General features: G+C 55.3%; 431 protein-coding genes, 2 tRNA genes and 7 pseudogenes (1 of these 440 running past the window's edge). 142 read left to right on the top strand and 298 right to left on the bottom strand.

What is annotated here, in order from left to right:
- On the top strand, positions 1-1,050 hold the 3' portion of the coding sequence (locus BN4275_RS13975; RefSeq protein ID WP_066459370.1) for a prenyltransferase/squalene oxidase repeat-containing protein. The gene continues 189 nt to the left of window position 1, outside the view; the window shows 1,050 of its 1,239 coding nt (coding positions 190-1,239); the start codon falls outside the window, past its left edge; its stop codon occupies positions 1,048-1,050.
- Positions 1,051-1,063: 13 nt separating this feature from the next.
- Here BN4275_RS13975 and BN4275_RS13970 read toward each other — a convergent pair whose 3' ends face one another.
- From BN4275_RS13970 to BN4275_RS13925, 10 genes are all read right to left on the bottom strand, one after another.
- Complete coding sequence (locus BN4275_RS13970; protein WP_079988285.1) at positions 1,064-2,245, bottom strand: DHHW family protein; 1,182 nt, start codon at positions 2,243-2,245, stop codon at positions 1,064-1,066.
- 12 nt (positions 2,246-2,257) lie between these two features.
- The gene (locus BN4275_RS13965) at positions 2,258-3,637 is read right to left on the bottom strand and encodes an MBOAT family O-acyltransferase (protein ID WP_066459368.1); all 1,380 of its coding nucleotides are present in this window, start codon (positions 3,635-3,637) and stop codon (positions 2,258-2,260) included.
- Positions 3,638-3,789: 152 nt separating this feature from the next.
- A complete protein-coding gene (locus tag BN4275_RS13960; protein WP_066459365.1) occupies positions 3,790-4,311 on the bottom strand; it encodes a DUF4358 domain-containing protein in 522 nt (173 codons plus the stop codon).
- 114 nt (positions 4,312-4,425) lie between these two features.
- Positions 4,426-5,175: an amino acid ABC transporter ATP-binding protein gene (locus tag BN4275_RS13955; protein WP_066459361.1), complete on the bottom strand. Its 750-nt coding sequence runs from the start codon at positions 5,173-5,175 to the stop codon at positions 4,426-4,428.
- A gap of 13 nt (positions 5,176-5,188) precedes the next feature.
- Positions 5,189-5,845 (bottom strand): amino acid ABC transporter permease, encoded by a 657-nt coding sequence (locus BN4275_RS13950; protein WP_066459359.1) that lies wholly within the window; start codon positions 5,843-5,845, stop codon positions 5,189-5,191.
- A gap of 172 nt (positions 5,846-6,017) precedes the next feature.
- The gene (locus BN4275_RS13945) at positions 6,018-6,902 is read right to left on the bottom strand and encodes an amino acid ABC transporter substrate-binding protein (RefSeq protein WP_066459357.1); all 885 of its coding nucleotides are present in this window, start codon (positions 6,900-6,902) and stop codon (positions 6,018-6,020) included.
- 170 nt (positions 6,903-7,072) lie between these two features.
- Positions 7,073-7,501 (bottom strand): DUF3842 family protein, encoded by a 429-nt coding sequence (locus BN4275_RS13940; protein WP_066459352.1) that lies wholly within the window; start codon positions 7,499-7,501, stop codon positions 7,073-7,075.
- Entirely contained in the window at positions 7,498-8,280 is a 783-nt protein-coding gene (locus BN4275_RS13935) for a biotin--[acetyl-CoA-carboxylase] ligase (protein ID WP_158572760.1), read from the bottom strand. The genes BN4275_RS13940 and BN4275_RS13935 overlap by 4 nt, the downstream gene beginning before the upstream one ends.
- Before the next feature lie 19 nt (positions 8,281-8,299).
- Positions 8,300-9,163 carry a radical SAM/SPASM domain-containing protein gene (locus tag BN4275_RS13930; RefSeq protein ID WP_066459346.1) on the bottom strand — a complete coding sequence of 288 codons (864 nt, stop codon included), beginning with the start codon at positions 9,161-9,163 and terminating at the stop codon, positions 8,300-8,302.
- A gap of 10 nt (positions 9,164-9,173) precedes the next feature.
- Entirely contained in the window at positions 9,174-9,950 is a 777-nt protein-coding gene (locus tag BN4275_RS13925; protein ID WP_066459345.1) for an HAD family hydrolase, read from the bottom strand.
- A gap of 198 nt (positions 9,951-10,148) precedes the next feature.
- On the opposite strand from BN4275_RS13925, the gene BN4275_RS13920 reads away from it, so the two are divergent.
- From BN4275_RS13920 to BN4275_RS13905, 4 genes are read left to right on the top strand one after another with little or no spacing between them, the layout of a single operon-like run.
- The gene (locus tag BN4275_RS13920; RefSeq protein ID WP_066459343.1) at positions 10,149-10,658 is read left to right on the top strand and encodes an RNA polymerase sigma factor; all 510 of its coding nucleotides are present in this window, start codon (positions 10,149-10,151) and stop codon (positions 10,656-10,658) included.
- Positions 10,655-11,131, top strand: a complete 477-nt coding sequence (locus tag BN4275_RS13915) for an anti-sigma factor (RefSeq protein WP_066459341.1) — start codon at positions 10,655-10,657, stop codon at positions 11,129-11,131. Before BN4275_RS13920 ends, BN4275_RS13915 begins: the two co-directional genes overlap by 4 nt.
- Entirely contained in the window at positions 11,118-11,711 is a 594-nt protein-coding gene (locus BN4275_RS13910; protein ID WP_066459339.1) for a hypothetical protein, read from the top strand. Before BN4275_RS13915 ends, BN4275_RS13910 begins: the two co-directional genes overlap by 14 nt.
- On the top strand, positions 11,704-12,678 hold the full coding sequence (locus tag BN4275_RS13905; RefSeq protein ID WP_066459337.1) for a hypothetical protein: 975 nt from the start codon (positions 11,704-11,706) through the stop codon (positions 12,676-12,678). Before BN4275_RS13910 ends, BN4275_RS13905 begins: the two co-directional genes overlap by 8 nt.
- 77 nt (positions 12,679-12,755) lie before the next feature.
- On the opposite strand, the gene BN4275_RS13900 is transcribed toward BN4275_RS13905, so the two are convergent.
- Entirely contained in the window at positions 12,756-13,169 is a 414-nt protein-coding gene (locus BN4275_RS13900; protein WP_066459335.1) for a putative ABC transporter permease, read from the bottom strand.
- Between the two features lie 53 nt (positions 13,170-13,222).
- Positions 13,223-13,498, bottom strand: coding sequence for an HPr family phosphocarrier protein (locus BN4275_RS13895; protein WP_066459333.1), 276 nt, complete (start codon positions 13,496-13,498; stop codon positions 13,223-13,225).
- Between the two features lie 196 nt (positions 13,499-13,694).
- Between BN4275_RS13895 and BN4275_RS13890 the strand changes: the two genes are divergently transcribed.
- A complete protein-coding gene (locus BN4275_RS13890) occupies positions 13,695-14,375 on the top strand; it encodes a TIGR00266 family protein (protein WP_066459331.1) in 681 nt (226 codons plus the stop codon).
- 59 nt (positions 14,376-14,434) lie between these two features.
- Here the strand turns inward: BN4275_RS13890 and BN4275_RS13885 are convergent.
- Both BN4275_RS13885 and BN4275_RS13880 read right to left on the bottom strand, forming a co-directional pair.
- Positions 14,435-15,169 (bottom strand): annotated as a pseudogene (locus tag BN4275_RS13885) (nucleoside recognition domain-containing protein); the annotation flags it as partial.
- Positions 15,157-16,839: a recombinase family protein gene (locus BN4275_RS13880; RefSeq protein WP_423230144.1), complete on the bottom strand. Its 1,683-nt coding sequence runs from the start codon at positions 16,837-16,839 to the stop codon at positions 15,157-15,159. The pseudogene BN4275_RS13885 and the gene BN4275_RS13880, both read right to left, overlap by 13 nt.
- A gap of 160 nt (positions 16,840-16,999) precedes the next feature.
- Between BN4275_RS13880 and BN4275_RS13875 the strand changes: the two genes are divergently transcribed.
- A complete protein-coding gene (locus tag BN4275_RS13875; RefSeq protein WP_066459326.1) occupies positions 17,000-17,194 on the top strand; it encodes a hypothetical protein in 195 nt (64 codons plus the stop codon).
- Positions 17,195-17,256: 62 nt separating this feature from the next.
- Here BN4275_RS13875 and BN4275_RS13870 read toward each other — a convergent pair whose 3' ends face one another.
- Genes BN4275_RS13870 through BN4275_RS13860 form a run of 3 tightly spaced genes read right to left on the bottom strand, consistent with a single transcriptional unit; the run spans position 17,257 to position 20,674 of the window.
- Positions 17,257-17,595 (bottom strand): helix-turn-helix domain-containing protein, encoded by a 339-nt coding sequence (locus BN4275_RS13870; protein ID WP_118477750.1) that lies wholly within the window; start codon positions 17,593-17,595, stop codon positions 17,257-17,259.
- Positions 17,576-19,261, bottom strand: a complete 1,686-nt coding sequence (locus BN4275_RS13865) for a response regulator transcription factor (RefSeq protein ID WP_066459324.1) — start codon at positions 19,259-19,261, stop codon at positions 17,576-17,578. The genes BN4275_RS13870 and BN4275_RS13865 overlap by 20 nt, the downstream gene beginning before the upstream one ends.
- A 33-nt stretch (positions 19,262-19,294) precedes the next feature.
- A complete protein-coding gene (locus BN4275_RS13860; protein WP_154018893.1) occupies positions 19,295-20,674 on the bottom strand; it encodes an extracellular solute-binding protein in 1,380 nt (459 codons plus the stop codon).
- Positions 20,675-21,013: 339 nt separating this feature from the next.
- Here BN4275_RS13860 and BN4275_RS17380 point away from each other — a divergent pair, with 339 nt between their 5' ends.
- The 11 genes and pseudogenes from BN4275_RS17380 (at position 21,014) to BN4275_RS17375 (ending at position 28,371) form a co-directional block, all read left to right on the top strand.
- Positions 21,014-21,154 (top strand): hypothetical protein, encoded by a 141-nt coding sequence (locus BN4275_RS17380; protein WP_154018892.1) that lies wholly within the window; start codon positions 21,014-21,016, stop codon positions 21,152-21,154.
- Position 21,155: 1 nt separating this feature from the next.
- Entirely contained in the window at positions 21,156-21,527 is a 372-nt protein-coding gene (locus tag BN4275_RS13855; protein ID WP_066459320.1) for a hypothetical protein, read from the top strand.
- 193 nt (positions 21,528-21,720) lie between these two features.
- A complete protein-coding gene (locus BN4275_RS13850) occupies positions 21,721-22,419 on the top strand; it encodes a zinc ribbon domain-containing protein (protein WP_066459318.1) in 699 nt (232 codons plus the stop codon).
- Positions 22,420-22,432: 13 nt separating this feature from the next.
- Positions 22,433-23,527: a zinc ribbon domain-containing protein gene (locus BN4275_RS13845; RefSeq protein ID WP_066459316.1), complete on the top strand. Its 1,095-nt coding sequence runs from the start codon at positions 22,433-22,435 to the stop codon at positions 23,525-23,527.
- Positions 23,528-23,580: 53 nt separating this feature from the next.
- Positions 23,581-23,967 (top strand): hypothetical protein, encoded by a 387-nt coding sequence (locus BN4275_RS13840; protein WP_066459311.1) that lies wholly within the window; start codon positions 23,581-23,583, stop codon positions 23,965-23,967.
- A gap of 50 nt (positions 23,968-24,017) precedes the next feature.
- Positions 24,018-24,089: pseudogene (locus BN4275_RS17745) on the top strand (zinc-ribbon domain-containing protein); the annotation flags it as partial.
- Positions 24,090-24,341: 252 nt separating this feature from the next.
- Complete coding sequence (locus tag BN4275_RS13835) at positions 24,342-25,187, top strand: hypothetical protein (protein WP_066459308.1); 846 nt, start codon at positions 24,342-24,344, stop codon at positions 25,185-25,187.
- A gap of 55 nt (positions 25,188-25,242) precedes the next feature.
- Entirely contained in the window at positions 25,243-26,022 is a 780-nt protein-coding gene (locus BN4275_RS13830; RefSeq protein ID WP_154018928.1) for a zinc-ribbon domain-containing protein, read from the top strand.
- A gap of 372 nt (positions 26,023-26,394) precedes the next feature.
- Positions 26,395-27,237, top strand: coding sequence for a tyrosine-type recombinase/integrase (locus BN4275_RS13825; protein WP_066459304.1), 843 nt, complete (start codon positions 26,395-26,397; stop codon positions 27,235-27,237).
- Positions 27,238-27,535: 298 nt separating this feature from the next.
- On the top strand, positions 27,536-28,087 hold the full coding sequence (locus BN4275_RS13820; RefSeq protein ID WP_066459302.1) for a hypothetical protein: 552 nt from the start codon (positions 27,536-27,538) through the stop codon (positions 28,085-28,087).
- Positions 28,066-28,371, top strand: a complete 306-nt coding sequence (locus BN4275_RS17375; RefSeq protein ID WP_154018890.1) for a hypothetical protein — start codon at positions 28,066-28,068, stop codon at positions 28,369-28,371. The genes BN4275_RS13820 and BN4275_RS17375 overlap by 22 nt, the downstream gene beginning before the upstream one ends.
- 97 nt (positions 28,372-28,468) lie before the next feature.
- Here the strand turns inward: BN4275_RS17375 and feoB (BN4275_RS13810) are convergent.
- From feoB (BN4275_RS13810) to BN4275_RS13795, 4 genes and pseudogenes are all read right to left on the bottom strand, one after another.
- Positions 28,469-29,884: pseudogene (gene feoB, locus BN4275_RS13810) on the bottom strand (ferrous iron transport protein B); the annotation flags it as partial.
- Between the two features lie 19 nt (positions 29,885-29,903).
- A complete protein-coding gene (locus tag BN4275_RS13805; protein WP_066459296.1) occupies positions 29,904-30,143 on the bottom strand; it encodes a FeoA family protein in 240 nt (79 codons plus the stop codon).
- A 207-nt stretch (positions 30,144-30,350) separates the two neighbouring features.
- Positions 30,351-31,178, bottom strand: a complete 828-nt coding sequence (locus BN4275_RS13800; RefSeq protein WP_066460454.1) for a TIGR03915 family putative DNA repair protein — start codon at positions 31,176-31,178, stop codon at positions 30,351-30,353.
- A complete protein-coding gene (locus BN4275_RS13795; RefSeq protein ID WP_066459294.1) occupies positions 31,157-32,467 on the bottom strand; it encodes a putative DNA modification/repair radical SAM protein in 1,311 nt (436 codons plus the stop codon). The genes BN4275_RS13800 and BN4275_RS13795 overlap by 22 nt, the downstream gene beginning before the upstream one ends.
- Before the next feature lie 199 nt (positions 32,468-32,666).
- Here BN4275_RS13795 and BN4275_RS13790 point away from each other — a divergent pair, with 199 nt between their 5' ends.
- The 4 genes from BN4275_RS13790 (at position 32,667) to BN4275_RS13775 (ending at position 37,206) form a co-directional block, all read left to right on the top strand.
- Positions 32,667-33,935, top strand: coding sequence for a Sapep family Mn(2+)-dependent dipeptidase (locus tag BN4275_RS13790; RefSeq protein ID WP_066460452.1), 1,269 nt, complete (start codon positions 32,667-32,669; stop codon positions 33,933-33,935).
- 133 nt (positions 33,936-34,068) lie between these two features.
- On the top strand, positions 34,069-35,955 hold the full coding sequence (locus tag BN4275_RS13785) for an OPT family oligopeptide transporter (protein WP_341423468.1): 1,887 nt from the start codon (positions 34,069-34,071) through the stop codon (positions 35,953-35,955).
- 57 nt (positions 35,956-36,012) lie between these two features.
- Positions 36,013-36,348, top strand: coding sequence for a PqqD family protein (locus BN4275_RS13780; RefSeq protein ID WP_066459292.1), 336 nt, complete (start codon positions 36,013-36,015; stop codon positions 36,346-36,348).
- Between the two features lie 12 nt (positions 36,349-36,360).
- Entirely contained in the window at positions 36,361-37,206 is an 846-nt protein-coding gene (locus BN4275_RS13775) for a metallophosphoesterase (protein WP_066459288.1), read from the top strand.
- Positions 37,207-37,226: 20 nt separating this feature from the next.
- Here the strand turns inward: BN4275_RS13775 and BN4275_RS13770 are convergent, their stop codons facing one another.
- The 7 genes from BN4275_RS13770 to BN4275_RS13740 form a co-directional block, all read right to left on the bottom strand.
- Entirely contained in the window at positions 37,227-38,045 is an 819-nt protein-coding gene (locus tag BN4275_RS13770; RefSeq protein ID WP_066459286.1) for an aldo/keto reductase, read from the bottom strand.
- Positions 38,046-38,065: 20 nt separating this feature from the next.
- Positions 38,066-38,545, bottom strand: a complete 480-nt coding sequence (locus tag BN4275_RS13765) for a YbaK/EbsC family protein (protein WP_066459284.1) — start codon at positions 38,543-38,545, stop codon at positions 38,066-38,068.
- A 23-nt stretch (positions 38,546-38,568) separates the two neighbouring features.
- Positions 38,569-39,000, bottom strand: coding sequence for an ACT domain-containing protein (locus BN4275_RS13760; RefSeq protein WP_066459282.1), 432 nt, complete (start codon positions 38,998-39,000; stop codon positions 38,569-38,571).
- A 97-nt stretch (positions 39,001-39,097) separates the two neighbouring features.
- Positions 39,098-40,402 carry a phenylacetate--CoA ligase family protein gene (locus tag BN4275_RS13755; protein ID WP_066459280.1) on the bottom strand — a complete coding sequence of 435 codons (1,305 nt, stop codon included), beginning with the start codon at positions 40,400-40,402 and terminating at the stop codon, positions 39,098-39,100.
- A 55-nt stretch (positions 40,403-40,457) separates the two neighbouring features.
- Positions 40,458-41,039 carry an indolepyruvate oxidoreductase subunit beta gene (locus BN4275_RS13750; RefSeq protein ID WP_066459279.1) on the bottom strand — a complete coding sequence of 194 codons (582 nt, stop codon included), beginning with the start codon at positions 41,037-41,039 and terminating at the stop codon, positions 40,458-40,460.
- On the bottom strand, positions 41,039-42,784 hold the full coding sequence (gene iorA, locus BN4275_RS13745) for an indolepyruvate ferredoxin oxidoreductase subunit alpha (RefSeq protein WP_202614995.1): 1,746 nt from the start codon (positions 42,782-42,784) through the stop codon (positions 41,039-41,041). Before iorA ends, BN4275_RS13750 begins: the two co-directional genes overlap by 1 nt.
- Positions 42,785-42,821: 37 nt before the next feature.
- Positions 42,822-44,114, bottom strand: coding sequence for a phenylacetate--CoA ligase family protein (locus tag BN4275_RS13740; RefSeq protein ID WP_066459277.1), 1,293 nt, complete (start codon positions 44,112-44,114; stop codon positions 42,822-42,824).
- A gap of 282 nt (positions 44,115-44,396) precedes the next feature.
- On the opposite strand from BN4275_RS13740, the gene BN4275_RS13735 reads away from it, so the two are divergent.
- Genes BN4275_RS13735 through BN4275_RS13720 form a run of 4 tightly spaced genes read left to right on the top strand, consistent with a single transcriptional unit; the run spans position 44,397 to position 46,990 of the window.
- Complete coding sequence (locus BN4275_RS13735; protein ID WP_066459275.1) at positions 44,397-45,272, top strand: DUF5685 family protein; 876 nt, start codon at positions 44,397-44,399, stop codon at positions 45,270-45,272.
- Positions 45,272-45,886: a J domain-containing protein gene (locus tag BN4275_RS13730; RefSeq protein ID WP_066459273.1), complete on the top strand. Its 615-nt coding sequence runs from the start codon at positions 45,272-45,274 to the stop codon at positions 45,884-45,886. The genes BN4275_RS13735 and BN4275_RS13730 overlap by 1 nt, the downstream gene beginning before the upstream one ends.
- Positions 45,887-45,912: 26 nt before the next feature.
- Positions 45,913-46,449 (top strand): hypothetical protein, encoded by a 537-nt coding sequence (locus BN4275_RS13725; RefSeq protein ID WP_066459271.1) that lies wholly within the window; start codon positions 45,913-45,915, stop codon positions 46,447-46,449.
- A gap of 19 nt (positions 46,450-46,468) precedes the next feature.
- Positions 46,469-46,990 carry a hypothetical protein gene (locus BN4275_RS13720; protein WP_066459269.1) on the top strand — a complete coding sequence of 174 codons (522 nt, stop codon included), beginning with the start codon at positions 46,469-46,471 and terminating at the stop codon, positions 46,988-46,990.
- 75 nt (positions 46,991-47,065) lie between these two features.
- Here the strand turns inward: BN4275_RS13720 and BN4275_RS13715 are convergent, their stop codons facing one another.
- The 3 genes from BN4275_RS13715 to BN4275_RS13705 form a co-directional block, all read right to left on the bottom strand.
- Positions 47,066-47,494 (bottom strand): EamA family transporter, encoded by a 429-nt coding sequence (locus BN4275_RS13715; RefSeq protein ID WP_066459267.1) that lies wholly within the window; start codon positions 47,492-47,494, stop codon positions 47,066-47,068.
- A complete protein-coding gene (gene mnmA / locus BN4275_RS13710) occupies positions 47,491-48,534 on the bottom strand; it encodes a tRNA 2-thiouridine(34) synthase MnmA (RefSeq protein ID WP_066459265.1) in 1,044 nt (347 codons plus the stop codon). Before mnmA ends, BN4275_RS13715 begins: the two co-directional genes overlap by 4 nt.
- Positions 48,535-48,792: 258 nt before the next feature.
- The gene (locus tag BN4275_RS13705) at positions 48,793-49,581 is read right to left on the bottom strand and encodes a hypothetical protein (protein ID WP_147349417.1); all 789 of its coding nucleotides are present in this window, start codon (positions 49,579-49,581) and stop codon (positions 48,793-48,795) included.
- Positions 49,582-49,908: 327 nt separating this feature from the next.
- Between BN4275_RS13705 and rfbD the strand changes: the two genes are divergently transcribed.
- A complete protein-coding gene (rfbD, locus tag BN4275_RS13700; RefSeq protein WP_341423448.1) occupies positions 49,909-50,784 on the top strand; it encodes a dTDP-4-dehydrorhamnose reductase in 876 nt (291 codons plus the stop codon).
- Between the two features lie 14 nt (positions 50,785-50,798).
- The gene (locus tag BN4275_RS13695) at positions 50,799-52,088 is read left to right on the top strand and encodes a dicarboxylate/amino acid:cation symporter (protein WP_066459262.1); all 1,290 of its coding nucleotides are present in this window, start codon (positions 50,799-50,801) and stop codon (positions 52,086-52,088) included.
- Positions 52,089-52,203: 115 nt separating this feature from the next.
- Here the strand turns inward: BN4275_RS13695 and BN4275_RS17370 are convergent, their stop codons facing one another.
- From BN4275_RS17370 to BN4275_RS13610, 17 genes are all read right to left on the bottom strand, one after another.
- On the bottom strand, positions 52,204-52,485 hold the full coding sequence (locus BN4275_RS17370; RefSeq protein ID WP_154018889.1) for a hypothetical protein: 282 nt from the start codon (positions 52,483-52,485) through the stop codon (positions 52,204-52,206).
- 54 nt (positions 52,486-52,539) lie between these two features.
- On the bottom strand, positions 52,540-53,481 hold the full coding sequence (locus BN4275_RS13685) for a class B sortase (RefSeq protein WP_154018888.1): 942 nt from the start codon (positions 53,479-53,481) through the stop codon (positions 52,540-52,542).
- A 163-nt stretch (positions 53,482-53,644) separates the two neighbouring features.
- Positions 53,645-57,778 (bottom strand): InlB B-repeat-containing protein, encoded by a 4,134-nt coding sequence (locus BN4275_RS17740; RefSeq protein ID WP_066459257.1) that lies wholly within the window; start codon positions 57,776-57,778, stop codon positions 53,645-53,647.
- The gene (locus BN4275_RS13675) at positions 57,775-58,254 is read right to left on the bottom strand and encodes a response regulator (RefSeq protein WP_066459255.1); all 480 of its coding nucleotides are present in this window, start codon (positions 58,252-58,254) and stop codon (positions 57,775-57,777) included. Before BN4275_RS13675 ends, BN4275_RS17740 begins: the two co-directional genes overlap by 4 nt.
- Positions 58,255-58,396: 142 nt before the next feature.
- Positions 58,397-59,206, bottom strand: coding sequence for a response regulator (locus tag BN4275_RS13670; protein ID WP_066459252.1), 810 nt, complete (start codon positions 59,204-59,206; stop codon positions 58,397-58,399).
- The gene (locus tag BN4275_RS13665; RefSeq protein ID WP_066459250.1) at positions 59,203-60,474 is read right to left on the bottom strand and encodes a sensor histidine kinase; all 1,272 of its coding nucleotides are present in this window, start codon (positions 60,472-60,474) and stop codon (positions 59,203-59,205) included. Before BN4275_RS13665 ends, BN4275_RS13670 begins: the two co-directional genes overlap by 4 nt.
- A gap of 515 nt (positions 60,475-60,989) precedes the next feature.
- Positions 60,990-61,526, bottom strand: coding sequence for a ribosome hibernation-promoting factor, HPF/YfiA family (hpf, locus tag BN4275_RS13660; RefSeq protein WP_066459249.1), 537 nt, complete (start codon positions 61,524-61,526; stop codon positions 60,990-60,992).
- Positions 61,527-61,675: 149 nt separating this feature from the next.
- The gene (locus BN4275_RS13655; RefSeq protein ID WP_066459247.1) at positions 61,676-62,512 is read right to left on the bottom strand and encodes a fumarate hydratase; all 837 of its coding nucleotides are present in this window, start codon (positions 62,510-62,512) and stop codon (positions 61,676-61,678) included.
- Positions 62,513-62,514: 2 nt separating this feature from the next.
- Positions 62,515-63,666 (bottom strand): amidohydrolase, encoded by a 1,152-nt coding sequence (locus tag BN4275_RS13650; protein ID WP_066459246.1) that lies wholly within the window; start codon positions 63,664-63,666, stop codon positions 62,515-62,517.
- Between the two features lie 64 nt (positions 63,667-63,730).
- Entirely contained in the window at positions 63,731-64,240 is a 510-nt protein-coding gene (locus BN4275_RS13645) for a S1 RNA-binding domain-containing protein (RefSeq protein ID WP_066459244.1), read from the bottom strand.
- Positions 64,241-64,307: 67 nt separating this feature from the next.
- Positions 64,308-64,598: an FtsB family cell division protein gene (locus tag BN4275_RS13640; protein WP_066459242.1), complete on the bottom strand. Its 291-nt coding sequence runs from the start codon at positions 64,596-64,598 to the stop codon at positions 64,308-64,310.
- 15 nt (positions 64,599-64,613) lie between these two features.
- A complete protein-coding gene (gene yabQ / locus BN4275_RS13635) occupies positions 64,614-65,147 on the bottom strand; it encodes a spore cortex biosynthesis protein YabQ (RefSeq protein ID WP_066459240.1) in 534 nt (177 codons plus the stop codon).
- Positions 65,148-65,186: 39 nt separating this feature from the next.
- On the bottom strand, positions 65,187-65,468 hold the full coding sequence (locus BN4275_RS13630; protein ID WP_066459238.1) for a YabP/YqfC family sporulation protein: 282 nt from the start codon (positions 65,466-65,468) through the stop codon (positions 65,187-65,189).
- Between the two features lie 122 nt (positions 65,469-65,590).
- Complete coding sequence (locus BN4275_RS13625) at positions 65,591-65,833, bottom strand: RNA-binding S4 domain-containing protein (protein ID WP_066459236.1); 243 nt, start codon at positions 65,831-65,833, stop codon at positions 65,591-65,593.
- Positions 65,834-65,905: 72 nt separating this feature from the next.
- On the bottom strand, positions 65,906-66,184 hold the full coding sequence (locus BN4275_RS13620; RefSeq protein WP_066459234.1) for a non-specific DNA-binding protein Hbs: 279 nt from the start codon (positions 66,182-66,184) through the stop codon (positions 65,906-65,908).
- Between the two features lie 24 nt (positions 66,185-66,208).
- The gene (gene mazG / locus BN4275_RS13615; RefSeq protein WP_187116735.1) at positions 66,209-67,048 is read right to left on the bottom strand and encodes a nucleoside triphosphate pyrophosphohydrolase; all 840 of its coding nucleotides are present in this window, start codon (positions 67,046-67,048) and stop codon (positions 66,209-66,211) included.
- Between the two features lie 47 nt (positions 67,049-67,095).
- Positions 67,096-68,838: a putative polysaccharide biosynthesis protein gene (locus tag BN4275_RS13610; protein WP_066459232.1), complete on the bottom strand. Its 1,743-nt coding sequence runs from the start codon at positions 68,836-68,838 to the stop codon at positions 67,096-67,098.
- A gap of 122 nt (positions 68,839-68,960) precedes the next feature.
- Between BN4275_RS13610 and BN4275_RS13605 the strand changes: the two genes are divergently transcribed.
- Positions 68,961-69,638 carry a 5'-methylthioadenosine/adenosylhomocysteine nucleosidase gene (locus tag BN4275_RS13605; protein ID WP_066459230.1) on the top strand — a complete coding sequence of 226 codons (678 nt, stop codon included), beginning with the start codon at positions 68,961-68,963 and terminating at the stop codon, positions 69,636-69,638.
- A 52-nt stretch (positions 69,639-69,690) separates the two neighbouring features.
- Here BN4275_RS13605 and BN4275_RS13600 read toward each other — a convergent pair whose 3' ends face one another.
- A complete protein-coding gene (locus BN4275_RS13600; RefSeq protein WP_066459228.1) occupies positions 69,691-71,070 on the bottom strand; it encodes an MATE family efflux transporter in 1,380 nt (459 codons plus the stop codon).
- Positions 71,071-71,280: 210 nt separating this feature from the next.
- On the opposite strand from BN4275_RS13600, the gene BN4275_RS13595 reads away from it, so the two are divergent.
- Positions 71,281-71,736 (top strand): flavodoxin domain-containing protein, encoded by a 456-nt coding sequence (locus BN4275_RS13595; protein ID WP_066460439.1) that lies wholly within the window; start codon positions 71,281-71,283, stop codon positions 71,734-71,736.
- Between the two features lie 55 nt (positions 71,737-71,791).
- On the opposite strand, the gene BN4275_RS13590 is transcribed toward BN4275_RS13595, so the two are convergent.
- From BN4275_RS13590 to BN4275_RS17360, 7 genes are all read right to left on the bottom strand, one after another.
- Entirely contained in the window at positions 71,792-72,235 is a 444-nt protein-coding gene (locus BN4275_RS13590) for a zinc ribbon domain-containing protein (protein ID WP_066459226.1), read from the bottom strand.
- Positions 72,236-72,340: 105 nt separating this feature from the next.
- Complete coding sequence (gene hemZ / locus BN4275_RS13585; protein WP_066459222.1) at positions 72,341-73,789, bottom strand: coproporphyrinogen dehydrogenase HemZ; 1,449 nt, start codon at positions 73,787-73,789, stop codon at positions 72,341-72,343.
- Positions 73,786-74,415, bottom strand: a complete 630-nt coding sequence (locus BN4275_RS13580; protein WP_066459221.1) for an MBL fold metallo-hydrolase — start codon at positions 74,413-74,415, stop codon at positions 73,786-73,788. The genes hemZ and BN4275_RS13580 overlap by 4 nt, the downstream gene beginning before the upstream one ends.
- Positions 74,416-74,445: 30 nt before the next feature.
- A complete protein-coding gene (gene dtd, locus BN4275_RS13575; protein WP_066459220.1) occupies positions 74,446-74,904 on the bottom strand; it encodes a D-aminoacyl-tRNA deacylase in 459 nt (152 codons plus the stop codon).
- A 32-nt stretch (positions 74,905-74,936) separates the two neighbouring features.
- Positions 74,937-77,129, bottom strand: a complete 2,193-nt coding sequence (locus BN4275_RS13570) for a RelA/SpoT family protein (protein WP_066459215.1) — start codon at positions 77,127-77,129, stop codon at positions 74,937-74,939.
- 59 nt (positions 77,130-77,188) lie between these two features.
- Positions 77,189-79,258, bottom strand: a complete 2,070-nt coding sequence (gene recJ / locus BN4275_RS13565; RefSeq protein WP_066459213.1) for a single-stranded-DNA-specific exonuclease RecJ — start codon at positions 79,256-79,258, stop codon at positions 77,189-77,191.
- 110 nt (positions 79,259-79,368) lie between these two features.
- Positions 79,369-79,539 carry a hypothetical protein gene (locus BN4275_RS17360; RefSeq protein WP_154018887.1) on the bottom strand — a complete coding sequence of 57 codons (171 nt, stop codon included), beginning with the start codon at positions 79,537-79,539 and terminating at the stop codon, positions 79,369-79,371.
- 89 nt (positions 79,540-79,628) lie between these two features.
- Between BN4275_RS17360 and BN4275_RS17070 the strand changes: the two genes are divergently transcribed.
- Entirely contained in the window at positions 79,629-79,850 is a 222-nt protein-coding gene (locus tag BN4275_RS17070) for a helix-turn-helix domain-containing protein (RefSeq protein ID WP_079988279.1), read from the top strand.
- A gap of 618 nt (positions 79,851-80,468) precedes the next feature.
- Here the strand turns inward: BN4275_RS17070 and BN4275_RS13555 are convergent.
- The 12 genes from BN4275_RS13555 to BN4275_RS17580 form a co-directional block, all read right to left on the bottom strand.
- The gene (locus BN4275_RS13555; RefSeq protein WP_066459209.1) at positions 80,469-82,502 is read right to left on the bottom strand and encodes a bifunctional 4-hydroxy-3-methylbut-2-enyl diphosphate reductase/30S ribosomal protein S1; all 2,034 of its coding nucleotides are present in this window, start codon (positions 82,500-82,502) and stop codon (positions 80,469-80,471) included.
- Entirely contained in the window at positions 82,499-83,098 is a 600-nt protein-coding gene (locus BN4275_RS13550) for a lysophospholipid acyltransferase family protein (protein WP_066459203.1), read from the bottom strand. Before BN4275_RS13550 ends, BN4275_RS13555 begins: the two co-directional genes overlap by 4 nt.
- Positions 83,088-83,762 carry a (d)CMP kinase gene (gene cmk / locus BN4275_RS13545; protein WP_066459201.1) on the bottom strand — a complete coding sequence of 225 codons (675 nt, stop codon included), beginning with the start codon at positions 83,760-83,762 and terminating at the stop codon, positions 83,088-83,090. Before cmk ends, BN4275_RS13550 begins: the two co-directional genes overlap by 11 nt.
- Before the next feature lie 19 nt (positions 83,763-83,781).
- A complete protein-coding gene (locus tag BN4275_RS13540) occupies positions 83,782-85,008 on the bottom strand; it encodes a BaiN/RdsA family NAD(P)/FAD-dependent oxidoreductase (RefSeq protein ID WP_341423467.1) in 1,227 nt (408 codons plus the stop codon).
- Positions 85,009-85,013: 5 nt separating this feature from the next.
- Positions 85,014-85,886 (bottom strand): MurR/RpiR family transcriptional regulator, encoded by an 873-nt coding sequence (locus BN4275_RS13535; RefSeq protein ID WP_066459197.1) that lies wholly within the window; start codon positions 85,884-85,886, stop codon positions 85,014-85,016.
- 155 nt (positions 85,887-86,041) lie between these two features.
- Positions 86,042-87,481 (bottom strand): 4Fe-4S dicluster domain-containing protein, encoded by a 1,440-nt coding sequence (locus BN4275_RS13530; protein WP_066459196.1) that lies wholly within the window; start codon positions 87,479-87,481, stop codon positions 86,042-86,044.
- Positions 87,482-87,496: 15 nt separating this feature from the next.
- On the bottom strand, positions 87,497-88,675 hold the full coding sequence (locus tag BN4275_RS13525) for a SpoIIE family protein phosphatase (RefSeq protein WP_066459195.1): 1,179 nt from the start codon (positions 88,673-88,675) through the stop codon (positions 87,497-87,499).
- The gene (locus BN4275_RS13520; RefSeq protein WP_066459194.1) at positions 88,675-90,369 is read right to left on the bottom strand and encodes a [Fe-Fe] hydrogenase large subunit C-terminal domain-containing protein; all 1,695 of its coding nucleotides are present in this window, start codon (positions 90,367-90,369) and stop codon (positions 88,675-88,677) included. Before BN4275_RS13520 ends, BN4275_RS13525 begins: the two co-directional genes overlap by 1 nt.
- Positions 90,370-90,372: 3 nt before the next feature.
- Positions 90,373-90,618 (bottom strand): (2Fe-2S) ferredoxin domain-containing protein, encoded by a 246-nt coding sequence (locus BN4275_RS13515; RefSeq protein ID WP_066459193.1) that lies wholly within the window; start codon positions 90,616-90,618, stop codon positions 90,373-90,375.
- Between the two features lie 150 nt (positions 90,619-90,768).
- Positions 90,769-93,378: a bifunctional acetaldehyde-CoA/alcohol dehydrogenase gene (gene adhE / locus BN4275_RS13510; protein WP_066459192.1), complete on the bottom strand. Its 2,610-nt coding sequence runs from the start codon at positions 93,376-93,378 to the stop codon at positions 90,769-90,771.
- 178 nt (positions 93,379-93,556) lie between these two features.
- Complete coding sequence (locus BN4275_RS17585; RefSeq protein ID WP_202614994.1) at positions 93,557-93,919, bottom strand: M48 metallopeptidase family protein; 363 nt, start codon at positions 93,917-93,919, stop codon at positions 93,557-93,559.
- Positions 93,852-94,139, bottom strand: coding sequence for a YgjP-like metallopeptidase domain-containing protein (locus BN4275_RS17580; protein WP_202614993.1), 288 nt, complete (start codon positions 94,137-94,139; stop codon positions 93,852-93,854). Before BN4275_RS17580 ends, BN4275_RS17585 begins: the two co-directional genes overlap by 68 nt.
- 344 nt (positions 94,140-94,483) lie before the next feature.
- On the opposite strand from BN4275_RS17580, the gene BN4275_RS13500 reads away from it, so the two are divergent.
- The 3 genes from BN4275_RS13500 to BN4275_RS13490 all read left to right on the top strand — a co-directional run bounded on the left by BN4275_RS13500 (position 94,484) and on the right by BN4275_RS13490 (position 97,931).
- On the top strand, positions 94,484-95,692 hold the full coding sequence (locus BN4275_RS13500; protein ID WP_066459191.1) for an MFS transporter: 1,209 nt from the start codon (positions 94,484-94,486) through the stop codon (positions 95,690-95,692).
- A gap of 168 nt (positions 95,693-95,860) precedes the next feature.
- A complete protein-coding gene (locus tag BN4275_RS13495) occupies positions 95,861-96,607 on the top strand; it encodes a glycerophosphodiester phosphodiesterase (protein WP_066459189.1) in 747 nt (248 codons plus the stop codon).
- A 178-nt stretch (positions 96,608-96,785) separates the two neighbouring features.
- A complete protein-coding gene (locus BN4275_RS13490) occupies positions 96,786-97,931 on the top strand; it encodes an alanyl-tRNA editing protein (protein ID WP_066459188.1) in 1,146 nt (381 codons plus the stop codon).
- Positions 97,932-97,977: 46 nt separating this feature from the next.
- Here BN4275_RS13490 and BN4275_RS13485 read toward each other — a convergent pair whose 3' ends face one another.
- From BN4275_RS13485 to BN4275_RS13460, 6 genes are all read right to left on the bottom strand, one after another.
- Positions 97,978-98,964 carry a diaminopimelate dehydrogenase gene (locus tag BN4275_RS13485; RefSeq protein ID WP_066459187.1) on the bottom strand — a complete coding sequence of 329 codons (987 nt, stop codon included), beginning with the start codon at positions 98,962-98,964 and terminating at the stop codon, positions 97,978-97,980.
- An 11-nt stretch (positions 98,965-98,975) separates the two neighbouring features.
- Positions 98,976-99,755: an NAD(P)-binding domain-containing protein gene (locus BN4275_RS13480; RefSeq protein WP_066459186.1), complete on the bottom strand. Its 780-nt coding sequence runs from the start codon at positions 99,753-99,755 to the stop codon at positions 98,976-98,978.
- A gap of 120 nt (positions 99,756-99,875) precedes the next feature.
- A complete protein-coding gene (guaB, locus tag BN4275_RS13475) occupies positions 99,876-101,348 on the bottom strand; it encodes an IMP dehydrogenase (RefSeq protein ID WP_066459184.1) in 1,473 nt (490 codons plus the stop codon).
- Positions 101,349-101,495: 147 nt separating this feature from the next.
- Positions 101,496-102,638: a DUF3810 domain-containing protein gene (locus BN4275_RS13470; protein WP_066459183.1), complete on the bottom strand. Its 1,143-nt coding sequence runs from the start codon at positions 102,636-102,638 to the stop codon at positions 101,496-101,498.
- On the bottom strand, positions 102,635-102,976 hold the full coding sequence (locus BN4275_RS13465) for a Smr/MutS family protein (RefSeq protein ID WP_066459181.1): 342 nt from the start codon (positions 102,974-102,976) through the stop codon (positions 102,635-102,637). The genes BN4275_RS13470 and BN4275_RS13465 overlap by 4 nt, the downstream gene beginning before the upstream one ends.
- A 1-nt stretch (position 102,977) precedes the next feature.
- Positions 102,978-103,952 (bottom strand): aldo/keto reductase, encoded by a 975-nt coding sequence (locus BN4275_RS13460; RefSeq protein ID WP_066459179.1) that lies wholly within the window; start codon positions 103,950-103,952, stop codon positions 102,978-102,980.
- Positions 103,953-104,180: 228 nt separating this feature from the next.
- On the opposite strand from BN4275_RS13460, the gene BN4275_RS13455 reads away from it, so the two are divergent.
- On the top strand, positions 104,181-105,038 hold the full coding sequence (locus BN4275_RS13455; RefSeq protein WP_066459176.1) for an endonuclease/exonuclease/phosphatase family protein: 858 nt from the start codon (positions 104,181-104,183) through the stop codon (positions 105,036-105,038).
- Between the two features lie 48 nt (positions 105,039-105,086).
- Here BN4275_RS13455 and BN4275_RS17065 read toward each other — a convergent pair whose 3' ends face one another.
- The gene (locus BN4275_RS17065) at positions 105,087-105,257 is read right to left on the bottom strand and encodes a DUF1540 domain-containing protein (RefSeq protein ID WP_079988276.1); all 171 of its coding nucleotides are present in this window, start codon (positions 105,255-105,257) and stop codon (positions 105,087-105,089) included.
- A 221-nt stretch (positions 105,258-105,478) separates the two neighbouring features.
- On the opposite strand from BN4275_RS17065, the gene BN4275_RS13450 reads away from it, so the two are divergent.
- Positions 105,479-106,426, top strand: coding sequence for a hypothetical protein (locus BN4275_RS13450; protein WP_066459174.1), 948 nt, complete (start codon positions 105,479-105,481; stop codon positions 106,424-106,426).
- Positions 106,427-106,502: 76 nt separating this feature from the next.
- Here the strand turns inward: BN4275_RS13450 and BN4275_RS13445 are convergent, their stop codons facing one another.
- The 3 genes from BN4275_RS13445 to spoIVB form a co-directional block, all read right to left on the bottom strand.
- Positions 106,503-108,119: an amidohydrolase gene (locus tag BN4275_RS13445; protein WP_066460437.1), complete on the bottom strand. Its 1,617-nt coding sequence runs from the start codon at positions 108,117-108,119 to the stop codon at positions 106,503-106,505.
- Positions 108,120-108,203: 84 nt separating this feature from the next.
- On the bottom strand, positions 108,204-108,983 hold the full coding sequence (spo0A, locus tag BN4275_RS13440) for a sporulation transcription factor Spo0A (protein WP_066459172.1): 780 nt from the start codon (positions 108,981-108,983) through the stop codon (positions 108,204-108,206).
- Between the two features lie 131 nt (positions 108,984-109,114).
- Complete coding sequence (spoIVB, locus tag BN4275_RS13435) at positions 109,115-110,335, bottom strand: SpoIVB peptidase (RefSeq protein WP_066459170.1); 1,221 nt, start codon at positions 110,333-110,335, stop codon at positions 109,115-109,117.
- 226 nt (positions 110,336-110,561) lie between these two features.
- On the opposite strand from spoIVB, the gene BN4275_RS13430 reads away from it, so the two are divergent.
- Positions 110,562-110,906, top strand: a complete 345-nt coding sequence (locus BN4275_RS13430; RefSeq protein WP_066459168.1) for a DNA-processing protein DprA — start codon at positions 110,562-110,564, stop codon at positions 110,904-110,906.
- Between the two features lie 61 nt (positions 110,907-110,967).
- On the opposite strand, the gene BN4275_RS13425 is transcribed toward BN4275_RS13430, so the two are convergent.
- From BN4275_RS13425 to BN4275_RS13415, 3 genes are read right to left on the bottom strand one after another with little or no spacing between them, the layout of a single operon-like run.
- Complete coding sequence (locus tag BN4275_RS13425) at positions 110,968-112,215, bottom strand: Ger(x)C family spore germination protein (protein WP_066459166.1); 1,248 nt, start codon at positions 112,213-112,215, stop codon at positions 110,968-110,970.
- The gene (locus BN4275_RS13420) at positions 112,212-113,288 is read right to left on the bottom strand and encodes a GerAB/ArcD/ProY family transporter (protein ID WP_066459164.1); all 1,077 of its coding nucleotides are present in this window, start codon (positions 113,286-113,288) and stop codon (positions 112,212-112,214) included. Before BN4275_RS13420 ends, BN4275_RS13425 begins: the two co-directional genes overlap by 4 nt.
- A gap of 3 nt (positions 113,289-113,291) precedes the next feature.
- Positions 113,292-114,836, bottom strand: a complete 1,545-nt coding sequence (locus BN4275_RS13415) for a spore germination protein (protein ID WP_066459163.1) — start codon at positions 114,834-114,836, stop codon at positions 113,292-113,294.
- A 129-nt stretch (positions 114,837-114,965) separates the two neighbouring features.
- On the opposite strand from BN4275_RS13415, the gene BN4275_RS13410 reads away from it, so the two are divergent.
- Positions 114,966-115,673, top strand: coding sequence for a DUF421 domain-containing protein (locus BN4275_RS13410; protein WP_066459161.1), 708 nt, complete (start codon positions 114,966-114,968; stop codon positions 115,671-115,673).
- On the top strand, positions 115,670-116,050 hold the full coding sequence (locus BN4275_RS13405; protein WP_066459159.1) for a DUF4363 family protein: 381 nt from the start codon (positions 115,670-115,672) through the stop codon (positions 116,048-116,050). Before BN4275_RS13410 ends, BN4275_RS13405 begins: the two co-directional genes overlap by 4 nt.
- Before the next feature lie 50 nt (positions 116,051-116,100).
- Here the strand turns inward: BN4275_RS13405 and nrdR are convergent, their stop codons facing one another.
- A complete protein-coding gene (gene nrdR / locus BN4275_RS13400) occupies positions 116,101-116,586 on the bottom strand; it encodes a transcriptional regulator NrdR (protein ID WP_066459157.1) in 486 nt (161 codons plus the stop codon).
- Positions 116,587-117,016: 430 nt separating this feature from the next.
- Here nrdR and BN4275_RS13390 point away from each other — a divergent pair, with 430 nt between their 5' ends.
- The 10 genes from BN4275_RS13390 to BN4275_RS13345 all read left to right on the top strand — a co-directional run bounded on the left by BN4275_RS13390 (position 117,017) and on the right by BN4275_RS13345 (position 127,601).
- A complete protein-coding gene (locus tag BN4275_RS13390) occupies positions 117,017-118,294 on the top strand; it encodes a molybdopterin molybdotransferase MoeA (RefSeq protein WP_202614992.1) in 1,278 nt (425 codons plus the stop codon).
- 12 nt (positions 118,295-118,306) lie between these two features.
- Positions 118,307-118,813, top strand: a complete 507-nt coding sequence (gene mobB, locus BN4275_RS13385; RefSeq protein ID WP_066459153.1) for a molybdopterin-guanine dinucleotide biosynthesis protein B — start codon at positions 118,307-118,309, stop codon at positions 118,811-118,813.
- On the top strand, positions 118,810-119,751 hold the full coding sequence (locus tag BN4275_RS13380) for a molybdenum cofactor guanylyltransferase (protein ID WP_066459151.1): 942 nt from the start codon (positions 118,810-118,812) through the stop codon (positions 119,749-119,751). Before mobB ends, BN4275_RS13380 begins: the two co-directional genes overlap by 4 nt.
- 304 nt (positions 119,752-120,055) lie before the next feature.
- Entirely contained in the window at positions 120,056-121,471 is a 1,416-nt protein-coding gene (locus BN4275_RS13375) for an MmgE/PrpD family protein (RefSeq protein WP_066459149.1), read from the top strand.
- Positions 121,472-121,484: 13 nt separating this feature from the next.
- The gene (locus tag BN4275_RS13370) at positions 121,485-122,195 is read left to right on the top strand and encodes a maleate cis-trans isomerase family protein (RefSeq protein ID WP_066459147.1); all 711 of its coding nucleotides are present in this window, start codon (positions 121,485-121,487) and stop codon (positions 122,193-122,195) included.
- A gap of 13 nt (positions 122,196-122,208) precedes the next feature.
- Positions 122,209-122,592 (top strand): tautomerase family protein, encoded by a 384-nt coding sequence (locus BN4275_RS13365; protein ID WP_066459145.1) that lies wholly within the window; start codon positions 122,209-122,211, stop codon positions 122,590-122,592.
- A gap of 36 nt (positions 122,593-122,628) precedes the next feature.
- Positions 122,629-123,618: a hypothetical protein gene (locus BN4275_RS13360; RefSeq protein WP_066459143.1), complete on the top strand. Its 990-nt coding sequence runs from the start codon at positions 122,629-122,631 to the stop codon at positions 123,616-123,618.
- A gap of 42 nt (positions 123,619-123,660) precedes the next feature.
- Positions 123,661-124,920 (top strand): NAD(P)/FAD-dependent oxidoreductase, encoded by a 1,260-nt coding sequence (locus tag BN4275_RS13355; protein WP_066459141.1) that lies wholly within the window; start codon positions 123,661-123,663, stop codon positions 124,918-124,920.
- A complete protein-coding gene (locus BN4275_RS13350) occupies positions 124,913-127,075 on the top strand; it encodes a molybdopterin-containing oxidoreductase family protein (RefSeq protein ID WP_066459139.1) in 2,163 nt (720 codons plus the stop codon). The genes BN4275_RS13355 and BN4275_RS13350 overlap by 8 nt, the downstream gene beginning before the upstream one ends.
- 10 nt (positions 127,076-127,085) lie before the next feature.
- Positions 127,086-127,601, top strand: a complete 516-nt coding sequence (locus BN4275_RS13345) for a 4Fe-4S dicluster domain-containing protein (RefSeq protein WP_066459137.1) — start codon at positions 127,086-127,088, stop codon at positions 127,599-127,601.
- 68 nt (positions 127,602-127,669) lie between these two features.
- Here the strand turns inward: BN4275_RS13345 and BN4275_RS13340 are convergent, their stop codons facing one another.
- From BN4275_RS13340 to BN4275_RS13280, 13 genes are all read right to left on the bottom strand, one after another.
- Positions 127,670-128,740 (bottom strand): M24 family metallopeptidase, encoded by a 1,071-nt coding sequence (locus BN4275_RS13340; RefSeq protein ID WP_066459135.1) that lies wholly within the window; start codon positions 128,738-128,740, stop codon positions 127,670-127,672.
- A gap of 25 nt (positions 128,741-128,765) precedes the next feature.
- The gene (locus BN4275_RS13335; RefSeq protein WP_066459133.1) at positions 128,766-129,947 is read right to left on the bottom strand and encodes a M20 metallopeptidase family protein; all 1,182 of its coding nucleotides are present in this window, start codon (positions 129,945-129,947) and stop codon (positions 128,766-128,768) included.
- A 13-nt stretch (positions 129,948-129,960) separates the two neighbouring features.
- Positions 129,961-130,908: an ABC transporter ATP-binding protein gene (locus BN4275_RS13330; RefSeq protein ID WP_066459131.1), complete on the bottom strand. Its 948-nt coding sequence runs from the start codon at positions 130,906-130,908 to the stop codon at positions 129,961-129,963.
- Between the two features lie 9 nt (positions 130,909-130,917).
- Positions 130,918-131,886, bottom strand: coding sequence for an ABC transporter ATP-binding protein (locus BN4275_RS13325; protein ID WP_066459129.1), 969 nt, complete (start codon positions 131,884-131,886; stop codon positions 130,918-130,920).
- 16 nt (positions 131,887-131,902) lie between these two features.
- Complete coding sequence (locus tag BN4275_RS13320; protein ID WP_066459127.1) at positions 131,903-132,766, bottom strand: ABC transporter permease; 864 nt, start codon at positions 132,764-132,766, stop codon at positions 131,903-131,905.
- Between the two features lie 15 nt (positions 132,767-132,781).
- Positions 132,782-133,711 carry an ABC transporter permease gene (locus BN4275_RS13315; RefSeq protein ID WP_066459125.1) on the bottom strand — a complete coding sequence of 310 codons (930 nt, stop codon included), beginning with the start codon at positions 133,709-133,711 and terminating at the stop codon, positions 132,782-132,784.
- Between the two features lie 135 nt (positions 133,712-133,846).
- Positions 133,847-135,406: an ABC transporter substrate-binding protein gene (locus tag BN4275_RS13310; protein WP_066459123.1), complete on the bottom strand. Its 1,560-nt coding sequence runs from the start codon at positions 135,404-135,406 to the stop codon at positions 133,847-133,849.
- 53 nt (positions 135,407-135,459) lie between these two features.
- Entirely contained in the window at positions 135,460-136,860 is a 1,401-nt protein-coding gene (locus BN4275_RS13305; RefSeq protein WP_066459121.1) for an SLC13 family permease, read from the bottom strand.
- Positions 136,861-136,997: 137 nt separating this feature from the next.
- Positions 136,998-138,275 carry a TRAP transporter large permease gene (locus BN4275_RS13300; protein ID WP_066459118.1) on the bottom strand — a complete coding sequence of 426 codons (1,278 nt, stop codon included), beginning with the start codon at positions 138,273-138,275 and terminating at the stop codon, positions 136,998-137,000.
- A 17-nt stretch (positions 138,276-138,292) separates the two neighbouring features.
- Complete coding sequence (locus BN4275_RS13295) at positions 138,293-138,808, bottom strand: TRAP transporter small permease (RefSeq protein WP_066459116.1); 516 nt, start codon at positions 138,806-138,808, stop codon at positions 138,293-138,295.
- A gap of 82 nt (positions 138,809-138,890) precedes the next feature.
- The gene (locus tag BN4275_RS13290; protein ID WP_066459111.1) at positions 138,891-140,000 is read right to left on the bottom strand and encodes a TRAP transporter substrate-binding protein; all 1,110 of its coding nucleotides are present in this window, start codon (positions 139,998-140,000) and stop codon (positions 138,891-138,893) included.
- Positions 140,001-140,064: 64 nt separating this feature from the next.
- Positions 140,065-141,138: an NAD/NADP octopine/nopaline dehydrogenase family protein gene (locus tag BN4275_RS13285; RefSeq protein ID WP_066459109.1), complete on the bottom strand. Its 1,074-nt coding sequence runs from the start codon at positions 141,136-141,138 to the stop codon at positions 140,065-140,067.
- A 26-nt stretch (positions 141,139-141,164) separates the two neighbouring features.
- Complete coding sequence (locus BN4275_RS13280; protein WP_066459107.1) at positions 141,165-142,154, bottom strand: ornithine cyclodeaminase family protein; 990 nt, start codon at positions 142,152-142,154, stop codon at positions 141,165-141,167.
- A 330-nt stretch (positions 142,155-142,484) separates the two neighbouring features.
- On the opposite strand from BN4275_RS13280, the gene BN4275_RS13275 reads away from it, so the two are divergent.
- From BN4275_RS13275 to BN4275_RS13265, 3 genes are all read left to right on the top strand, one after another.
- A complete protein-coding gene (locus BN4275_RS13275) occupies positions 142,485-144,536 on the top strand; it encodes a sigma-54 interaction domain-containing protein (RefSeq protein ID WP_066459106.1) in 2,052 nt (683 codons plus the stop codon).
- Between the two features lie 186 nt (positions 144,537-144,722).
- The gene (locus tag BN4275_RS13270) at positions 144,723-146,126 is read left to right on the top strand and encodes an MmgE/PrpD family protein (RefSeq protein ID WP_066459104.1); all 1,404 of its coding nucleotides are present in this window, start codon (positions 144,723-144,725) and stop codon (positions 146,124-146,126) included.
- Positions 146,127-146,148: 22 nt separating this feature from the next.
- Positions 146,149-146,904: a maleate cis-trans isomerase family protein gene (locus tag BN4275_RS13265; RefSeq protein WP_079988271.1), complete on the top strand. Its 756-nt coding sequence runs from the start codon at positions 146,149-146,151 to the stop codon at positions 146,902-146,904.
- A 517-nt stretch (positions 146,905-147,421) separates the two neighbouring features.
- On the opposite strand, the gene BN4275_RS13255 is transcribed toward BN4275_RS13265, so the two are convergent.
- From BN4275_RS13255 to BN4275_RS13210, 10 genes are all read right to left on the bottom strand, one after another.
- The gene (locus tag BN4275_RS13255) at positions 147,422-148,207 is read right to left on the bottom strand and encodes a sugar phosphate isomerase/epimerase family protein (protein WP_066459100.1); all 786 of its coding nucleotides are present in this window, start codon (positions 148,205-148,207) and stop codon (positions 147,422-147,424) included.
- A gap of 125 nt (positions 148,208-148,332) precedes the next feature.
- Positions 148,333-149,268 (bottom strand): protein translocase subunit SecF, encoded by a 936-nt coding sequence (secF, locus tag BN4275_RS13250; RefSeq protein ID WP_066459094.1) that lies wholly within the window; start codon positions 149,266-149,268, stop codon positions 148,333-148,335.
- Positions 149,265-150,620: a preprotein translocase subunit SecD gene (locus BN4275_RS13245; protein ID WP_066459092.1), complete on the bottom strand. Its 1,356-nt coding sequence runs from the start codon at positions 150,618-150,620 to the stop codon at positions 149,265-149,267. The genes secF and BN4275_RS13245 overlap by 4 nt, the downstream gene beginning before the upstream one ends.
- A gap of 347 nt (positions 150,621-150,967) precedes the next feature.
- Positions 150,968-152,407 carry an adenylosuccinate lyase gene (gene purB / locus BN4275_RS13240; protein ID WP_066459090.1) on the bottom strand — a complete coding sequence of 480 codons (1,440 nt, stop codon included), beginning with the start codon at positions 152,405-152,407 and terminating at the stop codon, positions 150,968-150,970.
- 116 nt (positions 152,408-152,523) lie between these two features.
- Positions 152,524-153,819, bottom strand: a complete 1,296-nt coding sequence (locus tag BN4275_RS13235; RefSeq protein ID WP_066459084.1) for an aspartate aminotransferase type Ic — start codon at positions 153,817-153,819, stop codon at positions 152,524-152,526.
- Positions 153,820-154,084: 265 nt separating this feature from the next.
- Positions 154,085-155,350: a nickel pincer cofactor biosynthesis protein LarC gene (gene larC, locus BN4275_RS13230; RefSeq protein WP_242863672.1), complete on the bottom strand. Its 1,266-nt coding sequence runs from the start codon at positions 155,348-155,350 to the stop codon at positions 154,085-154,087.
- Between the two features lie 175 nt (positions 155,351-155,525).
- Positions 155,526-156,275, bottom strand: coding sequence for a nickel pincer cofactor biosynthesis protein LarB (larB, locus tag BN4275_RS13225; protein WP_066459082.1), 750 nt, complete (start codon positions 156,273-156,275; stop codon positions 155,526-155,528).
- A gap of 11 nt (positions 156,276-156,286) precedes the next feature.
- Positions 156,287-157,081 carry an ATP-dependent sacrificial sulfur transferase LarE gene (gene larE / locus BN4275_RS13220; RefSeq protein WP_066459080.1) on the bottom strand — a complete coding sequence of 265 codons (795 nt, stop codon included), beginning with the start codon at positions 157,079-157,081 and terminating at the stop codon, positions 156,287-156,289.
- Position 157,082: 1 nt separating this feature from the next.
- A complete protein-coding gene (asnS, locus tag BN4275_RS13215) occupies positions 157,083-158,480 on the bottom strand; it encodes an asparagine--tRNA ligase (protein ID WP_479722612.1) in 1,398 nt (465 codons plus the stop codon).
- Between the two features lie 71 nt (positions 158,481-158,551).
- The gene (locus BN4275_RS13210) at positions 158,552-158,761 is read right to left on the bottom strand and encodes a helix-turn-helix domain-containing protein (RefSeq protein WP_158572770.1); all 210 of its coding nucleotides are present in this window, start codon (positions 158,759-158,761) and stop codon (positions 158,552-158,554) included.
- Between the two features lie 239 nt (positions 158,762-159,000).
- Between BN4275_RS13210 and BN4275_RS13205 the strand changes: the two genes are divergently transcribed.
- A complete protein-coding gene (locus BN4275_RS13205; protein ID WP_066459073.1) occupies positions 159,001-159,219 on the top strand; it encodes a helix-turn-helix domain-containing protein in 219 nt (72 codons plus the stop codon).
- Positions 159,220-160,018: 799 nt separating this feature from the next.
- On the opposite strand, the gene BN4275_RS13195 is transcribed toward BN4275_RS13205, so the two are convergent.
- From BN4275_RS13195 to BN4275_RS13130, 14 genes are all read right to left on the bottom strand, one after another.
- Positions 160,019-160,357 (bottom strand): histidine triad nucleotide-binding protein, encoded by a 339-nt coding sequence (locus BN4275_RS13195; RefSeq protein ID WP_066459071.1) that lies wholly within the window; start codon positions 160,355-160,357, stop codon positions 160,019-160,021.
- A 15-nt stretch (positions 160,358-160,372) separates the two neighbouring features.
- The gene (gene alaS, locus BN4275_RS13190; protein WP_066459069.1) at positions 160,373-163,015 is read right to left on the bottom strand and encodes an alanine--tRNA ligase; all 2,643 of its coding nucleotides are present in this window, start codon (positions 163,013-163,015) and stop codon (positions 160,373-160,375) included.
- Positions 163,016-163,327: 312 nt separating this feature from the next.
- Complete coding sequence (locus BN4275_RS13185) at positions 163,328-163,876, bottom strand: biotin transporter BioY (RefSeq protein WP_066459067.1); 549 nt, start codon at positions 163,874-163,876, stop codon at positions 163,328-163,330.
- Positions 163,877-163,890: 14 nt separating this feature from the next.
- A complete protein-coding gene (locus BN4275_RS13180; RefSeq protein ID WP_066459066.1) occupies positions 163,891-165,549 on the bottom strand; it encodes a DAK2 domain-containing protein in 1,659 nt (552 codons plus the stop codon).
- Positions 165,550-165,613: 64 nt separating this feature from the next.
- A complete protein-coding gene (locus BN4275_RS13175; protein ID WP_066459065.1) occupies positions 165,614-165,970 on the bottom strand; it encodes an Asp23/Gls24 family envelope stress response protein in 357 nt (118 codons plus the stop codon).
- 47 nt (positions 165,971-166,017) lie between these two features.
- Entirely contained in the window at positions 166,018-167,550 is a 1,533-nt protein-coding gene (locus BN4275_RS13170) for an ABC transporter substrate-binding protein (protein WP_066459064.1), read from the bottom strand.
- A 142-nt stretch (positions 167,551-167,692) separates the two neighbouring features.
- Complete coding sequence (locus BN4275_RS13165) at positions 167,693-168,466, bottom strand: TIGR00282 family metallophosphoesterase (protein WP_066459061.1); 774 nt, start codon at positions 168,464-168,466, stop codon at positions 167,693-167,695.
- A gap of 55 nt (positions 168,467-168,521) precedes the next feature.
- Positions 168,522-169,244: an amino acid ABC transporter ATP-binding protein gene (locus BN4275_RS13160; protein WP_066459059.1), complete on the bottom strand. Its 723-nt coding sequence runs from the start codon at positions 169,242-169,244 to the stop codon at positions 168,522-168,524.
- Positions 169,231-169,914: an amino acid ABC transporter permease gene (locus tag BN4275_RS13155; RefSeq protein WP_341423466.1), complete on the bottom strand. Its 684-nt coding sequence runs from the start codon at positions 169,912-169,914 to the stop codon at positions 169,231-169,233. Before BN4275_RS13155 ends, BN4275_RS13160 begins: the two co-directional genes overlap by 14 nt.
- A gap of 153 nt (positions 169,915-170,067) precedes the next feature.
- Entirely contained in the window at positions 170,068-170,931 is an 864-nt protein-coding gene (locus BN4275_RS13150; protein ID WP_066459056.1) for a transporter substrate-binding domain-containing protein, read from the bottom strand.
- Positions 170,932-171,060: 129 nt separating this feature from the next.
- The gene (locus BN4275_RS13145; protein WP_066459054.1) at positions 171,061-171,942 is read right to left on the bottom strand and encodes an RluA family pseudouridine synthase; all 882 of its coding nucleotides are present in this window, start codon (positions 171,940-171,942) and stop codon (positions 171,061-171,063) included.
- Complete coding sequence (locus BN4275_RS13140) at positions 171,939-172,124, bottom strand: hypothetical protein (protein ID WP_066459052.1); 186 nt, start codon at positions 172,122-172,124, stop codon at positions 171,939-171,941. The genes BN4275_RS13145 and BN4275_RS13140 overlap by 4 nt, the downstream gene beginning before the upstream one ends.
- Positions 172,125-172,207: 83 nt before the next feature.
- Entirely contained in the window at positions 172,208-172,411 is a 204-nt protein-coding gene (gene rpmE, locus BN4275_RS13135) for a 50S ribosomal protein L31 (RefSeq protein WP_066459046.1), read from the bottom strand.
- Between the two features lie 132 nt (positions 172,412-172,543).
- On the bottom strand, positions 172,544-174,253 hold the full coding sequence (locus tag BN4275_RS13130; protein WP_066459044.1) for a phospho-sugar mutase: 1,710 nt from the start codon (positions 174,251-174,253) through the stop codon (positions 172,544-172,546).
- Positions 174,254-174,569: 316 nt separating this feature from the next.
- On the opposite strand from BN4275_RS13130, the gene BN4275_RS13125 reads away from it, so the two are divergent.
- The 3 genes from BN4275_RS13125 to BN4275_RS13115 all read left to right on the top strand — a co-directional run bounded on the left by BN4275_RS13125 (position 174,570) and on the right by BN4275_RS13115 (position 177,160).
- Positions 174,570-175,139 carry a manganese efflux pump MntP gene (locus BN4275_RS13125; protein ID WP_066459041.1) on the top strand — a complete coding sequence of 190 codons (570 nt, stop codon included), beginning with the start codon at positions 174,570-174,572 and terminating at the stop codon, positions 175,137-175,139.
- Between the two features lie 82 nt (positions 175,140-175,221).
- Entirely contained in the window at positions 175,222-176,748 is a 1,527-nt protein-coding gene (locus tag BN4275_RS13120) for a YifB family Mg chelatase-like AAA ATPase (RefSeq protein ID WP_066459039.1), read from the top strand.
- Positions 176,749-176,863: 115 nt separating this feature from the next.
- Positions 176,864-177,160: a Dabb family protein gene (locus BN4275_RS13115; RefSeq protein ID WP_066459037.1), complete on the top strand. Its 297-nt coding sequence runs from the start codon at positions 176,864-176,866 to the stop codon at positions 177,158-177,160.
- A 40-nt stretch (positions 177,161-177,200) separates the two neighbouring features.
- Here BN4275_RS13115 and rlmH read toward each other — a convergent pair whose 3' ends face one another.
- From rlmH to BN4275_RS17915, 5 genes and pseudogenes are all read right to left on the bottom strand, one after another.
- A complete protein-coding gene (gene rlmH / locus BN4275_RS13110) occupies positions 177,201-177,683 on the bottom strand; it encodes a 23S rRNA (pseudouridine(1915)-N(3))-methyltransferase RlmH (protein WP_066459032.1) in 483 nt (160 codons plus the stop codon).
- On the bottom strand, positions 177,680-178,474 hold the full coding sequence (locus BN4275_RS13105) for an MBL fold metallo-hydrolase (RefSeq protein ID WP_066459031.1): 795 nt from the start codon (positions 178,472-178,474) through the stop codon (positions 177,680-177,682). The genes rlmH and BN4275_RS13105 overlap by 4 nt, the downstream gene beginning before the upstream one ends.
- Positions 178,475-178,537: 63 nt before the next feature.
- Positions 178,538-179,821: a UDP-N-acetylglucosamine 1-carboxyvinyltransferase gene (locus BN4275_RS13100; RefSeq protein WP_066459030.1), complete on the bottom strand. Its 1,284-nt coding sequence runs from the start codon at positions 179,819-179,821 to the stop codon at positions 178,538-178,540.
- 489 nt (positions 179,822-180,310) lie between these two features.
- On the bottom strand, positions 180,311-180,739 hold the full coding sequence (locus tag BN4275_RS17920) for a M23 family metallopeptidase (protein WP_423230147.1): 429 nt from the start codon (positions 180,737-180,739) through the stop codon (positions 180,311-180,313).
- Positions 180,740-180,742: 3 nt separating this feature from the next.
- Positions 180,743-181,240, bottom strand: a pseudogene (locus tag BN4275_RS17915) (G5 domain-containing protein); the annotation flags it as partial.
- 1,569 nt (positions 181,241-182,809) lie between these two features.
- Between BN4275_RS17915 and BN4275_RS13085 the strand changes: the two are divergent.
- Positions 182,810-183,325 carry a hypothetical protein gene (locus tag BN4275_RS13085; protein ID WP_066459020.1) on the top strand — a complete coding sequence of 172 codons (516 nt, stop codon included), beginning with the start codon at positions 182,810-182,812 and terminating at the stop codon, positions 183,323-183,325.
- A gap of 65 nt (positions 183,326-183,390) precedes the next feature.
- Here BN4275_RS13085 and thrS read toward each other — a convergent pair whose 3' ends face one another.
- The gene (gene thrS, locus BN4275_RS13080) at positions 183,391-185,295 is read right to left on the bottom strand and encodes a threonine--tRNA ligase (RefSeq protein WP_066459018.1); all 1,905 of its coding nucleotides are present in this window, start codon (positions 185,293-185,295) and stop codon (positions 183,391-183,393) included.
- A 527-nt stretch (positions 185,296-185,822) separates the two neighbouring features.
- Between thrS and rny the strand changes: the two genes are divergently transcribed.
- Positions 185,823-187,367 (top strand): ribonuclease Y, encoded by a 1,545-nt coding sequence (gene rny / locus BN4275_RS13075; RefSeq protein ID WP_066459016.1) that lies wholly within the window; start codon positions 185,823-185,825, stop codon positions 187,365-187,367.
- A 41-nt stretch (positions 187,368-187,408) separates the two neighbouring features.
- Here rny and feoB (BN4275_RS13070) read toward each other — a convergent pair whose 3' ends face one another.
- Positions 187,409-189,433 carry a ferrous iron transport protein B gene (gene feoB / locus BN4275_RS13070; protein ID WP_066459015.1) on the bottom strand — a complete coding sequence of 675 codons (2,025 nt, stop codon included), beginning with the start codon at positions 189,431-189,433 and terminating at the stop codon, positions 187,409-187,411.
- Positions 189,434-189,565: 132 nt separating this feature from the next.
- A complete protein-coding gene (locus BN4275_RS13065) occupies positions 189,566-190,177 on the bottom strand; it encodes a LexA family protein (RefSeq protein WP_066459014.1) in 612 nt (203 codons plus the stop codon).
- A 190-nt stretch (positions 190,178-190,367) separates the two neighbouring features.
- Here BN4275_RS13065 and BN4275_RS13060 point away from each other — a divergent pair, with 190 nt between their 5' ends.
- Positions 190,368-190,643, top strand: a complete 276-nt coding sequence (locus BN4275_RS13060; protein WP_066459012.1) for a hypothetical protein — start codon at positions 190,368-190,370, stop codon at positions 190,641-190,643.
- A 19-nt stretch (positions 190,644-190,662) separates the two neighbouring features.
- Here BN4275_RS13060 and BN4275_RS13055 read toward each other — a convergent pair whose 3' ends face one another.
- On the bottom strand, positions 190,663-191,595 hold the full coding sequence (locus BN4275_RS13055; protein WP_066459010.1) for a radical SAM protein: 933 nt from the start codon (positions 191,593-191,595) through the stop codon (positions 190,663-190,665).
- Between the two features lie 87 nt (positions 191,596-191,682).
- Here BN4275_RS13055 and BN4275_RS13050 point away from each other — a divergent pair, with 87 nt between their 5' ends.
- The 3 genes from BN4275_RS13050 (at position 191,683) to BN4275_RS13040 (ending at position 194,742) form a co-directional block, all read left to right on the top strand.
- Entirely contained in the window at positions 191,683-192,396 is a 714-nt protein-coding gene (locus tag BN4275_RS13050) for a lysophospholipid acyltransferase family protein (protein WP_066459008.1), read from the top strand.
- 360 nt (positions 192,397-192,756) lie between these two features.
- Positions 192,757-193,704: a uridine kinase family protein gene (locus tag BN4275_RS13045; protein ID WP_066459006.1), complete on the top strand. Its 948-nt coding sequence runs from the start codon at positions 192,757-192,759 to the stop codon at positions 193,702-193,704.
- A 36-nt stretch (positions 193,705-193,740) separates the two neighbouring features.
- Positions 193,741-194,742: a zinc-ribbon domain-containing protein gene (locus tag BN4275_RS13040; protein ID WP_066459003.1), complete on the top strand. Its 1,002-nt coding sequence runs from the start codon at positions 193,741-193,743 to the stop codon at positions 194,740-194,742.
- Positions 194,743-194,806: 64 nt separating this feature from the next.
- Here the strand turns inward: BN4275_RS13040 and BN4275_RS13035 are convergent, their stop codons facing one another.
- Both BN4275_RS13035 and BN4275_RS13030 read right to left on the bottom strand, forming a co-directional pair.
- Positions 194,807-195,466 (bottom strand): L-fuculose-phosphate aldolase, encoded by a 660-nt coding sequence (locus BN4275_RS13035; protein WP_066459002.1) that lies wholly within the window; start codon positions 195,464-195,466, stop codon positions 194,807-194,809.
- A 120-nt stretch (positions 195,467-195,586) separates the two neighbouring features.
- Positions 195,587-196,714 (bottom strand): tyramine oxidase subunit B, encoded by a 1,128-nt coding sequence (locus BN4275_RS13030; protein ID WP_066458999.1) that lies wholly within the window; start codon positions 196,712-196,714, stop codon positions 195,587-195,589.
- Between the two features lie 378 nt (positions 196,715-197,092).
- Here BN4275_RS13030 and BN4275_RS13025 point away from each other — a divergent pair, with 378 nt between their 5' ends.
- The 3 genes from BN4275_RS13025 (at position 197,093) to BN4275_RS13015 (ending at position 200,817) form a co-directional block, all read left to right on the top strand.
- The gene (locus BN4275_RS13025; protein ID WP_066458998.1) at positions 197,093-198,499 is read left to right on the top strand and encodes a glycerate kinase type-2 family protein; all 1,407 of its coding nucleotides are present in this window, start codon (positions 197,093-197,095) and stop codon (positions 198,497-198,499) included.
- A 78-nt stretch (positions 198,500-198,577) separates the two neighbouring features.
- A complete protein-coding gene (gene eno / locus BN4275_RS13020) occupies positions 198,578-199,849 on the top strand; it encodes a phosphopyruvate hydratase (RefSeq protein ID WP_066458997.1) in 1,272 nt (423 codons plus the stop codon).
- Positions 199,850-199,968: 119 nt separating this feature from the next.
- Positions 199,969-200,817, top strand: coding sequence for a MurR/RpiR family transcriptional regulator (locus BN4275_RS13015; RefSeq protein WP_066458995.1), 849 nt, complete (start codon positions 199,969-199,971; stop codon positions 200,815-200,817).
- 190 nt (positions 200,818-201,007) lie between these two features.
- On the opposite strand, the gene BN4275_RS13010 is transcribed toward BN4275_RS13015, so the two are convergent.
- The 8 genes from BN4275_RS13010 to BN4275_RS12975 all read right to left on the bottom strand — a co-directional run bounded on the left by BN4275_RS13010 (position 201,008) and on the right by BN4275_RS12975 (position 210,126).
- Positions 201,008-202,663, bottom strand: coding sequence for an FAD-binding protein (locus BN4275_RS13010; protein WP_066458993.1), 1,656 nt, complete (start codon positions 202,661-202,663; stop codon positions 201,008-201,010).
- A 39-nt stretch (positions 202,664-202,702) separates the two neighbouring features.
- Positions 202,703-203,485, bottom strand: coding sequence for an enoyl-CoA hydratase/isomerase family protein (locus tag BN4275_RS13005; protein WP_066458991.1), 783 nt, complete (start codon positions 203,483-203,485; stop codon positions 202,703-202,705).
- Between the two features lie 2 nt (positions 203,486-203,487).
- The gene (locus tag BN4275_RS13000; RefSeq protein ID WP_066458989.1) at positions 203,488-204,678 is read right to left on the bottom strand and encodes a CaiB/BaiF CoA transferase family protein; all 1,191 of its coding nucleotides are present in this window, start codon (positions 204,676-204,678) and stop codon (positions 203,488-203,490) included.
- A gap of 28 nt (positions 204,679-204,706) precedes the next feature.
- The gene (locus tag BN4275_RS12995) at positions 204,707-205,975 is read right to left on the bottom strand and encodes a TRAP transporter large permease (RefSeq protein WP_066458987.1); all 1,269 of its coding nucleotides are present in this window, start codon (positions 205,973-205,975) and stop codon (positions 204,707-204,709) included.
- Positions 205,972-206,475, bottom strand: coding sequence for a TRAP transporter small permease (locus BN4275_RS12990; RefSeq protein ID WP_066458981.1), 504 nt, complete (start codon positions 206,473-206,475; stop codon positions 205,972-205,974). The genes BN4275_RS12995 and BN4275_RS12990 overlap by 4 nt, the downstream gene beginning before the upstream one ends.
- Before the next feature lie 76 nt (positions 206,476-206,551).
- A complete protein-coding gene (locus BN4275_RS12985) occupies positions 206,552-207,616 on the bottom strand; it encodes a TRAP transporter substrate-binding protein (protein WP_066458979.1) in 1,065 nt (354 codons plus the stop codon).
- 58 nt (positions 207,617-207,674) lie between these two features.
- Entirely contained in the window at positions 207,675-208,871 is a 1,197-nt protein-coding gene (locus BN4275_RS12980) for a CaiB/BaiF CoA transferase family protein (RefSeq protein ID WP_066458978.1), read from the bottom strand.
- Positions 208,872-209,127: 256 nt separating this feature from the next.
- Complete coding sequence (locus BN4275_RS12975; protein WP_066458976.1) at positions 209,128-210,126, bottom strand: LacI family DNA-binding transcriptional regulator; 999 nt, start codon at positions 210,124-210,126, stop codon at positions 209,128-209,130.
- A 260-nt stretch (positions 210,127-210,386) separates the two neighbouring features.
- On the opposite strand from BN4275_RS12975, the gene BN4275_RS12970 reads away from it, so the two are divergent.
- The gene (locus BN4275_RS12970; protein WP_066458974.1) at positions 210,387-210,896 is read left to right on the top strand and encodes a ferritin-like domain-containing protein; all 510 of its coding nucleotides are present in this window, start codon (positions 210,387-210,389) and stop codon (positions 210,894-210,896) included.
- Positions 210,897-210,975: 79 nt separating this feature from the next.
- Positions 210,976-211,164, top strand: a complete 189-nt coding sequence (locus BN4275_RS12965; protein ID WP_066458972.1) for a hypothetical protein — start codon at positions 210,976-210,978, stop codon at positions 211,162-211,164.
- A 41-nt stretch (positions 211,165-211,205) separates the two neighbouring features.
- Here the strand turns inward: BN4275_RS12965 and BN4275_RS17355 are convergent, their stop codons facing one another.
- Positions 211,206-211,376 (bottom strand): hypothetical protein, encoded by a 171-nt coding sequence (locus BN4275_RS17355; RefSeq protein WP_154018886.1) that lies wholly within the window; start codon positions 211,374-211,376, stop codon positions 211,206-211,208.
- Positions 211,377-211,688: 312 nt separating this feature from the next.
- Between BN4275_RS17355 and BN4275_RS12960 the strand changes: the two genes are divergently transcribed.
- Positions 211,689-212,801, top strand: a complete 1,113-nt coding sequence (locus BN4275_RS12960) for a ComEC/Rec2 family competence protein (RefSeq protein ID WP_066458970.1) — start codon at positions 211,689-211,691, stop codon at positions 212,799-212,801.
- A gap of 135 nt (positions 212,802-212,936) precedes the next feature.
- Here BN4275_RS12960 and BN4275_RS12955 read toward each other — a convergent pair whose 3' ends face one another.
- The 4 genes from BN4275_RS12955 to BN4275_RS12935 all read right to left on the bottom strand — a co-directional run bounded on the left by BN4275_RS12955 (position 212,937) and on the right by BN4275_RS12935 (position 216,137).
- On the bottom strand, positions 212,937-214,586 hold the full coding sequence (locus BN4275_RS12955) for a recombinase family protein (protein WP_066458967.1): 1,650 nt from the start codon (positions 214,584-214,586) through the stop codon (positions 212,937-212,939).
- A 4-nt stretch (positions 214,587-214,590) separates the two neighbouring features.
- Positions 214,591-214,848 (bottom strand): hypothetical protein, encoded by a 258-nt coding sequence (locus BN4275_RS12950; protein WP_066460429.1) that lies wholly within the window; start codon positions 214,846-214,848, stop codon positions 214,591-214,593.
- A 118-nt stretch (positions 214,849-214,966) separates the two neighbouring features.
- Positions 214,967-215,308 carry a plasmid mobilization protein gene (locus BN4275_RS12945; protein ID WP_066458966.1) on the bottom strand — a complete coding sequence of 114 codons (342 nt, stop codon included), beginning with the start codon at positions 215,306-215,308 and terminating at the stop codon, positions 214,967-214,969.
- 217 nt (positions 215,309-215,525) lie between these two features.
- Positions 215,526-216,137 carry a TetR/AcrR family transcriptional regulator gene (locus BN4275_RS12935; RefSeq protein ID WP_066458962.1) on the bottom strand — a complete coding sequence of 204 codons (612 nt, stop codon included), beginning with the start codon at positions 216,135-216,137 and terminating at the stop codon, positions 215,526-215,528.
- A 148-nt stretch (positions 216,138-216,285) separates the two neighbouring features.
- On the opposite strand from BN4275_RS12935, the gene BN4275_RS12930 reads away from it, so the two are divergent.
- Genes BN4275_RS12930 through BN4275_RS12920 form a run of 3 tightly spaced genes read left to right on the top strand, consistent with a single transcriptional unit; the run spans position 216,286 to position 217,435 of the window.
- Entirely contained in the window at positions 216,286-216,759 is a 474-nt protein-coding gene (locus BN4275_RS12930; protein WP_242863670.1) for a GNAT family N-acetyltransferase, read from the top strand.
- 34 nt (positions 216,760-216,793) lie between these two features.
- Positions 216,794-217,219 carry an RNA polymerase sigma factor gene (locus tag BN4275_RS12925; protein WP_066458956.1) on the top strand — a complete coding sequence of 142 codons (426 nt, stop codon included), beginning with the start codon at positions 216,794-216,796 and terminating at the stop codon, positions 217,217-217,219.
- A gap of 3 nt (positions 217,220-217,222) precedes the next feature.
- Positions 217,223-217,435 carry a helix-turn-helix domain-containing protein gene (locus BN4275_RS12920; RefSeq protein ID WP_242863669.1) on the top strand — a complete coding sequence of 71 codons (213 nt, stop codon included), beginning with the start codon at positions 217,223-217,225 and terminating at the stop codon, positions 217,433-217,435.
- Between the two features lie 390 nt (positions 217,436-217,825).
- On the opposite strand, the gene BN4275_RS12915 is transcribed toward BN4275_RS12920, so the two are convergent.
- The gene (locus BN4275_RS12915) at positions 217,826-219,109 is read right to left on the bottom strand and encodes a hypothetical protein (protein ID WP_242863667.1); all 1,284 of its coding nucleotides are present in this window, start codon (positions 219,107-219,109) and stop codon (positions 217,826-217,828) included.
- Between the two features lie 435 nt (positions 219,110-219,544).
- On the bottom strand, positions 219,545-219,694 hold the full coding sequence (locus BN4275_RS17730) for a hypothetical protein (protein ID WP_199719791.1): 150 nt from the start codon (positions 219,692-219,694) through the stop codon (positions 219,545-219,547).
- Here BN4275_RS17730 and BN4275_RS17840 point away from each other — a divergent pair.
- Complete coding sequence (locus BN4275_RS17840) at positions 219,684-220,460, top strand: hypothetical protein (RefSeq protein ID WP_278276525.1); 777 nt, start codon at positions 219,684-219,686, stop codon at positions 220,458-220,460. The two genes, BN4275_RS17730 and BN4275_RS17840, sit on opposite strands and share 11 nt — an antisense overlap.
- Before the next feature lie 60 nt (positions 220,461-220,520).
- On the opposite strand, the gene BN4275_RS12900 is transcribed toward BN4275_RS17840, so the two are convergent.
- Positions 220,521-221,429, bottom strand: a complete 909-nt coding sequence (locus BN4275_RS12900) for an SDR family oxidoreductase (protein ID WP_066458945.1) — start codon at positions 221,427-221,429, stop codon at positions 220,521-220,523.
- A gap of 135 nt (positions 221,430-221,564) precedes the next feature.
- On the opposite strand from BN4275_RS12900, the gene BN4275_RS12895 reads away from it, so the two are divergent.
- Positions 221,565-221,813, top strand: a complete 249-nt coding sequence (locus BN4275_RS12895; RefSeq protein WP_066458941.1) for a hypothetical protein — start codon at positions 221,565-221,567, stop codon at positions 221,811-221,813.
- 39 nt (positions 221,814-221,852) lie between these two features.
- On the opposite strand, the gene BN4275_RS17575 is transcribed toward BN4275_RS12895, so the two are convergent.
- The 6 genes from BN4275_RS17575 to BN4275_RS12865 all read right to left on the bottom strand — a co-directional run bounded on the left by BN4275_RS17575 (position 221,853) and on the right by BN4275_RS12865 (position 225,949).
- Complete coding sequence (locus BN4275_RS17575) at positions 221,853-222,554, bottom strand: hypothetical protein (protein ID WP_066458939.1); 702 nt, start codon at positions 222,552-222,554, stop codon at positions 221,853-221,855.
- Positions 222,555-222,565: 11 nt separating this feature from the next.
- Positions 222,566-222,970 carry a hypothetical protein gene (locus BN4275_RS12885; RefSeq protein ID WP_066458937.1) on the bottom strand — a complete coding sequence of 135 codons (405 nt, stop codon included), beginning with the start codon at positions 222,968-222,970 and terminating at the stop codon, positions 222,566-222,568.
- Positions 222,963-223,307: a hypothetical protein gene (locus BN4275_RS12880; protein ID WP_066458935.1), complete on the bottom strand. Its 345-nt coding sequence runs from the start codon at positions 223,305-223,307 to the stop codon at positions 222,963-222,965. Before BN4275_RS12880 ends, BN4275_RS12885 begins: the two co-directional genes overlap by 8 nt.
- A 309-nt stretch (positions 223,308-223,616) precedes the next feature.
- A complete protein-coding gene (tnpA, locus tag BN4275_RS12875; RefSeq protein ID WP_066453539.1) occupies positions 223,617-224,075 on the bottom strand; it encodes an IS200/IS605 family transposase in 459 nt (152 codons plus the stop codon).
- A gap of 179 nt (positions 224,076-224,254) precedes the next feature.
- The gene (locus BN4275_RS12870; RefSeq protein WP_066458932.1) at positions 224,255-224,497 is read right to left on the bottom strand and encodes a hypothetical protein; all 243 of its coding nucleotides are present in this window, start codon (positions 224,495-224,497) and stop codon (positions 224,255-224,257) included.
- Between the two features lie 54 nt (positions 224,498-224,551).
- Positions 224,552-225,949, bottom strand: a complete 1,398-nt coding sequence (locus BN4275_RS12865; protein WP_066458930.1) for an MATE family efflux transporter — start codon at positions 225,947-225,949, stop codon at positions 224,552-224,554.
- A gap of 336 nt (positions 225,950-226,285) precedes the next feature.
- Here BN4275_RS12865 and BN4275_RS12860 point away from each other — a divergent pair, with 336 nt between their 5' ends.
- The gene (locus BN4275_RS12860; protein ID WP_066458928.1) at positions 226,286-227,530 is read left to right on the top strand and encodes a 6-phosphofructokinase; all 1,245 of its coding nucleotides are present in this window, start codon (positions 226,286-226,288) and stop codon (positions 227,528-227,530) included.
- Between the two features lie 425 nt (positions 227,531-227,955).
- Positions 227,956-229,212, top strand: coding sequence for a hypothetical protein (locus tag BN4275_RS12850; protein ID WP_066458925.1), 1,257 nt, complete (start codon positions 227,956-227,958; stop codon positions 229,210-229,212).
- A gap of 86 nt (positions 229,213-229,298) precedes the next feature.
- On the opposite strand, the gene BN4275_RS12845 is transcribed toward BN4275_RS12850, so the two are convergent.
- The 11 genes from BN4275_RS12845 to BN4275_RS12795 form a co-directional block, all read right to left on the bottom strand.
- Positions 229,299-229,688, bottom strand: coding sequence for a RidA family protein (locus tag BN4275_RS12845; protein ID WP_066458923.1), 390 nt, complete (start codon positions 229,686-229,688; stop codon positions 229,299-229,301).
- 13 nt (positions 229,689-229,701) lie between these two features.
- On the bottom strand, positions 229,702-230,955 hold the full coding sequence (locus BN4275_RS12840; RefSeq protein ID WP_066458922.1) for a M20 family metallo-hydrolase: 1,254 nt from the start codon (positions 230,953-230,955) through the stop codon (positions 229,702-229,704).
- A gap of 45 nt (positions 230,956-231,000) precedes the next feature.
- Complete coding sequence (locus tag BN4275_RS12835) at positions 231,001-231,759, bottom strand: 3-oxoacyl-ACP reductase family protein (protein WP_066458921.1); 759 nt, start codon at positions 231,757-231,759, stop codon at positions 231,001-231,003.
- Between the two features lie 12 nt (positions 231,760-231,771).
- A complete protein-coding gene (locus BN4275_RS12830) occupies positions 231,772-232,770 on the bottom strand; it encodes an ABC transporter ATP-binding protein (RefSeq protein ID WP_066458919.1) in 999 nt (332 codons plus the stop codon).
- Positions 232,754-233,773, bottom strand: a complete 1,020-nt coding sequence (locus BN4275_RS12825; protein WP_066458918.1) for an ABC transporter ATP-binding protein — start codon at positions 233,771-233,773, stop codon at positions 232,754-232,756. Before BN4275_RS12825 ends, BN4275_RS12830 begins: the two co-directional genes overlap by 17 nt.
- Positions 233,774-233,777: 4 nt before the next feature.
- Entirely contained in the window at positions 233,778-234,620 is an 843-nt protein-coding gene (locus BN4275_RS12820; RefSeq protein ID WP_066458917.1) for an ABC transporter permease, read from the bottom strand.
- Between the two features lie 13 nt (positions 234,621-234,633).
- The gene (locus BN4275_RS12815) at positions 234,634-235,638 is read right to left on the bottom strand and encodes an ABC transporter permease (protein WP_066460424.1); all 1,005 of its coding nucleotides are present in this window, start codon (positions 235,636-235,638) and stop codon (positions 234,634-234,636) included.
- Positions 235,639-235,736: 98 nt separating this feature from the next.
- Entirely contained in the window at positions 235,737-237,425 is a 1,689-nt protein-coding gene (locus BN4275_RS12810; protein WP_066458916.1) for an ABC transporter substrate-binding protein, read from the bottom strand.
- 75 nt (positions 237,426-237,500) lie between these two features.
- Positions 237,501-238,436 carry an acetamidase/formamidase family protein gene (locus BN4275_RS12805; RefSeq protein ID WP_066458915.1) on the bottom strand — a complete coding sequence of 312 codons (936 nt, stop codon included), beginning with the start codon at positions 238,434-238,436 and terminating at the stop codon, positions 237,501-237,503.
- Positions 238,437-238,440: 4 nt separating this feature from the next.
- The gene (locus BN4275_RS12800) at positions 238,441-239,436 is read right to left on the bottom strand and encodes an NAD-dependent epimerase/dehydratase family protein (protein WP_066458914.1); all 996 of its coding nucleotides are present in this window, start codon (positions 239,434-239,436) and stop codon (positions 238,441-238,443) included.
- Position 239,437: 1 nt separating this feature from the next.
- Positions 239,438-240,139: a cyclase family protein gene (locus tag BN4275_RS12795; protein WP_066458912.1), complete on the bottom strand. Its 702-nt coding sequence runs from the start codon at positions 240,137-240,139 to the stop codon at positions 239,438-239,440.
- Positions 240,140-240,553: 414 nt separating this feature from the next.
- On the opposite strand from BN4275_RS12795, the gene BN4275_RS12790 reads away from it, so the two are divergent.
- From BN4275_RS12790 to BN4275_RS12775, 4 genes are all read left to right on the top strand, one after another.
- Positions 240,554-241,540, top strand: coding sequence for a LacI family DNA-binding transcriptional regulator (locus BN4275_RS12790; protein ID WP_066458910.1), 987 nt, complete (start codon positions 240,554-240,556; stop codon positions 241,538-241,540).
- A gap of 31 nt (positions 241,541-241,571) precedes the next feature.
- A complete protein-coding gene (locus BN4275_RS12785) occupies positions 241,572-242,903 on the top strand; it encodes a dihydroorotase (protein WP_066458908.1) in 1,332 nt (443 codons plus the stop codon).
- Positions 242,904-243,049: 146 nt separating this feature from the next.
- Positions 243,050-244,078: a hypothetical protein gene (locus BN4275_RS12780; protein WP_154018885.1), complete on the top strand. Its 1,029-nt coding sequence runs from the start codon at positions 243,050-243,052 to the stop codon at positions 244,076-244,078.
- Positions 243,999-244,259 carry a hypothetical protein gene (locus BN4275_RS12775; RefSeq protein ID WP_161940206.1) on the top strand — a complete coding sequence of 87 codons (261 nt, stop codon included), beginning with the start codon at positions 243,999-244,001 and terminating at the stop codon, positions 244,257-244,259. Before BN4275_RS12780 ends, BN4275_RS12775 begins: the two co-directional genes overlap by 80 nt.
- Before the next feature lie 83 nt (positions 244,260-244,342).
- Here the strand turns inward: BN4275_RS12775 and BN4275_RS12770 are convergent, their stop codons facing one another.
- From BN4275_RS12770 to BN4275_RS12735, 8 genes are read right to left on the bottom strand one after another with little or no spacing between them, the layout of a single operon-like run.
- A complete protein-coding gene (locus BN4275_RS12770) occupies positions 244,343-245,281 on the bottom strand; it encodes a transketolase family protein (RefSeq protein WP_066458903.1) in 939 nt (312 codons plus the stop codon).
- Entirely contained in the window at positions 245,274-246,110 is an 837-nt protein-coding gene (locus tag BN4275_RS12765) for a transketolase (RefSeq protein WP_066458901.1), read from the bottom strand. Before BN4275_RS12765 ends, BN4275_RS12770 begins: the two co-directional genes overlap by 8 nt.
- A gap of 9 nt (positions 246,111-246,119) precedes the next feature.
- Positions 246,120-247,064, bottom strand: coding sequence for a transketolase family protein (locus BN4275_RS12760; RefSeq protein ID WP_066458899.1), 945 nt, complete (start codon positions 247,062-247,064; stop codon positions 246,120-246,122).
- Positions 247,064-247,900: a transketolase gene (locus BN4275_RS12755; protein WP_066458897.1), complete on the bottom strand. Its 837-nt coding sequence runs from the start codon at positions 247,898-247,900 to the stop codon at positions 247,064-247,066. Before BN4275_RS12755 ends, BN4275_RS12760 begins: the two co-directional genes overlap by 1 nt.
- Before the next feature lie 37 nt (positions 247,901-247,937).
- Positions 247,938-248,966 carry a zinc-dependent alcohol dehydrogenase gene (locus BN4275_RS12750; protein ID WP_066458895.1) on the bottom strand — a complete coding sequence of 343 codons (1,029 nt, stop codon included), beginning with the start codon at positions 248,964-248,966 and terminating at the stop codon, positions 247,938-247,940.
- A gap of 16 nt (positions 248,967-248,982) precedes the next feature.
- A complete protein-coding gene (locus BN4275_RS12745; RefSeq protein ID WP_066458893.1) occupies positions 248,983-249,645 on the bottom strand; it encodes an aspartate/glutamate racemase family protein in 663 nt (220 codons plus the stop codon).
- A gap of 26 nt (positions 249,646-249,671) precedes the next feature.
- Positions 249,672-250,499 (bottom strand): SDR family NAD(P)-dependent oxidoreductase, encoded by an 828-nt coding sequence (locus BN4275_RS12740; RefSeq protein ID WP_066458889.1) that lies wholly within the window; start codon positions 250,497-250,499, stop codon positions 249,672-249,674.
- 36 nt (positions 250,500-250,535) lie between these two features.
- Positions 250,536-250,886 (bottom strand): cupin domain-containing protein, encoded by a 351-nt coding sequence (locus BN4275_RS12735; RefSeq protein ID WP_066458887.1) that lies wholly within the window; start codon positions 250,884-250,886, stop codon positions 250,536-250,538.
- Positions 250,887-251,271: 385 nt separating this feature from the next.
- Here BN4275_RS12735 and BN4275_RS12730 point away from each other — a divergent pair, with 385 nt between their 5' ends.
- The 7 genes from BN4275_RS12730 (at position 251,272) to BN4275_RS12700 (ending at position 257,945) form a co-directional block, all read left to right on the top strand.
- On the top strand, positions 251,272-252,261 hold the full coding sequence (locus tag BN4275_RS12730) for a LacI family DNA-binding transcriptional regulator (protein WP_066458885.1): 990 nt from the start codon (positions 251,272-251,274) through the stop codon (positions 252,259-252,261).
- Between the two features lie 333 nt (positions 252,262-252,594).
- Positions 252,595-253,539 carry a ketopantoate reductase family protein gene (locus tag BN4275_RS12725; protein WP_066460422.1) on the top strand — a complete coding sequence of 315 codons (945 nt, stop codon included), beginning with the start codon at positions 252,595-252,597 and terminating at the stop codon, positions 253,537-253,539.
- 105 nt (positions 253,540-253,644) lie between these two features.
- Complete coding sequence (locus BN4275_RS12720; protein ID WP_066458884.1) at positions 253,645-254,334, top strand: cyclase family protein; 690 nt, start codon at positions 253,645-253,647, stop codon at positions 254,332-254,334.
- A 31-nt stretch (positions 254,335-254,365) separates the two neighbouring features.
- Positions 254,366-255,427, top strand: coding sequence for a sialic acid TRAP transporter substrate-binding protein SiaP (locus BN4275_RS12715; RefSeq protein ID WP_066458882.1), 1,062 nt, complete (start codon positions 254,366-254,368; stop codon positions 255,425-255,427).
- 102 nt (positions 255,428-255,529) lie between these two features.
- Positions 255,530-256,033 (top strand): TRAP transporter small permease, encoded by a 504-nt coding sequence (locus tag BN4275_RS12710; RefSeq protein ID WP_066460420.1) that lies wholly within the window; start codon positions 255,530-255,532, stop codon positions 256,031-256,033.
- 7 nt (positions 256,034-256,040) lie between these two features.
- The gene (locus BN4275_RS12705; protein ID WP_066458880.1) at positions 256,041-257,306 is read left to right on the top strand and encodes a TRAP transporter large permease; all 1,266 of its coding nucleotides are present in this window, start codon (positions 256,041-256,043) and stop codon (positions 257,304-257,306) included.
- A gap of 42 nt (positions 257,307-257,348) precedes the next feature.
- Complete coding sequence (locus tag BN4275_RS12700) at positions 257,349-257,945, top strand: HDIG domain-containing metalloprotein (protein WP_066458878.1); 597 nt, start codon at positions 257,349-257,351, stop codon at positions 257,943-257,945.
- 219 nt (positions 257,946-258,164) lie between these two features.
- Here the strand turns inward: BN4275_RS12700 and BN4275_RS12695 are convergent, their stop codons facing one another.
- The gene (locus tag BN4275_RS12695; protein ID WP_066458876.1) at positions 258,165-258,539 is read right to left on the bottom strand and encodes a helix-turn-helix domain-containing protein; all 375 of its coding nucleotides are present in this window, start codon (positions 258,537-258,539) and stop codon (positions 258,165-258,167) included.
- A gap of 307 nt (positions 258,540-258,846) precedes the next feature.
- On the opposite strand from BN4275_RS12695, the gene nhaC reads away from it, so the two are divergent.
- Complete coding sequence (gene nhaC, locus BN4275_RS12690; RefSeq protein WP_066458874.1) at positions 258,847-260,304, top strand: Na+/H+ antiporter NhaC; 1,458 nt, start codon at positions 258,847-258,849, stop codon at positions 260,302-260,304.
- A gap of 54 nt (positions 260,305-260,358) precedes the next feature.
- On the opposite strand, the gene BN4275_RS12685 is transcribed toward nhaC, so the two are convergent.
- Positions 260,359-261,096 (bottom strand): GntR family transcriptional regulator, encoded by a 738-nt coding sequence (locus BN4275_RS12685; RefSeq protein ID WP_066458872.1) that lies wholly within the window; start codon positions 261,094-261,096, stop codon positions 260,359-260,361.
- A 226-nt stretch (positions 261,097-261,322) separates the two neighbouring features.
- Positions 261,323-262,687: a diaminopimelate decarboxylase family protein gene (locus tag BN4275_RS12680; protein ID WP_066458870.1), complete on the bottom strand. Its 1,365-nt coding sequence runs from the start codon at positions 262,685-262,687 to the stop codon at positions 261,323-261,325.
- Positions 262,688-263,102: 415 nt separating this feature from the next.
- On the opposite strand from BN4275_RS12680, the gene BN4275_RS12675 reads away from it, so the two are divergent.
- Positions 263,103-263,381, top strand: a complete 279-nt coding sequence (locus BN4275_RS12675; protein ID WP_066458868.1) for a zinc-ribbon domain containing protein — start codon at positions 263,103-263,105, stop codon at positions 263,379-263,381.
- Between the two features lie 69 nt (positions 263,382-263,450).
- Here BN4275_RS12675 and BN4275_RS12670 read toward each other — a convergent pair whose 3' ends face one another.
- From BN4275_RS12670 to dpaL, 32 genes are all read right to left on the bottom strand, one after another.
- Positions 263,451-263,882 (bottom strand): EutP/PduV family microcompartment system protein, encoded by a 432-nt coding sequence (locus BN4275_RS12670; protein WP_066458867.1) that lies wholly within the window; start codon positions 263,880-263,882, stop codon positions 263,451-263,453.
- 11 nt (positions 263,883-263,893) lie between these two features.
- Positions 263,894-264,241 carry an ethanolamine utilization microcompartment protein EutS gene (eutS, locus tag BN4275_RS12665; RefSeq protein ID WP_066458866.1) on the bottom strand — a complete coding sequence of 116 codons (348 nt, stop codon included), beginning with the start codon at positions 264,239-264,241 and terminating at the stop codon, positions 263,894-263,896.
- A 50-nt stretch (positions 264,242-264,291) separates the two neighbouring features.
- Positions 264,292-264,840 carry a BMC domain-containing protein gene (locus BN4275_RS12660; protein WP_341423446.1) on the bottom strand — a complete coding sequence of 183 codons (549 nt, stop codon included), beginning with the start codon at positions 264,838-264,840 and terminating at the stop codon, positions 264,292-264,294.
- Entirely contained in the window at positions 264,837-266,198 is a 1,362-nt protein-coding gene (locus tag BN4275_RS12655; protein ID WP_066458865.1) for a 4Fe-4S dicluster domain-containing protein, read from the bottom strand. Before BN4275_RS12655 ends, BN4275_RS12660 begins: the two co-directional genes overlap by 4 nt.
- Positions 266,195-266,500, bottom strand: a complete 306-nt coding sequence (locus tag BN4275_RS12650; RefSeq protein ID WP_066458864.1) for a EutN/CcmL family microcompartment protein — start codon at positions 266,498-266,500, stop codon at positions 266,195-266,197. Before BN4275_RS12650 ends, BN4275_RS12655 begins: the two co-directional genes overlap by 4 nt.
- Positions 266,501-266,526: 26 nt before the next feature.
- A complete protein-coding gene (locus BN4275_RS12645) occupies positions 266,527-267,192 on the bottom strand; it encodes a hypothetical protein (protein ID WP_066458862.1) in 666 nt (221 codons plus the stop codon).
- 12 nt (positions 267,193-267,204) lie between these two features.
- Positions 267,205-267,852, bottom strand: a complete 648-nt coding sequence (gene pduL, locus BN4275_RS12640) for a phosphate propanoyltransferase (RefSeq protein ID WP_195277376.1) — start codon at positions 267,850-267,852, stop codon at positions 267,205-267,207.
- Positions 267,849-268,622 carry a cobalamin adenosyltransferase family protein gene (locus tag BN4275_RS12635; protein WP_066458860.1) on the bottom strand — a complete coding sequence of 258 codons (774 nt, stop codon included), beginning with the start codon at positions 268,620-268,622 and terminating at the stop codon, positions 267,849-267,851. Before BN4275_RS12635 ends, pduL begins: the two co-directional genes overlap by 4 nt.
- Positions 268,623-268,637: 15 nt before the next feature.
- Positions 268,638-268,934 carry an ethanolamine utilization microcompartment protein EutM gene (eutM, locus tag BN4275_RS12630; protein WP_066458858.1) on the bottom strand — a complete coding sequence of 99 codons (297 nt, stop codon included), beginning with the start codon at positions 268,932-268,934 and terminating at the stop codon, positions 268,638-268,640.
- A gap of 60 nt (positions 268,935-268,994) precedes the next feature.
- On the bottom strand, positions 268,995-269,288 hold the full coding sequence (locus tag BN4275_RS12625) for a BMC domain-containing protein (RefSeq protein WP_066458856.1): 294 nt from the start codon (positions 269,286-269,288) through the stop codon (positions 268,995-268,997).
- Positions 269,289-269,348: 60 nt separating this feature from the next.
- Positions 269,349-270,854: an acetaldehyde dehydrogenase (acetylating) gene (locus BN4275_RS12620; RefSeq protein ID WP_066458854.1), complete on the bottom strand. Its 1,506-nt coding sequence runs from the start codon at positions 270,852-270,854 to the stop codon at positions 269,349-269,351.
- Positions 270,855-270,869: 15 nt separating this feature from the next.
- Positions 270,870-271,523 (bottom strand): ethanolamine utilization microcompartment protein EutL, encoded by a 654-nt coding sequence (gene eutL / locus BN4275_RS12615; protein WP_066458851.1) that lies wholly within the window; start codon positions 271,521-271,523, stop codon positions 270,870-270,872.
- A gap of 11 nt (positions 271,524-271,534) precedes the next feature.
- Positions 271,535-272,476: an ethanolamine ammonia-lyase subunit EutC gene (eutC, locus tag BN4275_RS12610; protein ID WP_066458848.1), complete on the bottom strand. Its 942-nt coding sequence runs from the start codon at positions 272,474-272,476 to the stop codon at positions 271,535-271,537.
- Between the two features lie 6 nt (positions 272,477-272,482).
- Entirely contained in the window at positions 272,483-273,853 is a 1,371-nt protein-coding gene (locus BN4275_RS12605) for an ethanolamine ammonia-lyase subunit EutB (protein ID WP_066458846.1), read from the bottom strand.
- Positions 273,854-273,874: 21 nt separating this feature from the next.
- Positions 273,875-275,305 (bottom strand): ethanolamine ammonia-lyase reactivating factor EutA, encoded by a 1,431-nt coding sequence (locus BN4275_RS12600; RefSeq protein WP_066458842.1) that lies wholly within the window; start codon positions 275,303-275,305, stop codon positions 273,875-273,877.
- Between the two features lie 132 nt (positions 275,306-275,437).
- Complete coding sequence (locus tag BN4275_RS12595; protein WP_066458840.1) at positions 275,438-276,532, bottom strand: sensor histidine kinase; 1,095 nt, start codon at positions 276,530-276,532, stop codon at positions 275,438-275,440.
- The gene (locus BN4275_RS12590; protein ID WP_066458838.1) at positions 276,529-277,260 is read right to left on the bottom strand and encodes an ANTAR domain-containing response regulator; all 732 of its coding nucleotides are present in this window, start codon (positions 277,258-277,260) and stop codon (positions 276,529-276,531) included. Before BN4275_RS12590 ends, BN4275_RS12595 begins: the two co-directional genes overlap by 4 nt.
- 124 nt (positions 277,261-277,384) lie before the next feature.
- Positions 277,385-278,689 (bottom strand): TRAP transporter large permease, encoded by a 1,305-nt coding sequence (locus BN4275_RS12585; protein ID WP_066458836.1) that lies wholly within the window; start codon positions 278,687-278,689, stop codon positions 277,385-277,387.
- A complete protein-coding gene (locus tag BN4275_RS12580) occupies positions 278,689-279,345 on the bottom strand; it encodes a TRAP transporter small permease (RefSeq protein ID WP_066458835.1) in 657 nt (218 codons plus the stop codon). Before BN4275_RS12580 ends, BN4275_RS12585 begins: the two co-directional genes overlap by 1 nt.
- A 110-nt stretch (positions 279,346-279,455) precedes the next feature.
- Positions 279,456-280,532 (bottom strand): TRAP transporter substrate-binding protein DctP, encoded by a 1,077-nt coding sequence (dctP, locus tag BN4275_RS12575; protein WP_066458834.1) that lies wholly within the window; start codon positions 280,530-280,532, stop codon positions 279,456-279,458.
- A gap of 41 nt (positions 280,533-280,573) precedes the next feature.
- Positions 280,574-281,659 (bottom strand): NAD/NADP octopine/nopaline dehydrogenase family protein, encoded by a 1,086-nt coding sequence (locus BN4275_RS12570; RefSeq protein ID WP_147539005.1) that lies wholly within the window; start codon positions 281,657-281,659, stop codon positions 280,574-280,576.
- 288 nt (positions 281,660-281,947) lie between these two features.
- The gene (locus BN4275_RS12565) at positions 281,948-283,177 is read right to left on the bottom strand and encodes a CdaR family transcriptional regulator (protein ID WP_079988256.1); all 1,230 of its coding nucleotides are present in this window, start codon (positions 283,175-283,177) and stop codon (positions 281,948-281,950) included.
- 912 nt (positions 283,178-284,089) lie between these two features.
- On the bottom strand, positions 284,090-284,410 hold the full coding sequence (locus BN4275_RS12560; RefSeq protein ID WP_066458830.1) for a hypothetical protein: 321 nt from the start codon (positions 284,408-284,410) through the stop codon (positions 284,090-284,092).
- Positions 284,411-284,414: 4 nt separating this feature from the next.
- Positions 284,415-285,200: a glycoside hydrolase family 25 protein gene (locus BN4275_RS12555; protein ID WP_066458828.1), complete on the bottom strand. Its 786-nt coding sequence runs from the start codon at positions 285,198-285,200 to the stop codon at positions 284,415-284,417.
- Positions 285,193-285,486, bottom strand: a complete 294-nt coding sequence (locus BN4275_RS12550) for a hypothetical protein (protein ID WP_066453678.1) — start codon at positions 285,484-285,486, stop codon at positions 285,193-285,195. The genes BN4275_RS12555 and BN4275_RS12550 overlap by 8 nt, the downstream gene beginning before the upstream one ends.
- A gap of 431 nt (positions 285,487-285,917) precedes the next feature.
- Positions 285,918-286,013, bottom strand: a tRNA-Sec gene (locus tag BN4275_RS12540).
- 11 nt (positions 286,014-286,024) lie between these two features.
- A complete protein-coding gene (gene selB, locus BN4275_RS12535) occupies positions 286,025-287,881 on the bottom strand; it encodes a selenocysteine-specific translation elongation factor (protein WP_066458824.1) in 1,857 nt (618 codons plus the stop codon).
- Positions 287,882-287,885: 4 nt separating this feature from the next.
- Positions 287,886-289,277: an L-seryl-tRNA(Sec) selenium transferase gene (selA, locus tag BN4275_RS12530; RefSeq protein WP_066458822.1), complete on the bottom strand. Its 1,392-nt coding sequence runs from the start codon at positions 289,275-289,277 to the stop codon at positions 287,886-287,888.
- 216 nt (positions 289,278-289,493) lie between these two features.
- Positions 289,494-290,435: a carbamate kinase gene (arcC, locus tag BN4275_RS12525; RefSeq protein ID WP_066458820.1), complete on the bottom strand. Its 942-nt coding sequence runs from the start codon at positions 290,433-290,435 to the stop codon at positions 289,494-289,496.
- Between the two features lie 147 nt (positions 290,436-290,582).
- Positions 290,583-291,782, bottom strand: coding sequence for a knotted carbamoyltransferase YgeW (gene ygeW / locus BN4275_RS12520; protein WP_066458818.1), 1,200 nt, complete (start codon positions 291,780-291,782; stop codon positions 290,583-290,585).
- Positions 291,783-291,836: 54 nt separating this feature from the next.
- Positions 291,837-293,156, bottom strand: a complete 1,320-nt coding sequence (locus tag BN4275_RS12515; protein WP_066458815.1) for a YgeY family selenium metabolism-linked hydrolase — start codon at positions 293,154-293,156, stop codon at positions 291,837-291,839.
- Between the two features lie 59 nt (positions 293,157-293,215).
- Positions 293,216-294,427, bottom strand: coding sequence for a diaminopropionate ammonia-lyase (gene dpaL, locus BN4275_RS12510; RefSeq protein ID WP_066458813.1), 1,212 nt, complete (start codon positions 294,425-294,427; stop codon positions 293,216-293,218).
- A gap of 333 nt (positions 294,428-294,760) precedes the next feature.
- Here dpaL and xdh point away from each other — a divergent pair, with 333 nt between their 5' ends.
- Both xdh and BN4275_RS12500 read left to right on the top strand, forming a co-directional pair.
- A complete protein-coding gene (gene xdh / locus BN4275_RS12505; protein ID WP_066458811.1) occupies positions 294,761-297,319 on the top strand; it encodes a selenium-dependent xanthine dehydrogenase in 2,559 nt (852 codons plus the stop codon).
- Positions 297,320-297,345: 26 nt separating this feature from the next.
- Positions 297,346-297,921 (top strand): nucleotidyltransferase family protein, encoded by a 576-nt coding sequence (locus BN4275_RS12500; protein ID WP_066458809.1) that lies wholly within the window; start codon positions 297,346-297,348, stop codon positions 297,919-297,921.
- Positions 297,922-297,965: 44 nt separating this feature from the next.
- Here the strand turns inward: BN4275_RS12500 and hydA are convergent, their stop codons facing one another.
- From hydA to ssnA, 3 genes are all read right to left on the bottom strand, one after another.
- Positions 297,966-299,342 (bottom strand): dihydropyrimidinase, encoded by a 1,377-nt coding sequence (hydA, locus tag BN4275_RS12495; protein WP_066458807.1) that lies wholly within the window; start codon positions 299,340-299,342, stop codon positions 297,966-297,968.
- 68 nt (positions 299,343-299,410) lie between these two features.
- Entirely contained in the window at positions 299,411-302,413 is a 3,003-nt protein-coding gene (gene ygfK / locus BN4275_RS12490) for a putative selenate reductase subunit YgfK (RefSeq protein ID WP_066458805.1), read from the bottom strand.
- 26 nt (positions 302,414-302,439) lie between these two features.
- Positions 302,440-303,777: a putative aminohydrolase SsnA gene (ssnA, locus tag BN4275_RS12485; protein ID WP_066458803.1), complete on the bottom strand. Its 1,338-nt coding sequence runs from the start codon at positions 303,775-303,777 to the stop codon at positions 302,440-302,442.
- A gap of 357 nt (positions 303,778-304,134) precedes the next feature.
- Here ssnA and BN4275_RS12480 point away from each other — a divergent pair, with 357 nt between their 5' ends.
- A complete protein-coding gene (locus BN4275_RS12480) occupies positions 304,135-304,767 on the top strand; it encodes a helix-turn-helix transcriptional regulator (protein WP_066458801.1) in 633 nt (210 codons plus the stop codon).
- 51 nt (positions 304,768-304,818) lie between these two features.
- On the opposite strand, the gene BN4275_RS12475 is transcribed toward BN4275_RS12480, so the two are convergent.
- Positions 304,819-305,088 carry a hypothetical protein gene (locus BN4275_RS12475; protein ID WP_066458800.1) on the bottom strand — a complete coding sequence of 90 codons (270 nt, stop codon included), beginning with the start codon at positions 305,086-305,088 and terminating at the stop codon, positions 304,819-304,821.
- A 116-nt stretch (positions 305,089-305,204) separates the two neighbouring features.
- On the opposite strand from BN4275_RS12475, the gene BN4275_RS12470 reads away from it, so the two are divergent.
- Positions 305,205-305,384 (top strand): hypothetical protein, encoded by a 180-nt coding sequence (locus tag BN4275_RS12470; RefSeq protein ID WP_066458799.1) that lies wholly within the window; start codon positions 305,205-305,207, stop codon positions 305,382-305,384.
- Positions 305,385-306,011: 627 nt separating this feature from the next.
- Here the strand turns inward: BN4275_RS12470 and BN4275_RS12465 are convergent.
- The 16 genes from BN4275_RS12465 to BN4275_RS12390 all read right to left on the bottom strand — a co-directional run bounded on the left by BN4275_RS12465 (position 306,012) and on the right by BN4275_RS12390 (position 320,430).
- Complete coding sequence (locus BN4275_RS12465; protein ID WP_066458798.1) at positions 306,012-306,650, bottom strand: helix-turn-helix transcriptional regulator; 639 nt, start codon at positions 306,648-306,650, stop codon at positions 306,012-306,014.
- 24 nt (positions 306,651-306,674) lie between these two features.
- Positions 306,675-308,006 carry a uracil-xanthine permease family protein gene (locus BN4275_RS12460; RefSeq protein WP_066458796.1) on the bottom strand — a complete coding sequence of 444 codons (1,332 nt, stop codon included), beginning with the start codon at positions 308,004-308,006 and terminating at the stop codon, positions 306,675-306,677.
- A gap of 190 nt (positions 308,007-308,196) precedes the next feature.
- Entirely contained in the window at positions 308,197-308,571 is a 375-nt protein-coding gene (locus tag BN4275_RS12455) for a RidA family protein (RefSeq protein ID WP_066458794.1), read from the bottom strand.
- 140 nt (positions 308,572-308,711) lie between these two features.
- On the bottom strand, positions 308,712-309,758 hold the full coding sequence (locus tag BN4275_RS12450; protein WP_066458792.1) for a sulfate/molybdate ABC transporter ATP-binding protein: 1,047 nt from the start codon (positions 309,756-309,758) through the stop codon (positions 308,712-308,714).
- A complete protein-coding gene (gene modB, locus BN4275_RS12445) occupies positions 309,755-310,444 on the bottom strand; it encodes a molybdate ABC transporter permease subunit (protein WP_066458789.1) in 690 nt (229 codons plus the stop codon). Before modB ends, BN4275_RS12450 begins: the two co-directional genes overlap by 4 nt.
- A 22-nt stretch (positions 310,445-310,466) precedes the next feature.
- A complete protein-coding gene (modA, locus tag BN4275_RS12440; RefSeq protein WP_066458788.1) occupies positions 310,467-311,315 on the bottom strand; it encodes a molybdate ABC transporter substrate-binding protein in 849 nt (282 codons plus the stop codon).
- Between the two features lie 19 nt (positions 311,316-311,334).
- A complete protein-coding gene (locus BN4275_RS12435; protein ID WP_066458786.1) occupies positions 311,335-311,835 on the bottom strand; it encodes a MogA/MoaB family molybdenum cofactor biosynthesis protein in 501 nt (166 codons plus the stop codon).
- Positions 311,828-312,307, bottom strand: a complete 480-nt coding sequence (locus BN4275_RS12430) for an MOSC domain-containing protein (protein WP_242863664.1) — start codon at positions 312,305-312,307, stop codon at positions 311,828-311,830. The genes BN4275_RS12435 and BN4275_RS12430 overlap by 8 nt, the downstream gene beginning before the upstream one ends.
- Positions 312,270-313,241, bottom strand: a complete 972-nt coding sequence (gene moaA / locus BN4275_RS12425) for a GTP 3',8-cyclase MoaA (RefSeq protein ID WP_066458783.1) — start codon at positions 313,239-313,241, stop codon at positions 312,270-312,272. The genes BN4275_RS12430 and moaA overlap by 38 nt, the downstream gene beginning before the upstream one ends.
- Before the next feature lie 20 nt (positions 313,242-313,261).
- Positions 313,262-313,741 (bottom strand): cyclic pyranopterin monophosphate synthase MoaC, encoded by a 480-nt coding sequence (gene moaC, locus BN4275_RS12420; protein WP_066458782.1) that lies wholly within the window; start codon positions 313,739-313,741, stop codon positions 313,262-313,264.
- The gene (locus tag BN4275_RS12415) at positions 313,741-314,766 is read right to left on the bottom strand and encodes a molybdopterin-binding protein (RefSeq protein WP_066458780.1); all 1,026 of its coding nucleotides are present in this window, start codon (positions 314,764-314,766) and stop codon (positions 313,741-313,743) included. Before BN4275_RS12415 ends, moaC begins: the two co-directional genes overlap by 1 nt.
- Positions 314,753-315,148 carry a winged helix-turn-helix domain-containing protein gene (locus BN4275_RS12410; RefSeq protein WP_066458779.1) on the bottom strand — a complete coding sequence of 132 codons (396 nt, stop codon included), beginning with the start codon at positions 315,146-315,148 and terminating at the stop codon, positions 314,753-314,755. The genes BN4275_RS12415 and BN4275_RS12410 overlap by 14 nt, the downstream gene beginning before the upstream one ends.
- Before the next feature lie 145 nt (positions 315,149-315,293).
- Positions 315,294-315,779 carry a xanthine dehydrogenase subunit XdhC gene (xdhC, locus tag BN4275_RS12405; protein WP_066458778.1) on the bottom strand — a complete coding sequence of 162 codons (486 nt, stop codon included), beginning with the start codon at positions 315,777-315,779 and terminating at the stop codon, positions 315,294-315,296.
- Positions 315,772-316,659, bottom strand: coding sequence for a xanthine dehydrogenase subunit XdhB (xdhB, locus tag BN4275_RS12400; RefSeq protein ID WP_066458776.1), 888 nt, complete (start codon positions 316,657-316,659; stop codon positions 315,772-315,774). Before xdhB ends, xdhC begins: the two co-directional genes overlap by 8 nt.
- Positions 316,652-318,967 carry a xanthine dehydrogenase subunit XdhA gene (gene xdhA / locus BN4275_RS12395; RefSeq protein WP_066458774.1) on the bottom strand — a complete coding sequence of 772 codons (2,316 nt, stop codon included), beginning with the start codon at positions 318,965-318,967 and terminating at the stop codon, positions 316,652-316,654. Before xdhA ends, xdhB begins: the two co-directional genes overlap by 8 nt.
- A 188-nt stretch (positions 318,968-319,155) precedes the next feature.
- Complete coding sequence (locus tag BN4275_RS12390; RefSeq protein WP_066458772.1) at positions 319,156-320,430, bottom strand: amidohydrolase family protein; 1,275 nt, start codon at positions 320,428-320,430, stop codon at positions 319,156-319,158.
- A gap of 213 nt (positions 320,431-320,643) precedes the next feature.
- On the opposite strand from BN4275_RS12390, the gene BN4275_RS12385 reads away from it, so the two are divergent.
- Entirely contained in the window at positions 320,644-321,393 is a 750-nt protein-coding gene (locus BN4275_RS12385; RefSeq protein ID WP_066458771.1) for a GntR family transcriptional regulator, read from the top strand.
- Between the two features lie 64 nt (positions 321,394-321,457).
- Here BN4275_RS12385 and BN4275_RS17570 read toward each other — a convergent pair whose 3' ends face one another.
- The 3 genes from BN4275_RS17570 to BN4275_RS12375 all read right to left on the bottom strand — a co-directional run bounded on the left by BN4275_RS17570 (position 321,458) and on the right by BN4275_RS12375 (position 325,657).
- Positions 321,458-321,613, bottom strand: a complete 156-nt coding sequence (locus BN4275_RS17570) for a hypothetical protein (protein WP_195276860.1) — start codon at positions 321,611-321,613, stop codon at positions 321,458-321,460.
- A 16-nt stretch (positions 321,614-321,629) separates the two neighbouring features.
- Positions 321,630-322,769, bottom strand: a complete 1,140-nt coding sequence (locus tag BN4275_RS12380) for a sodium ion-translocating decarboxylase subunit beta (RefSeq protein WP_066458770.1) — start codon at positions 322,767-322,769, stop codon at positions 321,630-321,632.
- Positions 322,770-323,161: 392 nt separating this feature from the next.
- A complete protein-coding gene (locus tag BN4275_RS12375) occupies positions 323,162-325,657 on the bottom strand; it encodes a transporter substrate-binding domain-containing diguanylate cyclase (protein WP_066458768.1) in 2,496 nt (831 codons plus the stop codon).
- A gap of 189 nt (positions 325,658-325,846) precedes the next feature.
- On the opposite strand from BN4275_RS12375, the gene BN4275_RS12370 reads away from it, so the two are divergent.
- From BN4275_RS12370 to BN4275_RS12335, 8 genes are all read left to right on the top strand, one after another.
- Positions 325,847-327,049 carry a dicarboxylate/amino acid:cation symporter gene (locus tag BN4275_RS12370; protein WP_066458766.1) on the top strand — a complete coding sequence of 401 codons (1,203 nt, stop codon included), beginning with the start codon at positions 325,847-325,849 and terminating at the stop codon, positions 327,047-327,049.
- Positions 327,050-327,462: 413 nt separating this feature from the next.
- Positions 327,463-328,344, top strand: coding sequence for a GGDEF domain-containing protein (locus tag BN4275_RS12365; protein WP_066458764.1), 882 nt, complete (start codon positions 327,463-327,465; stop codon positions 328,342-328,344).
- Positions 328,345-328,401: 57 nt separating this feature from the next.
- A complete protein-coding gene (locus BN4275_RS12360) occupies positions 328,402-328,782 on the top strand; it encodes an Hpt domain-containing protein (RefSeq protein WP_066458760.1) in 381 nt (126 codons plus the stop codon).
- On the top strand, positions 328,779-330,845 hold the full coding sequence (locus BN4275_RS12355; RefSeq protein WP_066458757.1) for a diguanylate cyclase: 2,067 nt from the start codon (positions 328,779-328,781) through the stop codon (positions 330,843-330,845). Before BN4275_RS12360 ends, BN4275_RS12355 begins: the two co-directional genes overlap by 4 nt.
- Positions 330,846-330,920: 75 nt before the next feature.
- Positions 330,921-332,387 carry a GntR family transcriptional regulator gene (locus BN4275_RS12350; protein WP_066458755.1) on the top strand — a complete coding sequence of 489 codons (1,467 nt, stop codon included), beginning with the start codon at positions 330,921-330,923 and terminating at the stop codon, positions 332,385-332,387.
- Between the two features lie 15 nt (positions 332,388-332,402).
- Entirely contained in the window at positions 332,403-335,204 is a 2,802-nt protein-coding gene (locus BN4275_RS12345) for an ATP-binding protein (protein ID WP_066458753.1), read from the top strand.
- Positions 335,197-337,353, top strand: a complete 2,157-nt coding sequence (locus BN4275_RS12340; RefSeq protein WP_066458751.1) for an ATP-binding protein — start codon at positions 335,197-335,199, stop codon at positions 337,351-337,353. Before BN4275_RS12345 ends, BN4275_RS12340 begins: the two co-directional genes overlap by 8 nt.
- Entirely contained in the window at positions 337,350-339,131 is a 1,782-nt protein-coding gene (locus BN4275_RS12335) for an extracellular solute-binding protein (protein WP_066458750.1), read from the top strand. The genes BN4275_RS12340 and BN4275_RS12335 overlap by 4 nt, the downstream gene beginning before the upstream one ends.
- Positions 339,132-339,250: 119 nt before the next feature.
- On the opposite strand, the gene BN4275_RS12330 is transcribed toward BN4275_RS12335, so the two are convergent.
- Genes BN4275_RS12330 through nagA form a run of 3 tightly spaced genes read right to left on the bottom strand, consistent with a single transcriptional unit; the run spans position 339,251 to position 342,020 of the window.
- Positions 339,251-340,018: a glucosamine-6-phosphate deaminase gene (locus BN4275_RS12330; RefSeq protein WP_066458748.1), complete on the bottom strand. Its 768-nt coding sequence runs from the start codon at positions 340,016-340,018 to the stop codon at positions 339,251-339,253.
- A 32-nt stretch (positions 340,019-340,050) separates the two neighbouring features.
- The gene (locus BN4275_RS12325; RefSeq protein ID WP_066458746.1) at positions 340,051-340,791 is read right to left on the bottom strand and encodes a glucosamine-6-phosphate deaminase; all 741 of its coding nucleotides are present in this window, start codon (positions 340,789-340,791) and stop codon (positions 340,051-340,053) included.
- A gap of 50 nt (positions 340,792-340,841) precedes the next feature.
- Positions 340,842-342,020: an N-acetylglucosamine-6-phosphate deacetylase gene (nagA, locus tag BN4275_RS12320; RefSeq protein WP_066458744.1), complete on the bottom strand. Its 1,179-nt coding sequence runs from the start codon at positions 342,018-342,020 to the stop codon at positions 340,842-340,844.
- Between the two features lie 240 nt (positions 342,021-342,260).
- Here nagA and BN4275_RS12315 point away from each other — a divergent pair, with 240 nt between their 5' ends.
- The 4 genes from BN4275_RS12315 (at position 342,261) to BN4275_RS12300 (ending at position 346,474) form a co-directional block, all read left to right on the top strand.
- The gene (locus tag BN4275_RS12315; protein WP_066458742.1) at positions 342,261-343,328 is read left to right on the top strand and encodes a LacI family DNA-binding transcriptional regulator; all 1,068 of its coding nucleotides are present in this window, start codon (positions 342,261-342,263) and stop codon (positions 343,326-343,328) included.
- Positions 343,329-343,429: 101 nt separating this feature from the next.
- Positions 343,430-344,488, top strand: a complete 1,059-nt coding sequence (locus tag BN4275_RS12310; protein ID WP_066458740.1) for a TRAP transporter substrate-binding protein — start codon at positions 343,430-343,432, stop codon at positions 344,486-344,488.
- Positions 344,489-344,600: 112 nt separating this feature from the next.
- Positions 344,601-345,173, top strand: a complete 573-nt coding sequence (locus tag BN4275_RS12305; protein ID WP_066458739.1) for a TRAP transporter small permease — start codon at positions 344,601-344,603, stop codon at positions 345,171-345,173.
- A complete protein-coding gene (locus BN4275_RS12300) occupies positions 345,170-346,474 on the top strand; it encodes a TRAP transporter large permease (protein ID WP_066458738.1) in 1,305 nt (434 codons plus the stop codon). The genes BN4275_RS12305 and BN4275_RS12300 overlap by 4 nt, the downstream gene beginning before the upstream one ends.
- 80 nt (positions 346,475-346,554) lie before the next feature.
- On the opposite strand, the gene BN4275_RS12295 is transcribed toward BN4275_RS12300, so the two are convergent.
- A complete protein-coding gene (locus tag BN4275_RS12295; RefSeq protein ID WP_066458736.1) occupies positions 346,555-347,328 on the bottom strand; it encodes a type III pantothenate kinase in 774 nt (257 codons plus the stop codon).
- 168 nt (positions 347,329-347,496) lie between these two features.
- Between BN4275_RS12295 and BN4275_RS12290 the strand changes: the two genes are divergently transcribed.
- Positions 347,497-347,572, top strand: a tRNA-Thr gene (locus tag BN4275_RS12290).
- 107 nt (positions 347,573-347,679) lie between these two features.
- Here the strand turns inward: BN4275_RS12290 and BN4275_RS12285 are convergent.
- Positions 347,680-348,366: a helix-turn-helix transcriptional regulator gene (locus BN4275_RS12285; RefSeq protein ID WP_066458734.1), complete on the bottom strand. Its 687-nt coding sequence runs from the start codon at positions 348,364-348,366 to the stop codon at positions 347,680-347,682.
- Between the two features lie 260 nt (positions 348,367-348,626).
- Here BN4275_RS12285 and BN4275_RS12280 point away from each other — a divergent pair, with 260 nt between their 5' ends.
- The 3 genes from BN4275_RS12280 (at position 348,627) to BN4275_RS12270 (ending at position 355,615) form a co-directional block, all read left to right on the top strand.
- Complete coding sequence (locus BN4275_RS12280) at positions 348,627-350,129, top strand: Na+/H+ antiporter NhaC family protein (RefSeq protein WP_341423465.1); 1,503 nt, start codon at positions 348,627-348,629, stop codon at positions 350,127-350,129.
- Positions 350,130-350,165: 36 nt separating this feature from the next.
- Positions 350,166-351,452 carry an L-cysteine desulfidase family protein gene (locus BN4275_RS12275; protein ID WP_066458730.1) on the top strand — a complete coding sequence of 429 codons (1,287 nt, stop codon included), beginning with the start codon at positions 350,166-350,168 and terminating at the stop codon, positions 351,450-351,452.
- Between the two features lie 383 nt (positions 351,453-351,835).
- Complete coding sequence (locus BN4275_RS12270; protein WP_066458728.1) at positions 351,836-355,615, top strand: sensor domain-containing diguanylate cyclase/phosphohydrolase; 3,780 nt, start codon at positions 351,836-351,838, stop codon at positions 355,613-355,615.
- A 228-nt stretch (positions 355,616-355,843) separates the two neighbouring features.
- On the opposite strand, the gene BN4275_RS12265 is transcribed toward BN4275_RS12270, so the two are convergent.
- Positions 355,844-356,347, bottom strand: a complete 504-nt coding sequence (locus tag BN4275_RS12265; protein ID WP_066458727.1) for a 4'-phosphopantetheinyl transferase family protein — start codon at positions 356,345-356,347, stop codon at positions 355,844-355,846.
- The gene (locus BN4275_RS12260) at positions 356,347-357,168 is read right to left on the bottom strand and encodes a putative RNA methyltransferase (RefSeq protein WP_066458726.1); all 822 of its coding nucleotides are present in this window, start codon (positions 357,166-357,168) and stop codon (positions 356,347-356,349) included. The genes BN4275_RS12265 and BN4275_RS12260 overlap by 1 nt, the downstream gene beginning before the upstream one ends.
- A 128-nt stretch (positions 357,169-357,296) precedes the next feature.
- Between BN4275_RS12260 and BN4275_RS12255 the strand changes: the two genes are divergently transcribed.
- Together BN4275_RS12255 and rpoN are read left to right on the top strand one after the other, a co-directional pair.
- Positions 357,297-358,124, top strand: coding sequence for a Cof-type HAD-IIB family hydrolase (locus BN4275_RS12255; RefSeq protein WP_066458725.1), 828 nt, complete (start codon positions 357,297-357,299; stop codon positions 358,122-358,124).
- 430 nt (positions 358,125-358,554) lie between these two features.
- A complete protein-coding gene (gene rpoN / locus BN4275_RS12250; RefSeq protein ID WP_066458720.1) occupies positions 358,555-359,901 on the top strand; it encodes an RNA polymerase factor sigma-54 in 1,347 nt (448 codons plus the stop codon).
- Positions 359,902-360,000: 99 nt separating this feature from the next.
- Here rpoN and BN4275_RS12245 read toward each other — a convergent pair whose 3' ends face one another.
- Genes BN4275_RS12245 through BN4275_RS12230 form a run of 4 tightly spaced genes read right to left on the bottom strand, consistent with a single transcriptional unit; the run spans position 360,001 to position 364,238 of the window.
- Positions 360,001-361,176, bottom strand: a complete 1,176-nt coding sequence (locus tag BN4275_RS12245) for a UxaA family hydrolase (protein ID WP_066458716.1) — start codon at positions 361,174-361,176, stop codon at positions 360,001-360,003.
- A complete protein-coding gene (locus BN4275_RS12240) occupies positions 361,173-361,520 on the bottom strand; it encodes a UxaA family hydrolase (RefSeq protein ID WP_066458714.1) in 348 nt (115 codons plus the stop codon). The genes BN4275_RS12245 and BN4275_RS12240 overlap by 4 nt, the downstream gene beginning before the upstream one ends.
- A complete protein-coding gene (locus BN4275_RS12235; protein WP_066458712.1) occupies positions 361,517-363,085 on the bottom strand; it encodes a BCCT family transporter in 1,569 nt (522 codons plus the stop codon). Before BN4275_RS12235 ends, BN4275_RS12240 begins: the two co-directional genes overlap by 4 nt.
- A 34-nt stretch (positions 363,086-363,119) precedes the next feature.
- Positions 363,120-364,238, bottom strand: coding sequence for a mandelate racemase/muconate lactonizing enzyme family protein (locus tag BN4275_RS12230; RefSeq protein WP_118479043.1), 1,119 nt, complete (start codon positions 364,236-364,238; stop codon positions 363,120-363,122).
- Positions 364,239-364,573: 335 nt separating this feature from the next.
- On the opposite strand from BN4275_RS12230, the gene BN4275_RS12225 reads away from it, so the two are divergent.
- From BN4275_RS12225 to BN4275_RS12180, 10 genes are all read left to right on the top strand, one after another.
- Positions 364,574-365,938 (top strand): sigma-54 interaction domain-containing protein, encoded by a 1,365-nt coding sequence (locus tag BN4275_RS12225; RefSeq protein ID WP_066458706.1) that lies wholly within the window; start codon positions 364,574-364,576, stop codon positions 365,936-365,938.
- A 149-nt stretch (positions 365,939-366,087) separates the two neighbouring features.
- Positions 366,088-366,384 carry a putative quinol monooxygenase gene (locus BN4275_RS12220; RefSeq protein ID WP_066458705.1) on the top strand — a complete coding sequence of 99 codons (297 nt, stop codon included), beginning with the start codon at positions 366,088-366,090 and terminating at the stop codon, positions 366,382-366,384.
- The gene (locus BN4275_RS12215; protein ID WP_066458703.1) at positions 366,384-367,526 is read left to right on the top strand and encodes an aldo/keto reductase; all 1,143 of its coding nucleotides are present in this window, start codon (positions 366,384-366,386) and stop codon (positions 367,524-367,526) included. The genes BN4275_RS12220 and BN4275_RS12215 overlap by 1 nt, the downstream gene beginning before the upstream one ends.
- Positions 367,527-367,555: 29 nt before the next feature.
- Positions 367,556-368,833: a nickel-dependent lactate racemase gene (gene larA / locus BN4275_RS12210; RefSeq protein ID WP_202615002.1), complete on the top strand. Its 1,278-nt coding sequence runs from the start codon at positions 367,556-367,558 to the stop codon at positions 368,831-368,833.
- 34 nt (positions 368,834-368,867) lie between these two features.
- Positions 368,868-370,019, top strand: a complete 1,152-nt coding sequence (locus tag BN4275_RS12205) for a CdaR family transcriptional regulator (protein WP_066458700.1) — start codon at positions 368,868-368,870, stop codon at positions 370,017-370,019.
- 303 nt (positions 370,020-370,322) lie between these two features.
- Positions 370,323-371,414, top strand: coding sequence for a TRAP transporter substrate-binding protein (locus BN4275_RS12200; RefSeq protein ID WP_242863661.1), 1,092 nt, complete (start codon positions 370,323-370,325; stop codon positions 371,412-371,414).
- Positions 371,415-371,565: 151 nt separating this feature from the next.
- Positions 371,566-372,072: a TRAP transporter small permease gene (locus tag BN4275_RS12195; RefSeq protein ID WP_066458695.1), complete on the top strand. Its 507-nt coding sequence runs from the start codon at positions 371,566-371,568 to the stop codon at positions 372,070-372,072.
- Positions 372,072-373,358, top strand: a complete 1,287-nt coding sequence (locus BN4275_RS12190; protein WP_066458692.1) for a TRAP transporter large permease — start codon at positions 372,072-372,074, stop codon at positions 373,356-373,358. The genes BN4275_RS12195 and BN4275_RS12190 overlap by 1 nt, the downstream gene beginning before the upstream one ends.
- A 37-nt stretch (positions 373,359-373,395) precedes the next feature.
- The gene (locus tag BN4275_RS12185) at positions 373,396-374,709 is read left to right on the top strand and encodes an amidohydrolase family protein (RefSeq protein WP_066458691.1); all 1,314 of its coding nucleotides are present in this window, start codon (positions 373,396-373,398) and stop codon (positions 374,707-374,709) included.
- 33 nt (positions 374,710-374,742) lie between these two features.
- The gene (locus tag BN4275_RS12180) at positions 374,743-375,504 is read left to right on the top strand and encodes an alpha/beta hydrolase (protein WP_079988252.1); all 762 of its coding nucleotides are present in this window, start codon (positions 374,743-374,745) and stop codon (positions 375,502-375,504) included.
- A gap of 143 nt (positions 375,505-375,647) precedes the next feature.
- Here BN4275_RS12180 and BN4275_RS12175 read toward each other — a convergent pair whose 3' ends face one another.
- Positions 375,648-376,043, bottom strand: a complete 396-nt coding sequence (locus BN4275_RS12175; RefSeq protein WP_066458690.1) for a pyridoxamine 5'-phosphate oxidase family protein — start codon at positions 376,041-376,043, stop codon at positions 375,648-375,650.
- Positions 376,044-376,251: 208 nt separating this feature from the next.
- Between BN4275_RS12175 and BN4275_RS12170 the strand changes: the two genes are divergently transcribed.
- Positions 376,252-377,382, top strand: coding sequence for an SLC13 family permease (locus tag BN4275_RS12170; RefSeq protein ID WP_066458689.1), 1,131 nt, complete (start codon positions 376,252-376,254; stop codon positions 377,380-377,382).
- Between the two features lie 280 nt (positions 377,383-377,662).
- On the opposite strand, the gene ptsP is transcribed toward BN4275_RS12170, so the two are convergent.
- The 7 genes from ptsP to BN4275_RS12135 form a co-directional block, all read right to left on the bottom strand.
- On the bottom strand, positions 377,663-379,324 hold the full coding sequence (gene ptsP, locus BN4275_RS12165; RefSeq protein ID WP_066458686.1) for a phosphoenolpyruvate--protein phosphotransferase: 1,662 nt from the start codon (positions 379,322-379,324) through the stop codon (positions 377,663-377,665).
- A gap of 33 nt (positions 379,325-379,357) precedes the next feature.
- Entirely contained in the window at positions 379,358-379,615 is a 258-nt protein-coding gene (locus BN4275_RS12160; protein WP_066458685.1) for an HPr family phosphocarrier protein, read from the bottom strand.
- Positions 379,616-379,662: 47 nt separating this feature from the next.
- Positions 379,663-381,573 (bottom strand): PTS fructose transporter subunit IIABC, encoded by a 1,911-nt coding sequence (locus BN4275_RS12155; protein WP_066458683.1) that lies wholly within the window; start codon positions 381,571-381,573, stop codon positions 379,663-379,665.
- A 15-nt stretch (positions 381,574-381,588) separates the two neighbouring features.
- Entirely contained in the window at positions 381,589-382,494 is a 906-nt protein-coding gene (gene pfkB / locus BN4275_RS12150) for a 1-phosphofructokinase (RefSeq protein ID WP_066458681.1), read from the bottom strand.
- Positions 382,491-383,249 carry a DeoR/GlpR family DNA-binding transcription regulator gene (locus tag BN4275_RS12145; protein ID WP_341423445.1) on the bottom strand — a complete coding sequence of 253 codons (759 nt, stop codon included), beginning with the start codon at positions 383,247-383,249 and terminating at the stop codon, positions 382,491-382,493. The genes pfkB and BN4275_RS12145 overlap by 4 nt, the downstream gene beginning before the upstream one ends.
- A 259-nt stretch (positions 383,250-383,508) precedes the next feature.
- Positions 383,509-384,219 (bottom strand): response regulator, encoded by a 711-nt coding sequence (locus BN4275_RS12140; protein WP_066458679.1) that lies wholly within the window; start codon positions 384,217-384,219, stop codon positions 383,509-383,511.
- Entirely contained in the window at positions 384,212-386,911 is a 2,700-nt protein-coding gene (locus BN4275_RS12135; RefSeq protein WP_066458677.1) for an ATP-binding protein, read from the bottom strand. The genes BN4275_RS12140 and BN4275_RS12135 overlap by 8 nt, the downstream gene beginning before the upstream one ends.
- A gap of 459 nt (positions 386,912-387,370) precedes the next feature.
- Between BN4275_RS12135 and BN4275_RS12130 the strand changes: the two genes are divergently transcribed.
- Both BN4275_RS12130 and BN4275_RS12125 read left to right on the top strand, forming a co-directional pair.
- Positions 387,371-388,714 carry a TrkH family potassium uptake protein gene (locus tag BN4275_RS12130; protein WP_066458675.1) on the top strand — a complete coding sequence of 448 codons (1,344 nt, stop codon included), beginning with the start codon at positions 387,371-387,373 and terminating at the stop codon, positions 388,712-388,714.
- Positions 388,715-388,756: 42 nt separating this feature from the next.
- Positions 388,757-389,401, top strand: coding sequence for a potassium channel family protein (locus tag BN4275_RS12125; RefSeq protein WP_066458673.1), 645 nt, complete (start codon positions 388,757-388,759; stop codon positions 389,399-389,401).
- A 44-nt stretch (positions 389,402-389,445) separates the two neighbouring features.
- Here BN4275_RS12125 and BN4275_RS12120 read toward each other — a convergent pair whose 3' ends face one another.
- Genes BN4275_RS12120 through kdpA form a run of 5 tightly spaced genes read right to left on the bottom strand, consistent with a single transcriptional unit; the run spans position 389,446 to position 395,066 of the window.
- Positions 389,446-390,369 (bottom strand): hypothetical protein, encoded by a 924-nt coding sequence (locus BN4275_RS12120; RefSeq protein WP_147539238.1) that lies wholly within the window; start codon positions 390,367-390,369, stop codon positions 389,446-389,448.
- Positions 390,366-390,968, bottom strand: coding sequence for a potassium-transporting ATPase subunit KdpC (gene kdpC / locus BN4275_RS12115; RefSeq protein WP_066458669.1), 603 nt, complete (start codon positions 390,966-390,968; stop codon positions 390,366-390,368). The genes BN4275_RS12120 and kdpC overlap by 4 nt, the downstream gene beginning before the upstream one ends.
- 43 nt (positions 390,969-391,011) lie before the next feature.
- Positions 391,012-391,221 carry a hypothetical protein gene (locus BN4275_RS12110; protein WP_066458666.1) on the bottom strand — a complete coding sequence of 70 codons (210 nt, stop codon included), beginning with the start codon at positions 391,219-391,221 and terminating at the stop codon, positions 391,012-391,014.
- Positions 391,222-391,235: 14 nt separating this feature from the next.
- On the bottom strand, positions 391,236-393,305 hold the full coding sequence (kdpB, locus tag BN4275_RS12105; RefSeq protein WP_066458663.1) for a potassium-transporting ATPase subunit KdpB: 2,070 nt from the start codon (positions 393,303-393,305) through the stop codon (positions 391,236-391,238).
- 18 nt (positions 393,306-393,323) lie between these two features.
- The gene (gene kdpA, locus BN4275_RS12100) at positions 393,324-395,066 is read right to left on the bottom strand and encodes a potassium-transporting ATPase subunit KdpA (RefSeq protein WP_066458657.1); all 1,743 of its coding nucleotides are present in this window, start codon (positions 395,064-395,066) and stop codon (positions 393,324-393,326) included.
- Positions 395,067-395,350: 284 nt separating this feature from the next.
- Here kdpA and BN4275_RS12095 point away from each other — a divergent pair, with 284 nt between their 5' ends.
- A complete protein-coding gene (locus BN4275_RS12095; RefSeq protein ID WP_066458650.1) occupies positions 395,351-395,551 on the top strand; it encodes a hypothetical protein in 201 nt (66 codons plus the stop codon).
- A 355-nt stretch (positions 395,552-395,906) separates the two neighbouring features.
- Here BN4275_RS12095 and BN4275_RS12090 read toward each other — a convergent pair whose 3' ends face one another.
- A complete protein-coding gene (locus BN4275_RS12090; protein ID WP_242863659.1) occupies positions 395,907-397,220 on the bottom strand; it encodes an MATE family efflux transporter in 1,314 nt (437 codons plus the stop codon).
- A gap of 500 nt (positions 397,221-397,720) precedes the next feature.
- On the opposite strand from BN4275_RS12090, the pseudogene BN4275_RS12085 reads away from it, so the two are divergent.
- A pseudogene (locus BN4275_RS12085) lies at positions 397,721-398,161 on the top strand (GNAT family N-acetyltransferase).
- 235 nt (positions 398,162-398,396) lie between these two features.
- Here BN4275_RS12085 and BN4275_RS12080 read toward each other — a convergent pair.
- Positions 398,397-399,341 (bottom strand): ferredoxin-like domain-containing protein, encoded by a 945-nt coding sequence (locus tag BN4275_RS12080; protein ID WP_066458641.1) that lies wholly within the window; start codon positions 399,339-399,341, stop codon positions 398,397-398,399.
- A 13-nt stretch (positions 399,342-399,354) separates the two neighbouring features.
- The gene (locus BN4275_RS12075) at positions 399,355-400,980 is read right to left on the bottom strand and encodes an FAD-dependent oxidoreductase (protein WP_066458637.1); all 1,626 of its coding nucleotides are present in this window, start codon (positions 400,978-400,980) and stop codon (positions 399,355-399,357) included.
- A gap of 138 nt (positions 400,981-401,118) precedes the next feature.
- Here BN4275_RS12075 and BN4275_RS12070 point away from each other — a divergent pair, with 138 nt between their 5' ends.
- Entirely contained in the window at positions 401,119-402,030 is a 912-nt protein-coding gene (locus tag BN4275_RS12070) for a LysR family transcriptional regulator (RefSeq protein ID WP_066458634.1), read from the top strand.
- Positions 402,031-402,057: 27 nt separating this feature from the next.
- Here the strand turns inward: BN4275_RS12070 and trxA are convergent, their stop codons facing one another.
- The 5 genes from trxA to BN4275_RS12045 all read right to left on the bottom strand — a co-directional run bounded on the left by trxA (position 402,058) and on the right by BN4275_RS12045 (position 405,116).
- Positions 402,058-402,369 (bottom strand): thioredoxin, encoded by a 312-nt coding sequence (gene trxA / locus BN4275_RS12065; RefSeq protein WP_066458632.1) that lies wholly within the window; start codon positions 402,367-402,369, stop codon positions 402,058-402,060.
- 98 nt (positions 402,370-402,467) lie between these two features.
- Positions 402,468-403,136 carry a Crp/Fnr family transcriptional regulator gene (locus BN4275_RS12060; protein ID WP_066458629.1) on the bottom strand — a complete coding sequence of 223 codons (669 nt, stop codon included), beginning with the start codon at positions 403,134-403,136 and terminating at the stop codon, positions 402,468-402,470.
- Positions 403,137-403,166: 30 nt separating this feature from the next.
- Positions 403,167-403,559, bottom strand: a complete 393-nt coding sequence (locus BN4275_RS12055) for a NifB/NifX family molybdenum-iron cluster-binding protein (RefSeq protein WP_066458622.1) — start codon at positions 403,557-403,559, stop codon at positions 403,167-403,169.
- Complete coding sequence (locus tag BN4275_RS12050; RefSeq protein WP_066458621.1) at positions 403,537-403,944, bottom strand: DUF134 domain-containing protein; 408 nt, start codon at positions 403,942-403,944, stop codon at positions 403,537-403,539. The genes BN4275_RS12055 and BN4275_RS12050 overlap by 23 nt, the downstream gene beginning before the upstream one ends.
- Positions 403,945-404,171: 227 nt before the next feature.
- Positions 404,172-405,116, bottom strand: a complete 945-nt coding sequence (locus tag BN4275_RS12045) for a sugar-binding transcriptional regulator (protein ID WP_066458618.1) — start codon at positions 405,114-405,116, stop codon at positions 404,172-404,174.
- 276 nt (positions 405,117-405,392) lie between these two features.
- Between BN4275_RS12045 and deoC the strand changes: the two genes are divergently transcribed.
- Positions 405,393-406,058, top strand: a complete 666-nt coding sequence (gene deoC, locus BN4275_RS12040) for a deoxyribose-phosphate aldolase (protein WP_066458616.1) — start codon at positions 405,393-405,395, stop codon at positions 406,056-406,058.
- A 133-nt stretch (positions 406,059-406,191) separates the two neighbouring features.
- Here the strand turns inward: deoC and BN4275_RS12035 are convergent, their stop codons facing one another.
- The 6 genes from BN4275_RS12035 to BN4275_RS12010 form a co-directional block, all read right to left on the bottom strand.
- Positions 406,192-407,205 (bottom strand): asparaginase, encoded by a 1,014-nt coding sequence (locus BN4275_RS12035; protein ID WP_242863657.1) that lies wholly within the window; start codon positions 407,203-407,205, stop codon positions 406,192-406,194.
- 83 nt (positions 407,206-407,288) lie between these two features.
- Positions 407,289-408,479, bottom strand: coding sequence for a M20 metallopeptidase family protein (locus BN4275_RS12030; protein WP_066458610.1), 1,191 nt, complete (start codon positions 408,477-408,479; stop codon positions 407,289-407,291).
- 14 nt (positions 408,480-408,493) lie between these two features.
- Positions 408,494-409,228 (bottom strand): amidohydrolase family protein, encoded by a 735-nt coding sequence (locus BN4275_RS12025; protein ID WP_066458607.1) that lies wholly within the window; start codon positions 409,226-409,228, stop codon positions 408,494-408,496.
- Positions 409,225-409,977: an amidohydrolase family protein gene (locus tag BN4275_RS12020; protein WP_066458599.1), complete on the bottom strand. Its 753-nt coding sequence runs from the start codon at positions 409,975-409,977 to the stop codon at positions 409,225-409,227. The genes BN4275_RS12025 and BN4275_RS12020 overlap by 4 nt, the downstream gene beginning before the upstream one ends.
- Before the next feature lie 6 nt (positions 409,978-409,983).
- On the bottom strand, positions 409,984-410,442 hold the full coding sequence (locus BN4275_RS12015; RefSeq protein ID WP_161940205.1) for a hypothetical protein: 459 nt from the start codon (positions 410,440-410,442) through the stop codon (positions 409,984-409,986).
- A gap of 26 nt (positions 410,443-410,468) precedes the next feature.
- Complete coding sequence (locus BN4275_RS12010) at positions 410,469-411,854, bottom strand: cytosine permease (protein ID WP_158572822.1); 1,386 nt, start codon at positions 411,852-411,854, stop codon at positions 410,469-410,471.
- A 254-nt stretch (positions 411,855-412,108) separates the two neighbouring features.
- On the opposite strand from BN4275_RS12010, the gene BN4275_RS12005 reads away from it, so the two are divergent.
- Entirely contained in the window at positions 412,109-413,074 is a 966-nt protein-coding gene (locus BN4275_RS12005) for a LysR family transcriptional regulator (RefSeq protein WP_066458590.1), read from the top strand.
- A gap of 46 nt (positions 413,075-413,120) precedes the next feature.
- Here BN4275_RS12005 and BN4275_RS12000 read toward each other — a convergent pair whose 3' ends face one another.
- The 13 genes from BN4275_RS12000 to BN4275_RS11940 form a co-directional block, all read right to left on the bottom strand.
- Positions 413,121-414,116 carry a Gfo/Idh/MocA family protein gene (locus BN4275_RS12000; protein ID WP_066458587.1) on the bottom strand — a complete coding sequence of 332 codons (996 nt, stop codon included), beginning with the start codon at positions 414,114-414,116 and terminating at the stop codon, positions 413,121-413,123.
- Positions 414,117-414,142: 26 nt separating this feature from the next.
- Positions 414,143-415,135 (bottom strand): LacI family DNA-binding transcriptional regulator, encoded by a 993-nt coding sequence (locus BN4275_RS11995; protein WP_066458584.1) that lies wholly within the window; start codon positions 415,133-415,135, stop codon positions 414,143-414,145.
- Between the two features lie 394 nt (positions 415,136-415,529).
- On the bottom strand, positions 415,530-417,428 hold the full coding sequence (locus BN4275_RS11990; protein ID WP_066458581.1) for a sialidase family protein: 1,899 nt from the start codon (positions 417,426-417,428) through the stop codon (positions 415,530-415,532).
- A gap of 44 nt (positions 417,429-417,472) precedes the next feature.
- Complete coding sequence (locus tag BN4275_RS11985) at positions 417,473-418,762, bottom strand: TRAP transporter large permease (RefSeq protein WP_341423444.1); 1,290 nt, start codon at positions 418,760-418,762, stop codon at positions 417,473-417,475.
- Positions 418,759-419,277: a TRAP transporter small permease gene (locus tag BN4275_RS11980; protein ID WP_066458578.1), complete on the bottom strand. Its 519-nt coding sequence runs from the start codon at positions 419,275-419,277 to the stop codon at positions 418,759-418,761. Before BN4275_RS11980 ends, BN4275_RS11985 begins: the two co-directional genes overlap by 4 nt.
- A 445-nt stretch (positions 419,278-419,722) precedes the next feature.
- Entirely contained in the window at positions 419,723-420,799 is a 1,077-nt protein-coding gene (locus BN4275_RS11975; RefSeq protein ID WP_079988248.1) for a C4-dicarboxylate TRAP transporter substrate-binding protein, read from the bottom strand.
- A gap of 308 nt (positions 420,800-421,107) precedes the next feature.
- Positions 421,108-421,863, bottom strand: coding sequence for a polysaccharide deacetylase family protein (locus BN4275_RS11970; RefSeq protein ID WP_066458576.1), 756 nt, complete (start codon positions 421,861-421,863; stop codon positions 421,108-421,110).
- Between the two features lie 543 nt (positions 421,864-422,406).
- Positions 422,407-423,720 (bottom strand): L-serine ammonia-lyase, iron-sulfur-dependent, subunit alpha, encoded by a 1,314-nt coding sequence (locus BN4275_RS11965; RefSeq protein WP_066458574.1) that lies wholly within the window; start codon positions 423,718-423,720, stop codon positions 422,407-422,409.
- A gap of 337 nt (positions 423,721-424,057) precedes the next feature.
- The gene (locus BN4275_RS11960; RefSeq protein ID WP_066458564.1) at positions 424,058-425,329 is read right to left on the bottom strand and encodes a TRAP transporter large permease; all 1,272 of its coding nucleotides are present in this window, start codon (positions 425,327-425,329) and stop codon (positions 424,058-424,060) included.
- Positions 425,326-425,874, bottom strand: a complete 549-nt coding sequence (locus BN4275_RS11955; RefSeq protein WP_066458562.1) for a TRAP transporter small permease — start codon at positions 425,872-425,874, stop codon at positions 425,326-425,328. The genes BN4275_RS11960 and BN4275_RS11955 overlap by 4 nt, the downstream gene beginning before the upstream one ends.
- A 165-nt stretch (positions 425,875-426,039) precedes the next feature.
- Complete coding sequence (locus BN4275_RS11950; RefSeq protein WP_066458560.1) at positions 426,040-427,116, bottom strand: TRAP transporter substrate-binding protein; 1,077 nt, start codon at positions 427,114-427,116, stop codon at positions 426,040-426,042.
- Between the two features lie 205 nt (positions 427,117-427,321).
- Positions 427,322-427,954, bottom strand: a complete 633-nt coding sequence (locus BN4275_RS11945; protein ID WP_066458557.1) for a hypothetical protein — start codon at positions 427,952-427,954, stop codon at positions 427,322-427,324.
- Positions 427,955-428,053: 99 nt separating this feature from the next.
- Entirely contained in the window at positions 428,054-429,145 is a 1,092-nt protein-coding gene (locus tag BN4275_RS11940) for an NAD/NADP octopine/nopaline dehydrogenase family protein (RefSeq protein WP_242863654.1), read from the bottom strand.
- Positions 429,146-429,458: 313 nt separating this feature from the next.
- Here BN4275_RS11940 and BN4275_RS11935 point away from each other — a divergent pair, with 313 nt between their 5' ends.
- Positions 429,459-430,391, top strand: a complete 933-nt coding sequence (locus BN4275_RS11935; protein WP_066458555.1) for a LysR family transcriptional regulator — start codon at positions 429,459-429,461, stop codon at positions 430,389-430,391.
- Positions 430,392-430,501: 110 nt separating this feature from the next.
- On the opposite strand, the pseudogene tnpA (BN4275_RS11930) reads toward BN4275_RS11935, so the two are convergent.
- The 3 genes and pseudogenes from tnpA (BN4275_RS11930) to trxB form a co-directional block, all read right to left on the bottom strand.
- A pseudogene (gene tnpA / locus BN4275_RS11930) lies at positions 430,502-430,960 on the bottom strand (IS200/IS605 family transposase).
- Between the two features lie 208 nt (positions 430,961-431,168).
- Positions 431,169-431,614: pseudogene (locus BN4275_RS11925) on the bottom strand (polysaccharide deacetylase family protein).
- 188 nt (positions 431,615-431,802) lie between these two features.
- Positions 431,803-432,732: a thioredoxin-disulfide reductase gene (gene trxB, locus BN4275_RS11915; RefSeq protein ID WP_066458548.1), complete on the bottom strand. Its 930-nt coding sequence runs from the start codon at positions 432,730-432,732 to the stop codon at positions 431,803-431,805.
- 174 nt (positions 432,733-432,906) lie between these two features.
- On the opposite strand from trxB, the gene BN4275_RS11910 reads away from it, so the two are divergent.
- The 7 genes from BN4275_RS11910 to BN4275_RS11875 all read left to right on the top strand — a co-directional run bounded on the left by BN4275_RS11910 (position 432,907) and on the right by BN4275_RS11875 (position 440,357).
- Positions 432,907-433,776, top strand: a complete 870-nt coding sequence (locus BN4275_RS11910) for a prephenate dehydrogenase (protein WP_187116785.1) — start codon at positions 432,907-432,909, stop codon at positions 433,774-433,776.
- A complete protein-coding gene (aroB, locus tag BN4275_RS11905) occupies positions 433,763-434,851 on the top strand; it encodes a 3-dehydroquinate synthase (protein ID WP_066458546.1) in 1,089 nt (362 codons plus the stop codon). Before BN4275_RS11910 ends, aroB begins: the two co-directional genes overlap by 14 nt.
- Positions 434,844-436,121: a 3-phosphoshikimate 1-carboxyvinyltransferase gene (aroA, locus tag BN4275_RS11900; protein ID WP_066458544.1), complete on the top strand. Its 1,278-nt coding sequence runs from the start codon at positions 434,844-434,846 to the stop codon at positions 436,119-436,121. Before aroB ends, aroA begins: the two co-directional genes overlap by 8 nt.
- Positions 436,093-437,211 carry a chorismate synthase gene (aroC, locus tag BN4275_RS11895; RefSeq protein WP_066458541.1) on the top strand — a complete coding sequence of 373 codons (1,119 nt, stop codon included), beginning with the start codon at positions 436,093-436,095 and terminating at the stop codon, positions 437,209-437,211. The genes aroA and aroC overlap by 29 nt, the downstream gene beginning before the upstream one ends.
- A gap of 412 nt (positions 437,212-437,623) precedes the next feature.
- Positions 437,624-438,640 carry an ABC transporter substrate-binding protein gene (locus tag BN4275_RS11885; protein ID WP_066458533.1) on the top strand — a complete coding sequence of 339 codons (1,017 nt, stop codon included), beginning with the start codon at positions 437,624-437,626 and terminating at the stop codon, positions 438,638-438,640.
- A 42-nt stretch (positions 438,641-438,682) separates the two neighbouring features.
- Positions 438,683-439,570 carry an ABC transporter permease gene (locus BN4275_RS11880; RefSeq protein WP_066458530.1) on the top strand — a complete coding sequence of 296 codons (888 nt, stop codon included), beginning with the start codon at positions 438,683-438,685 and terminating at the stop codon, positions 439,568-439,570.
- Positions 439,563-440,357, top strand: a complete 795-nt coding sequence (locus BN4275_RS11875) for an ABC transporter ATP-binding protein (RefSeq protein WP_066458527.1) — start codon at positions 439,563-439,565, stop codon at positions 440,355-440,357. The genes BN4275_RS11880 and BN4275_RS11875 overlap by 8 nt, the downstream gene beginning before the upstream one ends.
- A 51-nt stretch (positions 440,358-440,408) precedes the next feature.
- Here the strand turns inward: BN4275_RS11875 and BN4275_RS11870 are convergent, their stop codons facing one another.
- Positions 440,409-441,419, bottom strand: coding sequence for a sugar-transfer associated ATP-grasp domain-containing protein (locus BN4275_RS11870; RefSeq protein ID WP_161940203.1), 1,011 nt, complete (start codon positions 441,417-441,419; stop codon positions 440,409-440,411).
- Positions 441,420-441,595: 176 nt separating this feature from the next.
- Between BN4275_RS11870 and BN4275_RS11865 the strand changes: the two genes are divergently transcribed.
- Positions 441,596-442,606: a hypothetical protein gene (locus tag BN4275_RS11865; protein ID WP_066458520.1), complete on the top strand. Its 1,011-nt coding sequence runs from the start codon at positions 441,596-441,598 to the stop codon at positions 442,604-442,606.
- A gap of 83 nt (positions 442,607-442,689) precedes the next feature.
- Here the strand turns inward: BN4275_RS11865 and BN4275_RS11860 are convergent, their stop codons facing one another.
- Complete coding sequence (locus BN4275_RS11860) at positions 442,690-442,905, bottom strand: hypothetical protein (protein WP_066458517.1); 216 nt, start codon at positions 442,903-442,905, stop codon at positions 442,690-442,692.
- A 233-nt stretch (positions 442,906-443,138) separates the two neighbouring features.
- Between BN4275_RS11860 and BN4275_RS11855 the strand changes: the two genes are divergently transcribed.
- The gene (locus tag BN4275_RS11855) at positions 443,139-444,461 is read left to right on the top strand and encodes an FMN-binding protein (protein ID WP_066458514.1); all 1,323 of its coding nucleotides are present in this window, start codon (positions 443,139-443,141) and stop codon (positions 444,459-444,461) included.
- Positions 444,462-444,514: 53 nt separating this feature from the next.
- Here BN4275_RS11855 and BN4275_RS11850 read toward each other — a convergent pair whose 3' ends face one another.
- From BN4275_RS11850 to BN4275_RS11835, 4 genes are read right to left on the bottom strand one after another with little or no spacing between them, the layout of a single operon-like run.
- Positions 444,515-445,720 carry an aspartate kinase gene (locus BN4275_RS11850; protein ID WP_066458511.1) on the bottom strand — a complete coding sequence of 402 codons (1,206 nt, stop codon included), beginning with the start codon at positions 445,718-445,720 and terminating at the stop codon, positions 444,515-444,517.
- A 34-nt stretch (positions 445,721-445,754) separates the two neighbouring features.
- Positions 445,755-446,645, bottom strand: a complete 891-nt coding sequence (thrB, locus tag BN4275_RS11845; protein WP_066460402.1) for a homoserine kinase — start codon at positions 446,643-446,645, stop codon at positions 445,755-445,757.
- Between the two features lie 2 nt (positions 446,646-446,647).
- Positions 446,648-447,895, bottom strand: a complete 1,248-nt coding sequence (locus BN4275_RS11840; protein ID WP_066458507.1) for a homoserine dehydrogenase — start codon at positions 447,893-447,895, stop codon at positions 446,648-446,650.
- Between the two features lie 50 nt (positions 447,896-447,945).
- Entirely contained in the window at positions 447,946-448,380 is a 435-nt protein-coding gene (locus BN4275_RS11835; RefSeq protein WP_066458505.1) for an ACT domain-containing protein, read from the bottom strand.
- A 237-nt stretch (positions 448,381-448,617) separates the two neighbouring features.
- On the opposite strand from BN4275_RS11835, the gene ytvI reads away from it, so the two are divergent.
- Complete coding sequence (gene ytvI, locus BN4275_RS11830) at positions 448,618-449,688, top strand: sporulation integral membrane protein YtvI (RefSeq protein WP_066458502.1); 1,071 nt, start codon at positions 448,618-448,620, stop codon at positions 449,686-449,688.
- Positions 449,689-449,712: 24 nt separating this feature from the next.
- Here ytvI and BN4275_RS11825 read toward each other — a convergent pair whose 3' ends face one another.
- Complete coding sequence (locus BN4275_RS11825) at positions 449,713-450,342, bottom strand: HAD family hydrolase (protein ID WP_066458499.1); 630 nt, start codon at positions 450,340-450,342, stop codon at positions 449,713-449,715.
- A gap of 170 nt (positions 450,343-450,512) precedes the next feature.
- On the opposite strand from BN4275_RS11825, the gene BN4275_RS11820 reads away from it, so the two are divergent.
- Together BN4275_RS11820 and BN4275_RS11815 are read left to right on the top strand one after the other, a co-directional pair.
- On the top strand, positions 450,513-451,325 hold the full coding sequence (locus BN4275_RS11820) for a DivIVA domain-containing protein (protein ID WP_066458496.1): 813 nt from the start codon (positions 450,513-450,515) through the stop codon (positions 451,323-451,325).
- A complete protein-coding gene (locus BN4275_RS11815; protein ID WP_158572825.1) occupies positions 451,306-451,860 on the top strand; it encodes a FumA C-terminus/TtdB family hydratase beta subunit in 555 nt (184 codons plus the stop codon). The genes BN4275_RS11820 and BN4275_RS11815 overlap by 20 nt, the downstream gene beginning before the upstream one ends.
- Before the next feature lie 54 nt (positions 451,861-451,914).
- Here the strand turns inward: BN4275_RS11815 and BN4275_RS11810 are convergent, their stop codons facing one another.
- The 8 genes from BN4275_RS11810 to BN4275_RS11775 all read right to left on the bottom strand — a co-directional run bounded on the left by BN4275_RS11810 (position 451,915) and on the right by BN4275_RS11775 (position 461,299).
- Complete coding sequence (locus tag BN4275_RS11810; RefSeq protein WP_066458493.1) at positions 451,915-452,931, bottom strand: ABC transporter permease; 1,017 nt, start codon at positions 452,929-452,931, stop codon at positions 451,915-451,917.
- Positions 452,931-454,085, bottom strand: coding sequence for an ABC transporter permease (locus BN4275_RS11805; protein ID WP_066458491.1), 1,155 nt, complete (start codon positions 454,083-454,085; stop codon positions 452,931-452,933). The genes BN4275_RS11810 and BN4275_RS11805 overlap by 1 nt, the downstream gene beginning before the upstream one ends.
- Positions 454,086-454,106: 21 nt before the next feature.
- On the bottom strand, positions 454,107-455,915 hold the full coding sequence (locus tag BN4275_RS11800) for a hypothetical protein (RefSeq protein WP_066458489.1): 1,809 nt from the start codon (positions 455,913-455,915) through the stop codon (positions 454,107-454,109).
- 46 nt (positions 455,916-455,961) lie between these two features.
- Positions 455,962-456,627 carry an ABC transporter ATP-binding protein gene (locus BN4275_RS11795; RefSeq protein WP_066458487.1) on the bottom strand — a complete coding sequence of 222 codons (666 nt, stop codon included), beginning with the start codon at positions 456,625-456,627 and terminating at the stop codon, positions 455,962-455,964.
- 221 nt (positions 456,628-456,848) lie between these two features.
- Positions 456,849-458,198 (bottom strand): GGDEF domain-containing protein, encoded by a 1,350-nt coding sequence (locus tag BN4275_RS11790; protein WP_066458485.1) that lies wholly within the window; start codon positions 458,196-458,198, stop codon positions 456,849-456,851.
- A gap of 122 nt (positions 458,199-458,320) precedes the next feature.
- Positions 458,321-459,253 (bottom strand): L-serine ammonia-lyase, iron-sulfur-dependent, subunit alpha, encoded by a 933-nt coding sequence (sdaAA, locus tag BN4275_RS11785; protein ID WP_066458483.1) that lies wholly within the window; start codon positions 459,251-459,253, stop codon positions 458,321-458,323.
- Positions 459,254-459,267: 14 nt separating this feature from the next.
- On the bottom strand, positions 459,268-459,927 hold the full coding sequence (sdaAB, locus tag BN4275_RS11780; protein WP_066460398.1) for an L-serine ammonia-lyase, iron-sulfur-dependent subunit beta: 660 nt from the start codon (positions 459,925-459,927) through the stop codon (positions 459,268-459,270).
- A gap of 226 nt (positions 459,928-460,153) precedes the next feature.
- Entirely contained in the window at positions 460,154-461,299 is a 1,146-nt protein-coding gene (locus tag BN4275_RS11775; protein ID WP_066458481.1) for a glycerate kinase family protein, read from the bottom strand.
- Positions 461,300-461,373: the final 74 nt, after the last annotated feature.

The raw sequence follows: 461,373 nt of genomic DNA, 5'->3' as shown, positions 1-461,373 counted from the left end.
CAGCAGGTGCAGGAACAGGTCCATGCCTTGCTCGACGCGGGCATTGCTTCCGGGTTTTCTGCAGTGGATCTGGAACGCGGCATTCTTTCACTGGTTAAGCTCGGTCAGGATCCGCAGGACTATAAAAAAGTCAACCTCTTTTCAAGCCTGTACACCCATGAAAATCTCTATGCGGATGGGCTGGACGGTGCGCTTTTCGCACTGATGGCTTACGATGCGGTGGGGGAGAAAATCCCGGAGTCCGCGCGCAACGCTCCGTCCGGCGTGATCGATTATGTTGTTTCCTCCCAGACGCGTTCCGGAGGCTTTGCTTTGACAACCGGCCGTGATCCGGATGTGCTTATGACCGCAAAGGCCATTACCGCGCTGGCCCCCTCGCGGGAACTTCCTTATGTCAGCGCGAGCGTAGAAAAGGCGATCGACTGGCTTTCCGCCCAGCAAAATGCAAATGCAACCTTCTCCGCGCAGAAAAAGCCAAACTGTGAAAATACCGCAAGTGTGCTGATTGCGCTGCGGGTCTGCGGCGTGCCGCTCGACGACCCGCGTTTTGTAAAAAACAACGCCGACCTGCTCGACGCACTCGCATTATTTGAAAATACCGACGGTGGTTACGAATCCTATTTTGGCGAAAGCTCCAATCCTGCCGCGACCGAGCTCGCAGTCATTGCACGGATTACCAGTCAAAACGGCATGGCGCCGTATCTGTCCCCTTCCGCATATCCTGGCTACGCAGAGCCGGAAGCGGAACAGCCCGATCCGTTTATCACCTATACCATCTTTTTCTTGAAATTTATCGGGATTCTTGCAATTCTTTATTTCATTGTTATCATAACCCCGAAACTCGCAAAAATGATTGATCGAAAACGGCAAAAATCCCAGATAGCTCCCGAAGACAGCCGGGATGCCGGCGGTGACACCGGAACCTTTGAAATCCACATCCCGATGAAGGCGCAGGTTCCGGACATTGACGAAATTATTAAGGATGAAGCGAAATCTCGCCAAGAAACGAATCGGCCAAAAAGCTTCGAAGAAAAACCCACCGGCGAATAGCCGGTGGGTTTTTTCAGTAGGTCATGAACGCCACGTTGGTGTCGCTCGCGTAGTTCATGAAATTATACAGAATAAGAACGTCATCGAAGCTGTTTTCCTCCATCAGTTCGCTCATCTTCTGCGGCAGCGAACGCAGGTCGATCACCCACACTTCGTCGTAGCTATAGGTCAAAAACGGCGCGAACGGATTGCCGTAACTGTCCTTGATAAGCAGAACCCGGGAGGTCTCGCCTTCCGCGTGGTTCAGGTTGTTTTCCGATTTGATCACCGTGAGGCCGTTATTGCCCCATAAGAATCCCGCGTGCTTGTCGCGCACCGTCCATTTCGACAGATCGTGCAGCGTAGACTTTTCTTCCCCGTCGATGGTGATGGAATCAAACGGAATATCATAAACCTCAATCGTATCCGGCACCGCTGAGAAGAGCTTGCATTTGCTGTAATAGCTGCCATAGAAACCATCCACATAATAAGCAAGCGGCTCAAGAGCCCCGAGTTCAACCGCCTGCAAACCGCGCGACTGTATAAACGCCCGGTAAGCATGGTAAGCGCCCAACGTGGTCCAATGGTGGTCTGTGCGATAATAAATCTGTGATTCGGTTCCCGGAAAACTCTGTGGGTTATTCTTTTTCGCTTCGGCAACGGCCCGCCGCATCACCGGCTCCAGGTCGAGCGTTTTGGCACGGCTGTCCAGCTCGCTGTAGACCTTGGCAATCACCGCCTGCTGATCGATGTTCTCAAGGCCCGCCGGCATGAGGTCGTCAAGAATTTCATACGAGTTTGGGATAATCGAAACGGTAATGGGGGTTTTCTCACCATACTGCCCGATAAATTTGTTGATGAAACCGGTGTTCAGTTCGATCCTGCGCTCGTCGGTGGTACGGTAGTATTCGAACATATGATGTTCTTTGCCATAGACAATTCCGTTATTCTCGATCTTGCCGAGCGCTGATTCACTCACCGACTTCAGCGTGATCCAGCCGTCGCGGCCAATAAACTGGTCATTGACGTATTTTTCATATTTGGGGGTATATTCGTTGCGCCAGAGCTGTGCGAAACTGAACTTCGGGCGCTGCTCCAGATAGCGGTTTTCCATCTCGGAGAATTCCCGGCGGGAAACGAACATGTCCGCGATGCTTGTAATGATGAGGAAAGCCGCAAACAAAATAAGCAGCGGGTATTTTTTCAAAATCTGCATCTGCCTTCCTCCTTAAAAACGGAAATACAAGAATGGGTTGTAGGACGAATCGACGAGATATGCCGTCGAAAGCAGGAACACCAGAGCCAGAAACGGGATGGCAAACCACTTGGTGATTCTCGGGCATTTGTCCCGGATCTTATTGAGCACCGGCATCGAAAAGACGATCCCAAGGACGAGAATCACCGCGTAGTTACGCAGGTAAAAGATCCAGTCGCTGCCCGGCACAAACGAAAAAAGCCGTCCTACGAAAACGCCAAGCCTGCCCATGTCAGTGATCGCAAAAAGCACCCATCCCATCACCACCGCAAACAGCAGATAGACATGGGAAAAAAGCCGGTGCCTGTCCAGAAACGGTTTCAGCCAAAGCCGCTCCAGCGAAATCAGCACAAAGAAGTAAAGCCCCCAAAGGACAAAGTTCCAGCTCGCGCCATGCCAGAGCCCGGTCGCAAACCAGACGACAAACAGGTTGAAGTAGGAACGCAGCGGCTTTACCCGGCTGCCGCCCAGCGGGAAATAGAGATATTCCCGGAACCACCCGGACAGGGTCATGTGCCAGCGCCGCCAGAACTCGGTGATGCTGCGGGAGATGTACGGGTAGTTGAAGTTCTGCGGGAAGGTAAATCCCAGCGCCTTGCCCATTCCGATCGCCATGAGCGAATAGCCGGAAAAATCGAAGTAGATCTGCAGGGTGAACGCGATGATCCCCAGCCACGCGAGCGGCGTTGAAACCGCCGTGAAGCCAAGTGTTTCGACCTCGGTCCAGAGCGAGCCGATCGCGTTGGCCAGAAGCACCTTGCTCCCCAGGCCCAGGATGAACAGCGCGATGCCGTCCTGCACCATTTTGGGGGTGATCGTACGATCCTTAAGCTCGGCGCTGATGTCCGAAAACTTCACGATCGGGCCCGCGATCAGCTGCGGGAACAACACCACAAAGGTGCCGAAATTAATGATGTTGTGTTCGGTTTCAATTTTACCGAAGTAGACGTCGATCGTATAGGTCATGATCTGGAAGGTATAGAAGCTGATACCAAGCGGAAGCGTCAGGCCGAGATACGGGATCGACAGTCCGAAGATCCCGTTCAGATTTTGCAGCAGAAAATTGGTGTACTTAAAGAATGCCAGAAATCCCAGGCTGAACACAAGCGAAACAACCAGAATTGATCTGCAGAGTTTCTTTCTTTCCCGGAAGCGCTCGATCCCCAGCCCCGCCAGGTAGTTCACCAGGATCACCGAAACCATAATCGGAAAATACCGCACCTCGCCCCAGGAATAAAACACCAGGCTTGCAATCAGCAAGGTGAGGTTCTTCAGGCGTTTCGGGGTGAGGTAGTATGCCAAAAATGCCACCGGCAGAAACCGGAACAGAAAAAGGATGCTGCTGAATACCACAGAACCCGCTCCTTCGTCGAAAATAAAAATGTACTGAATAAATCCATGGGGCCTGTGCGGCAAGGTCGCCGCGCAGCCGCCATGAAATTATTATCCAGTACACTTTACCAAATACAGCCCTTTTTTACAAGTGCAAATTTATGAACGGACTTTTAGGCAAACGCTTCGTTGATGATTTTGACCGCGTTTTCCATTTCCGCGTCAAATTTCTCCACATCGCTGCCCAGAATCAACAGGAATACATAGTCGCCCTTCTCGATCACCTGACCCTTTTGCGCCTTTTCGCTCTGGTCGGGCAGGTACTGCGCGAACGAATTGCGCACATCCTCCAGGCGTTTGGTCAACCCGTCGACAACCGTTTGTTTTTTGTCAGGTTTCGCCTTGATTGCAACGACATTGTCCGCGCTGGTCATGGTCATTGCCATCTTGCCATAGTATTCCTCACAGTCGGCCGCCGTATCGATGTAGAACAGATCCTTATAGATACCGTCGTCGATATCGCTGGGCATCTGCATGCCAATCTCATCCACAATCTTATCCACAACCGTCTGTACGCTTTCGCCGTCCTTCATCTGGGCCGAACCATCGCCCGATGAGGAAGTATCCTTCCCACAGCCCGCGAAAAGCCCCAAGCACAGGATTGCCGCCAAAAACAATGTTACAGATTTTTTCATTTTCGAATCTCCTTGCAGTATTTTGCCCAAATTTCCCGGGCGCTATTATTCAGTGTGCCCAATATTTGCTTTTACTTCAAGGAATATAAAAAATTTACAAAAATTATACCAAACTCATCCCTCGAATACTTTTCCCAGGAAATCCGCTGTCCGGCGATCCTTTGGATGGCTGAAGAGCTCGTCCGGCGTTCCGGATTCCGCAATCTCTCCGTCGCACATAAAGAGCACCTTGTTCGCGACATCCCGCGCGAACGACATCTCATGGGTCACGACAATCATCGTGACATGCTCCTGTGCCAGCTGCCGCATGACGTTGAGCACTTCGCCGGTCAGCTGCGGATCGAGCGCCGAGGTCGGCTCGTCGAACAGCAGGATGTCGGGATTCAGCATCATCGCGCGTGCGATCGCGACCCGCTGCTTCTGCCCGCCCGAAAGGGTTCCCGGCATCGTATCAATCTTGTCCGCGAGTCCAACTTTTTCGAGCAGAGACTGCGCGCGCGTGTCGGCCTGCGCCTGTGTCGCGCCTTTCACCACCACAAACGGCATGGTCAGGTTTTTGCGCACCGAAAGATGCGGGAACAGGTTGAAACTTTGGAAAACCATCCCCATCTTTGCTGTAATGGTTTTCACCTTTTCAGGGGTGGCGTAGGCTCCATCCCGGATCAGGTCCTCCCCTTCCACCGTGACCGTCCCTCCATCCATCTTTTCAAGATTGATGATACAGCGCAGCATGGTACTTTTGCCCGCGCCTGACGGACCGATGACAGCGATGACATCACCCTTATTGACAGTGAAGCTCACATCGGTGAGGACCTTTACATTTTCAAAGCCTTTTTTCAAATTTTCCACACGGATCAATTCCATCTGCACGCCCTCCTCAATAATCAAGCTTTTTCTCGAGCCAGTTAAAGAACAGCTGGAGAACGGTGTTTAGGAGCAGATAGATCAAGAACGCAATCACATATGGGAACACGTTTCCGGTGCGGGTCACGGCCGCTTTGGCGTAGTAGAGAATCTCCAGCACCGAGATTGAAAAGACCAGCGCCGTGTCCTTGATGAGCGTGATTGATTCGTTGGTGATCGAGGGCAGCGCCACGCGGAACATCTGCGGCAGGATCACGCGCACCGTTGTCTGCACACGGCTGAGGCCCAGTACCTGCGAAGCCTCATATTGCCCCTTGTCCACCGCGAGCAGACCTCCGCGAAAGATCTCCGCAAAATAGGCCGCGTAGTTGAGCGAGAAGCCGAGCAGCGCGCAGACCATTGCCGAATTGAGCACCATCTTGAAAAAGTCCGAAACGAACGGCAAACCATAATAGATGAAAAAAAGCTGGAGCATGAGCGGCGTACCGCGCATGACATAGATGTAAGCGTTCACCACCCACCGCAGCGGCGCAAACCTGCACCGCGACGCCAGAGTCAGCAAAAACCCCAGCGGCATCGAGGCGATCATCACCACGAAGAACAGGGTCAAAACCGTCCCAAGTCCCTGCAGCAGCGCCTGCGTTACAACAACAATTTCGCTCCAAGCCATAAAAGCACGCTCCTAATTTTTTGTTTCCTGTATTGTCCATTGTCCGCGGGTTCTTTTATGGTGCTAATAAAATACCGCTTTAAATCGATTGGCCCCATAAAACAACCCGCACTCCCACCTGAAAAACAGGCGGGAGTGCAGTTTTGATTGTGTGAAATGCAGAAGAGTTTTCTTATTCAATGATAATCATATCATCGCGGCCGAACCACTCGTTCGAGATCTCCGCGATCTTGCCCTCTTCTTTGAGCTCCTTGAGGGCGCCCCAGACAGCATCTTTCAGCGCGGTGTTGCCCTTCTTGAAAGCAATGCCGTACTCTTCGGAGGACATCTTATCCTCCAGCACAACCATCGGCTTTGCGTTCATGGTGATGTAGTAGTTCGCAACGATCGAGTCCATGACAATCGCGTCGCAGCGGCCAATTTCCAGATCGGTCATCGCATCAACATAGTTGCCGTATTCCTTGGCAACGCCATCTTTAATCGAAGCGTAGATCTCATCGCCCTGCAGCGCCTCAAGCCCGGAGGAATCCTTCTGCGCAGCGACGGTCTTGCCAGCGAGATCGGCTTTGGCCTTGATTTCGGAATCTTGCATCACAACGATGACCTGCTCGTTGTCCATATAGGCTGGGCTCATCTCGTACGCTTCCAGACGTTCGTCGGTGATCGTCAGGCCGTTCCAGATGCAGTTGATCTTGTCAGAGGAAAGCTCCATGTCCTTCGCATCCCAATCGATCGGTTTTGCCTCAAAGCCGATACCGAGCTTTTCGCAAACCGCCTTGGCCAGATCGATATCCACACCGATGACATTGTTGTTCTGATCCATAAATCCCATTGGGGGGAAAGAGGCGTCCAGACCAACCACCAGTGTTTCCGGCAGGGTTGTATCGGCGGCGGACGCTGCTTCCGAGGAAGCGGGTTCGCTGGCAGGCTCAGAAGCAGGTTCCGCAGCGGAAGAAGCCGGCGCCGCGCTCGAAGCAGGGGCCGCACTGTTGCCGCCACAGGCCGCAACGGAAACGCACATCATAATCGCTAAAACAGCAGCAAATAATTTTTTCATTCTCATTCTCCCATAATTTCAGTGTTTTGCGGAAGAGTAACCGCTTTGTACATTTTACACTTTATTATGGTAAATTGCTACCTTTGTAATTTGCTATTATCCTGCATTTCCCGGGACTTTCTCATTTTTTCTTGTAAATCCTTCGATTTCCTCACGTTCTTACACAAATTTTACCGTTTGGGATCTTCTCTAAAAGATTGTATCAGCCGCACCGCGTCCTCAATATATTCGTTCAGGGATTTTTCCCCCGCGCCCGCCACCGACGCATGGCACCTGCTCACCGGTACCAGGATCTTATGCGCGTCGCTCTCACCGACCGCACGGGCCATCGCAGGCGAAATCTCCCCATACATGGCGTTTGCGATCATGATGCCGAGCGGCCCTGCGATCAGATCCTCTTCCCGCGCTTTCGCACAGCAGTGCACAACCGCATTCTCCCCGGTCGCGCCAGCGTCCGCACCCGCTTTGCGCATTGCGGCGGCAGCCGCTGAGTTCGTCCCCAGCGCGACAATCTGCGCGCCAAATTTTTCACCGCGCAGACGTTCAATCAGGCTGCGGCCGATTCCACCCCCCTGTCCGTCTATCACATAAACTGTCATCTAAAATCCCCCCTGAGGCTTACTTCCCCGGTGCTGACCGTCTTTATTCCATCCGCCGTGCGCACAATCAGGCGCGCGTCCTCGTCAATGTCCAATACCGTCGCCTGCTCGGCATGTTCCCCCTGGATCATCCGCACTTCCCGGCCGATCACACAGGACCGTTCCCGATATTCCTTCATAAATTCCCGGGAAGCAAGCTGCCCATACACCGCTTCGAGATGGTTCAGCACAGAGGCAATCAAACGGTTCCTGTCGATTGACCGCCCTGTTCCCGCCGAGAGCGAAGTCGCTACATCCGCAACCTCGGGCGGAAAAGCGCTGGAGGTGACGTTCACCCCGATGCCGACCACCAGATATGCAAGCCCGCCTTCCGGCCGCAGCGCTGATTCCGCCAGAATGCCGCAAAGCTTTTTTCCGTCGAGGTAAAGGTCGTTGACCCATTTGATCCGTACCTGCACCCCGGAAACCTCCTCAATGGCGCGCGCGGTTGCCACTGCCGCCGCAGAGGTGATCAAAATCGACTGTTCCACCGAAACTTCCGGACGCAGGATCGCCGTCAGGTAGATCCCGCTTCCGGCCGGGGAATAAAAACGCCGGCCAAGTCGGCCTTTTCCCGCGGTCTGCCGGCGTGCGATCACCGCCGCGCCGTGCGGCGCGCCGTTTTTTGCAAGCAGCTTTGCCGCATTGTTCGTCGAATCGATTTCATCGTATAGAACCAGTTCCCTACCGAACGAACCAGTCAGATATTTTTGGATTTCCTGTTCGGTGATTTCTCCCATCGTTCTCCCCACTCCTTTTTCAAAAGCGCCGCGCATATCCACAGCGCCTGCAAAGCGGCTCTATGGCAGTGCGCGCCGAAAAGCCCTCATATATCCCGCGCGCACGTGGTTTTTGCAGAATTTCCGCAAGCGGTTCGTCCAAAATATTTCCCAATGCAAGCGAGCCCTCCGCATCCATGCAGCACGGCACTACCGTTCCATCCGCCAGAATTCCAATGTGGTCACGCAGGCCTAAACAGAATACCTCTCTGCCGCCCGGCGCGGCTTCCCCATCCGGCCAGTCGAATACCGGCGCAAACTCCAGATAGACACCCTCCTGCAAGCACAGGCTCTCACTGCCGCGGCGGCAGCGCTCTGTTTCGGTCCCAAATCGATCCTTCACCATCCGCACGACTGTTTCATTGAGGGCGTTTGCACCGGTCCTGTCCGAAGCGTCCTGATTCCACAGACGCAGCTCACAGATGACCCCGCGTTCCTTCGCCCGGTCCACAAACGCAAAAATATCCGCCAGATAGTCTTCCAAACGCCGGTCGTACCTGTTCGCTTCATAACTGTGCAGCGAAAATCCCACCTTGCGCAGGGCCGGCGCCAAAAGCAGGCTATCGCCCGCTTTTGCAATCCATGTGCCATTGGTCGTAAGATTTACCCGCAATCCCACTCTTTCCGCCATGTCCAAAAACTGTATGAGCTGCGGATGCAGCAGCGGCTCCCCCATCAGATGCAGGTAGATGTAATCTGTATAGGGCCGTACCTGCCCCAGCGCCCGCGCAAAGACCTCCGGCCGCATAAAACATGGTTCCCGGCGGGTACCGGGGCAGAATGAGCAGTTCAGATTACAGACGTTGGTGATCTCAATGTACACTTTGCGAAACGGCTTTTGCATCTTCTCTCCTTTATAGAAGGAACTTTTCAATGATCTCCGCAACCGCATCTTCGCGGTTGGTGGCGCGGGTTACATAATCTGCCTGTGCCTTCAGGTCGTCCGGCGCGTTCTGCACCGCGACGCCGACCGCCGCGCCAATGATCATTTCAAGATCGTTATAATAGTTTCCGGCGGCGATGATCTCGTGTGGAGAAATTTCCTCACGCTCAGCCACACGCTGTACGCCCTGCCATTTATTGACCCCGGCAGGCATGATATCGACCATGTCCTTCGCCGTCGCAACACAGCAGAGATTCAGCTTCTCCGCTCTGATAAACCGTTCCAGCACACGCCAATCTCCATTTGCGACGAAACCGTCCACCGCCTTGAGCGGGACATCCTGGAACGCGCGGTAGAGGACCGCCCGGTTCTGGTAGCGGACTTCCTGCTCACGCACCTGATCGGTAAAAAAGTTGACACCCCAATAGTTTTCATCCATAATATGTAAAACAATCCGCTCACGATTACAAAAATCAACCAGTTTTTCCAAGTCGGCAGGGTCGACCAGCGTCGTATAGAGAAGTTCTTTCCCAGGCATTTTGAGTGCGGTTCCGCCGTTGCTGAGCACGATATAATCACAGAGATCCGCAACATGGCCAATCTGGCGCAGGCTCTTTCGCCCGGTAACAAAGCAGACGACCGTCCCATTTTCCCGTGTTTTTACAAGGCAGCCACGATTTCTTTCCGAAAGCACGGTATGTTCTCCAAAAGTCGTTCCATCCAGATCCAATGCCAAAAGCTTCGACACGCGGCCGTCCCCTTTCTTTATTAAATAAGCTCCACGGCAATTAAGAAATATTATAACATACGGGGAAAAATGGGTCAATTTGGACTTTTGGGACCAATCGACAAATTCTGAAAATTATTGTATCATATTTGAAGACAAAGAAGCGATCCGTTCGTTTCAATAAACGTAAGGCTGTTGAGGTGGTGAGCGCAAGACTAGATGACAAACGAAAAATTCAAAGAACTGGTGGAAGAGAACGAGCGTCTTGTGTTTACCATCTGTTATCAGCTGGTACGCGACTATCACGAGGCGCAGAATCTCGCACAGGACACTTTTGTTTCCGCTTTTGCGCACATTGACAACGTGAAGGAACAAAACCTGCGCGCATGGCTTGCGCGTATCGCCACCAACAAAGCGAAGGATTATCTGAAAAGCGCTTACAACCGGCGCGTCAGCCTCAGCGAAGATATGAGCGAAATTGATATGCTCCGTTCGGAAAGCTCACCCGAACGACTATACATATCTGACGAGGGCGAAGGCGCCATCCGGCAGACCATCCTGAACCTCAAGGAGCCTTACCACAAAGTCGCCGTCTTGTTTTTCCTCAAGGAACAGACGGTGGACGAAATCTCCGAACAGCTCGACCGCCCCAAGAAAACTGTGCAGACCCAGCTTTACCGAGCCCGGCAGATGCTTCAAAAAATATTAAAGGAGGAAACGCAGATATGAAGGATCTCTTTCTGGAAGACGGACATCTGAGCGACTATGCTTTCAGCTGCCTTGTCCACGATGAACCTCTTGATGAATTACAGCGTCTGGAAGTTGCCGAACATCTTTCGTTCTGCGATCAGTGCGTAGCCAAATATGCCGACCTGCTCGCGGACGATGCCCTGCTCGTTTCCTCCCCGGAACCGCTTGCCCCCGGCGTCATGCAGCGCCTGCGGCAGCGCGCGCGTAAAATCTTCATCAACAAGTATTCGACAGCAGTGGTGGCCGCTTCGTTCGCCATTGTCTTCTGGAATATCGGCGTATTCAATATTGATGTCGACGGAAACAGCAAGTTCCTTAACCAGATGACCGACCATTCCTACAGCATCAGCGAAAAAGCCTTTGAGGTTTCTGACAATATTTCCAAAGCATTTCATGAATTTGTAAACAACATATCTTTCGAGAGGGGTATCAACAAAGATGAGAAAAAGTAGCTTTTTAACCTTTTGCTTCGCCTTTATCCCCGGCGCAGGCGAAATGTATCTGGGGATGATGAACAAGGGCCTGGCAATTATGGGAACCTTCTGGGGGCTGATCTGTATCGCCGGCTTTTTTCAGCTCAGCTTTCTGTTTTTCTTTTTACCGGTGATTTGGTGCTATTCTTTTTTTGACACCTTCAATATCAAATGGCTCTCGCTCGAACAGCGCGAAACCGCCGACCGCGTGTTTGCACAGCGGGTCCGGGCCTCTCTGTTTGGGGATGGCATTGCCGTCCAAACCGGAAAAATGAAAGCCATTATTGAAAAACGCCACCTGCTGGTTGGCTGGGGACTGGTCCTTTTGGGAATCTATCTGGTGCTGAACAATTTCTTTCTGCCAATTTTTGAAACCATTTTCGAATATATCGGCATTGAGAATATCTGGATCCTGCACTACCTGACCCGCAACATTCCCAGCACCGTCGTATCGGTCGCGGTCATCTTGTTGGGGGTGCATCTGGTGCGCGGCAAAAAGAAGCTTCCCGTGGAGGCTGAAGCTGATTTCGTAGAGTATAAAGGAGAAAACCATGAATAACGAAAATTTTGATCCCAACCAGGAAGCGGCCGCACCGCAGACGCCGGAAGAACCGGTCCAGACCCCTCCCACGCAACAGGCTTCTTATTCCTATCCCCCGCTTCCACGCACACGCCGCATCGGCACCCTCACGATGGGGTTTGCGCTCATCGTGACCGGAATCATTGCCCTGATTGCGACTTTTTATCCCGCCTTCGATATTTTTACAGTTCTGAAGCTGTCTCCAATCATCTTTGTTTTCCTCGGCCTTGAAATCCTCATCGGATATTTCCGCCATAAGGGAGAAAAGCTTAAATATGACTTCCTCAGTGGTTTTGTCTGCTTTGTGCTCATCTGCGGCGGAGTTGTGCTGTCCCTGATTCCCACCTTCTGGGACTACTTCGGGCCCGACACCTGGCGCGTACGTGATCAGGTGAGCGATCTGATCGAGGATGACCTTTACGAACGGCTACAGACGAACGGAAATATCCGTTCACTCTACGTAAATATTGAACTTCCCTATTATGAACGGATTAACTACAAAGAGGATCCTGCTGCACTCACCGATAAAACAAACGCCTATATATCCATTTCACTGGCAGGGTCCTTCAGCAACGAAAAGGACTTCGCCCGCGAATGCCGCAGCATCCTGGACAAGATCCCGGATACCGCTTACCGTATCCGGCAGATTAACTTCAACGACCGCGGCAATCACGGCGAAACATACTCCCTCGACCTGCACGACAAGTTCCAGCTGAACCTCAAAACTTCTGCTCTGGCCGAACTGGTCGAGGTACGCACCTATGATGAATATGATGAAGAGGAATACAGCGACGAGGAATACGAAGATATGGAACCGCAATCCGATGCCTCCATCCCGGAAACCACCGAATCTTCCAGTGGCGTATCCTCGGAAGCACCCGTCGCCGCGGCGGCAGAAGCTTCCCCCGAAGGAATGGACGCTCCAGACAATTCCCTGGCCGCATAACATCATTTTTCCCAATCTCTCCAAAACGAAACCGGCAGGAGTTTTCCCTGCCGGTTTCGTTTCGCAAAAAGATTTTTTCAGGTGATGATCTCACAGCTGGCCGGCGGCGGTGACAGCCTGTTCCGGATGGCATTTGCCAACGGCATCACCGGCACACAGAGCAAAAACCAGAGGATTGCATATAACGGGCATACCTGCCCCATCAGGTTTCCCTGTTCCTTTGAATAATCCCAGACCTGCAGGCCGAACAGCTTATTGACGATGCAGCCCGCGAGAAACTCCACCGAAGTGAGCACCGCACAGCCAGCGGCGCAGCGGCTGAGCAATGTTTTCCCGGCCATGCGCAGATTGGTCAGATAGAGCAGCAGAAAACCAATTCCTCCGGTGACGGCCATCGTCCAGTGGGTAAACCCACGCCAGACAATTTCGATCAGGCTGTAGCCCATCGAACCGACCGTACAGACCGCCGCATATTCTTTCAATTTGGTCATCTTCCATTCACCCCCCGCATTATCCTTTGCGGGGCAGAGCGGAATATGCCTTTTTAAAGCGATTCCGAAATCTCCCAAAGGGCTTCCGCAGCACACACGCCGCTGTCGGCGCGCACCACCAGCTCGATCGTATCACCCTTGTGTACACCGAGGGATAAAATTCCCAGCAGGCTGTCCGCACGGCAGGTGCGGTTTTCTTCCGGTTTTCCAATGAGGATAACGCCGCCCAGTTCATGAACCTTGCTGTGAAAACGCTGGGCATTGCGTCCATAAAGGTCGTACGGCGAACGGATCAGATAAGCGGTCGTCTTTATATTTTCATTGATCAAATGTGGATACTTCCTTTCGCAATCTTTTTTTCTGTCCTTTTTTATTTAGTCTGCGCCTCATATAAAGGAAATAATCAGCCTTTGCATTTCAGTATTCACGCGGTTTTTCATACTTTTATAGTCTCATTTATTGCAATTGGGTCTCTTTGTGCGTAAAATGGATACGGTAACAGATTTTATCAGGAGGGATTTCATAATGCAGTATCAGATCGAGGGAACCCCGCTGCCGGTTGTTATCTGCAACCTGCAGGCCAATGAACAGATGATCACCGAACGCGGAAGCATGAGTTGGATGAGCCCGAATATGAAGATGGAAACCACCTCGGGCGGCGGCGTGGGCAAGGCGCTCGGCCGGATGTTCGCGGGCGAGGCGCTTTTCCAGAACCGCTATACCGCACAGGGCGGGCCGGGAATGATCGCCTTCGCTTCAAGCTTTCCGGGCTCGATCCGCGCCCTCTCCATCCTGCCTGACCGCCCAATGATCGTCCAGAAAAGCGCTTTCCTTGCGAGCGAAACCACTGTGGAGCTCTCAGTTTTTTTCCAGAAAAAGCTCGGCGCAGGCTTTTTTGGCGGTGAAGGATTCATCATGCAGAAACTTTCCGGCAGCGGTACCGCCTTTGTCGAAATTGATGGTCATGCCATCGAGTATAACCTTGCGGCGGGCGAGCAGATAATCGTCGACACCGGCTATCTCGCGGCGATGGACGCCTCCTGCGGCATCGAGATTGTCTCGGTCCCCGGTGTAAAGAATATGCTTTTCGGGGGAGAAGGCATTTTCAACACAGTGGTCAAGGGTCCCGGGCAGGTCATCCTGCAGACCATGCCGATCAGTGCCGTCGCCGGCACGCTGCGCCCCTTCTTCCCCGCCTCCAAATAGGATTTACGCCTATAACGATAAAAGGGGCCCCGCAATTGCGGGGCCCCTTTTATCGTTATTTACACCAAACCCAAAAGTCTTGCGGCCGTTGCGACAAGCAGACAAACCAACAGCCCTATCACCGTCGGGACCGCAAAGGACACCAGCGTCCACTTGAGGCTCTGCGTCTCCTTCTTGATCGTCAGGCAGGTGGTGGAACAAGGCCAGTGCATCAGAGAAAACAACATCGTATTCACCGCCGTCAACCAGGTCCATCCATTGTCCAGGAGCAGGCTTTTCAATTGAGCGAGATCATCCAGCTCCAGAATTGCCCCAGTCGAAAGGTACGCCATAATGATGATCGGGACAACAATTTCATTCGCCGGGAAGCCCAGGATGAAGGCCATCAGGATCACCCCGTCCAGCCCGAACAGCGATGCAAACGGATCCAGGAACCCAGAGCAGAGCGACAGCAGGCTCGCTCCATCCACTGTGACGTTCGCCAGAATCCAGATCACCATCCCCGCCGGTGCCGCCACCACCACCGCGCGGCCCAATACGAACAGCGTCCGGTCAAAAATCGAGCGGACGATTACTTTACCGATCTGCGGCGCGCGGTAAGGCGGAAGCTCAAGAGTGAAGGAGGACGGAACCCCCTTCAGGATTGTTTTGGAAAGCAGCGCGGAGACTGCAAAGGTCATCAGTACGCCCAGTACGATCACGCCGGTCAGCAGAACGGTCGACGCGACGGATGCAAATGTCCCCGTGCTCCCACCGATAAAGAACATCGTGATGATTGCAATCAGCGTTGGGAATGCCATTCCCGGGAAACAGAAACTTTTTGCTTTGTAATTTCACCCGCTCCGCGCGGCGGATCTCCATAGAGGTAAATGTGCAGATCCATCCCATCCCAAACGAGCTTCTCCACAAACAGACGGACGAAATCCCGCTTCTCGTGAATGGTCATCTGTGCAAAGCAGTCCGGAAAATTGGCAAGCGCGGCGGAAAGTTCCGCAAGAGACGGTTTCCCTGAATTTTGCGCGGCCTCCAGCCTTTTTTTCTCTTCCTCCATCCTGTCTAGTTCCGCATTCAGCTGCTCCATCCGCGCGCTGACCCGTCGTACGAGCGGCTCGCTTGCCCCTGCCGAAACCAGTGCCGCAACCAGGCTGTCCATCTCACGGCAGGTTTTTTCAATTAATGCGTCCAAAAACTGCACAGGAGCCTCCGAATCTCCATTTTGGAACTTTCTTTGCAGGTCGTCCAGCAGATCCAAAATTCCGGTATCCCCGTGTGCAAATCCGAGCAGATAATCGCAAACCAGACCGTCCGCCTGTTGCCCGCCAAGATTCTGGCATCTGCACAAGTTTCCAGATCGCAACTTGCTGCCACAGATGTAATCGAACAGCAGGTCACTGTTGCTGCGTTTTTTGGCAAACATGCGGGAACCGCACTTGGCACAAAAAATCTGTCCCGAGAGCAGAGAATAGCCGTTAAAGCTCTGCGGCGGCTTTTGAGGGTTGTGCTCGGCTTTTTCCTTCAGAAGCCGCTGCACCTTCACCCAGTCGGCACCGCACACGATCCCGCGGTGCCTTCCGACTGCAATGATCCATTGGGATTTATCCAACCGGGAAACGGTTTTACGGCTGTAACTGCGTTTGTTATAGGAAAGCAGCCCTCGCGTTTCGGAACATTCCGTTTCCGGGAAACAGACATCCGAGCCGTTGCTGATAAAATAATCCCGTGCGTCCCGATCCGCAATGCAGTAGACCGGGTTTCGCAGGATGTCTTTGATCCCCGGAACCGAATAGGGGGCTAAACTTCGATTCCTGATCCCTTTTTGGATCAGGAACTTTGACACCCCGGTCAATGAACGCAGCTCCAGATATTTTTGGAACATGAGCCTGACCACCCCGATTTCGGCTGGATTCGGTTTAAGTTTGCAGGAGGTCTTGACTTTCCCTTCCAAAACCGCTTCCCCAACCCGCTCGGACAGAAATCCGGTCGGCGGCGTACCGCCCAGCCAGCGTCCCGACCGCGCCAGAAGCATCATGTTGTCCCGTACCCGTTCGGCAATGGTTTCCCGCTCCAGCTGGGCAAACACACTGGCAACATACATCATCGCCTTGCCCATTGGCGTTGCCGTATCAAATTGTTCCTTGATACAGACCAAACCGATCCCGCGGGCGATCAAATCCTCCACAAGCGGTGCGAAATCTCCAACGCTGCGGCTGATACGGTCAAGCCGATAACAGACAATATAGTTAAACTTCTGCTTTTTGGAATCAGCCAGCAGCTTTTGGAACTGCGGCCGGTCAAGGTTCTTCCCCGAAAAGCCTTCGTCCTCATAGATAAAAACTTCCGCCTTTTTCCCGCCTTCGATTCGGCTTTCGATATACTGGCGGCACATCTCCACCTGGTTTTCGATCGATTCACCCTTGCCGGTCCAGACCGATTTTCGGCTATAGACGGCAATCCGCACAGACATCACCCCCTATCGAAAATGGTACCATGCAAACGGGCGGAAAGTAAGGGAAATCCTGTCGCACCAATTCGGAACCCTTTCTTTAAAAAGTTCTGCATACGCGCCTGTCCTTGCGCATGGGACAAAATCCGCTTCGCATAGGTTTAGGCAAGGAGGCGGTGGGATGAAGAAAAATCAAATCCGGCAACTTTGCGTCCACATTCTCCCCTCGCCGGACGGCGGGACGGTCGCAGATCGTTTGAACCGTTTCCATGCGCAGGCGGTTGCACGGCAGCTTGACCGGAGCGGCTTTCCTGCGCATGTACAGGCACAGCTGCTCTCTGAAATAAGAAAGCGGCTTTCTGAAAGCCCGGAATAAGAAGCCCCCCGCCAATCTGGCGGGGGGCTTCTTATTCCGTCTGTTTCATCTATTTCATCCTGTCACCTCTCCCGAAGTTTCGACAAAAATCTCTGCAGGGCAATCAAATCCTCCGGACCAAGCTTTTCCACCTGCCCAATCGTATCCTGCCGAAGCTGCTCGAGATTTTTGGCATCCTGCGCGCAGCCATGCAAAATCCAGTCGGGATCATAGCCGAATTCCGTCCCGATCACCCGGGCAAGAGCCGGAGAGATATTCTTGTTCAGGTTATTTTTGCGACCGCCCCCGGTGATTACATACACGTAGGTTTCCCCTACGCCGATACGCTGGGCGAACTCCCGTTTGGTGATCTTCTGCTCAGCAATAATTTGATTCAGCCGGTCAGCTAAGGTGTTCATCATGCTCTTCCTCCTCCCGTTTCTGCTGACAATGCATAAACCGGATATAGCTCAATAGCTCCTTGCGGGAGCCGACTTCCAGCTTTCCATAAATATTTCCATTGTGGTATTTTACGGTATTCATCGAAAGATGCAGCTCGGCGGCGATATCTTTCGCGCGGTATTCCCGCACATACAGGTCAAATACCCGGCGCTCAGCAGGCGACAGCGTCTCCAGGCATTTTAAGAACCGCTGGTATTGTTCCGGGTCAAGGTCGGGCGGCTTTAAATTCTCCCGCTCTGTCCCGACAGAGGCCGGCGTCTTTCCGGTTTTTGCCTCAGCCAGCGCGGCGCTGACCGCCTCGTCCTGCGCCGCCAAAAATTCCAGCAGGTCGTTAATCTCCTGATACTGCGTTTTGGGAAGGGCGGCATAACCGCTTCCATTTTTGATCCCTTCAAGCGTTTTGAGCACCGGCGAGATATACCTGCGGCTGACAAAAGCCGCCGCCAGCAGACTCAACAGACAAAGAACCCCGATCCCCAACTGCAAGCCAAGTATCCCTTTCCGAGCCGCCGCCTGCATATCCTCGCGGGGAGCCATCACCGCCGCCGCCCAGATATCCTCCTGATAGGGGGAACCCGCCGGATAGAGCCGCACCGTCCGCTGGACGCCGCTGTAATCTCCCTGTTCCCCAGACCGGTAGCGATTGAACGGAGCATCTTCTTCGCTGATTACGGCGATATTTCCGCCCAGCGCACTGTTCAGATAACTGTTTCCCGCCAACAGCCCTCCATCCATGTGAAGGCCGCTTTCCTTTACAGGGGCCAAAACCGAAAACACCCGGGCATAGACGGAGTTGTCCGGACTGTAGGACTGTTTGAACAGCATACTGGATACCTCAAAGCCGCAGATGCCCAAAACCGTCCCATCACTGGTAATCAGCGGAACCGACAGAAGCATCCCGGCTTCGCTGTTTCCGGAAAGCAAACGTCTGGGACTCCAGTAATAAAGGCGGGACAGCGGCAATTCCGAACGCTTACGGCTGGTTTCAACCGCGAGGCTGAAGAAATCCGTTTCCGAGCCGGTAAACTCCATCTGCCATTGCCCCAACAGCTCAATACTGTTCTCACGGGCAATGTTTGCGGGGCCGCGCAGGCAGTGTAATTTGGAACCCATAGTGCCGACTGTATTGGGCTCGGTGCGTTTTAGAAAGAGACCGGCGCGCTGCCGCATATGAGCCTGCGGTATGACGCTCGCATCCAGAATCAGAAAGGCGCCGCCGCATTTGTTATTCTGCAGGGCAGAAAGAAGATCCGGCATCTGGAGGGACAGGAGTTCTTCCAATAGCTCCGGATGATCCGCCAGGCCCGAAGGCGCGACCCGTGCTTCTTTCAGATAGCTCTCCATGCTTTTGGAAATTTTTTCAGAAAGGTTCACGCCATGGACCGAAAGATTTCCATAATCATTGGAAATGTCCTGGGAAAGATGCTCCAATTCATTTTCAAACCACGCCTGGCTTTTATGGATGCCGATATGAAAAACGCCAGCGATATTCAAGATCAGCAGGAATGCAAGCACCAGCGCAACCACAAAAAAAGCAAAAAACACAAACAGGCGCAGGTAAAGGGTAGTTCCTCTCTCCCCTTTTGCTTTGATCTTTTTCCATAGGGCAAGCGCATCCTGAACCATCCTTCCACCTCCTTTGCCGGCTATCCGGGTCGTTTAACGGCCGCGCCACTCCCGCAGCGCTTCAGCGGTCATCTTCTCCAGAGACGCTTCTCCATCGGACACGATCCACTTTTCATGCAGTGAAACCATTCGCTGCTTAAAATCCTGCTCATAGGCCTTGCTCATACTGTCAAACCCCTCAAAGACAGGCGCAACAAAAAACTGATAGTCCCGGTACATTTCGGTGACCGCAACCAGCATCTTTTTGATGCGGTAGTCCTCTACACGTTCAATTTCCGTTTCCATTCGGTTTTCAAAGGCTTCCTTGCTTACCGGCAGATACCCGGTGGATGCAATGAACCGCATGTTCTGTTCTGGGGCAGTAAACCAGCGCAAAAAAACCGCGCTGGCATATTCGTGCGTCAAATCGCTTTTGGACACCATCATACCATTTCCGCGTTGAATGGCGATCTTTTCCCCGCCTTCGAACACCGGAAACGGCAAAATGCTGTATTCCACCCGCTCCACCCGTCCATCCGGATGGGTGATGGTGTCCCCATAAAAAAGAATCCCCGCGGAGGATCCCGTGGAACAGACCAGATCCCCGGTTTTTGAAAGGTCGGAGGAATAGCCGTCATAAATAGCGAACGCCCCCGTTATGGCGGGCGGGCAGACCGCTTCCCATATGCGGCGGTAGGAGTCTCCATCCAAGTTTAGATTTTCCGCATCAAACAGGGAATCCCCCTGCTGGCGCATGCCCGCCTGCGCCAGATTCACCCAGGAATCGGCCGCGTAAAATGCCTTGCCGTCATTGGGAACGTCCGGCGTTTTTGCATCAGTCCAATCGTAATATTTCTGTGCCGCGTCCGCCAACCCTTCGAATGTGGAAAAACACTCCATCGTAACCTGGTTTTCCACCGCAAACTGGTCAAACAGGGTCTGATTCAGGTATAAAATTTCGGTTGATTTCGAAATTGGAAAGACGTAAAGGCCATCGCCTATACGCCCCTCTTCCACAAACTGCGGCACATATCCAGCCAGCTCTTCCTCTGTGAAATAGTCATCCAAATTGGCAAGCATCCCCTTCTGCTGAAAAAGGATCGCCGTCTTGGGGTAGGCAGTTGCGATATCAGGCATTGCCGGAGCCCCCGGATCGCCCGATGCGATCATATTCAGGCTTTTTTGCAGCTCTGCGCTGGATGTGATGGCCGTGACATTAATAATGATCCCCTGATCCCGGCCCACGGTACTGTTGAATTCATCTATCAAGGCATCTATGGTCATCTGCATTTCGCCGCCAAAATTATGCCACATGGAAACAGTCACAGGTTCCTTCGGGTTCAGTGGGGATTTCCCCGCGGCCTTCGCACATCCGGCGGTCAGCAGCGCAAGGGCAACAAGCAGAACTGTAAAATGCTTCAATCTACTTTTCAATTCGAGTCCCTCCCTCTCGATAATACAGGTTTTTCTTTTCAGCAGACTCCCCTCTCTGTTTTAGTATAGCACATCATATTGTTTCAAACAATATTTTTTTAGGAGACAGATTTGTAATTTCAAAAAATTATTTATTCATATTTCATCTTTAAATTACATTTTTACTTTAAAAATCAGTCCAATTTTCAGAAAACCACCCCATTTTTTACCGGTTGGGTGGGGACTTCTCCGGTCTTACAGCGTAAAATAAGTGTAGAAAACAAAAACAATCCTGTGACTCAAAAGCCTTTATTCAAACAAGATTTTTGATGCTCGCAGAAAGATGGGGGGTGGTTTTCCATGACCGAAAACGAAAAGCAGGGTTTGAAAGAGGTAATTCTTGAACAAGTCCAATCGATGAACCGGGAAGAACTGAAGCAGACTTTGGAATTTCTCAGTCTGCTTCAAAAACAAAAGGGTAACGGCATGGAGGTGAAATGAGTTGTTTGAAAAACTGCACTCCACCAGCCAGTATAAAATTGTGGAAGAGACCGCGAACGGCAGGCGGTATTGCTTCTACTGTGATGTCTCAAAGACTGCGGTTTTCACTACCGGTCCGGTCCGTGCGGATTCTCCCGAAACAGAATTGCTGCTTGCTTGGGGACAGGCCCGCTCCTATTTTAACGGCTGCAGTGAATGTGGGAGATGGATCCGGGACGAAGCCTATAACATCGACGAAATGAAATGCATCGAATGCGCGCCTAATAAAATCATACCGCGCTTCTGCACCGACTGTGGTTCCCCGCTGGAAAGCGGAACGGACCGCTGTCCCCGATGCGGACGGCAGCTGGGCAATCGTGTGGCCGCGGGATGAGAGAAGCGGCCGTCTTTCTGACAAGCCGTCTCCTTGTTTTTTCGGTTTGCGGCTGCCGGCCCGGAACATAAACGGCGTGAAAACGTCTGTCTGCGCCGCCATTGGCCGCAAGTCAGAAACCGGCGGAGCCTCATCCGCTGCGGACACGAAGTCATCGAGAAAAATTAAATTTTAATATTGGGAGGTTTTTGTTATGGCATTTTTCGACAAATTGGGGGATCTGGCAAAGAATATCGGGGATAAGACTTCAGACGCAATTGAAACCAATAAGCTGAACAGCAAAATTAACACGGAAAGCGCCGCAGCGGGTGAAGAATTAAAAAAAATAGGCGCGTATTATTATGAGCTCTTTGCAACGGACGGCGCTGCGGCACCGGAGGTGCTGGAATTCTGTCAAAACGCCAAGGCTCATTACGATGCATCAGCACAGGCACAAGCGGAAATCGACCGCATCAAAGCGGAAAATGAAGCGGCACAGGCTGCTGCAGATCCCATTCCCGCCTCCACTGATGATTCCGGCGAACCGATCTGCCCTGCCTGCGGAACGGTCAACACCCCCGGTACCAGATTCTGCTGCGAATGCGGCGGCAAGTTGGAATCCCCAGCTCCCCCGGAACCCTCCCGAGACGTCTGCTCCGCATGCGGAGCGGCCAATGCCCCCGGTACCAGATTCTGCTGCGAATGCGGCGGCAAGTTGGAATCCCCAGCTCCCCCGGAACCTTCCAAAGACATCTGCCCCGCATGCGGAGCGGCCAACTCCCCCGATACCAGATTCTGCTGCGAATGCGGTTCCAAGCTGGAAGTTCCAGAACGGCGGATCTGTCCAAACTGCGGCACCGCAGCTGAACAGGGCATAAAGTTCTGCAACGAATGTGGAACTAAAATCGGATAAGGAGGCATTAACAATGACCGCAAAACAAATCTTCTCCAAAACCATGCCCTTCGTCTGGGCAAAGCTGCTGCTGGGGCTCGCAACGGTTCTGATCTCTGTAGTGCTGTTCGCTGTCCTCATGGGAATCGGTTGGCTCTTCGGTGAAAACGGCATGCTGATCAGCTTCATCATCTGGATCAGCGCCACTGGCTTTATACGCTTTGCCATCATGCACTATATGGGATACCTCGTCAAGGCCGGGCATATCGCGGTCATCAGTGAAACAATTGCAACCGGCCGCGTACCGGACAATCAGGTGGCATACGGCAAAGCCAAAGTCATCGAACGCTTTGCCACCTCGAACGTCTATTTTCTCATCGATAAACTTGTGTCCGGCGCGGTCAAACAGCTTCAGAATTCCCTGCAGAAGGTAGGCAACGCGCTCGATTTCATTCCTGGTATGCAGGCAGTCACCGGAATGGGCAAATTCTTCATTGAAATCTCGCTTGGTTACATCGACGAATGCTGTCTCGGCTGGACCTTCTATCAAACGGAGCAGGGCGCCTTCAAAAGCGCGGCGGACGGCGTTGTAATCTATGCGCAGAACTGGAAACACCTTTTGAAAAGCGCGGCAAAAACAATGCTCATGGTCGTTTTGCTCACTGGCGCTATCATCATCGGGGTGTTCGTCGTACTGGGACTGTTATTCAAGCTTCTGGGCTGGAGCCCGCTGGCGGCGTTCCTGTTGGCCTGCTTCGTCGCTTTCACCATCAAATTCGCGTTTGTCGACAGCTGGATCATGATCAAGATGATGGTCTCCTATATGGAGGTTGCGCCTTCCACCCGGATCACCTTCGATCTTTACAGCAAGCTCTGCGGCCTGTCCGGCAAATTTAAGGAGCTGTTCCAGAAAGGCAAGGAGGAAGACGGCCCGCAGCCGGCTTACGCTACGGCAGGTGCCGGCGGTGCCCCCGCCGCAGCCCCTGCCATGAGAACCCCTGCTGTCTCGGCGGCATCGACGCCAGCGACAGCCGCAGCGGGAGGAACAAAAACGCTGTTCTGCGGCCAATGCGGCACGCGAAACGATTCCGGTACCAAGTTCTGCGGTTCCTGCGGTGCAAAGCTTTAATTGTAGAAGAGGAATAACCCAAAAACTGTTTGATAGGAAAGGGAGCATTTAGAATGAAAAAGATACTGGCTTTCGCTTTGGCACTTGTGATGATCCTGACACTGGCCGCCTGCGGCAGCGGCAACAAAAAAGCGATCGTGGGCAGCTGGGAGCTGACTGACGGCGAATCGGCCACATTTGGGCTGGGATTTACCTTTGAAAAGGACGGAACCTTGACGCTCGGCATCCCAGGGCTCGAGGACAGCGACGAATATGCCGACGTGATGAAGGGGCTGGGCGCTATCATGAGTATGAAATACAAGATCAAAAGTGACAGTGTGATCGAGGTTACAATGAGTGCTCTGATGGGGCTGGGTGGAAAAGAAACCATTGAGGTCAGCTACTCCCTTAATGGCGATACGCTCGTCTTCGACGGCGCCACCTACAAACGTCTGAAATAACATAAGCCTCCCCCACAAGTATATCCATTTCGAGAAGAGGAGGAATTCTTTTGGCAAATCGGTTTTGTACGTCCTGCGGCGCGCAGCTGGAGGATGATAAAAAGTTCTGTACCAGCTGCGGGGCTCCGGCGGAGGGAAAACCAGAACAAGAACCCGCAATGGCCGCCGCCGCTGTTTCCGGAGCACAGACACACTCCCCGGACCCCATGCCCGCACAGCCTCCTTACCAGTTATATCAGCAGCCTCAACCCGTTTATCAGCAGGCACCACCCCCTCCGCCTGCCCCAATACCGGTTTCTGCCGCAGACAGCGATCTTCCGCCCCCCGCAGGAAGTAAATACGCACCTATTGGGCTGGGAGGATGGATCGGAATCATGCTGTTGATGCTGATTCCAATCGTGAACATCATTCTACTGATCGTATGGGCTTGCGGCGGCTGCAAAAAGGTCACCAAGCGCAGCTTTGCACGTGCCAGCCTGATTTTGATGGCGGTCGGAATTGTCCTCAGCCTTGCCATTGGGCTGATGGCCCGCAGCTTTATCAACAAAGCCATCGACGTGGCCGCACAGGAATCCGGCTTTTCCGCCGTCTCCGGCCTAAGCGGTCTATTGGGTGGCAGGGATGCAGACGAAAGCAAAAAAAGCCGGGCCGGCGATCTGAGCGCGCTCAGCGGACTGGGCGGAAATGGCAGTAACAGCAGCGATGACAGTGGAGCCAGTGACCTCGACGAACTTTCTTCCCTGCTCGGTATTTTAGGCGGGTTGGAAGCCCTCTCCGGCGGTGAAGGTGGCTCTGGCCTCGATTTGGAAGCCCTGAACGCACTCGCCGGCGCCGCTGATGCGGCGGAAGGCGCGTCCGGCAATGGAATAGGCGACGGGACTTCCGGCGGCGGAGCAGTCACCAAAGGCTGGCCCGCAGGACTGCGGCCCTATCCGTCTGGAAACGTTTCGCAGCCGATGGATTACCGCACGGAGATCAGCGGAACCAGCCGTGAAGAGATGGTTTCCTACATCGGTTCACTCAAGAGCGACGGCTTTGTCTTCCAGGATTTTCTGGAGTTCGGATTTACCGAGGAGGAGATGCTCAGCTCGATGGACGGCTGGTGGGCTACCGATGGAAAACTCTATATCAGCATCTCCTACTATGACGGCGTCGTCACTGTGGATTATCTCACCGAAAAGCCCACGATGGAAAGCCTGATGGAAATGATGGGCGGCTGAGCATAAACCGGGATCTTCCTGATACTTCGATTCCTAATTTCATAAAACTACAGGAATCTTCTGGAGACGCGTCGGAACACATGAAGCTGATCCAGGCAAACCTCACAGCGGCCGAATTCAAAACGTCGGCAGCGGAGAAGAAAGAACGAGACGCGCCGAAAAAGAATCATCGGATAAAAGCTTTTTGATCTGTACAAATTGCGGAGCCAAGCTGAAGCGGGACACTAATTCTGCGGACGGTACGGTTCCCGGTTTTAATTTGAGAGGAGGAATTCTAATGGCATTCTGTGGAAAATGCGGTACAAAATTTGAAGACGGGGCACGCTTTTGCCCCTCCTGCGGGGCGCCCTCTGCAAGCGCCGCTCCTAGGCAGGCGGCAGCCACCGCTGCCCACGCTCCCCCTCCTAGGCAGGCGGCAGCCACCGCTGCCCACGCTCCCCCGCAGGCGGCGCCTGCGGCACACCAGCAGCCGGCCGCACCTGGTTCGCCCATGCAGGCCGACCTGCAGGACGCGCAGGACAACAAGGTCATGGCGGTGCTGGCCTACATCATTTTCCTGATTCCGCTCTTCGCGGCAAAAGATTCAAAATTCGCGCGGTTTCATACCAACCAGGGCATCATCCTGGTGATCGGGGCGATCATCTATGGAGTCCTGTTCAGCGTCCTCAGCGGCATCCTGTTTGCTATCTCATGGCAGCTTGGACTGGCCGTGACCGGTATCCTGGGGCTGGTTGGATGGGTGTTCACCGTATTTGCAATCATCGGCATCGTCCACGCCTGTAAAGGCGAGATGAAACCCCTGCCGCTTATTGGCGGAATCAAAATTCTGAAATAAGTACTGTGAACAGGCGGGGCGGTCTTGTCCCGCCTGTTTTTGTCCTGCCAATTTGCAGCGGCGGTTTCCACCTACCGCACAGGCAGATTCATCTTTCATTATTTCCCTGTATAAGTATCCATCCTAAGATATGAATCGATAGGGATATGTGATTGCATGACTGTCAAAGTTTTTTTATAATAAAGCTAAGCCAACCGTTCTCTCTACCCCAGTCTTTAAAATGGCAACGACATCATTCGGCTACACAGAATTGACAGCGCTGTGGGATACTCCCGCAGCGCCTTTCTTTATTATTTTTCGATCCTGGCGGCAGCTCATGATCTCTGTGCCATTGGACATAATAGCAAAAAACCATTATTGGGAGGCTTTATTATGGGCAGTTATTTAAAAAAAGATATGATCCAGGCGTATGGAAAGGCCTTGGCAGCGGAAGAGCGCAGCCAAGGCACCATCGAGAAATATCTGCGGGACGTGGAAGGGTTTGCTTCCTGGCTGAATAACCAAGAACTCAATAAGGAATCGGCAGCAAGCTGGAAGGAGCACCTGCTTGCCGCAGGATATATGCCGGTCACCATCAACTCGATGCTCTCTGCGGTCAATGGATTTCTGCGCTTCATCGGACGGGAGGATTGCCGCGTCAGGTTTCTGCGGATTCAGCGCCATCTGTTTCGCGACCCGGCACGTGACCTGAGCCGGAATGACTATGAACGCTTGCTGCAGGCCGCCAAAGCGCATGGAAATTTCCGTCTGCATCTGCTCATGGAGACGATCTGCGCCACCGGTATTCGGGTGAGCGAATTGAAGTATATCACACTAGAAGCGGTCCGCACTGGCCGGGCGCAGATCTCCCTCAAGGGAAAAATCCGCACCATTCTGCTGCCAGGAAAGCTCTGCCGCAAGCTGCAAAAATATGCGCAAAAAAATAAAATCGCCTCCGGTGAGCTCTTTCTCACCAGAAGCGGAAGGGGAATTTCCAGAAGACAGGTTTGGTATGAGATGAAACAGCTGTGCAGGCACGCAGGAATTGAAGCCAGCAAGGTATTCCCACACAATCTCAGGCATCTTTTCGCCACAGCATTTTATAAAGTGTGCAGAGATATCGCTAAACTCGCGGATATACTGGGACACTCCAGTATTGAAACCACCCGGATTTATCTGATTTCCACCGGCGCGGAACATGTGAAACAGCTGGAGCAGCTCGGATTGGTTCATTAAGTACGAAATCAGTATTTTGAGATTTACTTGCGGAAGAATCATTCGCCTTCTTTTGAAAAATCGATAAGCAGCTTCTCAAAATTAGACTGATCAAACAGAAAAAGGCATCAGAAGGGTAAGGCCACAAAGCGCAGATACTTTTGTGGTCTGTTTTTTTATGCCCGAAATCGAAAAGATCTTGCCGGTGTCAGTATAAAATGATATAATAAATGCGAATTATATCGTATGTATTTTAATTAAACGTGCAGATGAATCTCAAAATACTGATTTTGTAACAAAACAAGGAGCGGGTTTGAATATGGGAGCAACATCCGCCAGTAAGTCTCGCACACATGTCCAGTCGGAGACGCTGTCAATAATCGAGCGCAAAAGCCTGCCGGAATATGCCGCTTATATCATTGTTCGCATGGATGCCGGCGGACTGGATATCCCTTCCGGAAAGCTGTTTAACGCCTTTCTCCAAAAACCGGTTTCTTTCACCGGACTCAGCGACATGCTTCTCAAGATGGATCAAATCTATGACTTTTTAGATTTTCCGCAGGCAACCCGGGAGGACCGGACCTTCGCCTGGAAAAAACAGCCGAAGTATGACCGGCTCGCCCCGTATCAGCCACGTTATTTTAAGCGCAGCACGCCGAACTTACACGGTAGAGCGGGGCTCACATTGGTTGTTCAGACGCGCTATCGGCAAAATGGCAGTTGGCAGGGCACTGTCCGCTGCCCTCAGTTGGGCAAAACGGCCAACTATGTCAGCGCCCTGCAATTTTTAAAGCTGACGGCAGAAGCGATTCATACAATCACAGCGAAAAAAGATGGGGGTGCCATAGTATGCAAATCAGACTGCCACTAAAAGGAAACGGATGTCTGCTGGATGATCTGGCAAAGCTGGCTGGATGCGAATATCTTTCCGACCTGCGCCATTGTCCGTATTACCGCTATCCCCTCTTCCTCGTCCTGCCCCAGATTCCAGCTGAGGATTATTCCGTCAGCGAGTGGAACCGTGCGATTGGATACATATTGGGACAACCCGCTGACTTTCCCACTGCGGCACAGGCCTATCAATTCTTGACGCGGGCGTTGGCCGAATACACAGGAAACGCAAATCTTCCCCAAAATACCGTTAAGACGTGCTGAAACGTGATATCCGCCGATGAGGGCGCGAGCCGTAATGCAGACAGCGATGCCGTCTTGCCAGCCGCAGCCTGCAACTTTGTTGCCACGGCGATGGTGGCGGCAATCGACCGTTGCAGGGGACAAAATTGTTGGTGACGATCGCGATCAAACGCTCACGCGGGGAATCTATAATGCGCGCTCCGGTAATCCCCGCGGCATTACATCCAAATCCCATACACATGGTCAGGGCCTGCTTTCCGCACGCGGAGCAGCGTTTGAAGCTGCGGTCCAGGTTAAACGCCACGCGCGGCAGATAACCGGAATCCTCCAGAAGCGTGAACAGCGGGAAAAAAATTGCCATCGGCGGAAGCATTACTGCGACAACCCATGCCAAAACCCGATAGACTCCCTGAACAAGAACGCCCTCGACCCAGGCGGGCGTCCCAAGCCAAAGGAAGAAATCGGTCAGCCGGTCCTGAATCCAGAAGAGCCCGGTGGAAAGCATCTGTGAAGGGTAGTTCGCGCCTGTGATGGTCAGCCAGAACACTAGGGCAAGAAGAAGGAGCATCACTGGAATTCCAGTCGCGCGGCTGGTAAAAATTTTATCAAGCCGCCGGTCTCCATCATTGTAACCTGCCTTGTCAAAGGATACCACATCGGCACAGGCCTCCTCCGCTTGGAGGACAATCGAAGAAACGATGATGTCACGCAACTTTTCCACTGAAATCTTCTGTTCATTCATCAGTTCCCGCGCTTCTCCCAGCGCACAGGAAACAGCTTCATCCGTACGGATATCAATCTGCATGGAATTGTTGAGTGCTTCAATCAGCTGGGTATCCTCAGAAAGAAGCTTTAGGGCGATCCAGCGGGATGGGATTCCCGCTATCTGCAGATCGTCTATAGCGGGCTGCAGCAATGCGATCGCCTGTTCCACCACTTTCGGATATCGCAGACGGCGCGCGGCGCAGTCCGGATGTTCCACAATCTCCCCTACCCGGTCCATCAGCTCTTCCAGACCTTCATGTGAGCGGGCGCTTGTGCCGACCACCGGCACACCGATCTGCTCGGAAAGCTTTTTAAAGTCGATCCGGATCCGTTTTTTACGCGCCTCGTCCATAAGATTCACACAGACGACCACTCGGCCGGTGATTTCCAGCGTTTGAAGGACAAGGTTCATATTGCGTTCAAGGCAGGTCGCGTCGCATACGACAATCACCGCATCCGGGGAACCGAAGCAGATAAAATCCCGTGCGACCTCCTCCTCCACCGAATGGGCCAGAAGAGAATAGGTACCAGGGATATCCACCATAATGTAATCGGTCCCTTTGTGGGTATACCGGCCCTGTGCGTTTGTGACCGTCTTTCCCGGCCAGTTTCCCGTATGCTGGTTTAAGCCCGTCAGTTCATTGAAAACGGTACTTTTTCCCACGTTCGGATTACCCGCGAGGGCAATCACACGCTGCCCTTCTCTTCTGTCAATGATGAATTCGCCGTCCACCGCATGTTTGCCGGTGGAAAAGGATGTCAATCCCACTGTAATTCCCCCTCATGCGTTAGTGATACTGAACCAATATGTTTCTGGAATCCTCCGAACGCAGCGCAATCACAGCCCCGCGAATGTAATATGCGACTGGGTCGCCCGAGGGGCTTTTCTGCAGGCATTCCACATCCGTTCCCTCAATCAGGCCGATATCCTGCAGGCGGCGGCGCATGCTTCCTGTTGTAAAAAGATTGATCACTTTTGCCACGCTGCCTTCTGGGACAGCACTCAGCGGTATCATATCTTGATTCATTGTCATAATCTCCACTCGTAAATTTTTCGGGATGTATTACCCCTTAGTAAGCTATTCAGCCGGAGGCGGGATTGACACTGTCATTCCGCCCTGCCAATAACCGCCCTATTAAAACGCCTGTGTGCAGAAACCGCGTGGCTCGAAGGCATCAGCCACGCGGTTTTCACAGTGATCTTTTATTTTTGGCAATCCGGACGGTGCAGAAATTCATTTGGCCCGCCCTTTCTCTGGAAGCCCGCGCAGCATTGTCCCTTCCAGCGGCCTTGGTGCGCGCGGACTTTCCGGCAGCCCTCGCTTGTCGTACATCTCGGTCATGTGTTTCCAGAAATGCTTTGGCATGTGGTTGCGGCGGCATTCGGGATTATAACGGCCTTCGACGCCGATGGTGTCATAATAATGCCTCCAGAGTTTTCGGAATGCCTGTTCAGTTTCGTCTGCGGGCGGAAGCTCCAGATCCTCCACTTCTTGGATCACAGCCTCATAGGGACGATAAAACAGCGCCTGTCCGTGCGTTCGGTCGAAGATAAGGAAGGTCTCTTCCGGCAGGCGCTCAGCATAGTGCCGCCGGATATGCGGCAGCACCATCGCCTTCGGTTCGATTTCCGACACCAGCGCCCCGTTATAATCCGAAAAGCGCAGGAATTCTTTATAATAATGCGCTTCGTTGCGCACCGCACGTGAAAGCTTAAAAATCCGGTCCACCGCCGGGTCGGCGTACATACCGGTCACCCGTACGCCGCACTGATAGGCGCGGCGTACGAAAGCGCAGATCGCCTCTTCCCGTCCGTCCGCGCCGGAAAGCCAAGCGTCGGACGTCCACCACGGCACCTCCCCGCCGATCTTGAGAAGCGATTTCCAGACCCGCGCGGCATGCGCCTGGTCGGTCATGACCGAATGCACCGGGTAGAGGGAAGGCTCGCCGTCCAGCAGGATTGCCGCCGGGATTTCATGGCGGGTGTAGCTGTCGAAGATACAGCACAGAACCCCGGCAAAGGTTCCGTCAAAGCTGTAAGCTAAATCTGTCCGGTCAGGCATTGGGCAAAATCCTCCTTCGTCGGGCTGCGGTCAAAAAGCGAAAGCTGCTGCGGGGCTTCCTCCGGCAAACGGGCACGCTCGAAGTCACGTTCGGAGATGAGCGCCCGCAAAACCCCGTCAGGCGTGACCTTGAGCCCCTCAGCCATCTTCCCGCGGCAGAGCAGGAAATACTGCGCGCGTTTTAATACCACGCCGATTTTTTTGAGCCCGTCGAAATCGAGCGCGCTGTTCCGGCGCGCCGCGAGAATCCGTTGGGCGCTCTTCACGCCGATGCCCGGGACCCGCAGCAGCATTTCGTACGGCGCGGTATTCACCTCCACCGGGAACTGTTCCATATGGTTGATCGCCCAGTTGCATTTCGGGTCTACCAGGGGATTAAAGCTCTGATGCTGCTCATCGAGCAGTTCAGACGCGTCGAACCCATAGAAGCGCAGCAGCCAGTCGGCCTGATAGAGCCGATGTTCCCGCAGAAGCGGCGGTTTTGTATCGATCGCGGGCAGAAGGCTGTCCGCCTGCACTGGCATATAGGCCGAAAAGAACACCCGCTTGAGGCTGTATTTCTTGTAAAGCCCCTGGGTAAGGTTCAAAATCTGGTAGTCGGTATCCGGAGTCGCTCCGATAATCATCTGGGTGCTCTGACCGGCAGGCGCGAACTTCGGCGCGTGGCGGTAACGGACGAGGTCAGTACTGTTCTGTTTGATGCCGTCGCGGATAAAACCCATCGGGCCCAAGATCGAGTTTTTCGACTTGTCCGGCGCGAGAAGCGCAAGACTCTTCTGGCTCGGCAGCTCGATATTGATGCTCATGCGGTCGGCCAGCATCCCCAGGCGGGTGATGAGCGCGTCATCCGCGCCGGGAATCGCCTTGACGTGGATATAACCGCCAAAGCGGTATTCATTGCGCAGAAGCTCCAGCGCAAGGATCATCTGTTCACAGGTGTAATCCGGGCTTTTCAGAACGCCGGAGGATAGGAACAGGCCTTCGATATAGTTGCGGCGGTAAAACTGGATGGTAAGCTCCGCAAGCTCGCGCGGTGAGAAAACCGCCCGGCGTGTATCGTTCGAGCGGCGGTTGACGCAATATCTGCAGTCATAGATGCAGCTGTTGGTCATCAGAACCTTGAGCAGCGAGATGCAGCGGCCGTCCGCAGCAAAGCTGTGACAGATGCCGGCCTTGACACAGGAGCCGATGCCGCCCTTCTGCGCAGGCCGGTCAACGCCGCTCGAGGTGCATGCGACATCATACTTTGCCGCATCCGACAGAATTTCCAGTTTATCCATAAGCTCCATGGTATCCGCCTCCAAAAGAACATTTGTTCTTTTTACAGTTTATCACGAACCCGCTGTCCTGTCAACGATCTTCACGGAAATGGCCGCTGGGAAGTTTTTTCGCGTCTTTAGGGTTTACAAACGTTTTTGGAGGCAATATAATGATCATGGAACTTTATTGTCTCTAAACAAAGCGAACATCGAAAAAGGGAGCAAAATCATGAAGCAATTCACACTTGACGAACAGGCTTTTCTGCAGGATCTGGCGGGCCTTCTGCGGATCAGGAGCGTCAACGGCGACTGCGGCCCGGTTTCCCCTTTTGCGCCGCTCGGCGAAGGGGTTTCCCGCGCCATCGATTATATGATGGCAATCGGAACCCGTTTTGGTTTCAGGACCAAAAATGTTGATGGCTACTGCTGCTGGATTGAGATGGGTGAAGGGGACGAAATGGCCGGCATTCTCGCGCATCTCGACACCGTCTCGGTCGATGACGGCTGGGCAGCCGAACCATTCGGCGCCACGCTCATTGACGGCTGCATCTACGGCCGCGGCGTGAGCGACGACAAAGGCCCGGCTCTGCTCGCGCTCTACGCAATGAAAGCGGTCGCGGACAGCGGCATAAAGCTCACAAAACGTGTCCGGCTCATCCTTGGCGGCGACGAAGAAGGCGGCGCATGGCGCTGTATGGAGCGCTATAAGCAGACCGAAGAAATCCCGGCCTGCGCCTTTACGCCCGACGCAGCCTATCCGACCACTTACGCGGAGAAAGGAATTCTGCGCGTGCGGATCTTCCGCACACTCGGCGCGGGGATCATGCCGCTTACTTTGTCCTGCGGAAAGGCGATCAACGTCGTGCCCGCGTTCGCTTCGGCGCGCACGGACGGCGTCCTCTACACCGCGGAAGGCAGGGCCGCCCATGCGATGGAACCCCATAAAGGTGACAACGCGCTCTTAAAGCTTTGTAGAAATCTTTCTGAAAACGGGGTCAAACATCCGTTTATCGATCTTTGTGCAATGGCGGACGCCGGTTCGCTCGGCATCGATTTTGAGGACGAAGCTTCCGGCAGGCTCACCATCAACCCATCGATTGCAAAGGTTGACGAAACCTCCGCCGAGCTTTCCTGCGACATCCGCGTACCGGTCACGGTGGGAACCGAACGGGTACTGGAAGCGATCGCCAGAGCGGTTGCGCCGCTCGGATTCTCTGTGGAGGAAACGAGCTGCACCCCACCGCTTTATGTAAAGCGGGATTCCGACCTCGTGCAAAAATTGCAGGAGGTCTATCACGCCTGCACCGGTTATGACGATCCGCCCGCGATGACCGGCGGCGGAACCTATGCGCGTGCCTTCCCGAATGCGGTTTCGTTCGGCGCTCTTCTGCCCGGCGACGAGATCACCTACCACCAGACCAACGAGCGATGGAAACTCTCTTCGATGCAGAAAAATCTTACGATCATGGCGAATGCCGTGATCGCTCTGGCGCAATAGCGCCCTGCGCCGTTTTCCGGCGCGATATCGTAATTATGAGGATGTGTACCCGTTGAAGAATGAAAACCAGGGAAAACTGATTTTCCTGAAAAATGAAAACGAATTCAAACCTTTTGTTCCGGCTGAGAAGGTCATGCCCGAGTTTACCTTCACATCGGTGCTGCTTGGCTGCCTGCTCGCTGTCGTGTTCGGCGCCGCGAATGCCTATCTCGGCCTGCGTGTCGGCATCACCGTCGCCGCTTCGATCCCCGCGGCGGTCATCTCGATGGGCGTGTTGCGGGGTATCATGAAAAAGGACTCGATCCTTGAGAATAACATGGTTCAGACGATCGGCTCGGCTGGCGAATCAGTCGCGGCGGGCGCGATCTTCACCCTCCCCGCCCTGTTCATGTGGATGAACGAATGGGGCTATGATGTGGGGCCATCCCAGATCGGTATTTTTCTGATCGCGCTTTCCGGCGGTGTGCTGGGCGTGCTGTTCATGATCCCGCTGCGTCGCGCGCTCATCGTACGCGACCATGGCGTGCTCCCTTACCCGGAAGGCACCGCCTGCTCCGAAGTGCTGCTCGCTGGCGAGGAAGGCGGATCGAAAGCCTCCACTGTTTTTGCCGGCATGGGGATCGGCGCGCTTTACAAGCTGTTTGCCGATGGACTCAATATCTTCCCGAGCCGCGTCTATTTTGAAAGCACCGTCCGATATAAAGGCGCTGCCGTCGGCGTCGACGTGATGCCCGCGCTGCTTGGCGTTGGTTATATCTGCGGCCCGAAGGTTTCCTCCTACATATTTTCGGGCGGCATACTCAGCTGGCTCATCATTATGCCGCTCATCTCGCTGTTCGGCGGGGATACGGTCATTTTCCCGGCCAGCATGTCGATTGCGGACATGTCCGCCACCAATATATGGGAAAATTATATTCGTTATATTGGCGCGGCTGCCATCGCTACCGCCGGAATCATCACATTGCTCAAACTCGCACCCCTGCTGCTGCGCACCTTTGCCCGCGCGATCAAAGGTTATTTCGGTTATGGCGAGCAGCAAAGCGGCCTGCGTACCGACGACGACCTGCCGATGCGCTACTGTGTTGTGGGGATCATCGTCACCATTATGGTTGTATGGATTTCACCCGCGGTTCCGGTCACATTGGTCGGTTCGCTGATTATCGTTGTTTTCGGATTTTTCTCTGCGGCGGTTTCCTCCCGGCTGGTCGGCTTGATCGGTTCGTCCAATAACCCGATTTCCGGGATCGGCTTGGTGACGCTTCTGTTCTCAGCGCTGCTGCTCAAAGTCTTTGGGGATACCGGGCCGAGCGGAATGGTTGGAGCGATCGAAATCTCCTCGGTCATCTGCATCATTGTGGCAATCGCCGGCGATACTTCGCAGGACCTCAAAACCGGTTATATCCTCGGCGCAACCCCGCGCAAGCAGCAGATAGGCGAGCTCATCGGGGTGCTGGTGTCCGCGCTCACCATTGGCAGCGTGTTATACTTGCTCAATGCCGCCTGGGGCGGTTTCGGCAAGGTTGACCTGCCAGCTCCGCAGGCGATGCTTATGAAAATGCTGGTCGAAGGTGTCATGAATGGAAACCTTCCATGGTCGCTCATCTTCGCCGGAATTGGGATCACCATTGTAGTAGCCTTGCTGGGAATTCCTGTTCTGCCGTTTGCGGTCGGTCTTTATCTGCCGATTTACCTGTCCATGCCGATCATGATCGGCGGCCTTGTTCGCCTGTGGCTGGAGCGCCGCCGGCTGCGGCAGGAGGAAACCCGCAAGACGGCGATTGACAACGGCATCCTCTATACATCCGGTATGATCGCCGGGGAAGGACTTTTGGGGGTGTTGCTTGCAATCTGCGCCATCATCCCGATGACAGTGGACGGGGCCGCATCCACATTTGCCGCTTTCCTCGATATCTCCGACCGGTTCACCCTGGGCAGTATTGGAAGCCTTTGTTTCTTTGCGCTGCTGATTCTGGCGCTTCTGCGGAGTACGGCCTGGAAAAAGGATAAAATTGTAAAGTAAAGAATATGCGGGCGCAGGACCGGCCGGTTCTGCGCCCAATTCAGACCGGAGGCCTTTATGGCAAAAAAAGCACAGCAGAACCTTCTGGATTTTATCCCGACCCGCGCCTTTTCCTTTCAGCAGCAGGAGAATGGACTGGTCACGGTCACCGTCCCTCACACCGGTTTTTTTGACAGGCTTGCGCAACTTCTGTTTCATAAGCCCACGCAAAGCCTGATCAGTCTCGACGAATTCGGCTCCTTTATCTGGCTGCAGATCGACGGGCAGCGCACGGTCTATGAAATCGGGCTGCTCGTACAAAAACAGTTTGGGAAAGCCGCCGAGCCGCTTTTTGAACGTCTTTCCACCTTTTTTATCACCCTCAGGCAGAATCGCTTCATCACCTGGAAATAAGGAGAAACCTTTATGCAATGGATGATCCTTCTGGCCGCCGGGGCCTTCCTCTGGTGGCAGGACAACGTCATCGCCATCACCAAAATTCCGGTCCAGAGTCCTAAAGTTCCAGACGGATTTGATCAGTTCCGGATCGCGCAGATTTCCGACCTGCACAACAAACGCTTTGGTAAAGGACAAAAACGCCTGCTCCAAAAGCTTAGCGAGGCCGATCCCGGCCTCATCGTCGTCACCGGCGACCTCATCGACAAGCGCCGCACCGCTGCCCGCAGGATGTCCCCTGCCTTTGAATTTCTGGCCGGCGCCCGCAAAATCGCGCCGGTTGTATATGTCTGTGGGAACCACGAACAGCGCAGGCCCGCGCTCTACGAATTGCTGAAGCGCAGGATGGAGGAGCTCGGCATCCAAAATCTTGACGACTGCGGGACAAGCTTTTCCCATGCGGACGACGCCATTTCGCTCATCGGCCTGATGGACCGGACTTCACTGCGCAAAGCCATCCTTGAAACCGTTCCGCCGGTCCTTTCCAATCTATGTTGCCGATATGACGGCTTTCGGGTCCTGCTTGCCCACCGCCCTGACCTTTTCAGTCTCTATGCGGCCGAAAAGGTGGATCTTATCTTCTCTGGGCATGCGCACGGCGGGCAGATCCGCCTGCCGGGAATCGGTGGGATTCTCGCGCCACACCAGGGATTTTTCCCGCCGCTCACCAGCGGCCTGCACCAAAAAGCCGACTCCCAGATTGTGGTGAGCCGTGGTCTGGGCAACAGCCTTTTTCCGCTGCGAATTTTCAACCGGCCGGAGCTGGTAATTGTGACGCTGGAAAAAACGGACAAAAATAAAAAGAACAGCCGCTGAGCGGCTGTTCTTTTTATTTTTCAGAAATTGAAATTGTCCGGGTCCGAACCCAGGCGGGTGTTGCGGTTGAGACCGTCAATGGTCTCCATATCGGTATCCGAAAGCACGAAATCGAAAATCTTCATGTTTGAGACGATCCGCTCCTGGTGGATCGATTTGGCCAGCACGACGGTATCGCGCTGAATCGCCCAGCGCAAAGCGATCTGCGCCGGCGTCCTTTCATACTTTTGGGCGAGCGCACGCAGCGTTTCATCCTCCAGCAGATTTCCCCCGGTTCCGCCGAGCGGGCGGTAAGCCTCCACCACGATCCTTCTGGCTTTGCAGTAATCGATCAGCTCCTGGTTGCTGAAATACGGATGCGCCTCAATCTGGTTGACGGCGGGCGCGATCTTCGCGGTTTTCTCCAGGCATTCCAAATGCCGTTTCTGGAAATTGCTCACGCCGATAGCTTTGATCTTGCCTTCCTGATAAAGCTCCTCCATAACCGCCCAGGCCCTTTCATAACCATCCGCAGGCCAGTGGATCAGATACAGATCCACATAGTCGGTCTGTAACGCCGCGAGACTTTCTGCAAACGCTTCCCGGGTGCGCCCCGCGCGGATATCATCGTTCCAAAGCTTAGTCGTGAGGAAGATCTCTTCCCGGGGGACTTTGCTCTCCTGGATTCCCAGGCCGACACCTTTCTCATTTCCATAGACCTTTGCGGTGTCAATATGGCGATAACCGGCTTCCAAAGCCCATTTCACCGCGCTGACCGTTTGTTCGCCTTCCGGCGTCTTAAAAACGCCCAGACCGAACTGTGGGATTTTCACGCCATTATTCAGTGAAACTTCCTGCATTCTGCTTCATCTCCCCCGCTTTATTCCTGCCAATCCTTACAGACGTCAATCCACTTGAGTGCCTTGGAATACTCGAACAGCTCCTCGCAGGAAAGCTCAATTGCGGAATTGCTACTGCCTGCGGATGGGAAAACCGTATCAAACCGTTTGAGAGAAATGTCGAGGTAAACCTCCACACCTTCGTTCTCAATGGCAAACGGACAGACACCGCCCACCGAACAGCCTGTATAAGCGATCACCTCATCCGGGGAAAGCATCTTTGCCTTGATCGAAAATTCCTGTTTGAACTTGCTGTTATCGATGCGCGCATCTCCGGCCATGACAATGAGGATGCAACCATCCTCATGCCGCTTAAAGGACAGGGTTTTGGCAATCCGAGCCGGGATGACGCCTGCGGCCTGCGCCGCCAATTCCACTGTTGCACTGGAAACCGGGAATTCCAAAACATCCCCTTCCCGGCCGACCGTGGCAAAATAAGCTTTTACCTTTTCGATAGACACTTTTTAACTTCTCCTTCTGGGAATCAGTAGATCTCTTCGCCCGCGAGGATCCGCACACCTTTTGCCTGCAGCGCCTCAATTGCAACCGCATTGTCCTCCACACGAAGGATGACAAACGCCGTTTTTTCCGAGCGGGAAACAAATGCGTAGATATACTCGACGGCAATGTCCGCGTCCCGCAGTACATTGAGCGCGATTGCCAGACCGCCGGGCTTGTCGTCAATGCCCACCGCGATGACGTTGGTCTGGGAAACGGTATATCCCTGCTCCTTGAGCACGGACTCCGCGCGGGAAGGGTGGTTGACAATCAGCCGCATGATGCCGAAATTGGTGGTATCGGCAAGCGAAAGCGCACGGATGTCAATATCATGCTCGGCAAGAATATTGCAAATCTCCGCCGTTCTTCCGGGCTGGTTCTCCACAAAGATCGATAACTGTTTCACTGGCTTTGCCATATCTCAACATCCAATCTGCCCTAACTGGCTAAAATTTGGTTTCATGATGATACTGACCAAAAGAAAGGGGAAATTCCCCTTCTTTATTGTAATTATATCACACGAGATGCCGTTTGTCGATAACGCGTTTTGCTTTTCCTTCGCTGCGCTCGATCGTTTTCGGAGAAACCAGATGGACGTTGGCATGGATGCCCAGCATCGATTTGAGGCTTTCCACCAGCTCGCGCTCGCGCGAAGCGATCCCTTTCACCGTATCGTTGAACATTTCCTGGGTCATCTCGACATTGACGTCGAGCGTATCGCTGTTGCGCACACGGTCAACCAGGATCTGATAGTTCGCGGGATAGCCGTGGTTTAAGAGCACCGTCTCGATCTGGGACGGGAACACATTGACACCGCGAATAATCAGCATGTCGTCGCTGCGGCCCATGGGTTTGGACATCTTGACATGGGTGCGCCCGCAGGAGCACTCTTTGTGATTCAGCACGCAGATGTCGCGGGTACGGTAACGGATCATTGGGAAGGCCTTTTTGGTGATGCTGGTGAAAACCAATTCGCCCTTCTCGCCGTCCGGGAGCACCTCCCCGGTGACCGGGTCGATGATTTCCGCGATGAAGTGATCCTCGTTGATGTGCATGCCGGTCTGCTCGGAGCATTCAAATGAAACGCCCGGCCCGGAAAGCTCGGTGAGTCCATAGATGTCGTAAGCCTTGATGCCGAGCTTCTGCTCGATATCGCGACGCATCTCCTCGGTCCAGGCTTCCGCGCCGAAGATGCCGGCCTTGAGGCTGATCTCCTCCGGCGGGATGCCCTTGTCCTGGAAGGTTTCCGCGATGTAAGCCGCATAGGACGGCGTGCAGCAGAGAATGGTGGAATGCAGGTCCTGGATGAACTGGATCTGCCGGTCGGTATTGCCCGAGGACATCGGCAAGGTAAGGCAGCCAACTTTGTGGGAACCGCCGTTGAGGCCCGGCCCGCCTGTGAAAAGTCCATATCCATAGCAGACCTGACAGACGTCCTTGTTGGTGCCGCCGGCCGCAACGATCGCGCGCGCGCAGCAGTCCTCCCAAAGTTCGATGTCGTCCTGCGTATAGAATGCGACCACGCGTTTTCCGGTGGTGCCGCTGGTGGATTGGATGCGCACCGCCTCTTCGAGCGGAACCGCCAGCAGCCCATATGGATACGCATCGCGCAAATCGGCTTTTGTGAGGAACGGCAGCTTATGCAGGTCCGCCGTGGATTTCACGTCGTCCGGCGTTAAGCCTTTTTCCTGCATCTTCTTGCGGTAGTACGGCACATTATTGTAAACGTGTTTGACCGTTTCCACCAGTCTTTCATCCTGCCAGGCTTTGATCTGTTCCCGGGAAGCGCATTCGATCTCGGGCTGGTAATAGTTTGCCACTTATGTTTCGTCCTTTCGTTTCTAGTCTTCTAAAACGGCCTGCTGCCGTAAAAATTTAACCTTTGTAACTGCGGCCAAGCGCAAACGCCTTTTTATTGAGTTCAAGGAACTTTGCCGGGACGGTCTTTTCGATCGTCCGCTGCCAGACTTCATCCGAGAAGTCCAGCATTGACGAGAGCACGCCGATCAGCACGACATTGACCGCTTTGGCGCTGCCCGCTTCATGCGCGAGCTTCAAAGCGTCGAGCGCCACGAGCTGCACCCCTTTTGCCGTGAGCTTCTCAAAGATTTCTGTGGGATAAGGCATCACACCGGTTATGACCGGCATCGGGTCAATTTCCTGGTCGTTGACGATCAGTTTGCCGCCTTCCTTGAGGAAGGGCAGCCAGCGGGCGGCTTCAAGCTTCTCGAACGAAACAATGACGTCCGCTTCGCCTTCCGCAATGACCGGCGAATAGACCTTGTCTCCATATTTGACATAGGTGACAACCGAACCGCCGCGCTGAGCCATACCGTGCACCTCGGAAACCTTCACATCAAAGCCCTGCGCCATGAGCACATTGCCCATGAGCTTACTGGCGAGCAGTGAACCCTGCCCACCGACGCCGACAATCATAATACTTTTTACATTCGACATTATTTCGCCACCTCCGCGGTAGATTTAATCGCGCCGAAGCCGCACATCTTTTTACAAAGGTCGCAGCCGACGCAAAGTGTATCGTCAATGACGACCTTGCCGCTGGTGGCGCTGATAGCCGGGCATCCGATCTTCATGCACATTTTGCAGTTTTTGCATTTGTCCTGGTCGATCGCAAGCGGCGGGTTATGCTTAACGTATTTTAAGAGTGCGCATGGCCTCCGGGCGATGATGACCGAGGGCTCGTCGGCCGCAAGTTCCTCTTTGATGACCGCTTCGAGCTCCTGAAGCTCGTTTGGATCGACAACACGGATGCGCTTAACACCCGCCGCCTCGCAGATCTTCTCAATCGAAACCTGCGGGGTCGGCTGGTTTTTGAGTGTGAGCCCGGTGGTCGGGTTCTGCTGATGTCCGGTCATGCCGGTGATCGAATTGTCGAGCACGATCACGGTCGAATTGCCGCGGTTATAGGTGATATCGATGAGCCCGGTGATTCCGGAATGCATAAAGGTGCTGTCACCGATGACCGCGACCGATTTTTTCGCGGAATCACCGCCGCGCGCGGTATTGAAGCCGTGCAGACCGGAGATCGAAGCGCCCATGCATATGGTGGTGTCCATCGCGCCGAGCGGCGGCATTGCGCCAAGCGTGTAGCAGCCGATGTCACCGCTGACCATCACCTTCAGCTTGCCAAGCGTATAGAAGAGCCCTCTGTGCGGGCAGCCCGGGCAGAGCACCGGAGGGCGCACCGGCACCGGCTCGCCAAAACCTTCCGGCGCGGGAACCGCCTTGCCGAACGCCGCCGCAACCTTGCGCTGGGAAAGTTCGCCGAGCAGTCCGGTGAGTTCCTTGCCGCCCGCTACCGGGATGTTATGTACGCGCAGGTGGGTTTCGATGACCGGGTCGAGTTCTTCCACAACATAGAGTCTCTCAACTTTCGCGGCAAAATCCGCGATCAACTTTACCGGCAAGGGATTAATCAGTCCGAGCTTCAGAATGCTCGCATCCGGAAAGGCCTCTTTCACATACTGGTAGCAGATGCCGGCGGTGACGATGCCGATTTTCGGATCGTTCATTTCCACCCGATTGAGCGGCGTGGTTTCGGCGAATTCCGCGAGCCTGCGCATCCGTTCTTCCACAAATACATGCCGTCCAATCGCGTTGCCGGGCATCATGACATATTTTTTCGGGTTCTTTTCATAGGTTTTGAGCGGCCGCTCCACACGCTCGGAAAGCTCCACAATGCTTTGGGAATGCGCGACACGGGTGCAGGTGCGGAAGATGACCGGCGTGTCGTACGTTTCGGAAATTTCATACGCTGCCTTCACATAATCGACACACTCCTGCGAATCGGCGGGTTCGACCAGCGGCAGTTTGGCGGACACCGCATAGTGGCGGGAATCCTGCTCGTTTTGTGAGGAGTGCATCCCCTGGTCATCAGCCACGCCGATGATAAAGCCGCCGTTCACGCCGGTATACGACGCGGTGAACAGCGGGTCGGCCGCGACGTTAAGTCCCACATGCTTCATGGCGCAGAAGGAACGCGCGCCGCCGAACGACGCACCGAGCGCGACCTCGCAGGCTACCTTCTCGTTCGGAGCCCATTCGGCGTAAACCTCTTCATAGGTACTGACAAATTCGCTGATTTCGGTGGACGGGGTGCCCGGATAACTCGAAACGACCCTGCATCCGGCTTCGTAAAGCCCTCTGGCAACCGCCTGGTTGCCCAACATCAACTGTTTCAAACTCTTTCTACCTTTCTATCTTCAATTCTGCAAAAAACTATCTGAGGTCCACCACGCGTTTTGCCTTGCCTGCGAAGCGTTCAATCGTCTTGGGTTCAACGAGCGTGACCTTCGCATCGATGCCGAGCACCGTGCGCAGCTTGTGGCGGATATCCTGGGTGAGCTTCTCCAGATCGGAATACCGTTCGAGCAGGCTGCCGTCGATCAGCTCGACCTTGACTTCGAGTGTGTCGGTATAGCCTTCGTGCCGGACATAGAGCATGTAATGCGGGCTGATCTGCGCAATCGGCATCAGCACGCTTTCAATCTGGGACGGGAACACATTGACGCCCTTGATTTTGAGCATGTCGTCACTGCGGCCCATGACCTTATCCATGCGCGCGGTGGTCCGCCCGCATTTGCAGGGCGTATAAACGACGCGTGAAAGGTCACGGGTACGGTAGCGCAGGAGCGGCAGCGCTTCCTTGGTGAGGGTCGTGATGACCAGCTCGCCGACCTCCCCTTCCGCCTTTGCTTCAAGCGTTTCGGGATCGACCACTTCGGTCAGGAAATGATCCTCATTGATATGTAAACCGTCGCGATATTCACATTCGCCCGAGACCCCCGGCCCGACCAGCTCGCTCATACCGTAGTTGTCGGTGGCGAAAAGCCCGAGCTTCTTTTCGATCTTGGCGCGCATTTCAGGGGTGCAGCCCTCCGAGCCGAAAAGCCCGATACGCAGTTTGAAGTCCGAAAGCTGATAGCCCATCTCATGCGCAAGCTCCCCAAGATAAAGCGCATAACTGGGGGTAGCGATCAGGGTAGTGGTGCCAAAATCCTTCATCAGCTTGATCTGCTTTTCCGAGTTGCCGGAGGAAGACGGCACAACCGCTGCTCCAATCTTCTCGAGTCCGTAATGCAGGCCAAGCGCGCCGGTAAACAGGCCGTAGCCGAAACAGATCTGGGCAATATCCTCATCGGTTACGTTGGCCGCGGCGATAATGCGCGCCATGATTTCGCTCCACATTTCGAGGTCATTCCTTGTGTAGCCGACGACGGTCGGGTTGCCGGTGGTGCCGGAGGAGGCATGGATGCGTACAACCTCCTTTTTGGGAACGGCAAACATTCCGAACGGATAAGTGTCACGCAGGTCGGCCTTGGTTGTCGGCGGGATATACTGGATATCGGAGAGAGTTCGGAATTTATCGGGATCCAGCCCGATCGCGTCGAACCGGTCGTGATAAAGCTTCACATTGTCATAGCAGTATCGGACAAGACGCTTCAGGCGCTCGAGCTGGAGCGCTTCGATGCCGCTGCGAGACATTGTTTCCGCTTCTTTGTTGAAAATCATGGATTCGTTCACTCCGTTTCATTTGTTAAGGGTCCATTTTACCGCGCACAGGCACTGCCGCGCTTCAACGCATTTATTCGCTAAATCCGTTCTTCTCATCATACCGCGAAAACCTGCTAAAATCAACCCTTGTGGGGACATTTTGCGCTTTTGAAGGGCTATTTTTCCGATTAATCATACGAATTCATAAATTATTAAACAAATTGACACCCTTTTCGTGTAAACTAATAAAGTTAAATATTGTTGATTTCCCGGCGTGAACGCGCAATAATGGAGCAAACTATGTTTGGTTATATAAAGCCGTGCAAGCCGCAGCTGCGGGTCTGTGAATATGAACTCTATAAGGCGGTCTATTGCGGGCTTTGCAAACAGCTCGGGAAGCAATACGGCCCCTTTTCGCGCCTTACCCTGAGCTATGACTTCACCTTTCTCGCGCTGTTGGACATGTCTCTTTCGCAAGAGGAGCAGGACTTTGCCCGCAAACGCTGTCTTTTAAATCCCCTCAAAAAGATGCCGTGCTGCGGCGACTGCCGCGAGCTTTCCTTTTCTTCCGGCGTTGCGATGATCATGTTTTACTACAAGGCGCTCGATAATCTCAATGACGCCGGTTTCGGCTCGAAGGTTCTGTCGTTTCTGTTTTTGCCATTCGCGCGCCATGCCTATAAAAAGGCTGCTGACCAATATCCGCAGGCGGCCCAGGTGATTTACGAAACGATCAGCCGCCAGAGCGCCATCGAAGCGGAAAACTGTGAAAGCGTGGACCAGGCCAGCGAACCGACCGCCCTCGCGCTTTCCGGCATCTGCGGGCTGCTTGCCCGCGACGAAAACCAGCGCAGGGTGCTGGAACGGTTCGGCTACCTGCTCGGGCGGTATGTCTATCTCTGCGACGCGCTCGATGACCTCGAGGAGGATCTCAAAAATCACAGCTACAACGCCTTCCTGCTGCGCGACAAGATCACCCGGGCTGACCCGGAAGATCTCGCCCGGGTGCGGGAAAACGCAAAAGGTTCGCTTTTCCTCACCATCGGGGAACTGATCAAAGCCTATGAGCTTTTGGAACTTCATCGCTATAAACCGATCCTGGACAACGTGATCCAGCTCGGCCTTCATGATACCGTCCTAAGAATTCTTCTGCCAAAAAAGGAGACTGAACACTGATGACAGATCCATATAAGGTTTTGGGCGTATCCCCGAACGCCACCGATGAACAGGTGAAAGCCGCATACCGGGAGCTTGCGAAGAAATACCACCCGGATAATTACGCGGGCAATCCCCTTTCCGACCTGGCTGAGGAGAAGATGCAGGAAATCAACCAGGCTTACGACACCATTGTGAACCAGCGCCGGGGCGGCGGCCAGCCGCAGGGCGGTTATGGTTCGGGCGGATCTTACTACAGCGGCACTTCGCAGTTCTCGGACATCCGCCGGATGATCAATGCCGGGCGGCTTGCCGAAGCGCAGGAGCTTCTCGACGGCGTGTCCGCCGGCAGCCGCGACGCTGAATGGTATTTTCTCAAAGGGAGCATCTACTATTCGCGCGGATGGCTCGATGACGCGCTTCAGTCCTTCCAGAAAGCCTGCACCATGAACCCCCAGAACCAGGAATATGCCGCGGCCTACAACCAGCTCGTCTGGCAGCGCCAGACCGGCCGGCCGCAGTATGGCGGCGGGCCCTACCAGGCCAACCAGGTCGGGGGCTGCAGCTGCTGCGACATCTGCGCCGCAATGTACTGCGCCAACTGCTGTATGGACTGCGGCACCGGCTGCTTCTGAGCCGAATGAACAAATAGGATGATATTATGAAAAAAAGCACACAGGTCGCCATCGGCGGTTTATCCGCCGCATTGTGCCTGTTAATGATGTTTATGACCGGGCTGATCCCGTTTTCTTCGTATGCCTTCCCCGCTTTCGCGGGCATCGTCCTTATCGCGGTGGCTGAGGAAAACGGCAAAAAAACGGCACTGATGGTTTATGTGGCGGTTTCGGTGATGTCGATGTTCATTGTGCCTGATCCGGAAGCTAAGACCCTTTTTATCATGCTGCTCGGCTACTACCCCATCCTCAAGCCGATCATTGAGCGTTTGCCGGCGGTCTTTGCCTGGCTTGTCAAGCTCATACTGGTCAACGGCATGGTCGTCGCGTTCTATTATGTCTCCCTTTACATCCTCGGCTTGCCCGATCTGCTCGAAGGATGGGGCGATTTTGGCAAATTTACCGCTTATATCGCAATGGGGATGGTCAACTTTACCTTTGTGATGTACGATTTTCTCCTGACGCAGGTTCTGCACATCTATCGCGCGTGGTTCCGTCCCAAAATCCTGCGCAAAATTACCTGACCCGAAAGGAGTGCCTTTCATGAGCCTTCGCCAAAAATCCCGAACCAATCCGGTTGTTGTGATCCTCCTTTCCTTCCTCTGCGTCGTGCTGGTCGCGGTCGCCGCCTATCTTGCCATGGGAAATCTCGGTGGAGACGACACGGTTAAACCCGCCTTCCGTGTGGAAGGACTTGACCCGGCGGCTCAGACCGGCCGGATGCCCGGCACGCCGCGCAATGAGAAATCCCCCGGCCCAGACCAGTTCGGCTACCGGATCAATTTAAACCCGTCGTTTGCTTCAGATGGCACCGGAGGCAACATCCTGGTACAGAATCCCGCCTTCAACAATTACCTCATGGTGCTCGAAATCGCGGACGAAAACGGTGATGTTCTCTACCAGTCGCAGTTTTTGGCACCCAACCAGTACATAGAAAAGATCGATCTGCAAAAGCCGCTGGAGAGCGGCGGCTATCCCGCCACCGCGTATATCAACGCGGTCGACCCGAAAACATTTGACCTCGTGGAAGCATTTGAATGCCGGTTGAACCTCATAATTAAATAAATGGACCGCTGCGCATGCAGCGGTCCATTTTTTCGTATCCACGCCAATACGCGGCCCAGCCACACCACACGTTTTTCAGTGGCGGTTGATAAAAAAGAGCCCCACAAGGCACAGCGCAATTCCAATAAACTGATTTCCGGTGAGTTTCTCCTGAAAGAACAGCATCCCGATAAACAACAGGATCACTGCCAGCGCGATGTTCGCGACCAGCGAGCAGGTGCTGATGTTCCATCCGGCGCGAAACGCCAAAATGTACCCAAGCTCCAGCCAGAAGATCGCAACCCCCAATCCGATGCTCACCCAGTTGACCGCGCCGAAGGATGTGAGCACATCGCTTTTGCCCCGCACATCCATCAGCAGCAGCAAAAACGAAAGTGCCGCGGCGCTCAAATAGGTCACAACCAATGCCGCGAATGGGTTTGCGGCTTCCGGCATTCCCTTGGTGAACAGGTTATAAAAGACGTTTGACGCCACAATCATCACAATCGGAATCAGATAGCTCATACGATGGTCGCACCTCCCAGCACCCGGTTCCCGTCATAAAAGACGATGGCCTGCCCTTTTGTGGCCGCGCGCTGCGGCGCTTCAAACCGCACCTGAACCCGGCCATCTTCAAGCGGGTAAACCTCTGCGGGCGCCGGTTTATGGGCATAGCGGATTTTTGCCTGCGCCGCAAACGGCGCGCCCGCGCCATCCGGCGCGATCATCCGCAGATCTTCCGCCAGGAGTGTGTCTGAAAAGACCGCGCTTTCATCCGAAAGGGTGACTGTATTAAATTTTGGATCGAGCCTGCTCACGAACCGATGCCTTCCGAAGCTCACACCCAGGCCTTTGCGCTGGCCGATGGTATAATGCAGCACGCCCTTGTGACGGCCGATCACCTTCCCGGTTTCATCTAAATAGTCCCCTGGTACGCACGCGTTGCCCGTATACCGTTCAATGAAGGAAACATAATCCCCATCCGGCACAAAGCAGATATCCTGGCTGTCCGATTTCGACGCCACCGGAAGCCCCGCAGCCGCCGCGATCGCGCGCACCTCATCTTTCGTATAACTTTCAATCGGCAGGATCAGCCGTGAGAGCTGCGCCTGTGTCAGATGATAGAGCACATAAGACTGATCTTTGCGCTCCTGTGCGCTGCGCCAAAGCTGATAAAGACCGCTTTGGGCGTCAAAACGCACGCTGGCATAATGGCCGGTCGAGATATATTCGTAGCCGAGCCGGTCCGCGTCCTCCAGGAATTTTCCGAACTTGATGTTCCGGTTGCAGGCGATGCAGGGATTTGGCGTCGCGCCGGCGGCATAGGTTTCGACAAAGTAATCGAGCACCCGCTTTGCAAAAATTTCCCGGTAATTGAACAGATAATGCGGGATTCCAAGCTTTTCGCAGACCCGTTTCGCGTCCCCGGCGTTATCCTCATTGCAGCCGTCGAAAAGTTCAAAAGTGGCACCGCCGACCTCGTATCCCTGCCGCTGCAAAAGCAGCGCGGCAACCGAGCTGTCCACGCCGCCGCTCATTGCGACCAAAACCTTTTTCTTCTTCATAATTCCCTCCCTGACCAGCAAAACGCAACAGGCGGAAACCCGCATTGATTACACGGTTTCCGCCTGTTCCTTTTACACACATATGAAGTCATGCGTTTCGGCTGCCTCCCTGCGGAAGCCCCCCTCCGAATCTCCAGTTGGTCATATGTGGTTCATTTATATTATACACTCTGTATTGTCAATTTGCAATAGGTTTCGACAGAATTTACATCGTGTAAACTTTCTTTCCGGCGCGGATCAGACGTATTTTTCGATGTTTCACGGTGCAAGAAACCACTGATAGCCAAAATAACCTGTTATAACCGCCGCCGCAACCACCAATACCACCACCAGCAGCTTGAGCCCAATCCCTGGGCCGGAATTTTCCGGCTTTTCCGGAGACGGCGGAACATATGCGGCGGAAGCAATCAGGTCGTCCGCGTCGTCGATACGCGGGATCGTCGAAAATACCTGCGTTCCCGTGTCAAAGCTGTCGTCATAACGCGACAAAACCGGCGGTTCGTCATATTGCGGTACGGGCGGGTATGGGTCTTCATAAGCGCGCTCAAACGCCCCATCGCGCGGCGGCGCGGCACTGCGGGAGGACTCGTCATCAATCCGCGGGACATCCTGTGCAAAATGCGCGGACGGCCCCTGCTCCATGGGCTGCGGAGCCGCAAACGGCTGAACCGGCTCGTCCGGATAGTAGACAAAATACGGCGCGGGCCCGTCTGATTCAGGCGCTTTTGGCGCGGCCGGCGGTTCCAGCTTTTCCTCCTCCGGCCGGTTGCCGCTGTGCGGCGGCTCATACTCATAAATCGGATAGCCTTCATAATATTCCGGATCATCCTCCGGGCTAAATTCCGGTTCGCTTTCTTCCTGCGCTGCGGCATAGAATGCCGCGGCCGGATCCTGTGCATCCTCCGCTTCGTCCGCGAGCACCGGCGGCGGGGTCAGGTTTTCATAGTGATCCTGAAAGTCGCTGATGATCCGCGCACCGCAATATGGGCAGTATTTGAAATCACTTTTGACGTTGTTCTGACAGTTTTTGCAAACCATGCGGATCATTTCCCCACTTTCGGTTCATACTGATAAGGCCGGTATCATAGCCGCAGAGCGCCAAAATGGCACCTTCTGCGATCCCGGTGAATAAATCACCGCGGCGGCGTATCCGCGCTTTACGCGGGAGGCAAGCGGCTTGCGCCGCTTGCTATTGTGTTTATTATACCACAAGCGCAAAGCGCGCGGTGGGATAATGGGCCATCGGGCAGGCAGCCGGCAACGCCGGCGTATCTGCCTGGCCATAAGCCCCCGTATAATAGCCGCTCTGCGGCTATTGTACCATAATCCGGCCCATCATACAAGAATGAAATCCACGCAGAGGAGCCCATCCATATGTCAATTATCTCCAAGGTCTGGATCACAGGCGCCGAAGGACGCCTCGGCAGTGAGCTCAACCGAATGCTCAACCAGCGGGAATTTGAACTGCTCGACACCGATTGCGACGATGTCGATGTCACCAATGTGGAAGACGTGCTCGGATTTGCCGACCGAAATCATCCAGACCGCATTATCCACTGCGCAGGCATGACCGATACCGCCGCCTGCGAGCAGGACCCGGAACGCGCCTTCCGGGTGAATGCGCTGGGCGCGCGAAACGTCGCAATCGCCGCTCGCAAGATCGGCGCGCGGCTGATCCATCTTTCGACTGACGATGTATTTGGAAACGGTACGGACCAGCCCTATACCGAATTTGACATCCCCTGCCCCATAACCGTCTATGGCCGCTCCAAGCTCGCGGGGGAAAACTTTGTGCGGGAGCTTGCACCCAAGCATATCGTCATCCGCAGCGGATGGGTATATGGGGCAAACGAACACAGCTTTGTCACCTGGCTTCTGCAGCAGGTGCCATTGGGTCAGCCTGTCGCCGTTGCAGATGATCAAACCGGCTGCCCCACCAGCGCAAAGGAGCTCGCCCGGGCGGTTGTCCGGCTGATGGACACCTCTGAATACGGAACCTATCATGCCGCTTGCGAGGGCTCCTGTACCCGTCTCGCGTTCGCAAAGGAGATCCTGCGCCTTTCTGGACAGGATCTCCTTCTGGTCCCAGCGGCGCACGAACTGTCGGAACACATTTTCCGGCCTGCCTATACGGCGCTCGATAACTTTATGCTGCGTATTTCGGGGCTTCACCGGATGGCAGACTGGCAAAGCGCTCTTCGGGAATATTTACAGGAAATGCCCTTGGAACGCCTGCCCCGCGGACGATGAAGGAGAACCTATCCATGGATCAAAAAATGAAAAATTTCCCCCTGACAGCACAAATCTTCATAGGTCTGCTGCTTGGCGCTCTGGCAGGCGTCCTGCTGCACGAATTCATGCCCGCAGGGGAACTGCGGGACCAGATTCTTGTCGGCGGAGTGCTCAATGTCGTTGGGAACGGCTTTTTGCGCGCCATGCAGATGCTCGTGGTCCCGCTTGTATTCTGTTCGCTGGTCTGCGGCAGCATGGCGGTGGGCGACACCAAAAAGCTCGGCAAGATCGGGGGGAAAATTCTTCTGCTCTACCTTCTTACCACCGCGGTTGCCATTTCGCTCGCCATCGGGATTGGACGGATGATCAATCCGGGTCTGGGGCTGAACCTGGCCGAACTCCAGCCGGTCGAAATCGCGCCGGTCGAAACGGTCAGCCTCACCGACACGCTGCTTGGTATTATCCCGAAAAATCCCATCGAAGCATTGGCCAAGGGAGAAATGCTCCAGATCATCCTCTTCGCGCTCATTGTCGGCGTCATTCTCGCCAAACTTGGCGAACGCGCTGAAGGCGTATCTAATTTTTTCAGCCAGTGCAACGACATTATGATGGAAATGACCCTGATGGTTATGCGGTTTGCACCTGCCGGGGTTTTCTGCCTGATTGCCAAAACCTTTGCCGGCATCGGTTTTTCCGCGCTCGGCGCAATGTTAAAATATATGTTCGCGGTACTTCTCGCGTTGACCGCGCAGTGCTTTCTGGTCTATATGGTAATGCTCAAGGGCCTCACCGGACTGAGTCCTGTCGCCTTTCTGCGCAAGTTTTTCCCGGTTATGGGCTTTGCCTTTTCGACCGCCACCTCCAACGCTTCCATTCCGCTTTCGATCGACACGCTCACCAAAAAATTGGGCGTGGCCAAAAAAATATCCTCCTTTACCATCCCGCTCGGCGCAACGATCAACATGGATGGAACCGCCATTATGCAGGGGGTGGCGGTTGTCTTTGTCGCACAGGCCTACGGCATCCCGCTCGCCGTCACCGACTATCTCACGGTCATTGCGGCCGCGACGCTTGCTTCCATCGGCACAGCAGGCGTGCCCGGGGTGGGGCTGATCACCCTTTCGATGGTGTTTGCCTCGATCGGCCTGCCGGTCGAAGGAATCGGCTTCATCATGGGAGTCGACCGGCTGCTTGATATGGCCCGTACCGCCGTAAACGTAACCGGCGACGCGGTCTGCACCACCATTGTCGCTTCCCAGGAAAGAGCGGTCGATCGGGAACGGTTCCGACGCATGACAGAACATTCCGATACAGGAAGATAAAAAAAAGCGAAAAACTACCGGACCATTAAGCGAGCTTCAAAAAGATACTTTGTGAACCACCCTAAGATGCGGGACAAAAGACGGACCGTTTCAGCTGTTCACCTTTTGCTGCATCCTAAATCGCTTGTGGAAGTTGCTCTGCGTACACTATTTCGAAGTCATTACCGTAGAGATCCTCAATTGGTGTGATGTCAAATTCTGCATTTACATCGTTCAGTATCCCGATATCACGGCAATGAATCCAAATGTTCTGCGATGCAGTGCGATGGCTATGCTTGAGGGAACCAAAAGAACCGCTGAAAAGTTCAATACCTTGCAGGAATTTACCCTGCTGTTTTGGAAAAATCAAATATGATGGGGAATTCAAACATCCCCGTAGAGGCAGTGCGCCACCCAAGTGTTGAATTTATCCAATGACACGCTGCCTGCAATGAATGGCAGCTACTAATTTTTACGGTCTTTGCGGATTCGGGTTCGCAGTAACGGCCACGGCTTGCGGAACTGCGCCCTCCGGCATCAGCTTTGCCATTACCACAAGCCTGTGATCGCCTGTTTTCTCTGTGTCGTACCGATAGGCACAGGCGGAGAGGGTAAGCAGCTTGTCTTGCTCGCTCAAATTACTGTAAAAGAAAAACTCGTTCTTTTCCGCTATTGTTTTTTTAAAATTTTCAAAGCCTTGGTCCGAGGGATTTGGGTCGATATAGTAAAAATTCGTATCTGTGAAGAATACGGCAAACACCTCAAACATTAAGGTTTCTTCACCAATCGTCAAATAAATATTGGGGTTTTTCCTTAAGAAATCAATGTCCAAATATTTAAAGAGCTGAGTAAATCGCTTACCATCGGTTTTTTCGGTGCTTTCGGAGTGTCCGTAAATCACAGTATTTTGTTTTAGGCTGCTACGGTCTATCAAAACACTGTAATAATCGGCAAAGTAGCAGCCCCATATATCGTACCTGCCATTTTCATTTTTCTTTAGATAGTCCTCATTGTTGGCAGTCTGCATGACAGGATTGTCAATATCTGTACTGGGAATACGCAGCCAAGCTACTGTGTCGGAGTTGTCTTCTTTGGCAGATGCAAGCTGTGTAAATCTTTTGTGCAAGACAGGCTCTTTTTCTGCTTCACCATTGACAGTCCGCTCCTTTGCAGACGATTCGGTTTGGCTGCTGTTTTCACCGACACTGATTTGGGGATCGTCTGTTTTACCTTGGCTCACATCCGCCGTATTGCCATGACAGGATGCAAAAAGCAGAATACAAAGCAGAACGGTTATTATTTTATAAAGCTGTTTCATTATTTTTCTTTCTGTGACACTGGCAGTCACCGAATGAGGTTGATAAAAGGCGGCGGCAAGCAATTTGCTCACCGCCGCCAGTTTGAACGATTTCACCTTATGCGGATTTTTCTATCACACAGTTTATTGCAGAGCTGTCCAAATTTCGCCGGCTGCATCGGAAGTATAATCGTGGGCAACAGTCACCACCTCGGCTCGAGCAAAGAGAAAGCATATGTCGTATTCATATTCATCTGCTCGGTCAGCAAGCAGGAGAGAATCACGATGTCCTCGTCACGGGTCGTGTTGTTATCTGTGTCAAATGCCCCTGTGTTGTGGCCGCAAAATGATCGGTGACGTTCAGCTCCACGCCGGTCTGCGGATTGCTATGACTGACGGAAGCCTTAAAGGTCGCCTCAATGGTGTGGTTCGCTCTCACATTGGTAAAGGTGTACTTTGAAATCGCACCCACACTTTTGCCATCCACCTTAATATCGGCAATGACATAGCCTTTGTCTGGCGTAATGATGAAGCCTGCACTGTCTCCCTCACGTACAGAAACATATTTTCCGGCGCTGATGCTACCGCCTGTGCCTGCCGTTGCTGTGATGGTGTAGTAATGATAGCTGCCGCCACCGCTGTCGCTGCCGCCGCCACCACCGCTGCCGCCGGTGTAAGTCCAATGAGCATAGATTGTACTGTCGCTTACAAATACTGTATTGGCGGTGACTTCTGTGCCGCCTTTTGCTTCGGTGTACCAGCCATCAAAACGGTAGCTGCCACTTCTGGTTGGAGTGGGCAGAATATCCAGCTTATGCGCGGCATTGGTCTCGGCGCTGGAAACGGTCACGCTGCCGCCGTTGGCGTTAAATATGACCGTATATTTTTGGGTGTACGCAATAGAGTAGGTAGAGAATTTACTCAAATACGCCGTAATGGTGTCCTTTTCAGGGTTGACCGTCATATACTCGCCGTTTTCGTTGGGAACCTCCATAATCTTATCTACCTGCGTCCCGTGATAACGGAATATGGCGTAGCTGTCTTTCCCCCGCAAATCCTCCGGCAAATGGAACACCACTGTGATAAGCGAAACGCCGTGCTTGCTTTCGTCTATTACCGTGATTTTTTCCTCTTGCCCGTTGTTTATAGTTTTAAAAATATCCGTGTCCATGACAATGCCCTTGACCATGCCGTCGTCAGAGATGGCGGTTTTTACTTCCCTGGCGTGGGTGGAGCTTTCGTTTTCCTCCACCTTCAATTCTATCAGAACATGGGTATTTGCGCTGGGTGCGCCAATGGCCTTGGCAATGTCATCCAGGCCGCCGGCCTCCACGTTTGGTGTTTTTTCACCCTTGGTGGTCACGACGCTGTTGTATATGCCGCCCGGCAGACGCACGTTCTGTGCAATGGAATGGTCGACAATATCCACCATTACGGTGGTCGTGATGGTATGCTCTCCAGACTTGGAGGAAACCACCAGATTATAGATTCCAGCCGGAACGTTCTTCACGATATATTCATAAGGATCCGCATCGCCGGTCACGACGGCATAGTATTTCACGCCGTCCCGAATCAGATAGGCTGTGGGTTTCTCTCCCGCACCAGTGATTTCGCCGCCGACGTCAAAGGCCGGTTTATTTTTGTCCTCTATGATAATTTTCCCTATACTCCTGCCGCCGTACCATACATAGGCCTCCGATGCGGCGCAATCCTTGGTTTTTTGCACGGTAAGCCGGTTTCCGTTTTGGAACCCGGTCACACTAAGGCCTGGAATCTCCGTAAAGCCATCTTCGTAAGCGGACAGGGTAAAGTGCCTTGACTGCACCCGTGTGGAATCGGAGATAATGCTCTCGATGTCGTCCAGGGCCAGGATACTTACATGGTCGGAGGCGGCGGTCGCGCCTGCCGCATAGTAAAGGCTGACAACATTGTCCGCGCCCACCCTTGTCCAGGGGGCAACCAGAAAATATTGGGAAACGGTGTCGTTACTGTAATCCAAAACAGCGTAATCCTTGATGCTGTCGCTATTGGAATCCGGCACATAGTCCGCCGGGTCAACACTGAAAATGCCGGATTGAATTTGAATCGTTCCCTTGCAATAATTGTTGGTAAATGTCAGCTCATCGGCCACCCAAAAGGTGTCTTTCCCCGTCACGACCACATTTTTGCCTTCCCCCTGCTGTGCCACGGCATGGGCGACCGGGGCGCCTCCGATGTTGCTGATCGTTGTATTATGCAGCGTGACGATATTGCCATGGAACGCCGTCTTGCCGATGTACATTCCTTTATTTTTTCCAACAAAGCTCGCATTGGATATCCCGGTGAGATTGGCGTCAGGAGAGCCGATGTAAAAGACCTCGGCGGCGCTGTCCTGAGAATTTGCGAAGGTTCCGCCGTTGATGGTCAGCTTTCCGCACAGCTGCATGGCGCAATAATCGCCGCAAAAGCTGCCGCCGTTGATAGTGATGTCGATTTTATCCTGATCGCCGGTATCCACTCTCTGTGACGAGTAGGAAAGTATAGCGCACGGATATTCGGAATTTGCAGTCCCCGCCTTTTTAGCGGTTATCTCAACGCCCTCATTGACGGTCAGCGTTACCTGCGGGTCAGCGGCGCCAAAGTCGGATTCCATATATATGGCTCCAGAAAATACGTATGGGGTGGTAACAAGCGCATTAAGCTCGGCCTCGATTCTCAGATTACCGTTTAAAACCAGCTCGCCGTAGTTTTTTATGGTATACCGCAGTTTATCGTTTGTGTTATAAATTCTTCCGCGGGAAGCATTGCAAGCGCCGGTGTTTTCAAGGGTCAGCTTTCCGGATTCATGTATCTGAATCAAGCAGGCGAGATTCTGAACGCCGCCCGTTGAAACAGTGCCGCCCTCTGTGGGAGCTTCCATCATACCCTTTCCCGTAATGTTAAAACCATTCAGGTCGATGGTGGTATCCTCACCCTCCAGAATACGCAGCTGCCAGTCGCGAAGGTCAAGGTCTTTTTGCAGTTTATGCTGTCCGCTTGGAAAATGGATATAAATATTGTTATACAATCTATTTCGGGTGTAGACCTGGTCAAATACCTCCGGCGTCAGCAAGACACCGCCGCTGGCGCCATTGATGTTCCCGGAAAACGTGCCGTTATTCAGAAAAATTCTTGCGCTGCGGCTATCATTATATACGCAGGAAGTCACTGCCGCAAAAGAGCCGCCGTTTATTACCACCTGTCCGGTGCCGACTGCCTCCACACAATAACCGTACTGCGATGTATAAGAGCCGCCCTCGATGGTGACATTTGCCGAGTCTTCCACCAGGATACATTCCGTTGATGTCCTGGTGTGAGTAGCGCCACCGCTGTTATCGCCGGAGCTGTCCTTCAAGGTGAGGTTGGCTGTGCCGGAGACGTCGATTCCGTATGAGCTACTGCTCAAGGTGAGGACATAACCGTTAAAATCGATGGTTAGATTGGTCTCTATAAAAACGCTGCTTGCAGCGCTATCTGAACGGAAAACGATGGCGTCTCCAGACACCGCCTTGTCAATCGCGCCGCCAAGCGTTTTATACTCCGCTCCCTCGGTACGCGCGGCGCTATCGTCTTGGGCAGCACTGTTAACATAGAGCGTTACGCTGCCAGCCTCCAAAGTCTCCGCTGTACGGTCTGTCAATACATCATTCAGAGCCATCGCCGCCAAAAGCAAATTCCCATGCTCTGTGTCAAATAGTTCCTGCTCGGCCGAAGTGAGATTCTCATAGGCGTCCATTGCCGCTTGCCCCAATGACAGAATTTTATCTTTTTCCTCATCGGTCATGTCCACAGCAATGCTGTCCGCGCTTGGCAGTGCTTGGAACAGCCGCACAGCTTTTTCATAGGAAGTTTCTTCCGCGGGGATTTCTCCTATAAATTCACACTGATCAAAACTGTCCTTGCAGATTTCGCAGTCACTGTTTATGTTTTCAGCGCTGCATTTTCTTTCACAGCTACAAACAGGTTCCTGCGTTTCCGGTGTCTGTGGGTCAGATGCGGCCTGCTGTCCGCCACCCTCTGCTTCAGAGGATGACTGCGCTGTGCAGGCAGCATAGCCTTCTGCGCAAACCGCGCATGCGCTGTTCACGCTTTCATCGCTGCATTTTCTTTCACAGCTACAAACAGATTCCTGCGTTTCCGATGTCTGCGTGTCTGATGCGGCCTGTTGTCCGCCATCCTCTGCTTCAGGGGGCGCCTGCATTGTGCACGCAGCATAACTTTCTGAACAAACCAAACACTCGCTTTTCACATTTTCTTCGATACACTTATTTTCACATATACAGGCCTTGGCAGGTACGCCGCTGTCCATTTGCGTCTCCTGCGCAAATGCCGCCGCAGGCAGCATGCTCAACATCATACAAAGTGTAAGTGTACTACTTAAAAACTTTTTCATCATATCCTTATCTCCTCGCCAAAGATACTCTTATTTTTCTTCCAGTTTTTGCACCAGTGGTAAATGCAGCGTTGACATTTTCCATCGGCATCTTCGACTGACTCATCAAGACAGATTTCCTGCTCTTGTATTGCCATCATTTGAATTTTGTCTGGCGTGACAGGCTTTACCATATGTCGATTGCCGCCATTGAGCCGAATCAGCTCTCTGATTTCCTCACTGTCTGTCTGGGTGGTGAAAACGATTTTAACTGACGAGGAAGATTGCATCACCAGCTCGGAATACTTAAAGCCATCGAACGGCTTAATGGCCAGCGGAAAGAAGATGGCGGCAACTTCTTCTTTTTGGCTGAGATAATACCGGAAGGAGTTCAGAGCATTATCGAAAGTTTGGACTTCCACCGTGGTAAACACACTTTTTAGACTGTCTTCGAGCTGTTCCAGCGCTCCATGATCAGCATCAACAGCAAGAATAATCAAAAAATTTCACCCCTTCCCATAGAGCAAATATTGATAGTCATTTTATATTATTCTAATGAGCCATGACAACAAAACGACAACAAAAAGCCCTCGATTTCTTGTGAAATCGAGGGCTTACGTAAATTTTTTTGTATCGAAGCGACTATTGTTCACCGAACTTTGACATCAATGCAGCCGCTGTAAATTCCGCCCAGGAATAGTCCGTCATGTATTCGCCGTTAAAGCTGTTGATTGCAACCGTGTCGCCTGCCAGCGCCATATAGTAATCACAATCATACTGTTCCGGATCCATGATAATTGAATCGTTTGTTTCATTTATTATATGAGCCGCGCCCGCCTTTTTCAGCGATTTTATCATTTCACTGCGAAAAGCGGCAATCTGCTTTTGCCGTGAACGGTCATATAGCCCGTCGTCCCACAGAATATCCGCCAGCTTTCCCGCCGTGCATTTGGTCCCGCGCCGGTCAACCAAATAAGCCAGTAGCTCCTTGGATTTCGTCCGGCTAAAGGATACCGGTACATCGTCCACAAAAATTTCAAACGAGCCAAAGCATTGAATGCGAATCCGCTTATTGGGGACTGTTCGATCAGGCGGATGGCGCAGATTCTCCAGCTCAGTCCGAATGTTTTCCTTGGACACCGGTTTCATCACGTAACCGCTGGGCCGGAGCGCATAGGCCTCCTGCGCATACTGAGAAAAACCGGTGACAAACACAATATTTGTTTTCGGCGCTCGCTTCTTGATATGGTACGCCAGCTCCAATCCGCCCATATCGGGCAGCTCAATGTCGAGAAATGCGACCTCCGGGGCAGAACATCCTTCGTCCATTGCCGTCAGCAGCTCCTCGGCATAGGTAAAACTGTGCAACTCGCAGTTCGGCTCGGCGTCGGTAATCGCACGAGTCAGCATTTTCAGCTGAAGCGGCTCGTCGTCTACTGCATAAAAAATCATGGCGTTTCCCCCTTCGGAATTGTAATCACGGCAACCGTGCCAACACCCCGTGTACTTTCAACCGTCAGCGTACCGCCGCTCATGCGGGCAAGGCGGTCGCGGACGTTTTGTATGCCGATATGGGTGCGTCCATCGTCATGATGTTTCATCGGATCGAACCCCGCACCGTTGTCCTCCACAGTCAGAACAAAGGCCGTATCCGTCTCGCGGGTGGAGATTTTCACCGTGCCGCCCACTTTGGTTTTTGTGACCCCGTAGCGCACGGCATTTTCTACAATCGGCTGCAAGGTCAGCGTGGGCAGATGGAACAAGGTGGTTCTGATATCGTAGACCACATGCAGCTTATCCGGAAAACGCAGTTTTTCCAGCGAAAGATAATGCCTGGTATGCTCCAATTCTTTGGCAAAGCCAATAGGCTTGTCCATCGTCAGCGAGTCCATATTCCCCCGCAGGAACATGGAGAAGTCCGCGGTAGCCTTTTCGGCCGCAGCTGGGTCGTCCCTGCATAAGCATTGAATGGAACTGAGGGCGTTATAGAGAAAATGCGGCTGTATTTGGCTGAGCATGACGACAATACGGAATTGTGTCAATTCGTTTTCAAGCTTCTGTGTTTCAAACTGCACCATAGCATCCGCATGAATAAGTGCCGACCATTTTGAACGAGATTTGATCCACGAGAGAAATCCACCAATCAGATAAAAGAGCATGGCGTTAAATATGTCATAAATAAAAATTTCAAACGGCTTGACAAGAAAGCTCATTGTGATAAAAAGCAGATAGGCGAAGGTGGCAAACGCTAAGTTCTCCAGCGGATATGAATCAAAAACAACCTGTACCAGCAAAAGCATTCCGCAGGCAATCACCGCACAATCTTGCGGATAAAGGATCGTACCTATCATATTATATGTCAAGACCCATATGAAAAGAAAAAGCGTGGTAAGTATTCTGGAATAAAAGGGCATCGGCTGTCTGCGGCGTACTCCCTTAGTAACAAGAAGCATAGCGCCACAGACAACGGCCGCCATAATGAGTACCTTTGCGGAGCTACGCAGGGAAACTACGTTTGCGGTGCCCGCCATCCGGATCACTCCCCAATTTACAACTGCCAGCTCCAGCAGAATTACGGATACCGCGACAGCAAGCGCGCCGCTTAATATTTGCAGATTGTCTGCCGCGACCCGGCTGTCATAGAGAGCAAGAACTTCCTTGCTGTATCCCAGATAACGCCAGTAATTCAGTCTATCTTGCATTTTTCTTTTGCCGATCAAAGTGTTATATCTCCTTTGCGGAAGTACTTCGCCTTTTGTGGATCAGTGAACTTTTCGGCATTGGCAGGAATGCACCATAATCGCCCAAAGTACGAAACACCTGGAATACGCTCCGCTGCACAATATTGTGTTACTCACCTTTCTGAAACATCTCATTTGCAGGAGGCTTCTCGAATTGAAATATAGCCGCGCACTTGCTCAACCTCCATAAACATAATGATATGAACTATATTATATACGAATATTTGAATATGCACAAGAAAACAACTTACGCTGATCCTTCTGCAATAATTTTTCACACTCAAGGTTTTCATGAGAAAGGACAGATACCCAATTATCTAACAAATATGCGCTAATAACCATTTGTCATATATTTAATTTGTAAAAAGCAAAGGCGCGCCAAAATTACTCTTGACGCGCCTTTGTTTTTTGTATTTAGATTACCTTAAACCCTCGGTTCACAATTTGTCTTTATGACCACTTGGATTGGACCCGGGGGTTCTATTTTCCATCTATCAGCCTTTTGTGGGCTCCAGCACACCATAGGTTCCGTTGTGGCGTTTATAGACAACATTGGTCTCATTGGTCTCCGCGTTGAGGAAAACAAAGAATTCATGGGACAGCAGATTCATCTGAAGGATCGCTTCCTTGACATCCATCGGGCGCATGACGAAACGCTTGACGCGTTCGATCTCATACTCACCCACCGGACTCTCCTCCTGTTCTCCGGTTTCCAGATTGGATGGGTCAAACGCCGATGCACGCAGGCGTTTGCCAAGCTTGTTTTTATTCTTTACAATCTGGCGGAACAGGGAGTCCACAACGGCCTCCAGCGAATCAAAGCGGTCCGCGGTCGTTTTCTCCGCGCGGTAGAACATCCCCTGCGACTGAATTGTTACCTCCACTGTTTCCCGGTCACCCTCATTGGTCACGGTCACGATCGCCTTCGCAGTGTCATCGAAAAAGCGATCGAGCTTCTGGAGTTTTTTCTCGATCCGATCCTTAAAAGAATCACGAACCGAAGTCTTACGCGCTGTAATGGTGACGTTCATACATTCAACCCCTTTGCGTTATATCAAAACAGGTTTGTCCCTGTTTTTAACAAAGTGACTAGATTTCTTGTCTATAGTATACACCACATTCGTCGATTTTACAATAGGTATGCCAAATTTTACTTTTTAGACACAATATATGGGCGGCATCAAAGCACCCTGTGCGCGTGCCGCGTCACATGGCACCCCATGTTCACCGCCACGGGCAGGCATGCGATGTGGGTCGCGCCAGCTTCGATATTGACCGCCAGCGCGGTCACACGCCCGCCAAAGCCCTGCGGGCCGACACCGGTGCGGTTGACCGCTTCTAGCATCCGTTCCTCCAGATCCCGGTAAAGCGGGTCCGGATTGCGCACAGCCGTGCTGCGGCAGAGCGCCTTTTTCGCAAGCAGAGCGCTGCCTTCGAAATTCCCGCCGATCCCCACGCCAACCACGACCGGCGGGCAGGGGTTACCGCCCGCCGTTTCAACCGTGTGCGCCACAAAGTTGATGATGTCCTCCTCGCTCGCGGCCGGGGTCATCATCTTAATGGCGGACATATTTTCGCTGCCCGCGCCCTTTGGCGCCACCGTGATTTCGAGCCGGTCCCCCGGTATAATCTCCAGATGCAGAACCGCCGGGGTGTTATCGCCGGAATTAACCCGCCTCAGCGGATCGCTCACGACCGAACAGCGCAGCAGCCCGTCGAGATAGCCGCGCCGGACCCCTTCATTCACCGCACCGGGCAGATCTTTGACATGCGCGTCCTCCCCGAGGCGCACAAATACAACTGCCATGCCGGTGTCCTGGCAGACTGGTATCTGCTTCTGTTCCGCCACTTCAAAGTTGCGGACGATGTCGCCGAGCACCTCCCGGCCGAGCGGGGATTCCTCCTGCCCGCAGGCCGCCCGCAGACAGTCCTTCATATCCTCCGGCAGAATCCTGTTCGCCTCGATACACAGCTCCTTCACCGTTTCAATCACCAATTTCCGATCGATTTCACGCATCTTTACCGCACCTTCCTTCCGTCAATAAACACCGCCACGGGTTTCGCATGGGTTTGCATCGGTTCCCCATCAAAAAGCACGATGTCCGCGTCCTTGCCAGCCTCCAGCGTGCCGATCCGGTTTTCCAGCCGTACCATCCGCGCCGCCTCGCAGGTGACCGCTCTTAACGCCGCCTGCGGGTCCATCCCCTCATCGGCGGCGAGCTGAGCGCTCATGAGCAGATACCGCTGCGGCACCTCCGGATGGTCGGTGCAGATTGCGACCGACACACCCGCTTTTGTAAGGATTCCTCCCCCCGCCGCGTCCGCTTTCGCAAGCTCCGGCTTGGTGCGCGCGCCAATGAGCGGCCCGACAATGCACGATGCACGCTCGGCGGCGAGCTCCTGGGCCACCAGATGTCCCTCGGTCGCGTGGATGATCACGTAGTCGAGCGAGAATTCCTTCGCAATGCGGATTGCTGTAAAGATGTCGTCCGCGCGGTGCGCATGGAAATGCGCCTGGATTTCCCCACGCAGGAGCGGCAGCAGCGCTTCGCATTTCGCGTCGTATTCCGGCTCGTCCAGCTCTTCATCCTGCGCCGCCTCGTCCATCTGCTGCCGGTATTTCTGCGCCTTATGAAGCTGCTCCCGGATAAGCGCCGCAATCGCCATACGGGTCGCCGGGCCCTGCTGCTTTTCATGGTAACTGGTTTTGGGATTTTCACCCAGCGCGAATTTCATCGCAAGCGGCGCCTTCACCGCCATATCGTCCACCCTGCGGCCGTACGTCTTGACGGCGCAAAGCTGCCCAGCCACCGGATTGGCGCTTCCCGGCCCGGTGACAACGGTGGTCACCCCCCAGTCGAGCGCCTCCGAAAAGGCGCGGTCGAACGGGTTCACCCCGTCGATGCCACGCAGGTGCGGCGTGCACGGATCGGTATCCTCGTTGCCGTCATCGCCTTCGAAGCCAAGCCCGTCCTCCCACATGCCGATGTGGCTATGCGGGTCGATAAGCCCCGGCAAAGCAACCGCGCCTTTCGCGTCGAATACTTCCGGGTCCTTTGGACACGCTTGCATCGGGCCGACCGCGCCGAGCTTTGTTCCATCTATTTGGATATATCCCCACGGATAATCTTTCCCAGCCATCGTGCGGATATCTGCGTTTATGATAACCATAACATATTCCCAGCCTTTCCTTTTTTATACACGAAAAGAGGCGCCGAAGCGCCTCTCCATTGCGTTATCTCTGCGGGTTCCTGTTCCGGGAAGTCCCGCGTTTGACGTCCGTGTACTTCTTCAGGTCGGAGATCTTGTCCTCACTGGTCTGCTTAAACTTGCTCATCATATCTTCAAAGGACATATTCTCACTGGAAATGGCCTGCCGGCGGTCAAACCCATAGGAAACCTCGCGCGGCGGACGGCGCTGGAAAGCCGGACGCTGCGGGCGTTCGCCGCCCTGCGCATTCGGCCCATTCTGATTGAAAGGACGTGAAGCAGGCTGTTGCACGGGCTGTGCAGGCGCGACCTGTTTGATCGAGAGGCTCACTTTTCCTTCCGGTGTAATACCGATAATCTTCACCTTAACCATCTGATTCTGGGAAAGATGATCGGAAATCTCCTTGACGTAAGACGAAGCCACCTCCGAAATATGTACCATTCCGGTTTTGCCGCCTGGTAGCTCGATAAACGCCCCGAATTTGGTAATGCCGGTAACTTTTCCCTCTACAATACTGCCAACCTCAAGCTGCATAGTCTGTTACGCTGCCTCCTTAACGATCTGGTGTTTTATACATGAATCGCATCCGCGATAGAATACTTCAGGAACCGGAGGCATCACGAAAGACCCGCTCGTCCGAACGGCCCATATCCAACTTGTCGCGCGCGATCCGGGCAAGGAAATCCTCGTCGTCACCATAGCTGAGCTGGCGTTCGATATCCTTCACCGCGGTCTGCTGCGCCTCCAATTGAGTCTGCAGGCCGGCCAGTTCACTGCGCTTGGAGGTAATCTCCATTTGCAGCGATACCAGAGAAACCACGACATATGCAGTAAATGCAAATACACAGAGACGGATCAACAGATTCTTTTTTCGCGCTCTTGTCGTTTTCATATCCTGCTTTTTGCCCTACCCCTCAACCTTTTTCCTTTGCCGCTTCCATTTCGGCGGCTTTCTTAGATTATACAATAAACTGCTGTGCTTTTTCAAGTGCATCCTGGAATTTTTCGCTTTGTTTTTTAGCCAATTTGCCAAATTCTTCATGATTCTACCTGAAAATCTTCCAATTCTTTCTACCAGGCGCCAAACCGGTGCGATCAACAGCCGCCAGATGGTCTGGAATACCCATTTGACGCCTGCAATGATCCTGCGGCTGACCCCAATGATGAATGCACCGACCGTGCAGTAATAAAGTGTGAAACCAACAACTTCCCCGATCAGGACAAACATCCGGATCTGTCCGCAGTCCATCATGATGAAAAACAAAAAGGTGGACGCCGTGCAGATGCCTGCAAACAGCACATCCTCCGCCACCACCACGGCGGGCGGGTTATAGACCGCGATCCGGATGATCCGGAAGATATCATAGCACACGCCCAAAAGCGCCCCCAGCACGATCGATGACAGGAACATCCAGGTCTGTCCGGCAATCGTGATCTCCATTCGATCCCCTTCCTCTCGTGAAATCGATCATACCACGCTTTACCGGAATAATTTGCCGAAAATACCACCCCGTACCGGATGATTGTCCGCATAGCTGAGCGCGTCGATCCGTTCGCTTTCCAGGTTGAGTTCTCCGGTGTCCACATCGATCCGGTTGATGTGCAGCCCTTCTCCGCGGATTTCCAGTTCCCCGGTCTCGACAAACAGGACCACCGTCTGTTCATCAAAGCTGTCGATATCGGTGACGCCCGAAATGGTAAGCCGCTTGCGGCCTTCCATAATGATATTGTGCTGCGTTGGAATTTTTTTCTCTTCCGCCATGTCCGCTTCCTCCCATAACGATATTCCCTAATATTTATGCGCGCGCCGCGCCGCATATACCGCCCGCGGGACAATCCCATGGAAAAAGCCGCCGGCAGATGCCGGCGGCTTTGCGTTCAGATCTATTCCACAACCGTGTACCCTTCGGCAGCGGTATCTTTGGTGGCGTATTCGCTCACCTTGACCACCTTGACCTTGAGCGGTCGCTGTCCGAGATTGATTTCGATGAGGTCGCCCTCCTTCACGTCGTAGGACGCACGGGCAACCTTGCCGTTCACCACGATCCGGCCCGCGTCGCACGCCTCGTTCGCAACTGTGCGGCGTTTGATCAGGCGGGTTACTTTGAGATATTTATCAAGCCTCATAGGGCCTCCTTCAAAAAAAAAACCCCGCCGCATCTTTGATACGGCAGGTCCCTTTTTCCCAAATAAATGTTTTTATTTACCAGCAACGGCGTCTTTCAGAGCCTTACCAGCCTTAAAGGAAGGAACAGTCGCAGCAGCGATGGTGATCTCCTCTTTGGTGATCGGGTTGATGCCCTTTCTCTCGTTGCGGTTCTTGGTCTCGAAGGTGCCGAAACCGACCAGTGCGACCTTCTCACCGGCTTTGAGCGCATCGGTGATCGCGTCTACAACCGCGCCGACTGCCTTCTCGCTATCCTTCTTGGAAAGCCCGGATTTCTCTGCAACCGCATTGATAAGCTCTGCTTTTGTCATATTAATGACCTCCGTTATATAATTTTAATTTATATCTTCAGACAATTTTGCCTGTGATAATACGTCCTTATTGTTTTTGGCGTCCTTCCAGAGCCCGTCCAGTATTTCGATGGACGAAGCCTTCATATCCACGCCGCGTTCTTTCGCCAGCTTTTCCACCCGCTCAAACCGCCCGATAAACTTGTCGCAGGATTTTGCGAGCGCGTCCTCCGGATCGCTGCCCACGAACCTTGCCACATTCACCGCCGCGAACAAGAGGTCTCCCAGCTCTTCGTCGATATGCGCCTGATTCCCCTGTGCGACCGCCTCCTTAAGCTCCGCGATCTCGCTTTCCAAAACCCGTATCGTCCAACCGGTATCCGGATAATCGAACCCCGCCTTTGCCGCGCGATGCTGTACCTTTTCACTGCGCATCAGCGCCGGGAATACCGCTGGAACGCTCCGCAGCGTTTCTGCCGCCGTGGTCTGCCCTTTTGACGCTTCCTTGATCTTGTCCCAGTTTGTGAGGACTTCGTCGGTCCCGGAAACCCGCGTTTCACCGAACACATGCGGATGACGCAGGATCAGCTTTTTACAGATTCCGTCACAGACATCGTCAAACGCAAAACGGCCAGCTTCCTCCTCAATGCGGGAATGAAACACAATCTGCAGGAGCACGTCCCCGAGTTCCTCTTTGAGCAGCTCCGCGTCCTGCGTGTCGATCGCTTCCAAAACCTCGTAGGTTTCCTCCAGGAAGTTCTTGCGGATGGTGTGGTGATCCTGCTTTGCATCCCAGGGACACCCGTCTTTCGAACGCAGCAGCTTCATGATTGCAACGAGGTCGTTTATATCATACGAAGTTTTCTTCTGAAAATCCACTGGCATCCGCTCAAAGTCCTTTCCCAGCCGCTTTTACAGCTACGATTAGTATTCTACCCTAAAAGGGACAGCTTTTCAAGTAGCTTCGCAAACTTTTCTGCGCCCGGCACCATTAAAAAATCGACTTTTGTCAATGTTTTTGTGAATAATATGATAAATAGGTACACAATGCCCCCAATTCCGATGGAAACCAGCGTCGAAAGCCGCTCCGGAAGCAAACTTGCCAACATTTCCCAGCTTAATTTTGCCGCAATTCCACACAAAATTCCGGCAAAAAGCGGCTTGCCAAATACCCCGATTACCGGGATTTCAACATCGGTTGTCCGGATGAGCACCCACAGGCTCACCAGCAGAACAAATGCGTAACACCCCAGTGTTCCAATCGGCGCTGCCTGAATATTGAGCTGCGGAACCGGCACCAGCAGATAATTCATTGCAAGCTTGAGAAGCCCGCCGATAAAAAGCAGCTTCACCGGCAGATCCGCATGGCCGAGCGCCTGTAGGATCGCGTTGACCGGCAGCGAAAGCGCCACAAAGATCGCGCTGATCCCCATGACGCGCAGTGCGGGCGCGATCACGGCAACCTCCATCGGTTTTGTAAAATAGAGCAGGTGCATGATTGGTTCCGCCAGCGCGCAGATGCCAAAACCCGCGGGCATCGCGATCAGCGACGCGATGCGCAGAGCGGAGGAAACGTTGCGGGTCAGGCGGACACGGTCGCGGGAGGCCCATGCCGCCGAAACCGCCGGAAGCAGGCTCACTCCGATCGTCGTGGTCAGCGACGGCACCAGATTATAAATCGGAACCGCAAGGCCGGAATAGCAGCCGTAGAGGTAGGAGCCGAGCTTATCGAGCCCCACCCCTTCCGGGATCGCTCCCGCATACATCCCGGTGATGAGCGGGGCGTTTTCCGCAATCGCTTCGTTCAGTTGGTTCATAACCGAGATAAGATCGATGAATGTGGTTAGATTCGCAATGACCGATGCCACACAGACCGGCAGGGCGATTGCCAGCAGCCGCCGCACCAGCGTCCCGGCCGGGGAACTGTGCGGCGCGGCCCGCCACTGGCCGCTGCTGATTCCCACCTTTCCCAGTTTGTGGCGCGCCACCATATAAAGCGCGCCGCAAACCGTGCTGAGGGTTACGCCAAGGATCGCTCCCGCCGCCGCAAACGGCAGCACCGCGAGCTGCGCTTGCTCCGACGATGGGCAGGCCGTCCCGAACACCGTCCCTGCCCGTGCGAATTCACGCATCCCGGCCAGGGTGATCAGATAGGCCAGCGCCAGCCCAAAAATAAGCTTGGCCACCGCTTCCACAATCTGCGAGACCGCGGTCGGGACCATGTCCTGCAGCCCCTGCCAGTAGCCTCGGAAAGCCGCCATCACACAGCCAAAAAAAAGTGCGGGCGCAAGCATCCAGATGGCATAACAGGCGTCCGGGTTGTCAACCAGGCCGGCAAACCAGCGCGCCCCAACAAACATCAGGATTGTTCCGCAGCTCCCAATTGAGACAAATACGGTTGCGGAAACACGCAGGAGCCTGCGCGCGTCCCGCGCACGCCCGCAAGCGATGCTCTCGCTCACAAGCTTTGAAACCGCTACCGGTACGCCCGACACAAACAGCGCATAAAGCGGATAATAGAGGTCATAAGCAACATTGAAATAGCTCATGCCCACACCGCCGAGGATATTGGTCAGCGGGATCTTGAACAGTACCCCGATCACTTTGACAGTCATCGTTCCCGCCGCCAGCACCATGGTGCCGTACAGATAGCCCTGTTTGTGCTGCTGGTTCATCCGTTTCCCTCCGCCTGAAAAAGATAATATAGCTTTATGAACGCACAGCGGCAATTATGATTGCATTCCCCGGCTTGATCGGTTAAAATGATACCACTGAACAATTGGAAGGATGCAAAAACATGGTTACAATCGGCATTATCTGTGCAATGGACAGCGAATTTGATCTCATCAAGCAGGCCTGCTCCCATGGGAAGACCGAAACCTCCGGGCGTTTCACTTTCTATGTGGCGGAATATGGCGGAAAACGGGTGGTCGCCTCCCTGTGCGGCGTGGGCAAGGTAAACGCCGCTGCCTGCACGCAGGCGATCATCTCCGGATACCGGCCCGACTACTTTCTCAACAGCGGCGTAGCGGGCGCGCTTTCCGGACGGCTGCATATCCTCGACATCGTGGTTGCGGACGAACTTGTTTATCACGATCTGGAAGAACGGCTGCTCGAAAATTATTTCCCGCGCTGCGGACGTTTCAAGGCGGACAAACGCTTGCAGGCGCTCGTTCAGGAAATTTGCGCCGGACAGCAGATCCCCTGCATCACCGGACGGATCACCTCCGGGGACCAGTTTGTCACCGATTCCGCCGTGAAGGATCGGATCTTTTCCGCGACCAGCGCGGACGCAATCGAAATGGAAGGCTGCGCGGTGGGACATGTCTGCTATCTAAACGAGGTGCCGTTTGCAATCGTACGGTGCATTTCGGACGGCGCGGACGACCAGGGGGATATGGATTATGACACCTTTGTCGGACATGCCGCCAAACGTTGTGCAAAGCTCACCCTTGCCCTGATTGAACGGATCTGACAAAAAAAGTGCGCTTAAAAATAAGCGCACTTTTCTATGTTTTGGAACCGTTTTAGACCCAGCCGGTTTCTTCCAGCGGAACAAGGTCACGAATCCGGTTATTGTAAAGCGAACGGTACATGGCAAGCGCCATCAAAAGTGAAGCGATCTCCGCGACTGGAAAGGCGATCCACACGCCGTCCAGCCCAATCCATTTTGCCATCAGCCACGCTACCGGCAAGATGACGACCAACTGCCGCGTCACCGACATGAGCAGGCTGAACATCCCGTTTCCAACCGCTTGGAACACCGAGGAAAAGACAATGCTGATTCCCGCGCCCAGAAAGCTGATGCTGATGATCCGAAGCGCTGTAACGCCGATCTGGAGCATCGCCGGGGATGCATTGAAAATCTGGAGAAGCGGCCTAGGAAAAATCTGGAATATCACCGTCCCCACTGCCATGATGCAGGTCGAATAGCAAAGCCCGTGTTTGACGGCCGCTGTGATCCGATCCCTTTTGCGCGCCCCAAAATTATACGCCACAATCGGGATAAGGCCATTGTTAAGTCCAAAAATCGGCATAAAAACAAAGCTCTGCAGTTTGAAATAGACACCGAAAACCGCAGCGGCGGTTTCGGTGAACGGAATGAGGATCTTATTCATCCCAATTGTCATCACCGTCGCGATCGACTGCATGATGATCGAAGGGACGCCAACCTTGTAGATTTCCCCAATAATCCGCGCGCTTGGGCGAAAATGCCGGAAGTCAAGCCTGATCTCCCGGTTGTAGAAATGATTCAGCACAAGCCCCAGCGCCATCCCAAAGATCTGGCCCGCCACCGTCGCGATCGCGGCGCCTTTTACCCCCATTTTCGGCATACCGCAGAGCCCGAAAATAAAAATCGGGTCCAGGATGATATTGGTGATCGCACCGCCGCCCTGGGTGAGCATATAAAAAATCGTATTGCCGGTGGCCTGCATAATACGTTCCACTGCAAACTGCATAAACACGCCGAACGACATCACCGTGCAGACGGTCAGATAATCGGCTCCCATCGAAACGATCTCCGCATTGTCGGTAAACATGCGGAAAAAGGGCTCGGCAAAGAGCAGTCCCGCCACCGCAAAAACCAGCCCGCTGAGCAATCCGAGCAGCAGACCATTTTCCGCGGTGGCGTTTGCATCGGCAAAATTTCGTTCACCCAGCTTGCGGGACAGGAGCGAGTTGATCCCAACACCTGTGCCGACCGCCACCGCAATGATCAGGTTCTGCACCGGAAACGCCAACGAAACAGCAGTCAGTGCGTTTTCGCTGATCTGCGCCACAAAGACGCTGTCGACAACGTTATAAAGCGCCTGCACCAGCATCGAACCGATAATCGGCAGCGACATGCTCAGCAGCAGAGGCCCGACCGGCATGACACCCATCTTATTTTCTTTTCTCTCTTCCATTCCTTTTCCAATCCTCTTTTCTATAAGTGGCAATATATTATAACATAGCCGCATAGAAAAAGAAACTGTTTTCCAGAAAGCTCCGCGCACCAGGGGGCCTGCCTTGCAAACCGGCGGACGGTGTGGTATCATAGCCGCAGGGCGCCGGCCTGGCCCCGTCCATCCCGCACCCCAAATATGCCGCCGGAAGATCCGGATCTGGAGGAAAAAATGGCTGATATTGCAATCGTCTATGCATCGATCCACCACGGAAACACCAAAAAGCTGCTGGAAAAAGCCGCGCAGATGCTCGAAATCGACCTCTATGACGCCGCGCAGGACTGCCCGCTGGATCTGTCCCATTACAAAGCAGTCGGGTTCGCATCCGGCATTTACATGTCCGCTTTCCATAAATCGCTCGATGCCTATCTGGCGCAAAACCCGTTTCTTCCCCCCAAAACCTTCCTTGCCTATACGAGCGGGAGCGGCGGGAAAAAATATGCCGCAAAATTTGAAGCGGCTCTGCGTGAAAAGGGATTGCAGGTCCTGGGGATCTTCCAATGTAAGGGGTACGATACCTTCGGGCCGTGGAAGCTGATTGGCGGCATTGCAAAAGGACGCCCATCAAAACAGGATGCCGACGATTTAATCGATTTTATGCGGGAGCAGGTTTTACACTTTCTTTGATACAAAAAGGCTTCGTCCCATGGGACGAAGCCTTTTTCGCTTTTCAAACCGCGGTTTATTCCTCCGCGCCGGACGTATCCTGCGCATCTGTTTTCGGAGCGGGCTGTTCCTCTTGGGCAGGCTCCTCCGCCTTCTCTTCCGTCTTCAGGGCCGCGCCGCACCGCGCGCAGTAAATCGCGCCAATCGGATTTGCCGCCATGCAGTTCGGACATTTTACAACGTTTTTCATCTCATCGATCTTTGCGTTGAGCGCCTCGAGTTCCTCAAGCTGCGCAGTGATTTCCGCAATGCACATCTCGATCAGTTCCTCATTCTCCGCACCCGCCTTATTGAGCTCATAGATAATTTCACCGAGCTTCAGGTAATTCGCGTCAATATCCGACTTGAGCTGGGTGGCCTGCATCCGCAGCTTTGCCAGTTCGGTCAGTTCCTGCGCCTTGTTTCCGGCCACATTGGCTAGTTCTTTCGCTTTCAAAAACAGTTCGTCAAATCCGCTCATCTATGTTGACCTCCCATTATTTTTCTAGTTACATTATACCCTACCGCATCTGCCAATACAAGGGACCGATGACCTGCAAAATGTAAACTTTTATCACAGATCCTGTCAGATCCCGCCCTGTCCATAAAAGGCGCGGACCCGATCCTTGCGTTCCCGCGCGGCTTCAGGCCGGGCGATGTATTCATAGGGATATTTGTAGTTGTAAATCCGCTCGATCTCCCCTGTCATGGGATGGCGCAGTTTGGTCGACGCACCCGCCCCTACCGCAAGGACCGTGTGGGTTTCGTCCATGATATAGATATTGTAGAGCCCTTCTCTGCCAGGCTTGGCGTACCCGACGTTTTCAAGGCTCGAAAGCGACCCGGTCTGCCGGTAGAGGTAATACGGCCCATATCCTGCCGCCGCGAGCGTTCGCCGTGCATAATCCACCATGCCGCCTACAAGCATAAGCTCGCTTTTCGCCTCCTCAAAAGCCAGCCGCGCAGCGCGTTTGACAGTCAGCGTGTGCACTGTGACATTTTCCGGCTCCATCGCGGCCACACCGTCGAGGCTTGCCCGGAACCCTTCCGGCGTATCAGACGGCAAACCCGCGATCAGATCCATGTTGATATTGTCAAAACCACAGTTCCGCGCCAGCGCAAAGGCGTCGCGCACCTCGGCGGCGGAATGTCTGCGGCCGATTGCCTCCAACACCTTATCCGAAAGAGTCTGCGGGTTGATGCTAATTCGATCCGCGCCCGCCGCCTTGATGACCGAGAGCTTGTCCGCATCGATCGTATCCGGCCGGCCGGCCTCCACCGTGTATTCCCAAAGCTCCCGCAGGTCGAAGTGATCCGCGATCACGCCCATGACCCGTCCAAGCTGCGCGGCGGAAAGGGTCGTCGGCGTGCCGCCGCCGAAATAGACAGTGCGCAGCTTGAGATGCAGGTCGGAAGCGATCTTTGCCGTATGGATCAGCTCTTCACAGAGCCGGTCCACATAATCTGGTATCAGCTTCGCGGCCTTTTCCACCGTGTGGGACACGAATGAACAGTAAGCGCACCGGGTCGGGCAGAACGGGATCGAGACGTAAAGCGAAAAGCTGTCCGGCGTCGAACGCGCGAGCAGCGGCCGCTCGGCCAGCGCGGTTTCCCGCGCGAGCGAAAAACGTTCTTCGCTCAGAAGGCAGCCGTCAATGAAATGACGGCGCAGCGCTTTTTCGTCCATGCCCGCGTCCATCCGCGATAGGAACAGTTTCACCGGTCGGATGCCGGTCAGAACGCCCCATTGCGGCCGGATGCCGGTCGCCCGCGAAAGGATCTGGTAAAGCAGCACGCCGAACTTGTGTTCAATATCCGCAGGCTGGTCGGCCGGCGACAGGTCATCAAACTCCGAAAGCCCCCACCGGCGGCATTCGGCCAAGAGCAGGCCGTCCGCAAGCCGTGTACAGAGGCTGTCCCGGTCGTCCGCGGGCGGCGCGCCTTCGCTCACCGTGACCTTCTCACCTGGGAAAAACATCTGTGCCACCCGCTGCAGCTCGTAACCAAATGTGTGGTTTTCAATATACAGAATCATTCGATTGTTTCCCGCAGGTACTGGTTATACTTACGCTCGTGGGAAAGGGTGCTCTCCGGGCCATGGCCAGGCAGCACCCGGTAGTCACCGTCGAGCGCCGCCAGCTTTTTAACCGAACGGATTTCGGTCGCATAGTCGCCGCCGTAGAGGTCGGCGCGGCCGATGTCCTCCAAAAACAGCGTGTCGCCGGTGAAAAGCAGGTCGCCGCACCGGTAGGTCACACCACCGCGGGTATGTCCCGGGGTATCAAAAACCTCAAAGCGCAGCTCACCCACTGTGATGGCGTCGCCCTCTTTCAGCAGCTCATCCGGGGTCATCACATATGCGCCGCCCAAGCCATGAGAGCGTGCGAGGCTCTTCGCCGGGTCGGCAAGCTGCTCCGCATCGTTTTCCCCGATCGCCAGCTTACAGCCGAATTTCTCCGCAACCGCTTTCGCCGCGCCGATATGGTCGTGATGCCCATGGGTGAACAGAATATATTCCGGCGTGAGGCCCTTTGCCTCGATGAATGAGATGAGTTTTTCCGCCTGCGCGCCCGGGTCGATCACAGCGCATCTGCCGCTGTCGTCCGCTGCGATATAACAGTTGGTCCCAAGCGGGCCGACCGGTTTGATATAAAGTTTCATCCATATGCCTCCTGTCCGTATGGGATGCGTTTATTTTTTCATGATCTCATTGGTGTCGAGAATGATGGTCACCGGGCCGTCGTTCTCGATCGAAACGAGCATATCCGCCCCGAAAGAACCGGTCTGTACCAGGCCGGCGCCGGCATCCTTTGCCGCGGCCACAAACCGCTCATAAAGCGAATTGGCGGTTTCAGGCCTGGCCGCGTTGGTGAAGGACGGACGCCGCCCATGCCGCGCATCGGCGCAGAGGGTAAAATTCGACACCACCAGCATCCCGCCGCCAATATCCAGGAGCGAACGGTTCAGCTTGCCGTTTTCATCCTCAAAGATGCGCAGATTGGCTGTTTTTTCCGCAAGAAAATCCGCCTCATCCACGCCGTCGCCGTCCACAACGCCGAGCAGAATTGCGAGCCCCTGCCCGATCTCCCCCACCGTTTCTCCCGCGATGGTCACTTTCGCGCTTTTTACACGCTGCAATACCGCTTTCATAAAAGCTCCTTTAAAAAGTTTATTCAGGGAGGTTACTGCACAGACCTCGTGACGCTTTCCACACCCGGGATCTTCTGCAGCTGCCCGATAATGAAATTGAGCTGTTCGATATCGCTGACTGTGAAGGTCACGCTCACGATGTTGATCCCCTGTTTGACCTCGCGCGCCATCAGTGTGGAAATAGAGATGCGCATCGAAGAAAGCGCCACCGAAATATCGGCCAGCGCGCCGATGCGGTCGTCGGTCACAATTTCTATCGTGCTCTTGAAATGCTCCTTTTTGGCCGATTCCATCGCCCATTCGGCCTTCACCCAGCGCTCCGCGTTATTTGGGTCGCTGATCGAAGAAAGGACGTTCTGACAGTCCTTTTTGTGGATCGAAACACCGAATCCCCGTGTGACAAAACCGATGATCTCGTCCCCCGGCAGCGGGTTGCAGCAGCGCGCAAACTTCACAAGGCAGCTGTCCAGCCCTTCGACAATTACGCCGCTTGAGGCGCCCTTTCCCTTCTTCGGCTGCTTGGTGAGCACCCGCTCGGTCGGGTCCACAGGCTCAGCTGTGCGGTACTGCCGCACAAATTCGTCCTTGACGCGCGGCATGATCTTTGAAAGCAGAACGCCGCCGTACCCGATCGCCGCGAGGAAATCGTCCACTGTTTCAAATTTCTGTTTCTTGGCGATGATGCTGAGAAATTCTTTGTCCTTGCCTTCTGGCAGATTGATCATGTTGCGTCGGAATTCCTTTTCGAGCTCGGTTTTTCCCTGCACGATGTTTTCTTCGCGGCGCTCCTTTTTATACCAGTTGCGGATCTTGTTGCGCGCTTCCGAAGTGCGCACGATCTTGAGCCAGTCGCGGCTCGGCGCGTGATCCTTGGCGTTTGTGGTCACAATTTCGACGATCTGCCCGGTTTTCACCTCGGTGTCGAGCGCGACCATCCGGCCGTCGATCTTTGCGCCGACCATCCGGTTGCCGACCGCGGTGTGGATGGCATAGGCGAAATCGATGACGGTCGAGCCGACCGGCAGGCTGATGACGTCCCCCTTCGGGGTGAAAACATAGACCTCCTCCGGCGACAGGTCGCTCTTGATCGAACGGACGATGTCCTCCACGTCGTCAGATTCCTTCTGGTTCTCGATGAGCTGGCGGATCCAAGCGAGCCGCTCCTCGAGCTTGTCACGGCCGGTGATGCCAGCCTTGTATTTCCAGTGCGCCGCGATGCCGTATTCCGCCGTGTGGTGCATATCCCAAGTGCGGATCTGCACCTCGAACGGGATTGCTTCCTTGTCGATCACCGTCGTGTGGAGCGACTGGTACATATTCGGCTTCGGGGTCGAGATATAGTCCTTGAACCGGTTCGGGATCGGCCGGAACAGGTCGTGGATGATGCCGAGGATATTATAGCACTCGAACACCGAATCGACGATGATGCGCACCGCGTAGACGTCAAAGATCTCCTCAAAGGATTTCCCCTGGATATAGACCTTGCGGTAGATGCCGTAGACACTCTTGACGCGGCCGTCGATATAGACGTCGCTGTATTCGCTCTCAAGGCGCTCGCGGATCTTTTGCTTGATCTTTTCCAGAAAATGCAGGCGATCGGCCTTCTTGAGGTCAAGCATACTTTCAATCTCATGGTAGGCGACCGGATCAAGGTAGCGCAGCGAGATATCCTCAAGTTCCTCCTTGACCGCGCGGATACCAAGCCTGTGCGCCAGCGGCGCGTAGACCTCCATCGTTTCAAGCGCCTTATCGCGGCGCTTCTGTTCCGGCATAACCTCGATGGTGCGCATATTGTGCAGCCGGTCGGCCAGCTTTATAATAATGACGCGCACATCCTGCGCCATCGCGAGCAGCATCTTGCGGACGTTTTCGGCCTGCTGTTCCTCCCGGGAGGTGAAGCTGATCTTGCCCAGTTTGGTCACGCCGTTCACAAGCAGCGCGACATCCTCGCCGAACTGCTTCTGCACCTGTTCGATCGATGTCTCTGTGTCCTCGACCACGTCGTGCAAAAGCGCCGCCGTGATACACTCGCTGTCCATGCCAAGGTCCACCAGAATGATCGCCACCGCGATCGGGTGGGAGATATACGGCTCGCCGGAAACACGGCACTGCCCTTCGTGCGCCGCGTATGCAAGCTCATAGGCAGCCATGATCTTTTCCCGGTCATAGCCTTTTCCGCTCTTTTGGATGCTCTCCAAAAGTTCATCTATCACATAATATTTCATCGCGTTCCTCCATCACGGGCGATTGCCCGCAACCAGCATCGCTTTCCCGTCGCTGGGAATCAGCCTGTTTCACAGGCAGGGTCCATGTTTTCGGACCGCAGGTTTTTTAGAATCCTGGATTGGGAGATATCCACCCTGGCCGGGTTCGGAACAACCGAAAACTGATTCGCGCCGCCCGCCTGCCTGCGGGTGATGAGCTGCATCTCGTCCAATACGTCGATTGCAATTTTCACCTTGCAAAGGCAGGAGATATTCCCGCTGAGTTTTGCATAAATCACTTCGTCCGGCGCAGAAAGGTTCCCTTTCGCGCGCAGGTAACGGTAGACAACCGCAATATCGTCCCGGTCCGGAACCAGCGCTTCCCGCCCGGGCAGCACCGGGGTTTCCCGGCGCATCAGCTGCTGGTACGCCTGTTCCGAATGGTGAATTTTATCATAATCCATCCCGGAGAGATGGATATCTTTCACCTTGATGGAAACCCGCTGTTCCCCGTTCCATTCACTCACATCCACCGTTACCGCGAGGTCGACCACTTCGCCCACGGCATAAGGGAAATTTTTCTGGGTCATTCCAAAATAGACCGCAAAGAAAACCGTGCCGTCCCCCGCAAACCGTAGCCGCAGATGTTTTCCATCCCCGATGGGATAGATCCCCTGGACAGTGCAGTTCCGGATTGCAAAAACGGGAAGCTCATTGCCCGAACCAAACGGTTCAAGCTGGGAGAGCGGCAGGATATCCTTCACTTCAAGCTCGTTCGGGGAAACCTCACAGTCGATGTGGATCGTCTGCTGTGGCATTTCAGGGTAGTTCTGCGCCGCCCATTCGTTGATGGCCGCGATAAAGTTCTCAAGTTCTCCGCCGCGCACCGTGAGTCCCGCCGCCTGATTATGCCCGCCGTAGCGGACCAGATACTGTGAACAGGCATTGATTGCATCGATGATTGAGAAGCCCTCCACGCTGCGGGCCGAGCCGCGCGCGGTATCGCCTTCGACCGAAAGCACAATACACGGCTTTCCGAACCGTTCGACCATCCGCGACGCAACAATGCCGACGATCCCGTGATGCCAGTTCTCCCCGTGGATTACCACAACCCGCTGGGAAAGCGCCTGCGGGTCGTTTTCCAGCTGCGCCAGGATTTCGGTGACAATCTCATCCTCCACCGCGCGGCGTTGCTCATTGAGCGAATTGATGCCGCTTGCAAGTTCCTCAAGCCCTTCGCCCTCGCCCACAAACAGTTCGATCGCGCTGTCCACGCTGTCAAACCGTCCCGCGGAATTGATCCGCGGCACCAGCCCATAGGCGATCTGTTCACAGGAAAGGGATTTATCCGCCATGCCGCAGACGCGGATCAGAGCCGCGAGACCTTCGTTGTCGGTATTTTGAAGGATCTGCAGGCCGCGCCGGACAATCAGCCGGTTTTCTCCCACCAGCGGCACGATATCCGCAATGGTCGCCACCGCGACGATATCGCCGTAACGATCAAGCATCATGCCGCCGTCGTCCTCCTCGAGCGCACAGACCAGCTTGAAAGCCACGCCCACGCCCGCGAGATAATCACAGCCGCTCTCATCGTCAAGACGGTGCGGGTCAACCACCGCAACCGCTTCGGGAAGAACTTCCCGCGGTTTATGATGGTCGGTGATCACGATATCAAGGCCAATGGAGCTGGCATATTCGACCTCTCCGATGGCGGTGATGCCGTTATCCACCGTGACAACCAGCCCAACACCGTCGTCACGGATCAGCTTTAATGCGTCAAGATTGAGCCCATAGCCCTCCTTATCGCGCTGCGGGATGTAATAACAGATATCCGCCCCGACTGATTCAAGATAGCTGTAAAGCAGGACGGTGGCCATGATCCCGTCACAGTCATAATCTCCGTAAATGGCGATCCGCTCGCCGTTCTCTATCGCCCGGCGGATACGCGTTACCGCCCGGTCCATATCTTTCAGCAGAAACGGATCGAAAAATTGTTCCGACTGCTGGAAAAATCCGGCCATCTTTTCCGCCGTGTCGTATCCCCTGCCGAAAAGCACCCGCGCAACAATGAGCGGCAGCTTGAGTTCCTTTGCAAGCTGTCCCGCAGCCGCGTCGTCGCCGGGTTTTAAATCCCAATGTTTGATCGGCACCTGGTATTCCTCCGTAGTTACAGAATTTCAGACTATTTTTTATTGTACCACTTTTTGCAGAAAATTACAATAACGGCTGTATTTGCGCGATATAAAAGGAACCGGACGTTTCAACGTCCGGTTTCCTCATTTTGACTGATATAAATTTCTTCCGCCTGCTGCTGGACCAGCTTGAGTTCCATCGCCAGCTTTATCTGTTCCTTAGCAAGTTCTTCCAGGCGCTCCGAAATGTCCATGACAGAATTGAACAGCTTCAGATAGGGCTTTTTAAATTCGTCCATTTGATCACCTCTTCTTTATTTTACCGGAAAATACGTTAAAAGTCAATATCGGACATTCCGGTAACGCATAATAATTTCAGGTGATAAAAATGTATGACCGCATCCGGGCCCTTCGAGAAGATAAAGATCTTAAGCAGCGGGAACTTGCCCATGAGCTTTCTATAGGCCAAACCACATATTCTGACTATGAATTGGGAAAGCTGAACATTCCCATTCCGATTTTGATAAAACTTGCCTATTATCACGATGTAAGTATTGACTATCTTGTTGGCATTACCGACGATCCGTCCCATAAACCCTGGAAGAAATAAAAGGCGCGGCCTGTGGCCGCGCCTTTCGTTCCTTTTTTCTTGAAAAAGGAACCGAAAAAACGCCTGAAGGGGCGCTGCGGCGCAAGCTATGGGGGCGCAGCCCCCATTCCCCCGCAAACTTTCGAGAAAGGCTGTGCGCGCAGCGCATTTCAATCCGTTCGTCCTCTTTCGGCGCAGCCGGTTTTCGCAAGGTTGCGAAAACCCGTCCCGCGTTCCTTATCCCGAATCCGCCGCCAAAGGCGGCGGGTCGTCGCAGACGACTCTTTACCGGGGGACACGGGGGCGGAAAGCCCCCGTGAGCAGCCGTCGCGCGTAAGCGCGCTTCGCCGCCAGGCGAGCAGGCTGCCAAACGCGGAACACCGCGTTTTGTCTAAGCAGATTGCGCGCCGTTTCTGCCGAAGGCAGCCTTCACGGCGCGCATTACGAGCCGCAGCGAGTATTTCGGAGGCCAACCGCCGCAAAGCGGCGGCTCTTAGGCCGTAGATCGGGGTCGCGGGGTGTCCCCGCGCGTGTTCTTTCCCCCATTTCTTGCACGAGCAAGAAATGGGGCCGCCGGAGGCATTCCCATCGACTGCAAAACGCAAAAAGCCCCGCTCTTTCGAGCAGGGCTTTTTCATCTTATTCAGCCTCGGCAGGGACCTCGCCTTTGGCGCCGTCCGGGCCGGCTTCATACACAACCGCGGATGCTTCCTCAGCAGCTTGGACATCCGCTTCAGCGGCGGCTTCCTGCGCTTTCTTTTCCTCTTCAAGCAGCGCGCGCATCGAAAGGCTGACGCGCTTTTTCTCGGTATCGAGCTCGGTGATCTTCACCTCGACCTCCTGGCCGATTGCGAGCACGTCGGAAGGCTTATTGATCCGCTCGGTGGAAATCTGGCTGATGTGGATCAGACCGTCAACACCCGGAATGATCTGAGCAAACGCGCCGAACGGGGTCATCGAAACAACCTTAACGGTGCAGACGGTTCCCACATCATATTTGTTTTTCATGATCTCCCAAGGATTATCCTCAGATTTCTTGTAGCCAAGCGAAATCTTCTTATTTTCAGCATCAATATCCTTGATGTAAACTTCGATGCTGTCACCGACGTTTACAACCTCGGACGGATGTTTGATGCGGTTCCAGCTCAGTTCGGAAATATGCACCATGCCATCCACGCCGCCCAGATTGACGAACGCACCGTAGCTGGTGAGGGATTTTACAACGCCGGTATAATGTTTACCGACTTCGACTTCCTGCCAGAACTTGTCCTCAAGCTCCTTTTTCTGCTCACGCAGAACGGCACGGATCGAACCAACGGCACGCTTGCGCTGGCGGTTGACTTCCAGAATCTTAAACTGGACCTTCTGCTTGAGCAGGTCTTCCAGGTTGTCATTGCGGGAAAGAGTTGCCTGAGAAGCCGGGATAAAGACCTTGACACCATTGGTCAGGACAAGGATACCGCCCTTAATGACTTCCACAACCGTACCTTCAAGGATTTCCTCGGTATCAGCGGCGCCCATCACCTTTTCAAAGCCCGCGATCGCATCGAGGCGTTTCTTCGAGAGCATTACGGTTCCTTCCACGTCGTTTACGCGGACGACGAGCAGTTCCATTTCATCTCCGACCTTGACGAGGTCTTCCACCTTCGCGTTCGGATCATCCGTCAACTCAGAAAGAGGCACATAACCGGCATGCTTCGTACCGATATCCACTGAGATCTCATTCGGCGCAAGACCTGTAACGACCGCGGTTACCTTCTCCCTGTTATATATTGTTTTGAAGGATTGATCCAACATCTCCTCAAAAGAAAGCTCGTCCTGATCTTTTAAAATCTCACTCATTGTCCTATGTACCTCCTTAATTATGCAAGCCGGAGTCGACGCGCCGGCCGTAACACCAATGCTATTATAACCGCCCAGATGGAGATCATACAGTTCGCGCGCATCTTCAATTAAGAAAGTATCGCAACACTTTTCACAGATCTGCGCAAGCTTCAGGGTATTTGAACTGTTGCGTCCGCCCACCACAATCATGGCGTCGCTTTCGGCCGCAAGACGCTTTGCTTCCAACTGGCGTTTTTCCGTAGCAATACATATTGTATCAAAAATCTTGAGTTTTGTACACACCTTTTTTAGTTTTTCTACACATTTTTCCCATTCCAGCAGGGAAAAAGTAGTTTGTGCTACCAATGTAAACGATTTATCGCAATTTTCCCTAATTTCTGGGAGCTTTTCCTCCAATTCCTGCGCGGAACGAAACGCAATCATCTTGCCATGACAGAATCCAGCAATCCCCTTCACTTCCGGATGCTCCGGATTCCCAGCGATCAGCAGAATATTTTCCCCGGAATATTCCGCCGCGATCCGGTGGATTTTCTCCACAAACGGGCAGGTCGCGTCGATCACCCGGCAGCCCATCCGCGAGAGCTCCTCATACACCTCTTTTGACACGCCATGCGAACGGATGATGACGCATTTTCCATCCGTGTTATCAGAAAGCTTCTCAATCGGATGGATTCCCAGTTCCGACAGCTGCCGCACAATCTGCGGATTGTGGATGATCTCCCCGAGCGTGCAGGTCGGCTCCCCGCTTTTCGCCTGGGCGAAAGCCGCGTCAACCGCGCGCTGCACGCCGAAACAGAATCCTGCCGTATCCGCTACCCGTATCTTCAAACGATCCCCTCCATCAGCTTGACAATCTCATCCATGATCAGATGGCTTGCATCCTTGAGTTCCCGCGGTGAATTGACTCCCGGCGTAAAACCGAACCGTTCGTTTTTGATAAGCTCCCCGTAGCAGATGGTCACTTTGGTGCGAAACCCGAGCCTGTCGCCGTAGCAGACCGCGCATGGCAGCACATCCGCGCCGGTCTGCATCGCAATGAGCGCGGCGCCCGAACGCGGACGCTGCAGCTTCCCGTCTTTCGAGCGGGTGCCCTCCGGGAACATCCCAAGCACCCGTCCCTCCCGGATGAGTTCCTCCGCCCATTCAATCGCGCCCGAATCGCCTTTTCCGCGTTCAACCGGAAACGCGCCCAAGCCTTTGAGCAGACATCCAAGCAGCTTGTTGCGGAAAAGTTCTGCCTTCGCCATATAGAGGACCTGCTTATGAATCCCCACCGCCACAAAAAGCGGGTCAAAATTGCTGCGGTGATTCGCGACAAGGATATAGCCCTGATCTTTCGGAATATTTTCCCTGCCGGTGACGCGGACGCCAAACAGGATGCGGATCAGCGCCATGCAGGCGCACCAGCCGATTTTATACAGCATCTTTCAGCTTCTCCTTCACGACCTTCATCATTTTCGAAACCGCTTCTTCCAGCGTGCAGCCGTCGGTTTCCACACGAACGGCATCCTCCGCCTGTTTGAGCGGTGCGATCGGACGGGTCATGTCGTTGTGGTCGCGCAGCTTCACCTCTTCAAGAAGCTTCTCGTAATCCACCTGATGCCCTTTTGCGATGAGCTCCTCGTACCGCCGCTGCGCGCGTTCCTCCGGCGAAGCGGTCAGATAGATCTTGATCTGCGCCTGCGGCAGCACAACCGTTCCGATATCCCGGCCGTCCATGACCACATTGTGCTCCTGGGCCATATTGCGCTGCAAAGCAAACAGGAAGGTGCGCACCTCCGGAATGGCGCTGACATTGCTCGCGGCCATTGAGATTTCAGGCCGGCGGATATCCTCCGAAACGTCGTATCCATTCAGGAACACCCGCTGCTCGTCCTTCACAAACCGCAGCTCCACCTTCACACCCGAAAGCAGCCTTGCCACCTGCCCGGCGTCGGCGGTGTTCGCGCCGTTGGCCGTCGCGAACAGCCCAATGGCGCGGTAAAGTGCGCCTGTGTCCACATAGATATAGCCCAGCTCACGGGCAATTGCCCGCGCGATGGTGCTTTTGCCGGCGCCCGCCGGCCCGTCAATTGCGATTGAGATCATCCCTGGACCTCCAATAAAATTATTCTTCCGCACAGATTCCCCGCGCCGCGAGGAATGCCGTGGAATATGCGATCTGTAAATTATAGCCGCCGGTGAAAGCGTCCACATCGAGCACCTCACCCGCAAAATAGAGCCCCGGCACAAGCTTCGACCGCATTGTTCTGGGGTCTACCTCTCTGACTGAAACGCCGCCCGCAGTGATGACCGCTTCATCGATCGGGCGCAGCGCCTTCGGGGTAAGCGGAAAGGATTTGATGAGTCCCGCGAGCTTTTTCCGCTGCTCCTTTGTGACCGAATGCACCTTCGTGCCCCCCGGAATCCCGGAAAGCCTCACCACCACCGGGATGAGCGTGCGCGGTAAAAGTTTATCCAAGGCGTTGTCAAAATCGCGGTTTTGATACTCCGCAAAATCCCGCAGGAGCCGCGCGTCCAGCTGCTGTTCGCTGAGCCCCGGTTTGAGGTCGATTGCGAACCGGTAGCTTTCGGGCGCATCCTTCATATAGGCCGAAGCCGAAAGCACCAGCGGACCGGACACGCCGAAATGGGTGAACAGCATCTCGCCGAGTTCCGAATAAACCGCCTTGCCCTTCTGGTTTTTGAGGGTCAGCGTGACGTTTTTGAGCGAAAGCCCCATCAATTCGGCGCAGAAGCTCTCCCGGCAAATGACCGGTACCAGCGACGGACGCGGCGGCACGATCGTGTGCCCAAGCGCTTTTGCCATCCGGTAGCCGTCTCCGTCCGACCCGGTCAGCGGGTAGCTGCGGCCGCCGGTTGCAATCACGGCCGCGCCGGCGGGAAGAAGCTCCCCGCTTTCCAGCCGCACGCCGCTCACCCGGCCATCCTGCCGCTCCACCGCGACCGCGCGCTCCCCAAGCAGGAACTTTGCGCCCGCATCCTTCGCAAAGCGGGTCATCGCGTCAACGATGTCCACGGCTTTATCAGAAACCGGAAATACCCGGTTGCCCCGCTCAGTTTTGAGCGGGACCCCCAGGCCCTCAAAAAACGCCATCGCGTCCTGCGGCGCAAAGGCATTGACCGCACTATATAAAAAACGCCCGTTCGTACGGACATTTTTAATGAAATCGTCCGGTGCACAGTTGTTCGTCACGTTGCAGCGGCCTTTGCCGGTGATCATCACCTTGCGCGCGGGCCGCGTGTTTCTGTCAAGGACGGTGACGGCGCAGCCCTCCCGCGCGGCAAAACCCGCGCAGAGAAGCCCGGCCGCGCCACCGCCGATCACGATCACATTGCTCAAATTTTCTCTTCCTCGTGTTTTTCGTAGACTTCGTACTCATCCCAGATCTGTTCGAGCCGCTCATAGGTCTTGGCAACCTCGTCGTGCTTTTTGAGCCCGACCGCCACGATCAGCGCATTCACAAGCGAAAGCGGCGCAACCAGCGAATCGATGAACGAAACCATGTCGCTGCGGGCGATAAGCACGTGGTCGGCCACGTCCGCCAGCGGGGATTTCTGGGAATCTGTGATGGCAATGACTTTCGCGCCGTTCGCGCGCGCAAAATGGGACGCCTGCACCGTACGTTTTGAATAACGCGGGAACGAAAGCCCGATGAATACGTCGTCCGGGCCGATACGCATGATCTGCTCGAACATTTCGGCGCGGCTTGTGGTGTTGATGAGCTTCACATTCGGGAAGATGTGAGTGAAGTAAAAGCTCATAAACTGTGCGAGCGCCGCCGCTGAACGCACGCCGATAATATAGATCGCCTTCGAGCGGCAGATCGTTTCGACCGCCGAGTTGAAGTCGGTTTCACTCGCCTCTTCCAGCGTCCGGCGGATTTTTTCGATATCCTTGTTGAGCACCTTGGCCAGCACATTGGTGTTCTCCAACTGGTCGCTGGTGACGTCCATGCGCTGTACGGTCGTCAGCTTGTTGCGGATCAGCTCCTGCAGAGCCTTCTGTAATTCCGGATAACCCGCGAAACCGATCTCCGACGCAAACCGCACCACAGTGGATTCGCTCACGCCGACCGTGGTTCCCAGCTTCGAGGCGGTCATGAACGCCGCCTTATCAAAATGATTTATAATGTAGGATGCAATCAGCCGCTGGCCTTTTGAAAATTCCGGCGTCATCCGGCCGATTACCGTCAACAAATCCTTGCCCATCGTCTGTCCCTTCCCGTTTCAATTTTTGCAAAGCAAATTTCCTTTCATATGATACCGTAAACCCCTTGGAAAATCAAGCGAGAAACCGAAAATAGCACGAAAAAATGCAGGATTTTTCGCAAAATCCTGCATTCATTTCCCCATTCCAGAACATTTTACATCATTTTTGTGACCGCAATCGCATCTGTTATCGACTTTTCAAGCGCCTGCTGGCCATATTTGTTGACTTCGTTTTTGTCCTTCGGCCCATGTGAAACGCAGGCGGCCCCGCCGATGCATCCGCCGACGCACGCCATGCCTTCGATAAAGTTCTCAGGCAGCAGGTTTCTGCTCGCCTTTAAGAGCGCCACCTTGCACTGCTCAATACCGTCGCACGCAAGGGGCTTTACCTCAAACTGCTCCGGCGTGATCCCGCGCTCCTTGAGCGCCTCGGCCACCGCGTCGGAAAGCCCGCCGCTGCGCGCGAAGATCCTGCCGTAATAGGAGGCGTTGTCGAGCAGGTCCTCCTCCAAGTGTTCGATTTCAATTCCCCGCGCGTCGAACAGCGCCTGCAGTTCCTCGAAGGTGAGCACGCAATCGACCGCGTGCAGCGGTTCCTCCTGGAATTCCAACTTTTTCGCTGTGCAAGGCCCAATGAAGATCGTTTTTGCGCCCGGATCAAGTTTTTTGATGAAATCCGAAATCGCCACCATCGGGGATGGGTTGTGCGAAATTTTGTCGGCCATCTGCGGGAAGGATTTTCTGATATAAGCAACAAACGCCGGACAGCAGGAACTGGTCAAAAAGCCCTTTTCCGCAAGCTCCGCGGCCTCTTCCCAAGCCACCATGTCCGCGCCGAGCGCCGCTTCGACCACACTGTGGAAACCGAGCCGCTTGAGGCCCGTAACCACCTGACCGGTCTTTGCATAGGAGAACTGGCTCGAAACCGACGGCGCGACCACCGCGTAAACCCGATAATTCCGGTTGCTGGCGCTGTCACGCAGCAGCTGCAACGCATCCAGCAGGAAGGATTTGTCCACGATCGCCCCAAACGGACACTGGTAAACGCATGCGCCGCAGGAGATACATTTGTCGTTGTCAATTTTGGCCGCTTTGTTCTCGTCCATGCTGATCGCTTTGATCTTACAGGCGTTCTCACACGGCCGGGTGTATTCGATAATGGCGGAATACGGGCAGGCAAACGCGCACCGCCCGCATTCAATGCATTTGTCCTGGTCGATGCGCGCGCGGCCGTCGACCACATGGATCGCGCCCTTCGGGCAGGCGTGCTCACAGCGGTGCGCAATACAGCCGCGGCAGGCGCGGCTGATGTGGAAACGGTTGACCGGGCACTCGTCACAGGCGATCGAGATGACCTCGATCACATTCGGATTGTTCCGGTCTCCGCCCAGCGCCATCTTGAGCCGTTCCCCCACGATCGCCCGTTCCTTATAAATGCAGCAGCGCATGGTCGGCTTTGGTCCGGGAATAATTTCCAGGGGAATATCATGATAGGCCTCCCGCAGCGTCCCGTCGTCAAAATGCCGGACGACCGATTTGAGAATCTTATATTTGAGAAGCTGTACGTTTGTATCAAAATTGCGTGTCGGTTCCATAGGGGTCCCTCCTCCTTAGTAGAAGCTCACCTTCACATGCTTGCCCATCTGTTCCAGATATTTGGCAAGGTCCTCGATCAGCCGCAGCTTGATCGAAAGGTCAATCGGCATGTTTGGGTTCTGGTGCGCCGGGTTCATCGCGCGGCCCACGAATAGATTGACGTCGGTCGCATCCTCGAAGAGCATCTGTGAAATCAGCGACGCGCCGTCCCGCTTGCCGATCCATTCGGTCGAGACGTCGGTGGTGGCCGAAGCGTACGCTTTTGCGATCTCGACCACGCGGCCCATCGTGAGCACTCCCTCGGTGCAAAGGTCAACGCCGTCGATGTAGCCGATCGGCGGGATCGACGGATCGAGATAATCGATCTTGGTTTTGACGGTCGTGCCGAGATACCGCGCGACCATCGTCGAGGTGGTGCCGCCGCAGACAATGTGCTTGCCCTCCTTCGAGAAGAAGAGCTCCATCACCTTTTCGTCGTCCGCCTTGTCAACCGGCGGGCCAATCATCAGATTCACGAGCTGCCGCTCGCGGATGCGCAGCACCGCGACGGTCGTATCGTCGCCCGGCTTTCCCATGTAAAGGTCGTTACAGGCGTCGCTGAGGACCGAAGCCATCGCTTTGGCGGACATGTCCGGCTGGTAACGGCTTTCAGCGTATTCGATAACATTTGGGCGTTCCCAGCCAAAATTGAGCGACTGCCCAACCCCGGCGTGGATGACCCCGTCGCTCATTGCGATGAACAGGTCGCCCAGTTTGATCTTAAAGAGGGATTCATAGATTTTTTTGCCCGCGATCACCTTTTCTTCCTTCGGGTAATCGAAGTTCTTCCCGTCCCGCAGGCAGATGACGTCCGGATTGTCGTACTGGATGAGATGGACGTCCTTGTTGCGGTAGACCTTGATGATCGTAAAAGTGGCATAGGCCACCTGCCGCACAGAACAGACCGGGAGGGTCTGGGCAATGGTCGTGACACATTCCTCAATCGGCATGTCGCTGTCCATCATGGTCGCGATAATCTTTGAAGTAAGCGTTGACAGGATATTCGCCTTTACACCACTGCCAAGCCCGTCAGCCAGCACCATTGTGAAGTCGCCGTTCGCGTTTACGGGCTTGACCTCCACCCGGTCGCCGCAGAGCTCCTCCCCCATCTTGTTCAGGCTGATGTAGCCGTTTTCCATAAAGAGTCTGTCCATCATTCGTCCTCCGAGAGAACCGTATTCTTGATCTGGGTGAGCGCGACTTTGGTCTCGGCGGTGGTTTCCCCAAGCAGCGAGGCGATCTCCTGTACAATGCGCATCTGCTTCTCGACCACCTTGTCGGTGATGTCGATCGTCTTGGCGCGGCGCTCCTTATATTTTTCCTGGCGGTTGTGGTCGGCGGTGATGTCCTTGAGAATGGCGAAGAGTGCGTTATGTTCCTCATCGCGCACGATGCTCAGCTCGACAAATTTTTTATATTCCGAAAGATAGACCCGTTTGTCGATTATATCGTTACCGGTTTCGAGCACGTCTTCAAAATCGTTCGGATCCAGAAGCTCTACGATCATCGAACCCAGCAGCGCCTTTGGGGAAGGGATGTTGAAGAGATGGCAGGCCGGCATATTCATCTTTTGGATGGTGAGGTTTTCGTCCAGCACCATGATCGCATTCGGGCTGACATTAAAGATGTTGTCCGAAAAGCTTTCGGCCTTTGCAAGCAGGAAGGGCAGGCACATGGTGATGTCCGCCTTGCCGTTGTAGACCGCTTTGGCCTTTTCGCGGCAGGTGGCATAGCCGCAGCTCGAACAGTTGAGCTCGTCCTCCGGTTTCGTCTTGCCCATCTTCTGGAGAATCTCGCGAATCGCCTCCTCGGGCGGCTCGACCTCCTTGACAAATTCGCTCGGGATGCTGCGGGTAAGCGCGATCTTTTCTGTGATGTCGAAGTCCGGCTTCGCAGAACGGTCGGGCTGGGCGTATTCGTCCACCCGCACGCGCGAACGCAGGATCGAATGCGCGAAGCCGCGGGTGGACGGGCCGTTCACGCAGCTGCCCTCGCAGGCGCTCATCTCGATAAAATATCCCTTGAGGCCGCCCCGCTCGATCTCCTGGAGCGCCGAGATGCAGTTTTCCACCCCATCGACCGTGAGGTAATGGTAATCGGTGCCTTCGGTGTGCATACATTCGATGATGCCGCCCGTCTTTGGGAAGAAGCGCGAAGCGCGCCCCTCTGCGGCAGAAATTTCCTCTCGCTCCGGGACGATCTCCCGCTTCTGGAACCACTGGTCCAGCTCCTCATAGGTGAGCACGCAGTCGACCGGTCCCGGGATCTTTGCGATCTCATCCTTTTTGGAGATGCACGGGCCGATGAACACGACATAAGCGTCCGGATATTCCGCCTTGATCTTCTTTGCGCTCGCCAGCATCGGGGAGATAACCGGCGCTATGTACGGGATGCAAAGCGGATGATATTTCTGGATCAGCGACACGACCGTGTGGCAGCAGGAGGAGATGATGACCTCCTGCCTTTTTTCGGCGATGATCCTTTCATATTCGCTTTTGACGATATACGCCCCTTCGGCGGTCTCATACGCTTTGAAAAAGCCGAGCTTTTTTAAATACCCTTCAAACGCCTCGATACCCGCTACATCGAAATGGCTGATGAACGAGGGCGCGACCGTGGCGATCACGCGCCTGCCTTCCCCAATCGCGCCGATAACCTCGGTCAGATCATTGCGCGGCTTTTTGGCGTCCTGCGGGCAGACGACGACGCACCGCCCGCAGAGGATACATTCGTTCGGCAGGATTTTGGCCTGTGCGTCCGCGAACCGGATCGACTTGACCGGGCAGGCGCGGATACATTTGTGACAGTTTTTACAGTTTGCCTTTTTGAGGCTCAAAACATCGGTCATCGGTTACTGCAGCTCCTTTAAAACCATATCGTTGAAGATCTGCTCCACATTCTGCGGGTTGAGCCCGGTGACGATCTGTTCGCCAATCTTGATGGTGACGCCGTTCTGGCAGTGCCCAAGGCAGAAGGAGGCGTTCAGGCTCACCTTTTCCTCAAGCCCATGGTCCGCGATCAGTTTTTTGAATGCATTGATGATGTCGTAGGAACCCTTCAGATGACAGGAGCTTCCGATGCATACATAAATTTCCATACCATTTCCTCCGTGGCCGTTATTCGCAGAAAAAAGCCGCATTACAACCTATTCAACTGCAATGCGGCTTCCCTCATCCATATTATTTAGGATACTACAAACTTACCGTTTCTTCAAGCGTTTTTCCCTGGATCTTTCTCTCAGAAAACCTTATTTTCCGTAGTATGCCTTCTTGTAAATTTCAGCGATCTCGCTCACGAGCGGCAGCCGCGGGTTGGCTGTGGTGCACTGGTCCTCAAACGCGCGGTCAGCGAGCTGGCTGACGCCGGCCATAAAGGTTTTCTCATCCACACCGCACTCCTGGATGCTCATGACCATGTTGACTTCCTTCATCAGATCACGGATTGCTTTGATCAGGCTCTGGACGCCTTCCTCGGTGGTCGAAGCGGGCAGGCCAAGATATTTGGCGATCTTGGCATATTTTACGTCCGCGATGAATTTTTCATACTTCGGCCAGATGGTGAACTTGGTGGGTTCGGAAGCATTATAAGCGATCACATGCGGCAGCAGCACCGCGTTGGCGCGCCCGTGTGGAATGTGGTATTCGCCGCCCAACTTGTGCGCCATTGAGTGATTGAGTCCAAGGAATGCGTTGGTGAACGCAAGACCGGCGATGCAGGAGGCGTTGTGCATCTTTTCACGCGCCTCGAAATCCTTGTCCCCGTTCTTATAGGCGCGCGGCAGGTATTCAAAGACCAGCTCGATCGCCTTGATGGCCAGGCCGTCGGTATAGTCGGAGGCAAGCACCGAGACATACGCTTCGATCGCATGGGTCAGCACATCGAGGCCGGTGTCCGCGGTCGCGGATTTCGGCAGCGACATGACGAACTGCGGATCGATGATCGCAACATCCGGGGTCAGCTCATAGTCAGCGAGTGGATACTTGATGTTGCCGTGCTCCTTGTCGGTGATGACCGAGAAGGAAGTGACCTCGCTGCCCGTTCCGGAGGTGGTTGGGATACAGACCAGCTGCGCCTTTTCACCAAGTTTCGGGAAGTGGTAGGTACGCTTGCGGATATCCATGAATTTGAGTTTCAGCCCGTCGAACGAGGTGTCCGGGTGCTCATAGAAGAGCCACATGCCCTTCGCGGCATCCATTGCGGAACCGCCGCCGAGCGCGATGATGACATCCGGCTGGAAGGCGTTCATTGCCGCCACGCCGCGTTTGATGGTGTTGACCGACGGGTCCGGCTCAACCTCCGAGAAGATCTCCGCATGGCAGTATTCCTGGCGTTTGCGCAGATAGTAGAGGATTTTATCGACATTGCCGAGTTTCACCATCATCGGGTCGGTGACGATAAACGCGCGGCTGATGTTCGGCATTTTTTCAAGATACTGGATCGAATCGTTCTCAAAGTAAATCTTCGGCGGGATCTTGAACCACTGCATATTGACTCTCCTTTTTGCGACGCGCTTTTTGTTGATCAGGTTGACCGAGGAGACGTTTGAAGTGGTGGAGTTGTGGCCAAACGATCCGCAGCCGAGCGTCAGAGAGGGCATGTTGGTATTATAGATGTCGCCGATCGCACCCTGTGAGGACGGGGAGTTGACGATGACGCGGCCGACCTTCATCGCTTCGCCATACGCGCGCGCAAGCTCCATATCCGAGGTGTGGATGACCGCTGAATGGCCGAGGCCGCCCAGCTCCAGCATCCGGTTGGCATAATCGAAGCCCTGCTTGGCGTCCTTGACAGTGAAGTAAGCGAGCACCGGAGAAAGCTTTTCAAGCGAGAGGCGGTATTCCCGGGAAGGCTCGGGGAGCTTCGCAATCAGGATCTTGGTATCAGCCGGGACCTTGATCCCCGCCTGCTCAGCGATCCAGGCCGGCGATTTGCCGACGACCACCGGGTTTACCGCGCCGCGTTCAGCCGGCATGACGTAATCGGTGACCTTCAGGGTCTCCTCGTCATTGAGGAAGTAGCAGCGGTGCTTCTTCATGAACGCCTCAAACGCCGGGGCGATCTCCTCGTCGACGATGACCGCCTGTTCGGAGGCGCAGATCATGCCGTTGTCAAAGGTTTTGGAGAGCATCAGGTCGGTGCAGGAACGCTCGAGGTTCGCGGTTTTCTCAATGTAGCAGGGGACGTTTCCCGGGCCGACGCCGAGCGCCGGTTTGCCGCAGCTGTAGGCGTTCTTCACCATGCCGGCGCCGCCGGTGGCAAGGATCAGGGAGACCTTCGGATGGTGCATCAGCGCACTGGTCGCGTCGATCGACGGATATTCAATCCACTGGATGCAGTTTTCCGGCGCGCCCGCCTTGACGGCCGCGTCGCGCACGATTTTGGCCGCCTCAACCGAGCATTTCTGCGCGGAGGGATGGAAGCCGAAGATGATCGGGTTGCGGGTCTTCTGGGTGATGAGCGCCTTGAACATGGTGGTGGAGGTCGGGTTGGTTACCGGAGTGACACCCGCGACGATGCCGACCGGCTCCGCGACTTCCACATAGCCTTCGAGGTCGTTCTCGTCGATCACGCCGACCGTCTTTTCGTATTTGATCGAATGCCAGATATATTCAGTTGCGAAGATATTCTTGGTGATCTTGTCCTCGTAGACGCCGCGGCCGGTCTCCTCGACCGCCATCTTTGCAAGCATCTGGTGATTGTCAAGCCCTGCCAGCGCCATTGCGTGGACGATCTGGTCCACCTGTTCCTGGCTGAGTTCCATATACTGTTTGAGTGCGACATCCGCCTTTTCCACCAGCTCATTGATCATCGCGTTGATGTCAATTTCGGGCTTCTGTGCTGCTTTTGCCTTTTCCATGAAATGCTTCCTCCTAAAAATGATATAAACGGAAATCAAATTCTTTTTATCAGAATTAACAGGGGTGCTGTAAAATGAGATTGTTAATTCTTTGTCAATATAATATCATATTGTTAAACTTTTGACAATTAGACAAATAAACAAATATATGTTTTTATTTATAGGAACTTTGCACAATTCAATTCACTGGAACCGCCCGCAGCAATGCGCGCCGCGCTTTGTAGTCCGGCATCAATTTGGCCATCGTTTCGTGGAACCCTTTCTGGTGATCCGGATGCAGAAAGTGCACATATTCGTGCAGCACCACATACTCGAGCGCCGCCTTCGGTTTTGCTATCAGCTGCTTATTGAGGGTGATGCAGTTTTTTGCCACATGGCAGACGCCCCAACGGGTCTTCATCTGCCGCACCTGGATCTTTGGTTTCCCCGGCAGGATATCCGCGAAAAGCGGATAAATTTCATCACTCACCGCGTTAAACGCGGCCAAGCACTGGGCGTCGGTATATTCTGTGTCCGCCGCCTGCGCCTGCGCCTTCCGCACGGCGATCCGGGCGCGCGCCGCCTCGCTTCCGCACGGCGATCCGGGCGCGCGCCGCCTCGATCCACGCGGCCCGTGAGGCGACAAACCGGTCGATTTCCCCGGCCGGCGCGCGTTTGGGCGCGGAGACGCGCACCTCCCCCTCCCCGGTGACGCGCAGGTTCAGGTTCTTGACCCGCTTATAGGTAAGTTCATAGGTGATTGTGCCAACGCTGCGCCGCATCGCGATCCCCCTCCTTGTTTTTACAATCTTAAACCTTGCCATTAAACTCTGTCAACCGGGATTGACAAAACAGCTCCCCTCAGTTATAATATCCCTTACATTTCACCGTGAAGGAGTTTATGATGGCATTGCAATTCTGGTTCTTCTAAGTTTCCTCGCCGTACATACACCAAAAAGGCCTGTGACGGGTTTTGTTGTTTTACGTATCCGGGAAATTTCAGCAGAGAATCAGCGCGGCTGACCGCTTCATGGGAATGCTGTCTCTTTCTGTCTTTTGACCGGTATGCGTAAGCGGGCCCGCATGGGAATCGTTTGCGCTTTTTTTGCGCCCGCAAAGGAGTTTTATGAACCAGACACACTGGAAACGCACCTTTTTCACCATCTGGTCGGGGCAGGCCGTCTCTCTGCTGACCAGCTCGATCGTGCAGTTCGCGATCGTCCTCTATCTCACCGATACCACCCGCTCTCCCATGGTCCTCTCAGTCGGTTACCTGCTCGGTTTTCTGCCGCAGGGGCTGCTCGGGCCATTCGCCGGCGTTCTGGTCGACCGGTGGGACCGCAAAAAGATCATGCTCACCTCCGACTTCTGTATCGCTATGGCCTGCCTTGCGATCGTGATTGTCGGGATCTTCGCCGACCTGCCGCTCTGGCTCTTCCTGCTTGTCCTGTTTATCCGGTCGGCCGGTTCGGCATTCCATGCGCCGTCGCTCTCCGCCGTCACCCCGCTGCTCGTCCCCGCGGATCAGCTCACCCGATGCGCGGGGTACTCGCAGACCCTGCAGTCCGTATCGATGATTATCGGGCCCGCGCTGGCCGCGATGCTTTATGCGGCGTGGGATCTGGAAGCGATCGTCTTTCTTGACGTGCTCGGCGCGCTGGTCGGCATGGGTTCTCTTGCCGTCTGCACCATCCCCAAACTGGAGATGCGGCATACCGAACGGCCCCATATCATCCGGGAAGCGCTCGATGGCCTGCGCGTCCTGCGTTCGCATAAGGGGCTTTACGGGCTTCTGCTTGTGAGCGCGCTTTTCTTCCTGGCATTCTCCCCGGCCGGCGCGCTCTACCCGCTGCTCTCGATGGATTATTTTGGCGGGACTGCCACCCACGCAAGCATTGCGGAGATCGTCTTTTCGGTCGGGATGATGGCTGGTTCGATCCTGCTCGGCGCGTGGGGAGGCTTTTCTCGAAAAATCGTTTCAATTATCGGTTCGATCTTCCTCATGGGGGTGGCGCTTGTGCTCACCGGGCTGCTTCCGCCGTCCGGATTTGTCATTTTCGCCTTTCTTTCGGCTGTCATGGGCTTCGCCTGTCCATTTTTCTCGGGTGTTTCGATCGCGCTTTTTCAGGAAAAGGTGGAGCCGGAATATCTCGGCCGGGTGATGTCCCTTTCCACAAGCATCCTGACCCTCGCCACACCGCTCGGCCTGGCGCTTTCCGGCGCGACTGCGGAAATCATCGGCCTTGAAAACTGGTTTTTACTTGCTGGAATCGTTGTCCTCGCAAGCGGCGTTCTGTGCATCTTTGTCCCTTCGGTGCGCAACTGCGACCAATAGGGCTGCCCTGATATTGGCCCCGGGTAAAATGCCTTTTACCCGGGGCCAATATTTACGGGCGTCTCAGCCGCCTGCGCGGTCCCACCCGGGACCGCGGGGCAGCCCGGCGCACCTCACGCGCCGTGTCCGCATAGAATGGCAGGATTACATCATGAGCGGAGGCAAACGATGGCTACTCAAATCTGGGCACATCGAGGCGCGTCCTCAAAAGCGCCTGAAAATACCATGGAAGCGTTTGAACAGACTGTTCGTGAAGGGGCCGATGGAATCGAACTGGACGTACATCTGAGCGCGGATGGAATCCCCGTCGTCATTCACGACAGCACCCTTGAGCGGGTCAGCGGTGAAATCGGGTTGGTGCACGACCGGACACTCGCACAGCTCAAACGGCTGGATGTGTCGAATCCAATCCCCGGTTACGGGATCGCCCGTATCCCGGCGCTTGCGGAAGTTTACGAGCTTATAAATCCAACTGGTTTAATCATAAACGTGGAAGTCAAAAGTGGTCTTACCACATATCCCGCCTTTGAGCAAACACTCATTGCACTCGAACGGCAGATGGGCATGCGCGGCCGCGTATTCTATTCTTCTTTTAATCCATACACGCTGATGGGGCTGCGGGAACAGGATCCGCAGGCCCAAATTGGATTTCTTTATATCGGCGGCTGGATTGACGCGCAGCAGTTTGCATTGCGTCTTGCGGCGAATGCGCTGCATCCGCCGGTCTACGCGCTGGAGGAACCCGGCTTTACCGAGGACTGCAAACGATATGGCATCGCGCTGCACACCTGGGCGGTCGAAGATGACCGCGATCTGCTCTTCGCCCGCCGCAAAGGCGTGCAGGCGGTTATTACTGACCGTCCCGCTTACACGCGGGAACTTTACGAAAAAACGCCCTTGCATCCCGTGGTATAATAGCCGCAGAGCGGCTATTATACCACGGGCTTATGGCCAGGCAGATACGCCGGTGCTCCGGCTTCCTGCCCGATGGCCAATTCACTTTATGCGTAGGAAAATTCGTGCCCGCGGCGCTGCCGTCCCAAAGCGCAATAATCCCTCGCCAAAAACATTCAAACAAAGGATGATCAATGACATGACCGAAAAGCTTTTCTATCAGGATGCTTACTGCAAAACCTTCACTGCCGCGGTGACCGGCTGCGCGCCGCGCGAGGGCGGTTACGCGGTCACGCTCGACCGCACTGCCTTCTACCCTGAAGGTGGTGGACAGCCATCCGACACCGGCACGCTTGGCGGCGTCAGGGTGTGCGGCGTACATGAAAAGGACGGCGAGATCGTCCATTATACCGACGGGCCGCTTACGCTTGGCGATCTTGTGACAGGTGAAATCGACTGGGCGCGGCGTTTCGGTTTTATGCAGCATCACACCGGAGAACACATCGTTTCCGGAATTCTGCACCGGCTCTACGGGCTTGATAATGTCGGCTTTCACATGGGACACGATGCAATCACGATTGATTTAAATGGCGAGCTGAATGCCGAACAGCTCCGCAAAGCGGAACTGCTTGCCAATGAGTCCATCTACGCGGACCTCCCCGTAGAGGTTTCCTATCCCTCTCCGACGGAATTGGAAACTCTGCCTTACCGCAGTAAAAAAGAGCTCTCTGGCAGGGTGCGTATCGTGACCATCCCGGGCAGCGACATCTGCGCCTGCTGCGGCACGCATTGCGCCAGAACCGGCGAGGTTGGAATTCTCAAGCTGATCTCCTCTCAACGCTACAAAGGGGGCCTGCGCGTCTGGCTGCTCTGCGGTGAACGTGCCGTAAATGATTACGAGGAGAAACTCTCCACCGTTTCGCGCATCGCGGCCATGCTTTCGGTAAAGCCCGCGGAAGCCTACGATGCGGTCGTGCGTCTTTCGGACGAGCTTTCCGCGCGCAAACAGGAATTCTCCGCTTTGCAGGAGCAGCTTTTCATGCTGAAGGCGGACCGCCTGGCCGGACCGGAAAATCTGGTTGTTTTTGAAGAAAACTGTACGCCTGGTGAACTGCGCAGATTCTGTCTGATCCTTTCTGAGCGCTGCGGCGGGTTTGCCGCGGTCCTGTCCGGAAATGAAACAGACGGATGGAAATATGCGCTCGGTTCAAAATCGCAGGACGTGCGCGTGCTCTGCAAAAAATTGAACGGAGCTTTCTCCGGCCGCGGAGGCGGCACCGCCGTGCTGGCGCAGGGTTCCCTGCAAGGCCGCGGGGAAGCGATCGAATCCTTTCTTCGGACATAAAAAAGGCGTCTCCCGATTCTATTGGGAGACGCCTTTCCTTTTCCGGTTAAAGCAGCGTCCTGCGCAGCTCCTCCCCGTTTTTCGGAGAAAGCAGCGCGGGTGCGATATCAAACACGCTTCGCGCGCCGGACTCACCCTTTTGCGCGAGCCGAAAGGCCGCGCGGGCATAGGCCACGAGCACACTCGAGGTGAATTCTGGGTTCGAATCGAGAGTGAGTGAATATTCGATCAGCTGGCGGGTGCCGCTTTTGCTCTCACCTGAACGCATCACAAAGCCGCCGTGCGGGATGCCTGCATGATCGCGCTGGAGTTCTTCCTCGGTGATAAAAGTCACGCTGGTGTCATAATCCGCGAAGTAGTTAGGCATCTCCTTGATCTCCGCTTCAATCCGCGCAAGGTCAGCGCCTTCCTGCGCAACCACAAAGCATTCGCGGGTGTGCTTCTGCCGGGTGGAAAGCGAGGGGCGCGAACCGGAACGGACCGCTTCGATCGCTTCCGGAACCGGGACGGTATACTGAACGGCATTTTTGACCCCTTTCACCCGGCGGATTGCATCCGAATGGCCCTGGCTGACACCGCGTCCCCAGAAGGTATAGGTGTCGCCGTCCGGCAGGATCGATTCCGCATAGATGCGGTTCAAGGAGAAAAGGCCCGGATCCCAGCCCACCGAAATAATGGAAATGTGATTACCTTCCTTGGCCGCCGCGTCCACCGCCGCGAAATATTCCGGAATTTTCGCATGGGTATCGAAGCTGTCAATCGTGCAAAAATCCCTTGCAAACCGCGGGCCCTGTTCCGGCAGGTCGGTTGCCGAACCGCCGCAGAGGATCATTACGTCAATTTTATCCCGCATCGACGCCGCGTCATCCACATGCAGCGCCTTGACGCCTGTTACCGCAAGCTTCACCTGCGACGGGTCGCGCCTGGTGAACACCGCAGTCAGTTCCATGTCCGGGTTTTTCGTGACGGCAAGCTCAACGCCGCGTCCAAGGTTGCCATAACCCACAATGCCAATCCGAATTTTGTTTTCCATATAGTTCCTCCCTATCTGTATTCCATGGGGTCCATGGATTTGTATGCTTCTTCCGCCGATCGAAGGCCGCCCAATTCCAAGCCTGCCCGACGCGCCATCTCCGCGACCAGCCGCACATCCTTCGCCAGTAAAGCATCCGGCATCGGCGGCTGTTCCCCGCGCAGGACAGCCAGCGGGTCAGCGATCCGCTCAAAGCCGGAAAGGCACTCGAGCAGATATTCTTCCCCAATGCCGAACGACGCGGCCAATTCACCGGTCTCCCCGACCGATCGCCGCAGCTGCGCCGCAAGCGACCGGCACAGCAGCCGCATCGCGCGGCCGCGTCCAGACGGCCCCATATAGCGGCAACCGGGCGCGAAACAGCGGATGAGCGGCTGCGCTTCGGCAAAGGCCCTGCTGCTGCCGCCCGCGAAACAGAGAAAATCATCTGCCAGCCCGTCCCGTCCAAACACGCCGCAGTCGAGATAAAGCGCTCCGCGCCTGCGCATCTCATTGGCAATCATATGTGCCAGCGCCGGGCTTGTGTCGGTCAGGTCGATAAAGATCTTCCCCTCCCGGATGTATTCCGCCACGCTATTTAAAAGCAGGGTCAGCTCCCGCGGCGATTCGAGCGCGAGGATTACCCTGCCGCACCGGTCAATAAGCTCCGCCGCCGTCGGCAGCATCCGCAGGCCGTCCGGCAGGACGCGGCCGTCCGGATCGTAGGCAAACAGGTTGCGCGCGGTCTTGCCGAGCAGATGCTCCGCCACGGCTTTCCCGTCACGGGAAAGCCCGATGATCCCCACATTCATCCCATTTGCCCCCCTTTTATCCATATGTATTCAGTATAACAGATTTTCCAGCCGCCGAAAAGACCGGAAAAAGCCGCCGCAAAAAATTTGCGGCGGCTTTTGGCTTCGCCATAAGCCCTCTTACGGGTTGATCGAATAGTTCGGAGCTTCTTTTGTGATATAGATGTCGTGCGGATGACTCTCCTTAAGGCCGGCGCCGGTGATTTTGATGAACTGCGCCTTCTCGTGCATCTCAAGGATATTCGCGCATCCAGTATAGCCCATACCAGCGCGCAAGCCGCCGACCAGCTGGTAAATTGTATCCGAAACAGGTCCCTTGTATGGCACGCGGCCTTCGACGCCCTCGGGGACAAATTTTTTCTTGTCCTCTTGGAAATAGCGGTCGCCAGAGCCCTCGTTCATCGCGGCGAGCGAACCCATGCCGCGGTAAACCTTGAAGCTCCTGCCCTGGTAGATCTCGATGTCTCCCGGGCTTTCGGCACAGCCCGCGAGCAGCGATCCGAGCATAACGGTGGAGGCTCCCGCCGCCAGCGCCTTGACCACATCGCCCGAATATTTGATACCGCCGTCCGCGATGACCGGAATGCCGTACCTGGCCGCAGCGCAGGCCGCGTCGTAAACCGCGGTGAGCTGCGGCACGCCGATGCCGGCGACCACACGGGTGGTGCAGATCGAGCCCGGGCCGATGCCGACCTTGATCGCGTCGGCGCCCGCGTTGATGAGATCCTCGGTGGCGCGGGCTGTTGCAACGTTGCCCGCGATGACCGGAATGTTCGGATATTTTGCCTTGATCTGTTTGAGGGTATCAAAAATCATGATGTTGTGGCCGTGCGCCGAATCGAGCACAAGCACATCAACCGAAGCCTTGACAAGTTCGTCCACCCGATCCATGAAATCATGGGTGATGCCGATGGCCGCGCCGACCAACAGACGCCCATCCTTGTCGCGGGCGGAGTTCGGATACTGAACCGCTTTTTCAATATCTTTGATGGTGATGAGCCCGCGCAGGCAGAAATCGTCATCCACCAGCGGCAGCTTTTCGATTTTGTGCTTGCGCAGAATCTGGCGGGCTTCGTCCAAGGTGGTTCCCACCGGCGCGGTGACCAGGTTTTCCTTGGTCATGACCTCCTTGATCTTCAGGCCGTAATCCTCCAGAAAGCGCAGGTCGCGGTTGGTGAGAATCCCGACGAGCTTGCCGTTTTCACAGATCGGGACGCCGGAAATTTTATATTTTCCCATGATCTCGTCCGCATCGTAAACCAGATGCTCGGGCGAAAGGTAAAACGGATTGGCGATAACGCCGTTTTCGGAGCGCTTGACGGTGTTGATTTCATCCGCCTGCTCTTCGATGCTCATATTCTTATGGATGACGCCGATGCCGCCTTCACGGGCAATCGCAATCGCCATCTTCGATTTGGTGACCGTGTCCATTGCCGAGGTGAGGAACGGCGCGTTCAGCCGGATTCCCTTCACAAGGTCGGTGGAGATGTCCACATCGGCGGGCACCACATCCGAACGCGCCGGAACCAGCAGCACATCGTCAAAGGTCAGCCCTTCTTTGGTAAACTTCTCTGTCACGTTTGTATTTAACATACGTCCTCCAATCCATTTCACGTCGCGTTTTCGCCTCAAATTTATTTTTACTATCATAGCATTTCCTGTGTGCACAATCAATAGTCTTTATTGACAAAATTTGTGTTATTTTCTAAAACGCTCGACATGAAACGCGCAGTAGTATGACTAACCCTCCGCATGGCGCGCCCGGTAATCCGCCAGCAGCAGATCGACCATCCGGCCATAACTCTGGGTGCCATCCTGCTGGTTGTTCACCTTGAGATAGGTGTCGTTCACCGCCTCGGAAACGGCCGCCACCGGGCCTTCATGCTTTTCCCAGTAGGTGTTGTTGTAAGCGAAATCCCGCCGTACGCCATCCGAAAGGGTATCGTTCACCTGGCAGAAGGCGTTGTAATCGACGCTGTAAAGCCGGTTGATCGAATGCACCAGCGCCAGCATCACGCCGCTGTAGGTAAACTGCGGATCTCCGCTTTTTTCACAGGCGAGATAACCGATGAAGTTTGCTTCATCCTCGCGCATGAAGCCGCGTGTGTGCGCCAGTTCATGGCAGATGGTCGCCGGGATGGTGTAGTCCGGAGCCGCGATATTGACATTCGCCTCGTAGGTGTACGGCGAAAACACCCCGGTGATCTGAGTCAGCGACATCCACCAACTGTTCATCACCGGCTTTGGGTTGATCGGCAGGTCAGGCAGAACGCTGTAATCCTCCGAAAGCTTCCCAAACGATGCGCGCGCTTCCCGCGCCGTGGCATAATACCCCGTTTCCAGCCGCATCACGCCGTTTTCGTCCTCCGGCATCTGCGCGCGCAGCTCATTCGCGCGGCCGGCAAGTTCGGAACAGAGCGCCGCCAGTTCCTGCACCGGGGAATCGCGCACATCAAGGCCGCTGAAAGCGGTGAACTCCGGCCGGTAATAGTTGAGGCCGCAGAGGATGATAAAAGCGAACAAAATACAGCTCAAAAGCTTTGCCATCCGCCCGATGAGCAGGCCGATCCGGGCGGGCGGCGCATCTGTTTTTTTCTCCCGTTTGATCAGGCTGCGGATCACCAGAAAAAGCAGCGCGAACACCCCAAGGATCATCAGGCAGATAAGAAGCTCAATGAGCGAAAACGGCAGAAGCGACGTAAGCCCGCCCCAAACGCGCACCATCCAAGGATAGATCCCGCTGGAATAGAGTTTCTCGGTCATTTCGGGGCTCTGCCGCGCGAGAAGCACCAGGCAGATGCCCACCGGCCCCGGCAGGAGCAGCCACCAGCGTTTTAAAAAGGAAAAGATGGGGTTATATATATGTAACTTCGTCTCATTCATAGGACCACCACCGTAATCCCGTGGTTACAGCGGGAATAGTCCCGATCGCGGGAAAGTTCCGGACAGAGGCCGATAGCGCGCCTCGCAGCCGCATCAAATGGAGAAAAATCCTCGCCTGACACGAATTCTTTCACCATATCGGTATTTTTCATCGCGGAAAGACGGCGGTGGACTTCCGCCTTGATCCTTCCGCCCGAACCGCTCGAGCCATAACCGTGGATCAGCTTGACCGCAGCGAGACGCTGTGCTTTCGCAGAGCGGATTGCCTGGCTCATGCGGGAGATTGCCGTGTCGACGGTGGGCATTCCGCTCTCCAGGTTGACAGTCAGGATAGACATGCTACTCCACCAGCTCCATGCAGGTTTTTGCGTCGAGGGCAAAGTCCATGCCCGCCATGCTGTCTTCGAGCTGCTCCACCGTTGAACAGCCGACGATTGCCGCCGCAGGCAGCGGATTTGAAAGGATATAGGCCAAACTGATCTGCGCGGCCGTTTTTCCTGTGCGGGCGCACAGCGCCATCACCCGCTCGAACCGCTCCCGGTTCTCGGGGCTGTCGAACCGCAGCGCCACGCGCGGTTTCAGCTCCTGTCCCGCGGAAAGCTTGGAAAAATAACCCGCGCTCTGGGACGCATAGGCCATCACGGGAATTTGGTTCTTCTGGTAAGCCGCATATTCGGCTTCATTCATGGTGACCAGCGACGGGTCTCCCCAGAGTTCCGGGGTGGTTCTGGCAATGCTCCACTGGATCTGCGAAACAGTAAACGGTGTTTTGCCGTGAGCTTTCGCGTAAGCGTTCGCTTCGTCGATGCGCGCCGCGGTCCAGTTCGACGCGCCGGCAGCGCGGATCTTTCCCGCTTTGACCAGCTCATCCAGGCAGTCGATAATCGGGCCGACCGGCTTGGTGGGATCATCCCGGTGCAGGAAGTAGATATCCACATGGCCGACGCCGAGCTCCTTCAGGCTGGTTTCCAAATCGCTGCGGATACACTCCGGCGTAACCCGCTTCTCGGCGGGATGATTCATATTGTGATGCGCACCCTTGGTGATCAGCACGATCTTGCCGCGGTTGCCGCGCGCCTTCATCCAGCGGCCTACAACCCCTTCGCTGTGGGCATAAGCCCCTTCCATGTCGCCGCAGCGTATCTTCCCGTAAATGCGTGCGACGTCGATGGAATTCCCGCCGAGCGCAACATAGCGGTCCATCAGCGCAAAGGCAGTTTCCTCGGAGATACTCTCCCCAAAATGATCCGCCCCTTTGACGATTTTCGCCATACGGATAACGCCGTCCGCCGCCTGGACGTCCAGGAATTTCATATGCAGCCCTCCAAAAAATGAATGTGGTTCCGGTTTGTCTCTTTTTTATTATAAAGCCGGTGATCAGGATTTACAAGCGAAGGATTTTGTCCCAACTGTTAAAAATCCTGGTCCGGAAATTTCCAGATGTTTGCAGTTCATTTACAAAGGATTCACATTTCCCGGCATTGAAATTTTGGCCGCGAGGTGGTACACTAGACTATAAAGAATTTAAAAAAAGGTGAGCGTATGAACGACAGCGATCTGATCCGAGTCATATCCTTTAATCTGAAACGGGATTTTGGATTTGCTTTCAACCATTCGCACCGGTGGATGGAACGGCGCGCACTGGCCGCGCAGTTCATTCGGGACAGCGGCGCGACCATCATCGGTGTGCAGGAGCTTCTTCCCAGCATGCGCGAAGATGTCCGCAGCCTGCTCTCAGGCTACAGCATCCTCGGCTTCGGGCGGTTCTCCGGCCGTAAGCCCAAAAATGACGAACATAGCGATATCATCGTGAAAAATGAAGACGCCAAGGTCAACCTCTGCAAGACCTTCTGGCTTTCCAAAAATCCGGAGCAGCTCAGCCGGGCTTATTACGCGGTGTTTCCGCGTATCTGCACCGTGGCCGAAGTCTATGTCAAAAATGTCGGCTGCACCATCCGGGTGTTCAACACCCATCTCGACCACGTCTGCGGTTTCGCCCGCACGCTCGGCATTAAGGTAATCCTCGACTATATGGAAAAGTATAACCAGGAAAGCCCCATGCCCACCGTTCTGATGGGAGATTTTAACTGCAAGCCGAACAGCAGGCCGGTACGCATGCTGCGGGAACGCATCTCAGAATATTATCCCGACCTGCATCTCACCGACGTCTACCAGAGTTTTGACCCCGCCTCGCTTTCCAATACGCTTCATAACTTCAGCGGGAAAGTGAAGCCCGGCGCCTGCCCGATCGATTATATCTTTGTCTCGGATGATTTTGAAGTGATCGATTCGCGGATATTCACCGACCCCATTGACGGACGGTATCCTTCCGATCACTATCCTCTGCTGGCTACCCTGCGTCTCAAAAAAAAGCCCCGGGACAACAGCCAAACCGCATAAACAAAACAGCCGGCGACCGTAGTCGCCGGCTGTTTTCGAGCCTGTAAATCAGTTCTTGCGGATGAAGGATTTGCAGTCGGTGCACTGGTCCACGGTCGGGTTATTCTCATGGGTACCGATCTTGACGCAGTTCAGGGAGCAGTAGTCCGCGCTGGAGCAGTGGTTGGCACACTGCTGAACGGTGCATTCGATGCTGTGGTTCGCTTTGCAGTTGTCCATAAAAGACGCCTCCTTAACAAGTTTTATGCGTATCGCAAACGGGGACGCAAACAGCGGTTTACGTCAATGATAGTTTACCCTGGTTTACATGGATTATAAGCGGAGATTCCTCATTTCGCATCGTTTACAAATTGGCTAAAAACTAGTCGCAAACTATGGGTTGATGCGATTTACCGCCAATGTTATAATATCCCCGTAAAGTTTCTGTTAGGAGTCTTTGTATGAAAAAATTTTTACTGGCAGCGGGCGTTCTCGTGGCTTTGCTGTGCGCGGCAGCCGCCCTGTCTGTTTTGGCCGGCTGTACCGCGCGGGAGGGCTCTGAAACTTCGGATAAGCCTGGCTCGGGCGTTTCCCCCTCCCAGGAATCCTCCGGAGCGGCCCAGCTTCCGGATGCCTCCAGCACCGTTTCGGTCGACCCAGCGGCGCGCCTCCCCCTTGAAAACTACAGTTACCGCGCTGCCGAGCTGCAGAATTATTGTTCGATGGGCGCGCAGTTTTATACCGACCACATGGGCAGCGACGTCCGCGACGTTCCCTACGATCTTGCCGCCGCCATCTATAAATACCGGGATTACCATAACGCCCTGATTTTCGATACCAATTTCACAGATATTTTGGAGCTTGATCCCGCTATCCTTATCGAAATTGCCGCTTCCCAAGCGCCGCATATCGACCTGTATTCAGATGCGTTCGCAAACGTATCGACTGAAAATGAAATAAAAAAATTCTTTGTGGAGCGGTACGAGGGCGGACAGGAGCTCAGCCTGCTCTCCTACGGCGAGGACGTCCGTGCCAAAGCCGCGGAACTTTTCGGCGATTCCTATGAACTGCCGCGCGCGGACGGGCTGCGTATCCGTTACAACGCCGAAATCGACCTCTACTATCTGGAGGGCCCTACCGCCGCGCTTTCGACCGATTACCCGGTGGTTGTCGAGTGGAAGCGCGTGGGGGACAGCTACACAGCCAAAATCATTCGCCTCTCCTTCTGGGAGTTCCGCGGTTCCTGGTCCACACCGGACGGTTCATGGGAAAGCAGTGAAAACTGCTCCATTTCCGAGGTGCGTGAATATGTCAATTCGAACTTCCACTCTTTCCCGCAGGATACTTATGTGCTGACCGGGCGGGACCGGCAGTCACTGCGCGTGACCGGCTACAAGAAAGGCGTTTGAGTATCTTTTATCGCTTTGTATAAAAATGGGCCATATGCCTAAGCTGTGGCCATTGCAATAAAATCGGGCGGCCGTCTCATAAGACGGCCGCTTTTTCGCTGCCTGTTTTTTCGTATACCGTTTCCCCGTCCTTGATGGTCCGGAGCACTTGGATGTTCCTGATTTCCATGGGGTTCACCCGCAGCGGGTTTCTGTCCAGGATCACGAGATCCGCACGCTTGCCCGCCCTGATCGAACCCTTTGCATCCTCCTCAAAATATTGCCATGCGGCATTGACCGTGACCGCTTCCAGCGCTTCATACGGAGTGATGCATTCCGCCTGCGATAGTTTTTCACCGTCTTTCGTCACCCGGTTAACCGCGCACCAGATGGTAAAAAGCATATCCGGCGGCACAACCGGCGTATCCTGATGAAAGGTAAAGTTCACTCCGGACCGCAGGGCAGAGCCAGCCGGACTGATCCTCGCGCCCCGCTCGCGGCCAAAATTTTTGAGATGCGTGTCGCCCCAGTACCAGGTGTGCGCCGCAAAAAACGAAGCAGTCATCGAAAGCCGCCGCATGGCCGTGAGCTGGTCTGGACGGACAAGCTGCGCGTGGATCATCACCGGGCGGATGTCGCGCTGCCGCTGCGCGTGCGCCTGTGCGTAGGCGTCGATCATCTGCTGCGCCGCCGCGTCGCCGTTGCAGTGCGCCAGGATCTGCAGGCCTTCCGATTCGGCAATGCGCATAAACTCCCGCATCTGCCCATCCTGATAGACCGGATAGCCCCGGTAATCACCGTCATCTGAGCCCTCATATGGCCGGCTCATCCAAGCGGTGCGCCCCTGCGGCGAACCGTCCAGGAAAACCTTGTAGCCCCCGATCTTCAGGCGGTTCTGATACCGGTTTACAAATTGTGGATTTTCCCGCACCAGATTTTTGCACAGGTTCAGGTCGATATAGCTCACAATGTCAAGTTTCAAGGCGTTTTGTCCTGCCATAAGCTTTAAAAGCCGCCACTCGTCCGCGCGGGTCAGTCCGTCCTGCACCGTTGTGATACCATAACGCAGATACGCATCCTGCGCACGGCGCATCTGGCTGCACTGCTCTTCCAGGGTTGGCTGCGGGAGTCCTTTGATACCGGTGAAGGCGGTTTCCTCCAAATATCCGTCCGGTTCTCTTCCATCCGGCAGCCGGCCGATGTGGCCGCCCTGCGGGTCGGGCGTCTGTGCTGTCACGCCGATTTCATGCAGCGCCAATGTATTCGCGACGCCCATATGCCCGGACGCGTGCGAAATCAGCACCGGATGTTCTCCGCATGCCTGATCCAGCAAGGTCTTATCCGGATGGCGGCCCTCTTTGAGGTCGTTCTGGTCGTAGCCAAATCCGCTGATCCATTCCCCTTTACGCAAATTGTTTTCATTTTGGAAGCGGCAGATCCGCTCCGCAATCTCCTCAAAGCTTTTACAGCCTTCGAGCGAGACGAGCGAAACCGTCTTTGCGTAAGCTGTGATGTGACTGTGCGGATCGATGAAGGCGGGGAGCAGCGTATGCCCCTGCAAATCGCAGAGGGCGGTGTCCCGGCCGCTTCTGGCAAACAGCGCTTCCCTGGTGCCAACAGCGCGGATGACACCATCTTCGGTCAGCACCGCGTCCGGCATGCCACCCGGCTCCATGGTCAGAATATCGCCATTATAATAGATGGTTTTTTTCATGAATCTCCCTTTCTTCCCCGAAAATTGGAACTCCGCTTCACCGGGAAAACCGGCAAAGCGGAGGATGTAAAATAATTTCAGCATTCAGTTTGCGTTTTTCAGCCGCAGCCGCAGCTTATCGGCAATCATTGCGACAAATTCAGAGTTGGTCGGCTTGCCTCTTCCGTTGTGGATGGTATAACCAAAATAACTGTTCAATGTGTCCACATCGCCCCGGTCCCATGCAACCTCGATTGCGTGCCGGATCGCGCGCTCTACACGGGAGGGTGTGGTATCAAACTTTTTCGCAACGGTCGGATAGAGAAGCTTTGTCACCGAGTTGATGATCTCAGGCTGTTTGACCGCCAGCATGATCGATTCCCGCACATAATGATAGCCCTTGATATGCGCCGGAACGCCAATCTGATGGATAATCTCCGTCACCATCAGTTCCAGGTCCGGTTCGCCTTTTGCCTCGCGTTCACCGATCGTCTTTCCTGAGCCCGCGGGAAGTCCGGCCAGTTTCATGATGCGCTCGACCATGATGTCCACGTCGAAAGGCATCAGGAAAAAGTAACAGGCGCCGGCAGTCATAATCTCCTGCTCAAGCATCGGGCTGCTGAAAGACGAAGTGATCATAAAGCGGGGTTCGACAGCCAGCTCCATTTCCCTGACCGAATTCATTACGCCGATAGCGTCAAGCCTTGGCATGAAGATATCCATCAGGACAACGCGCGGAAGGGTTTCACCAATCAGCTGCGCAACAGCGAGACCATCGCGAGGGGCAATGACGGTTTCAAAACCGTAACCCTTCAGCAAAGATGCGCATTTACTGCAATAATCGCCTCCTCCTTCAACAATCAGAACTTTTGCATGTTCCTTCATCTTTTTTCCTCCATCTTGTCGTCTCCCTGAATGCTATCTTAGCACTTTATCTTAATCTTTTCAACATCTTTCCACAAATTTTCCTCCAAAATTTCAACGTATTTTTCACCATAAAATTGGTTAGTTTTGCGTTATTTTTTTGGTGTATTTTCGACATTTTTCGACATTTTATCCATATTTTCGGCAAATATCCCGTACCCTCGAGTCGGATCGTTGACGAAAACATGCGTAACCGCACCCACTAACTTGTTATTTTGCACAATTGGGCTTCCGCTCATCCCCTGAACGATTCCACCGGTTTTGGTTAAAAGTTCTGGGTCAACCACGCGAATTACCATATTTTTTGTCGGATTATTTTCCGCGATGCTAACTTTTTCTATATTAATCGTATACTCTTTGGGGTCCCCATCGTCAAGTGTGCACCAGATGGTCGCCGGACCTTCTGTCACTTCGTATCTCATAGCCAGCGGAATTGCCTCGGAATGCGACGGAATATCCGTCCCAACACCGAAAATTCCAACCTGAGAATTGATGAGCAGCTCGCCTTTCTTCTGTCCGGAAAAACTCCCGCGCAGCTCGCCCGGCAGGCCGCTCTCACCGCGATGCACTCCCGTGATATTCACATCCACGATTTCTCCCGAATGCAGCGGCATGATATCCCCTGTATCCACATCGCAGATCGCGTGTCCAAGCCCTGCAAAAACATGGTTAATCGGGTTATAATAGGTCATGGTACCAATGCCGGCGGAGGAGTCGCGTACCCAAATGCCCGCCCGGTAGGTCCCATCGTCGCTCTGAACCGGATTTAAAAAACAGCTCATCTCTGTCCCGGCCCGCTCAAAGGAAACTTTGACCGGATTGCCCGCGCAGGAGGAGACGATCGCTCCAACATCTTCATTTGTCTGTACCGCCCGCCCGTCGATTGATTTGATGATATCCCCCACCTTGAGGCCAGCCGCTTTCGCTGGGTTGGAGGATGTCCCACCGCTTGCGATATCGCTCATGCCCACAACCAGCACGCCTTCGGTAAACATCTTGATGCCGAATGGATTTCCGCCGGGGACCACCATCTCCCGGTCGACCACCTGGACCTGTACCTGTTTGACTTCGATGCCATACGGAAGCTTGAGATCCACATTATAACTGTTGCCCGGTGAGGAATATGCTTCCACAGGCAGGCTTCCGCCGCTCGATGAAGTTTTGATCGGAAGCGTGGAATTGATGCTCAGGGTTTCGCCCGCGACCACATAATAGTGATCCGGCAGGATTGCCTGCGTATAAAGTGCGATCGACTGCACGGCGACAATTGCCAGAGACAACGCGCCGGCAAATCGTTGATATTGCTTTCTCATTGGATTATCCCCCTACTTGCTCATTCAAAAAATTTTTTTGTACGCATTTAATCTTCCACCGTGTAATCTGATTATTTCGGGGAATAACTGCAAGACTTTTTGGCGATCGAAAAATTTCGGCGTGAAACACCCATGCGCATTGCCATGGAAGATTTTTCTTTGCCTGTCTGGAAGATCTTTCTTTTCTGTGCTATAATTTATTTATAAAAAACGGGGCGGTGAAGTGATGCGGGTTGCAATTGTCGGTTCACGCGAAGCCGGCGGGTTTACGGTGGATGGCATGATCCCCCATATCCCGCAGAATACATCCGAGCTGGTGAGCGGCGGCGCCGCCGGAATTGATACGATCGCGGAACAGGCGGCGCGGGCCCTTGACCTGCCTATCACCATATTCGCGCCCGATTACGGCGCGAACGGCAAACTGGCCCCGCTCATCCGCAATCAGAAGATCGTCGATTACGCCGACCTGGTGCTCGCCTTTTGGGACCATCACTCGCGCGGCACAGCCTATACGCTCAATTACTGTATACAGACCCACAAACCCTTCCGAATTATTGGGCTGCATCCCTGAAATTTTTCAAAATAAAGATTCTAAAAAGTGCGCGCTTTCCCCGACGGAAAGCGCGCACTTTCTATAGGAGCTTGTTGTCCACGCCGGAACGGTCGATTTCACAGCCGACCACAACATTATAGCCACACCCAGTAAACACCGTTTCCCAGTCCGAAGCATGCTCCAGATAGTATTCCGGCAGACGCTGCTTCACCAGTTGGGTGAGCCCGAGCGGGTCGTATCCCTGTCCCTGGGTGGCATGGATCGCGCTTTCAATTTCCCGGCGGATGTCCCGTGCCTGCAGCGCGGCGGCGTACCGTTTCTGTTCCGCCGTCATTCGGTCACCGGTATTGAGCACCGTTTCATACGCGCCGGAATGCACCTCCACCGCAATGTGAAATACAAGGGTATCCCCCATTCGTTCCGGAATTACCCGCGCTTTTACACGGTTGGTCACCGCCGCGACAATACCAAGGTTTTCATCGGCAACCGAAAGCGCGGTATTCTTAATTTTTCCCTTCACCCATGCAAGCCCGCGGGTCTGCTGTGGATTCAGCAAATGGACCAGGCGGTCGCCTGAGAATACCGCCGAACCGGCAAGCTGGATTTCCGGCTTGCCGCTTTCCTTTTGGTCCGATTTTGTATCTGGCGTATCCGTTTTTTCCCCATTTGGAAGAAATGTCTCCTGTGCTTTGGAGGGGTCCTCCCGGGAGGAGCCGCCTTGCGCTTCGGAGGAGGACGCAGCAGCTGTTTCCCCGCTGAGCTCCACCAATGCGAGCGTCCCGGAGGAATAGTCGCTGTGGATCGCGCCGACCAGATCCATCAGCCGGCTTTCCGGTGCAAAGCCGTTCTGCCGCGCGTTTTGGATGATGTCCAGAATCCGGTCCGCCGTGAGCGCGGGGTCCTTTTCCTGCGCCATCAGCAGGTTTTCCGCCTTGTCCTTCACAACCGCAACCGTCACCGCCGGAGTGATCTGATGGTTTGCATTGAAGAAGTCCAGAACCTCATTGACTCCTTCACGGGCGGCATCCTCCCCGATGAGGATCAGCCGGCAGCTTCCAAAAAACAGCGATTTTCCGCGTTTGACCGCAGCCCGGCTGAAAAGGTCGGTCAGCGTCCCGCCGCCCTCCTGAAGCAATTCGGACGAGGCCGGCGGTTTATCCCCATCCTGTGTCTGCCCGGCCAGCTGGAGAACCGCGGTATATAAGCCTTCCTCCGTACGGTCGACCGCAACCGCTTCGACCACACCGCGGTCATTAAGCCGTACACTGTTCATGCAGCCAGTCAGCAGCGCTGTCAGGAGCAGGGTAATGAGCAGTGCCCGTTTCATACGGATTTCCCCCCTTTTTTTAAAAACAGCGCCGTGATCAGCGGGATCAGGACCACAAGAACGCCGAACGGAACCCCGTTCATCAACAGCCTGCCCGCTTCATTCAGATACCGCATGTCGGTTGAGGTGAAAAAGGCCAATCCCCCTGCCCCCACTGCTACGATGGCCGCCGCGGCCGCGTACGGAAGCTTATGAAAAATCCTGCGCAGGCAGACGAGCGCGCAATAGAGATAGGCAGCCGCGCGCAGAAACGCCACGCACACCCACATAGCGATATGCAGGATATCAAGCCGTCCAAATACCGAAATCTGAGCCACTGTCGCGGCAGTATAGAGCGGGAAAAGACGGGTTTTGGCATAGTCGCCCAACGCGGCCAGCACCGAAAAGGATAAAATCTCATAGAAAATGGCCGCCAGAACGACATACCAGATAAAAGTCTTTCCACTTCCTTTCCCGGCGCGGGAGCATAACAGGATAAAGACGACGGCTTCGGCATTGGCGGTGACCGCCTGCATGGTACCCGAAAAAACCGCTTCCTCTCCCTCCAGAAACGGGCTGACCACGTTCACAAGATCCATCTCCGGGATAAGCGCGCCGCAGATCAGCGCAATGACCGCCAGCATCAGGATAAAGACAAACACGCCGAATCGTGAAAACGCCTCCAGTCCCAGCCGGGCGGCGTAGGCCGCGGCCGGGATGAGGCACAGAAGGAAGATCCACGGCGGGGCGTTTTGATAGACTGTGCTGGTCATGAAGAATTCAAAGTGGCTCGCTGTATATCCTGCCATGAGAATGCAAAAGGTGCCGTAGCAGGCGCTGACCAGCACGCCGTAAAAGCGGCTGGCCGAAAATGCGGCGGCCAGTATATCCTGTCCTCCTTTCCTGCAAAGCCAGAGGTATGGCAATATGAGAAGAAGGGTTGCCGCGGCGGCCAGCAGGATGGTGAGCAGCGCGGTGGAACCGGAGACCGCCTGCCCGGATTTCGGGATAAAGGTGAACAGTGTGAAAAGCCTGCTCACAAACAGCAGCATCACAAGCTGTGCGCCGGAAATATCACGGATCTTTCCCTGCAAATACTATTCCTCCTTTGCCTTGTCATCCCGGATGTCGCTCCCGGCCAGGTCCTGTACGCGCAGATCCTCCCTGGCAAGTGTCCGCCAGCTCCAACGAAAGAGCACATCCCGCATCGAATAGAGTGAAAACGGTGTGGCGGGCGCTGTGGCAGGCACGCCAAGCGGATTCACCGCGCACAGATTCACCAGCACCGCGCACATGCCGAGCGCGATTCCAAAAAGCCCGGTCAGCCCACCAATAAGGATAAAAGCGAAGCGAAGGATGGTGACCGGTTCGTAAAGGGATGGCACAACAAACGAGCTGATCGCAGTGATTGCCACGACCATCACCATCGGCGAACCGATGATACCCGCGGTTACGGCCGCGTCCCCGATGACCAGCGCGCCCACAATGCTCACCGCATGGCCGACCGCGCGCGGCATGCGAAGCCCCGCTTCCCGCATGATCTCATAGATGAAAAAAATGACCAGGGCTTCGATCATCAATGGGAACGGGGTTGATTCCTCGCTGGCGACCAGGCTCATGAGCAGCGTGTCGGGCAGAAGCTCCGGATGGAAGGTGCCGACCCCGACATAAAGCCCTGGCAGGAGGATCGAAAAGAAAAATGCCGCATATTTAAGCCAGCGGATGAAAGTGGCGAAATACGGCCGGTGGGAATAGTCGTCGGCGCTCTGAAAATTCTCATTGAAGAGGTATGGAACAATAAGCGCATAGGGCGTGCCATCCATCAGGATTCCGATTCTGCCCTCCGCGACCTTCGCACAGAGGGTATCCGGCCGTTCGGTATAGCCGACGCCCGAAAAAAGCGAGAGCGGTTTGTCGTCCAAAAACGGCTGGATATAGCCGGTTTCGAGCACCACATCGATCTTCACCTTGGAAAGCCGGTATTTCACCTCCCGCAAAAGCGCGGGCGAAACCATATCCTTCAGATAGACCAGCATGCAGTCGGTACGGCTTTTGGTGCCGAGTTCGAACATGTCGAAAATGAGGTCGGGCGATTTGATCCTGCGCCGCAAAAGCGACATGTTTGGGCGCAGCATCTCGATGAAGCCCTCCTGGCTGCCGCGCACATTGACCTCGCTCGTCGGCTCGCCCACCGAGCGGCCGGAAAAGCCCTGAATGCCGAAAACCGAACCGGCTTCGATCCCGTCAATGAGCAGCACGACAAAGCCGGACATCATAAACCGGAACAGTTCGGCATAGGTATGGATTTCCTTCTGGTCGGGCGCCATCAGCGACTGGCGGCGCACCCATTCAAAAACCGCCTGCGGCGACGGGTTTTCCAGCTTTACGGTGGTCAGCGGCAGGGCAAAGATTTTGGAAAAGGTCGCGGTTGAAACCATGCCTTCGCACATCAGCATTGCGCACGGCACGCCGCACACCTCGAGCTCATGGATGACAAGATCACCCGAATCCGGGAACATCGCGCGCACGTCGATCAACCTCTCGAGCAGGCTGGATTCCAGCTTTTTCTCGAGCGCATCGTTTGCCTGCGGCGGAATATATGCCTGCGGTGGCGCAAACAGGTTTTTCCATTTCTGAAACATCTGCAGTCCTCACAATCATAGAAAGTCGCTGTTTACATTATTATTGCCAATCCATCCGCCGGAATATCCGCGTACCGGCGGGTCACACTATTTTTTGTATGACTTAAGATTGGGAGGTCTGCTACCTTTATGTTGATCGTCTTTATCCGGGTGCTCATTATTTATGCGCTCATCATCGTCAGCCTGCGCCTGATGGGAAAACGCCAGCTTGGTCAGCTGCAGCCGTCCGAACTGGTGGTCACCATCCTCGTTTCAAACATTGCGACGATGGCCATTGAGGACGCCAACGTCCCGCTCATCGGAGGCATCATCCCCATCCTGACGCTCGTCTCCTTCGATGTGGTCATCTCCGCCATCACATTGAAATTCCGCAAGGCGCGCCGCTTCATCTCCGGGACGCCCCGCGTCATCATCCGGGACGGAAAAATCGACCAGCAGGAACTTAAGGAGCTGCGTTTCACCATCGACGATATGATGGAGCAGCTCCGCGGGAACAATATCTTCGATATCCGTGACGTGGCTTTTGCCATCGTTGAAACAACCGGAAAACTTTCCGTCTATCAGAAATTCGACGCGCAGACGGTGACCGCCAAGATGCTGAACCTGCAGGGCCAGCCCGCAGACGACGCACCTCCGGTCGTACTCATCAGCGACGGCGTGGTGATCGACAGCGGGCTCAAATACTGCAATCTGAAATATGAATGGCTCGAAAAAACCGTCACCGAAAACGGCTACAATACCAAGGATATCTTCCTTATGACCTGCAACCGCCAGGCGGATTATCTGATCGTGCCGGTGGAAGAAGCGCCGAATAAGAAAAAGGAGGCGGACGAATGAAGCGGCTGTGGATTGCGCTTTGCATCATTGCGCTGATCATTGGGGTCAGCGCGGCCGGGCTTTTCCATTTGATGCGCATCACCGATGAGATGGAAGCCTCCCTGTCCGATCTTTCCGCCGCTATTGAGGAGGGAAGCAATGCTCGGATCATCCATTTGGCCGAACAGTTCCAGTCCCAGTGGCAGGAAAATGAAAAGCTGCTCCTGCGGTATATCCACCATGAAGCGCTCGACGCGATCGACAGCACAACGGCGCGCCTTCCCGCGCTCGCCCGATATGAGGACTACGGTGAGCTGGCCGCCGAGGTGGCCAGGCTCCAGGAGCTTATCGACCATGTCTATGATTCTGAAGTACCAAATTTCAGAAATATCTTCTGACTGCAAAAAAGGCCCGCTGCCATTGGCAGCGGGCCTTTTATATTATGCTTTTAATCTACGTTTTTATCCTTTTGTGCGCCCGTACGGGCTTCCAGTATCGCCTGCAATTCCTTCATAAACGAATCGATGTCCTTAAACTGCCGGTAGACTGAGGCGAAACGCACATAGGCCACCTCGTCGATCTCCCGCAACTTTTCCATCGCAAGCTCCCCGATTTTATAGGAAGGGACCTCTTTTTCCAGGGAGTTGTGCAGAACCATCTCGATGTCGCCCACCGCCTGCTCCAACACCGCCAGCGAAACCGGGCGTTTTTCGCAGGCGCGCACCATTCCCGCAAGCAGCTTGCCCGCATCGAAAGACTCGCGCGATTTGTCCTTTTTGATAACGACCAATGGCGTTGTTTCGATGATTTCATAAGTTGTAAAACGCCGTTCACATTTGAGGCATTCCCGTCGGCGGCGGATCCGCTCGGATTCATCGGTGGGACGCGAATCGACAACTTTACTTTCCACATAACCGCAGTATGGGCATTTCATTCGTACAATTCCCCCTTGTAGTACGGGCTGGAAAATATTTATACTATTCGTATTAGACTTGTCCTCATTGTACCATTATTTTCCGAAACTGGCAAGCTGTTTTCACAAATTCCGTTCCCGTTTAGCCGCTAAGATTGTATAATAACTCTCCAAGAGCTCCTCGCATCCTCCGTAATTCTGCCGGCGGAGCTCGACTTTCGTTCCTTTCTGGAAAGTCCTTACAATCTCTGTTATGCCCAGACCAAGCATGAAAGAAATCCACACGAAGCCAGCCACGCCATCACCCAAACGCTCTATGAAAGCATCTGAAATCGTGACCACATCATCTATGGGAATTTGCAGGTTTCTGAAATCCTTATCCCCTCGAAAATTTGCAGCCGCACTTGCAGTTTTTAAAAAGGAGTTGATATTTTGGAGAGTCTGTGACATAATGAACACAAATATCGGCCGGTTTTATCAAAAATACAGCGGAAAGAACCAGAGAAAGGAGCATGTGCGGATGCGCATCGGTGTGGAATTGGAGGAGGGGGTTCGCCTCCTGCTGGAACGGACCCAGCCCATCGAACGGGTGGAGGAGCTGCCGCTCGAGCGGACGCGCGGACGGATTCTCGCGGAGGATGTCTTTTCCCCGATGGATCTGCCTCCCTTTGACCGCTCCCCGCTCGACGGTTACGCCGTGCGTTCCGCCGACGTTGCGGCAGCCACGTCCGAGGCTCCTGCCAAACTGCGGGTGATCGGAACCGAATGCGCCGGGGATTATTTTGCCGGACATGTGGGCGCGGGCGAAGCGGTCAACATTATGACCGGCGCGGCAATTCCCGCAGGCTGCGACTGTGTCATCCGCCAAGAGGATACCGACGACGGCATGCCTTTTGTACGGATTTTCCATCCGGCCCGGCATCACGACAACTTCTGCTTTCAGGGGGAAGATGTAAAAAAGGGGACGTTGCTGCTGCGGCGCGGCGAAAAACTTTCCTACGTTTCAATCGGGGTGCTCGCATCGCTCGGGTTCACCCGTACGCGCGTTTACACGCCGCCGCGCATTCTGCTGCTCAACACCGGCAGCGAGCTGATCGAGCCGGGTGAACAGGCGGGTCCTGGCCAAATCTACAACGCCAACCGCTATCTTTTGGAGACGCGGCTACAGGAACTCGGGTTCTCGCCCAAGGTGCTGCCCGCCTGCCGGGACGAATCCGCGTCCGCGGCGCGCGTCATCGCTGAGGCGCTGCCCGAAGCCGATCTCGTACTGACCACCGGCGGCGTCTCGGTCGGCAAAAAGGACATCATGCACGAAGTTCTGCAGCTGCTAGGGGCTGAAACACTCTTCTGGAGACTATTGATGAAGCCGGGGATGCCGATGCTCGGTGCGATCGCGGACAATAAGCCTCTGCTCTGCCTCTCTGGCAATCCGTTCGCGGCGCTCGCCACCTTCGAGCTGCTCGCGCGGCCAGTGCTTTCCAGGCTCGCGCGGGACGAAAGTCTCGTCTGCCGCACCGGCGAAGGGATCATGCAGAGCGACTTTGGAAAACCCAGCCCCAAACGGCGGTTTATCCGCGCCCAATGTAAAAACGGCTTCGTGGATGTCTCGCGCGGCAACCATTCCTCCGGCGCGATCTCATCGATGCTCGGCTGCAACGTTTTCATCGATATCCCGGCCGGAAGCGGCGGGCTGCGCCAAGGGGACCGGGTCCGGCTCGTCTGGCTCTAAGGGGGAATTTTTATGCATCCCATGCTTTTCGCAGTGAGCGGCGTCAAAAATTCCGGCAAGACCACCCTCACCGTCCGGCTGGTCCGAGCGCTCACCGAAGCGGGATTTCGGGTCGCGACCATCAAGCACGACGGACACGATTTCTCCGCCGACCTGCCCGGGACCGACAGCTACCGTCACAAGCAGGCGGGTGCTGTCAGTACCATTATCTATTCCCATGCGAAACTGTTGATGGTGCGCGACCGGGAGGAGCTCTCCTTTTCGGAAATCTGCGCGTTCGCGCCCGACTGCGATTTTCTGATCCTCGAAGGAGGAAAAAGCTCCCCACTGCCAAAGATCGAGGTGGTGCGCGCGGGCATTTCAGTCAGACCGGTCTGCGACCCTGCGACGCTGCTCGCCATCGCGACCGACCTGCCGCTCACCCATCCGACCGTCCCGGTGCTGGCGCTCGACGACCTGCCGGGACTTGTAAAAATCATCCTGCACTGGAAGCAAAATCAGGAGGAGGAACCCTCATGAATCTGTGGCAACTGCTCACTTCCCGCTGTGCCGGGGATATCCTGTGGGAGCTGCGGGAAGAATGCGGACTGGAACAGGCGGAACTCCTGCAGGGCGCCGCGCTTTTGCGCGCGCTGCAGATTTGTGCGCCCGAATATGCGGCGGGAGGGATGCTTGTCCCCGTTTCGCTGAACAGCCCTGCCGGCCCTGTCTGGCGGGTGGTGGATGGGGCGGGCGATCCCATTTCCTGCAGCAGCCGGGAAGAGCTGCTCGCGATGGAAATCTCCCTGACTAACGGGTGCGACGCGGATCTCACCGCAGCCCTCTGCCTCGTGGAGCTGCTCTGCCTCCCCGCTGCTGGTACCGTCCCTTTCCCCGCTCCCAACGGGGTTGCCGCACTGCTTCTGGCCGGCGGCCAAAGCCGCCGGATGGGCGAAAACAAGGCGCTGCTTTTGCTCGGGGGACGCAGCCTGCTTGTTCACGCGATGGAAGCGCTCTCGCCCTTCCCCGAGAAATATCTCTCGGTCGACCGCATCGGTCGGTACGAGGACTGCGGCAACTTCCTTCCTTTGCCCGACGAATTCCCCGGGACAGGTCCGCTCGGCGGGCTCTGCACCGCGATGCGGCACGCGAAGGCTGCCTACCTCGCAGTCTGCCCCTGCGACACCCCCTGTGTCACCCGTGCGTTCCTGCTGTACCTCTGCGGGCTGCGGGAGGGATATGACGCGGTGGTCCCGGTCACGCGGGACGGCCGTCCCCACCCACTGACGGCCGTTTACGCCGTTGGAACGCGGGAAATGCTCGCGGAACAGCTCGCCGCCGGGGAGCGCAGCGTGATGCGGTTCCTCGAAAAGCTCTGTGTGCGGTATGTCCCGCTCGCGCAGACCCCCTTCGACGACCGGGTGCTCACCAACGTCAACACGCGTGCGCTTTACGAGCGGCTGCTCGATGCAAAATAATCTTCTCTTATCCCACGGTCCGGTTTTGGGGCCGCGCACTTCGTAGAATGGGGTGCGCGGTCCCTTTTTGTTCCCTTTTAAATGGGATTTGAATCCCTTTAATGGGATCATTCCGTTTTCTGCACATTTCATTTTGCGGCACCTGACGCCCGTCAAGACAGGCTTTTGCGCCGCCTGTCCGCATATTTGGGGCGAACGGGATTGTGCGGCGCGTCTGAAAAGAACTGGCACGTTTCTTGCTGATATTTAGGGTGTAGTAATCTTACCAAGCGATTTTGCATCAGAAAGAATCGGAGGAGTTCAGATGAAGTTCAGCATCAACAAAATCACCACCAACTACACCGACACCCTCGCGCAGTACATCCTCGACCTCAAGTACGACCAGCTTCCCGCCGAGGTGGTCGACCGCGCCAAGAAGATCGCCCTGCATGCGATCGCCGCGGCGCTGGCCGCCAACGGAGTCCCCATGTCCGGCCGTGCCATCGAACTTGGCAGGCAGTTTAACGGCGGCGAACAGGGCACCGCGACCGCCTGGATCAGCGGCACGCGCCTGAGTATGGCGAACGCGGCTTTCGTCAACGGCGCAATCACCGACATGCTCGATTGGGAGGATTGTTCCTGGACCGGCCATCCGTCGGCCGGCGTGATCCCGTCTGCATGGGCTTGCTGTGAGGGGCAGAAGAAATCCGGCAAGGATTTCATCACCGCCGTCGTCGCCGGCTATGAGGTCTACCAGCGCATTGCCATGGCAATCCAGAATCCCAAGGGACAGGCCGCCGGCAACGGCTGGGGGCTGACCAGCTGGCAGATCTTCGCTGCGCTGGTCCCGGCCATCAAGCTCTTCGACCTGGACCTTGAGCGCGCCAACCAAGCGCTCGGCTTCGGCACCGCCGCCAGCACCATCTGCGGCTGCCTGCATCACACCACCATGTCTGACGCCTACCACTACCTGCACGGCTTCAGGGCCCGGGACGGCATCGAACTTGCGCTCACCGCCAAAAGCGGCGTCGAGAACTACCAGGACTGCTTCGACGATCCCAAAGCCTATGCGGTACATATGACCCCCGACCACCGGCCCGAGTGGTACACCAAAGAACTGGGCGAGCGCTACCTCATTCTCGACACCCTGCTCAAGCACTGGCCAGCCAACATGTGGAATCAGACCGCCGTCGAGCTCGCCTATGTGATGACAGAAAAGTACGGTATCTCGCCCGAAGACATCGACGAGATCATCCTCGACCCGCCAACCCAGCTGCGCATGGCCATCCGCCCCGAGGGCTACACCTCGCTGACCCAGGCGCAGTTCAGCATCCCGTTCTGCATCGCCGCAATGCTCTACGACCGCACCCCCGGCGCACAGTGGTACTCGGCCGAAAATATGAAGGACCCGAAGGTCCTTGCGCTGGCGCAGCGGGTCAAGAGCGGCCCAAGCGAGCAGCATACGCTTGGCGGCAGCTTCATCATCTGGCAAAACGGCTCCTATCCGATGAAGACGATGACCATCAAGACCAAGAACGGCAAGGTCTACGAGGAGCAGATGGACACCCATCCGGGCCACCCGCAGCAGATGATGTCCTGGGAGGAACTCGGCAGCCGCTTCCGCATCCAAAGCGCAAGCGTCCTCACCCCCGCGCAGCAGGACGCGGCGATCAGCGCCATCGAAAAGCTTGAGGATTGCGGAGACCTCTCCACAATCTGCCACCTCTTCGCCCGCCAGTGAGGAAGGTGCCAAGATGATGGGACAACCGCTGTCCGTCGGGCTAATCTGTCCCGGCGGCGGGGTCAAAAACCCCGAAAACGAGATGGGAAAATACAAGCCGGACGACGTCACCATCCTTGCCGAACGCATCCCGCTCGCCAAGATCGACGTCGAGGTGCTCAGCCGCTTCGCTGACGAAGCCGACGGAGCGGCGGTGCGGCTCGCTGAACGCGGCGCGCAGGTCATCGCGCTCAACTGCACCTCCGGCAGCTTCATCCGCGGGGCTGGGTACGACCGCGAGATCATCGAACGGCTCGAGCGCTCCTGCGGCCTGCCTGTCACCACCACGACCACCGCCGTCACCGAGGCGCTCACAACCCTCGGCATCCGCAAAATGGCAATGGTCACCCCCTATCCCGACGCGGTCAACGAGATCGAAATCCGGTTTATGCGAGACAGCGGTTATGACGTTCTTTCCTGCAAGGGACTGGGCATCGTCCAGATGAACCTTGTGGCGCAGGTCCCCTTTGACCGGATCTACAGCGCGGTGCGCGATGCCTTCACCCCCGCATGCGAAGGCATCTTCGTGAGCTGCGCCGGCTTCCGGGTGATCGACTACATCCGCGGGCTCGAGAGCGATTTCGGCCGGTCGGTCGTCACCAGCAACCAAGCCACCCTCTGGAAGCTGATGCGGATGATGGGCAGGACCGAGGACCTCAAAGCCGGAAGCCTTTTCACCAAATGACAGGAGGGGTTCGATGCCCAGTATTAAAATTTTTTCGGCGCGGCAAAAGACCGCCGGTCAGAAGCGGCAGCTTGTGGCGGCGGTGGCCCGCACATTCACCGAGCAGATGGGGAAACAGAGCAACTGCGCGGTCGCTCTCTTCGAGACCGACTGCGTCTCCTTCCCAGAAGGGCTTGATCCGCTCGACTACCTTATTGTCGAGATCGACATTTTCCCCGGACGCACCCTCGACCAGAAGCGGGCGCTCTACCGCGCGGTCGCCGACGGGATTCGCGCTGCTGGCCAGAGCACCGCGGGGCTTAAGATTGTACTGCACGAACCGCCGCTCGAAAACTGGGGAATTGCCTCCGGCCAGGTGGCCAGCGAATTTCTTGCGAAGAAAGGCCGCGGCGTCTGAGCCCGGCGAGACTCCATCAGAAAGAGGGACAAATCTATGGAATACCATCTGGATATGCGCGTCATCACCGGAACTGAGGCGAGAAAGCTCATTACCTGCGCCGAGGTGGTCGAGGCGGTCGAGGAGACCTTCCGCCAGAACGCGGCGGGAAATGTCTTTCACCCGATCAAAGAGCCGATGTTTTTAAACGAACAGCGTTCGAATTTCATTATGGCGATGGCCGCGAACCTCAAATATCTACGCACCGCAGGCGTCAAATGGACCAACATGATGAAGGAACAGCTTCCCGGCTATCCCTCCTGCGGGGGCAACCTGCTGATCCTGAGCGATACCGAAAACGGCCAGCCTTACTGCATGATCGAGGCGAGCGAGATCACCGCCATGCGCACCGGCGGCGGCCACGCGGTCGTGGCGGCGAAATATCTTGCAAAATCCGGTTCCGCGACCCTTGCGATCGTCGGCTGCGGCGAAGAGGGGCGGCTCGCCGCCGAATCCTTCCTGCAGGCCTTTCCGGACATCGTGAAGCTGCGCCTCTGCGACAAAAATGAAGCGGTGATGGAAAAGTTTCAGGCCGCCCATTCCGATCGCGCCGAGATTTCCTGCTTCACCGATGCAAAGGAAGCGGCCAGGGAATGCGACATCCTCATTCTGGCCACCACCTGCCGCAAGCCGCTCATCCACTTCGAGGACCTGCCCGCGGGCTGTACCGTAATCGGGCTCTACAGCTTCTTCGACCTCGATCCGCAATGCGCCTTCAAGGCCGATAAATGGGTACTCGGCTCCCGCAAGGACGACACGATGCAGATCATCAAAAACCCCTCCCTCGTCCAGTATCAGCTCGGCGAGGCCCCGGTCTACGCGGACATGGGAGAAATCCTTACCCAAAAAGCCCCCGCCCGCGAGAACGATCGGGAAATCATCGTTTACACCCACTTCGGGATGGGCGCTCTGGATGTCGCGGTGGGCAAGCTGATCTATGATAAGGCCGTCAAAGTGAATGCCGGTCAGATCATCCGAATGGACTAAAACCGATCAAACGCCCTTGCGGGGCGGCTGGAGGGAACAAACTTGAAAAACTATGCTGTCGTCGGGTTTGGCTGTGCGGGCTATCATGCCGCCGAAGCCATTCGCCGGCAGGACGCCGGCGCGCAGATCCACGTCTTTGAGACACTTTGCGAACCCCCGTTTAACCCCATGCTGAGCACCTACTATGCGTCCGGAAAAATCCCGAGGGAGCAGAGCTTCGTCTTCGGACCGCTCGAACAGATTTCCAGGGATCTCTCCCTCGCGCTGCACACCGGCGTCACCGTCGAGGCGGTGCGCGGCAGGGAGCGGGCGCTTCTCCTCTCAAACAGCGAGCAGCCATCCTTCGACGGAATCGTAATTGCGACCGGAGCGCGGGCCTTCGCCCCGCCGATCCCCGGCCTGCCGGACCGGCGCGTTTTCCTGATGCGCACCCTGCAGGACGCGGAGGATCTGCGAGACTACCTCGATGCCAATCCCATCAAAACCGGCGTGGTGGTGGGCGCCTCGATGGTGGGAATCAAGGTCGCGCAGCTTCTCTACGAACGCGCTGTCGCGACGACGGTCGTCGACGCGGCGCCACGCCTTTTCCCACTGGCCGCGATGGAACCGCTTTCCCGCCGGATGGAGGCGCGGCTGCGCGAGATGGGGCTCGACTTTCGCTGGAACGCGGGGGTCGAGGCGATCGAACCCGAAGGGGTGCGCATTGCCACCGGCGAGCTGCTGCCCGCCGACGTCATCTCCCTTTGCATCGGCACCCGGGCGAACACCGGGATCGTATCCGCCCCGGATTCCGGCGTTGCCGTCAACCGCGGAATTGTGGTGGATACCCGGATGCGCACCTCGGCCGAGGGAATCTATGCGGCCGGAGATTGCTGCGAGGGCAACAATCTGCAGTCCGGCCAGACCCAGATCATCGGGCTTTGGGCGAACGCGGGCTGCCAGGGACGCACCGCCGGCACCGTCTGCGCGGGCGGTCACGCCGATTATGCCGGGAACATCATCCACAACATCACCCACTTCATGGGGATGGAATTCGTAGGGCTGGGCGACAACCGCATCCAGGGCAAACATCTCGTCTACGAAAAGGACGGGATGTACCTTGAGGTTGTCCTTGCGGACGGCAAGATCTGCTGCGCCAACCTGCTCGACTGCGGCAACATCAGCGGGGTGCTCAAGAGCTTGATGCTCCGCCAGCTCACCGGCGAATCCCCGGCCCTGACCCCGATGCAGCGCGCCTATTTGCGCGGCAGAGGGCTGCCGGAGTCGTATATCAGTCAGATAGAGGGGGAGGACCATGAATAGCAAACTGGAAGCGCTGAGCAAAGCGAAAATCCCCTGCGCCGAAACCGGCGTGGAGGTCCATAAAAGCATCTGCGACATCTGTACGCCCGGGTCCCACTGCGGGCTGGACGTCTATGTCAAGGATGGCAAGATTATCAAAATCGAAGGCACCGAGGGCTTTCCCGGCAGCAATGGGAAACTCTGCACCAAGGGGGCCAGCAACCGGCAGTTCGTCTACCAGGAGAACCGCATCCGCACCCCCATGCGCCGCACCGGCCCCCGTGGCAGCGGCGAATTTGAACCGATCTCCTGGGAGGAGGCCTACCGGGAGATCGGCGACAGGCTCAACGCCATTAAACGCACCTCCGGCCCAGAGGCTGTATGCTGGTACACCGGTTACACCAAATGGTACCGCACCTGGCTGCACCGGCTCACCTATTCCTTTGGCAGCCGCAATTACGGCACCGAAAGCTCCTGCTGCTTCAAGGCGACCCAGATGGCCTGGATGACCGTGACCGGGCGCAACTACCGGCCCGACATGCGAAATGCCAGCGTCTTTCTGGGCTGGGCCTGCAACACCCTCATCAACCTGCATATTCAGGGGCGCGAGCTGATGGAATTTAAGGAGCGGGGCGGCAAGATCATCATTGTCGACCCGCGTGTGACTGAGACCTCCCGCAAGCTTGCCGACATCCACCTGCAGCTGAAGCCCGGTACCGACGGCGCGCTCGCCCTTGGGCTCGCGAACCTCATCATCCAGCGGGGATGGTACGACAAGGAATATGTGCGCGCGCACACCTACGGTTTTGAGGAATACGCCTCCTATGCCGCCGAATTCACCCCGGAGCGCACCGCGGCCATCACCGGTGTCCCGGCCGACCTGCTTGAAAAAGCGGCCCGCCTCTATGCCACAGGCGGCCCCGCCGCCTCCTACACCTCGGCCGCCGCCGTCACCCATCACATCAACGGCTACAACAACTACCGCGCCCTGGTTGCGCTGCAGGCCATCTGCGGCAATATCGACCGCAAGGGCGGGATGCTGCCCATCCACACCTCGCTCGCCTATACCGACTGTGGCTTTCCCACCAACGAAGCGCACTTCATCCACGACAAGGAGCCAAAAAACTGCCGCGAAGCCATCGGCGCGCGCCGGTTCCCCGTCTGGGAGGCGCTCGCCGGCGAATGCCAGGCGATGGACCTGCCCCGCCAGATCGAAACCTGCACTCCCTATCCGCTCAAAGCGCTGGTCGGTTTCGGGCTGAACCATCGGATGTGGCCCCAGCCGAGCAAATTCCTCAAGGCGGTCGACAAGCTTGACTTCATTGTGGCCATCGATCTCGTGACCACCGAATTCACAAAGCACGCCGATATCCTGCTGCCCGCCTGCACTTCGATGGAGCGCAGCGAGCTCAAGGGCTACCCCGGCGGCTTCCTCACCTGCACCAAGCCCGCCATTGAGCCGCTCTACGAGTCGAAGTCGGACACCCAGATCATGTGCGAGCTCGCACAGTATCTCGACATCGACGACGATCTCATGAAGAGCGGCCTGCGCGCGACTATGGAATACCTCATCGAGCCGCTCAGCGTCTCCCTCGACGAACTGATGGAGGCCCCCCTGCCGCTGCGGATGAAGGAATTTAAGCCCTATATTCCCGGAACCTACACAAAAAACGGTTTTGAAACCAAAACCGGCAAACTTGAGCTCAAATCGGCCATCATCGAGGAAATTTCGAAAGATTACCCCGATCTGAATCCACTGCCCACCTACCACGACAGCTACGACGGCGCCGATCCGAAGCAGTTCCCCTGCACCCTCATCACCGGTGCGCGGCTTCCCAACGCGGTACACTCCAGACTGCACAGCCTCACCTGGCCGCGCAGCCTGCGTCCCGATCCCGCCGCCGATCTGAACCCCGAAACCGCGCGGGAATCGGGTATCGCGCAGGACGACTGGATCGTGCTCTCCACCTCATGCGGGCAGATCACGGTACGCGCCAACCTCACCCATGCCGCGAAACCAGGCGAGGTCTACATGTATCACGGCTACCCTGAGGCAGATGTCAACGAGCTGATCCCTGCCGATCATCTGGACCCCTATTCCGGTTTCCCAGGCTTTAAGCAGGTGCGCTGCCGTGTCGAGAAGGCCAAAAACATACCCGCCGCGCGCGAGAGATAGGAGCGATGTTATGATATTCGATCTGAACCTAGAAAAATGTGTGTCCTGCGGGGCCTGTGCGGTGGCCTGCATGGACCAGAACGACATCGACCCTTCGCATGGGGACACCCCTTTGCGCCGTATCCACCTGCTTGAGGAGGGGAAGGATAAGATCCGTTACACCAACCTCTCGGTGGCCTGCATGCACTGCAGCGACGCACCTTGTGTGATGGGATGCCCGACCGGCGCGCTCTACAAGGACTCTGCCACCAATCTCACCCTCTTCGACCCCGACCGCTGTATCGGCTGCCACAGTTGCGCGATGGCCTGCCCATTCGGCATTCCGAGTTTCGACCAGAAGGATCGGATCACCAAATGCGACGGCTGCTCCGAACGCCTCAAGGCCGGTCTCAAGCCCGCCTGCGTGCGTATCTGCCCGTTCGGGGCGCTTTCGGTTTACGAAAGCGAATCGCAGTACCTTTCCCAACGGGCCGTCCGTTCGCTCAAGGCGATCACAAACGCGATTCTCGGCAGCGAAGATCTGTGACACAAAAAATCCCCACTCAAAAAGAGGCCCGCCTGTGGCGGGCCTCTTTTTTAGCCAATATTTTTTTTTCAGTCCAGCACCCGCAACGCGCGGTCCAAGCGGTTGAGCACCTCACAGCCGTCCTCTGTGACCAGCACGAGATCCTCGATCCGCACCCCGCCAAGCCCTGGCAGATAGATGCCCGGCTCAACTGAAAAGACCATCCCCGGTTGCATCACCACCGGCGTACCGGCGGAAACATCAGGCGGTTCATGCATATCGAGACCGATGCTGTGGCCGGTACGGTGGATAAACCGGGGGCCGTATCCCGCCTCGGTGATGAGACCACGGGCCGCGTCATCCACCGTGTGCAGCGGGGCTCCCGGCCGTACGGCCGCGACTCCGGCGCGATTGGCCGCTAGGACGATCCCGTAGGCCTTCTCGAGCTCAGGCGGCACGCCGCGGAAAAAGACGGTCCGGGTCATATCCGAACGGTAACGCCGATAATTCACGCCGGTGTCGATCACGATGCTGTCCCCCGGCTGAACCACAGTAGGGCCGGACATGCTGTGCGGATCGGCGCTGTTTTTGCCGAACTGCACCATCGCGCCGCCGTTCGTCCCGCCTTCACAGGTATAGAGATCCTGCGAGATGCGGTAAACGTCCCGTTCAGCCATTCCATCGGTGATGCGGTCGTGCAGCGCCGCGAGCACCTTGTCCGAAATACGCGAAGCCTGCCGGAGCGCCTCGATTTCGCGCAGATCCTTCACCATGCGCAGCTCTTCGAGAATGGTGCAGTCGTGCAGATACCTGACACGCGGACGCCGCTCGATGAGCTGCAGCAAAAAGCGCGCCGTCCAGTTCTTGTCGATCGCGACCGTTCCCGTCTCCCGCACGCCTTTGGCGAGCGGGGCCATCCCGTCGTCGGTGTCCGAAAAGGTCACAACTTCGGCGCCGATCGACTGGTCGATCAAAAAGATTTTATTTGCATAGTAGACGGCGTTTCCATCCCGGTCTACCACCAGCGCCAACAGCCGTTCCATTGGCTGGGTGAATTTTCCGGTCAGATAATAGAGATTGGCGGGGGAAGTGATGACCATTTGGTCGATCCCACGTTCCCGCATCAGTCCACAGAGCTTCTCCAGCCGCTGCTGTTCCATGTACAAATTCCTTCCTCTCTGCCGGTCACGGACGGTTCAGGTAGTCGACCGCCACCTTGGTCATAAAGCTCACACCGTTCACAAAGGAACCCTCCTCCACCATGAGACGCGGACTGTGCATGGGGGCGTTCGGGCCCTCTGCCCTGCCGGTACCGAGCGAGATGAACGCGCCCGGGATCACCTCGGTATAATAGGCAAAGTCCTCGCCGCCCATCGCGGGCTTTGGCTTCACCACGACCCCATCGGGGCCAAAAAGCTCGGTGGCCGCATCCGAACAGAACTGGGTGAGTTCCGGATCGCTCAGCAACGGCGGATAGCCGTAGGTGTAAAGAAACTCTCCAGTCGCGCCAAACGCGGCGCAGACTCCCTCCATCACCTGCTGCATGCGCGCTTTGAGGTTCTCGCGGGTCTTTGGGTTGAAAACGCGGCAGGTCCCTTTGAGCACGGCGCTCTGGGCAAGGACGTTTTCCCTGCCGCCCGCTTCGAGGACACCCACATTGAGCACCGCTGGTTCCATCGGATCGGTCATGCGGCTGACCACGCTCTGCAGCGTGGTGACGAGGTGCGCGCCCACCGTAACCGCATCCACCCCGAGATGCGGACTGGCCGCATGGCAGCCCCTGCCGGTGATACGGATCTCAAACTGGTCGGCGCTTGCGAGCAGTTCCCCCTTTTTGAGCGAGATGACCCCGCTTTTGACAAACGGCAGGATGTGCAGCCCGACAATCGCATCGACCTTCGGGTCCTCGAGCACCCCCTCCGTGATCATCTGCTTCGCCCCGCCGTTCGGGGCGTTTTCCTCGGCCGGCTGGAAGATGAATTTGACCGTGCCGTTCAGTTGATCCTTGATCTCGGTGAGCGCCATCGCGGCGCCCAGCAGCACCGCTGTGTGCACATCGTGCCCACAGGCGTGCATCTTGCCCGGATAGACCGACTTGAAGGGCAGGTCGTTCTCCTCCTGGATCGGCAGGGCGTCCATGTCGGCGCGCAGGGCGATGGTCCTGCCCTCCTTCGCGCCTCTAAGCAGCCCGACCACGCCGGTCTTGCCCACGCCGGTATGGACCTCCATGCCGAGCGCGCGCAGCTCCTTTGCCACCAGTTCGGCCGTGCGGAACTCCTCCAGCGAAAGCTCGGGATGCATGTGGATGTCTCGGCGGAGCTCTACTACCCGGTCGTTATACTTCTGCGCCAGTTTGATGTAGTCCATCATGAACCTCCGATTAAAATTTGATGCAGGCCGCCATATGCCCATCCCCGCGGTCGCGCAGCGGGATGTTTTCCCGGGTGCACTCCTCGGTCGCGTACTTGCAGCGGGCGGCGAACCGGCAGCCCGGATGCGGGTTGATGGGGCTGGTGACCTCTCCGTGGATGATCTCCCGGTTGCGCTTCTCCCGGTTGACGACCGGGATGGGGATCGCGTCGAGCAGCGCGCGGGTGTACGGATGGATCGGATTTTGGAAGAGCGCGCGGACGTTTGCAAGCTCGACGCACTGACCCAGGTACATGACCGCGATATTGTTCGAGATGTGCTTGACTACCGAGAGATCGTGCGTGATGAACATGTAGGTGAGTCCCAATTCGTCCTGCAGGTCCATCAGCAGGTTTAAAATCTGGGCCTGGATCGAGACGTCAAGCGCCGAAACCGGCTCGTCGCAGACGATGAATTTGGGATTCACCGCCAGCGCGCGAGCAATGCCGATGCGCTGGCGGCGGCCGCCGTCGAGTTCGTGCGGATAGGCGTTCTCCAGCCGCTCGGCCAGCCCCACCGTATCCATCAGCTTGCGCACCCGCCCATAGATCTCGTCCCGCTTGCAGCATTTGGTGACGATCATCGGCTCGGAAATGAGCTCGGCCACCGAGAGCCGCGGGTTGAGGCTCGCGTACGGGTCCTGGAAGATGAGCTGCATCTGGGTGCGCAGGTCGCGCATCTCCCCTTTGCCCAGCTTCACGATGTCCTTTCCTTCAAAGAGGACCTGTCCGGCCGTCGGTTCGGTCAGCCGCAGGATGGTGCGCCCCAGAGTGGATTTGCCGCAGCCGGACTCGCCGACCACCCCGAGCGTCTCGCCCCGGTTGATTGAGAGGTTGACGTCGTCCACAGCGTGAAGCATCCCGTTTTTGACATCGAAATATTTTTTCAGGTTGACGATCTTCAATAAAACCTCTTGCATCGTATCCTCCTACTTATAGAGATGACACTTCACGACGTGGCCGTCGCGGCAGTAGTCCTCCGGGCGCTCGGTCTCGCAGACCGGCATCTTCTTGGGGCAGCGCGGGCAGAATTTGCAGCCTGCCGGCAGGTCGGTGGGGTCGGGCATCAGGCCCGCGATTGGGCTGAGCCGTTTGGTCTCGGATGTAAGGTTGGGGATGGCATTAAAAAGCCCCACCGTATAGGGGTGGTGGATATCCCCGTTATAGATGTCCTCCACCGTGCCGTATTCGATGATCTCCCCCGCGTACATGATTGCCACGTAGTCGCAGGTTTCGGCCACAATCCCCAAATCGTGGGTGATGAGGATCATCGAGGTCCCGAGCTTCTGCTTGAGCTCGTACATCATCGCCAGAACCTGTGCCTGGATGGTCACATCGAGGGCGGTGGTCGGTTCGTCCGCGATGAGCAGCTGCGGTTCGCAGGCCAGCGCGATCGCGATCACCACCCGCTGTTTCATCCCGCCGGAAAACTGGTGGGGATACTCGTTTTTGCGCTTGGCGGGAATACCCACCAATTCGAGAATCTCCTCCACCCGCTGTTCAATCTGTTCGGGAGTCTTGTTGTCGTTATTGTGGAACTGGAGGTTCTCCGCGATCTGTTCGCCCACCCGCATGATCGGGTTGAGGCTGGTCATCGGGTCCTGGAAGATCATCGATATCTTTTCCCCGCGGATCGCACGCATCCCCTCATCGGATTCCGCGAGCAGGTCCTTTTTGTCAAACAGGATCTTCCCCTTCACAATCTTCCCGACCCGAAACGGCAGCAGCCGCAGGATCGAGAGCGCGGTGGTGGTCTTGCCCGCGCCGGTCTCCCCGACCAGCCCGAGCGTCTCCCCGCGGCCGATCGAAAGGTCAATCCCATTGACCGCGTACACCGTCTCCTCGTCCGTCTGATAGATCACTTCGAGATCTTGAATTTCCAAAAGTTTATCACTCATTGCCGCACCTCTCACATTAATTCTTCAGACGGGGATCAAGGGAATCCCGCAGGCCGTCGCCAATCAGGTTGAGCGACAGGGCGGAAAAGACGATCGCAAGCCCCGGGAAAAGCACAAGATAGGCCGAATACCGCATGTATTCGCGCCCCTCCGAAAGCATCGAGCCCCATTCAGGGGTTGGAGCCGCGACGCCCATGCCGATAAAGCTGAGGCCCGCCGCAAGGATAATCATTTTGGCCACCGACATGGTCGCCTGTACGATGATCGGCCCAATGGCGTTCGGGATGACGTGCTTGCAGATGATCCGAAAATCGCTCGTTCCGCAGGCGCGCGCCGCCTCGATGAAGTCCTGCCCCACCGTTGTAAGCACCGCCGACTTCACCACCCGGGTGAAGCCCGGGATCGAGCCCACCGTGACCGCGATGATGAGGTTTTTGAGGTCCGCGCCCAGCGCGGCCACCACGGCCAGCGCCAGCAGCATCTGCGGGATGCTCGCGAGCACGTCCATGCCGCGCATGATGAGCATATCCGCCTTGCCGCCGTAGTAGCCTGCGGCAGCGCCCAGAAAGCCCCCGACCACCAGCGAAAAGAAGGTCGAGATGAAGCCGATCGAGAGCGAGACACGGCTTCCGTGCACCACCCGCGCAAACAGGTCCCGCCCGTAGGCATCGGTGCCGAAAATGTGCTCGGCGCTCGGCGGCTGCAGCCGGATGGCCGCGTTCTGCTTGATGGCCAGCGTTTCATAGTCGCAGATGAAGTTTGCAAAAATTGCGAAGAATGCAAAAATAAGAATCAGCACCAGACCGATCATCGCGGCCTTGTTCTTGCGAAACCGTTTCCAAATCTCCAGCGCCTTGCTCTTTTTTTTCGGTTTTGCCATCGTTTTCTCCTCCCGTTACCGTTCGTATCTGGCTTTAATTCTCGGGTCCACGTACGCGTACACCAGATCCACGATCAGCATGATGACGCAGGACATGATCGAAAGAAACAGAATCGCGGCCATGATCTGGGGGATGTCCTTGGAACGGATCGAGGTGACGATGAGGGTACCAAGCCCCGGCATCGAAAAGACCGTCTCCACGATCATCGTGCCGCCCAGCAGGATGCTCAGGTTGGTGCCCAGCATGGTGATGATCGGCAGCAAAGCGTTTCTCAGCGCATGCTTCCAGATGACCACCTTCTCCTCCGCGCCTTTTGAGCGCGCAGTGCGGATGTAGTCCTGCCGGATCGTCTCGAGCATGGTCGAGCGGGTCATGCGCATGATGCTCGCGATGAACGGCAATGCGATTGTGATCGAGGGCAGGATAAAGTTTTTCAGGCTGTCCGCCCCGTTCGGCGGCAGCCAGTTGAGATGCAGCGAAAATATTAAAATCAGTATCAGCCCCAGCCAGAACCCCGGGATCGCCGCCATGAACATGGCCGTGATGGTGCTCACCATATCCATGGCGGAATACTGTTTGACCGCAGCCAGAATCCCAATTGGGATACCGAACACGACGGTCAGCAGCACCCCAAACACCGACAATTTGATCGAGGTTGGAAACCGCGCCATGATTTCGGTGACGACATCCTGGTTGGTCCGGTAGGACTGGCCGAAATCCCCGTGCAGTGCGTCGACGACGTAGTTTACATAGCGAACCAAGAACGGGTCGTTCAGCCCCATTTCTTCCCGCAGTTCCGCTACCGTTTCCTCGGAGGCATCCTCGCCAAGGATCAGACGCGCCGGATCGCCGGGGGTCAGGTCAAGGATGAAAAAGACCACAAAGCTCACGCAGAGCAGAATCGGGATCAGCAGCAGAAGTCTTTTTATCACATATCTGTACATAGTCTCTCCTTATCGCTTTCGCAGGAGCCGGCCCTGTGCAGCAAGGCACAACCAGAAATGCGGTCCGATTGCATTTCTGGCTGCGACCGCTTGCGGGGACCGTCCGGTCCTGTCGTCTTGAAGCGCTCTCCGGTTTTACCAGTGGAAATCCGCGAAGTCATACATCGAGTCGTCTTTGATCTTGACGCCCTGCAGATTTTTGTCGTAGACAAGGGTCGCCGCCTTGTAGTAGAGCGGCAGGTAGACCGCTTCGTCGCGCACAATTCCGATGACTTCTTTGTAGATTTCATCGCGTTTCGCACGGTCGCTTTCGACGCGCGCCGTGTTCAGAAGCTCGTCGACCTTCGGGTTCGAATATTTGCAGTAGTTGTAGTCTCCCTCGGTGTGGAAGAGCCGGAAGAAGGTGCGGTCGGTGTTGGTCGGGTCGTAGCCCTGTCCGGAGATGAGCATGTCGTAGTCGCCGGTGGCGATCTGGGTGTAGTAGGTGCCGGATTCGAGCGGCTCGAGCACGAGGTTGATCCCCACGTTCGCGAGCTCCTCCTGCATGACCTGGCTCATCTTCTTGTTGGTGCTGCTCTCGATAAAGACCAGGCGCAGGCTGAGCTGCCCTTCGGAATAGCCGGCTTCGGAGAGCAGTTTCTTCGCCTCATCGGGGTTGTAATCATAGACCTTGACGTCCTCGGTGTAGCCCTCGGCGCCGGGTTTGAGCGGCATCTGCGCGAGGGTTCCCTTGCCTTCGAAGCCGATCGTGTTCATCGTGTTGACATCGACCGCATAGCTGATCGCTTGGCGAACCTTCTCATCGGAGATTGTCTTGTTATTAAAGGTGATAAAGTAGAAGCTGTTCGCTACGTCCTCGAGGACGGTGAGCTTTTCGTTGGTCTTGGCCTGCTCGACGTCGACCGGGACCGCTTCGGGATAGAAATCCACGTCGCCGGTCTCAAGCGCGATGAAAGCGGTGTTCGAGTCGACGATCAGCTTGATGACCATATCCTTGAGCGCGGGCGCGCCGTTAAAATAACCGTCGTTCGCCTTGAGCACGATCTGCTGCGCGGGTTCCCACTCAACCAGGCTGTAGGCGCCGGTGCCGACCGGTTTGCGGCCGAATTCATCACCAAGATCGGTGACGGCCTTCTCGCTCACGATGTAAATCTTCGCGACCATCGAAAGGATGCTGCCGTAGGGGTAGTTGAGATTGAGCTTGACCGTGCTGTCGTCCACCACGTCCATGCTCTTCATCGCAAACGAGTAGCTGCGGACCTTCGGCGCCTCGATTGCGCGCTCAAAAGAAAATTTGACGTCGCTGGCCTTCAGGTCCTCGCCGTTGTGAAACTTGACGCCGCTGCGCAGTTTAAAGGTGACCGATTCGCCGTCCGGCGCGATCTCCCAGCTCTCAGCCAGGGCAGGAACGATCTCCTTGGTCTCGTCGTCCACCTCGACCAGCGCGTCGAAGAGGTTGCGGATGACCTTCGATTCAAAAATCGCATTGGAATTGTGCGGATCAAGGGTGTTGAGGTCGGTCGTCATGACCATGTTGAGGTCGGTGCGCGCCGAAGCGCCCTCGGCGGACGCGTTCGCGCCCGGCTGGGCCGTGTTTCCCCCGCCGGATGAGCTGCCGCCGTTGCCGGAACAGCCGGAAAGCAGCATGGTTGCCGCAAGAATCCCTGCGAGAATGCTCGTAAATGTTCTTTTCATAGTTACCTCCTAATAATGCGTGCTTATTCCAAAATTCCGCCTTCGGCGGAGGGTCAAACGATACCGATAATCATCCACCAGGCGGCTGAAATCAGCACAACCGCAGCCGCCGGGATGGTGAACGCAAAACCTAATTTCGCCACTTCCTTCACCGAGTACATCCCCGCATTCTCCCCCATTCCGATGGTGAGCGAGATGTTTTGATAGGGAAAGAACCACTGGCCGATCGTTGCGAGATAGACCGCGAAGGCTACCGGCACAATACCCACTCCCATCGGCTCGGCCACGATGAAGAGGGCGGGAAGCGCGAGGGTGATGACCGCGGTGACGCTCCCGAGCAAGAAGTGCAGGCCGAAACAGACCAGCACGACCACCAGCATAAGACCCATCACGCCACCGGAAATCTCCTTTGGACAGAGCAGGTCGGCCAGAAACTGGTTCATCCCTGTCGCGCCGCCCACCATTCCAATCGCCATGCTGGCGTTCAGGAAGAGCAGCGTACCGAGATTGATCTCGGCGATGTCCCGCTGCTCGATGACGTCCCCGATCACTGGCATCGCCATCAGAACCGCGACTGCCAAACTCACCCAGCCCACGTCGACATGGTGGATGCTGTCGGTCATCCACAATATAACCGCCACCGCGAGCCAGAAGAGGGTCTTTTTCTCCTTTATGGAGAGCGGTCCCATCGTCTCCAGTTCCCGCCGGGCGAGTTGCACATCGATGCATAGGTTCTTTGGACCGCGCACGAGTAGCATCTGCATCCCGCAGGTCAGAACACCCAGCAGCAGCGCGGGCACCAGCATGATCCAGAGCCAGTCGAGCCAGCCTGGGCGCACCGCCTCGGGGATCAGATTCAGAAGAAGCATGTTGATCGAGCTGTCACCGGTCATAAACAGGAGCCCCGCGCCGTTTTGCGCGGCGAAAACCGCAAGGCCGATGTTGATGGCGTACTTTTTTTCCATATCGGTCTTCTCGATGATGAAGGACATGACCGACATGATGAGAAACGCCCTTGCAAACGACTGCGGGATGATGAGGCTCAAAAGATAGCTGAGGATATAGCAGGCAAAGATAATCTGGTCATAGTTCTTTACAAATTTTGAAATGAAAATGAGTGCCAGCCGCCTGCCGATCCCCGAGTGCTTGATCGCGCCCGCGATCAGGAAACCGCTCAGAACCATATAGGCCATCGGCATGGTCCAGAACTTGAAAATCAGTTGGGGCTGTACGGTTTCGGAGTTTAAAAAGAGAGAGTACCCCATCAGCAGCGCACAGGAGGAAAGCCCGACCGGCATCACCTCAAAGCCCCACCAGACGATCACGCAAAGCGAGATTGCAAGGCAGATTCGTCCGTCCTCAGCGATTGGGAGCGGCGCTATCAGCAACACAGCAGCTGTTGCCAGCCCCAGCAGCAGTCCGAGGGGACGCTTTTGCAGAAATTTTTTTATCACAGTGAAAATTCTCCATCATCTTACAAAATTATAGTCCAGTCGCCGGAGTTCGTCTTTTTGAACACAGCGGAAACCGCCCGCTATGGATGCACAGATTGCCCCCCGGCGCCCGGGGGGCAATCGATGGGCTGACCGCGTCAGGACGCAAGCAGATTGGGGACAAACATCGAAATCTCCGGAATAAACGAGATAACCAGCGTCGCTATAATAAGCAGGATCAGGTACGGCATTGTGGATTTTACGACCTTCCCCATGCCCATATTGGCCACCCGCATGCAGACAAAAATGTTCATGCCGAACGGCGGGGTCATCATGCCGATCTGGGTGTTCAGAATACACATGATACCAAAGTGAATCGGGTCCATGCCGTACATGATGAGGGTCGGAAGCACCATTGGTCCAAGGATGACGATGACCGAGATGATATCCATGAAGCAGCCGAATACGAACAGCACCAGCGTGAGCGCGATAATAAATACGAATTTGTTTGGTATGTACTGCTGCGCGGCGGCCGAGAGGGCAGCGGGCAGTTGCATATTTGTGACGAACCAGGTGATCGGCGCGGCGCAGCCGAGCATGACCGAAACAATGGTCGCCTCGGCGGTCGATTTACCAAACATCGCCGGCAGTTCGGCAAGTTTGCAGGTCTTATAATAGAAGACCTCGATGATCGTGATGTAGACGATCGAGATTGCCGCCGCTTCGGTCGGGGTGGCGATGCCGCCGTAGATGCTGCCGAGGATGACGATTGGGAAGAAGAGGGCCGGCACGTCTTTGAGGAACTCCTTGAAACCGTAGCGCTCCTTCTCCTCCGTTTTTTTAGTGCCAACTCCGGTGCGCTTGCAGGTGATCGCCACATAGACGCTCCAGATAATCGCCAGGATGATACCCGGCAAAAACCCCGCCGCGAACAGCTTCGCGACCGAGAGCCCCATCGCCACGCTCATCGTGACCATCGGGACGCTTGGCGGAATCAGGATCCCCAGCGAACCGGCCGAGTTCACAATGCCGGTCGCCATCTCGGGATCGTAGCCTTCACCGATCAGGGTCGGAATCATGAGGGTGCCGAGCGCGACGATCGTCGCGAGGCTCGATCCCGAAATCGCAGCAAAGAAGGTGCAGGCGAAGATGGTGGCGATTCCAAGGCCGCCCGGCAGCTTGCCGAACACCTTTTTCATGACGTTGATCAGGCTCTTGGCTGTGCCGCCGCGCGCGGCGATGCCGCCCGAAATGATGAAGAAAGGGACCGCCAGAATGGTGTAGCTGTTCATGCCGTTGAACATCATCTGGGCGACGATCTGCGGGTTATTGTTCAGCAGGAAGATCGCTCCGATCAGCGAGACAGCCAGCAGGATGAATGCGATCGGAAAACCCAGAAACAGAAATACAAAAAACAAAAGCATTAACCAAGCCATTGAGCAATCCTCCTTTCCTACTGCGCTTTGGCAGGCGTATTGGGTTTATCCTTCTCTTCCATGGGCGGGAAAATGATCCGCAGAAGGAAGCGGACCCCCATTCCCACAAACGCGACAGCCATGACCGCGTAGAAAAACCACACCGGCCAGCCGAGCACCGAAGTTTTTGCATGGAGCTGGAACATCTTTTTGACAGTCTGGTAGCTGATGGATGCCATATAAAACGCAATTCCGCTGCAGAGCAGGCCGCTGATTACGCCAATGATCCGGCAGGCCGCCTTTGGCAGGATCGATTCAAAAAGCCGCACTTTCATGAGGCTGTCGTCAGTAACGCCGTTGGCGGCTCCGACCATCACCACACAGATATAGACATATTGCGCAAACTCCTCCAGCCAGGAAAAGCTGCGCAGACCACACCACCTGATTGTAATCTGAACGAAAACCATCAGGGTCATGACCATGAAAAAGCCGCCCATCAGCGCCTTTTCAAAGCGCCCGATCTTTCCAAGCGCCCGGTTCACCTTTGCACGCAAGCCGGATTCCCTCCTCTATTCCTCTGAATTGTTATTTTGGTTTTCCCGCCGCCGGAGGGCCCGACGGCGGGGATTGTCAGACTTATTTTTTTACCATCTTCTGCATGAGGTCGTAGGTGTAGTTGAAGAGATCCTCACCTACTTCGGGTTTGTATTTGTCCCAAACCGGACGGCAGGCATCCACAAAGGTCTGTTTCTCTTCCGGGGTCAGGTCGGAAGTGATCTTAAAGTCCGGATATTCCTTGGCTGCGCGCTCATAGCTGTCCTTGATGTCAGTGCGCGAGCACTCGAAGCCGTATTCGTCCGCCTTGACGCCCGCCTCGACGAAGATCTGCTGCTGTTCCGGGGTCAGCTTGTTCCAGAGCTCGGAAGAGACGACCAGCAGGTGGTTCTGGAACATGGTGTCGAGCTGGGTGTAGAACTTGTTGCTTTCGATGAATTTCTGGTCGAGGTTTGCGATGACCGAGCTGTCCTCGCCGTCCACAAGCCCCTGCTGCAGCGCCGTGTAGACCTCTTTCCATGGGACGTTGGTCGCGGTCGCGCCAAAAGAGTTGAAGGTGTCGATGATGATCGGGGAGCCGATTGTGCGGATTTTGAGGCCCTTCATGTCGTCGACCGTGCGGATCTCGCGTTTGGTATTCGAGACGCCACGGCCGATACCGATGGTGAAGCCGAGGGTCTTGCAGCCGGTGCGCTCCTCGACCGCATTGAAGATCCGCTCACGGAAGCCTTCGTCCCAGCACATGTCGATATAGGTGTCGAGGTCGTTGAAAAGGAATGGGAAGGAGAAGATGTTGACCTCAGGCACGACGGTGCTCAAAACGGCCGAACTGATCGGCGACATCTCCAGCGTGCCGGTCAGCACCTGCTGCATGACGATGTCCTCCGCTCCGAGCTGGGAGTTCGGATAGACCTCGACCTTGATTGCATTGTTTGTCTTTTCCATCACATAGTCGCCAAAGACGTTCATCGCGATGGTGGTGTTGTTGTCGGCCGCCATCTGGGTCGCAATGCGCACCAGGATCTGGCCTTCGGGCGCGGGGGCCGCTGCATCGGAAGCCGCTTCGGAAGCGGCAGAAGCCGTCGGGGCGGGCGCCGCGGCGGAGCTGGCCTCGGGTTTGGAGCCGCTGCATCCGGCGAGCATTCCAATGAGCATTGCCACTGCGAGGATCATACTTATGTTCTTTTTCATTTTTTTGGCCTCCTCATATTTTCGAGCAATTTATTTTCGCCCTGCCGTCCGTCAGGGAATGGGGTCATTGCAGATTGCCGGGGTCCCGGAAACTCGCGGCGATCTCCGCGGGGGTGCGGGCTTCGATCCCCAGGCTTTCCAAGGTTCGGCCCTGGGCATAGTAGTCGGTCTGGTTCACCGCCGACGCCACCGCCACAAGCCCCTCGAAGAGCGGCGTTGCAACCCCGATCGCTCGCGCCACCGAAAGGAACAGGCAGTCGAGCATCGGGACGTCCTCGGTGATATACCGCCCGGTCAGGCTCTCAGGACCCTCAAGCGTCCGAAAGCCGTCGAAGGCGTGCGCGTCGTGATCCGCGAGTTTGCGGTAGAAGCCGGCCGGCGACGGCCCGCAAGCGAAGCCGAGCGCATCCATGACTCGTTTCTTCTCCTGCCAGAGCGCATCCGCCAGGTTGATGGTGCTGCGGCAGATGCCGTCGTTGAAAACGCGGTAGGGCCCCTTCGCCGTTTCGATGGCGCCTGCGTTCAGCAGGGTGAGGTCGATATGGGCGATCAGGTTCGGCCCGTTGAATGCGGTTTCGAGCACACAGCTCGCTGGCGTGAGTTCGTACACCCCGGAAAACGCCTCGACCAGCCGTTCCGTATCCCTTTCCGGGACCGCGGCCGCCGCCTTGGGCGCATATTTCCCGCCCGAAAAGACCTTGCCCGGGCCGATCATCCGGCAGGGATAGAGATTTCCGCTGGTCTCCCCCACCACGATGTCTCGCCGGCCCAGCCGGTTAAAGACCCTGCGGTAAACGAGCGACCCGGCGCTGCCGGCGCTCAGGAGCACCACCCCGTCCTTCGGGACGTGCGGAGCGATCATCTCGGCGACCTCCTCGTCGCGGTTGGCGATGGTGCAGCAGATGACCAGATCGGCCCCGTCAAGCGCACAGGCGACATCGGTAGTCGCCATCGCGAGTTCCCCCACCGTGTCGAAGCCACTGCCGCTCAGCGCGATCTTTCCGATCGCGGCCGTCTGTTCCAGGATTTCACGATAGGCCTCACTGTCGCAGAGCCGCGCTTCATGCCCGCGGGAAGCGACGTCCGCGGCCACCATATGGCCGGTGCTTCCGCCGCCTACCACTGCAATTTTCTTCATGGTATTCCTCCCTCTAACCGCCCGGATCAGACCAGGCGGATAATCTGGCCCACATCCTGCGCGCAGGCGCGCTGGTAGATGAGTTTCCCAACCGCCACGTCGAGCGCGCCCATCCCGAAGTGGGTGTAGACGATCGTCTCGTCGTCCCGCTCGCGTCCGGGCTTCGCTCCGCTCAGGATCTCGGGCAGGTCGGCGTAGACGTTTTCCATCGTAAGATGGTAGTCCTCGAACACCGGGTCCTCCAGGATCTGCCGCCGGTCGGCCTCTTTCGATCCGAGAACCCATTTGTCACAGGTGATTGCGGCCTTGGGGTCGAGGTCGAAGAGCGAGTAAAGCCCCGCCACGAAGCATCCCTTCGGAATCCAGCCCGCTTCAACCACCGGCCGCCGCGAGGTGGTGACGGTCATCAGGATATCCGCCCCCTCGCAGGCGGTCTGTGCGTCGGAACAGCAGGTCACTGTGAGCCGGTCTCCGTAAAGTTCCCGCATCCGCTGCATGGCGGCGGGGTGAATGTCAAAAACACGCAGCTCCCGCAGCGCAAAGAGATCGAGAAAACTTGCAACGCCGCTCACCGCCTCGGTGCCGCAGCCGATCACCGTCAACACCTGCGAATCCGGGCGGGCGAGATGCTTCGCGGCGACCGCCGCGTGCCCGCCCGCGGTGCGCATCGCGGTGATCGAGGTTGCCTCCAGGATCGCGTAGGGCTGGCCGTTGCGGTCATCGTTTAAAAGCAGGATGCTGCCCGCGCAGGAGGGATAGCCCGGCTGCTGATTTTCATACATGTTGACCCATTTGACGCCGGCGACCTGCTGGCTTTTGATATGGGCCGCCATCGCCATAATCATGTTTGCACGGCCGTCATCCACCCAGATGGGTTCCTTGATCGGATGGAAAATTTCGTGGCGCGCCAGCGCGAGAAAGGTCTCTTCGACTGTGTCCACCACATCACGGTAGCTCACGAGGCTTTCGACCTCGGCTTTCGAGAGGACCCGGATGTCCACATGATAATCTGTCATCGCTTCGCCGCCTTTGCATCATTTTGAGCGGTCCGGCCCGTCCGCCGGTCCCGCGTTGTTTCTTTGCGTCTAATAACAGCAAGTCCTGTGCCAAACGCAAAAGAAAACGCAATCCCCGCTAAATTCGCTTTTCCCACGCGGAAACGAAGTGCAGCCTTCCGTTTCCGAAAGCCATTCAATCCCTTTTTCGCTCAATTTTCTCCGAAAACGGGATTATAGGGATTAAAAATTTGCCATTTTGGTTTGACACCCGCCCTCGGGTGCTTTATACTGAAAAACAGGCGGGATTCTTTTGGATTCCCCCCAATTCGACCCAGAGGTGTAGAACATTTGAAAAAAATTGTTATTTTCGGCTACGAATCGCTCTTTCTCGACTCCTACGCCCAGGAACTGCGTGTCCTCTTCGGGGGCATGGCGCAGGTCGACTACCTGGTGACCGGAAAAAACGACCGTCCCACGATCGAAGCCGACGTGGTGGTCGCCACCAGTCCGTATATGAACCAGACCTTCAGTTCGATGGATAACCCCGATGTCGGCTTCGTCATCGCTTCCTACACCATAGAGAAGTCCTCCTTCTCACAGATCCTCGAAGCCCAGAAGAAACACGCCATCAGCGTCGTCTGCGAAGGCGGGCTTGTCAACTCCCGCCGCCGGATGATGATGCTTGAGAAGCTCGGCGCACGCAAGGAAGCCATGACCGCCTGGAGTGAAGGAATGGACCCTGAGCGGCTTGAAAAATACGTCGTCGCCTTCGGCCACCCTTCCCTCCCCGACCGGGACAAACGAGTGGCCATCGGGATAGACCGCAGCCATTTCAGCATCGCCACCGTCCTCGAGATCGCGCTCTGTCTCGAGATGCCTGAAATCGTCACCACCACGACCTTTCAGCGCTACTTCAAGGAGATGTGCACCCACTACCGCGCCTTCACCAACGACCTTGTCGTTGAAAACTCACTCTCCGGGGACTATAAAAAAGTTTCCTCCGTACAGGAGGGCGTGCTCTGCTTCTCGAGCGAGTTTGTCATCGAATACTGCGACAGCTATATCGAAAAGATCACCAGCATCCCGCAGGAGCACTTGATCGGGAAGAGCCTGCATAAAATTTTTCCTTTCATGGAGACGCTGACCCCCGCCGACTTCAAGGAGGAACGGGTGGTCCTCTTCAACGACAGCCACTATGTCGTCAACATCAGCATCAACTATCATCACAACTCCCAGATCGGCCTGATGCGCATGTCAAAGTACTGGGACGAGGAGAAGCGTCAAGAGAATCTGCGCCGCCAGGTCATCCATCGCAAGCACACCGCCAAATATAAATTTGAGGACATCATCGGCGTAAGCGACGCAATCATTGAGTGCAAGAGCATCGCTCGCCGCATTGCCAAGGCTGAAAGCAACGTACTGATCCTCGGGCCGACCGGCGTGGGCAAGGAGCTCTTTGCCCAGGCCATCCACAACAGCTCCCGCCGCCGGCAGTTCCCCTTCATCGCCATCAACTGCGGCGCGATCGTCGAATCGCTGATGGAGAGCGAGCTTTTCGGCTACGAGGGCGGCACCTTCACCGGCGCGAAGAAGGAGGGCAAGCAGGGAGTGTTCGAGCTCGCCCACAAGGGCACCCTCTTCCTTGACGAAATCGGGGACATGCCGCTGCATCTGCAGGTGCGGCTGCTGCGCGTCCTGCAGGAGAAGGAGGTCGTCCGGGTCGGCGGCGAGAACACCATTCCTATCGACGTGCGGATCATCGCCGCCACCAATAAGGATATCTACCGCATGGTCAAGGAGGGCACCTTCCGCAACGACCTGTTCTACCGGCTGAATGTGCTTTTTTTGAAAATCCCGCCGCTCTCCGAGCGCAAATGCGACATCGAGTTTCTGATGCAGTATTTCATGGAGCTGGGACACACGCAGATCAAATTCTCCCCCGCCGCGCTCGAACGGGTTGTAAACCACCCGTTCGAAGGGAACGTGCGCGAGCTGCAAAACTGTATGGAGTACCTCTTCAATCTCAACATCCCCGAAATCCAGGAGGAGCATCTCCCTTCCTACATACGCAGCGGCTATTCCGCCGAACCGCCCGCGCCCGTCAGGAAACCGCAGGAGGGGGCGATCTTTGAAGGCTGCGACAGCGATTACCGCGCGCGCTGTGTCGCGCTGCTGCGCGCGATTGACAATTTCAATTCCCTTGGCATCGGCATCGGCCGGCGCAAACTGAAGCTCTATTTTGACAAGCAGGGACAGTTTTTTTCCGAAATGATGATCCGCAAGCTGCTTGAAGACATGGAGCGCATGCAGCTCGTCGAGATTCACCAGGGCCGTCAGGGTACCCGTATCACCGAGCGGGGCCTGCGGGCCATGAAGGCCGGAGAAACGGAAACCATATAACGGGCGAGCCATCCGAAGAATCCCAATTCTATTGCTATTTGGGATAAAGGGGATGGCTCCCCTTTTCAATTTGGGGACAAAGCTGCCGCTCCTGTGCGGAATCCCGCCGGACGAACCACGTTTTCCTTAGGTGGCACGGAATTTGCTGTAATAAAGGGCAAACCATCTGATAAGGAGCGAGGAAAAATGCATTTCAGTTTTCATGAAATCAAAACCGATTACACCCAGAAACTCGCGGAATACATCCATCATCTGCGTTATGAGGATCTGCCCGCCGAAGTGACCGACCGCGCCAAAAAGATTATTATGCAGACAATCGGCGTCGCGCTTGCCGCTCCTGAGGTGCCGCTGGCCAAGGCGGCCATCTCCGTCGGCAAGCAGTATAACGGCCCAGGCGGCGGGGACGCCACCGTCTGGATTGATGGGTCGAAGCTCAGCATGGTGAACGCTGCCTTTGTCAACGGCACCCTCTCCGACCTGCTCGACTGGGAGGACTGCTCCTGGACCGGCCATCCATCGGCCGGCGCGGTTCCGGTGGCCTGGGCCGTCGCTGAGGGCCAGAAGAAGTCCGGCAAGGATCTCATCACCGCTGTGGTCGCCGCCTATGAGGTCTACCAGCGCATCGCCATGGTAGTGGACGACCCCGACGACAGCAACGGCTGGGGGCTCACCAGCTGGCAGATGTTCGCCTGCGTCGTGCCGGCCTGCAAACTGCTTGGCTTAGACCCCGACCAGATCAACCAGGCGCTCGGCTTCGGCACCGCCTGCAGCCCGATCACCGCAAGCCTCTGCCACACGACCATGTCCGATGCCTACCACTATCTGCACGGCTTCCGGGCACGCGACGGCGTCGCGCTGACGCTCGCCGCCAAAGGCGGGGTGGAGAACTTTATGGACTGCTTCGACGATCCCGCCGCCTATGAGGTGCACATGACCGCCAACTCCCACCCCGAATGGTATCTCAAGGACCTCGGCGAGCGGTACCTCATTATGGAGACGCTGCTCAAGCACTGGCCGGCCAACATGTGGAACCAGACCCCTATGGAGCTCGCCCACAAGATCACCACTGAAAACGGCATTCAGCCCGACGACATTGCAGAGATCGTCATCGATCCGCCCACCCAGCTGCGCATGGCTTTCTCACCCGACGGCTACTCCTCCCTCACCCACGCGCAGTTCAGTATTCCCTTCTGCATCGCCGCAATGCTCTGCGATCCGCGTCCCGGCGCTCACTGGTACTCCCGCGAGAATATGAAGAACCCCAGAGTGCTTTCACTCGCATCCAAGGTGAAGGGCGGCCCCTCCAAGGAACATACCCTTGTCGGTTCGTTCGACATCATGAAGGAGGGCACCTTTCCGAAAAAGACGCTCACCATCACCACCAAGGACGGCAAAGTCTATTCTGACAGCATGGACTGCCTGCCCGGACATCCCAAAAAGATGCTGAGCTGGGAGGAACTCTCCGACCGGTACCGCATCCAGGCCGGCGTTTCCCTCCCCGATGAGAAGGTCGAAGAGGGCGTTCGCATCCTGCAGGCCCTCGAAGAGGTGCCGGACGTCTCCGCCATCAGCCACATTCTTCACCGCTGAGGCGACGGAAAGCGAGGACCGTATGGACAGAAAGATCGGCTTAATCTCCCCCGGTTCGCCCGGGGGAGGCGGTATCAAAAATCCAGAGGAGGAGATGCGCAGCCATCTTCCCGCAGGGTATGCGCTCATCACCGAACTGGTCGAACTCTTCGACATGGGCGCAAGAGGTATCCGAAAATTCAGCGAAGCGATCGACGGCGCGGCCTCCCGGCTCGCAGCACAGGGAGTGGAACTCATCGTTTTCTGCTGCACCTCCGGCAGTTTCATCGGCGGCATCGGTTACGACCGCGCGGTCAGCGAGCGGCTCGAACAGCTCACCGGCGTGCGCACTGTGACCACCACGACCGCTGTGCTCGCGGCGCTCGCAGCGCTTGACTCCCACAAACTGGTGATGGCCACTCCCTACCCGGATTCGGTCAACAGGATCGAATATGATTTTTTTACCAAAAGCGGCTATGAGGTGCTCGCTCTCAAAGGGATGAACATCAACGACACCCCGCGTGTTCCGCAGATCCCGATTGATGAGATACGCGCGCTCGTGCGCGAGGTGTTCACCCCTGAGGCGGACACCATCTTCATCAGCTGCGCCGGATTCAAGGTCCTCGACCACATCGAATCGATCGAGGCGGAATTCGGCCGCCCGGTCGTCACCAGCAACCAGTGCACCCTTTGGCACATCCTAAACACATTGGAACTTCCCCACCGTCCTCCGCTTGGGAAGTTGTTTATGCAGATGGTCCCCACGCCCACTGAAAAGGCTCCGCGTCCTGGACTATAATACGAACGGATACGGATGGAACGTGGGACGGCATCCGGCTTATCGGACAGGATCTGCCCGGCAGGAGGCACACAATGGATATCCCAAGCGGAGAAAAAGGAACGAATTATTTTCGATCGTCCGTAAGCCTTTCGACGTGTCTATCTCGAGCGTTACCCGCTCCAAGTGAGAAAAAATTTGCAGTCTGATGATCTTCTGCGCAATGCCCCATCCGATTGGACCAAACGGATAGCGATCCACCCCAGCGCGACTTAGCCGACTCCCCCTCGCTGCCTGGTGCGCGCCAAAAATGATCCGCATGTGAAATACCCCCGGCATAGCCGGGGGTATTTCACATGCGGGCAAAGCCCTCGATTTCTCGCTTACACGCTAAACGTGTAATGCGGTCTGCCATCCGCGCAGAGATTATTCCTCGCTGCCCGTAAACAGGCTAACCTCACTCATCGTCAGCCGCTCACCTAGCGGGGCTTCTTTTAATTTGAATGTGAATTCAAAAAGCTTACTCTGCCCGTCTGTTTCAGCATGCCTTGCGTATAGCCGATAAGATGGTATCATAGCTCTCCCAGAGCTCCTCGTACCCTCCGTAATTCTGCCGGTAGAGCTCAAGCAATACGCCGCCGTCGAAACCATATCCCGCCAGCGTCTGCAAAAGAGCCCCCAGATCGAGCCGTCCCCTTCCCACTGGCAGGCAGTCATGCGTTTCGTCGTAATCGCTGATATGCACATGCAGCACCCGGTCACCCATCGCCTGCGCCATCTCCAGCGCCGTATACCCCGCTCGAATACACTGTTTGGTATCGAGCACAAAACGCGCTTCAGGCAAGTAATCGGTCATCGCTTTGAAAAACTCCGGACAGTAGCTCTGGCAGCGCGGTACGTTCTCCTGCGCTACCGTGACTCCCATCCGCTGCCCCGCTTCCATCAGCTCCCCAAACAGATCAAAATATTCCGGCCAGGTCCGCACGCTTTCACGGCGGTTGCCGTGGAATACGAGGATTTTCGCTCCCAGCAGGTTGGCCGCGTGGAAAAAACGTTTATAGAACTCCACGGCATCGTCAAAGCGGCGCCGGTAGTCTGAAAAGAACAGGAGCGGCTCCAGGCCCGACATGAACGGATGTATGGAAAGGACTTTCACACCGCCGTCCTGGGCGATCCGGGAAAGTTCCCGCACATATCCTTCCTCCAGTTCAGAAAAGGAATTGAAAAACACCTCAGCGGCCTGAACGCCAAAAACCGCCAGCTGCCGCAATGCGTTTTCAGTCAGCTCCGGGTAAAAGGTTGAGGTGGAGATGCCAGCTAACATGGGATACCCCTTTCCGGCCGCAAGTAATCAGCCTGACAACATTATAGCAAATTAAACATCATCGCGCCACCGGAAAATGAGGTCAAAAAAATCAAGCCGCCGGAATTGCCGGCGGCTTGATGGGTTTATTTCTGAAGTTTTTTCTTCGCAGCCTTGCGATCCTGCCAAGTCACCCACAGCGGACCCGCGATACAGACCGAGGAATACGCGCCCGCCAGCATACCGATCATCATCGGCAGCGTGAAGATCAGGATCGATTCCACGTGGAAAATGTAGCAGATCACGCAGACGGTACCGACCGCAATGACGGTGGAAACGGTCGTGTTGATCGAACGCGCCAGCGACTGGTTGATCGATTTGTTGACCACTTCGTCCAGTGTTTCCTTGCTGCCCATCGAACGCTCGTTTTCACGGATACGGTCATAGATGACGATCGTCGCGTTGATCGAATAACCAAGGATGGTCAGCGCGACCGCGATGAAGCTGTCGCCAATTGGGAACCTGAGCAGCACAAAGGTCGCAAACACATACATGACGTCATGCATCAGCGCAACCGTCGCAAAAACGCCGGCCGACCAGCCGCCCATCTTCCGGAAACGGAAAGCGATATACAAGATCATCAACACAGCTGCCGCCGCAACCGCAACCATCGATTTCGCGAAGAAATCGCGGCCGATCGCCGGATCGACGTTACTGGTCTCAACGACCTCCACATTGTTGCCGGAGAATTTCTGCTGCAGCGCGGAAGTGATCTCCATCTGCTTTTCCGGCGTGACGCCCTCCTTGGAGGACAGGGTCGCGACATAGTTCACCCTTCCGGTGACGACATCCTCCTGCCGCTGCAGGCCGATCTGCTGGCCAAGGGCGCCCTGGATTGTCTCCTGGAACGCGCCCTGATCCACATCGCCTTCAAACGAATAGGTGACGATCGAACCGCCGCGGAAATTGATATCAAGCTCGACACCAAAGACAGCCGATACCAGCAAAGTAATCACGAGGACGACAAGCGGAATGGTAAACCAGAGCTTTTTACGTCCTACGATATCATAGGTCTTTTTCATGCCTTCGCACCTCCATACAGCCACGGTTTCTTAAACGCCTTGAACTTGGAGATGGATTTGAGCATCAGACGGGACGCCAGGACGCCCATCAGCAGGTTGAAGATAACGCCCACAACCAGCGTGAAACCGAAGGAATAAACCGCGCCGGTAGCGGAAGGTCCAAACCAGCTGAAGATCGGCGCAAGGATCTTCGCAAGGATCGATCCCGGAGGGCCGAACGCCCCCATCAGGACGCCCGCAACGATAATCGTGGTGATGTTTCCGTCGAAGATCGCGGAGAAGGTCCGCTGGAAGCCGGAGTCGACCGCGCCGTCGATTGTTTTTCCGATGCGCAGTTCCTCCTTGATGCGTTCGGAAGTGATGACGTTCGCATCAACGCCCATACCGATCGACAGGATAATACCGGCGATGCCGGGCAGCGTCAGGGTGAAGGACGGCGCGTTCGGGAAGAATCCCGAGATGCACGCAATCGAACCCGCGACCTGGCCGAGCAGCGCGATGCAGGCGATCACGCCGGGCAGGCGGTAAAGCGCGATAATGTAGATCGAAACCAGGATGAATGCGATGATGCCCGCGGTGACCATCGCGTCACGCGCGCCCATGCCGAGCGTCGGGGAAATCGAGGAATAGTTCTCGGTCACGAGCTTGAAGGGCAGCGCGCCGCCATTGATCTTATCCGCCAGAGCTTTTGCTTCCTCCGCGGTAAAGCGCCCGGTGATCTGGGCCTCGCCGTTCGGGATCTGGGAGTTTACCGTCGGGGCGCTGATATTGGTTTCATCCATCCAGATCGAGATGGTCTGCCCAACCAGGCGCCCAGTCGCTTCGGAGAATGCCTGGGCTCCTTCGGGCTTCAGTTTCAGCTGAACGATATACTGCCCAGTTTCCTGATCCATCCCCGCGGTGGCAGATTCCACATCCTTGCCTTCGAGGACGACCGGGCCGTCCATGTTTTCCCGGAAGGTCAGAAGCGCGGTCTCGCCGAGCTCTTTGACAGCCTTCTCAGGGTTAAAGTCGGTTTCCCCTTCCTTCCAGGGGAAACGGACGATAATTCTGTCACGGTTGTAGTCGGTGTAAACTTCCGAGTCGGTGATATTCTGCGACACGAGCCTCACCTTGATGATAGATTCCGCCGCGGCCATCTCGTCATCTGTGGCATCGTAGCCTTCTTCCGGGCTGAACGTCACGTCGACGCCTCCGCGGATGTCGATGCCCCAACGGATATCCCCTGCGCCCTTGATATACGTACTGGGTATATCGCCATAGGACGCATGAATCCCGAAGAATGACAGCCCGGCAAGCACAACGATCAATGCAAGAACTACAAAGAACGTCGGCTTTCCAACTTTTTTCATCTGCTTGTCCTCCTTGCAACCATATCTGCAAACACAGACAACAACCGCAGTTCAGCATCCCGTTCTGCGGTTGATATGGTTCCTCATTCCATGCGAATTCGCACTGTATGTCACAATGCGGCACTTTTACAATTATATTGGAATTATATCCAAAAGTCAATTGATTTTTCAGATTCACACGGCCCGCCGCTGCAAAGCGGCGGCAGGCCGTCCTTTTTCCCGCAGCGCGCTTCGCGTCTGTGGGAAAACTGCGCATTGAAACCGCACCGTCCAAAGGCACGGTTCCGCCTGTGGCATAGGTTCAAAACCGCAGCGTTCAGCGGCTATGCTTCCCAGTCTGTAAATTTTTAAACCGAAAGCTGCGCGCGTTCGCCGAGAATCTCCCTGTTCTGCTCGAGCACCGGCCCGACAACATCCCGGATGTACTCCTCCACCTGCTCGGCGCTGCGGCCTGTGAATTCCTTCGGGTCAAGCACCCCTTCAATCTCACTGCGCGAAAGGTTAAAGACGCTGTCGGCGCAGATGCGCTCGATGAGGTCGTTCTCACCGCCCTCCTCCTTGACCACCTTCGCGGCGGCCAGCGAGTGCTCCCGCAGACGCTCATGCAGCTCCTGACGGTCGCCGCCCTTCTTGACCGCCTGCATCATGATGTTCTCAGTCGCCATAAACGGCAGTTCCCGGCGCAGGCGCTGCTCGATCACCTTCGGATAGACCACCAGCCCGTCGCAGACGTTCAGCATAATCCCCAGGATCGCGTCAACCGCGAGGAAGGCCTCCGCGACCGCGATGCGTTTGTTCGCGCTGTCGTCGAGCGTGCGCTCGAACCATTGGGTCGCCGCGGTGAACTGCGGGTTCAAAGAGTCCGCCATCACATACCGCGCCAACGACGTGATCCGTTCAGAACGCATCGGATTGCGTTTATACGGCATCGCGGACGAACCGATCTGGTTTTTCTCAAATGGCTCCTCCATCTCCTTGAAGTTTGCCAGAAGGCGCAGGTCGTTCGAGAACTTGCTTGCGCTCTGCGCAATGCCTGCGAGCGCGAAACAGACGTAGGAATCCACCTTGCGCGAATAGGTCTGGCCCGAAACCGGCACGACCGCGTCAAAACCCATCATCCGGGCGATGTCCATCTCGCAGGCCTTGACCTTTTCACCGTCCCCGTCAAAAAGCTCCATGAAGCTCGCCTGGGTTCCGGTGGTGCCCTTGCTGCCCAGCAGCTTCAGATCCGCGATGCGATGCTCCACCTCCGCCAAATCCATCATCAGTTCATTTACCCACAGCGTCGCGCGTTTGCCGACGGTGGTGAGCTGCGCCGGCTGCAGGTGGGTGTAGGCGAGCGCCGGCAGGTCCTTATATTTCATGGCGAAATCAGAAAGTAGCGAGATGACGTTGATCAGTTTGCGGCGGACGATCCGCAGGCCTTCCCGCATGACGATGATATCGGTGTTATCCCCCACATAGCAGCTCGTCGCCCCCAAATGGATGATCCCCTTCGCCTTCGGGCACTGCATGCCGTAGGCATAGACATGGCTCATCACGTCATGGCGGACCAGTTTCTCCCGCTCGACGGCAACCTCGTAATTGATGTCCTCCGCATGGGTTTCCAGCTCCGCGATCTGTTCGTCGGTGATGGCAAGGCCCTGCTTCTGTTCGGCCTTTGCAAGCGCAATCCAAAGTTTGCGCCAGGTCTTGAATTTGTTGTCCGCTGAGAATACATATTGCATCTCATCGCTTGCATACCGCGTACAAAACGGGCTTTCGTAACGGTCGGTTCTGTCGCTCATATTTTAACATCCTTTCCAAATTAAGCCTCAATGCAAAAAGTATACCACAAACGGCGGACGATGAAAAGATCGTCCGCCGTACAAAAGTCCGGGCCGATGGCCAAAGGAAAACAACATCAGAAGGTCTGCTCCCGCAGCAATTTTTCCACCGCGGCAAGCTGCACGCAGATGCAGAGCAGATCGACGGCAAGGGTCAGCTCCTCCACCGTCGGATAGGTCGGCGCGACGCGGATATTGCGGTCGCGCGGGTCCTTCCCGTAAGGGAAGCTCGCGCCCGCCGGGGTGAGGGTGACGCCAGCGTCCCGGCAAAGCTGCACCACCCGTTTGGCGCAGCCATCCATCACATCGAGCGAGATGAAGTAACCGCCGTTCGGATTCAGCCATTCGGCAATTCCCTTGCCCGCAAGCTCCCGGTCGAACGCGTCAAGCACCGCTTTGAACTTCGGGCGCAGCAGCTCTGCCTGTCTGTCCATATGGGCCATGATACCGTCCATATTCTTAAAATAACGCGCATGGCGCAGCATATTGATCTTATCAAAGCCGATCGTCTGGATTGAAATCAACTTTTTCATGCGCTTCATATTGTTCGGCGAGCAGGCAAACGCGCCGACGCCGGAGCCCGCATAGGTAATTTTTGAAGTGGAGGCAAACATCATAACCCGGTCGGGGTCGCCGGCTTTTTTGCATTCGTCCAGGATGTTCAGCACCTGGTCACGACGGTCGGGATAGAGGTCATGCACCGCGTAGGCATTGTCCCACATGATGATGAAATCGCTGGCCGCGGTTTTCATCCGCGCCAGGCGGCGGACCGTTTCATCCGAATAGGTGATACCCTGCGGGTTTGAATATTTCGGGACGCACCAGATGCCCTTGACGCTTTCATCACTGGCGGCCAGCTTTTCCACGGTATCCATATCCGGGCCGTCCGGGGTCATTTCAACCGGGATCATCTCGATGCCGTAACATTCGGTGATTGCGAAATGACGGTCGTATCCCGGCGCAGGACAGAGGAACTTCACCTTTGGCAGCCTGCACCAGGCAGTCGCGCCTTCACGCACACCATGCAGAATCATTTTTCCGATTGCGTCGTACATGATCGAAAGCGACGAGTTTCCGCAGATAAAAACCTCATCGAAACTCACGCCGAGCATCTCGCAGAAGAGCGCTTTGCACTCTGGAATACCATCCAGATCGCCGTAGTTGCGGCAGTCCACGCCGTCAGACGCATAAGGAGACGATTCGGAATTCACCACGTCCAGAATCCCCTTCACCAGATCGAACTGGTCAGCGGCAGGCTTGCCGCGGGACATATCCAATTTCAGCCCTCTGTCCCTGAAAGCGTCATACCGCTTTACCAGCTCGCGGTGCAGCGCTTCAAGCTCCGGGCGGGAAAGCGCACTGTAAGTTGCCATAATGTTGACCTCCACTATCTTCAAGAATATGTTTTCCCAAAAATCCTTCATCTCTGCATAGGCAGCCGCCAAATTCTGCCTTAATCCTCATAATAGTATATGACAACACTCCATGGTTTGCAAGTTGAATTTTTTAATCCTGCAAAATTCAGAAAACAGCACGAAAAAGTATGTGTCAAAATGAGATAGACCGCTAAAAATGCACAAGGTGCAGGAATGCTCAGCCGCATTCCTGCACCTTTCCATTTCCACTGATTCCTAATTGTCACTTTTCGGACCGGGCCGCGCGGTAGATTTCCGAAATGGGCACATCCCATTCCCGCGCCTTTTCCCGTGCGCTTTCATACTCCACCGCCGTTTTTTCGACCGCTCCCCAGCGGCTGCGCTTCACCTTCACCGCGCCGTAAGCGGTCTGCACCTCATCCGCTTCCCGCTGCATCTCTATCCGCCGCATCGGCGTGTACCGCACGCCGATCGTTCCGGTGTGGGCCAGGATGCAGGCGGTCAGTTTTTCGAGCCTGTCCGGCCTGCAAAGCACCGAAAGCAGCACCGCCGGGCGGTTTTTTTTCATCTGGATGGGCGTAAACCATGCGTCGAGCGCCTCGGCGTCAAATAGCTGCTCCATCGCATATCCGAGCTGTTCACCGGTCATGTTGTCGATGTTGCACTCGAGTTTCACCACCCCGTCGGACGATCCTTCCCTCCGCTCCTCAATAAGGTGCGCGCGCAGCACGTTCGCACGCTCGAATTCCTTCTTGCCCGCACCGTAGCCAGTCTTCAGAATCGAAAAACTTTTGGGCGGCGCGCCGGCGGATACCGCCGCCGCAATCGCCGCGCCGGTCGGGGTCACCATCTCCCCGAAATTGTCGGTGATGGTCATTGAAAGGCTGCTCGACGCGATGATTTCCGCTGTCGCGGGCGCGGGAACCGGCATGATCCCATGCTGGCACTTCACCGTTCCAGTCCCTTCGTAAAGCGGCGAACAGTAGACCTTTTCAATCCCCAGGTTGTCGAGACAGAAAGCGGCCGCAACAATATCTACGATCGAATCCACCGCGCCGACCTCATGGAAATGCACCTCTTCCACCGGCAGGCCGTGCACCTTCGACTCCGCCTTTGCAACCAGCGCAAAGATCTGCTTTGCCAGCTCTTTGGCGCGCGGGGTCAGCGCTCCGCGGTTGATAATCGCAACGATATCCGCAAAATTACGATGCTCGTGCGCATGCCCGCAACTGTGATCATGCGTGTGATCATGGCTGTGATCGTGGGGATGTTCATGCGCGTGGGTATGGTCATGTCCGTCCATATGATGATGCTCATGCGGATGTTCCTGCGCCTCCAGATGCACGTCAAAATCAAACGCGGAGATTCCGCGTTTTGTCACCCGGCCGGTGTGCAGGTGGTAACCGCCCACGCCAAGGCTTGCGAGCGCGGCACGCAGTTTCTGTTCATCCGCGCCCAGGTCGAGCAGCGCGGCCACCGTCATATCGCCGCTGATACCCGAATAACATTCCAGATAAAGTGTTTTCATGTGGTCGATTCCTCCCATCGCGGCACAGGCACCGTGAGCAGAGTCCGCGACAGGTCGCGCACCGCGCCCAAAGATATCCGCGCCAGCATAAAAGTCATGGAGAACACCAAAAACAGATAGATCGATTTGCCGCGTCGAAGCTATCTTGTCATTGTTCCCCCTCCGTCTCCAGCAATTATTTTCCCCGGCAAGCGAGCCTGTTGATTTGCGCCGCAAGGTAGCCCGCGCCGAAGCCGTTGTCAATGTTGACTGTTGCGACCCCTTCCGCACAGGAATTGAGCATGGTGAGCAGCGCGGAAAGCCCGTGAAAGCTCGCGCCATAGCCAATGCTGGTTGGCAGCGCCACCACCGGTACGCTCACAAGCCCGCCGATGACGCTCGCGAGCGCCCCTTCCATCCCGGCACAGGCAACGACGCAGTTTGCCGTGTGGATGCGGTCCATCTCTGCGAACAGCCGGTGGATTCCCGCCACACCCACGTCAAAGACCCGCTCGACCTTCGCCCCGAAAAACTCCGCAGTGAGCGCGGCCTCCTCCGCCACCGGGATGTCCGAGGTGCCCGCGGTGCAGATGGCGACGCATCCGATCGGCTCCACCGGATTGCAGGTGTGGGCAATGGTGCGCGCCCGTTCGTGGTAGACCGCGTCCGGCAGAACAACTTTCACCGCTTCATAGTGCGCCGGATCGGCCCGGGTGCCGAGCGCGTTCTCCCCCATCCCGGCAAAGCGCGCGAAGATCTCAGCGCACTGCCCGGGCGTTTTGCCCTGGCAGAACACCGTTTCCCCAAAACCGCTGCGCATCAGCCGATGATGGTCGAGTTTTGCAAAATCGAGCTCCTCATAAGGGAGTTTTTCAATATATTTCTGCGCCTGCGCGACCGTGATTTCACCCGCGCGCACCTGTTCCAACAGCGTTTTGATCTCCATATGTATCCTCCCTACTTCCCATCGAAGCTTCCGCTGCGAAAGCCTGCGAGGTCAAGCGTGACCTGGGAAAAGCCAAGCGCGCGCATCGCGGGGACAAGCTCCCCGGCGCATTGAACGGCTTGCGCAAGCTGTTCAAGCGGCACTTCGATCCGCAGAAGCTCCCCATGTACCCGCGCGCGGACAGTCAGAAACCCGAATCCACGCAGAAGCGCCTCCGCTTTTCCAGCGCGGGAAAGCTCCTGCTCTGTGAGAAGCGTATCGTAAGGGAACCGGGTCGCCAGGCAGGGCGATGACGGTTTTTTGGCAACATCGAGCCCGATCTCCGCTGCAAATTCCCGCACCATCGCCTTGGTGATGCCAAGCTCAGCGAGCGGGCTCACAATTGAAAGCTCCCGCAGGGCCCGCAGGCCCGGCCGGTATTCCGACAGGTCGTCCGCGTTTGTGCCGTCGATCACCGCTGCAAAGCCCTGTTCGGCCGCATATTCACGCAGCCGTACGAAAAGCGCGTATTTGCAGCGATAACAGCGCTCCTTTCGGTTCATCCGGACCACTTCGTCCGAAAGCGGGTCGCACCGCAGCAGAACATGCTTCGCGCCGTAGGAAGCCGCCTGTTTTGCGGCCTGCGGGGCGTCGGCAGCGGGCTGCAGGGTACTGTCGAAGGTAACTGCGTGCACCGGGATACCCGCGCCGCACGCGAGCTTCACGAGAAGCGAACTGTCAACTCCGCCCGAAAACGCAACACACAGCCCGCCGCCGGCGGCAAGCTGTGTGAGGGTTTCGGTCAGCGTTTGAAGCTGCCGGTTCATCTTAAAATTCCGCCGTTCCGGTCGTGCGCGGGAACGGCAGGATATCGCGGATGTTCGACACGCCGGTAATATACATGATGAGGCGGTCAAACCCGAGCCCGAAGCCCGCGTGTTTGGTGCCGCCGAACCGCCTGAGGTCGAGATACCACCAGTAATCCTCCTCATTGAGGTTCAGCTCCTTCATGCGCGAAAGCAGCACATCGAGCCGCTCCTCACGCTGGCTTCCGCCGATGATCTCGCCGATGCCCGGCACCAGCAGATCGACCGCCGCAACGGTTTTGCCGTCGTCGTTGAGCCGCATGTAGAAGGCTTTGATCTCCTTGGGATAGTCAGTGACAAAGACCGGGCGCTTCATCACCTGCTCGGTGAGGTAACGCTCATGCTCGGTCTGCAAATCGCAGCCCCAGTAAACCGGATATTGAAACTCGTCCTTATGCTGTTCAAGGATTTTAACCGCTTCGGTATAGGTGACACGGGCGAAATCGGACGAAACAATCCCCTGCAGCCGCTCGATGAGGCCCTTGTCGTAGAAATTGTTGAAGAACTGCATCTCCTCCGGGCACTCAGCCAGCACATAAGAAAGGACGTACTTCACCATATCCTGCGCGAGTTCCATATCGTCCGCGAGATCCGCGAACGCAATCTCCGGCTCGATCATCCAGAATTCGGCCGCGTGGCGGGCGGTGTAGGAATTTTCCGCACGGAAGGTCGGCCCAAAGGTGTACACCTTCGAGAAGGCCATCGCCATGCATTCCGCCTCGAGCTGGCCAGAAACCGTCAGGTTGGTCGCCTTGCCGAAAAAGTCCTGGGAATAATCGATCTTACCGTCCTCGGTAAGGGGCGGATTCTGCGGGTCGAGCGTGGTCACACGGAACATCTCTCCCGCGCCTTCGGCGTCGCTGCCGGTGATAAGCGGCGTGTGCGCGTATATAAAGCCGCGTTCATTGAAAAATTTGTGGATCGCATAGGCCGCGACCGAACGTACGCGGAAAACCGCCGCGAAGGTGTTGGTGCGCGGGCGCAGATGCGCGATGGTACGCAGATATTCAAGCGAATGCCGCTTTTTCTGAAGCGGATAATCGGGAGTGGAAGCGCCTTCCACCTCGACCGATTCTGCGTGGATTTCAAACGGCTGCTTCGCGTCCGGGGTGAGCACGACTGGACCGCGCACCACAATCGCGCTGCCGACGTTCAATTTGACGATCTCAGCGAAATTGGAGAGTTTATCCTGCGAAAGAACCACCTGCAGGTTTCGAAACGACGAGCCGTCGTTCAGCTCGATAAATCCGATCGATTTGGAATCGCGGATGGTTTTGACCCAGCCGCATACGGTCACCGGCGCAGCGGTATAGTCCTGCACCGAAGCGAACAGCTTTTTGATTTCTGTCCTTTTCACAATATAACCACCTTTGATGGAAATTTATACTGTCCTATTGTACCACATCTCTTTGGAAAATTCCATAGGTTCTTTCATTTCCACCGCCGCTCATCACTGAAACCGACCAGATAGTCCGCGCAAACGTCATAAAACAGCGAAAGCCTGCGCAGATAAATCGAGTTAAAGTCGATCCCCTGCTCGATTTTGGCATAATATTTTTCCGAGCAGCCCAATGCTTCCGCCACTTCCTTTTGGCTGAGCCCCCGCTCCAGGCGCAGTTCTTTGATTCTTGGATGCAACATCATAATCACCTCATACAAAAAATCTATAGAACATATGTCTATCACGATTATGATTGTATCATACTTTTCTTGAAAACTTGAAAAATTTCCCAAATTGGGAAAAAGTTATTTCATAACGAAGGTCGGCGGTGATGGCGGCCTTGCGCGTTCCGCATTATCACCTCATAGTTAAAAATAGTACGTATTTGTACTAATTGTCAATAGATTTTATGACATAATTGTCCTATGAGGTGATTGCAATGACAAATTTACGCAAAATCCGCGAGAAACGGAAGTTAACGCAAACTGCCGTACAAATTGAGACCAGAATAGACCAAAGCCTCCTGTCAAAATATGAACACGGCGTCCGTATGCCCACCTATGACCATCTATTTACCTTGGCGAAGTTCTACAACACCAGTCTTGATTTTCTTTTGGATTGGACAGACGAAGAAACCCCTTATCCACGAAAAAAATAAAGGCCGGCAGCTTTTTGCTGCTGGCCTTCATTTTTCGCCCGTCGGCGGTGATGGCGGCTTTGCGTATTCCACCGCGTGCACGGGAATCAAGCGGCTTTGCCGCTTGAGAATCACTGGCGCGTTCCGCCGCGCCCCACGGGCATACTTTCTCGCTTGTGCGAGAAAGTAGCCAAAGAGCACCCCAAAGTGGCTAGCCGCCCCTTTGGAAACCCCGCGGACGCCTTGCCAAAACTTGCGCCGCAAGCGCACCCAACACACGGTCAGCTCAGGGCTGAAGCCGGCGTTTTGTGCTCCCCGCGCAGGAAAGGTCAGGCGCAGAGCTGAAACCGGCGTTTTGCGCTCCCCGCGCTGGAAAGGGCAAGTTCAGGGTTGAAGCCAGCGTTTTGGTTCACAATAAGAACGGACGATATGAAAAATGCGCGGCCCGCAGGGCCGCGCATTTTAAATCCGTTTGTCCGCTTTGCGCGCAGCACATTTTCGCGCCGGGCGCGAAAATATGTCCCGCGTTCCTTATCCCGAATCCACCACCAAAGGCGGCGGGTCGTCGCAGACGACTCTTTGCCGGGGGACACGGGGGCGGAAAGCCCCCGTGAGCAGCCGTCGCGCGTAAGCGCGCTTCGCCGTCAGGCGAGCAGGCTGCCAAACGCGGCGCACAACGTTTTGTCTAAGCAGATTGCGCGCGATCTTTGCCGCAAAGCGGCAACAAAATCGCGCACACGGGGCCGCGGGGTGTCCCCGCGTGCCCTTCTTTGGCTACTTTCTTGGGCAAGCAAGAAAGTAGCCCCTTACGGGAAGCAAATCAGCCCGGAGGCCAGGTCATGTCGCGGCCGGAAAGCACATGGAAGTGCAGGTGATCCACCGTCTGGCCCGCTTGCGGCCCGCAGTTATTCACCACGCGAAAATCTCCATTGCAGCCGAGCTGATCCGCAATCTTTGCAATCACCGCAAAGATGTGGCCCACAACGGCGCAGTTTGCGTCGTCAATTTTGTTCGCGCCGGAGATGTGTTCCTTTGGAATCACAAGGAAATGTACCGGCGCCTTTGGGTCGATATCGTGGAAAGCGTAGCACAAATCATCCTCATAGATCTTCTTGCTCGGAATTTCTCCGGCAATGATTTTGCAAAACAGGCAGTCCATCTGTGAACCTCCTTTTTATCTGATCATCTTCTGCACGATGGCGGGCAACTGCGCCATCGCTTCGTCCACTTTAAAGATCTCCGTCGTGCCGCCCATCGCGGAATCCGGACGGCCGCCGCCGCTGCCGCCGCAAAGCGACGCGAATTCCTTGACGATCTTTCCGGCGTGCGCGCCTTTTTCAACCGCGTCCTTGCCGCAAACCACCAAAATGGTCGCCTTACCGTCGTTGACAGTGGTCAGCACGCAGACCATATCCGGCTTCATGTCCTTGGCGCGGTCCCCGATCGCGCGCAGCGCTTCGATTTTGGCGCCGGTCAGCTGGGCATTCGCAATCCGCAGCCCGCCGACCTCCTGTGCCTTTTCAAACATACCCATCGACTGCGCTTCCGCAATCTTCGCATTGACGCTGTCAAGTTCCTTCTGCAGTTCCTTGATCTCGGCGGTGACAGCCGCTGCCTTCACCGGCAGCTCGGAATGGCTCCCCACCTTAAGCGCCGCGGCAGTCTGATCCATCAGCGCGGCCTGCTCATCGATAAATTTGAGCACATTTTTGCCGGTTACCGCTTCGATGCGGCGCACACCGGCTGCGACAGAGGATTCCTTCACAATCTTGAAAAGGCCGACTTTGGCAGTGTTGTCCAGATGTGTGCCGCCGCAGAATTCGGTCGATTTTCCCTCGATATCGCAGACGCGGACGATGTCTCCGTATTTCTCACCGAACAGTGCCATCGCGCCGAGCTTTTTGGCCTCTTCCAGCGGCATTTCCTGCACCTTGACATCCATCGCAGAGAGGATCATTCCATTGACAATCTCCTCGACCTTGCGAAGCTCTTCCGGTTTTACGGCGCTGAAATGGCTGAAGTCGAACCGGCAGACATTGTCGTCATAGAAGGCGCCCGCCTGATGCACATGGTCGCCCAACACGCTGCGCAGCGCGGCCTGCAGCAGATGGCAGGCGGTGTGATTGCGCATGATGTCACGGCGGCGGTCGATATTGATGACCGCCTTGACCGTGTCGCCCACCGAAAGGGTTCCGACGCTCATCTCTCCCACATGGACAATATGGCCGCCCTTCGACTTTTTGCAGTCGTAGACGTTAAAGGCGTTGCCTCCTACGCTGATAAATCCACTGTCGCCCGCCTGGCCGCCGCTTTCCGCATAGAATGGGGTGATGTCGAGCACCACCGAGCCGAGATCGCCGTCCTCCAGCCGGTCAACCCGCTGATTATCCTTCACCAGCGCGATGACCTTCGCCTCGGCTTCGGTCTGGCCGTAGCCGACAAACTGCTCCTTGCCGGTCAGGTCGGCAAGCACGTCCTCTTCCCAGCCAAGGTCGCCCATCGCGGCGCGCGCCTCGCGGGCGCGCTGCTTCTGCGCGTTCATTTGAGCGTTGAATTCGTCCTCGTCAAGCGCGATCTTGCGCTCGTCAAGGATTTCCCGGATCAGATCGACCGGGAAACCATAGGTGTCATAGAGCTTGAACGCATCCGCGCCAGCCATGACCTTCTGCCCCATCTCCTCGGCTTCAACCTTGTCGATAATTGAATTCAAAAGTCCAAGTCCCTGGTCGATGGTGCGGGCAAAGCGCTCCTCCTCGATCTTGATGACCTTGATGATGTAGTCCCTGTTCTCCACAAGATTCGGATAAGCGTCCGCGTTCTCCTGGATGACTGTTTCACAGACCTTATAGAGGAACGGCTCGGTGATGCCGAGCAGCCGTCCATGGCGCGCGGCGCGGCGCAGAAGCCTGCGCAGGACATAGCCGCGGCCTTCGTTCTGCGGAAGGATGCCGTCCGAAACCATAAAGGTCGTCGAGCGGATATGGTCGGTGATGACCCGAAGCGAAACGTCGGTCTTTGCATCCTTGTGATACTCCACCCCGGCAATTCGCATGATATGTTTCATAATATTCTGAACGGTGTCCACCTCGAAGAGGTTGTCCACCCCCTGCATAATGCAGGCGAGCCTTTCAAGCCCCATGCCGGTATCGATATTCGGGTGGGCCATGCGTTCATAGTGACCCTCTCCATCTCCATTAAACTGAGAGAAAACGAGATTCCAATACTCCATATACCGGTCGCAGTCACAGCCAGGCGCACAGTCCGATTTGCCGCAGCCGTACTCTTCACCGCGGTCAAAATAGATTTCGGAGCAGGGGCCGCAGGGACCGGAACCGATCTCCCAGAAGTTGTCCTCCTTGCCAAGCCGTACAATCCGTTTGGGATCGACGCCGATCTCCTTGGTCCAGATCTCGATCGCTTCGTCGTCGTCCTCATAGACCGAAACCCACAGCCGGTCAACCGGCAGGCCAAGCGTTTTGGTGCTGAATTCCCAGGCCCAGGCACAAGCCTCATGCTTGAAGTAGTCGCCGAATGAGAAGTTGCCGAGCATCTCGAAATAGGTGCCGTGGCGCGCGGTCTTGCCGACGTTCTCGATGTCCGGAGTGCGGATGCACTTCTGGCAGGTCACCACCCGTTTATTGGGCGGGGTTTCCACGCCAAGGAACCATTTTTTCATCGGCGCCATACCCGAGTTGATCAGCAGCAGGCTCGCGTCATCGTGCGGCATGAGCGGGAAGCTCGGCAGGCGCAGATGCCCCTTTCCTTCAAAAAAACGGTAAAATTGTTCACGCAGTTCGTTGAGTCCGGTCCATTCCATTTGTCTATCTCTCTCCTTGCTTTTGATACAGTGACAAAAAAACGCTTCTCGCCCCAGAATTGGGACGAAAAGCGCGTCTTGACGGTTTTCCGTGGTACCACCCAAATTGCGCGGGAATTCCTTCTCCGCGCCACTCGACAGGATTAACGCTCACACCGCGTCCGGCTCCTCGCCGGAAGGCTCGGGGGCGGCCTCCATCGTTTTCCCGGCGGGCTTCCAGCCTGCGTCCCGCCTCTCTGTTTCATGGGAAATACCGACGGTTCTCCCCGTCTTGGCCATACGTTGATAGTATATACGCGATCCGCCCGCTTGTCAATGGGATTTTCCCATCTTCGAAGCAGCCTTCCGGACAATCCAGCAGATTGCCGCGCCCGCAAGCGCAATACAAAGATCCGGCAGCAAAAAGGGTTTAACCGCCATCGAAAACGCCGCGGGAATGCCCATTCCACTCACCGCCAGCAGCTGCCCAAACCCGAGTGCAAAATAAGCCAGCAGCGATCCGGCCATTGCAAAAAGGTACTGCCAAAAGCCCCGACCGAACCGTTCCACCGAAAGCGAAACGATCACCGCGACCAGCGGATAGGCGATCACAAAGCCGCCCGTCATCGCGGTGACTACCTGCATCCCGCCCAAAAAGCCGCTGTAAAACGGCAGGCCCGCAATCACTAAAAGCAGGTACAGCACCTGCGAGAAGAGCGCATCCTTTTTTGGAAGCGCCGCGCCGGTGAAAAATACCGCCAGCAGACCGAGCGACACCGGGATCGGGGACGCTCCAATCCGCCGGAAGGCCTGTGCGCCTGCGGCGGTCAGCAGCGCGAACGCCACAATCAGCGCCAGCCGGCGCAGCAAATTTTTTTGCATGCTGTTCCTTTCTGTCACTCAACCGAGATGATGAAATAATAAACCGGCTGGCCGCCGTTAATCAGCGCAACCTCCACATCCTCCGGCATCTTGGCGGAAACCGCTTCGTAGACCGTCTGCGCCAGCTCTTCCGAGATATCAGCGCCGTAAAGGATCGTCACAAAGCTCGAGTCCTTGCGTACAAGCCCTTTGACCAGCCGCAGCACCGCTTTGGTCAGGTCATGCTCGGTGAAGGAAAGCTTGCCGTTTTCCAAAGCGAGCAGCTCGCCTTCCTTGATCTTATGCCCATCAAAATCGCTGTCGCGCGCCGCGAAAGTGACCTGTCCGGTTCCGACCCGTTCGTATGCTTTCTGCATGGCAAGCTGGTTCTCGGTGGTGTCGGCCTCATGGTCGAAGGCCAGCATCGCTGAGAGTCCCTGCGGAATGGTCCGAGTCTGCAAAACCACCACGTTGCGGTCGGCCAGCTTGACCGATTGCTCTGCCGCCATGATGATGTTTTTATTGTTGGGCAGCACAAACACTGTCTTTGCCGGAGTCGCGTGCACTGCCGAAAGGATATCGTCGGTCGAGGGGTTCATCGTCTGGCCGCCGGACACGACATTGTCCACACCCAGGTCGAGGAACAGCTGCTTCACGCCGTCGCCCGCCGCGACCGCCACAAAGCCATACTCCCGCGAAGGGTCGACCGCCGCATATGCAAAACCCTGATCGGACACCGGTTCGACGATGCTCGCCTTCTGCTTTTCAAACTGCTCGCGCATGTTTTCGATCTTGATGTTGGTGAGCTGGCCAAATTCCAGCGCCTTCTGCAGCGCGTTGCCGGGATTATCGGTGTGCACATGGATCTTGATGATCTCGTCATCGTCGACAACCACCACACAGTCGCCAATCGTTTCCAAGTAACCGCGCAGCTGCTGCGGATCAGCGTCCTTCTCGCGCTTGAGGATAATGAATTCGGTGCAGTAAGTGAAGGTGATTTCCCCTTCGTATTCACCTGCCGCGTTGCGGTCCGGGCGAATGGAATCGTATTCTTCCTTTTTCTCCTCGGCGAGCGGGAGGATTCCGCCGCCGGAAAAGACCGATGCCATACCTTCAAAGATCACAATCAGCCCCTGCCCGCCCGCGTCCACGACGCCGGCTTTTTTCAGCACTGGAAGCATTTCGGGGGTCTTGGCCAATGCTTCCCTGCCAGCCGTGAGGATTACATCCCACATTTGGGCGGTGGAGATTTCCGGGGTGAGCGCCTCGCGCGCCGCGACCGAAGCCAGCCGCGCCACCGTCAGGATGGTGCCCTCGGTCGGCTTCATGACCGCTTTGTAAGCAGAATCCACGCCCTTCTCAAGCGCCTGCACCAGATGCTCCGCGTCCGCCTGCTCCTGGTTTTTGAGCCCGCGGGAAAATCCCCGGAACAGAAGCGACAGGATAACACCGGAGTTGCCGCGCGCGCCGCGCAGAAGCGCCCCTGCACAAGTATCCGCCACCTGGGAAACCGGCGCGCCGTCCGGCACCCTTGTCAGTTCCCGTTTCGCAGCCGACGCGGACATCGACATATTGGTCCCCGTATCTCCATCCGGGACAGGGAATACGTTGAGCGCGTCCACCTGCTGGCGGTGGTTGGTAATGTTGTTTGCGCCCGAGATAAACGCATCCCGGAGCATTTCTCCTGTAATCACGATTGTTTGACCCCCATATTCACAGTTATGACTGCATCAGAATTGTTTGAAGCGCACAGGCAGTTTATGCGTTTTCCGTCTTCATCGAGTCGACAAAGACATTCACTTTCGCGACATCCAGATTGGTCGCCTGCTCCACTGTGTAACGAACCTTGTTCACAATGCTTTTGACAATCACCGAGATGTTCATCCCATAGGTGACCACAATGTGCAGGTCGATCACAAGCCCATCCCCGGCCGCGCGCACCCGCACGCCTTTATCCGGGGTATCCTTGCCCGCAATCGCCGCGCGCAGCCCTTGCGCCGGGGAGCTCACCATGCCCGCTACGCCGAAGCATTCGGACACGGCCTTACCCACAAGGTTGGAAAAATACTCCTGAGATATCTCAATGGTGCCGTATTGGTTCTCGATACTGATCACGATCTCGTCCTCCTTCTATCTTTCGTGCTTTCGCCGATTCGCAAATATTACCATTCCACTATATTATAGAAAATATCCTGCTCGGTTGCAACTATTTCCGCCCGGAATTCCCGATTATGGGAAACCGACCCCTGCCGAAACACCAGCGGCACAAACGGCGACTGGGCGAGAAACAGCTCGCAGAACGATTCGATCCCCGCTCCGGTCGCGCGGTAGGCGCGGTAGCTGTCGGAAAGCTCCTCGCTGTAGGCCGTAAAATATCCGAGCGCCCCGCCCGCCAGCAGCGGCGCGATGTCCATGTTGTACATGAGCCGCGTCTCTCCCAGATAGAGGTCGTAGTCCCCGTTCTGCAATGTCTGCTGATACTGGGAAAACGCCTGTGAAACCACCTCCACCTTGATGCCGATCTGCGCGAGCTGTTCGGTGACCAGCGTCGCAGCCGCGTTGCGGTAGGCGTTTTCACTGTTGACCAAAAGCCGCAGGGTGAGCGGCCGCCCGTTTACGAGCCGCATCCGGTTGTCATCCCGGCTGGAAAGCCCGATTCCGTCCAGCAGCGCGTCCGCTTGGGTCAGACTGCGCGGCGTCGAGAGCTCCATCGCGTTCATCCGGTAAAATTCAGGATGAAACGGATATCGGGTCGCGCGCGCGCGGGAAACGTACGCCTTTGAGACAATCTCGTCCCGGTTGACAGCAAGGCTGATCGCCTGCCGGAACTCCGCCCGCGCAAGCCATCCGTAGCTGCCGTTGATGCCCAGATAAACCAGGTTGCAGAGCGAAACCGGCACGCTGGACGCAGACATGTTGGCAAGCTCCGGACTCGACAGATCAGAATAGACAAGGTCGATATCGCCGGACTTCAGGTTGAAGGCCAGCGCGTCCGGATCGGAAGCGTTCGCCAGCATGACCGTCTCGATGCTGCCGGTGTCGCCGTAATAGATGGGGTTCGCCGTGAGCACCACACCGGTGTTGCCCCAGGTTCCCGAAACGTAAAATTTACTGACGCCGGTTGGGTAGTCCGCGCCGGCGGTACCCTTCTTGATGATCGGGAAGGTGAGCAGCGCCGGGAAGTTCGCATCCTCCTGATAGAGCTGGATCACAACATCTCCGTCCGTGTTGACCGTATAGTTTGCGATGTTTTGGAGCATTGTTCTCCAGTTGGTGTCGGTTGTAAGCGCCGTCTGGATCGAATAGGTAATATCCTCCCCGGTGAGCAGCGTACCGTCGGAAAACTGTGCGTTGCGCCGAAATTTGACGGTGCAGGCCTTCTCCTGCATGATGATCTCAGTCGCAAGCTGGTATTCCGGCTGAAAGCTCTTATCCGGCCGGGTCAGACTGTCATATAAAAGCGGAACCAGTTCCCGGTTGAGCTTGGTGGTCATGGTATATGGATTGAGCGTATCGTTCACGCTGTAGGCAAGGTTCACTGTGCTCACAGGCTCCGGCACGGGTTTTTCCTGCACCGGCTCGTTTTCCGCCGGCTGGTTCGGCAGGCCGAACTGTTGATCGGTGACCTCCATGCCGGAACATCCGGCCAACAGCACCGACAGCGCAAGCGCAACTATGCAAAGCTTTTGTTTCATCCTGTTCTCCCAGTCAATAGGGTTTCATCTAAATCGGTATCATATATTTTAATATTATATCCTGTTTTGCACTTTATTTCAATGTGACATTTGTAAACAAACGCAAAAAGGGCCGCTTTTACGCGGCCCTTCCCATTTCATTTTATTCCGCTTTTACCGCGATCCGTTTGATCTCCGTAACCTTCCCGTCCCTGCCGGAAAAGGTGAGCAGCACGCCGTGCAGTTCGATGGCCTCCGGGTCGTTCGAAAAGCGGGTCGGCAGGCCGGTGCGCAGCTTCTCGATCGCTTTTTCCTTCACTACGCCGAGAATCGAGTTGCGCCCTCCGCACATGCCCGCGTCGGTGATATAGGCGGTCCCGTTCGGCAGCAGCCGTTCGTCGGCGGTCTGTACATGGGTGTGGGTACCGATCACGGCCGAGACCCGTCCGTCGAGGTAGTGCGCGAGCGCAAGCTTTTCGGCGGTGGCTTCCGCGTGGAAATCCACGATGATATTCGGGCAGTCCGCCTTTTCAAGAAGCGCGTCCGCGCAGGAGAATGGGCTGCCGTAAGTGTCCATGTAAACCCTGCCCTGGAGATTCAATACACAGAGCGGGAAAGCGGGGCTGTCGTAAAAGAAAATCCCGCTGCCAGGCGCCGCCGCATGGTAGTTGGCCGGCCGGATGACGCCTTTTCTCTCGTCGAGCAGCTCGTAAATCTCACGGCGGCGCAGGCTGTGGTTGCCGGTTGTGATGACGTCCACGCCGCTGTCAAACAGGTGCTGCGCGCTATGCGGCGTGATCCCATTGCCCTCGGCGGAATTTTCGCCATTTGCAATCACGATGCCCGCCCCATGTTCCTTTTTGAGCCGGGGAAGCTCTTTGCGCAGTTTGTCACAGCCCGCCTGCCCTACAACGTCGCCAAAAAACAGTATGTTCATATATTCCTCCAAAGAACCCGAAAAGGGCGCACCTGCGTGCACCCCGGGAATTCAATTATAAGACTTTCGACAGGAAATCCCTAAGCCTCGGATGCCGCGGGTTTTCGAAGAATTCCCGCGGGGTGTTCTGCTCCATGATCTGCCCTTCGTCAATGAACATCACCCGGGTCGCGACCTCGCGCGCAAAGCCCATTTCGTGGGTCACCACGACCATTGTCATCCCTTCCCGCGCGAGCTGCTTCATCAGTTCGAGCACCTCGCCGACCATCTCCGGGTCGAGCGCCGAGGTCGGCTCGTCGAAGAGCATCACGTCCGGGTTCATCGCAAGCGCCCGCACGATTGCGATCCGCTGCTGCTGCCCGCCTGAGAGCTGCGCCGGGTAGCTTTCCGCCTTATCGGAAAGGCCGATGCGCGCAAGCAGTTCCTCGGCGCGTTTATCCGCTTCCGCCTGGCTCATGAGCCCAAGCTTAACCGGTGCGAGCGTGATGTTGCGGCGCACGGTCAGATGCGGAAACAGATTGAACTGCTGGAAAACCATCCCCATCTTCTGCCGCAGCTTATTGATGTCGGCCTTTGGGTCGTTGATCTTTTTGCCCTCGAACCAGATTTCTCCGCCGGTCGGCGTTTCAAGCAGGTTGAGGCAGCGCAGAAAGGTCGATTTGCCCGAGCCGGACGGCCCGATGACGACCACCTTCTCGCCCTTTTTGATGTGCTCGTTGATGCCGCAGAGCACATGGTTTTCCCCAAAGCTTTTTTCCAGATTCTTAACCTCGATCACTCTGCGCCAGCCTCCTTTCAAGCCGTGACACCAGGTTGGAAAGCACCAGCACCAGCGTCAGGTAGATGAGCGCCACCGCAATGAGCGGCATAAACGCTTCGTAGGTGCGGCTGCGAATGATGTCGCCGCCCTTGGTCAAGTCCTGCAGGGCGATATAGCCCGCGACCGAAGTCTCCTTCAAAAGGACAATAAACTCGTTGCCGAGCGCCGGCAGGATGTTCTTGAACGCCTGCGGCATGATGATCAGCCACATGGTCTTGCTATAGTTAAAGCCCAGGCTGCGCCCAGCCTCGAACTGCCCCGCGGGAACCGACATGATGCCGCTGCGGAAGATCTCAGCCACATAAGCGCCCGAGTTGATGCCGAATGCGATGATCGCGACCAGCACCTTGTCGATCTTGACCGAACCGAAGATGACGAAATAGATAATAAGCAACTGCACCACGACCGGTGTGCCGCGGATGACGGTCAGGTAAAGCTTGGCCAGCAGGTTCAGAAATTTGAGCTTTCCGGTTTTCTGGTTGGTCGTGCGGATCATCGCGAGGAGGAACCCGAGCACAACGCCGAGCAGCACGGCAAAGAAGGTGACCTTCAGGGTGACGGCAAGGCCGTCGGTGATATACCGCCAGCGGTCGTCGGTGATAAAGTTGTCAATGAACTTCTCCTGCATCATGGCAAGCCAATTCACAAGCTTAAGCTGCAGCTCCGCCAAATATAACACCCTTTCCAAAATTCGATTCAGCCGCGCACCCGGCAGACAGGCCGGATATAGGGAAATAGGGGTTCCGCTAACAGAACCCCTATCCCGGCACCCGTTTGGGGATTATTCTTTGACAATGACCACCTGGGAAGCGGTGCAGTAACTGTCGGTGAAGTCGATGTTCTTCAGGCGGTCTTCGGTGACGGTCATGCCGGCAGCGCCGAAATCAGCTTTGCCGCCCTGGACAGCGGTGATGATCGAATCAAACGCCATATCTTCGATGACCAGCTCCTTGCCGAGCTTGTCGCAGATGGCACGGGCAAAGTCCGCGTCAACACCAACGATCTTGTCGCCGTCAGCACCGCTTTCGTGGTATTCATACGGCGGGAATTCCGCGTTGGTCGCCATGACCAGCTGACCGTCATAGGTGATGCCTTCCGGGGAGGTGTAGGGCTCGGCGCCGTCAACCTGGCCGATATAGTAGTCGAGGATCTTCTGCAGGGTACCGTCCTCTTTGAGCTCGGCGATCGCCTTATTGAAGCTCTCGGTCAATTCCGGTTTGTCCTTCGAGATGCAGATCGCATATTCCTCGACAGTGAACGGCTCCTCAAGCACTTTGATGCCGTCGGTCTGCTCGGCGAACGCCTTCGCGACCTGGTCGTCGATCATAACCGCGTCGATCTTGCCCTGCTGGAGCGCCTGGACAGCCTCGAAGCCTTTGTTGTAACGTTCGATGGTCGCGCCCTCAATATCCTCGGCATAGATGTCGCCTGTGGTGCCGAGCTGGACGCCGATGGTCTTGCCCGTGAGATCGTCAACGCTCTGGATGCCGCCTTCAGCAGGGGTGGACGCAGCGGGAGCGGACGAATCACCGGCCGCGGAAGATGCCGGAGTGGCCGAAGAGGACGGGGTGCTGCTGTTGCCGCCGCAGGCGGCAAATGAGAATACCATAACCATTGCAAGCACAATTGCAAGAATTTTTTTCATTTTATTTTCCTCCATAATGTGTGACGGTGTCACGCGTAATGTATATTACCTCATCATTATACATTCATTTTTGCGCTTTGCAAGGAAAAAAACGAAAAAATATTCATCATCGAGGTTTTTTATACATATTCAACAGCTTTCCACCGGCTGGCCCTCGAACTTTTGCATATCTTTCGGAAGCGGTGACTCCACCCGCACCGCTTTTCCGGTCACCGGATGTGTAAACGAAACCGCCGCGCAGTGCAGCGCCTGCCGCCCGATTTCGGAAAGGTCTCCTTCATAGAGCGTGTCGCCCAAAAGCGGATGCCCCAAATGTGCCATATGCACCCGGATCTGGTGGGTACGGCCGGTATAGAGGGTACACCGCAGAATGCTGAACCATTCCCCCGCAAAAACCGTTTCGTAACCGGTTCGGGCAGGCTTCCCGTCCGGCAGGACAGCGCGGCGCGGGTCGGTGCGGTCGGGTTGGCCGATCGGCGCGTCGACCACACCGGACGGCGGCGAGATCACGCCCGGGATGACCGCGAGATAGGTCTTGTCGATTTTTCCGGTCAACGCGGCTGCCGCAAAAGCGTTCTTCGCAATGACCACCGCACCGGTCGTGTCTTTGTCCATCCGGTTCAGAATCCGGCAGGGCGCCGCCGCGCCAATGCGGGCGCAGTGCGCCGCGAATACGTTCGCCAGCGTCCCCTGCTGCATCGATTTTGCAGGATGGCAGGCCATTTTGGCAGGCTTGTCGAAAACGATGAGATCGTCGTCCTCGTAAAGAACCGGGACCGGCGAATCAAAAAGTTGGGCTTCCTTTGGGTTCTCGTGCAGGGTGATCGTCAGGCGGTCCCCCTCCTTCACCCGGTCGATTGTGCGGGTGCGTACGCCATTTAAAAGGATACCGTCCTCAAAAGTTTTGAGTGACCGCACCAACGAATAGGAGCAGCCAGCGCTCCCGCGCAAAAAGTGCAGCACTTTGCGTCCGTCATATTCCGGCGGGATAGTGTAATCGATCCGCCTCAAAACGCGATCGCATCCTCGTCCTCTTCGGCAGGCTCCTCTTCCCCGCCGGAGAGCTTTCCATATTCATTGCAGCTGTTGTTTCCGATCGAGACGCCGTTTTTCACCGGCGAAAGCAGAAACCCCAGAACAATGCCGGTCATAAAGCAGGCCAGACCCATCCAGAAACGGTATTTCTTTTCCATATGACGACTTCCTTTCCAATGTGACAATATGCAAAAACGCAGCCGTAAAAAGCTTACGGCTGCGCCCTTTCAGCAAAAAGAACTTACTTGTCCATGCCAAAACGCTTTTTGAAGCGGTCAACACGGCCACCAGTATCAACCAGCTTCTGACGGCCGGTGAAGAAAGGATGGCACTTGGAACAAATTTCAACGTGGATGTTCTCTTTTGTCGAACGAGTATGGATGACCTCACCGCACGCGCAGGTGATGGTGGTGTCCACATACTTCGGATGGATTCCCTCTTTCATTCGTTTCACCTCTTTCTGGTATCGGCTCTAGATACCATAAATGTAACATTTGAATTTTAGCACAAGCTATCCCAAAAAGCAAGTGTTTTTTCAAAAATCCATAAATTTGTCCATTTTTTTTAAACTGAAGGATCAGACACCCAGGAGTTTCTTCACGTCATCGCCAATTTCCCTGGCCCGCGCGTCGATCTCCGCCATATCTTTCCCCACCACCGACAGGTACAGCTTGATCTTCGGTTCGGTGCCGGACGGGCGCACGATCGCGGTACAGCCGTTGTCAAGCAGGTATTCCAGCACGTTCGATTTCGGCAGTTCCACCGACCGCACGCCTTCGGCGGTCGTTTCGGTCGATTCGAGATAGTCGATCGTATCCACAACCGGACGCCCTGCGATCTTGCTCACCTTGTCCGCGCGCAGCTTTTTCATCATGCCGTCCATGATCTTCATGCCCTGCGCACCCTCGAACTGGAAGTTCGCGACGCTCTCACAATAGAGCCCGTACTTCTCATACAGCGCGTCAAGCGCGTCGACAAGCGACATCCCCTTCTGCTTATACCACGAGGCCATCTCGACGATCAGCATCGAACCAACCACCGCGTCCTTGTCGCGCACATGGGTGCCCGCTAAATAGCCGTAACTCTCCTCAAAACCAAAGATGAACCGCTCCGGATGTCCTTCGGCCTCGACAATCGCAATCTGTTCGCCGATATATTTGAAGCCGGTCAGCACATTGATGACCTTCACGCCGTATGCTTTTCCAATCGCATTCGTGAGCTTGGTGGAAACGATCGTCGTCACCGCGATCGGGTTCTCCGGCATGGTGCCGCCCGCCGTCCGGTTCTGGCAGATATAATCGAAGAGCAGCGCGCCGACCTGATTTCCCGTCAGCAGCCGGTAATCCACGCCGTCCTTCACCGCGATGCCCACGCGGTCGCAGTCCGGATCGGTGGCAAGCAGCAGGTCCGCGCCGCATTTTTGGGAGAGCTCCAGCCCTTTGGCGAGCGCCTCCTTGATCTCCGGGTTCGGGAATGGGCAGGTTGGAAAGTTGCCGTCCGGATGCTCCTGCTCCGGAACGACGGTCACATCCGCCGCGCCGATTTCGGAAAGCACCCGGCGCACCGGCTTGTTGCCCGAACCGTTGAGCGGCGAATAGACAAGCTTTAATCCTGCTTTCGCACAGACGCCGGGGTTCACCTGCTGGGACAGCACCGCCGCGATGAATTTGTCCACCACGTCCGCGCCGATATACCGGATCATGCCGTTTTTCAGCGCGGCATCAAAATCGGTGGTCTTCACATCGTCAAAGAGGTCCAGCCCGTTGATGATGGCGAGCACCGCGTCGGCATGTTTTTCGGTGAGCTGGCAGCCGTCGCTGCCATAGACCTTATAACCGTTATATTTTGCCGGGTTATGGGAAGCTGTCACCATGACGCCCGCGTCGCAATGAAGCTCCCGCGTCGCAAACGAAAGCGCCGGCACCGGCATCAGCTCGGGATAGAGCCAGACCTTGACCCCGTTCGCGGCGAGCACTCGCGCCGTTTCGCGGGCAAACAGGTCGGATTTGATCCGGCTGTCATACGACACCGCAACCGACGGGTCCGGATTTTGTCCCTTGAGCATTTCCGCAAGCCCCTGGGTCGCGCGGCGCACGGTATAGATATTCATGCGGTTGGTACCCGCGCCGATCACGCCGCGCAGGCCGGCCGTACCGAACGCGAGATCGCGGTAAAAGCGTTCATAGATCTCCTCATCATTGCCTTTGATCGCCTCGAGGTCGGGCTTCAGGTCCGGGTCCTCCAGCGGGTGGGAAAGCCAGCGGTTGTATAAGTCCATATGGTTCATAAATTCTGTCCTCCATACTCAGATTCAGAATGGCGATTCATTAAATACTATGATACTGTTTGTCCCATTTAATGTCAATCGAATTTCGGGGATTCCCGCCGCGCAGCGCTTATTTCCCGCTTGCATTTGACGTGCTTTCATGTTATACTGAGGTAACATTTTCCGCATGGGGGAGTAGTTTGCGCGGTTTTCCGCGTGGCTGGTCAACATAATGGCCCGTACTGGGCCTGGCCTGCCTGAAAGAACAAGACTCATGGACGGCTTCGGCTGTCTATGGGCCTTTTATTTTGTGTAAATACAAAGGGGTTATGAAAACATGGGAACCATCACGCTGTTTCTGCTGGCCCTCGGGCTTTCAATGGACGCATTTGCCGTCTCGATTTCAAACGGAATGTGTTACCGCAATTTCCACCGCAGGCAGGCGGTCGCCTCCTCGTTCGCGTTCGGGCTGTTCCAAATGCTCATGCCGATCGCCGGCTTCTTTGCCGGGCGCACTTTCAGTGACGCGATCAGTTCGCTCGACCACTGGATCGCGCTCATCCTGCTCGGTTTCATCGGCGGCAAGATGGTCTTTGACGGCATCCAGGACCTGCGAAACCCGGAAGCCTGCGATCCCTCCCGCTCGTTCGATGGGCGCACCTTGCTTTTACAGGCGGTCGCCACCAGTATCGACGCGCTCGCGGTCGGCATCAGTTTTGCGGTCATGCAGGTGAACATCCTGCTGGCCGCCGGATTCATCGGGGTGGTCACCTTCTCCTGCTGCCTCGTCGGCGCGGTGCTCGGCAAACGGTTTGGGCTGCTGCTTGGCACCCGGGCGGAGATCTTTGGCGGAATCATCCTGGTGGGGATCGGGCTCAAAATTTTCATTGAGCACATGCTCGGCTGAGACTGGCCCTAAAAGACAATTTCCATTTGGTAAAATCTGTAGTATGATAAGAGTATCAACCAGTTTGAAAGGATGACACTCGATGCTTGCAACCATCCAAAGCCTGGGGCTTATGGGGATCGAACCTTTCTCCGTCACCGTTGAGGTGAACGTCGCCCGCCAGATGCCCGCCTTTGATATCGTCGGGCTGCCCGACGCAGCAGTGCGTGAATCCCGCGAACGGGTGCGTTCGGTCTTTTCAAACTGCGGGTTCCCTTTTCCCGATGGGCGCATCGTCGTGAATCTCGCTCCCGCCGATGTGAAAAAGGCGGGTTCGCTTTACGATCTGCCGGTCTTCATCGGCCTGCTCTGCGCACAGGGCACGCTTCCCCCTGTGGGCCGGTCGGACGCATTTCTGGGAGAGCTTTCGCTGTCCGGCGAGCTGCGCCGTGTAAACGGTGTTCTGCCGATGCTGCTCGGCGCGGCAAAGCAGGGCGTCCGGCGCGTCTTTATCCCCTGGCAGAACGCGGCCGAGGCTTGCGCAGTCCAGGATCTCGCAGTTTACGCGGTGCGCAGCGTTGGGGAACTGGTCGCTTTTCTGCGCGGGGACGGCGGGCTGGAAGCCGCCAAAGCCGTCCCGTTTGAAGCGATCCCGCAACCGCCGCTGCCTGACTTCTGCGATGTCAAAGGCCAGCAGGTCGCCAAACGCGCGCTCGAAATCGCGGCTGCGGGCGGACACAACGTCCTGCTGATCGGCGCGCCCGGCACCGGCAAGAGCATGCTTGCCAAACGCCTGCCTTCGATCCTGCCGGAGATGAGCCGGGAAGAAGCGGTTGAAACCACCAAGATCTATTCTGCCTGCGGGCAGTTGCCCGCAAACGCGCCGCTCATCAATGTCCGGCCGTTTCGCGCCCCGCACCACACCGTTTCCGCCGCGGGGCTCTGCGGCGGCGGCAGCGTCCCACGGCCAGGTGAAATTTCGCTTGCGCATAATGGCGTGCTCTTTTTGGACGAGCTGCCGGAATTCAACCGTCAGGCGATGGAGGCGCTGCGCCAGCCGCTGGAGGACGGCGCGCTCACCATCTCGCGGGTCAACGCGCGGCTTTCATATCCCAGCCGCTTCATGCTGGTCGCCGCGATGAATCCCTGTCCATGCGGTTACTTTGGGCATCCCACCAGGGAATGTATCTGTTCCGAAGCAAAAATCACCGGTTACCTCGGCAAGGTCTCCGGCCCGCTGCTTGACCGGATCGACCTGCACGTTGAGGTACTGCCGGTCAATTATGAGCAGATCTCCGCAGCGGGCAAGGAGGAATCCTCCGCCGCAGTCAAGGCGCGGGTGCAGGACGCCCGTGCCGTCCAGCAAAAGCGCTTCGCGGGCTCCAGCGTCCACTGCAACGCCGCTATCCCGCCCGCCATGCTCCAGCAGGCTTGCCCGCTCACGCCCGCCGCTGAAAAACTCTTCAGCGGCGTGTTCCAAAAGCTCGGCCTTTCCGGACGCGCTTATGACCGCATTCTCAAGGTGGCGCGCACCATCGCCGACCTTGCCGGAAGCGAATGCATCGATTCCATCCACATTTCCGAGGCCGTGCAATACCGCAGCCTCGACCGCAAATACTGGGGCCGGTAGATCCCGTCCGGCGTAAAGATTCCGTGAAAAGCCGTTAAATCGGCATAAGCGGACCTTGCACCGCCATACTCTTTGTGTTAGGATGTTGGTACAGAAAGGGATGGAGGGAACCGGCATGGTAAAACATATCGTCCTATGGAAACTTGAGGAGGTCGCTGAAGGCAGCTCCCGCGACGACAATGCGGCGCGCATCAAGGAATCGCTTGAAGCGCTCGTTGGAAAAATCGACGGCCTTCTAAAGCTGGAGGTCAGCCGTACTTTTAACCCCAAGGGGTTCGACCTCGCACTCTACAGCGAATTTGCCACACGGGAGGCGCTCGCCGTTTACGAACAGCACCCGGAACATCTCAAAGCCCGGGAATTCATCCGCAAGGTGATCACCGAACGCGACATCGCGGATTACGAAATCTGAGCGCGCAGCGCAAAAAAAGCAGCCGCATGCGGCTGCTTTTTTATTTGTGATATTTCGCGTGCGCGTTGATCGAAAACGCCCGGTAAACCTGCTCGCAGAGCATCACCCGCGCGAGCTGATGCGGAAAGGTCATCGGGGACATCGAGAGCCGCAGCGCAGCCCGCTGCTTCACCGCTTCGGAGAGGCCATAGGAGCCCCCGATCACGAACGCGGCCGTGCTTGTCCCGCTGTTCGCCGTTTTTTCAAAAAATTGCGCGAGCCCCTCGGAGGAAAGCTGTCTGCCTTCGATACACATGGCGACAAGCGCCGCGCCCTTCGGCAGTTTCTGAAGAATCCGCTCCCCTTCCTTTTCGATACAGGCCGCAATTTGTGCGGGGGACGGATCGTCCGGCAGGCGGAATTCCTCCACCTCGGTGATCGAGACACTGCCCCACAGGCGCATGCGTTTGAGATATTCGGCGCACCCTTCCCGCATCCAGGTTTCCTTGAGCTTTCCGACCGCGACGATATCGACTGAAATCATAAAATCACCATTTCCGACGGTTCGCTCCGGGGCGCAACCTGCAGCGAAAAATCGATCCCCTCGCGCATCCCGGCCGCTGCGAACGCCGCCATCGCGGTCTGCCGGGCAATTTCGGGCATGTTGTTATTCTGCGAAAGATGCCCCAGAATGAACCGGGTGCTTCCGTTGCGCACCAGCGGGATCAGCTCCGCAGCGCAATCCTCATTCGAAAGGTGCCCGATATTCGACGCGATCCGCCTTTTCAGGTAATACGGGTAGGCCGATACCGAAAGCATACTGCGGTCGTAATTCGATTCGAGCAGCACCAGATCGCAGCCCAGCAGCTTTTCCCGAACGCTGTCGCTTATGTAGCCGAGGTCGGTTGAGACCGCCATCCGGCGGCCGTCCGGCGCCTCAAAACGGTAGCCAAGGCTGTGCACGCTGTCATGCGGGGTATCGAACGCATCCACCGCAAATGATCCGACCGGGAACCGGTCGCCGCCGTTCACAGCAACCGTCTTCTGCTCCTGCGAAAGCACGCCTTCCCAGCGCAGCCGGTCCAGCACCTCCGCAGAGGCATAAAGAGGAACCTGTAACTTTTTGAGGAGCACTCTTAAGCCGCTCACATGGTCGGTGTGCTCATGGGTTACCAGCACCGCTCCGATCGATTTCGGGTCAATCCCGCGCGCCGCCATCGCGCCAAGCAGCTGCTTGCAGGAGCGTCCCGCGTCGACCAGCACCGCCGAATCCGAGGTGCCAATCCAGGTGCTGTTCCCACTCGAACCGGAAAAAAGCGTACAAAACCTTGCCATGATATCCTCCTTTGGCATATGAAAACAGGAACCTTCCACACCGGGAAGGTTCCCGCCGATTGCTTACAGGGCCGCTTTGAGATTGCCTTCAGGAATGATGACCTTGCGGACGTTTGCACCAAGCGCCGTCAATTTCTCCACGATATCCTCATAGCCGCGCTCAATGTGCTCGATATCTTCGATTTCGGTCGTGCCGCGCGCGGTCATTGCCGCGATCAGCACCGCCGCGCCCGCCCTGAGGTCAACCGCCCTGACCGGCGCGCCGGTCAGCTGCGGGACGCCTTCTATCACAGCGACTTTGCCGTCCACCTGGATTTGCGCGCCCATCCGGCGCAGCTCGTCCACATAACGGAAACGGTTGTCCCAAACCCCTTCGGTCACAATCGACGTGCCATGCGCGATTGAGAGCAGCGCCGTCATCTGCGGCTGCATGTCAGTGGGAAAACCGGGATGCGGCAGTGTCTTTACATTCACCTTGGAAAGCTCCGTGTCACGCATGACCCGGATGGAATCGTCATATTCGATCACCGTCGCGCCGGCTTTTTCCAGCTTATCGGTGATTGCCTCCATATGCTTGGGAATGACGTTTTTGACCAGCACGTCTCCGCCGGTCGCGGCCGCGGCCACCATATAGGTGCCCGCTTCAATCTGATCCGGGATGATCGAATAGGTTGTCCCATGCAGAATATCCACGCCGTGGATCTTGATGACATCGGTGCCCGCGCCGCGGATGTCCGCGCCCATTGAGTTTAAAAAGTTCGCAAGATCGACGATGTGCGGCTCCTTCGCGCAGTTTTCCAGGATGGTGATCCCTTTCGCCTTGACCGACGCGAGCATGACGTTGATGGTCGCGCCCACCGAAACCATATCAAAATAAATGTGCGCGCCGAGCAGCATGTCCGCGTTTGCATTGATCATGCCGCTGTCAATCGAAATGGATGCGCCAAGCGCCTCGAAGCCCTTCATATGCTGGTCGATCGGACGAACGCCGAAGTTGCATCCGCCCGGCATCGATACGCTTGCGCGGTTACACCGGCCAAGCAGCGCGCCGAGCATGTAATAGGAGGCGCGCAAAAAACGTGCCAGTTCATACGGGACGACCGGTTCCCCAATATAGGAGGTGTCAATTTCCACAGTGGTGCGGTCGAGCATCCGGACTTCGGCCCCCATCGAACGCAGGATTTTAAACAGCACCGCGCTGTCCGAGATGTTGGGAATATTCTCAATGACACATTTGCCCTGTGCCAAAACTGTTGCCGGAATGATCGCAACCGCGGCATTCTTCGCGCCGCTGATGGTCACTTCGCCCGTAAGGCGGGTGCCGCCCTCAACAATAAATTTTTCCAAATCTATGAAACCTCCGCAGCGGGTTTTCCCGCATATTTTGGGGTAAAATGTCCCTACGCAAAAAGAAAACGCGACCGCCGCATTCCGTCTTGGATTTTTTTGCCGCAATCGGTTTTTTTACAAATAGTAAATCCGCGTATTATTATACCAAATATAAAAGGAAAAGAAAAGTCTTATTTTGTAAAAATCCCTTCCCTTTTTTTGGCGGAGCGCCATCCCTCCAGCGCGGCGGAATCATCTTCCCGGCCATAAACCGGTATCATAAGCCCGCTGGCAAATCGAATGGGCGATTTGAAAGCCGCAAAACGGCGTCTCCTGCGCTCCCGATGTAATCAACACGCTCCGCGTGGGGGAAACGAACTGCGCCCGTTCTGCGGTTATTATACCACCGAACCATGCGCTTTAAAAGAGCAATTTTTGTATTTTTACTAGGAATTTTAAAAAGAAACGCCGCGCCGCGGGTATTCCCCGCGGCGCGGTCGCTTTCCATTAACTAAGATAGTTCATTGCATTTTTATACTGTCCATTCACGCGCACTTCAAAGTGGACGTGCGGGCCGCTCGCATTGCCAGTACGGCCCATCAGCGCGATCAGCTCGCCCTGTTCGACCTGCTGCCCAACCGACACAAGCAGTTTGCTGTTGTGGGCGTAAAGCGTCTGTACGCCCGCCCCATGGTCGATGATGATGTAGTTTCCGTATCCGTAAGCCGAATACTTCGCAACCACCACCACGCCCGCGGCCGACGCGCGCACGCCCATGCCGATCCTTCCGGCGATGTCGGTGCCCGTATGGCCGTAATAGCCGAGGAATCCGCAGCTGACATAGCCGCCGTCGGCCGGCCAGATAAACGCGCCGGACGGGATATCACCCGAGGAGGATTTCGGCAGGAACTTGAGCGGCTGGTTGCCGCCGACAATCAGGATGCGTTCGACCGGCTGTTCGATGACGGTGCGGTCGATGATGTTGCGTTCGACCTCGATCCCGTCGATCATCTTGATCTCCGCCGTTACTTCGCGCAGTCCTTCCTTGCCTTCCTGCTTGACCCTGGTATAGCCGATATCCATATCCGGATCGACTTCCTGCTTGATCTGGTAATCCATGACCTCCTCATATTTCACCGTTTCGGTGACCTGTACTCCAAGGTATGGCACCGACTGGGAAATCAGAAGCTCATCTCCCGGGAACAGACGGATGTCGACATCCGGATTGAGTTTTTTGAGTTCGTCGAAGGTGATTCCGTTTTTCGCAGCGATCTTGAGCGGGTCGTCGCCGCTGACCACCGTGTAGATCTTCTTGCCGCGTTCCTCTTTGCCCAGCAGCGTAAGAATATCTTTGAGCGGCCGGATCGAGCTGGCCGGGTAAAGGCCGCGTTTGACCTGCACCTTTTTGACAAACTGGATCACAGCGTTGTCCGACATATCCGGCTCCCGGTAACGGTTGAGCATGTTGTCCATCTCGAACAAGAGCCGCGTCCCGTCGGTGACCGCCCCAACATATTCGTCCTCTATGTAAAGGCCGTCCGCCTCTTCAATCGAAACGCTGTTCGGGTCGTCCGAGTTTTTCCCCGCTGCCCGGATCAGTTCATCGGTCAGGTCGTCCACATCGGTGAGCTTGTCCGGAGCTGTCAGCACCGTGAGCTCAAACCGAGGGATAATCACCACTTCCTGGCGCTGTTTTTCCGCCTCCCGCGCCCGTTCCTGTTCCTCCCGCGCCTTCGCCTGCTCGCTTTCGTCTTCCTCTGATCCTGCGTCCGCAATGAATTGCGCATCGTCATAGGTGTCCTCGGTCGGGTCAGTGACCAGCACGTCTCCCAGGATCATACGCTCCTTCATGGCGTTCTCCGCCTGGGTAAAGACCGATTCGTCGGTGATGTAGCCGACTTCCTCACCGTTATACACAACTTTCAGCGCAAGGGTCAGGTTGCTGAAATAGTTGATCGTCACAAACAAAGCAATACATCCCGCCACCGGCAGCATATAATTGAGCAAAAACCGGAAAGCACGACAGATTTTTATAAGGAAATACCGTAAAAACCGGGTGCAGGCCTGCACCACCTTCCCGAAGGAACCATATTTGCGCGCGCCGCGCAGCTCCATACGGAAATCGTGGCAGCGCGTCCGCATCTCCCGCAGCGGGGCGGTCAGATCGCGCCAACCTCCGCGCACCCATAAAACGACTTTACGTTTGGATACCCGGGCCCAGTGGGCCGCCGCTGTTTCCATCCGGCGGAAGCGCTGGCTGAAATGCCGGCGCCGCGTCCGAGTCGAACGTAAAAACTGCACACCCACAAAATAGAAATACCGGTAAAGAAGGTTCATCCGGATAAAATACCACTGTTTGAGCCGCCCGACCGCCTTCTGGAAAAGAAGGCCTGCCCTGGACGGGCCCGGCGGCTTTTCATCCTGCGCGGGCCCGTCCCGCGAAGTCCCAGGCGGCGGTTCCCCGTCTCCCCGTGACTGCCCCGTGTCCTCCGTCTCGGGTTCCACAAACAAATCCTTTATCTGCGCGGGTTCCCCTTCCCTTTTTTGGGGTTCTATCGTTTCGTCCGGAACCGCGCTGTCCGCGGCGATCTCGGCAAACTGCTCCTCAACGGATTCGGAGTCCTGTGTTTCTTCTTCCGGACAGTCCAGCTCTTCGAGCTGTTGACCGTCCTCAGGCGGTAAATTTTTGTCTTTCGCCAAACACATCATCTCCTTTCGCTGCTTCTGGCGCCAAACCGCGCCCTATCCGGCAAAATGCCGCAAAATCCCAGCCCTGTACCCTTTGGCACAGCGGCCGGCTCGTCGTTTATCGTCAAAAAAGATGGTTTACAGGGTATTATTATACCCGCTAACGCCAATTCTGGCAAGCCTGTTCCCAGATTGTTTACAGATTCGTCCCATTATAAGCAATTTTTTCCGGCGGAAATGAAGTATTTTCCAGCCCTCCCTCGTTGCTTTAAAAGGACGCAAGTTATTCTGTTTTGCATCATAAGGGGGAAATGTATTATGAAAATGTTCCCGCGCCTTTTAGCAACAGCCTGCATGCTGCTTGTCTTCTGCGCGTGCGCCTCGGAAAGCGGGCAATTCCTCGACGGTAAAACCGGGATCGCCTACGACGGGGACGCAAGCCTTGACAACCAGAGCTTCACCGGCAGCTTTGACGGCACCTTCACCACGTTTACTGAGCCGTATATTATGCTTGAAACCGACCTGCCGGATAAAAAAACGGTCCGCCTCCTGGGCAAATGCGAGCTTTCCGGTTCGGGCTTTGTCGGGCCGGTCGCGCTCACCGTCACCGGTGAAGGCGGCGAAACGCTCATTGACTGGGGCGAGGAGTTCGGCATCGGCTACCTCAGCTCCTCCGGCATCGACCGGACGCTGACCCTCGCGCCCGGCAGGCACAAACTTGTCCTGCGCGGCTGCGAGGGGCTGCATCTGGAGCTGCGAATCTCCGATTCCGCCCCGGACGCGCAGCCCGCTCCAGAAGCCTCCGCTCCCGCCTCCTCCAGTACATCTTTATAAAGGTCTCCAGCCGCAGAAAGGCCGGCGCGGGTTTCCCGCGCCGGCCTTCGGCTTTCTTTTGCCAATCAGTTTGCTTTGTCCGCGATTTCCTTCTGCACCTTTGCAAGGAATTCTCCGAACGGCATGGTTGTGGTTTTCCCGTCGCGGCGGTCACGCGCGGCGACTTCCCCTGCCTCAGCTTCCTTGTCGCCGAGCACCAGCATATATGGAATCTTCTGCAGCTGCGCCTCGCGGATGCGGTAGCCGACCTTTTCGTTGCGGCTGTCGATCTCGACGCGCAGGCCCGCCGCGGTCAGTTCGTCCGCGACCTTTCCGGCATAGGCGATATGGTCGTCGGTGACCGGCAGGACCTTTACCTGAACCGGCGCGAGCCAGAGCGGAAACGCGCCCGCGTAATGCTCGGTCAGGATGCCGATGAACCGTTCGATGCTGCCGAATACCACCCGGTGAATCATAACCGGACGATGTTTTTCACCGTCCTTGCCGGTGTAGGTCAAGTCGAAGCGCTCCGGCATCTGGAAGTCCAGCTGGATGGTGCCGCACTGCCAGGTGCGCCCGATCGAATCGCGCAGGTGGAAGTCGATCTTCGGGCCGTAGAAGGCGCCGTCGCCCTCGTTGACAGTGTATTCCTTGCCGTTTTTGTCGAGCGCCTTGATGAGGGCGTTCGTCGCCATCTCCCACTGTTCGTCCGAACCCATCGAATCCTCCGGGCGGGTGGAAAGCTCGAGCGCGTATTCGAAGCCGAACACCTTATAGAAGCTGTCAATCAGCTCCATGACGCCCAGGATCTCCTCCTCGATCTGCTCCGGGGTCATGAAGATATGCGCGTCATCCTGTGTGAAGCAGCGCACGCGCATGAGGCCGTGCAGCGCGCCGGAGAGCTCATGCCTGTGCACGATGCCCAGTTCCGCCATCCGCTGCGGCAGATCCCGGTAGGAGTTCAGCCGGCGCTTGTAGACGAGCATGCCGCCCGGGCAGTTCATCGGCTTGATCGCGTAATCCTTGTCGTCGATCTTGGTGGTATACATGTTATCCTTATAGTGATCCCAGTGCCCGGAACGATGCCAGAGCTCCTCGTTGAGGATGAGCGGGGTGCGGATCTCCTGGTAGCCGCGTTTCGTGTGCTCGACGCGCCAGAAGCTTTCGAGCTGGTTTCGAAGCACCATGCCCTTCGGGAAGAAGAACGGGAAGCCCGGGCCTTCCTCATAGATGTCGAAGAGGTCCAGTTCGCGCCCGAGTTTGCGGTGGTCGCGCTTTTTGGCTTCCTCCATCATGGTGAGGTAGGCGTCCAGCTCGCTCGCCTTCGGGAAGGCGATGCCGTAGACACGGCAGAGCATCGGCAGGCTGCTGTCGCCGTGCCAGTAGGCGCCGGTGCACTGGATGAGCTTGATCGCCTTGAGCGGCGAAACCGAAAGCAGGTGCGGGCCAGCGCACAGGTCGGTGAAATCACCCTGCTTATAGAAGCTGATCGGCCCGCCTTCGGCGGCGTGCTTGTCAATCAGTTCAAGCTTATAGGGCTGATCCTTCATCAGTTCTTTTGCGGCGGGCACATCGAGCTCGAACCGTTCGATCTCTTCGCCGGTCTTGACGATGGCAGCCATCTCTTTTTCGATCTTCGCAAGGTCCTCGGTGGTGAAGGGCTTTTCGACGTCGAAGTCATAATAGAAGCCGTTCTCGACCGCCGGTCCGATGGTGTATTTGGTGTCGGGATAGAGGCGCATGACCGCCTGCGCGAGCAGGTGCGAGGCCGAATGCCAGAAAGCGTGCTTTCCGTCCGCGTCGTCAAAGGTGAGGATCTGCAGGTCGCAGTCCGCGGTGAGCGGAGTACGCAGGTCGCAGACCGCGCCGTTCACCTTGCCGGCGCACGCGGCTTTATAAAGGCCCGCGCCAAGACTTTTGGCCACTTCGGCAATTGTCGTTCCCGGCTCGAACTCCTTAACGACGCCGCCTTTCAACGTAATCTTTAACATAGTGATCGCTCCTTTTCTCATTCCTGATCTTTCCCGGAATAAATGAAAAAACTCCATCCCGCCAAAAACGGGATGAAGTCAAAACTCCACGGTTCCACCCGAATTGCACGCCTTACAGGGCGTGCCGCTCGTACGGCTGGTAACGGGGCCGGACCGGCGTGCTCATCGCACGCGCTCAAGGGGTGGTCGTTTCGGTGCTGGAATCGGCACGGCTTGCAGCCGGACGGCCGCGCCTCTCTGGGAATCCGTGTGCGCCAAAATGTCCCCTGTCGTCGCTTTTTATGCGGTATTGAGTCATTATTAAAATACTATCACCAACCAAACGTCCTGTCAATATGAAAATTTCTTGACAACTATGCACAATCCATATAAAATAGGAGTGTCATGCAATATGTTTTATGGTACTTCATAATTCATGTATTTTTCATGAAATTTTGTCGTGCGCCTGAAAATATACTTTCCGTTTCGGCGGATTGCGGACATTGATAATTGCATAAAGGAGGTCAAAATTTTCCGTGGAAGGGATCATGTCTTATGTGATCTGCGGGATTGTTGCGTTTGTTATCGCCGCAATTATTTTCTTTTTCCTGGGCGTTCAGTATAGAAAAAGAACGGCGGAAGCCGCTCTGGGCTCCGCCGAAGAAGAGGCAAAAAGACTTATCAGCGATGCAATCAAATCAGCAGAGAGCAAGAAAAAAGAAGCCATCGTAGAGGCAAAAGATGAAATCTACAAGCTAAAGCAGGATAATGAAAAGGAAATGAAAGAGCGCCGTTCGGAGGTCACCCGCCTCGAGCGCCGCATCCAGCAAAAAGAGGAATCGGTCGACAAGAAGCTCGACAACCTCGAAAAGAAAGAAGAAACCCTCCAGAATAAACTGAAGGAAGCCGATGTCAAGCTGCAAGAGGCCGAACAGGTCAAGACCCATCAGTTTGACATGCTCGAAAAAATTTCCGGCTTCACCGCCGACCAGGCAAAGAATTATCTGCTTGCCAACCTCGAAGGGGAACTCACCCACGAGAAGGCGATGAAGATCAGCCAGTACGAGGCTCAGCTCAAGGACGACTCCGATCAGAAAGCCCGCGAGATCATCGCAACGGCAATCGGGCGGTGCGCGGCCGATTATGTGGCGGAGATCACCGTTTCGGTTGTCCCGCTGCCCAGCGACGAGATGAAGGGCCGGATCATCGGGCGCGAAGGCCGCAATATCCGCACCCTCGAAACCCTCACAGGCGTCGACCTCATCATCGACGACACCCCGGAAGCGATCACCCTCTCGAGCCACGACGCGGTCAAGCGCGAAGTGGCGCGCGTTTCGCTCGAACGCCTCATCCAGGATGGGCGCATCCATCCCGCGCGCATCGAGGAAACGGTTGAGAAGGCCCGCCGCGAAATCGACGCGAAGATCAAGCAGGACGGCGAGCGCGCCGTGCTCGAATGCGGCGTCCACAGCATGCATCCCGAACTTGTGAAGCTGCTCGGCCGGATGCGTTACCGCTCCAGCTACGGACAGAACGTACTTAACCATTCGATTGAGGTTTCCCAGCTGGCGGGCATCATGGCCGCTGAACTGGGGGCTGATGAAATGCAGGCACGCCGCGCGGGCCTCATCCACGACATCGGTAAATCGATGACCCATGAGATCGAAGGTTCCCATGTGCAGATCGGCGTCGATCTTGCGCGCAAGTATAAGGAAAATCCGGATATCATCCATGCGATTGAGGCGCACCACAATGACGTCGAGCCCAAAACGATCGTCGCCTGTCTGGTACAGGCCGCCGACGCCATCTCGGCCGCGCGTCCGGGCGCCCGCCGCGAGAACCTCGAAAACTACATCAAGCGTCTTGAGAAGCTCGAGGAAATCGCAAACTCCTTCGACGGCGTCGAGAAATGCTACGCCATCCAGGCCGGTCGCGAAATCCGCATTATGCTCAAGCCCGACGTGGTTTCGGACGACCAGATGGCCATCATGGCCCGCGATATCGTCAAGAAGATCGAAAACGAACTGGATTATCCCGGACAGATCAAAGTCCACTGCATCCGCGAAAACCGCGCGATTGAATACGCGAAATAAAATCTCCCCCGCTGCCAAAGGGCAGCGGGGGATTTTTGCGTCTATCCGAACAGCCGCAGCAGGTTCTGGAAAAGCGTCCCGAACTGATAGACCGCCATCGCCACGCCGTAGGCGATCAGCAGCTGCGCGGCAGCGGCTGCGAGCATCGCTTTGGTGGAATGCAGCTCCCGCCGCATGGTTGCAAGGGCGGAAATGCACGGCGTATAAAGCGCGCAGAACGCCAGGAACGCCGCCGCAGAAAGCGGGGTAAATAGCCCCCGCAGTCCCGCCGCCAGCGCCGCAGGGTCCCCTGCGGCCCCGCAGACGACCCCCAGCGTCGAGACGACCGCCTCCTTTGAGATGAGCCCGGCGAGCAGCGAGATGGCCGCCTCCCCGCTCCGAAAGCCGAGCGGTGCAAAGAGCGGGGCCAGCAGCTGCCCGGCACGCTCGAAAAGGCTGCCCGTTCCGTCCGGCACAAACTGGAGCCGTGGATCAAAATGCTGGAAAAGCCAGATGAGCACGCTCAGGAGAAAGATCAGCGTCCCCGCCTTGCGCAGGAAGTCGCCGCATTTCTCCGCCGTGTTGCGCAGGACATTTTGCAACGATGGAATCCGGTAGGGCGGAAATTCCATCAGAAACGGCGACAGCGCCCCGCGCATCGGGCCTTTGCGCAGGAAATAGCCGTAAATTCCCGCGACCAGCATCCCCAGAAGGTAAAGCAGCGTCACCGCAGCCCCCGGATGCGCCGGGAAGAACACCCCCGCCAGAAGCGCATAGATCGGAAAGCGTGCGCCACAGGAGAGAAATGGCGTCAGGAAGATGGTGAGCCGGCGGTCGTGCTCGTTTTCGAGGGTGCGCGCCGCCATGACCGCGGGCGTGGTGCAGCCGAACCCCATCACCATCGGGATGAAGGATTTTCCGGTCAGGCCAAGCCTGCGCAGCGGCAGATCCATCAAAAATGCGGCCCGCGCAAGGTAGCCGCACTCCTCCAAAAGCGTCAGGCAGAGGAATAGAATTGCAATCTGCGGCAGGAAGGTGAGCACGCTCCCCACCCCGCCGAGCACGCCGCCCGTGACCAGCCCGGTGAGCGGAGCACCCACCCCGAACGCAGGCAGCCAGTGCTGGAGAAAGCCGGACGCCCACGCAAAAAAATGTTCGAGCAGCGCTTTGAGGGAAAGCCCTACGCCCCCAAAGCTCGCGGCGAACATCCCGGCGAGCACCGCAAAAAAAATCGGGTAGGAGCAGAATTTGTGCAGCGCGATCCGGTCGATTTTCGCGGTCAGCGAGTCCTCGTCCGGCGCGGGCAGGCGGACCGCCTCCCGCACCAGCGCATCGATCACACGGTAACGGGCATCCGCCACGACGGTCAGGATATCTGCGCCGCCGCACGCCGTTTCGAGCTGCTCCCGGACCCGCGCAATCCGCAAAAGCTGCCCGCGGTCCAGCCCCATCCGCCCGGCGGGCTCCGCCTCCCCTTCCAGCAGGCCGATCGCATCGAAGCGGACCCGCCGCCAGTCGGTATCCGGCCCCGCCACAATCCCGATCACTTCGTCAATCGCGCCTTCGAGCTTCCCGTGGTAGCGCACGCAGGCGCCGGACGCCTTCGGCAGGGCCAGGGCCGTCTCGGCCAGTACCGAGACATTCTCCCCGGTGCGCGCGGTGACCGGCACTACCGGGACGTCAAGCCGTTTTTCAAGTATTTCCGTATCAATCTTCCCACCCGCGGCACGCACTTCGTCCATCATCCCAATCGCCAACACGACCGGGCAGCCGGTTTCGCAAAGCTGCAGCGTCAGATAGAGCCCGCGTGCGATCGAAGTGCCGTCGAGCAGGCTCACCACCGCGTCCGGCTCGTCCGACAAAAGGAACCGCCGCGAGACACGTTCCTCCAGCGTATAGGTCGTGAGTGAATAGATTCCCGGCAGGTCGACCAACACGGCACGGCCGTTTTCGGCGCGCAGTTCCCCTTCCTTGCGTTCGACTGTAACGCCCGCCCAGTTCCCCACATGCTGCCGGCTGCCGGTCAGTATGTTAAAGAGAGTGGTCTTGCCGCAGTTTGGATTCCCCGCAAGCGCAATTTTTTTCATTTTTTCACCTTCCCGCCAAGATCGAAATGGTTGTCCCATCAAAATCTTATGCGGCGTTCCGGCTGGTTAGAAGCAAAAAGCACAGGGCCACGCAGCCGCGGGACCCTGTGCTTTTTGCTTTCCTGTCCTATTTTACCATTTGGTTTTGGTTTCAACCACTTTCCCCACGATTTGGATGCGGCTGAGCTCCTCCCCCATATAGATCTGGGTCTGATATGCCTGATTGAACGGCTGTAAAATTACCGCGCCATCCTTCTTGATGACCTTTTTAAGGGTGCCCTCCTCCCCGTCCACCAGCACCACAGCAAGCTCCCCGCTCTGCACATCCGGCTGTTTATGCACCAGCGCCAGGTCGCCGCTTCGGATACGCGGCTCCATGCTGTCACCGGTGACAATCAGGTAAAAATAGTTGTCCGGGTTTTTGACATTCGCCGGCTCGGTCCCGTAGTCTTCCTGAAAAGCAAGCGCGCCGTAGCCGGCCTTGACGGTGCCGATCACCGGTACCTGCGCTTCATTCACAAAGGGCCAGGGGGCCGCGGGATGCAGTTCATCCTCCCGCCCGAGAAGATAATCGGTGGTGACGTCGAAAATATCCGCGAGCCTGCGCAAAGTCCGCGGGTCCGGGGTTGAACGGCCGGTCTCCCATTTACCGACCGCCTGCTGGCTGATGCCGAGTGTTTCGGCCAGAGATACCTGAGATATCCTGCGCTCACGGCGCAGGGCTCTCAAACGATCAGAAAACATCGCTGCCTCCAACTTCTATTCAATGTATTTTATCCTCTGGGTATAATATACACGCAAAAGTTGTAATTGTCAATAAAATCATAAAAATAGTTGTAATTTCGCTTGACAACAACCAATGGTTGTAATATAGTATAAACATAAGGTTGTGGACAGCCTTTATGACAACATGGCAAAGCTGGAGGGATTTTTTATGAAGTTGGTTCAACTGATTCGATATTTGTTCCAGGTTATGGTTCTGGTCGCCGTATTCTGCCTGATCGGTTCGATTGGCGCCTGGGAAACCGGCAGCATCAATTTCCCGCAGCTTTTGCTGCAGCTCATCCTTTTTTCAGGGTGCGCACTGTTCGCCTCTCATCTGAGCCATCAGCGTTTCTTTATCCGTGTGCGCCGCAGGCGGCCTGTACGGGCGGTTCGTCCAGAGCCGCATCCCCAGAGCCGCCGTGTCGCCGCCGCCCATTCGGTCTGAGGTCGTGTCGTGTACCCCCTCACACCCCTTCCAGATCGAATGGCGGCGTATATTCTTCTTTGGCGGAGCTGCGTTCCTGCATAAATCCCTTTAGCCCCAGCTCCTCCGCATAATCCAGCACACTGTTATATTCAAAAGTGCTCACCCGCCGTCCGAGCTCTGGGAACTGCGCGCTTTTGTAAAACGGCGTGTATTGGCTCATAAGGCTTACCAGCACCTGCTCTTCGGGCAGGTGCTTTTTGATCCATTCGAGCACCCGCATCGAGTCCATCCTGCCCTTCGGAAGCACCAGATGGCGCACGATCAGCCCTCTTTTGAGCAGGCCGTCCGCACCAAAGCGTACCGGGCCGGTCTGCCGGAACATCTCGAGGATTGCCTGCGTCGCGACAGAAAAATAATCCGGCGCTTTTGAATAGCGCCGCGCACGTTCTGTATCCGCATATTTGAGATCGGGCAGGTAGATATCGATCAGCCCATCAAGCAGTCGGAGCGTTTCGAGCGTTTCATAGCCTCCGGTGTTGCAGACAACCGGGATTTTGAGTTCCGGCTTCGCAAGCAGCAACGCCTGCCGCACCCACGGTGCATAGTGCAGCGGGCTCACCAAATTCAGATTGTGCGCGCCTTTTTTCTGCAGTTCCAAAAAGATCTCCGCAAGCCGGCCAACCGAAACTTCCTTCCCAAAGTTTTCCGCGCTGATGCGGTAGTTCTGACAAAAGCAGCAGCGAAGCGGGCACCCTGAAAAAAACACCGTCCCCGAGCCATTCGTCCCGCTCAGGCAGGGCTCCTCCCAGGGGTGCAACGCCGCCCGCGCTATGCGCGCCTGTCCGCCTCCCCCGCAAAATCCCAAATCCACCGTCCGGTCGGCGCCGCACGCGCGCGGACAAAGCCGGCAGCTTTTCAGCTCTATCTTCTCCTCCAAAATAAATTCCTTCTTCCTGCGGATTTTATCCATCAAAGCTGTCCCTGCTTGCTATTTTCCGGCTGTAAAGATATAATGGGAAAAGCATATCTTTATAAAAAAAGCCGGAGGTTCTCAAAGATGCGGACAGTTATCTGGTTTCTCTATTTCTGGGTTACACTGGTCGAGTTGGTGCCCGCCATGCTTTATGCAAAACGGCTGAACGACGCCGGAAAAATCATCGAACGCGATGATTTTGTGGGACGCAAAGTCTACGGATGGATGTCCGCACTGCTCCGTCTGGCAGGCGTTACGGTGGAGGTGACCGGCAAAGAAAACATCCCGGATACCCCAGTGCTTTTCGTGAGCAACCATCAGGGGAATTTTGATATCCCAATCCTGCTGTGCAACCTTGACCGGCCGCATGGGGTCGTGGCAAAAAAGGAGCTGCAAAAACTCCCGTTTGTCCGCGTCTGGATGAAATACCTCTGCTGCGTTTTCATCGACCGGGATAATCCCCGCCGTTCCGCAATGGCGCTCCAGGAAGCCGCCCAAAACCTTCGGGACGGGCATTCGATGATCATTTTCCCGGAGGGCACCCGCAGCCGCGGCGACCAGGTCGGGGATTTCAAAGCGGGCGGTTTCAAAATTGCCCAAAAGACCCGCGTTCCCATCGTGCCAGTCTGCATCGAAGGCTCCTACCGCGTAATGGAGGCGAACCGCATGTGGATCAGGCCCGCCGTGGTCCGGGTGCGGATTCTGCCGCCGGTCGACACCTCCGCGCTCTCCAAAGAGGATTTCCGCACGCTCGAAGACGAGGTGCGCGGCCGGATTGTCAAGGCAAAATCCGCTTGACACAGCCGCTCGAAATGGCGCTCCGGTTTTTCCCACAAATCTGAACCTTTTGTAAAACTTGCGCAGCGCGCATTGTTCATTCCGGTCCGGATGTGGTACAATAACCGCAGAGCGGCCATTGTCCCGATTTATGACCAGGCAGATGCGCCGGTACCCGGCCTGAGGGACCTCACTGAGCGCTTCGCTCTTGCAGTACAATAAAGCACGCTGTTTGCCCGCCTTTGGCGGGCAGCGCCGCCTATCCGGCATATCATGAGGCCAAGATGGGCCGCTGCCCGGGCGGAAATTCCCATCAAACGCCGCAAAGCGGTTATCGGGGCCGCAAACTGATCAGATCAATCTATACAAGGGGGCTACGCTTTGAAATACAGCCTGATTATGGATAAAGTATCCGTTGACAAAACATCGAATATCATCCGTTCAAATCCCATGCAGGAAGTTTCCCGCGCCGAGGCGGAATACCGCGGCAAAATCGCTCAGGTCTGCGACCAGGCAATCCGCGACGGCATCTACATCCTGCTGATCACCGGGCCGTCCGCGTCCGGAAAAACCACCAGCGCAAAAATGATCGCGGATGAACTGACCGCACGCGGACAGAAGGTCAACCGCATTTCGCTGGATAATTTCTACAAAAATGTCGAAGAACTTCCCCGCTGGAGCGACGGCTATCAGAATTACGAGGCGGTCGAAGGGCTGGACATCTCCTGTTTTGAAGAGATGGTGCAGCGCCTGCTGCGCGAGGGTCATGCAAATTTCCCTATCTTCGATTTCACCACCGGGCGGCGCGCCGCTGAAACGATCAACCTCACCTGCGACCCGCATACCTTTCTGATCATTGAAGGCATCCACGCGCTCAATCCTCTGATTTTTAAAAGTGTCGAAGGCTTCTCCTGTATGAAAATCTATATCAGCGTCCACAGCGACTTTGTTGATGGACAGGGAAACATCCTGCTCTGCGCACGCGACCTGCGGCTCATCCGGCGGGTTATACGCGATTTTTATTACCGCAGCACGCTGGCTGAGGACACCTTCAAAATGTGGGATTACGTCCTGCGCGGCGAGGACCTGTATATCCGGCCGTTCCGCAAATACGCCGACCTGCATATCAACTCCACCCACAACTACGAACCCTATCTCTATCATGACGAGATGGTCCGCATGCTGCTCGCCTGCACGCCGGATTCGCCTTATACCCCCATCATCCAGCGGATGATGGCCGCTTCCAGCCATTTCTTCCACATGGCGAGCGAGCTCGTTCCGGATTCGTCCCTGATCCAGGAATTCCTGAAGCCCAAATCCTGGAAGTGATTTTCCCGCCGCGCGCGGCTGTCAGGAGGTACTTTTATGACCTGTCCAAAATGCGGCAAAAGCATCCCCGACGAGAGTTCCTTTTGCATGCATTGCGGGAGCCTTATCGATCCTTTGGATGCCATCGAACAGCTGGAAAACCCCAAGCGGCATTGCGCTATCTGCGGCTGCGAGCTGCCTGAAACCAGCATCGCGGATGTCTGCGTCGGCTGCCTCTATCAACGGGACTTCAAGTCGTCCGACGATGCTGAACCCGAAACAGACGGGCCGTCCGGTCCGCCAAAAGCCGCTGCTTTTTCTATCTCCTCCAGCGGGTTGGAATCCGATTTTGTCCCGGATTTTGACCTTGACGACCTGCCGCCTGTTCCCGGTGATTCGGAGGAGTTATCTTCCGCATCCTCCGTTTTTCCCACCGGCGGGCCAGCGCCGTTTGCCACCGATGAACCGGCAGCTTTCCGGGCTGACGAACCGGTGACCTTCCAGGCCAGCGAATCCGCCGTCCGTTCATCTGATCTATTTTCTCCCTCAAAGCCCTTTACCGTGCATATTGACGATGCGGACTATTATGAACAGCCTGTCCCGCAGCAAAACAAAGACGAAAAACAGCCAAAAGAGCCGAACTCCCCGTCCCGCCGCAGTCCGAAATGGCTGGTCATCCTGGGGGTTATGCTGGTCCTTGCGGCGGCCTGCGTGGTGATTGTCCCGCGCCTGCTGCCCGCAGCCGGTTTCCTGCCCGGACTGTCCGACGCCGGCAAGCCATCCAGCGAACAGGATGAACAGGCTGTCGTCTACGCGCATGAGATGGTGAAGGCCGCGGCGTTCAGCCCGCAAAGCGTCCATTTTGATCAGAAGAGCCTCGAGATGACCCACAACGGAGATATCTATACGTTCACCCAGCGCTTTGAACGGCTCACCGCATCCGGAGAAAACGCCGCATCGGTATTCACAGCCGTTCTCCGGATTGAAACCAGCACTCAGGGATATGTCCCTCTGATGCTCCAGGTTGATGATTCGATCCTGTACGATTACCGTCAATAGCAATCACCCAAATCGGGAGCCGCCAGATGGCGGCTCCTTTTTGCCATCTCTATCCTACAGGCCTTCAATCCGCAGGCTTGTCCGGGTGGGCGCCGTAGGTCTTGAACTTTTCGAGCACTGCGGCCAGCTCCGCATCGGTGAGCATGACTGGATTTCCCACCAGTTTCGCTTTATAATAGATCTCCGCGCAGAATTCAATCTCTTCCGCCGTGTCAAAAGCTGTCCGGATATCCTTTCCACAGGCCACCAGGCCATGGTTGCCGAGCAGGACTGCGTTGCGTTCCCGCATGCCCTGGAGGACGCTTTGGGCCAGCTCCGGCGTGCCGAAGGTACAGTACCTGGTGCAGCGTACATCGCCTCCCGCGTATCCGATGAGATAGGAGCACGGCTCGATCCCCATATTGAGACACGCCAGGATGCACGAATAGGTACTGTGGGTGTGCACCACCGCGTTCACGTCCGGCCGCTCCTCATAGATGACCCGGTGCAGGTCCCATTCGCTGGTCGGTTTCCACCTGCCCTCCACCAACTTTCCGTCCGGCTCCATCACGCAGATGTCCTGCGGCGTCAGCGTTTCGTATTCCACCCCGCTCGGACTAACTGCCAAAAGGCCCTCTTCCCTGTTAAAAATACTGATATTCCCACCGGTGCCTTTGGTGAGCCCATGAGAGATAAGTTTTTGCAGATGCTTTACGACCAGTTCCCGTTCTTTTGTAAGCGGCATATCATTTCTGTCCTTTCCTGCGGATACTGCTATTTTAATCGAAACCAGAAAACTTTACAAGCGGAGCATTGGCAGTAAAAAACGGACGGGGCTTTCGCTCCGTCCGTTTCAGCAATTAAATTATTTCCAGTGCGGGTCATCCCAGATCTTCAGCGTCTGTCCAACGCCCATCTCCTGGGCTTTCTTGTAGAGGTCATAGCTCCACGCTACATCGAATACCGCCATACCGCAGGCAACGAAGACGATAACCTGATCGTCATTGTCACGGCCGGATTTGATGCCGCGGGCAACATCACCGATACTGGTGGATTCCTTAAGCGGCTGGATCTTGCCCTCGTCGATCAGGGTGTAGATCGGTCCGCCGATAACGCCGGAATAATAACCCGCTTTGTCGCCGGAAGCGATCGCTTCCTCAACATAAGCTTCGTGCAGGCCAATGTGGTCATAAATGATCTTCGCATCGGTCCAGAACTTCTCGTCGCCCTTTCCAGGACCGGAGAACAGGATGGTCGAGCCTTTCTTGACCCAGGAGCTGTCGAACATGAGGGGTTTCAGACGGGAAGCGGCAACAGTGATAACATCACCGGCGCGGACAGCTTCTTCCAGAGAAGTGGCGACAACGCCTTCCACGCCGTATTCCTCTTTGACCCAGTCCGCGGTGGCCTGCGCTTTGTCCTCAAACAGGTCATAGCAGTAAACCTTCTTGATGGAAGGAACCTGCGGCATGATCGAACGGAAGCAGGATTTGTTGATCGGGCCGCAGCCGACGATAACGCCAACTTCGGAATCTTTGCGGGCCAGATAACGCGCCGCAACGCCCGGAACAGCGCCGGTTCTCATCGCGCTGATGAGGTTGGCGGACAGGAATGCGAGCGGCTCGCCGGTGTCTTTATCGTTGAGCAGAACAGTCAGAACCGAACGGGGCAGGCCGCGTGCGGGGTTCGCAGCATTCGAGCCATACCATTTCACACCGCAGCAGTCGAAACGGCCGCCGAGATACGCAGGCATTGCGAAGAAACGTCTATCAGGACCTGCAACCGGCATATTCGGGAATTTGCAGTCTTCCGCTTTCGGGAAGATGATGCCCATGCCATGGCTGTTGTGATTCGGGCCACCCATCAGGTAGTCACCCTCGGAAAGAAGTTTGAAAACTTCTTCGGAAACGTCTACGCAGCGTTTCTCATCAAGTACGCCAACTTTAATCAGGTCAGGCTCGGACAGATAAAGGAATTCAGTCTTGTGTCCCATTTTTTGTATCTCCTCTCAAAATTTAGTTCGGTTAATGGATGTACCAAAATTAAATGAACGCTTAAACGACAGCGCCAAAATTTTGCGTGGAACAGATTGTTTCATTTACTACATTGAGGATATCACGCCAAATTCAGGAAGTCAATATTATTTTGATTCTGTGCATCACTGCCAAATTTGCAGGTCCAATCCGATAAAAAACTGAAACACAGTTCTCATTTTGCGAAAAATAATTTTGAGATTCGATCTTTTTCAAAAGAAACCGGGGGATGGTTGACAGGCGTTTTGTAGCTTATTATACTTTAAGAAGTAAATAGTACATTCCAGAGGCCATCACCATCAGAATAACAAGCAACAATTGAAGATCAGGAGGTCATTATGAGTCAGAAAATCCGTAACCGCGCAGACATCCTTTCCCACGGCGATGTGAAGTCCAGGGAAATCGTCCTGGATATCACCGAAAAAACCCTTCAGCGGCTTGACAGCTACCAGCGTATCAAGAGCATCATGCACATGGAGGGCGACATCCTTCACATTGGAACCAAGTCCTGGGATCTTTCCAAAAAGAAGAACGTCTACCTGCTCGGCGCGGGCAAAGCCTGCAACCATATGGCAATGGCGGTTGACGAAGTCCTCGGCGACCATCTGACCCGCGGCATCGCGATCGTCAAGATCAGCGAACCGACCGATGTATTCCGCAAGACCGAAGTCTATGTCGGCGGGCATCCCCTCCCGAACGAGGAAGGCCTGCGCGCCTGCCACAAGATCCTCGACATCGTCGACAACGCCGGTCCGGACGATTTGTTCATCGTGGTCATCTCCGGCGGCAGCTCCGCGCTGATGAGCTGCCCGATCGAGGGTCTCACCCTGCAGGATGAGATCGACGTCACCGACGTCATGCTCAAATCCGGCGCGAACATCTTTGAAATCAACGCCATCCGCCGCCATATCTCCCAGATGAACGGCGGTATGCTCGCCAAACGCATCGAAGCGCGCGGCAGCGAGCTGATCGGCTTCGGCATCTCCGATGCGGTCGCCTCCCCCGCCACCGGCGACATCGGTATCCCTTACGCCAAATACCGCGGCACCCCGATGGGACCTGACCAGACCACCCTCGAAGAAGCCCGCCGCGTCATCCGCGACTACGGCGTCGAGGATCGTCTGCCCAAGAAGGTTGTCGAGTACCTTATGAATGTGGGCGAAGAGGGCGAAACCCCGAAGGCGTTCCCGAACAACACTTATTTCCTGCTCAACACTCTGCCGGATTCCTGCATCTATGCGAAGGAAGTCGCGGAAGAAATGGGTCTGAATGCCATGATCCTGACCTCCTTCCTCGAAGGCGAGGCGAAGGACGTCGGCGCAATCTTCGGTTCGATCGCGCGTGAGATCCAGACCTACGGCAATCCGATCCAGGCGCCGTGCGTCCTGCTCTCCTCCGGCGAAGCGACCACCAAGATCCTCGACAACGCCACCATCACCGGTCATGGCGGACCTGGACAGGAAGAGACCCTCAGCTTCGCGCTCGTTGCACAGAAGGCCCCGGGCAGCTGCCTGCTTTCGATCGACTCGGAAGGCACCGACGGCACCGCCCCGATCGCCGGCGGCATCACCGACTCCCAGAGTTATGCAACCTCGCTCGAAAAGGGCGTCGATATCTACGCTTCCCTGCGCGGCCACGCAGCCTATGAGGCGCTCGACGCGATCGGCGACACCGTCTTTACCGGCAACACCGGCACCAACCTGTGCGACTTCAACGTCATGTACGTTCCGAAGCTCGAGAAATAAACATTTTCTGTACCCGCCCTGACCGCTGCTGCCGGGGCGGGCTTCACCCAGTTAGAATACGATGGAGGTAATTTTGATATGTCCAAAATTAAAAGTGTAACCGCCCGTCAGATCATCGACTGCAAATGCCGTCCGATGGTCGAAGTAGATGTCGTCACCGACGACGGGTTTATCGGTACCGCCAGCGCCCCGACCGGTTCTTCGGTCGGCATGTACGAGGCATATGTCCTGCGCGACAACGATCCCAACGAGTATGACGGCCAGAGCGTGCACAAAGCGGTCGACAACGTCAAAAATATCCTCGGCCCGGCCATCATCGGCATGGACGTCACCGACCAGCGCGCGATCGACGAGAAGATGATTGCGCTCGACGGTACTCCCAATAAAGAAAAACTCGGCGGCAACGCCATCTATTCGGTTTCCGCGGCCGTTCTGCGCGCCGCTTCCGCCGCTGCCAAAATGCCGACCTACCGGTATCTGTGCGGCCGCGACATCAAAACCGTCCCGGTTCCGTCCTTCAACGTCATCAACGGCGGCAAATACGGCGACGTACACCTCGCTTTCAATGAATTCCTGATCGTCCCTTACAAAGCGAAGGACATCTACGAGGCGGTCGAGATCGCTGTCAAGGTGTTCAATAAGCTCGGCGTGATCCTCAAGAAATTCCTCGGCGCGGACCCGCAGGTCGCCCGTTCCTACGGCTGGGCTGCTCCGTCCAACGATCCCGAGGTCGTCCTCGACCTGATGCAGGAAGCCATTGACGCCTGCGGCTATCACGACAAGGTCGCGTTCGCATTTGACTGCGCTTCGAGTGAAGTTTACGATGCTGAAACCAACACCTATCTGATGAAGGACAAACGCATCACCGCTGACGAACTGATCGCTTATACCAAAGCGCTCACTGAAAAATACAACTTCGTCTTCATCGAGGACCTGCTCGACGAGAACGACTGGGAACACTATCCGAAGGCTGTCGAACAGATCAAACGCACCATCATCATCGGCGACGACCTGATCGTCACCAATCCGGAACGCCTGAAACGCGCCTATGACACCAAAGCGGTGGAAGGCTTCATCCTCAAGCCGAACCAGATCGGCACCATCACCGAGGCGCTCGACGCACACGCGTTCGCCAAGGAGCATGGCATGATCTCGGTTCCGTCCGGACGCGCCGGCGGCGTTGTCGGCGATATCGTCATGGACTTCTCGGTCGGCCTCGAAGTGCCCATCCAGAAGAATGGCGCGCCGCGTTCCGGCGAGCGCATCGACAAACTCAATTTCCTGATGCGCGCCTGCGACACCACCCCCGGCTGCCATATGACCGATATCACCGGGCTTGTCCGCTTCTAAAATTTCCGATTATCCCGTCACGCCCCAAAACGGATCGTTTTGGGGCGTGACCTGTCCTGCGGATGTTTTCCCATAAATTCCAAATTTTCCAACAATTCCACCGAAAGGGAGGGGTACCCATGCCCGATTTCTCCGGCAAAGTTTCCGGCAAATTCGATACGCTCACCCATTCCCAGAAGGCTGTCGCGCATTATGCGATGGAGCATATGGATATGATCGCTTTCAATACCCTTGACGATATTGCCACAAAAATCGGCGTGAGTACCACCACCATCATCCGCTTCGCCCGGGAACTCGGGTACAGCGGCTATTCCGATATGCAGAAGGACGTCCAGAGCTCCATCATGGACAAAGTCAGTCTGCCCGAACGGTTTACCAGCAAGCGCGACTCGATCAACCGGGATAAACTCCTGATGGACACCGTACAAAATGACATTGCCGATATCACCAACACCCTCTCGAACATCTCGCAGGACAGTCTCAGGCAGGCCATTGACATGATTGCCTCCGCCCGAAATATTTATGTTCTGGGGATGCGCAGTTCATTTGCGCTGGCCCACTACATGACCTCCCGGCTCGGCCAGATCCGTCCCGGCGTCAAGCTGATTCAGTCGATCGGTATGATCTTTCCGGAGGAGATGGTCGGCGCGGGCAGCGAGGATATCTGCATTGCCTACCTCTTCCCCCGCTATTCAAAAACTGCCGCAAACCTGATCCTGTGGCTGAAAAACATGGGGGTAAGAGTGATCCTTTTCACCAGCCAGAACTACGCGGCCGTCCAGAGCTACGGCGACGTGTTCCTGCCGTGCAGCGTGGGCGGCGTCTCCTTCAAAAACTCGTTCGTCGCGCCGATGTCGCTCACCAACTATCTGGCTGCGGCAGTCGCGCTGCAGGATTACTCCGGTGCGCTCGAAACATTGCGCCAGACCGAGGAATTTCTCAATAAAGGCTATTACCTCGGCCTCTGAATATCCGCACCGGGTCCTCTTATTAAAACAAAAAAAGGGCGGGCAGCTCAGGCTGCCCGCCCTTTTTATTGTAGAAACCGCTCCCCGCGCAGACGGGAATTTTCTTCTGCAATAACGGGACTGGACGGCGGCATATCTCTGCCGCCGTCCAGTCCTTATGAAGATAGATAAGAAGAAAGCGAAAAAAGAATCAGGTGTTCTTTTTCTGCACGGCAGGCTTCCCGAGCGCGGAATCGGTTTGCGGATAATCCTCGCGGAAATGCGCGCCCCGGCTCTCCTTGCGGCCCTGCGCGGCCTGTGCCATCAGGCCGCTGGAAACCAGCATGCTGTAAAGGCGGAAATTGTCCATGCGAACCGCGTCCTGCGTGGGCGCCTGCTCAATCTCGCGCAGCAGATCCTGCACAAGCTCCTGCACACGTTCCAGGCTTTTCTCGCTGCGGCAAACCAAAAGGTTTTTCTGGTTCACCTTCTGCATGTGCGCAATCATCGCATTGGTATCGATTCGTTTATGCAGGATCCCCTCAAGCGCCGCCGAAGGCTTTCCCGCATCCACCGCCAGCCCTTTCTGTCCGCGGGCCCACTCCGCTGCACTGCGTCCGGCGATTTCTCCGAATACCTGGCAGGTAACCATCATATTTCCACCCAAACGGTCGGCGCCGTGCGGGCCGCCCGCCACCTCCCCTGCCGCGTAAAGTCCCGGCAGGCTTGAGGCGGAGCGCTCGTTGATACGCACGCCGCCGTTAATAGCATGTGCAAAGACCGAGATTTCCACCGTCTGTTTTAAAAGGTCGAGTCCGTTTTCGCGCATGTGATCGCGCGCGACCCGCCACATATGATGCAGCCCGCAGTCGTCCGGGATGCTGTCCACATAGGCGTCTGTCATGTGGGTCAGATCCGCGCAGATGCCGCCGTGCGCGCAGGCATTTCCCGCGCAGATCTCCTTTTGGATGGTGATTTCGAGATATTTCGAGTCATCGCTCGAAGAAAACGGAAAATGCCGCCGGTGCTCATCCATAACATGTTCCGGGGGCATACCGGCAGGGAGGTATTTTTCCACAAAACTTTCTCCCCTACCATTTTGTAAACGCGGATGCGCGGCCCAGATATAGCCGTTGAAGATATTCGTAATCGGGTGGGAGATCCCCAGACCCGCCTGCATGAACTCCATGTTGATCAGCTCCGCTCCGGCTTCGTAGCCAAGCAGATAACCGTCCCCACTTACATCGCCGGGATTCAGGTTTTTTTCAAACGCCTGGGAAGCTCCGCCAGTCGCAAGCACCACCGCTCCCGCGTCTATTCGTACGAAGCCGCCCGCTTTGTCCACCCCCCAGGCGCCGCGGCAGACGCCGTCACGCATCAGCAATTCCACAATTGTAATCCCACTGAGCTCCCGGATGTTCGGACGCAAGGCGATCTGCTGCATCATGGCATGCACGATCGGATCGCCGTGCCCACGGATGACATGGGTTCTCGGGGCGCTGGCAAAACAGCTTTGGAAGATATAATAATCGTCCCCTTCCATGTCGAAAGCTACGCCCCATTTTTCCAGCTCGGCCACCGTACGCGGCGCGTTTTCCGCCAGAATAGCGGCGAGCCTGGGATCGGCCATCCCCTGGCCAGCGTCGACGATGTCCTGGTAATGCCGTTCGACATCGCCGGGTTTTGCAGGGTTGCCCGCATTGTAGCCGGCCATTTCCGCCACCGGATAGGTGGTTGTCCCGCCAAGTCCAAGCGGTTTTTTGGTGGCGATGAGCACATCCGCTCCCGCGTCGGCGGCAGCGATGGCCGCCCGGCCAGCCGCGCCGCCGCCGCCGACAATCAGCACATCCGTTGCCAGTCTGTTCATAAGTAGTTCCTCGCTCTCTGAACGCCGTCCTGCGTCTTTTTATTGAAATTCCGGCGAACGCTTATGCAAGAAGGCATCCACGCCCTCCGCGCAGTCCGGCGTTTGGAAAATCGTCCTGCTGAAGTCGAGATTTTTATAGAAACATTCCGCGGTCGGCACCATACCGATCTCCCGCACGCCCTTCTTGATAAGTTTGACCGCTTCAAACGGTTTTTCAGCGATACGCGCGGCCATCTCCAGCGCGGTTCTGACCACCTCGCCGGCGGGCGCCAGACGGTTGACCAGTCCAAGGCGCAGGCAGTCGGGCGCGTCGATGAATTCACCAAGGAACATCATCTCCATTGCCTTGGATGCGCCGACCAGCTTCGGCAGGCGGAAAAGCCCTCCGCTGCCAGGAAAGACACCGAGGTTGATTTCTGGCTGCGCGATACGTCCCGCCTCCGAAAGAATCCGCAGGTCGCAGGCCATGGCCATCTCATAGCCGCCTCCGCAAACATTGCCTTCCATTGCCGCAATCACCGGTTTCTCAAGGAATTCAATCGCATTGAAGGTTTCGTTCTCCTTCTGCAGCTTCTTGCCGATGACATCGTCCCAGACCTGGGGAAACTCCTTGACATCCGAGCCGACGCAGAAAGCACGCTGGCCTGAACCGGTCAGCACCACGACGCGCACCTCGTCGTCCCGTTCGAGTTTAAAGAGGGTATCGCGCAGTTCCGCGCTCAATTCCAAGGTTACAAGGTTGAGCGGCGGGTTGTTAAGCGTCAGAAGCGCGACATGCTTCGCGGGTTTCTCCACGAGAATCATTTTATTTTGATATTCCATATTTACTCCTTCTTTTCCTGATGGATTTGCACCGTCCCTGTTCGGTCCAGCGCTTCGATTTCTTCTTCTGTGTATCCGCACCGGCGCAGCAGCGTGCCGGTGTCCTCCCCAAAGGCGGGCGGCGTACTGCGCAGCGGGAGGTTTTCCCCGTCATAGCGGTTGGGATGCCCCAAAACCTGAACCTTCCCCGCCTCAGGAACCTGCATCTGCAAAAAAGGACGGTTATAGATCACCTGCTCATCCCGCAGCATCTGCTCATATTCGTTCACTGGGGAATACCACATGTCTTTGAGCGTGTCAAACAGTGCGATCCATTCGGCGGTCGTACGCTTTTTCAGTTCCTCGCAGACCACTTTGTCAAATTCCTCGCGGTTCTCCATCGCGTCCCGCTCGGTGAAGCGATCCATTACGCCCGGCGTAAAAATTTGGCTCAACCGGTCATGATGGGTCAGCGAAACGGTGATGTATCCGTCCGCTGTGTGGTAAACGCCGTAAGGGGACTGATGGATACGGGTCGAAAGGCCGGTGTCCACCCGCGGGATAAAGCGTCCACCGTTTGAATAGTAACCAACCGTTTCGATCTGCATATCGAGTGAAGCCAAAAGCAGGTTCGTTTCGACCAGGTGCCCCCTTCCGGTGCGGTCCCGGTCACGTGCCGCAGCCACAAGCCCCAGGGCTAAAAGCGACGCCGCGTGCTGCTCGATGAGCGCCGCACCTGCCGGCACCGGCGGTTTGCTGCCCGGACCATTGAGCCAGGCAAGCCCGCTGGCAGCCTGCATGAGCAGTTCATCATCCACCTCCCCCGCACGCGGGCCGCCGTTTCCATAGGCGGTACAGGAACACCAGACAAGCCTCGGAAAGCGTGTCCGGAGCGTTTCATATCCGAGCCCAAGCCCTGCCAGGAAACCCGGGGGACAGTTTTCAATCACTGTATCGTACTCTTCAAGCAATCGAACCACCGCCGCGCGGCCTCCCGGCAGCGAAAGGTCGGCGGCAAAACTTTTCTGGTTGCGTCCGGTCAGGAGAAAGAAGATACCTTCTCCGTTTTTCCGGTAATCGCTGCCAGGGCGTCCACGGTTTTCGGGATCCCATTCGACCCGCACCACATCAGCTCCAAGATCAGCCAAAATCTGGCTTGCACCGCAGCCATAAAGTCCATGGACAAAGCTAAGAACCTTCATACCCTCAAGCATGGGGTTTGCCTCCAAATTTGTTTTCTGGCTATCCAATCAGCAGCGTGCTCAGCCCGGGAATGAACACAAACAGGAAAAACACGCCCACAAACCCGAGGAAGAACGGCAGCTCTCCTTTTGCAATTTCACCCATCTTGAGCTTCGAAACCGACGCGGCCGCAAACAGGTTGACAGCGACCGGCGGGGTCATATTGCCAATGACGATCGCAGTACACATAATCATGCCAAAATGGATGGCATGTACGCCCAGGCTCTGCGCGATCGGCCAGAGCACCGGCACCAGAAGCACGCAGATCGCGATACCCTCGAGGAAGGTGCCAAATACCAGAAGGATCAGCGCTACAATCAGGCAGAACAGCCACGGAGCCAGATGCATCGAAACGATCACATCCACCATCTGCCCGGAGATGCCCGAGAAGGTGAAGAGCCACGAAAACGCGGTCGAGGTCGCAATGATGAAGAGCATCATCGCGCTGCTTTTGCCCGATTCCAGCAGGATGCGATATAGGTTTTCCGTGCGGATTTCTTTATAGACAAAGACACCTACAATAAACGAGTAGATGACCGCCACGGCGGCGGATTCGGTTGGGGTCATGAGACCGGAATAGATTCCGCCCAGGATGATCACCGGCAAAAGCAATGCGGGCAGCGCGCTGAAGAAGCTGCGAAAAAGCTGCCCAGCCGAAAGTTTTACGGTATTTTTCGGCCATTTTTCCTTATTTGCATAGATAATGCAGAGGATGACCAGCACGATCGAGATCATAATGCCCGCGACAATGCCGCCCTTGAACATGTCACCAACCGAACTGTTTGTAATCGTGCAGTAGACGACCATAATGATTGATGGCGGGATGATTGGGCCAAGTCCGCCCGAGACAGCCAGCAGGCCGGCACAGCGAGCGGGTGGATAGCCGATGCGGATCATACCCGGATAAAGCATACCGCCGATAGCAAGCACAGTGGCGGGCGCTGAACCGGAAAGCGCGGCGAAAAAGGCGCAGGCCAGAACCATCGCATAAGCCATGCCGCCGCGGACATTTCCAATGATACTGTTGCAGAAATCAACCAGTCTTCGGGAGATGCCGCCTTCGGTCATCAGATTCCCCGCAAGCACAAAAAACGGGATCGCCATGATTGACACAGAGTCGAGCGCGGTGAACATCCGCTGCGGGATCACCGCGAGCGGCACGTCGACTGTGAGCAGGGACACCATGGTCGCAGCGCCGAGCGAGACGGAGATCGGCACGCCGATGAGCAGCATCAGAATCAAGGTTCCAAACAGGACCAGGGCAGTCATGCGTTTTCCTCCTTTTCCGGGGCCTTTGCCGTTTTATCCAGCAGCAGCATCACCAGCGAAGCCGACTGCACCACTGTGATGATGCCGAAGCTGAGCGGCAGCGCGAAATACGGAACGACCATCGGCAGATGCAGGCCGGGCGAAACCTGTCCCGAAGAGATCTGCGTCTGCAGGATGGTAAAAGAATTGAAAAAGCAAACCGCCGCAAAGAGGATGACAACCAGCTTCGCTGCGGCGCGCAGCAGTTTTCCCGCGAGGCCGTGAAACTTATCGGTGATGGCGGTAATTGAAATCTGGGTGCCGTCCCGCAGACCGGCTTCGGCGGCAAGCAGCGCCATATAGACCATACAGTACCGCGCGAGCTCCTCAAACCAGGAGATCCCCACGTGGAACAGGTTGCGGTTGGCCACCTGTGCGAACGCGGAAAGCACCATGACCACAAAAGCGGCTACCAGAATAAAATCTTCGATCTTCTGCAGCCCGGATAATACCTTTTTCATATGAATCCCTCCTTAAAGCTCCGGCCGGGAGGATGCTCCCGGCCGGAACCGTCCGACAGAAAACGGACGCTATGCTTTACGCGGCGTTTTTATCGGCCTCGATTGCTTCTACCCAAGCCGGGTCCATACGGTCGGAGAACTGCTCCATCGCGGGTTCGACCAGCACACGCATTTCATCCATCGGGATCTCATAGAAGTTGACGCCCAGGTCAACCAGCTCTTTCGCGGCAGCTTCGTTCGCTTCTACCAGGAACTGACGCTGCTGATCCGCGCCGGCTTTCACACCCGTGAGGAAAGCGTCGCGCAGATCCTCGGGGATCTGGTTCCATGCCTTGTCGGACATGAACACGCCCATGAAGCCGAACACGTGGTTGGTGTAGGTGACGTTCTTGGTGATCTCATAGTAACGGTTGGCGATCAGGTTCGCGACCGCGTTTTCAGCCGCGTCGATCGTGCCCTGCTGCAGTCCGGTGAAAACATCGCCCGAAGCCATCGGGGTTGCGATTGCGCCCAGCGCGTTGAACGCGGCGATGTGCAAATCGTTTTCCATCGTGCGGATCTTCAGGTTTTTGAAGTCCGCAACCGTCTCAACCGGGCGGGTGGAGAAAACATTGCGGAACCCAACATCCATCCAGCCGACGGTGTGGACTTTCTGCGCTGCGGTTTTTTCCGCGATCAGGCCGCCAACCTTGCCGTCGATCACCCGGTGCGCTTCATCCGCATCATTGAAGAGGAATGGCTGGTCAAGCACTGCCATCTCAGGGATGAAGGAGGTGAGCACCGCGTTCGACGCGGTGAACATGTCGATGGTCCCCATCTGGGCGCCCTCATACATATCGCGTTCATTGCCGAGCTGGCCGCCCGCGAAAACTTCAATGGTAATCCGGCCGTCGGTGGCTTTTTTCACCTCTTCGGCAATCGCAAGGCCGCCTTTGTGGAAGTTGCTGCCGTCCGGGTCGACCATGCCCATTTTGATGGTGATGGTATCCGCGGCCGGCGTGTCTTTCGAGCCGGCGCTTGAAGCAGCCGGAGCCGCAGTGCTGCCGGCGGGGGCGGAGGAGCTTTCGCTGGAACCGCCGCAGCCCGCAAGGGTCCCAAGAATCATGGCACCGGTCAGAAGCGTTGCAAGTAGTTTTTTCATTTTCTTTCTCTCCTTTTCTTATCACTGTAAGTAGTCCATACAGCGGGTACGACTATTTTTAAAGGGTCCCTTCTGCCGCGACGGCTTTTCCCTGGGCAACCAGTTCCTGGATTTTTTCGTCCGAATATCCGCATTCGCGCAGCAGTTCAGCGGTGTGTTCCCCAAGTTCGGGAGGCAGGCGGCGCAGCGGGACCGGCTGTCCGTCGTAGTGGTTGGCGTGGCCAAGCACTTTTACCTTCCCAGCAACCGGATGATCCATCGTGATGAACGCCTGATTGTAGATCACCTGTTCATCCTTGAGCACGTCGTCGTATTCGTTTACAGGCGCGTACCAGATGCCAATCTCCTCAAAAATTTCCATCCACTCGGCGGTTGTGCGCTTGAGCAGCTCCTGGCAGACGACCTTATCGAACTCGATCCGGTTGTCCATCTGGTCTTTCGCGCTGAAGCCCGCGAGCGCGCCGGGGGTAAATGCCTTTTCAAGGTTTTCAAACGAGGTGAGCGAAAGGGTGATATACTTGTCCGCCGTTCGGTAGATACCGTAGGGCGACTGGTGAATACGGGTGGAAAGTCCGGTATCGGTGCGCGGGGTGAGGGTTCCGCCGTTGAGGTAATAGCCGATGGGTTCGATCTGCAGATCGAGTGCTGAGCCGAGCAGGCTCGCTTCAATCCGGTGGCCTTTTCCGGTCTTGTCTCGGTCGTAAACCGCCGCCGCAACGCCAAGCGCCGCGAGGATCGCACCATGCTGGTCGACCAGCGCGGTACCCGTCGGCATGGGCGGATGATCGCTCGGGCCGGCAAGCGCCGCAAGGCCGCTCATACCTTGGATCAGCAGATCCTGGCCGGGTTTTTTGACTTTTGGCCCGCTTGAACCGTACCCGGTGCAGGAGCAGTAGATCACGCCGGGATTGATCTCCTTCATCTTCTCATAACCGAGTCCGAGCTTATCCATGACGCCCGGGCGGAAGTTTTCAAGGATCACGTCGTAACCTTTTTCCCGTACGAGAGTGTAGATCGCTTCGCGGCCTTCCTCAGATTTGAGGTCGAGCGCGATGCCGCGCTGATTGCGGTTGGCCATCAGATAAAAAACACTGACGCCGTTTTTGTAGGTGTTGCAGCCGGACCAGCCGCGTTCATAGGCGCCTTTGCAGGCTTCCACCTTGACGACGTCCGCGCCGAGGTCCGCCAAAGCCTGTGCGGCCGAAGGGCCCTGCAGGTAATGTGTGAAACTGAGGATCTTTACGCCTTCCAGCATTGTTGATCATCCGCCTTTCTTCACTTGCATCCTTTGAATTATAAACGTTTATAATTCATTTTGAAAAATAAAGCTGCAAGTTAAATTGCAACTTATAAAACTTTTTGTCGTTTTTCCAAAATATAAACGTTTATAATTTGTTTTCTAAAAGATACCACAGCCGATTTTCACTGTCAACAGATTTTACGGATCTTTTCTGTTTTTTACAAACTTTCGCTCCGATTTGTAGTAAAAGGAACCAGACTTTTGCAGTTCGTCATCCCTTCGGCCCGCAGACCGAACGCCGCACAATGATCCTGCCGCGCAGCTGTTTGGGCGGTTCGGGCTGTTCACCTGCAATGAGTTCCAGCAGATAGTCCACACCCGTCCGCGCCATCTCATCCTCCGACTGCAAAAAACTGGTCAGCGGCGGCATCATCATCTCGGCAAACTGGATATTGTCGTATCCCGTGACCGAAAGATCCTCCGGAACATGCAGCCCGCAGGCGTTCGCCGCGCTGTAGGCGCCAATACAAAGCATATCGTTGGCAGCCACCAAGGCAGTCGGCCGGTCGGGTTGGCCCAAAAGCACCAGCATCCGTTTATAAAAATCCTGGATACTCCTGACATTGAAGAGGAACTGCTCCGCGCAGGCCTGAAGCCCGTGCTCCCGCAGAGCCGCCAGCGTCCCCTCGTAACGTTCCTGATAGATCGGGTTGTCGAAACTGAGAAAAGCCGCGCAGATCTTCTTATGGCCGTTTTCAATCACATATTTGGTCATTGTATAGGCGCCGTAATAGTTGTCACTCGGAATACAATGACGCTCGCCTGAAAAGCTTCGATTAAAAAACACATATGGGATGCCGGACTTTTCAAGGCTCTGAATGTGATCGATATGCTGTGAACAGGGCAGCACAATCACCCCATCGACATTGCGCTTTTTAAGCGTCTCGACCAGGCGTTTTTCCTTTTCCAGCTCTTCATTTGCATTGCACAGAAGGATCATGTACCCCTGCCTGCCGGCATATTCCTCAATGCTTTTGGCCACCTTCGGATAATAGGGGTTGGTGATATCCGGCACGATTAACCCCAGGGTGTTGGTGCTGCCGATTTTTAGGCTGCGCGCCGAAAAATTCGGTTTATAGTCCAGCTCACGCGCCGCCGAGAGAACCCGTTCCCGAGTCTGGGGCTTGATATTGTTTTTATCCGCGAGCGCGCGGGAAACGGTGCAGATCGAAACGCCCGCCAATTTTGCCACATCCTTGATTGTCGCCATCACTCACCATCTCCCAACCGCTTATAAACGTTTATATTCTACTTAAAAAATACCATGGACAAGGTTCTCCTGTCAAGCGTCACACATAATCTTTGCTCTTTGCCACAAATCCACACCGGTATTTTATCATCTTTTCACAAGAAAAGACTCCATCCGCTCACGGCTGCGGGCGTATCGGATGCGGGCGCATTTTTCGTTTACATCTTTTCAGAGTCCCCCGAATAGATATGACTATGTCATCTATTGGGAGGTGTCTTTTGATGAGCAACGAGATTTCGGTTTCCAATCCGGCGCCTTACCCGCCGGTCGCAGTTTCTGCGCCAAACCAGAATTACGCGCAGATTCTCTCGCTTTCACTCGCCTCTTCGGCCGGGGAATTCGGCGCCATTGCCCAATATGTTTATCAGAGCTGGGTTTTCCGTCCGCAGGACCCGCAGCTGGCGCGGCTGCTTCTGCGGATTTCGATGGTGGAGATGAAGCATCTGGATATTCTGGGACAGCTTATCGTACTGCTTGGCGGCGACCCAAAATACCAAGCGCTCTGCCCGCCAGCCTGCCCGATGTGGAACGCGCGGATGCTCGACTACACCAGCGATTTGCGCGCCGGGCTGCATTGCGACATCCGTGGGGAAAAATCCGCTTATGAAGGCTATCTGCGGGCAGCACAGCGAATTCGCGACCCGTATGTTTCACAGATGCTTGAGCGAATTTCGCTCGACGAAGCGCTGCACATGCAATTATTCGAGGAAGCCCTGCGCAAACTCTGCTGATTTTTTCCTCTTCACACAGGCCTGCGGCACTTGTGTTCTTGTCCGCCTTTTGTTATACTAAATACAAGAGGTGATTAGATTGGCGAACAAGAAAAGAAAATCGCATGCCGGCGGCAACACGGGCTACCGGAGCAACATCGATTACAGCAATACCACCAAACAGAAAAGCCCTTTTAAACGGCTGATCGACCACTACGCGCAGCGTCCGTGGCTCTTCTTTGCGATCCTGTTTCTGGCGGTTATCATAACCTACGAACTCGTGAAATAAAAGGAATCCGCAAATCCGCCGCCGCGGATTCGCGGATTTTTTTAAAGGCCCGCTTCTTTCCCGCTTTTCATCCGCTCCGCTGCTTTCCGAAACTTCCGAAGCGGCATCCGCAGATGTTCTATGGGCATCCCGGCTTCCCCCATGGCCCGCACCGTCTGTTTCCGAGATACGGTCTGCGCGTCCTGGCACGCTTCCAGATCCGGCCATGCCATGAGCCCCTTCTTTCGCTGAAATTTGGCCCGTATCCAGATTCCCCCTTTCGTAGACTTTAGAATCCCATGAAATGGAATAGGCCAGGCCGTTTTTCACATTTTCACGGCGGCACGGCGGGCACCCGGAGCCGGTTTCCTTCATAAGCTGGGGAAAAGGAGGTTTCACAATGACAAGCCAGTTTCAGAACACCACCGAAAACACTGTCGTGATGGCTTTGGGTTTCATTATCCTCATCGTCTGTATCCTTCATTTCCTGCCAGGGACATGGGACAGTTTTTAAAATATTTTTGATGTCTAAAGGAGTCTCTCAGATGAATTGGTTTCGTAAATCCGGCTGGCTCGCCCTGCCGGTTGCTTTTTTTCTGCTTTTCGGGTGCGCCGCGCCCACTCCAGCCGCATCCGCCTCTTCCGGCAGCCAGAATCCGCCCGACAGCGTCGCCGCGCAGGGCAAAGACGTGCAAACACAGCCGTCCGGCGGAATGCTGCGGGTACATTATCTCGACGTCGGCCAGGCCGACTGCACCTATCTCGAACTGCCGGACGGCAAAACGATGCTCATCGACGCAGGCGACCTTGGCGGCGGCCCGGCTATCCTGGATTATCTCGCACAGCAGAACTGCGAAAAGCTTGACTATGTGATTGCGACCCATCCGCATTCCGACCACATCGGCGGAATGGCCGACATCATCTCCGGCATAGAGGTCGGTGCGTTCTATATGCCAAAGGTCACACACACCTCCAAGACCTTTGAAGCGATGGTCGGCGCGGTTGCCGCGAAGGGCCTGAAAATCAACGTCGCAAAGGCTGGAAAGATGATCCCGGCGGAAGGCTATACGCTCGAATTCGCCGCGCCGGTACAGGAGAGCTACGACAATCTCAACAACTATTCCGCCGTGCTCAAAGTCACCTATGGGGATACCTCGTTCCTCTTCACCGGCGACGCGGAAACACTTTCAGAGGAGCAGATCACAACCGATGTGAAGTCCGACGTGCTCAAAGTCGGTCACCATGGCAGCGACACCTCCACCTCCGCTGGATTCCTAAAGCGGGTATCCCCGAAATATGCGGTCATTTCGGTCGGTGAGGGCAATTCCTACGGACATCCGGCCGGCAGTACCCTGCGGGCGCTTTCCGAAGCCGGTGCAGCAGTTTATCGAACCGACCGCGACGGAACGGTGGTCCTTTCTTCGGACGGGAAAACAATTGTACCGGGCACCGCGCCGGTTTCCGAAAGCGTGCCTTCCACCGAAGCCTCACCCGCTCAAGCCGCGGCTGACCCGGCTTCAGAAACAGTCTGGATCACCGCGTCCGGCCGGAAATACCATGCGGACCCCGGCTGCAGCAACATCAAAAACGCTTCCGAAATCCCGCTTGCACAGGCTCTGGAGCGCGGGCTCGCGCCCTGCAAAAAGTGTTTCCCCTGACCTCTTTGGCATTCGACGATCCGCCAAAGGCGCGGCTTATGAAGTGCTAACAGCGTTATAAAACAGGGATGCCGCCGTTAGGCGCACACCCACAAGGAAGTAAAATCATATTTGCAGGGCGGCATAGTCGAAAGGCTATGCCGTTCTGCTTTTGCTATGCCGTTCTATGGTTTGTGCGTCCTCGTCCTGTTCCAACTCCCCGATGAAGTTCCAAACAAGCTGTATCTTTTGTCGGCGGTGTCCGCTGGACTTGTCCGGGGCGTGGACGATTATCTTCTTCACAAACTCATTGACAATGGTAGGCGTCAGCTCCTTAATACCCACATACTTGCGGATAATGACGGCGAAGCTGTCAAAATCGGCTCTGTCCTGCTCGTAGGTATCAACGGCGGCTTGCTCTATTTTAACAAACTCCGTCAGTTCCTTTTGCTCCGCTTCATACTCGATGGACAGCTTCAAAAACCGTTCATGGGAAATCGCGCCCGTTATGTCGTCCTCATAGATACGCTTGAAAATACGGTCAAGTTCCGCTATCCGCTTCTTTGCCTGTTCCAACTCTTTCTTGCGTCGCTTTACAGCCTTTTCCATTTCATCGAAACGCTGCTTCTGTACTACCCTGCGGAAATCGTCGGCGTTGTCTATGAACATTGCCGTTACGTCGAATATCCGGCGCAGTACAAACAGCTTTAGCGTTTCCTCTCGGATATAGTGCATGGTGCAGTCGCCCGTATTGCTCTTGTACCTTGCACAGCGGTAACAATCCTGCTCCGGGGTCATGTTCTTTCCTGTTGCAAAATGCAGCTTGCTCCCACAGTCGGCGCAGTACAGCAGCCCTGAAAACAACCCTTGCCGTTCCGCTTGCTTGGCGGGGCGGCGTTTGTTTTTCCTCAGTTCCTGTACTCTCTCAAACACCTTTTCATCAATGATGGCAGGTTGTGTATTGGGAAAGATACGGTAATTTTCGGGCGCGTTGTCCAGCCGCTTTTTCAGCTTGTGAGATTTGGAATAGGTCTTGAAGTTCACCGTACAGCCCATATATTCGGGACGCTCCAATATCCCCGCGACGGATTTGTAATCCCACCGATAGAGATTGTCCGGCATCGGCTTTCCGTCGCGCTTTGCATAGTACGCCTTAACGGTCAAAACCTTGTCGGCGGTCAGCAGCTTTGCAATCTGCATTGGCCCTTTTCCGTCCACGCACAGCACAAAGATACGTTTGACTACCTCGGCGGCTTCCTCGTCCACAATCCACCGTTTCTTGTCCTCCGGGTCTTTCCTGTACCCATAGGGCGGATTGGTGCAGAGGTGTTCGCCCGAATTGCCCTTTGCCCTCATCACAGCGCGGATTTTCTTACTGGTATCTCGCGCGTAAAAATCATTGAACAAATTGCGGAAAGGGGTGAAATCGTTGTCGCCCTTGTCGCTGTCCACGCCGTCGTTGATAGCGATATAGCGTATGTCGCACTCGGCAAAGAAACTTTCGGTGTAATAGCCGACTTTCAGATAATCGCGTCCCATACGGGACATATCCTTGACAATGACCGTCTTGACCTTGCCACACTCCGCAAGGTGTATCATTTCATTCCAACCGGGTCTATCGAATGTTACTCCCGATACTCCGTCGTCGATGAAAAACAAGGGGTTTGAAAAGCCGTTGTCCGTCGCATATTTGAGCAGAATTTTCTTTTGGTTGGCTATGCTGTTGCTCTCCCCGTCCAATGCGTCCTCTTGGCTTAAACGTGCATATAAAGCGGTAATGTTGTCGGGATAATTTGTATTCGTCATATGTTCATTCCTCCTGTAATGAACGCCCGACAAACTGGTTGCTGTCTTTATTATAGCGGACTTTCCTTTCCTTGTCAGTAGGCGATGTGACGGTTTCCGATTTTATCAACCGTTCCATTTTGTCATACAGCAATTCAGAGCCGCCGCAGGAGGTTTCAATTTCAAAGATTGTACCGCCGATTTTGTAATAGACCGTTTCGTTCAGCGGATTGCCCCGTTTTGGTAAGTTATCGCTTTCGTCTTGTTCTCGTTTCCGTTCCATTCCTTTCCCGTCCTTTCCTTTGAAATCGAGGTTTACAGTTTCGTAGCAAGCATAGGGAACGGATAGCCGTTCCCGTAAAATGCTCCGCATTTTGCTTGTTGGGAAGTTTCCCAAGCCCTCATTTTGTGAGCCCCTTGAATTGCAGGAGTAGCCGACGCTCCAATCGCCACACTTCTTCCATAAGCCGCTTTACCTCGTTCATGTCGTCGGCATAAATGCGACCTGTTTCGTTGATACGCCTTGCAATCTGATTGACGTTCACGCCAATTTTCTGAAGCTGCGCCGTATGTGCTTTGACCGCTTGCAAGTCTAAAACAATAATGTACCCGTCAATCAGCATTTTACGGGCGTAAGCAGATAGGTTTATCGTCGGTATCTGCTTCATTTTTTCCTCAATCAACGCCCGTTCGTCCTCTGTTACCCGCACAATGATTTGTACGCTTCGTTTTCTGTTTTCCATTCGCACTCTCCTTTCACTACCTACAACACCGTAGGGGGCGATTTTGCTAAAATTTCAGAGAAAATTTTTCAAAAAGTTCTCTCACTTCTTAATACGGGAAAAATCCGAAAATGCCAAATGTAAAGCGACTTTTGAGCAAAAAAATATTGCAGCACATAGCGGCTGCAATAAGATTTTAATTTTTATTTGCTTTATATTGCTAAAGCATTTTCTACCCTTATAATTCTTCTACAAATAGGTGAGTAATCATAGCTGTTATTTGACAGCGTAACACATCTAAATCTATGTTCCCATGATAATTAAAAGCGTGTTCTTGCCCTAATATATCTGACAAAGCATATAGAAGATACATCTTCTCGGTCAAATGTTTTTTGGTGACATTCGGGTTATCAAAGGCTTTTACAAGTGCAGACAAAATCATATCCTCATACGCGGCAAAGTGCTGCATAATTTCCGGTTCTGACTCTTGCATAAGCCCCAGCTCATTTACGGTTTGCTTTGAATTGACATAAAGATTGATAAATAGATTAAGACATTTATCAATAAGAACTTGCGTATCAACAGGTTTGGGGAGAGTTTCTAATTCCTCTAATAATGGTCTAAGGTAACTATCAAGGAAATATTCAAAAGAAGCAATGTAAATATCTGTCTTGTTTTTGAAATAGCTGTAAACTGTTCCCGTTGAAACCCCTGCCGCCTTTGCTATTTCAACCGTGTTTGTTTTATAAAAACCTTTTTCACAGAATAAATCCAAACCAGCTTTTACTATTTTTGTTTTCTTTTCAATAGAGCGTTTTTGTATCGGCTCTCGAATAGGTAAATCGTTCAAACTAAGCACCACCTTTCACAAGAACAAGTATATCCCATAATGTTCATTTGGTCAATGAATATGAAGTATTGTTCATGTTGACTTTGCAAGTCCTACCTGCTATAATAAGAACATGAAATAACATTCATATTTGAAAGGAGAAAAAGACTTGGATAAATTGTTACTTCGTCAGCTTCGTAATGAGGACGTTGCACTGTTTGAAAAATGGCTATATACGCCCCATGTGGCTAAATGGTATCATGACCCGTTGGATTGGATTGATGAAGTCAAAAAGAGGAATGACGAATTTTCATTCTTACATCACTTCATGGTGGAATTGGAGGGCAAACCTATCGGTTTCTGCCAATATTACGAATACCGTCACAGCGGAGAAGATTGGCAAGGCAATACGGATATAAACGGTACTTACAGTATTGACTATCTGATAGGTGATACTGAATATCTCGGAAAGGGATTTGGGAAAAATATCATTCAACTACTGATTAAGGAAGTCAAGCTGCATAAAAACGCAAAGCGTATCATCGTGCAGCCGGAACAGGAAAATAAGGCTTCTTGCAATACCCTGTTATCATGTGGTTTTTCCTTTGATACAGTTAATGAAATTTACGTTATGGAGTTTTAATTTATTATCCCATAAGGGGGTGTTCTATGGGTGAATGATGTTATCCACAGAATACAAGGAAAGTATTGAACGCCGGTTTCACGCATTTTGTAAAGCCGTATTGCACAATGAAGCCTGTAATTATTACAGGGAACGAAAACGCAGAACGCAGCGCGAAATATCCTTTGAATACTTGCAAGAGCACACTTCTTTTGCGCTGCACAGCATGGACGAATACTTTATCTTGCAGGACAAGCCGACTGCCTTTGCGGTCAACGGGCAGATGGTAGTTGTTGACAGCGAAAAGTTAGCAAAAGCTTTGTTGTGCTTATCAGAACTGCGGCGGGAAATTATCCTTATGCGCTATTATCTGCAATTAAGAGATAAGCAGATTGGGGCGTTATTGGGAAAGCCACGCACAACGGTCAATTATCAGAAAAACGCAGCGTTGAAACAGTTACGGACAGAAATGAGAAGATAAATGATGAATAATAGCAAATATAATCTTGTTTCCTATGAAGTGATTGAACGGGCAATTACGGGAGATAACGCCGCACTCCTTGCGGTGCAGGAACGGCACAAAGCCTACATAGGTAGGCTAAGCGGAGGGAACACCGATTTGAAAGAGCGATTAAATGCAAAGCTGCTTATGGCTGTTTTGAAGTTCCGATTGGAGTATCAGCCGCCGGGCAAGTAGCAAAGCCATGAAAAACCGTCAAGGGTCAAGATAAACGGCTGCGCCGCCCTTGACGGTTTTCCATGTCCTTGCTATAAGGTAATCAAGAGGGCGCAAACGGATAGACCGCTTGCGCCCCCTCTGAATTATGGGGTTCTCTGTCACGCAATAGAGGCTGCAAAAGTCAGTATTCATGCGGCTTTGCAAAGGCAAAATGAGAGTAGGTAAAGGTTTTATACTCGCGCCCCTCAAAATGGCGTTCTACTGCGTAACATCTGCCCTGCCAGCGTGGACATTTTGAGTGCAAAAAAGACAGCATTTATGTGGCTTCCAGAGTGGGGAAACGAGATGGCAATCTAATGTCCCTTGAAGGCACAAAATGCCATTCCATTGTTCCATATAAATAACCGCTTATTGATATAGCCCTCGTACATCCCACGGCATTAAAATCCATTTACCGTTGTCTCTCCATGGTACACCCACACGTTCAGTAGTGCTCTCATAGACACAACCGAAAGTTAAAAGCGCTTCTTTTTTATGATTATCATCTGTCCAAAACACTTTAACCATGACCTTTGACAAGGCACACGCTCGTTCTTCAATCTCAATAATTTCAAATGTATCAAGTATTTTGTGTTCAAATATTTTTCTGCATTCGCCAGCACGTTTTCCAGAAGAAAGACTTGCTGAAAACATTTTTTGCAGATGTGTTGACAACTTCCCATAGTTTTTGTTTTTCCATGCACACAACATCTCAACGACCTCAAGAATATACGGGTATTCTATATAATCCTTTGGTAATCCATTTGCGGGAATATCCTCACCAACAATAACTGTATGTTTTTCCCATGATGAAATTTCCTCTCGTATCTGTTTGTTTTCTTTTATGCGCGCTAAAGACTCTCTTATAGGGGGAGGATTAACTGATTTCTCATATGTAGCTTTTCTTGTATCTTCGCTGTTCTTCATTTTCATCCAATCGGCAACAGCGAACATAAGAGATACGCACTTGCATGATACATATTCATTAGCATAAGTCAGATCACGACCATGCAAAATGCCGTTCCGATAAGGGAGTGTAATCGTTTCGGTATTTGTTTTTGTGCGGTTCTGATTAAATATGCCTTTTAGTTTGGTCAAACCGTCACTACATCCAACTAAACAATCCCATGCATCAACTGCTGTTCCCTCAGCAAAAAAACCTTTGCTTTTTGTGAAATCGTTAACAGCACCATCTACTATAATCAAACCAAGGGGAACGCTCGCATGATACCTTTCTGCAAAATGGTCTTCAAAGAAACGCTGTATTAGATTATATCTCACGGCAAATGCCTCTGAACTATTTTTTATCCAATGAGTAATTTTGTTGACGTCTGTTTTGTAGTAATTTATCAAAACCTGTTCAGCACTCTCTATTCCACCTTCCTCGAAAGCAGTATTTGCACTTTCTATAATAGTCATACTCATACTATCATACGCACACCAACCGTAAGAGGAAAATCTCTCATTGAAAGCTGTTGTTTGCGCAATCATATTATCAAGTTGCTTTTCTAATGTGTTTAATTGTTTTCTCTGTTCTGGTTTTAGAAATAGAGAAACGAGTTTCATAGTTTTTATGTCGCTTTGTAATTTGCCCATTGAGATGAGATTATCATCCATTTTTTGTTCACCACCCTTACGGATACATTTTATCATAAAACAACTCCGAATGCATTACACATTCGGAGCTGTTTGCAACCTGTTTGTCAGCCGTTAAGTTAGTTTGTTTTAATACTTCCTTATCAGCTGTTGCCATTTGGCGGCATCCCTGTTTCTGTTTTTCGTCCTATATGACAGCATTCCTTCTTTTGTTTCACAGGCAGCAATCCGTATAGCAGTTTTTTTCAATTTCGGACAATTTTTCCGCCGCTGCATAGAATATAAATAGAAATACCGGACAGACGCGGCCTTTTTTCTGCGCGCATGCGTTTTCCGGGATTTTTACATAGGATATGCCGGCGCGCGCAGCGGCGGATTGGAGCGTATTATGAACCGATATGTCATCCCTGTCCCACACAGCAGCCGTCCCCAGACAAAATCGCCACAACCGTCATCCGAACCCGCGTCCCGCCCGGAACCGCCTTCCCTGGATCAGGAATTCCCCAGCCGGAATCCAGAGGCGCCTTCCCCAAAACCGTCATCCTGCCTGGTGGACGAACCCGAGTCCACATGTCCATCGGCGCCGCCCGCCCCGCAGGAGCCGCCTCTGCCGTGCGGGATGCCGGGACCGATGGGGCCCATTGGCCCCGCCGGTGTAACCGGTGCGACTGGCCCAACCGGCCCTACCGGCGCGACTGGCCCTACCGGCGCGACTGGCCCTACCGGCGCGACTGGCCCGGCCGGACCCGCTGGAGCGGGGGGATTCGGCGGGATTGAAACGCTCGCAGTACGCAGTACCACCACGGCCGACCCGGGATTCCCCGCATTGGTCACCGACGCGACCGGCAGCCCCAACCACCTGCTCGATTTTGTCATCCCACGCGGCGTAACCGGCGCGGCGGGCCCGCAGGGGCCTGCCGGACTTCCGGGGCCCAGGGGACCCGTCGGGCCCACAGGGCCCAAAGGGCCGGGCCTGTCCCCCGCTTACGCGAGTTTCTACACAGCCGGAAATCAGCGGATTCTGCCCGGTGAAACACTGCCGCTGGAATATGCAAATCCCGCGAACTCCAGCGGATTTATCCTTTCCGGCAACGCCGTTGCCATTGCGGAAAGCGGCGTCTACCTTGTGAGCCACCGGGTGGCGCTCGCACCCGGTTATTCCGCCGTCTTTGTTGTCCGTTCAAAAAATGGCGCGGACTCGAGCGGCAATGCAAGCTGCGGGGCCGGTGCGGACGGTTCGTCCAGCGTCCCCTGCGCGGCTACAAGCCTTCTGCGGCTTTCAGCGGGCGACATGGTTTCGCTTGTTCGAATCGCGCAGGAGGACACAGCCCCAATCGAAACAACCGGCGTGGTAGACGGAATGTCTGTTATTTCGATCCAGCTCACCCTGTTCAAAATCGCTGAATAGCCCAAACCGGTCCGTAAATGCCTGTTACAGGCGCTTACGGACCGGTTTTTTCTGCGCGAATCAGCCGTTCACGATGGTACCGCCGTTCGGATGCAGTACCTGCCCAGTCATGTACGAACTGTCGTAGCTTGCGAGATAGACATAAGCTGGCGCAAGTTCAAACGGCTGCCCCGCGCGGCGCATCGGCACCGGCGAAGTCTGGGTGCCAAACGCAGCGACCTCCCGCGCGGAAAAGGAGGAGGGGATGAGGGGCGTCCAGATGGGCCCGGGCGCCACCCCATTCACACGGATTCCGCAGGGCGCGAGCGAAAGTGCCAGCGAACGGGTCAGCGCCGCGAGCGCGCCCTTGGTGGCGCTGTAGTCAATCAGTTTGGGTTCCCCGTAATAGGCCGTAACCGAGGTGGTGTTGATGATCGCGCTTCCGCGCTTCATATGCGGCAAAGCCGCCTGGATCATGTAAAAGGTTGCAAAAACATTGGTACGAAAGGTTGTTTCGAGCTGTTCGGCGGAGATGTCCAGGATGCTCTCCTGTACAAACTGTACCGCCTGATTATTGACCAGCACATCGACTTTTCCAAAGCATCCAACTGCCTTCTCCACAGCGGCATCCGCGTTGCTCCGCTGTCCCAGATCCCCTGGGATCAGCAGACATCTGCGGCCCAGATTTTCGATCCAGCATTTTGTTTCGCGCGCGTCCCGTTCCTCACAGAGATACGGGATCACTAGATCCGCGCCCTCCTTGGCAAAAGCGCAGGCTACCGCCCGGCCGATGCCGCTGTCGCCGCCGGTCACGACAGCTGTTTTGCCCGAAAGTTTCCCGCTGCCGCAATAGGAGGGATTTTCAAAAATAGGACGCGGATTCATCAGCGTCTCGAGTCCGGGCTGTGTCAGCTGTTCCTGCGGGGGAAACGCGATGGGAACACTTTTGCACTGCGTTTCTTTACGCAGATACGGATAAACTGGTACCATGAGAATGACCGCCTTTCAGAGACTGTTTTTTCTCAGAATATTCGTTTTGGCGATCTTTCGTGAAAAAATTTGACAATGTATCGTTGTCGCGGATGCGGAAACACTAAAAGAAACTTTAAAAAGGAGCTGATTATCATGTCCGATCCGAAAACACCCAAGTCCGCCCATCCGTTCGATGCGGACGACGGCCGCGATCTGTTTGACGATCTGTTTTCGGTAGCTTCCGCCACCGAATGCACCGGCCTCATCCCCGCGGCCCCAGCCGACGAGCCCGAAGTGGATTCCTACAGTGAAATTTATGATATCCCGCTTAGCCACGAAAAAGTGAACCGCGGCCTGCAAAACATCAAAAAGACGACCGAAACACCAGGAATCCCGGACTAAAAAATGGAACGGCCAATGGCCGTTCCATTTTTTCCGCGCTCAGATGAGCAGCAGATACCCCTCAAATTTATCGTAGCTTGTTACCGCAATGTTTGCGCCGTCAATCGCAAGATCACTCATTGAAAGGCCGTATGCCGTTTTGTCCTTGCGGTAGACCCCGATCGGAGATTTTCCAGACGAAGCCACTGTCAAGGTGTAGCTGTTTTCCGTCAGAGGCCCCCAGCGCGCGTCGTCCGCACCGAAATCCAGACGGGTTACGCTCGCCCCCTGTTGGGCGGCGGGCGCGGTCATGGTGCCGTCCGCGTTGATGGTGACGTTCCCGCCGTTTTTGACGCCGCCGAGCAGTTCCCCTCCAACCGGCAGCGTATAGTTCGAAAGGCTGTTCAGTTTCGCGAGCAATGTATCGGTAAAATCGTTGGCCGAAAGCCCTTTGCCTTCCACTTTATCCACCTTCGCGGCAATCTGCCCGGCAATGGTAGCTGCAAAATTGGGGTCGTTGCCAAGCGCGTCAGCCAGCTCCTTCAGGGTGTCGAGCGTCTCCGGCGCAGAGGCGGCCAACGCGGCGACCGCTTCCGCCACCTGCTGTGCTGTTTGAAAGCCGCTGTCGTTTGAAAGTTCGCTCACTTTGGTCGGAACATTCGCGCCGTCCACCTTTCGGACTTCCAGATCGCTGAAATTGTCGTTGACCGTTTTAATGACGTTTTCAATGAAATCGCCAAGCTTTACGGTTGTTAATGCCAAATGAATTCCTCCTATATTTTTTCGATCACAATTTTTCCATCGAACGGCTCCGCTGAATAAAGCGCAACGTCCCCGTTCGGCAGGATTTTATACTGATACCACACGTTCCCGTATCCCGCGTCCGCTTCCCGAAGCACCTCCGTAACCATCGCACGCGGACCGAGCCCGTGCTCCGACGCGGGAATCAGGCAGCTATACTGCAGGCCGCTTTTTTGGAAAGCCGAAGCGGAAAAACTTTTGACATAGAGGATACCGGCCACCCCGCTCCCGGTGCCGGAAAGATCCCGGTAGAACTGTTCCTCTGTCCCGGAATAGCCGCCTTCCACCGCATAGCGGTAAGCGGATTTCCCCGCCGGCCCCGCAGCGACGACGGTTGCCTTCAGTTTTGCCGCTGTTGGGATTTTGCCGCTAATCATAAGTCACCTCACCTCCGATCCGAAAGTCGTTCGGCGGGACAATCGTCATGACCTGGCCGTCCGCGCAGCTGAGCTGCACATCGTATTTGTACCCGCCATAAGAAAGCCCGCGCGTGTCCTGCGGCGCAAGCTCCACCTGTGCCGCTCCGGTTTCGGTAAAAATGGTTATGATCTTCTGCAGCAGAATTTCTGCCGTGTTGACATCCTTCTTCACCGTAAAATAGACCGTATCCCCGGATTGGAATGGATGCGGCGTCCCATCCGCGTTCTCACAGCTGATGTGGATGGTTTCACTGTCCCCGCGTGTCATGCGCAGATTGTATCCGTTTACATGCATCGGCAACGCTCCTTTCACCTTTACCGCCAAAATGCCGGAAAAGTTGCATGGAAAGGCAACTTTTCCGGCGCTTTTTTGGCGGAAGGACCTGCTTTCTAAAGTACAAGTTTCATTCTGATATAATATGAAATGCAGACCGGTTCGAACCGGAGGGCGGGAACTTTCAGTACGCTGGGATCGAGGCTGCCCAGCACACCGACTGAATAAGAATCCGCCGGCATAGCCGGCGGTTTTTCTTATGCGGGTATAACCCGCTGTTACTGGCAGCCATTGCAATGGCATATGCGGTCTGACATTTGCAAAAGCTTGTTACTTATTCCCCTTAAAAGGGTCCTCGTATTCTCTAAACGTTAATTGATCCTGTAGTTTATCTTCTTCCAATTGGTTTTTTATGTATTCTGCGATCTTTTTGGCGTTTTTCCCCGCTGTGTCTACATAGTACCCGCGGCACCAAAAAGATCTATTCCCATGCTTGTATTTCAAATTTGCGTGTCGTTCATGAATGATCAAGCTGCTTTTTCCTTTCAGAAATCCCATAAAACTTGATACGCTCATCTTTGGCGGTATTTCTACAAGCATATGGATATGATCCTCACATACTTCTGCTTCTACGATATTTACGCCTTTCCACTCACATAACTCTCTTAATATCTTCCCAATTTCTGCCCTCTTTTCCCCATAGAATTCTTTCCTCCTGTACTTTGGCGCAAACACGATATGATATTTGCAATTCCATCTTGTATGTGCTAAACTTTTACTGTCATTCATTTCGAATGTCCTCCTTTTGGTGTTCCTTGCAGTTGCCAGACCGCAAGCCCATTTTACACCAAAAGGAGTTTTTATCTCCTCCTCCTCGCTAAAGCTTTTTTCATACCACCGACATAGTCGGTGGTTTCTTGACAAGCAAAAAGGGCGGCTTTCCAGATGGAAAGCCGCCCTTTGTCCTCTCAATAGGCGTTATATTTCTCCCCGAGCCATTCCCCAGCCTTCGCCAGGCCGTCAGCATCAAGCGAAAATTCTGCCTCGCCCAACATCCTGCCGTCATGCTCCCGGCAGTATTCAAAGCAGTAGGTATCATACGCCCAGACCTTGACCGTCTCCGCTTCCGGCTGAAACCGGTAACGGAAATCGCCCACGCTCCCGGTGTAAATATTCTTTGCCTGTAAAAAATCAAGCATTGGCAAATCCATTTCCATCACCCCACAAAAGTATATCACATCCACTCTGTAAAAGGAACCGCCGGATCATTCCTGCTGCAGCGGTTCCCCTTCCTTCGAAAAGCCCGCCTTGGCAATACAGCGCCGCAGCCAGCCGCCATGCAGATAGTAGATGATAAAAAGCACCGCTGTAATCGCCCAGGTAACGGGATAGCTGATCACCACCATTTCGACAAATGGATAAAACGGCAGTACGAAGAAAATCCACAGCACACGCAGCACACAAACGCCTCCGCAGACGATCAGCATCGGCACCAGCGCCTCGCCCGCTCCGCGCACCGCGGCGGAAAGGATCTCAATAACGGTGTAGACAAGATAAAAGGGCGCCATCATCAGCATCATTTCCACTCCATATTTCAGCACCTCCACATCGTTTGTGAAGAGCTGCAGCAGCGGTTCGGCAAAAAGGCAGAACAGGATGCTGACCATCACGGTGGTCGCAACGATCATTCCCATGCAGACCCGCACGCTTTTGCGGACCCGGTCATATTTCTGCGCGCCGAAGTTCTGTCCCACAAAAGTGGTGATTGCAAGGCCGTACGCAGCGGATATCAGCCAGTAAAAGCCATCTACCTTGCCGAATGCGGTCCACGCGGCAACCACGTTGGTGCCGAACCCATTGATACAGGCCTGCAACAGGATATTGGATATGGCATACATGTCCGATTGGATGCCCGCAGGCAGCCCAATCTGCAGAACATTTTTCAAGATGCCCGGATAGAACCGGATCTTGCGGAAGATAAGCTGATAGATGCTGCCCTCCTTGCAGAGCGCCAGCAGCGTGAGCACTGCGCTGATGACTTGTGAAAGGACGGTTGCCACCGCGACACCCGTCACCCCCAGCCCCAGTTTCACCACAAAGAGCAGATCAAGCAGAATATTCGTGAGGCAGGCCACAATCAGGAAATAAAGAGGACGACGGGTATCTCCAACCGCGCGCAGAATACCGGAACCGATATTATAGAGAAAGGACGCGACCGTGCCAAGGAAAAAAATCCGCAGATAGGTCAGCGCATGCGGCAGGATATCGTCCGGCGTCGCCATCGCCACAAGGGCGGGTTTTGCCCCGGCAATGCCAATTGCCATGATCCCCACGCCAGCCGCCAGCGCCAGTGCGACCGCCGTATGGACGGCGCGCTCCACCTCCTCAAAGTTGCGCGCGCCGTAATACTGCGCGATGACAACGGTGGCGCCGGTCGAAACGCCCATAAAGAGGTTCACCAAAAAGTTGATGAGCACGCTGGTCGCGCCGCCAACCGCCGCGAGTGCCTCCTTGCCAACAAAGTGCCCCACAATGATGGCGTCCGCTGTATTGTAGAGCTGCTGGAAGAATGTTCCCAGCAGAATGGGAAAGAAAAAAGCGAGCAGCTGTTTCCAGATGGCTCCCTCTGTAATCCCGTTTTCACAATGTGTTGTCTGCGCCATGATAGCTCCGTTTCTTCCTTCTAATAATTCATATCCCCATCAGTATAAAGGAGAAAACTGAAATGTCAAGGGGTTTTCCGGGAAGAAAAAGTCCTGTGTTTTTTTACCCGTGTTCCCGACCCATTTCAATCATGGGATAACGAGAGGCCCGCACATGGCAAAGATTTGTATCCCGACACGCCGATCTGGGATAAACAGGAAATTCATTCGTGATATTCCACAAGAAACGAAAAGAAGCGAAAACCGGAACCGACAATCCTATACAAATTTTGCTTGCAAGTGGCTGTCCAATAGAGTACAATAATACCAAACAAATCTGTTCCAGGAGGTAGGACAATGAAAGGGAACGTTATTGTCGGCCAATCCGGAGGACCGACCGCAGTGATCAATTCCAGCCTTGTGGGGGTCTATAAAACCGCGCGCGACCGCGGCGCCGAAAAAGTTTACGGAATGCTGCACGGGGTCCAGGGGCTTCTGGAAGAACGCTATGTTGATCTTTCCGAACATATTCGCAACGACCTCGACATCGAGCTGCTCAAGCGTACCCCGTCCTCCTATCTCGGTTCCTGCCGTTACAAGCTGCCCGAGATCTGGGAGAATGAGGAAATCTACAGGAAGGTCTTTTCAATCCTCGATAAGCTCGGGATAAAATACTTCTTCTACATCGGCGGAAACGACTCGATGGACACCATCAAAAAGCTCTCGGATTACGGCATGGTAAAAGGCAGCGACATCCGCTTCATGGGCGTGCCGAAAACCATCGACAACGACCTGGCTGTCACCGACCACACCCCCGGCTACGGAAGCGCGGCAAAATACATTGCCTCCATCCTCAAGGAAGTCATCCGTGACGGGCTGGTCTATGACCAGAAAAACGTCACCATCGTCGAAATCATGGGCCGCAACGCAGGCTGGCTGACCGGTGCGGCCGCGCTGGCACGTTGTGAGGACTGTGAAGGCCCGGATATGATCTTCCTGCCGGAAATCCAGTTCGACATCGACCGGTTCATCTCCCGGGTTGACGAGGTGCAAAAACGCAAAAAATCGGTGGTGATCGCAGTTTCGGAAGGGGTCAAGCTTCCCGACGGGCGTTATGTCTGCGAGCTGACCGACAACGTCACCTTTGAGGACGCATTCGGCCACAAACAGCTGGCCGGGACCGCCCGGTTCCTTGCGAACAAGGCTTCGCGGGAAATCGGCTGCAAGACCCGTGCCATCGAATTCAGTACCCTGCAGCGCTGCGCTTCTCACATTGTTTCCCGCGTCGACATCACCGAAGCGTTCCAGGTCGGCGGCGCGGCGGTCAAGGAGGCTTTTGAGGGCGAGTCCGGCAAGATGGTCATTCTCAAACGGCTTTCAAACGACCCCTACCAATGCGCGACCGATATCTACGACGTACATAAAATTGCAAACGTGGAAAAAGTCGTTCCGCGCGAATGGATCAACACGGAAGGCACCTATATGTCCAATGATTTTCTCACCTACGTTCGCCCGCTCATCCAAGCCGAACTGACCCCCATTATGGTCGACGGCCTGCCCCGCCACCTCTATTACGACAACAAAAAGCCTCTGGAGCCCTGACACCAGCTGCTTTCAGGATAACGCCAAAAAAATTGGCGTTATCCTTTTTCTTTTGCCGTACCGCATCCGGCTGTTCAAAAGCTTTGCACACCAAAGCACCCCAATGGAAATATACTGTTATGGGATACTGTATCCCCCTGACATCAATAATATTGGAGCGTTCAATTATGAATATGAATTTATATCCCAATCCAAACGACCCAACAAGGTATCCGGCGGGCAGCACCGGCTCGTCCGCTCAGGCCGCCTGCCCGTGTCCGACTCCGCCAAATCCGTGTCCCTGTCCGCCGCCGGTACCACCCTGTCCGCCTCCCTGTCCGCCATGTCCGCCTCCCTGTCCGCCATGTCCGCCTCCCTGTCCAATCCCGGTGCCAGGTCCAACCGGACCCACTGGGCCGACTGGCGTGACCGGCCCGCAGGGGCCAATGGGATTTCCGGGACCCGCTGGCCCGAGAGGAGCCACAGGAGCTACTGGGGTCACGGGTGCTACCGGCGCTGCCGGCTCAGATGGAACAGCTGACACCATTGTCATACGCAGCACCACCACCGGTGAACCCGGAGAACCGGCACAGGTGCATGACGCGACCGGAGGTCCAGTCCATCTGCTCGACTTCGTGATTCCGCGTGGTGAAATTGGACCTACTGGAGCAACTGGTCCCACCGGCCCAACCGGTGCTACCGGTGCTACCGGCGCGACTGGAATAGGAACAACCGGTGCGACTGGCGCGACCGGACCGACTGGGCCCACCGGGCCTACTGGCGCGATCGGCGCTACCGGCGCGACTGGAATAGGAACAACCGGTGCGACTGGGCCAACCGGGCCCACTGGGCCCACCGGACCCACTGGCGCGATCGGCGCTACCGGCGCGACTGGAATAGGAACAACCGGTGCGACTGGCGCGACCGGACCGACTGGGCCCACCGGACCCACTGGCGCGATCGGCGCTACCGGCGCGACTGGAATAGGAACAACCGGTGCGACTGGCGCGACCGGACCGACTGGGCCCACTGGACCCACTGGCGCGATCGGCGCGACTGGAATAGGAACAACCGGTGCGACTGGCGCGACCGGACCGACTGGGCCAACCGGGCCCACTGGACCCACTGGGCCGACAGGAGAAACCGGAATGGCGGCGACTATCCGAGTCGGTACAGTAATCACCGGTGATCCTGGAACTGATGCACAGGTAATCAACTCCGGCAATGAAAACGACGCGATATTCGACTTCGTTATTCCGCGCGGCGAACCAGGCGGCGGCGGTACGCCCGACGTGCTTGCCACGGTCGACTCTACCGACCAGTCAACCTCCGCAGGCGTTGCGCTGACATTCAACGAAACGCCGCTCATCTCCGGGAATGCCATAACCCACCAGGCGGGCAGCCCTGACATCCAGATCCATCAGCCCGGCATCTATCAGGCCTCATTCCATGGCACCGCCTCGCCCGAACCCAATACAACGATCCCCTCCACACTCCTGGCGCAGCTCTATCTCAATGGGGCTCCAGTCGCGGGCGCTACGGCAAACCACACTTTCACCGCCTCAACCGAAGCAGCGACCATGACCTTCTCTGTGCCTTTCCGTGTGGACGGCGCCGCAACGTTGCAGGTCGTCGCCAGCCAGGCAGGCTTTCTCTTTGACGACATCGCTCTGACCGTTATCCGTCTTGGCGACGCGTCCTGACCCATTGTCATATCTGGATAGATATCCGACAAACAAGAATGAGGAACGGCACCGCCGTTCCTCATTCTTTTATCCTTTCGATCCATTCAGTTTGGCAGGACGGCCACCGCTTCGATCTCGATGACCATGCCGTTATTGAATTTCCCAATCTGCATCGTGCTGCGCGCGGGCGGGTCCACGGGGAAGAATTTTTTATATTCCTCGTTGAACACCGCGAAATCATCAATATTACTGACAAAGACCAGCGTTTTCACCACATGCTTGAGATCGGTGCCCGCGGCAATCAGGATCTGCTCCAGATTTTTGATCGCCTGCCGGGTCTGTAGGACGATATCGCCTGGGCCGACCATCTCCTGCGTCACTGGGTCGTTCGCGGTAACACCCGCTGTAAAGACAAAATCTCCCACGACAAATGCCTGCGAGTACCAGCCGCCCGGATTCGGGGCCTTATCAGTTGTAATTCTTTTCAGTTCCATTTTATTTCGCTCCTTATTCCCAATCGTTTTCGCAAAGGTCAATAAACGTTCCCAAAAGGGTGTTCGCGCCAGCTTCCAGGTCCTCCGGCGTCGTATATTCCTCGGGGCAATGGCTGAGTCCCTCGTTCGAGCTGCGTAGGAAGATCATCCCCATCGGCATAATCCGCTCGATGTTGACCGCGTCATGGCATGGGAAGCTGATCATTTCAGTGTGCGGGATACGGTGTCCCTCCGCTGCTTTATGGATAGCGGACATCAGACGCGGATGGCAGTGAGACGGCCGTTCGTCGATGGTCGTTGTGACCGAATAAGTCAACCCGCGTTCGCTGCATTGCTTTTCCACAAAAGCAATCAGATCGTCATAGAACTTCTGCCATTTTTCGTCGTCGGCCTCCCGGTAATCGACCGGGATGACCGACTGGCGCGCAATGATGTTATGTTCGGCCGGATCGGACTGGATGTAGCCGACCGTGCCGCGGGTGTTCGGACTCAGGGTCTTTGCCAGCCGTTCCACCTCGCACGCGACTGCGGCCGCCGCCGCAAGCGTATCATGCCGGTCCTCCATCGCCATGCCGCCAGCATGGCATGAGATGCCGTTCAGCGTGATATAGAACTGCTTGATCCCGGCGATATCGGTCACGACCGCGAGCGGCAGATCATGTTCAAGCAGATAGCGGCCCTGTTCGATATGTACTTCGATGAAGCAGCAATAATTTTTCGGGTCAATGATGCTGTCCTCGATATTGTCCGGGTCAAGTCCCATGCCAAATTCACGCATCGCGTCCCGCAGTGGCTCGCCGGTGAACCGGTGCTTGGTGACATCGGGGTAGTCGTGCGGCAATACGCCGCACATCGCCTTGCTGCCGAAGGTACCTCCCAAAAACTGGCTTGCTTCCTCATTCACAAAGGCGACCATCTCAATCGGGCGGCGTGGTTTGTAGCCGTTGTCCCGCATGGTCTGCAGCGCTTCTAGCGCGGTCATAATACCCGTGAGGCCGTCAAATTTCCCACCGTTCGGGACCGTGTCGAAATGCGAACCGGAAAGGATCGCCGGAAGGTCTTCCGTTCCCTCCATACGCCCATAGATATTCCCCACGGTGTCGACGCGTACGCCGAGCCCAGCCTCTTCCATCCATTTTATCAGTAGTTCGCAGGCCTCTTTATATTCCGGAGTCCAGGCAAATCTGCTGATCCCCCCCTGCGGGTCGGCTCCGATGGAACCGACCTGCTGCTGCCGGTCCCACAGGCGGGCTTTGTTAATTTCCATATTCCAGACACCTCTTCCAATCTTTCATTTGCGCCATCCGGATGCTCAAAGCATCACATCGCCAAGGTTCGGTCCAAGCGTCTGGCCCGTATAGAGGTTTCCGTCCGGTTCCGACGCCAGAAAAATCGCGGACGGGACTACCTCTTCCACCTCTCCGAAACGCGGCAGAACCAGTTCCGCCGCCTTGCCCCTGATCCATTCCTCGCTCACTTCGCCCATCAGCTGGGTCACAATCGGGCCGGGAGCCACACAGTTCACAGTGATGCCGTACGCACCCACTTCCCGCGCGAGCGATTTGGTGAAGCCGATCATCCCGGCCTTTGCGGCGGAATAATGACAATGCTCGACGCTGCCTTTCTGTCCGACCTGTGACGCAATGTTGATGATACGGCCGAATTTCCGTTCAATCATATGCGGCACAGCATAGCGGCAGGTGAGAAAAACGCTGTTCAGATTCACGGAAATTGTCCGCTGCCAGTCTGTGAAGCTCATGTCGGTGAGGCGTTTCGGCTTTGAGATGCCCGCGTTGTTTAGGAGAATGTCAATCCTTCCAAATTCCCTGATCGCCGTATCGATGAGCTCCTTTGCGGTCTCCTCCTGTGAAATATCCCCTTCCGCCAGGATCACCCGGACGCCGTTTTGTTCCAGCTCCTGCCGAAAAGCTTCCATTTCGGCGGCCGGATGCCCATAATAGTTGAGCACCAGGTCGGCGCCTTCCCGGGCAAAACCCTCTGGGAAGCCGCGGCTCATGCCTTTCCCGGCGCTCGCCCCTGTGATCACCGCAATTTTACCTTTTAATCTCATTGGGATCCTTCCTTATTCATTTGATTTCGCTGCGTCCGCACCGCATCCGGCGCAGTCATGGCAGGATTTCGCATGGTGGCATTTGACGAAATGGCCCGGCTCGATCTCCACCATCGCTGGATTTTCGGTAAAGCACCGTTTCTCCGCTTCTCCGCAGCGGGAAGCCAGCGCACAGCCCTTCGGCAGGTTGATCGCGCTGGGGATCTCGCCGGTAAGCCGGTAACGGCTGCGTTTCACGTCCGGGTCCGGCACCATGACCGATGCGAGCAGCGCCTTGCTGTAAGGATGCGCAAAATTTTTAAAGAGCTGCTCCACCGTGCCGTATTCCATGATCGAGCCCAGATACATGACCGCCACGCGGTGGCAGAGATACTGGATCGTGCTCAGGTCATGGGAGATGAAGAGGTATGAAACCCCCATTGCGTCCTGCAGGCTGCGCAGAAGATCGTTAATTTCCGCGCGGATTGAAACGTCCAGCGAGGAGGTCGGTTCGTCGAGCACCACAAAGTTCGGATGCGCCGCGATCGCGCGGGCAATACCGACGCGCTGTTGCTGGCCGGCGCTGAGCTGATGGGCGTACTTGCCGTAGTTGTCCTCCCGCAGGTGCACCATATCGAGCGCTTCCTTGGTGAGCTGCTCCTGCTGTTCCAGGGAAAATTCGCGGCTGACCTTCAGTGTGTTCTGTACCGTATCCCATACGGTGACGCGCGGGTTCAGCGAATAGTTCGGGTCTTGAAACACCATCTGCATCTCCTTGCGGATGAGCGCCTTCTGGTTTTTTGTAAACCTGGAATAGTCCACGCCTTTATAGACCAGTTTTCCCTTCGTCGGCTTGATGAGGTTCAGAAGGCAGCGCCCCACCGTGGATTTTCCGGAACCGCTTTCACCGATCAGTCCAAAGGTTTCGCCCGGACGGATATCAAATGAGATATCATTGACGGCCGTGATGTTCTTTTTATAGCCCACCGGGAACAATTTCGTCAGATTTTTCACTTCAAGAAGATTGTCCATCGTGTGTACCTCCCTTAATCGCCGCCGCAGTCTTGCAGGCCGCATCGATATTGCAGCATTTCACAAAATGCCCCGGCTCCACTTCAACCATGCCGATATCCCCGACCCTGCATCCTTCACAGGCAAATTTGCAGCGCGGATGGAAAAGGCAGCCGTCCGGCAGATTCATCGGGTCCATGTTGTTCTCCCACATCTTCTCCTTGTGGGCCGCGTTCCGGTATTCCGGCAGCGAATAGAGCAGGTGCCGGCTGTAGGGATGCACCGGGTTTTTATAAAACTGTTCAACCGGCGCGAATTCCACAATCTGCCCGCAGTACATGATGGCAATCTCGTTGCAGCACTGGGCCACAACACCCAGGTCGTGGGTGATGAAGATACCGGACATGTCGCGTTCGCGCAGCATTGTAATGATGAGGTCCATGATCTGCGCCTGCACGGTCACGTCGAGCCCGTTGGTCGCGTCGTCCGCGATCAGCACGCGCGGGGAGTTGATAAGCGCCATCGCAATCATGCAGCGCTGCGCCATACCGCCGCTCAGTTCGTGCGGATAGGATTTCGCGCGCTGCCCGATGTCGGTGAGCCCCACCGCCTCGAGCATCTTGAGCGTCGCGTCCCACGCCTCCTTTTTGGTGCATTTGTTGTGCGCGCGGTAGACGTTGGAAATCTGCTCGCCCACCGTCATCAGCGGATTCAGATGCCCGCGGGCGTTCGCCGCAATGAGCCCCACCGCGCTGCCGCGGTACTGCTGGAGTTCCTGTTCCGAAAGCGCGAGCAGATCGACCTTCTCATCGAAGATCACCCTGCCGGATTCGATGAATCCCGGTTTGCGCACAAACCCGAGCGCGGCGGACGCAGAAACGGATTTTCCCGATCCGGATTCGCCCACAAGCCCGATCAGATGCCCCTCCTCCAGAGAGATATTCAGCCCGTTTACAATATGTGAAGTGCCGTGCGTCAGATGAAAGCCCACGCGCAGATCTTCGATTTCCAGAATTTTATGCATGTTCCTATCTCCTCTCCGGGTTCAGATAAATGCGCAGGAAATCCCCAAACAGCGCGAAGCCGAACACCGTTACGCCGATGCAGACGCCCGGGAAGAAAGCCGCCCACCACTGTCCGGTCAGGATCAGCGGCGCGCCGATCGAAATCATCGAGCCCCATTCAGGGGTCGGCACATTGACGCCCGCGCCGATATAGCTGAGCCCCGCTGTCAGGAGGATTGCGCCGCCGATGTTGATCGAAGCCTGCACCAGCGCCGGACGCAGCGAGTTCGGCAGAAGTTCCTTGAACATGATGCGAAGCGGCGACATTCCGGCGGCCTGCGCCGCTTCGATAAACGGGCGGCTTTTCATGGCCAATACTTCGCCGCGCACAAAGCGGGTATAGATTGGGACGTTCACAAAGGCTACCACCATCAGGATATTCTGGGTGCTGTTGCCAAGCACCGCCACCAGCGCCATTGCGAGGATGAACGCCGGAAACGCCTGGATAAGATCCGCAAGGCGCAGGATCACTTCCCCGACCAGCCCCTCATAGTAACCGGCCAATAGCCCGATGGGAATGCCGATCAAAAGCGAAACGAAGGTCCCGCAGACGCCGATGACCACGTCGATGCGGATTGCGTAGATACAGCGGGAAAAGACATCCATTCCGGTTTCATCGGTCCCAAAGAGATGCGCAAGGCTCGGACCCAGCCGGGCATGCGCCGCGTTGGTCATCTCCGGGTCATACGGGGCCACAATCGGGGCCAAAACGCCCAGCAGGATGATCACCAGCATCAGGATCAGCCCGATTGTCCCCTGTTTATTCTTTTTGAGCATGACAAAAAAGTCATTGATTGCTTTTTTCATAGCCATCCACCCCTTAATACTTGATCCGCGGGTCGATTATCATCTGGATCAGGTCCAAAATCAGGTACAGCACCATCGAGAACAGAGTTGCAACCAGGATGAACCCCTGAATGGCCACGTAGTCCTTGTTGGAAAGCGCCTGTGTGACATACTGCCCCAGGCCGCCCCAGGCGAATACCTGCTCGATGAGCACCGCGCCGCCCAGAAGGTAGCTGTAGATATTGCCGATCACCATCAGAACGGCAGGCAGTGAATTTTTGAGCGCGTATCCGCGCACCACCTTCGGCGCAAGCCCCATCAGGCGCGCATGGTGGATAAAGTCGGAATCAAGCACCTCGCCCATGGTGGAATGGGTCATCTTCATGATCGCGGCGCCGTTGATCAGTCCCAGTGTGATCACCGGCAGGGCCAGGTGCTGCGCCGCGTTCTTGAAGGCGGCACAGTTGCCGGTGAGGATACTGTCGAGCAGGTACATGCCTGTGATCCTCTGCGGCGGGATCATAATGACGTCAAGCCGGCCGATCGGGGCCGGGGCAATGCCGAGCACTGTAAAGAAAATATAGATGAGGATCAGCGCGAGCCAGAAGTCCGCGAACGAACCGGCCAGCATGCCGTAAACATTCGAAATCTTTGCGACGACACCCTTCGGTTTTGTGACCGAGAACACCGCCAGGAACATTCCGAGCACCAGGGAAACCATGATGCTCAGGGTGATGAGCTCAAAGGTTGCCGGGAAACGTTTGATCAGGTCGTCGAGCACATTGCTGCTCGTGAACATCGACCGGCCGAGATCACCGCGGAACACGTCGCCGATGTAGATGAAGAACTGCTGGAGAACCGGTTTGTCCAGACCCATTTTTTCGGTCAGCGCGGCGATGGTGTCCTCATAGGCAAACGCACCGGCCAGAACATGCGCCGGATCGCCCGGAAGCATGCGGATCAGCACGAAGGCGACAAAGATGACGCCGAAAAAAAGCGGAATAAAGACCAGGAGCCGTTTCCCCAGGTATCGCAGCATTTTCAAGGTAATTCCCTCCTTATTCCGGGGAAGGGAGGCGCTTCCTCCCCTCCCCGGATACGGTCAAACAGTGATTGGGCGCTTCAAAATTTTCGGGGTTATTGCCGGGACATCCGATTCCAGTGGATCTGCTGGATGGTATCCCACTGGGGGTTCACGATGTCGCTGGTGACAGCCAGGTCGAAGCCGGGTTCCGCGATGTACAGGCAGTACGGATCCTCCCAGACGAGGATCTCCTGCAGCCGGTCAGCGCATTCGGCACGTACAGCCGCATCGGTGGTGGACATCATCCTGGTGATCAGCTCGTCGACCTCGGCGTTCGAGTATTTGCCGCAGTTGTTGATCGAACCGGTCAGCGCGCCAAGCTGGAGCGCAAAGCCCGCGTCCGGGACACCCGCCGAGTCGATAAACGCGTAGAGGCTTTCAAAGCTCTTGTTCGAGAGGTGGTTATAGTAGTCACCGGCCTGCATCTTCTCGATCTCCATATTGATGCCGATCTGTTTGAAGCTCGACTGCATCAGCAGCGCAACCTGTTCGGCCTGGGTGTTGGTGTTGTCGACCGAGATCTTGCAGGAAAAGCCGTTCGGATAACCTGCTTCGGAAAGAAGGGATTTGGCTTTTTCAAGGTCGTAGGTATACTGGAAATATTGGTCGGTATACAGCGGATAGGTGGAACAGACGAGCGATTTAAGCTGCTTGGCCTGGCCGAGGTAAACGGTGTCGATGATATCCTGATATGGAATTGCAAAAGACATCGCCTGGATGACCTTCGGGTTCTGGAACTCTTCGACCTCGTGGTTGACGCCGACAATAAAGGTCTTGTTGCCGTCGTAGTGCATGGCCTTAACCTTGTCGTTGCCGGAGATCTGCTGCAGCTCGGTGGTGAGCAGCTTGGTGGCCGCGTCAACACTTCCGCTCATCAGCATCGAGGCGCGGTTGGAGGACTCGGGGACCTCGAGGATGATGACCCGCTCAAACCAGGGCAGGTTCTCCTTGTCCCAGTAGTCATCGAAGCGGTCGAGAACAACGCGGGTACCCGGTGTGTATTCAACCAGTTTCCAAGGGCCGAAGCCGGAAGCATGGGTGGAGGCCCAGTCGGTTGCGTCGGGGTCCTCCGCAGTCTGATGCGCCTGGAATTCCTTGCTGTCAAGGATGAGACCGCAGACATGGGTCAGGAAGGCCTCACCGATCGGGTTGGCCGCGTCCATGGTGATCTTGACGGTGTACTTGTCGATCTTCTCGATCTGGTCCATGCTGTGAAGCTGCTGGCTCTGGGCGCCGAAGGTACCGGTGTTGCCCATGACGTTGAAGCCGCGCTGCCATTTGTAAATGAAATCATCCGCGGTCAGCTCGTTGCCCGCGTGGCTCATGACGCCCTCACGGAATTTCAGGGTAATAACCTGTCCGCCTTCGCTGACCTCCCAGGACTCCGCCAGCGAGCCGACGATCTTTTCATAATTTGGCAGGATAAAGCCGGTTGACTCGTCGTAATAGGTCTCGAACGCAAGCGGGGAATCGTAGAGGTTGCGTTCGAGTTCCTGCGCCTCAGCGGTGTACTGGAACTCATTGTCGCAGCCGTTTGGCAGTTCAGGAACCGCCCAGATCAGGGTCTTTTCGCGGCTCACTTCCTTGAGCTGCGCGCCGTCCGCCGCCGTGGCGGTTTTGCTCTGTGCGGCGCCGCCGCTCGCGTCTCCGGATGCCGCCGGTTCGGTGGTGCTCCCACAGCCTGAGAACAACAGTGTCAGCGCCAACATGAGGGTAAGCAAAAGAGAGACTGCCTTTTTCATTTGAATCCTCCTAAATTTTACCGGCAGGACCGGTTTATTTTTGGGGTTGCCATTCTCTATTCCAAAAAACCGCTCTCACGGCTTCAGAATCGCATCTTCCCGCAGCATGGCGTGTACGCCGCGCCGCCCGTTCACAATCTGTGTGATCCGCAGGTCCACCGCCACGCTGCAAAGCGCGAGCGCCTCCTTTGGGGAATAACCGAAAAGCTTTTGCATCAGTTTTGCCATGTCTCTGAGCGCGATATATGCCGCGTCGGTGAGATCCTCCGCGAAACCGAAGGTGATCCATCCGGCCGGGGTTTTGCAGACTGGCCGCTCGATCTCCCAGTCGGAGAGCCCAAATTGTAAGCGCACTTCGCGCATCGGGCACTCGATCGCGGTGCATCCGCATTCGCCGTCCCCCTGTGCCGCGTGACCGTCGCCGGTGGAAAAAAGCGCGCCCTCCGCGAAAACCGGCAGGTAGAGGGTACTGCCCGGTACGATCTCTTTACAGTCGAGATTCGCGCCGAACCGATCGGGCAGATGGGTACGCGCGGACGCAACCTCTGCCGGCGCCACCGCAAACACGCCCATGAATGGATTCATCCGTACCCGATGGCCTCTTTGGCTCACACAGACTCTGTTTTCCACATCGATCTGCCAGCGCAGAAAATATTCTGCCCCGGAAAAGCCGATGCGCCTGAGATGGTCAGGATCTCCGCCGCCGACCCGGCTCCAGCCCCAAGTGTCCGGCACGATCGATTCAACGGTGACCGCCAGCGCCATGCCGGGCCTCGCCCCGCGTATTGCGACCGGCCCGCAAAGCGCGTGCCCAGCGTCGCGTTCGGTACGCTGAGTAAAAAAGTCCCCTTCTTCAGAGGCTTTAAAATCGGTTTCCCGGATGCGCCAGTCGGCTTCGAGCGTCTGAAAGGCCACTGTATCGCCCGGGTTGACGGTCAAAACCGGCGGATAATCCTTCGAAAGTGAACTGCGCAGCGCCGCTCGAGATGGAAAAAGCTTGTAGGTGCTCATCCGTTCACCTCTTCGGTTCGGTGAGGGTCAGCTCCGGATATCGAAGCGCCCATTCCATGTAATGCGCCGTTGCGCGTTCAAAATCGTAAACCGGCCTGAACCCGGCGTCCTCCTCCAATCGGGACATATCGAACATCCCATTGTCCGGCACGCTGAAAAAGCTGACATTCGGCTCTTTCTCCGGGTCGATCTCATATGTAAAGTCCGGGATATAGGTCCTCAGCAGTTCACAGAAGTCCGAAACCGGCCATCGCGAAACGCCACCGCAGTTATAAGCGAAGTGGCGAAGTTCTTTCGCTTCCAGCACGGCCTTCACTGCAAGCGCGGTGTCAAGCCCGTAAATCCAGCCGGTTGCGCCGGGTTTTGAGAGCACCGCCTTCTCATGCCGCAGCGCCCGGTAAACCGCCTGGCATGGCGCGCTCATCGTGTCGCGCACGCCGGTGCGGTATTCCCACGCGCCGAACACATCCCCCAGCCGCAGTGAAACCGCGTCGGTCCCGTGCAGCTCGGCATAGCGCCGCACCAGGCGCTCGGCCGCAAATTTGCTGGTTTCATAGGTGCTTCGGGGATTCTTTACTACATCTTCAAAAACAGGGTCGTATTGCTGCGCCGAATCTCCGTAGACCGCAACCGAGCTTATGTAAACAAAGCGATTCACTTTGTGTTTGGCGGCCGCGTTCAGAACATTGAGTGTTCCCAGGCAGTTGACCTGCAAAACGGTGCGCATCTGCTCCTTTTCACGATCCCGGTTTGGGGTGATTGCCGCTGCATGCACCACGAAGTCGATCCCATACTTTTCCATCACCTCGGCAATGCGTTCCTCCGAAAGCACGTCCCCCTCTTCCCACACGACCCTGCCGGGCTTTTCCGACAGCATTTGCGCCGCCTGCGGAATCATCGGGCGTTTTGAATAGACGACGACCTGATGGCCGTCCCCGGCAAGAACTTCGGCAATGTTAATCCCCACAAAGCCGGTCCCGCCTGTCAAAAGAACCTGCATCTCAGTTTCCCTCCTCAATTACGGCGAAGGCACGCACCGGGGAACCGGATCCGCCTTTTAAGCGCAGCGGAACCCCATAGAACATGAACTCGCCCTTTCCCAAAAGCTCTTCCAGATTCACGAGCCACTCATAATGCGCCAGCTTCAGCTCACGGCAGGCCCGGTGGCTGGGAAACAGCTTTTTGTCAAGTATATCGGTCGACGGGCCTTCCACCCCGTGCATCCGGGAGCCGTGCTTTGCGAGCCAGCGCACCACCTCCGCGGAGATCTCCGGGTTCATGCGCAGCAGGTCGTCAGAGGGGTAATATTTTTTATGGATACCGGTGCAGAAGAGGACGATGTGCCCATCGATCTTGACGCCGGCCTTCTCCTGCGCCGCCAGAACATCCGCAACTGTAACGGTGCCGCGCGGCGGGATCTGCCGTAAATCCAGACAAACCGCTTTCCCAAAGAAGAGATCGAGCGGCATTTCGTCCACGGAAAGGCCCTGCGGATCCATGTGGAAAAAAGCATCGACATGGGTGCCAGTGTGTTCGGTCATGCCGATGTAATTCCATGCCGAAGTGAATGGATCGTCCGGCGCGCCGCTTCCAAAGGCTTTGGAGTCCTCATGGGTGACCATATTCAGGTAGACGTTTCCGGCAAAGTCCCGGTTGGCGAGCATATTGCTTATGATTGGCATTGATAAATCGACAATCCGCATCTGGGCGATACCTCCAAGCTTTGTCTTTTAACCGCTTTCAAATACAGAGAAAACATTTGGAGCACATTCAAAAATTCTTGGTTCATTTTTTGTATTTTCCTTTTTCTTCACAACCTTTGGCAAATATTTTGTAACCGCTTGCAACAATTTCATTATAAAGCTAATTTTTAAAAAGACAATAATTATTTTAATAAAACTGAATTTTTGTTAAATATGCAAATAAATTAATTCATTTGCTATCCAATATCAACAATTTTTTAGATTTCACTAATATTTTGTTTGCTTTTTTTCGAATTTGCATATATATTTTTATTAACGAAATTGAAAACGGTTAAAATTATTGAAATCCTTACCCGGTTTTGCTATAATTAAGAAAAATGCCGTCCAGAAGGAAAAGAAGGGGATTTTACCGACATGAACATTTACGAAGTCGCCAAGAAGGCAAAAGTCTCTGCCGCGACCGTTTCCCGTGTCATCAACAACAAGCCGAACATCAGCGCCAAAACCTACGAAAAGGTGATGTCCGTCCTTGCGGAGACAAACTACTCCCCCAACGCGATTGCACGCGGGCTGGCCCTGAATTCGATGAACATGGTCGGAATCGTCGTCGACGATATCCGCAACCTTTACCGTGCCAACGTTGTTTATTACCTGGAAGACCTGCTCAGCAAAAACAATTACAATGCGGTCATCTTTAATGCCGGCACCAAGGGGGATTCGCTCTATCCCCTGATTTTGCAGCAGCGGCTGGACGCGCTGATCTTTGTCGGTTCGTCGATGAGCACCCCACAGGTTAGGGAATTTATCCAAACACATTTCTCCCAGCAGCCGGTCCTCATGTATAACGGCGAGATCGACCTGCCCAACGTCCTCACGGTCATCTGCGACGAGTCTGCCGGGATGCAGCTGCTGGCAGATCACCTTTACCGCACCGGACGCCGCAAACCGATCTATGTGGATTTCAGCAACACGCTGGCCAGCCAGCGCAAATTTCAGGGATTCCGTGAAAAACTTGATGACCTGCGGGTGGAGTTTGACGATTCGCATGTGTTCCTCGCGCCCTCGGATGATTTCGACGGCGGCTGCGCGGCCGCGAAACGCGCGATTGAAAGCGGTTTAAAATTTGATGCCGTGGTCTGCAGCCTGGACCTGCTCGCAATGGGGGTCCTCTATACTTTGCAGCAGTACGGCTTCAACATCCCCGGGGATATTTCGGTCACCGGATTTGACAATCTCACTTACGGTAAAATCTCCGCGCCGTTTCTGACCTCCATCGACGGCAACGCGGAAGTTATGGCGAATGTAGCCGTCGAGCGGCTTATCGCCTGCATCAGCGGAGCGCCCGTTTCCACCGAACCTGTTTACATCGCGCCTTCCCTGTTCCTGGGCGGCACGACCTGATAGAACTGTAAAAAGAGAGGAGCCTGTTTTCATGTTTGACGCCGTTTTTCAGAACGCATGTGTCGTGCTGCCAGATGCGGCCGATCCTGCCGACGTGGCCGTGCAGGATGGGAAAATTGCTGCCATCCTTCCCGCGGGCAGCGGTGCGGCCGCCCAAAAATCCTATGAACTGCGCGGAAAAATTCTCTTCCCCGGTGTAATCGACAGCCACGCCCATGTCACCTACTGCGGGGACATCGCATCCGGCTCGTATACGGCCGCAAGCGGCGGCGTGACCACCCTGATCGAAATGCCGACCTCCGGTTGGATGCCTTACGTGATGGACGCGGGGGTATTTTCCAAACGCGTCGCAGAGATCAACAGCACTTCTGCTGTCGATTTTGCCTTGTGGGGTGGGATTTCCCCTCAGGCGCCCGAAAAGGCACAGGAGCTTATCGCCTGCGGCGCAGCCGCATTCAAGGTCTTTCTGAGCGACGCGGGGGACTACCGTTTTTTTACCGACGAGGATCTGCTCAAGCTGTTCGCGCAGGTGAAGGAATCCGGCACACTGGTCGGCGTGCATGCCGAAACCGAATGTATCTGCGCCGCCGCCCTGCGCGCGGCGGGCTGCGGCCCGCAGGCACATAGCGACAGCCGCCCGGTGGTTTCGGAAGTTCTGGCTGTTTCCCGGCTATGCGCCGCGGCGCTGCACGAAGGCGTCCGGGTCCATGTCTGCCACATCTCCGCGCCCGAGGTTGTGGAAACAGTCGAAATGTTCCGCCGCCGCGGCGGGCGGATCTTCGCGGAAACCTGCCCGCATTACCTGCTGCTGACCGACGAAGACGTCATCCGCTGCGGCGCTTACGCCAAATGCGCCCCGCCGATCCGCTCCCACGCGCTGGTGGAGGGGCTGTGGGAGAAGGTGCTCTCCGGAGAAATAGACATCATCGGCAGCGACCATGCCGCCTATCCCGAAACGCAGAAGGAAAAGGGCTTCTGGCAGGCGCCTGGCGGATTCCCCGGGCTTGACCTCATTCTGCCCGGGCTTTACAGCGAGGGGGTCCGCAAGCGCGGAATGAGTCTTTGCCGCCTTGCTGAAATCACCTCCGCCAACGCGGCAAAAGCCTTTCAGCTCGATTCGCGCAAGGGTTCTATCAAAGTGGGGCTGGACGCGGACTTCGCGGTGCTCGATCCAAATGCCGAGTGGGAATTTTCCGCGGCGGACACCTTTTATAACAACAAATCCGCAAAATATCCCTACGAAGGAAAAAGGCTCATCGGAAAGGTAATACGCACCTTTGTGCGCGGCAGGGAAGTTTTCCGCGACGGGACGCTCACCGACAAAAACGCCGGAGATTTTGTCCCCGCACGCGCCGGCGTATAATAGCAAATCCCCCAAACGGACGGGCGCGGCGGCACTGCCGCCGCGCCCGTCCATTTGCTTTCGCACAGAAAACGCGGTATACTGATTCCATTACCGAACCAAAAGGACTGAAAACAATGCGGATTCCACCGAAAGATCCCGCCGGTATGGAACAGGAAATCCTCCGGAATTTTGCGGTTCCATATGCGGAAAATACCGGCAGCCTGCCGCTTCTCGAAAAGTGCCTGCGCGGCGGCCTGCCCGTGAAGGAGATTGTGGAGCGGCTGACCGGTTCGCGCAACACCCTGCTTTATGACCGCTCGGGCAGGCCTTCGCTCATGGTACGCGTGCCGAAATTTTATCTTGACGAAGTGCTGCCGGGTGCTGAGCACCGCCCGCACCCGATGTTTGCGGACGGCACGGACTATATATACCTTTCCAAATATCAGAACACGATGGAGGACGGCCTCGCCTACAGCCTGCCCGGCCGCGACATCAAAAACTTCATCAATTATGACGAAGCCCTCGCCTGCTGCGCCGAAAAAGGCAAGGGCTGGCATCTGATGAGCAACTTTGAGTGGGCGGGACTCGCGCTCTGGTGCCGCGCCCATTCGCTGAACCCGCGCGGAAACAACCGCTATGGGGCCGACTGCGCCCGTCCCGAAGAATGCGGCGAACCGGCGGCTTTCATGCCGGACGGAAGGCCTTCCCGGGTCCTCACCGGCAGCGAACCCGCCGCCTGGTCGCATGACGGCACATTGGACGGCATTTTCGACCTGAACGGAAACGTCGCGGAATGGGTGGGCGGACTGCGGATGCGCGACGGAAAACTGCTGCTGCTGCCGGAAGCGCTTGACGCCAGCTCGGATGCCCAGCGGCGCGGCAGCCCGTACTGGCATGCCCTCCTGCCAACGGGGGAACCCGTCCCGCCGGATGCGAAATATGCCCTGCATTTCGACTACACCGCGGCCCCGCCGCCCGCCGGCGGCATTCGACTACACCGCGGCCCCGCCGCCCGCCGGCGGCACGCCCGCGTTCGCGCTTTCGGACGCGCGGCGCTACCGGCAGGAGGACTACATGCACAAAACGCCCGGCGTGGACGAAACCTACGGGCATATGCGTTTTTGCGACTTCACCGCGCTTTCCGGGGTGGATGTCCCGGAAATCCTGCGGATCGCCTGCATCTTCCCTTCTGATGAAAAATGCGCGCCCGGCGACCTGTATTTTCGCAATAACGGGGAGATGGCCGCCCTGCGCGGCGGCCACTGGTACCATGGACAGAGCGCGGGGATCTTCTGGCTGAACCTCGCGCACCGGCCGGAATACCGGGCCGAACGGATTGGCTTTCGCTGCGCCTATCTTCCCGCAAATCCCTGAACAAACCATGGAAAAAAGCTGTCCGCGTCCCGAAAAACGGGACGCGGACAGCTTTTTCGTATATCAAGAATGTAGGAGAAAGCTCATTTGAGCATTGCGAGCGCCTGTTTTTCGATTCCCGCGGCGTCGATGCCGAAATATCCGAGCAGCTCCGGCAGGGTACCCGCCGTGCCGAAAGTGGTCATTCCGAGCCGTTTGCAGCTTTCCATGGCGATGCCGCTTTCCGCGATGTACTCGAGCACCGCGCTGCCAAGCCCGCCGTATATGGTGCCGTCCTCGACGGTCATGACCCTCCTGCAGGAGGCGAAAGCGGCTTCCAGCGCTTCGGTGTCAAGGGGTTTAATCGTGTGCATATCCAACACCTTCGCGCACACGCCCTTTTCCCGCAGCCGGTCGGCGGCGATTGCCGCTTCCCCGACGCACGGGCCCGCGGCGATGATCGCCAGGTCATTGCCGTTGTCGCGCACCGAGACTGCTTTGCCAAGGGTAAACTGCTGATCCTTGGGATAGATGACCGGCGTGGCGCCGCGGCCAAGCCGCAGGTAGACCGGCCCGTCAATTTCCGCAACCAGCTTCACAAATGCCTTTGCCGCCACAGCGTCCGCCGGACAGACGACCGTGAGGTTCGGGATGGTACGCATGAGCCCAAGGTCCTCGGTGCCCTGGTGGGTGACGCCGTCGGTGTCGCCCGAAAGACCGCCCAAGCCCGCCACAACCTTAACATTCAGGTTTGGGTAGGCTACGAAGGTGCGGATCTGTTCGGCGGCGCGCATCGAAAGGAATGGGCTGTAGCCGACCGCAAAGACGGTGTAGCCTTCGCTCGCCATTGCGGCGGAAGCGGTGATCATATTCTGTTCGGCAATGCCGAATTCAAAGTAACGGTCGGGATATTTGCCCGCATATTCGCCCAGCGCGAACGAACGGTAAGTGTCCGCCGAAGCAACCAGGATTTTATCGCAGGTTTCGGAGAGCGCCATCACGCCCTGCCCAAAACCGGTGCGCGTAGAAACCATATCAGGCATACTGTTCCACCGCCTTTCCAAGTTCTTCCATTGCGATTCGGTATTCTTCCGCGTTCGGCGCCTTCATGTGCCAAAGGTATTGGTTCTCCATAAACGAAACACCCTTGCCTTTCGTGGTCTTGGCGATGATGACCGAAGGGGTGCCCTTGCGCTGCTTCGCGGTCTCGACCGCGCGGCGGATCGCCTCGATATCGTGGCCGTCGATGACCTGGGTATCCCATTTGAAATCGCAAAAACGCGCCTCCAAATCACCAAGATCCTGGATCGAAGCAACCGAACCGCCGCTTTGCAATCCGTTATTGTCGATAAAGAGGATGAGGTTGTCGAGTTTCGCGTTGCCCGCGTAGAGCGCCGCCTCCCAGACGATCCCCTCCTGGATTTCGCCGTCGCCCGCAATGGCATAGACCCAGTGATTCCTGTGATCCTTCTTACCAATCAGCGCCATGCCCAGCGCGGCCGAAACGCCGTTGCCGAGCGAACCGGTCGTCATGTCGACGCCCGGACATTTGCGCATGTCCGGATGGCCCTGTAGCTTGCTCGCAAGCATCCGGTACTGCATCAGGTCCTCCTCCGGAAAAAATCCTCGTTTCGCGAGCGCCGCGTAGTAGAGTGGGCAGGCGTGCCCTTTCGAGAGGACAAACCGGTCGCGGTCCTGCCAATGCGGGTTGGCCGGATCGACATTCAGGATGTCGAAATACAGGGTGGCGACCATCTCCGCCATCGAAAGGCTCGGCGCAATATGCCCTGTCTTGGCGTGGTTGACCATCTCCACCGCTTTTCGGCGCAGCTCATAGCTGATTTTATAAAGTTCTCTGACCTTTTGATCCATCGTGATCCCTCACCTTCCCTTTTCCGAAACCGCGTCCCGGGCAGCCTGCTTGATCGAATCCACGTCGATTTTGAACTCCCTGACCAGATCTTCATAGGCGCCGCTTTCGGTGAAGCAGTCGCGGATGCCGACCGTTTCAAGCGGGACGCAGACGCGGTTCTTCGCGAGCGTCTCCGCAACCGCGGTGCCAAGCCCGCCGAGGATCGAATGCTCCTCCGCGGTCACGATCGCGCCGGTTTCGCGCGCGGCCGCGAGCACCGCTTCACAGTCGAGGGGTTTGATCGTGAACATATCGTAAACCCGTGCTGAAATACCCTCCGCGGCCAATTCTTCGGCCGCCTTCTTCGCACGGTAAACCGAAAGCCCGTACGCGAAGATCGAAAGGTCCGCGCCGTCGCGCAGCTGTTTCGCCTTGCCGATGGTGAAGCTTTCTCCCGGCTGATAAAGCGGGTCATATCCGCTGCGGGAAAGGCTCACATAAGCCGGCCCGTTGTAATCTTCGATGAGCGTCCTGACCATCCAGTCCACCATAACCGGGTCGCTCGGGGACATCACCAGCATACCGGGGATGCCGCGCATGACATTGATATCGTCGAAGCTGTGATGGGTCGCTCCGTCATAGCCGCCGGTCAACCCGTTATTTCCACCGATAAGCCGGACGTTCAGTCCGGAATAGGCGATCAGGCTCTTGGCGCTCAGGGCGCAGATGCTCGCCACAAAGGTGGCGAAGGTGTTGATAAACGGGATGTAGCCGCTGCTCGCGAAGCCCGCGGCCATCGAAACCATGTTGGCTTCGGCAATCCCGACGTCAAAGAACCGGTCGGGGCATTCCTGTGCAAAAAGGACCGATTTTGTACTGGTGGCGAGATCCGCGTCGAGCACGACCACCTTTTCATTCGCCTTGCCGTATTTGCGCAGCGACTCTCCATATACATCACGTAAAGCCTGCGGCATTATTTCGCCCCCCTTAGTTCGCGCATCGCCAGTTCATATTCCTCATCGGTGATGGCTTTGCCGTGGAATTTGTTGGTCCCCTCCATGAAGGAGACGCCTTTGCCTTTAATGGTATTTGCAAGCACGACCCGCGGCATGGGATCGGCTGCATTTTTAGCGGCTTCGATCGCATTATAAAGCTGGGCGATGTTGTGCCCGTCGCATTCGTAGACCTTCCACCCGAAGCTCGCCCACTTCGCGGCCAGATCGCCGATCGGCATGACGTCTTTGGCCAAACCATCGAGCTGGACCTTGTTCCAGTCCACGATCGCGACCAGGTTGTCGCACGCAAATTTCGCGGCGGACATCGCCGCCTCCCAAACGGTTCCCTCATTGAGTTCACCGTCGCCGAGCACCGGGAATATGTACCCGCCCGCCTTCGAGAGCTTTTTCGCGCAGGCCATACCCACACTGGCGGAAAGCCCCAGGCCGAGCGGCCCGGTGGAAAGCTCCACGCCGGGGGTCTTTTTCGAGCAGGGATGCCCCTGCAGACGGCTGCCCGGCTGGCGCAGGGTCTTCATCTCTTCTTTCGGGAAGAAGCCCTTTTCACAAAGGCACCGGTAGAGCATCGGCGCCGCGTGCCCTTTGCAGAGCACGATACGGTCGCGCCCCGCGTCATGCTGGTTTTCGGGCGTGATGTTGGCGCACTCCATATAGAGCGTGACCAGGATTTCGCAGACGGACAGCGAACCGCCCGCGTGGCCGGTCTGGACCGCGTGCAGCAGTTCGACCGTATCGATCCGGAATTGTTTACATAAGGCGTCCAGCTCCTGGACGCGCGTTTCAGTCAACGGCATAGTATTCTCCTCTCAAAACAGTTTGCCTATAGGACGCTCAGCCGGGATTCTTGTGAAAGCGCAGCACGATCTTCCCGGTCTGCGGCAGACGCGCGGCGGCGTGTTCGAACGCCTTTTGGGTGTCGGCAAAATCAAACACATCGGTGATCATCCGCCGCGCGTGCTCCTGGTAGAGCTTGAATCGGGAGATGACCGGCACGAACTGGTGCATCTGCAGCCGCGAGGCGACGATTTTAAGCTGTTTGCGCATCGCGATGTATCCGTCACAGGTAAACGGCACGCCTGCCACCGGGACAAACCGCCCGGCCGGGGAAAGAATTTTGAACGCGTCCTCGGCAAATCTGGGGATGCCCGCGCAGTCGCACACGATGTTCGGACCGACCCCTTCGGTGATCTCCATCACCTTTTCATTGACGTCTTCTTTCTTCGCGTCAATAACATGCTGCGCGCCGATTTCCCTTGCGAGCGCGAGCCGCCCGTCGCTGACCTCGCTGATCATGACGGTGGCGCCCATATGGATGGCGGTGTCCGCCAGCATGAGCCCGATGGGCCCCGCGCCGTGGATGAGCATCGTGTCCTCCGGCTCGAGCTCGGCACGCGAACAGACCTGCCCCGCGATGGTGTACGGCTCGATGAGCGCAGCTTCGTCCCAGCTGATCCAATCCGGAAGCTTGTGCCACTGGTGTTCGCCCGCGACGAAGTATTCCTCCATGCCGCCGCTCATGTTGCAGCCGGTCACATGCAGGCTGCTGCAAACATTTCCCTGTCCTTTGCGGCAGGCGTAGCAGGTGCCGCAGTAGTCAATCGGCTCATGCACGACCCGGTCCCCCACTTTGAGGCTTTTCACGCCGCTGCCCACTTCTGTGACAACGCCGGCAAATTCATGTCCGGGGATGCGTTTCGCGCCCACAGACTGGGAATGCTTCCCTTCAAAAATCTTGATGTCGGTGCCGCAGATTCCGCAGGATTCAACCTGCACTTTGACCGAATGTGCGTCTTTGAGCTGCGGCTCCTCGACGTCGGCAAAATAGGAACAATCCTTGCCTTCAATCACGAACGCTTTCATTTGCGATTCCCCCTGCTTATAAGCTTTTGAGCATCTCACGGACCGCCAGCGCGCAGCTCTTAGGGCTGGTGAGCACCGGCACCGGGATCACTTTGTTGAGCGGCTCGTCCAGCCGCGCCATCGAACCCTGCGCGAGCAGGATGACGTCTGTTTCCTTCGCGAGCTGCTCCGCGGCTTCAGTGACCAGCCTGTCGTGGGTCTCGGGGTCTCCGGAGCCGAGCGCCTGATATGCGCCCTGCGCCACCCGGCTGATGATCTCCACATCCTTGCCGGCCGCTTCCGCCTTCTGGCGCAGCAGCTTCACAGTCGGCTCGATGGTGGTTTCCAGACTTGCGATTACGCCGACCTTCCCGCCGGCGGCAACAGCGCGCATGGCCATGGCGTCGTCGATACGGATCACCGGGACGGAGTATTTCGCATCCGCCGCCTGGGCGACCTGCCCAACCGAAGAGCAGGCAATGACCACCATCTGCGCGCCCGCCGCGATTGCGCTTTCGATATGCAGGAAGGTGCGCTTCTCCACGTTTTCGTCCGGCGCGCCGGTACGCATGACGTCGCGGATGAGGCTGTCGTCCGCGATGCAGATCAGCTCGCAGTCCTCGAGCGTGTCGTTCAGAATCTTTTTAAAGTTGTTGACCAGCGGGCCAAACGAAGTAAAAATGACGGCTATCTTCTTCATGACAAAAACCTCCTGATCTTTGGTTCTTAGGAATCCTGCTCGGCGAAACGTTTCTCCTCGAGCACAAAGGTATCCCCGGCGGAGGAGCCGCCGTCCACAAAGATTGCCTGTCCGGTGACATGGACGCTGCCGGGGGACAGCAGGCTCACCACCGGCCCCACCAGCCATTCGGTGCGTCCCGGCACGCCGCGCGGGATGCTCGCGACACGTTTCTGGAAGCTTTCCGGGTTCTGTTCAAGCTGCTTGCGGTTGATGTCAGTCACGATCAGGCTCGGGCAGATACAGTTTACATTGATGTCTTTCTTGGCCCACTCGATCGAAAGCGAACGGGTAAAGCCGTTGATCGCGGCTTTGCTGGCGGCGTAGGCGGTGTAATAGGATTTTCCCTGGATCGAACTCAGGGAGGAAATATTCACCACCCGGCCTTTTTTCGCTTTGAGCATATAGCGGCCGACCGATTTGCAGCAGATCACGATGCCGGTGAAGTTGACATCCATGACCTTGTTGAACTCCGCCATGGTGATCGCCGAAAGGCTATTGATGATATTGATGCCCGCGCAGTTCACAAGCCCGTCAATCTTTCCGAAATGGGCATGGATCTGATCCACCGCGTCGTTGACCGCCTGTTCGTTTGTCACATCGGCGGGCAGCGCCAGCACATCGGCGCCGGGATAGTCCGCATGCAGGCTTTCCACCGCGGCCTCGCAGTCCTTCGGGAAGAGCCCGATGATGCCCACCTTCGCCCCAAGGCTCACAAATCCTCTGCACAGCTCCAGCCCGATGGTGCCGGTGCCGCCGGAAACGACGATCACTTCGTCCTTGATACCGAACAGATTTTCCAAGGTATACTTCATATGACCAGCTCCTTTTGGTTTTATGGTATGGACGGTTTACCGGTAGAGGATGAGCGCGATCATCTCAATCGGCTCGTCCCCCGTGGCCTCGATGCTGTGTCCTTCCCCGTCGCCGGTGAAAGTGACGTCTCCCGGCCCGACCTCAACAACGGTCCCATTGTCGTTAAAAATTCCTCTGCCGCTGAGGATATAATAGGTCTCGGACTCGCCATCATGCACGTGATAACCGATGGCACTGCCCGGATAAACGGTTGTGTGCGCGAAAACACGGCCTTTCTGATAAAGTTCTTCAGGGCCGTTGAGCAAGCTGCGGACAGTGATCTCATTTTTGCCGCCAAACGGCGCCGGCTTACGTTCGGAATGCTTCTCATTGCTTCTTCTAACCATAATTTTGCTTCCTTCCAAAGTATTTGGGTGACATCGATGTCACCCTGTCGACAAAACTAAAATAACACATCCTTTGGCTGAAATCAATGGTTTTTTGAAAATTTTAGAATATTTCTTGCTTTTTCGGATACACTTTTTGTTTTCTCAAAATCCAAATTGTGATATCGATATCACTTTTACATGTAAAACTGTCTGTTTTAAGTAAAATGGACGAATTTTAAAAAAATTTTGAAATATTCATTGCCAATGCGATTTTTATATAATATTATAAAATCAACTGCATAACTTCAGATCCATGCAAAGGGGCCGTGATGAGAAGCGGCATCGAGTCAGCACCGGGTTTTCCCCTGCCGGGATCTGCATAAAAAAGGAGCGTTTAAATTTCATGACGATTTACGATATCGCCAGGCAGGTGGGCGTCTCACCAAGCTCGGTATCGCGCGTGATCAACAACAAGCCCGGCGTGAATCCCGAAACGCGTCAGAAAATCCTGCGTCTGGTGGAGGAAAATAACTACTCGCCCAACGCAATCGCCCGCGGGCTGGTGAACCAGTCCTCAAAGACCATCGGCATCCTCGTTGCCGATATCCGCAATATCCACCACACCGACGGCGCTTACTACATCGAGCGGGAGCTGGTCGGGCGCGGCTACTGCTGCATCATCCTCAACACCGGGCACGAGGACAGCGAAAAGGTCAATGCGATCGACATCCTCAAACGCCGCCGGGTCGAAGGCGTCGTGATGATGGGTTCGATTTTCCAGTGCAGCGCGGTGAAAGATGCAATCACGCAGTGCCTAAGCGACATCCCGGTCGCAATCATCAACGGCTGGATCGATCTGCCGAACGTCTATGGGATCCTTTCGGATGAGTTGGGCGGGCTGCAGTCCTGCGTCCAGCTGCTGATCGAAAAAGGGCGGCGCAGGATCGCGTTCATCTGCGACAAGCCCTATAACCCCAGCAACCGTTTGAAGGAAAAAGGCTATCTCATGGGGGCGGAATCGCTCGACATCAACGCCGCCGAATGGAGTTACCGAACCGAAAACGCCTTGGAAGGCGGATACGAAGCGACCCTCCAGGTTCTGCGGGAACATCCCGATGTGGACGGGATTGTCTACGGAATCGATCTGCTCGCGGCGGGCGGCCTGCAGGCGCTGCACGACAAGCAGATTGATGTCCCCGAACAGATCGCGATCGTTGGGGTAAACAATTCGATGTATGCGGAAATCTGCACCCCGCCGCTCACCTCTCTGGACAATAAGCGCCTCGAAGCGAGCATCATGGCCGCGCGGATCATCATCGACACCCTGTCCGGCCAGAAGCCTTCCCGCAGAATGGTCCTGCTGCCCGAACTGGTCGAGCGCAAAAGCACCTGACCGCCTGTCCCAAACGCATCCGCGTGCCGCGGATGCGTTTTTTGTTGCAGTTTCAGCGAAATCTATTGCAGCTTTGTTTCATTTCAAAATAGAGAGAAATCGATGGCATTAAGACCGAAAATACATTTTCGGGCAATTTAGCTTAAATTTACAATAATTTTTAGTGCATATTGCAAAAATCATTAGCAAATCTATTGCAAAATGATTTTGAAGTTGTTAAGATGATTTTGCACAAAAGGTGCTATCGATTTCATGATGCACATCGAAATTTCACAGCTGATCCGCATCGGATCACTGCCGAAAAACTTAGACACACTGAAAGGACTATGTTTCATGAGGATTGCAATTCTTGGCGCAGGTGCAATGGGAATGCTCTTTGGCGGGCACCTGTCCCGGAAAAATGAGGTGACGCTGATTGACATCGACCAGCAGAAGGTCGATGCGGTAAACCAAAACGGAATCACAATCTGCAACCCGGACGGGACGCGGACAAACGAACATCCGCACGCGACCACCGACAGTTCCGGCATGCCGCCGGCCGACCTGATTATCGTTTTTGTCAAGGCAATGTTTTCCCGCAGCGCTCTGCAGGCAAATAAAGCCCTGATCGGCCCCGCCACCTACGTGATGACCCTCCAGAACGGCTCCGGGCACGAGGAAGTCCTCCGGGAATTCGCTCCGCCTGAACGGATCATCATCGGCACCACCCAGCACAACAGCTCGATCTCGGACCGCTCCACCATCAACCACGGCGGCGGCGGAAAAACTGTGATCGGACGCCTGGAAGGCGAACTCGAAGCGCTCCGGCCGATTTCGGAAAGCTTTACCGCATGCGGCATTGATACGGAACTTTCCGACCAGATCCGCAAGATGATCTGGAACAAGATGTTTTTGAATGTTTCGGCAAGCGTACTGACCGGCGTTCTGCAGACAAAGCTCGGCTTCCTGACCGACAACGAATATGCCTGGTCGCTCACCGAACAGCTCCTGCGGGAAGCTGTCCGGGTTGCAAACGGCGACCAGCTCGGCTTTGACGAGGAGGAGGTGGTGGACCGCGTCAAAAACCAGATCATAGCGGCGCACGACGGCTACACCTCGATCTACGCCGACCTGCGGGACGGCCGCAAAACCGAAGTGGACACGATCAACGGCAGCGTCGTGCGGGCAAGCCGCCGCAATGGAGTCCCCGCTCCCTGCCACGAGTTTATTGTCGCGCTTGTCCACACCAAAGAAGCGCTCAACGCGGCCGCGGCTGAAAAATCCGCAGGCGCACAATAACGGCGTAAACAGATCAGCAATGCGTGATCTTTTATTTCAGCCGCGGCCGGCAACAGAAGGTATCATTCCGGCGCGGCCAGGAGAAAATCTTAAGGAGGAGACAAAATGAATGGATATTCACTTGGCGATGGGCTCCGGGTCATCGACCTGACCAAAACTCTGGATCCCAAAACCGAAACCCGTCGCTGCGGGCTGACCCGTTTCAACACGGGCGGTCCGATCCCCGATTTCCACACCATTATGGATCTGACCAGCCATCTGGGGACCCACGTGGAATGCCCGTACCACCATAACGACAACTGGACCGATGTGCAGGCGCTGCCGCTCACAACCTTCATGGGACGGGCGATCTACGTCAACATCGAACATCTCGCGCCGAACAGCCACATCATGCCGGCGGACATGGAAAAAGCCTGCGGCGACTTTCTAAAGGAGGGCGACATCGTCATCCTGGACAGCCCCTATCGCATCCCGCCGTTCACCGAGTTGACCAACACCCCGGACGACAAACGCCTGTTCATCTGCCGTGAAACCGCCGAGTGGTTCCGCGACAAAAAGGTGAAATGCGTCGGGTTTGGCGACGGCGTTTCGATCGAGAACAACTACGAGGACGTCTGCGCCTTCCACGACATCCTGATGGAAAAGGATATCGTGTTCCTGGAGGTTCTCAAGAACCTTGACCAGCTTTCCTCCCGGGTATTCTTCATGTCCTATTCCCCGCTGCCTATCAAAGGGCTGGATTCCTGCCCCGTGCGCGCCTACGCAATCGAGGGCCTCAAGGAATTCAGTGAATAATATAACGTCATAAAAGGAAAGGAAACTTCAAATGAAAAAGAATTCAAAACGTATTCTGAGTCTCCTGCTCGCAACTGCAATGGTTTCCGCATTTGGCGGCTGCTCCAGCTCCAACAGCGCATCCTCCTCCGCGCCGGCGGCTTCCACTCCGGCTGCATCCACCCCCGCGGCTTCCTCCGAAGCGTCCGCTGAAACCATCACCCTGCGTCTGGGCCACACCCAGTCCACCGAACACCTCGTGAATACCACCGCTGAGAATTTTGCCGCGATGGTCAACGAAAAAACCGGCGGCGCCGTCAAGATTGACGTCTATCCGTCCGAAACCCTCGGCACCAACACCGAGCTCGCGGAAGCCTGCTCGAAGGGCGACGTGGACTTCTATATCTCCGCGACCGGCCAGTATACCCAGCGTTACACTCCGTTCACCATCGTGGAAGCGTTCTATATGTTCCGTGACCGCGATCATCTGTTCAAATTCTATGAGAGCGAGCCCTATCAGGAGCTGGTCGACGGCCTTGCCGAAACCTGCAGCGTCCATGTCCTGGCCCCGCTTTACTACGGCGCCCGCCAGATGACCACCTCCAAAAAGCCGCTGAACACCGCCGCCGACATCGCTGGCCTGAAGATGCGCGCCGCCAACGAGCCGCTTCCGATCGCTGCGTTCACCACCCTCGGCGCAACCCCGACTCCGATCGCCTATAACGAAACCTACCTGGCGCTCCAGCAGGGCACTGTCGATGGACAGGAGAACCCGCCCGCTTCCATCAGCACCATGAAGTTCTATGAAGTCCAGGATTATCTCAACCTGACCTATCATCAGTTCCAGATGCTCAGCATCTTCATGAGCGACGCCGCCAAGCAGAAGCTCACCGAGGAGCAGGTTCAGATCATCTATGACTGCGCCAAAGCTGCTTCCGACGAGCACAACACCAAGGCTGTTGAAGAAGAGCAGACCTACATCGACCAGATCGGTGAAAGCTGCGAAATCATCGAGTCCGATATCGCTTCCTTCCGCGAAAAAATCGCCCCGATGTACGACCAGTTCAAGGATCAGTGGATCGAAGGCATGTACGAAGAAATCCAGGCAATGTAATCGCACCATCATATCCGCATAGGATCGATCACTGACGGAACGCCTTCCGGGATTCCGGAAGGCGTTCCCTTTCCAAATCGATAACAAGAAAGGCGTCTTATGATGTTAAAGAAATTAGAAAACACTCTTTTAAAGATTGAAAAAACGCTCTTTGTCACAATTCTGGCGGTGATGGTGGTGATCCTCTCCTGCCATGTCGTTATGCGTTATCTTTTCAACAAGCCGCTGATCTGGACAGATGAAGTGGTCACCATGATGCAGGGCGTGATCGCCTTTCTGGGTATCGGGTACTGCTTCCACCGCGGCAAACATATCGAACTCACTCTGGTTTATGACCGGGTGCCGACCGTTGTAAAATGGCTGTTCGACATCCTTTCCAATTCCGTAATGCTGGTCTGCACCATTTTTATGGTCAAGGTGAGCTACGAATATGTCATCTTCAAACATATCCCGCTCGGTACAATCCCCTGGCTCAAGCAGAGCTATTTCTATGCGGGAATCCTGGTCGGTTTTATCGTCGCGGCCGGTTATATCCTGGTGCGCCTGATCAAGACCTTCTCCAACATTATTGAGACATGCAAAGCGCGCGGCGCTGGAAAGGAGTGAGCGAAGGATGGCATTATTGTTTATCCTGTTCTTCGGCTTCCTGATCATCCGGATGCCGGTTGGTTTCTGCATGCTGTGCAGTTCCCTCATCTATTCCTGGGTTAACGGGGAAAGCCCGGACATGCTGCTTTCCCGCGCGGTTTCGGGCTCCAGCTCGTTCACCCTGCTTGCCCTCGCCTTCTTCATCCTCGCCGGCAATATCATGAACCGCGGCGGCATCACCGACCGGATCTTCGGGTTCTGCCAGAAGCTGGTCGGCTGGATTCCGGGCGGTCTGGGCCACGCCAATGTCGCTGCATCGGTCATCTTCGCGGGCATGTCCGGTTCCGCGGTCGCGGATGCGGGCGGCTTGGGAGCAATCGAAATCAAAGCGATGAAAGACCACGGTTTCGATGAGGAATTCGCCGTGGCCGTCACCGGTGCCTCGTCCTGCATCGGCCCGATCATCCCGCCGAGCATCTCAGCGGTCGTCTTTGCGGTTGCGAGCGGCGTATCGGTCGGCAAGCTGTTCCTCGGCGGCGTCCTGCCGGGCGTCACACTGGCCATCGTCCAGATGATCTACGTTTTTATTATCTCCAAAAAACGCGGTTATCCCTGCACGCCGTTTGAAGGGTTCCGTAAGCTGGGCAATTCGTTTATCGGCTCCCTGCCTGCGCTGCTGACCCCGCTGATCATCCTCGGCAGCATTATGACCGGCATCTGCACGCCCACCGAAGCTTCGGTCGTCGCGGTTCTGTACGCGCTGGCGCTCGGCTTCATCACCAAAGACCTGCGGCTCAAAGATCTTCCCGACCTGCTTGATGAAACGATCCTGCTCACGATGAGCGTGCTGTTTATCGTCAGCAGCGCGAACTCGTTCGGTTATATCATCACCGCGCTGCAGGTCCCGACCAAGCTGGCCGCCCTTTTCATCGGCGTCATCAGCAACAAGTATGTCGCGCTGATCCTGATCAATATCTTCCTGCTGCTGGTCGGCATGGTCATGGAAAGTCTCGCTGCCCTTGTCATCCTGGTTCCGATCCTCATGCCGGTCGTCACCTCCTTTGGGATCGATCCGCTTCATTTCGGAATTATCTGCATCCTCAACATCACCATCGGCATGCTCACCCCGCCGGTCGGCATGGTGCTCTTCACCCTGACTGGTGTCAGCAGCCTCTCCTTTGAGAAGATAACAAAGGCGATGATGCCGCTATTATTCATCAACATTGTCGCCCTGCTGATTGTCACCTATTGTCCTCCGCTGGTCACCTGGCTGCCGAACCTGCTGATGTAAGCAGGAGCCATTCCACAAAAATTCATTAAAGGAGAAATCTGTATGATTCCAGTTGAACTCAAACAGGAAATCCGTGACGGCGTCGTCAAGACGCTGCCAATGGTTAACGAAATCCAAAATGAAGAACTGCGCCAGAAGGTCATCGACGCCTGGGCATTCTCACTCCAGATCAACGGTTTCACCAAAATTGAAGAGATGCCCGGTTCCGGCATGCCGGAAGCGAGCGAGCTGGGCGACCAGTCGATGCACATCCGCGCGGTAGGCTATAACGCCGTGAGCCTCTATGAGAACTTGGAAAAGGCTTATCAGATGGATCTGGGGCTGGATAAAGACATGCTGCGCGCCTGTGCGCTGCTGCACGACGTGGGCAAGCCGTACGAGTACAACAAAGAGAACCGGAAACGCTGGGCCGAAAACCACAAGACCACCGGCGCGCCGAATGCCCGCCATCCGGCATACGGCACCTACATCGCCATCACTGCTGAGCTTCCGGAAGAAGTCGTGCATGTCTGCGCCTGCCATTCCCCGGAGGGACGTTTTGTCACCCGCAGCGCATATGCAACCCTGGTTCACTATGCGGACGACGGCTCCTGGTTCTCGCTGGCAAGCATGTTTGACCTGAATATCCCGAAACTCTAATTTTTATCATTCATCCTCCATTTAGATTAGGCGCTGGTTTCCAGAGGAAACCAGCGCCTTTTTGCGCGCCCGTCGGCAGCTATGATGCCGTTATGTATATTCTAATGAAACTATAATGCCCTTTTGAACTGGTACTGCAGTGAGTTGCTATTTCTGGAAAATGTGGTATTATTAGGATACAATTTAATATCGTCTCCTGGACACCGCCCCGTGTACAACTCACGGGGCGGTGTCCTCTTTTTCTTTGTACAGCAGCGCGTGCATAATGACACGGGTCTGCCGTTTTTTCCATTCCGGAACTTCCCGGTAAACCCGCAGCCATTCCATAAAAAGCTCAGAATCAGCGTCTGTTTTTGCCTCCCGCACAGCCGTATCATCCGCAAAATCATCATGAATCAACTGCTCGACGGTCATGCCGAGACAATTCGCAATATGCACCAAGGTCGCCTGGGTGGGATTGGTTACCAGACCGCGTTCAAATTTGCTTACATAGGCGACACTCATATAGGTATCCATGGCAAAATCCAGTTGTGTGATCTTGTGCTCCTTTCGGTACTCCTTTATTTTCCGTCCAACAATTTCTCCTATTGTCATTCGAATTCCTCCCATAAAAAGAATACAATGGCAATAGAAAATTTGACATACCTATTAGTGCTATAAGCTATATGAACTATAGTTTATAGATTCATCTCTCCGGATTGCCAAGGCCAAAAACATGTGCATAATTCCTGAAATAAGATTGTTATTTTTAAAAAAATCTGTTATAATTTACTCACCAAAAGATCGCGGCAAATTTCGAAAGTATCTGCCGCTCAAACCAACGGCAAAGCTTGGAGGCGAAAACGGCTAAGGTATCAAAATGGACCGCAAAAAACAATATTGACTGAAAGAGGTGGGCGTTATGACGAAATCTGTGGAGCCAATGAAGATGCCAAGCCTATGGCTGTCTGCCGGAATCATTGTGATGATCGGCACTGTCCTGACCACCGGAATCACAGCCGGAATCGCCACAATCCCGCTGCTCACCCTCAATATTGTCCTGGTGGCCGTCGTATCTCTTCTGTCAGGTTATCCTTACCGGGAGTTGGAGCAGGGGATGATGGAAGGCGTGCGCAGATCGATCGACTGTGTCATGATCCTGATATTCGTGGGCGTACTGATTGCCGGCTGGATTCTCTGCGGCACAGTCCCTATGCTGATTTATTACGGGCTTTCGGTCGTCAGCCCAAAGCTTCTGCTCCCGTTGGCCTTCCTGCTCTGCTCTCTGCTGTCCCTCTGCACAGGATCCTCCTGGGGTACCGCCGGGACGGTGGGAATTGCCTGCGTCAGCATCGGCGCCAGCATCGGGATACCGATCGCGGTGGTCGCCGGAGCGGCCATTTCCGGCTCCATTTTGGGGGATAAGCTCTCCCCATTGTCGGACGCCACCATCATGGCGGCCAGCGCCAGCGGCACGGGATTATACCAGCATGTGCGCTCGATGGCCTACACCACGGCGCCGTCCTTTCTGATCACCTTGCTCATTTTTTACTTCATGGGAGCGGCGTACGCCGATACGCCGATGCATCCGGCGGTTGTGGAAACCGTACGCGGAACCTTGGCGGAAATCTATCAATTCAGTCCCCTGCTGCTGCTGCCCATGGCCGCCATTCTCGTGTTCAGCCTCATGCGGATGCCGGCAATCCCAGCGATCCTGCTTTCCGGACTGCTGGGGCTCTTTCTGGCGGTCGCAATCCAGGAAGTGGATGTCTCGACCGCCATTTCTGCTATCCTGCAGGGGGCCGCCAGCAATACAGGTGTGGAAATTGTCGATTCGATGTTGAACAAGGGAGGCATCACAGCCATGCTTTCCACCCTCTGTACAGCCGTGCTCGCCCTGGGGCTGGGCGGAATCCTGAGCCGGGCAGGTTACCTGCATGTGCTGGTGGAAGCGATTTCGCGGAGGGTGAAGACCGACAGGGGAACCGTGATTCTGACCCTGTTCTGTGGAATGATTACCCTGTGTCTTGTCGCACAGTTTTATGTCTCAGTGGCGCTGATGGGCACGATGTTTGGTGAAATCTACGACGCGCGTAGAATCCACCGGAGCGTGCTCTCAAGAACGCTCGAGGAATCGAACACCATCATGCTGCCGCTGGTCCCCTGGAACACCAGCGCCGTCTATTATATGGGGCTGTTCGGGTTTCACAACCTTTCTTTCGCACCATATCTCGTCTTTTCCTATGTGAACATTGCAATTTGTCTTTTGTGCGTGCTTTCCGGGCTGTTCATCTTCCGCCGCCGGGCGGACAACCCCGCGGAAACCGATTGGAAGTGGCATGAGCCCGTGTCTGACTCCGCTTTTGCGCAGGAAGCCTGATCAAAAGCCGATAAAAAACAACGGCGTTTATTCAGTTTGAATAAACGCCGTTGTTTACATGTTGACCGGATGTCCAAATTCTGCAAAATCCCTGCAGCACTCCATCTGCAACGCTTCAATTTCATCAAAGTGGCTGATGATGCAGTTTCTGGTGCTCATATGATCCTTTTCGATCAGGCGCTGCGCCAATGCGACATCCTTATCGATTACCGCTTTGGCCAGGCGGACGTGCATATCCACCTCCGCTTTCAGCGCGGAAACGTTGTCCGGGATGTTCCGCGTAATATAAATTAAATGCAACTTTCCAATTCTTCTGGTCAGGTCGATCAGATTCTTCAATTCGTTGGCAATAATCTGGGGACAAAGCTCCAGCAGATAAAAATGGAACCGGAGCTGTTCGTCAAAAAACCGGAGCATCGTTTCGAGATTCACCGCGGCGTCAATCTGCCGCGCGGTTTCTTCAAAATGCCGCAGAAATTCCGAAACTCTGGCGGGATCCGCATGTGGGATCGCTTTTTTGATCGCCATACATTCCACGGCCGCCCGGAAATCATATAAAGCTTCCAATTCTTCCGGCGTGTAATTCCGAATATAGGAACCGCTGCGCTGTTTCACTGTGATATAGCCGTCTTTGTCCAGCGCCTTAAGCGCGGTGATTACCGGCGTCCGGCTGACGCCGAACTCATTCGACAGGGCCTCGATGTCGATCCTTTCCCCCGGTGTAAACTCATTATCGATAATTTTCTTTTTAATCTCATCGTAGACCCAATCGTTTAATAATGCGATTGCCATGTAATGAAACCCCGCCCTTTACCTGTTGGATTCCCGGATTTTGAAAGCTGCCGCGCGCAGGGCTGCCAAATTTTCCGGCAGCCGCAAACGTCCGCAGCATTTTCTCCCCGCAATTATAGCATGAATCGCGCGGGAAGGCAAAAATCCCGCACGCCGTCCCAACGATTTCCATGGAAAACATACGCCCGCAGAGCGGGCGTATGTTTTGAAGCAACGGATTCCCATCTTATTTTCCGACACCGAGCAGCCAGTAAGGAATCACGTCCCGTGCAAAAATATCCTGCACCGTTTCACGGCGTCTAGCCAGCGCGGCGCGCCCATTCGAAACGATAACGGTCGCGGAGCGCGGCATCGCATTGGCATTGTTGCCAAAAGACTCCATATAGGCGCCCATGTCCAGAAATGCCAGCAGGTCGCCTTCTTTAACAGCGGGGATTTTGCGCTGTTTGGCCAAAACATCGTCCGCGCTGCAAAGCTGGCCGCACACATCCACAACCTCCTCATCCGGCGCGGAGGTATTGTTCGCAACCACGATATAATGAAAACGATTCTGCGCATCGAATGGATCGCCCATCTCATTGGTGTTGCCGTCTACATAGACCCACTTTCTGTTGGTCACCTCGTGATCTTCCTTGCGCAGCCCCACACGCGTCAGGAACATGCCTGCTTTTTCCACGCAGAACCGGCCCGGCTCCAAAATCAGTTTGGGAAGCTTCATCTGGTATTCCGCGCATTTCCTGATAAAGACATCCGTGATGTCTGCCGCATACCGCTCCAGGCTTGGATAAATAAATTCGTTTCCATAACGCACTGGTGTAAAGCCGCCTCCGATATCCACCATCTCCGGTTCCCAGCCGGTCTTGTCCTTCGCCATTTTGAGAACCTCCAAAAGTTCCTCCAATTCTTCCACATGGAATCCAACCCGGCGCGGAATCCCGCCGTGATACATCGCGCCCACCAGATTCAAATACGGCGATTTCAGGCAGTGCTCAATACTTTTGAGCGCCTGATTGGGCTCATTTCCAAATTTGAAGGTCCGTTCCCATTCGGCACCATCGACGCCAGAAGCATAACGCGGATCGACATAGTGTTCCAGATCCACCTTTTTCAGCGGCAGGCGGCAGCGGACCGCAACATTCAGCTTTTTCCCCATCTCTTTTGCCAGCGATTCCACCCGGCAAACCTCCCCATAGGTATCCAGGTTAACGGTGATACCGGCGTCGATTGCCGCGCGCAGAATTTCCGGGAGCTTGTTGCAGCCATTCATAACAATTTTTTCCGGGTCAGTACCGGTAACCAGCGCGGAATAAAGCTCGCCAAGCCCGAACGCCTCGCCGCCGGCCCCTTTTTCAGTGGCTACAATTCTGCGCATTGCCAGCCCATAGTTGGATTTCAGGCCCACACAGGTCAGAACTTCCCCCGGATATCTGGACTGAAAGGCGTCATGGAATGTCCGGATGCTGGCCCGCAAGGTGTTTTCTGAGATCACAAACAAGGGGGTACCGTACTCTTTTGCAAGATCCGTACATTTTACACCGTCAAAAATCAGTTCATTGTCCACACACTCAATAAATTCCCCATATTTTCCCATCTTCTGCACCTCTATTCCTAAAATTTCCGGTTTCCCGGTTTGGAACAAAATTTTGCGCGCCCGCCATGGCACAAACTGAAATCTAAAATTTCAGTTTGTGCTTTCAGTATAGTTGCAAATCGTTCCAATGTCAATAGCCGTCTGGCACCGCTGCGCAAACCCCTTTACAGAAAAGCGCATTGGAACCGATTGGGGACCCCCACAGGATGCGGCGGCCCGGTTAAAAGGCACCCGGAATCCAGCTGCGGATTCCGGGCGCCTGCCGGATCGAAATTTGCCTTTCTCGCGGGACTCTGTTCCGCGGGCAAAATTTTGTAGCATTTAATTTCGTAAATCCATTGACTTTTATTCCAATTGCGGATACACTTAAACAAATGCTTGTCATCTAGCATAATTTTTAAAAAAGAGGTATTTCATGTACAACGACAAAACTCTTACTTGCAAAGACTGCGGCTGCGAATTTACTTTTACTGCCAGCGAACAGGAATTTTTCGCCGAAAAAGGTTTCACCAATGAACCCCAGCGCTGCAAACCTTGCCGTGACGCCCGCAAAGGCAATTCCCGCGGCGGTTCCGGCGACAGACAAATGTATGATGCCGTGTGCGCAGAATGCGGAAGAACCTGCAAAGTTCCTTTCGAGCCCCGCAACGACCGTCCTGTATACTGCAGTGATTGCTTTGCAAATAAGAGATAACATAACGTCTGATCGCGCACCCTTCGGGGTGCGCTTTTTTTCGTTTTTTTGCTCCCGCGGAATTTCCTTTCATTTTAGAAAGGCAAGCAGCTTTTTGATCCCCTTCCCTGTAGCGGAGCTCACAAAAAAGACCTCCTGCGCCCCCGCAAACCGCAGCAGCTCCCCTGCCCGTTCGGCCTGCATGGGGGTCTCGCAAAGATCCATCTTCGTAACTACGCCGATCAGCGGCCGGTTGAACATGCCGTACATCCGCGGAGAAAACGCGCACTGTTCATCGTTGCAGCTCTGCAGCATCAAAATGCAGTCGGCTTCTACCGCTGTGACCACCAGTGCCTTATAGAATTGTTTCTGTTCGATGTATTCTCCTGGCGTGTCAATAAGCGATCCGCCGAGCACTTCGATTGCCTGCGTCTTTTTATAGTGCTGCTTTTCCTGCAAAAGGCATTGTCCAAGCCTTGTTTTTCCACAGCCGATCTTCCCAATCAGCATAATCTTTTTCATTGGCGCCCCCCTCAGGATTTGGTAATTTCCGTCGGGGTAAAATGCAGTACATGCCCCAATACCGCAAGGACGTCCCTGAGAGCCGCCTCCACACTGGAAACATCACCGCAGATCACCAGTGAACCGCTGAAACGGTCAACAAAAACGATTTCAACTTCCGCAGCTTTGGAGGCAACGTCTGCGCCGATGATGGCCGCTTCACTCGGGGTAATCGTCAGAATGCCCAAAGCCCCCCGCTTTTCCGATACCACACCGAGCTTTTTATAAAGTTCTTCTATTGGATTGGCAATCAGATGCGCCATTGTCACCTGCTTTCCGGGTACAAACTCCTGTATAATACGCTGTTTTTCTTCCGGCAATTCGCTCCCCTCCTCCCATCACGATTTCCGTCCGAAAGCGCCGGGCTTTTTTACATCAGCGATTCAAAAATTTCCGGACGCGGATTTGGGATAACCACTTTGGCAAGCATCAGTCCGCGCTCGCATCCCTGTTTTGCTCCCGCCTGCACAGCTTCGTTTACCGCCGCTACTTCCCCGGTCATCGTGACAAACGATTTCCCGCCAATACCAAGTCCCAGCCTCACATCGAGCAGTGTTATATCCGCCGCCTTGACCGCTGCGTCCGCCGCATAAACCGCCGCCGTGATACTGAAAAATTCCAGTACCCCTACCGCGCCGGGTCCATCCGGTACCGATGCCGCGTTGATCGCCGCCACCACCTGCGGATGTACCATCGGGATCACAACCGAATCCACAATATGCGAGCCGCCCACGGCGGCGCCCGCGTCCAGCGACGCGCTGACTGCGGAGACCGCCCCGGTGAACATAATGACATACTTTCCCGGACAGATCGCCTTTGCAAAGAGCAGATTCGTTTCCGCGGCCTTCAAAACGGCGTCCGCCGCTTCCACGCCCTTTGCGATACTGTTCAGCTCCAGAAAACCAATCGTTTCCATCATACCGCCGCACCTTCCCCTTCCTGAATCGTGACGTACCCAGGATCAATACGCGCTGTTCCGGAAATGGAAGCATGCAGGTTTGCACCGAGCTTCCCCTCCGGGCATTTCGCAATCAGCTGCCCGGCTGTCACCGATTCCCCGTCCCGGATCACCGGTTCGGCAGGCGCGCCAATATTCTGCCGCAGCGCAATTTTTACCTGTGCGGGGATGCATTCGCGCAGGGTATCCGTGCCGCACACATCATAAAACCCAAGCACACCCGCCCGGGCGGCCGCCCGTTTTGACGGCAGCTTACGGCCCGACCGCCAGGGGGAAATGTCCCGCGCTCCGCTGCCCTTTGGATATCGGATTTCCGCCTTTGCAAGCTCTGCCTTGATCAACGCGTTCACCCGGCGCGGCTGCAGTGACATCGGACACGCGAACAGTTCGCAGACGCCGCACTCACAGCAGAGCGCGGCATTTTGTACCGCCGGATCATCCAGGATCTCTGAAAACGCCCCGGCAAAGGCAAGTTTACGCATGATTCGGTGCGGTTCAATCGGATGCCCTAAAAGATGCCGCGGGCAGAGATCTGTACATTGACTGCACTGAATGCAGGCGCTCCGGGCGCGGTTTTTCATATGCTCCACCGAAATCTTTTCCGCTGCGGCAATCGGACCAATGTCTGGCAGCAACAGAATTCCTGAGGTTGTTTTTGTTATGCAGGCGTCCGCCGCCTGCGTGCGGGTCATCCGTTTCCCCATCATCGGGCCTCCGCATACCACGATATGGTTTTCATCCGACACACCTCCCGCCAGCGCGATACAGTCCGCGTAGGAGGTGCCAACCGGAACGTGAATCACCGACGGTTCCCGGACAAGCCCCGATACCGTCAGATATTTCCAAATGAAGGGTTTTCCCTCCATGGCATCCGCGATACTCAACATGGTCGCCACATTGCTCACCACGCACCCAACATCGAGCGGGATACCAGCGGGCGGCACCGCCTGGCCGGTCACCTCGGCAACAAGGGTCTGTTCGTCGCCGGCCGGATAAAAGCTATCCATCTCATGGATGGAAATTTCCGGATCGATCTGTGCGATGGCTTCCCGCAGCGCTGTGAGCTCCTGCCGGTACGCGCTTTTGGTGGCAACCGTGCAGCGGATGTCCCCCAGTTCCCTGCGTACAGCGCTCGCCGCCGCGATCACCCGTCCGGCAAGATGCCGGAGGATATAACGGTCGGTGCGCAGGAGCGGCTCGCATTCCGCGGCATTGAGGATGATCCATTCTGCGTCTCCATTCAGTTTCGCATGCGTTGGGAAACCCGCGCCGCCGCAGCCGACGATGCCCGCTGCAAAAATCTGATCCGTCAGGCTCATACGCCGTCATCACCTTTCGCCGCCTTGGTCTGCCGCTTTTCCCGCTCGACCTCCAGCGTGTCGATAATTCCCACAATCGCGCAATCCACAGGCAGGTCGTTGCCGCCCGCCGCAACGCGCGCGGTGCTTCCGCTCACCACGAGCACCCGTTCGCCCACTCCTGCGCCGACCTGGTCAGCCGCCACAAGGACGTTTCCCCCGCGGCCGCTTTCCGTCTCGCGAACCACCATCAGTTTCTGTCCTTCCAATTCCGGCGATTTTTTGGTCGCCCACACATGGCCAATCACTTCACAAATAAGCATTGCAACCTCCCAAATACCCGTCCGGTTTATTTACATAAATCCCGCCGCACGGTTATCCCCGCATGCAGGAACACATCCTTTGCGGAGGGAGTGACGATTGTTTCCGGTCCCAGGACGACCGTCTTTTCTCCCTTCGCAGCCAGGCTTCTCGCCATAGCTTCGGTGACCAGCCGTCCCGATTGTTGTTTAGGAGGCAAGGTCTGCGGCGGTTTCCCGGGCTTTGCTTTCTCCGCGCCTGGCGAAGCTCCCTGCGCGGCGAAAATCTGCACGCCAAATTCCCGCAGCGTTTCGACATAGCTTTCCATCCGCCAGTAAAGCCCGCTTTCCCGATCGGCATCCATCCTGCGGTGAGCGGGCGCCGTTTCCAGCATACGAACCGGCTTTTTCTGAAGCAGAACGTTTATCACGGCGCGGGCAGCGGGACTCTCGTCCCGTCCGAGCGCGATATCCGCGAGCTGCGTACAGGTCAACGCGGTGATATATACCCCCTCCCACCGCGCCATCTCTTCGCAGCCAGCATACTGCGCAAGGGAACAAACCGTATGCCGCTCCAAAAATTCCTTCGGCAAAAGCTCCGGTTCCCCTATGACCAGAATTGCTGGTCCCTCCGGCGAAATCTGCGCGCTGAGTGCGCGCAGCACTTCCTGCGTGACCAGCTCCACGAGCTGCCGCCTATTTTCTTCCGTTGACATCCGACCGCCTCCTTATCGCAGAATATACGCTTTTGTGTCCTTGCCGCACAGGCAGGCGTTTGCCTCGTCAAAATCGAGATGCATCGCGGGCTCGAAGGAATCCTTCACACGGATGACCACATCCGCGAAGCACACCGGACGTGCGCTCTCCACCCGGACACGCACATGCTGCCCATCCGAGACGCCCTGTTCTGCCGCAGCCGCCGGGGTGAGATGGATATGCGCGCGCGCGACAATTACGCTGCTTTTTGCCTCCAACACGCCGGACGGCCCGACAATCACAACGTTGCCCGCGCCGGTAAGATCCCCGGAAAGGTTCACCGGTGCGGAAAGCCCCAGCGCGCGGCAGTCGGTCATTGAAAGCTCGCATTGCACCGCGCCGCGCGCCGGCCCCAGCACCGCAACGCTGTCGATCGTCCCTTTTGACGTAACAAGCCGAACGCGCTGCTCCGCAAGGAACTCTCCCGGCTGGGAAAGCATCCGTTTCGGGGAAAGATTTATTCCCGGTCCAAAAAGCGTTTCGACCGCCTGTTGTGTCAGATGCACGTGACGGGCCGAAGCTTCCACAAGGATTCCGGTATGCGCTTCATTTCTCCCATCCTTGCCCCGGCAGCGGGAAACAACCTCTTCCACAATCGACTGAATCTCTTCCAGGTTCATCTGCACCCCTCCTTTACCTGTTCTGCCAAAAAACGGCAAAGCAGAATATAAAAACCACTGGAGAGGCGGTTGAGCGCCTGGATAATATCCATTCGCTGTGCGCCGTCCTCCGCAAAAGCCGTCACCGCGGCAAGCTCACATTCCCGCGCGCGTACACGCAGCAGGTTGAGTCCGGCTCCGATCTCTCCATAGCTTCGGTTGGGAACCGGGTGTGCGATCCCAATCTCTTTTTTCACATTGTGGGAGATCTCCCGCAGCTGCACCGGAGAAAGCCCGCAGAACTCCGGTTCTCCAAGCGCAAGCTCCCGCACTTCAGCGGAAAGAACCGCGCGGGTGTAGCGCAGCGCGTCCTCAAGCTGCTCGGTGAGTACGGAATAGCCCTGTCCCTGCGCCCGCACCTGCAAACAGACGATCTCCGCTTCCAGCGTATCGAGCTTTCCGCGCAGGGCAATGCGCGGATGGCTTTTCGGCACCAACAGGTTTCCTCGCAGATGGGTCATATTTTCCGGTTTTTCCGCATAGTTTGCCCCAGTCGCCGCATCCCGATAGGTCTTTTCTCCATTTTTTTGCACCGGGTCGCATGGCATCCCTCCCGGATTCACCTGCATTGTTTCACATGGCTCCGCCGGTGAAAAAACCAGCTCAATTTTTCGGTCTGATAGATATTCGCGGGCCAGCGGCGTGACAAAAGCCTCCGCTGGCGCGCGGTATTCCCGGATTCCCTCCTGAAGCAGCGCCGCGCGCAAAGTTGCTTCGGTTATGATGGTCATACTGCCGCTCCCGTATTACTTGTCGCTGGCGGCAAGCGTCGGCAGGATGTACTCCACGTCGGAATGAGGGCGCGGGATCACATGCACAGAAATGAGCTCGCCAATTTTGGAAGCCGCCGCCGCGCCCGCGTCTGTCGCCGCTTTGACCGCACCGACATCCCCGCGTACCATAACAGTGACCAGACCGCCGCCGACATGCACCTTTCCAATCAGATTGACATTCGCCGCTTTGACCATTGCGTCCGCCGCTTCAATCGAGCCTACCAGCCCTTTTGTTTCAATCATGCCGAGTGCCTGTAATGTTGCTGCCATTTTTATTTCCTCCTGCCATCATTTTTATAGTATATATTTTCAATCTGCGCCTTCCGAATGTTAATCTCCCTGCGTCAGTGACGGAAGGATATATTCCACCTCCGGATGCGGGCGCGGAATGACATGCACCGAAACCAGTTCCCCAACACGGGAAGCCGCTGCCGCGCCCGCGTCGGTCGCCGCCTTGACCGCGCCGACATCCCCGCGCACCATAACAGTGACCAGACCGCCGCCGACATGTACCTTTCCAATCAGGCTGACGTTCGCCGCTTTGACCATCGCGTCCGCCGCTTCCACCGAACCGACCAGACCTTTTGTTTCCACCATTCCAAGCGCCTGTAATGTTGCTGCCATTGCTGATTCCTCCTATATCGTTTTTCCAATGGATCTATGGTTTCAACCGCGCCGTGCGGATTACCGTTGTCCAAGCCGCGCCAGCACCGCTTTGGTGATCAGCTCCACCTCTTCCCGCGTAAAGGGAACGTCCGTGCCGGTACGCTGCTTTCCGGGCGTGCCGGCGGACGGTTTGGCGAGCGGCGGCGCAGGATTTTCTCCCCGGATTTCCGAAAGCTCCTTCATCCCCCAGGCAACCCGGCGGATATTGATCAGGTTCTTCGGCGAAATATTGTCCGAGGAGGCGCTTTTGCCAACTGAACCGCATCCCAGCGTCAGGGCGGGTGCAAGATTGGTCAGCGCCCCCACGCCGCCGAGTGCGGCGGCCACATTGACCAAAAGGCGGGAAACCGGTTTTTTCAGCGCGAATTCCCGGATCAGGTTTTCATCCCGCGCATGGATGGTCATTGTATGGCCCGCTCCCTCAATATGAAGGATCTCCATACAGCGTGCGCAGGCCGCCTCCCAATTTTCCTCCACAAAAAATGCCAGAATCGGACAAAGTTTTTCGCGTGTGTAAGGATTTTGGCGCCCAGCTTCCTTCTGCCGGGAAATCAGCACGCGCGTTCCGGAAGGAATTTTGATGCCCGCCAGATCAGCGATCACCTGCGCCGTCTTGCCGACAATCTGCGGGTTCATTGTCCCGTTTGCCCGCAGGATGTAGCCGGCCAGCTTTTTGGATTCCTCCGGCGAAAGGAAGTATCCGCCCTGCCGTCTGAGTTCGGAAACCACCTGTTCCTCCGCCGCGCGTTCGGTGACGATCGACTGTTCGGATGCGCAGATAGTGCCGTTATCGAAAGTTTTGCTCTCGATGATCCGTCTGACAGCGTTTGGAATGTCCGCGCTTTTATCGATGAACGCGGGGCCGTTTCCCGGTCCGACACCGATCGCCGGATTTCCGGAACTGTAGGCCGCGTGCACCATCGCCTCTCCACCGGTCGCCAGGATCAGCCCGACATCCTTTGCCTTTAAGAGCGCGTCGGTCGCCTGTGCGGTCGTCAGCTCGATACAGCCGACCGTCCCCTCCGGCGCGCCCGCACGCCTGGCCGCTTCCTGCACAATGCGCACCGTTTCCAGTATGCAGTTTTTCGCGCTCGGGTGCGGGCTTATTACAATGCTGTTGCCGGCCTTGATTGCGATGAGGCATTTATACATCACCGTTGAAGTCGGATTGGTGGACGGGATCAGGGCCGCGACCACCCCAACCGGAACGCCAATTTCCATCAGCCCTCTCTCCCGGTTTTCGCTGAGTATTCCCACAACCCGCATATCCCGGATATAATCGTAGGTCATCGTACTGCCGAGAAGATTTTTCAGAACCTTATCCTGCCAGTTGCCGAATCCGGTTTCTTCATTTGCAAGCTTTGCCAGCCGCTGCGCATTGGCGGCACAGTCGGCGGCGATCTCCCGAATGATCACATCGAGCTGTTCCTGTGTCATTTGCGCAAGCTGCCCGGCCGCCTGTTTCGCCGCGGCGACAAGACAGCGCACCTGCTGAATCGACTGCAGATCTTTATCCAGCGTCATTTCTACGATTCCCCCTTAATATATGAGCGGAGCTTGCGCAACCGCACACACCATATCCGCAAATGCTTCGCAAGCGGCTTTGCAGGCGGCCTGATCGCCGGTCAGGAGTCCTCCCGCGAAGTTTGTCTCGGTTGGCGGGCCATAAAATATCCTCATCTCCACATCCGCGGCTTTGAGCGCCGCGTCAATTCCGACCATTGCTTCCAGCGGCGGCGCGATCAGATAAGCCATTGCGCCGCCCTCCGGTACTTTCGCCTGTTTCGAGAGGTACGAACCCGTGCGGGAAATACAGTGTGCGAAATACACCACCGAATCATCCCCGCAGGCACTGTAAAAGCAGGCGTCGTGCTTGATGAAGTCCACCGCCGCCTGCAGCCCGGCATGGATTTCCGCCGGGTCCGGTCCCGCAAGAATGCCGATAAACTCCCCCGCTAACCGGGTGTTCGCATTGGCGGAACCCGCGTACATGCTCTTCGCATAGGCGACCCGCACCCGCGCCTTTTTTGTGGCCTCGTCAAGCGCCGCATAGGAAACGTCGTCGCTGTCGGTCGTGAGGATTCCCAAGCTGCGCAGCCCCTGCGGCACCCGCAGCGCTTTCAGGAGCATGGGATCAGCATTCGGGATCATCCGGGCGGAAAGCACTGTGGTTTGAATGGGATCTCCCGTCATCTTTTCGCCTCCTATTTTCTGAGATCCACGCCGCTGGCTTTCGCAGCAAGGATCGCTTCAATTACGTCACAGATATACGCGCCCGCTTCCACCGCCGAAATACCTGCTCGATGGATGTTGGAAACCACTGTGCGCCGCGCCTCCGGCATGCCAACCGTCGCTTTGTAGGCAATGTAGGCGCTCATGCTTTCCGCCGTTGCAAGCCCGGGGCGCTCTCCAAGCAGCACACAGGTAACCGCCGCGCCGAGCGTTTCCGAAACCTGATCCATTGCGGGCACCCTGCCATAGCGGACGAAAAATGGCGTACCCACCTTGAATCCCTTGGCCGGCAGCCCTTCCAGAAGCACCGGCAGGATATTCGGCAGGTTCTCGTTCACCGCTGTGGAGGACAGCCCATCGGCCGCATAGATCTGTATGTCGGGGGTCCGCACACATTTTTCGCGCAGACCCGCGAGCGTTTCTTCGTCGAACTGCCTCCCAAGATCCGGCCGGGTCAGGAATTCATTCTTATCCCGGCACCGCGTCTGAATCGTGAACAGCCCCAATCGGTCTAGCATCGCCTGATCCACATCTGTGAATACGGCATCCCGCGCCGCCGCATGGTCAGCGCGCAGCGTCAACAGCGTGCGGGTATTGAGCCGCGGACCGCAGCGCCCAACCCCGATGCGCGCGGTGGTGCGCGCTTTCATCCGTAAAAGCGCATCCGGATCCTGCGGCGACCGAAGCAGGATCTCCGCTTTCGCTTGCGGAGAAGCCAGATCAAGCGCGCCTGCCTCCCGCTTTTCTTCCAAAGCCGGATGGACGGGCGGCGCGCTCAGCGGCGGAAGCGCCGCCCGGTCTTCGGCGGCTTTGCACTTTGGACGGTCCGTCTGTTTCGGCGGTCCCACAGCCTTCGGGCGCAATCCGGCAAGCACCTCCTCCACAATCTGTTCGACCAGTTTTTCATCGAGCACGCCCGGTCACCTCCTTTTCACAAAAATGGTGGGATCGCCCGCACGGCCGGTCAGTTTGCCGTCCTCCATAATCCCCATCTTTTCCAGCCAGAGTTCGAACTCCCGAATCGGACGCTTCCCCAAAATTTCCCGCACGGCATTGACATCATGATAAGCGTTGGTCTGATAGTTCAGCATGATGTCGTCGCTGGTGGGTACACCGAGGATGTAGTTGACCCCGGCGCCTCCAAGCAGCAGCGCGAGGTTTTCGATGTCGTTTTGATCCGCCATCATATGGTTTGTGTAGCAGCAGTCGCAGCCCATCGGCACCCCGGAAAGTTTCCCCATAAAATGATCCTCCAGACCCGCGCGGATCACCTGGCGGCTGTCATAAAGGTATTCCGGGCCGATAAATCCCACCACCGTATTCACCATGAACGGCGCAAAGTTGCGCGCGTAGGCATAGCAGCGCGCCTCCATAGTCACCTGGTCGGCTCCGTAATGCGCGTCGGAGGAAAGCTCGCTGCCCTGCCCGGTCTCAAAATAGAGGACATTCGGGCCGGTGGAGGTGCCGTGCCGTTTGAGCAGCTCCTTTGCCTCCAGGACGGTTTGCGTGGTAAAACCAAACGCTTCGTTTCCCTTCTGACTGCCCGCGATCGACTGGAAGATCATATCGGCCGGAGCGCCCTGCCTGACCGCTTCAATCTGAGTGGTGATATGCCCCAGCACACAGATCTGGGTCGGTATCCCAAATTCGTTTTTCACCTCGTCAAACCGCCGCAGCACTTCCGCCAAGCTCGACACCGTGTCATTCACCGGATTTAGCCCGATCAGCGCGTCTCCGCATCCGTAGCTGAGCCCTTCAAACAGCGAAGCTGTGATCCCTTCGGGATTGTCTGTGGTGTGGTTTGGCTGCAGGCGGGTGGAAAGCGTCCCGCGCAGGCCGATCGTCGTATTGCAGCGCGCTGGAACCTGCATCTTTGACGCCGCATAGATGAGATCCAGATTGCTCATCAGTTTGGCGGCGCCGGCTACCATCTCCGCTGTCAGCGCCTTTCCGATCTCCCGCAGCTGCGCTTCGTCCGTGTTTGAATCGAGAATCCACTCCCGCAGCTGCGCGACCGTCCAGCTTTTGATTTTTCCATAAGCGTATTCATTGATCCCATCCTGATTCATCCGGGTCACATCGTCGATTTCATACGGCACCGCGGGATTCTCCCGAAGCTCATGCAGCGTCATGTTTGCGAGCGCCTCCTTTGCCGCGATCCGCTCGATATCGGACGACGCCGCAATCCCGGCGAGAATATCCCCGGACTTTTCTTCATTTGCCTTGGCAAGCACCTCCTTCACCGTGTCAAAAGAAAAGGTGTTGCCCCCCAGAATCACCTGATAGCTCATGCTCTGCCTCCTAATCTGGCTTTATCCAAAAATCAGCGTCTTGACCACCACCGGAATGACAAGTCCATCCATCAGCGGCCTTCCGAGATCGATGTAGTCGTTCTGCTCAACCTGAACCGCATCGATCGAAACGACCGGGCGCGCGCTTTGAAGCGCGGCGAAAACCGCCTGGCCCAGCGCCTTGGCCATATCGGTTTCCACTGCGAGAAAGACCGGCGCGCCGGGCGGGTACACCTGGCGTACCGCCGCAGCAATGGTTTCCGCCAGCCTTTTGAGCGCGTCGTAGGTGGGATTGGAGCGGCCTGGCAGCGCAAGCAGCAGTTTTTCGCCGTCCGTCTGCGCAAGGAACCATCCAAGCTGTTCCACAAGTGTGGCGCTTTCACCCGCAAAGCAGGCGTCCTGCTCCCGCATGCTCAATTTCAGCACCGGCAGGTTCTTCTGTGGAAAAAGCGGCGCGCTGTAAAAAATGGTGCTTCCGGAGATGCCGGTGGTATAGCAGCCCGCCCCAACCACCGTCGCGCGGATCGTCTCACAACCGCTCACGATCCGGTATTCCGAGCAGAACCGGCTCTTTCGCAGTTTTTGGGCAAGGATCACCCCAATGTCCCCGTATTTTTCGATTTCCGTCTCGTTTTCATAAAAGCACCGCGCCACGCCGCCCGAAAAAAATACCGCCTGCGTGGGATACGGCGGGATAAAAGGGGAGCTTTCCGCTGTGCGCACCCGGTCGAGCAGAACCGACCGTTCCCCGGCCGTGAGCTGGAAAAGCAATTCCGCCATTGCTTCACAAACTTTGCACAGCTCCGCTTTGTCCACCCGCGTCCCTTCCCGCAGCGCAGAACCGCAGGCATCCGCAATTGCCCGCGCGCTCGGGCTGAGGTATGTGAGGACGCCATCCGGCGAAAAACAGATCTGCCCGCCGCCGATATCCACGCATCCGCGGGCAACCGCCCGGCCATCATAAAACTGCACAATATTGGAGGTGCCTCCTCCAATATCGATGTTCACAGCCGCGCAGGCGTTGTCCACAGAGTATTGCCATGCGCCGCTTCCCTTTCCGGCAATCACCGCCTCCAAATCAGGCCCTGCGGTAGAAACGACGAACTCCCCCGCAAAATTGCTGAGCTTTTCAAGTACCGCCCGGGCGTTCTCCTTACGGGCGCTTTCCCCGGTGATGATCACCGCGCCGGTCCCAATCTGCGCCGGCATATATCCCGCGCGCGCAAACTCCCCGGCGACGATCCGCTGCACCGCCTGCGCGTCGATCCGCACGCTGTTCAAAAGCGGCGTGCGGTGGATTTCCCCTGTATAGACCACCCGTTTATCCACGATCGAAACCCGCGGCGCCGAAAAGTATCCCGCTTTATTTTCCACTGTGAGACAGCTGAAAACAACCTGCGTGGTGGAGGTTCCAATATCGATCCCGACACTCAAAAATTGCTCCGCAGCCATGAAATCCGCCCGCCTCCTTGCGAAAAAACAAAAAAGGCCAAAGCAGTAATAAATTACTGCTTTGGCCTTATTGCCTTATCAAATGATGTACCCTGTTGTACGTTTTTAGTATAGCACACCAAAAGTGGAAAATCAATCCTCTTTCGGCGGCATCCGGAAAGAAAAATAGGCCTTTGTCCCAGTTTCATCCGGCGCGATGCGAAAATCCCCCCGCAGTTTATCCCGGGCAGTGAGGGTGACCAGTTCAAGCCCCAAGCTGCCCCTGCGAGGTTCCATTGGATCGTAGCCAACTCCGTCATCCTCGACCCATATCGTGGAAAACAGCCTGCCCGCTTGCGCTTTTACCGTCACCCTGCCGGTGCGATCCCCCGGATATCCATGCTCGAGCGCATTCGTGACCAGCTCATTCACAGCAAGCGCAATCGAAGACGCGAGATCCGCCGAAATCAACAGATCATCCCCTTCTACAAGGATGCGCACCCGGCTCCCAATACCGGACACCGCCTGGATTTCCCGGCAGATTCGTTCCAGCAGGAGCAGCAGCCGTACACCGCCGCCCTCCTCCCCGCGCGTCAGGATATCGTGGATCGCAGCGATACTCAGCACCCGCTGGGTATTCTCGCGAAACGCGCGCCGCACCTGTTGATTGTCGCTCCGACGCGCCTGCAGGTTCATGATCGAAGCGATCATCTGCAGATTGTTCTTCACCCGGTGGTGTACCTCCCGCATCCGCACATCGCCCGTTTTCCCGGCCACCAGAAGCTGTTTGCCGGCATGCTCTTCCTTTTCGCGCGCCAGCTCATCATATTTCTTTTCGCGGATGAGCCTGCCCGAAATATCCTTTTCACAGATGAGCACACCGATGACCTTTCCGTCTGTTCCACGCACCGGGACAACATCCTGACGGACCGTCACGCCCTCCTGGGTGATGGCTTTTAGGTCGCGCGCGGGCAGTCCGCTTTCAACCGCATGATAAACCGCAGGTTCCATCTCGCGCAAAACGGTCTTTCCCACCACATCCTCCGCATAGACAGAAGAACCGACCTGTGCCGGACGCGCCTGTGCCGCAACCAGCACGGTACGGCCGCTTTTGTCAAAGCAGTCGATGAAGATGTCAGCATTTGTGAGTTCCGCAATCACCGGGAGCTCCTGCTCCAGCTGTTCCAGCCGCGCGATGTCCGCTTCTGATAAGGCCGTCTGGATACGGCAAAGCTCCCGCAGCATCATTTTTGTTCCTCCGCTGCCTGTGCGGCCAGCCATGCCGCGGCCTGTTCAGGCGTCATATCCTTTTCCTGCGCCGCCTGCCGGATACGGGCGTACGCTTCCCTTTCCGAAAGATGCAGCAGCTCCATCAGCCGCTCCTTGTCCCGTCTGAAGGCGGGACGCGCGCCGCAGCTCTCCACAACTGCCCGTGCCAGCACGCCGACCGGGCAGCGCTTGTTCATCGCCATACGCCGCAGCTCCTGATAAGCCTGCATTTCGCTGATCTGACGCTGCGAGGCCAGGATTCCCTTCGCGCGCTCCACAAATTTCAACTCCTCCAGCTTTTCTTTGGCCTGCGCGCTCTCCCTTCTGCTTTCCCGCAGACGCCTGCTCTGTGCGATCGCCACCTCAACAGTGGGCAAAATGAGCCGCTGTTCCACTGGCTTTACAAGGTATCCGGTCACGCCGGCCTTTCCCGCTCGTTCCACCAGTTCCGGATCGGAAAATGCGGTCAGGAGAATTACACAGCCGGACAGCTCCTCATTTACAATTGTTTCCGCTGCGCCAAGGCCGTCAAAAATCGGCATGCGTACATCCAGAAGCGCCACATCCGGATGGTGCGCGCGGCAAAGCTCGACCGCGTCAAATCCATCGGACGCCTGTCCCAGTACCTGGAACCCCAGTTCCTCCAGCATCTGCGAAATATCCAGCCGTGTGATGGGCTCGTCGTCCGCGACAATTGCCGTACGCATACCGCTCCCCCTTTTGCTGATGTTCTTTTTCTTTTATTATATAAGTTCCTGCCGCATTTTTCAATTCCACGCAAAAAAGAAGGACGGCCGAATGTCCGCCCCTCTTTTTGCAGCTCCAAAGCGCCTACAGGAACAGCTTCGGCAGGATCAATTTCGGCAGCGTAAGGGAAACCGCCGGGATAAAGGTCGTGATCAGCAGAGTGGGCAGATACGCAAACAGGATGAACACCAAAGTCGGCGGAAGCATCTTGTTGATTTTCGCGTTGCACACGCGCCCGCTCAGATAGAGCATCGGGGCGGTCGGCGGGGTGATGTTCCCCATGCCGAGGTTTACGCCCAGAATTGCCGCGAAATGAATCGGATGCACCCCCAACGCCGTCACGATCGGCAGAAGGATCGGCGTGCTCAGCAGGATTCCGCTGACATCGTCCATCAACATCCCGATGATAATCATGAACACATTGATCAGCAGGAGCAGGATATATTTGTTGTCGGTCACCTGCAGCAGCGCGTTTGCAATCCGTCCCGGCACATCTTCCATTGTGAAAAGCCTGCTCAGGATCATGACCATGAAGAACATCACCATGATGACGCCCGTGGTGGTCGAAGTGTCGATGAGCGCGTCCTTGAGGCCCTTTGGGGTAAGCCCCCGGTAGAGGAACATTCCGACCGGGATCGCATACAGGACGCTGACTGCCGCCGCTTCGGTCGGCGTCATAATCCCGCCGTAGATTCCTCCCAGGATGATGAGCGGCATTATCAGCGACGGCACAGCGTGCAGGGTCTTTTTCTTCGTTTCTTCCATCCAAACGGCGCGTGGCTGTTTTTCCGGAATGATAATCGGCATCCTCCTGGCAAGGAATCCATTTACCACGCAAAGGAACAATACCAAAATGATGCCAGGACCAACTGTGGAAGCAAAACAGGCCAGAACTGACTGGTTGCTGGACCAAGCGTAAAGGATCTGCGCGGAACTGGGCGGGATCAGAAGCCCCAGCGGGCAAGCCGCTGAAAGGATTGCCGCCGTATAGCCTTTTTCATAGCCGGCCTTTGTCATACGGGGTTCCATAATGGAACCGATACAGGAAAGCGTGGCCGAAGCGCTTCCGGAAATGGAACCGAAAATCGCGCTCGCAACTACCGCCACAGCGGCAAGGCCCCCTTTGAACCGGCCGACAAACCGTTCCACCAGCCCGACCAGCGATTCTCCGATCTGTCCTTTTTCCATGATGCCGCCGGCCAGCACGAACAGCGGGATGGCAAGCAGAACCACCGAATTGAGCTGGCTGTAGCCCGCCGCCAGCAAAAAGTCCGTTTGGAAATCCAGCGAATAAGCAATCCAGATGAAGGATGCGCCAAACGCATATGGAATCGGCATGCCGATGATCAACGCGACCATCAGGATCAGAATACTGACCGCTATCTCCATTACTGCCCATCCCCTTTCTGCTTTTCCGCCTCTTCATCGGCTTTCAGCATCGCTTCAACCTCTGCCTTCAAAGGCGCGGCAGCGGTAGAATACCGCGCTTTGAGTTTTTCCGTGATATAGTCGCCATACTGCGGAACCGAAAAATATCCGCAGGATGTAAACTTGTGGATATTGATGCAGAAATAGCAGATATGGTAAAACACCATCAACAGCAGGGAGAAGAAAATTGCGCTCTGCGGAATCACCAGCGGTATCTTCAGCCCTGTGGAGAGCGGCATCTTGTTGAGTCCCCACAAAAAGTAATCCCACGCCCAGAACAGCAGGATGGCATTGACAACGATTGTCAAAAACTGCGCGATCAGGCCCATGACATCCTTCACGCGAAGGTTCTTTATGTAAACATTCAGAAGATCCGCTTTGATATGGCTGTTTTCATAACTTCCATGTACGGCTCCCATAAAATAGAGCCAGAATGCAAACATCAGAATCACTTCATCCGAACCATAAAAATTCTTCTGGAATATATAGCGCAGGGTCAGGGAGTAGATAATACAGGCGGTGGAAATCACGCTGCAGGAAACCATAACGAAGCGCACCACCCGCAGCAGGATCTTCCAAAATAAAGTCTGTGTGATATCGAAGGGTACAGACGGCATCCTCTCACCTCACATTTCGTCCATTTATCCGTCAAAATTCCAAAAAGGCCTTTTGGGATTGTTCGGACGGCTGGCTGTCAACCGCACAGCCGCCCGAACAGGCTGGAACATCACTGAACTGCTTCTACCAGTTTTTTAAGAGTCTCCTCACCAATATTCTTGTAAAGGCGCGGCCAGGTTTTTTCCTGGATGCTCTTCGCATAGGCGGCCCGTTGTTCATCGGTCAGCCGGACAATTTCGATCCCATACTCCTCCATTTTTGAGAGCGCTTCATTGTCCAGTTGCTCCGCGACCGCATAGCTGTTGATCGCTTCCTTCATGAAGGCGTCCTGAATCATGGTCTGGTATTCAGCGGGAAGGCTGTTAAAAACATCAAGGCTCATGAAGAACCCGATATTTTCAGCAAAAACGTTGTAATCCACATAGTATTTGATAACATCCTTAAAGTCCGTGTAGTTGAGCTGCGGCGTGCCGCCGATCCAGCCGTCGACCACACCGGTCTGCAGCGCGCTGTAAAGGTCCGCATAGGGGATTGTAGTCGCGGAATAGCCCATGTCTTCGGTCACCAGGTTGTAAACCTCGATTGCCGGACAGCGGATCATCAAACCCTTGGAAGCCGCTGGATCCGCGTAACTATCCGGCAGCTGCGTAAGTCCGAATCCAATCAGACCTTCCACATAGAGCCCCAAAAGTTTGACGCCCAGGTTTTCATGGATCCCGCCATACTCCTTGTAGAAGTAGGAATCCGGGCCGTACGCCGATTCCATCTGACTGTAGTCCGTCACCATGTAGGGGACAAAGTTCATCTCCAGTTTTGGATCGTATTCGCTGGGAATTGGGATGAGCGCAAAGTCGACGGAACCTCTCATCAGGTCCTCATAGGTCAATGTGTAGTCGCCCAACTGACTCGACGGATAGAGTTTGACCTCGATTTTTCCGCCGCTCTGCTCATTGAGATCAGCCGCGATCCTCTCCAGCGCGGCATAGCCGGGATGGCTTGTCGCATAGTGGGTTGCAAGCCGGAATGAATAACTTTCCGAGCTGTCCTTGTTTGTATCCGCAGGCGCAGACGCCTGGCCGGAAGGCTGAGCGGGCGCCGTCTGGCTTTCCGCGCCGCTTGCACTTTTGTCACAGGCAGCTAACAATAACAGGCTCATTGAAAGAACGAGTGCGATAACCTTTTTCATGGAAATCCTCCTTACCAGCATATGGTCGTGGTGGATGCGTCTTACTTCTTTCCGGTCTGCACATAGGTAAGCAGCTGTTCCTTGTTCATGCCGTCGATGCCGAGATCCTCCGCAGTGAGCCCCTCCCTGCGCCAGTCGGTCTCATGGATGACATTATAAATATCGATACAGGAGTTGGTCATCGACATCGGCACGCCCAGCAATCCACCGATCGCCGCCCACGGCACCAACCCGTACGGCGCGTCCTCGGTCAGGTAGCGGTCAAAAATGTTGTTCGGGCCGCAGATGGGAGTGAGCGAAATCGCTCCGTGCCCGGCCGCGTACAGCTGCTGCCAGGTAAACCCGTCCGGCATCCCGCTGAAATCCTCCATTGGGCGCAGATGGTAACCAAGCTCCTTGCCCACCGCTTTCCGCTCTTGATCCAGAACAATGTTCAGCTTGCAGGCCGACGGGGTCCAGCCGTGCTCATAGACAAAAAAGTTGTTTGTCGGGTTTTCGATGGAGGTCACGCTTAAAAGGCAGGGACCGGTATGCCAGGCCGGGTTGACAATCGACAGGCCGCATTCAAGCACATCGCGGTAAACCTTTTCAAATGGGAAGAGGTCCACCCGCATCTCATCGATCAGGCTGTCACCGGCCGATGCGGGCAAAAACGCGATGTTCACGGCATTGCGTCCGAACAGGTTCACCTTAGCGGGGCCGCTCAGACGTGTATCATACGGCAGGTTGTTAACATCCGCAAATACTGGGCATTCCGGATCATCTCCGAACACTTTTTTGATTTGAAGTGCCGCGAACGCGCCCGGGAAGGTCACGATCACCTGATTTTTCTTCACTTTTCCTTTGAGCAGATTTGCATAAAAAGCATGAACGAACGCAGGGGTTACAATACAGATATAATCCGCCTCTTTGATTGCTTCCTCGATATCGCAGGTTACATTATGGAGTTTTACAGAGGTTTTCAGAACGCCTTCAATGTTGATGGTTTTGGTCTCCATCAGTTTGCGCACCTCTTCGCGCGCTTCGTAAATGTACATGCTGACCTGATGACCCTTCATGGCAAAATCAGCAGCCATCATGTGTGCGCCGTTTCCATCACCAAGGATTGCGATCTTTTTTGCTGCCAAACCAAATCCCTCCTGTTCTTATTCCAACTTATTCTCTTTGGATCTCAGCCCCTGCGCAACTTTCAGGAACTAAGATTAGTATAACTGGAAAAAATTCTGGAAACATCCAGCTGTTATTACAAAAAAACGCGGGACTCTCAAAGATTTTATTGTAATAATATTATATAATATTTAAACATATAACAAAAAATATGGACAATTATCTAATCGGTTTATCTCAAATAAAAACTGTCGCCGAACATTTTTTATGTTCGGCGACAGTTTTTAAAAGCGGCTGATTTGCAGTCTTCATGGTTCCGGAAGGGCCATATATCCCCTCGGTTTGAGATAATACAATGTAACCGCAATATACAGCGCTGTTGCCTCTTTAAAATTTTTCAGATCCAGCCCGCTGATTTTTTGTATCCGGTTGATTCGGTAGGACAGCGTGTTTTTATGAATGTGCAGCCGCTGCGAGGACTCGGTGGCGTTAAATTTGGTTTCACACCAGACAAGGATCACGCGCAGCAGTTCATCCCCATCCTTCTGCCGCACAAGCGCCTGCAGATTGTCCTTATAAAAGGAAGTATAGGCTTCGCTTGAGATATTGAAAACAAGCCGTTCCAGATGGCTGTCCTTAATGTACACCAGGCGGCCCGGCTCCCCAGTCCAACGGCAGATCATCATGGCCTGGTAGGCGTCATAATAAGATTGCCGCAACGTCACCAGATCGGTTGCCAGGCTCCCCGCTCCGGCCTTCGCGCATACGCCGCTGCGCGCAAACATCTCCAAAAGCTCCCCGCCTCTGCGCTGAACCGTCGACTTGACATCACGTTCACTCTCATGGGCACCCAGCACTGCAAAAATCATGATCCGGTTAATTGAGAGCGGGATATAAATATTCTCCCGTTCAGAAAAAACCCGTTCCACAATTGCGCTGATATCCGGCCTGCTGCCAGGCATATTCTCCGGCCGCGCGGAAGCGCTGTTTTCTTCCTGGATCTCCACCATAATCGCAGCACGGGGAACTGAAAGATCAAACCCCAGGGCCTTTGCATGCAGCAGGATATTCTCCTCATCCGCTCCGCCCGCATGGAAAGCGGTGATTTCCAAAAGCAGGTTATACCTGTCCCGATCCCGCAGCTGAGACAGATTTTGTTCCAGCCGTTCCTTTAAAAAAACTTCCACAAACATTTGGATCAGCTGCCCATATTGGGAAACCTCCTCCAGCCTTCCGGTGATCCCAACCGATCCGACAACCTCATTTCCAAGTTCAATCGGGAATGTGACTCCATAACGTGTTCCTTTGTATACTTTACAAGCCTGTTCATCCAAAAATGCGGGTTTCCGGCTTTTCATCACCGGCAGCGATGCCTCATGCAGCGAACCAATCCGCTTTAAATCATAGCATCCCAATACGACTCCTTCCGCATCGGTAATCAGAACGCCGTGTCCAATGATCCGGCTCGCCGCAAGTGCGATTTCCTGTCCAATTCCCTGATTGAGCATATCCAACACCCCGTATAGTGGAATCCCCATTATACTTCCTTTCACAAAATTCGGTTAAGGAAGGAGTTGCAAATAATCACTAAAAAAAATTATTTTTTCTGTTCTTTTAGTATATCACACACAAATTATTCTTACAAGATATGCTCCATGAAGCTCGTTAAATACCCTTCTCCACTTTGATGTTTCATAAAAATTTGTTCAGCAGACGTTACATGGCGGCCTGCCGCCGAATACTGCTTCCAGGATTGGCACATGTACCGATATTCTTTCGGTTCTGCTTTTTACGATCATTCTTCCATGGAAAATGTCACAATCACATCGTCATGGCCCAGGGCGTCTTCCCACCCAGATGTAGCTCGAAGAGTGGCACGCAGATAAAGATCCTTTTTCACCGAGAGGCACCGTCTTTACAACCGGTTATTTTCGATGGTTTCATCTTATCACTTGGATATTAAAATAACAAATACACATATCATGTATTTAACTATACATTGAAAGAAGCAATAACACCGCCAAAAGGCGGTGTTATTGCTTCTTTTGGCTTATGGGTCGAGGTGACAAGACTAGAACCTGCGGCCTCTGCGTTCCGAACGTCCATATTTATAGCTGCAAACCAGCATTATAAGCCACTTATAAAATATGTTGACGAACATATTTTATGCTTTGCCCTGCGCCTTCTACGCAGTCATATTGTTATTGTTAAATTATACCATATACATTATTTGTGACTATATAAAATTTAGTTAGCCTTACAATCTTTTAGCGCCCGCCTAACATTATCGATATATCCCATTGAATAACTATGCTAATTTATGATAAACTTTAAACACTCGATGCTCCGGGTGAAATAAAATATTGTTTCCCTGCAAAGATGCCCGCCATGTGCGGGCATCTTTGCGTAAAGAAGGGCGGGCCAACCGGAATAACCGGAAGGCCCGTTTATCATATCTTTGCCACCTGATCAGCAGCCAATCTCGTTTTAAATCGCTCGTATTGTTCCTGCGCCTCTTTGGACATCTCCAACGCCTCCTCTACGTCCCCGTTGGTCTTGTGCCCCGTCACGGCCTTAGCAGTCACTGTGGACAGCTTGCAGGCTGCGGACATCAATTCCATTGACAAGCGGCTTTCCTCCGCGCGGCGGGCGGCTCTGGCCTCGGTTCGTTTGCGGCTTTTGCTTTCCCTGGTCTCGATCACCGCCACGACGATCAAAGCCAGAGCCGACATGGTTGACGGCAGCACCGCCGTCCAGAATTGTGCATCCATCCTGTTACCCCCTGTATTTGCTGATCACCGCCTGTATATCGGCTACCAGCCCGTCATATTTCGTTTGCAAAGCGTCCCGCTCGGCCACTACGGAATCGTATTCACCGCGCGGCACCATCTCGCCAGACGGCTCCTGCGCGCCCCATCCGTTGAGGCCGTTTACCTTGATGATCGCCGGGTAATCCCGGTAGCAGTCGTTGAGGTCAACCGGTACGCTGATCCCCGGGCAGCGGCCCACGAACCCCGGCACATCTCCGTGGTGCTGCCACATCCCATAAGCCCCGCCATAGGTGCATTTTGCCGCGTACTGCGCCACCCACTTATCGTAGTTTTTGAGCTTGTCCGCATTCACCCAATGTTCCAGCCAGTCCTTTGAGGCATAGAGTCCCGCATAGTATCCGGCCTGCTCGAGCGTTTGCAGGAACGCCGCCGCCATATCGGTGCGGGTCTGTTTGCCCTGATTCAGCCCCCACTGGCCGCAGGACGAAGCATATTCCTGATCCATATAGACCGGATAGGTTGGCCTCAGCTTCCCGAGTGCCGCCACAAAAACCTCCGCCTCCCGTCTGGCCTCGTCCACCGTCACCGCGTCGCTCCACCAGTACGCGCCCCAGTCGAGACCGGCGGCTAGCACAGCGGGCAGGTACTTCCCCCGGAAGGTCTGGAATTCCCGCAGGCCCTGTCCCGCCTTGATGATGACGTAGGAGTATCCCGCCGCCCTGACCTTCGCAAAGTCGATCTCGCCCTGATGGGAGGAAATATCGATCCCGTGCGCCACAACGTCAGCCATTGCCGCCACCAATCCGCTTGATCCCATCGTAGGCGCCGCTGGCCGCCGTGGCGATCAGCACAGCGTTAAGCAGGTCAAGCGCCGCCATCGACGGCGTGAGCGCCCCCGTGAAGCCCTGCGCCGCCAGCAGCACCACAAGGGCCACAAGGTAGGCAAGCAGCTGCGTCGGGATATGTACGAGACTGTCCAGCCAGTTCTTAATAAACTGGGTGATTACACCGGTGCAGGCCATGCACCCCGCAAAGGTTGCGATATATTCCCATGTGAAAAACTCTTTAAAATCCACTCTGTTCCTCCTTATATAGTCTCATTTGCCCTCTCCTGACCTTACTGGACGAGGTATTCAGACCAGATTCCACAATTGCCAAACCTGTTTTCTTTTCTGCCAGTTTTCCGGATCCTTTATGCAGTCTCCGGCATATCTCCGATAGTTTCCACTGCAATTCACTCATTATCCTGTCCAATACGCCCAGTTCATTTGTTTTTATGCCTCGCATCCTTCACCACCTTTCACCCATACCTTTAAGTAAAGGAAAAGTTGCGTGAAAATGCAAATCACAAACGCAAATCGCGTATTGGGATGGAAGCGCCAGGGACACGGATTATCCTGTGCGCAAATTTGGTATTATTCCTCACTCAGCAGAAAGACGGCAACGCCGGCACATCTGCCCGGCCATGAAAAAAAACGCTTAGAACAGTTTTCTAAGCGTTTTTTGCTGGCGGAAGCATGTGGGAATCGAACCCACCCGGGCAGTTATAACCACCCGCATCGGTTTTGAAGACCGAGGGACACACCAGCGCCCATCTGCTCCCATCTCGGACGGTTATTTCAGTCTGCGAACGTCCCCGTCCCTCACAGTATAGCCGATTTCGTCAAAATATTCCAGTATCGCCTGGGTATATTTGCGAGAGGCTCCCAATGCATCGCGCAATTCGCTAAGCCGAACGCTTTCCTGCCGCTTTGTGAGCGTTTCAAACTTTTCCTTGGCGCAATCAACCGTTTCCCGCAAAAAGAAAAGCTCCGGGCCCACACAGATCAGCTCCCCGTCCCGTCTCAGCAGCTCCAGCATCCGAAAAACCATTTCCGGTGCAATTCCGGTTTTTTCCGCCAGGCTGGCGGGCGCAGGTGGCGCAAACCCGGCAGCACGATAGGCGGCAAAGAGTTTTTCGCGCGCCGAACTGCCCGCATCGGTTTGCAGCGGCACAAATTCAGGCAGAGCAGCAGCGGCATCACGCCGGACTATCATCCCTTTTTCCAACAGCGATTCCATCAGCGCAGCCGGAAAACATTTCTGCATTTCAGACAGCGGGAATCCATCTGACAAGGGATGCTCCAGATGATAAGCGGCAAGCGCCTTCAGGATTGCCTGTCCGCTTTCCGCCATCAGCGCGGGCGTTCCCACAAGTCCGCCCGTTTCCATGATCATTCCACGATCCAGCAAGACCTGCCATGCCTCGTCAAACGCGGCGTCTGCACAGTGAAGGAACCGCTCCCGGAGATCCCGCCGCGTATAAAGCGCGTGGGACAGCTCATAGACGAGCTGATCTGAAAGCGTCCCATTTCTGTAACAGTGCAGGCGGGACAGCACTTCCGGATCCGACCGCTTGTGTTTGTTCGGACAGGCGTCAAGCACGATGCCTCCGCCAACCGTCAGGAGCGGTGAATAAAAGCGCACCACAAACCGGTCGCCGTACTGCGCCGCTACCGGCTGCTCCAGCCGCAATTGCGCATAGGCGGATTCTCCCGGATACAGCGTATCCTGATCCAGAAGGATCAGCCGGCAGACCACGCTGGCCGTCCCAATCGCCAAATGCAGCCTGGAGCCGTGATGCAGGATGTGCGCCGTGGGGAGCGCGTCCAGCCGGACGTCGAGCCGTGTACAGCTCAACACCCGGCAGGCCAGCAGGCTGCCGCGACCGATATTCTCGCGTTTGATCCCACCGAGGTTCGCGGCAGCCCGCTGGCCTGCAAAGACAGCAGCGACATCTGTACCGCCGCTTTGCAGGCCGCGCACCCGTGCTTCGAGTCCCTGGGGACAGACCACGACCGGGTCGCCGACCGAAAGGGTTCCGCCAAGTACCGTCCCGGTGACCACTGTCCCAAATCCATCCACCGTAAATACCCGGTCAACCGGCATCCGAAACGGGCGGCCGCTGCCGCGTTCCGGACACTTTCCCACTGCCAGCAGGAGCGCCTCCCGCAATGCAGAAATCCCCATACCGGTGACAGCAGAAACCTCCACCACCGGCGCTTTCTGCAAAAAGCTGCCTGCAAAGGCCTCCCGCAGATCCTCCTTTGCCAGTTCCAGCGTCTCCTCATCCACAAGGTCGCACTTTGTCAATGCGACCACGCCATGCTGAACGCCGAGCAGCGTCAGGATGTCCAAGTGTTCCCGCGTCTGCGGCATCACGCCCTCGTCAGCCGCGACCACCATCAGCGCAAGATCGATCGCGCCTGCGCCAGCCAGCATATTGCGGATAAATTTTTCGTGTCCGGGCACATCCACGATTCCGGCAAGGGTCCCTCCCGGCAGCACCATCTGTGCAAATCCAAGGTCAATCGTAATCCCCCGGCGCTTTTCCTCCGCGAGCCGGTCGGTGTCCGTGCCGGTCAATGCTTTGACGAGCGCCGTCTTGCCGTGATCGATATGTCCCGCCGTCCCGATCATCACATGTTTCATCCCATCACCCCAGGCTTTTCGCCAGCGCCGCCGCGACCGCTTCAAAATCCGACTCCGAAATCGTGGCGGGGTCAAACAGCAGCTCCCCGTCAAAAATCCGCGCAATCACCGGAGGATTTGCGTTTCGCAAAAGCGCCTCCAATTGTTCGACCGCGCATCTATGCGGACACACCGCCACAGCAAATCCGTCAAGCAGCTGGCCCGGCGCCGCCCCGCCGCCCACCGGCCGCTGCTGCGGCACCACCCGCGTGCCGCAATCCGCGCCGGATTCCACGATTTCCCGGCAAAGGGCCTGCGCCTGGCGCCGCAAGGACTCCGATACGGCGCTCAGAGACGCCAGCACAGGGATTTCTTCCTTTGCACGTTTTGGGTTCTCATAGAGCCGCAGGGTCGCTTCCAGCGCGGCCAGCGACAGCTTATCGATGCGCAGGGCCCGCGCAAGCGGATGGCGCTTCATCCGCGCGATCAGTTCCTTTTTGCCAAGCAGGATACCCGCCTGCGGGCCGCCGAGCAGCTTGTCCCCGGAAAAGCAGACCAAATCCGCGCCATCGCGCAGCGTCTGCGGCACGGTCGGCTCCCCTGAAAACGGATACTCGGAAGCCTCAAGCACTGCGCCGCTTCCAAGATCAGCCAATACCGGTAAATTGTGTTTTGCGCCGAGCGCGGCAAGTTCCCGTACCTGTACCGACGCGGAAAACCCAATCACCCGGTAGTTGCTCGTATGCACTTTGAGCAGCATCCCTGTCTGTTCATTGATGGCGTTCTCATAATCGGAAAGCCGCGTCTTGTTGGTCGAGCCAACCTCGCAAAGCGTTCCGCCGCTCTCCGCCATGATATCGGGGATTCGGAATCCGTCCCCGATTTCCACAAGCTCCCCGCGCGAAACGACAATTTCCTTTCCTTTTGAAAAGGTTGAAAGCGCAAGCAGCAGTGCCGCCGCGTTATTGTTCACCACAAGCGCCGCCTCGCTGCCACAGAGCGCGCAGAGCAGCGGCTCGACAAACGTTCCCCTGCTGCCGCGCTCACCGCTCGGCAGATCGTACTCCAAATTTAAATAACCGGCCGCGGCTTCCAGCGCTTTTAGCGCTTTTTCCGCCAGCGGAGCGCGCCCAAGATTGGTGTGCAGCGCGACGCCGGTCGCGTTGATCACCCGGCGCAGGCCGCTTTCCCGCGCCTTTTTCAGAGCTTCAACCGTTTGTTTTTCCAGCGCTTCCATCGATGGGATTTCCCGCACTTCCCCTGCGAGCAGTCCGGCGCGCAAGCTGTCCAGAACCTGCCGCACCGCTTTGCGCACCGCGGTATGTCCAAAGCTTTCACACGCTTCGCGGACTGCTTCCCGCCGGAGCAACAGGTCGACCTGCGGAATTTTCTGCAAAAGCGCCCGTTTTTCATCCATATGACGTTCCCGTCCTTTCATCCGCTTGTTTTTTATTTTACTTTATGGCGCGATGGTAAAGGGAGCCCTATGCGTTGTCTATCAGAAGGCCGGAAAGGCCCGGAAAGGGCCCGCTGTCTAGCGGGCCCTTTCCGGGCCTTTGGCTGGGATGGAAAAAGAAACGCGTACCCGGCGCCGGAGGCAAGATTCCGGTACCGGCGCGGGAAGAAAGCGGGTTCAGCCCGCCGCAATCACGGTGCCGGTCCTTCCAGCAATGCCGTCCTTTGCTTTTTCAAGCAGGGTAATCAGCGCTGTGCGCCCAGGTTTCGATTCCGCGAACTCGACGGCGGCCTGTACCTTCGGCAGCATCGAGCCCGGTGCAAAATGCCCCTCGCCCATATACTTGCGGGCTTCCTCCGGAGTGATCGAAGAGAGCCACTTCTGGTCGGGCTTGCCGAAATTGACAGCGACCTTCTCGACCGCGGTCAGGATGATCAGGCAGTCGGCATCGAGCTGCTGCGCAAGCCGGCAGGATGCGAAATCCTTGTCTATCACCGCGGAAACGCCCTTGAGGTGATGCCCTTCCGAGCAGAATACCGGAATCCCGCCGCCGCCGCAGGCGATGGGGATATGTCCAGCCGAGGCCAGCGCCTTGACCGTTTCGATCTCAACAATTCCCTGCGGCTTCGGAGAAGCCACCACGCGGCGGTACCCGCGCCCGGAATCCTCCTTGATGACCCAGCCCTTCTCAGCGGCGGCTTTGTCAGCCTCCTCTTTAGTCATGAACGCGCCGATCGGTTTGGTCGGATTTTTGAACGCTTCGTCCTCCGGATCGACAATCACCTGGGTCAGCACGGTGCAGACCCCTTTTTCGATTCCGCGGTCGAGCAGTTCTTCACGCAGGGCGTTTTGCAGGTCGTAGCCGATGTAGCCCTGGCTCATCGCGGTGCAGACCGAGAGCGGCGCGAGCGTCTGTTTCGGGTCGCTTCGCACAAGCTCGGCCATCGCTTTCTGGATCATGCCGACCTGCGGGCCGTTGCCGTGCGAGATGATGACCTCGTGTCCCTCCTCAATGAGGTCCACAATGGCTTTCGCCGTATATTTCACCGCGACCATCTGCTCCGGCAGGTTATTGCCGAGCGCGTTGCCGCCCAGGGCAATCACGATTTTCTTTCCCATGTAAGCTGCCTCCTTTTCAATCTAAAGCACCGAAATCCTCCCCGGCGGCTTTGCCAGGGAAATGGCAAGGCTCACCTGCACAAAGTTTTCACAGATACAGGTGAGCCAGCGCCGGAAAGGATCTATTGGAAGGTAATGTGGGTGGGCTTATTTCTGGAACCAGCGGTCGGCTCCACGTTCCTCAAGCGCCTTGAGGGTCGCCTGCGGGTCCTTGGTCTTTGCGAGGAAGATCATCGCGGCGATGATGTACGGTTTGAAAGAAGCTTCCTTATAGAGCGGGGTGCGGTAACGGTCGAACACCGAAGCCTCGACTTCACCGTCCTTGCAGGAGACGTCGTTGATATCCGCCGGCAGGCAGTGCATGTAGATCGCTTTGCCGTCCTTGGTGGTCTTCATCAGCTCTTCGGTGCAGCACCAGTCCTTGTGATTCGCGTTCTGTGCGAGCAGCTCCTTCTCAAGCGCTTTGATGCCGTCGGAATCTCCCGCGCCATAGAGGTTGGTGCGCTTTTCCATCGCGGCAAACGGCGCCCAGCTCTTCGGATAGACGACATCCGCGTCCTTGAAGGCTTCGGCCATCGAGTTGACCTTTTTGAAGCTGCCGCCCGAAGCCTCCGCGTTCTTTTTGGCGACCTCCTCGACCTCGGGCATGACCTCGTAGCCTTCCGGATGCGCAAGCACCACGTCCATGCCGAAGCGGGTCATGAGGCCGATGATGCCCTGCGGGACCGAAAGCGGCTTGCCATAGGAGGGGGAATATGCCCAGGTCATGGCGATCTTTTTGCCCTTGAGGTTCTCAATGCCGCCGAATTCGTGGATCAGGTGCAGCGCGTCGGCCATCGCCTGGGTCGGGTGGTCGATATCACACTGGAGGTTCACAAGGGTCGGGGTCTGCTCGAGCACGCCGTCCTTGTGGCCCTGACGGACCGCCTCGGAAAACTCGTGCATATAGGCGTTGCCCTTACCGATATACATATCGTCACGGATACCGATCACGTCGGCCATGAACGAAACCATGTTCGCGGTCTCACGGACCGTCTCGCCGTGCGCGATCTGGCTTTTGCCCTCGTCAAGATCCTGCACTTCAAGGCCCAGCAGGTTGCAGGCGGAAGCGAAAGAGAAGCGGGTGCGGGTGGAGTTGTCGCGGAAAAGCGAGATGCCAAGGCCGCTTTCAAAGATCTTGGTGGAGATGTTCTGCTCGCGCATATAGCGCAGCGCGTCGGCAACGGTGAAAATTGCTTCGAGTTCGTCGTTCGTCTTTTCCCAGGTGAGGAAGAAGTCGTTCTCGTACATCTCTTTGAAGTTCAGCTTGTTGAGCTTGTCAATATAGGCCTGCAATTTCTGATCCATTTCACATTACTCCTTTATTCTTTTGGCTTCGATGGGTTTATCGATCAACCGGTCTTATTTGTTCTCGATATAGGCGGTCGGCAGGGCGGCGTAGACGGCCGCGCAGCGGACCAGGTCGGTCTTCCAAGTGATCTCGTTGGGGGCGTGGGCCTGCGCTTCGGCGCCCGGTCCAAAACCAATGCACGGGATGCCGTTGCGGCCCATGATGGTGACGCCATTGGTGGAGAAGGTCCATTTGTCGGTCAGCGGGCGGGCTTTGCGCACCGCTTCGATCTCCGGGGTCGGGCCGACGCGGCTGTCTCCGTAAAGGCCCTTGTAGGCAGCTTCCATCGCCTTGGTAACCTTGTGGTCCTCCGGGATCACCCAGGTCGGGAAGTAGCATTCGATCGGATAGACGCAGCCGGTGTAGGACGGGCGCTCATAGGTATACATCGAAACCTTGACGTCGTCGCCGTACTTTTTGACGGCAGGCAGCGCGCGGATCTCCTCAAGGCAGCTTTCCCAGGTTTCACCCGCGGTCATGCGGCGGTCAAGCGACACAGCGCAGGAATCCGCGACCGCGCAGCGGGAAGGAGAAGTGAAGAAAATTTCAGAAGTGGTGACGGTGCCCCGTCCGAGGAAGCGGGCTTCCTTCCACTCTTTGTTGTATTTCTCGTCGAGCATCTTGATAAGTCCCTTGATTTCGGTGCCCTCTTCCGCATCGTTCTCATTGAGCGCGCGCACATCCTGCAGGATATCGGCCATCTTGTAGATCGCGTTGTCGCCGCGCTCCGGAGCGGAACCGTGGCAGGAAACGCCCTTGACGTCGATGCGGATTTCCATGCGTCCGCGCTGGCCGCGGTAGATGCCGCCGTCGGTCGGCTCGGTCGAAACGACAAACGCCGGACGGACGTTGTCCTCGCGGATGATGTACTGCCAGCAGAGTCCGTCGCAGTCCTCCTCCTGGACGGTGCCTGTCACCACGACGCGGTATTCGTCATTGAGCATACCGAGATCCTTCATGATCTTCGCGCCGTAGACCGCCGAAACGATGCCGCCGAGCTGATCGGAAACGCCGCGCCCGCCGATTTCGGCGTCGTTTTCGTATCCCTCGTAGGGATCGAAGGTCCAGTTGGATTTGTTGCCGATGCCGACCGTATCGATGTGTGCGTCAAATCCGATCAGGGTTTTGCCGGTACCCATGTAGCCGAGGACGTTGCCCATCGGGTCGATGACGACTTCGTCGAAACCGACTTTGCGCATCTCCTGTGCAATGCGGTCGATGTGCTCTTTTTCGCCACAGCTTTCGCCGGGGAACTTTACGATGTCGCGCAGGAATCTGGTCATATCCGCGCGATACCCTTCGGCGGCTTCTTTGATCTTACTGAAATCCATAATGCTTTCCTCCACTTTCTATCTATGCAGTCAGAATCCGTTCTGTATTCCATGCCGTTTTATTTGGACGGATGATCCCCGTTCCATACCACTTTGCGGTAGTTCTCCGGGTCGGTGTCGCCCTCGGTGGAGAACATGATGATCCTGCTATCCTTATCCAGACCGATCTTTTCACGCAGCTCCTTGTAATCGTCGCTTTCCATCAGCGTCGCGATGAGGCCCATGCCGACCGCGCCGGACTCGCCCGAGATGACCTGCGGGTCGCCTTTGCAGGGCGCGCCCAGCATCCGCATGCCTTTGGCGGAAACCCAGTCGGGGCAGGAGACGAAGAAGCTCGAATGGTTCTTGAGGATCTCCCATGAAAGGGTGTTCGGCTCGCCGCAGGCAAGTCCCGCCATGATCGTCTGTAAGTCCCCGTCCACGATGCGCGGGTTGCCGTCGCAGGCGACCGCGCCTTTATAAAGGCAATCGGCGGCCTGGGCTTCCATGATGACGGTGGTCGGGGTGTTGTCCGGGAAGAGGTTTGCGAAATACCCCTGCACCGCTCCGGCGAGGCTTCCGACGCCCGCCTGAATAAAGATGTGGGTCGGGCGCTCAACGCCGGCGGCCTTGAGCTGTTCGGCGGCTTCCGACGCCATTGTGCCGTAACCCTGCATGATCCAGGCCGGGATTTCCTCGTAGCCGTCCCAGGCGGTGTCCTGCACCATGACGCCGTGTTCTGTCTTTTCGGCCAGGGCATTTGCGCGGCGCACGCACTCGTCATAGTTGACCTCTTCGATGGTGACCGCGGCGCCTTCGGCGGCGATGTTGTCAAAGCGGGTCTTGGTGCTGCCTTTGGGCATCAGCACGACCGCTTTCTGGCCGAGCTTGTTGGCCGCCCACGCCACGCCGCGGCCGTGATTTCCGTCGGTGGCGGTGAAGAAGGTAGCCTGGCCGAAATCCTTTTTGAGTTCCGGCGAGGTGAGATAATTGTAATCGACGTCGGCCACGTCGCGGCCGAGCTGTTTTGCTATGTAACGGGCCATCGCAAAGGAACCGCCGAGCACCTTGAAGGCGTTGAGCCCAAACCGGTAGGACTCATCCTTTACGAAGATGTCGCCCACGCCCAGGACCGAAGCCATCTTCTGAAGCTGAGCCAGCGGGGTGACCGAATACTGCGGGAAACTCTGGTGGAAGTTTCGGGCCTTGGCCACATTTTCCAGCGCCATAATCAAAAGCTGTTTGTCTTCGCTTTTCGGCATCCGGTTGGCCGCCCATTTGATCTGTTCCATTTGCAACCTGCCTCCTGTATCTGAATCGTTTATTTGGTTTCTAACCCCATCATAGCATAGAAAAACGTTGTGTCAATGGGTTTTCTCAAAAAAATTTGTGTTAACTAAAAATTTTTTAGTTTTTTGTGCACTTTTCTCATTACTTTCGCTTGATTATTTATTTTTTTAATGTTAGACTTATAAAAGTAATACTTATATTTTGGCATTCCGCCCTGAAATGTTAAAAATTTGGCTAAGCGTTCCCTTTTGGATCACCATCACTTTTCTAAAAGAATGCTGGCGTACCAAAAAATTATTATGTATGTGCCGCCGGCGCGAATGGAGGACCCCCAGATGTATGAATTTATTGTAAATGGAAAAAGACAGCAGACCGAAAAGGATGAAAAGCTCCTTGGCTATCTGCGTGAAACGCTCCGGCTCACCTCGGTAAAAAACGGCTGTTCGGAAGGCGCCTGCGGCACCTGCATGATTCTGGTCGACGGCAAGCCCACCAAGGCCTGCATCCTTTCTACCGCACGGGCCGCCGGCAAATCGATCGTCACGCTTGAGGGGCTTTCCGTCCGCGAGAAGGATGTCTACGCCTACGCCTTCGCGCATGCGGGCGCCGTACAGTGCGGTTTCTGCACGCCCGGCATGATCATCAGCGCGAAGGGGCTCATCGACCGGATCCCCGACCCTACCCCCGCCGAGGTCAAGGACGCCATCAAAAACAATATATGCCGCTGCACCGGCTATAAGAAGATTGAAGAGGCGATCCTGCTGGCGGCAAAGCTTTTCCGGGAGGATGCGCCCGTACCGGCACACGACTTTTCCGGCATCCTCGGGGAAAACATCCACCGGGTCGACGCGCACGACAAGGCGCTCGGCATAGCCCAGTACGCCGACGACCTCCAGCTTCCCGGCATGCTTTACGGCGGCGCGGTGCGCTCACAGTTCCCACGCGCGAAGGTCCTCTCGATCGATACCGACGCGGCGAAGGCGCTGCCCGGCGTGGAGCTGGTCGTCACCGCCTCCGGGCTGCCCGGCAAGGGAAAGGTCGGGCACCTCAAAAAGGACCAGTATGTGCTGGTTCCCGTCGGGGAGGAAACCCACTTCCTCGGCGATCCGATCGTGCTGATCGCCGCGCGCGACCGCGAAACCCTGAACCAGGCGCGCGAGCTCGTCAAGGTGGATTATCAGGAGCTGACCCCGGTCTGCTCGCCGCGCGAAGCGATGGCGCCGGACGCGCCGCAGCTTCAGGAGGGCGGCAACCTGCTGGCGCATGAACGCCTTGTGCGCGGAAACGCGGATGCAAAGATTGCCGCATCCAAATATGTGGTCACTACCAAATATATCACCCCGCCCACCGAGCACGCCTTCCTCGAGCCGGAAACCGCGGTCGCGGCCCCTGAAAATGGCGGCGTGGTGATCTATTCGGGCGACCAGGGCATCTACCAGACCAAGAAGGAATGCGCCGAAGCGACCGGCCTGCCGCCTGAAAAGGTGCGGGTAGTCGCGAAGATGGTCGGCGGTGGATTTGGCGGCAAGGAGGACATGAGCGTCCAGCATCATGCCGCCATCCTCGCCCTGCTCACCAAAAAGCCGGTCAAGTTCTCGCTCACCCGCAGGGAGAGCATTCTCTGCCATCCGAAACGTCATGGCTTCGAGATGGAGTTCACCACTGCCTGTGACGAAAACGGCCATCTCACCGCCATGAAGGCGACGCTCGTTTCAGATACCGGCGCGTTCGCCTCGCTTGGAGGCCCGGTTTTGCAGCGCGCCTGCACCCACGCGGCCGGCCCCTACAATTACCAGGACATCGACATTGACGGCAAGGCCTATTACACCAACAATCCGCCCTGCGGCGCGTTCCGCGGCTTCGGGGTGACACAGAGCTGCTTTGCGACCGAATGCAACCTCAACCTGCTCGCGGAAAAGGTGGGAATCTCGCCGTGGGAGATCCGCTACCGCAACGCGATCCGCCCCGGGCAGGTGCTGCCGAACGGGCAGATCGCGGACGATTCGACCGCGCTGGTTGAGACGCTTGAAGCGGTGAAACCGTATTACGACGCGCACCCGAAAGCGGGCATCGCCTGCGCGATGAAAAACAGCGGCCTCGGCGTGGGCATTCCCGATACCGGCCGCTGCCGCCTGACTGTGGAGAACGGCAAGGTGCATATCCATTCGAGCGCGGCCTGCATCGGACAGGGCATGGGTACCATCGTCACCCAGATCGCCTGTGAAACGACCGGACTGCCGCTTGAAAAGGTGGTTTACGACACCCCCGACACCGCCGATTCCCCTGATGCTGGAAACACGACCGCCTCCCGCCAGACCCTTTTTACCGGCGAAGCCACCCGGCGCGCCTGTCTGGCGCTCATGCAAGCCAAAGGCGACCGGCCGCTGGAAGCGCTCAATGGGCAGGAATTTTTGGGGGAATATCTCGGCGTCACCGACAAGATGGGCTCCGACAAACCCAATCCTGTCAGCCACATCGCCTACGGCTACGCCACCCATCTGGTGGATCTTGACGAGGATGGTAAACTGAAATTGGTACTTGCGGCGCACGACGTGGGGCGCGCGGTCAACCCGGTCAGCATCGAAGGGCAGATCGAAGGCGGCGTGGTGATGAGCCTTGGCTATTCGCTCACCGAGGATTATCCGCTCGACCACGGCCGTCCGACCGCCAAATACGGAACGCTTGGGCTTCTGAAATCCACCCAGACGCCCGACGTGCGGGCAATCATTGTGGAAAAGAATCATTCCGAACTTGCCTGCGGCGCGAAAGGTATCGGCGAAATCTGTTCGATTCCGACCCCGCCCGCCGTCCAGCTCGCCTACTACAATTACGACGGGAAGTTCCGCAACACTCTGCCGCTGGAGGATACCCCCTACAGCCGCAAAAAGAGATAAAACCCACCGTATTCAGGAGGTGTCCCATGGCGCTCAGGCTTGCCTGCATCTTTCTCGCTTCCGGCCATTCCAAACGTTTTGGCGGCAACAAGCTGCTCGCTGATTATAACGGCAAACCGATGGCCGACCATATCTTTTCCAGATTCCCGTCTGAATTGTTCAATCAGGTGGTGGCCGTCACGCGCTATGCGAATGTTGCAGTTTCAGCCGCGCAGCACGGCTTTACCATCGCGGAAAACGACGACACGACAGATGATATCGCCAAAACGATCCGGCTCGGCCTCGCGGCGCTCGTGCCCGGCGCCGACGGCTGCATGTTTTCGGTCTGCGACCAGCCGGCACTGTCCGCCGAAAGCATCGAAAAGCTTGTGCGGGCGTTTTCCGCCGCGCCGGAGCGTATCATCGCGCTGGGGCATAACGGAAACCGCGGGAATCCGGTCTTTTTTCCCGCCGCCCTCTTTCCGGAGCTTGCCGCCCTGGAGCCGAATCAATCGGGCGGCGCGGTCATCAAGCGGCACAAGGCCCTCCTGGATATCGTGGAGGCCAACGATCCGCTTGAACTTTGCGACGTTGACTACCGCGCCGACCTCCCCAATAAATAAAAACGCCAAAAGCCCCGGCAGCAAAGCTGCCGGGGCTTTTCCTTTTAGAAATATTCACTTTCGCCGCGTGGAACATAGACGCCTTTGCGTTCCATAAGCACCTTTCCGCCGGCGGCCACCAGCTGTCCACGCAGAAAGACCGCCTTTGCTTTTCCCTGCATCCGCATACCTTCATACGGGGTATAGTCGACCTTCTGCTCCATATCAGCGGCCGTGATTGTCCAACAGCACGTGGGGTCCCACACGACGATGTCCGCATCCGCGCCCGGCGCGATCACGCCTTTGCGCGGATACATGCCAAAAAGCCGGGCGGTATTTTCAGAGAGCATCGCGGCCATCTGGTTTTCGGTCATCCGCCCCGCCGCCACGCCGAGCGTGTACATCACGGCAGGCCGGTGTTCGATGCCGGGCAGGCCATTGGGAATTTTGGAAAAATCCTCCCGGCCCAGTTCCTTCTGCCCTTTCCAGTTGAAAGAGCAATGGTCGGTGGAAACCGTATCGATTTCACCTTTTGCGAGCGCGTCCCACAGCGCCCGCTGATCATATGGCTTACGCACCGGCGGCGAGCAGACGTATTTCGCGCCCGCAAAGTCCGGCAAGCTGTAAACGTTATCGTCAAATGCGAAATATTGCGGGCAGGACTCGATATAGACCTTTTGCCCGCGCGCGCGGGCCCGCAGCGCCTCTTCGAGCCCCATCCGGGTGCTCAAATGCACGATGTTGACCGGCACGCCCGCTGCTTTCGCAATATAGCAGTAGCGCGCAATCGCTTCAGCTTCGACAAAATCCGGACGGGACAGCGGGTGGTATTCCGTTGAGAGGTTGCCCGCGCGGCGGTTTTCAGCGATCATTTCGTTGACCAGATCGCCGTTCTCGCAGTGAACGCCCACGATGCCATGCAGCTGGCCAACCCGCTTCAGGATCTCATAAAGCTGGCCGTCGCTGATCCGCAGATTATCATAGGCAAGGTAGCACTTGAACGAGGTCACGCCCTGCCGCGCCATCTCGTCAAGCTCCCGCGAAACCATTTCATTCCAGTCGGTGATTGCCATATGGAAGCCATAGTCGCAGGAGGATTTTCCGTCGGCCTTGCCATGCCAGACGTCCAATGCGCCGCAGAGCGTCCCGCCGCGGTCCTGCGTTGCAAAGTCAAGCAGCATCGTCGTTCCACCCGCGGCGGCGGCACGCGTGCCGCTCACAAAATCGTCCGCGGTGAGCGCCGCGCCGGTATCCATATCGAGATGGGTGTGCGCGTCGATAAAGCCCGGGAACAGTTTGCAGCCGGAGGCATCGTAAGTTTCACATCCCTTTGCCGCCAGATCCCGCCCGACAGCGGAGATCCTCCCCTCTGTGATCCGCACGTCAGCTTCATAACTCTCCCGCGGCGTCACAACTGTGCCGCCCCGAATGATCAGATCCATAAAACATCTCTCCTTTAAAACGGCTTCAAGGGACGGGGGAAAGTCCCCGTCCCTGAAACGATAGCAGATCAGAACAGATATTGACGCTGGCCCCAGGCAGCCGAAATCAGACGGCAGATATCCTCTGGAACGGTACATTCCGGATCTCCCAGACTCACGCATTCCACCTGTCCGTCAAGCCGGACACGGTAGGTCTGCTTCTCGCCGTCGAGCAGCAGGAAGCCTTCGTTTTCGCTGTCCGCAAAGTCTTCCTCGCTCCAGAACAGGGTAAATTTGTCCTTATACGGCGCGCTGTCGTACGGGCAGAAGGTCGCGCAGTTGCCGCATTCATTGCACATGCCGTCTACATGGATGATCTGGCGCATGCGTTTGCCGGGCACCGCGACCGTGATATTGGCGCGGTTCGGGCAGACGTCGGCGCAGCATTCGCACACGGTCGCGCACTCGAGGCAGCGGTCGCTTTCCTTGCAGGAAGCGCACTCCCCGCAGAGTTTTCCCTTCTTTGCCAGCGCATGCGTGTAATCCGGGCTTACATTGCATGCGGCATAAGCGTCGCAATCCGCGCCGCAGATCGCTTTGGCCGCTTTCGCCGCATCCGCGATCGCCTCGACCACCGTGGCCGGGCCGCGGTTTGCGTCGCCGACAATATAGACGCCCGGAACGCTCGTCTCAAGGTTTTCGTTCACCCTCGCATAGCCGCGTTCGGTGAGCGCAATGCCGTTTTGTCCATAGAACGCGCTGTCCACCTTCTCGCCAACCGCGGCGATGACGGTATCCGCGGGAACGGTGATCACTTCACCGGTATCGACCGGGCGGCGGCGGCCGGATTCATCCGGTTCGCCAAGTTTCATACGATGGCAGGTGAGAACGCCGTCTTTGACGCCGACCGGCGCAAGCAGGTCGCAGAACTGCACGCCATCCGCAATGGCCAAAGCCAGCTCTTCCTCATCGGCGGGCATATACCGCTTGTTGCGGCGGTAGACCAGCCGCACATTTTTGACACCCGGCGCGCGTTTTGCGGCGCGGGCAGCGTCCATGGCGGTGTTTCCGCCGCCGATGACAACAACGTTTTCGCCGAGGTTCACATTGTCTATATCGCTCTTGCACTGCTCAAGGAACGCGATGACATTCATCGCCTCGCCGTATTCGAGCTTCAGCACGCCGGGCTTCCAGGCACCGTTTGCAAAGATCACATGGGTAAATCCCTGGTCGAACAGTTCTTTCGCGGAGCTGATTTCCACACCGGTTTCAAACCGCACGCCCAGCGCCTTCACCAGCGCAATGTCATTCTCGATCGCCGCAGTGGAAACCCGAAACGCCGGAATCACATGGCGCACGATACCGCCAAGCTGGCCCCGTTTTTCAAACACGGTGGCCGCCACCCCCGCTTTCGCCAGGAAATAACCCGCGGCAAGGCCGGCGGGCCCGCCGCCCACAACCGCAACCTTCGCGTCCGACGCGGGCACGGGCTTTTTGAGTTCTTTCATGAGGTCTGCGTAGGCCGCTTTTGCCGCTTCGAGCTTCACATCGCGGATGCGCACGCTCTCCTCATAGAAATTGCGGGTGCATTTGTCCGCGCAGTGATGCGGGCAGATGGTGCCGGTGATGAATGGCAGCGGATTGCGCTCGGTGATGACTCTAAGCGCCTCCAGGTAGTTTCCCTCACCCGCCAGCCGCAGATAGGCCGGAATGTCCTGGCTGATCGGGCAGCCGTCACGGCAGGGAGCTTCGAAGCAGTCGACAAGCGGCACCTTCCTCGCCATTTTGCGGGACGGCAGGGGCTTGATCGGCTTGCGGTAGTAGGGATCCCCGAGCGCATCCTCGGCAAAATCGCTGACCGCCGCGACATTCACCCCGCTAAATGGCTGGTCGCCGCAGTTGAGGAGCGCTTCGGCCATCTGATAAATCCGTTCGTAGCCGCCCGGCTTTAAAAGCGTAGTGGCCAGGGTGATCGGCCAGATGCCGCAGGCGAAGAGCTTTTCAATGTTATGCAGATCCGCGCCGCCGGAATACGAGATGCGCAGCTTGCCGTCAAATTCCTTGGCGATCTTTTTCGCGAGCGAGATGGTCAGTGGATAAAGCGACCGGCCGGACATGTACATCTCCTCGCTCGGCAGCTCGCCGGCGGATACCTCGACCGGAAAGGTGTTGGTGAGCTTTACGCCGAATTCGAGTCCGCGCGCCTGCGTGAGTGCGGTGAGACGGTGGAACATCGGCACCGCGTCGGAGAACTGCAGATCCTCCTTAAAGTGGTGGTCGTCAAACACGATATAATCGAAGCCAAGGTCATCCAGCGTTTTGCGGGCGAATTCGTAGCCCAAAAGGGTCGGGTTGCATTTGATGTAGGTGTTGAGGTTCTTCTCGGTGATGAGGTAGGTCGCGATCCGCTCGATCTCCTGCGGCGGGCAGCCGTGCAGGGTCGATAGAGTGATCGAATCGCTCACGCGCGGGCTGACCGCCTCGATATAGGCCGCGTCCACCTTGGCAAAACGGCACACATTCGCAAGCGCCCACTTTTTGCATGCCTGGAACACTTCGGTGTTTCCTGCGTCCTTCATTCCTTCGATGTATGCATCAATTTTTGGAGTTTTGATCCCCTCCAGGTCGTAGCCGACCGACATATTGAATACAAAACCATCCGGATCTCCCAAATCCAGTTCCTTTGCCAACAGCTTGCAGGCAAACCACGCCTTGACATATTCGTCGAACGCCTGCGGGACGGTCAGTTCGGTCGACCATTCGCAGTTGTAGCATTCATCCGCGGCGGTAATACAGGGTTTCGCCACACAGGCGGAAAGCTCCTCGCCATCCATCTTCTGCACCGTCTTGAGCTCGAAAAAGCGGCTTCCCGCCGCATAAGCGGCGATGATGTTCTGCGCGAGCTGGGTGTGCGGGCCAGCCGCCGGTCCAAACGGCGCTTCGAGCCGCTCTTTGAAGATCGGCAGCTTTTTGTCATCCGGTTTGTGCCGGAAAACCTTCGCCACGCCGAAGATCGATTTCTGCTGCGCATATTCATTCAGTGCCCAGTTCATCAATTTATCAAATGCGATCGGTCTCATCTTATCGCTCATGATCATATCCTCCTTGCGCTTCTCTTTTATTTGCTCGCGTTGATCCGTTTCCACATGCCAGCGGCCTGTTCCCGTGCATGCGCGAGGACCGCCTGTTCATCGATGCCAATGAGTTCCCGGTCCTTCATCCGGACCTTTCCATCGATGATGGTGGTCACCGTCTGTCGGCCGCTCATGCCGAACAGGGTGTGACCGTTCGCATTGTCCGCGCTCATCGGGGTGAGCGGGATATAGTCGCTCACGATGATGTCTGCCGCCGCTCCTTCCGAAAGTTCGCCCAGCGGCTTTTGGAAAGAACGCGCGCCGATGGCGGCGTTGTTTTCGAACAGCATCTGCGGCACTTCCGCCCATGCGACGGTCGGGTCGCAGAGATTGTGTTTATGCAGGCAGTTGGCGGCCTTCATCGACTCGTACATGTCGTTCGTGTAGCCGTCGGTGCCGAGCCCACAGAGGATGCCCCGGCGCATCAGCTCGATGGTCGGCGGGCAGCCGACCGCGTTTCCCATATTCGATTCCGGGTTATGTACCACCATGGTATCCGTCTGTTTGAGAATGTCCATCTCGATCCCGTTGACATGAATGCAGTGGCCAGCGATGGTCTTTTCCCCGAGGATATCATTGTCGTAGAGCCGGTTGATCACCCGTTTGCCATATTTTTTGAGAGAATCGTAGACATCGGTCATGCCCTCCGCCACATGGATGTGGAAGCCCACGCCTTCCGGCGTATTTTCGCGGCAGTGCGCGAGGGTCGCGTCCGAGAGGGTGAAGGAAGCGTGCATGCCCATCATGCCCTTGACCATGTCGGAATTTTCTTCCGCGCAGAATTTGATGAAGTCCGCGTTCTCTTTGACCGCCTGGCGCATCTTCTCCTCCCCATCCCGGTCGGAGACCTCATAGCACAGGCAGGTGCGCACGCCGAGCGCGCGGGCCGCGTCCGCGATCGCAAAGAGGCTGCCGGGGATCTCGCCGAAACTCGCATGATGGTCAAAAACAGTGGTCACGCCGCATTTGATGCAGTCGAGATAGGTGGCCATCGCGCTCATGCGGGTATCTTCAAGCAGCAGGTTGCGGTCGATCGTCCACCACATGCCGTCGAGGATGTCAAGAAAATTCTGCGGGTTGTAACCGTTGATTGCGATACCGCGCGAGAAGGCGCTGTAGATGTGATTGTGGGCGTTGATAAGCCCGGGCATGATCATGCCGCCATGTGCGTCGATGAAATCCGCGCCGGGATATTTTTCCTTCAGTTCAGCGGTTGTTCCGACTGCAACGATCGTATCCCCGTCGGCTGCGACACATCCGTTTTCGATCAGGCGGTTGTGTTTCCCGCGGGTGAGCAGCCTTCCGTTTCCTACCAGTAACATGACTTTTTCCTCCTTCATTCGGGTTCATACTTTCAAAACCATTAAAAAAGGCGTCCATCCTATCTTTGGATGAACACCCTGTCCGGCTGGAGGGGGCGGATGCGAATCAGCCGGGTTCAAATGGTGAACATCCAGCCCGTGCGCGCAGCACTCCGTTGCAGCCTGAAAACAATTCAATTTTCATAGAATTTTGCCTTTATTCTATTGACTTTAGTTTAACATGAACAGGCTTAAAATGCAATAGTTCCTGCACATTTTCTAAAAAATATTTTTTAGGTGCAACATTTTTTGTTGCAAAATCCGTCGATTGTGGTATGATGAAGAATAGAATATTCTATTCCGAAGGAGAATCAATCTATGTTTGACGCTATGACGCTGGATTTTTTGAAACAGCTTGCCAAAGGGATCGCACAGCAATTCGGAAATGACTGCGAAGTGGTCGTGCATGACCTGACCTCCAACAATCCGGACAGTTCGATCGTCGCGATTGAAAATGGCCATGTGACCTCCCGCAAGCTTGGCGACGGGCCTTCTCACGTCGTTCTGGAAGCGCTTCATGGCGACCGCAGCAATTTGAAAGACCACCTCAATTATCTGACCAAAACGCACGACGGAAAAATCCTCAAATCGAGCACCATCTATATCCGCGACGAAAACGGCGACGCGGTGGGAATTTTTGCGATCAATTATGACATCACCAGCCTGCTCATGGTGGAAAACGCGCTCAAACCGCTCATCAGCACCGATCAGCCGGAAAAAGAACCGGAACGGATTACCCAAAATGTCAACGACCTGCTCGACGAGCTGATTGAACAGAGTGTGCGCAACGTCGGCAAGCCGGTCGCGCTGATGAACAAGGATGACAAGATCAAAGCGATCCAGTTCCTCAACAACACCGGGGCGTTCCTCATCACCAAGAGCGGCGACAAGGTTTCCAAATACTTCGGCATTTCAAAGTATACGCTTTATAGCTACATCGACGCAAAATGAGAAATAGATAAAGGGCGGATGCGCGTATGCGCGTCCGCCCTTTATTTTGCTTCAAAGCAGGCCCTGAAAGATAAATTTTGTCGTGAGCTCATAGCCGCGTTTGAAATAGTATTCGTTGCGCAGGTGGTTGATCTCGTCGAGGCATTCAAGCAGTTGTTCCAACCGCCCGCGGTTTTCGTCCGTGTCCAGGGCAAAGAGAAGGTCACATTCAAGTTTTTGGCGTTTGGCATGCAGCTCGTCGATTTCGGTCGATTCATTCACATCGTTGCGCTCCATCTCAAGGTTGAAAAGGTCAGTGATCACAGTTTGTTTATCCTTCATAAATGTCCCTCCTTTTTGATTATTGTAACAGATATCCTCCAATTATACAACAGAAAATTCTGTTGTATTTTAACATTCAATTTTATCTTAAAATAGAATTGTTAGGAGGGGTATTAATGTCATTCGTCCCTAAAAAGACAAAACAAAAAGAAAAAGCCTCCTATAAAACGTTATACATCTCACAGAAGCTGATCGATAGAGTTACCGCGATCGCCCAACAGTATGACACAAGCTTCAATAATGTTGTCATCAGTATGATTGAGCAATGCCTCGAAGAAAATGACGATAAAAAATAATGCCCGGGAGTTTCTCCCGGGCGTTCCTTTTTTCTTGAAAAAGGAACCGAAAAAACGCCTGAAGGGGCGCTGCGGCGCAAGTCACGGGGGCGCCGCCCCCGCGACCCCCGCAAGCTTTTGAAAAAGCTTGACCAAAACTTTTGATTGGGAAACTTGGCGAAAACTTTTCGCGATGCGCGAAGCGCATTACAATCCATTTGTCCGCTTTCGGCGCAGCCGGTTTTCGCAAGGTTGCGAAAACCCGTCCCGCGTTCCTTATCCCGAATCCGCCGCCAAAGGCGGCGGGTCGTCGCAGACGACACTTTACCGGGGGACACGGGGGCGAAAAGCCCCCGTGAGCAGCCGTCGCGCATAAGCGCGCTTCGCCGCCAGGCGAGCAGGCTGCCAAACGCGGAACGCCACGTTTTGTCTAAGCAGATTGCGCGTGATCTCTGCCGCAGGCAGCAAAATCGCGCGCAAGGGGGCCGCGGGGTCTCCCCGCGTGTCCTTCTTTCGTCCATTTCTTGGACAAGCAAGAAATGGACTCGTGGCGCGCGGCGAAACGCGCAGAAGCGGCGCACGGTGAAACGCGCGAAACCATACCGTGCGAAGGAGAAAAATACCCGGGAGCCGCCTCCCGGGTATTTTTCACTTCTTGATCATATTTAAATAGCGGTAGATGGTTGGTACCGATACGCCCAGATTTTCAGCAACACAGCCAATCGCGCCTTTCACCAGGAATGTACCCATATCGTTGAGCCCTTCCACAATCTCCAGCTTATCCTTCTGGCTCATCCTGCCGACCTGCTCCTCAATATTCGGACAAATCCGCTTGATGTTCGCCTGTACCAGATCGCCAACATTCATGTTGAAGTTCTCTTTGATCCCGGTATTTCCCTGTAAACCCAAGGCTGTGATCACCGATCCCAGTTTTTCATAAGCTTCGCTCAATGCGTGGTAATCGCTGTTGATGCAGAGCATCCCGACCATCTGGCCATCCTCATCCTTGATAAAATAAGTCGAGGATTTTAACTGATGCCCATTTTTTGCAACGCCCTGGTAATTCGCCATGTACGGCAGCTTCTCAAAAGAGGCTGTTTTCAGAACATTCAGGCTCAGGTCGGTGATCGGTGAGCCAACCACCCGTCCGCTGATATGCCCATTGCGAATCGCCACCACGCTCTGATGCCAGTCTGTCAGATCATGCAGCACCACTTCGGTGCTGTCTCCCAGACAGTCCGCCAGAAAATCCACCAGCGGCAGATAGGAACGCAGGTATTTGTTCAACGCATCTCCCCCTTTTAGGGAATTTTATTTCTTGATCGCCTCAACCGGATCTTTCGGCAGGATCAGGTTGAGCAGGATGGCGGCCAGAGTCGCGATAACAACTGAGGAGCCGCCGAATACGGTGCCAACCCAGCCCGGGAAGCCCGCCAGCGAACCGGCCGACTGGGTGACGCCCACGCCAAGCGCGACTGAAATGCCAACCACGGCGGTGTTGCGCGGAGTGAGTTTGACCGAGGAGATCATCCGGATACCGGTCATGGTGATCTGCGCGAAAACCGAGATGGTCGCGCCACCGATGACACACTGCGGGATGGTGGTGAGCAGCGCCGAGAACTTCGGGACAAAACCCGCGATCAGCAGAATGATCGCCGCAAAGCCAAAGACCACGCGGTTGACCACACGGTTCACCGTCACGATGCCGACATTCTGGCTGTAGGACGCGGTCGGCAGGCCGCCGAAGAAGGCACCGAAGATGCTCGCGGAGCCCTGGCAGATGATGCCGCGCTGCAGCTCCTGGTCGGTGGGCTCACGGTCGAGGCCGCCGATTGTGGTCGAAGTCAGGTCGCCGATCGTCTGCACCGAGTTGACGATGTACATAACCGCCATCGATACGCAGGCTGCCGGGACAAACTTGAGACCGAAATGCATCGGCACCGGCACCGAGACGATACCCGCCGCGCCGACCGAGGTAAAGTCCACCATGCCCATGCAGAGGGCTACAATATATCCCACAATGATGCCCATCAGGATCGATGCAAGCTTGGTGACGCCTTTGGTGAAGTAGTTGCAGAAGATGACCACGGCCAGCGTGATGATCGCTACCAGCCAGTTCTGCCAGGAACCGAAGGTTTCGCTGCCCGCGCCACCAGCCATGTATTTGACCGCCGTCGGATAGAGCGAAAGCCCAATTGTGAAGATGACCGTACCGGTCACCATCGGCGGAAAGAACACCCGCAGCTGCTTGACGAAGATGCCAAAAATAATCGCCACCGCGCCGCCGATGATCTGCGCGCCAAGGATGACCCGGATATCATGGTATTCATTTCCCAAAGCCAGCAGGGTCGGTACATAGGCGAAGCTGACGCCCATCACGACCGGCAGCCGCGCGCCGACCGGTCCCAGCCCAAACACCTGTACCAGTGTGGCGATTGCCGTGATCAGCAGGGAAACCTGGATCAAAAGGGTTTTATCCGCGGCGCTGATCCCCAGGACGCCGGAGAGGATGATCGCCGGAGTAACGACTCCAACAATCGCCGCCACAACGTGCTGCAATCCCAGAGGCACGACCTCTTTTGCGGCAGGCACACCGGACATTTCAAATACCGAACCTGTTTTCTTGCTGTCGATCTCTTTCATTGCGACACAACCTTACAAAAAATTTTGATGCCTAATATATTTTAATTAGGATCACTTTAACTATAGACCATTTGCAGGTGTGTTGCAAGATTTTTATCACAGTTTTGATAAAAAAGTATCAGGTATACTTTTGGCTATTCTGCACAGAAATTATAAAATCCAGACGCAAATTGGCCAAAAATTTCCGCCGCTATTTGACTGCTATCGCCTCAATTTCAAACAAGGCGCCTTTCGGCAGCGCGGCAACCTGTACGCAGGAACGTGCCGGCGCATGACCGCCAAAGAAATCCGCATAGATCTTGTTGACCGCGGCAAAGTCTCCCATGTCCGCGAGGAAAACAGTGGTTTTTGTCACATCGGAAAGGGACATCCCAGCCTCAGCAAGCACCGCAATCAGGTTCTGAAAAGCCAGCTTCGCCTGTTCTTCCACTCCGCTGCCAAGCTCGCCGGTCTTTGGGTCCGCGCCGAGCTGGCCGGAAGTGTAGACGGTATTTCCCGCGAGAACCGCATGGGAATAAGGGCCGACAGCCGCCGGTGCGTTTTGTGCAGTGATGATTTTATTCATGTTGATAACCTCCTGTGAAGAATTTGGTTACCCATATTATAACATCTTTTTATCAATAATAATAGTTTTTTATTACATTTTTCTTGCAAAATTCTAGTTTTAGAAAAAGGGCGGATTCCCCACAGGAATCCGCCCTTTTTTCATCTTTCTTTTTCGCGCAGCGGCAGCAGCTTTTCCATCGGAAAACAGACATACACCGTGCCCATTTTGGAAACCCGCCCAGCGGTTTCCCGCCCGCAGGAAACCCGCAGCGGTTCCCGCGCGCCCGGCAGGCGCACCTGCACTACCGCTTTGCGCGGCCGGTCATAGACCTGCTCAACCACAGCCGCAAAACAGTTTTCCCCCGCTTTATCGCAGAAATAAAGATCGTCGTCATGAATTCCAGCCTGACAGCACCCATCAAGCGGACGCGCGAACCGCAGACGCATATTCCAGGCAGAAGCGGTCGCGTACTCCCCCGCGATTTCAGTGAGCGGCGAAATATTCTTGCAGCAGAGCAGCCGGGCAGTCTCCACAAAAGATGGCTGTGCGAACAGCTGTCCCGTGGGCGCGCATTCCACGACCCGTCCGTCCGTCATGACCGCGGTGCGGCCGCAGTAGCGATAGATTTCACTGATACTGTGAGAAACATAGAGAACGGCGCCTTCAAAGGCATCGAGCGCGGCAGCGAACTCCGGCTCGATCGTATGCCGCAGCTGCCCGTCAAGTGCCGAGAACGGTTCGTCGAGCATCAATAGGCCCGGCTCGCTCGCCATCATCCGCGCAAGCGCAACCCGCTGCTGCTGTCCGCCCGAAAGCTGATGCGGCAGGCGGTTTTCCATCCCGTCTAGCTGCAGAAGCGAACAGAATTTGTGCACCAGCTCCGGCTGTTTCTCCTTGTCCTTCACACCAGCCGCGATATTCTGCGCAACGGTCATGTTCGGAAACAGCGCGTAGCTCTGGAACATGAGCCCCACCCCGCGCTGCTGTGGGGAAAGGTTTATCCGTTCTTCCGAATCAAACAGCACCCGCCCGTTTAAAACGATCCGCCCATGATCCGGTTTCACAATTCCCGCGATACAGCGCAGGGTCATGCTTTTGCCGCAGCCCGACGCGCCGAGCAGCCCCAGCACCTCGTTTTCCGCTTCGAGCTTTATATCCAGTGTGAAACTGCCGAGTTGCTTATAAATTTCCGCAAAAAGGCTCATATCCCGCCTCCCGCGGCATTCTTTACCGTCTGCCTGCCATTATAGTAATTCATCAGGCCGAGCACGATGCAGGACACCACCGTGATGATCGCCACCCAGATTGCGGCGGCGTCCATATGCCCGCCCGCCGTGGCAAAATAGATCGCCACCGGCATTGTCTGGGTGCGTCCGGGGATATTGCCCGCGATCATCATCGTCGCGCCGAACTCCCCGAGCGCGCGCGCGAACGAAAGCGCCGCGCCCGCCGCGATCCCCGGCCATGCCTGCGGGACCATCACCCGCAGGAAAATCCGGCTTTCCGGCATCCCAAGCGTACGCGCCGCCCAAACCAGATCCACCGGCACCTGCTCGAGCGCCCCTTTGGCTGCCCGGTACATCAGCGGGAAGGAAACCACCACCGCCGCAAGCACTGTGGCCTGCCAGGAAAAGACAAGCGAAATGTCGAGCCCGCCGAGGAACCTGCCGATCGGGCTGTTACGTCCGAATACCACCAGCAGGAAGAAACCGACCACCGTCGGCGGAAGCACGAGCGGCAGGGTGAACAGTACGTCGGTCAGCCACTTGACCGGGCCGTTCGCATAAAGGAACAGCCGGGCAAACAGCACCCCGAAAAAAAATACGAGCACCGCCGCAAGCACAGAAGTGCGCAGCGAAATCCAAAGCGGCGCCAGGTCGAACGAGCCCATCCCCGCACCTCCTCAAATAATTTTACGATACCGGGGAGAAGCCGTATTTGACAAACAGATCCTTCGCTTCGTCTCCGAAAAGATAATCGACGAACGCCTTCGCGGCATCGGGAGCGGTGCTGTCCCTGGTCACGCCGACCGGATAGATGACCTTCTTATGGGAACCCTCCGGCGCGGCACAGCAGATTTCCACCTTGTCGCTGATCTTCGCGTCGGTCTCATACACAATCCCGGCCTGTACGTTCTGGGTTTCGACCCAGGAGAGCACTTCGCGCACATCCTTGGCAAAGACAAGTTTGTCTTTCAGCTTGTCGGTGAGGCCGAGATTCGCAAACGCCTCCTCGGTATACTGGCCGACCGGGACGCTCGAAGGTTCACCCACGCCAATCTGGGTGATGGAGGTATCAGCCAAAGCTTCAAACGATTCAATCTTCTCTCCGCCCGCCGGGACAATCAATACGACTTTGTTTTCGAGGATATCCTTCACCGTTGCGTCGTTCATAAGCCCCGCTTCGGAAAGCGCGGTCATCTGCTTTTTGCCCGCCGAGAAAAACACATCGGCCGGTGCGCCCTGTTCGATCTGCTGCTGCAAAGCGCCGGACGCGCCGAAGTTGAAGGTCAGGGTCACACCTTCGTTTTCCGCTTCGTAAAGCGCTTTCATCTCGGTGAGGCAGTCGGTCAGGCTCGCCGCCGCCGAAACCATCAGTTCAACCGGCTCGCCTGCCGCCGCTTCCGAAGCTTCTTCAGAAGACGCTGGCTCGAGGGCCGGTCCGGAGGCCGGCGCCGCGGAGGAAGCGGGCTCGGAGCCGGAGGAACATCCTGCGGCCAGCACCATTGCCGCCGCAAGGATCATACAAAACAGTTTTTTCATATTTCTTTTCTCCTTTATATCATTTTGTCTCAGGCGCGGCGCATTCCTGCGCCTTGCCTGTGAGCACCGCAAGCCCATGGGCAAGTTCAGGCATGACAAACGTCAGGTTTTCCCGCACGGCTTTGGGACTGCCGGGCAGGTTCACGATGAGCGTCCCCTTTCGCAGAACCGACACGCCGCGCGAAAGCATCGCCCGTTTCGTTATGTTTAAGCTCGAATAACGCATGGCCTCGGAGATGCCGGGCGCGAGCCTTTCAGCCACATCGAGTGTCGCCTCCGGCGTGCAGTCGCGCGGGGAAAATCCGGTCCCGCCGGTGGTGAACACCAGTTCGGCAACCCCTTCGTCGCACAGCCGGCGCAGCTCGTCCGCAATCACATCCCGTTCGTCCGGCAGGATTTTATAAAAAATGACCTCGTAGCCGTACTGTTCGCAGATCTCCCGCACAACGGCGCCGCTTTTGTCCTCCCGCAGCCCAGCGGCGCCCTTATCGCTTGCTGTGATGATCGCCGCTTTAAACATCGCGCACCTCCATCAAATCCCCCGCCGAGATCGTCCCGCCACGCAGCACCCGCGCGAAAACGCCCTCGGTCGGCATGATACATTCGCCCATCTTCTGATAGATCTGGCAGTGGCTGTGGCATTCCTTGCCGATCTGGGTCATCTCCAGCACCACGCCGTTGCAGTCGAGAATCGTCCCGACCGGCAGCGAGCGGAAATCGATCCCCTCCACCACGAGATTCTCCCCAAACGCGCCGTCGTCCACCTCGGCGCCGCGCGCGCGAAACGCCTCGATCTTATCGTACGAAAGCAGACTCACCTGACGGTGCCAATCTCCCGCGTGCGCATCGTTTTCGATTCCCCAACTCTCCCGGAACACAGCGCTCCCCACATTTTTCTTCTGAGTGCCGCGTTTCTCACTGATGCAGACCGCGATCACTTTTCCACGCATCCGTTCATCCTCCAATCTGCACCATTCGGTGCTGTTCCACATGCGCGGTCCCCCGCGCGCCGAATTGATGTCCCACAGGTTTTTGCAGAATCGCTTCCCGCATGAGCGCAGCAAGCGCTTCGTCGGAAATCCCATCGCGCAGCGGCCCTCGCAGGTCAATCCCAACATCGTAATGCAGGCAGAGCTTTAAAAAGCCCTCCGCCGTCAGCCGCACCCGGTTGCAGCTGTCGCAGAACCGGTCGCTCAGCGCGTTGATGAAGCCGACCCGCCCGCAAAATCCTGGCAGCATCCCGTAGGAAGCCGGCCCTCCGCCATTTCCGGCACACGCCGTCATCGGGCCATACAGCCGTTCGAGCGCTGTCCTGATCCGCCCGCCGGGAATTGGCGTAAAGCCGTTGCCCAGGCCGATCGGCATCATCTCAATGAACCGAACGTCCACTGGATGATCCTTTGCCAGCCCCGCCACCGAAAGCGGATGCTGCATCCCGAATTCCTCCGCTGCCACACAGTTCACCTTCACCAAAAGCCCCAGCTCCAGTGCTGTTCTAACCGCCTCCAGCGCCTTGCCAAAACTGTCCCGCCGGGTGATCCGGCAAAAAACGGCCGGATCGAGCGTATCGAGGCTCACATTCACCCCGCCGAGTCCCGCAGCCGCCAGATCCTGCGCCATATCGCAGAAGAGAAGCCCATTCGTCGTGACGCTCACCTGTTCGATCCCGTCGATCTCCTTCACCCGGCGCACCAAATCCACAATACCGCGCCTGACAAGCGGCTCCCCGCCTGTCAGGCGGATGCGGCGCACGCCAAGCTTTGCCGCTGCGCGGCAGACCCGCAGAATTTCTTCGAATGAGAGGATCTCCCGATGGGAGACCGGCTCAACCCCTTCCTCCGGCATGCAGTAAACACAGCGCAAATTGCATCGGTCGGTGACTGACACCCGAAGATAATCGATTTCGCGTCCGCAGTTGTCCCTCATCCGCGCCGCCTCCTTTTCTATTAGACTGGCCGGGTAAATTTCCCCGACTTCCCCCCGCTTTTCTGGAGCAGGCGGATTTCCCCGATCTCCATGCAGCGGTCGACCGCTTTGCACATATCGTAAATTGTCAGCAGCGCCACCGAAACGCCGGTGAGCGCTTCCATCTCCACGCCGGTCCTTCCGCTCACCCTGACCGTACAGGCCGCGGTAACTGCCATCCGCTGCGGGTCGACCACAAAGGTGATTTCGCATTTGTTCAACGCGAGCGGGTGACAAAGCGGGATCAGCTCCCAGGTGCGCTTCGCGGCCATGATGCCCGCCACCTGCGCCACGCTGAGCACGTCCCCTTTTTTCGCTGTCCGGGTTACGATCGCCGTATAAGCCTCCCGGTTCATCCGGATCGTCCCCTCCGCGACCGCGGCCCGCTCGGTCACTTCCTTTTCGCTCACATCCACCATCACGGCATTGCCGTTTTCATCGATATGGGTAAGCCCGTCCATCACACACCACCCTTTCCAAACCCGCAGTTTGGATAGCGGCAGGGCTCGCAGCCCAGACAGAGCCCGCCGTTTCCAAGTTTTGCAAGATCTTGCGCCGTGACCGGGTCGTCCGCCATGACGCGCGGCAGAACCAGGTCAAAAATGGTGCGTTTGGCATACATCACACAGCCAGGCAGCCCCATAATGGGCACGCCGCCGAGATACGAAAGCAGGAACATCGCGCCCGGCAGGACCGGCGCGCCGTAGCTTATGATCCGCGCACCAGTATCGCGGATGGCGGCCGGGGTGCGGTCGTCCGGGTCGACGCTCATGCCGCCGGTACAGACCACCAGTTCCGCGCCGTCCGCAAGGAACGCTTTGATTGCGGCAGTGATATTTTTCGGGTCGTCTCCGCAGGAGGTGACACCCATACCCTGCCCGCCGTATTCCCCCAGCTTTTCCGCGACGACCGGGCTGAAGGTATCTTTGATGCGGCCATGGAACACCTCGTTTCCGGTGGTGACAATACCGCACTTTTTCTGCTTGTAGGGCAGAATCCGCATGACAGGTTCAGTGCCGGCAATGGCTTTCGCGGCGTCGAGCTTCTCCTTTGCGATCACGAGCGGGATCACCCGCATCCCCGCGAGTTTGTCGCCTTTTTTAACCGGCAGATGGTTCGAGCGGGCCGCGATCATCAGCTCGCCGAGGGCATTGAGCTTTTCCAGCCGCGCCGCGTCGAATGCGAACAGCCCGTCGCTGGCAGCGGAAAGCTCGATCTTCCCCTCCTTGATGCCGCTCTCCTCCATATGCTCATTTTTGCAAAGATCGCAAAGGATCCTTGCGCCTTCGTCCTCGTGCAGCATGCCCTCCTGTTTCTCCCAGACGTAGAGGTAGTCCTTTCCCATCGAGAGCAGCACCGGAATATCCTCCGCCGCTACAATATGTCCCTTGCGAAAACGCGCGTCCTTGGTCACGCCGCGGATAATCTGGGTCATGTCATGGCAGATCACATGCCCGACCGCATCCTCCGTTCTAATCTTCTTCATGCCTTTCGCCTTCCATCTCACCATTATTTTGCGGTGCGCAGAATGTACCGCCGAAATACTCCGCAAACAGCCGGTCGGCGTTTAAATAGACCGCCTTCTGGAACGCCTCATATCGTTCCACAAAGCTCCGGCCCTGTTCGGTCAACCTTGAAAAACCGCCGCCAGCGCCGCCCACATGCCGCTCCAGCAGCATGAAACCGAGCTCCTGTTCCGCTGTGCGCACAATCTTCCATGCCTTTGAATAGGACATCCCCATCTCGCCGGCAGCCGTCTGGAGCGAACCGGTGCGGTCCACCCGCAGGAGCAGTTCGGAAACGCCCGGCCCGTAGAATACCCCGTCCCGTTTGAGGCGCACCTTCAGGGAATATTGCAGGTTATCCATCGTCCGCCTCCTTCAACCGTTATTCTCAAATAGATATAACGCTTTTCTTATTCTATCATAAAAGTCATACTTGTCAATGCAATCCCGCGTCTTCCAAAAAACCTCCGCCAAAATCGGCGGAGGTTCTCATTTTGAAAAAATTTTTTCATTTTCCAACCACCTTGTGGGTTTCGTTGACAATCCGCTCGAGCGCGTTCAGAATGTTCTGATATCCGGTACAGCGGCAAAGGTGCCCGGAGATAAGTTTACGCAGTTCGTCACGGGTATACTTTTTCCCACTGCCCACAATCTCCACCGCAGACATGATGAGCCCCGGCGTGCAGAAACCGCATTGTACCGCAGCCTCTTCCACAAACGCCTGCTGGATGGGGTCGAGTTCGCCGGCCGGGCCGCGCAGGCCTTCAACCGTGAGGATACTCTTGCCTTCCGCCCAAACGGCCAGATAGATGCAGCTGTCGATCGCCTCGCCGTCCACCAGAACGGTGCAGGCGCCGCATTCCCCAACTTCGCATCCTTTTTTGACGCTGGTGAGCCCCAAACGCTTTCGCAGCGTATCCGCGAGCGATTCGCGCTCATCGACCGCAATCTCTGCGGGCTTGCCGTTGACCGTCATTGTAATCACCTTAAGCATCAGCCACACCTCCCGCATGTTTGATTGCCCTGTCCAGCGCGCGGCGGCTCAGCTCCTTCACAAGCTGGACGCGGAATTCCTTTGACGCGCGCCAGCTCGTGCGCGGCGCAACCTCTGTGGCAGCGGTTTCTGCAACCAGCTCGAAAAGCTCCGCGTCAATCCCGCGCCCTGCCGCGAGCGCTTCGGTCCCGCGGCATCGGATTGGCGTTGGCGCAGCGACGCCGTACGCCAGCCGCAGATCCGCCACCGCCTTTCGATCAGCGGAAAGCTTCACATTGACCGCGCAGCCGAGCGTCGCGATATCCATCGCATTGCGCTGGGCATATTTGATATAGTGCCCGCCAAAACCTTCGTAATCACTTTTTTCAATGAAAATAGCGGTCAGCAGCTCGGCGTGCGCAAGATCAACTCTGCCGGGGCCTTTGTAGAAACGCTCCAGCGGCACCAGGCGCGCGCCATCCGGGCCGGTCAGTTCGAGCATCGCGTTCAGCGTGAGCAGCGTGGAGGCGCTGTCCGCGCTGGTCACGCCGTTGCAGACATTTCCCCCGATCGTCCCGATGTTGCGCAGCTGCGGCCCGCCCGCCTGATCGACCGCTTCACCAAGCATTGGCAGGTGTTTTTGGATGAGCGGATCGTTTGTGATGTGGGAGAAGGTCGTCACTGGCCCGATGCGGATGCGTCCGCCCGCATCCATCGAAACGCCTGTGAGCTCCGGAAGGCTGTGAATGCTCACCAGGCGGCAGCCTGCCAGCTTGCCCTCCCGAATCTTGATAAGCAGGTCGCTGCCGCCCGAAATGACAAGCGCTTTTGGGTCGTCCCGCAAAGCGGCAATCGCGTCCGCAGCGCTTTTTGCCTGATAGATCCCTTCGATATCATACATCCGAAGATCCCTCCCTTCCCTTGATGAGCCCGGCCTCGGTGAACAGCTCCACCAGCTTCTGCGGGTTCATCGGGAGCGTATCCACCGCCACGCCGGTGGCATGCAGCACCGCGTTGCGCACCGCGGGTGCCGGCGGGATCGCGGGCGGCTCACCGAGCGCCTTATTCCCGTAGGGACCGCTTGGATCGACCGGCTGCACAAAATCCGCATGCAATTCCGGTGTGTCCAGCGCGGTGGGCAGTTTGTAATCAAGCAGGTTGCCGTTTAACGGCCTGCCCGCGTCGTTATAGAGGAGCTGCTCGCCCAATCCATACCCCAGTCCCATGCTCATGCCGCCGTGCACCTGTGCTTCCGCGAGCTTCGGGTTGATAAGCACGCCGGAATCGTGGACGTTGATGATATCGAGCACCTTCACCTTGCCGACCGGGATATCCACCTCCACCTCGGCAAAGCAGACGCCGAACGCAAAGGTGTTGTCTTTGCAGTGGTTTGTGGCCTCTGCGGTGATATGTACCGAATGGGTCAGGCTATAGAAGGCCTCCATTGCGAGCGCCTGCATCGTAAGGAGTGTTTCACCGCTTTCATGCGCAACGATGCGGCTGTCGGAAATGTCGAGCGCGTCCGCCGGCAGTTCCAGCATCTCAGAAGCGTAACTGAGGATCTTCTCCCGAAAAATCCCGGCTGTCTTTTTAAGCGCCATGCCGCTGACATAGGTCTGGCGGGAGGCGTATGCGCCGGTATCGAACGGCGCGACGTCGGTATCCTGCATCGTAACAATATGAATGTCCTCATCCCGCAGGCCAATCGTCTCCGCCGCCATCTGGGTGAACACCGTATCGGCGCCCTGGCCGATTTCGGTCGCGCCCATCTGCAATTGTGCCGTGCCGTCCTGGTTGAGAATCAGCCGGCAGGCCGCCGTTTCAAGCGAAATCGGGTAGACGCCAGTCTTGTAGCTGAAAAGCGCCATGCCCACCCCGCGCCGGATGTCGCCGGTCTGGTTCCGGTATGCCCTGCGCTTCTCGTCCCAGCGGATGAACTCCTTGCCCTTCTCGATACACTCGAGCAGGCCAGTCGAATGGCAGGTGATACCGGTCATCGGGTCGACATATCCGAGCCGCATCACATTTTTTTCGCGCATCGTGATCGGATCGAGCCCCAGCGCCGCGGCGATATCGTCCATCCCGCTTTCGAGCGCGAATACCGCCTGCGGGATGCCGTAACCGCGCATCGCGCCGCCGGAAGCGATATTCGTATAGACGGTGTAGGCGTCCGCAGTCAGGGATTTCTCGTCGTGATAGGTGTGGCGGTAGGCGTTCGCCGCGTTCGCCACGATCGCGTGGCCGTGAGACGCATAGCCTCCCTGATTCGACCAAGCTTCCAACCTGCGGGCGACCAGCCTGCCGTCCGAACGGACGGCGGTCCTGACCCGGAAGGTGATTGCATGGCGCACCCGTGTGCAGGAAAAGGTCTCCTCGCGGGAGATTTCCAGCCGCACCGGCCGGCCGCCCACCTGGGTGGTCAGCCAGGCGTTAAGCGGCTCGTAGAGCACCTCCTGCTTGTTGCCGAATCCCCCGCCGATATACGGTTTGATCACCCGTACCCTGCCCCATGGAACGCCAAGCGCCTGCCCGACGACCCGCCGGACGATGTGCGGGATCTGGGTGGAGGAAACCACCACAATCCGGCCGTTCTCCATATAGGCAAAGGAAACAGGCGGCTCGATGTGGCAGTGCTGGACTGTCTGGGTGGTATATTGCTGCTCAAAGACGCGTACCTCATCTTCCCTGACCGCCTCGTCGAAATCCAGGTCGCCGACACGGTAACGGCTGTGCGCCAGGATATTATCCGGCCTTTCGTCGTGGATTGGGACGGCCCCGGGCGCCATTGCCTGTTCGACCGTGGTAATTGCGGGATACTCCTCGTACTCGGCCTTTACGAGCCGCGCAGCGCGTGCGGCGGCGATCTCGTCCTCCGCGATGACAACGGCGATCTCGTCGCCGTAAATGCGCACCCGCTCGTTTAAAAGGCGGCGGTCGGCCACATCCTGATGTTTCGGATCGGTCGACCAGGGATGCCCAGCGGTCGGAAAACAGTGCTCCGGCGCGTCAAAGCAGGTGAGGATTTTCACCACTCCCGGCACTGCCAGCGCTTCGGAAAGGTCGAATCGCAGCACCCGCCCGTTTGCAATCGTGCTGCGCACGACTTTAGCTTCCAACGCGTTTCGCGGGGTGAGGTCGTCGGTATATTTCGCGTTGCCGGTCACCTTTTCCACCGCGTCCACGCGGTTGATGCTCCTGCCAATTCCCATCGCGCATACCTCCTGTTCAACCGGGAAGTGTTTATCGTTTCTGCCTAAGTTTCATTACAGTTTCTTTCTTTTTCAGGATACAATTTATAAAAGTCATACTTTTATTTGTCAATATTATAACGCCTTCCGGGAAAGAAAACAACCAAATTTTCTCCATCTCCAAAGAAAATTTGGTTGCACAGGTTTGGTTATATTTTTATCCCCGCCACATATTTTTCACAGACTTCGCGGCCATCCGACAAAAAGATCAGCCGCTCCAGCCGCTCCAGCGGCGTGAGCGCCTGCGGATGCGGCAGGCGCGCGTCGTCGAATACCACCGCGTCAAATTCATATCCCTGCTCAAATGCGCCGACCTTGCCGAAAAACGCCCCGCCGCCGCGGGTTGCGAGATAAAACGCCTCAGAAACCGAGAGCGGCTTTTTTGTTTCATCCACCAGCCGCCAGCGCAGCTTGGAAACCTGCACCGCGTCAGCCATGGCCCGCAGCATCGAAAGGGAGAAGCCGCCTGCCATATCGGTGCCCAGCCCCATCGGCATCCCCGCGTCGAGATAGGCGCGCGCCGGAGCAATGCCGGAAGCAAGGTTCTCATTCGACTGCGGGCAGTGCGCGATAAAGACGCCGCGCTTTTGCATCAGCGCCAGTTCCGCCGGTTCCGGATGGACGCAGTGCGCCATAACCGTGGGGCAGCTCCCGCCGAACAGTCCAAATCGGTCATATGCCTCGCCATAACAGGAAACGCCCGGGCAGAGTTCCTTCACCCACGCAATTTCGGAAAGGTTCTCGGAAAGGTGCGACTGAACCGGCAGGCCGTAATCCCTTTGCAGCATCGAAAGGCCTTCCAAAAGCGCGTCCGAACAGGAGGGGATGAAGCGCGGCGTGAGGATTGGCCTCACATTCCGGAAATCCGAACAGGCTTCGATCCACTGCCGGGTCGCGTCGAGCGACTGTTCCGGCCCTGCTTCCCGCAGCGCATCCGGGCTGTTTCGGTCCATATTCACCTTGCCGACCAGCGCATGCAGGCCGGCGTTTTCCAGCAGTCCCATCAGCAGCAGGGTCGCCGGGGTGTGGATGGTCGCAAAGATACAGGCGCGGGTGGTCGCGCTCTCTTTGAGCGCGTCGGCAAAGATTCCGTAAGCTTTGCCCGCATAGGCGAGACAGTCAAACTTCGCCTCCTCCGGGAATACGCGGGCGTCCAGCCAGTCAAGCAGCTCGAGGTCCATCCCCAACCCTCGAAAGGCGTACTGCGGCGCATGCAGATGCAGGTCACAAAGCCCTGGGATCACCAGCTTCCCGGTGTGGTCAACCACCCGGATCCCTGCATATTTTTCCGGCAGCACACGGAATACGCCCGCGACCAGGCCGTTTTCGCAGATCAGATAACCGTCCGGAAGGCAGCGGATCTCATCTTTTGAAGCGCTGTGCAGGATCGCGCCCTTGACGGCAAATGAAGCGCCCGATTTCATCGTGCAATTCCCCTTTACAGAGATTTTCCCTTGTAATTTGTCTGATTACCGCGTATAATGAAGGATATATTAGGAAATTTGGCAAAGATCGCGGTGGAATTTTATCTAATATCGTTATTAATCATACTAATCTATTCCGATTTCATCATACCCCATTCCTCCAGTTTTTGCAAGCTCCTTCTATTTTACTTTCAAATGAAAGAGGTTATTCGCATGCCGTCAGAATACGAACTTCCCTATCTGGGCGGAAGGCTCATGTCCACCCAGGTGAGCGCGCTGCTCATCAAGGAGCTGAAGGAAGGCGCTTTTTCAGCCGCGGAACGCCTTCCCTCCGAGGTGGAGCTGGCGGAACGCCTGGGGGTGAGCCGCACCGTCATCCGCGATGCGCTCTCCGATCTGGAACGGGAAGGGTTCATCGAGCGGGTGCGCGGCATCGGGACGGTCATCAACCGGGAGATCGTGGGCCTCAAGCACCGGCTCGATCTGAAACTCGAATATAACGAGCTCATCCGCGACGCGGGCTACCGCCCAGGCGTTGACAGCATTTCGCTGCGGGTGGAGCCCGCCGACGAAGAGCTGGCGGAAATCTTGCAGATCGATTCCGGCGCGCCCGCTATCGTCTGCGAAAAACGGCTGCTCGCCAGCGGTACTCCTGTCATCTATTCGGTTGACTACCTGCCAAAGGCCCTCCTTGAAGGGATGAACTACGCGGATATCGACTGGTCGATGCCGGTGTTCGATATCCTCGACCGGTATTGCGGGCTCACCGTCGTCACCAGTATCGCCAAGCTGCGCGCCACCAACGCCGACCCGCTCATCCGGTCACGTCTGGAGGCTGCAAAAGGCGATGCGCTCATCATGCTCGACGAAATCGGGTTTTGCAAGCTCAGCCGTCCGGTGATGCGTTCCTTTGAATTCTATACCGACTTTTTCGATTTCACGCTTCTGCGCAAAAAATTCTGAACAGCCAAAAAGCCGCGCGCCCATGGGCGCGCGGCTTTTCCATTCCATTTTCTGAATGTCGGCTTTATTCGTCCTCGGACTTTCCGGTCTTTGATCCGGCCTTGGTGAGCACCACAACAACGCCCATGATCGCCAGGATAACCGTAAAGATGCCAAACATCCCAAGCCCCATCACTTCAAGGGAAATCCAAAAGTTACTGATTGCGCTTGCACTGAACATTTCTGCAAATCCTCCCTTATTTGATGAATGTCGGAATCAGATACAGGATGATGCCGCCGGCGATCACCGACCCGATCTGGCCCGAAACGTTTGCGCCGATGGCATGCATCAGCAAATGATTTTGTTTGTCCTCCGCGAGCGCCATCTTCTGGATGACCCGGGCGGACATCGGGAAAGCCGAAATGCCGGCCGCGCCGATCATCGGATTGATCTTCTCCCGCAGGAAAAGGTTCATCAGCTTTGCAAAAAGCACGCCGCCGATCGTATCCATAACAAAGGCCAGAAGCCCCAGGCACATGATGAGCAGGGTCTGCCAGGTTACAAACTGTTCGGCGCGCATCGAGAAGGAGATCGTGATACCGAGCAGCAGGGTGATAATGTTTGCAAATTCGTTCTGCGCGGTCTGCGAGAGGGAGGTCAGCACACCGCATTCGCGCAGGAGGTTTCCGAACATAAGAAAGCCGACCAGCGAAACCGACATCGGCGCGACCAGCCCCGCGATGATCGTGACGATAATCGGAAACAGGATGCGGGTGGTCTTGGTGATGCTCTTCGGGTTATAGGGCATGCGGATCATCCGCTCTTTTTGGGTGGTGACCAGTTTGATGGCAAACGGCTGCACGATCGGTACCAGCGCCATGTATGAATAAGCCGCCACCGCAATCGCACCCATGTAGTTCGATTTGAAGATCTGGGAAACCAGGATCGAAGTCGGGCCGTCGGCGGCGCCGATGATCCCAATGGAAGCGGCGTCCTTAAGGTCAAAACCGCAGAGCGACGCCACGCAGACGGTGAAGAAGATGCCGAACTGCGCCGCCGCGCCAAAGATCATCATCTTCGGGTTCGAAAGCAGCGGCCCGAAATCGATCATCGCGCCAATGCCGATGAACAGAAGGATGGGCAGCGCCTCGGAAGATTCAATTGTCGTTTCAAACAGCCATTGGATAATGCCCGGCACCTCTCCGATGCCGGCCGTGACCTGGTTCACAACGCCTGAAAGCGGCAGGTTCACAAGGATCGCGCCGAAGCCCATCGGCATCAGCAACGCGGGTTCAAAGCCTTTTGCAATCGCCAGATAGATCAGCAGCCCGCCAATTGCGTACATCACAATCTGTTCAGGCTGGATCGCAAGGATACCGGATAGCAGAAATTCCATATTTTCGACCCCTTTAATAGAATAGTGGATGCTGTCAACGCCCGCTGCCCGGGCGATCTATAAGAACGGCCGCGAAGGCCGGCACAAACCAGGAAGAATCACAGAATAAAAGACCTGTGTTCATAAAGGACTATGAACACAGGTCTTGTCATTTCAAGTTAAACCATGATCCGAAGCAGGACCCGTGATGTTGATTTAACTGCACCTAAGTACTGACTACTCCCCTGGATTTCGATATGAAACAATTCAATTGTTAACTTTTTATTAAGAATAGCACAGCCGGTTCCCGCTTGTCAATCGTTTCCTGTCCCAGAAGGCCGCTTTTCATCAGGTTTCCCAATTCCGGCACGGTCTTTCCCCTTCGTTTTCAGCTTCCTGCCCCGAAAAGGCGGTCAGACGATCTCGCAGCTGTCCCTTCCGCGCTTTTTCACCGCGTAAAGCGCGCCGTCGGCCTCTTTATAAAGCGCGTCAAAACTTTGCCCCACGTTGGAAAGCGCAACGCCGACGCTGACGGAAACTGGATGCCCATCCTCTCCCGGAAAGATCCCATGAATCCGTTCCAGCAGCATCTCACATTTGCTCTCCACCAGCTTTCGGCTTGTTGTGCGCCTCATGAACACCAAAAATTCATCCCCGCCCAACCGGCCGATGACGTCCTCCTTGCGGAAAACCGCCCGCAGTACGGCGGCGGTTTCCATCAGAACCTGATCCCCGGCAAAGTGGCCAAAACGGTCGTTGACCTCCTTAAAGCAGTCGATATCGATAATGAAAAGCGCGCCCTGATCGTCCTTGCGGTTTCCGGCAAGGATCTTTGTAATCAGGTCGCGGCAGGTCGCCGCGTTATAGATCCCCGTCAGACTGTCCGACTGCGCCTGGCGCAGCAGGTATTCGCGTTCCTCGCGTTCCCGCTGGACATTCATCATCTTTCCGATTACATAATCCGGCCGAGTTTCCGCTCCGCCGATATTCTTGGTGATCAGGCGCATCCAGCGAAAATTTCCGTCCGGCAGCCTGACGCGGATATCCCGCATCCCATCTTTGCCGGAAACGATCCACTCGTAAAGCGGGAGCAGGTCCTCCTCCCCCTTGGCAACCCGTTCCGCCAGCTGTTTCGCGTACTGACGCATAACCCGCGGCCTTCCGAGCTCTTTCGAGCTCTCCTCTGACAAAGTCAGGCAGTCCTTCCGGTAATCATATTCAAACAGGTGCTCGCCCGTCAGCTTGCACAGCTGCTGGTAGCGCAGGTTTTCAAAAGCCAGCGCGCGTTCGGTCCGCACACGCAGGTAAAAATACAGAGACATCGCACCGAGCAGAAGCAACGCGAACACAACCACCGCCAGAATGACAGCGCGGGGATTTGAATCTATAAAGTCCTGGAAGGTGACCGGCGTGGATTCGACCGTATTGGTATAGATGATCGACTGGATATCCGCGTCCGAAATACTGTTCACAACCTTGTTGATGATCGTCAGCAGGTTGACGTCCGCCTGTTTGCTCACACCCATGCAAATCTGTTCGGAAATGTTCGCTTCCGGGATCAGGAGCAGGTTCCGGTAGGCGGACCGATTGAAATGGTATTGGACGGCATAGCTGTCCCCATAGCTGTAATCGGCCTCCCCGCGCTCCACCGCTTCCATGCATTCCTCTATCGTGTCACGCCAGACGGTTTCGCTCCCATAGCGGTTGAATCCTGATAACTCCGGCACGAGCGCGATGCGCAGCCCGGAAAAGTCATCCACCTCCAAATCCTTATGCAGAACCATGATGATTTTGGTTTCGAGGTACGGCCGGGTCAGCGCCACACCATAATCCCGCGCCACATTGTAGTCATAAGGCATCCCCGCCACCATAACGATTTTTCCATCAGCTAGGCTCTCCCGCATGGATGCGGGGGCCCCTGCCGGTTCAAACGAGAAGGCAAGCCCCGTCCGCTGCGCGACCAGCCGGAGAAGATCGACCGAAATGCCGCAAAAATCCCCGGTCTTTTCATCCAACCGCTGTATCGGCGCGTCCGCGGTGGACACTGCCACCGGGATTGTGCCCGCTTCGGAAATATAGGCCTGTTCTTCATCCGAAAGGACCAAGATCGACCGTGTCCCTCCAAAATATTTGTCATAGAGGTTCACCGCAAAATACGGATCGGCCTCGTTGATTTTCAAGATTGCGAAATTGAGTTTGTTAACAATTTCGGAATTTCCCTTTGTGGTCGCAAAATAATATGGCTGCGGGGCAAACTTTGCAATGGTCCGAACGCCCTCCTGCCGGTTCAGGTCCACATCGAGCAGCACATCCGCGCGCCCGTCTTTCAGCGCGGCGGTCTGTTCCTCCTGTGTACCGCACCTGATCAGTTCGTATGTGATCTGGTTCATCTCACAGAACTGCTCAAGCGCCGCAATCCGGCTGTTTGCCATATCGAGCACCGCGATCCGCAGCGGATCCAACGTCCGGTAATTGCTCTCGTTAATCTTTGTATTCTCCTCCAACGCCCAGAGCACCGAATAGGCCATCCCGTAGCTGCTTCCCGGATAATCGTATTCCTGCGCCAGCGCGTCGCTGTAAACCATCGCGCCCAGCAGATCGATTTCCCCCGCCTGGAGCATGCGCAGCATCTCGGTCAGCGATTCGTCGATGCTGCCCGGTACCTGCACAAACTCATATTCCCATCCGGTATACTGGGCAATCTCCTGCAAATACTCATAGGTATAGCCGGAATAATCCCCCGCATCGTCGATTTCGGCAAGCCCCTTCTGAAGGGGGAAGCCCACCCGGATTGTCCGCGCGGACGACGCCAGCGCCTGCGGGGCACAGGAGAGACCCAAACAAAGCCCCGCAACAAACAAAATGCCGAGGGTATTCTTCAAAAGCCGCTTCAACCGGCAGGTTTTCATAATAACGCCCCTCACATCTCCCCGGCCTTGTCCCCGGGGGTTATCTCCCATTCTATCCTAATGCACCTCAAATTGCAAGGCTGCGGCTGCCTTTCACACGGCCCGGAGCGCGGCCTCTTGCCAGAACGCGCCGGATATCGTACAATAGGAAAGCACCGCACCTTCAGAACATACAGATGGAGAGAAAAGATGGAAAAGAAAAAACTTGGCCTTGTGCCGCGCCTCATTATCGGGATCCTGCTCGGCATCCTCATCGGCAGCTTTCTGCCCGCCCCGCTCGTGCGGATTGTGATCACCCTTTCAAGTCTGTTCAGCACCTTTTTGCGCTTCATCATCCCACTGATGATCCTGGCCTTCGTCGTGACCGGCATTGCCGACCTCACCCACGGCGCCGGGAAACTCCTTGGGATCACCGCCGGAATTTCCTATGCTTCCACCATCGTGGCCGGGAGTCTCGCATTCTTTGTTGCAATCAACCTGTTTCCTCATTTTGTCACGGGCGGCATCGTCGCCTCGATCGGAGACCCGGAAGCCGGGATGCTCTCCCCCTATTTCTCAATCCCTCTGGAACCGCTTTTCGATGTCACCGGCGCGATCGTGCTGGCTTTCGTTTTGGGGCTGTGCATCTCTTCGATGCGCGGACGCGAAATCGGCGACAGCGCTTACAGCCTGGCCAATGAGTTTTCAAAAATGATTGTCAAGGTGCTGAACGTGGCCATCATCCCGCTGCTGCCGCTTTACATCATGGGCACCTTCGCCAACATGACCTACAGCGGACAGACCTTCCTGATCCTCTCGGTGCTCTGGAAGGTGTTCCTCGTGGTCATCTGCCTGCACCTTTGCTATCTGCTCGCAATCTTTCTGTTCGCGGGGGCCATCGGCAAAAAGAACCCCTTTTCGATGCTGCGCCACCAGGTTTCCGGCTATCTTGCGGCCATGGGAACCCAGTCGTCCGCCGCGACCATCCCGGTCAACCTGCGCTGCGCCGAGCTAAACGGCGTTTCCGCCCAGATTCGTAACTTTGTGATCCCGCTCTGCGCGAACATCCATCTGGCAGGCAGCATGATCACCATCACCTGCTGCGTCACCAGCGTCCTGCTCATGAACGCAATGGATGTGGGGCTGCACACCATAATTCCATTCATCATGACACTCGGCATCGCGATGGTTGCCGCACCGGGCGCGCCGGGCGGCGCGATCATGTCCGCCCTGCCGTTTCTGCCGATGGTGGGGATCGCCTCGGACAGCGCGCTCGCGAGCCTGTTGATCGCGCTTTACATCACACAGGACAGCTTTGGCACCGCATGCAACGTTTCGGGAGACAATGCCATCGCCGTAGTGGTGGACGCGGTCTATCACCGCTTCATCAAACGTCCGGATCGGAACGCCTAAATCGGAATCGTAAAAAAACATCCCGCTTTGAGCGAGTGTTCATAAGGATATTTCGTAAACCGGCCTAAAATGTGGGGGTATGAGGCGGACAGTTTCGGCTGTCCGCCTTTTGCTATGCCTAAAACCGCAACCTCCAAGCTGTATCAAGACAAGGGCAACGGCATATCGGATATAAACGGCAAAATAGAAAGCGGTTGCGCCGCGTTATTGATATCGGGCAGTTGTTTTACGACAATTTATATGAAACGCTGTGTCTACAAATTGACTTTTGTCGAAATGTGCAGTAAACTAATATATTATAGGTACACGGTTTTGGCGCGTGGATTTTCGAGGTAAATATAGCGTCATTTGCTTCTGCTGAAATAGCTTTTAGATTTAGATAAAGAGTGAAGTTGATAAGGGAGCGCGGGAAAATGTTTGAATTTAAGCGATTGGAAGATGAACTGCAAAAACAGCTTTCTCTTCATGTTCCGGAATTTTACCGCATCGTGGATGTTGATACGCACAAGGTGTTTGATTATCGCCACGGACAGTTAATTGAGACGAACCAGAAATGCTATCAGGTGTGGAATATGAACGCCCCCTGTATGAACTGCACCTCCTGCCGTGCCATAAAAGAAAACAAGCCCATGATCAAGCTCTGCTTTCTGGATAAGCGTATCTTTTTGATTCATTCCATTCCGATTGAAATCAAAAAACGCAGATATTCTATTGAACTTATACAGGATGTCAGCAATAGCTTTCTTCTGCAGGAGAATAATTTGCGGAACGCGGATGAGGTGATGTCTCTAATTTCTCTTTTTGACGAGAGAATTATGAAGGACAACTCTACGAATTTATTCAATAAACAATACCTGTTGGAAAATCTGCCCTCTATGATGGCGCATGCAAAGAGTGAAAGCAAGCCATTGTCCCTGGCTGTTTTGGATATTGACCGCTTTAAGCACGTAAATGACCGTTTTGGGCATGTATTTGGCGACGAGGTAATTTTAAAAATTGCGGACACGCTGAAAGCATTGATGAACGAAAGCATCCATTCAGTAAGAGTTGGCGGAGACGAGTTTGCGGTGATATTTGAAAACATTGATCCGTCAGCGGCCATGGCGATATGTGATAAGGCGGCCTGTTCATTGGCCTCTTTCCATTTTGAATCTCATCCGGAATACAGCATTTCGATTAGCCACGGGGTTGCGGTTCTATATAAAAATGATACAGCGGAATCCTTTTTGGACCGTGCCGACCACATGATGTACGCGATGAAAAAGAAAAAACTGTGTGAACTGTGTGATAAATAAAATTCAAAAATATAAAGCACTGTATCGGCTTAAATAAGCGGAAGTAGGGGAAAACGAATGAATGTTGAAGAATGTTACATAAAAATAGGCGGAAGCTATGCCGACGCTACCCGCCTGTTTAAGACCGATGAGCGGATTATCAAATATTTTAAGATTATGCAAAAGGATGCCAATCTGGACGCACTTTGCAAAGCCTTGGAACAAAATGATTACGAAACGGCGTTTCGTGCTGCGCATACCCTCAAAGGTCTGGCTCTGAATATGCAGTTTACCAAGTTTGCCGGCGAGGTAAGCGAGTTGACGGAACTGCTTCGTCCCCGGGAAGCAAATGCCAACATCACGCCCCTGCTTTCAAAAACAAAACAGACCTATCAAGTCATACTGAGCTGTATTGAAACCTGCCTGAAAAGTACGGCGGCAGAGGAGGTCCTGTTGTGAATACGAAAAGTAAGATTTTAATCGTGGACGACGCGGAGCTTAACCGTTCGGTATTGGCGGATATCCTTGATGAGAAGTATGAGATCATCGAAGCGGAAAACGGCCTTGAGGCGATTGCGCAAATTGAGAGAAACAAGCGCGAGCTCTCGCTTGTGCTTTTGGATATCATGATGCCGGAAGCGGACGGCTTTGAAGTGCTGGCAATTATGAACAAAAACAAATGGCTGGAGCAAATTCCGGTGATCATCATTTCGTCGGAAACCTCTCCGGCCTATATTGAAAACGCCTATGATTTGGGGGCTATGGAATATATCAGCCGGCCCTTCGAACCCAGAACAGTGCAGCACCGCGTTTCCCATATGATCATGCTCTATTCCAAACAAAAGCATCTTGAAAATATGGTAACAGAGCAGATGTTGGAAAAGGAAAAAAGCAATCAAATTATGGTTGATGTACTCAGCCATATCGTAGAATTCCGCAACGGCGAAAGCGGTATGCATGTCCTCAACATACGTCTGGTTACCGAGTTGTTGTTAAGGCGGCTTTGCGCAGTTACAGATCGCTACCGGGATATACAGACCAAAATACCGCTTATTGCTAACGCCTCCGCGCTGCATGATATCGGTAAAATTTCCATTGATGAAAAGATATTAAATAAACCTGACAGACTGACGGCTGAAGAATATGAAACCATGAAGTTCCACAGCATAGCCGGAGCCAATATGCTGGAAAAAACACAGTATTATCCGAAGGAAGAGCTTGTAAAGATTGCCCGGGACATTTGCCGGTGGCACCATGAACGGTATGACGGCGGGGGCTACCCTGACGGTCTTGTGGGCGACGAGATCCCCATCGAAGCACAGGTCGTGGCGCTGGCTGATGTATATGACGCGCTGACTCACGAGCGTGTTTACAAGAAAGCCTACTCTCACGAACAATCCATGCAGATGATTATGGACGGGCGGTGCGGTGTTTTCAATCCGCTTCTTTTACGTTGCCTGACGGATATCGGCACGGATCTGGAAAAAGAGCTGAAGATATGTTCCCTGGGCAAAATTCCTAAAATGGAAGCGCATGATCTTGCCCAAAGCCTGCTGCAAAGCGGAAACGCTTCTAACCGGACTTTGGCTCTCTTAGAGCAGGAGCGGGTCAAGTATCAATTTTTTGCGGCCATGTCCAGAGAAATCCAATTTGAATATAGCTTCCAAACCGATATGCTGGTGCTTTCAGAGTGGGGAGCGGCGCGACTGGGCCTGCCTGAAATCACGATCTATTCCGCAGAGAAACATGCGCTTCAGAAGATGATGGAAGCGGATGATTACAGCAATTTGCGGGAACAAATTCTCTCTGCCTCTCACGGCGAACCAACTGTCATCAAAAGCTATCGCCTCAATATACGCGGTCAGCGGCGGTGGCACAAAATCTTAGCCCGTCCCCTTTGGTCGGGAGAGGACTTGGATGAAATCATCGGCATCATTGGAAAATGCATCGATGTTCATGATGAGCTTACGGAAGTAAACAGTCTGAAGCAGGTAGCGTCCACCGATGAACTGACAGGACTATACCGCCGGGAGTTTGCGCGGAGAAAAATCACGGAAACACTTGCCGAGGACACAGAAGCTGAGAAAAGGTTTGCGCTGATCCTCTTTGATCTGGATCTCTTTAAAAATGCCAACGATCAATATGGACATGTGTTTGGAGATCAGGTGCTGCGCGCAGTGGCGCATCGGCTGCAGAAGGTCGTTCGGAACTCCGATGTTGTCGCCCGGGCAGGCGGTGACGAATTTATGATTTTCTTGGAATACAAAGCGGATATAGACTCCGCTGCAAAGCGTATATTCACTTCCTTGAACGGCACGTATAACGGGTTTGATACCACGATCAGCATGGGCATTGCTCTCGCGCCGACGGACGCCACGGAATATGAAAAATTGTTCCACTATGCAGATCAGGCGCTTTATACGGTGAAACATAAGGGGCGCAACGGATATTGCTTTTATGACAAGTCAATGACGAGTCCGTTCTCTGCTCTCTCCCCGATTTCCAATGATAACCATTCTTGACGAAAATCAAGCGGCGTTTTCATACGGCAAAAGCGTTTCAAGCATTTTTATTTAAACTTAGGATAAGGAGATTTTATGAGCCGCGAGGAGTTTCAATACCAACGGATTTTTCAGATATTAAAAAATAAAATTGAATCAGGATCGTTTCCAAAAGGCTCATCTTTACCTTCCTGCACCAAGCTCTGCAAGGAATATACGGTATCTGCAAAGACTATGCGGCGTGTGCTTGCCATGCTGTCCGGTGCAGGACTCATCGAAACCAGCGAGGGCAAACGCGCCGTTGTTATCGACCGGCCGGCGCCGGCTTGCCCTGTGGATCAAATGAAAGAGCCGAACCCGGTTGCCATGGCGGATATTATAAAAACAGCGGAGCTGCTCTGCTATCCATTTATTTACCGGGGCATTTCTTTATGCCGCGGAACAGACTGGTTGATTCCCAAACAGATCGTTGAACAAATGAACCCCAAACAGTCCGGCCTGTTTTGGAGAAACTCAAAGTCGTTTTGGCGCTTCTTTATCGCACGATGCGAAAACGAGCTGGCCCTGCGGATAATAGGCAGTCTTGGTTTCGCGGATTTAATAGGTCTCAACGACTCCGAGCAGATACGAACCGCTTATCTGGAAGCACTGCTGCATTTTGTGGAAGAAGCTGAGCAGACTAGCTGTACTGAGGAAGAACTGGAAAATTTTCTCACCGAAGTTTACCATTCCTCCCCTCTTTCAAAAAAGTCGTTTGCGTGTGTCGTCCCCTCGGATTCGCCGTTCAGGACTGGGATTCAAAGCAGCGAGCAATGGCTCAAAACAGCGGAAGAACGGTACTCCAGCGTGTATCTGGACATCTTGGGGCTGATCTCCATCGGGCACTATCGACCAGGAGATCAGCTCCCCTCCCATGCCGCGCTGCAAATACAATATGGCGTCAGTGTAGTTACCACCCTGCAAGCGGTTAAGACGTTGAAGCAATGGGGCGTAGTGGAGACAATCCGTGGAAAGGGTATCTTTGTGTCACAGAATCCGCCCGCAGCGGATCAGCTTCCGATTTCTCAAAAATTGATTGCAAGCTATGTCAAACGCTATTTGGAGAACTTCGAGCTGCTTGCCCTGACAGCAGAAGGGGTGGCGCTTTACGCCGCTCAGTCTGTATCCCCGGCACAGGCGCGGGCATTGCGTCAAAGGCTGGCGGATCTGGAGAGCGCAGGACGGCGGTCCCCGTCGTTCTCCATTACGGTTTTAGAATTTCTGGTGGAGCATATTCCCTATAAAGCCATGCGGGCAGTTTATGCGACTGTTTTGGAAAATCATCGCATGGTCATCAAAATACCGGGACTTGTCGGCAGTGGGAACGCAGCGCAAGTGTTGGAAATGAATCGCAGGTGTATCGGGGCGGCGGATGCGCTGGCAGGCGGAGATGCTGTGGTATTTGCAAAACGGACGGCGGAAATGTTTCAGTATGTACACCGGCAGATCATACGGCAATGTGATAAATTCAACTATTTGCACGCAGCTAAGGCTCTATATGATACTTCTCTGCTGTGGAAGTAAGACAGGAGATTATGTATGAAATTCAAATCAAAAATAAGGAAAACGGCAAAGCGGTTTTATGCCGCCTGCATAGCCTTCTTGCTCCTTATACTTTCCGCTGCTCCTGCCGCTGCCCAAACGCAGAAAGTCCTTCGTGTGCCGTTCACAGAGGTCCCGGGATTTACCATGATCGATGAGAGGGGGCACCGCTACGGCCTGATCGTGGATTATCTCAACGAGATCGCCAAATATACCGGCTGGGCCTATGAATATATTGATACCGACAGCAACGATATGACAAAGGATTTTCTGGCGGGTAAATACGACCTGATGGGCGGCACCTATTATGCGGAATCCTTAGAACAATATTTTGCGTACCCGGATTACAGCTGCGGAACCACAAAATCCGTGCTGCTGGCGCGGCAGGACGATTACAGTGTCCGCGGCTATGACACAAAGGATCTGAACGGCAAAACCATCGGCGTTGTGGGGCGCGCCGCAGAAAACATACGCCGGCTTGAAGCGTTTTTGTTTCTTAATGGAATCGAATGCACGATCAAACGCTATTCTCCCGAAGAGGTTGCCGCGGGGCAAATGGATACCGATTTGTCTGCTGGTATCATTGACCTGAAATTGGGAAATACAACGGATAATACGGGCAAGTTTCGTGCAGTGGAGTATATTGACGCGCAGCCCCACTATATCGTGACCCAGCCAAATAATCAGGAGCTGCGGGATGAACTGAATTGGGCAATGGGCAAAATCCTGTCCGCCAATCCTGATTTCTCAAACCAGCTTTACGATCAATATTTTGGGGCCTCCAATACGCACAACCTGATACTCACCAAAGAGGAAACGGAATATATTCGGGAAAAAGGTACAGTAACCGTGGTTGTTCCCGGCTACTTCCATCCCTTTTACTGTTTTGGCACCGATGACGGCGGACACGACGGTATTGTCCCTGAACTGCTTGGCAAAATCAGCGAGCAGTACGGCCTCAAATTTTCCTATGTCTTTGCCGAAAACTATGCTGAAACTCAGCAATTTGTGACACAGCGCAAAGCCGATATGGCAGGCTTTTTCTTTGAGGACTCCCATGCGGTTATCCGAGACGATCTGGTAACATCGGCATCATACACCGCCCTGAATGATTTGGTGGTCCGTAATAAATCGGTAACCTACCCGGGAGAAAATCTGACCTGCGGTTTGCTGGAAGGACGACAGCTGCCGGATTATGTGGATGCCAGTCATGTAAAATATTATGAAACCACCTATGATCTTCTGCATGCTGTAAATACCGGAGAAATTGATTTTGCCTACGGCCTGTCTACCCGTATGGAGCAAATAATGCAGGAGCATATATTCAATAATGTTGTCCCGGTTACACTCTCCAATAATCGAATAGACGTCTGTTTTGCGCTGCCCGCACCGGCGGATTCCAACTTGCTCACCATTATCAACAAGGGCATCAACAGCCTTTCTGGAAAAGACAGGGACGCGATTCTGGATCACAATTTTATTGCAATCGGTGACGATGTCTACACGCTGGGAAAATGGATTGAAAGCCATCCTATGGAAGCCGTGCTGGTCATCAGCGCTTTTTCAATCCTGATAATCTTTGCTGTTGTTGTCATTGCCAAAGCAAGAGTCAAAGCAGCAAATATGCAAAAGGCCATTGCCAAGGCAGAAGCGGAAAATATGGCGAAAAGCGAATTCCTCTCCCGCATGAGCCATGAGATCCGAACTCCTATGAATGCCATTGTGGGGCTGTCCACCCTCATCTCCATGAAGGACAATATTCCGCAGGACATCAGAAAGAGCCTTGCGAAGCTGAATGACTCATCCCGATATCTGCTGGGGCTTATCAACGACATTCTGGATATGAGCCGCATCGACCAAGGTATGATGACAATTGCCGATGAAAACTTTTCTCTTGATCGCGTGCTGGATGAAATTTGCAGTATCATGCAGGCGCAGGCGCAGCGCAAGCAAATAAAGCTTTTATCCAAAGTGCAGGTCAAGCACACCGATTTAACAGGCGACCCGATTCGCTTAAAACAGGTGCTCATGAACCTGCTTTCCAACGCTGTAAAATTCACGCCGAAAGACGGACAGGTTTTTCTGACCGTGGAGGAAATCGAGACAACTGATACAGGGGCGGCCTATCGGTTTTGCGTTTCCGATAGCGGCGTGGGAATTTCCAAGGAGGATATTTCCCGCATCTTTGAATCCTTTGAACAGATTGGCAGCAACCGTACCCGCAGTCAGGGAACGGGGCTGGGGCTTCCGATCAGCCGAAACATTGTTGAGCTTATGGGCGGCACGCTGAAAGTAAAAAGCGAAGTCGGCTCCGGCAGCGAATTCTATTTCACCATCTCACTTCCCTTTGGCAAGCCGGTAGAAACACACGTGCAGAATGCTTCGGCCGAAACATTTGCAAACTATCGTTTTTTGCTGGCGGAGGACAACCTCCTCAACGCGGAAATCGCCACGGACCTGTTTACAGCCGAGGGAGCGCAGGTGGAACTCGCGGCAGACGGCGTCGAAGCGGTGAAAATGTTCCATAAAAGTCAGCCCGGCTATTTTGATCTGATTCTGATGGATTTACAAATGCCGAATATGGACGGATTGGAGGCCACCAGAACCATCCGCACTTCCAGCCACCCGGAAGCAAAATCAATCCCGATTATTGCATTAACGGCAAACACCTTCCAGGAGGATCGGGATATGGCAAAAGCCGTCGGTATGAACGACTTTCTTGCCAAACCCTTGGACATGGATCTTATCCATGTTGTCCTGCAAAAATGGCTGAGCAAAGAGAGGCGATGCCGTGAGTAACAAAATAAAGAAAACCTCCCTTCGCAAGCGCAAGTATGTTCTTCCACTGATGCTGCTCGCCGTCACACTGGTGGTGAGCCTTTGCGCGTTGTTTGCCTCCTCGCTGGATGAACAGCTTTACCTCCAGCGGCTGTACAGTATGGAGCAGAACGCGAAAAAAAGCTCAGAATTGGTTAATATTTCCATTAAAAGCGAATGGGAAAAACTGCGTCAGCTGGTCTATATGATACAGCGCTTCCCAGCTCTCAACTCCCGGGAGCTATTGGACAGCCTTGTGGATATAAGTCAAAACGCCGAGGATCACTCCCCATGGACCTTCAGCTGTATTGACTACGAAAGCAACAGCTACAATTGGGATGGCACCGTCACCCGCTGGCCGCTACCCAAGATGCTGCCAGCGGAGCTTCCCGACCGGCAGATCGCCATACGGGAATCCAATACCATCGGCGCCGAGCAGATGCTCTTTCTCCATCGGCTGCCGCGACCCATCACGCTTACCGATGGGGCTGTACTGACACACGTCACCCTTACCATCGATATGCACATTATGCTCCCCGAACTGGAGGTTTCATCCTTTGGGGTGGGCAATTCCACCTACATCACAAAGACGGACGGCACGCGGCTGTATCATCAGACCTCCAGCGCGGAGGTCCTGCCGTCCTATAACGTCATAACCGCACTGAAAAATGCCGAATTTTTGTATGACACCAGCTATGAGACCCTTGTGGAAGCGGTAAAGACGGAGAACTTCTTTACAGGGGAGATCACCCTTCAGAATATGCGCTATTTCGTGTCCTGCGCCCCTGTGGCGGAACGTTGGACGATGATCCTATTTGTACCGGAAGAAAATGTAAGCGGCGGCACAACGGAGCTTGTGCAGAAGCTAATTCTGGAGATGGCGGGGATTGCCTTTGCGTTGTCCGTCGTGCTGATCCTGTTTATGCGCCTGAACGCACACCGAACGCTGGAAGCACAGCAGGAAGCCCTGCGGGCGGCAGAGCAGGCCAGCCAGTCCAAAAGCGATTTCCTCTCCAATATGTCCCACGACATCCGTACGCCCCTCAACGGCATTATGGGGATGTGCCATCTTGCCATGCGGGATTACGCCGACCCGGCGGGCTATCTGAAGAAGATCGATCAAAGCTCTCATCAACTGATGCTGCTCATCAACGATATTCTGGATATGTCCAGAATCGAGCAGGGCAAGGTGGAGATCCATGCAGCGCCCCTGGATATTCACGCGCTACTGCGGGGATGTATCGCCAATGTCGAAGCCCTGGCCAGAGAAAAAGAGCTTGCGGTCAAGGTCGATACCGTCGGGCTGAAAGACTGCTGTGTGGAGAGCGACGAGCTGCTGCTCAATCAGGTCCTGACCAATCTGCTGGGCAACGCGGTGAAATTCACCCCGGAAAAGGGCGTCATCACCCTGCGCACCGCGCAGGAGGAGCCACGGGATGGGATTTCCCTGTATACCTTTGAGGTGCGGGACACGGGGATTGGTATGTCCCCGGAGTTTGTGACCCGCATGTTTGAGCCATTCAGCCAGGAAAACAGCGGCAGCCGCACGCAGTACAAAGGGACGGGGCTGGGGCTGTCCATTGTCAAACACCTGGTGGAAAAACTCCAAGGAGACATTCAGGTGGAGAGTACCCCTGGAAAAGGGAGCTGCTTTTCCGTGACCCTTCCGCTTGCCATCGCGCTGCCGGTTCAGGCCCCCGGGGAGATTGCAGAGTTGCCGAACCAGGGAGACGGTATGCGGGTGCTGCTGGTGGAGGACAACGAGCTCAACCTGCTGATCGCGTCGGACATCCTGGAGGAGCTTGGCGTTACCGTGGACACGGCCGCCGATGGCAGACAGGCCGTGGAGCGTTTTTCCGCCTCCCCCGAGGGGCAGTATCATCTCATATTCATGGATCTGCGTATGCCTGTGATGGATGGGCTGGCCGCCGCCCGTGCCATTCGCGGCCTGTCCCGGAGCGACGCCGGCGTGCCCATCGTAGCAATGACAGCGGACGCATTTGCAGAGGATGTGGAAAAGACCCGGGCCGCCGGTATGAACGACCATCTGGCAAAGCCGTTGGAAATAGACAGGCTAAAAGCCGTTATTTATCAATATCATCCCGAGAGAAAACGAGGAGAAAGTACATGAGGAAAACGTCGACCTTATCCCGAATTCTGGCCATGGTGTTGACCATGGCTGTGCTGGCAGGCTTCCTTGCCGGGTGCGGCGGCGCGCCAGAAGACCATTCCCTCAGTATTCTGATCCCAAACCGGAGCATTGAACCGCTGATGGATAAGCTGACCGCCCAAGACCCGGACATCACCTTTGACGTGCAGCCCTATTTCGGCTCCGCGGTCTCTGTGCATATCCAGGAGCGGTTTGAGCGAAACGATCTGCCCGACATTATCCTGGCCACCTACGCGCCGGAGGACAGCACTCAAAAGGAAAACCTGCTGGATATCTCCGGCTACGGCTTTGTACAGAACTATAAGGCCAGCGTCCTCTCTAATCTCTCGGTGGACGGCAGCATCTATATGCTGGAGGGCCCCACCACAGCCCGGGGCATCGCCTATAACAAGACCCTCTTTGCCGAGCGGGGCTGGGCGGTCCCCACCAATCATGAGGAGTTTATCTCTCTGGTCAAAACCATCCGTGCCGAAACCGACATGCTGCCCCTAACGCTGCCCGGATTGTATTCCGGCACCTACTTTACCCTGATGAGCGAATTGTCCCACTGCGACTTCCTGATGACGGCGGACGGCGTTACCTGGGCGCAGAAGTTCGCGCAGGGCGAGGCCTCTTCCCGGGAAGGCTTCGGCACCGGCATCACACTCCTGAAGGATTGGGTGGACGCCGGTGCGTTTGAAGCCGTACAGTCGGATATGAGCGATCAGCAAGGCGTCAAGATGCTTGTGGGCCGCGAGTGCGCCATGACGTATCTGGTGGGCGGACAGCCCTTTTTCCTGGGAAAGATCAAGGACTCCACAGACGAATTTGGGACCTTTCCCCTCTATGGCCTTGGTGGGAACAGTGAATTCTGTGCCACCAACTACGGCATTAAGATCGGTCTCAACAAGCGCTTGAACGAACCGGGAAACGAGAAAAAGCTGGAAAACGCCCTGAAGCTGCTGGAGCTGTTCTCCTCCGAGGAGGGACAGGAGCTTTTCCGCTCCAGTGAAGCGGATATTCTGCCTCTTGCCGGCACCACCGCCCATCTCCCGGAAGAATTTATCCCCCTTAACGAAGCCATGAACCGTGGTCACGCGGCGCCCTTTTTGTATCCCGGTTACGAGGATCTATTGGCCTTTACTGGTGAATACCTGCGGGAGGCTGTCACCTCCGGCAGCGATCTGGACAAAGCGTTCGAACTGATGGATTCCATCCGACAGGATACCATCAAAAATCAGTATACCAGCAACGCATTGGCCACGGTGAGCCAGGACCTGACCACAGAGCAGACCGTCAGGCTGGTGGCCAACGCCCTCTACGCCACGGGACTTGGGGACATTGCCCTGTGTACGGTGCAGCGGTATACCCCGGACATACACCTGGTTGCGGCAGCCAACGGCAAATACTATCAAGGCAACCTGGACACCACGAATATTGATATCCCCATAGGTCCCCGGTATAACGATCCCGTCTTCACCAACGACATGACCGGAGCCGAGATCAAGCAGCTCATGGAAACGGGTCTGGTAGTCACCAACGACGCGGGTATCACCGACTATCTGCCTTTTATCAGCGCAGGGCTCGACCCTGAAAAACTAAATGACGGGGAAACCTACAAGGTGGTCTTTTCGCCCAGCGACTGCGGAGAAAAATCCCCTATAGAGAAGGCCGCTGTCCCAAGCGACATCGTCTGGAAGGATTTCTGGCGTGAGTATATCATAGGGCTTGGCACCATCACGCCCGACAGTGTGAAGTAATGCTGCCGACTGGCGGGACGTTATGACGCGAAAGACAATTTTCCATATGTTATTATACATAAAAACAGCTGCCAATTAAAATTGGCAGCTGTTTTTGTTCATATAAAAAATGTGTGGGATCAAAGCATCGAAGCGGAGTCCGCGTCGAGATAGAGCTTTGCAGCCGGCTGACGGCGCAGGACGGAAGCCGGGCAGCGCTCGGAAACCTCCCCTTTCACCAGTTCAGAAATGGCGTGCGCCTTGGTTTTGGCCGGCACAATACAAAAGAGTGCCTTCGCGCGCATGAGACCCGGGATGGTGACAGTCATCGCCGTACGCGGAACCTCATCGAGCTGTGTAAAGCAACCGTCATTGACCTGCTGGTTGCGGCAGATTTCATCAAGCGCAACTGTTTTTACAAGCCGTTTATCCGCAAAGTCCGCGACCGGCGGATCGTTGAAAGCGACGTGGCCGTTCTCGCCTACGCCAAGGATGCAGATATCCATCGGATGCTCAAGCAGCACCTTTTCATAGCGGTCCGCTTCCGCCTGCGGATCAGCCGCGGACGGGTCGATATAAAACACCTCTTTAAAGGGTTTCTGTCCAAAGATCGCGCGGCGCAGGAAATTGCCGAAGCCCTGCGGCGCCTGGGGCGAAAGGCCGATGTATTCGTCCATATGAAACGCATTTACGCGCTCCCAGTCGATGTCCGGCTCGCTGAGCAGCGCTTCGAGCGCATCCGACTGGCTTGGCGCTGCGGCAAACATCATGTTCACCGTTTCCTTTTCCGCCAACAGCACCCGCAGCATTGCGGCGGCATCCTTCGCAGCCGCAATCCCCATCTCTTTCCGGGTTTCAAAGGCATAGCACTGCAGCCGGTCGACATTGAAATATTTTACCAGGGACATTTTTGTACCTCTTTTCTTTCAGGCGCAGCTTCTTACAGCGCGAAAAGTTTCTGTGCGGATGCGTCGTCGATGAACAGTTTCCAGTCGGGATGGGTCTTGAGGATAGTGGCAGGGACCATCGGGCTGACCGGCTGAGTCACAGTGTTGAAGATCGCTTCCGCCTTGACGCCATGCGGCGCGGCGGTCACGATGTGGCGGCAGGCCATGATCTGCTTGACGGTCATGGTGATCGCCTGCTTCGGGACATCGTCCACGGTTGCGAACCAGCCTTCGCCGACCTGCTGTTTTTTGCAGCGCTCGTCAAGGTCGACCACCTTGTAGGCCAGGTCGGTGTCAAAATCCGCCGGCGGGTCGTTAAACGCGATATGGCCGTTTTCACCAATGCCGATAACACCCACGTCAACAGGAGCGGAGCGCAGTTCCCTGGTCAGCGCTTCGATGTTGGCGGCAACGTCGCCCTCGCCATTCACAAAGTGCGCGGCCTTGACCGGCACTTTGCTGACAAAGCGCTCTTTGAGGTATTTGCGGAAGGAGGCGATATGGCTCTCCGGAAGCGCGACGTATTCGTCCAGATGGAACATCTCGACCTTTTCCCAAGGCACATCCAGCTTGACGAGCGCGTCGATAGTGGCAAACTGGGAAGCGCCGGTCGAAAGGATCACGCGGGCCGAACCGTTCTTTTCGACCGCCTCGCACAGCAACCGCGCAATTTCAGCGGCGGCGTTTGCGCCCAGGGATTCCGGGGTCGGGGATACGTTGACATTGATGTTCATAATAGTGGGACCTCCTATATGTTACGATATATTATTGACTGATGGTTCTTTTAAAAATTCGCCTTGACGCCGCCGACATAGACCGCCGAAACGTTGATATCCTCATCAAAGAGCACAAGGTCGGCATCCTTCCCGGCCTCGATCGAGCCTTTCCGGCCGTCCTCACCGATAAATTTCGCCGGCAGCAGGCTGGCCATTTTTACCGCTTCCCAGATTGGGAGCCCCGCTTCGTAGACCATCACCCGGACCAGCCGGTCGGTTGTGGCGACACTGCCCGCAAAACAGGTTCGGTCGGGCATCTTGGCGATACCGCCCTCGATGATGACATCCTGGCCGCCTTTGCGCGGGCCGAGAATGGAGGGGCCTTCCGGCATGCCGGCGCCGCGCATGCTGTCGGTGCAAAGGCAGATTTCATCATGGTTTTTGCATTTGAGAATCAGACGAAGCAGTACCGGCGGCAGGTGCATCCCGTCCGCGATCAGCTCGACGGTCAGCCCGTCTATCAGGTAGCCGCTCTCCACCACGCCGAGCACGCGGAAACCGCCCTTGCGCACGATCGTGGACATGCCGGAATAGAAATGGGTCAGATGCCGGATGCCGTGGTCGAACGCCTCCTTCATCTGGTCGTAAGTGGCGGCGGTGTGGCCGGCGGCAAGCATCACACCCATCGGCAGAAGCCGGTCGGCCATCTCAAGCGCGCCCGGCAGCTCCGGCGCGAGCGACCAACGCTTGATGCAGCCGTCCGCGCGCTCCATCACCTTCATATAATGTTCCGGCCTGGGGTTCTGAATATATTGGTCGGGCTGCGCGCCTTTCTCGACCATATCGAAATATGGACCCTCCAGGTGCAGGCCCAGCAGGTCGGGCATGTTTTCCCTGACCTTTTTTGCCTCTTTAAAATTGTCAATTGTGAGGAACAGGTCCTCATCGCTGCTGGTCATGGTAGTGGGCAGCACGCTGGTGGTGCCGTGGCGCAGATGCGCGCGCGCCGCGCCCACAATGTCCTCGGCGCTGCCGTCCATATAGTCGAAACCGCCGCCGCCGTGTGAGTGGATATCAATAAAGCCCGGTGCGAGATACCTCCCACCGCAATCTATGATTTCGCCCGCACCAATGAGCGAATTATCCATATCCCCAAAAGACAGGATCTTTCCGGCGTCCTCCTTGAGGAATCCGTTTTGGCGCACGCCGTCCGGCAGAACGAGCCGCGCGTTCACAAAGGTTTTCATAAAGGAACCGCTCCTTTCTAAATGACCACTTTAATTTTTACTATAGCCAGTTAAATTCTGCTTGTCAACTAAAAAATCCCCACGGATTTCGTTTTCACGCAGTTATGTCGGATTGCACAAATCTGTTGAGAATTTTTGTTGCTTTAGGTAATTGTTTTTCATGTAAAGGAAGTGTTAAAATTTATTTAACGATTACGTTAACGTTTACGACAGCGATTAACTTTATTTTTGAGGGGTAGTATGAACAGTGAAGTGACTCTTAAGGATATTGCGGCCGAACTGCACGTTTCGATGACAACCGTGCACCGCGCAATCCATAATAAGGACGGCATCAGTCAGTCAATGCGTCTGACCGTGCTCGAAAAAGCCAAAGAACTTGGCTATACGACCAACTATGTCGCCTCCTCCCTTAAGCGTCATACGATGAAAGTCGCAGTGGTTCTCTCTTCGGAAGAAGGCAGCGGCCGTTACTATCACCGCCAGTTTTGGAACGCGGTCCGCTCCTGCGAGGCCGAAGCAAATAGTTTAAATGTCCATGTCCTTTATTATGCTTTTGACGAGACGCCCGAGAGCCAGCTTGCTGTCCTTGATAAGGTTTTTACGGAAAACTACGGCAATCTTGACGGCCTGCTCATCATGCCCGCCGAATATGACGAACCGATGCGCCGCGCGATTGAACGCTTCACCTACAGCGGTGTTTCGGTGGTTCTGCTTGACAATGATATCCCCGGCTGCGGCAGAATCTGCTGCGTCGCGCCGCACAACACCCTCACCGGGCGGCTTGGCGGCGAACTGCTCACCTCAATGAACCTCCCGGAGGGCAAGGTGCTTGTGGCCGGCGGGTGTGAAACCAGCGCCTCACATGTACACAACCTGCGCGGCTTCCAGGCTTATCTCTCCGAACAGGGCGGCCGCCTGCAGCCGCTGGTGATCCATAAATACTACGACCTCTCGGAAACCTATCGGGAAGCCGTCGAAATCTTGAAGTCCCGCGACGATATCGTCGCTTTTTACCCTGTCACCGCACGTGAGACGATTCCACTGGCCCAGGCGATGATCGACTGCGGGCTCGCGGGCAAAATCTGCGGCATCGGAAGCGACCTTTACCCCGAAACGGCACAGTTCCTGAAGGACGGCGTCATCCGGGCCATTATCTATAAAAATGCCTACGACAAAGGGAAGCGCGGTTTCCGGCTGCTGTTTTCCCACCTGGTTAAAAAGATCAATCCGCCCGCTGAAAGCGTGGCGGTCCCAATCAGCATCATCATGAAAAACAATCTGCCCTTTTTCGCGGACCGGATCGAATAAACCGCCAAGCATTTGAAAGTCATTTTGCGGGGCACCGCGGCTCGAAATATATCAGCGATGTTTCTGCAGAAAATAAATGAGTTCAAAAAGGAGATTCAAAAATGAAAAAGATTTTGACTGCTGTTCTTGCTACCGCAATGATCGCCAGCGTGTTCGCTGGCTGCGGCGGCAGCTCCGCACCCGCGTCCTCCGCTGCACCAGCTGCCTCCACGCCCGCCGCGAGCGATTCCGCGCCCGCGAGCGAAGCCGCTCCCGCAGAAGAGACTTTCAACTTCAAGCTTGCTGAAAACCAGCCTGCCGACAACCCGATTTCCAAAGGGATGAACAAATTCGCGGAACTCGTTGCTGAAAAATCCGGCGGCACCGTGAACGTCGAAGTTTACCTCGACGCGCAGCTCGGCACCGAGAACGAAACCATCGACCAGGTCCAGGCCGGCACCCTTGATTTCGCCCGCATCAACACCTCCGCTTTGGCTTCCACCGCGGATGAAGTCGGCGTTTTCACCCTGCCTTACGTTTTCACCTCCACCGAGCAGAAATATAAAGTGCTCGACGGCGAGATCGGACAGGGCGTCAGCGACGCTCTGCAGAAATACAACATGATCGGCCTTGGCTACTGGGAGGCCGGTTCCCGCAACTTCTACACCACCAAAAAGCCGATCAAGAGCGTTGCCGATATGAAGGGCATGAAGATCCGCGTCCAGCAGAGCGACGTTGCGATCAAGATGGTCGAACTGCTCGGCGCCGCCGCCACCCCGATGGCATACGGCGAAGTTTACCAGGGCCTGCAGACCGGCGTTATTGACGGCGCCGAGAACGACTTTGTTTCCTACTACACCTCCGGTCACTATGAAGTTGCCAAATACTTCTCGCTTGACGGCCACATGGCGCCTCCGGCAATGCTGCTCATGAGCAAGACCTCTTGGGACAAGATGAGCGACGCGCAGAAAACCGCTGTTACCGAGGCTGCAAGAGAAGCCTGTGAGTGGCAGCGCCAGGCGATGCAGGATTATCAGAACGAGTCCCGCGCGAAGGTTGAGGAAGCCGGCTGCGAGATCTTCGAGGTTGACGCCAAGGAGTTCCAGGACGCTGTTTCCGAAATCTATGACATGTATCCGCAGTATGCCGACGTGATCGCGGCGATCAAAGAGGTTGCCTAATCCGGCGATTGCAGCATTCAAATTGCTCAGACCCAGATAAATCCCAAGCGGGAACCACGCGCCGTCCGGCGGCGCGTGGTTCCCTCAGATGTTACATTTAGGGGGTCCATATATGAAGAGGAGCTTTGGCACATTTCTGGAAAAACCCAAAAAATTTTTTGACAAATTTTCAACCTTTGAACGTTATATCTGCTGCTACCTGCTGATCATCCTGGTTGCGATCACCTTTGTCCAGGTTGTGATGCGCTTCATTTTTAACGCGCCGTTCAGCTGGGCGGAAGAGGTTACCCTGATGTTCCTCGTCTGGTTCGGCTATCTGTGCATGGCGGTCGATATCTACAACGATTCGCACGCGGCGTTATATTTCCTTTATAACAAGATGCCTCCCATGATCCGCAAAGGAGCGGACCTTCTCCGGCATGGGCTGCTCTCCTGGCTGTTTGCCCTCATGATCAAATACGGCTATCAGATCACCATGCTCAATATTGGAAAGCCTCAGCCGGCAACCCGTTTTTCGCAAGGCTGGCTGTTTGCTCCGCTGGTGGTTGGCGGTATCCTGATGGTTGTCTATTCGGTATTCAATTTCATTCAGGTGCTGGCGAAACCGCTCAGTGAATATAAAAAAGAATCCGAAAAGGAGAAAACCATCGATGACCTCAATGTGGAAAGAGGTGGTACCGTATGAGTGAGATCGCAGTCGGAACCTTCATTCTGTTCTTCACATTGATTTTCCTGATGTGCATTCGTATTCCGATCTCCTTCTGCCTGGGTATCTCCGCGCTGTTCACAGCCGTCTATCTTGATATCCCCTTCCTGAACCTGTTCCAGAAGATGTCCACCGGTATCACCAGCTTCACCTTCATGTGCGTGCCGTTCTTTATCATCATGGCACAGATCATGACCGACGGCGGTATTTCGGACAGGCTCACCAAGTTCTGCAACGTGCTTGTCGGGCGTGTGCGCGGCGGCACGGCGCTGGTCAACTGCATTGTTTCGATGTTCTTCGGCGGCATCTCCGGTTCCTCGATCGCCGACGTGTCCTCGATCGGTTCCTTCCTGATCCCGTCGATGATCAAGGAAGGTTATGATGCCGACTACAGCGTTGCTGTCACCTGCACCAGTTCGGTCGAAGGGGTTATCATCCCGCCGAGCCAGAACATGATTTTCTATATCGTTGCGGCCGGCAGCGGCCTTTCGATCAGCACCATGTTTATGTGCGGCTACATACCTGGCGTTCTCCTGACCGCGGCGCTGTGCGTCTGCTCCTATGTGATTGCGGTCAAGAAGAAATACCCGGTTTCCGAAAAGAAATCCTGGAAGGAAAACATGACCATTGTCCGGGAAGCGTTGCTTGGACTGGTCACCATTCTGATCGTTGCGGTCGGTATCGTCTGCGGCATCTTCACCGCGACTGAAGCCGGCGCGGTTGCCGCAGTCTACGCGCTGTTCGTCACTGTCTGCTTCTACCACACGATGAATTTCAAAAAGCTGATCGGCTGCCTGATGAAATCGCTCAAAACCCTGAGCACCATCATGGCGATCATCGCCACCTCCAGCGCGTTCAGCTATGTGCTTTCCTATCTGAAGGTTCCGACCCGCGTCGCAACCACGCTGACCAACATCTCCAGCAGCCCTGCGGTCGTCATGTTCCTGATGGTTCTTATGATGGCGATCCTTGGCTGCTTCATGGACATGGGCATTCTGCTCATCCTTCTGACCCCAATCCTCTATCCGGTTGCCATGTCGTTCGGCTTCAACCCCTACCATTTTGGTCTCATCATGGTTCTGACCTTGGGCCTCGGTCTTCTCACCCCGCCGGTCGGCACCTCTCTGTGGGCTGGATGCGCAATTGCAAACATCCCAATCGAGAAATCCCTCAAAGGATTCCTGCCGTTCTATTTCACCTATCTGGTTGTTCTTCTCATCATCATTGCGTTCCCGGATATCGCGCTGTTCCTGCCGCGCGTGCTTGGATACGTTGCATAATGAAAAAACAAGACCACCTGCCGATTTTCGGCAGGTGGTCTTCCCTTGTCCAAGGTTCCAGGAAAAGCGGAGATTCCTGTTCAGCCTCTTTTGTTTTCTTCATAAATGATCCGCAGGCCGTCGAGGGTAAGCGTGCGATCGATCGCTGAGAAAATCTTTCCTTCGTCGTCGACCAGCTTGGCCAGACCGCCCGTAGCGATCGCCCGGGTATCCTCTCCCAGCTCCGCTTTGATTCCATTTACAATATTGGTAACCGCCCCGATGTAGCCGTTTACAGCCCCTGATTGCAGGCTGGTGATGGTATTGCGGCCGATGATCTTCTCCGGACGGATCAATTCGACCCGGGGAAGTTTCGCGGTCTTTGAAAAAAGCGCATCCATCGAGATTTTGATACCTGGATAGATTGCACCACCAAGATATTCCCCGTTACGGCCAATGGCATCGAAGGTGGTGGCGGTTCCAAAGTCGACCACAATGAGCGGCCCGCCATATTTATGGTAGGCCGCAAGCGCCGCTACCAGACGGTCCGCACCTACATCTTTCGGGTTGTCATACCGGTTTTCAATCCGCATCTGGATATTATCCCCAACGATCAGCGGCTGTTTTTGGAAAAAATACTTCTTCATCGCATTGGTGATCGAATACATCACCTGCGGAACAACCGAAGCAATAATGATATCCACAATGTCATGCCGGTCGATCCCATTGATCGCGAAAAACTGTGTGGTAAAAAGCCCCACTTCATCCGAAGTAATCTCCCTGTTGGTTCCCAGACGAAAAGACGCAACCATCTTTCCACCGTCAAAGACGCCAAACTCCATGTTGGTATTTCCAATATCTATTGCAAGCAGCATTTTGTACCTCCGTGACAAATTCAGTACGTTTTTTTCTATTGTAAAACAGCCGTGCCGCCGCGTCAACGATAATTTTTCAACACAGGCTCCCCCGGAAAATTTGTGCAAAAGATATTGACCTTTTGGGTCGATAATGGTATACTATTTAAGCGTCCTTTTTGAATAATTGCTAGTATGGCTCAGTTGGTAGAGCAGCGCATTCGTAATGCGCAGGTCGTCGGTTCGAGTCCGACTACTAGCTCCAACCTTCCCCCCGCGCGGCGTTGCCGCGCGGGGGGTTTTGTTTTGTCTGTCACCGGTGCCTCATTGCCACAAACAGGGATTCCCATCCGGCGCAGCATCTCCCGCGGATCATTCGCGATGTTCATTCACCCCGCTGGCACGGCGGTTCTTTACACCGGACGACGATCCATTCAGATAGCGGTAAACGGTCGGTTCGGAAATGGAAAGCTGCTCGGCAATTTCCGCAACCGCTCCTTTCATCAGCAGGATGCCCTGCGCGTTGAGCTTCTGTACCAGTTGAACCTTTTCGGCTTTGGTCATGCGCGCGGGCGAGATCCCCGCTTCCTGAATCGCCTTATCGATCAGTGAATGCACCATCGAAACCACTGGATTCCCAAGGTTCTCCTCGACATGCGGAAGATCCTCCCGCACCTCGAAACGCCGCATAAAACGGTTAAAAATATCCCGGAGTTCGGATGCCTGAGAGGTGTCGCTGTTGATGCAGAGCATCCCGATCAGCCGGCCTTCATTCTTGATATAAAAGGTGGAGGAGACAAAAATTTTTCCGCCGGAATAACCGCGGTAGTTGGCCAAAAAGTCCTCCCCTTCATACTGCTTTTCGCTGTAAACCCGAAAGGCCAGATCGGTCATAGAGCTGCCGATTGCGCGGCCGGAAAGATGCCCGTTGCGCAGCGCGATCACCGAATGCTCCGGATTTGACAGATCGTGCAGGATAACCTCGCAGCTTTCTCCAAAGACCTCCGCGAGGAAATCCACAAGCGGGACAAACACCTGCATTAGTTCCTGGTCCTTCATTGAAATCCTCCTTCCATGACCGTTCAGATAGTTCCAGAATAACACCTGTGAATCCAGATAGCAAGTAGAAAAGATCCTGAAATTATTTTTGCGATAAAAAATTATTGTTTTGATAAAATCTCTTGCAATGTGATAATTTCAATGCTATACTGTATTTGCATTAAACTTATTTAACAATTTTTATCAACATTTATTTATGTTTTTTATATTTTTGACATAGCATTGGTGGTATTAGGCGTTGGGAGGTGAAGCGTTAACCTATCCGCCACCTGACAACAAAGAGGAGGAGAGTAACCATGAAAGACGAAAAAAATCTGGAATTCAGAGGCAGCAGCTTTCTCGCGCTGGTTCCCTTCGCAATCTTCATCGTTATCACAATTGCCCTGTCTTTCGTCAATGCGGCTGACCTGAACATGATGATCGGCGCGGGCGTCATCGGACTGCTCGTCGGCATGTTGTTTGTCAAGGATCTGGAGGAATACTGGAACGTCATCCTGGAGGGTCTCGGATCAAAGGTCGGTATGACAGCCGTCATGCTCTGGCTGGTTGTCGGCATCTACGGCAACATCCTCAAAAGCGGCCACATTGTGGAAGGGCTCGTCTGGCTGAGCGTCAAGCTGCATATGAGTGGCGCCGCCTTCACCGTCGCGGCCTTCATTTTCTCAGCCGTATTCGCCATGGCGACCGGTTCCGGATTTGGAACCATCTCGACCATGAGCTTTATCATCTATCCGGCCGGCATCCTGCTCGGCTCGAACCCGGCGGTTCTGGCGGGCGCGATCCTGTCCGGCGCGGCGGTCGGCGACAACCTGGCGCCGGTCTCCGACACCACCATCATCGCGGCCACCAGTCAGGAGTATAACAACAAGGACGGCACCGCGGATATCGGCGGGACGGTGCGGACCCGTTCGCCGCTTGTCATTGTGGGCGGGGTCATCGCCGCCGTGATGTTCTTCATCTTCGGCGGATCGGGCAGCGTCATGGACGCCGCACAGGCGGAAAGCCTGCTGGCCCAGTACCAGATGCCTGCCGGTCTGCTCCTGCTGATCCCGACCGTCATCGTCATCATCCTTGCGGTGCGCGGCGTCAATATTTTCGCATCGCTGGGAGTCGGCATCCTCGCAGCCATCATCATCGGCCTCGGCGCGGGACTGTTTGATTTCTCCGCGATCGTCGCCATCCAGGACGGCGCGCTTGTCGGCGCGATCCCGAGCGGCATCGCGGGCATGACCACCGTTTCCATCCTGCTCATCCTGGTCGTCTCCATGGGCAACCTGCTGGTACGCAGCGGATGCATGGAAAAGACGGTCAACTGGCTCAACGACACGGTCATCAAGACCCCGCGCGGCGCCGAGCTGGCAATCTTCTCGCTTTCTTCGATCTTCGGCATCCTGATCGCAGCGATCAACACCATCGCAAATATCTGCGTGGCGCCGTTTGTCAACGCGATTGGCCGTAAGAACAACCTGCATCCATACCGCAGCGCCAACATCCTCGCGACCACCATCTGTTCCTTCCCGTTCTTTGCCCCGTTTGGCGGCTGTGTGCTTCTGCTGCTCGGCGGACTTTCGTCCATGAAGGATACTTACCCATTCCTGCCGCAGCTGGCGCCCACCGACATGCTCTTCACCGCTTTTTATCCGTGGGCAATCTGGGTTGTGACGTTGGTCGCCTGCATCATCGGCTGGGGCCGGATGTTTGAGGGCCCGAAGGGTGAGATTGTCAAAGAAGAAGCAAAAGGCAAAGCCCCGGCGGGAAAATAACCGGGACACGACAGAATTAAGGAGGTTGTTTTCGCCATGAATCGACTCACACAACTGATCAAGGACGATATGAAGCCAGCGCTGGGGGTCACCGAGCCGGGCGCCATTGCCTTTGCGGCGGCCAAGGCCCGCAGTTACACCCAAGGCCCGATCGAAAGCGTTTCGGTCGCAATGAACTCCGGCATGTATAAAAATGCGTTCACCTGCGGGATTCCGAACTCAAACGAGGTCGGCAACATCTTCTCCGCCGCGCTTGGCGTTGTCGCCGGAGACTGTGAAAAAGGTCTGGAATCGCTCGCGAACGTCACCCCGGAGGACAATGCTGAAGCCCAAAAGCTGGTGGATCAAGGGCGTGTGACCGTCCAGCTTTCCGGAATCACCTCCGATATCTTCATTGAGGCCACCGTCAAGACCGCCACCGACGAATGCGTCGTCACTATCCGCGACGCACACACCAATATCGTGCGCATCCTCGTAAACGGCAAGGTGGAATTCGAGAAGGAAGCGGAAAAAGCGGAAAATCTCGACGGACAGCCGGGCGGCGGCCATGAGATCCACAGCTATACTCTCGCACAGCTGGTCGATTATGCAAAAACCGTACCCTTTTCCGAAATCGAGTTCATCCGCGAAGCCTACAAGGTGAACCTCGAGCTCTTCGAAGAGGGGCTCGCGAATCCGCGTACCACCTTCGCGCGTTATCTCAAGAAGATGAACGGCGACGAGGTCTTTTCGAAGGACGCGCTCAAGACCGCCCAGCTGCTCTGCAACGCGGCGATCGAAGCGCGGGTCATTGGGCTTGACAAACCCGCCATGAGCATCACCGGCTCGGGCGCGCACGGCATCATCGCCACCATGCCGCTCTATGCCGAATGCAAGGCCCGGGACCTGCCGGAGGAGAAGTTGCTGCGCGCAACCGCGCTGAGCTATCTGGTCTGCATGTACATTAAGGAATATTCCGGCCGCCTGTCTGCTTTCTGCGGCTGCGCAATCGCTGCCGGCACCGGTATGGCCTGCGCGCTGGTGTTCCTGCGCGACGGCACGGTCGAACAGATGATCCACACGATCAACAACATGGCGTCAAGCATCACCGGCATGATCTGCGACGGCGGCAACCAGGGATGCACCATGAAGGGGATTGTGGCGGTGGACGCGGCATTCAAGTCGGTCGAGCTGGCCATGAATGGCACCTATATCTTCGACGTGCACGGCATCAACGGCAGGACACCGGAACTCACCATGAAGCATATGGGTCTCATCGCTTCGCCTGGTATGGTCGGCACCGAAAAGACCATTGTTGAAATCTTTGAAAGCAAGTTGAAATAGTTCCTCCCTCATCAGGGCAGCCGGGTGTCTCACATGGAGATGCCCGGCTGTTTGTTTTTCCGCTCTGTGTTGGATTTTCGACCTTGCCACAAAAAATTCGGTTCCGCATATGTCGTAATTTGTTGTTGTGAGTCTGGATTTTATATAGTATACTGTATGATATATGGAAATGGCATTACACAACCTCTCGCTTTCCAATCCTCTGGTTGACAGAAAGGTTTGTTTTGTAATCCATTGCAATTTGATGCCAGCGTTTATGGCAATGGAGGTATCCCGGCGATGAACAGCTGCCGCTCTATAGAAAAAACCGCCCTATCCGGGAGTTTTCCCCGCTCGCCGGTATGGGGTCTATTTTTGAAGTTGGGAACAAGGAGGGGGATGCAGTGAACCGGGATACGCTTCTGATCGTTGACGATATGGAGATCAACCGGGCAATCCTCCGTGCGCTTTTCGAGCCGGAATACAATCTGCTGGAAGCGGAAAACGGCGAGCAGGCCATGCTGCTCATCAAACAGTACCGGCATTCGCTGGCCGCAGTCCTGCTCGACCTGGTGATGCCCCTCAAGGATGGTTATCAGGTCATGTCGGAGATGTCCCAGAACGGACTGATGGACAACTTTCCGATCATTGTCATCACTTCTGAGGATTCAACCGAAAACGAAGTCCGTGCTTTCGATCTTGGCGCCGCGGATATTATCATCAAACCGTTCGAGCCGCATGTGGTCCGTCGGAGAGTGCAGAATGCGGTCGATCTCAACCGCCACAAGACACATCTGGAGGAGATGGTGGAAGAGCAGGCGACAAAGCTGCGGGAATCCCGCGACGTCATCATGGACACCCTTTCTTCCGTCATCGAGCACCGCAGCGCCGAAACCGGTCAGCATGTCCTGCGCATCCGCATGTTCACCAAGGTCCTGCTCGAAAATGTGATGCGCTGCTGTCCTGAATACGATCTGGATGAACATGCGGTCAGCGTCATCGCGGAGGCCGCCGCCCTGCACGACATCGGCAAGATTTCCATTCCGGATACCATCCTCAGCAAACCGGGGCGGCTCACGCCGGAGGAATTTGAGGTGATGAAGACCCATACTGTGAAGGGTTGTGAGATCCTTGCGGGCCTCGACCGGATGGGGGATAAGGAATATCTGCTGTACGCTTATAATATCTGCCGGTATCACCATGAGCGGTGGGACGGCGCCGGATATCCGGATGGACTGAAAGGGGATAACACTCCCATTTATGCCCAGGCGGTTGGAATCGCCGACGCATACGACGCGCTGACTACCGATCGGGTTTATAAAAAGGCGATCCCGCCGAAACGGGCGATGACCATGATCCTCAATGGGGAGTGCGGCGCGTTTTCCCCCATGCTTTTGGAAAGCCTGAAAAACGTACGCGAACAATTCTATGAGCTTTCCTGCAACTACGCGGACGGCAATACGCTCAAGACGACTACGGAGCGGCTGATATCCAACTCCCCCGCCCCATACCAGAATATCAAGAATACCTCTGAACTTGGTCAGATGAAATATCTTGCCATGCTGCGTTATATTGGAGCCACCGTTCTGGAAGTGGACATGAACAGCGGAATCTACCATCTGATCCACCAGCAAAACGACGATTTCCAGGATCTCCGTTCCGGCGGCACCTTTGAGGAGTCGATGCGCGCCTTTGCGGAGCATGCCGTCCATCCAGATGACCGGCTGGAAGTACTTGGAATTCTCGACGGAGGAATCGAGGAATTTTTTGTGAGCGGACTGATGAAAAAGTCCCGTAAATACCGGGTATTTCATCGTACCTCCGGCGAGTATATCTGGTACGAAGGCACCTCGCTGCGCGTTGACATCGACAATCCCAAACGCCATAAGATCCTCATCGTATGGAGCCCGTTGGATCTGCCCGCCGGCTCCCCCGCAATGCAAACGGAAACAGCCTGTGCGCCGCTGACGCAGGAGCTGCAGGTCGGGGTACAGCAGTGTATCAATGACCGCTGGTTCACTATGACCTATATGAACGACGGTTTTACCACCCTGTTTGGCTACAGCAGGCAGGAAATCAGCGACCGGTTCCACAACCGGTACATCGAAATGATCCATCCCGACGACCAGCAGTATGTGCGCCGGGAGTTTCTCGCGCAGCTTTCCGCCAGCAGCACCCAGCGTCTGGAGTATCGGATTGTGAACAAACAAGGCCAGGTTGTTTGGGTTCTGGAAAAATGCCAGCTTGCTTCGGCGCAGGACGGGCGCGAATATCTCAACTGCGTCCTGACCGATATCACTCAGATCAAAGCGGCGCAGGAAGAATTGCGCCTGAGCATGGAACGGTATCAGATTATCCAGGATCAGACCAACGACATCATTTTTGAATGGAATCTCGCGCAGGATCTGGTCACCTATTCCCCCAACTGGATCAAAAAGTTCGGATACCGGCCGGTATCCAGCAGCGCGCAGATGCAGACCGCCTCGCATATCTTCCCAAGCGACCTCCCAGCCTTCCAGAAGCTGATGGAAAGTGTGATCAAAGGAGCTCCCTACGGGGAAGCCGAGATACGCATCGCTGACCAGAACGGACGGTACCTCTGGTGCCGCCTGCGCGCGACCACGCAGTTCAATGACGCGGGAAAGCCATTGAAAGCGGTTGGCGTCATTATTGATATTGACGCGGAAAAACGCCGTACACAGGAACTGTCCGACAAAGCCGAACGGGACGCGCTCACCAAGCTCTATACGAAAAACACCGCCCGCGAAATCATCGAGGATACGCTGGCCCATCGGGACACATCAGAACGCTTCGCGATGCTGCTGCTTGATCTTGATAACTTCAAGCAGATCAACGATTCTCACGGCCACATGTTTGGGGACGCCGTACTGGCGGAAGCCGCTTCCCGCCTGAAACTGCTCTTCCGCGCGGGGGATACCGTCGCACGGTTTGGCGGGGACGAATTCCTGGTTTTCCTTACGTACGCATCTGACGAAACGTTCCTGATCGACAAGGCCGAAAAAATCATCCAAGCCTATCGCGGCGTATTCGAGGTTGAGCTCGGTGAAAACCGGCTGACCTGCAGCGTCGGCATCTCCCGCTGCCCGGACGACGGCACTGATTTTCAGGCGCTTTTCCAACATTGCGACCGGGCGCTTTATCAGGCCAAACTGAAGGGCAAAGATCAGTTTGCGCTCTACAACAACGCGACAATGTCCACAATCTTCGGACTCAGCGCACAGCAGGTTTATGCCGCGGGCACCCGGATTGAATCGGACGACACGGATGATTTCGGCGTTGACGGCATCGTCCCACAGGCTTTCAAGCTGCTCTACGAGTCCGGCGACATCGAAACGGCGATCAACGCAATTCTTGAGATGGCCGGTCGCAAATACAATGTCAGCCGGGCATATATCTTTGAAGATTTCGAAGACGGCTCCTGGTGCCGGAATACGTTTGAATGGTGCAACGATGGGGTGCATCCGGAAATCGATTCCCTGCAGCATGTGACCTATGAGGAACTTGGAAACAACTATCACGAAAATTTTGATGAAAACGGCATCTTTTATTGCCGCGACATTGCCACCCTGTCCAAAGCGCAGTATGATATCCTTGCGCCGCAGGGAATCCGTTCCCTTCTGCAGTGCGCGGTGCGGGACGCCGGGAAGTTCGTCGGGTTTGTGGGCTTTGACGACTGTACCATCCTGCGGATGTGGACCCAGAGCCAGATCAACGCGCTGACCTTCATTTCCGAACTGCTGTCCACCTTTTTGCTCAAAATGCGCGCGCAGGACCGTGCGCTCGCAACCGCGCGAGACCTGCGCATGATCCTGGATGAGCAGAATTCCTGGATCTACGTGATTGATCCGGACAACTTCGCTCTGCGTTACGTCAATGCAAAAACTCTTCGTACGGTTCCCAACATACAGCTCGGCACGCCCTGCCACAGCGCATTTTTCCACCGGGATGCCCCCTGCGAAAATTGTCCTGCCCGGGGAATTCGGGAAATCCGCAACCGGACTTTGGAGGTCTATAACCCGATCCTGCATATCTGGTCCCTTGCGGACGCCACTCTGATCCGCTGGGGCGGCCAGGAAGCATGCCTGCTGGCATGCCACGATATCACAAAGTTTAGAAACCACACGGATTCAGTCGGCGGCTCTCCGGCGCTTTTGAAAAAATGACGGCGGATGCCGCTGTGAATTCAGCTGCGCAGCACGCTCAAATCCAGTCATAACCACCCCTAAGAGGGGTGGCATAAGGAGCGGCCTATAAGGCCAAATGCAAAAAAGCCGGGCAAGGGTTAAACCCTTGCCCGGCTTTTTTGCAGGAACATCACATTAAAATCAATAACAGGATGAAACCATAAATCGATACAGGCTCCAATTGCTTTCCATTGGGCTTTTGGCCGTTCAATCGTTTGGGGGGAGGCGCGTTTGCACAAACACAAACCGCAGAGGCGCGGCGCAAACCGAAATCGTGAAGCCTTCGATGCAAAAAGTTGCGATTTCCGGGTTTCCCCATGTTTCGATCGAGGAAACCGGAGCCACGGATGCGAACCCCACACCCTCCCGTTTGAGCCACGCCTCCTTGCGGGTCCAGACCTCAATGAATTGTTCCGCGTCCAAAGCATATGCCTGTTCCGCCGGGGTGAAATATTTCTTTGCGAGCGCGGGATTTATCCTGCGCGGGCGCTCCAGGTCGATCCCAACCGGCCGGTCAAACACCGCGCAGGCAACCGCGCCGCGCGTGTGAGCAATGCTGATGTGAATGCCCGGATACGCCGGCAAAAACGGGTTTCCATGCGCGCCTTTTTCAATACGCGGAGAAAATCCAAGCGCGTCCGCCAACAGGCGGCGCGCCGCGGCAGAGAGATCGGTTTCCCCAGTGCGCGCGAAGTAGACGGCATTTTCCATCAGACGTCCCTCTTCACGTAGTCGATGAGCCAGAAGTCGGCTTCGGTCGCAAGGCGTTCGCAGCTTTTCAGCCGTTCGCAGCCTGCCACCGGTGTCTTATAATAGTACGGCGTCATCGAAAAGAGGCTTTCGATCAGTTCGTTTCCTTCGAGTGAAAACGTGTAGCTGATCCGTTTGCGTTCCAGAATTTCGAAACCCGGCAGTTCAAATGTTTTTTCCGGATTTTCATAGGGCGCGTCGTAGAGGATCTTCTTGAGCCCGAAAAGATGCCGTGCCGCCGGATAGACCGCTGCGAAATGCCCGCCCGGCGTGAGTACGCGGGCAAATTCCCCGGCGCAGACGGGGGAAAAGACATTGTAGCAGCAATCCACCGAGCCAGATGCGACCGGCAGCTCAAACAGGCTCGCCACCGCAAACCGCGCCTGCGGGCAACGTCTGGCGGCATGTTTGACAGCCCGCTTCGAGATGTCCACACCGATGAGGGAAGGCTCCTTCCCAGCGGCAGAAAGCGCCGCAAAAAGGCGCGCGGCGTAGTAACCCTCCCCACAGCCGGCGTCAAGAATGCGCGGGGATTTTTTGCAGCGGCCGGCGAGCATCTTATTCAGCGCATCGGAAAGCGGCTCATAACAGCCGGTATCAAGAAACCGGGTGCGTCCGCGTACCATTTCAGCGTTGTCGCCCGGGTCCTGGCTGTTCTTTTTATTCGGCGGCAACAGGTAGAGATAGCCCTGTGCCGAAAGGTCGTAGGAATGACCACGCGGGCAGCGGAAAGCCTGCTGCGCGCGGTCGAGCGGCCCTTTGCAAACCGGACAGATAAACATGTTTGTCCCCCAGTTTCCTCAGAATTGTATTTATTGTACCAGTCTTGCCCGGTTTCGTCAATTTCAGTTTGCCTGCATCCGTTTTGTATGGTATCATCATTTTATGCTGAAAAGTTGGGGGAATCAAAATGATGGACATCAAACTTCTTGCACTGGATATGGACGGCACCACCCTGAAAAGCGACCACCGGACTCTGTCCGGCAGGAACCGCGCCGCAATCGAAGCGGCCATTCAAAAAGGCGTCGACGTGGTGATCGCAACCGGGCGCACCCGGGTGCGCATCCCAGAACAGATGCTTGCTATCGGCGGGCTGCGTTACGCGCTCACCTCGAACGGGGCGGCGGTCACCGATCTTACCGAAGACCGCGTCATCTATTCAAATCCGCTGCCAAAGCCTGTTATCCAAAAGCTGATCGACACTTTTTCCGATCTGCGGCTCTATATTGAAGCGTACTGCCGGGGATATTCCTATGTCGACCGCTCGCTCGCGCCCCTGATGGCCGGATTTGACATCAGCCCCGACCGCAAAGCGATGCTGACGGCAAGCGAACGGCCCATCGACGGCTTTAACGCATTCATTCTGCGCGAGGACGTGGACGTCGAGAAGTTCAATTTTCCCTTCATCCCGCGCGAACAGCTCGACGAAGTCTGGCACAGGCTGCGGCGCATTCCCGAGATTATGCCGACCACTTCGATCAAGCAGAATGCGGAAATCAACTACATCACCTCCAGCAAGGCGGATGGCCTGCTGCATCTGTGCGAACATCTCGGGCTCACGGCGGAAAACGTGATGGCGATCGGCGACGCGGGCAACGATCTCGCCATGCTTCGGTTCGCCGGGATCGGCGTCGCGATGGAAAACGCCCCTGATGATGTGAAAGCCGCCGCAAACCATGTCACTGGCAGCAACGATTTGGACGGCGTTGCGCAGGCGATTGAAAAGTTCCTGCTCTAGTATTGGTGAAAACAGCCAAATTATATTTTTATCTTTTGTCCAATACGTCTGATCTCCCCAAATTTGCATGATTTGAAAATTAATCCTGCATTTCGGATTGACTTTCCTCCTGTTTTCATCTATAATAAAACCATCCCAAAGAGAATAAAACGACCTGGCAAAGGCGCTGCGGTGAAAGGTACAGAACCCTTTTGACGTGGGCGTCTTTTTGATTTCTTCCTCATTAACTGTTTGACCTCCTCTTTAATCCTTCATATCTTCTTTTCTTTCTGCAAAAAAGCAGCTTGCCTTGTGGCGGCTGCTTTTTTGCAGGTTTTATTCTTCAGCCGTCAAAAGCAGCTATTTCCTTCATCCTTCCGCCTTCTATTTGACAATCTCCCGGCCATATAGTAGCATTGTCAGTAGGAAAACCCTTACAGGAGGCGATGGGATGGATCTTTCCATCAAACAGACCCAAAAACAGGTATTGGCTCCGCAGGTGGAGCTTTCCACACGTATCCTGCAGATGGATGGGCTTCAGCTTGCGGAGTATCTCAAGGAAATGGCGCTCGAAAACCCAGTGGCGGAGCTCGATTTCCCACATGCACAGGACGAAGCTGAATCGCGCCGCCAGATGGCTTTGCGCAAGCTGGAGTGGCTCGAGAGCCAGACCCATCGTGAATGGGAGAACACCGGGTACTATGAGGAGGACGACTCCCCGCTTGAGCCGCAGATTTCCTCCGTCGAAGAGGAAAGCCTTTCCGACCATCTGATGAAACAGGCTGCCGTTCACTGCACGCCGGAGCTTTTTCCGGTGGTGCGGTATGTCATTGGCTGCCTCGACGAAAACGGCTACCTCAAGGTGCCGGATGGCGAAATCTGCGCCGAAGTCCCCTGCACGCCCGAAGCGCTCGCGCTCGCGGTCGCCTCTGTACAGGAATTGGAGCCGGCCGGTGTCGGCGCGCGCAGCCTCGCCGAATGCCTGCGGCTGCAGCTCGCGCCGGAGGATACGCTCGCGCGGCGGCTTGTGACCGATTTTCTGGAGCAGGTCGCAAAAAACCGGACGGATGCCCTTGCAAAAACGCTTGGGGTGAGTACGGAGGAAATTTCCGGGGCAATCCGGCGCATCCGGCGGCTGAATGCCAAGCCAGGCAGCCTTTACTGTCGGTTTGAACGCCCGGCCTACATCACGCCGGATGTGGTCGTCACCAGTTTCCAGGATCAGTACAACATTCTGCTGTGCGAATTTTCCTATCCGCGGATCACCATTAACGAAGGATACCTCAAAATGGCGAAGGAAACCTCCGACAAACAGGTTGCCGACTATCTGGCGGATAAGCTCGGCCAAATCGCCTGGATTCAAAAATGTATCGAAAGCCGCAATGCGACTCTGCTTGCCGTGACTAAGACGATCGTCAAACGACAGGAGCGGTTCTTCCGTTACGGCCCACGGTATCTGAACGTTCTGCGGATGCGGGATGTGGCTGAAATGATCGGTATGCACGAATCCACCGTCAGCCGGGCGGTACGGGACAAGTACCTGCAATGCGCCCATGGGGTATACCCGCTGCGGCATTTCTTTGTACAGGGCGTGGAGGGTGCTTCAGGAGCGGTCAGCGCGCATGATGCGCGCGAGCGTATCCGTGAACTGATCGGAACGGAAGATCCCGCGCATCCGCTCAGTGACCAGAAGCTGGCGGACCTGCTCGCGCGGGATGGAATTGAAATCTCCCGCCGCACGGTTGCAAAATACCGCGACGCACTCGGCATCCAGCCCGCCGCACAGCGGCGCGGATAATCCATAAGGCAGGCGGTCAGAAAAAGCCCCTGATCGAATCTATGAAAACGACCCGGACGCTTCGGCGTCCGGGTCGTTTTTGTGCTGGGTGGGAAGGGGCTATTTCGCGCAGCTGAGGCGCAGAACGGTTTCAAGCCGCTGATCCTTCTGATAAAGGGTCATCGTTGAGTCCCCAATCCCCTCGATCGCGGTGGGGGCTCCGCTCGCAACTGCCGCAACCTTTTCGACGATCCGGTTGGAAACCGCGTCCACCCCATCGGTTCCGTCCATGATACCAGTTGCGTCGATATCGATGTCCTCATTGATGAGGTCGCGGTTTCCGCTGACCCGGATGACCGGAACAACAGCGTTCGAGAAGCCCGCCGCGCCGCTTGTCCAGAGGATGATGTGCGCGCCAAGCGAAGCGTAGTTGACGCCCGCGCCGCCGCAGAGCATGGTCACCTCGGAAAGGTAGAAGCCGGGCTTCTCCGGCCGGTCGATGAAATCCTTGTTGATCTGCAGGATGTCCTGGATCGGGCGGGAGCCGGTCTTATGCAGCGCGCCGAGGGATTTTTCCTCGATGGTGGTAAGTCCGCCGACCGAATTGCCGATACTCATTGTTTCAACATCCGTTCCCTCCACGCTCCAGCGGATGCGCTCGTTCGCAATCAGTGTATTGATCCTTTCGGCCACATGCGCGTTCACCGCGCGGCGGCCGAGGATCTCTTCACAGCCCTGTAATTCAAACAGCTCGCCGCCGATGCAGATGGCGCCCATATCCACAAGCTTGTCGAGCGCGGCGCCGCAGCTCGGGTTCGAGGCGATGCCGGAGGAGGTGTCGCTGCCGCCGCATTTCACGCCGACCACCAGCTTGCTCATCGGGAACGGTTCCCGCGTGAGGCTGTCGGCGTAGTCCTGCATTTTCTGCAGCTTCTCGATGCCGATCTTCACCGCTCTGCGGGTGCCGCCGACCTCCTCGCAGGTGAGGGTATCGGCCGGTTTCCCGGTGGCGGCGATTGGGTCCGCGACCTGGCTGGGCAGGATGCTTCCGCAGCCCATCGCCGCCACCAGCACGCCCGCCACATTCGGGTTCTTGCCGACGGCGATCATCTGGTTGAACGTTTCCTCATTGCCGCCGAGCATACAGGTGTACCAGTTGGTCAGCACGACCGCATCGTCAAATTTTCTGGCGATGCCGCGGGCAATCCCCTCACAGCATTCGTCCACCGCGACGATCAAAAGCTTATTGCGGATGCCCACCGATCCGTCGGGGCGTCTGTATCCCATGAAATTCATTTCCCATCCTCCTCGACCGTGATATGCATCTGCCGCATGATCTCTTTTTTGAAGGCGGGCGGGATATCCACCGCCAGGCTTTTTACATTGTGGACATGCACCAGCATCCCCTTCTGGAACGCGCGGGTACATTCCCCGATGACCGCGCCGTATTTGACGACCCGGTCTCCCGGCACAGCGCCCGTAAGCGCGATCTTGTTGCCGAAGGGGATATCCTCCAGCGCGGTGACGCTGCAAAGGAAATTGTTGTCCGCGTCGTGGATGCCGGCTTCTTCGCCCTTATGGGTATCCTCCAGCGCGGTGGCAACCATATCCTTTTCATTCATACGAATAAAACGTTTCATCCTTCCTTGACTGCCTCCTCCGCTGCTTCTTCATCCAGGAACATCTGCTCCATCTTATAGGCCGGGATTCTGCCGTAATCTTTCTTCATCCAGCGCATCCAGCCGTAGAGCAGAAGCAGCATGACAAAAATAATGGGGGTTGCGGTAATGATTGCGCAGGTTTTGATGGTGTTGAGGTTTGCGTTGATCAGAATCATAGTCAGCGGAACGAGCGAAAGCATGATGCACCAGAACAGACGCAGGAATGGATTCGGGTCCTCGCTGTTCTTAAGTCCCGGGCTGGAGGTTGAAGCCATTGTGAAGGCCGCGCCGTCAAGGGTGGTTGCCAAAAAGAGCAGCGAGCTGATGCAGAACATCACCATAAAGACCGCCCCAAACGGCAGCGAACGCATCACCTGGACAATCGCAAGGGTATCTTCCCCATTTGCCAGCATGCCGACCATGTCGACCATGCCATTGATCTGCCGGTGCAGCGAAAGGCTGCCAAGCACGCCAAAGTAGAGGAAACAGCCGACGCTGCCGGAGATCAGGGTGTTCGCAACAACCGAACGGATGGTGCGGCCTTTGGAGACCTTCGCAATAAAGATGCCGGTGAACGGCGCATAGGTGATCCAATAGAGCCAGTAGAAGATGGTCCAGGCTTCCGGGAACCCGGTCTTGCCGATCGGGTCGGTGAAGAGGCTCATATGGATGAAGTTCTGGAACATCAGGCCGAACGACTGGGTGAAGTTGCCGATGATGAAGAGGGTCGGTCCGCAGACCAGCACGCCGATCACGAAGATGATGACCAGCTTGAGATTCCAGTCGGAGATCTTCGCCATCCCCTTCTGGATGCCAATGTAAGAGGACAGCGAATAGATGATCGAAAGGGCGACGATGATCACAATATTCATCACAAAGGTCGGCTGGATGCCGATGACCGAGCAGAGCACCTGTGTGACCAGCGGGACCGAAACGCCCAGCGTGATCGAAAGGCCGCCGAAGCAGATGAAGATGAAAAGCACATCGACGATCCGGCAGACGATTCCGTTCGGTTTGAGGCCGGTGATCGCGCTGACGATGCCCGACAGGCTCAGTCCTTTGTTTTTGCGGACATGGAAGTGGTAGGCGACCGGGATGCCGACCAGCGCATAAAGTGTCCAGGCGCTGATGCCCCAGTGGAACATGGTGTATGGGACAGCCATCTCAAAAGCCGCCTGCGAGCCGGGGTCGATGCCGAGGCCCGGGGTGCCGATGTAATAGGCCCACTCAATAAACGCCCAATAGCAGGTCGCGGAGCCGAGTCCGCAGGACATCATCATGGCGACCCATTTAAAGGTGGAATACTCCGGCTTTCCGTCGCCGAGCTTGATCTTGCCGTATTTGCTGAAGGATACGCCCACCAGCAGCAGAATGCCGAAAAATGCGAACATCAGGGTCAGGGAACCGAACATGTCGGTCAGAGTGCCGAAAATGCCGTTCGCCACATTCTGGGACGCCTCCGGCGCGACATAAAGGCATGCCACGACCGCAAAGACGACGACCAGGCTGACGCCGATCAGCAATTTATCCAGTTTCTTTGTCATAATCAATCTCCTCTTTCTTCCTCAAATCCGGTTTTTAAGCCATTCTGTACTTATCGATCATGTCCTCGTCGAGTTCTACCCCAAGCCCGATGCAGTCAGGGACTGTGACATAACCGTTTTCGAAGGGGATCAGGTTCTTGACAAGGCCGGTGAACAGCGGACTGGTGCTCTGGCTGTATTCCATCAGGTCTCCATGCTCGGTGGAGGCCAAAAACTGCACCGTCGCCGCCAGCAGGATACCGGTCGAGAATCCATGCGGGATCAGCTTGGTGCCGTTCATCTCAGCCAGGTCGTAGATCTTGCGCATTTCGCTGATGCCGCCGCAGCGGGTGATATCCGGCTGAACGATGTCCGGCTGCGCGCCGCGCAGGAAGTCGTTGAACTCGTAGCGGGTGGTCAGGCTTTCGCCGCCCGAAATCTTGATGCCGCACATGCCGGAGAGCTTCGCATAGCCTTTGAGGTCATCGCCCAGGATCGGCTCCTCGATCCAGTTGAGGTTATACTTTTCCATCCGTTTGAACATCGAAACGGAAGCGCCGTAGGTGCGCCATTTGGTCGCGATGTCGATCTGCATCTCAAAATTTTCACCGAGTTCGTCGCGCACCGCCGCAACGATCGCTTCGTCGGTGTCCGGATCGTCCCCCAGGATGCCGCCGCCGAATTTGAGGCTGGTGAAGCCCTGTTTTTTGAGATCCGCCGCGAGCACACGGTTTTCTTCCGGCGTATCCGCCGGGATAAAGGTGCCGTAAGCACGGATTTTATCGCGGTATTTCCCGCCGAGCAGCATATGGATCGGCGTGCGGTAATACTGGGACGCAATATCCCACAGCGCGATATCGACCGCGCTCATCGCATGGATGCCAAGTCCCCGGCGCCCGTTGTAGTTGCTGGCCCAGTACATCTTGTCCCAGAGTTTCTGGATTTCCAGCGGGTTCTCCCCAATGATCAGGCGTTTGAGGCCGCCGCTGTAAAGGTTCGATTCCGGCGCCTCGATCATTGCGCGGGCCACCATCGGCGAGGTGTCGCTCTCTCCGATCCCGGTGATTCCCTCGTCGGTGTGCACCTTCACAATGAACGCGTCATCCCCCCATTCGCACGGCTCGTCAAAGGCCGGTACGCGCAGGCAGATGACCTCCACATCGGTAATTTTCATGCCAAATCCCTCCATCTTCCTTTTGTGGTGAAATAAAAATCTTTCGCCCATTGATTTAAGCAAATTGCGTGCCAACTTTTTTCGACGGATTTTTTTCCGCATTTTTGTATCAACAGATAATCTTCCAGAAGGGCTTTTCACCGGAATTTACAAATTGATGAGTTTTTTTTAACTCGCCGCGCGAACATTCTCCGAATTTCTGAGTTGATATGAATTCACCCCGGCCGATTCCGCACGGGTTTCCGCCAAATATTTTATAAATTCCCCGCCAACCCGCTTCCTTTTTCGTTATTTTTGATATAATGGAAGCAAATCAGTTTGGGGAGGTGCGTTCTATGCCAAAATATTCCGACCATATCCACGGGATGGACTTTGACACATTCTTTTCCATTGTCGACGCGATGTACGATGAGCTGCTGATCTATGACGGCAACTATAACATCGTCTATATCAACCAGGCCTGCGCGCGCCACTATTGCTGTACCCCCAACCAGATGATCGGCAAATCGTTTTTTGACTTTGTCAACAACGACTGGTGGGGCCCCTCCATCCTTCCCATCATCTACCGGGAGAAAAAAGCCTACGCCATCAAACAGAAAACCTACGTGGGCAGCGAGCTGCTCACCATCGCGGTTCCGCTGTTCGACGAGAACAACGAAATCCGCTTCGTCGTGATGAACGTACGGGATCAGGTCAACGACATCGACCTTTATAATCCCCACTACATCTCCAAGGAATATAAGCTCGACACCAAATTTGTCCCGGTCGCCGAAAGCGACGAAATGAAAAAGGCTCTCTCTCTGGCGGAAAAGGTTTCCGGGGTGGACGTCACCTGCATCCTCACCGGCGAATCCGGCACCGGCAAGACAATGATTGCCCGCTATATGCATTCGATCAGCCCGCGCCGGGAAAAACCGTTCATCAGCCTCAACTGCGCCAGCATCCCAGCGGACCTTCTGGAAAGCGAGCTGTTTGGCTATGTGAGCGGCGCTTTCACCGGCGCGCAGTCGGGCGGCAAAAAGGGCCTTCTGGAGGCTGCCGACACCGGCACTCTGCTGCTCGATGAAGTTTCGGAACTCTCCCTTTCAGCACAGGCAAAGCTGCTGCACGTCATCCAGGACAAGGAATTCATCCCGGTCGGCGGACGCAGGCCGGTCAAGGTGGACGTCCGGATGATTGCCGCAACCAACAAGAACCTTCGGAACATGGTCGAGATGGGGCAGTTCCGGGAGGATCTCTATTACCGGCTCAACGTGGTGGAAATCTACATTCCTCCGCTGCGCAAGCGCCGCAGGGATATTGAGCCGCTGATTCTCTATTACCTCAACCATTTCTGCACCAAATACGGAGTGACCCGCCAGCTCAGCGAAAGCGCCCTCAAGGTGCTGACCGAATATGAATGGAAGGGCAATGTCCGCGAATTACGGCATCTGATCGAACGGCTGGTGGTCACCATCGACAGCCTGCTCATCGACGTCACCCATCTGCCCAAAAACATGTTCGGCATCGTCGACACCGGCGACATGCCCGCGCCCGGCGGTGATGAGGGCACGTTTGAGGAAAAGCTTGCGACTTACGAGTCCTACCTGGTCTGCGACGCCTATCAGAAATGCGGTTCCTCCCGCAAGCTGGCCGAATACCTCGGCGTCAGCCAGACCAAAGCCAATAATCTCATCCGAAAATATGTACGGTCGGTTTGACCGAATGCCTTCCCACGCGTCCTCCTGTAAGAAGACGCGTGGGAAGCTTTTCCTTATCCGCACGCGCCTGCTTGTCATTGAAAATTGAGGACAAATCTGTTATGATTAATATAATTGAAATGCCGCGACAGCAACAGGAGGGACTTCATGTGTTAGTAATTGTGTCAAAGAATTGTGTCCTCGAAGGCAGGAAGGCGGAATATCTCAAGCTCGCACGGGAGCTGCAGGAAAAAAGCCAGGCCGAGGACGGCAATCTCGAATATCTCCTTTACGAAGACACCCGGGACGAAAACGTCCTGACCTTCATTGAAAAATGGAGGGATCAGGCCGCCATCGACCGTCACAACGCATCCGAGCATTTCACCCGGATCGTCCCGCAGCTTGGCGAGCTCAAAGATAAAAGCAGATGCGACCTTCGGATTTACAAGGCCGCAGAGTTCCGATGATGGGCGGCGTATCTTACCGGCGTATGCCGGATGGAACACAGGTCTCCCTGCTGGGCTTTGGATGTATGCGCCTTCCGCGCCTTTACGAGGACAGACAGGACATCGACGCGAAAGCCGCGCAGGAGATGATCGACTACGCAATCGCCCAGGGGATCAATTATTTCGACACCGCCTGGCCATATCATCAGGGAATGTCCGAACCCTTCCTGGGCGAAGCGCTCTCGAAGCACCCGCGGAACAGCTTTTTCCTTGCAAGCAAGCTGCCGACCTGGGACATCAACTGCGCGGAGGATGTGGACCGCATCTTCAACCAGCAGCTCGAACGCTGCCGGGTGGATCATTTCGATTTCTATCTCATCCACAATTTCGTCGCTGAATATTTTGAACGTGAGGAAAACTGCCGCATCTACCAGAAGCTGCTGGAGAAAAAGCGGGCCGGGCAGATCCGGTATCTCGGCTTTTCGTTTCACGACGTACCAAAGGTGCTCGAACAGGTCGCGGACAAATATGCGTGGGATTTCGCGCAGATCCAGTTAAACTACCTCGACTGGGAACTGCAAAACGCGAAACGCCAATATGAGATTCTCGAAAGCCGTTCGATCCCGGTCATTGTAATGGAACCTGTGCGCGGCGGCGCGCTGGCCTCCCTGAGCGAACCGGCGCTGAAGCTTTTGCACGAAGCGAACCCCGAACAGAGCCCGGCTTCCTGGGCGCTGCGGTTCGCCGCTTCCTTCCCGGGCGTGCTCACTGTCCTCAGCGGCATGTCCGATTTTGCTCAGGTAAAGGAAAATATCCAAACCATGTCGGCCCCCTCTCCGCTCACCGAAGCGGACCGGGAACTGCTCGAGCGGGTCTGCACTGCTTACCTGTCCGCCGGGACCATCCCCTGTACCGGCTGCCGGTATTGCATGGACTGCCCGGCAGGGGTCGATATCCCAAAGGTCTTTGCTATCTATAACCAGTACTGCATCTTCCATCAGCAGCTCGCTTTCGAGCGCACCTACGGTTACCTGACCGAACGGCAGAAAGCATCCGCATGCGTGGACTGCAAAAGCTGCGTCCCGCGCTGCCCCCAGGGGATCGATATCCCGGCGCGGCTGCGGGAAGTGGCCGATGCAATTGCAAATCTGCCGCAGGACTGAACCATTGATCTATAAGATTGGATGTGAATATTATGCAAATTGAACTGCCATATGGAAAAGGCAAACTTACCGTGCAAATCCCGGACGAGCGCATTCAAACGGTGATCCACAGCCGGCTGGATTCCTTCCAGCCCGGCAAGGACGAGTATGAAATCGTACGTGAGGCCATGCAAAACCCGATCGGTACAAAATCCCTGCGTGAACTCGCGCGCGGTAAACAAAAGGTTGTCATCATCGCGAGCGATCACACCCGCCCAGTGCCGAGCAAGATCATCATGCCGCTCATGCTTTCGGAAATCCGCGCCGGGAATCCGCAGGCCGACATCACCATCCTGATCGCCACCGGCTGCCACCGCGGAACCACCCGCGAAGAACTCGCCGCCAAATTCGGCGACGAGATTATTGAGCGGGAAAAGATCGTGGTGCACGACTGCGCCGATGAAAGCATGATGCGCGAGATCGCGGTTCTGCCTTCCGGCGGAAAACTCATTGTCAATAAAATGGCTCTCGAAGCTGATCTGCTGGTGGCCGAAGGATTCATTGAGCCGCATTTCTTCGCGGGCTTTTCGGGCGGACGCAAAAGCGTCCTGCCAGGCATCGCTTCACGGCAGACGGTGCATGCGAATCACTGTTCCGCTTTCATCGCGGACCCGCACGCGCGCACCGGCATCCTCGAGGGCAATCCGATCCATCGGGACATGATCTTTGCCGCGAAAGAGGCGAAGCTTGCTTTCATTGTAAATGTGGTTATCAATTCGAAACAGCAGGTCATCGGCGCCTTTGCCGGCGACTGTGACAAGGCGCATCTGGCGGGCGCAAACTTCGTGGGCGATCTCTGCCGCGCGCCGGCTTGCCCCGCCGACATTGTCATCACCACCAACAACGGCTATCCGCTCGACCAGAACGCCTACCAGGCGGTCAAGGGAATGACCGCGGCTGAAGCGACCTGCAACCAGGGCGGGGTCATCATCATGGTCGCCAAGTGCGAGGACGGCATCGGCGGGGATTCGTTCTACAAAACCTTCGCGGAGAACCCCTCCGCCGAGAAGCTGATGGAGCAGTTCCTCGCCATTCCCCAGGACGAAACGATCGTCGACCAGTGGCAGTCGCAGATTTTTGCCCGCGTGCTGATGAAATGCAAAGTTGTCTTTGTCAGCAGCCTTGACCCCCAAACCGTCCGCGGGCTGCATATGACCCCGGCGGCGTCGATCGAAGAAGCGCTTCAAAAAGCGGACCAGCTGCTTGGACGCAGCGGCGCGAAGATCACCGTGATTCCGGAGGGCATCTCGAACATTATCCGCGAATAAAACCACAGGCTGCCCGGCAGCTGGAGGAGCAAAGATGAAAATATCCAGAGCAACGGCGATGAAAATCGTGACCGAGCTGGAAAGCATCATCCATCAGGACATCAATGTTGTCGATGCAAGCGCTCATATCATCGCAGGCACAACCCCTTCGCGCATTGGAAGCTTTCACGGAGCGACACAGAAGCTGCTCTCCGAAAAGCTTCCCGTGCTGAAGATCTACCACGACGAAGAATACGAGGGCACCCGCAGGGGCATCAATCTGCCGCTCGAAATCGAAGGCGAAACAGTGGGTGTCATCGGCGTCACTGGTGACTGCGACGAGGTGGAGCCATACGGCCGGATCATCAAAAAGATGACGGAAATCCTGCTGCTGGACGACTATCTCAAAGAACAGAAAAGCCGCGCGCGCAACACCCGCAACCGTTTTGTACAGGAGTGGGTATTCGGTGAAGCGCACAAGATCAATCAGGAGTTTTTCAATCTTGGCCTCACCATGGACATCGACATCTCCCGTGCCCGCAGGGTCCTGGTGGCTTCGGCTTCCGCAAACCAGCGGGAAAGCAATTATGTTGTCAGCCAGGCAGTCATTGATTCGATCGAGCGCGTCATCGAAAAGATCCTGCAGGAGGACCCCCAAAACCTCTCTCTGATCAACGGTTCAAAATTTGTCTGGCTTGTGACCGACCGGCCGGATAAACGGATTCTTGAGCTGGTTTCACTGATCCGCAGGGAAGTTTTCACCTCCTGCGGCGTGCATCTGAAGGTGGGGGCGGACAGCCTGTGCACCAGCGCCGAGCAGGTGCGCGACGGCTACCGCCGTGCGGAAAAGGCGCTGTGGGGATCGCGGCATTCGACCGGCCACGGAGAAGTCACCTTCTATGATGATATCGGTATGGAGCTGTTTGTCAACGACATCCCTGAAAAATCCAGGCAGGAGTTTATCCACAAGGTTTTTCGCGGCTGTTCCGATGAGGAAATCGATCAGTGGGTCAGCCTGCTCTCCACCTTTTTTTCCTGCAATGGCTCGATCGGACAGACCGCCCAAAAGCTTTTTCTGCACAAGAACACCCTGCAATACCGACTGAATAAGCTGCGGGAACGCACCGGGTACGACCCGCGCAACCTTGAAGACTCCTCCCTCTTTTATATCGCGATCGTATTTTATGAAAGCGACAGCGGAATTTGAATCCGGCTTTTGGTACATAATTTGCACAAAAACATTTGGCTTGATTAGTACCTGTAACAAATCTGTTAGACTTTCTTAATTATACATAATATATCAAATTTCATTCAAAAATGTTATCATATTGTAAGTTATTATGACAGGTTTTCCGTTGGATGCCACTTTTTATCCCAAATTGTTATTATTATGTTTTATTGGCTCTGGTGGCCTTTAAAAATAGTTCCCCGGTGTGACGGAACCTTTTGTTCTCCACACCAAATATCAAACGCTGTATTTGAAGAATCAGCAACAGAAAGGATGCAAAACATGAAAAAGAGAATCTTATCTGTAATGGCTCTCGCACTGGTAGCCGCGATGTGTCTGGCGGCCTGCGGCACTCCGCCAACCGTTTCCGCTCCGTCCTCGAGCGCCGCACCCGCGGCCTCCGCAGCTGGAGACGCCTCGGCTCCTGCGGACACCCCTGCCCCTGCTGCTGACGCCATCACCCTGAGAATCGGACACGTTGTTGCCGACGGCACCAACATCGACAGAGGTCTGGATCATTTCGCAGAGCTGGTTGCTCAGAAGTCCAACGGCGGCATCGTCGTTGAGATCTATCCGAACTCTGCGCTCGGCGGCAACCGTGAAATGTGCGAGCAGCTCCAGATGGGCACCCTCGACATGGCGGCCCCGTCCACTGCTTTCCTCTCGGCTTTCACCGACAAGACCGCGCTGTTCGACCTGCCCTACCTCTTTAAATCTGAAAAAGCGGCCTGGGAAGTCATGGATGGCGAAATCGGCCAGCAGATCAATGCGGACCTGCTCCCTGCCGGCTTTGTAAACCTTGGCTGGCTGACCCAGAGCTGGCGCCATGTCACCTGCAACAATGAAGTTCATAAGCCGGCTGACATGAAGGGCCTGAAGATCCGCGTTATGGACAGCCCGATGCACATCGCGCACTTCAACGCACTGGGCGCTTCCGCAGTCCCGATGGCGTTCTCCGAGGTTTACACCGCTCTGCAGCAGAAGACCATCGACGCGCAGGAGAACCCGTACTCCAACATCAAGATGTCCCGTTTTGACGAGGTTCAGAAGTACATCATCGAAACCGGTCACATCTACGATCCCTGCCCGTTCCTGATGTCCGAAAAGACCTGGGAAAAACTGAGCGCAGACCAGCAGGCCATCCTCTCCGAATGCGCCAAAGAGGCGATCGACTGGGAGCGTCAGATCGCAATCGAAATGGACGAAGAGATCAAAGCGGAGATCCTCGCCGGCGGCAAAACGCAGATTGTTGAGCTGACCGATGAAGAACGCGCTGAGTTCCGTGCCGCTGCGCAGCCGGTTTACGACGAATTTGGCCCGAAGATCGGCGAAGACGTCATCGCCAAGGTCGAAGAGATCAACGCGAAGTATTAATCTGTAATTCTTTCCGTCTGTAACAGGACAACATCCACGGGGGAGTCCGGGGACTCCCGGACTCCCCCGTAAACCTTTCCTTGGGGCGTTTCTTAGAAGGGGCTATCTTCGAATTCGGCCGCATTCCTCGGCGGCAATAATGGAGGTCTATATGGAAGAGAAAAAAATCCCTTGGTATGACAAAATAGAGAAATCGGTTATCATCGTGCTCTTTACCTGCATGGTTGCAATCATCGGTTTCACCGTTTTTTCCCGTTATATTTTCGGATATACGCCGTCCTGGGCTGAGCAGGCGAGCCGTATTATGTTTATCTGGATCAGCTTCGCCGGCGTGAGCTGGGCAGGTGCCACCGGCGCGCATCTTCGCGTGACCGCTGTCACCATGTTCGCAGGCGAAAAGGTCAGCAAGATCTTCCTGCTGATCGGCGACCTCATCACCATGGGCTTTGGTCTGTTTATCGCTTACAAGATGCTGTTCATCATTCAGACCGTCGTTGAAAAAGGCCAGACCTTTGCTTCGATGCAGTGGCTGCCCGCGTGGATCCTTTATGTTCCCGCTGTGGCCGGCATGATCGGTCTGCCCGCCCGTATCATTCAGACCAGATACCGGGCCTATAAACAAGCAAAAAATGAAGCAGTAGAGGGAGGGAGCAACTAATGGTAGGACTTCTGATGGGAACCCTGTTCCTCTGTCTGTTTTTTACCGTTCCGATCTTTGTTTCCCTGGCAATCAGTACCGTTGTAACTTTTGCATTCTATTTCCCCGGTATGGGCGATATGCTCACCCAGGCCATGGTTTCGAGCATGGACTCCTTCCCGCTGATGGCGATTCCGTTCTTCATGCTGGTTGGATCCCTGATGGAGAAAACTTCAATCGCGGACAAGCTGGTTGACGTTGCGAAAGCGCTCACCGGCGACTCTCCGGGCGGACTTGGCGCTGCTGCCGTTATCGCTTCGATGTTGTTCGCTGCGATTTCTGGTTCCGGCCCTGCGACTGCGGCTGCGATCGGCGGCATCATGATCCCTGCGATGATGAAACAGGGTTATGAAGGCAAATACTGCGGCGCGCTGATCGGTTCCGCTTCCACCATTGGACCGGTTATTCCGCCTTCCATCCCGATGATTACATACGGCGTCACGATCGGCGTCTCGGTCACCACCATGTTCACCGCGGGCTTCCTGCCGGGCTTCATGATGGGCGGCGCGCTGATCCTCTGGAACAAGCTCGTTTCCCACAAACGCGGCTACCGCGGCGAGGTCATCGCCAAGGGCTGGGGCGAGAAAATGAAGATCATGAAGAGCGCTATCTGGGCGCTGCTCATGCCGATCCTCGTCCTCGGCGGTATCTATGCCGGTCTGTTCACCCCAACCGAATCCGCGGTTATCGGTGTTATCTACTCGCTGCTGGTCGGCAAATTCGCTTACCACACCCTGAACTGGAAGCTTTATAAAGAAGCGCTGGTGGAGGCGGCAATCACCTCCGCGACCATCATGATCCTGTTCGGCGGCGCAAGCACCTTCGGCCGTCTGCTTACCCTTGGTAAAATCCCGGAAACCGTTTCGAATGCGGTGCTTTCCTTCACACGATCTCCGCTGGTCATCATGCTGATCATCAACGTGATCCTGCTGATCGCCGGTATGTTTATCGATACCAACTCCTGCATCATCCTGTTTGCCCCGTTCTGCGTCCCGCTGCTGACCTCGGTCGGTTACAACGACATCTACGTCGGCGTTATCATGGTCGTCAACCTCTGCATCGGTATGGTTACCCCGCCGCTCGGACCCGACCTGTTCATCGCGCAGAGAATCGCGGGCTGCGAACTGGAGGAAACTTTGCCGGAGGCCTTGCCTCAGATAGCGATTCTGTTGGCGGCGCTGGCTATCATGATTTTCTGTCCAGACTTGGTACTCTTCATTCCAAGGCTGTTCGGTATGATCGCTTAATGAATTTCTGTTAACTTTTGTTCGGGAGGCTTTATCCATGCGTTCTGATGAATCTCTGCGGCAGGAATTCCTTGCGGCGATGCGGGAATGCGAAGTTGTCGATACCCATTCCCACACCCGCTTCCCGGATCGCTATTACGCGGAAGGCCCATATGACCTATTCTCGCTGAACAGCTATTTTGAACGGGATATCGTGGGGCTGCTGGGCAAAGACCCCTATCACGGCTGCTCCACCGATGAGGAAAAATGGGAACGCCTGCGCACTGCTCTCTATAAGGGGCAGAACATCACTTATTGGCGGCACAATATTGTCGCATTCAAAAAATATTTTGATTTCACCGACGACGATGTGACCGACGAAAACTGGAAAGCGCTCAACGACTCCATTCGCCGCAAGACCGCCGATCCCAACTGGTATGAAGCCGCGACCCGTCAGGCAAAAATCAAGACGCAGGTCCGCAACATCCCCTGGTTCGACGACTGGTTCACGGCTGAGCTGGTCAGTGCGACCGACGAGCAGATCCGTGCCGCCAAGTGGCAGGACAAATGGGACCGCAGGTATTTCACCGGTGTCCTGCGCATGGAGTATGCGCTCTTCTGTTACCGGATTCCGATGGTGGAGCAACTTGCGGCGCACACCGGCACGAATATCCATGACCTGCATTCTCTGAAGGTTGCGCTCGATCGCCTGTTTGACCAGTATATCGCAAACGGGGCTATCGGTCTCAAGCTGGCGCACGCATACTTCCGCACGCTGGATTCCCAGCCGGTGGAGGAAAGCGTTGCGACGGGACTCTTTGACCGGGCGCTGCGCGGCGAAACGCTCAGCGCGGATGAGATCAAGCAGTTCCAGGATCACCTGATTTTCTATATGGGAGAAATGTGCCGCGAACGCGACATGCTCTTCCAGATCCATACCGGCATCCAGCACTGCTGGGCCGACGTCCGGCACGCCAATCCCCTGCACCTCATCCCGCTGCTTTCGGCTTATCCGGACGTCCGCTTCGACATTTTCCATGCCGGAATCCCCTTTATCCATGAGGCTGGCGTGCTCTGCAAGCTCTTCCTCAACACCTATGCGGACATGGCTTGGACCTATGTTATCAGCATGGCGATGTCCCGTGAGGTACTCAGCGAATACATCGATCTTGTGCCCGGACATCGGATCTTGGGCTTCGGATCGGATGTCAAGTTTCCCGAACTGATCGGCGGACATCTCGATATGGCGTTCTCCTGCGCGGCCGATGTGCTGGCGGACAAGGTGCAGAACGATTTTCTGAGCAAACGGGAGGCGTTCTCACTGATCCATAAGATGTTCACTGAAAACGGCACTGAACTTTACCGGCTGTAACCTGCAGCCAATTTTCAAGGGAGAGAACAAGTAATGTACAGAAGCGTTGAACTGCAAGTCGGCAAGAAGCTGCTGCGCGGCTGCGTGCGCGCGCCGGAGGGCGGCGGTTGTTTCCCCACCGTGATTTTTTACCATGGTTTCACAGTGGATAAGGTGGGTATGATGCGCCTGCACGAGCTCTTTGCCCGCGAATGCGTGAAAAATGGAATGGCCTGCGTGCGGTTCGATTTTTACGGCTGCGGCGAGAGCGACGGTGATTTCTCCGAGATGACCACTTCCTCTGAAATCGAGGACGCTGAAGCGATTTATCGCTGGACCTGTGAACAGGACTTCGCGATCCCCGACCAGGTGATCCCGACCGGACACAGCATGGGCGGCCTTGTGGTCACCCAGATTTTGCCGAAGGTACAGCCGAAAGGAGCCGTCATCTGGGCGCCCGCTTACAGCATGTATTATCAGGCGAGCTTTCGTGCGCGCACCCTGGTGGGACCGACTGACGACGGGCTTGGCTATGACATCGGCGGCATGAAGCTCTCGAAAGCTTATCTCGAAGATGTGCGCAAGCTCGACATCCCGGCGGGCGCGGCTGGCTACAAAAATTCCATCCTGCTGATCCATGGCTCCGAGGATGAAGTCATCCCGATTGACTGTGCGTATCAGTTCCAGGATATCTATGGCGACCAGATGGAACTTCACATTGTAGAGGGTTCAAATCACCAGTATTCCTCGCTCAAATGGAAGCAGGAGGTTTACGACACCTCCATCGCTTACCTCAAAAAAATCTTTTCCATGTAAGCCACCGATCTCCCAATTTTGATTGCAAAAAAGCCCGCAAAACGCGGGCTTTTTTGCGTCTATAAGGACATTGCAGTATACAAAAAGCTGCCAAAACCACAAAACGCCCGCCGAACGCGGCGGGCGTTTATTCTTCTGAATCCTTAAAGCTTGACGACGCGCGGCTCTTTCCCCATTGTGCAGAAACGGGCCTCCGCATCCGTGAGATAGAACACCTCGGCAATTCCATCGTCCACACTATAGATGTTTTTCAGCGACGGCATTTCTTCCAGCATGTGTCCAACCGTTTCCGGACGGGTATCCATAACCGCTTTGCCCGAAATACGCAGCCAATTTTCATTCTGATCGATACCGCAGATCTCCACCTTGGGATTTATCTTGAGCTGTCTATAGACTTCCTTCTGGTTGCTTGTGATGAAATAGAGTTTTCCCTCATATTTGGTCACCGCACCGAACGGACGGACACGCGGCTGATCACCATCCATTGTTGTAAAGAAAAAGATGGGATTTCTCGTTAAAAATTTTAAGACTTCATCCATAGCCGTTGCTCCCTTCACTTTTTTGTGATAAAATCCCTATGGTCCAAACATGGCACAGCCGCAACCATTTTGCGGGCCCGGCAGCTTTCCGCTGCGCCGGGCTGTGCAGGGAATCCATCCGGTACCGTCCTGCCTCTACAGGCAACTCCCGGTTATCACGATTTTATTATAACAGCTATTCAATTTTTTCACAATAGGAAGCGATCTTATGCGCAAAAGTTTTGTTAAAAAGTGCCTAATTTTCTTTCAAAATGAAACTGTTCTGGTGGCCGCCTTTCTCTGCGCGGCAATTTCCATGCTGTTTATACCGCCCGACGCACAGTACATGGGATACATAGACCTGCGGGTTCTCTGCCTGCTCTTTTGCTTGATGGAAGTGGTTGCGGGGTTCCAGGAATGTGGACTTTTCATTGTCCTCGCACAGAAACTTCTCTCCGGACGCAAACGGTTCCGGATGCTTTCGTTCGTGCTGGTGACGCTTCCATTTTTCTCTTCGATGCTCATCACCAACGACGTAGCGCTCATCACCTTCGTCCCCTTTGCTATCCTGGTGCTCACGATGATCGACCGCACCGAATACCTCATTCGGATCGTCGCGCTTCAGACCATCGCAGCCAATCTTGGCAGCATGGCCACGCCGGTCGGCAATCCACAGAACCTGTTCCTCTATGCGAAGTTTTCGATCCCGGCGTCCGGCTTTTTTGCGGCCATGGCGCCGCTCACCCTATTAAGCCTCGTCGCGCTCGCTGCCGCCGCGCTCGCTGTCAACGGTGAAATCATCGAAGTACACTTCCCCGCGCGGCAAACTATCCGCTCTCCCGGCAGGCTCGCGCTTTTCTGTGGACTTTTCGCACTCTGCCTGCTCTCTGTTTTCCATCTGCTGCATTACGGCCTGCTGCTGCTCATCGTACTGCTCGCGCTCGGCTTTTTTGCACGCGGGCTTTTCCGCCGCGCCGACTATGGCCTGCTCATGACATTCGCCTGTTTCTTTGTCTTTGCGGGAAATATCGGCCGGATCGGCGCGGTGCGGGAGTTCCTAGCCGGAATCCTCACAAAAAGCGCAGCCGCCACATCGATCCTGGCAAGTCAGGCAATCAGCAATGTGCCGGCCGCTGTACTGCTGTCCGGTTTTACCGATGATTGGCGCGGGCTGCTCGTTGGGACCAATATCGGCGGACTCGGCACACTCATCGCGTCACTCGCAAGCCTCATCTCCTTTCAGCTCTATCGGAAGTCCGCAGGTGCCCGGCCATTCCGGTATCTCGCCTTTTTCACTGCGGCGAATCTTGCCGGGCTGCTCTTTCTGCTGCTTGCCGCCCGCCGGTTCGGTATGCTTTAAGCGATCTCAGCTTACAGCGGCAATCCGATCAGGCGCATCTCATCAAGACATCGATCGCCTCTCGAAATTCGTTTTTTCAAGGAATCATTGCGCACAAAAAGCGGGCTTCACAAAGAAGTCCGCTTTTTGGTTGGAGAGAGATGAAATATTGGAGGAGAAATAGAAAGTAAACGAAGAAGGTACCTCACTTACTGTATTCAGTGTACTATAGAACTCTGAAAAAGGTTTGAGGAATTTTAGAACTTTTTGTAAAGTTTAAGGGAATGCGCCCGGTATTCCTTCACACCAGACGAAGCGCCGCTTCCCGATCTTTTGAAAGATCGGTCTCCCGGATCAGTTTGCGCAGGCCGAGGATCGCGCCCGGGGAAACCGACAATTCGTCTATTCCCATCGCCAGGAAGGTCTTTGTAAGCGCTGGGTCCGCGCCCAGTTCCCCGCAGATACCAATCCATTTGCCCGCGGCGTGCGCGCTTTCGGCCGCAAAGCGGATCATCCGCAGAACCGCTCTATGATGCGGATTGTAGAACCGCTCAAGCCGCTGATTCTGCCGGTCAATCGCCAGCGCGTACTGGGTGAGGTCGTTGGTGCCAATGCTGAAGAAATCGACCTCCTGTGCAAGCAGATCGCTTATGAGCGCCGCGGCCGGAGTTTCAATCATAATACCCATCTCCATCGCCTCATCAAACGGCACGCCCGCCGCACGCAGCTGTGCCTTTACTTCCTCCACAAGCGCTTTGGCCTCCCGTACTTCTTCGACCGAGGTGATCATTGGGAACATCATTGCAACCTTCCCATAGGCGGAGGCGCGGCAGATGGCACGCAGCTGGGTTTTAAAAATGTCCGGACGGGACAGGCAAATACGGATCGCGCGGTAACCCATGGCGGTATTTTCCTCTTCCGGGAGACCAAAATACCCGATTTTTTTGTCCGCGCCGATGTCAAGTGTCCGGATGATCACCCGGCGGCCTCCCATTGTTTCCGCCACCTGACGGTAAACCGTAAACTGCTGCTCCTCGGTAGGAAACGTTTCGTTCTCCAGATAGAGAAACTCACTGCGGAACAGCCCAATTCCACCCGCGTCGTTCTGGAGCACAAGCGCCAAGTCAGAAACGTTCCCGATGTTTGCATAGAGGTTCACTTTCTGCCCATCCAGGGTGACGTTCTCCTGTCCACGCAACTCCAAAAGCAGTTGGCGGCGCTCCGCTTCCCGCGCCTGTTTTTGGCGCATTACGGCAAGGGTTTCTCCGTCCGGGTCGATATAGACCACACCAGTGAATCCGTCCACGACGGCCATCTTGCCGTCATATTCCTCCGTAAGCATTTCCCCGATATCCACAACGGCTGGGATATTCATTGTGCGTGCGAGGATGGCAGTGTGGGAATTGGCCGAACCCTGCGCCGTCAGAAACCCCAACACCTTCGATTTGTCCATCTGGATCGTTTCACTCGGCGCGAGATCCTCGGCCGCTACCAGGACCGGTCCGCCAGCAGAAAAGGCGGCGCGTTCGGCATTGGCAAGGATTGCCATCAGCCGTTCGGAAATATCGCGCACATCGGCGGCGCGGGCCTGCATATAGGCGTCGTCCATCGCGGCGAACATCTGCGCGAAATTATTCGCCGTCTGCGCAACCGCGTATTCGGCATTCACCTGTTGGGTGTCAATGATATTGGCGATGGAGTCGCAGTAGTCCTGATCCTCCAGCATCATCTGGTGAATCTCAAAAATGGAGGCATTCGCTTCACCCACCTCCCCGAGCGCCTTCTCATAAAGCGCCTGGAGCTGCGCGCCAGCCTTCGCCTTCGCCTGCTCAAAGCGGGCGCGCTCGGCGGCGGCGTCCTGCACATGGTACCGTTTGACCACGCCGCTGCCGCACCGCCGGTAAAATGCAACCTTGCCAATGGCAACGCCTCCGCATACGCTTTTTCCATTTAATGTGACCATCTCTCTGCACCTCCCTATGCGCGCAGCGAAATTTTACAGGTTCTCCTGTAAAAACGCCTGAATCGCCTGTGCCGCGGTTTCCTCGTCCGCACCGCTCACTTCCACAGTCAGCGTATCGCCTTTTTTGGCAACCAAGCCCATCACTGCGAAGATGCGTTTCGCATCGCCAGATTTGCCGTCTTTTTTCAGCGTGACCGCCGACTGGAACTTTCCGGCCTCCTTCACAAGCAGTCCAGCGGGACGCGCGTGGATGCCTTCAGGATCGGTGATGGTATAGGTGAATGTTTTCATGATACGTCTCTCCTTTTCTATCTTTTGCTGATTTGATCTTACCACGATTATCCCTGTGCGGGAAGCGGTTTTTTCAGTACCGCCAGCAGCAGGCACCCTATGGCCGCGCCGATGGCCAGTGAAAGCAGGTACATCGGCCAGTTCTCCACAACCGCGAAAACGAAAATACCGCCGTGCGGCGCGGGCAGCGCGCAGCCGAAAAGCATGGAAAGTCCGCCAGCCACAGCTGAACCAGCCGCACAGGCCGGGATGACCCGCAGCGGGTCGGAAGCCGCGAACGGGATCGCGCCTTCGGTGATGAACGAAAGGCCCATGATATAGTTTGTCAGGCCTGACTGGCGTTCCTTCCTGGTGAATCGGCTTTTGAAAAAGGTGGTGCAGAGCGCGATGGCGATCGGCGGGACCATGCCGCCGATCATGACCGCCGCCATAACCGGGGAGGTGACCGAGTTGCCCGCCGCGTCCAGCAGCGACGCGGTGCCAAAGACGTAGGCGGCTTTGTTGAACGGGCCGCCCATATCAACCGCCATCATCCCGGCGAGCACCGCGCCCAGCAATAGCCCACTGGCCTGCCCCATATTTTCAAGCGAATTGCTCATCCAAAGGTTAAGCGCCGAAACCGGCGGATTGATGAGGTAGGTGCAGATTGCACCCATGATGAGGATGCCGAACACCGGGTAAAGCAGGATCGGCTTGAGTCCTTCCATGCTCGCCGGCAGCTTATCGAACAGCCTGCGCATACCGGCGATGAGATAGCCCGCGATAAAGCCCGCGAGCAGCGCACCCAGAAATCCCGATCCGCCCGCGACAGCGATCGCGCCGCCGACAAAGCCAACCGCCAGCGCTGGGCGGTCTCCGATGCTCAGTGCGATAAAGCCTGCGAGGATCGGCAGCATGAAGTTAAAAGCGGTACCGCCGACCGTTTTGAGGAAAGCCGCAAGCGGAGAATTCATGCCGAAATTGTTCGGGTCACCGTTCGGGGCGAGGATGCTGTCGAAAAGAAACGCCAGCGCGATCAGGATGCCGCCGCCGATGACGAACGGCAGCATGTGGGAAACGCCGTTCATCAGATGTTTATAGATCTGGCGGCCAAAGCTCTCCTGTTCGCCGCCGTATGCGGAAGCCTCGTTCTTCTCGTCGGTGTGGTAGGGCGGGACCCTGCCGCTGGTCGCTTCCTCAAGCAGTTCACGCGCCTTGTTGATGCCGTTGGCGACTTTGGTGACAATGACTGGGCGGCCATTAAAACGCGCCATCGGCACGTTTTTGTCCGCCGCGACGATAATACATTCACAGGAGGCGATCTCCCCATCGGTCAGCACATTCTTTGCGCCGCCCGATCCATCCGTTTCGACCTTGATTGAGATTCCCATCTCCTGCGCGGTCTTTTCAAGGCTCTCCGCCGCCATGTAGGTGTGGGCAATGCCGGTCGGGCAGGCGGTCACCGCGAGCACGCGGTAGCTTCCCGCCGGTTTGGGGGATTCTTCTTTCGGCTCGTCGAACTTTTCGGCTTCCGCCGCGTCGATAAGCGAAAGGAATTCCCGCACCGATTTCGCATGGATCAGATTTTTACGGAAATCGTCGTCCATCAGCAGGACTGAAAGCCTTCCGAGCACGTCGAGATGGATATTCTCCTCGGTGTCCGGTGCCGCGATCAAAAAGATGAGGTAAGCGGGCTCGCCGTCGAGCGAATCGTAATCCACCCCATTCGGCAGCACCATTGCAGCAAGGCCCGGCGTCTTTACCGCCCCGGTCTTGGCATGCGGGATGGCCACGCCTTCCCCGATTCCGGTTGTGCCCTCCTCCTCACGTCGGAAAACTGCTTTTTTATAGGTTTCCAAGTCGCTGACGCAGCCGGTTTTTCCCATCAGCGCAACCATCTGTTCCACAGCTTCCTGTTTATTGGCGGCTTTGCCGCAAAGTTCGATGCCGTTTTCCCTGAGCAGATCTGTGATCCTCATAGCTTCCGTTCCTCCTTAGAACCCGTTATCCAACAGCTTTCGTATCTCTTCGCCCGTGGCCAGCCATTCGGAAAAGGCCGAAGCGCTCCCCGCGGCAAGTCCCAGTTTAAATGCCTTTTCATAGTCGCCGGCGCGCAGGTAGCCGGCCAAAAACCCCGCCACCATCGAGTCGCCTGCGCCAACCGCGCCGCGCACCTCGCCTTTGGGCGCGGCGCTTTTATGAACCCTGCCGGTTTCATCCAGCAGAACCGCGCCGCCGCCGCCCATCGAGACGAGCACATTGCGCGCGCCGCGCGCCTGCAGCTTTTCTGCGTATACAGCGACCACGTCCGCATCCGAGATCTGTACGCCGAACAGCTCGCCCAGTTCATGATGATTCGGCTTAATAAGAAACGGCCGGTATTCCAGCACGTTCTGCAAAAGCTTCCCGGTTGCGTCCACCACCGCGAGAATCTGCCGCCCGGAAAGTCGCGCCAGGATCTTCTGGTAGATATCTTCCGGCAGTGTGTTCGGAATACTTCCCGCCAGCACGAGGATGTCTCCGCGGCGCATGACATCGAGCTTTTCCATCAGCGCATCGATCGCTTCCGGCAAAATGCGGGGCCCCTGGCCATTGATGTCGGTCTCCTGGTCGGATTCGAGTTTCACATTGATGCGAGAAGCACCGTCCGGCAACTGGATAAAATCGGTCTTGCAACCACAGGATCGAAGCATTTCGTCGATCTTCTGCCCGGTGAAGCCCGCTTTAAACCCCAGCGTCCGGCTCTCAATGCCAAGATGAGAAAGGACGATCGAAACGTTGACGCCTTTTCCGCCGGGGTAAAGCGCTTCATGCTCGGCGCGGTTGACCAGCCCAAGGCGGAGCTGTGGAACCCGCACAAAGTAATCGAGCGATGGATTGAAGGTGATCGTATAAATCATTCGGCATCCACCTCCCGGATATTCGTATATTTTCTATAGCGTTCATCCTGCAGCCGGGTTGTGATAACCGTCGCGCAGGAAAAAGGCGCAAAGGTGACCGGGGAAATGCGGTTGAACTTAGATGGATCGGAAAGGACGTACCGCTGCTTGCAGCGCTGTATCGCCTTTTCCTTTACGAGCGCCTCGTTCGTGTCCGGCGTGCTGAAGCCGTTTTGCAGATGGACTCCATTTGTGCCAAAAAAACCTTTGGTGAAATTGTAACGTTCGAGTTCCCGCAGCGTTTGCCCTCCAACCACCGCGTCGGTCGAAGCTTTGAGCTCTCCGCAGAGCATGAATGTTGTGCAGCCCTTCTGCGCGAGCTTTTTGGCGTGGGAAAGGCCGTCGGTAACGAAAACGATATCCTTTTCGGTTATGAAATCGATCATCAGCCCGGTGGTGGTGCCCGCATCAAAGAAAACAAAATCTCCCTTTTGTAAAAGTGACGCCGCATAGCGCGCTATGCGGATTTTTTCTTCGCGGTTCTGATCCGCACGGGTTTCCACCGTGTCGTCGCGGGTATTATAGAGCGCGTCGGGCGCGGTCGCACCGCCAAACACCTTGACCAGCAGGCCACGTTCATCAAGTAGGTTGAGATCCCGCCGGATGGTGGATTCGGAGGTATCGAGAAGCTTTGTGAGCTCCTGCACGCTCACGGTGCGTTTCTGCGCAACCAGTTCCAGTATCTGGGCGAAGCGTTCCTCTGCCAGCATGCACATCACATTCCCTTCTTTTCTGTGACTTCAGAATACACCCAAAATCAATCAAAATCAATCACATTCAATCAATCGTGCGCCAAATTTTTTAGGTAATATTTGTGCATTTCATCTTACATATTTATGCCCATATGATTCACAGATAATATTTTGGCTGGATTTGACCGAATTACAAAAAGCAAGAGGGGAAGGTCCGCCGCTGGGCGGACCTTCCCCTTTTCCCGTAAACCGGTCGTTTTAGTATGGCCGGCAGAATTTTTATTTATTCGTCATCCGAGATACGTACCATTCGATAGCCGATCCCAACATGCGTCTGGATATATTTGGGCTCAGACGGCACCGGTTCGATCTTTTTGCGCAGGGTTGCCATAAACACCCGCAGTGACGGTGTATCGGTGGGCAGAGCGTTGTTCCAGACCTCCTTGAGGATGTAGTTGTGGGTGAGGACCTTGCCCGCGTTCTTCGCCAACAGGCAGATGAGCCTGTATTCAATCGGCGTGAGGTGAATCTCCTCGCCGTTCAGATAGACGCAGCCCGCTGCGTAATCGATTTTGAGCCCGCCGTTTACAAAGGTACTGGCTTCCTCGTTCGTCTTGGAGCTGTCAAAGCGCACCCGGCGCAACGCGACCCGCAGCCGTGCGAGCAGCTCGTCCACCGAAAACGGCTTGGTGAGATAGTCGTCCGCGCCCGCGTCGAGCGCGTCGACTTTATCGCGGTCCTCGCTGCGCGCGCTCACCACAATGATCGGTACATTGCTCCAGCCGCGCACCTTTTTGATGATTTCCACCCCATCCATATCGGGAAGCCCCAGATCCAGGATGATGACATCCGGATGGTAGGAAACCGCGTCAAGGACGGCCGCCTGGCCGGTGTGGGCGGTATGGTACTGGTATTCCTGTGTTTCGAGAGTGGTGGAAATCAGATTGCTGACCGCACGGTCATCCTCCACCACCAAAATTTGTGGTTTATTCAATTGGATTCACCTCCGCAGATTGTAGCGTGAAATAGAAAATCGTGCCTTTGGGGTTATTGTCCCGCACACCGATTTCCCCGCCATGCGACTGTACGATTGATTTACAGAGCGAAAGCCCCAGTCCGAGCCCGCGCCGGCCATCCGCGCGGCGGTCTCCAGCCGTATAGAACATATCAAACAGCTTCCCCTTCGCATCGTCCGCAATCCCGGGACCGTCGTCCGCAATCTCCACCATTGCCATTTTTCCCATGCGTTTGGCCCGCAGTACGATGCGGGAACCGGACGGGGTATATTTGATGGCGTTGTCCACGATGTTGATGATCACCTGGATAATGAGCCGCGCATCCATCTGGGCCATGAGCATATCATCTTTCAGATCGACGGTAATCTCATGTTCGCCCGCCTTCCGGCCAAGATGCCGGAGCGCCTCGCGGAACACCTCGTCCAGCAGTTCCGGAGCCATATGGATGCTCATGGAACCGTTTTCGATCCGAGTGACCGAAAGCAGGTTCTCCACCAGGTTGATGAGCCACATTGAATCGTCGTAAATATCGGTGTAAAGCGCCATCTTTTTGTCCTCATCCAGGATCGCGGAATTCCCCATCAGGATGCCTGCGTTTCCGGAAATACTCGTCAGCGGGGTGCGCAGGTCATGAGAAATTGCCCGCAGCAGGTTGGCCCGCAGCTGTTCCTGCTGCGCCTGCATCTGTGCCTTTCGTTTTTCCGCGCCAAGCGCAACCTTTTCCAGCGCGAGCCCGCATTCGCCCAGCATGGCGATCAGCAGGTTTTCCTCGAACGAATCGATCCCCTGCTCCCCGACTGCAATCCCCGCCACTGCGAAGACCTCCTTTTGCCCGCGCACCGCCATATAAAGGCATTTTGCGCTCGGCAGGGTATTGGTGGTTGCGCCCGCGTGCTTGTTGTTTTTCAGCACCCACTGGGCGACCCCGCGTTCTTCTTCGGTAAGGCAGGGCCTGATGTCCGTTTCGTCGGTGAGCGGATAGCATAGCGCGGGCATCAGGTTTCCGTCTTGCACCGGATAAAAAAAGACCGAACAGCCGAGCAGCTTCACCATCTGCCGGGCGGTCCCTGTAAGGATATCGTCCGCGGATTCCGCCTGCTGCAGTTTCTGACTCGTCTGTAAAAGCACCTCTGTCCGGTAGGCTTTGCGCGCGGCCTGCCGCGCCTGGTTTTTTACCCGCATGGTGAGGGTGCTTGTCACGAGGGAGGACGCAAACATAACTAGGAAGGTCACAGGATAGCTTGCGTCATAGGCGCGCAGGGTAAAATATGGATCTGTGAAGAAATAATTGAACGCCAGCACGCTGACAAAGGATACCAGCGCCCCGTAAATCCAGCCGTCTGTAATGACCGATGCGAACAGCACTCCCAGGATGTAAACGGTGATGATATTTGCTTCGCTGAAGCCGGCTGCATAAAACAATCCGCTGACAATCGTTGACAGCGCCACCATACCGATTGCTTTGGCAAGGTCTGTCCACGAAAATTGAAATTGCCGGCTGAGCCATCTGCGCCGCGCCGCATAATAGGGCTGCGCATCCGGGATGATGTAGATATCGAGATTCGGCGCAAGAGCAGTCAAGCGGTCAATCAGGTTGCTTCCGCTCAGAAAAAGCCGTTTCTTGTTGTTTGACCGCCCGATAATGATCTTTGAGACACCGCTTGCCTTCGCATATTCCGCGATCTGACCCGGCACGTCATCCCCATAGACAGTTGCGATGCGCGCGCCGAGATCCTCTGCCAGTTTCAGGTTCGCGCGCAGCCTGCGGCGGTTTTCCCCACTCAGTTCAGGGGTGCCCGGCGTCTCCACAAACAGCGCTGTAAAGCTGCTGTGGAACGCCTCCGCCATGCGCGCCGCAGTGCGAATCACCTTTGCATTGGAGGGCGCGCTCGAAAGGCAGATGAGGATATGCTCTCCCGCAGCAGGCGCTCCTCTGCCGCCGTCCGGAGTCATGGCCGCCCGGTTGAGCCGGTCGGCGGTGCGGCGCAGAGCAATTTCCCGCAGCGCCACAAGGTTCTCACGCGAAAAGAAATTGGTCAGAGCTTTGCGCGCCTGCTGTTCCCGATAAATTTTCCCCTGTTCGAGCCGGACGATCAGATCGTCCGGCTCGATGTCCACCAGCTCCACCTGGGTTGCCGAATCGAACACCCAGTCGGGAACCCGTTCACCGACAACCACGCCGGTAATCGAGGAAACGATATCGTTGAGGCTTTCAATGTGTTGGACGTTTACCGTCGTATAAACGTCGATCCCCGCGCGCAGAAGCTCCTCGATATCCTGATAACGTTTGCGGTGGCGGCAGCCTTCCGCGTTGGTATGCGCGAGCTCGTCGACCAGGATGAGCTGCGGATGCCGCTTGAGCGCGCCATCCAGATCAAATTCCCGCAGGGCGATCCCTTTATACCGCACCTGTAGCGTCGGCAGAGTTTCAAGCCCATGAAGCAGTTCCATTGTTTCCGGCCGGGAATGCGGCTCGATATAGCCCGCTACCACGTCAATCCCAGCCTCTTTCGCACGTTGTGCCGCTTCCAGCATCGCATAAGTTTTGCCCACGCCCGCCGCATAGCCGAAAAAGACCTTCATTCTGCCCGCCGTCTTGCCCGATTCGGATTCGGATTTCAGTTCCTGCAGCAGCAAATCCGGATCCGGCCGGTACCTATCTGCCTCCATTGCCTCACCTCCCGTTGCTATTCTTCTCCCATTTACAACCATTATGCCGTCGAAAAGCACCGCTTTCTTTCGGCGGCACAACCGCGAAACGGCGTAACGTCGGCAAAGCTGGTGCCGTTGTGCTGCCGGCGTAATGAATGTGCCCCCGCACGGGAGGCAAGCGGCCCGCGCCGCATTCTGTCGCGTTTATTGTACCACAAGCGATGTGATAAAGCTGTTTTGATTCGTCCATTTATGCAAAGATTCTGTTAAGATTCCCGAACTGTTCAAAACCCGCTAGTCGTATTCTTTGCATAACCTTAACAGTCGGGCCGACATCTTAACCGGGCGTTTACGCGCCCTACGCTATACTGGAGATGTTAAGACGGAATAAAATCGCCTGGATTTTCCTGTCTTATCCCACAAAAACGGGCCGCCAAAACGGCCCGCCAAGTTTTATTATAGGTACGGGGGAATTCCATGTCAAAAATCCTCGGCGGGCTGACCCCGGCTAAGGTCATCCTCGGCGGTTTCCTGCTTCTGATTCTGAGCGGGACATTGCTGCTGATGCTGCCATTTGCGACCAGGAGCGGTGAATCCGTCCCATTCCTTGACGCGCTTTTTACAGCTACTTCCGCCACCTGTGTGACCGGGCTTGTGCTGCACGATACTTATACCTTCTGGTCGGAGTTCGGACAGCTGGTGATCCTGCTGCTCATCCAAACCGGCGGTATGGGAGTTGTCACCGTCGCGGTCGCTGTGGCAATGTTTACTGGCAAAAAAATAGGCCTGCGTCAGCGGCTCGTTATGCAGGAATCGATCTCCGCGCCGCAGATGGGCGGGATTGTCCGGCTCACCAGCTTCATACTGAAGGCGACCTTCCTTTTTGAAGGGATTGGGGCCTTCTTCCTCGCCTTGCGCTTCTGTCCGGAATTTGGCCTTCTGCGCGGACTGTGGTTCGCTGTGTTCCATTCCATTTCCGCCTTCTGCAACGCGGGATTCGATTTGATGGGCATCCGTGAGCCGTTCTCCTCCCTCACGCGTTATGTGGGCGATCCGCTTGTAAACCTTCCGGTGATGCTGCTCATCGTCACCGGGGGCATCGGTTTTTTTGTCTGGGACGACCTGCGGCACAACAAGCTGAATATCCACCACTACCGGCTGCAAACCAAATTGGTGCTCTCCGGCACTGGGCTGCTCATTCTGCTGCCTGCGGCCTTTTTCTTTTTCTATGAATTCCAGCAGCCTGGCTGGAGCGGGATGAGCATTGGGGAAAGGCTGCTTGCCTCGCTCTTCCAATCGGTCACGCCGCGTACCGCCGGATTCAACACAGTGGATCTCACACAGCTGCAAAGCCCCGGTATCCTGCTGATCATCTCATTGATGGTCATCGGCGGTTCCCCGGGTTCCACGGCGGGCGGCATCAAAACGACCACCTTTGCCATGCTGATCCTCTGCGTGGGCTCCACCTTCCGAAAAAAGGACTGCATCCAGTGCTTTTCCCGGCGTATTCCGCCAGAGGCTTTGCGAAACGCGGTCACCATCCTGATGCTGTATCTGACGCTTTTTCTCTGCGGCGGCAATCTCATCAGCTGCGTCGAAGGCCTGCCCCTTTCCGCTGCTCTGTTTGAAGCCGCTTCCGCCATTGGCACGGTGGGGCTTTCCCTGGGTATCACCGGGGAGCTCGGTGTGGTTTCCCGGATCACGCTCATCACACTGATGTATTTTGGCCGTGTCGGCGGGCTCACCATGCTCTATGCGCTGGCGGACGGGCATCTGCGTCCGCCAGCACAGCTACCGCTCGAAAAGGTCACTGTCGGCTAACGGCGGGTGTCCCTGTAAATTGATTACGGAGGGGGTTCCATTATGAAATCAATCCTGCTCATCGGGCTGGGACGCTTCGGCCGCCATATGGCCGAAAAACTCCATGAACTGCGCCATCAGGTCCTGGCCGTCGATCTTGATGAAAACCGAGTCAACGAGGTCCTGCCCTTTGTCACCAACGCCCAGATTGGGGACAGCACCAACGAGGCGTTCGTTTCATCTCTGGGCGTACGCAACTTCGACCTTTGTATCGTGGCTATCGGTGACAATTTTCAAAGTTCGCTTGAAACGGCCGCGCTGCTCAAAGATCTCGGCGCCAGATATGTCCTTGCACGCGCCAACCGCGAGGTACACGCAAAGTTCCTGCTGCGCAACGGCGCCGACAGCGTCGTCTATCCGGAGCAGGAGATGGCCGTGCGTACCGCGGTCAAGTACAGTTCAGACAACATCTTCGATTACATCGAGCTCACACCCAATCATTCGATTTATGAGATACCGGTGCCGGCCGGCTGGGTCGGCAGGACAATTGTCCAGCTCGCTGTGCGCACTAAATATCACATCAGCATCCTGGCCACCAAATGCCGAAATCAGCTGGAACCGCTCCCCAAGCCGGATCATCTGTTCCAGCCGGATGAAACGCTCATCATCATGGGAGAAAACAAGGACATCCAGCGCTTTCTGCAGTAAACCTTCCGAAAAGCCGCGGTCCGTATGGGCCGCGGCTTTTTCTTTCACTTTTTTGAGGTGTGCTGATCCTCCGGCTTGACCGGAAACAGGATTTTTAAAAACATCTTCTCAGCGGGTGAACCATGGGTAAAATCGAACCGCATCTGACGGCCCTTGCGGCCGGTCACCTCAAACCGTTCGTCCTGTCGGTTGATCACTGTGATCCCAAGCTCCTCAAGCACCGTCTGCAAAGCCAGCTCCCACTCTATGAGCGTGGGATATTCCCCGCAAAGGCCCGCCGAAAACAGCCAGTCGAATTCCATTGTGGACACGCCGTCTTCAAGGAATACTTCCCAAAGTTCCGCTTTCTGTTCCATCGACAGGCAGCTGAGCCTGCCCGCGCCGCCGCTGTTTTCACCCAACGGCAGATAACAGAAATAGGCTCCGTCAACCGCCGTTCCGAGCTGCTGCGCACGGCAGAACTCCTCCATGGTGCGCGGGACGGCAACGTCGTCCTGCCAAAAGCACATCTGGCGCAAGATCTGCGCGAAGCAGGCGCTGTCCCGCGCGTCCTGTGTTTCAATCTTGACGCAGAGCCCCGAGAGCACGTCGAAGTCCTTGCCGGAAACGCAGCTGCGCTCGGCAAGGATTTCCTCTCCCCGGAAACGAATCCGCAGTTCACCGGTTTCCTTCCCGGACGCGGTGCCATAAACGGTCACCGGCCACTGCTGGGAAATCCCGGCAATCACTTCGCCGTAATCAGCGATGAAATCGCCGCAGAGAAAGGTCGCATCGCGGAAAATCAACGTGAGCATCCGATTCCCCGCTGTGTGATAGACCGAAGGTTTCATCGAAAAGGCTCTGCTCAGATCGTAAAGGAATGCCAGCGCCAGCTTTGCGGGCGGGATGCCGGGAGGGAGCCGCCGCTGTCGGGCGGCCCGTTCGCTCCCGGCCAGTCGTTTCTGATAAAGCTTCATCCCATCCATCACAAGATCCCATCCAATGCGAGGTTCACCTTCAATACGTTCACACGCGGTTCACCGAACACTCCCAAAAAGCGGCCTTCGGTATATTTGGCAACGATTGCGCGCACCTCTTCCTCGCTCTTTCCAGTATTAGCGGCAATACGTGCAACCTGGTACTCCGCAGCTGCGGGCGAAATATGCGGGTCAAGCCCACTGCCCGAACAGGTCACAAGGTCCACTGGGACTGCTTTCTCATCCTCGCTGGGATGCGCGGCTTTCAGCTTCTCCACCCGTTTGGCAATCAGCGCCTCATAATCCGCGCTCGCGGGGGTGAGGTTGGTTGCCCAGGAATAGAGCACCGGGTTGCCCTGTTCGTCGGTGAAGGTGCTGGTATCGATCTTCATGACGCGGCCCCACATATGATCCTCGTCTTCGAATTGCTGCCCGAGCAGTTCGGAACCGTACCGTTTTCCGTCAATTTCGATAATGCTGCCGTTGGCCTGGTGCGGGAAGGCCAGCTGTGCGATACCCGTGACGACAGCTGTATAGATACCGCCGCACAGGATGCTCATTACCACAAGGAATACAAACGCTTTTGCCAGGATCGGGCCTGTTTTATTCATAATCATTCTCCTCCATCAATCCAGATTCGGTTCCCACATCCGGTCAAAACGCCCCGGACAGCCATAAATAGGGGACTGCCGCCGCAAAGGTCAGCGCCGCTACCAAAAACAGCACTCCAAGCGGCATCACAATGAGAACCGCTTCATACCGCAGGACGGGATGCACATAGAGAAACCGCACCGCCGCGCGCCACAGATCAATCCAGACCGTCTTTTTTACGGACGCTTTCAGGCTGTATGAGTTGGCCAACATTTGGGTTCACTTCCTTAAAGGAGCCCCAAGGCGACAATGATCATATCGATCAGCTTGATCGCCACAAATGGGGCGATAATCCCACCGAGCCCATAAACCAGCAGGTTGTGTGACAGCAGCTTCCCTGCCGGGACTTCCCGGTAGCGGACCCCTTTGAGCGCCAGCGGGATGAGCGCGATAATGATGAGCGCGTTATAGATGATAGCGGAAAAGATCGCGCTGTCGGCGCTGTGCAGGCCCATGATATTGAGCGCCGCAAGGCCTGGGTAAAGGCCCATAAAAAGCGCCGGGATGATGGCAAAATATTTCGCCACATCGTTCGCAATCGAGAAGGTTGTAAGGCTTCCGCGGGTCATCAGGAGCTGTTTGCCGATGCGCACGATGTCGATCAGCTTGGTCGGCGAGGAATCGAGATCCACCATGTTGCCGGCTTCCTTGGCCGCCTGTGTGCCGCTGTTCATCGCAACCGCCACGTCTGCCTGTGCGAGCGCCGGGGCGTCGTTGGTGCCGTCGCCGGTCATTGCGACCAGATGGCCCTGCGCTTGGAATTCACGGATCAGCCTGAGCTTGCCTTCCGGCGTGGCCTCCGCGAGAAAATCGTCCACGCCCGCTTCCGCAGCGATCGCGGCCGCGGTCAAAGGGTTGTCGCCTGTGATCATGATGGTCTTGATGCCCATTTTGCGTAGATCCGCAAACTTTTCTTTTACGCCGTCCTTGATGATATCCTTGAGGTGAATGACGCCGAGGATACGGTGGTCTTTTGCCACGACAAGCGGGGTGCCGCCCTGCCGGGAAATCCGCTCAACCACCTGTTGACAGGAATCACTGTATTTGCCGCCCGCGTTTTCCACATACGCGCGGATTGCGTCGGCAGCGCCTTTGCGGATCTCGCTGTTTTCGTAGTTCACGCCGCTCATACGGGTTTTCGCGGTAAATGCGACGAACTGCATGTTCTTTTCCCCGATCTTGCGCCCGCGCAGACCAAACTGCTCCTTTGCAAGAACCACAACACTGCGGCCTTCCGGCGTTTCATCTGCGAGCGAGGAAAGCTGCGCGGCATCGGCAAGTTCCGCGACCGGACATCCGTCCACCGGGATAAATTCGCACGCCTGGCGGTTGCCAAGGGTGATGGTTCCGGTCTTATCCAGCATCAGGATATCGACGTCGCCCGCCGCTTCGATCGCGCGGCCGCTCATCGCGAGGACGTTCGCCTGATTGAGGCGGCTCATGCCCGCGATACCGATCGCGGAAAGCAGCGCGCCGATCGTGGTGGGCGCGAGGCAGACGAGCAGTGCGACCAGGGAAGTGATCGAGGTTGGGTTCGCCATACCGGCCTGTTTGGCTGAAAAGTCAGAGTAGGAATAAAGCGACATTGTGACCATCAGGAAAATGATCGAAAAGGCTACCAGCAGGATCTGCAGGGCAATTTCGTTCGGGGTCTTTTTGCGGGCCGCGCCTTCAACCATGGCAATCATCTTGTCAAGAAAGCTTTCGCCCGCCTCGCTGGTGACCCGCACGACCAGCCAATCCGAAAGGACGGTCGTGCCGCCGGTGACCGCGCTGCGGTCGCCGCCCGATTCACGGATGACCGGAGCGGATTCGCCGGTGATGGCGCTCTCATCCACAGAAGCCGCGCCGTCGATGACCTCGCCATCCGCCGGGATCTGTTCCCCGGCGCGGACGATGAACAGGTCGCCTTTTTTCAAGACCGAGGAGGAAACCTCTGTAAAATGTTCCCGGTCGGACGGATCCGAAAGCCGGTGCGCCTGCACGTCACGGCGCGCGGCGCGCAGCGAATCCGCCTGCGCCTTGCCGCGGCCTTCGGCTATCGCCTCCGCGAAATTGGCGAAGAGGACGGTCAGCCAGAGGATGACTGCGATACCGAGCGTGAAGCCGCCGGGCGCGTCCTGGATACCGAAAAGGCTTAGGATATAGAGGATGGTGGTCAGGATCGCGGAGATATAGACCAGCATCATGACCGGGTTTCGCGCCTGTGTCGCGGGCGCGAGCTTTATAAAGGAATCCTTCATCGCGCGGACGACCATTTTGTGATCGCTCAGCGCGGTTTTCTTTTTCTCGTTCATCAAATTCTCACCCTTTCTTTAAGCCAGCATCTGGAAGAACTCGGCAATCGGGCCAAGCGCCAGTGCCGGGAAGAAGCTGAGCGCGCCGATCAGCAAAACAATCATGATCAGCAGGAAAACAAACATCGCGTTGCAGGTGGAAAGCGTACCCGCGCTGACCGCGACCTTTTTCTTTCGAGCCAGGCTGCCTGCAATGGCAAGGGTCGCCACCATCGGCAAAAAGCGTACCAGCAGCATTGCCAGGCCGAGCGCCACGTTGAAGGATGGGGTGTTGCAGTTGAGGCCCGCGAAGGCGGAGCCGTTGTTGCCGCCCGCCGAAGCGAAGGCATAGAGGATCTCCGAAAGGCCGTGCGCGCCGGGATTATTGAGGCTTGCCACCGAGGATGGGAGCAATGTCAGCACACCGCTTCCAATCAGGACCGCGATCGGCGTTGCCAGGCAGACCAGTACCGCCATCTTCATTTCATACGGCTCGATCTTCTTGCCAAGATATTCCGGCGTGCGTCCGACCATCAGGCCGGCGATGAACACCGTCATGATTACGAAGCCGATCATTCCATAAAGTCCGCATCCCACGCCGCCAAAGACCACTTCGCCCAGCATCATCAGGAGCATCGGGATCATGCCGCCAATCGGCGTATAACTGTCATGCATCGAGTTGACCGAACCGTTCGAAGCCGCGGTTGTGAAAGCCGCCCAAGTGACTGAGGTTGGGATGCCGAAACGGGTCTCCTTGCCCTCCATATTGCCGCCGGAATAGCCCTCCGAAGCGGTGATGTCAACCGTACCGCCCTGTGCCATCTGCGGGGTTGCGGCCTGTTCGCTCACCGCGACGACCGCCAGGCTGATGACCAGCATAATGAACATCGCAAGGAAAATCGCATAGCCCTGCCGCTTATCCTTTACACATTTGCCAAAGGTGAAGCAGAATGCCACCGGCAAAACCAACAGAAAGATCATCTCGATCAGATTGGAAAACGGGGTCGGATTTTCAAACGGGTGCGCCGAGTTGGTGCCCTGGAATCCACCGCCGTTGGTGCCCAGCTGCTTGATGGCAATCTGGCTCGCCGCCGGTCCGAGCGGAAGCACCTGTTCAGTCACCTCGGTGCCGTCCTCCAGCGTGATTGGCTCGACGAGGCTTACCGTCTGGTATTCATCAAACGACTGGACAACCCCCTGCGAAACCAGCACAAGGGAAGCCACCAGACAGATCGGGATGAGGATGTACAGGGTGTAGCGGGTAACATCTGCCCAGAAACTTCCAAGCCCGGTTTCTTTTACTTTTGTGAACCCGCGGATCAGCGCGAACATGACCGCGCCGCCGACCGCCGGAGTGACAAAGTTCTGAACAGTCAGGCCCATAAACTGGGAAAAGTAGCTCAGCACCCCCTCCGCCGAATAGGACTGCCAGTTTGTATTGGTCACGAAGCTGACCGCCGTATTGAAGGCGAGGTGCCAGGAGTTGCCCGGCACATGTTCCGGATTGAACGGCAGGATGTTTTGGAACTTGAGGATCAAAAACAAAATCAGAAGTGAAAACCCGCTGAACGCAAGCGCGCTGGCCGCATATTTCTTCCAGGTCATCTGCTCATTCTTGTCGACCCGCAGGATCCGGTAGATCAGGTTTTCGCACGGGGTGAGCACGGGAGATAAAAATACCTTCTCACCGTTCATAATCTTTGCCATGTAGCTGCCCAGCGGAATCGCCGCCAGCACAAGGATCGCGAGATAGAATATGTATTGCAGCGTCGCGTTCATCAGCGGTCATCCCCTTTCATAAGAACATAGGCCAAATAGATCAGCACCAGTACCGAAATAACTCCGATCGCTGCTATCACAATTTGCATGTTTATCCCTCCTTTTTACGAACCAAAGTCTATCATGAATGAAATTAGAGTGCCGTTAAAACCGCCCGGTTCAGATTAAGACGGTATTAAAATTCTCCCGGAGCCAAAATGTCTTTGCAAAGCCTTAATGCCCGCTCTCAAACCTTTAACCCATGCGAACATCTTCGGCTTTATACTATAAACAAAGGAAGTGATCTTATGGAAGCACTTGTATTAATTGGCGGCCTTTTCTATATCATTGCGGTTGGCTTCTGGGTCACACGCCGTTTTTCCCGCTCCCTGCAAAAAGGTTTTTACCAGCAGCGCTGGTCCGCCAATGAGCAGACCCCTCAAATGGGAAAAAAGACACATTTTACGTTTTTTCATCATCTCTTCCTAATAGGAAAGGGCGGTATCTAACCGCCCTTTCTTTTTTACATTCCAGGATTTGATTTTTCGAAATTTATTGACACAGCAGAAGATGGGCGCCAACGGCGGATACTGTTCTTTCGGAGGACCCCGCGCGGCAAATCCTGTGCCGCGCCGGTGAAGCGGTCTGTGTTCCGCTCGTCCTCGCCGCCCGGCGGCCGGGCACGACGGACATCGCGGCCCGCATTCAGGAGGAGCTCAGCCCGCTTTGCAAAGACGCCTCAAGAGGATCACGACATATGGCGTCGGCCCAATAGCTTTCGGATCTTCCCCGGATTAAAAACAGAATCTTCCATACAAAAACCGGCGCGCACCAAATCTGGTACGCGCCGGTTTTTTGATCGGGCTATCGGGTTTTCCCATCCACATTTCTGAGTTTTGGCCAAACGAGCAACAGCATTGTGCCAAAGCACGCCGTTCCGCCAATGAAGTTGGAGACCAGCTCCGCGAGAAATACCCCGTCGGTGCCGAACCAGAGCGGCAGCAGGAAGGTCAGCGGGGTTACGATGATCACCTTGCGGAAAATCGAGAAAAAGACCGCCTGCTTCGATTTGCCCAGCGCCACAAAGACGTTCTGCCCAGCCATCTGCAGGGACATCATGAAGATGCCGAAGAAATAGATATGCATCGCGGGCACCCCCTGCGCAATCAGCTCCGGATCGCTGTTAAAGATATGAATGAACGGTTCCGGAAAAGCCATCAGACAGATCCACACCGCCGTTGTGTATGCGACGCAGACAATCGCTGTAAACTGGATGCCCTTGCGTACCCGCCCGTATTCCTTTGCGCCGTAATTAAACCCGAGAACCGGCTGCGCGCCGCTTCCAATTCCATTCGCGGGCATGATAATAATCTCACGCAGCGAATTGATAACCGTCATGACACCAACGTAAAGGTCTCCTCCGTACCTCTGCAAGGTCGCGTTGCAGACGATCTGCACCGTCGAGTTGGTGATCGCCATGATGAACCCCGATGTTCCAAGCGCGAGAATACGCCGTACAAGCGCTCCCCGAAGCCGGAGCGTTCTTTTCTGCAAGCGGTAGATTGCATCCGGACTCGTGAGAAACCGCATGACCCAGAAAGCGGAGAGAAACTGCGACACCACCGTGGCGAGCGCCGCGCCGCGCACCCCCATCCCAAAAACAAAGATAAAAACCGGATCAAGCAGAATATTGACGATCGCGCCAAGCAGCACGGTCATCATCCCGATGCGGCCAAAGCCCTGAGAATTGATGAAGCTGTTCATTCCAAGCCCCACCATCACAAACAGGCTCCCGCAAAGGTATATCGTAAGGTAAGCGTCCGCATAAGGAAATGTCACATCGCTCGCGCCAAACAGGTAGAGCAGCGGCCGTTTGAAGCAGAGGCAGATTGCCGTGAGCGATACGCCAAATATCAAAAGCAGCGTGAAGGAATTGCCCATGATGCTTTCGGCTTCCTCATGGTCTCCGCGGCCGCGCGCAATCGAGCAGAGCGGCGCGCCGCCCATGCCCACAAGGTTCGCAAAGGCGGTGATGATCGAGATGACCGGAAAGGTCAGTCCCAGCCCAGTCAGGGCCAGTGTCGACGCCTGCGGGATATGGCCGATATACATCCGGTCCACCACATTATAAAGAACATTGATCAGCTGCGCGATCGTCATCGGCAGCGCAAGGCCCATGATATTGCGCCACATACTGCCTTTTGAAAAATCATTTTTCTCCGTCTGTTCCTCGCCTGCCTTTTATTTGGACGCATAACTGTTTCATGAAAAGTGACGCTTATCATATTCGCTGGGCATATAAGTCAAAATTAATACGCCATTCGCCGTCATCTTTTACGATAACATCCTGCCAATGAAAATTATCCTTTTCTATAACTCTAACTTTAAAGAACTGAATCTGTCAAGATATTGCGTGGAATTTTATGTCGTACCCTCGGTCTTTATAAAATCCGGGAAGCAAAAACTTAATATGCAGCTATTTTATTGATTTAATAGGCAAAATCGTTTTATAAGCCCTCATAAGTGTTTTTATAATCCCTTGAAACGGCTTAATTTTCATTTCCAACTCAGTGAAACTTTTTGAAGGGCATGCAGTGGACAAACAATATGGAGTATGATATAGTGCAGATGTCAAAAGCAATGTTATTTTAATAGAAGCGGATGGGATGGGGATATGTATGAAAATAATTAAAGTTGAAAATAGAAATCAAGCACTAATAGAACAGCTTGAAAAAGTCTGGAAAACTTCTGTGAAAGAAACGCATTTATTTTTGTCCGATGAAGAAATAAACAATATCCAAAAATACATTCCGCAAGCATTAATAGGGATTCCTCATTTAATTATTGCATAAAACGAGAACGGCGAGCCAGTTGCATTTATGGGGATAGATGGACAAAAACTTGAAATGCTATTTATTGCCCCCAAAGAACGCGGACGTGGTCTAGGAAAAAAATTACTTGAATACGGCATCAAAGAATACGGGATTAATGAGTTGGGGGTTAATGAACAAAATCCAAAAGCAAAAGGGTTTTATGAACATATGGGCTTTAAAGTTTATAAAAGAACCGAAACAGATGAACAGGGTATGCCATATCCTATTTTGTACATGAGATTATGAGTAAATAACGCAAGTGATAGCAACAGTCAAGGGAGCGAAAGCAAATAATGCTTTCGCTCCCTGTCATTATGGTATTTCTTTGTTGCGCAGTAGAGGCAGTAAAAGCCTTACAGGACACACCTTTCAAAATTCGCTATGGACTGAACATTCTAAAGGTGCAAATAGGCTTGTATTCATGTGGTTTGCGTGAACTTACACCTTTAGTCAATGCTTACTGGTACTATTCTTTCCCTATTCAGCACTGAGCGCCACCTTCAAGGTGCAAAGGCGCGTCGAGAATCTGCTGTTTTCTAGCGAGGATTTCATCCGAAAGCAGTTGGGAGATGAAGTTGTCCGCGCCAAGCCGGTCGATCATGATGCCGAAGCGCTCACCGGTTTTTCCCTGTTCACGGTAGATGAGCAGGGCTTTTTCGATGCAGGACAGGACCTGATCCTTGGAAAAGACGCCTTTGACCGGCGTGCCGGGACGGACCGCCTTGCCCCATTTGCCGCCAACATAAAGCTTGTAACCGGAAGCTTTCTCTTCAATCGTATCAAAGGTGCATTTGTCGATGCACTTACCGCAGTTGTTGCAAAGCGTCTCGTCCAGCACGACCTCACCGTCTTCCATATGGAGCGCATGGATTGGGCAGAGGGAAACCGGCGGGCATTTTTTACAGCTGTTGCACATGTCCGCGTCGAATGCCGGGACCCGCTGACCGACGATGCCGAAATCGTTCAGGTCAGGTTTGATGCAGTTGTTGGGGCAGCCACCAACACCAATTTTAAATTTATGCGGGAGTTTGACGTCGTACCAGCCCTTGTAGAAAATTTCGTGGATCTCCGCGGCCAGCGCCTGGGTATCGCAGAGCCCATGGACGCAGACGGTGCCTTTGCAGGCCACGACCGGACGCACGCGGGAACCGGTGCCGCCGGTGACCAGCCCGTCTCGGGCGATAAATTCGGTGAACGGCTCGATGTCCTCATATGCGAGGCCGGGCAGCTCGATGGTCATGCGGGAGGTATATGTAACCTTGCCGTTACCGAATTTTTCCGCGGCTTCTGCCAGCGTGATCGCCTGAGCTGAGGTGATTACACCGTTGACCGTGATGATCCGCGCGGAGAAATGGACGCCGTCATTGTTGGCGAGAAACCCTCTGCCTTTGACGGCTTTCTTTTCCGCTTCCGTGGGTTTGTACATTCTATTCGCTCCTTTATTCTTCTTCGATTGGATTGAAGGTGATTCCGCCTTCGAGCACCTTCGTGTTGGCATAACCGTACCGTTTCAGACGGTTCTGGGCAAGGTATGCCTGCTTCCCCTTCTTGCAGACGAGCACCATTGGCGTCTGTGGGTCGATGCCCGCAATCGGACCGTTGATGCTGGTGAACGGGATACTGCGGCAGCCGGGAATCGAGGGAGACTCGGTTACATCCACCCAGAGGGTCCCCGCAGGCATCGTTTTGGCTTCGCTGAGGGTCACACCATCCATAAAGCCGTCAAGCTTATTGATGAGCACGTCGACGGCGGTGACAAATGGATGGATTGCGGTAGAAAACGGCGGTGCGTAGCAGAGGTCGAGATTATCGAGTTCGTCGACCTTCGCGCCGAGCGAAATCGCGGTCGCGCCGACGTCCACCACCTTATCAACTTCGCCTGTGCCGAGCGCCTGTACGCCGAGCAGTTTGCGGCTCGTGCGGTCGGCGATCAACCGGATGATGAAACTGTCTGCGCCGGGATAGTAATGGGCTTTGTCATCGGTCACAACGGTGACCGAACAAACGTCGTAGCCTTGTTCTTTCGCGGCCGCGGTATTGAGGCCGGTTTTGGCAGCGTTTACACCCGGCAGCTTAACAATTGCCGTGCCAAGCACGCCGGGATATGCCTTGCCCTTTCCAGAAAGGATTTTGGCCAGCAGGCGGCCTTCCATGTTGGCGGAGGAGCCCATGGGAGACCAGGCGGACTGACCGGTGATACGGCTTTTGACCAGAACGCAGTCGCCTGCTGCAAAGATGTCCGGGTCATTGGTCTGCAGGTGGTCATCCACCAGCAATGCGCCGTTCTTTGCCATTTCCAGGCCGGTGTCCATGAGAAAATCGGTATTCGGGCGGATGCCGAGCGACAGGATAACCGCGTCGGCCTTCATGGCACGGTTTTCGGTGCGGACTTTCTGTACTTTGCCATCGCCTTCGATGGCGACCAGCCGGTCGCCGGTAAAAACCGGGATGCCTTCGTCGCCAAGCTTATTTTCAGCCCATTCCGCGAAATCCTGGTCAAAGCCGGGCATGATCTGATCTGCCATATCGATTACGACAGGCCGCACACCCTGCAATTTGAGGTTTTCGGCAACTTCGAGTCCGATGAAGCCGCCGCCCGCGACAACGGCACGCTTGACGCCCGTGTCGATTGCTTCGCGCAGACGTACTGCATCGTCTGGGGTACGCATGAGAAAGACGCCGGGCAGGTCGACGCCTTCTATCGGGGGACAGACCGAACGCGCGCCCACTGCGATGACCAGTTTATCGTATGGGAAGGCCATGTCCACACCGGTGTAGGTTTCCCGCGCGTGAACAATTTTGGCCTGCCGGTCCACGCCGACCGCTTCGATGCCGCAGCGAACCTCCACGCCGGTCAGGACGGAAAAGCGTTTGGGGGTGTTGACAATCAGCTGGTCGCGCGAAGGAATGACGCCGCCCACATAGTAGGGCAGCCCGCAGCCCGCGTAGGAGATGTCGTCGCTTTTGGTTATGATGGTGACCTTGCAGTTGTCCCCAAGTTCACGTTTGAGCTTGGCGGCGGTCTTGGTGCCGGCGGCGACGCCGCCGATGATCAGGATATTCATACGTTTCATCCTTTCACCTGCCCGGAATATTAACCGGGGCTTTCATAGTTATCATTTTAACACTTGACATAATATATGTAAAATACTAATATTTAAATAAAATCAATAGGTAAATACCTATAAATTAAGGAGGCACACATGACGACACGACATCTGCAGATTTTCGTCAAAGTGGCCGACTGCGGCCGTATGAGCGAAGCTGCGCGCGAAATGTACATCACCCAGCCTTCGGTCAGTCAGGCGATCGCCGAGATCGAACGGGAATACGGTGTGCGGCTGTTCGAGCGGCTGGGAAGGAGCCTCTACCTGACCCGCACCGGCAGCGAACTGCTTGACTACGCGCGGCATTTTCTCTCGCTTTGGGAGGAGATGGACGGTTACCTCAAAAAAGCCGCAGAGCGGATGCACCTGCGCGTTGGCGCAACCGTCACGGTCGGCACCTGTGTGATGAGCCCGATCATCTCCTGGCTGTGCCGGGAATTCCCGGTCGCGCAGCCAGAGGTATTTGTGGCGAACACACATATCATTGAGGAACGGCTCCTGAAAAGCGAACTGGATATCGGGCTGGTGGAGGGCCGGATCACCCAGCCGGATCTGGTCGTCAAACAGGCAATCCAGGACAGAATGGTGCTTGCCTGCGGAAAAAACCATCCGTTTTTTGGCCGTGCTTCGGTGATGCCTTTGGAGCTCGCGCACCAGCCGTTTGTACTGCGCGAGGAAGGGAGCGGTACCCGTGCACAGCTCGAAAATCAGCTGCGCCTGCGGCAAATTCCTTATGAAGTCAAATGGACCTGCTATAACGAGGGCGCGATCAAGAACGCTGTGATGGACGGGCATGGGATTACCGTGCTGTCCGAACGGCTGGTACGGCAGGAGATTTCAGAAGGCAGGCTCTGGGCCTGCGGGATTGAAGGTCTTTCACTCGGCCGCAGTTTCAATTTGGTGTACCACAAGAACAAGTTTTTTTCGGAAGTGCTTTCCTGTTTTGTTTCGGTCTGTGAACGGTTCGGACAGGAGGAACAGAAGCATCCCCACGGACAAACCCCATGAAAAAAAGCCGCCCGCGGGCGGCTTTTTTTACTTCAGCATCTTGGCAACCATAAATTTCGGTTTGACGCCGACCGATGTGGATACCGGCTTGCCGTCCTTTACCAGCACCAGGGTTGGGATGCTCATGACGCCGAACTGTTCGGCCAGTTCCGGCTGTTCGTCGATGTTTATCTTGCCGACCTTGACTTCGCCGGAATGTTCTTCAGCGATCTCATCAATGACGGGGGAAAACATCCGGCACGGGCCGCACCAGGGCGCCCAGAAATCGAGCAGCACTGGCTCGGAAGCGTTAAGTACCTCTTGGTTAAAGTTTTCTTTTGTAATAGAAAAAGCAGACATCTTACATGCTCCTTTCAGGATGTGTTTTGTTTACATCCATAGGATACAGCAAAATGCCCGCCTTTTCCGTGACCAAGTCACACAGCGAAAGGAATTTGTCAGCGGAGACTGTCCGCTGCAAGTTGTCGGAGTTTATCGGGGGAAACGATGGTAACCGTACCGCGCGAGAGCGCCACAATTCCTTCGGACTGAAAATATTTCAGCATCCGGGTGACTACTTCGCGCGCGCTGCCCAGATGCCGGGCAGCCATTTCATGGGTGATCCGCAGCTGATTCGTGTCCGCGATTTCGCCTTCCTCCAGCAGAAAAGCCGCCAGCCGGGAATCAAGCCGTTTGTAAAGGACCTGGTCCATCAGCCACATCACGTCGGAAAACCGGGAAGCCATCAGTTCGTTCGTGTAGTTGGCCACCGCGGCGGATTGCTGCATCAGCCGCTGGTAAACCGGTGTGGGGATCAGCCAAAAGCGGCTGTTCTGTGCCGCTTCCACCGTGATATCGAACTGGATGCTGCGCAGCATGCGGGAGGCGGAGAACAGGCAGATATCCCGTTCAAACAGCCGGTAGAGGGTGATTTCACGCCCTTCCTCCGACAGGATGCTGGCGCGGAGCTGTCCGGACTGCACAACAAGCAGACCCACGCAGTCCTCCGATCCATTGTGGATCACGGTTCCCTTTAATACCGATCGTTCGACCGCGTTCTTACGCAGCAATTCCCGCTGATCTTCTGAAAGCTGATCCCAAAACGGGAGGAATGCTCCCAGTGGCATTACAACGCCTCCGTTCCTATTGCCTGCAAATCAATGATTTCCCGGGCAGCCGTCATGGCCGTGGCATTCGCCGCCATGATGTTCGTGACCGTGATGGTCACACAGCGTATCGGGGTCATACTGGAGCCGTCCCGCCAAAAGCGCGGCGGCCTGCTCATCCGCGTTTCCGGCGGCGCCGGGGAAGATGGCGATCCCGGCCTGTGCCAGGGCGGTGCGCGCGCCGCCGCCGATGCCGCCGCAAATGAGCGTGTCGACGTCATGTGCCTTTAGAAAACCCGCCAGGGCCCCATGACCGCTCCCGTTGGTATCCACCACGCGGGCGGAGAGGATTTTCCCGTCCTCTGTGTCATAAATCTTGAACTGTTCGGTATGGCCGAAATGTTGGAACACCTGGCCGTTTTCATAAGTGACTGCAATTTTCATTGGGACAACCTCCATCACATGTTTGATTTCCTTCGCATCGGCTGGCGCACCGCCGTCCGCCGCAGTTTCTGCCGCAGCATTCTCGGGCGCGCGGGCAGAGGATATAATCCCCGCCGGTGATCGTCAGGATTTTGCCGTTGACAAGGGCGTCGGCAAGCTTTTGCCGGGCGGCGTTATAAACTGCCTGCACAGTGGTGCGCGCAACGGCCATCCGAGCGGCGCATTCCTCCTGTGTGCAGCCGAGCAGATCGATGAGCCGGATGGTTTCGTATTCGTCCAGCGTCATTTTGATCCGGCTTTCCGGCTCGGCGGCCGTATCCAGCGGCCCAAACCGTCCGCACTGCGGCAATGCGCAGATCCGGCGGCATTTTTTTGGCCTCGGCATGCGTTCCCTCCTTGTCTGAGCTTGTTGTATTCTATTATACTCCATTATTGACATATGTCAATAATGGATGGATTAGAACTGAAAATCCCAAAGGAGGCACCCGAATTTGCATTTACAGACACGGAAGTCTATTTTTTATACATCGGCCTTTGGACGGCGCGTTTTAAATTAACCGGCCCATGCGGCGAGACTTATGCCGCATGGGCCGGTTTTATTTTTTCTATCTTTCAGTCGTCCATCTCCAGCAGTTTTGCCGCTGAAAGAGAATCGATCGCAAGCACATCGACATAACGCGCCCGCAGGCAGGCATGCAGCACAGGGACCTTGCCCGGATCCGCCACACAGGTCATCACCTGTTCCTTGCCGCGCAGATCGGAGAGCCGGATACCAAACGTCCGGTCGTCAAGCGCCTGGTCACAGAGTTCCCCTTCCTCATTGACAAACCGGCAGCAGATGCTTCCCACCGCATTTTTCTCCCGCAGCTGTGCAATCTCCCGATCACCGATATAATCCGCCCTGTAAAGACAGCAGGTTTCATTCGCCTGCGCGAGCGAAACGATCAGCTTGTTGCAGGAGCAGGCCAAATCGAGCATCTTTTTTACCTTTGCGTCGTGCAGCAGCATGTCGAGAATAATCGAATTATCAAGCATGGCTGGACATGGGAGGGTGTAGGCGTCGGCTGTATGCAGCTTTTGAGAAAGCAGGCTTACGATTTCTCCCGCGTGGCTTCGGGTACTTGTATTGTCCACGCTTCCGGTCACCTGCACCACCGAAGCATTGCCAAGCGCCAGCTCGGGAAAATATTTGGCCATGGTATAAAGGGTATATCCCCAGGAAACGCCAATCCGGTCACCCGGCGCGAGAAATCCGGAAAAGAATGCCGCCGCTTCCTGCGCGGTGATCTGGACGGCAAGCGCCGCGTCCTGCTCTGGCACCGAAATCACCTTGGCCGCCTTCAGCGGAAAACGGGACATCAGACGGTCTTCCAGCAGGCTGCTCCCACCAGCTTCGTCATCGATAAAAATCTTGACGATCCCCTTTTCCCGCGCCTGCGCGAGTACACGCGAAACCTTCGCGCGCGAGATGCCAAAACGTTCCGCAATGTCCGACTGGGTACAATCGTGGTTATAATAGAGCCCCGCCGCCCGTTTGATCAAGTCGATATCGTTCATACGATCCCTCATTCCGCTCCTCATCTGAGCAAAATTTCATATTTGAAATATTTTTATCTTTAAAAAGTATTATAATACAGCTTGTCCGCTCATGCAAGCTTTTTACAGATCAAATACGCGCAAAGACAATTTGATCAATTTTGCACAAATTTTCTATATAATTTTGTTTTTTACGAAAATCGCTTGACTTTTTTCTGAATTTACATTACGATAGAAATAGATTTTGAAATTATTCTCTAAATCGATTAATTGATCATTTTTAGGAGGACATCCGCTATGAACTTTAAAAAAGCCGACATCGCCAAAATGTGCGACCACACCCTGCTCAAAGCTTTTGCAGAGGACGGCCAGATTGAAAAACTTTGCAACGAGGCGAAGGAATACCACTTTGCCTCGGTCTGCGTCAATCCCTGTTATGTGGCGAAAGCCGCCGAGCTGCTCAAAGGCACCGGTGTGAACATCTGTACGGTGATCGGGTTCCCTCTGGGAGCAAATACCCCGGAAACCAAAGCGTTTGAAACAAAGGACGCCATCGCCAAGGGCGCGACCGAGGTCGACATGGTTATCAACGTGGGCGCGCTCAAATCCGGCCGCACCGACGACGTGTATAACGACATCAAGGCGGTGGTGGATGCGGCAAACGGCACGCTGACCAAAGTGATCATCGAAACCTGCTACCTCACCGACGAGGAAAAGGTTGCCGTATGCAAGCTGGCCCAGAAAGCGGGCGCGGACTTTGTGAAAACCTCAACCGGCTTCGGCACTGGCGGCGCGAACGCGCACGACGTGAAGCTGATGAAGGACACGGTGGGCGATACGATGAAGGTCAAAGCCTCCGGCGGTATGCGCACCTACGAGGATGTTGTTCCGGTACTCGAGGCCGGTGCGGACCGTCTCGGCGTGAGCGCAAGCATCGCCATCTGCGAGGGCGCGCCCGAATAAACCGTTCCCCCGCGGCGCGGAAAAAAGTCCGCGCCGTATCAATATTGCGATCTCTCTTCATTCTTCAGCCAAACCCACAAAGAAAAGGGCCTGCGGAAATTCCGCAGGCCCTTTTCTTTGTCCGGCTCCGCCTTCACGTCGCAGGCGCGACGGTCAGTTCCCCTTCCAGGCTGCGCGCAAACAGATCCGAAATCTCCATCGGGCTTTTCCCCTGCCCAAGCGCCCACATCAGCTTGGTGACCGCCGCCTCGGTCGTCATATCGCCGCCTGGGATGACCCCTTTTTCCAGCGCGCGGCGGCCGACCTCGTAGGTACTCATGTCGCTGCGTTCATAAAGGCACTGGCTGCACACCACAACCGCCACGCCTCCCTGTACCAGCCCTTCAAGCGCTGAAACCAGGTCGCGCCGGATAAAATGCAGCCCGCCGGAACCGAACGCCTCGATAACCACGCCACGGCATCCGAGCTTCGCCAGCGCCGCGAAAAGCGCCGGGTCCACGCCGGGGATCAGTTTTACAAGCGCAACGCGGTTGTCCAGCCGGTCGCGCAGGACACATCCAACCGAACGGCGGGATGGAAGAAGCTCTCTGCGGACGAGCAGACCGTCCGCGCTGACCTGTGCGACCGGCGGCAGATTGACACTCTCAAACGCGTCAAAATCGGAGGTGCGAACCTTAACCGCCCGGCAGCCGAGCAGCACCTTGCGAAAAAACGCGACAAAAATCCCCGGTTCACCCGAAGCCGCCATCGCAAAAGCTGTGCGCAGGTTTTCCGGCGCGTCGCTCAGCGGATGCCCGATCGGAAGCTGGCTGCCGGTAAAGACGACCGGCAGATCGATCCCCGGCAGCATAAAAGTGAGCACCGAGGCGGTATAAGCCATCGTGTCGGTGCCGTGGGTGATCACCACTCCATCGTATCCCTCCCGCATCGTGTAGACGCTGCGGGCGATCAGCTGCCATTCCTCTGGCTGGATATTCGAGGAATCCAGCGTCAGGATATCGCGCACCGTCACCTCATAGGGCAGCGGGCCCAGATGTTCCAGTAGCTGCGCGCCGGTTTCTTCCGGACGCAATCCCCGCTCGGACGCGCCGGATGCAATCGTGCCGCCGGTTGCCAAAAGCAAAATCCGTTTTTTCTCGCCGGACAAAGGCTTCATCTCCTCAAAGGTTTTGTTCGGATGTACAGAGCAGGGGCCGGACCAGCCGGTCCGGCCCTCAAAACAGTTTTATTTTATTCCCACCGGGCAAGCCAGTCAAGCGCGGTCTGAGCCATCAGCGCGGAACCGAGATACAGCTCGCTGTCGTCGATCGCGAAGCGCGGGTTGTGGTTGGCATAAGTTTCGCCTTCCCGGGGCGGTGTGGAAAACACCCAGTAGCAGCCCGGGCAGTGCTGCAGAAAGACCGACATATCCTCACTGCCCATAAGCGGTTTTTCCAGCCGGTCCACGCGCTCCTCCCCAAGCAGCCGCCGTGCGGACTGCTCCGCGAAAGCGGTCAGCTCCGGATCGTTCATCGTGACCGGATAGCCGCGTTCGTACACGATCTCACAGGAAGCACGCATCGTTCTGGCGATACCTTCGCACATCTCCCGGATCCGCTTCTCAAGTTGAATGCGGATCCCTTCGTTCAGGCAGCGAACCGCTCCCTCGAGCACAACCTCGTCCGGGATGATGTTGTAGACCTCGCCGCCGTGGATCGATCCGATGGTCAGCACCGCCTGATCGGTACCATTGATTTCACGGCTGACGAGCGTTTGCAGCGCCGTGATAAGATAAGCGCTCACCGCGACCGGGTCAACCCCCTGCGCGGGCGCGGAACCGTGGCAGCCACGGCCGCGCACCGTAATTGTGAAGCTGTCGCGCGAAGCCATGAACGCGCCCGGATAGAATCCAAAATGACCGCCAGACAGCTCGGTCGCCATCACGCCCGCATGCTGGCCGAACACCGCGTCCACACGCGGGTTCTCAAGCGCCCCTTCGTCTATCATGCGCTGCGCGCCGCCGGAACATTCTTCACCGGGCTGAAAAATCAGCTTCACACTACCAGAAAAACATGCCCGGTTGCGCATGAGCAGTTCTGCGGCGCCCAACAGCATCGCCGCATGCGCATCATGCGCGCAGGCGTGCATCCGCTCGTTTTGTGAAGCAAACGGAATTTCCGCCTTCTCCGCGATGGGCAGCGCGTCCATATCGGCGCGCAGGGCCACGGTTCGGCCCGGCCCCGATCTTCCTTCGATCAGCGCGACGATGCCGGAATGCGCCTCGGATATCCGGTACGGGATGCCCAGCTCTTCCAGCCGCGCACATACATATGCCGCTGTCTGCGGCAGATCGAGATCCAATTCCGGTATCCGGTGCAGGTCCCTGCGCCAGCCGGTGATTTGATCCGCCAGGCATTTTGCCTGGCAAAGCATTGATTCCATTGTTTTCCTCCAGCTCACACCGCCAGAAGCGCGCGGATATTTTCTGAAAAGATCTTATCCTTCTGCATCTGCGGGATCTGTGCCGCTTCGACACGCGCAATTTCAAGCGAGATATCCATATAGGGCGCGCAGGAACCGAACACTACGTTTTCTTCGCCGGCTGACGCGATCAGCAGCTCAATGAAGTCCCGGCGATAGACGCCGGACAGGTCAAATTTGAGGTTTTTCGCGGACTTGGCGGCATAGACCGCATCGTCGAAGCTCAGCCCGCTGATGTCAAGCTGCCCGCCATGGGTGGCGATAAAGGTGACCTGCGGAAATTTCATCGCAAGCTCCCACAGCTGCAACGGCTCAGATACGCAGGGATACCCGGTAGAAACGTAAACCGGCAGGCCATGCCGTCCACAGGCCTCCACCGCAGGGTATACCTTCGGATCGCTGATGATAAAGTTGTCCTCCCACGGATGCAGGTGCAGGCCCCTGAGCCCATAGGAGACAAGCGCGTCCACCTGCTGTGGTGCAGACTTTTCAAGCGGATTTACCCGGCCGAAGCCGATGAGCTCCGGATGGGCTTTCTGCACTTCGGAAATGTACCGGTTCGCCCTGTCGTAGTTGTAGTCACAGGGTTTGAACGGGCGCACGACCGCCCGTTCCACGCCGTTTTGTTTCATCTGCGCGAGCAGCTCCTCCGGCGAAACCGAATTGCCATAGAGCGAATCGCCCACAAATGCACATGCGTCAAATTTCATACGGCATGCCCCCTTATCGTCTTCAGCCCGAGAAGCCGGACGGCATTTTTATAGAGGATCTTGGCTTCGGTCTCCGGGTCGAAGTGCAAATCCAGCACCTTTCGCAGGTCGGAAACCGGATCGCCCGCCGGGTTGTCGGTCGCGAAGAGCACCCGGTCGGCGCCAAGCTCCTCTACCGCCCTGCGTACAATCGCGGGATACGGGGTCGAGGAGGTGTCGAGGCAGACATTCGGGCAGGCTTTCGCCATACGGATCGACTCCTCTCCGTGGAAGAACCCGCCCATGTGGCAGATGATCTGCGTCTCCGGACAGAGCCCGGCGCCCAGCCCGATCTGCCAGGGCTGGGCCGCCACCTTGTCGCCGCAGTGGATAAATACCGGCAGGCCAAGTTCGGCTGCCTTTTTCATCACTGCCACGCAGAAGGGATTGTATGGTTTTAACAGATTGGAGATCGGGTGCAGCTTGAACCCTGTAATCTCAGGGTATTTCGCCGCCTCTTCCATTGCGGAAAGCGCCGCGTCCCCGCCGCTGGGATTGACCCGCAAAAAACCGGTCAGGCGTTCGGGGAAACGCCCCACAAAATCCAGCAGGTTTGAAAGCGCCTTCGGATATCCTGGCGCTTCGCCGTAAGTGGTAATACAGGTCAGATCGATCCCGGCGCGGTCCATAAGGTCAACCACGCGTTCTGGCGGATCGATCCATCCGAACGTTTCATATTCGTCCGCATGCCCGTGGAAATCAATGATCATGCCGCCTCAGCTCCCTTCCCTCATTGCGTCGGAATGTTTCTTCCGCTGCTTGGCGGAAAAGACAAAGCATAGGATGAAGATACCCACCGCCACCAGCATAAAAATGATGCTGGCGCTTGTAAACATCCGGGAAGTGAAGGCGGCTTCCGCCGTCTGTCCGCTCGCCGCGTCCTTCACGACGATTTTATAATCGCCCATCAGATCGATTGTATAGGTTTCAAAGCATTCGTTCGCGCTGTTCCAGCGCTCCTGGCGCGGGCTTACGTCAACCGTGGCGCCGTTGGGCTTGGTGATTTGAATGCTGACATCCTGGGGATCTATCTGCTGCTCTGAGGAAACCGCGATGACTACCAGCTCGCCGGTGGAATACGCGTCCTTGACCTGCACATCCAGCGCTGCCGCGCTACAGCAAAGCAGGGAGGAAATCAGGAAGATGACCGCGAGCTGAAAGATCCTTTTTTTCACTGCAAACACCCTTTCTTTCACGCCAGTCATTCGGCGGCCTGCGGTTCTTCGGCCTCTTCGCGGATAACCGCGGGCGATTCCATCACATAGCCGGCAGCCATTTCCGCCTGCGGGAACTTCGGCAGTACCCAGAAACGGTAAAGAACATAATAAATGACCGCACTGCTGACGATACCTACGATCGTGCTGAAATCGAGCCGGATGATCGAAAGCAGAAATCCCGCTACCAGCGCGAAGATGCCCGCCTGGTTGACGCCTTTTCCATAGGAATATTGCCCACCGGGCTCATAGAGCGCGCGCATGTTATATTTCTGCTTGCGCAGGAAGATGAAGTCGGTGATCATAATACCGGAAAGCGGCCCGAGCAGCGCGCCATAGACATTCATAAAGGAATAGAATCCATTCGAGGTGGTCAAAAACCACGGCAGAACAAACAGCGACAGGCAGCCAGTAAACACCGAGGTGAACCACCAGGGGAATTTGAAAATGTGCTCCCAGATCATATTTGCGGGCATGATGTTCGCAAACATGTTGGTGGAGAACTGGCCCAGGATGATAAACGCCATCGCAATGATGACAATGAAGAAGTTCGGGACGTATTTTACGAACAGGTCGACCGGGCTCCAGATACCGGACATCGCGTAGACCACCATGCCAAGACCGCTCAGGACCAGGACGGTCGGGATGAGTCCGCAGGCATAGGAGGCGACATACTTCGGCACCGAGGAGTTGTCAACGTGGCGGATGTAGTCGGAGGAATTCACCACGACGGTAATCCCCATGCTGACGTTTGCAGTGACCACCCCCCAAAAGGGCAGCCCCCATGACCCGCCGCTGGATGCGACCGAGGAGATGTTCTCGACGCCGAACAGATAGAATACGTACACGCCCATGATGAGGATCACCACGAACAGGGCGATAGCCGCATAGGCGGTGAAGTTGAGGATACTCTTGACGCCGAGCATCGAAAGGACAACCTGCGCGAAATGGAACACGAAAAACCAGACCCAGATGTTGTCGTATCCAAACAGGATCACAGAGAACATATTGAGGCCCAGCGCGCCCAAAAAGGAATTGTATCCTGTCCACAGGATCGCGGGAATCGCACGGATTGCGGAGACATAGCTTGCGGCTTTGTCCCCGAAACAGGGACGCATCTGCACGATCATCGGGATGCCGAAATGAAATCCCGGCAGTCCGTTCGCGGAGAGCAAAACCACATTAATCAGCATCGCGATTGTGAGTGCAATCATCGCCTGCACCATGTTCAGCCCGGCCGCAATCGCGCCGGAACCGGTCATAAACGCGAAGATTGCAATCAGGTCCGAGGCCCAGGAAAAGGTGAACTTGGGGTAGGACATCGTCTTTTCGGCATCCAGGACGGGGGCCAAGGATGCTTCTACCTTTGCCATACGATCAACTCCTTTACACGGTATCAGATTTTTTGCTTTCACCCGGTTCATACGGGCAAATGCCGCCATCCGGCTGCTCCGCCTGTCGTTCCCTCCTTCCATTTTTGCAGGAATTCACGCCGCTTTATTCATATTATTTATTTAGCCGGCGTTTAATAAGTTGTTAATCATATAATAACACTTGCGTAATAAACAGTGTTAAGCTAAAATAGTTATAGGGGTATAGCTATTTTATACATTCGGAGGAAATCCGCATGAAACTTGAGCATCTGCGTTACGTCATCACAACTGTGGAACAGGGTTCCATCTCCAAGGCTGCGCAGTCCCTGTTCCTCACCCAGCCACATCTGAGCAAAATTATCCGGGAAGTTGAAAATGAAATCCGCTACCCGATCTTCCTGCGCCAGAGCGACGGCATCGCCCTCACCCAGAAAGGCGCGCAGTTTCTTCTGCATGCGCGGCGGATGCTCAATGAAGCTGACAGCATGTTCGCGCTTAGCCATGAGCCGGAACAGACCCATCATTTCAGCATCTCCACGGTACGCACCTCTCTGGTGCTCGATTGTTTCCTGCAGCTTTTGCAGGAGCATCAGGACGACCCATACCTCCAGTTTTCCATCTGCGAAAATGGGAACAACACCGCCATCGACGATGTTTACACCCAGAATGCTGAGCTCGGCATCGTTTACCTGCTTGCCGCCGAACGAAAAAACATGTTCGACCGGCTTTCCCGCCGCGGGATCTCTTACCACCGTATCTGTCCGCTGCCGCATCAGATCATTATCTCCTGCGAACACCCGCTTCTGGAACTCGGCCGACCGGTCACCCGGGAGGATCTCTATCCCTACGGGATGCTCCGCTACGGCCGCGGCATGGTATTTGGCAGCGAAAATGCCGATTCCATCTGGTACAATTCCTTCCTCGATCTCAACCGCATCGGCCGGACTGTCTATGTCTATGACCGCGCCACCATGCACAACCTTCTGACCGCTACCGACTTTTTCACGCTTGGCACGAGCCCGGCCATCTATCAGGAAAGTCTGCACAAAATCGTTTCGATCCCCTTTACCGAGTCCTCCGTCAACCAGGAAGCCATTGTTGAAATGGGTTACATCCATCTTGACGGCACGCCCTATACAGAAGTCTGCTCCCGCTTTATCGAGCTGCTGAATGAGGCTTACGCCCCAGGCGGTTCCCGGGAGCCCATCCATAACGGTTAACAAATCCCCCAGGCAGGAATCTCTGCCCGGGGGATTTGTTACGTTTTTACAATATGTGGTTTTGTTCTCTATATACCGCTAACATCTGATCTACAATTTTTGTTACATGAGCGGCAGTATACAATGTGCTGGGGCATTTCGACTTACCCAACAGATCGTCCACCACCAATTGAATCATCGGCTGCTGCACATGGTCATATTTTTGTACTTGAACGATTTTAGTTTCCCCACCTACAGTCACAGCAAAGGGTTCATTGTCAAAAACAGAAAATGAAATCATCCCTTTGTCCCCAACGATTTCGGTCCGTTCCTCATTTCGAAATCCAGAAAAGCACCAAGTCGCGCTCCCCTGCGGACCCGAATCAAATTGAAAACAGGCGGAAACAATGTCCTCCACATCGTACAGTCCCGCCTGATTCGATGCTATCGTGAATACATTTTGAAAATTGCCTATTAAATATTCCAAAATGTCCACGCAATGAACTGACATATCCAAGAATTTCCCACCGCCGGCTTCTTTTCTTAACCGCCAAGGCAGGGTATCCCTACAATATTCCTCCACTTCTGGAACCCATTGGCAGAATACATTGACAAAACGGACGTTTCCGATGATCCCATCCTCCAAAATTGCTTTGATTTTCTGAAATTTATCCATTGCCCTGCGGTAAAAAGCTGTGTATCCCTTTACCTCAGCCTTTTCGAATTCTCGTATAATTTCCAAGCACTCGGAATAAGTATTGGCCAACGGTTTCTCAATATAGGCCGCTTTTCCGGCTTTTGCACACTGAACTGCATATTCCTTATGAAATCGCGGTGGAGTCGCTACATATACCGCATCAATATTGGGATCTGCCAGCAATTCATCCGCCGTACGATAAACGACTTTTACCGGATGCTTTTCTGCATACGCTAAAGATTCGGCATAGTCCGCACTGGTAACGGCATATAAACTGGAGCCCCGCGCTTTATAGAAAGCGGGGCCGCTCTTTTTTTGCGCAACCGCTCCGCATCCAATCATTCCCCATCTGATTTGATCCTTCATACTTCCTCCCGCTAAAAATGACTTCTCTAAGGCGTACTTTTACGAAAAACAATATCGGCGCTGATAATCGTCTTCTTGGGTACCTTGCGCCCCTCAAGCGCATCGCGCAATATTCTGGCCGCAGTGGCGCCTACCGCTTCCTGATTATTGTTGACAGAGGTCAACATGGGCAAAGAAAGCTCAGCATATTTAGAATTATTACACCCAATTACCGCTATATCATCCGGAATCTTCTTTCCGATCCTGGACAGCTCATTCATGATCGTCACTGCTGTTATATCCTCTCCGCAGATAATTGCATTGGTATCCGGCATAAGTTCCAGTATTTTGTGACAAGCCCTCTTGCATTCTTCAATATTATGATCTGTCTTTACGATTAGTTTCCGATCGGATAAGGACAGACTCTCGATTGCTTTGAGATAGCCTTTCTTTTTTTCCAAAATACTGTTTGTGGTGTCGTCCATGACAAATGCAATTTTATCCCGCTTCTTTTCATATAGCAGCGTTACGCATTTTTCTACCGCCGAACATTCGTCCGTTATAATACTGTACACGTTGTCCAATTCTATATAGCCGTTTGTGATTACAATAGAAATGTTCGGCATGTACTGTTGGATTAATTTTTCCACTGTGTGGCTCTGGAAAACAGACCCAACCAAAATGATTCCATCCACTTTTCGCTCGGCCATCATATTAAAATAATGCTCCTGCCGCTTTGGATCCTTTCCTGTGCTGCACAAAATACATCCATATCCCCAACGAGTAAGCTCCTGCTCAATGGTATAGGCGGTATTCGCGTGATGTTCGCTGCGAATATCCGGCGTAATAATCCCAACCATCTTTAAGGTGGTGCTGTTGACAAGCCCTCTGGCAATTACACTTGGAACATAATTGCTTCTATCAAGCACCTGTTGAACCTTTTCTCTCGTCTTAGGCTTAATTCCAGGGTGATTGTTAATCACCCTGGACACCGTAGAAATAGAAACATTCGCTTCACGCGCAATATCGTAAATTGTCATCTAGATCACTCTTTTGTTAATATTTGTGTCGTATTTAACCGGCATTAAAAAGGGCGAGGCGAAACGGTTCCCTTAACGGGAAAATCACAGCGCTTCAAAATCCTTTCGGGATTTTGCGAGATCGACGTATACTCGCTTTCAACACATTTTATTATAAAAAAAATCTTCCATATTGGCAACATGATTCAATATTTATCAAGTCTTTTCCTCTTGGTATTTTGAAATGCCCATCATTTCCACCATTAGATCTGCTATAAATTATAACACCAATTAAAAACATATAAAATATTTAGTGAAATATGGTTAGGTCAGACACCGCATTGCGCACCGCAGTTTGAACGCAGCGCGCAACGCGGCGTCTAAATCTTTCAATACCAGATTTCTTGCCCTTTGATCAGCCCTCGCTGCCAGCTCGCCAATTGCCAATCAGCTCAGTTGTCCGCAGCGCCCGATCATATACCCGCAGTTTCTTGATCTTCTTTCCGATCACTGCCGTTTCACCGCCACGCGCACTTTCCAAATAAGGACTGAAGCGCCCCCATCCAAACTGACGCGCATCTCCGCCGTCATTAAACCTTCCATCGCTTACAAATGAAATGACATTGGGGCCGCCATCAACAACGACGCCAATATGGTGCGGCCCTGCTTGCGCAAGGATATGATCGTCACTGGACCACGTATTTTCAGTCATATCGTCCCGCAGTACGATCGTTACCCCTCCCCGCTCATTTGTGAAAATACAAGTACCCCTGCCATCCGTCGTCCGGTTGTCAAACAACATCTCACCACTACCAGTATTCTCCACCCAAAAATCAATGGTAAATCCCTGACGCGTTCTTTGGCTGCGATAATCTGAATACTTTTCATTCAACCGTGCAAAATCCGGAAGAATTGGGGCTTTCAGAACCTCATCACCTGAAGATTCTAAAATTAAGCCACGCTTCGTGACCTCGCAAACATTAAATTGATTCCACATATCCTCAAGGAACGTTTTATCGATATGATGAATACGAGCAATATCCTTGTTCGTTTCCGTCAAGTAGTACTCCCCATCGTCTTCCAAAAGGTCAGGATAAGAAATCCGTACAATTGGATCGTCCGTATATAAAACAATTTCCGGCTGAGACCACTCCAACTCAATTTTACCCTCATGCTCAACTTCGCGACCGGCAAGAAGCCAGACCGGATTGCGGTCCTCAAAGGAATAATGACTGTTTTTTCCAATCCTATCCAAAAATCCCGCCCCACCGTGGTTATGGAACCAATATAGATATCTTCCGTCCGAAGTCTTCCATGCAAAATTTGCCGCACGCGGACATTTCACACGTTTGCCATCTGCATAAGACATCCAAACAGGCTCGGTCCAAGTATAACCGCCGTCATCGCTATACGATATCGCGGGCCAGCCGTCAATGGTTCTATAGACACAATGAATTCGGCCATTGGAAGTGGAAAGGAAACTATGCTCTTCCGCGATAGGCGCGGCCCCATCGGGTGCCCGAAGACCTATATCGCCATCCGGCAGCGTCTCCCACACAATTTTATCGGCATCGCGCTCTGTCATGATGTTGGACGATTTGAACAAAACGCCCTCGCTGCGTGAAAAGAGCCCTTCCCCAAAGCTGCCGACCTTCGTGAATGGAACAAACGCGGTGTCTCCCATGACCAGCGGAATCGCGGAATTCATGCCAAAGAGGATCTTTCCCCCCGTCGGATTTTCCCTGTCAATCGCAAACTGGCGCATCGGTATCGCATAACGTTTGACCGACCAGGTCCTACCGTTATCGTCGCTGTAACGGTAGCAAAATTCCCCCAATGAATCGACACGGCGGCACATTCCGGAATCATATGGCGGATTGTCGCCGGGAATCTCCCTGACATCTATATTATTATAAATATAAAAAGCATAAATTCTTCCGAACGCAGTTTTCAGCAGAACCGCTTTTGATCCTTCCGGACCGTCCGCAGGCTCTATATCAATGGGTTCTTCCCAAGTTTTTCCCTGATCTGTCGAACGGCGAATGGTGGTCCGTTGGCTGTTATCGGCTTCCTGTCCATCGCCGATACTTAAGGAGCATACCCATGAACCGTCATTCGCTTTAATAATAAAAGGTTCATCAACATAATGGTTTCCGGCATGAATTACCTTTCCATTTTCCAGCATCCTCCAGTCAGTCAGAACCGGAGTTGGTTCGGTCTCAAAAGAAGCTAAGAAACCATCCATGAATACCTTGTGCGGCCTGTTTCCATCTCTAATTTGGGGCACTTCATTAACATTTTTATACTGGGCCATTTCCATTCCTCCTTGAATAATACATATAATAAGTTATTTCTGTTTTATGCAGCACCATAAACCAGATTCGGCAGCCACAACACCATATCCGGGAAGAAAATCATAAGTGCTATGACCACAAATATCATGCCAAAAAACGGCATTGATTCCTTTACATATTCTTCCACCGGACATTTCAGGATATCGCACACCGAAAACATCGCCGTTCCTACCGGAGGAGTCATTGCGCCAATGATGACCGTCAGTTCGAAAATCAATCCAAAATGGACCGGGTCAACCCCCATATTCATGACAATCGGCAGCATGATCGGGGTAAAAAGCATCGTGTTCACCGTGCTTTCCATGAACATGCCCATGATGAACAGGAACAGTGTCAGAACAATCATCATCAGGTATTTGCTTTCTGTCAATTTCGTTAACGCCGTCGCAAGGATCTGCGGAAGTCCGCTGTAGGTAGACGCATAGCCAAATATAGCCGCAACAGCCGTGATAAATAAAACCACGGAACAATCCTTCATGGCATCCTTCATAACCTTAACCAGGGACTCCCGGGTAAGTTCTTTATAAATGAACTTGCCAACAAACAGAGCATAAACAACCGCAAACGCACCAGCTTCCGATGCGGTAAACACACCAAAACGAATTCCAACGATCAGCAGAACCGGAAACAACATCGCCCAAATGCATTCCCACAGGCTTGCGCCGATTTCTTTAAGCGGAGGCATTTTCTCGCTTTCTCTCGCATAATTCCGTTTTCTGGCAATCAAATACGACGGAATCAAAAGGGCAATTGTCATCAAAATGCCCGGCACGATCCCACCGACAAACAGGCGGCCGATGGAAACGTTGCCTATTGCCCCGAAAATGATCAGCCCAACGCTGGGAGGAATCGTAGCCGTGATCGTGGAACTAAGCGCAACCACTGCGGCGGAATAGCCTTTGGAATATCCTCTCTTCAGCATGGATGGGCCTAAAATTCGCGCTTCCATCGTAGCGTCCGCCACCGCAGAGCCGGATATACCACCCATGACAGCGCTGAGCAGACAGCTCACACAGGCCAGACCGCCAAACAGATGGCCAATACACTTCATTGAAAATTTGACAAGTCTGTCTGTGATGCCGGACGCATTCATCAAACTCCCGCATAGAATAAAAAATGGTATCGCCAGCATGGTAAACCCCTGTGTAGTCGATACCATGCGCTGAACAGCAATGGGAATTGTAAGATCCGGGACCATAATGTAATAGCTTAAGGAGGCGATACCAATGGCATAAACCAATGGCATTTTGATAATCAACAAAGCTAAAAACAGGATGACTACAACCCACATCATTTACCCTGCGCCTCCCTTTCTTGTTCCGTATCCACATCTGTATCAAGGATCTCTTGCTGACCTCGAATTTTTCGGATAATTCGGAAGATAGTGGTCAACAGCATCGCATAGCCGAAAATAGCAACGCTGATGGTAATCCAAGAATAACTGATCGGCAGCACGTTCAATCGACGCTCATAATTTTGGATTGCCAAAACAACGGCATAAGTGCTGATATATCCTAAAAATACAGCGGTCAAGATCAGACTGATATAGTCACAGACTATCTGAATCTTTTTAGGAAATCGATTATAAAAAATGTCCACCGATACATGTCCATTTCTGCGCCAAGTGGCCGATGCCGCAGCAAAAGTAAACCAGGTAAAAAGCAGCTGAGCAACCTCAACCGACCATGGATTTGGCCGCCCAACGGCACGTGCAACCGCTGACAAAAAGACCAGAATTACCATGATACTTAATAAAACCATGCTGAATCGATCTTCAAACGTTTTCCATAAATCTATCAATTTACGCAAATGAACTCCTCCTATATCCAATCTAAATTGAGGGCATCAGGAAAAGTGTTCGGAAAGTCCGGAACTCCCAGTCAAATGAGGATCTCTAGCAAAGGCGGCAGGAGGAGTCTGTTCTCAACAGAGGCTTTGCTTTCTTGTTCAGCTAACGAATAAAGAAATCTTACTTTCCCATCTGGCCTTGGTAGCGGCCTTGCCATCCACCTGTCTCACGAATACACAAAAATAGATCCCATCGCAATCATCGCTATATCGCCCGACTGCCAAAAATCCAGATTTATAACAGCATCTCATGCAGGATTCATTGTTGGACAATCTGAACGATAACGACATAAACAAAACGGTGAGATTCCCGCTGCGGATACTACAGCGGGAATCTCACCGCCCGCAAAGGCTACGCCGGGCTAACCCCCGCTTTGCCTTTCATATCCACGGTCTATTTCGGTATTCAGCCGTTTTTCAAGAATTCATCAATCTCTTTCTTCACTTCAGTAAATTCCGGGAAGTCTTTATACATCTTATCAATTGCAGATTTGAATTCGGCAGCATCCACATCGGTTATCTTCATACCAGCAGCTTCCATTTCTTTTTCCATATTGGCGGTTTCATTCCTAGCAATTTCCGAAGCATAATCTCCAGCTTCCTGAGAAGCTTCCAGCATAACCTTTTGATACTCCTGAGGCAATGCATTGAACCACTGATCGCCCACAATCAGTGCCGTAAAAAGCTGGATATGTCCGGTACGGCTCATGTATTCCGCAACTTCCTGCAAACGCGCTGCATAGATTCCCGGTGTCTGCCCTTCGGCGCCATCCACTACCTTGGTTTCCATAGCATTATAAATGTCATTCCAGGGCAGCCCCGTGGGTTTCGCGCCAAGCGCTTCAATCATTTTGTTATAGAGAGGAGTGCCTGGGGAACGGATTCGCAGACCGGACAGATCTGCAACTTTTGTAACTTCTTTATTGGTGATAAAGTTTCTGGAACCTTGCCACCAGTTAAAGGTGAGAATTTTGTAGCCTTCTTTTTTATTCAGATCATCATACATTTTTTGCGCAATATCAGAGGAAATTACTTTTTTGCCGTCCTCATAACTTTCGTAGATGTATGGCGCATTTAAAATAGCCAATTCCGGAACAGAACCAGAGAAGCGGGAAGCATCACTGATACATCCAACATTGGAGCCGGTTTTAATCTGTTCGAGCAGATCAGGTGTATCACCCAATTGATTGGAATGGTAAACCTCGACTTGTACTCCCCCATTGGTTCCCGCCTCTACAATTTCTTTATATTTATATAAACCTATTGTAACGGGATCTTTATCACCTTGAACATATCCCAATTTGATGGTATAAACTTTATCCGGCTTTTCCGCGCTTTCCACTGAATCTCCAGAGGCTTTTGGAGATTCGGCCTGAGCCTGAGGAGCTGCACTTTGGTTTCCGCCGCCACATGCGCTAGTTGTAAACAGTAAAATTGCCGCTAATAAGAATCCTCCCAGTTTTTTCATTGCCTTCTTTTTCATTTCTTCTGCTCCTTTTAATTTAGTAGTAGTTATTAAAGCCCCTCTCCAAGGGCAAAAATCACATTTTAAGAAGGGTAATGTTTTGAAAACGCTTTCTAATTGATTTAATCAAAACTATATCATATGGATTTATTTTTGTCAATATATCATATTAATAATTTACTTTTAATTATATTATTATATTAATTATCCATATAAATTTCGAAGCGCTTTCAATTTTTCCGAAATATTCTTCACTTCACTGGCAAAATCAGGGGTTAATTGGAAAAACAGAAGCCCCGGACAGGAATTCCTGTCCGGGGCTTCTGTTACATTTTGGGAGATTGCCGACCGGTGTGATCAATGGTATACGGCGCGGGGTATATAAGTTCTCCAACCGTGACAAAATGGTAACCCCGTGTCGTGAGCTGGTCGAGTGTTTGTGCCAGCGCGGCGGGGGTGTTTGCCTTGCCTGCGTGCCAAAGCATGATATCCCCCGGGGCGGCCCGGCCGCATACCTTCTCCACCATCTCTTCCACTGGCGGTGTCTTCCAGTCAACCGAATCGTTGGACCATTGAATAGCCTCCCAGCCAAGGGCACGCGCAGTCGAGATCACCATATCGTTATATGCACCGGACGGAGCCCGGAAGAGATGCAGCTTCTGTCCGGTCGTTTCCTCAATGATCCGTTTTGAATCGTCAAGCTCCTTTACGATCTCCTCCCGGCCAAGCTTCGTCATATCGGGATGGGTATTGGAATGGCTTCCAAGCTCATGCCCGGCCGCGGACAGTTTTTTGGCCGCTTCCGGATATTTTTTGCACCAGTCGCCCACCAGGAAAAAGGTCGCCTTGATTTTGCGTTCGTCAAGTAACCCGATCAGCTTGTCGATGTCGCTGTCATCCCAGGCACAGTTGATCCCGAGCGCCGCGACTTTTTCCTCGGTATCCACTGAATAAACCGGCAATTCCCGTTTCGCGGCGGAGGTGTGCATCGCACGGCCCGCCACACCGAACAGCAGCAGAACCCCCAGCAGAATGCACCCCACCGCCGGAAGGACTGCCCTTCGCGAATATACCCTGTACATACGATCACCTCATGGTATCTATATGCGCGGATGCTCCCATTCAGACGGCCACAACAACTATCCACTGGCGCATGAACGGCACCAAGAGAAAAAAGCCACCAAGAGCAGGATCACGTGGAATTACGCAAAGGAACGTTGTATTTCGAACGGTACCAAGCCTGAGTTTCTTTGAATACAATCAAAGATGTGAACGATTGGCTACTTCGATACATGTTTTTTGTAGCTTGCTGTTTCTCTGGCCCTTGCGTAAAAACCTTCGCAAGCATTTTTTAATCTATTCTTTGGTGAATCCTTACCTTTCTTCTATTTCCCAGTAACTGTATCCTTCCTGATACAGGCTTTCCATTTCTTCGTAGTACTTTTTGATTGCCATATATTTTCTTGACCTAGTAAAGTCCCCGCTGCACTTCTATCCTACAGCAGGGGCTCTGCAACTATCTTTTCCCCTTGGTACAGTAGCACAGTTCATTTGGGAATGGTCTCAGGATGTCAAAAAACTGTCATTCGGCACTATCCCGATTATCTTGATATCGAACCGATAAACTAACGGATTTCACGCTGCTCTTTAAAGATATCCCATACAACGGCATCCATCTTGTTGTACATGACATCTTTCTGCATACGGTAAAGATTTTGCATTGTAATAGCGGCACTTTCATGGGCGAACCCGTCGCTGCCGTCAGTCCTGAGACCTTTTTCTGCGAGCATCAAGGCCTGGAGGCCACCGAACAAAGCAGTGCTGACTCTGAAAGCGCAACTATTCTTGGCACCGTCGCAGATGATGCCGGACCAGCAGGTTACCCCGGTGACAAGCAGATCGTTGATCTGTTTCGCGCTCATGTTATGTAGAAATGCAACTCCTGCCATAGCCGCCTGGGACGCCGTGGAAGCGCAATAACACATGGGACCCATGTAGGCCAGTTCCTTGGTATTGTATTTCAGGAATACGTTGATTAGATACCCAAATGCGACGGCGCGCATGGTTTTCTCTTCGCTCAAGCCCAGATACTGCGCAGCGCCCCATGCCGTCATGGTGATGATGGTGCCCTGGTTGCCGCTGCACATGCTCATCATAGCCGGATAGTCGCTGCCGCCCATCCGGGCGTCCACGCCTGCGGTGCCCCAAATCACGGCCTGGGTAAATTCGCTGTCCGCCAACTGGCCATTCTTGATATTATCACGCAGGGTGCGTGCAACCTGTATGCCGCGCGGGTTATTGAGCCCATCCTCGGTAAGCCGTTTGTTTGCCGCGATCGCTTCTTTCATTTTCGCAATGAAGCTGATGTCGCAATTTTGGCAGAAATCCCAGATTCCTTCGATGGTGAACGTATTCCAGTCAATGTCCTTGTAGGGGTTGACCTGTTCGGCCAAGGGCGTGCGTTCGTCCTTGATAACTTTCCCGTCCGCTTCGATATAAACGCATTTGTCATGTTTATCCTCAAAGATAAGCGTTACGGTATTCTCATCCGAAGACACGGTCATCTTTGTGTAAACCTGCCTGCCAGTGCTGTTGTCCATTTCCAGGCTGAAATCGGCCTTTTTAATCAGTTCCTCCGCGGCCTTTACATCCGCAGGCGTGACCGAATGCAGGGCCTGTTTGCCCGCGTCGGGATCCCCGGCGATCAGCCCGCAGGCAGTCGCAATAAATGCGCCAGTCTTGCCGCCTGTGTTGGGAACGCCCACTTTCTGAACGCCCATGACGATCAGGCCGCAGCCTTCCATCTCCACTTTTTTGATTTCACCCGGAACATATTTGCGGGCAATCGCTCCGCCTAAGGCAAACAGCATCGGCTCTGTGCATCCCAGCGCCAGAGAGGTTTCCTTTTCAAGGATGTCTTGGAAGATTGTCTTTTTCATAAGTACGACCATTCCTTTCATTCTGCGAAAGTCACAAAACAGAACATAGCTGCAGGCCTTCGCAATGTTTTTGTACATTATGTATAAAATTGTAGCAAGGGACGATACAGGGAAAAAGGATATCAACCATGATAAAAATGACCTGGACAATTTGATATACGTTAACCCGCGGGGAGTGGAAAACATATTTCGATTTTTGTAAAAAGGTTGCTCGGAAAGGAATCCTTCATCCGCTGCTATAGGCTGTCGACTAAATTACCTGTAATTCTCGTTCTCATTCTATAATGGTGACAAGGGGGACTCGCTCATGATGGGATGGCAGAGCGGGCAGATTTTTTCAACTAAACAAATTGGGAAGGAACAAGCTAATTTCCGGAACCATAATAAACAGCGCAGTGCAGAGGACCATGATAATGAGAAATGGCGCAGTACCGCGTATAACTTCCACAAGCGACGCTTTTCCTACCTTCATTGACACAAACAGGCAGATCCCGTAAGGAGGAGATATAAAGCCAATCTGAGCACACATAATCGCAATAATACCGAAGTGGATCAGGTTGATATCAAAATGGTTTAATACATTCAATAACACGGGACCCAAAATAATCACAACGCTTGAGACTTCGACGAAACACCCAGCGATAATGAATAGAAGAACGAGACAAAATAGCAATGTATAGCCATTGTCAATATATTCAATAATAAAATTGAATAACTTTGTCGGGATTCTTTGGGTTGTCAAATACCATACAAAAACCCTTGCAGTCGCAACGGTAATCGTAAGTACCGCAGCACTCACAATCGAATCTTTGATCGTAGTGAATATTTGCTTAATCGTCATTGTTTTATAAATGAGCAATTCAACGAGCAACACATAAAAAACGGAAATAATGGCTGCTTCAGTCGGTGTCGCCACCCCGGAATAAATCCCGCCAAGAATAATCACCGGGAACATTAACGCCCAAATACTTTTCTTCACGACACGCAGCTTTTCAAAGAACGGGACAGCTGGTTCTACAGGAATCTTCAGCCTTTTGGCTCTGTACCAGGTATACAGACTGAACCCAAGTGCAGTAATAAGCCCCGGTAAAAAGCCGGCGAGGAACTGCTTGCTGACAGAAGATCCCATCGCCACAGATACCAATAGCATTGCAATACTGGGCGGTATCATGACGCCCAACGTCCCCGAAGCAGTAATAATACCCAAACACAGACCTCTCGGATAGCCGCGTTCCAACAGCTGCGGAAGCATCAGTGCGCCGATCGCAACGACTGTCGCGATGGCTGAGCCTGTTACAGCCCCAAAAAAGACACAGGCAAAAATCGTAGCAATACCTAAACCACCCTTGAATCTGCCTAAAAAAGCGTTGATTGTATTTACAATTCCAGAAGAAGTATTACCGTTTGCGGCAATATTTCCTGAAATGATGAAGAACGGAACAGCCAACAGCGTATAACTATTTAATCCTTCAAAGAGTTGCTGAATCACAATTGTGGCATCGCTTCCGCCTCCCATAGCTCCAACTGTAGAAGCAATCATCACTGTATGGGCAATAGGTACACCGATTATCAGAAACAGAAAAAACACAATAAGGACAATGCTGATCATTGGACGTCATCCCCTCTCTCTAAAGATAGGTTGCTGTCCTCAATGGGAACATCATTGTATATAAAGCGCTTGAGATTTCGAAAGGACTGAATGATATAGCGTGCTCCCATTGTCACGATAGCAATGGAGATGAATATCCAGGTGATATATATGGGGACTAAAAGAGATTCCATTGTCCTGTTAAGGCGTGCTTGCAACATTGTAAAATTGACCGTGTAGTAGAACAGATAAATATAGAACGCACCGCAAATCAGGCTTGTAATACTCTTAAGCAAAAACGCTACTCGTTTGCTTAGAAAGGCATATAGTGTATCAACTGACATATGTCCCTCTTTGGTAACAGCCATGCTTGCTCCGATGAGTGTGGTAATAATCAACATGGTTCGCCCCATTTCGTCAAGCCAGCGAAAGGATTGCATTCCAAGGGTACGAATAATAATGGTGTATATGGTTGCGCATCCTATAAACATCGTAAATGCAACTACAAAAATCGTTTCTGCAGATTGATACAGTTTGCTGATTTTTGTAATAAGATTCTTGAGCAAAATACTGGCGCCCCCTTTTTATGGGAAGAGTCGCATCAAGGACCCCACCCTTGTGATTCAAAAACATTATACAATTAAACGGTAGATTTCAATTTGTTTATTTTCCCCGCCTCAGGAGGGGGAAATAAACAAATATCTTATCGACAGTTTGGATCAGGATGCATATTAATCCAATCCAACACTTTTACGAGCTTCCATATATGCCTTATAAGTCTCGGGAGCAACCTGTTTTGCGAACTTATCCCAAACAGGCTTAGTCGCGTCTTTAAAACTCTGAACCTCTTCCGCCGTCAAATCCTCAAACCAAACCACCTTGCCGCCTGCCGCTACATACTCCTCAGCGGCCTGATCCATGATTTTGTTGAATTCTTCATCGCCGTATGACTCAGCCTCTCTAGCGCACTGCTTAATGATCTCATACTGTTCGGGAGTAATTTTATCCAGTACCTTTTCGGACATAATGAGGGGATTTACGCTCATGAACATACCTAATTGAGTATGGAAGCGTTCCTGTTCATAGAACTTATACTGCATCACATACAAAAGAGGATTGTCTTCCCCGTCTATGACTCCCTGCTGTAGAGCAGTATACAATTCACTAAATGTAATAGTAGAAGTAGTCGCCCCCAACGCATTGTATGCATCGGCATAAATTTCACCGGCAACGACACGGAAGCTCAAACCTTTCATATCGTCTGCATGGCGTATTTCACGTTTTGTGTTGGACAAACCTCTGAATGAAATCACCATGGGGGAGACCAATCGGACCGGTCCTTCTGACGTTATGGCTTCCAGATTGCTAAAGGCACCTGCGTTTTGCGCAGCTCGAAACTCCTCGTGATTGGAAAATGCAAAAGGCATCACATAAATTGAAAAGTCAGGATAGATAGAAGCCGTAACTGTTGAAGATATCGGTGCAAAGTCCAACGACCCGGACACGATTTGATCCAGCATGGACTGTTCACTGCCCAATTGGTTGTTGGGATAAAAGTCAAAAACAATCTGCCCGTTGGTGCGCTCTTCGACAAGCTCCATAAATCGATTGGAATACCTCGACATATAATCGTTTTCACTATTATCGCCTAGTTGCCCGTATGTCAGGACAATGGAGTCTTCTTTGATTGCGCCTGCCGCACTCGTTGATGGGCTCTTTGATAAACTTGTAGCTTCGTCTTTTTGAACGCATCCAGAAATGCCAATGATCAGTACCGTAGATAGAAGCAGCGCAAGTATCTTTTTCATTCCATTCTCTCCTTTTGTTATAGTATTGGCCAAAAATAAGTTCATTTTTTGCGAACACATGCTGATCGCTGATTAAAAAATCCTGGTTTTTGCTTGTCCCACATCCAGGGGGGAAAGCAATGTTCAATTGCTTTTTAATTCGTGTTCAGTACAAAACAGACCATCGCAATGATTTTTATTTTTAAATACCTGTGAATACAGATTCTTACTTGAATAACGGTTTTCCTTCCGGTAAAGGCTTGCAGCCTCCAGCCACTAAAAGCGCGTTGAACATTGTATAAAATCCGCCTACGGCAACGAATAGATATAAATACTTGATCACGGTATTTGTGCCTTCCGCCGGCAGAACCCCATATGTAACAAGCATCGGCAATGTCAAAAATATCACTACCGCTGAGAAACAAAGGAATGTGGTAGCGCTTGCTTTCTTCCTAACACAGATAAGAAGTGGAACTACGGCAACCGCGCTACAGAAATAAGGAATTGCGGATATCTCTGGGGACAGCTCGAATCCCTTCAACTGGCCAATACCTGCCGCTATGTTGAGCCCTCCACCCACACCGCCAAAAAGCGTAGAAAAGATCATAAAAATTGCTGCGTTAAGTGTATCGCCTTTGAGATAGTACAGAACCGTACTGATGAGATAAGGTATGTAACAAGCAAGCTGTACAATACCCATCGCCAAGACTGACTGACCAGAATAAAGCCCTTGGGAACTGCCCCAGAAGCATATTGCCAACATGGAAAAGATAAACGTCAACCCTGGGCCCGGATCACCGATCTCTCTCTTTTTCTCTGTTACCGCAACCGGGTTGTCCACTAATTTTACACTTTCCAATTTTGCATTCCCTCACAACTACATCAATATAAGTATGTTAGATAACAGACCTGCTCGGTAACTCGCCGTGAATGACCGACACAGAATTAAATCTAAATGCTAAAATTCCCCTGTGCGCACATAGCGAATCATCTGTTCAGCGGTTTTTCCATCCAATCCAAGTTTATCAACTGTCTTCCCTTCTTTGCTCCAGTCTATCTCATGGACCAGGCTGAAAAGCGTTACCAGCGAGTCGATCACCGGCGTCTTAAGGCCCAGTTGTGCGGAAAGGCTTCCCCAGCAAAGCAGGATGAAGGGAACGTCCTCGGTCATATAGCGATCGTAAACATCATTGGGCCCCTCGATCGAAGTCATCCCATAGGAGCCATGCCCCATGCTATAGATGCCTTCCCAAGTCAATTCCCCTTCCACACCGCAAAAATCTTCAAGGGCATGCACCTGATACCCCAGCGCGTTGGCAAGCTGATGCCGTTCTTTATTGAGGCCGACGTCTATTTTGAGGCCGGAAGGTGTGAACCCGTGCTCATACAGGAAAAATTTTGATTGGGGTCTCTCAATATTACTCAGGTTTGTAAGGCAGGCTCCCGGGTGCGTGCAAGGGTTGCATAAGCTGAGCGCGCATTCAAGATCATCCTTATAAAGCGTGGGGAACGGATAAAAGTTGTTTTTGATGTCTTCATAGCATTTTTCCGATGCAGACGCCGGGAAGAACGCGATTCCTCCCAGGTGGAACGCATATACATGTACTTTACCAGGCGCTATCACCCTGGTGCTGTAGGGCGGCACATTTGTTTCAGCCATTACGGGGCAGTTTTCATCACCCCAGATCTTGCGATATACCAAAGATGATAAGCAGCTTGCAAACGTAAATACGATCTGACTTGACGAAAGATGTCCTTTCAAAAAGCGAGCATATTCTTCCTGACGATGTCCTGGAACGCATATACAAATATAGTCGGCTCCCCTAACGGCTTTCTCCACATCCGCTGTAACGAGATCAAGCGCGGCTTTTCCCTTGATCTTGCCGATGCTTTCCAGTTCCGGGTTTTTGAAGAGATTCTCGATTCGATGCGCCAGATTTTCCGGCGCGCAGAGGCGAACGGTATGGCCGGCAAGTTTCATGTCAACAGCCAATGTCTGCGCGACATTTCCCGTTCCAAAAATTGCGAATGTTTTCATGATGATCATCATTCCTTTTTCTGCGAAAGGCGAAAGCGGGATAAAACCATCGGCTTTCGCAATGTTTTATTGTACTACTGTACAATAAAAATATACTATGCCCGTTCGCCAAAGTAAAACTTGTAAATTTTATATAGATTATCCAGATATCTTATAATAAATATTGGTGATTGTAGTTTTTGCGGGCAGTTTTCCGATTCCGTGCAATCGGCCCGCCGCTTTCCGGTTGCTTGGACGTATTCGCATAAATCCAACTTTTTAATTGAACTAATCAACGGTATCGCATATAATTTTATTAAAGAAACAATATTGGGAGGTTCGTTATATGTGGTTGGATCCTAAAGTAAGCAGCCTCACACTGATACATTTTGAGTGCTTTGTAACCGTGGTGGAATTGGGCACTACATTAAAAGCCGCTGAAGCCTTGCATATATCTCAACCGCAGGTCAGTCAAAAAATCTCCCAATTGGAGAATTCACTTGATGTTACTTTGTTTACCCGTGAAAACCATCGTCTGATTCTGACGGGGGTGGGGCAGTTATTTTTAGCTCGATGCAGAAAGATGCTGGAAGATTTTAATTCGTCTTTGGTAGAGCTACGTCCCTATTGCAATACTGATAAAATCGATGCATTGCGCATTGGCTTCACCGAAGGTCAGGAGCCTGGAGACATCCTGTCATGGCTACGGGACTTTAAGGCACAATTTCCGGAAACAATAACCAATCCGGTGATTGTGAGATGGGTAGATTCCATAGAGAAGATATTGTGCGGGGAAATTGATTTGTGCATTGTGATCGACGTAGGGGGCTTGTGTGACAACCCCAACATTCAAAGTCTTATCATATGCCCCCTGCCCCTTCACTGTATCGTGCGGAGGGATTCTCTGTTGTCGCATAAAAAAGTTCTGCAATTTTCGGACTTGGATGGCTGCACCTGTTATTATCCATCCTATCAGCGCAATACGAAAATACAAAACGAAAGTCAGGAACTGTTCCAAAAGCAAGTGGTTAATATCCGTTGGGAGAGCAAAGACGCCGACTTTTTTGCCTTGCGGCGCTATCTTGATACGGAAAAGAGCTGCTTTTTAACCTACAGTTCAACAATTGAGGACTCCACTTTAAAAACGTATACGCTGGGCGGTATCACAAAACCGCTTGTGGTTGCTTGGAAAAAATCCAAAACCGCGCATCTCAAATCATACGCCGTGGAACTGGCGGAAATTATTAAAAGATTGCACTTAAGCAATACTGAGTCATGATCACATCCAAAAGACGTGGCATGAATAACAGCCCTATAAGGGCATGATGATACCAACAGCACCGAACGGCGCGTCATAAGCAACGTCAGCCGTACACTGGCGTTGCTTTTCTATTCTTCGATATTTTTTAAAGGGTCTTCGTACTCCTTGAAACTTAACTGATCTGCTATCTGGTCTTCCGTTCCCTGTTCCCGGACGTATTTTGCGATGGCTGCTTTGTTTGCTCCAACCGTACTCACACAGTGCCCTTCCGCCCAAAAGCATCTACGCCCCTACTTGTGCTTCATATTTGCGTATCTCTCGAAAATCATCAACGTACTTTTTCCCTTGAGATATCCCATGAATTCTCTTACGCTTTGCTTTGATGGAATGGATAGCAGCATGTGGATGTGGTCGGGCATCATACGCCCTTCTATAATTTCTATTCTTTTCCGTTTGCACAGGTCTCGTATTATTTGCTGTATATCCTTTTCTTAGTTCTCGATAGATGATCTTCTCCGATACTTAGGGGGTAAGACTATGTGATACTTGCACACCCACTTTGTGTGTGCCAAGCTTTGTTCGTCCATTTGGACTTGACCTCCTTTGGTTGATTGTGCGGCTGGCGAAACCCGCATCCATTCTACCAAAGGAGGTCTTTTTTGCCTTAATCAACGCTATCGCTTTTTCGATCCCACCGGCTATGCCGGTGGTTCTCTTTGTCAAGCAGAACTTATTCTGCTACCCCTATTTTTTACGTTTTAAATTGTGGTATCACCCTTATGCCTTTTTTGTTACTCAAACCCTATAGAGTAATTCGTTGGACCATTGAATAGCCTCCCAGCCAAGGGCACGCGCAGTCGAGATCACCATATCGTTATATGCACCGGACGGAGCCCGGAAGAGATGCAGCTTCTGTCCGGTCGTTTCCTCAATGATCCGTTTTGAATCGTCAAGCTCCTTTACGATCTCCTCCCGGCCAAGCTTCGTCATATCGGGATGGGTATTGGAATGGCTTCCAAGCTCATGCCCGGCCGCGGACAGTTTTTGGCTGCTTCCGGATATTTTTTGCACCAGTCGCCCACCAGGAAAAAGGTCGCCTTGATTTTGCGTTCGTCAAGTAACCCGATCAGCTTGTCGATGTCGCTGTCGTCCCAGGCACAGTTGATCCCCAGCGCCGCGACTTTTTCCTCGGTATCCACTGAATAAACCGGCAATTCCCGTTTCGCGGCGGAGGTGTGCATCGCACGGCCCGCCACACCGAACAGCAGCAGAACCCCCAGCAGAATGCACCCCACCGCCGGAAGGACTGCCCTTCGCGAATATACCCTGTACATACGATCACCTCATGGTATCTATATGCGCGGATGCTCCCATTCAGACGGCACAACAAAAGAAGGATGCACAGCGTGCATCCTTCTTTTGTTCTCTTTTAGACGAGCGACGCAATATAATTACCCGCCTCGAACGCCGCGACCGCACCGTCCCCGGCCGCCGTCACGATCTGACGCAGGGATTTTGTACGGGTATCGCCCGCCGCAAAGACGCCAGGCAGATTGGTACGGGTGTCTTCATTTGCAACGATATAGCCGGTTTTATCGAGTGTGATCTGGCCGGCAAACACCTCGTTATCCGGTACCAAACCGACCGCTACAAACACGCCGTCGGCAGCAATTCTCCGTTCTTCCCCGGTATTTACATCCTTCACCGTGATTGCACCGACCTTTTTCCCATCCTCCTCGGGCAGGATCTCCAGTGGTACCGCACTGAGCACCAGTTCGATATTTTCCCGCTTATAAAGGCTATCGGAAAGCACCTTGGAAGCACGGAACGCATCTCGCCGGTGGATCAGGTAAACCTTCTCACAGACGTTTGAAAGGTAGAGCGCGTCCTCCACGGCGGTGTTGCCGCCGCCGATCACGACGGTAATTTTTCCTTTATAGAAGCCGCCGTCACAGGTTGCGCAATAAGAAACGCCGCGCCCCGCATATTCTTCCTCCCCGGGGATTTCAAGTTTGCGGCGTTTCGCACCGTTGGCAATAATGACCGCTTTGGCAGTGTAATGTTTGCCCGATTGGGTATCGACCGATTTTTCCATCCCGGCCAGTTCCACCGCGTTTACTCCATCGAATTCGATCTTGGCGCCGTGTTCGACCGCCTGGTTATAGAGGTTCATCCCAAGCTCCGCACCGCTGATCTTACCCACAGCCGGATAATTCTCCACCTCGGGAGTATTGGCCATCTGCCCGCCATATACATATTCCTCGAGCACCAATGAACGGTAGCCCGCGCGCTGGACATAGATCGCCGCGGTGAGTCCTGCCGGACCCGCGCCGATGATAATCACGTCATAAGCAGCCATAATCACGTCTCCCAACTATACAAAAACAGTCTTTTTCTTATTTTACCCCATTCAATCAGAATATGCAACAGTTTTTCCCGATCATTCCCCGTCGCATTCGCCAAATCTGCCCTATGATTTTTGTTGCGCTTTTGATATAATACATCTGTTAATTGATCTTTGGAGGCGTTACGCATGTTCGGAATCGAAAAAGAACCCGTCCTGAAAATCGGCGTGGTTGGGCTTGGGCTGATCGGCGGCTCGATGGCAAAGGCGTTCAAACGCTGCACCCCTCATATTGTTTATGGATGCGATAAGGACGCAGCCGTGTTGAATGACGCGGCCGGCTGCAATGCGATCGACCATATGGTCAAGGACTTTGATTTTTCCATGTGCGATCTTGTCTTTATCGCACTCTATCCGCAGCAGACGGTCGACTTTGTAAAAAAGCACATCGGAACCTTCCGTCCCGGCAGTATCCTGATGGATCTGTGCGGCATCAAAGGATATGTCGTCAAAAGCCTCGCCAGTCTTTGCGCCGAACATCAAATTACCTATATCGGCGGCCATCCGATGGCCGGAAAGGAATGTTGGGGATTCTGCGGCGCGGACGCGCAGCTTTTTCGCGGCGCGAGCATGATCGTTACGCCGGACGGCGATACGCCCGAGGAAGCGCTTGATCTGCTCACCGGGCTATTTGCAGATATCGGCTTTGGAACAATCAACCGCACCACCCCCGAAGCGCACGACGCGATGATCGCTTTTACCTCACAGTTGGCGCATGTGGTTTCAAGCGCCTATATCAAAAGCCCGCGCGCGCAGCGGCACGACGGCTTTTCCGCAGGCAGCTACAAGGATCTGACCCGCGTCGCGAAGCTCAATCCCCAGATGTGGACCGAGCTCTTCCTTGAAAACAGCGGTGCGCTGCTCGAGGAGATTGACACGCTCATCACACACATCCACGAATACCGTGACGCGATTGCCGAAGGCGATTCCGAACGGCTTTACAAACTGCTCGACCATGGCAGAAGGATCAAGGAGGCGCTCGACCATGAAAACGATTGATGTTAAAACCGGCAGACCGTATCAAATCCATATCGGGCATGGGCTGCTTTCCCGCTTTCCGGAGCTCTTCGCAGAGGTTTACGGGCAGCGCCGTCCAAAGCTCGCGGTCATCACCGACGACCGCGTGAACGGCCTTGGACATCCTGGCGAAGCCCTGGGGCCTGTTCCAGCGCTCGAAGCGGGACTTCAGGCGGCGGGTTACGAAACCTGCAAGTTCATATTCCCGAATGGCGAACCATCCAAAAATCTGGATACGGTGCGGCAGGTTTACCGCTTTCTTTCCGAAAACGGCATCACCCGCACAGATGTGGTCATCGCGGTCGGCGGAGGCGTGGTCGGCGACCTCGCGGGATTCGCGGCAGCCTCCTGGCTGCGCGGGATCGATTTTGTCCAGGTGCCCACCACCCTGCTCGCAATGGTCGATTCCTCGGTCGGCGGCAAAACCGGCGTGGATATCCCCGAAGGCAAAAATCTCGTCGGCGCTTTCTGGCAGCCGGCGCTTGTCGTCTGCGACACCGCCATGCTTTCCTTTTTGCCTGAAGAGATCTTTTCAGACGGCATGGCCGAAGTTGTCAAATACGGGGCCATCCTCGACGGGGATCTTTTCGCGCTGCTTGAACACGGCGAAATTGACAAGCGGATTGCGGAGATCGTCGCGCGCTGCGTCACACTCAAACGCGATGTCGTTGAGAGCGACGAACGGGACAAGGGCCTGCGTCAGATTTTAAATTTCGGCCACACTTTCGGCCACGCCATTGAAAAGGAATCCCACTTTACCATCACTCACGGACAGGGCGTGGCCATCGGCATGGTTCTGATCGCCCAAGTTTGCGAGAAAGCCGGGATCACCCCGCCGGGAACTGCGGACAAACTCGCCCGGTGCTGCAAAATTTACGGGCTCCCGACCGCCAACCCCTACCCGGTTGAAACGCTTTGCGGGCACGCGCGCGGCGACAAAAAACGCGCCGGAAACAAAATCACGCTGATCACCCTTGACCGGATCGGCAAAGCGGCGCTGCACCCGGTACCGGTGGAAAAGCTCGAAGCCTTCATGCGAGGTGATCTCCATGGCTGATTTTTGCGTCTATCCCGGGGCGCTTCATGGGCAGCTGCCCGCGCCGCCCTCCAAATCGGCGGCGCACCGCGCGCTCATCTGCGCCGCGCTCGCTGACGGAAACAGCGTTGTCGCGCCGCTCGCCAGCTCGGAAGACATGGCAGCGACCACCGGCGTACTGCGTTCAATGGGGACAGAGATTGACTTCACAGCGGATAGCAGCGCAAAGATCACGAGCGGATGCCGGCCCCAGGACAAAATGGTTCTGCTTGACTGCCGCGAAAGCGGCTCAACCCTGCGTTTTCTGCTGCCGGTCGCCTGCGCGCTCGGTCTCACTGCCACGATCGCAGGACGCGGGCGCCTGCCCGAACGGCCGCTCGGCCCGCTGATGCGCGCGCTCAAAGCGCACGGCATCTCCTTTTCCGGCGAAAAGATGCCGTTTATTGTGCGCGGGCGCCTCACCCCGGGACGTTATGAACTTCCCGGGGATGTCAGCAGCCAGTTTGTGAGCGGCCTGCTCTTCGCGCTGCCGCTGCTTGACGAAGCAAGTGAGATCGTCCTCACCTCCCCGCTCCAGTCCGCCGGCTATGTGGACATGACCCTTGCGGCGCTCGGCGTGTCCGGGATCACGGTTGAACCCACCGAAAACGGTTGGAAAATCCCCGGCGGGCAGCATTACCGTCCCGGAGACCGGGCAGTCGAGGCCGACTGGTCGAACGCGGCCTTCTGGCTCTGCGCGGGTGCGGCCGGCGGCGAGGTGCGGCTCACCGGGCTTTCGAGCGTTTCCACACAGGGCGACCGCGCCATCGTGGAAATTCTCAAACGGTTCGGCGCGGACATTTCCGCCGATGCCCACGCGATCCAGTGCAAGGCCGCAAAGCTGCGCGGCATCCGGATCGACGCGGGCCCGATCCCGGATCTTATCCCGGTCCTCGCGGTGACCGCCGCCTTCGCCGAAGGGAAAACCGAAATTTATAACGCCGCGCGTCTGCGGATCAAGGAAAGCGACCGGCTTGCGTCAGTCACCGCGCTGCTGCGTGGGCTTGGCGGGACGGTTGAGGAATTCCCCGACCGGCTTGTCATCCACGGCGGAAAACTTCACGGCGGAATCGTGGACGGCATGAACGATCATCGTATTGTCATGAGCGCGGCAGTGGCGGCGCTCGGCTGCGAAGCGCCGGTCATCATCCGAGACGCGGGCGCAATTGCGAAATCCTATCCGGACTTCTTTGACGACTTTCAAAAATTGGGAGGTGGATGCGATGTCGTCCAGTTGGGGAAAAAACTTTAAAATATCGATCTTCGGCGAGAGCCACGGCCGTTCGATTGGTGTGGTGCTTGACGGGGTTCCCGCCGGGTTTACGCTCGACATGGAGGAGCTGAACGCTTTCATGCAGCGCCGCGCGCCGGGCAAAAACAAAGCGAGCACCCCGCGTAAGGAGCTCGATTCGCCGCAGATCCAGTCCGGCTTTTATAAGGGGGTGACGACCGGCACGCCGCTGTGTGCCGTCATCTTAAACGGCGATCAACATTCCGCCGATTATACGCAGTTCGCCTCGGTCGCACGACCGGGACACGCCGACTACACCGGTTTTCTGCGCTACGCCGGATATAACGACGTGCGCGGCGGCGGGCATTTCTCGGGCAGGCTGACCGCGCCGCTCTGTTTCGCGGGCGGCGTGGCCAAGCAGCTGCTTGCGCGCGAGGGAATCCTGGTGGGCGCGCACGCCTGCCGCATCGCCGGAATTGACGACCGGCGGTTCGATCCCGTTTCGCTCGGCAAAGAAACGCTCCTTTGCGCCGCGTCCCGCAGTTTTCCCACCCTCGACGAAGCCGCCGGGAACCGGATGGCCCAAGCGATTGAAGAAGCGCGCCTGGCGCAGGACTCGGTGGGCGGCGTTGTCGAATGCGGGGTGACCGGCCTTTCGGCCGGGATCGGCTCGCCGATGTTCGACGGGCTTGAAAACACGGTCGCCTCAATCGTATTCGGCATCCCGGCGGTCAAGGGGCTTGAATTCGGCGCGGGCTTTGCCGCAAGCGACCTGCGCGGTTCCGAAAACAACGATCCATTCGCCTTGAAAAATGGAAAAATCGCCGCCGAAACGAACAACGCGGGCGGCATCCTGGGCGGTATCTCGACCGGCATGCCGGTCATCCTGCGCGTTGCCTTCAAACCGACTCCTTCGATCTCTCAGGAACAGCAGACGGTGGATTTTCGCGCGCATACCCAGGGCAATGTCAGCATCCATGGACGGCACGACCCGTGCGTCGTGGTGCGGGCGGTGCCGGTGGTTGAAGCGGCGGTCGCAATCGCTGTTGCGGAAGCGCTTCTGGATGCAAGGGGATACGAAGGACTGCGGGCAACAACGCACCAGAATTAAGCAATTTGCATAAACTATCGCATAAGCTATTGACAAATCGAATTCTTACGCTTATAATACATTCTAAACCGGAGACGGAGAGATAAAACCGCAGGCGCACGCACAGAGAGCCGGGGATGCTGAGAACCCGGACGGAACGCGGGGCGGACAAATGGACTCCCGAGGGCGCGATGAAAGGCCGCAGGCCAAGTATCCCGCGACGTATGCTCACGTTACAGGGCAAGGGGCGTGTTGGCGCTCTGATGAGGTGGATGTCTTTGACATCAATCAAGGTGGTACCGCAGGTTTTGCACCTGTCCTTGTATGAGGACAGGTGTTTTTTGTTGTTGATCCGGAAAACGAACAAAAAAGCCCCGGCACGGTATCATCCCAACATAAATTTTTAGAATTTATGTAAAAGGAGCAAATGAACATGAAAAAGATTTTTGCAGCAATTTTGGCTTTCGCGATGACCGTATCCTTCGCCGCATGCGGCGCAAATGAACAGACGCAGTCCTCCGCGGCGGCTTCGCAAGCGGGCTCCGCCGCTTCTTCCGCATCTGACACCTTCCAGATCGGCCTCGTGCAGATCATGGAGCACACCTCCTTAAACCAGATCCGTGAATCGTTTGAAGCGGAAATGCAAGCGCTCGGCTACGGCCCCGACAAGGTGGCGCTTGACTACCAGAACGCGCAGGGCGACCAGTCGAACCTCAACTCGATCTGCCAGAAGTTTGCCGGAGACGGCAAGGACATGATTGTTGCGATCGCAACCCCTTCGGCGCTCTCCGCCGCGGCCGCCGCGCCGAAGATCCCGCTCGTCTTTTCCGCTGTGACCGATCCGGTCGCCGCCAAGCTCGTCCAGAACCCCGAAGCGCCGGAAGGCATCATCACCGGCACCTCGGACGCGATCCCGATCGACCAGGTATTCGCGCTGATGAAACAGCTCACCCCCAACGTCAAGACGGTCGGCATGATCTATAACCTGGGCGAAATCAACTCGGTGACGGTCATAGACGAAGCCAAGGCCTACTGCGACGCGAACGGCCTTTCCTATGTTGAAGCTACCGTCGCGAACACCGGCGAGGTCCAGCAGGCGGCGCAGTCGCTTGTCGGCAAGTGCGACGCCTTCTACACCCCAATCGACAACACCGTCGCGACCGCGATGTCGGTCTACGCGGACGTGGCGCGGCAAGCAAAGCTCCCGATCTACACCGGCGCCGATTCGATGGTTATCGACGGCGGCTTCGCAACCATCGGCGTCGATTACGTCCAGCTCGGCAAGCAGACCGCCCAGATGGCGGTCAAGGTGCTCGAAGGCACTCCGGTTTCCGAAGTGCCGGTTGAGACACTGACAAACTTCTCCACCACCATCAACACATCCACCGCCGAGGCGATCGGCGTCACCATCCCGTCGGATCTTCTTGCAAACGCAAACGTTGTGGAATAATCCCGCCGGCATAACCCGAAAATTTTTGGAAAGAGTGATCGTATGAGCATGCTCGCACTGCAGGGTGCAATCGAACTGGGACTCATCTACGCGCTGGTCGCGCTGGGGCTGTTCGTTTCCTACCGGGTACTCGATATCCCGGATCTCACAGTGGACGGCAGTTTCACCCTCGGCGCCGCGGTCTGCGCTGTGCTGACCATGAAAGGGCACCCCTATCTGGGGCTGCTGTTCGCGGTTGCGGCCGGATGGATCGCCGGGATGGTCACCGCCTTTTTGCAGACCAAGATGCGCGTCTCCCCCATTCTGGCGGGCATTCTCTCGATGACCGCGCTCTATTCCATCAACCTGTGTGTGATGGGCGGCGCGCCGACCATCGCGCTGCTGGGCATGCCGGGGATTTTCACCCTTTCGCAGGCGGCCTATTATAAAGCGGCAGTGCTGCTCGGTACCGTCATCGTGGTCTGCGCCTTTTTGATCGTCTTTTTCCGCACATCCACCGGGCTTTGTATCCGCGCCACCGGCGACAACGCCGATATGGTGCGTTCCTCCTCGATCAACACCGACCGGATGAAGTTCATCGGCCTGGGGCTGGCAAACGCGCTGGTCGGGCTTTCCGGAGCGCTGATTGCCCAATACCAGAGCTTTGCCGATACCAGCACCGGTGTGGGCATGGTGGTCATCGGGCTTGCGTCGCTCATCGTGGGCGAAGTGGTTTTTGGCCGTCCAAACGTCTGGCGCAACATTCTTGCCGTCGTACTCGGCGCGGTGCTCTACCGCGTGATCATCGCGTTCGTGCTCGCGCGCGGCATGAACCCGCTCTTTCTCAAACTCATCTCCGCCGTGCTGGTCACCGTGGCGATCTGCTATCCAGCCGTAATCGAGCAGTTCAAACTTCGTAAACTGATGAAGGAGGCCGCCAAAAATGCTTGAACTGAAAAACGTCAGCAAGACCTTCTTCCCCGGTACCGTAAATGAACGCCGCGCGCTGATCGATCTGAACCTCACGCTCGCGGATGGGGATTTCGTCACGATCATCGGCGGCAACGGCGCTGGAAAATCCACCCTGTTCAACGCGATTGCCGGCGCGTTTCTGATCGACGCGGGCAACATCTGGCTCGATGGGGAAAACATTACCTTTCAGCGCGATTACCGGCGCGCCAGGCACATCGGGCGGCTGTTCCAGGACCCGCTGGGGGGTACGGCGCCGAACATGACCATTGAGGAGAACCTTGCGATGGCTTATCTGCGCGGCACCAGGCGCGGCTTCTCCTTCGGCGTGAGCAAAAAAGACCGGGCGTTTTTCCGCGACCGGCTCGCAGAGCTGGATCTGGGGCTGGAGGACCGGCTTGACACCAAAATGGGACTCCTCTCCGGCGGGCAGCGGCAGGCGGTCACGCTGATGATGGCCACCATCGTCACCCCAAAACTTCTGCTGCTTGATGAGCACACCGCCGCGCTCGACCCCGCGACCGCCGAAAAGGTCTCACTTCTCACGCAGGAGATCGTCCGCAAGGATAAGATCACCACCATGATGATCACCCACAACATGCACCAGTCGCTCTCCTGCGGCAGCCGCACCATCATGATGGACGAAGGCAGGATCATCCTGGATATCAGCGGACCGGAACGCAGCGGCATGACAGTTCCGAAGCTGCTGACACTTTTTAAGAAGCAGAGCAGCAAGGAATTTGATAACGACCGCATGATGCTTGGATAAAAATAAAAGCCGCTCCCGGCGAAACCGGGGACGGCTTTTATTTTTAGGATTTTACAGCCCTTCGACCGCCTTCTCGAACCGCGGAAGCAGTCCGATCCGATCCGGCCCGAGATGCACCTGAAACTGGTAGATGTCATGTCCCGGGAAATGATTCGCCTCGATCAGCATCGGGCCTTTTTCGGAAACCGCCACGTCCCAGCCGATGTACCCGAGCTCCGGGATGCGCATCGCGGCTTCCTTCACGAGCGCGACCGACTCCTGATAAAACGGAATCTGGCAGCCTGCAAGTTCCACTCCGGTCATCGGGTGGGTATGGTAGGCCTTGCCGTCCTTATCCGCGCCCGGCGTGGAAATCTTTCCGGTGTCCATATCCACAATCACGGCCATGCCGCCCGAATTGAGGTTGTCTACCTTCTTGCCGTTGCCGATGCGCATGCTCGAAAAGACCAGATGCACCGTATCATGATTTTTGATGGTCACCAGCCGCAGCGTATTGACCGACAGCGGATAAATTTTGCTGATATCCGGGTGCTGGACGATAAAGTCCTCCGCCAGATATTGTTTGCCCGCCATCAGCATGTCATAAAGCCCGACAATCTGGCTCTTGTCCGAAATTTCAATGAACTCCACCCCGCGCCCGCAGGTTCCGTCGAGCGGCTTTGCAACAAACTTCGGATGCTTTTCACAGAACGCTTCAAATTCCCCGTGGGAGGTTTCCCGCAGATCAATCCAGCTGCGGCCGGTCAGCCCGTCAAACCGCTTGAGGAATTCGATCTTATCCTCCAGAAGATGCCAATTCTCCTGCGGGTTTAAAAGCCGGACGAACCGGTTATTCTGGCCTCGGGTGATATAGGTTCTGCGCTGGGCAGCGTTCAAAAGGTAAAACTCGAACACCAGATAATCCATATAGCCCGCCTGGTATTTGAATCCGCAGGCTGCGATATCCGCAAGGATCATGAGCGTATTTTTACCGGTTCGCGCATGTACGGTCTTTGCAGTTTTGAACATTGCGCCGTAATCCATCCCGGCGATGCGGCTGAGCACATATTTGAGATTGGGCATAGCCTTCTCCATCCATTCTTTTGATTTGCGCGGCATTTCCCACGCCTTGTCCGCTTTGTCCATTATATCTGATCATCCGACAATTTTCAACAAGCGCTTTTTCCCTGTGCAATAAAATGCCGCCTATGCCGCACTTATTGAGTACAATCCATTCCTATGAAAGTATGAGGTCAATTATGAAAAAAATCTTAACCGCTTTGATCCTTTCCGCCCTGCTGCTTACGGCAGCGGCTTGTTCCACGGGAGCCCCGCCCGCTGAACCCGTCTCCACCGCCGCTTCTTCCGAGCCGGATCTGGAATCCTCCAGTTCCATCATTGAGGCCGCCGAACAGCTCGTCCCGGACGATGCGATTGATTATAAAGGCGCAGTCGTTTCGGTGGAAACCCAAGACGGCGGCAAAACCGGCTCTCTCACCATGCAGGATGATTCCGGCGAGGAATATATTTTTCATTTTAATGAGAGCACGATCATCGGCATCGACCTTTCCGCAGTCCAGCCCGGGGATCTGCTCAACATCCGGCACAGCCCGGCCGCCACATTCAGCATCCCGCCCCAGAGCGCCGCTTATGAAATTCTCTCCGCCGGCCAGGCTCAGGATATCCCCCTTGCAAGCGAACCGATCCATGTCGCTGACGCTGCGGTCTACCGCGGCGTGGTGGACGACTTTGCCGTGGATGACAATGGGCACACCGCCCTGATCCTGCGGCAGGTGCCCGGCACCGATTTCGGCTACCCGGTCCTGCAGGCCGTTCTGGACGAAAATACACGGTACAGCTTTGACACCACAGGTATGGGCAACGGCTCATATCTGGAAATTTTCTACGGCGGCCAGCCGGACGCTTCCGGAACTGTCACCGCCATCGCGGTCAATGACATGGGACCTGTGGATCTTGTGGTCTATAACGGTATCCTCGTCGAAGCAAACACCGAAGAAAACTACCTGCTGCTTGACCCGGTTGACGAAAACGGCATGCAGTACCGGTTCAATTTCAACGATTCCACCCAGTTTTATCTGGATTTCAACGCACTTGCACCCGGCGACAAGCTCAATGTCCTGCATGATGCGGCTTCTACCCGCAGCATCCCGCCCCAGAGTTTCGCGCGTGAGGTGCGTCCAATGGCCGCGCTTGAAAATGCTCCCACACCCATCCCTGCGGCCAATCCCACTTCATCCGCCCTTTCCTGAAAACCCACAGAAAAAGCCCGCAGCCAATTGGCCGCGGGCTTTTTCGTTTTTGCACAGGCCCTTCAAAATTTCCGGGAAACATTTCACTGTTTTTCTTCAAGTTCCTGGATTCGCTTCTCCAGATCCTCTATTTTTCGCGACTGTTCTGTATAAAGCTCGGTAGCGACGGCCAGCACAACCGCCAGAAAAGCGGCGGCACGATAAATGTGCTGCGGGTCCAGCAGATATCCCGCGAAGAAGAAGGTAAACAGAAAGACAAGGATCAGCCAGATGGTAAGCGTCGATAAAAAACGTTTCATAGGAACCTCCTGCCATGTGGATTTCCCAAAGAAAATCCATTTTTTTCATATTATCATATTCTCTCCCCACCCACAAGATACAGAAAAAACTGGGCAGACCGGTCTTTAGGCCCCGCCTACCGCAAAGGCAAACTGCCTGGAATGGGTTGGAGCCGGATTGACTTTGCAGAAGCTGAATGGTATAATTTTTAGGTTAACGGAATCCTATCTGTATTATCGGAGGTTGTACATAGATGAAAAAAATCCTGTCGCTTCTGCTCGCCGCCGCATTGGTTGCCGCTTCCTTTTCCGCCTGTAAGCGGGAAACCGAACCGGTCGAACCACCTTCCTCCTCTTCCGAGCCGGAGCCGGTCTACGTCTATCAGGACGGAGAATATTCCGTCTCCTATGCGGTGCCCGCCATCGACCGCACGCTCGACTACCTGACCATTTCGGTGAAGGACGATGAAATCACTATTGAGGAATACGGCATGAAAGAGGATCCGGGCCCGGCTTCCCAGACAGGCGATTCTTCCGCATCCGGTGAAGCGGTTTCCACGCCTGCCTCCTCCGCCTCCTCCAGTGCGGAATCCACAGCCAGCGCTTCGGCGGATTCCTCCTCCCAAGCGCTCACCACCGCCGAGGCAGAAGCCCTCGAAGCCGCACAGCTGATCCTTGAGGAATATAACGGCGTGCGCGGGAATCTCGATAAAATGGAACCCATCAAAGACCAGGAGGAGCACACCTACCGGTTTATCCGCATGATGCGAACCGCGCTCGAATCCGCCGAAGCGGGCGATCAGAAATCGGTCACGCTGGGCAAATATGCGGATGGCACCTATAAATCCACCATGCCTGACTTCAATTCGGACGGCTGGAAGGAATATGTTGAACTGACTGTCAAAGACGGCCTCATCGATACGATCACCTACGACGCCATCGGTAAGGACGACCCGGCATCCCGCATCACCACCGACACGTCGCTCAATTCCGGCAGCCAGGGCCCGTCCTATTACTATCCGCAGATCGTCACCAACTTCATCGAAGCGGGCGACGACCTGACGAAGGTCATGTCCCCCACCAACGGCGCTTCCGCCACCAAATCGTTCAGCAAACTGATGAACCCGCTGCTCGCAAACATGATCTCCGGAGGGGAAAAGGAGATCATTGCCCCACGGTATGTGAACGGCACCTACCGCGCACAGTTCACCGACTTCGATGAAAATGGCTGGAAGGATTACGTGGTGATCCGCATCGATAGCGACAAGGTCACCATCAAGGAATTCGATGCGATCAGCAAGGCTGATGAGACCAAGCTGAAATCGCAGGATGCCGAGCTGGCTGCCAAGCAGAAGGAAAAGACCGGCATGACTCCGGAAAAGGCATTCGACGCGCTCGAAAAGAACTGGAACGGCGCGGATAACGACGTCACCAAAGTGGAGAATGTCGCAGGCGCAACCGTCTCCTCCAATAACTTCAAGCTCCTGGTCGGCCAGATTCTGGCGACCGCCGCGCTCGAAGGCGACAACGAAGCCACGCTGGAGGTTGAACGGATCGCCTCCACACCGGCAAAATAAACATAAACCAAAAAGCCCCCGGCCAACGGCCGGGGGCTTTTTGAACATTCTTCTTACATTTCAAATGCGTCATGGATGGCGCTGAGCGCTTTCTCGCTGTCGTCGAGCGAAACCAGCACCGAGATCTTGATTTCACTGGTCGAGATCATCTGAATGTTGACATGCGCCTCCGCAAGCGCCTCAAACATCTTGCTCGCAACGCCGGGATTCGACTGCATGCCCGCGCCGACAATTGAAACCTTCGAGATGTTGTCATCGCAGAGGATTCCCTTGCCATTCACCTGTTTGTTGATCTCCTCCATCAGTTCCATCGCGGCCTGCTTATGGGAACGGGAGATGGTAAAGCTGATATCCTTGGTGTTGTCGCGGCCGATCGACTGCAGGATGATATCGACATTGATCTTCTTTGCGGCAAGCTGGGAGAATATTTTAAACGCAATACCCGGCTGATCGGGAACACCGACGATCGAAATACGGGCAACATCGTTATCTCTTGCGACGCCTCTGACAAGCATTTTTTCCATTTTGACAACCTCCTTAATCTTGGTGCCGGGGTTCTGGGTGTAACTCGAAAGAACCTCAAGGTTCACGTTGTATTTCTTCGCCATCTCGACCGAACGGTTGTGCAGGACGCCCGCACCAAGCGTCGCGAGCTCGAGCATCTCGTCGTATGTAATCTCGTCGATCTTCCTTGCATTCTTGACAAGGCGCGGGTCGGCGGTGTAAACGCCGTCCACATCGGTGTAGATCTGGCACAGATCGGCATGCAGCACAGCGGCCAGCGCGACCGCGCTCGTATCCGAACCGCCGCGGCCCAAAGTGGTCAGGTCGTCATAGCGGTTGATCCCCTGGAAGCCCGCCACAATCACGATGTTGCGCTTGGAAAGCTCGTTGTCGATACGTTCCTTGTTGATCCGGCGGATACGCGCCGCGCCATGGGTCGAGTCGGTCAGCATGCCCGCCTGCCAGCCGGTCAGCGAAATCACCGGAAATCCAAGTTTTTCGATCGCCATCGCGAGCAGTGACATCGAAATCTGCTCACCGGTGGTGAGCAGGACATCCATCTCTCGCTTTGATGCGTTCGGATTGATCTCCTGAGCCTTTGCAATCAGGTCGTCGGTGGTATCGCCCTGCGCGGAAACCACAACCACCACATTGTTGCCCTGCTGGTAAGTATCCGTAACGATCCGCGCCACGTTAAAGACGCGCTCCGCATTCTTTACGGACGATCCCCCGAACTTCTGTACCACTAAGTTCATTGCTATTCCTCCAAATGTAGATTCAAAAATCCTGTTATACCCGCTCAATCACGGTGCCCAAATTGTCTATAGACAGTGTATGCACCTGCCAGCCGCCGAGTCCCAGCGACGGAAGCCGCCGCGCGACGCAGTCGCCGAAATCCGAGAGCTTCGCGTCAACGATCGCCATCAGCGTCGGACCCGCGCCGCTCAGATAAACCGCATAGGCACCCAGATCGTAGCAAGCCTCCATCACCGGTTCAAAGCCCGGGATGAGCCCCATTCGGTACGGCTGGTGCAGCCGGTCATCGGCTGCGATGCGCAGATTCTGGTAATTGCCGCTGTAGAGCGACACCGACATCAGTGCCGCGCGCGACAGGTTGAAAACGCCGTCCCTGCGGTCAATCCGGTCGGGCAGCACCGCGCGCGCCTTCGAAGTCTTGAGCTCGAAATCCGGGATGACCGCCACAAAATGCAGTTCCCCCCTGATCTCCTGCTTGACATAATGGACCCGCCCGGCTTCAAACACCGCCGTGACCAGCCCGCCGCAGAGCGCCGGGGTGGAATTGTCCGGGTGCCCTTCGATGCCGGCCGCAATGTTGATGAGTTCCGCATCTGAAACGGGGTTGCCCATCAGTTTGTTCGCGCCCTTGAGCCCGCCGATTACGCAGGCCGAGGAGCTTCCAAGCCCGCGCGCGAACGGGATGTTGTTGATCTGCCCGATCTTGAGTCCGCGAAACGGCACTCCGCACAATTCATAGAGGTGCTTCGCGGTCGAATAGACAAGATTGGTTTCGTCGGCCGGGACCGGGGCCCGGTCGAGCGATTCGATCACAACGCCGTCGTATTCCTCCATCGTGATGTAGTTGTAAAGATCGACCGCAAGGCCGATTGAGTCAAAGCCCGGCCCGATATTCGCGGAAGTCGCCGGGATGCGTATCTTCACCGTCAATAGTCCAGCACCCGGATCTTTCCGAGGACCTCCACGCCCATCCCGGTGAGCTTTTCGACCGCCGCGTCAATCGTGCGTTCCGGCAGCGCCTGCTCCGTCACAAAGGCAAATTCGTCGGCCGGCTGTCCCGGGCGGGAAAGTACCTGCACCTCGCCGAGCAGCTTCCTCGCCACTTCCAGCACCTTGACCTCGTCCGAACGGCAGCGCAGATAGACCCGGGTCACATTGTCCGCGCGGTCCGCGACATTGCCGCCCTCCGACGGATTCCACCGCAGCGAAGGGCTGGTATCGGTCGCTTTGACGCATTCGATGATATCGCCCACAACGGCTGAAGCGGTCGGGAGCTTGCCCGCGCCCTTGCCGTAGAACACAACGTCGCCGGTCGCGTCGCCGCGCACGAGGATGCCGTTGAATACGTCGTCCACCGTGCCGAGCTGGCTCTCATGATGGATGAAGGCCGGCGCGACCATCGCGGTGATCTTTCCGCCGTCGCCGGCGCGTTTGCAGCGCCCGATCAGCTTGATGACCGAGCCGAAATCCTGCGCATACGCGACGTCCTCGAGCGTGATTTTGGTGATGCCTTCGGTGTAGACGTCCTTTGGGAAAACATGCTCGCCGAACGACAGCGACGCCAGGATGCAGATTTTGCGGCAGGCGTCGTGGCCCTCCACGTCAGCGGCCGGGTTGCGTTCGGCGTAGCCAAGCTTCTGTGCCAGCGCGAGCGCCTCGTCGAACGCCATATTTTCACGGATCATTTTGGTTAAGATAAAGTTGGTCGTGCCGTTTAAGATGCCCGCGATCTCATCGATCTGGTTCGCGGCCAGGCACATATGCAGCGGCCTTATGATCGGGATGCCGCCGCCGACGCTCGCTTCAAACAGATAGTTGCAGTGGTGCTCCCGCGCAACCGCGAGCAGCTCGGCGCCTCTCTGCGCGACCAGTTCCTTATTGGAGGTCACAACGCTTTTGCCGCGTTCAAGGCAGGCCTTGGTGAAACCGTAGGACGGCTCAATACCGCCGATCACCTCGGCGACGACCTTGACCGAATCATCGTCCAGGATCTTGTTAAAATCCTTTGTGAAGCGGTCCGCGAACGGGCTGTCGGGAAAATCCCGCACATCCAGTATGTATTTGAGATCCAGCTCCTGGCCCGCTTTTTTCTGCAGGCTTTCGCGGTTTTTGAAGAAAACCTCCACCACGCCCGAGCCAACCGTGCCATATCCCAGTACGGCAATATTGATCATGTTGCTACCTCCCTGACGGGGACCGTCTTATATCCCCGTGATTTTCTTTCTCAAATGGTCTTTGCTTCGACAATCCCGTCGAGGTTTCCCAGCATCTCCAGGATTTCCAAACGTGAACAGCTCGCGTTGCCGATACGCGCGGAAATCGAAACGATCGCCACGCCGTCAACCGGGATGTTCTGGTTGACCGTGATGATATTCGCGCCCGCCTTATAGAGTTCGGTCAGGGTGGAGGAAAGCACGCCCGGCCGGTCCTCCAGCGTGAGTGAGAAGGTCACAAGGCTCTCACTCATCCGCTCATCATAAAGATAGACGGAATCCTTATACTTATAAAAAGCGCTGCGCGAGATGCCCGCCAGCTTTGCCGCCTGGGAAGAGCTTTTTGCTTTACCTTGCGCAAGCAGCATCTTCGCCTCGACAACCTTCAGGAAAACCTCCGGCAGCACCTGGGCGCTCACCAGGAGGAAATTGGGCTTTTCGCTCATTTCCGTCCACCTCTCACATACTTTTGTATCGCAGCCAAATACACTATACCATACCGTTTTGTGAAAGTAAAGGGGCAGTTTGTTTATTAATTGTAAGAAATTCCAGAAGGTCTTGTTTAATATATACAACGGTTTTTCCATTCTGCATAGCTTCCTGCCAATGTTTTGTACTGTTTGGCACGTGGTTATATCGGCCGGTGTTTTCAGCATAATATGCTAGAAACGGGAGGTGAGGCGGTGCAGGAACAGGAAAAACGCCAGACTTTATTTTACATCCTCTATTATGCCGCGATCGGCGGCACGCTTTTCTTTTTCTTCAAATATGTCTGTATCTGGATGCTGCCGTTTTTCCTCGGCACCGGCATCGCGGCGCTGATGCGGCCGCTCACCCTTTCCTTTGCAAAGCGCGCCCATATTGGCGAAAAAACCGCCTGCGTGCTGATCCTGCTTTTTTTCTATCTGACGGTGGCGGGCGCGGCTGGACTGTTTCTCACCATTGTGCTCGCCCAGCTTTATGAGCTGCTTTTGCGCCTGCCGGATCTCTACGCACAGAACATCGCACCGGTGCTCGACCGGCTGAGCGGCTGGTTTTACGGTCTAGCCGGCCGTTTCTATCCGGACACCGGGCAAAGCCTTGAAAGCCTTTCGGATGCGATCGCCGCCGCCACACAGCAGGCCGCGGTCGACGGTTCGGCCCACCTGGTCAGCTGGGCCGCGGGAATCGCCGCAAAGCTGCCCCTCCTGCTCATCGCGGCAGTTTTCACCGTCGTCATCTCGATTTTAACCGCATCGAATTACCGCATGGTCGCGCGTTTTTTGCGAAACCTCATCCCCAAGCGGCTTGCGCCGCGCGTATGCGGGCTGCAGCGCTTCGCACGCGAGACCATCTGGCAGTTTGTGCGCGCCTACATCATCATCATGGCGGTCACTTTCTGTGAACTCGGCTTCGGGCTGTGGCTGCTCGGCTTTGAATATGTCCTGCCGGTCGCGGCGGCCATCACCCTGCTCGACATCCTGCCGCTCATCGGCAGCGGTACAATCCTAGTGCCCTGGGGACTCGTGCTGATCGCGGGCGGAGATCCGCCCGGGGGGATTGGGCTGCTCCTGCTGTTCGCGGTCATCGAGGTCATCCGCAACATCATCGAACCGCGCATCGTGGGCGACCAGATTGGCCTGCATCCCATTGCAACGATCACGTCCATGTACGCCGGGCTGCAGATCGCGGGGTTCGTCGGGCTGTTCGCCGCCCCCGTTCTGGTTCTTTTCGCCCGCTATCTATATGAAAACGGCACGGAAGAAGCGCTCTGACAAGCGCTTCCCCGTGCCATTTTTTTAACCAAGCAGCATCTCCACCGCTTCCGGCAGCTGGTCCGCGGCCGTGATACGAACATCCGCGTCCCGCACCTCATCCGGATAGAGCCCGTAAAGACAGCCGATCACCGGCACCGCGTTATTTCGGGCGGCTTCGACGTCGTAAACGCGATCCCCGACCATCACCACTTTTGCAGGTGCAAATTTCTCGATGACCCGCCGCAATAAATCGGATTTATCACAGCCGAGCACAACATGCTGGACAAAATCGAAGTACTGGGTCAGCCCCAGGCTGTCGAGCACCTGATAGACATAATGGGATTCCCCGTTCGAACAGAGCGCGACTTTATAACCGCGTGTACGCAGTTTTGCAAGGCTCTCCGGAATGCCCGGATACGGGCGTCCCCGCCGGACAAAATCCTGCACATGGCGGCCAACCGCACGGGAGTATTCGAGGTATTCCTCCATGGGGCGGTCGGGCATCACAATTGCGCGGGCATTCTCAATCGTGCAGCCAATCAACAGCTTGAGCCGTTCATCCGAAAGCATGGGCAGCCCCCGCTCGCAGAGCGCCGCCTTATAAGATGGGATCAAGAACAGATCCGATTCACTGAGTGTCCCATCCAGGTCGAAAGCCACAACTTTTTCCATGTTTTTTCCTCCCAAGCCTCCAAAGTGTTCCTCATAGAGTATATCATACAAAAACTCGGAATCATATTGTGCAATTCTGAAAAAATCTCTTTGTTTTTCCCGGGAATAATGGTATACTTAATATGGATTTTGCCAAAAATACAGAACGTTTGTCGAAAGGAAGAAGTAGAATGGCTGATACAGCGTTTTTCAAGACAACGACATTCGGCGGATTCGACAAAAAGTCGGTCCTGACTTACATAGATTCCCTCAATGAAGGATTCCACAAAACCGAGCAGCAATACCAGGAAAAACTGAACGCTTTCGCGCAGGCACAGGAATCACAGATCGCCCACATCAAGAACCTGGAGGCGCAGCTCGCCGACCAGAACGGCAAGCTTGAAGCAGTCGCGCTCCAGCTTGAAGAGGAACGCCGCCAGGCCGCCGCCGCGCAGGAGATGCTCAAAACCCTGCAAACCCAGAACGAAGAGCTGCAGGAAGAGCTGAACGCCTCCGAACGCGAGGTGAAAATCCAGACCGAGCGCAGCCGCCAGCTGCAGTTCAAAGCCGAAAGCCTCGACTACAAGAGCAAAAAATACGACGAGCTCTCGAACCAGATCGGTGATACCATCATCGAAGCCAAGCGCGACGCGGAGCGGATTGTTGCTGAAGCGAATGCCCAAGCCAAACAGTCCGTGGACCAGGCCAATGCGCAGGCCAAACAAATCACCGATCAGGCCAAGGATTATATGAAGAATTTCTATGCGGAACTCGCAAGCTTCAATGGCGACGCGGGCAGACTGCGCAAATCGATCGAAGAGATCCTTTTCGTCCTCAATGACCGTGTCGATGTGATGCAGGAAGTGATCAGGCAGATCGAGGACCGGTTCAACCCGCAGGAAGGCGGGCTCAGCTATATCGAGGAACCCGGCCAGCCGTTTGCCGAACCGGACGACGAGGCGGGACATTTGGGAGGGGTAACGCGTGAAGACCTATCGGATTGATGCCTCCGACCTGAAGCGTATGGCCAAGGAACTGCGCGCGGGCGACCGCGTGCTGCTCAGCGGGACGATCTATACCGCCCGCGATGCGGCGCATAAACGGATCATGGCCGCGCTCAAGGACGGCGGCCCGCTTCCCTTCCCTATCGAAGGCTCCACCATTTACTTCGTAGGCCCGACCCCCGCGCCCGAAGGCATGGCGATCGGCTCCTGCGGGCCGACCACCTCAAGCCGGATGGACCCTTTTACCCCCGCGCTTATGGATCTCGGGCTTGCCGCCACAATCGGCAAAGGAGACCGTTCGCAGGCGGTTTACGATGCGATCGTCCGAAACAGAGGTGTCTATTTCTGTTCGATCGGCGGCGCGGGCGCGCTCGCCGCGCACTGTATCAAACGATGCGAGGTCCTCGCCTATGAGGATCTTGGCTGCGAATCGGTCAAACAGCTGCTTCTTGCGGAGCTGCCGCTGATCGTCGCCGCCGACTGTACCGGCCAAAACCTTTTTGAAACCGGCAGGGCGCAATATCACATCGCGTAACCATAAAACGGAGAACTCCCCGGCGAAAAAACGCCGGGGAGTTTTTGCACCCTTTTAAAAGCCCTGCAGCAGCCTGAGCAGATACCATGCCGGCGAAAAAAAGCGCAGTATACCAAGCCCAGCCGGAAGCAGTTCCGGGCTTATAATCGAACCGGAACAGAATATTCCCGCCAGCAGCCAGACCGGCATCAGCGCGGCAACCGCACCGGAAAACCGCCGCAATGCCGCCGCAAGCATACGGAAAGCAACGCCCAGCAGGGCAAGCGCCACCAACAGCGCGGCGCGTCCGGCGGGCTGATATCCGCCCGGCAGCAGCCGGCTGATGCAGACATCCGTCAAAACCAGTACCGCCAGATTGAGCAGCACATCAGCCAATGCCGGCGCCAGGGCGCCGGAAAGCCGCCGGCCGGAAAGGGCCGAAAGCTGCTGCAAGGCGCGTTTTCGCTCATCCCCCGCAAGCAGTCCGGACAGCACCGCGCAACCCAGAAAAGCCGTGGTAAGCACCGCGTAGAGCAGCAGGGAGACACTTTGCTCCGCGAGCGCCTGCACCGATGCCTTCCCGACTGTTTGCACCGTAATGGTCATCGGGGTGGCTTCGCCGCGCAGCCCTGCAAGTATCCCTTCCACATCGGCTGAACCGAGCCCCGCCTGCATCAGGTAATCCCGCACATCCTGCGGCAGTCTCGCCTCGGCGTAGGCGGAAAGCACCACCTCATCCAGCAGCGGACGCATATAGGAGCCGTCGGTTGTGAGCGCGGTGACCGGGTTCTCCCCGTCGGAAATCCGATATCCGCAGTGCAGCTTTCCGGCCAGCAGATCCTTTTCAAGCGCCTCCACGCTGTCGAACAGCAAAAAACGGCAGCTGGCGTTCTTCTGTAAGATTTCCGCCGTATCCCGCCCGCTCTGCGACTCGGCAAACAACCCAACTGTCAAGCCGGATGGCTGTCTGTCCGGCAGTAACACCGCAAACCCAAGTGCCAGCACGAGAAAACAGGCCGCCGTCACCGCAAAGGAAGCCGAGCGCAGCCGCGACCAGATCTGTAAACGCAGGAGCGTCCCGAAATACCGCATCAAGCCACCCCCTTATGCCGCCAGCAAAACCACGCCAGCAAAAGCATGGCCGCCGCCATGGCCCCCGCCGCCAAAACGGAGCCGCTGGAAAGCGGCTCCCCCAGGACTGCCCCGGCAAGCGCGATCGCCCGCCCCGCGGGCAGGAATCCCGCAATTCCGGTAAAGGCGGCGGGCATCAGCGCGAGGGGCAAAAAGCCGCCGGCACAAAGCCCCATACCGGTGGAAAGCAAAATCGATGCGGCCGCGCAGGCGGAAAAACTTTCGGTCAACAGGCAAATGGCCAGTGTCCAACCGCTCACGAGCAGCAGAAACAGCAAAAAGGCCGCGAGTTTTTCCATCGTAAAGCCGAAACGGTGGCAGGCGGGCAGAAAGAGCAGCAGTCCCAGAGCCGCCGTAAATACCGCGATATGCGCGAAGGCGGACACAAAGAGCACCATGCCGTCTGCGCGCGCCCGCACAGCAAACCGTTTCAGACCGCGCACCGCAGGCATATAGAGGAACCCATAGGCCAAAAACAAGAGTGCGCAAAGCGACGCCGCATAATAAAGCGGCAGCGAAAGCGTGCCGGTTGCGGAAAGGCGCTCCTGCGCGACAAGTTCCAGCCGCGAAAGGAATTCTTTAAGGAAGGTGAGGTTCACATCCATAAGCAACAGCTCGTAATCCTTCCGCGGCATACCCTCTCCATAGTTCACCGCTTCCTGAACCGTGTACACCCCAAGCTGCGCGGTTGTCAGCGCCGAAGCGCCAGCCTGGGCGAGCTCCCGCACCCACATTGCTTCAAGCGGCGTGGAGATATCCACCTCCAGAACCGGGCTGCGGTTCTCACCGGTCAGCACGCTGTCAAGAAAGCCGTCCGGTATGGTCAGCACCGCGTTATAATGCTGGCGGTCCAGTTCCTCCGGCGAGGCAAAAGACACCTGAAACAGATCGGACAAGCTTTCCATTGACGCAAACGAACGCAGCAGCGTCCTGCTCATCGGGTTCTGGTCCAGGTTCACGATCGCAACCTCAGCTTTGGGGACGCTTTTTTCCGGCACGGCGGCAAACACCGCCCCCAGAAGGCCCAGGCAGACTGCAAAAACGCAGAGCAAGCACAGCAGCCTGCGGCCGCTGTGCTTGCATGCGATGTAAAATGCAGTTGCAAATAGCTTCATGAAGTATGTATCCCCTGCCGTTTATGCGCCCATCAGAAAGGGCATGAGGGAACCGAAGAACTGCTGCGCTCCCGCTTCCATCTTCTGCATTTCAGTTTGCAGTTCCAGTTCGGACATCTTGAACAGCTCTTTGGTTTCCCTGGAAATCACATAGGGTGAATCGATCGGCGCGCTGTCCGCGTCGAGCTTGAAGTAAAGGCTCATCGTCTGCCCTTCGGTTGTGAGCGAACCGCCGATCTTTGGATAGGTGAATACCGCCTTGCCGTCCGTCTCGGAAACAGAGCCTTCCGCCACCAGGTCAACCGCAATTTCCTCGGCGCCGACAGCTGTGGGCGCCGAAATGTCCATATTGACCCCGAAGTTGGCGGCCCCTTCCCGATCAAATCGGAAAGACTCGGACAGATTGAGTGTAAGGATATTCTCCGCCTGCACATCAAAAGCCACTCTAAGGTCATAGGCGCCATCAGCATACTGATCGTCCAGCGCCATCTTTATGTCGACGACTTCACCCTCTCCGGCGCCAGTTATTTTACAGGCCACAGTGAGTTTTTCGGTCATATCCTCAGCAAGCGCATAGTTCAGGGAGATTCCTTCAAAGGTGACGGTATTCACCGTGACCGGTTTGACGACCGCCAGCACCGACTGAATGATGTTCTTTTTGCCCACTTTTACCACTGCTTCAGTCTCCAGCGGCGGCATTTCCTGCTCCAGGACGCCAATGATCTGATCGTTCATAAAAGCTTCGTAACTCATCCCGGTGTCGATCAGCATCGGCTCGAAAGCAGCGCGATATATTCCCGCGAACGGCGAATCAAAATAGAGATACTTCACAACATCGATCACCGCGCCTTTGACATCCTCTCCCGGAATGATGATCTTATAGCACTTGAGGCCCTCCTCTTTAGGCGCTTTCTCAAAGGTGGCGTTGTCCAGCGCGCCGCCCATCAGCCGGTACAGGTCTTCAGCCATCTGTTTCTGGTTGGCCACGCTCATCGCGTCCATCGAGTTCAGCTGGCTGTTGATCTCTTCCTGCATCATGTTGAGCGTCTGTTCATCCATCCCGCTCGTCGCATAAAGCGGGCTCTGCTGGAAATCCTGCGCAAAGGTCGCAGGATTAAACGAGAACACCGTATCAGAAAAGCTGGGGATTCCACCAGCGACCAGTTCCGGAGAACCATACAGATAAAGCCCAATCAGATCCGCTCCATCCATATGTACCGCGCCATCCAGTTCAAAAACCTTGCTGTCCGGATCGTTGACATAGCTCCCCTTCAGGCCGAAGCCCTTGAGTATTTTGGAAATGATGGCGTTTTCCGCAGTGCTGACGCCCATGTCAACCTGATCGACAGCAAGGTTAAAGTTGGTTTTCGCCGGGGCAGGTTCGGCCAGACCGGTCAGGTATTTCATACCGGGCAGTTCCTGTGCCAGCCGGTCCTTCTGCGCGGCTACCGCGGCGTTGGTCGAGGTAAACGCCTTGGAAACCGCGTCCCGCGGTTTCATAAACATCCCACCCAGCGTTGCCGCCAACAGGGCCACCGCCGCCACCAGCACAACGCACAGGATTCCAATAATCAGCATGGCCGGGGATTTTTTCTTGACCGGCGGCTCAGGCGCGGTGTAAAGGCTTGCCGGGTCTGGCATCTCCGCCGTCTGATAAGGCATTTCCTGCTGTTCTTCGCCAGCTGGTTCATCCTGCCTCACTTCGGCCTCCGGTGCGTCCTGCGTCTCTTTCTTCTCGGCAGGCTCAGCTACCGCGGTCGCGGCGTCCTGCTGTCCCGAGAGGGTCTGCTGGCCTTCCAGTTCCTCTCCGGGAATTTTGTTTTCATCCATTCTCTGGTACCTCCTAATCGGTTGGGTTCATTTTCTATGAAAAGCTTTATGCGCGGGAAAGCAATGTGATAACCTGCGCGGTCCGCGCGGAAAGGTCCCCTTCCAATTTCTGAGGGGCCAGGGTCTGATGATCCTTCAGAAGAATCACTGAATCGGCGGACGCGGCAATCTGATGCGGGTCGTGCGAGGAGAAAAGAAGCCCCGCGCCCTCGGATTTGAGCCGGCAGAGCAATTGGACGATCTCTTCCCGGCTTGCAAGGTCGAGGCCATTAAACGGCTCATCCATGAGAAGGTAAGCCGGGCGACGGACCAATGCACAGGCAATCTCGGCGCGCTTTTTGAGCCCGCCGGAAAGCTTCCGCACCGTGCGGCGTGCATAGGGCGAAAGCCCCAGCTGCGTTTCCAGCGCGTTTTGAGAGAATACTTCCCGCGCGGGACGCCCTGCCGCCGCATACCAAAGCAGCAGGTTGTCCCGCACGCTCAGGTCGGTCAGCAGCGAAAGCTCCTGCGGAACGTAACCAATCGTTCCGTCACAGGATACCTTCCCCGCGTCCGGCTTTTGCAGGCCCGCTGCGATGGTGAGCAACGTGGTCTTGCCAGCGGCATTCGCCCCGGCAAGGCAGACCGCCTGTCCACGTTCACAGGTGAGCGAAGCGCCCTCCAGTACCGCCGTCCTGCCATAACGTTTCACAAGGCCCGCCGCTGTCAGCACATCATCCCCACCTTCCAATAATCAATATGAGTATAGCATAACGCACCGCCGCATGACAATCCCATTTCCGCTTGCAAAACATGGTATCAGGGCCGCGGCAGGATTGCCGCGGCCCTGGGTAAATATATCCCGTTTTTTCGGGAAGGCCTCTCCGCGCCTGCGCAGGCAGCGCCGCCCTCTGCTTTGAAGGGGCAAACGGCGCCGCAAATGCGCGGGGGCGTTTATTTATGACCGTCAAACAGCAGAACGCAATTCTTCCCCTGCTTTTTGGCCGCATAGAGCGCGGTATCAGCGCTGTGGTAGAGCGAATGGAAATCCCGCCCATCCTGTGGGAACAGGGATACCCCGATGCTGCAGGAAATCCGATCCTGGCAGTCCTGCCCATTCAAAACTCTGTTGAAAATTCCAAGGGTCTTATCCGCACGGCCAAACACGAACTCCCGCGATGGGATTCCTTTGAGGAAAACCAAAAACTCATCTCCCCCAATCCGCCCGATCACATCCGAAACGCGGAACAGCTTCTTCATTTCACCCGCAATAGCCGACAGTACCGCGTCACCGAAAAGATGGCCTCTGGAATCATTGATCTGCTTAAAATTGTCCACATCAATAATCAGCAAGGCACAGGCCTCTTCCGGCTGCGAAGTCTCCAGCACGGATTCCACCAGCTTCTGGGCCGTCCCGCGGTTATAGAGTCCGGTGAGCGCGTCCTTTTCCGCCTTATCGAGCAGATTCAGCATCAGCCGCTTTTCCGAATCGATATCCACAATTACGCCGACCGATTTAATCGGCTTTCCCGCGCCGTCGAACTGCACGCTCGCGCGGATACGGCACCAGATATACCGCCCTTCGGAATTTGCGATGCGCAGTTCCGTTTCCGTATACGGCGCCCCCCGCCGCGCATCCTCCACAAGCCGCAATGCCCCCTCCTGATCATCCGGATGGATGGGCGCATTCTTTAACGCGGTTTCCATACTCTGGGCGGGAAACACCGGATAGCCAAATTTCTTTTCCCAGTTTTGAGAAACCATGAGCGAATTCTCTGCAATATCCCATTCAAAAATGATATCCGTAGTCTGATCCATGATGATCTGATGCCGTTCCAGGCTTAAACGAAGCTCCTCCTGGACCTTCTTGGTATTGGTGATATCAATTACGATGCAGTAATAGGTATCCGGTTCCGCCGCGTCTTTCGACTTGACCAGCTGCCCTTTGTCAAGCACCCACATGGCATGCCCATCTTTGCAGTCCACCCGGTATTCGATTTCCTTCGTATTGCTGTACTGAAGCTGGCGCTGCGCTTCCCGCAGGGCGTTTTCCCGGTCGTCCGGATGGATCATCAGCCAAAAACTGTCCTGGAAGAGATCTTTGATTTCTGCCCTGCTGTAACCAAACATCGAAAGAAAGCCGTCGCTAACCTGCAGAAGCGTGAGCGGCTCAGCAGCAGTACAGCGGAACACCCCGCCGGGAATATTGTCCGTCAACGCGCGTAGATCCTCGTTGCGCGCCCGCAATTCGGCAGACTGTCTCTCCAGTTTCCTGCGCAAAGCCCGGTTTTTCAAAGGTTCCATAGCGGCGTTCCCTTTCGTATACAATCAGGCCGGATTTTCTTCCAGCCATATATATATGAATTATAGCACATTTCGGCTCCCTTTGAAAGGGCCCCCGAAAAAGATTCCTCATTGCCGTGCTATTACGGCATGCACCTTCCACAACTGCCGCAGCCGCCTGCGCGCGGCAGGTCCGAATCTCCGAAGACCTGGCCGGCAAGCCGTTTTCCGGTCGGCGTGGCGGCCAGCCCGCCTTCGGCGGTTTCCTTGAGCGCGGGCTCCATCGCGTCTCCCACCCGCTTCATGGCGCCGATCACTTCATCGGCCGGTATTGCGCTGCCGATACCCGCCAGCGCCAACTCTGCTGCGGCCAACGCGTTCGCCACACCGGCGGCATTGCGCTTGATGCAGGGAATTTCCACCAGTCCCGCCACCGGGTCACACACCAGGCCAAGCACATTTTTCAGCGCAATGGCCACCGCGTCGGAAACCTGCTGCGGCACGCCGCCCGCAAGCTCAACCAAGGCGGCTGCTGCCATCGCGGAAGCGGAACCGCATTCTGCCTGGCATCCCCCCTGCGCGCCGGCAAGCGACGCTTTGTTTGCGATCACCATACCGACCGCCGACGCAGTAAACAGCGCCATCACGCAGTCGCGTTTGGGTAGGCTGCGCGCCTCTTTGAGCGAAAGGATCGCTGCGGGCAGAATCCCACAGGACCCAGCGGTCGGCGCGGCCACGATCCTTCCCATCGCGGCGTTCAGTTCGGAAACAGCCAGCGCCTTGGTCAACGCGCTGCCAAACAGCCCGCCGCAAAGCGTTTTTTCCGCCTCCACAGCCCTTTGCATCTTATGGGCGCTCCCACCGGTCAGTCCGCTGGCCGAGCGGAGTCCCGGCGCACAACCTTCCCGAACCGATGCGGCCATCACATCGAGGTGGTTTTCCATCTGGGAAAAAACTGCTTCCTCGGTGCTTTCCAGCTCCTTTGCCTGCTGCGCAAGTACAAGCCGTGAAAGTTTTTCCCCGCTTTCCTGTGCCGCGCTCACAAGCCCTGCGATCGAATCATAATGTATATCCATTTCTTTCTCCTTTGTCAAATCGGCTGCAGCATGGTGGAACCGATGACGTTCGGCAGCTGCCGGATACAGGCGTTCAGCTCCTTGCCCACCTGCCCATCCACCTCTATAGTCATAACCGCCGTGCCGCCTTTCTGTTCGCGGGAAAGCCGAAAATTGCAGATATTGACCCCAAGGCTTGCAATCAATTCGGTGACTTGGGCGATGGTCCCCGGCGCGTCCCGATGCAGGACAATCAGAGTGGCGTATTGGCCGGTGATCTCAACCGGCATCCCATTGACTTCAGTGATCAGGATATTTCCGCCGCCGACCGACGCACCCTGTACCCGCACTTGACCTCCGCTTTCCCCGATCAGTATGATCAGCGCGGTATTGGGATGCGCGTTTTCGAAAAACTCCGGCCGGATCGAAACCTCCAGGCCCTGTTCCTTCGCCAGTTCAAGGCTTTTGCGGATACGCGGATCGTCGGGCTTCATGCCCATGATACCCGCCACCAGCGCTTTGTCGGTTCCATGCCCTTTATAGGTTTTGGCAAATGAGCCATGCAGGCGGATGTCGGCCCGCACCGCTTTCTCGCCTAGCAGCGCGTAGGCAATTCGCCCAATACGCACCGCGCCCGCTGTGTGGGAACTGGAAGGCCCTATCATCACTGGGCCGACGATATCAAACACCTTCAAAACCATCCCGCCATTTCCCTGAATTTTTTGTCTATGATCCCGCACACATGAAGCGTGCGGGATCATGGCGCATCAGGACAGCAGCGCCAAAGGCGCGAATCGTCCTGCGTATAAGCCGGTGGAATAACTGCTCTGCGGCTATTGTACCACAATAAAAGGGAATTAACAGTATCTGGAGGCATAAAAAGAGCGCGGGCTGCCAAGTTGCCCACGCTCTTTTTCCTATTTATCGGGCGGCCCGCGCTTCCACGCTTTTGATCAGCCGCAGGACGTCCTCAAACGCTCCCTGGAAATCCTGCCTGCTGCGGGTGCGCGCCACCGAGAAGGGCACCGCCACCCGGTTGATCGAAAAGATCGCTGTAACGCCCATATCGTAAGCGCCTGCCGCATCGTCTCCCACGTCGCCCACAATCGCGTAAACCGGCACCCCCTGTTTCTGCGCGCGGCGGGATACGCCGATGACCACCTTGCCACGCAGGGATTGGCTGTCGATCTTGCCTTCTCCGGTGAAAACCGCATCCGCATCGGCAATCACACGGTCGAACCCGACAATGTCAAGCACCGTCTCGATGCCGGACTTGAGCTTGCCGCCCAGGAAAGCAACCACACCCGCGCCGAACGCGCCTGCCGCGCCCGCGCCGGGCAGCTGTGCGACGCTCTCAATGCCGAGCGCTTTCTGCATAATCTTGTCGAGCGCCACCAGTTTGGCGTCAAGGAACTTCACCATTTCCTCATCCGCGCCCTTCTGCGGCCCAAAGATATACGCCGCGCCGGTCACGCCGTGCATCGGATTCTCAATGTCACACATAACGGTGATATCCACGCCGGAAAGCAGTTTCTTTGCCGCCGAAAGATCGATTGCCGCAATCTTGTCAAGCGTACCGCCGACAGGGACGAATTCGCTGCCCTGCGCATCGGTGAAACGCACGCCCAGAGCCGCCGCGCAGCCGCAGCCACCGTCGTTGGTGCAGCTTCCGCCCAATCCCAGAATCACCTGCTTGGCTCCGTTCTCGACCGCGTGCTTCACCAGCTCGCCCACTCCGTAGGTGGTGGTGCCCACCGGGTCCTTGCAGTCCTCCACCATTGGCAGGCCCGCCGCGGCCGCCATTTCCACCACCGCAAGGTCGCCGAAGCGGCCATAGAAGCTGTCAACCGGCTTCATAAACGGGCCGTTTACCCGCACCGCGATCTTTTCGCCCTGCATCGCATGTAAAAAGCACTCCACTGTGCCTTCGCCGCCGTCCGCAACCGGAAGCGTGACCACTTCGCAGTCCGGAAAAAACTTCCTTACCTTGTCGGAGGCCAGGTCGCAGATTTCAATCGAATCCAGCGACCCTTTGAACGAATCGGGGATCACCACACACTTTTTCATTGGTTTGACTCCTTCCACACTTCTTCACACTTTTAAAAGAACCCCCGCCGCCAACACGGCTTTTGGTCTTTAAT

The organism is Anaerotruncus rubiinfantis, from assembly GCF_900078395.1.
Lineage (GTDB): Bacteria > Bacillota > Clostridia > Oscillospirales > Ruminococcaceae > Anaerotruncus > Anaerotruncus rubiinfantis.
This window is presented reverse-complemented; position numbering and strand designations above follow the sequence as displayed.

Bases quoted from the DNA above. Each gene is read 5' to 3' on its own strand.
- BN4275_RS12185 (WP_066458691.1), top strand. From the start codon at position 373,396: ATGCGTTCTGATGAATCTCTGCGGCAGGAATTCCTTGCGGCGATGCGG.
- BN4275_RS13820 (WP_066459302.1), top strand. From the start codon at position 27,536: ATGGGAGCAACATCCGCCAGTAAGTCTCGCACACATGTCCAGTCGGAG.
- rpoN (WP_066458720.1), top strand. From the start codon at position 358,555: ATGGATCTTTCCATCAAACAGACCCAAAAACAGGTATTGGCTCCGCAG.
- rlmH (WP_066459032.1), bottom strand. From the start codon at position 177,683: ATGATTTCAGTCGATATCGTCGCGGTCGGAAAGCTCAAGGAAACCTGG.
- BN4275_RS12160 (WP_066458685.1), bottom strand. From the start codon at position 379,615: ATGAAAACATTCACCTATACCATCACCGATCCTGAAGGCATCCACGCG.
- BN4275_RS11805 (WP_066458491.1), bottom strand. From the start codon at position 454,085: ATGAAGCTATTTGCAACTGCATTTTACATCGCATGCAAGCACAGCGGC.
- BN4275_RS13460 (WP_066459179.1), bottom strand. From the start codon at position 103,952: ATGAAATTCCTGGACGTCCAGGCGGCGGACGGCGTTATCCGTATGGCG.
- BN4275_RS13205 (WP_066459073.1), top strand. From the start codon at position 159,001: ATGACAAATTTACGCAAAATCCGCGAGAAACGGAAGTTAACGCAAACT.
- BN4275_RS12070 (WP_066458634.1), top strand. From the start codon at position 401,119: ATGACGACACGACATCTGCAGATTTTCGTCAAAGTGGCCGACTGCGGC.
- BN4275_RS13515 (WP_066459193.1), bottom strand. From the start codon at position 90,618: ATGGAAATTTATGTATGCATCGGAAGCTCCTGTCATCTGAAGGGTTCC.
- BN4275_RS12980 (WP_066458978.1), bottom strand. From the start codon at position 208,871: ATGCTGGAAGGCGTAAAGATCCTCAGTTTCACACATTACCTGCAGGGC.
- nagA (WP_066458744.1), bottom strand. From the start codon at position 342,020: ATGAAAACCTTTGTGAACGCGCGGCTCGTTCTGCCGGACGGCGTGCGC.
- larE (WP_066459080.1), bottom strand. From the start codon at position 157,081: ATGAACCGGCAGCTTCAAACGCTGACCGAAACCCTCACACAGCTTGCC.
- sdaAA (WP_066458483.1), bottom strand. From the start codon at position 459,253: ATGGATATACATTATGATTCGATCGCAGGGCTTGTGAGCGCGGCACAG.
- BN4275_RS12590 (WP_066458838.1), bottom strand. From the start codon at position 277,260: ATGCGTACGGCAATTGTCGCGGACGACGAGCCCATCACACGGCTGGAT.
- BN4275_RS12410 (WP_066458779.1), bottom strand. From the start codon at position 315,148: ATGGATAACCTGCAATATTCCCTGAAGGTGCGCCTCAAACGGGACGGG.
- guaB (WP_066459184.1), bottom strand. From the start codon at position 101,348: ATGTTAAATACAAACGTGACAGAGAAGTTTACCAAAGAAGGGCTGACC.
- BN4275_RS12030 (WP_066458610.1), bottom strand. From the start codon at position 408,479: ATGGAATCAATGCTTTGCCAGGCAAAATGCCTGGCGGATCAAATCACC.
- BN4275_RS12925 (WP_066458956.1), top strand. From the start codon at position 216,794: ATGATGTTATCCACAGAATACAAGGAAAGTATTGAACGCCGGTTTCAC.
- BN4275_RS11790 (WP_066458485.1), bottom strand. From the start codon at position 458,198: ATGGAACCTTTGAAAAACCGGGCTTTGCGCAGGAAACTGGAGAGACAG.
- BN4275_RS13525 (WP_066459195.1), bottom strand. From the start codon at position 88,675: ATGGACAGACTCTTTATGGAAAACGGCTACATCAGCCTGAACAAGATG.
- BN4275_RS13455 (WP_066459176.1), top strand. From the start codon at position 104,181: ATGAACGACAGCGATCTGATCCGAGTCATATCCTTTAATCTGAAACGG.
- BN4275_RS11990 (WP_066458581.1), bottom strand. From the start codon at position 417,428: ATGGCCCAGTATAAAAATGTTAATGAAGTGCCCCAAATTAGAGATGGA.
- BN4275_RS13780 (WP_066459292.1), top strand. From the start codon at position 36,013: ATGGCAAAAAAAGCACAGCAGAACCTTCTGGATTTTATCCCGACCCGC.
- BN4275_RS13380 (WP_066459151.1), top strand. From the start codon at position 118,810: ATGAATCTGTGGCAACTGCTCACTTCCCGCTGTGCCGGGGATATCCTG.
- BN4275_RS11840 (WP_066458507.1), bottom strand. From the start codon at position 447,895: ATGATCAATATTGCCGTACTGGGATATGGCACGGTTGGCTCGGGCGTG.
- BN4275_RS12880 (WP_066458935.1), bottom strand. From the start codon at position 223,307: ATGCATGTAAACGGATACAATCTGCGCATGACACGCGGGGACAGTGAA.
- BN4275_RS13315 (WP_066459125.1), bottom strand. From the start codon at position 133,711: ATGTACAGATATGTGATAAAAAGACTTCTGCTGCTGATCCCGATTCTG.
- BN4275_RS13645 (WP_066459244.1), bottom strand. From the start codon at position 64,240: ATGCAGCTTGAGGTTGGCAGTATTGTAGAGGGAAAAGTTACCGGCATT.
- BN4275_RS13360 (WP_066459143.1), top strand. From the start codon at position 122,629: ATGGAATACCATCTGGATATGCGCGTCATCACCGGAACTGAGGCGAGA.
- BN4275_RS12970 (WP_066458974.1), top strand. From the start codon at position 210,387: ATGAGCAACGAGATTTCGGTTTCCAATCCGGCGCCTTACCCGCCGGTC.
- BN4275_RS12060 (WP_066458629.1), bottom strand. From the start codon at position 403,136: ATGCCACTGGGAGCATTCCTCCCGTTTTGGGATCAGCTTTCAGAAGAT.
- BN4275_RS13495 (WP_066459189.1), top strand. From the start codon at position 95,861: ATGGCTACTCAAATCTGGGCACATCGAGGCGCGTCCTCAAAAGCGCCT.
- BN4275_RS11970 (WP_066458576.1), bottom strand. From the start codon at position 421,863: ATGTACAGGGTATATTCGCGAAGGGCAGTCCTTCCGGCGGTGGGGTGC.
- BN4275_RS13330 (WP_066459131.1), bottom strand. From the start codon at position 130,908: ATGCAAGAGGTTTTATTGAAGATCGTCAACCTGAAAAAATATTTCGAT.
- BN4275_RS13875 (WP_066459326.1), top strand. From the start codon at position 17,000: ATGAAGAAAAATCAAATCCGGCAACTTTGCGTCCACATTCTCCCCTCG.
- BN4275_RS13270 (WP_066459104.1), top strand. From the start codon at position 144,723: ATGCATTTCAGTTTTCATGAAATCAAAACCGATTACACCCAGAAACTC.
- nrdR (WP_066459157.1), bottom strand. From the start codon at position 116,586: ATGAAATGCCCATACTGCGGTTATGTGGAAAGTAAAGTTGTCGATTCG.
- BN4275_RS12205 (WP_066458700.1), top strand. From the start codon at position 368,868: ATGAAAATATCCAGAGCAACGGCGATGAAAATCGTGACCGAGCTGGAA.
- modB (WP_066458789.1), bottom strand. From the start codon at position 310,444: ATGGGCTCGTTCGACCTGGCGCCGCTTTGGATTTCGCTGCGCACTTCT.
- BN4275_RS12195 (WP_066458695.1), top strand. From the start codon at position 371,566: ATGGAAGAGAAAAAAATCCCTTGGTATGACAAAATAGAGAAATCGGTT.
- BN4275_RS11825 (WP_066458499.1), bottom strand. From the start codon at position 450,342: ATGGAAAAAGTTGTGGCTTTCGACCTGGATGGGACACTCAGTGAATCG.
- BN4275_RS12775 (WP_161940206.1), top strand. From the start codon at position 243,999: ATGCGTTTTTGCGACTTCACCGCGCTTTCCGGGGTGGATGTCCCGGAA.
- BN4275_RS13845 (WP_066459316.1), top strand. From the start codon at position 22,433: ATGACCGCAAAACAAATCTTCTCCAAAACCATGCCCTTCGTCTGGGCA.
- BN4275_RS13825 (WP_066459304.1), top strand. From the start codon at position 26,395: ATGGGCAGTTATTTAAAAAAAGATATGATCCAGGCGTATGGAAAGGCC.
- cmk (WP_066459201.1), bottom strand. From the start codon at position 83,762: ATGATCTCAATCGCAATTGACGGGCCGGCGGGCGCCGGCAAAAGCACC.
- BN4275_RS12255 (WP_066458725.1), top strand. From the start codon at position 357,297: ATGATGGACATCAAACTTCTTGCACTGGATATGGACGGCACCACCCTG.
- BN4275_RS17570 (WP_195276860.1), bottom strand. From the start codon at position 321,613: ATGTTCAGTGCAAGCGCAATCAGTAACTTTTGGATTTCCCTTGAAGTG.
- BN4275_RS11860 (WP_066458517.1), bottom strand. From the start codon at position 442,905: ATGAAACGTTTTTTATCGACGCTTACCATCTGGCTGATCCTTGTCTTT.
- dpaL (WP_066458813.1), bottom strand. From the start codon at position 294,427: ATGGAACAGATCAAATGGGCGGCCAACCGGATGCCGAAAAGCGAAGAC.
- BN4275_RS13705 (WP_147349417.1), bottom strand. From the start codon at position 49,581: ATGATCCGCATGGTTTGCAAAAACTGTCAGAACAACGTCAAAAGTGAT.
- BN4275_RS12740 (WP_066458889.1), bottom strand. From the start codon at position 250,499: ATGAAGTATACCTTGGAAAATCTGTTCGGTATCAAGGACGAAGTGATC.
- BN4275_RS12515 (WP_066458815.1), bottom strand. From the start codon at position 293,156: ATGGATTTCAGTAAGATCAAAGAAGCCGCCGAAGGGTATCGCGCGGAT.
- BN4275_RS12670 (WP_066458867.1), bottom strand. From the start codon at position 263,882: ATGAAAAAGATTATGCTGATTGGGAAGATCGGCTGTGGAAAAACAAGG.
- BN4275_RS13285 (WP_066459109.1), bottom strand. From the start codon at position 141,138: ATGAAGAAAATTGCAGTGGTAGGCGGCGGAAGCACCGGCCATATGGTG.
- BN4275_RS13530 (WP_066459196.1), bottom strand. From the start codon at position 87,481: ATGGAACCGACACGCAATTTTGATACAAACGTACAGCTTCTCAAATAT.
- BN4275_RS13050 (WP_066459008.1), top strand. From the start codon at position 191,683: ATGCGGACAGTTATCTGGTTTCTCTATTTCTGGGTTACACTGGTCGAG.
- BN4275_RS17360 (WP_154018887.1), bottom strand. From the start codon at position 79,539: ATGGACGAATTTAAAAAGCCCTATCTGAAGCTGTTCAATTCTGTCATG.
- BN4275_RS12125 (WP_066458673.1), top strand. From the start codon at position 388,757: ATGAAATCAATCCTGCTCATCGGGCTGGGACGCTTCGGCCGCCATATG.
- BN4275_RS12245 (WP_066458716.1), bottom strand. From the start codon at position 361,176: ATGAATTTCATGGGATACAGACGCCCCGACGGATCGGTGGGCATCCGC.
- BN4275_RS13085 (WP_066459020.1), top strand. From the start codon at position 182,810: ATGAAAATGTTCCCGCGCCTTTTAGCAACAGCCTGCATGCTGCTTGTC.
- BN4275_RS13800 (WP_066460454.1), bottom strand. From the start codon at position 31,178: ATGCCTGACCGGACAGATTTAGCTTACAGCTTTGACGGAACCTTTGCC.
- BN4275_RS17375 (WP_154018890.1), top strand. From the start codon at position 28,066: ATGCAAATCAGACTGCCACTAAAAGGAAACGGATGTCTGCTGGATGAT.
- BN4275_RS17580 (WP_202614993.1), bottom strand. From the start codon at position 94,139: ATGCGGCGCAGCGTTGGCACAATCACCTATGAACTTACCTATAAGCGG.
- BN4275_RS12655 (WP_066458865.1), bottom strand. From the start codon at position 266,198: ATGAGCCTGACGGATCAGATTTTTGCAGCGGGCATCGTCGGCTGCGGC.
- BN4275_RS12095 (WP_066458650.1), top strand. From the start codon at position 395,351: ATGGAAGCACTTGTATTAATTGGCGGCCTTTTCTATATCATTGCGGTT.
- BN4275_RS12800 (WP_066458914.1), bottom strand. From the start codon at position 239,436: ATGCAGGTTCTTTTGACAGGCGGGACCGGCTTTGTGGGGATTAACATT.
- BN4275_RS13835 (WP_066459308.1), top strand. From the start codon at position 24,342: ATGCTGTTGATGCTGATTCCAATCGTGAACATCATTCTACTGATCGTA.
- BN4275_RS12415 (WP_066458780.1), bottom strand. From the start codon at position 314,766: ATGAAGAAGATTAGAACGGAGGATGCGGTCGGGCATGTGATCTGCCAT.
- BN4275_RS13340 (WP_066459135.1), bottom strand. From the start codon at position 128,740: ATGGAACAGCAGCGGCTGGAGAAGCTCTGTGGACTGATGCGGGAACGT.
- BN4275_RS13770 (WP_066459286.1), bottom strand. From the start codon at position 38,045: ATGCAGGAAGTTTCACTGAATAATGGCGTGAAAATCCCACAGTTCGGT.
- BN4275_RS12435 (WP_066458786.1), bottom strand. From the start codon at position 311,835: ATGTTTAAAGCGGCGATCATCACAGCAAGCGATAAGGGCGCCGCTGGG.
- BN4275_RS12175 (WP_066458690.1), bottom strand. From the start codon at position 376,043: ATGGATGAAGTCTTAAAATTTTTAACGAGAAATCCCATCTTTTTCTTT.
- BN4275_RS11855 (WP_066458514.1), top strand. From the start codon at position 443,139: ATGAAAAAAATCCTGTCGCTTCTGCTCGCCGCCGCATTGGTTGCCGCT.
- BN4275_RS12955 (WP_066458967.1), bottom strand. From the start codon at position 214,586: ATGACGAATACAAATTATCCCGACAACATTACCGCTTTATATGCACGT.
- dctP (WP_066458834.1), bottom strand. From the start codon at position 280,532: ATGAAAAAGGTTATCGCACTCGTTCTTTCAATGAGCCTGTTATTGTTA.
- BN4275_RS13740 (WP_066459277.1), bottom strand. From the start codon at position 44,114: ATGATTTTCAACAAAGAAGCGGAAACAATGTCTCGCAGCGGCATCGAA.
- selB (WP_066458824.1), bottom strand. From the start codon at position 287,881: ATGAAACATGTGATGATCGGGACGGCGGGACATATCGATCACGGCAAG.
- BN4275_RS12215 (WP_066458703.1), top strand. From the start codon at position 366,384: ATGGGCGGCGTATCTTACCGGCGTATGCCGGATGGAACACAGGTCTCC.
- BN4275_RS13610 (WP_066459232.1), bottom strand. From the start codon at position 68,838: ATGAACCAGCAGCACAAACAGGGCTATCTGTACGGCACCATGGTGCTG.
- BN4275_RS13915 (WP_066459341.1), top strand. From the start codon at position 10,655: ATGAAGGATCTCTTTCTGGAAGACGGACATCTGAGCGACTATGCTTTC.
- BN4275_RS13910 (WP_066459339.1), top strand. From the start codon at position 11,118: ATGAGAAAAAGTAGCTTTTTAACCTTTTGCTTCGCCTTTATCCCCGGC.
- dtd (WP_066459220.1), bottom strand. From the start codon at position 74,904: ATGAAAGCGGTATTGCAGCGTGTAAAAAGCGCGAAAGTGACCATCGCG.
- BN4275_RS13235 (WP_066459084.1), bottom strand. From the start codon at position 153,819: ATGGCAACTTACAGTGCGCTTTCCCGCCCGGAGCTTGAAGCGCTGCAC.
- BN4275_RS12920 (WP_242863669.1), top strand. From the start codon at position 217,223: ATGAATAATAGCAAATATAATCTTGTTTCCTATGAAGTGATTGAACGG.
- nhaC (WP_066458874.1), top strand. From the start codon at position 258,847: ATGACGAAATCTGTGGAGCCAATGAAGATGCCAAGCCTATGGCTGTCT.
- BN4275_RS13030 (WP_066458999.1), bottom strand. From the start codon at position 196,714: ATGGGACACAAGACTGAATTCCTTTATCTGTCCGAGCCTGACCTGATT.
- BN4275_RS13245 (WP_066459092.1), bottom strand. From the start codon at position 150,620: ATGAAAAAAGTTGGAAAGCCGACGTTCTTTGTAGTTCTTGCATTGATC.
- BN4275_RS12565 (WP_079988256.1), bottom strand. From the start codon at position 283,177: ATGGGGATTCCACTATACGGGGTGTTGGATATGCTCAATCAGGGAATT.
- BN4275_RS12715 (WP_066458882.1), top strand. From the start codon at position 254,366: ATGAAAAAGAATTCAAAACGTATTCTGAGTCTCCTGCTCGCAACTGCA.
- BN4275_RS12850 (WP_066458925.1), top strand. From the start codon at position 227,956: ATGGGATTTCCGGGACCCGCTGGCCCGAGAGGAGCCACAGGAGCTACT.
- BN4275_RS13130 (WP_066459044.1), bottom strand. From the start codon at position 174,253: ATGAACCATATGGACTTATACAACCGCTGGCTTTCCCACCCGCTGGAG.
- BN4275_RS12135 (WP_066458677.1), bottom strand. From the start codon at position 386,911: ATGGAGGCAGATAGGTACCGGCCGGATCCGGATTTGCTGCTGCAGGAA.
- BN4275_RS11810 (WP_066458493.1), bottom strand. From the start codon at position 452,931: ATGCGGTATTTCGGGACGCTCCTGCGTTTACAGATCTGGTCGCGGCTG.
- BN4275_RS12360 (WP_066458760.1), top strand. From the start codon at position 328,402: ATGAATGTTGAAGAATGTTACATAAAAATAGGCGGAAGCTATGCCGAC.
- BN4275_RS13945 (WP_066459357.1), bottom strand. From the start codon at position 6,902: ATGAAAAAATTATTTGCTGCTGTTTTAGCGATTATGATGTGCGTTTCC.
- BN4275_RS12020 (WP_066458599.1), bottom strand. From the start codon at position 409,977: ATGATCATTGATTTCCACGGGCATGCGGACGAATATGAAACGTTCGGA.
- BN4275_RS17840 (WP_278276525.1), top strand. From the start codon at position 219,684: ATGGGGCCCATTGGCCCCGCCGGTGTAACCGGTGCGACTGGCCCAACC.
- BN4275_RS13485 (WP_066459187.1), bottom strand. From the start codon at position 98,964: ATGGAAAACAAAATTCGGATTGGCATTGTGGGTTATGGCAACCTTGGA.
- xdhB (WP_066458776.1), bottom strand. From the start codon at position 316,659: ATGTATGATATCGAAGGGATCTATCAGGCAAAAAGCGCTGCGGACGCG.
- BN4275_RS13795 (WP_066459294.1), bottom strand. From the start codon at position 32,467: ATGGAGCTTATGGATAAACTGGAAATTCTGTCGGATGCGGCAAAGTAT.
- BN4275_RS13720 (WP_066459269.1), top strand. From the start codon at position 46,469: ATGAGCCTTCGCCAAAAATCCCGAACCAATCCGGTTGTTGTGATCCTC.
- BN4275_RS12470 (WP_066458799.1), top strand. From the start codon at position 305,205: ATGTCATTCGTCCCTAAAAAGACAAAACAAAAAGAAAAAGCCTCCTAT.
- BN4275_RS13850 (WP_066459318.1), top strand. From the start codon at position 21,721: ATGGCATTTTTCGACAAATTGGGGGATCTGGCAAAGAATATCGGGGAT.
- BN4275_RS12915 (WP_242863667.1), bottom strand. From the start codon at position 219,109: ATGATAAAATGTATCCGTAAGGGTGGTGAACAAAAAATGGATGATAAT.
- kdpC (WP_066458669.1), bottom strand. From the start codon at position 390,968: ATGAATAAAACAGGCCCGATCCTGGCAAAAGCGTTTGTATTCCTTGTG.
- secF (WP_066459094.1), bottom strand. From the start codon at position 149,268: ATGAAAAAGACCTATGATATCGTAGGACGTAAAAAGCTCTGGTTTACC.
- BN4275_RS13265 (WP_079988271.1), top strand. From the start codon at position 146,149: ATGGACAGAAAGATCGGCTTAATCTCCCCCGGTTCGCCCGGGGGAGGC.
- BN4275_RS11885 (WP_066458533.1), top strand. From the start codon at position 437,624: ATGAAAAAGATTTTTGCAGCAATTTTGGCTTTCGCGATGACCGTATCC.
- BN4275_RS13760 (WP_066459282.1), bottom strand. From the start codon at position 39,000: ATGGCAAAGCCAGTGAAACAGTTATCGATCTTTGTGGAGAACCAGCCC.
- BN4275_RS12190 (WP_066458692.1), top strand. From the start codon at position 372,072: ATGGTAGGACTTCTGATGGGAACCCTGTTCCTCTGTCTGTTTTTTACC.
- BN4275_RS13155 (WP_341423466.1), bottom strand. From the start codon at position 169,914: ATGCAGGAGAAGTTCATTGACAACTTTATCACCGACGACCGCTGGCGG.
- BN4275_RS12680 (WP_066458870.1), bottom strand. From the start codon at position 262,687: ATGGGAAAATATGGGGAATTTATTGAGTGTGTGGACAATGAACTGATT.
- BN4275_RS17730 (WP_199719791.1), bottom strand. From the start codon at position 219,694: ATGGGCCCCATCGGTCCCGGCATCCCGCACGGCAGAGGCGGCTCCTGC.
- BN4275_RS12315 (WP_066458742.1), top strand. From the start codon at position 342,261: ATGAACAGTGAAGTGACTCTTAAGGATATTGCGGCCGAACTGCACGTT.
- purB (WP_066459090.1), bottom strand. From the start codon at position 152,407: ATGAGCGACAGAACCGACCGTTACGAAAGCCCGTTTTGTACGCGGTAT.
- BN4275_RS13290 (WP_066459111.1), bottom strand. From the start codon at position 140,000: ATGAAAAAGAACATAAGTATGATCCTCGCAGTGGCAATGCTCATTGGA.
- BN4275_RS12810 (WP_066458916.1), bottom strand. From the start codon at position 237,425: ATGAAAAAGGCAGTCTCTCTTTTGCTTACCCTCATGTTGGCGCTGACA.
- BN4275_RS12275 (WP_066458730.1), top strand. From the start codon at position 350,166: ATGAATCGACTCACACAACTGATCAAGGACGATATGAAGCCAGCGCTG.
- BN4275_RS12455 (WP_066458794.1), bottom strand. From the start codon at position 308,571: ATGAATAAAATCATCACTGCACAAAACGCACCGGCGGCTGTCGGCCCT.
- larC (WP_242863672.1), bottom strand. From the start codon at position 155,350: ATGAAAACACTTTATCTGGAATGTTATTCGGGTATCAGCGGCGATATG.
- BN4275_RS13955 (WP_066459361.1), bottom strand. From the start codon at position 5,175: ATGGAATTGATCCGTGTGGAAAATTTGAAAAAAGGCTTTGAAAATGTA.
- rpmE (WP_066459046.1), bottom strand. From the start codon at position 172,411: ATGAAAGAGGGAATCCATCCGAAGTATGTGGACACCACCATCACCTGC.
- BN4275_RS12780 (WP_154018885.1), top strand. From the start codon at position 243,050: ATGGAACAGGAAATCCTCCGGAATTTTGCGGTTCCATATGCGGAAAAT.
- BN4275_RS13590 (WP_066459226.1), bottom strand. From the start codon at position 72,235: ATGAGCGGATTTGACGAACTGTTTTTGAAAGCGAAAGAACTAGCCAAT.
- BN4275_RS12325 (WP_066458746.1), bottom strand. From the start codon at position 340,791: ATGAACATCAATGTCAACGTATCCCCGACCCCGGAATCCCTGGGCGCA.
- xdh (WP_066458811.1), top strand. From the start codon at position 294,761: ATGTATGAATTTATTGTAAATGGAAAAAGACAGCAGACCGAAAAGGAT.
- trxA (WP_066458632.1), bottom strand. From the start codon at position 402,369: ATGTCTGCTTTTTCTATTACAAAAGAAAACTTTAACCAAGAGGTACTT.
- BN4275_RS12720 (WP_066458884.1), top strand. From the start codon at position 253,645: ATGAATGGATATTCACTTGGCGATGGGCTCCGGGTCATCGACCTGACC.
- BN4275_RS12010 (WP_158572822.1), bottom strand. From the start codon at position 411,854: ATGGCAAAGGTAGAAGCATCCTTGGCCCCCGTCCTGGATGCCGAAAAG.
- BN4275_RS13880 (WP_423230144.1), bottom strand. From the start codon at position 16,839: ATGTCTGTGCGGATTGCCGTCTATAGCCGAAAATCGGTCTGGACCGGC.
- moaC (WP_066458782.1), bottom strand. From the start codon at position 313,741: ATGGACGGGCTTACCCATATCGATGAAAACGGCAATGCCGTGATGGTG.
- adhE (WP_066459192.1), bottom strand. From the start codon at position 93,378: ATGGAAAAGGCAAAAGCAGCACAGAAGCCCGAAATTGACATCAACGCG.
- BN4275_RS13730 (WP_066459273.1), top strand. From the start codon at position 45,272: ATGACAGATCCATATAAGGTTTTGGGCGTATCCCCGAACGCCACCGAT.
- thrS (WP_066459018.1), bottom strand. From the start codon at position 185,295: ATGTTAAAGATTACGTTGAAAGGCGGCGTCGTTAAGGAGTTCGAGCCG.
- BN4275_RS12735 (WP_066458887.1), bottom strand. From the start codon at position 250,886: ATGGTTAGAAGAAGCAATGAGAAGCATTCCGAACGTAAGCCGGCGCCG.
- BN4275_RS11975 (WP_079988248.1), bottom strand. From the start codon at position 420,799: ATGAAAAAGAAGGCAATGAAAAAACTGGGAGGATTCTTATTAGCGGCA.
- BN4275_RS13930 (WP_066459346.1), bottom strand. From the start codon at position 9,163: ATGCAAAAGCCGTTTCGCAAAGTGTACATTGAGATCACCAACGTCTGT.
- BN4275_RS12945 (WP_066458966.1), bottom strand. From the start codon at position 215,308: ATGGAAAACAGAAAACGAAGCGTACAAATCATTGTGCGGGTAACAGAG.
- BN4275_RS13655 (WP_066459247.1), bottom strand. From the start codon at position 62,512: ATGCGTGAAATCGATCGGAAATTGGTGATTGAAACGGTGAAGGAGCTG.
- eutL (WP_066458851.1), bottom strand. From the start codon at position 271,523: ATGACGGGAGATCCCATTCAAACCACAGTGCTTTCCGCCCGGATGATC.
- BN4275_RS12845 (WP_066458923.1), bottom strand. From the start codon at position 229,688: ATGGAACTGAAAAGAATTACAACTGATAAGGCCCCGAATCCGGGCGGC.
- BN4275_RS12725 (WP_066460422.1), top strand. From the start codon at position 252,595: ATGAGGATTGCAATTCTTGGCGCAGGTGCAATGGGAATGCTCTTTGGC.
- BN4275_RS12730 (WP_066458885.1), top strand. From the start codon at position 251,272: ATGACGATTTACGATATCGCCAGGCAGGTGGGCGTCTCACCAAGCTCG.
- BN4275_RS13405 (WP_066459159.1), top strand. From the start codon at position 115,670: ATGAAGCGGCTGTGGATTGCGCTTTGCATCATTGCGCTGATCATTGGG.
- BN4275_RS12080 (WP_066458641.1), bottom strand. From the start codon at position 399,341: ATGTACAAACCCACGGAAGCGGAAAAGAAAGCCGTCAAAGGCAGAGGG.
- BN4275_RS12200 (WP_242863661.1), top strand. From the start codon at position 370,323: ATGAAAAAGAGAATCTTATCTGTAATGGCTCTCGCACTGGTAGCCGCG.
- BN4275_RS12870 (WP_066458932.1), bottom strand. From the start codon at position 224,497: ATGGATTTGCCAATGCTTGATTTTTTACAGGCAAAGAATATTTACACC.
- BN4275_RS17740 (WP_066459257.1), bottom strand. From the start codon at position 57,778: ATGATGAAAAAGTTTTTAAGTAGTACACTTACACTTTGTATGATGTTG.
- BN4275_RS12130 (WP_066458675.1), top strand. From the start codon at position 387,371: ATGTCAAAAATCCTCGGCGGGCTGACCCCGGCTAAGGTCATCCTCGGC.
- BN4275_RS13630 (WP_066459238.1), bottom strand. From the start codon at position 65,468: ATGGCGGAAGAGAAAAAAATTCCAACGCAGCACAATATCATTATGGAA.
- BN4275_RS13840 (WP_066459311.1), top strand. From the start codon at position 23,581: ATGAAAAAGATACTGGCTTTCGCTTTGGCACTTGTGATGATCCTGACA.
- BN4275_RS12480 (WP_066458801.1), top strand. From the start codon at position 304,135: ATGTTTGACGCTATGACGCTGGATTTTTTGAAACAGCTTGCCAAAGGG.
- BN4275_RS12300 (WP_066458738.1), top strand. From the start codon at position 345,170: ATGAGTGAGATCGCAGTCGGAACCTTCATTCTGTTCTTCACATTGATT.
- BN4275_RS11910 (WP_187116785.1), top strand. From the start codon at position 432,907: ATGTTCGGAATCGAAAAAGAACCCGTCCTGAAAATCGGCGTGGTTGGG.
- BN4275_RS13105 (WP_066459031.1), bottom strand. From the start codon at position 178,474: ATGGCAAGGTTTTGTACGCTTTTTTCCGGTTCGAGTGGGAACAGCACC.
- BN4275_RS13370 (WP_066459147.1), top strand. From the start codon at position 121,485: ATGATGGGACAACCGCTGTCCGTCGGGCTAATCTGTCCCGGCGGCGGG.
- BN4275_RS13550 (WP_066459203.1), bottom strand. From the start codon at position 83,098: ATGCTGTATAAAATCGGCTGGTGCGCCTGCATGGCGCTGATCCGCATC.
- eno (WP_066458997.1), top strand. From the start codon at position 198,578: ATGTCCAAAATTAAAAGTGTAACCGCCCGTCAGATCATCGACTGCAAA.
- BN4275_RS13015 (WP_066458995.1), top strand. From the start codon at position 199,969: ATGCCCGATTTCTCCGGCAAAGTTTCCGGCAAATTCGATACGCTCACC.
- BN4275_RS12560 (WP_066458830.1), bottom strand. From the start codon at position 284,410: ATGGATGCACAATTCTGGACGGCGGTGCTGCCGTCAACCATGTCGGCT.
- spo0A (WP_066459172.1), bottom strand. From the start codon at position 108,983: ATGAAGGAACATGCAAAAGTTCTGATTGTTGAAGGAGGAGGCGATTAT.
- BN4275_RS13465 (WP_066459181.1), bottom strand. From the start codon at position 102,976: ATGTCTATCCTGACTGTCAACCTGGAGAGCGGAATGCCCACCGTCGAC.
- BN4275_RS12595 (WP_066458840.1), bottom strand. From the start codon at position 276,532: ATGATGCTGCGGGAGCTTTGCCGTATCCAGACGGCCTTATCAGAAGCG.
- BN4275_RS12335 (WP_066458750.1), top strand. From the start codon at position 337,350: ATGAGGAAAACGTCGACCTTATCCCGAATTCTGGCCATGGTGTTGACC.
- aroA (WP_066458544.1), top strand. From the start codon at position 434,844: ATGGCTGATTTTTGCGTCTATCCCGGGGCGCTTCATGGGCAGCTGCCC.
- BN4275_RS12675 (WP_066458868.1), top strand. From the start codon at position 263,103: ATGTACAACGACAAAACTCTTACTTGCAAAGACTGCGGCTGCGAATTT.
- BN4275_RS12830 (WP_066458919.1), bottom strand. From the start codon at position 232,770: ATGGACAATCTTCTTGAAGTGAAAAATCTGACGAAATTGTTCCCGGTG.
- aroC (WP_066458541.1), top strand. From the start codon at position 436,093: ATGTCGTCCAGTTGGGGAAAAAACTTTAAAATATCGATCTTCGGCGAG.
- BN4275_RS12285 (WP_066458734.1), bottom strand. From the start codon at position 348,366: ATGAAGGACCAGGAACTAATGCAGGTGTTTGTCCCGCTTGTGGATTTC.
- ssnA (WP_066458803.1), bottom strand. From the start codon at position 303,777: ATGTTACTGGTAGGAAACGGAAGGCTGCTCACCCGCGGGAAACACAAC.
- BN4275_RS12900 (WP_066458945.1), bottom strand. From the start codon at position 221,429: ATGGTACCAGTTTATCCGTATCTGCGTAAAGAAACGCAGTGCAAAAGT.
- BN4275_RS13640 (WP_066459242.1), bottom strand. From the start codon at position 64,598: ATGAAAACGACAAGAGCGCGAAAAAAGAATCTGTTGATCCGTCTCTGT.
- kdpB (WP_066458663.1), bottom strand. From the start codon at position 393,305: ATGAACGAGAAAAAGAAAACCGCGCTGAGCGATCACAAAATGGTCGTC.
- BN4275_RS12500 (WP_066458809.1), top strand. From the start codon at position 297,346: ATGGCGCTCAGGCTTGCCTGCATCTTTCTCGCTTCCGGCCATTCCAAA.
- BN4275_RS12865 (WP_066458930.1), bottom strand. From the start codon at position 225,949: ATGGCGCAGACAACACATTGTGAAAACGGGATTACAGAGGGAGCCATC.
- BN4275_RS12260 (WP_066458726.1), bottom strand. From the start codon at position 357,168: ATGTTTATCTGTCCGGTTTGCAAAGGGCCGCTCGACCGCGCGCAGCAG.
- BN4275_RS13935 (WP_158572760.1), bottom strand. From the start codon at position 8,280: ATGGGAGAAATCACCGAACAGGAAATCCAAAAATATCTGACTGGTTCG.
- BN4275_RS12370 (WP_066458766.1), top strand. From the start codon at position 325,847: ATGGAAAAGAAAAAACTTGGCCTTGTGCCGCGCCTCATTATCGGGATC.
- BN4275_RS13960 (WP_066459365.1), bottom strand. From the start codon at position 4,311: ATGAAAAAATCTGTAACATTGTTTTTGGCGGCAATCCTGTGCTTGGGG.
- BN4275_RS13785 (WP_341423468.1), top strand. From the start codon at position 34,069: ATGCCCGAGTTTACCTTCACATCGGTGCTGCTTGGCTGCCTGCTCGCT.
- BN4275_RS11995 (WP_066458584.1), bottom strand. From the start codon at position 415,135: ATGACAATTTACGATATTGCGCGTGAAGCGAATGTTTCTATTTCTACG.
- hydA (WP_066458807.1), bottom strand. From the start codon at position 299,342: ATGGATCTGATCATTCGGGGCGGCACAGTTGTGACGCCGCGGGAGAGT.
- BN4275_RS12230 (WP_118479043.1), bottom strand. From the start codon at position 364,238: ATGAAAATTACCGATGTGGAGGTCATCTGCCTGCGCGTACCGGCCTTT.
- BN4275_RS13470 (WP_066459183.1), bottom strand. From the start codon at position 102,638: ATGAATGAGACGAAGTTACATATATATAACCCCATCTTTTCCTTTTTA.
- BN4275_RS12960 (WP_066458970.1), top strand. From the start codon at position 211,689: ATGAATTGGTTTCGTAAATCCGGCTGGCTCGCCCTGCCGGTTGCTTTT.
- BN4275_RS12805 (WP_066458915.1), bottom strand. From the start codon at position 238,436: ATGAGCACCTACAAGCTTTTTCCATCTCGAGCGGCGCTGCGCAGTTCA.
- BN4275_RS12350 (WP_066458755.1), top strand. From the start codon at position 330,921: ATGAGCCGCGAGGAGTTTCAATACCAACGGATTTTTCAGATATTAAAA.
- BN4275_RS12600 (WP_066458842.1), bottom strand. From the start codon at position 275,305: ATGGCTGCGGAGCAATTTTTGAGTGTCGGGATCGATATTGGAACCTCC.
- BN4275_RS12000 (WP_066458587.1), bottom strand. From the start codon at position 414,116: ATGAAGGATCAAATCAGATGGGGAATGATTGGATGCGGAGCGGTTGCG.
- BN4275_RS12685 (WP_066458872.1), bottom strand. From the start codon at position 261,096: ATGGCAATCGCATTATTAAACGATTGGGTCTACGATGAGATTAAAAAG.
- BN4275_RS13520 (WP_066459194.1), bottom strand. From the start codon at position 90,369: ATGACCGATGTTTTGAGCCTCAAAAAGGCAAACTGTAAAAACTGTCAC.
- BN4275_RS12450 (WP_066458792.1), bottom strand. From the start codon at position 309,758: ATGAGCCTTTTTGCGGAAATTTATAAGCAACTCGGCAGTTTCACACTG.
- rfbD (WP_341423448.1), top strand. From the start codon at position 49,909: ATGTCAATTATCTCCAAGGTCTGGATCACAGGCGCCGAAGGACGCCTC.
- selA (WP_066458822.1), bottom strand. From the start codon at position 289,277: ATGGATGAAAAACGGGCGCTTTTGCAGAAAATTCCGCAGGTCGACCTG.
- BN4275_RS13035 (WP_066459002.1), bottom strand. From the start codon at position 195,466: ATGCCGCTTACAAAAGAACGGGAACTGGTCGTAAAGCATCTGCAAAAA.
- BN4275_RS12375 (WP_066458768.1), bottom strand. From the start codon at position 325,657: ATGAAAACCTGCCGGTTGAAGCGGCTTTTGAAGAATACCCTCGGCATT.
- BN4275_RS12975 (WP_066458976.1), bottom strand. From the start codon at position 210,126: ATGGCGACAATCAAGGATGTGGCAAAATTGGCGGGCGTTTCGATCTGC.
- BN4275_RS11935 (WP_066458555.1), top strand. From the start codon at position 429,459: ATGTGGTTGGATCCTAAAGTAAGCAGCCTCACACTGATACATTTTGAG.
- BN4275_RS13390 (WP_202614992.1), top strand. From the start codon at position 117,017: ATGAACACAAATATCGGCCGGTTTTATCAAAAATACAGCGGAAAGAAC.
- mazG (WP_187116735.1), bottom strand. From the start codon at position 67,048: ATGCCAGTGGATTTTCAGAAGAAAACTTCGTATGATATAAACGACCTC.
- BN4275_RS13280 (WP_066459107.1), bottom strand. From the start codon at position 142,154: ATGACAGATTATCATGTGGACATCCGGGTCCTCTCGAAAGCCGAGGTC.
- BN4275_RS12950 (WP_066460429.1), bottom strand. From the start codon at position 214,848: ATGGAACGGAAACGAGAACAAGACGAAAGCGATAACTTACCAAAACGG.
- BN4275_RS11965 (WP_066458574.1), bottom strand. From the start codon at position 423,720: ATGAAAAAGACAATCTTCCAAGACATCCTTGAAAAGGAAACCTCTCTG.
- moaA (WP_066458783.1), bottom strand. From the start codon at position 313,241: ATGAGGGACAACTGCGGACGCGAAATCGATTATCTTCGGGTGTCAGTC.
- BN4275_RS13580 (WP_066459221.1), bottom strand. From the start codon at position 74,415: ATGAAACTTTATATCAAACCGGTCGGCCCGCTTGGGACCAACTGTTAT.
- BN4275_RS13120 (WP_066459039.1), top strand. From the start codon at position 175,222: ATGCTTGCAACCATCCAAAGCCTGGGGCTTATGGGGATCGAACCTTTC.
- BN4275_RS13150 (WP_066459056.1), bottom strand. From the start codon at position 170,931: ATGAAAAAAATTCTTGCAATTGTGCTTGCAATGGTTATGGTATTCTCA.
- BN4275_RS12025 (WP_066458607.1), bottom strand. From the start codon at position 409,228: ATGAAATTTGACGCATGTGCATTTGTGGGCGATTCGCTCTATGGCAAT.
- BN4275_RS13480 (WP_066459186.1), bottom strand. From the start codon at position 99,755: ATGAATGTGGGGATCATCGGGCTTTCCCGTGACGGGAAAGCCGTGGCG.
- BN4275_RS11880 (WP_066458530.1), top strand. From the start codon at position 438,683: ATGAGCATGCTCGCACTGCAGGGTGCAATCGAACTGGGACTCATCTAC.
- alaS (WP_066459069.1), bottom strand. From the start codon at position 163,015: ATGGAATGGACCGGACTCAACGAACTGCGTGAACAATTTTACCGTTTT.
- BN4275_RS12995 (WP_066458987.1), bottom strand. From the start codon at position 205,975: ATGACTGCCCTGGTCCTGTTTGGAACCTTGATTCTGATGCTGCTCATC.
- BN4275_RS13790 (WP_066460452.1), top strand. From the start codon at position 32,667: ATGAAGCAATTCACACTTGACGAACAGGCTTTTCTGCAGGATCTGGCG.
- BN4275_RS13570 (WP_066459215.1), bottom strand. From the start codon at position 77,129: ATGAAATATTATGTGATAGATGAACTTTTGGAGAGCATCCAAAAGAGC.
- BN4275_RS11865 (WP_066458520.1), top strand. From the start codon at position 441,596: ATGAAAAAAATCTTAACCGCTTTGATCCTTTCCGCCCTGCTGCTTACG.
- BN4275_RS12295 (WP_066458736.1), bottom strand. From the start codon at position 347,328: ATGCTGCTTGCAATAGATATTGGAAATACCAACATGGAGTTTGGCGTC.
- BN4275_RS13425 (WP_066459166.1), bottom strand. From the start codon at position 112,215: ATGAAACGGGCACTGCTCATTACCCTGCTCCTGACAGCGCTGCTGACT.
- BN4275_RS13735 (WP_066459275.1), top strand. From the start codon at position 44,397: ATGTTTGGTTATATAAAGCCGTGCAAGCCGCAGCTGCGGGTCTGTGAA.
- BN4275_RS13970 (WP_079988285.1), bottom strand. From the start codon at position 2,245: ATGCAGATTTTGAAAAAATACCCGCTGCTTATTTTGTTTGCGGCTTTC.
- BN4275_RS13750 (WP_066459279.1), bottom strand. From the start codon at position 41,039: ATGTCGAATGTAAAAAGTATTATGATTGTCGGCGTCGGTGGGCAGGGT.
- BN4275_RS13005 (WP_066458991.1), bottom strand. From the start codon at position 203,485: ATGGAATATCAAAATAAAATGATTCTCGTGGAGAAACCCGCGAAGCAT.
- BN4275_RS12625 (WP_066458856.1), bottom strand. From the start codon at position 269,288: ATGGCAGCAACATTACAGGCGCTTGGAATGGTGGAAACAAAAGGTCTG.
- aroB (WP_066458546.1), top strand. From the start codon at position 433,763: ATGAAAACGATTGATGTTAAAACCGGCAGACCGTATCAAATCCATATC.
- BN4275_RS13345 (WP_066459137.1), top strand. From the start codon at position 127,086: ATGATATTCGATCTGAACCTAGAAAAATGTGTGTCCTGCGGGGCCTGT.
- modA (WP_066458788.1), bottom strand. From the start codon at position 311,315: ATGAAAAAACTGTTTTGTATGATCCTTGCGGCGGCAATGGTGCTGGCC.
- BN4275_RS13185 (WP_066459067.1), bottom strand. From the start codon at position 163,876: ATGCAAAAAAATTTGCTGCGCCGGCTGGCGCTGATTGTGGCGTTCGCG.
- BN4275_RS13415 (WP_066459163.1), bottom strand. From the start codon at position 114,836: ATGTTTCAGAAATGGAAAAACCTGTTTGCGCCACCGCAGGCATATATT.
- BN4275_RS13950 (WP_066459359.1), bottom strand. From the start codon at position 5,845: ATGGCTTGGAGCGAAATTGTTGTTGTAACGCAGGCGCTGCTGCAGGGA.
- BN4275_RS12795 (WP_066458912.1), bottom strand. From the start codon at position 240,139: ATGCGGATTGTCGATTTATCAATGCCAATCATAAGCAATATGCTCGCC.
- BN4275_RS13695 (WP_066459262.1), top strand. From the start codon at position 50,799: ATGGATCAAAAAATGAAAAATTTCCCCCTGACAGCACAAATCTTCATA.
- BN4275_RS12330 (WP_066458748.1), bottom strand. From the start codon at position 340,018: ATGTCCCTGGTAAAATATTTCAATGTCGACCGGCTGCAGTGCTATGCC.
- BN4275_RS12390 (WP_066458772.1), bottom strand. From the start codon at position 320,430: ATGAAATCGGGCGCTTCATTTGCCGTCAAGGGCGCGATCCTGCACAGC.
- BN4275_RS12765 (WP_066458901.1), bottom strand. From the start codon at position 246,110: ATGGATCAAAAGGTCAGAGAACTTTATAAAATCAGCTATGAGCTGCGC.
- mobB (WP_066459153.1), top strand. From the start codon at position 118,307: ATGCATCCCATGCTTTTCGCAGTGAGCGGCGTCAAAAATTCCGGCAAG.
- BN4275_RS12835 (WP_066458921.1), bottom strand. From the start codon at position 231,759: ATGAGATTAAAAGGTAAAATTGCGGTGATCACAGGGGCGAGCGCCGGG.
- BN4275_RS11850 (WP_066458511.1), bottom strand. From the start codon at position 445,720: ATGAACTTAGTGGTACAGAAGTTCGGGGGATCGTCCGTAAAGAATGCG.
- BN4275_RS13445 (WP_066460437.1), bottom strand. From the start codon at position 108,119: ATGAAAAAAACCATCTATTATAATGGCGATATTCTGACCATGGAGCCG.
- BN4275_RS12055 (WP_066458622.1), bottom strand. From the start codon at position 403,559: ATGAAAATTGCAGTCACTTATGAAAACGGCCAGGTGTTCCAACATTTC.
- feoB (WP_066459015.1), bottom strand. From the start codon at position 189,433: ATGAAAAAAATTGCGCTTGCGGGGAATCCAAACTGCGGCAAGACCACT.
- BN4275_RS12305 (WP_066458739.1), top strand. From the start codon at position 344,601: ATGAAGAGGAGCTTTGGCACATTTCTGGAAAAACCCAAAAAATTTTTT.
- BN4275_RS13325 (WP_066459129.1), bottom strand. From the start codon at position 131,886: ATGAGTGATAAACTTTTGGAAATTCAAGATCTCGAAGTGATCTATCAG.
- hemZ (WP_066459222.1), bottom strand. From the start codon at position 73,789: ATGATTCTGTATATTGAAAACCACACATTTGGTTACGAGCTGCAGCGG.
- BN4275_RS11960 (WP_066458564.1), bottom strand. From the start codon at position 425,329: ATGATCAGCATTGTCCTTATTGTGTTTTTTCTGTTTCTGATAATCGGT.
- BN4275_RS12585 (WP_066458836.1), bottom strand. From the start codon at position 278,689: ATGGAGATAGCGGTCAGTATTCTGATCCTGATGGTCGCGTTGATCATC.
- BN4275_RS13010 (WP_066458993.1), bottom strand. From the start codon at position 202,663: ATGAACAGACTGGCAACGGATGTGCTGATTGTCGGCGGCGGCGGCGCG.
- trxB (WP_066458548.1), bottom strand. From the start codon at position 432,732: ATGGCTGCTTATGACGTGATTATCATCGGCGCGGGTCCGGCAGGACTC.
- BN4275_RS13125 (WP_066459041.1), top strand. From the start codon at position 174,570: ATGGGAACCATCACGCTGTTTCTGCTGGCCCTCGGGCTTTCAATGGAC.
- BN4275_RS13365 (WP_066459145.1), top strand. From the start codon at position 122,209: ATGCCCAGTATTAAAATTTTTTCGGCGCGGCAAAAGACCGCCGGTCAG.
- eutM (WP_066458858.1), bottom strand. From the start codon at position 268,934: ATGGCAGCAACATTACAGGCACTCGGCATGATTGAAACAAAAGGGCTG.
- BN4275_RS12815 (WP_066460424.1), bottom strand. From the start codon at position 235,638: ATGCTGCGATACCTGGGGAAACGGCTCCTGGTCTTTATTCCGCTTTTT.
- pfkB (WP_066458681.1), bottom strand. From the start codon at position 382,494: ATGATTTATACGATCACCTTCAATCCATCGCTCGATTACTTTGTGCGG.
- BN4275_RS12820 (WP_066458917.1), bottom strand. From the start codon at position 234,620: ATGAAAAAAGCAATCAATGACTTTTTTGTCATGCTCAAAAAGAATAAA.
- BN4275_RS13335 (WP_066459133.1), bottom strand. From the start codon at position 129,947: ATGGACTACATCAAACTGGCGCAGAAGTATAACGACCGGGTAGTAGAG.
- BN4275_RS12180 (WP_079988252.1), top strand. From the start codon at position 374,743: ATGTACAGAAGCGTTGAACTGCAAGTCGGCAAGAAGCTGCTGCGCGGC.
- hpf (WP_066459249.1), bottom strand. From the start codon at position 61,526: ATGAACGTCACCATTACAGCGCGTAAGACTTCGGTTCGTGATTCTTTT.
- BN4275_RS12895 (WP_066458941.1), top strand. From the start codon at position 221,565: ATGTCCGATCCGAAAACACCCAAGTCCGCCCATCCGTTCGATGCGGAC.
- BN4275_RS13805 (WP_066459296.1), bottom strand. From the start codon at position 30,143: ATGAATCAAGATATGATACCGCTGAGTGCTGTCCCAGAAGGCAGCGTG.
- BN4275_RS12225 (WP_066458706.1), top strand. From the start codon at position 364,574: ATGCCAAAATATTCCGACCATATCCACGGGATGGACTTTGACACATTC.
- BN4275_RS13025 (WP_066458998.1), top strand. From the start codon at position 197,093: ATGAGTCAGAAAATCCGTAACCGCGCAGACATCCTTTCCCACGGCGAT.
- BN4275_RS11985 (WP_341423444.1), bottom strand. From the start codon at position 418,762: ATGATGTGGGTTGTAGTCATCCTGTTTTTAGCTTTGTTGATTATCAAA.
- BN4275_RS13165 (WP_066459061.1), bottom strand. From the start codon at position 168,466: ATGAACATACTGTTTTTTGGCGACGTTGTAGGGCAGGCGGGCTGTGAC.
- BN4275_RS13535 (WP_066459197.1), bottom strand. From the start codon at position 85,886: ATGGGCAAGGATTTGTTGACGGTAATCGGCCGGATGACGCCGGAATTT.
- BN4275_RS12155 (WP_066458683.1), bottom strand. From the start codon at position 381,573: ATGAGGATCACAGATCTGCTCAGGGAAAACGGCATCGAACTTTGCGGC.
- BN4275_RS13210 (WP_158572770.1), bottom strand. From the start codon at position 158,761: ATGTTGCATCCAAGAATCAAAGAACTGCGCCTGGAGCGGGGGCTCAGC.
- BN4275_RS12110 (WP_066458666.1), bottom strand. From the start codon at position 391,221: ATGTTGGCCAACTCATACAGCCTGAAAGCGTCCGTAAAAAAGACGGTC.
- tnpA (WP_066453539.1), bottom strand. From the start codon at position 224,075: ATGAATGACAGTAAAAGTTTAGCACATACAAGATGGAATTGCAAATAT.
- BN4275_RS17065 (WP_079988276.1), bottom strand. From the start codon at position 105,257: ATGGACAACTGCAAAGCGAACCACAGCATCGAATGCACCGTTCAGCAG.
- BN4275_RS12580 (WP_066458835.1), bottom strand. From the start codon at position 279,345: ATGCCGTCTGTACCCTTCGATATCACACAGACTTTATTTTGGAAGATC.
- deoC (WP_066458616.1), top strand. From the start codon at position 405,393: ATGAACTTTAAAAAAGCCGACATCGCCAAAATGTGCGACCACACCCTG.
- BN4275_RS12385 (WP_066458771.1), top strand. From the start codon at position 320,644: ATGCCGTCAGAATACGAACTTCCCTATCTGGGCGGAAGGCTCATGTCC.
- BN4275_RS12235 (WP_066458712.1), bottom strand. From the start codon at position 363,085: ATGACAAAGAAACTGGATAAATTGCTGATCGGCGTCAGCCTGGTCGTC.
- BN4275_RS13375 (WP_066459149.1), top strand. From the start codon at position 120,056: ATGAAGTTCAGCATCAACAAAATCACCACCAACTACACCGACACCCTC.
- yabQ (WP_066459240.1), bottom strand. From the start codon at position 65,147: ATGGAGATCACGATTGCCGGACAGACCTGGATGTTCCTGTCATCGATC.
- BN4275_RS13595 (WP_066460439.1), top strand. From the start codon at position 71,281: ATGGCTGATATTGCAATCGTCTATGCATCGATCCACCACGGAAACACC.
- spoIVB (WP_066459170.1), bottom strand. From the start codon at position 110,335: ATGAGAAAGCAATATCAACGATTTGCCGGCGCGTTGTCTCTGGCAATT.
- BN4275_RS12605 (WP_066458846.1), bottom strand. From the start codon at position 273,853: ATGAGCTATCAGGTGATTCTGGGGGGCAACACCTTTTCTTTTGACACG.
- BN4275_RS11870 (WP_161940203.1), bottom strand. From the start codon at position 441,419: ATGCCCAATCTCAAATATGTGCTCAGCCGCATCGCCGGGATGGATTAC.
- BN4275_RS12825 (WP_066458918.1), bottom strand. From the start codon at position 233,773: ATGCATAAAATTCTGGAAATCGAAGATCTGCGCGTGGGCTTTCATCTG.
- BN4275_RS12005 (WP_066458590.1), top strand. From the start codon at position 412,109: ATGAAACTTGAGCATCTGCGTTACGTCATCACAACTGTGGAACAGGGT.
- BN4275_RS13310 (WP_066459123.1), bottom strand. From the start codon at position 135,406: ATGAAAAGAACATTTACGAGCATTCTCGCAGGGATTCTTGCGGCAACC.
- BN4275_RS17380 (WP_154018892.1), top strand. From the start codon at position 21,014: ATGACCGAAAACGAAAAGCAGGGTTTGAAAGAGGTAATTCTTGAACAA.
- BN4275_RS11875 (WP_066458527.1), top strand. From the start codon at position 439,563: ATGCTTGAACTGAAAAACGTCAGCAAGACCTTCTTCCCCGGTACCGTA.
- BN4275_RS12860 (WP_066458928.1), top strand. From the start codon at position 226,286: ATGAAAGGGAACGTTATTGTCGGCCAATCCGGAGGACCGACCGCAGTG.
- BN4275_RS13605 (WP_066459230.1), top strand. From the start codon at position 68,961: ATGGTTACAATCGGCATTATCTGTGCAATGGACAGCGAATTTGATCTC.
- BN4275_RS12380 (WP_066458770.1), bottom strand. From the start codon at position 322,769: ATGGAATTTCTGCTATCCGGTATCCTTGCGATCCAGCCTGAACAGATT.
- BN4275_RS13865 (WP_066459324.1), bottom strand. From the start codon at position 19,261: ATGGTTCAGGATGCGCTTGCCCTATGGAAAAAGATCAAAGCAAAAGGG.
- BN4275_RS12170 (WP_066458689.1), top strand. From the start codon at position 376,252: ATGCGCAAAAGTTTTGTTAAAAAGTGCCTAATTTTCTTTCAAAATGAA.
- BN4275_RS13170 (WP_066459064.1), bottom strand. From the start codon at position 167,550: ATGAAACAAAAGCTTTGCATAGTTGCGCTTGCGCTGTCGGTGCTGTTG.
- BN4275_RS13905 (WP_066459337.1), top strand. From the start codon at position 11,704: ATGAATAACGAAAATTTTGATCCCAACCAGGAAGCGGCCGCACCGCAG.
- BN4275_RS13670 (WP_066459252.1), bottom strand. From the start codon at position 59,206: ATGATTTTTTATGCAGTAGACGACGAGCCGCTTCAGCTGAAAATGCTG.
- ptsP (WP_066458686.1), bottom strand. From the start codon at position 379,324: ATGGTCACATTAAATGGAAAAAGCGTATGCGGAGGCGTTGCCATTGGC.
- BN4275_RS12785 (WP_066458908.1), top strand. From the start codon at position 241,572: ATGTTTGACGCCGTTTTTCAGAACGCATGTGTCGTGCTGCCAGATGCG.
- mnmA (WP_066459265.1), bottom strand. From the start codon at position 48,534: ATGAAGAAGAAAAAGGTTTTGGTCGCAATGAGCGGCGGCGTGGACAGC.
- BN4275_RS12430 (WP_242863664.1), bottom strand. From the start codon at position 312,307: ATGTGGAACAGCACCGAATGGTGCAGATTGGAGGATGAACGGATGCGT.
- BN4275_RS12555 (WP_066458828.1), bottom strand. From the start codon at position 285,200: ATGGCTGACGTTGTGGCGCACGGGATCGATATTTCCTCCCATCAGGGC.
- BN4275_RS13430 (WP_066459168.1), top strand. From the start codon at position 110,562: ATGCGGGTTGCAATTGTCGGTTCACGCGAAGCCGGCGGGTTTACGGTG.
- BN4275_RS13625 (WP_066459236.1), bottom strand. From the start codon at position 65,833: ATGAGGCTTGATAAATATCTCAAAGTAACCCGCCTGATCAAACGCCGC.
- pduL (WP_195277376.1), bottom strand. From the start codon at position 267,852: ATGAACCTGGAAGAGATTCAGTCGATTGTGGAAGAGGTTGTTTCCCGC.
- BN4275_RS13775 (WP_066459288.1), top strand. From the start codon at position 36,361: ATGCAATGGATGATCCTTCTGGCCGCCGGGGCCTTCCTCTGGTGGCAG.
- BN4275_RS12650 (WP_066458864.1), bottom strand. From the start codon at position 266,500: ATGCTTATTTGTGAAGTGATTGGCCATGTGTGGGCGACCAAAAAATCG.
- BN4275_RS12705 (WP_066458880.1), top strand. From the start codon at position 256,041: ATGGCATTATTGTTTATCCTGTTCTTCGGCTTCCTGATCATCCGGATG.
- BN4275_RS12620 (WP_066458854.1), bottom strand. From the start codon at position 270,854: ATGACGCTGGATAAAGATCTGCAGTCGATTCAGCAGGTGCGCTGTCTT.
- BN4275_RS13600 (WP_066459228.1), bottom strand. From the start codon at position 71,070: ATGGAAGAGAGAAAAGAAAATAAGATGGGTGTCATGCCGGTCGGGCCT.
- BN4275_RS12240 (WP_066458714.1), bottom strand. From the start codon at position 361,520: ATGAAACGTTTTATTCGTATGAATGAAAAGGATATGGTTGCCACCGCG.
- BN4275_RS12695 (WP_066458876.1), bottom strand. From the start codon at position 258,539: ATGACAATAGGAGAAATTGTTGGACGGAAAATAAAGGAGTACCGAAAG.
- BN4275_RS11775 (WP_066458481.1), bottom strand. From the start codon at position 461,299: ATGAAAAAGTGTGTGGTGATCCCCGATTCGTTCAAAGGGTCGCTGGAT.
- BN4275_RS12840 (WP_066458922.1), bottom strand. From the start codon at position 230,955: ATGGAAATTAACAAAGCCCGCCTGTGGGACCGGCAGCAGCAGGTCGGT.
- BN4275_RS13900 (WP_066459335.1), bottom strand. From the start codon at position 13,169: ATGACCAAATTGAAAGAATATGCGGCGGTCTGTACGGTCGGTTCGATG.
- BN4275_RS13890 (WP_066459331.1), top strand. From the start codon at position 13,695: ATGCAGTATCAGATCGAGGGAACCCCGCTGCCGGTTGTTATCTGCAAC.
- BN4275_RS13350 (WP_066459139.1), top strand. From the start codon at position 124,913: ATGAATAGCAAACTGGAAGCGCTGAGCAAAGCGAAAATCCCCTGCGCC.
- BN4275_RS13450 (WP_066459174.1), top strand. From the start codon at position 105,479: ATGAAAAAATTTTTACTGGCAGCGGGCGTTCTCGTGGCTTTGCTGTGC.
- BN4275_RS13620 (WP_066459234.1), bottom strand. From the start codon at position 66,184: ATGACAAAAGCAGAGCTTATCAATGCGGTTGCAGAGAAATCCGGGCTT.
- BN4275_RS12265 (WP_066458727.1), bottom strand. From the start codon at position 356,347: ATGGAAAATGCCGTCTACTTCGCGCGCACTGGGGAAACCGATCTCTCT.
- BN4275_RS13000 (WP_066458989.1), bottom strand. From the start codon at position 204,678: ATGCTTGAGGGTATGAAGGTTCTTAGCTTTGTCCATGGACTTTATGGC.
- BN4275_RS13060 (WP_066459012.1), top strand. From the start codon at position 190,368: ATGAAGTTGGTTCAACTGATTCGATATTTGTTCCAGGTTATGGTTCTG.
- BN4275_RS12710 (WP_066460420.1), top strand. From the start codon at position 255,530: ATGTTAAAGAAATTAGAAAACACTCTTTTAAAGATTGAAAAAACGCTC.
- BN4275_RS13320 (WP_066459127.1), bottom strand. From the start codon at position 132,766: ATGGCAAAACCGAAAAAAAAGAGCAAGGCGCTGGAGATTTGGAAACGG.
- BN4275_RS12365 (WP_066458764.1), top strand. From the start codon at position 327,463: ATGTTTGAATTTAAGCGATTGGAAGATGAACTGCAAAAACAGCTTTCT.
- ygfK (WP_066458805.1), bottom strand. From the start codon at position 302,413: ATGAGCGATAAGATGAGACCGATCGCATTTGATAAATTGATGAACTGG.
- xdhA (WP_066458774.1), bottom strand. From the start codon at position 318,967: ATGGGAATTGGCAGGAGCATCAACCGCGTGGACGCGGTGGAAAAGGTG.
- BN4275_RS13410 (WP_066459161.1), top strand. From the start codon at position 114,966: ATGTTGATCGTCTTTATCCGGGTGCTCATTATTTATGCGCTCATCATC.
- BN4275_RS13920 (WP_066459343.1), top strand. From the start codon at position 10,149: ATGACAAACGAAAAATTCAAAGAACTGGTGGAAGAGAACGAGCGTCTT.
- BN4275_RS12310 (WP_066458740.1), top strand. From the start codon at position 343,430: ATGAAAAAGATTTTGACTGCTGTTCTTGCTACCGCAATGATCGCCAGC.
- BN4275_RS12990 (WP_066458981.1), bottom strand. From the start codon at position 206,475: ATGAAAAAGGTATTATCCGGGCTGCAGAAGATCGAAGATTTTATTCTG.
- BN4275_RS12885 (WP_066458937.1), bottom strand. From the start codon at position 222,970: ATGATTAGCGGCAAAATCCCAACAGCGGCAAAACTGAAGGCAACCGTC.
- BN4275_RS12755 (WP_066458897.1), bottom strand. From the start codon at position 247,900: ATGCCGTTGACTGAAACGCGCGTCCAGGAGCTGGACGCCTTATGTAAA.
- BN4275_RS12745 (WP_066458893.1), bottom strand. From the start codon at position 249,645: ATGAAGAAGATAGCCGTCATTTTTACTTCGTTTGGCCCGCTGGTCAAC.
- larB (WP_066459082.1), bottom strand. From the start codon at position 156,275: ATGGAGATCAAAACGCTGTTGGAACAGGTGCGCGCGGGTGAAATCACG.
- BN4275_RS13940 (WP_066459352.1), bottom strand. From the start codon at position 7,501: ATGACAGTTTATGTGATAGACGGACAGGGGGGTGGAATCGGCCGCAGC.
- BN4275_RS12050 (WP_066458621.1), bottom strand. From the start codon at position 403,944: ATGCCGAGGCCAAAAAAATGCCGCCGGATCTGCGCATTGCCGCAGTGC.
- BN4275_RS13490 (WP_066459188.1), top strand. From the start codon at position 96,786: ATGACCGAAAAGCTTTTCTATCAGGATGCTTACTGCAAAACCTTCACT.
- BN4275_RS12475 (WP_066458800.1), bottom strand. From the start codon at position 305,088: ATGAAGGATAAACAAACTGTGATCACTGACCTTTTCAACCTTGAGATG.
- BN4275_RS12635 (WP_066458860.1), bottom strand. From the start codon at position 268,622: ATGACCATCATAACCGAAGCAACTTTGCGCGCGGCGCTGCTTCAGGAG.
- BN4275_RS12790 (WP_066458910.1), top strand. From the start codon at position 240,554: ATGAACATTTACGAAGTCGCCAAGAAGGCAAAAGTCTCTGCCGCGACC.
- BN4275_RS12700 (WP_066458878.1), top strand. From the start codon at position 257,349: ATGATTCCAGTTGAACTCAAACAGGAAATCCGTGACGGCGTCGTCAAG.
- BN4275_RS13140 (WP_066459052.1), bottom strand. From the start codon at position 172,124: ATGGAAAAGAAATACCGTTTCTGGATGGGTCTGGCCTGCTTTATGACC.
- BN4275_RS12090 (WP_242863659.1), bottom strand. From the start codon at position 397,220: ATGGGCCTTGCGCTGCCGATGACGATCGCGCAGCTGATCAATGTTCTT.
- BN4275_RS13115 (WP_066459037.1), top strand. From the start codon at position 176,864: ATGGTAAAACATATCGTCCTATGGAAACTTGAGGAGGTCGCTGAAGGC.
- BN4275_RS12075 (WP_066458637.1), bottom strand. From the start codon at position 400,980: ATGAATATCCTGATCATCGGCGGCGTCGCCGCCGGCACCAAGACCGCC.
- BN4275_RS13255 (WP_066459100.1), bottom strand. From the start codon at position 148,207: ATGTTAGCTGGCATCTCCACCTCAACCTTTTACCCGGAGCTGACTGAA.
- BN4275_RS12750 (WP_066458895.1), bottom strand. From the start codon at position 248,966: ATGAAAGCGTTCGTGATTGAAGGCAAGGATTGTTCCTATTTTGCCGAC.
- BN4275_RS12660 (WP_341423446.1), bottom strand. From the start codon at position 264,840: ATGATGGAAACGATTGGTTTTCTGGAGCTGAACAGTATCGCAAAGGGC.
- BN4275_RS11835 (WP_066458505.1), bottom strand. From the start codon at position 448,380: ATGAGCGAAAAGCCCAATTTCCTCCTGGTGAGCGCCCAGGTGCTGCCG.
- arcC (WP_066458820.1), bottom strand. From the start codon at position 290,435: ATGGGAAAGAAAATCGTGATTGCCCTGGGCGGCAACGCGCTCGGCAAT.
- rny (WP_066459016.1), top strand. From the start codon at position 185,823: ATGTCTTATGTGATCTGCGGGATTGTTGCGTTTGTTATCGCCGCAATT.
- BN4275_RS12345 (WP_066458753.1), top strand. From the start codon at position 332,403: ATGAAATTCAAATCAAAAATAAGGAAAACGGCAAAGCGGTTTTATGCC.
- BN4275_RS13055 (WP_066459010.1), bottom strand. From the start codon at position 191,595: ATGGATAAAATCCGCAGGAAGAAGGAATTTATTTTGGAGGAGAAGATA.
- BN4275_RS13715 (WP_066459267.1), bottom strand. From the start codon at position 47,494: ATGAGCTATCTGATTCCGATTGTGATGATTGTGGCGTCAAACGTCTTT.
- BN4275_RS12760 (WP_066458899.1), bottom strand. From the start codon at position 247,064: ATGCCGCAGGCTTTACGTGATGTATATGGAGAGTCGCTGCGCAAATAC.
- ygeW (WP_066458818.1), bottom strand. From the start codon at position 291,782: ATGGATCAGAAATTGCAGGCCTATATTGACAAGCTCAACAAGCTGAAC.
- BN4275_RS13725 (WP_066459271.1), top strand. From the start codon at position 45,913: ATGAAAAAAAGCACACAGGTCGCCATCGGCGGTTTATCCGCCGCATTG.
- BN4275_RS11940 (WP_242863654.1), bottom strand. From the start codon at position 429,145: ATGATGATCATCATGAAAACATTCGCAATTTTTGGAACGGGAAATGTC.
- BN4275_RS17355 (WP_154018886.1), bottom strand. From the start codon at position 211,376: ATGGCATGGCCGGATCTGGAAGCGTGCCAGGACGCGCAGACCGTATCT.
- BN4275_RS12460 (WP_066458796.1), bottom strand. From the start codon at position 308,006: ATGAAAGAGATCGACAGCAAGAAAACAGGTTCGGTATTTGAAATGTCC.
- BN4275_RS12770 (WP_066458903.1), bottom strand. From the start codon at position 245,281: ATGCCTGATATGGTTTCTACGCGCACCGGTTTTGGGCAGGGCGTGATG.
- BN4275_RS13040 (WP_066459003.1), top strand. From the start codon at position 193,741: ATGACCTGTCCAAAATGCGGCAAAAGCATCCCCGACGAGAGTTCCTTT.
- xdhC (WP_066458778.1), bottom strand. From the start codon at position 315,779: ATGCTTAAGGTGATTACAATGACGGTCAACGGCAAGCCCGCAGAGATT.
- BN4275_RS12645 (WP_066458862.1), bottom strand. From the start codon at position 267,192: ATGTCAACGGAAGAAAATAGGCGGCAGCTCGTGGAGCTGGTCACGCAG.
- BN4275_RS12145 (WP_341423445.1), bottom strand. From the start codon at position 383,249: ATGTGCATGCTGGCAGAGGAACGCTTCGCCCAGATACTGGAACTGGTT.
- BN4275_RS11950 (WP_066458560.1), bottom strand. From the start codon at position 427,116: ATGAAAAAGATACTTGCGCTGCTTCTATCTACGGTACTGATCATTGGC.
- BN4275_RS17070 (WP_079988279.1), top strand. From the start codon at position 79,629: ATGTATGACCGCATCCGGGCCCTTCGAGAAGATAAAGATCTTAAGCAG.
- BN4275_RS13195 (WP_066459071.1), bottom strand. From the start codon at position 160,357: ATGGACTGCCTGTTTTGCAAAATCATTGCCGGAGAAATTCCGAGCAAG.
- BN4275_RS13870 (WP_118477750.1), bottom strand. From the start codon at position 17,595: ATGATGAACACCTTAGCTGACCGGCTGAATCAAATTATTGCTGAGCAG.
- BN4275_RS12985 (WP_066458979.1), bottom strand. From the start codon at position 207,616: ATGAAAAAACTACTTGCAACGCTTCTGACCGGTGCCATGATTCTTGGG.
- BN4275_RS12045 (WP_066458618.1), bottom strand. From the start codon at position 405,116: ATGAACGATATCGACTTGATCAAACGGGCGGCGGGGCTCTATTATAAC.
- BN4275_RS13300 (WP_066459118.1), bottom strand. From the start codon at position 138,275: ATGGCTTGGTTAATGCTTTTGTTTTTTGTATTTCTGTTTCTGGGTTTT.
- BN4275_RS11800 (WP_066458489.1), bottom strand. From the start codon at position 455,915: ATGGATGAAAACAAAATTCCCGGAGAGGAACTGGAAGGCCAGCAGACC.
- BN4275_RS11820 (WP_066458496.1), top strand. From the start codon at position 450,513: ATGGCTGATACAGCGTTTTTCAAGACAACGACATTCGGCGGATTCGAC.
- BN4275_RS13065 (WP_066459014.1), bottom strand. From the start codon at position 190,177: ATGTTTTCTGATCGTTTGAGAGCCCTGCGCCGTGAGCGCAGGATATCT.
- BN4275_RS13650 (WP_066459246.1), bottom strand. From the start codon at position 63,666: ATGGTTATCATAAACGCAGATATCCGCACGATGGCTGGGAAAGATTAT.
- BN4275_RS13500 (WP_066459191.1), top strand. From the start codon at position 94,484: ATGAACCAGACACACTGGAAACGCACCTTTTTCACCATCTGGTCGGGG.